The sequence below is a fragment of the Rathayibacter sp. SW19 genome (assembly GCF_030866825.1).
GTDB lineage: Bacteria > Actinomycetota > Actinomycetes > Actinomycetales > Microbacteriaceae > Rathayibacter_A > Rathayibacter_A soli.
In genome coordinates this window covers 3,498,451-3,959,823 of record NZ_CP133020.1, presented here as the reverse complement: position 1 = coordinate 3,959,823, position 461,373 = coordinate 3,498,451, and the positions used below count along the sequence as shown (strand labels likewise).

The following is a 461,373-nucleotide window of genomic DNA, read 5'->3' as shown; positions in this document are numbered from 1 at the left end:
GAGTCCACCTGCGGGTGCCAAGGCGAATCCATAAGCACGAGCGTAACGGCTCGTGCGCGGGTATTCTTGCGAGCATGGGTGCCGTCAGCGAGTACCTCGAGACCGTCGAAGGACCCGATCGTGAGGCACTCGAGCGAGTGTATTCGATCGCGCGCGACGTCGCCCCAGAGGCAGAAGAAGGCATCAGTTATGCCATGGCCGCGCTGCTTTATCGGGGTAAGGGCCTGATCGCGACGTTGCGTGCCAAGAACTTTCTGTCGCTCTATCCGTTCAGCGGGGTGGTCGTGTCGGCGGTGGCCGATGACCTGCCGGGTTTCGAGGTGACAAGTGGCAGCATCCATTATTCGGCTCAGAGGCAGCTGCCCGACGCCGTATTGCGCCGTATCATCACGCTACGCCGTGCCGAGATCGAAGAGAAGTCGGTGCGGCGCACGCGCTGAGCGCTGGGCGACCGAGGTTGAACGGTCGTGGTTTCGAGATGCTGCCTCCTGCGCAGGCTGCTCCGGCGCGACCGGGTCGGTTCCGCTGGTTGAGGAGCACCGCGAGCGCAGCGAGCAGTGCGTCTCGAAACCGGACTTTGTACTGCGTGTCGTGGTTTCGAGACGGCCGCGGGTGGCCTCCTCAACCACCGGCGGCAGGGGCCGCGGCCCGACACGGCGTCAGCCGATGCGGATCATCTTCTTGTTGACGAATTCGTCTGCGCCGAAGCGGCCGAGTTCACGGCCGGAGCCGCTTCGCTTGACGCCGCCGAAGGGCAGCTCGGCGCCATCCGCACCGACAACATTGACGAAGACCATGCCGGCCTCAATGCCGTCGGCGACCCGGAGCGCCTGATCGGGGTCCGTGGTGAAGACGTATGAGCCGAGGCCGAACGGGGTGTCGTTGGCCAGTTCGATTGCGGCCTCTTCATCGGCTGCCCGGAAGACCTGTGCGACCGGGCCGAAGAATTCCTCGTGGAAGGCATCCGACCCGGGCTTCACGTCCGCGAGCACGGTGCCGGCATAGAAGTTGCCCTCCGCGGTGCCGCCGGTGACGAGCGTCGCACCCTGAGCAACCGCACGCGAGACCTGTTCGGTCAGCGTTTCCGTTGCCTTCGCAGAGGACAGTGGGCCGAGATCCGTGCCCTCTGCCGATGGGTCCCCGAGCTTGAGCGCCGACATCGCCGCCGAGAACTTCTCGAGGAACGGCTCGTACAGGTCATCGGCGACGATGAACCTCTTCGCCGCGTTGCAGGACTGCCCATTATTGTCGAGCCGGGAGGCCACCGCCGCATCGACCGTCGCATCGAGATCGTTCGTGGAGAGCAGGATGAACGGGTCGGAGCCACCGAGCTCCAGTACCACCTTCTTCAGGTTGCGGCCGGCGATCTCGGCAACGATCGCGCCAGCGCGCTCCGAGCCAGTCAGCGAAACGCCCTGAACCCGCTTGTCCGCAATGACGGTCGCGATCTGATCATGCGAGGCGTAGATGTTCGTGTACGCACCGACCGGGAAGCCTGCGTCGTGGAAGATCTGCTCGATCGCCGCAGCCGACTCCGGGCACTGTTCAGCGTGCTTGAGCAGGATGGTGTTGCCGATCACGAGATTCGGTCCGGCGAACCGGGCGACCTGGTAGTAGGGGAAGTTCCAGGGCATGACGCCGAGCAGAACGCCGAGCGAGCTGCGGCGGATCAGCGCAGACCCCTCGCCGGCGAGCAGAGCGATCGGCTCGTCGCGCAGCAGCGCTTCTGCGTTGTCGGCGTAGTAGCCGTAGATGTCCGCGCTGAAGTCGACCTCGCCGAGCGCCTGCTCGATCGGCTTGCCCATCTCGCGCACGATGATCTCGGACAACTCCTGCCGACGTTCCAGGTGCAGTTCGCTGACACGGCGGATCAGTGCAGCACGCTCGGCGACGGTGCTCCAGCGCGACCAGCCGCGGTGTGCGGCGTCGGCGCCGGCGATCGCGGACTCGAGTTCGGCATCCGTGATCGTGGGGTAGGTCTTGACGGTCTCACCGGTTGCTGGATTGATGACGGCGTAAGGGCTCATGGGTTTCTCCTTCTCGGTTGCAAGCCTTGTCGGTTGCAAGCACTGTTCGTTGCAAGCACTGTTTGTTGCAAGCACTGTCGGGTGCGGGGCCCGGTGAAGTCCCAGAGGTTGAAGTTCCACAGGAAAGTCGGCGCCGCTGCACACTCTCGTGGTTTAAAGATATAGCAACGGATGATTATTGACGAGCGGATGCCGTCGGCCCGTCGATCACCTGGAACGGCGTGCCCGGGCAGAGGGCTGAGCCTCCCGATACTCCGGCCGTCGCCGGCAGCGCGACGAGCGTTCCCGCCGGTGTCGCCTGTTCGGTGGACAGCACGACTCGCCCCGCACCGTTGACGAGCGCGAGCGGCGTGGCAGACGCCAGGTACAGCGGCAAAAGTTCGCGTTCCAGCCGGCGCACGGCGATGTCCACACCGACGACACCGGCGAAACGGCCCGCCACCTCGACTGGCATCGTCACGGTGAGAATGTAGTCGCACGTGCACAGGTGGTCGACGTACGGACCGGTCACGTGGCGCTCCCCGGTCGCGGCCGGCACCCGGTACCACTCCAGCGTGCGCACATCGCGCAGGTAGTCTGCGTAGCCGCGAGTGCTCAGGTCCAGTCTGGTTGGCATCGTGGTGCTGCCGAAGATCGGGCCGGCATCGAGCGGGCCGAGCCACCAGGCGAAGTGCGCGCTGTGCCGGTCGAATCCGGGGCCGCGCACGTCTGCAGCGTCGTCGTCGAAAGGCGCCGCAATGAAACCAGCGCCGATCAACAGCGGGTCGTCGACGACGAGAGCGGGCAGCACGAGCTCGGCCACGTGCTCATCGATCACGGTCAGTGATTCGGAAGCAGTCAGAACGGGCACCAGCTCGGTTCGCCAGGCGGCAAGCGTCGCGAATACGCCGTCGAACACGGCAGCCGTCGATGCCGCAGTCGAGATCGTCGTGTCCACAGTCGGTGCCGGCGAGCGGGTCGAGCGACCGGAGCCCTCAGACGGCGACATGGTGACCGTTGGCAGCAATGGCAGCCTCCGCGGCACGCGCTGCAGCACTGGCAGAGCCTACTTCAGCCGCTGCGTCCTCCCGAGCGAGTCGAAACTTCGCGGCCAGTAGCCCCGCCGCGAGGGCGTCGATCTGCGCACTGACAAGCTCGCGGGCACGGGTGGGATCGTGGGCACGGATTGCGGCGGCGATGGCGACGCCGTGACCGGCGGCATCCGCTCGAACGCTCTCGTCGTCGAGGGCGAGAAGCAGCAGCGGCCCGAACTCGGCCTGAACGCGGATCTGCTCGCGCATCAGGCGCGACGACTGGCTGAGCACCGCGATCTCGAGGCAGAACCCGCCGAGGTTGGCCCGGGCAGAAGCGGCCGTTGACATGTCGATGCTCGCGATCCACTCGCCTAGCCGGTCGGCCTCTGCATCGGTGGCGCGTGTCGAGGCGCGTTCCGCACAGCCGGAAAGGATGGTGGCGAAATAAACGGCCATGTCGGAGAGGTCGACTTGGCTGAGCGCCCGCAACCGTGCGTCGATGAGGCCGCCATGCGGGCTGGAGCTGGTGACGAAGCTGCCGCCCTCACGGCCGCGCCGGGTTTCGACCAGGCCGCTGGCGCGCAGAATGCCGAGGCCCTCGCGCACGGTGATCAGTGCGACGCCGAATCGGCGGGCGAGGTCTGGTTCGCTGGGCAGTCGCTCGCTTGGGGCGAGCACGCCGAGGATGATCGCATCCGTCAGTCTCTGCGCTACCTGTTCACTGCGCCCGGCGTCCGCCAGCTGGGCGAAGATCGCCTCACGCGCGGCCGATCCGACCCGCGGCGTCTGCGCTTTCTCTGTGCCCATGGACTTCACACTATCCGAGCAGCGGCGGCCTGCCCGGCAAATCATTCGGTCTAGGATGAATTCTATTCGACGCGGTGAAAGCGTGGTCCCATGCAAAGGCGGATGAATGATCGAGAGCGACTCGAACGACCCTTGGCCGTTGGTCGACAGTGCGCCGCTGGCGGGCGTGCGGGTCGCCGACTTCTCTCGCGTGCTCGCCGGGCCGTACGCCACGATGATGCTCGCCGACTTCGGTGCGGACGTGATCAAGATCGAGCCTCCTGCCGGCGACGACACGCGCGCCTGGGCTCCGCCGGTCGACGAGAGCGGTGAGTCGACCTATTTCGCCAGTGTCAATCGCAACAAGCGGTCACTCGTCTGCGACCTGACGACGGATGCCGGGCTCGCCCAGGCAAGCCGGCTCGCGGCATCCGCAGATGTTCTGATCGAGAACTTCCGGCCCGGCGTGATGACCAGGTTCGGGCTGGACTATGACGCGGTCCGCTCCGCGAACCCGCGAGTCGTGTACTGCTCGATCACCGGCTTCGGGGCTGGCGCGGGTGCTACCTTGCCCGGTTACGACCTGCTCGTGCAGGCCGTCGGCGGCTTGATGAGTTTGACCGGTGAGTCTGCCGGTGAGCCGAGCAAGGTTGGTGTCGCGCTCGTCGACGTCGTGACTGGGCTGAACGCACTGTCGGGAATCCTGCTCGCACTGCGGGCGCGGGAGACGACCGGCGTCGGCGCGCTCGTCGCTGTCGATCTGATGACGAGCCTGCTCTCCGCCCTGGTCAACCAGGCGTCCTCGACGCTCGCGACGGGCGTTGCGCCGCTGCGGCTGGGGAACGCGCACCCGAGCATCGCGCCGTATGAGTTGTTCCAGGCGGCCGATCGTGCGCTGGTGATCGCCGTCGGCAACGACCGGCAGTTCCGTGCGTTGGCCGGCGTGCTGGAAGAGGCAGCCGCCTCCGCAGTAGGCGGCGGCATCGGTGCTCTGGCCGAGGATCCGCGCTTCGGCACGAATGTGCTGCGGGTTGCGCACCGGCAAGAACTGCGCGCGCTGATTGAGGAGCGGCTCGCCACGGCATCCGCAGCGCGTTGGGTCGAGACGCTCTCGGCAGCGGGTGTGCCGGCCGGGCTCGTGAACGGAGTCGACGAGGCCTTCGAATTTGCCCAAACCCTCGGGCTCAACCCTGTTGCTGAGCTGGCAGACGCATCCGGCCGCAGCGGGCGGTTCGTGGCCAACCCCATCCACCTGCGCGGTGCGGATGCCATCTACCGCGGCCTGCCACCTCGACTCGACGAGCATGCTGATGCCGAATGGCTCGCCTGACTCGCCGGCGGTCCGCGGCCGTGCCCGCCGCCGGCCCGGCCGCCAGTCTCGCCGCCGGACGCTGAATTTCGAAAATCACCGAACGAAGGAGCCTCATGACGAACCTGATCGTCGACACCGTCTTCGACCTCGACGCACTCCTCAGCGATGAGGAGCGCGACTGGCAGCAGCGGGCACGCGCGTTCGCGACAACACGCATCCTGCCGGTGATCGAGGAGGACTTCGAGAACGCACACTTTCGGCATGAGCTCGTCGCAGAACTGGGAGCGACCGGTTTTCTCGGCATGCACCTCACCGGCTACGGCTGCGCCGGCGCGAGCGCGGTCGCATACGGCCTGGTCTGTCTCGAACTGGAGGCGGCGGACAGCGGATGGCGCACCTTCGTTTCCGTGCAGGGCTCGCTGGCGATGTCCGCGATTTACAAGCACGGGTCAGAAGAACAGAAGCAGGAGTGGCTGCCGCGGATGGCTCGCGGCGAGGCGGTCGGCTGTTTCGGCCTGACCGAGCCGGCCGGCGGCAGTGACCCTGCCGCGATGACGACGACAGCCCGCCTGGACGGAGACGAATGGGTGATCGACGGCGCCAAGCGCTGGATCGGGTTGGCGTCCATCGCCGACGTGGCTGTGATCTGGGCGAAAGATGCAGCCGACGGTGTCGTGCGCGGCTTCATCGTGCCGACAGACACAGCTGGCTTCACTGCGACGCCGATCGTGGGCAAGCTGTCGATGCGCGCGTCGATCCAGTGCGACATCACGCTGAAGGGTGTGCGCGTCGCGGCGGATGCCATGCTGCCGGGCGCGAAGGGACTGTCCGGCCCATTCTCCTGTCTGAACGAAGCGCGCTATGGCATTGTCTGGGGCGCGATGGGCGCCGCCCGCAGCTGCCTCGAGGCTGCGATTCAACGCTCGCGCAGTCGGGAGGTGTTCGGCGCACCGATCGGCGCGCGCCAACTGGTGCAGGCCAAGCTGGCAGACATGTTCGTCGAATACGAGAAAGGCGTGTTGCTCGCTCTGCACCTCGGCAGGCTCAAGGAGCGCGGCTCGCTCACCCCTGCGCAGATCAGCGTGGGCAAACTCAACAGCGTGCGCGAGGCGATCGCGATCGCGGGGGCCGCGCGGGGCATCCTGGGCGGCGATGGAATCACGAACGAGTTCCCGGTGATGCGGCACCTCGCGAACCTCGAGTCAGTGCGCACCTATGAGGGAACGGACGAGATCCACCAGCTCGTGCTCGGCCGGGCACTCACCGGAATCGCGGCATTCGCGTGAGCGTGGCCGCTAGACGCGCCGCGCACTGTGGCCGCGGCTGCCGCGCCTGGCCGGTTTCCGGTGCGCAGAGTGCTGTTGTGTCCGGAGCCGTGAATATTTTGTGCACCACTTGGAGTTGGGATCCACGCCGTCCGTCGCTGATCACTGGTGTAGCTCGCGCGGTCACGTCGGCGACTGATCGCAGATTCCGTACACTATGCGCAGGAGGAGCCACGGCCATGTTCGAGTCTGATGTTTGATTTCTTTGCCGGGCGCGAGTTGATCCGGCCTGATGCGACATTGGCGGATGCCGAAGGGCTCGCGGCCGAGTTGTTCGGAGTCGTCGGCACGGCACACGAGCTGGGCAGTCAGCAGGATCGGAACTTTCGGATCGACTCGATCGGCAACGATGTCGACGGTACAACCTACGCGAGCTACCTTCTCAAGATCGACAACGCGGCCTTCGGCGCTGAAGAGATCGCTGCACAGGCGGCCGCGATGGAGCATCTGCAGGGCGTCGGGCTACGGATTCCGCGGCCGGTGCATGGTCGAAACGGTGCCGTGCAGCAATTCTGGCGGCCGCAATCCGGTGCGGCAGACGACGCGTATTCGGTACGGATGTTCACGTTCGTGCCGGGGCGATCCCTCGTCGGCACGCAGTATCTGAGCCCAAGCGTCGTCGGCAGCCTCGGCCGAATTTCTGCAACGGTAGCGCGTGGGCTGGCCGACCATCCGGATGGCGACGCATCCGCATCCGCCGGAACAGCCGTGCTTGAGCGACGGCTGCAATGGGACTTACGCAACGCCGAGCGCGTCATCGATCGACTGCTCGGGTCGGTGGCGGATGCGTCCAAGCGCGACACGATCGCTGCGGCAACCGCCGCTGCCCTCGGTCGTCTCGCGACCGTAGCAGAGACACTGCGCGTGCAGCCGATCCACGGAGACATCACCGACGACAATGTCGTCTGCACACGAGCCGAGAACGGACGCCTCGAACCCGACGGCGTGATCGACTTCGGCGACCTCGCCCTCGGCTGGCTCGTCGCCGAACTGGCCGTGACCGTCTCCTCGATCCTGCCGCACAGACCGCACGAGCCGTTGGCCGCGCTGGCTGCGATCAGCGAATTCGACCGCATCATTCCGTTGACGGATGCCGAAATCACCGCACTCTGGCCCCTCGTCGTGTTGCGCGGTGCTGTGCTCGTGGTCAGCGGCGAACACCAAACCGCCCTCGAGGCCGGCAACGAATACGCCGAGCAGCGCATGGCCGCAGAATGGGTGGTGTTCGAGTCGGCGAGCAGCATCGGGTGGCAGCAGGCGGAAGCCGCCATCCGCATGGCACTGAGGCGCGACCCGTCTATTCCTGGTGCGCTGCCCGCCTCCGCTCTGGTGGCGGCAACTCCGATGCTGGTGGGCCTGGCCGACGCCGCCGTTCTCGACTTCTCGGTCACCAGTCATGCCCTCGACGATGGCCGCTGGAGCGAGCCCGATGTCGAGTGGCAGCTGGCGCGGCAGGCGCTCGAAACGCACGCGGTGGCGATTGCGCCGTACGGCCAGTACCGGTTGACGCGCAGTGGTGCACTTCGGGCGACCGAGCCGGCGACGTACGCACTTGTCACCGAGCTTTTCACGGTCGCAGGTGCGCAAGTTCGGGCTCCGGCCGACGCCCAAGTGGTGCAGGTCGGTGTCGACGAGCTGGTACTCGGCATGCGAGGTGGCGAGCTGACGTTGAGCGGAACAATCCCATCCGCTGGGCTTGGCGACACGGTTCGCGCGGGCGATGTCGTCGGTACAGTGGCCCCGCGTGGTGCCGGCGCCGCTGATGCGATCGGCCGGATACGAGTGCAGCGTCGTCCGGCCGCACAGGGTACGAACGCGCAGCCCACCGACGCGCGGCACCTCGACGCACAGCCCACCAACGCACAGCGCACCTCCGCTCCGGTCTTCCCCGCTCCGGCTTTCGCGGCTGGGGCTTCGGCTGCGGCGTGGTCAGCGCTGCTGCCGGATCCGGCAGAACTGCTCGGACTGCAGCCGATGCCATGCCCGTTCGACGCAGCCGACGCAGCCGCCCGGGAAGCGGAGCGGAGAGAACGCATTCTGGCGGGTGCGCAGGAGAAGTACTACGAGCATCCGCCCCAATTCGAGCGCGGTTGGCGCGAATTCCTGATCGGCATTGATGGGCGCGTGTATCTCGACATGGTCAACAACGTGTCGGCGATCGGGCACAGCCATCCGCGGCTCACCCATGCGGTTGCTGACCAGTTGGCGCTGCTCAACACGAACTCGCGATTTCTCTATCGCTCACTCGCCGACCTCAGCGAACGGATCGTGGCTCTGGCGCCCGACCCGTCGCTGGACACCGTGCTGCTGGTCAACAGCGGCAGCGAGGCTGTTGATCTGGCGCTGCACCTGGCCCGCGTGCACACGGGTCGCGACAGGATCCTCGCGCTGCGTGAGGCGTATCACGGTTGGACGATGGCGTCGGATGCCGTCACCACCTCGGCGTACGACAATCCGAACGCGCTGAAGAACCGCCCGGATTGGGTGCGGCTTGTTGACGCGCCGAATACGTATCGGGGCCGGTACCGTGGCGCCGACGCAGGCGAAGAGTATCTGGCCGACTTCGTGCGAGAGCTGGATGCGGCGGGCGCGGGGCCGGCGGACGCAACGCCGGCCATCGCCGCATTCATCTGCGAGCCCGTACTCGGCAATGCCGGCGGCGTGCTGCTGCCGGACGGCTACCTGGCCGGAGCGTACCGGGCGGTTCGCGAGCGCGGCGGTCTGTGCATCGCCGATGAGGTGCAGGTCGGCTATGGCCGGCTCGGCGAGTTCTTCTGGGGTGTGCAACAGCAGGGGGTAGTGCCGGACATCATCACGGTGGCCAAAGCGATGGGAAATGGCTACCCGCTCGGGGCAGTGCTCACCCGGCGCGAGATCGCCGAATCGCTGGAACGCGAAGGCCACTTCTTCTCGTCGGCCGGTGGTAGCCCGGTCAGCTGTGCCGCAGGGCTGGCAGTGCTCGACGTGATGCGCGATGAGTGCCTGCAGGAGAACGCGCGCATCGTCGGCGCGCACCTGCGCGAGCGCCTCGAGACGCTCGTGGCTGCGCCGACGGTCGCAAGGCATCCGCACGATCCGCCGGTCTTCGTCGGGTCGGTGCACGGTCTCGGCTTGTACCTCGGCGTCGAACTGGTGCGCGATCCGGTGACGCGCGAGCCGGCTGCTGCCGAGACCGCTGCAATCTGTGAGCGGCTGCTCGAACTCGGTGTCATCATGCAGGCGACCTCGGAACGGCAGAATGTGCTGAAGATCAAGCCGCCGCTGTGCCTGTCGCTGGCCGACGCGGACTTCTTCGTCGACGCGTTGCAAACAGTGCTGGCCGAGGGTTGGTGACGGCCTCCCATCACCTCGCGGCAGGGGAGCGCGGGCGCGAGCGCGGGGGCGCACGCGGGAGCGCACGCATTCGACACGCCCGGCACAGGGAAACTCGCTACGCTGGCAGTGACGGCCGTTCGGCGGTGGCCGTTGACCGCGGGTAAGCGGCGATCGAGCGTGTCGGAGGAATCGTGAGCGCAGCGCCACCCATGAGTGAGGGCACGACAACCACCGGTAGCCGACAGGGTCGTGCGTTGCGCTACCAGCGCGTGTACGACCTCGTTTTGCAGATCATCGAAGAGAACGATCTGCGCGAGGGTGACAAGCTGCCGAGCACATCCGAGCTGGCGAAGCGGGCAAGTGTCAGCGTCATTTCCGTGCGGCGTGCGCTCGACGAGCTCGCCCACGTCGGCCGGATCGTGCGGCACCAAGGTGTCGGCACGTTCGTCGCCCCCCAGCGGATCATCAGCGAACCGGCCAGACCCGGCGCACTCTTGGAGACCATCAGCAGCACCGATGCCGACACCGTGCTCGGCACGACACTGCTCGGCGTTGTGGTCGGGTTACCGAGCGCAAACCACGCAGAAGCACTTGGAATAGAGGCCGGCCAACCGGTGTGGGAGATCACCCGGCTGCGCGCATTGGGCACCGAGCCGAAGGTGCTCGAGCGCGCGGTGTTGCCGCTGAGTGCCGTTCCGGCGATCGACGAGGACTACTTGGCGGCCGGCGGCTCACTGTACGACTACTTGAAAGAGCACTATGGGCTTTCCGACGACTTCGTAGAACAATCGCTTGAAGTCGATCACCCCAACTCTTGGGAGCGGGAACAACTCGGCCTGAGCACTCGAGATCGGGTCGTGCGCATCCGCGGCGTGAGTTTCGCGCCTGGTGGCATGGCGTTCGACTGCTATCAGCAGACCTACCCGGCGCATGAGTTTGTTTTCTACACGGCTGGCACCGGCAGCCCGAAGCTCTTGCGCCCCAGTCGGGGCGGCGGCTGGTCCATCAAACCTCTCGGGGCAACGCGGGCAGGTTGAACCGCGCTCACGCCTGCCGCGGCGCCAACGGGTCCGGATTCGGCACGCTCGCCAGCAGTTGGCGGGTGTATGCGGATTCCGGCTCGTGAATCACCCGCCATGGGGTGCCGTCTTCCACGACCTGTCCGTCTTTCATGACAACGATGCGATCGGAGTAGGTCGCCGCCGTCGACAGGTCATGCGTGATCATCAGGATGCCCATCCGATGTTCGTGCCGGAGCCGATCGAGGAGTTCCAGGATCCCGGTGCGCACGGAGACGTCGAGCATCGACACCGGTTCGTCGGCCAGCAGCAACGCAGGGCGCAGCACGAGACTCGCCGCGATGGCCACGCGTTGACGCTGCCCGCCGGAGAGCTCGTGCGGGTAGCGCTGCGCAAATTGCTCAGGCGCAAGTCCGACATCGGTCAGCGCCTGCGCGATCAACGCTGCCCTCTCCTTCCTGCCGCCACCGATCCGGTGGATCAGTAAGGGCTCCTCCACCGTCTGCTCGACACGGAAGCGCACATCGAGGGCCTCGTACGGGTCTTGGTAGATCATCTGCACCTGACGGCGCAGGTCCTGCCAGCGCTTGCGATTCAGCCCCACGACCTCGGCACCACTGATTGCAATCGAGCCCGCACTCGGTGCAATCAGGCCCATGATGCTGTGCAAGGTCGTGGTTTTGCCACAGCCGGATTGCCCGACCAGTGAAACCAGGTCACCCTCTTGCACCGTGAAACTCACGCCGTCAACCGCAGGATGCTGCGCCCCGGCTCGATCGCGTTGCGACCCGCGGTTCGGATAGATCACCTTCAGCCCTCGCACGGCGAGCAACGGCGCCGCCGGGCTCGCGGGGGGACTCGCCTGGGAATCATCCTGGTCTGCATCCTCCCGCGCCCCGTCCAAACTGGGCGTCGATTCGAAGAGCGAACGCGTGTACGGATGTTTCGGCCGCCGATACAGGTCGTCGACCGTCCCCTGCTCCACGATCACGCCGTCGCGCATGACGGCGGCACGGGTGCAGCTTTGCGCCACGACTCCGAGGTCGTGCGTGACCAGGATCAACGCGAGGTTCAGCTCCTCGGAGAGGCGCACGAGGAGCCGGAGGATCTGGTCCTGCACGACCACATCCAACGCCGTCGTCGGCTCGTCGGCGAGTAAGACCTTGGGGTCGCACGACAACGCCATGGCGATGATCGCCCGTTGCTTCATCCCGCCGGAAAGCTGATGCGGGTATCTGCCGGCTGTCTCGGCAGGCAGCCCGACAAGCTCGAGGAGTTCGCTAACCCGCGTGGCCGCTTCGCGCCCCTTCGCGTAGTGGTGCTTTTGCAGCGCTTCGGTGATTTGCCAGCCGATGGTCTTCACCGGGTTGAAAGCGCTCATCGCGCCTTGGAAGACCATGGCGATGTCGTTCCAGCGGTGCGAGCGGATGCTGGCTTCGCCCGTTGCGATGATATTCTCGCCGTTCAGCAGCACCTCTCCGCCGACGCTGGCCGATGCCGGGAGCAGCCCGAGCGCCGCCAGGATCGTCGTGGTCTTGCCGCAGCCGGACTCACCGACCAATCCAACTCGTTCGCCCGAACCGACACTGAGATTGATGCCCTTCACGGTGTGGGTGCTGCCCTGGCGGCGGTTTCCGGTGTCTGTGTCGAACCAGACGTTGAGATCGCGCAGTTCGAGCACGGGCGTCGCAGCGGGTTGTTCGCCTCGTGTGCGCGGTGCCGTTACGGAGGCGACGGAACTCACAGGGCATCCTTTCCGAGGCCGACCAGAGCGCGCAGGCGCCAACTGCTCTTCGAGAGATACGAGTTGCGCAGGCGCGGGTTCAGGGCATCCTCGATCGAGTTGCCGACCAGATAGCAGCCAACGATCAGGAGTGCTACGCATACGCCGGCCGGCACGATCGCCCACCATGCGCCGGTGCTGACGGCATTGCGGTCGAAAGCATGCTCCATGATCGTGCCCCAGGTGGTCGCCGTCGGATCGGACAGGCCGAGGAACGCCAGCGCGGTTTCGTTGAAGATGGCCACCGTGATGGCCAGCACTGCGCTGGCGATGAGGAGAGGACCCAGCTGCGGCAGAATATGCTTCCAGACGATCCAGCCATTGCCGGCGCCGAGCGACTCGGCGCGTTGCACGTAGACCCGCTCGCGGAGCGTCTTCACCTGTGCCCTGATAACACGCGCCGTGCTCGTCCACATCAGTGCACCGATCACGATGATCACGTGATTGAGGCTCGGACCCCACACCGTTGAGACCACGATCATCAGCACGATCTGCGGAATGACGATGAAGTAGTCGGTGATCCGCATGATCACCCCGTCGAGCCAGCCGCCGTAATAGCCGGAGAGGATTCCGAAGATGGCACCGATGCCGACCGCCATGGCCGCAGCGGTGAATCCGACGTACATCGACACCTGACCGCCCTGCAAGACCAGGCTGAGCACGTCGATTCCTCCGTCATCGCATCCCAGCCAGTGGGACGCCGACGGCGGGTCGAACACACCGCAGCTCGCAGTGGTCGTGCTGTACGGCTCGATCAGTCCCGAGAACACCGAGAGGAGCAGGAACGTGCCGATGATGGCCAGACCGACGATGGCATTGGGCTGCCTCAGAGCGAGGAGCATGCTGCGCCAGGCCGACCGACGGCTTGAACTGGCTCGTTTCGCGCGTGGCGCGTGTGTCGTCATCCGGGGTTCCTCACCGAGTCAGCCGAGGGTCGAGCCTGTAGTAGAGCAGGTCTGCCAGGTAGTTGCACAGCACGACGACCACCGTGATGAACAGGAACCCGCCCTGCAGCATCGGGTAGTCGCGTTGGAGAACGGCGTCGTACAGCGCGCGACCGATGCCAGGCCAGGAGAAGATCACTTCGATCAGGATGGCACCGCTGACGATCGTGCCGAGCGACAGCGCCACCTGCGTGATGGTCGGCAGCGTCGCATTGCGAAACGCGTAGGAGACGATGATCCGTGTGCGGCCGAGTCCCTTCGCTCGCGCCGTGAGGATGTAGTCCTCGCCGAGCGTCTCGAGCATCGCCGATCGCACGATCAGGGTGTTCTCTGCATACAGCGTCAGCACGAGTGTGGCGACCGGCAAGATCAGGTGGCGTAGGTAGTCGACGAATTGTGCGCCAGGAGACAGGCCGACTGCGAATGGGTCGCTCATGCCCACAGACGGAAGTACACCGGCGAAGAAGATCAGCAACATCATGCCCAGAAACTGGGTGGGGAACGCGTAGAACACCACCGCCGCGTTCGTCGACAGTTGTTCGCCGGGGCCGCCGCGGCGCACGGCGGCGTAGATGCCGGTGAGAATACCGAGGATGACCGCGATCACGGTGCCCGTGGCGACCAGCGGCATCGTGTTGCCGAACGCTTCAAGAAGATTCCCGAGCACCGGCTGGCGGTTGGAGAACGACACGCCGAGGTTGCCCTGGAAAAGTTGCCGCAGATAGAGCAGATACTGCTGCCAAACGGGTTTGTCGAGGCCGAATTCCACCTCGAGTGCGTGCTGCAATTGTGGCGACGCATTCGGCACACGGGAGATTCGGCTGATCGCTGTGCCCGGCAGCACCCTGAAAAGAACGAAGTTCAACGAGATCGCAACGAAGATCGTGACCACCGCGAAGACCGACCGTTTCCAGAGGTAGCCCCTCATCCGGTTTCCTCTCGGGTCTTGACCTTGAGAATGTTGCTCATCATACTAAGCACAATAAGAACGTAATGTTTGACGAAGGTCAAGGGTAATCCGGCAAAAAGCGAGCACCTCGACCCGCGCACGCAAGGGAGCGTACAGATGAAGGTCATCCAGCGGTTTACTGCGGTCATCGCTGTTGCACTGCTCGCCGTCACAGGCTTGGCCGGCTGCAGTGGTGCCAGCGATTCATCGAATGTACTCCGCATCGGTGCCTCAGCGCCCATCGACTCGTTGAACCCGTTCGTTTCCAGCTCGGACTACAGCAGCGTGGTCTATCAGTACGTCTACCCGCACCTCACCGAATACGACGCGCAGCTGAAGATCGTGCCGTCGTTCGCAACGAGCTGGAGCACGTCGGCGGACAACCTCACCTGGACATTCCACACCGTAAAAAACGCCAAGTGGTCGGATGGTCAGCCGTTGACGGCGAAAGACGCCGCATTCACAATGACGATGATGTTGAAGTACCAGAACGGCCCGACCGGCCAGCTCGCGGGGTGGGTCGCCCATCTGAAGAGCGCGACTGCGCCGAACGACAGCACCCTTGTGCTGCGCTACGACACGACCGTCGCAAATGTCTTGACGCAGATGCAGGCGGTGCACATCCTGCCCGAACACGTCTGGTCAAAATTGGCGACAGGCAACGGCAAGCAGATCACCACATTCCAGAACACGGTGCCGATGGTCTCCGGCGGCCCGTTCACGATGACCAAGTACCAGAAGAACCAGCTGGCCCTGTTCGATGTCAACCCGAACTGGTATGGCACCAAGCCCAAGATCAGTGGGTTCGGCCTTCAGTTCTTCGCCAACGGCGATGCGATGGTGACCGCGCTCAAGACAGGGCAGGTCGACATGATCGGTGAATCGACGCCTGCGACGGCCGTCGCAACGCTGAAGGCGGCCAAGATGGTCGTCAGCACGGCGCCGAACGTGGGGTTCTACGACTTCATCATCAACACCAATCCCAAGAAAAAAGCCAACCGTGAGCTGCTGAACCCCAAAGTGCGCGAAGCGTTCGAATACGCGATCAATCGCGAAGACATCGTCAAGACCGCCTGGCTGGGCTTCGCACAGATCGGGTCGACGATTGTTGCACCCGCCACCGGCTGGAACGACGACCAGATCAAACCGCTGCCGTTCGACATCGCCAAAGCCAATGCGATCTTGGATTCGCTGGGGTACGCGAAAGGCGCGGACGGCATCCGCGTTGCCGACGGGCATCCGATGTCCTATCCGCTGATCTTCCCGACCGAGATCAACGGGGCCGGTGACCGGATGTTCCAGATCATCCAAGCCGGTTTCAAACAGATCGGTGTTGAGATCCAGATGCGCAAGATGGACACCGATGCCGCGACGACCGCGATCAACGGGGCCAACAACACCTACGACACGTTCGATCTCGCGATGTGGGACTGGATTCCCCCGGTCGACCCCGACTTCATCCTCAGCGTGTTGACGTGCTCGCAGTGGGGCAACAACAATGACAGCGGGTTCTGCGACCCGAAGTATGACGCGATGTACCAGGAGCAGGGCACTCTGGTCGATCGCGCCGCTCGACAGGCCAAGATCAACGAGATGCAGCAGTACATCTTCGATCAGCGCCCCTACATCGTGCTCAACTACCAAGATGTCATCGAGGCGCACAGCCCCAAGTGGACCGGATTCGTGATGTCGCCCCTTGTCGGTTCTGTCAATAACCTGTCGACCCAGACGCTCATCGATGTGCACAGGGTGAAGTAGCGGATGCGCCAGACGACGCTCGTCACTCTGGACGAACTCCCGCTTGGGAAGTGCCCGGTGCAGGTCGGGCTGTTCTGCGCCGAGGACGCGGGCGAGGCGGGCGGCGAGCTGGGTCGGGGCGAGGGTCAGCGCAACGGCACGGGCAGCGCTGGGCACAGCTCGGGGGCCGGTGCCAAGCTTGTGGGCGGTCGCGGCGCCGAAGCGATTCTGCGCATGTCGGGGATCGACATCGCCCACCTGGCCGCGCAGGCACCGGGCTTCACTGGTGCCGTCGGGCAGAGTCAGACGATCGTCGTCTCCGCTGCCGATGCGAGCAGGACGACGTTCGTCGTTATCGGCTTGGGAGCGCAGAAAGCCTTCGATGCCACGGCATTGCGCGATGCGTCAGCTCGCTCGGCCGGTGGCCAGCGTTCGCTCTTTGCGACGACGCTCGCGCTCGAACTGGATGCAGATGGCGACTCCGCGGTGCGTGCAGTGGTCGAGGGCATCGGCCTTGGAGGCTATCGCTATCAGGCGGCAGGCGTTCAGCAAACGGGCGCTGAACAGCATGACCCCGCAGCGCTTATCGTCACAAGTCAGGTCGTCTCTGACTCCGTTGTTAGGCGCGCTCGCGTCTTCGCCGATGCTGCGAACTGGGTCAGGCAGCTCGTGGAAACGCCATCCAGCGTGCTCGGGCCTGTCGAGTTCGCCGCAGCGATCACGGCACATGCCGCCGCGGTCGCCGCAGGAGCGGTGACCGTCTCGGTGTGGTCGCGCGATCAGTTGAGCGAGCGAGGCTTCGCAGGCACGCTCGGCGTCGGGGCAGGCAGTGACCGGGAGCCCTGCGTTGTCGAACTGAGCACCGCTGGCGTCGGCGCGCCGATCGCGCTGGCAGGCAAGGGGATCACGTTCGATTCCGGTGGGATCAACCTCAAGAAAGATCCCGGTGAGTTGGCCTGGATGAAGTCCGACATGGCGGCCGGTGCAGCCGTTGCCGCCGCGGTCATCGCCGCGGCCGCGCTCGGTGCTGCGGTGCCGATGACGGCGCTTGTGCCCGTGGCTGAGAACATGCCCGGCGGCGGCGCACTTCGGCCGGGAGACGTACTGACGCATCCGGATGGTCGAACGACGGAGGTGGTCGACACCGACTGCGAGGGTCGACTGGTGCTCGCGGATGCCGTCGCCTGGCTCGCGAAGTCCGCCCCGCGAGCGCTCATCGACGTCGGTACGCTGACCGACTCGGGCGGTGTCGGGCCGGCACTGTGGGGCTGCTGGGGCACGGCGCCGGCACTCGCTGCCGAAATGGTCGACGCGGGTGTTCGCGCAGGGGAGCCCGGCTGGCAGCTGCCGTTGGTTCCGTCATATGCGGGCCTGTTGCCCTCGATTGTCGCTGACGCGGCGAACGCTCCGCGCGACGTTCCGGACTCTGGACAATTAGCGGCGACCTTCCTTCGCCCGTTCGCCGGGAGCACGCCCTGGTTGCACATCGACAACGGGTCGGGCGCGTACTTGGAGCATGACTTCTCGCCCTGGCCGGCGGGGGCGACCGGTTCGCCCGTGCGGGCACTGATCGAGTTCCTCTGTTCGCCGACTCTCGCGGATGCGTTTGTCTTGGATACTTAGTATGCTAAGTATGATCACTAATGATCATGAGCCAAGGAGCGCGAGAACATGACCTTCGACCAGGACTTCGCCACTCGCACCGTTCGGACCCGTGAACGGTTCGAGCGCGCGAAACGGAGCATCCCGGGCGGGGCGGGGAGCACCGCTCGCCTGCCGCGCAACGGCTGGAACCCCTACCCGCTAATCATTGCAGAGGGCAGAGGCTCGCGGTTGCGCGATGTTGACGGGAACGAGTACATCGATTACTTGCTGGGGCTCGGTCCGATGATTCTCGGCCACCGGCATCCGGTCGTCACGAAGGCGGTCGCCGACGCGATCTCGGACTACGGTACGTGCTTCGGGCTGCCCTACGACCTGGAGATCGAGGCGGCCGAGAAGGTCGTTGCCGCCGTGCCCGGCATCGAGCAGGTGCGGTTCACGAACTCGGGGTCCGAGGCGGTGGGCACGGCTGTGCGGCTTGCGCGAGCCACGACCGGTCGGCGCATCGTCGTACGCTTCGAGGGCCACTACCACGGCTGGCAAGACACGGTGTACTGGTCGAACCATGTCGACCCGGAGCTGGCTGGGCCAGCCGATCACCCGCGACCGGTGGCGATGGGGCCGGGTGTTCCTGAAGAGTTGGCCGGAACCCTCGAAGTGCTCACCTGGAACGACCCGGAAAGCTTCGCGCGGTTGATGGACGAGCGCGGCGACGAGGTTGCAGCGGTGCTGACGGAGCCGGCTGTGTTCAACACCGGGTGCATCCTGCCGGAGCCGGGCTATCTCGAGTTGCTGCGTTCCGAGACGCGAAAGCACGGTGCGCTGCTGATTTTCGACGAGGTCATCACCGGTTTCCGCTTTGCGCGAGGGGGAGCCCAAGAGTACTTCGGTGTTCTGCCTGACCTCACTACATTGGCGAAGGGGCTGGGCGGCGGATTCCCGGTGGCGGCGGTCGGCGGCACCCTCGAGGCGATGCACATGATCGCAGACGGCAGCTACTCGCACTCCGGCACCTACAACGCGAACATGATCCAATGTGCCGCTGTCTCTGCGACGATGGACGTGCTGGCCGAACCTGGGCTGTTCGAGCGTCAACGTGCGCTGGGTTATCGCTTGGCCGACGGGCTCAAGACGCTCGCGGACGAGGCGGGAATCGATGCCTACGTCGAGGGGCTCGGCACCGTGTTCCAGCTCTGGTTCGCGAAGCAGCCGATCAAGAACTGGCGCGAAGCGGTGACGAGCGCCAACGAGCCGGCATTCACGCGCTGGTATCAGGAGATGATCGTGCGCGGTGTGCTGTTCCACCCGTTGCAATTCGAGAACCTGTTCGTCTCGCTCGTGCACACCGACGCAGACATCGATGAGACGCTGAACGTTGCAGAGGATGCGCTCGCTGTCGTCGCGAAGGAGTTCCCGGCCGTGCAACCGCAGCACTGACGAGGGCGGCGACTCGGGCAATCGCGGCTTGTAGGCTGGCGGCCACAGGCGCACAGCGAGGGGGAGTCATTGTGGACAACGGCCCGGCCGTCATCGGTATCGACCTGGGCACCTCCAGCGTCAAGGTGATTGCGGTTGCGCAGGATGCGAGCGTTCTCGGCCGGACTCGACGCAGCTATCCGACTGCTCGGCCGGTAGCAGGGGCGGCCGAACAGTCGCCGAAGGACTGGTTGAACGCGTTGAAGTCTGCTCTCGGCGAGTTGGCCGGCGTTGTCGACCCGCAACGGTGGGCCGCCTTCGGACTTTCTGCCATGTTGCCGACGCTCGTCGAACTGGATGCCGTCGGCAATCCTGTGGGGCCCGCGATCACCTGGGAAGACGGCAGAGCCGAAGGCGAAGGCGCCCGCCTGCGCGAGCTGCTCGGCCCCGATCACGGCTATCGTCTGACCGGAGCGCGGATTGACGGCCGCTATCTGCTGCCGATGCATGAGCGGCGACGCGCATCCGCCGGTCATGGTTATGCGGGCGCGGAGCGGGCGCGCGACGACGCAGACCTCACAATTGCCGGGGCTAAGGACTATCTGTTCCAAGCACTGACGGGCGAACTTCTGACCGACCCGAGCACGGCGGCCGGCTTCGGCTGCTTCGACATCGGAGCCGGCCGCTGGGACGATACTGCGCGTGCACTGCTCGGTGACGTTCGGCTGCCCGAGATCGCAGCTTCGGGCCGGTGGCTGCCACTGCGTGCCGAACTGGCCGACAGTCTCGGCTGCGGGCGTGTGCCCGTCGTGCTGGGCGCAGCCGACTCCGTGCTCGGCGCGTACGGACTCGGGGTCACTGCTGCAGGGCAGACGGCCTACATCGCCGGAACGAGCACGGTGATCCTCACGGTAAGCAGGCAACCGGTGTTCGATCGCGAACAACGGTTCCTCGTGACGCCGATGGCCGAGGTCGGTTACGGTCTGGAAATGGACCTCCTCGCCACCGGTTCCGCGCTGGCCTGGCTCGCTGAACTGCTGGGCTTGAGCGGAGGGCCTGCCGAACTCGTCGCGCTCGCCTCGGACGCGCCAGCATCAGCCGCACCCGTCTTCCTGCCCTATCTGGCTCCTGGGGAGCAAGGCGCACTGTGGGATCCACGGCTTGCCGGCGCCGTGAACGGATTATCGCTCGGAACGACGCGTGCGAGCCTGGCCCGCGGGCTGCTGAACGGAATCATCGTCGAATCCCGTCGCTGCCTGGCCGTACTCGACGGCGCAGTAGCCGCGGGTGCGGCCGAGCCGATTTGCGTGTCGGGCGCGAGCGCGACATCCGCATTATTCAGGCAGGACCTGGCCGATGCCGCCGGCCGCCCGGTTTCCGTTGCGGGCAGTGAGCACGACCATTCCGCTCTCGGCGCCGCGTACTGGGCCGCAGGCGCAGCCCTCGACTGGAGTCTCGAACCGGCGTCGCACGCGTCGATCATCGAACCGGATCCGACGCGCAGCGCTCTCTGGGACGATCGTGCGGCGGAACACGATGCGGGGCGTCGGGCACTCTACCCGGAGGCCGCACAATGAATGCGAAGGTGTAGCAATGATCGACCTGAGTCTGTATCCCGCGGGCACCGGCCTCGACGACCGTGGTCGGCTGATCGTCGGCGGCTGTGCCGTGGCCGACGTCGTCGAACAGTTCGGCACCCCGGCCTATGTCATCGACGAGGGCGCACTGCGGACGCGCGCACGCGAGTACCGCGAGGCGTTCGCGACACGGCATCCGAATTCGCTGGTGTTGTTCGCTTCGAAAAGTTTCCCTAGCGCATCCGTCATCGGGGCGATCGCCGAGGAAGGCTGCGGCAGCGATGTCGCGGCCGGCGGCGAGCTGCTGATCGCCGTGGCCGGCGGCGCCGACCCGTCGCGGATGGTGCTGCACGGCAACGCGAAGACGGATGCCGACATCCAGACCGCGCTCGACGCCGGCGTGCGCTACATCGTGATCGACAATCTCGACGACGTCGACCGGATCGCGCGGCTCGCGAGCGCGCTGGTGCCGGTGTTGCTGCGGGTGAGCCCGGCGGTGGATGCGTCCACGCACTCGGCGATGGCCACCGGAAGTGATGCATCAAAGTTCGGCATTCCGTCGGGGCAGATCGAGGGGGTGATCGCCCGCATCCGCCGCGAACCGATGCTCGAACTGCGCGGACTGCACGCGCACATCGGCTCACAGATCCTCGACGTTGCTCAGTTCGAGGCGGAAGTTGCCGCCCTCGGCCGACTGGAACACTTCCCGGTCTACGATCTCGGCGGCGGGCTCGGCGTGAGATACGTGAGCGAGGACGTCGCGCCATCCGTCGACGAGTATGCGGAGCGTGTCGTCGCTGCGGTGCACCGGCACCTCGGTGCGGACGTCGAGCTGCTCGTCGAGCCGGGCCGGTCCATGGTCGCGCCGAACGGCATCACGGCGTATCGCGTGGTCACCGTCAAGCACGGCGTGCGCACACATGTTGCAGTCGACGGCGGCATGGGCGACAACCTGGAGGTATCGCTCTACGGGCAGCCGTTCCAGCCATCCATCATCGACAAAACCGGGCCGCTCGAGACGGTGGATGTCGTCGGCCGGCACTGCGAATCCGGCGACACTCTCGTGCGCGACATCCCGCTCGTGCACCCGGAGGTCGGCGACCTGCTGACGGTGCCGGTGACCGGCGCCTATTGTTACACGATGTCGAACAATTACAACGCCGCACTTCGACCGCCGGTCGTGTTCTGCCGAGAGGGTGTCGCCCGCCTGGCCGTGCGTCGCGAAAACATCGACGACCTGCTCCGCCGTGAACAACTGATCGAGCGTGATCGCCGGTGACGAGCCCCGTGGATGGCATCGAGGATGCCGCGAATGACAGCGGCGCCGCGGTCGGAGGGCAACTCGACGTTCTTCTTGCAGATATCCAGGAGCACTGGCCGGTGCCCGGCGGTGTGGTCGCGGTCGTCGACCGCGCAGGCACGCTCCTGACGCGCCCGTTCGGATTCGCAAACCTGGACGCCGGCACGCCGGTCACCGGCGAAGAGCTGTTCGAGATCGGTTCGATCAGCAAGGTTGCAACCGCGATCGTCATTCACCAGCTGATCGACGAGGGCCGCTTCGGGCTGGAGACACCGATCGTCGACCTCCTGCCGTGGTTCGAGGCCGACGGTGCCGAGCTGATCACCGTCCGCAACCTGCTGCACCACAGTGCCGGGCTCATCTCCGGCGCGGATGCCATGCCGGATGAACTGGCGCAAGCACTGTTGGCCGCGGGCAGCGTGCTGGCCCCGGTCGGCGAGCACTTCCACTACTCCAACCTCGGCTACATCCTGCTCTCGCTCGCAGCGGCTGCCGTGACGGGTCGCACCCTCGCCCAACTTGTCAGCACCCGCGTGCTGCATCCGCTCGGGATGACCGCGGCGATCGCTGCGGTGCGGCATGAGCATCGTCCGCTGTTGGCAACCGGCTATGCACCGCTGCACGACGATCGTCCGTGGCTTCCAGGCGAGCCTCTTGCCCCTGCCACGTGGTTGGAGGTTGCCGGCGGCGACGGCAACATCGCCGCACCGGCGGCCGGTATGGCCGGATTCGTGCGGATGCTGCTGGGCGCCGGAGCGCTCTCCGGTGCGCGAGTCCTCTCACCCGCCGCATTCGAGCGCATGACCTCCGACCTGGCCCCGGGCGGTGAAGACACGCTCCAACTTGCCGGATGCGCGCCCGCCGACGACAGCCGTTACGGGTTGGGCATCAACGTCGAACGGCACGGCGGGCGCACGGTGCTCAGCCACGGTGGCGGCATGGTCGGCTACGCGTCGTTCATCTGGGCAGATGTCACCGAAGGCCTCGGTGTGGTTGTGCTGACCAATGCGAACGGGGACAGTCCCGTGGCGGAGGTGATCGCACGTGCCGCCGCGGCCTGGGCGGGCGGGCGTGAAGCCCCGACGCACCTGCAACCTTCGGTATGGCGCGCGCCGGCCGCTGCCGCAGACTCAGCGGACGCCGCTCGTCCCCGTTCGATTGACCCGGCGATGCTCGGCGCGTTCACGGGCCGCGATGCGACCGGCCGGGAGGTCGCGGTCACGATTCGTCAGGACCCGGTGTCGTCCGCCGATGCGGGCGTAGCAACGCTGACGATTGAGTCGGAGGGCGTTACTGCGCCGATGATGTGGGGGTGGGGGGCGCGAGTCGCCACGACGCATCCGCAGTTTCGGAGGTTCGCTTTCGAGTTCGAGTTCGAGTTCGAGTTCGAGTTCGAGTCTCGCGACGACCGTGCCGTGTGGGCTTGGGGAGACATCGAGTTCGCGCTCGGCGACGGTGCGCCGCCGGAGTCTCATGGTTCGGCTGCCTCGTCGCAGTCATATTCACTTCGCGCCTACGTCGGGCATTATCGCTCGTACTCGCCGTGGTTCACCAGCTTTCGCGTGGTGTTGCGGGCGGGATCACTCGTGCTGATCGCTGCGACCGGTGTCGAGGCGCCTGCGGAAGACGTTCCGCTCGTCGAGCTCGAACCCGGCGTTTTTCGGATCGGCGCAGACGAATGGCTGCCTGAACGGTTGCGCTTCGGGCCCCTCGTGGACGGCTATGCCGCCTGGTGCGACAGAGATGGCTGCCTCTACTCCAGGGCGTTCACAGACTGACGATTCGGTGGTCGAGTAGCCCGCGAGCGGAGCGAGCGGGCGTATCGAGACCGACGACCTCCACGAAGGAGCGTCGATATGGGTCTCGATACACTCGCTTGCGCTCGCTACTCGACCACCGGTGTGGGTTTACGCCACGTAGCCGTCCGCGATGCTCAGCGCAGCCTCGATCACGGCAAGGCCCTGACGCAGCTCGTCCTCCGCGATGATCAGCGGGGGTGCGATGTGAACACCGTTGAAGTGGATGAACGGCCACACACCGGCCTTCTTGATCGCAGCGGCCACCGCGTTCATCGGTGCTGCAGCTTCGCCGGTCGCGTTGAACGGCACGAGCGGCTCGCGCGTGTCCCTCGACCGCACCAGTTCGACCGCCCAGAAGAATCCGCGGCCGCGGATGTCGCCGATCGACGGATGCTTCGCGACCCAGCTGCGAATCTCCGGCTCGATCACGCGTGAACCCAGGTCACGCACCCGCTCCAGGATGCCGTCCCTCTCGAACACCTCGAACGTCGCGACCCCGGCCGCACACGCCAGCGGATGCCCGGAGTAGGTCAACCCACCCGGGAACACGCGATTATCGAAGGAGTGCGCGATCGCATCCGAAATGACGACGCCGCCGAGCGGCACGTAACCGGAGTTGACGCCCTTGGCGAAGCTGATCAGGTCGGGCACGACGTCGAACGCGTTGACCGCGAACCACTCGCCGATGCGCCCGAAACCGACCATGACTTCATCGGCGATGTAGACGATGCCGTACTTGTCGCACAGCGCACGCACACCGGCGAGATAGCCGGGCGGCGGCACGAGCACCCCGTTGGTGCCGACGACCGTTTCGATGATGATCGCCGCAACGGTAGCTGCGCCCTCGAGGACGATGACGCTCTCCAGGTGTTCGAGCGCGCGCTGCGCCTCTTCTTCCTGGGTGGTTGCGTGGAATGCCGAGCGGTACAGGTACGGCCCGAAGAAGTGCGCAACGGATCCGTCGCTCGGCTCATTCGACCAGCGACGCGGGTCACCAGTCAACGAGATCGCGGTGGCGGTGCTGCCGTGGTACGAGCGATACATCGAGAGCACCTTGCGGCGGCCGGTGAACTGGCGCGCCATCCGCACGGCGTACTCGTTGGCATCCGCCCCACCGTTGGTGAAGAACACCTTGTTGAAGCCGTCTGGGGCTTTCTCGGTGATACGGCGGGCAAGCTCGCCGCGCACATCGTTTGCGAGTGCCGGCTGGATCGTCGACAACCGACCTGCCTGCTGCTGGATCGCAGCAACCAGATCCGGATGCTGATGCCCCAGATTCAAGTTCACCAACTGCGATGAGAAATCAAGATACGCGTTGCCCGCGTAGTCCCAGAACGTCGAGCCGGCCGCTGCCGCGATCGGCAGCGGGTCGATCTGCGCCTGCGCGCTCCACGAGTGGAACACGTGCCCGCGGTCGTCAGCGCGTACTTGCGCCTCCGCTGCGGCAGCCGGGAGTGCGTGCGAAGCACCGTGGCGGTCCGTGTATTCGGCCGTCGTGAGTTCGTCGGTATCAGTAATTGTGGTCATGAAAATTCCTTCCGTTTCGTTGGTCGAGTAGCCCGCGAGCTTTCGGTCCCTGAGCGGAGCCGAAGGGCGAGCGGGCGTATCGAGACCCGCGAGGCGGTTTCGAAGATCGGCTCCCCAGGTCTCGATACGCGGCGCTCGTGCCTCGCGTAGCTACTCGGCCACCGGTTATCAGTGGTTGCGCGGGAAGCCGAGGTCGATCTGCGACTCGCTCGGGTCGGGCCAGCGGCTCGTGATCACCTTGCTGCGGGTGTAGAAGTTGATCGACTCCGGACCGTAAATGTGGGTGTCGCCGAACAGCGAGTTCTTCCAACCGCCGAATGAGAACGATCCGACCGGGGTCGGGATCGGCACGTTGATGCCGACCATGCCGACCTGGATGTCGAACTCGAACTGACGGGCTGCACCGCCGTCACGGGTGAACAACGCAACACCGTTTCCGTATGGGTTGCTGTTGATCAGCTCGACGGCCTCATCGAAGGTCGCAACGCGCACGACGGCAAGCACCGGGCCGAAGATCTCCTCGGTGTACACCTTCATGTCGGTGCTGACCTGATCCAGCAGGGTGAGGCCGATGAAGAAGCCGTCATTGTCGAACTTCTGGTCGAGACCAGATACGACGACCTTTGCGCCCTCGGCCGGTGCGCCCTCGACGTAGGAGGCGACCTTGTCGCGGTGTGCCTGCGTGATGAGCGGGCCCATCTCGCTGCCGGCCTCTGTGCCCGCACCGATCTTCAGTGCCGGGATGCGGCTGCGGATGGCTTCGATCAGCGGGTCTGCGCTGTCGCCGACCGCGACCAGCACGCTGACCGCCATGCAACGCTCGCCGGCTGACCCGTATGCCGCAGAAATCGCGGCATCGGCCGCGGCGTCGATGTCCGCGTCGGGCAGGACCACCATGTGGTTCTTCGCTCCACCGAGTGCCTGCACGCGCTTGCCGTTCGCACTGGCGCGAGTGTAAATGGCCCGAGCGATCGGGGTCGAGCCGACGAAACTGACGGCGTCGACATCCGGGCTGTCCAGAATAGTATCGACGGCGACCTTGTCACCGTGAACCACGTTGAGCACGCCGGCCGGCACGCCGGCCTCGAGGAAGATCTTCGCCAGCAGAACGGATGCCGACGGGTCCTTCTCGCTCGGCTTCAGCACGACGGTGTTGCCGCAGGCGATCGCACTGGCGATCATCCACAGCGGCACCATGGCCGGGAAGTTGAACGGCGTGATGCAGCCGACGACGCCGACCGGCTCCTTGACGCTGTGCACGTCGATGCCGCCGGAAACCTGCTGGCTGAACTCGCCCTTGAGCAGGTTCATCAGCCCGGTGGCGAACTCGACGTTCTCCAGGCCGCGCGCGACTTCGCCCGCAGCGTCTGAGAGCACCTTGCCGTGCTCACTCGTGACGGCTGCCGCGACCTCGTCGGCCCGCTCGGTGAGCAGTTGGCGGATGCGGAAGAAGATGTGCGAGCGCTTGGTCAGGCTCATCGAGCGCCACGCGGGCAGTGCTGCACGGGCCGCCGCGATGGCGGTCTCGACGTCGGCGACCGAACCATAGATGACGTCGTGTTGGTGCTCACCCGTTGCCGGGTTGTACACCGCACCGGTGCGCTCGGGCTCACCGTATTCTTCTCCGTTGATGAAATGTCTGATGAGCGCCACGTGGATTCCTTTTCTTCGTTGAGTCGCCGTTCGCGGACATTTTGACCGATGCACGGCGTAGGCTGTTAAGCCAATGATCGCACCGCAAGCGAGAGGGAGAGAGTGCCAGATCGTCACGGCTTTCCGCTGCATCAAACATATCGTCCGGACCCGGAGGGCACCGCGGCTGCCGCACTTCCGTCTGCCGTCCTTCCAACTATTGCGGATGTGCTGCGGCTCGACGCGATGACGGTGGCGGCACCCGAGGTGCTCGCGGGGCGCAGTGGGCTCGAGCGGTCGGTGCGCTGGGTGCACGTGACGGAAACGGCAAGTGTCGCCGGCTTGGTCAGTGGCGGCGAGTTGCTGCTTTCGACCGGTGTTGGCTGGCCGCAACACGAACGTGAACTCGTTCGTTACGTCGACGAGGTTGATCGTGCTGGAGTCGCCGGCCTCGTATTGGAGCTGGGTAGGCGCTTCGCGACCGCGCCGGAGCCGCTGATCTCGGCCTGCGCCGAACGCGGCATCCCTCTGATCGTGTTGCACAGTCAGGCCCGCTTCATCGCGATCACCGAAGCGGTGCACAGCCGGATCATCGCGGATCAGATGAACGCGCTGCGGGCGAGGGACGACATCCACGCACTGTTCACCGAGTTAAGCTTGCGGGGCAGCCCCGCCGACTTCATCGTCGAACAACTCGGGCAGGTGCTCGGCGCGCCCGTCGTGCTCGAAGACCTCGCGCACCGGGTGATCGCGGCCGCCGTGCGCGAGAGCGATGGCGACGCACTCGCCGGGTGGGAACAAGCATCCCGTGCCGCGCACCGGGCGGCGGCCGGCGCGAGCCCCGCTGGGTTGGGCGGGCCCGGTTCCGTCGGCAACGGCTGGCTCATCGTGCCGGTCGAAGCGCGGGGCACGCGCTGGGGTTACCTGATCGCGTTACCGGGGAGGGCGCATCCCGCCGGTCGGGCGAACGTTTTGGAGCAGGGCGCCGTCGCTCTCGCGCTGAGCCGGCTCGCCGATCGTGACGAGGGTGAATGGCTGAGGCACAGCCATCAGGCACTTTTGACAACGCTGCTCGGTGGCCGGTACCGCAGCGAAGTCGGGCTGCGCGAGCGGTTCGAGGCCGCAGGTTTGCCCATCGTCGATCGGCATCTGATCGGCATCGCACTGGCCGGCGCGGCTGCGGCCGGAATTGCGGGGCCCGGCGACCTCGTGGGGCACGCCGTCGGCCCATCGAGCGCGCAGTTGCGGGATGCCGCGCGGGATATCGGCGCGGAGGCCGTTGCAGGCACAAGTGCGGATGCGCCTGGCTCGCTGATCGCGATCCTCTCGTTTCCGCGTCGCGAACGCGTCGACGATCACACCATCGACGCGTTCGCGCGAGCACTCGCTGCGGTCGCGGGCACCCGCGATCTGTCGCTGGCGCTGGGGAGCGAGGCGTACGACATCCGTGGGGTGCTGGCGTCGCTGGATGAAGCGCGGGAACTGCTCGCCCGGCGTGTTCGCGCGCGTGGCATTGCGGTCTATCGGGCCGAGAGTCGGCCACTGCTTCGGCTGATCGCATCGTTTGCGGATGACCCACGAATGCAGGCGCACAGCGAGCAGATGCTGCGCCCGCTGATCGAGTACGACATCGCGAACGACGGCGACCTGCTCGACGTGCTCGCGGCGTATGCGGAGCATCCTGGAAATCGCACGCGTGCCGCGACGGCGAGCCATCTCTCGCGTTCCGTGTTTTATCAGCGGATCGCACTGATCGAGGACCTGCTCGACGCCGACCTCGACAACGGTGAAACCGTCAGTGCGCTGCACGCCGCGCTGCTGGCCCGGCGGCGCTCAGCGCGGTGAGCGGTAGGCGCGGGGTCGCGGTGAGGGTCTCGATACGCGTGCTCGCTGCGCTCGCGCGCTACTCGACCACCGAGTCGGTGGTCGAGTAAGGACCGCTAGCGACTGTATCGAGACCCGGGCGCAGCATCCGTCTGCATCGTCAGCACCGGCGTGCCGTCGGCATCGGCGATCGACAGTTCGACATGCACGGTGCTGAGCTCGGCGAGGCTCGACACGTGCGTACCGCCGCACGGGATGCGCACGGCCGTGCCATTCAGCTCGCACTCCCAATAGCGGCGATCGGTCAAGCGTTCGCCGTCGCGGTCGATGCGCACGGTCGACCCGGCGTCGATCCAGTTCGCCAGCAGTTCGTTGACGCGCGCCTGCACCGCGGCAAGCTCATCGGCCAGGCCCTCTGTCGTGAAACCCTTGCGCCGCAGCGACTTGTTCAGACGAAAGCGGTCGGTCGAGCCGTTTTCGCGGATCCGCGATGACTCGATTGCGAGACCGTCGAAGTCGGGATTGCCGAGCCCGTCGAGGCGGGCATCCGTTCTCCAGCGGCCGGCGAGGGCCGCATTCAGTGCCAGGGATGCGACGTGGCACGCGGTGTGCCCGATCGACAGCTCCCGCCGGTAGTCGGCGTCGACGACAACCTCGACGGTGTCGCCCTCTGCCACCGCCGCGTCGCCCACGATTTCGTGTGCGGCGAGCTCGTGGGTGGCGAGCTCGTGGGTGGCGACGAGGTGGGCGACCACGAAGGCCCAGCCGGATTCACCCTTGCCGACCGGGATGTCCGCACCGAGGAACAGTGTGGAGCCGTCTGTGGCCGCGACGGTGCAGTCTGCAACGCGCACATCGCGCGCACCGACGCGGAGCACCGCATGATCGGCACCCTGGTCGGGCCAGCCGGTGTCGACCGGATGGCAGCATGTGGCATCGAGAAGAACGACGGTGCGATCATCCGCCAAGGGTTCCAGATGCAGTACGGTCGCTTCGTTGTGCATTGCGGCTGCCGGATAGGTGACGACGGTATCGGCGCGCGGGAGGGTCATAGCTCCATTCTGTCCTGCCCAGCAGCCACCAGTTCGGCCGCCACCCGTTCAGCCGCTACCAGTTCAGCCGCCAGCTCTCGTTGATCCGTCCGTCATCCGTTCAGATAGAGAACGTTCGTGATTGCAGCCTCGTCCGCGAGCACGTGCAGCACGTCGTCCAGACTCTCGAGTTTGCCGTAGTCGTTCAAGATGATGGCGAAGGCGATGCGATGGCCGCTCTTCGCGTCGATGTAGCCTGCGAGGTTCTGAGCGACAAGTTTGCCGTCCGTCGCCGTCGTGCCGGTTTTGCCGTGAACGTGCCCCTTCGCCGGCAAATCGGCGCCGGTCGACGACAATGATCCGTCGACGCCGAGCAGCGGCAGTGCGTTGCGGTAGTCGTCGGCGACCGGTGTGGTGTTCATGTGGGCGAGCATGTCGACAATGGCTCTCGGCGATGCCTCACTGTCTGGGCTACCGCTGCCGTTGGTGGGGAAGCGGAAGGAATCGCCGGGAATTCCCGCAGCGATGAGCGCCCGCCGTTCCGCGGCGAGCGCTCCGTCGAGTGTCTTTTGCCCTTTGGCGAGCCCGAACTGGGTGAGTGCCAGATTCGCGCCGAGGTTCAGACTGACCTTCAGAATCAGCCGCGCCTGCTGTGCGAACGGCGCAGAAGTGTATTCCGCGAGTCTGTTCGCGGTTGAGTAATGCCGTGCTGGCGCTAGCAGCGAAGTCGGATCCGGCCCGACGGCGGGTGCGTCCACCGTGATCCCGTCGCGCTGGAGCGCATCGATCAACGCGGTGCGCGCGAAAGCCTCCGGATTGTCGATGCGGAATGTTCCGAGAAAATACGGCAGGCCGGAAAGCGGCGCCTTGTAGTCGACCGGGATCGTGCCGGAGATCTGACCGGTGCAATTCGCCTGCCCGACGCAGTTCACGACGCCTGTCACCGACGTGCCGGCCGGCGTTGTGCCGGGCGGGATCGACACGGTGGGTACGGTTCCGGCCGCCGTGGTCATGACGGTTCCGGTCACGGCGAACGCCGAGGTCTCTGGCCGATAGGCGATCCGAGCGGGCTCGCCTGGCGAAGTGGGGGTGACGACGACGTCGATCATGTTCTCGTTGATCATCGTCGGCGTCACAAGGAGTTGTTGATTGGGCACCCGGTATGGCGTGAAGAGATCATCGTCGATCACGACATTTCCCGTAACGTGTGTGACTCCCGCCGCCTTGATCTGATCGGCAAGCGCCTGCACGCCGGTCAGGGGGTCATGAGGAGTGATAATGCCGGTTCCGAGGTTGTTCGCGTCATTGTGATCGAAGTCGGTGTATGCGAGCTGGTTGTCTGCGGTGCGGCGTCCGCCGAAGGTGAGGTCTCCTGCCCCCACCAGCACGAGGTCGCCCTGAAGTGAGCCGCCGTCGAGTTCGCCAGTTCGGTATACCGACGTGGTGGTGGTGTGGTCCGCACCCAGCTGTGTCAATGCCAGCCCCACCGAGAACAGCTTGCGAGTGGACCCGGTGAACGCGAGCCGATCGGCGTTCGTGCCGAATAGCGTCTTGCCGGTGTCCAGGTCGGTGGCCAGCACACTCCACGCGGCTTTCGAGTATGCGGGCTTGTGCATGATCTTCTGGACCGCGCTGCTCAGCCGGGCGGATGCCTGTGCACCCGCCGTGCCCGCGTTCCCTGACGGTGGGCCCACCGTGCAGGCGGTCAGGCTGAGTGCCGTGAGCAGCGCGCCGGCTGCAACAGCGCGACGATAAAGGCCGCGCATCACGTCGCCGCCTGCAGGAACGCGGCCGCGACAGTGCCCTTGGCCGGGTTGTTTCGATCGCTCGCGGCGAGCGAGCGGATCTCGCGGAGAAGACGATGCGCCTCTTTCCATGCTGCGGTGCTGCCGCTCAAGATTCTTACCTTTCCGCAGAGCCGATACGGGTGCCGGCGGCGGCTGTGCTTCCCGTCGAGTTTGGCACGAGACGCGGCAAACGACCATAGACCCAGGTCGTCTCGTGGGATCGTTCACTCGGATGCGGCATGCACGATATCGGTATTGGTCATGTCGGTATGCTGCCGGTCCGGCTCTATTTCCCAGCCCGGCTTGAGCACGAGATTCGCACATTCATTGGGCCTACGCACACGATTTGTTCAGGATGACTGGCAAAAAACTACTGATTTCGTTGCATATGCCTCAAATCATTGCGAGAATGTCTGCAGACCCGGCGAAGGCGCCTCCGTTTGCAGTGGAGTGGCTGACCCGAATCCTCAATGGCTGGAGGTAGCCCGTGACCGAAGTCACCCAGACTGACACACTCGAATCCGCGACCGACCCGAGTCAGAGCGCTCCACCGGCGGTCGTGCTGCGGCATGTGACCAAGATGTTCGGCGACGCGACAGCGGTCGACGATATCGACCTGGAACTCGGGTCCGGAGAATTCTTCGCACTGCTTGGGCCGTCCGGGTGTGGCAAGACGACCACGCTGCGCATGGTGGGCGGTTTCGAACTCCCTTCGTTCGGTCGTATCTGGCTTGACGGCGCCGACGTCACGATGCTGCCGCCCTACAAGCGTGACGTGAACACGGTGTTCCAGTCGTATGCACTGTTCCCACACATGACGGTCTTCGAAAACGTCGCCTTCGGATTGCGTCGGCGTGGGGTCGCCATTGCCGATATTCGCCGGCGGGTGCAGCGAAACCTCGACCTGGTCGGCCTCAACGGCTACGACAAGCGCAAGCCGCTGCAGCTTTCCGGTGGCCAGCAGCAGCGCGTTGCGCTGGCCCGTGCCCTCGCGAACGAGCCCAAGGTGTTGCTGCTCGATGAACCGATGGGCGCACTGGACGCGAAGATCCGCAAGAGCATGCAGATCGAGCTCAAGCGCATTCAGCAGGAGGTCGGAATCACCTTCCTCTACGTCACGCACGACCAGAACGAAGCCATGTCGATGGCCGACCGGCTTGCCGTGATGAACGGCGGCCACATCGAAGACATCGGCGCACCCGATCGTGTGTACGACCGGCCGGCCACGCAGTTCGTCGCGGAATTCCTCGGCACCTGCAACATCCTGCCGCTCGACACGCTGAACGGCCCCGCACTGCGTTTGCCGGACGGCGCCTTCGTTGAGCCTGCCCCGGCCGACAAGCAGGGGATCGTCGAGAACCAGGCTCGCATCGGCATCCGCCCCGAGAAGTTGGTTGTGACGCGCGCAGCAATGGCTGCGGCCGGCGCCGCAAGCGCACCCAATCGGGTGCAGGGCACCGTGCGCACCGCCACGTACCTCGGCGCGAGCACCGAGTACGAGATCGACACTGGCTGGGGCGGTATCCTCAAGTCGTTCGCGCAGAACCTCGACGAGTCGTCGCGTGCTCGTCCCGGTGAGGCCGTGATCGTGTCGTGGGACGCAGCGCACAGCTTCCTGCTGCCCTCGGAGGCGGACAGCATTCCCGCCGCCGCGCCGGTCACCGGAGCATTTCGGGCGGTCGCACCGTGACCGGCTCGAGCGGACCCCTCGATCCCGCGCTCTGGCGCGGGCTGACCCAGAGCCGAATGTCCCGTCGCACGATGTTGCGCGGTGCGCTGACCGGTGCCGGCGCTGTGGCGTTGGCTTCGACGCTTGCGGCATGCGGAATCAAGGGCTCGGTCGCCGACGAGGCGAGAATCCAGGTCGATTGGCCGGCTTTCTGGGCCAAGCAGAAAAAGACCGGCCTCCTGAACTTCGCCAACTGGCCGTTGTACATCGACCAAGACCACGGCAAGATCCCCTCGCTCGAACTGTTCACCAAGCGAACCGGCATCAAGGTGAACTATCAGCCCGTGATCCAAGGAAATGCTCCCTTCTACGCCACGGTTGCGCCGATGCTGCGCGCGCGCGGTTCAACCGGCTATGACATCGTCGTGATGACCAACGGCTGGGAACTGACCGAGATGATCGGCAACGGCTTCCTGATGGAACTGGACCATTCCCGTCTGCCGAACTTCGACAGATACGCTGCGGACAATGTGAAAAGCCCGAATTACGACCCGGGCAACAAGCACTCCGTCGTCTGGCAGACCGGGTTCACCGGGTTGGCCTACAACACCAAGCTCGTCAACCGGCCGATCACCAGCTTCCAAGACCTGCTCGACCCGGCGTTCAAAGGCCATGTGGGCATGATGAACGACAACACGGAACTGGGCAGTGCCGGGTTGCTCGCGATCGGCGTCGAACCGTCGAAGTCGACGCCCGCGGACTGGAAGCGCGCCGCGGAGTGGCTGAAGAAGCAGAGGCCAAACGCCTCCGGCTATTACGACCAGAGTTACATCGACAAACTGCAGAACGGCGACACCTGGGTCACCCAGGCGTGGTCGGGCGACATCTTCCAGGCAATTGCATCCGGCAACAAGCACCTCAAATTCGTCATCCCCAAAGAAGGCCAGATGATCTGGCACGACAACATGATGATCCCGATGCAGGCGGAGAACCCGGTCGATGCCCTCGAATGGATGAACTTCTACTACACCCCAGAGATCGCCGGCATGGTCGAAGACTGGGTGAACTACGTGTGCCCTGTTCCTGAGGCGAAGGAGTACATATTGAAGGTCCTCAAGGATCCCGCTGTGGCGAACAGTCCGCTCGTCTTTCCCAACCAGGAGGTCGACGCGCTGTCGCACCTGTTCTACGTGTATAAGAACTACGACGAGTATGACCTCTGGAACTCCACCTTCAACCCGGTGATCCAGTCATGACGGCGCTCACTCAGACCGCACGGCCGACCGGCACTGTTCCGGGGCCGACCGGCAAGACCACGGGTCACCGGTTCAGGGGTCGCGGAACGCCGTATTTGCTCAGCCTGGCGGGCGGCGCGTGGCTGCTCATCCTGTTCGTCATCCCGCTGGTCTCCGGCCTGATCGTCTCGCTTGAGACAGGCAACCCGCAGACCGGGTACACGTTCACGTGGAACTGGGGCATTTACGCCGATATCTTCGTGAATTCGGATGTGCCCTATCTCACGTTCCTCATCCGCGGTGTGTTGTATGGCGCGGGGGCGACGATCGTGACCATGATCATCGGCTACCCGCTCGCCTACTACATTGCGTTCCGCGCTCCGCAGCGCTGGAAGAACGCGCTGTTGTTGCTCGTGATGCTGAGCTTCCTGGTTTCGTTCGTGATCCGCACGGACATGTGGGCGTTCATTCTCTCGGACCAGGGGCCGGTGCTGACGGTCCTGCGCGACCTGCACGTGGTCGGCAAAGACGCCCACGTTCTCGGCACCAGCGCCGCGGTCATCGGCGGCATGGCGTACAACGACCTGGCGTTCATGGTGCTGCCCATCTATGTGGCATTGGAACGCATCGATCCACGCCTGATCGAGGCGTCCGCCGATCTTTATGCGAGCAAGACGCAATCGTTCATACGGACGATTCTGCCGCTGACCCGGTCTGGCATCTTCGCCGGAGTGCTGCTCGTGTTCATCGACTCGGCAGGCGACCCGGTCAACGCATCGCTGCTCGGCGGCACGAATACCTACGTGATAGGCCAGGCAATCCAAGATTCTTACCTGACCAATCAGCAGTACAACGTGGCCGCCGCGCTGTCGACTGTGCTGATGATCGTGCTCGGCATCATTCTGTTCCTATACGCCCGAATAGCGGGAACCGACAACATTGAGGATCTGGTATGAGCGCCACCATCGCCCCTGCGCCAGCGCCTGAGCGCCCTGCGGCCCGTGAAGGAGCTGCCGTGCCGATGCAGAAGCGCCGCAAGCGCCCGCTGCTGCCGATCTTCTTCTGGGTTGTGATCGTGATCACGCTCGTGCCGATCTTCACAATGGTGCTCTACAGCTTCAACAACACGCCGACCAGCCGCATCACCTTCCAATGGCACGGCTTTACGACGTATTGGTACCAGAACCTGACGCAGGTCAGCGGGCTCGGAAACTCGTTCCTGACCTCGATCGAGATCGCAATTCTGTCTGCCGTCATCTCGATCGTGCTTGGGGTGCCACTGGCCATGGCGCTTGAGCGATATCGGTTCCTTGCACGCGGGCCGCTGTCGACGACCGTATTCGCGGACATCGCCGCGCCGTCGATCGTCGTCGGCGCCGCGTCACTGTCGTTCTTCCTGTCGGTGAACGCGCCGCTGGGGTTCCTGACCATTCTTCTCGTGCACATTACGTTCAACCTGGCGTACGTCGTCGTGGTGGTGCGTGCCCGGCTCTCGGGAAGCGGCACGGTGCTGGAGCAGGCGGCGGGAGACCTGGGAGCCAATCCATTCACGGCGTTCACAAAGGTGACGCTGCCGTTGCTGGTTCCCGGCATGATCGCGGCAGGCGCCCTGGCGTTGGCGATGTCCATCGACGACTACGTCATCACGAGCTTCGTCGCCGGCCCGGAGGTGACCTTCCCGCTGTTCGTCTACGGCGCGGCCAAAGTCGGCCTGCCTCCGCAAGTGTTGTGCTTTGGCACGCTCATCTTCGTGGTCGGCCTCGCGGTCGTGCTCCTGAACGGCTTCCTGACCCGGCGCGGCCAGCCGAAGTAGCCTGCGCGGCGCGCGGGCGGCCGGAGGCGTGCCCTGTGGTGCGCCAGTTGGTGTGCTGTGCGCCAGTTGGAGTGGCGCATGGCGCAGCAGGTGGCGCACGCGGCCCGGCCGTGCGGCGCCGACCTCCGTCGCGCCCGCGGCGCGGCTACGAGTCGAACCCGAGGCCGACGGCATCCAGAGTCTTGAGAATGAGGTTGCGCTTGCCCTCGTTGTGGTCGGCCTTGTTGAGCGACCACCGCGTGGCCTGAATGCCCATCGATGCAACTGGCTCGGGCGGGAACGGCATCGGCGTGCTGCGCACCATCTTCGTCTCGGTGCGTTCGGTCTTCTCGCCGGCCAGGAAATCCAGCATTACCTGTGCGCCGAAGCGGGTCGCGCCCACCCCGAGACCCGTGTAACCGAGCGCGTAAGCGATCCTGTTGTCGCGCGCGCTTCCGTAGAACGCGCAGAACCGGCTGCACGTGTCGATCGCTCCCGCCCAGCGGTGCGTGAACGAGATGCCCTCCAGCTGGGGGAACGTCGTGAAGAAGTGGCTCGCGAGGCGGCGGAAGGTCGCCGGACGGTCCTCATAGCTGGAGCGCACCTGACGGCCGTAGTGATAGATCGCGTCGTAGCCGCCCCAAAGGATGCGGTTGTCCGCGCTGAGCCGGTAGTAATGGAACTGATTCGACGCGTCGCCCAGACCCTGCCGGCTCTTCCAGCCGATCGAGGCGAGTTGCTCGGCGCTCAGCGGCTCGGTCATCAGCACGTAGTCATACACGGGCACGGTTGCCAAGCGATTGCGCTTGAGCAGCGACGGGAACACGTTTGTGCCAAGCGCCACCTTCTTCGCGCGCACTGTCGCGTCTCGCTCGCCGATGATCGCGCTGGCACCGCTGCCGATGCGCACGTCGACACCCTCTGCGGATGCGAGTCCCCGCGTTTCCAACGCCGCCACTGGCGTGTGCTCGAAGATTTCCACCCCGGCCTCGATGCACGCGCGCGCGAGCTCGTGTGCGAGCTTGGCCGGGTGCACGAGTGCGGAGTCGTGCGTGTGGAACAGGCCGGCAAGATAGCTGGGGGAGTTGACCTCTGCGCGCATCGCCTCGGTGTCGAGAAAGCGGGCGTTGACGCCGTCCGCTGCCGCGGCCTCGCGCAGCCACTCGACCTGATGTGGTTCCGTCGCCACGTCGATCGCGCCGTTGCGCTCGAAGTCGCAGTTCAGGCCGAGCGCGGCGACGGTCTGTTCGATCTCGTCGAGGTTCTTCTCGCCGAGACGCTCGAGGTGGTCGTACTCGTCGGCGAACCGAGTGCGGCCGTTCTCCTCACCATGAGTCAGGCTGGCTTCGCAGAAGCCGCCATTGCGACCGGATGCAGCCCAGCCCACCGTGCGCGCCTCGAGCAGCACGATGCGGGCATCCGGGTTGCGCTGCTTTGCGAGGAGGGCGGTCCAGAGCCCGCTGTAGCCGCCGCCGACGACAGCGAGGTCGCAGGACAGGTTGTCGCGCAGCGTTGGATGCGCTGGTGCCGGGGAGTCCTCCAACCAGAAGGAGCCGAGCTTCGCGGCTCGCAGCGCGTGGGCGACGGTGGATTCGTTCGGGCGTTGGCGTTCGAAGACGGTGCTTCCCACGGGTAACTCTCCTGAGTGAACGGTGCGCCGGTCGGCCGGTGCACACGGGTTACTGGCCATTCTGGCAAGAGAACATGGGTGTTCTCTACTGAATCAGTCGCAAAATGGCAGGGTTTGACGCAAATCGTCCGAATGAAGGCTCGCATGCCACGGTTTTCGTCGCCACGTCCAATCAGCTGGGGTTCGCGTCCCGCGCGAATTCGCGCCTCGTGCGCTCGAATCGCCCTCGTGCCCTGGCCCTCCCGCGTTGTGCTGAAGTGCGGACTTTGGTCGCTTTCGCGGGCGGCAAAGCGACCAAGGTCCGCACCTCAGCGAGTGTGATTCGAGCGCGATTCCGCGCGTTCCGGGGCGTGCGCCTCGAGGAACTGGTAGACCTCGGTCGCGTCGACGCCGGGGAAGGTGCCGGTCGGCAGCGCGGCGAGCAAGCTGGTGGGAGTGCGAGCGGCTGGCCAGGAGCCGGATGCCCACTTGGCGGCGAGCTCAGGCGGCGCGGCCCGGCAGCATGATTCGTCGGGGCAGCGCGACTCGGCGCGATGCAGCGTTTCGCGCCCGCGGAACCACTTGACATGTTCGAACGGCACGCCCACGCTCACCGAATATTCGCCCTCTTTCGCTTTCTCAATGCGTGCCGTGCACCAGAACGTGCCGGAAGGCGTGTCCGTGTACTGATACCAGGGGCTGAACCGGTCTTCGACATCGAACACGGTTCGGGCCGTCCAATTGCGGCAGACAGTCGTGCCTTCGATCGCGCCGAGCGCATCAGACGGAAAGCGCACACTGTCATTCTCGTATGCCTTGATGATCGTGCCGGATTCGTGCACTTTCATGAAGTGCACCGGAATCCCCAACCGTGCGGTCGCGAGGTTCGTGAACCGGTGCGCTGCTGTCTCATAGCTGACTGCGAACGCATCGCGCAGATCCTCCATCGAGATGCGTCTGGCGTTCTTCGCCTCGGTCAGCACGGTGACGGCATCCGTTTCGGGCAGCAGAATGGCTGCGGTCAGATAGTTGGTCTCGACACGCTGCCGCAGAAAATCTGCATAATTTCTGGGCTCTTCGTGCCCGCAGAGCAGGCTTGCGAAGGCCTGCACGATCGGCGAGCGGGAGTCGCGGGAGAGCGACTGCGCGGTCGGCAGGTAGATGCGGCCATTGATGCGGTCGGTCACCGAACGAGTCGAGTGCGGCAGGTCGCTGACATAGTGCAGTGACAACCCGAGCCGTTTGGCCATGTCCGCGACCGTCTGCTGCGAGACCGGCCCACCGGTGTGGCCGACCGCCCGGAGTTGTTCGGCAGCGAGGTGCTCAAGTTCGGGGTAGTAGTTGTCGCGGGCGCGCATCTGCGCGCGCAACTGGGCGTTGGCCCGGCGCGCCTCCTCAGGTGTGGCGGCGCGCTCGCGATGCAGCCGCGCCACCTCCTGGTGCAGGGCGAGGATCGTGCGTAGCGTCTCGTCGGTCTGCGTCTTTGACACGCGCACGGGCTCGAGCCCGAGCGCGGCGAAAACCGGCCCGCGTTGGGCGCGCTCGAGCGCGATCTCCAGTCCGGCCCGCTCACTCGGCGGCGCAGGGTCGAGCAATTCGTCCGTTGCCACCTGCAGAGCGGATGCGAGTGAATGCAGCATCGACAGGCTCGGCTCTCGCTTGCCGTTCTCCAGTGTCGATACCTGCGAAGCTGCCCGCCCGATCGCCGCTCCCAACTCGTCCAGCGTCATGCCGCGGGCAATCCGTGCCTCGCGGATGCGCCGACCCAACGTGAGTGCGTCGACGCCCGAATGCTCCGCCGTGTCGGGCACGGTGCCCGCTGTCCACGCTGCCTTGGCTGCCCTGGCTGCTCTGGCTTCGCTCGGCGCATCGGGAGTTTCGCGCGGGCCGGTCAGAGAGGGGGCGGATGTGATGGTGGTCATGCAGTTCATCGTCACACGATGCAAATCTTCTGACAAGTAGAAGAATCAAGATTCTTCTACGGAGAAGTTTGGACTCGAAGGGTTGCGGCAGGCGCACGATTGATGCAAGACATCCGGTTGCGGGTGTGGTGAACGTCGGACACGACCCGACCGAGCGCCACGGAAACCTGCGCAACTGAGCTCATCATCCGCTTCCACCTCCCTCAGGAGAACACCATGAACGACGGCATCCTTAACGACGGCATCCTCAACGACAGCACTGCCCCCACCCACGGCTCGCGGCCCGGCGACCAGACGCAGAGCGCGGCAGAGCTCGAATGGGAGTGGGCGAACGACCCGCGCTGGGACGGCATCCGCCGCGACTACTCCGCGGACGACGTCATCGCGCTGCGCGGCAGCATCATCGAGGAACACACGCTCGCCCGCCGCGGCGCCGAGAACCTGTGGCGCCTCATCCAGGATCAGGGCACGCCCGACGACCCGCACTGGATCGCCGCCCTCGGCGCATTGACCGGCAATCAGGCCGTGCAGCAGGTGCGTGCGGGTCTGAAGGCCATCTACCTCTCCGGCTGGCAGGTCGCCGCCGACGCGAACTCCGCAGGGCAGACCTACCCGGACCAGAGCCTGTATCCGGTGAACTCGGTGCCGGCCGTCGTGCGCCGCATCAACAATGCGCTGCTGCGCGCCGACCAGATCGAGGCGCCAAGCCCCGACTCGCGCGAGCGCATTGCAGACCCCGGCACGCTGGCACCCGGTCACCACGCCTCTGGCGAGCAGTTCGATACCGCAGGGCCGGCTCACGACTGGCTGGCGCCGATCGTTGCGGATGCGGAGGCAGGCTTCGGCGGCCCGCTCAACGCCTATGAACTCATGCGTTCGATGATCGAGGCGGGTGCTGCGGGCGTGCACTGGGAGGATCAGCTGGCGAGCGAGAAGAAGTGCGGTCACATGGGTGGCAAGGTGCTCGTGCCGACCGGGCAGCACATCCGCACGCTGAACGCCGCGCGGCTGGCGGCGGATGTTGCGGGCATCCCCACGATCGTCATCGCACGCACCGACTCGCTTGCGGCTTCGCTCATCACGAGCGACCACGACGAGCGTGACCGGTCGTTCCTCACCGGCGAGCGCACCGCGGAGGGTTTCTACGGGGTGCGTGGCGGGGCCGAAGCGGTTATCGCCCGCGGTCTGGCATATGCGCCGTACGCCGACCTGCTCTGGGTCGAATCGGCAGAGCCCGACCTGCAACTCGCGCGGCGCTTCGCCGAGGCGATCCACCGCGAGTTCCCCGGCAAGCGCCTCGCCTACAACTGTTCGCCGTCGTTCAACTGGAAGAGCCATCTGGACGACGAGACGATCGCCCGCTTCCAGCGCGAGCTGGCGGCGATGGGCTATGCCTTCCAGTTCATCACGCTGGCCGGCTTCCATGCCCTCAACCACTCGATGTACACCCTCGCCCGCGACTACTCGAAGCGACAGATGAGCGCGTACGTCGACTTGCAAGAAGCCGAGTTCGCATCCGAACTCGACGGCTACACCGCCACCCGTCATCAGCGGGAAGTCGGCACCGGCTATTTCGATCAGATCGCCACTGCGCTCAATCCGGACAGCGCAACCCTTGCGCTCGTCGGCTCGACCGAGCAAGCACAGTTCTGACCGGCACCGGCCGTCATCGCGACACCGGAATCTGAAAGGCATACGACCATGAACACGACACCCACTCAACTGCGCCCAAAAACGGCGTTGCGCCCAATACCAGCGCAGGACGATCGCACTCGATCGGCCTCGCGAGCGCCGCGCATCGACGTGCGCACGAATGACGATCACGGAACCGGCGACATCCGCACGATCCTGAATCCGGAGGCGCTAGCCTTCCTCACGGCGCTGCACGCCCGTTTCGCAGGCGAACGTCACGAACTGCTGGCAGAGCGGATGCGGCGCCGCGTCGATGTCGGAAACGGGCGTGACCCGCGTTTCCTGACTGAAACGGAAGGCATCCGCGAGGACCCGACCTGGCGGGTTGCCGGTGCGGGGCCCGGTCTGGAAGACCGCCGTGTCGAGATCACCGGCCCGACCGACCGCAAGATGACCGTCAACGCGCTGAACTCCGGCGCGAAGGTGTGGCTTGCGGATCTCGAAGACGCCACGAGCCCGACTTGGGAGAACATCCTCGGCGGGCAGCGGACCCTGTTCGATACGGTGCGTGGGCTGATCGATTACACCTCGCCGGAGGGCAAGGAGTACACCGTGCGCGGGGCGACTCCGACGATCGTGATGCGGCCGCGCGGCTGGCACCTTGTCGAAAAGCACCTGACGTTCGTTGACCGCACGGGGCGGGCGCTGCCGGCATCCGCAAGTCTGACGGACTTCGGACTGTTCTTCTGGCACAACGCACAGCTGCTCGTCGAGCAGGGCAGCGGACCATACTTCTATCTGCCCAAACTGGAGAGTCATGAAGAGGCGCGGCTGTGGAATGACATCTTCGTGTTCGCGCAGGACTACGTCGGGATGCCGCAGGGCACGATTCGCGCGACCGTGCTGATCGAGACCATCCAAGCCGCATTCCAAATGGAGGAGATCCTCTATGAGCTGCGTGAGCACTGCGCCGGGCTGAATGCAGGCCGGTGGGACTACATCTTCTCGATCATCAAGACGTTCCGCTCACGTGGGCGGCGCTTCGTCTTCCCCGACCGCAAGCAGATCACGATGACGGTACCGTTCATGCGGGCATATACCGATTTGCTGGTGGCGACCTGCCACAAGCGCGGGGCATATGCGATCGGCGGCATGAGTGCATTCATTCCGAACCGACGCGACCCGATGGTCACGGAACAAGCACTGGAGAAGGTCAGTGCGGACAAGCAGCGCGAGGCGGGCGACGGCTTCGACGGCACCTGGGTGGCACATCCAGACCTCATTCCTACGGCCCAGGCCGAGTTCGATGCGGTACTGGGGGAACGCCCCAACCAGCTTGATCGGCGACGCGACGACGTGCATGTGTCGGCAGCGCAGTTGCTGGACATCTCATCGATCGGCGGCGAGGTCACGATCGGCGGTGTGCGCGACAACGTCTCCGTCGCCCTGCGCTATATCGAGGCCTGGTTGCGCGGGCAGGGTGCCGTGGCAATCGATAATCTGATGGAGGATGCCGCGACTGCCGAGATCTCGCGTTCGCAGTTGTGGCAGTGGATCGAAAACCGCACGGTGACGGCTGAGGGCACGCTGATCGATCGCGCGCTGGTCGAGCAGATGCTTGTGGAGACCGCGGCGACACTGCCCCGTCCGATCGGCAATCGTGTCGATGATGCTGCCGAGATCCTTTCCGAGGTTGCGTTGCGTCCCGAGTTCCCCACCTTCCTCACCATCAGCGCGTACGCGCGACACCTGGTGCAGGCGGATGTCCCCACCGGGCCGCCGCTGGCGCTCGCCGGCTGAGCCGCCAGGCTGGTCGAGTAGCGAGCGCCAGCGAGCGTATCGAGACCCGGTGAGGAGGTCTCGATACGCCAGCTCGCTACGCTCGCGGGCTACTCGACCAACCAGGTGACCGTAGTCGGGTCGCGTTAGTCTTGCTCCATGCCTGTCACGGTTCGCACTGCCGGCTCGGCGGATGCCGCACAACTCGCCGAGGTCGCTGCGATCACCTTTCCGCTCGCGTGCCCGCCGGGTTCAACCGCCGAGGCACAGGCTGCCTTCATCGCTGACGTGCTGTCCGAGGCTTGTTTTGCCGAATATCTCGCCGACCGAGGCCGGATCGTTCTCGTTGCGGAAGAGGAGGCCGACCGAACAATTCTCGGCTACACGATGCTCGTCTTTCTCGAGTCGCGCGATCCGGATGTCCTCACCTCGTTGCGCATCCATCCGACAGCCGAATTGAGCAAGTGTTACGTGTTGCCCGGGCAGCACGGCACGGGCGTTGCCGGTGCACTGATGACAGCTTCGCTTGAGGCCGCGCGACAACGCGGCGCCGCGGGAATCTGGCTCGGTGTCAACGAGGAGAACACTCGAGCGCACCGTTTCTATCTCAAGCACGGCTTCGAACGCGTCGGCACCAAGCACTTTCGCTTGGGCGACAACGTGGAAGGCGATTTCGTGATGGAAAGAGAGCTGTAGATTCTGACGGAGCCATAATTGCTGAGGGCATCGCCGCTACTGCGATTTCCGTAGGGGTTTGCTGAGCGTCGGGTCGGTTTTCGTCGTTTTGCGGGAACCGTTCAACCGAATTCGTAGTTTTTTCTTGTTTCTGGAGTTCTCCTGGTGCTAGTTTCTGCTCAGGGTATTTACCCGGTTTGCATGTACCCGATGTGCGAAGGAGCAGATCATGGCGTCAGGACTCGAAACCAAACCGCTAGAAGAACATCATCACGAACTGCAGGCTGATGGAGTCAGCGCGGCCGGTTCCATCGTCATGGCGGTGGCGGGAAGTGCGCCCGCCTACTCCATCGCTGCGACCACCGCGGTGCTCGTGGCTGCGGCAGGGCTCGCAAGTCCGGCTGCCCTGCTCTGGTGCGGCCTGCCGATGCTCGGCATCGCGTGGGCGTTCGCATACTTGGGGCGAGCCGATGTGAATGCGGGAGCCGCCTATTCCTGGGTGGGCCGCGCGCTGCATCCGATTCTCGGCTTCTTCTCCGGCTGGGCGCTGGTCGTCTCTGCGACCATCTTCATGGTGGCCGGCGCGCTCCCCGCCGGGATCATGACGGTCTCACTGTTCGCGCCGAAGGAAGCGGGCAACGTGTTGCTCGTGACCGTGATCGGCGCCATCTGGTTCCTCGTGATGGCCGCCTGCGTTCTGTTCGGCGTCAGGGTCACCGCGCGGGCGCAGTGGATCATGTCCAGCGTCGAAGTTGCCATCCTTGTGGTGTTCGCCGTCGTCGCCATCATGCAGGCGACCTTCGGCCGGCATGCCGGTGCCGACTTCAGCTGGGACTGGTTCGGATTTTCGCACTTCAGCGGGGTCAGCGGGTTCGTCGGTGCAGCCCTGATCGCGTCCTTCTACTACTGGGGATGGGATGTCAGCTCCAACCTCAATGAGGAGACAAAGAACGGTCACAAGTCGGCCGGCAAGGGCGGCATCATCGGCGTCATCATCGTCTTTCTGCTGTTCGAGGTCTTCACGATCGCCATCCAGGTCATCCTGCCGGCCAAGGCCATCCAGGCCAGCAGCGGCAACGTGCTGGGCGTGCTCGGCGACGTGATCTGGCCCGGCATCGGCGGCAAGATCCTGATCGTCGCCGTCATGCTTTCCACCATCGCCACGCTGGAGACCACATTGATCCAGGTGACCCGGTCGCTGTTCGCGATGGGTCGCGACCACACCATCCCGCAGGCATTCGGCCACTCGCACCCGCGGTGGAAGACACCGGCGTTCGCGACCATCGTCGTGACCTGTGTCTCGGTCGTGCTGTTCATCGGCTCGAACTTCCTCGGCAGTGTCGGCCAGATCCTCAGCGACGCGATCAGCTCGATCGGGCTGCAGATCGCGTTCTACTACGGCCTCGCCGGTATAGCCGTCGTGGTCGCGTACCGCAAGATTATTTTCAACTCGGTGAAGAACTTCATCTTCATCGGTCTCTGGCCGGCGATCGGCGCAATCTTCATGGTCTGGATCTTCATCGTGTCGATCCCATCGCTCGGCGTGACCGTCGACCTGATCGGTCTCGGCACCCTCGCACTAGGCATCATTCCGCTGATCGTGTTCTGGAAGAAGGGCAAGGCCTACTTCCAGAATCGTCGCCCGCTTTCCCTGCCGGACGAACTGACCGGTGCCGTGACGGTGGTGCACCCGGAGGACTCGAACGCGACGCACTGACAGGCTTCGGTCGCCGAGCGAAGTCGAAGCACCCCAGGGGACTGCGGACCTTCGGCTGCGCTCAGGGACCGGAGCCTCCGGTCGCAGAGCTGTCAAAGGGCGACCGTCTTGAAGGGCACGGAAGCGAAATTGCGCGGTTACGCGGTGTCATTGCCGAACCAGCGCCGGATGCGACTGGCCGCGAACTCGGATTTCTCGGCTGCGTAGTCCTGCGACGGGCCGGCGAACGTGCCGACGGGTCGTTCGCCGTCGCGGAACGTCACTCTGATCAGCCCGATCTGGTCGTGTCCGAAATCCGCGTAACATGTGCCGTCGCCTTCGTACGGCCCCGGCTGCCCTCGCCCGTGTTGCGTGGCGATGATCGCGTTTGCAACGGCGGCTGCTTGCCCTTCCGCGAAGACGCCGGCTTTTGGAGTGCCGACGCTCGTCACATCGCCGATCGCGAACACACCCGGGAACGCTGTCGTCAGTGTCGAGCGATCTACCGGGATCCAGCCGTCACGGCACAGCCCCGACTCGAGCACCACTGCTGGCGCACGGTGCACGGGCACGCCAAGGAACAGGTCGTAAGCAAGTTCCTCGCCACCGCTCAGCACCGCGACTTTCCGTGCAGGGTCGAGCGCGAGAACCGCGCGCTTCGGGTACCAGGAGATACCATGCTCCGCGAACGCACTCAGCAGCGCATCAGATGCCGCGCGTGACGGCGGCACCGGCGTCTCCGTTGGCATGACCAGCGCAACTTCAGAGCGGTGTCCGAGGCCATGTTCAGCGAGATACTCGTGCACCATCAGTGCGGCCTCACTTGGCGCTGGTAGGCATTTGAACGGCAGTGAGGTGACGCCGACCACAACGCGGCCGCCGACGAAACGAGCCAGTGCTCCGTTCGCGGCAGATGCTCCTGCGAGCGTGAAGAACTGGTGACCGCCTTCGGCCAATCCGGGCGTGGCGGTCGGGATTACGTCTGCTCCCAGCGCGACAACAAGGATGTCGGCATCGAATGGCCCTGCATCGGTTTCGACTCGCCGGTCCGCAGGATGTATCGCCCGCACCGTGGTTTGAACGAATCGCACACCGCGCTTCACGATCGACCGATAGGGATGCTGCACCGCCTCCGCGGTGACCCGCCCGACCAATACATCGAGCTTGGCAGCACCCATGACGAATGTGTCGGTTGCGTCGATCAGCACGATTTCGGCAGTGTCACCGAACTCCTCGGACAGGCGCGTCGTCAACTCCAGTCCGCCGAAACCGGCCCCCAGCACCACAACACGCATCGCACACTCCTCACGTACAGCGTCGCTATTTCACAGTAGGCGCTGCGCGTTGCGCCGGTGGTCAGTGTAACGATGGAGTCGGAAGGCAGGAGATCGCTGTGAACACACTTGAAGGAAAAGTCATCGTCGTAACCGGTGCCAGCCGAGGGCTGGGGGAGGCGATCTCGGTGGGATTCGCGGCCGAGGGCGCCACCGTGGTGCTTGCAGCGCGCACAGAATCGGATCTGGAACGGGTCGCCGAGCGTTGCAGGCAGGCCGGGGCGGCATCCGTTCTCACGGTCCGCACCGACATCACGCAGGAAGCAGACGTCGAGGCGCTGGCGCAGGCCGCGCTCGATCGGTTCGGTCGACTTGATGTGTTCGTTGCCGACGCGGGAGTTTCTCCGTTGTCGTTGTCCGGCACTCAGCCTCGACGCCTGCAGGACTACGAGCTCGACGTGGTGCGGCAGATGTTCGCGGTGAACGCGATCGGAATGTGGCTGTGCATGAAGGCCGCATTCGCCCGAATGAGCGAGGGCGGCAGTTTCATCGCGATCGGTTCGGGTTCGCCTGGGTCCGCGCGAGGCGGCATGCTCTCCGTGACCAAGAGCTGCGTCGACCTGCTCGTATCGATCGGTGCTGCTGAGCTGAGCGAAAAGCACGTGCGAGTCAACTGCCTCGCACCGGGTGGAATGGTTGACACCCGGCTATTCGGCCCGGATGGGATGCCCGACTACCTCAAGCACCTGCCGAGCGTCACCGAGCCGGAGTCGATCGTCGGGGCAGCGGTTTGGTTGGCATCACCGGACAGCGCAGGCATCAGTGGAATCCAACTCACGGGCACGGAGTTCAACGCTACGGGGGTCGACGGCGTGCGGGCCCGACTGCGATCGGCGGCATGACACGCAGGGCCGACGGCCCCTGAAGGTTCAACAGACGACGCGGTTCAACAGACGACGCGGGCGACGATCTTGCCGCGGGTGTGGCCGGTTTCCAGCGCACGGTGGGCGGCAGCGGCATCCGCCAGGTCGAAGACCGAGTCGATCTCCACGTGCACGTCACCCGTCTCGACGAGCGCGGCGATCGTGGCGAGGGTGCGGGCATCCGGCGCTACCTTGTAATGCGTTGCCCGGATGCCGGCTGCCGCAGCATCCGCGATCAGATTCGGCCAGCTTCCGGAGGGAATGTTCACCAGCAGGCCGCCCCAGCGCAGCACGGCCAGCGAACGAGTGCCGGTGTCGTCGTAAACGTTGCCGATGAGATCGATCACCGCGTCGACACCGCGTGCGACCTCTTCGAAGCGCTGCGCCGAATAGTCGATCACCTCTGCAGCGCCGAGAGAGCGCAGCCAGTCGAGATTGCGGGCCGAACCGGTCGCGATCACGTGGGCACCACGAAGAGAGGCGAACTGCACCGCGAAGTGACCGACGCCGCCGCTGCCGGCGTGGATGAGCATCCGCTGGCCGGCCTGGGCGTGTGCAACATCGACGACCGCGCCCCATGCTGTGAGCGCGGCGACGGGAAGAGCCGCAGCCTCGAGATGCGAAAGTGACGCCGGCTTGCGTGTGAGGCTGAGTTCGGGCACAGCCACGTACTCTGCGAACGTGCCGGGATAGCGTGGCACAGACACCATGCCGAACACCTCAGCACCCGGCTGCAGGGGATGCGCCTCGTAGGGGGAGGCGACGACAACTCCGCTGAAATCCTGGCCGAGGATCGCTGGGTAAGAACGGATGCCGGCGGCAGCGCCACGCCCGGCCCGCGTTTTCGTGTCGATCGGGTTCAAACCTGCGGCGTGCACCCGCACCAGAAACTCGGAGCCGTATCGCTCAGGGAGCGGCACATCGGCCAGTCGGAGCACGTCAGGGCTGCCGGGCGCATCGTGCACGATGGCGCGCATGGTGTGCGGCAGGGGCGCGGTGAAAATGTGCGACCCGTCCGGCGTATGCGACCCGTCCGGCGTAGGCGACCCGTCCGGCGTATTCTGGGGCAGGGAAATTGACATGATTGCCTTTCTGTTGCGCGCACGCGCACGATTCCACGCTATGGCGTTGTCCGTTTCCGCGCCACGGCGGCTGGGTGGAACTGCCGACGGCCCGCGTCTTGCCTCTGTGCAGCGCAGTGGTCCGATCGGACGAAGTGTACTGACGCTCGGCGCCATCGCCGCGCTCGCCGGTGTCGTCGTGATCTGGTTGGCGAAGGCGAGCATCCATCACCCGATCTACGTGAGCGAACTCGGTGCGCAACGGATGCCCACAGCAACGGCCTTCGACGTTGCCCTCTTGCTGATCGCGGCCGGAGGCGCAGTCATCGCCGTGCTGGGGCGCCATCCGCGCGTCGGGCGCCCCGCATTGGTAGCGTGGCCGATCGGAGCGACGATCGCTGTTTCGAGCCTGTGCTTCGTGATCGCGTCCCAAGTCACATGCACCGCGACATGCCCGGTGCCATTCGTGAACCCTGCCGCGACTCCCCAGGATTTCATTCACATCACCGCAGCCGTATTCGGCTTCGCCGCCGGTTGCGTGGCCATGGTGCAGGTGGCCGTCACGCGCGGCAATCCGTTGCTGGCGCGCGTGTCACTCGCTGCGGGGGTGCTGGTGGCCGCGATCACGATCGTCGGCGGCATCCTCGCCATCGTGCACCGCGCCGTCGACGTCGGTGCACTGCTCGAATTCAGTGCGACCACGGTCGCCGTCGTCTGGCTTGCCGGCTACGGGCTCTGGCTCGCGCACCGGCAGATGCCGGGCGTCGCGACGGAAACACCTGCTGCCGACGCATCAGCCGCCGACACTGCCGGGGTGCGCTAGCAGCGCCCGGCCGCCAGCAGCGCAAGCAACTGGTCGGCCAGGCCCACGAGGATGGCGATCTCGTTGTCGTCGCGGTCGACCCAGCGGCACTCCGGCTCGGCGACCGGCACAAAATTGTCGTGCTGTTCCCAGACCAAGAGCGTGCGCTCCGCGCCGAGCACGTATTGCTGCCACCAGACTTGGCGCAGATAGTGGCGCGGGATGCTGCGCCATGGTTTGTTGGTGGTCTTGATCTCGGCGAGCTCGAGGGTCGTGGCGTTGCGAAGCACCACTCCGTCGGGTGTAGCGAGGTGACGTGCGTCATGCACGGATCGGAACAGTGCCGTGCTCGGCTGGATGCCGTAATTGCTGTGCACCCAGGATGCGATCGCCGGCTCGCGAGCTTTGCCGTGATCGGTGAAGACGTTTCCGGAGAAGCCGCTGCCGTGCAACTTCTGTTGCGCCGCCGTGTGAACGGAGCGTGGCGTCGAGAGCTTGGCGACATCCGTCGCGGTGATGCCGCGGCTGCGCGCTCGCAGCCAGGCAACCCGATCAGTCGAGTCGGCGACGATGCGCGACCGATACGCGGATGCCGATGCGTGCTCCTGCCCAGAAACGCGCGTGGCTGCAGAAGCCCGCGCTTGCGCAGAAACCGACGCTGGTGCGATTGCTGAGGCGACGAGCGCGGCGTCTTCGCCCGCGAACAGGGCGAGCATCGTGTCGGTCACCGCTCCATTGTGCCCTCTGCTGGCCACATTGGGCCGCTGCGGCTCACGGCGATCCCCGAGACGAAGCGGTGCGAAAAGTGTCGCGAGCGGTTGGGCCTGCAGCATTTCGCGCACCAGAAAAGCGGGGCGGGGCCAACGGGCAGGGCGGCGCGCAGCGGGCGCTCAGGCAGGGGAGAGCAGGTGGTCGGCGACCATGATGGCCGCGCCGAGCACGCCGCCGGTGTCGCCGGCCGCGGCCGGAACGATCCGCAGGTTCTGAGTGGCTAACGGAGTCGATTGCCGGTAGACGACCTCGCGCACTCCCGCAAGAAGGTGCTCTCCGGCGCGGGCGATGCTGCCGCCGATGACGAGCACAGAAGGATTGAGCAGGTTGACGCTCGTGGCGAGCACCTCGCCGAGGTCGCGTCCCGCCTGTCGGATCGCCGCGACGGCGATCGGATCGTTCGCCTCCGCCAGAGCAAGCACGTCGGCGTTGGTCGTGGCCGGGATGCCGTGCTCAGCGATCGATCGGGCGATCGCAGGCCCGCTTGCGAGCGCTTCCAGGTCGGCGTCGTCTGCTCCGTGCCGGGGGGTATCGCGGCTGAACGGCACGCGCACGTGGCCCAGGTCGCCCGCTGATCCCTGCGCGCCGCGCTGCAACCGACCGCCGGCGATGATGCCGGCACCGATGCCCGTAGACACCTTGACGAACAGCAGATTGTCTTCGGTGGGCCAGGAGACCGCGTGCTCGCCGAGCGCAAGCACGTTCACGTCGTTATCCACCAGGATCGGAACCGCGAAACTGCGCCGAACGTAGCTCGGCACGTCGAACCGGTTCCAGCCGGGCATAATCGGAGGGTTCGTCGGCATACCGGTCGAATGCTCGACTGGGCCAGGCAGTCCGATCCCGACCCCCGCGAGCTCCCCTGCGCGCCGTCCGACGCGCTTCAGAAGCCGTGCTGCCGTCGACGTTGCCCAGTCGAGAACGGGCAGGGGGCCATCCGCGATACGCAGGTCGATCGACTCGGTCTCGAGCATCATTCCCGCCAGGTCGCTGATCGCGACGACACCGTGCGTCGCCCCCAGATCGACGGCGATCAGGATGCGCGCGCTCGGGTTGAATGCTACCCGGGCCGGCGGGCGGCCTCCGCTGGATGCCTCGTCACCGGCCGGCGTGACCAGCCCGAGCGCGGCCAACGTTTCAAGTCGTCCGGCGACGGTCGAGCGGGCCAGCCCGGTCAGTTCCGCCAGCTGGGCACGCGTGCGCGGTGGCCCATTGCGCAGCACCGTCAGGAGGCCGGCAGCGTCGTCACTCAGCAGTGCATCGGTCAGCACGGGACTGCTGCGCTGCGGGTCGGCCATGAGGCAATTGAATCACATCGACCGCAGTCGATACGAAAGAAGACCGGAAATCAGTGATCTTTTGATTGACTCTCGGTAAAAGTCTGATTGAATAGAGGCATTCCAGCCGTGTCGTTCTGTTCGTAACGTCTGTGACGGGCATTCCGTCTTCTGCCGTCCACCGATCAGCGCCACTCAATGAGGAGAATCGTGTCGTCATCGAAACTGTCCGTTCAGCTGTACACCGTGCGCGAGGCGTTGCAGGAAGACCTTCCAGGCACACTCGCGCGACTTGCGGAGGTCGGATTCACGCAGGTCGAGCCGTTCGCGTTCACGAACTTTCCCGGCCTGGGCGACGGGCTCACCGCGGCCGGCTTGAGCGCTCCGACCACTCACGTTCACCTGCTCGGCGACGGTGTGAACCATGCGGCGGTGTTCGAGGCGGCCCGCTCGCTCGGCATTCAGACCGTGATCGAACCGTACGTCACACCCGAGTTCTGGCAGAACGCACAGGACGTCGCGAAGACCGCTGCCTCGCTGAACGCCGCGGCAAAGATCGCAGCCGGATACGGCATCCGCGTCGGATACCACAACCACAACCACGAGCTCGAGAGCATCATCGACGGGCGTCCTGCGCTCGAGGTGTTCGCCGACCAGCTCGACGACGCGGTCGTTCTCGAGGTCGACACCTACTGGGTGGTTGTCGGCGGGCAGGACCCAGTGGCACTGCTCAAGAGGCTCGGCGATCGCGTTGTCGCGCTGCACATCAAAGACGGCCCCGGCACAAAAGACAACCTGGACCAGGTGGCGGTCGGCAACGGATCGATGCCGGTGCGCTCGATCATCGAGGCAGCGCCGGATGCGTTACGCGTCATTGAACTCGACGACTCGCGTGGCGACCGCTTCCAGGCCGTCGCAGACAGCTTCGCCTATCTCGTGAAGGAGAACCTCGCGTGAGCGGCACGAGCACGAACGCAAGCGGGCCGATTGGTGTCGGCGTTATCGGTGCCGGTGTCATCAGCAACGAGTACCTCGGCAATCTGACGACGTTCCCCGATCTCGACGTGCGCTTCGTCGCAGACATCGACGAGCCGCGCGCCGCTGCGCAGGCGAAGAAATACGGTGTGCCGGCATCCGGTTCTGTCGCACAATTGCTCGCGGATGACGGCATCGAGATCGTCGTCAACCTGACTATTCCGAAGGTGCACGTCGATGTCGCATTGCAGGTACTCGCCGCAGGCAAACATGTGTGGAGTGAGAAGCCGTTCGCGCTGAACCGCGCAGAGGGTCGAAAGCTACTGGATGCTGCACACGCAGCGGGCCTGCGCGCCGCAACAGCGCCGGACACGTTCCTCGGGGCCGGCATTCAGTCCTCGCGGCGATTGGTCGAATCCGGGGCGATCGGTGCTCCGCTGACCGCACTGACGTTGATGCAGAGCCCGGGGCCGGAGTCCTGGCATCCGAACCCCGATTTCCTGTTCCAAGAGGGCGCCGGTCCGCTGTTCGACATCGGACCGTACTACCTGACGGCCCTCGTGCAGTTGTTCGGGCCGGTCGCCCGGGTGACGGCAACGGCCTCGAAGGCCAAAGCTGTGCGCACGATCGGATCCGGACCGCGTGCGGGCGAGCAGTTCGAGGTCACGGTGCCGACCCACGTCGGCGCGCTGTATGAGTTCGAAGGCGGCCAGAGCGCGCAGAGCATCTTCAGTTTCGACTCGAAACTGTCGCGCACCCAGTTCGAGGTCGCCGGCGTCGACGGAACACTGGTCGTGCCCGACCCGAACACGTTCACCGGTGACCTGCTGATCCACCGGGGTCCAAACGGAACGAGCCCAGACGGAACGAGGAGCGACGAGATCGAAACGGTTGCTGCGACCGGAACCACCACGACTCGCGGCACCGGCGTCGTCGAGCTGGCGCAGGCGATCCGTGCGGGTAGGCCGGAGCGGGCATCGGCCGAGCAGGCGTTCCACGTGCTGGACATCATGGTCTCCACGATCGAATCGGCAGAGGCACATCAGCCGGTAGAGATCGCCAGCACCGTCGTGGTGGCGCCGCCGCTCGATGAGCACTGGGACCCGCGCGTCGGAACGTTCGAGGCATGACGCCCGCGGGAACGTCGCTGAATCGGGCGAAAGCTAGCGAGGTCACCGGCGTGGGAGCGGCAGGCCTGCGGGTCGGTTTCGTGGGTGGCGGATTCATGGCGCAAGTGCATTCTCGGGCGGCACGCGCGGCGCGCGCCCGCCTAGCCGGCATCGTCTCGTCGACACCGACGCGCAGTGAACAGGCAGCGCATGAGCTGGGCATCGAGCAGGCATTCGACTCGCTCGATGCCATGCTCGCCTCCGACGACATCGACGTTGTGCACGTCTGCACGCCGAATGCATTGCACGCTGAGCAGACCGCAGCGGTGATTCAGGCTGGCAAGCACGTCGTCTGCGAGAAACCGCTTGCGACGAGCGTGGCGGATGCGCTCGAGCTCGCCGAGCTCGCAGCATCCGCCGGGGTGACTGCGACCGTTCCGTTCGTCTACCGCTTTCACCCGTTGGTGCGCGAAGCCAGAGCGCGGGTGCGTTCCGGCTCGCTCGGGCGGCTGCTCAGTGTGCACGGCTCGTACCTGCAGGACTGGTTGCTGGAATCCGACGACGACAATTGGCGTGTCGACAGCACACGGGGCGGGCGGTCCCGAGCATTCGCCGACATCGGCTCGCACTTGGTCGACCTGGTGGAGTTCATCAGCGGCGACCGCATCGAGCGGGTCTCCGCGACGGCGCGCACGTTCTTCGACGCGCGCGCAGAACACGCCGACATCGTCACGGAAGATGCCGCTGCGGTCGTCATTGAAACGGCAGCGGGCGCGCTCGGCACACTGCTCGTCTCGCAGGTCGCTCCGGGTCGCAAGAATCGGCTGAAGGTGGAGCTTGCGGGCGCATCCGAATCTCTGGCGTTCGATCAGGAGCAACCTGAGACGCTGTGGATCGGCAGACGGCACGGCACGCAGGTGATTCCGCGTGATGCTGACCAGCTGTTCCCCGACGCCGCGCGCTTGATCACGGTGCCCGCCGGGCATCCTCAGGGCTATCAGGATGCGTTCAACGCGTTCGTCGCAGACACCTACGCCGCGGTCGGCGGAGCGACCCCCGAGGGGCTGCCGCGCTTTGCGGACGGCCTGCGTGCTGCCCGAATCACCGATGCGGTCATCGACGCGGCATCGAGCGGTCGATGGGTTTCAGTCGAGTAGAAGTCGCGCGGCGGCTTGCCGATGATCCGCGATTAAGCCGGGAATGTCGAGGTCGATGATCTGCCCGTCGGCCACGCGCCAGCGCCCACCGATCATGACACGGTCTGCGCGGTCTGCCCCGCAGAGCAGTAGCGAGGCGACCGGGTCGTGGCTGCCTGAAAAGCGCAGGTCGTCGCGGGTGTACATCGCGAGGTCGGCCTGCTTGCCCGGCGCAAGCTCGCCGATGTCGTCTCGGCCGAGCACGCGAGCAGAGCCTCGTGTCGCCCAGCCGAAGGCGCGCTCCGGCGTCACCGCTTCCGCCCCGTATTTCAGACGTTGGAGATAGAGCGCCTGGCGTGTTTCGAGGATGAGGTTGGAGGCGTCGTTGGAGGCTGATCCGTCGACGCCGATGCCGACCGGCACGCCCGCATCTTCCAACTCGACAACGCGCGCGATGCCGGATGCCAGGCGCATGTTCGACGATGGGCAATGGGCTACAGCGGTTCCGGCCGCGCCGAGTCGCGCGATCTCCTGGTCATCGAAATGAATGCCGTGGCCGAGCCAGGTGCGCGATGACAGCCAGCCGACGCTCTCCAGGTAGTCCACCGTGCGCAGCCCGAACATCTCGCGGCAGAAATCCTCTTCGTCGATCGTCTCCGCCAGGTGCGTGTGCAATCGAACGTCGTGCTTCTCCGCCAGCTCGGCGCTTGATCGCATGATGCTCTCCGTCACCGAGAACGGTGAACACGGGGCGAGCGCGATCTGGATGACGGCGCCATCCGCTCGCTCGTGATAGTCGCGGATCAGGCGCTCGCTGTCGGCGAGAATGACCTCGGGGTCTTGAACGGTCGACTGCGGCGGTAGTCCGCCGGCATCTTCGCCGAGCGTCATCGACCCGCGGGTCAGTGTGGCACGCATCCCCAGACGGCGCACGACGGACACCTCGACATCGATCGCGTTCTCCAGACCGGCCGGGAAGAGATAGTGGTGATCCGCCGCCGTTGTGCAGCCGGAGAGGAGCAGCTCGGCAAGAGCGACCGTCGTTGCGAGCTCCAGGTCTCGCGGAGTCAAGCGCGCCCAGACCGGGTACAACTGCTTCAGCCACGGGAAAAGCGGCGTGTTGACCACCGGTGCCCACGCGCGGGTCAGGGTTTGGTAAAAGTGGTGATGCGTGTTGATCAGGCCCGGGATCACGACGTGGTTGGAGGCGTCGAACACACTCGTGTACGGTTCGGCCGGCGTCGCGCCGGCGGCCAGCACCTCGACGATCACGCCGTCGTCGATGACGATCCCGCCGCGCCCGTCGAGTTCGTTCGCGGTGAATACCGCCTGCGGGTTCTTGATCCAGGTTCGTTCAGTCATTGTTTTGTTAGGCCGTTGTTTTGTTCAGTCGTTGCGGCGTCGGTTGCCGAGCGTTGCCGCGTAGTCCGGTACATAGCTGGCAAGCGAGACCGGAGGCCGTTCATAGTCGGTCGCCGGTGGCCGTTCGGGGAAGTCGACCGGTTCCGGCTCAAGGTGCTCGTAGGGAAGTTGGGAGAGCAGGTGGCTGATCATGTTGAGGCGGGACGCCCGCTTGTCCTCGCTTTCAACGGTCCACCAGCGCGCCTCCGGGATATCGCAGTGTACGAACATTTCGTCCTTGGCCCGGGAGTACTCCACCCACTTCGTGATCGACAAAAGGTCGGTCTGCGACAGCTTCCAGCGCCGCATCGGATCGCTCATGCGGGACCGGAACCGTGCCTCCTGCTCGCGATCGGACACGGAGAACCAGTACTTCAAGACGATGATGCCGTCTTCGACGAGCATCCGTTCGAACAGCGGTGTCTGACGCAAGAACCGCCGATATTGGTCTGGGGTGCAGTAGCCCATCACTTTTTCAACGCCGGCGCGGTTATACCAGGAGCGGTCGAACAGCACGATCTCGCCCTTGGTCGGCAGGCGCTCGACGTAGCGCTGGTAGTACCACTGCCCGCGTTCGCGGTCCGTGGGGATGGGGAGCGCCTCAATGCGCGCAACGCGCGGATTCAGATATTCCGTCACACGTTTGATGGCGGATCCTTTTCCCGCGGCGTCGCGTCCTTCGAAGATGACGAGCACGCGGGCCCCGGTGCGCTTCACCCACTCCTGCGCGACGACGAGTTCCGCCTGCAATCGTCGCAACTCGGCTTCGTATACGCGCTTCTTGATCCGTTTGACCGGCGTGCGCTGGTCCTTGCCCGATGTGCTCACGGCGCCTCCACAAACTGCGTGACGAGCGACAACGGCGCTGTGGCTCGTCACGCCTTATGCTCTCACACGTTCGCCGTGCTACTTTTCGCTGACGATGCCGCGTTTGATGTGCAGACGGCGCTGGGCGCGGGCCGCGACCGCCGAGTCGTGCGTGACGACAACAAGCGTGAGGCTGCGATCGCGCCACAGGCCCTCGAGCACGTCCATGATCTCGTCACGCGTGTCTTCGTCGAGCGCGCCGGTCGGCTCGTCGGCGAGCAGCACGTTCGGCTCCTTAACGAGCGCGCGTGCGATCGCAACACGCTGCTGTTGCCCTCCCGACAACTCGCCGGGCAGGTGGTTGCCGCGATCGGCGAGACCGACGGATGCCAGCGCCTCCCCCGCGCGCTGCGCCCGATCTTTCGCGGGTAGCCCGAGCGGCGCCAACCCGGTCTCCACGTTCTCCTGCGCAGTGAGGGTGGGAATCAGGTTGAAGCTCTGGAACACGAAGCCAATTTCCTTCGCCCGGATGCCTGCCAACTTGCCGTCGCTCATCGAGCTGAGGCTCGACGTGCCGAGTTCGACAGAACCGGAGGTGGGCCGGTCAAGTGCGCCGAGCATCTGCAGCAGGGTTGACTTGCCGCCACCGGTCGGACCCTGCACGGCGACCATCTGACCGTCCGGGATCTCGAGGGTGACATTGTTCAACGCGGTGACCGAACGCTTGGACTGTGCGTAGGTTTTGGTGACTTTACTGAGGGTGTACATGGGATTGTCCGTTCGTCTGACGTGCCGGGGAGGGGGGTTACGCGACCGAGCGCAGTGCTTCGGCCGGGCGCAGTCGCGAGGCGCGCCATCCGCCGATCGCACCGGCGAGCAGCCCGCCGAGCACCGCGAGCCCGACGGCAATGACGATGACCCACACGGTGACGGGCGCGTTCAGCACGACGTTGACGGAGGCTTCCGTGGCGCGGCTCGCGGCACCGAATCCGCCGCCTCGGAATCCGCCGGCTCCCGCCCCTGTGCCGCCGGCGCCGCTGGTCGCCAGGCGACCGAGCCGCCCGGCCGCCTGCGCGACGCCGTTGCCCTGCGTTGCGCTGCCGGTCAACGTTGGAGCGACCACATTGATGATCAGAACTCCGACGAGTCCGACCGCGACGCCGATGACCCCGCCGATGAGGGCCTGCACGGTGGATTCACCGGCAACTTGACCGACGATGCGCCGGTTCGTCCAGCCGATCGCCTTGAGCGTGCCGAACTCGCGGGTACGGCGGGTGACGCCGGCGACCGTGAACAGGATCGCAATCAAGAACGCCGCAGCCAGAACGATCAGCGATAACCATGTTCCGAAGTTCGACAGCAACTGGCTGGCGGTGCCGAGGGAGCCGGACACGCTGGAGGCCAGATCGGCCTGCGTACTCACCGTTGCCTTGGGAAGCGCCTTCTGCAGTGCGGTCTGCAGTTGACTGACGTCACTGGAGGATGCTGCTGTGACGTAGATGTCCGTCACGTTTCCGGCTTCGCCGGCCAGTGTCTGGGCCACGTCCAACGGGATGTAGGCGTTGGCCGCCGTCTGAGCGTCTGATCCGGTCGCAGTGACCAGTCCGACAACGGAGAAACTCTTGCCGCCGATGGTGATGGTGTCGCCGACGGCCAGTTTTGCGGTCTTGGCATAGCTCGCGTCGAGCACGGCGACATCCTTGTTGTCGTCAGCTTTGGTCAGGGAGCGGCCGGAGGAGAGCGTGGCAGCGGAAAGCGGGCCGACGGCATCCGCTGCGGGGTTGATTCCGATCACGCTGAACGAGCTGACGCTGAACGAGCTGCCGCCCGCACCGTCTGCACCCCCGGTCGGTGCCGGCGACGAAGCGCCGGATGCAGCGCCCGAGCCGCCGGTCGTGCCGCGGGAGCGATCCTGCTGGAAGTTCGGCAGGGTGCCGTTGAAGGTCGTGTTGGTCAGGGTCAGCGCCGAAGCGGCGGACGCGACGCCGGAAACCGCCTTCACTTTCGTCAAGTCGGTCGCAGCCAGGGTCTGCGTTCCCGGGCTGACCGCGAGGCGAGAAGTGTTGACTGTTCGGCTGCCGCCGCTGGAGGTGCCTGCGCCAGCGCCGAAGTCGAATCGTCGCCCTGTTCCATTGGGCCCTGCACCGAATCCGGCTTGCCCGCTCGCTGCGGTGACCGGTTGGGTGACGGTGATGTCTGTGCCCACGCCGTAAACGGATTGCAGCACGTGCGCTTGCGCGTCTTTCACGCCGGCTGACACCGCATTGACCACGATGACGAGCGCAATTGCAAGCGCCATGCCGATCGCGATGATGATGGTCTGCTTACGTCTGTTCACGAGTTCGCGACGCAGATAAATACCGAACATTGGTGCTCCTCGATGCTTCCGACAGCGGCTACCGACGCGGTCGCACGGGCAGCAACCGGTCATGGTCAGGATTACGGTGTGCCGTTGTGGCGCGCCTGTGGCCGAGTTATGGATGTGCCGAATGCCGCCTCACTGAATTGCCGATGGATTCAGGTGTGCCGCCGGCGATCCGCAGGCTGTGAGTATTCTCAGGATGCGCATACGAAACAGATAGTAACTCCAGACTGCGCGGAAGATAATGGGCGCATGACCAACGACACTGTGACCTCCGCGCGAACTGCCACCGAACCGCGCGGACTGCTGCGGCATCCAGATGGCTCCCCCATCCGCGTGCTCGTCGTCGACGACGAGCGCACCTTGACCGACCTGCTTCACATGGCGCTGCGCTACGAGGGCTGGGATGTGCGCACCGCCGCCACCGGTCAGCAGGCACTGACCACAGCACGCGAATTTCGACCGGATGCCGTCGTACTGGACATCATGCTTCCCGATATCGACGGGCTCAGCGTGCTCAGCAGGATGCGCGAGAACGGCGGAGAGACGCCGGTGCTGTTCCTGACGGCAAAGGATTCGCTCGACGACCGCATCGCGGGCCTGACCGCCGGTGGCGACGACTATGTGACGAAGCCGTTCAGCCTGGAGGAACTCGTTGCCCGGTTGCGCAGCCTCCTGCGCCGTTCGCGTGTGCTCGTCACGGATTCGACCGACCCGCGCATCATCGTCGGTGACCTCATGCTTGACGAAGACAGCTACGAGGTGGAGCGCGCGGGCGAGGCGGTTTCGCTGACCGCCACCGAGTTCGAGCTGCTGCGGTTCCTGATGCGCAATCCTCGTCGCGTGCTGAGCAAAGCGCAGATCCTCGACCGCGTATGGAGCTACGACTTCGGGGGCACGTCCAGCGTCGTCGAGCTCTACATCTCATACCTGCGCAAAAAGATCGACGCCGGCCACCCGCAGATGATCCACACGGTGCGCGGCGCGGGGTACATGATCAAGGCGGCGGAATGACCCAAGCCGCGTCGAGCCTGGCGCGGCGGCTACGAGATCCCTTTCGTTCGTGGACGCTGCGCAGCCGACTTGTGCTCGCGGTCGTGGCTTTACTCGCTGTGCTCGGCCTCATCATCGGCCTGGTCAGCGTGCTGTTTCTGGAGAACTACCTGATCGGCAGGCTTGACGATCAACTGTCGGCGGCCGGTCACCGCAGTCAGGCTATCGCCGTCGAGGCGATTCAACGCGCGAACCCGACGGCGGATCAGCTGGCGGCAGGCATCATCGGGGCCCCCGGGCAGGTTCCGGGCACCTTTGTCGCCCTCATCGTCAGCAACGATGTGGTCGCAACAAGCTATCTGGGTGTCAGTCGGGCCAGTGCGAACATCGCACCGCAGACGATCTCGGCGCAGAGCAAGACCTCGTTGATCGCATTGCCCGTCGATGGCTCGCCGACCAGCGTGGATCTCGGCGGCACACTCGGCGACTATCGAATCGTCTCGGTCTCGCTGACGAACAACAGCGAACTCGTGCTGGGATTGCCGTTGGGCGAGGCGCAGAGCACGGTCGCTCGGCTGAGTTGGATCATCGGCATCGTGACGGTGATCGCGCTTGCCATCGCTGCCTTCGTCGGCCTGCTGATCGTACGGCTGGCGCTACGCCCGCTCGACCGTGTTGCGGCCACAGCGACTGAAGTGTCAGAGCTGCCCCTTGATCGCGGCGAGGTCGCGCTCGCCGTGCGCGTGAATGAAGAGGACACCAACGCGCACACTGAGGTGGGGCGTGTCGGGGCCGCGCTGAACAGGATGCTCGGGCACGTCGCATCCGCATTGTCCGCGCGACAGGCGAGCGAGAACAAAGTGCGCCAGTTCGTGGCGGATGCCAGCCACGAACTGCGAACGCCGCTCGCGTCGATCCGCGGTTACGCCGAGCTCACCCGGCGCACCGGGCAGGAATTGCCGCAAGAGATGGTGCGTTCCCTGGGCCGGATCGAATCCGAAGCGCAGCGGATGACGGGAATCGTGGAAGACCTGCTGCTGCTCGCGCGACTGGATGAGGGTCGCGCACTCCAGCGCGAACCCGTCGACCTCTCCCGACTGCTCGTGGACGCACTTTCCGACGCGCACGCGGCCGGCCCGGATCACACCTGGTCGATCGACGTGCCCGGCGCGGCGGTCGAGGTCATCGGAGATGAACCTCGACTGCACCAGGTCGTCGTCAACCTGCTCGCCAACGCGCGCGTGCACACTCCGGCCGGAACGGCGATCACCGCAACGCTTGCCACCGACGGCGCACACGCTGTGATGACGGTGTTGGATGACGGTCCCGGCATCCCGGAGGCGCTGCAGCCCGTGCTGTTCGAGCGGTTCGCTCGCGGTGACAGTTCTCGGTCGCGCGAGACCGGCAGCACGGGCCTCGGCTTGGCGATCGTGCAGGCGGTCGTCGCGGCGCAGGGCGGAACCGTGTCTGTGGAAAGCAAGCCGGGCCGCACGGCGTTCACTGTGGTGCTGCCGTTGGTGAAGGCCGAGGTCAGGAGCGGCGAAACCGTATCCCTGTGATCGACTCGGGTGTGATGCGAACATAGTTCCAATTGGGCGTCGGATGCGCCCGATGCGCATCCAGGACACCGGATGCCTCGAGCCCATCAGCGTCGAGCACGTCGACCTCGACGGCGGCCGTGCGGTTGGCCACGAGGTTCATCAGTTGGCCACCCGGGCCGCATTGAAAGAACTTCTCACCTTCATTCACGCGGAAGTTGACCGGCACGATATCGATCGCAATCGTGCTAGTGCCCAGGCTCGGGTCAGGCGCGCGCCTGGGGCTGCATATTTCTGGACTGACCCTGTTGACAAATTAGAGATCACGTCTTAGGTTTAGATATCTCATACATTGATAACAACATCACAAACATTGTAACATTTTGTGTGACGCGAAAGATCTGACGAAGCGGTCCGACATGAGGGCTCCTTCGGCGAAGAGGCCGCGTCACGCACGGAACACCCGCACACGAATCAACCGAATGCCGGTCCGAGCGTTGTCTCGGACCACCTCCAGATAGGAGCGTCACAGACGATGCGAGCAGTAGTTTTCGAAGCCCCGGGAGCGCTTGCGCTTCGCGAACCGGCCGATCCGACGCCTGGCTTCAAAGAGGTTGTCATCGAGGTGGCGGCCGTGGGAATCTGCGGCACGGACACCCACGTCTTCGACGGCGAGTTCGAGGGCACGATCTTCCCCCTGATCCCCGGCCACGAGGTGAGCGGCGTCGTTGCAGCCATCGGCGAGGGCGTGAGCACAGTGAGCGTCGGAGATCATGTCGTCGTCAACCCGAGTACAACCTGCGGCGAGTGCGAGTTCTGCCTGAACGGCAAGTCGAACCTCTGCCGCAATTGGAATGGACTCGGGGTTGTCGCGAGCGATGGCGGATCCGCTCAATTCATCAAGGCGCCGCTGGCGAATGTGTTCACGCTGAAGCCGGAGACGGATATTTACCAGGCTGCATTGATCGAGCCGCTCGCATGCGCCATCCGCGGCTACGACATCCTGCCGCGCAAGATGGGCGAGCACTACCTGGTTTACGGGTCCGGCACCATGGGCCTGTTGATGGCGCAACTTGCGCCGCGTGCCGGTGCCGCAAGCGTCACGATTGTCGACACGAACCCGGGTCGCCTCGATGTTGCACGTGAGGTGGGCATACAGAACATCTACGCGAGCGCGGACGAGGCCGGACGCGAGAAGTGGGACGTGGTGATCGACTGCACGGGCAACGTGCGAGCAATCGAGGACGGTCTGCCGCGTGTCAAGGCCGGCGGTACGTTCCAACACTTCGGCGTCGCCCCGGTCGATGCAAGCGCGAACTATTCGCCGTTCCGGGTGTACCGCGATGAAATCTCGATCGTTGGCACGATGGCGGTACTCAATTCGTTCGGCCGCGCTGTCGAGATGTTCGAGGCCGGCGCAATCAATTCCGTTCCGATGATCAGCCATTCGTTCACCTTGGACGACTACGCGGAAGCCCTCGACATGTTCCGTAAGGGGACTGGACGCAAGCTGCAGATTCGCCCGAACGACACCGAGTCGCGGGTGCTCCACTCATGAGCACGAGCCCGGCGATAACCCGGAGTCGGCTCTCCTCTCCGCGCGCCAAGCGGGTAATCCTCGCCGTTGTCATCGTTGTGGTGCTCATTCTGATGGGCGTCGGCACCAAGGTCGTCAGCAACAGTTCGGCTGCGGCCAGCAATGACGGCGGGTTCTCTGCGGCGACGTATGGCAAGACGCAGTTCCCCAAGGTCCAAGCCGAGATCGTCAAACGTGCCGTTCCTGCGGCCACACTGGCAGAAGCGATCGCCGCGGACCCTGCAGCCGCTGGTGCGAAGTACGGCGTCAAGGCGACGACCGGGCCGGTGATGTCCGTCACGTTCACCGGAGTCGCCGGCCAGCCGCAGGATGGAATCTACCCGGTCACAGTCGAGGGCCTCCCGCAGACTTTGATCGTCCGAGTGCAGACCGGACCGGCGATCAACGGTACAGATCTGCGTGACGCGACCGGCACCATCAGCTTCGGCCAGTTCACCAACCAGATTGACTATCAGAACGCCGGAGCCGCGCTCAATGACCAGATGAAGAAGTCCGTGCTCGCCACGGTGGACACCGCAAACCTCAAGGGCAAGACCATCACGGTCGTCGGAGCGTTCGAGCTGATCAATCCAAACGGCTGGCTGGTCACCCCGGCGAAGTTGAGTGTGAAATGAGCGACGACACCGATCAAATCGTCCTGAGCGCCCGTGACGTCGTCAAGACGTACGGCGGAACGCACGCCCTCAAGGGAGTCAACTTCGACATTCATCGGGGCAAGGTCACAACGCTGTTCGGCGAGAACGGCGCGGGCAAGTCGACGTTGATGAAGATCCTTTCCGGAGTGGAGTCTCCGACCTCCGGTCAAATAACGCTCGACGGCGAGGTTGTGAGTTTCCCCTCGCCCGTCGAGGCCCGCAATCACGGGATCTCGATCATCCATCAGGAACTCAGCCTCGCACCCAACCTCAATGTGCGTGACAACATCTTCATGGGCCGTGAATTGCACGGCGCAACCGGCATCGACTTCGCAGAAGAGGCGCGGCAAGCCCGTGTGCTGATGGAGGGGCTGGAAGAAGACATCGGACCACTGACGCTGGTGTCCGATCTCAGGCTGGGCCAACAGCAGATCGTAGAGATCGCGCGGGCGCTGTCAATCGATTCGCGCATCCTGATCATGGATGAACCAACCTCCGCGCTGAGCGCAGCAGAAGTCGCCGTGCTGTTCCGCGTGATTCACGATCTGAAGGCCAAGGGCGTCTCGATCGTCTATATCTCGCACCATCTCGAAGAAGCTCTGCAGATCACCGACTACGCCGTCGTGCTCAGAGACGGAGCGATCACGGCGACCGCAGAGGCACGCGAGATCGATCTGGATTGGATCGTTCAGAAGATGGTCGGCGCTGGATTCGATCTCGGCGAACCCCCGAGCGGGTATGACTTCGGCGACGTTGCACTATCGATCGAGAATGTGAGCGTCGCCGATGCCGAGATCCCCGATCGTTCGGTGGTGGATCGGCTCTCGTTATCCGTGAGGCGAGGCGAGATCGTCTGCATCTACGGTCTGATGGGCGCCGGTCGCACTGAACTGCTCGAGGCGGTAGCAGGCCGAGTAGCGCTGACCGGCGGCAGGGTGTTGCTCCAGGGAGAGGATCTCGCCGGCCAAACCATTGCGCAACGCATCGCGGCTGGATTGAGTCTTGTTCCCGAAGATCGCCAGCGTGACGGCCTTGTGCAGACGATGACCGTCGGTCGCAACCTCTCTCTCGCGAGCATCCGCGCCTTTGCGAAGGGACTCTTTCTCTCACGCAGCCGCGAACAGGAGCTTGTGAACGACGGTATCCGTGACGTTCGAGTGAAGACGGACGGTGGAAGTGCGGCGATCGGCTCGCTGTCGGGCGGGAATCAGCAGAAGGTCGTCATTGGCAAAATGCTCGCAACGAATCCCGATGTCATCCTGCTCGATGAACCCAGCCGCGGGATCGACGTCGGGGCAAAAGGCGAGGTGTTTCGGCTGATCGCCGAGCGCGCTGCCGCGGGCCTCGCTGTCATCTACTCGACCTCGGAGGTCGGCGAGTGTCTCAGCATCGCGCACCGCATCGTGGTCATGAGTCGCGGGCGCATCTCTGCCGAGTTCGACGCCGACACAACCAAGGAGCAAATCATGGCGGCCTCAGGGGAAGCCGTGGTCTCGTAATCGTGCCCACCCATCGCAGCAAGCCAGGTTCGCAGAACACAGATTCTCGGATCACGAGCTCACAGAACACGGCCTCACAGAACACGGCCTCAAAGAACAGGGAAAACTGACATGACAACTCCGTCCAAAGAAGGGCGTGCGAACCTGAAGCCAGGCATGTTCGCCAACGGGTTCAGCATTGGAAAGGTTCTGCTCGAAGGTCGCGCCTTCCTTGCGCTGATCGTCATCATCGTCGTGTTCTCGGCGCTGTCGCCCGACTATTTTACTCTCAACAACGTACTGACGATGTCATCTCACGTGTCGATTTACGCGCTGCTGGCGATCGGCTCGCTACTGGTGATTCTGAACGGCGGCATCGACCTGTCGGTTGGCTCCACCCTCGGGCTTTCCGGCGTGATCGCAGGGTTCATGATGAAAGGCATCAATTTCAAGGCGCTCGGCATCACGCTGTTCCCCTCCGTCTGGGTGGTCGTCATCATCGCGTGCGCGGTCGGTGCGTTGGTTGGGGTGGTCAACGGCGTGCTGGTGTCACGGTTCAAAGTAGCTCCGTTCATCGCAACCCTGGGCACCCTGTATGCCGTGCGCGGCGTCGCACTACTCATTACGAACGGCCTGACCTACAACGATCTAGCAGGCAAGCCGGAATTGGGGAACACGGGCTTCGACTGGCTCGGCTTCAACACCCTCATCGGCATACCGATCGGTGTTCTCGTCATGATAGTCGTCGCTGTCGTCGCGAGCATTGCGCTCAACCGCACGGTGTTCGGTCGGTGGCTCTATGCGTCAGGCGGCAACGAGCGGGCCGCGGACCTGTCCGGTGTTCCGGTCAAGAAGGTCAAGATCTGGGTCTACGTCGCTTCCGGTGTCTGTGCAGCGATTGCAGGTGTCATCTTGTCATCGGAACTGACGTCTGCAAGCCCGACAGCGGGCACGACCTACGAGTTGACGGCGATTGCCGCGGTCGTCATCGGCGGCGCGTCACTGATGGGTGGAAAGGGCAACATTCGAGGCACCTTGCTCGGCGCTTTCGTGATCGGCTTCCTCTCAGACGGCTTGGTCATCGTCGGCGTGTCCTCGTACTGGCAGACGGTGTTCACCGGCGCCGTCATCATCTTGGCCGTGCTTCTCAACGCCGTGCAGTATCGCGCTCGCCGCAAGAAGCTACCGGCGGGAGGCAATCCTCCCACTAGTTCCTCCGGGCTGGAGTCGCCTAAATCGGCACCACCGCTTGAGAAGATCCCCGGATGATCCGGTACCACATATCACAAAAACGAAAGGAACACAGCATGTCCCGAAAAGGCACCCTGGCGATTCTCGCCGGAGCAGCAATAGTCGCCACGACCTTGGCAGGATGCTCTGCGGGGGGCTCGTCCTCCGGTAGTGGCAGTTCAACGAAGGGCGGCCTGATCTCCATCATCGTCAACGACCCCTCCAACCCGTACTGGCTCACCGAAGGCAACGTCGCGTCCGCCGAGGCGAAGGCGCTCGGATACAAAGCGCATGTTGGCGCATCCAAGGGCGACACCAACACTGAGAGCAACCTGATCGACACGGCGATTGCAAACAAGTCGGTTGCGATCATCCTCGACCCGGCCAATGCGAGCGGGTCGATCGGAGCGGTCAAGAAGGCGAACGCGGCAAAGATCCCGGTCTTCCTCGTGAACGCCGAGATCAACCAGTCCGGTTTGGCCAAGGCGCAACTCGTGTCGAATAATGCCCAGGGTGCCGCCATTGGTGCCCAGCAGTGGGTGAAGGACATCGGGCAGAAGGCTGACTATGTCGAGTTGCTAGGCGCTCCGTCGGATAACAACGCGGCGACCCGATCGAACGGATACAAGACCGTATTGTCGCAGTACCCGGATATCGTCAAGGTCGGCGAGGACGTCGCAAACTGGGACCGCACGCAGGGCTACAACAAGACCCAGTCGCTGTTGCAGGCTCACCCCAACATCACGGGCTTGATCTCGGGTAACGACGAAATGGCACTTGGCGCGATCGCGGCGCTGAAGCAGGCGAACAAGCTGTCGCAGGTCAAGGTCGGCGGCTTCGACGGATCCCCGGACGCGGTCGCCGCGATCAAGGCGGGCGAGTTGCAGTACACCGTTCTGCAGCCGGTTGCGACCTTCGCCAAGAAGGCCGTGCAGCAGGCCGACTCCTATCTGCGCACCGGTAAGACCGGCGCCTCCTCGGAGAAGCAGCTGTTCGACTGCATCCTGATCACGAAGGACAACGTGGACAACATGATCGCGCCTTTCACGCTCAAAGGCTAGTACAGCACTGCATATCGCAGGGCCGGTTGCTAGCTGATGGACGGCAACCGGCTCTGCGGACAAGACAGGAGACAACGAGAGCCATGACATACCTCTACAACGATCCGGTGGACTTCACCGATGACTTCATCGACGGCTTCATCGCGGCCAACGGCCGCTGGGTCCGGCGGGTCGCGGGCGGCGTTGTGCGCAATGCAAAACCCGTGGCAGGGCAGGTTGCGGTGATCATCGGCGGTGGCTCCGGGCACTATCCGGCCTTCGCCGGTCTCGTCGGCGCTGGGCTTGCGCACGGCGCGGCAATGGGCAATCTGTTCGCATCCCCCTCTGCTCAGCAGGTCTACTCCGTCGCGAAGGCTGCCTCAGCAGGCGGCGGGGTGCTGCTCAGCTACGGCAACTACGCGGGCGACGTCCTGAATTTCACGCAGGCGGAGAAGCGTCTGATCGCGGAAGGCATCGACTGCCGCACAGTCGTCGTCACAGACGATGTGTCGAGCGCGGCGCTGGAAGAGATCGGCAAGCGGCGCGGAATCGCGGGGGATTTGGCTGTATTCAAGGCGGCGGCTGCTGCCGCAGAGGCGGGCGCCGATCTCGCCGAAGTGGCCCGTATCGCAGCGAAGGCGAACGACCGCACGCGCTCGTTCGGTGTTGCATTCTCAGGATGCACACTACCGGGCGCAACCGAGCCGCTGTTCACAGTGCCGGCTGGTCGCATGGCGATCGGTATGGGCATTCACGGCGAACAGGGAATCGACGAGACCGCTATTCCGCGCGCCGACGATCTGGCCGTGCTTTTGGTTAGCAGACTGCTCGAGGAGCGACCAGCGAATGCCGCCCGGGGCGCACGCGCGGGTGTCATTCTCAACGGCCTCGGCTCCGTCAAATATGAAGAGCTTTTCGTCCTCTACCGCACGGTGTCGCGGCTCTTGAGTGAAGCGGGCGTCGACATCGTCGAGCCCGAGGTCGGGGAACTCGTCACAAGTTTTCAAATGGCCGGCCTCTCCCTCACCCTGTTCTGGCTCGACGACGAGCTTGAACCGTTGTGGCGGGCCGCAGCCGACGCGCCGGCATATCGCAAGGGCAGCGTGATCGAAACCGACGAGTGGTCCGGCCCCGACGGCGAGGAGGAAGTCGTCGTCTCGGTCGGCGATGCGTCCACTGAGTCGCAGATCAGTGCGGAGGTCGTCGTTCGGGCGCTCGCTGCGACGAAGAAGACCGTCGACGACAACGCGGACGAACTCGGCAGGCTCGATGCGATCGCTGGAGACGGCGATCACGGCATTGGCATGCAACGTGGTGCCACTGCAGCGGCCACAGAGGCGGAGCAAGTCTTCGGACTCGGCGCCGGTGCCGGAACGGTGCTCAGCCGCGCTGGCGACGCCTGGGCCGATCGGGCCGGCGGCACGTCCGGCGCGCTCTGGGGGATCGCATTGCGTGCCATCGGCACCGCCGTCGGGGACACCGCTGCCGCGGATGCCGCGAGCGTGGCTGCTGGCGTGCGCGCGGCTCGAGATGAGATCGCGCAATTCGGAAAAGCGCAACTCGGCGACAAGACGCTGCTCGACACGTTGATCCCCTTCAGTGCGGCACTTTCAGATGCCGCGCAGCGGGGCGACGATCTGGCGACGGCCTGGGGTGAGGCATCCGCAATAGCCGATCAGGCAGCGGAGCACACCGCGGCTCTCGTCCCGAAGATCGGTCGGGCGCGCCCGCACATTGAGAAAAGCGTGGGCACCCCCGATCCCGGCGCCGTATCGATGGCGCTAATAATACGTGCGATCCACCACGTACTTCTGGAGAAAGGTTCACAAAGTGACTGACAAATTGCGAATCGTCATCGGTTCGGACGACGCGGGATTCGAATACAAGGAAGCGCTGAAGAGCGACTTCGAGGCCAGTGATCTGGTCGAGTCTGTGCAGGATGTCGGGGTCGACGCAGCCGGTCATACGCCGTATCCAACTATTGCCATCGCCGCAGCCGAGCTGGTCGCCGAAGGCAAGGCTGACCGCGCCTTGCTCGTCTGCGGCACGGGGCTCGGGGTTGCCATTGCCGCGAACAAGGTGCAGGGCATCCGCGCGGTGACGGCGCACGACAGCTACTCCGTCGAGCGCGCAGTACTGAGCAACAACGCCCAGGTGTTGACATTCGGTCAGCGCGTGGTGGGCCTTGAACTCGCGCGGCGACTGGCCCGCGAGTGGCTCACCTACCGCTTCGATGTGGGCTCCGCATCAGCGCAAAAGGTCAGGGTGATCGAGGACTATGAGTCCAATGACGCAGGCTGACCTCGGGAGAGCGCGTTGGCCCGCATGCCAGCGGGCGCGCTCGTGAGCAGTTCACACGGCCACCCGACATTCGTCGGGGTGAGCTTGAAGATGTACTTCGATCAGGCGCAGACCCTGCGCTGGTGCAATGACGTCGCTGCGATCGCTCGTGTACACGAAGCCGTGGTATCCGGAGCTGTCGAGGTGGTTGTGCTTCCCGGCTTTACCGCGCTGCCGGGTGCCGCAACCGTCTTCGCCGGCACCGGGGTCGCGCTTGGCGCCCAGAATCTGTTCTGGGAGGACGCGGGCGCGTTCACTGGTGAGGTGAGCGGACCGCAACTAGTGCAAGTCGGCTGCGGCTACGTCGAGATCGGGCATGCAGAGCGTCGCAGGCTCTTCTTCGAGGACGAATCCATCTTGCAGCTAAAATTGGTCGCGGCGCTGCGAAATGAGCTCGCCCCGATCCTGTGTGTGGGAGAGACCACCCCGATCGAAGCTGGAGCTGCAGCGGATGCGTGCATCGGCCAGTTGGAATCGATCACCGGTCCGGCGATCCAAGCGGGTGCGAGAATCCGGGCGGTCGTCGCCTACGAGCCGGAATGGGCGATCGGCGCGGAACGGTCGGCGTTGCCCGAGCACATTCGTCGCGTCTGCTCGACCATCAAACAATGGTTGGACGTACATCCATCGCTGGGCGGTAGTCGCGTAATCTATGGCGGGAGCGCCGGTCCGGGCCTCGTGAGCGGGCTGGGCCACGACGTCGACGGCGTCTTCCTCGGCCGGTTCGCCCATCGCCCGGAGGCGCTCGTCGGGATCCTCGACGAGGCACTTGCGCTGGCCGGTTAGCGAGCACGGTCGATGCGCGTTCGTTGGCCATCGTTACTCGCGAGCACGTCTAAAGGCGTCGGATGCGCTGGAGGGCCAAGATGGAAACCACACGGGACAGGCATCGGCGCGCGACTGCAGGCGCGGCGCGACGTGCGTGCCGACGCGCGGAAGGATCGAACAGATGACTGAGCACACGGGAGCAGAGACGCGGCGGCTGCCCCGCCAGGTTGAACGGCAGCGCGCGATCTCCGAGGCTGTGATGGCGGAGGGTGCCGTGCGCATCGAGCAACTGGCGGAACGCTTCGACATCAGTCTGATGACGGTTCATCGTGACCTGGACGAACTGGAGTCACGCGGCCTGTTACGCAAGTCACGCGGGGTTGCCACCGCCCAATCATCCAGCCTTGTCGAGTCGAGCGACGTTTACCGTTCGGGCCAGCAGTTGGCCGAGAAGCGTGCGCTCGCACGGGCCGCCATGGAGTTCATAGACCCGGGGCAGTCCATCTTCCTGGACGATTCGACGACGGTCCAACAGATGGCCGGCCTTCTTCCTGGGAAGACGCCGCTCACTGTGATCACCAACGTTCTCACGTTGCTGAACGAGCTGCACGGCGTGCGCGGTATCTCGCTCGTGGCACTCGGCGGCAATTACTACAACTGGTGCAGCGCATTCATGGGGCGTATGACCAACGAAGCCATTGCAAAGCTGCGCGCTGACGTGCTGGTGATGTCCACTGCGGCCATCACCGATGACACCTGCTTTTTCCAGACCCCGGAAACGGTCGACACGAAACGCGCCATGTTCGATTCGGCGGCCATTCGAATCCTCGTGACCGACCGGACGAAATTCCAGAAGAGAGCGCTGCACGCACTGGTGCATCTCACCGAATTCGATGTTGTGATCGTGGATGCGGCGACCGCGAAAGCAGACATTGCTCGCATGCGCTCGCAGGGCATCCGAGTGGTCGTGGCCCCGGATATGCCAGGGCCAGTCGGTCAATTAAAGGAGACGCAGTGAGTGAGATTCCTAACACGATGCGGGCAAGTGTGCTGTTGCGCGCGGCTACGCTTGAAGTGCAAGAGCGGCCGGTGCCGGTGGTCGGGCCGGATCAAGTTCTGGTCCAGGTGTCCTCCGTGGGTGTGTGCGGCTCCGACGTGCACTTCTACAGGGAGGGCGGCCTCGGCGACTGGGTCGTAACCGAACCGCTTGTTCTCGGTCACGAGTCCAGTGGCACGGTCGTAGCTGTCGGCGTCGCGATCGATCCATCTCGTATCGGCGAGCGTGTTTCGATCGAGCCGCAGCGACCGACCACCACGTCACGCGAGACACTGAGCGGCCGGTATAACCTCGACCCCGAGATGGAGTTCTATGCGGTTCCCGGAGTTGACGGCGCGTTCGCGGAGTACGTGACGATCCAGTCGCATTTCGCTCACGCGATTCCGGATGCCATGAGCGACGATGCCGCCGCGCTGCTCGAACCATTGTCGGTCGCCATTGCTACGGCGCGGAAGGCGCGGTTCACAGCAGGCTCCCGGGTTCTGATCACCGGAAGCGGCCCGATCGGAATCGTCACCGCACAGGTTGCGCGCGCGTATGGCGCGAGCGAGGTCATCTTGACGGATCTGGACGAGCAGCGCAGAAGTCAGGCCCTCCGATTCGGTGCGACCAGAGTGATCGATCCCGCTGCGGAGGCCGTCGGCACCCTGGGGCTCGACGTCGACGCCTTCATCGACGCCTCCGGCGCAGCGGTCGCGGTCAAGACTGGAATCAGGGAACTGCGCCCAGCCGGGCGTGTGGTTCTGGTCGGAATGGGGGCGCCCGAAGTGGCTCTGCCGATCCCGCTAATCCAGAACAATGAACTTGTCGTGACGGGTGTCTTCCGCTATGCGAACACTTGGCCAACGGCCATCGACCTGGTCAGTCGCGCAGTCGTCGATCTCGACGGCATGGTCACAGGACACTATGGCCTGGAACAGGTTGAAGCCGCCCTCCTCTCAACCGGCGATCCCGCGACCCTGAAGTCGATCGTGCACCCCGGCAGGTAGTGCACAGTAGCCGCACATGAGACCCAGCCGCCGGGTCGGTCCCTCGGACGACGGGCTCAGAATGGACCCGCAACGCGGGCGGGTTCTGTGGAACCGCCAGAGCCTTGAACGCTCCCGACACCCCATCCGTACGCCAGCTTGTGCACTTCTAGTACGAAAAATGACTCGGTGGAGACGACACCTTCGATGGCCTGCATACGGTCATTGACCACTTCGACGAAGTGGGCGATGTCTCGGCAGATCACCTCGGCAAGGACATCGTAACGGCCGGTCGTCAGGACGACATAGCTGGTTTCAGGAAACGCGGACAGGGCGTCACAGACCGCTTTGGATTGCCCTGCAGTCGTGCGCAGGCCGATCATCGCGAGGCGATGGAAGCCGATCGCCAAGGGGTTGGCAATGCCGACAACCTGCAGGATCCCGGCATCCTCCAAACGCTTCGTGCGATACCGCACCGAAGACGCTGGGATGCCGAGCTGTTTCGCGATCTCCGCATAGGAGCGGCGCCCGTCCACCTGCAAGACGGCCACGATGTCCCGGTCGATATCGTCCATGTCTGAGAGATCTACCATGCCGTCAACGATAGTGGTGGAAGAAATGCCCGCCCTCATGAGTCGAACCCGAATCCGACTGCGTCCATGACGCGCAACCAGGTATTCCTTCGGCCGGTCTGGTCCTCACGCGCCATCGACCTCTTCGTCAGTTGAACACCGACGGAACGGACCGGCTCCGGCGGAAACGGTATGGAACGGCGCTTGATCATCTGGAGCCTGGTAGTAGGGTTGTCGACCCCGTCGAGCAGGTCGAGCATGGCTTGCGCCGCGAACCTGGTTGCGCTCACACCCAGCCCGGTGTAGCCGAGGGCGTATGCGATCCGGCCGCGCGCGGCAGTACCCGTCGTTACGCAGAATCGCGTGGAAGAGTCTACGATTCCCCCCCACGCATGGCTGAAGGCGACGTCGGCCAGCTGTGGGAAAGTTTGAGCGAAATTCCTGGCAAGAGTGCCAAAAGTTTCAGGTCGCTGCGTGCCGGCTTCGTCCCGAGCGGAACCGTAACGGTAGATCGCGTCGTATCCGCCCCACAGGATGCGTCCGTCAGCCGTCTTGCGCGAGTAGTGGAATTGATTGCCGGTGTCGGTGATTCCGTAGTCACCGCCCCATCCGATGGAATCGAACTGCTCGTCGGTGAGCGGTTCGGTTACCAGCGCGTAGTCGTAGACCGGGATGACGGTCAATGCCAACCGTCGCAAGAGTGGCTTCGCGGCATTCGTGGCCAGTACGACCCGTTCGGCGTCGATGACGCCGCCGGCAGTGTGGACGCGCACACGAGAACCTGCGGCTTCGCCTACCAGTGTGGCCGTCGTGTGTTCATACAGCTCCACGCCGAGCCCCTGGCAGATATTGCTCAAGCCGATGGCGAGCTTGTATGGGTCGACGAGAGCGTAGTGAGGCCAGTATGCTCCGGCGATGAATTCGGGTGACGAGGTCCATTCGCCGAGCTCCGCTGTCGGGATCATGCGCACAGGATCGCCGTGCAGCGTGCTGGCCTCTGCGCCAGCCTGCAGTTGTTTTGCCTGCCACGGGGTGCGAGCGAAACCGGCCTTCCCGGCCACCTTGAAGTCGGCGTCAACGCCGTAGCGTTCGAGAGTGGTCTCGATCGCCCGCAGATTCTCTTGGCCGAGGCGCACCAGCGTGTCAATCTCGCGAGGCCAGCGGGTGAGCCCATTGGACAAACCGTGCGTCAGGCTGGGTGAGCAGAATCCGCCGTTCCGACCGCTGGCCGCGTGTCCGATCGTTTCCCCCTCGATGAGCACGACCCGCGCAGCAGGATCGGCTTCCTTCGCCAAGAGCGCCGTCCACAATCCGGTGTATCCGCCGCCAATGACAAGGAGGTCGGCGGATGCGTCGTGGCTGAGCTTCGAAAGCGCATCGGGGGTGGGGCTCTCATCCAACCAGAACGGAACAGGCCGCGCGGCAGTCAACGTCGTCGGTAGTGCAGTGTGCGGCATGGTGCGTCATCTTTCGTTCACGTGCGAGCCTGACCGGGTGCTGCGGGAGCCGTAGTCGGCATCCCGCAGCACCACTCCACTCAGCGGTTGAGGTGGATGACTCCCGTGCGGAGATCGCTCATGTCGAGCAGCGTGTGTTTGCCGCCGATTCGCCCCCATCCGGTGTTCTTGCCGCCCGCGCCGCCGAAGGGCATGTTAATATCCCAGAAGCCGTTGCTGTCGTTCACGACGACTTGACCGGTCTGGAGTTCCTCGACGAAGCGATAAGCCTTCGACAGGTCGTTCGTGAACACCGCAGACTGCAACCCGAGCGGGTCGGCATTTGCGATGCGCAGCAGGTCGTCGTCCGATGAGCCGGTGATCACCGGCACGACGGGGCCGAACGATTCCTCGGTGCTGAGCAGGCTGTCTTCGGTGACACCATCGATGATGGTGAATTCGTAGTACAGCTCCGTCGGCATCCCCGCCCTGCGGCCGCCGCCGACAAGAACGTCGAACCCGCGGCTGGTGGCGTCGGCCATGTGCCGGTCCATCTTGCTCGCGACACCCTCGTTGTTCAACGGCCCAAGGTTGACCGCGGGGTCGAAGGGGTCGCCTAGCCTCACATCCTGTGCCGTCTTAACGAGTGCCTCGATGAAGCGGTCGTGCACGTCAGCGTGTACGAGTACCCTCTCCGTCGCACAGCACACCTGGCCCGCGCAGAAGTATGCGCCGACGGCAGCAGCGCGGGCGGCGGCCTCGATGTCGGCATCGGCGAGCACGATCACTGGGCCGTTGCCCGACATCTCCATGATGGAGCGCTTGAGTCCAGACCCCGCGTGGATTTTCGCGCCGGTCGCTGACGAGCCGATGAAGCCGATGGCGTCGATTCCGGGATGCGAGACCAGCTCGGCACCGAAGGCACCTTCACCGGGCAGCACATTCACGAGTCCGCGCGGCAATCCCGCTTCCTCGAAGGCCTCGAGCGCTGCCAGCACCGTCAACGCGGTGTGCGTCGGCGGCTTCACAACGTGCGCGTTGCCGGTGGCCAGTCCGGGTGCCACGAACTCCGCGAGCATCAGCAGCGGGAAGTTCCAGGGCGTGATGATCGCCCACGTTCCGACTGGGCGGTAGAAGGTCCACATCCGCTTGTTGGTGTCGTTCGACGGCATCGTCTCACCGTGCAGCCGCACGGCATCCTCGGCGTGCAGGTGGAACAGTTGTGCGGCCTCTTTGATGTCGGCAATGGACTCCGCCAGGGGCTTGCCCTGTTCCAGGGTCTGCAACCGTGCGAGTTCGTCGACGCGCTTTTCCAACTCAGTTCCGATGCGGTGGCAGATTGCGGCGCGCTGCCATACTCCGACGTCGCGCCACGCGCTTTGCGCTTCGCGCGCGGCAGCCACCGCACGATCCAACTCGGGGCGACCAGGAACCGGCAGCGACGCAATGCGCTGCCCGGTCGCCGGGCTGATGATATCGACACTCTGACCGGATGTACCGTCGGTGTACTCGCCATTGATATAGAGCTGCTCATGGGAGGGGGTGGGCAGGGCTTGCATGGAAACCTCTCTCAGATCGTGAGGCGTCTGTGCCGTCACGGGTTCTCGATTTATGTGTTTTGCACGTGCCGTGGGCCCGAACCGCTGTTCATCACGACTCGGGCCCACAAACAAGTCAAGTGATCAAGACTTGTTCATCCAACAATAATTAGATTAATACTTAACGATACATCATTTCTCATAGGATTCTCGTATGCGATCGTGAGTGTCATGCTGCTTGACGGCAGGTTGCCTGCCTATAGCGCCTTGAGTAGCTGGCTTGCCTGCGTGACGCCAGAGGAGTACGACGCACTGACGTTGCTTGTACGCATTCCTGCCCAGTACAGAACATCGTTCACGGTGGCGGACATGTCACTTGCATTGCCGCCACCCCCGTACGGACCCCACGAGTACGGCTCGTTAGCCCAGTCGGTCATCACGGCCTTGTGATACTTCAGACCGGGGTCGCCCGCAGCCTTGCGCACCACGTCGAGTACTGCGTTGTACTTGTCTTCGAGTGAGAGCGAATGCAGCTCACGGGCTGCAGCGCCGGTCTCCCATCCGACGATGACTTGGCCCTTGTAGCCCGGGTAAGCAATCGAGGCGTTCCACAGTGTGGTCGGGAACTGGTCCATCGATTCGGCGTAGCCCCAGTTGTCAGTGCCATTCGGGGTGAATACCTTCCCCTTGAACTCAAGCGCGCACTTGAAGATGTTGCTGTAGTTGAATGCATCGAAGGCCGCCCACTTGGCGGCGGGCAGGCCCGGCGCGAAGGCGATGTCACGGTGCTTCATGACGCCAGCCGGAACGGCGAAGATGACTCGACGCCCGAACATCGCACCATTTGACGTCAGGAGCTCAACACCATTGGGGGTGTATGTCACCTCTGTGACTGCGGTCTTGAGCATGACCGGCACGTCGCCGGCGATGAAGCGAAGCAATTGGTCGTAACCGCCGACGATCTTATAGTCGCCATTGTTGTATCTCGAATCGTTCGGGTCCAGAATCTCCTGAGCCGGAGCTTGCTCGGGATGCAACGTGTATCGTATGCAGTTCCTGAGGTGATTGCCCACGCTCGAGGCTGACTTGTTATACAACGGCTCGCTGTCGTCTGTCAGGCGATAGTTCAGGCCGCTCGGCGTGTTCGCCGCGGTCACACCGAGGCGCAGCAAATAGGCGTCGGCGAACTCACCCGGAAGCGCGGCTGGCAGCGGCACTTTCTGGCCTACCGGGTCATGCTGGATGAGCGAATCGGGCATTCCGAGCGGGAAGAGCCATGAGGTGGGCGAGTCCCATTGGTGCCAGTTTGAAGACGGCGATGTTCTTGGCACATCGGCCAAGTTGATGTAGTTGTTCTGGAACATCCGCATGTCGAAATCGGCCTGCTTGATCCACGGGTAGGTGGACGCGTACGGGCCGCCGTGCACCAACTCGCAGCCGCGCTCGACCGGAATGCCCAGAGTGGTTCGGTCGGTGTACATTCGACCGCCGATCCGATCGCGGGCTTCGACGATCAGAACCCGCAAGCCCGGCTTCTGATCGATCAGCGTCCGAGCCGCGCCGATCCCGGCCGCGCCGGCGCCGACGACAATGACATCCCAGTTCTTCTTGTCGCCAGTCGGGTGATTGAGCGATGGTGTCCCATTGCCGTGGCCATCGCCTGGGCTGATCGGTGGACCAGCGAAGGCGGCAGCGTTGGCAATGCCGGCGGCGGCGATTCCGGCGGCTATGCCAAGCCCGCCGGTGACAAATCCGCGGCGTGTGACGTCGGTCATAGAAACTCCTTTGTTTGTTATCACGGCTGGGTATGGGGATTCAACAAATTGCTGATCAGACCATGGGTGTTTCTGGGCATTTCCGTCGACCATAGCGACGTTGTCAGTCCTTGTCTACAAAACCGTGACAATCCAGCAGGCTCACTCGGCGTAAGTTGCGGATCCAGCATCATCGGATGAAGTTGGCATTGGATCATCAAAGATCATGCATATGCGCTTAAGCACTCAACAGCGACGCGGCCAATTCGCCAGTAGTCACTGGCGATGGCAGAATTGGGTCGGCTGGTGTCACTGGCCGTGGCGCAATCAGCGAATTTCCTTCAGCCACTTAAATGAATCCACAATTTCAGACGTAGACATCTAACGTGAGGACAACTTTGGGTTTGCAATCCATGTTGACTTGATGCGACAATTGCCCAACCTGCCCGAGAACGGACTCGTGCAGAGTCCCCCTGGAGGCACGCGTGCGATTCAAGAAGATCCCGATTCTGGCGGCGGCGACGCTCACGGCCTTTGCCCTGTCGTCCTGTGCGAGCGGCGGAACGAGTGAAACACTCGATCCGAAAGCGGACATCAAGACTCAAAAGCTCGTTGTGGGAATTTGGGCGGACTACTACCCCGAAGACCTTGCGAAGAAGTTTGAGGCGGCCACCGGGGTGCCGGTAAAGATCGTCAATCACGCCACAAATGAGGAGATCGCAGCGAAGCTCACTGCTGGTGGCGACTCCGGCATTGATGTCGCGTTTGTGTCTGGTCAGTATGCGGAAGCGCTGAACGAGGCAGGCCTGTTGCAGCAACTCGACAAGTCGATGATCCCGAACGCGTCCAACCTGTACCCGGAGGCCACCAAACTCGCTTACGATCCGGGCAACAAGTTCTCAATGCCCTATACCTGGGGCACGACCGGCCTGTGCTATCGATCGGACTTGCTCGACTTCACGCCCACCTCGTGGAACGACCTTCTGAATCCGCGGCCCGAGCTCGTTGGAAAGACGACGATGCTTGCGACCGAGCGATGGATGGCATTGCCCGCACTGAAGGCGCTCGGCTACTCCGTCAACTCGACGAATCCTGCCGAACTGGATGCAGTCAAGAAGCAGCTGCTGAAGACCAAGTCCACGCTGCTCGCGTTCGACGACACAACTTTTTACACCAAGCTGGTCTCCGGTGAGGCCGCACTGACCGAAGCGTGGGACGGATGGTGCAACTACGGCATCGCCGAAGACCCCAACATCAAGTTCGTCGTTCCCAAGGAAGGCAGCGACCTTTGGGTCGACACCATGACTGTTCTGAAGACATCGAAGAACAAAGAGGCAGCCATGGCATTCGTCAACTACATCCTGGACACGAAGGTGCAATCGTGGGCGACGGAAAACATCCTGTACCAGGTTCCCAACAAGGCCGCGATGGAGCAACTCGCCCCGGACCTACTTGAGACGTATCCGACCCTCGCCGTGCCTCCCTCAGAGTTGACCAAGGGCGAGTCGGTCGTCGACCTCGGCGAATACAGCCCGAAGTACACCAGGCTCGCCACTGAAATCGCCGCAGCCGGCTAGGTAAGCAGGATTCGACACTTCATGACGACTGATAGCGTCACGGCTCCGGCGCGCTCTCCCGGGAGAGAACGCCGGAGCCTGACGGCACTGCCGCTACTGGCCCCTGGGACCCTTGTTCTGGTTGCCTTTGTTCTCGTTCCTGTGATTCTGATCACGGTCTATTCGTTCTTTCAGCGCGGCCGCTTCGGTGGCGTGGTCTTCACGTTCACGTTGGACAACTTTGTGAGGCTGACGGATCCGCTGTACATCGGTGTGATCCTGAACTCCATTGGAACCGCGACGATCGTCACGCTCCTTGCCCTGCTGCTGGGCTATCCGACTGCTCTGGTGATTGCGCGGCTCCCGGCCAAGTGGCGCACCGTCGCGCTCATCGCGGTGCTGCTGCCGTTCTGGACGAACTTTCTTATTCGCACGTATGCGCTGATCCTGCTCTTCAACAACGCGGGGTGGATCAATCAGGCGTTGCAGAGTCTCGGAATCATCCATGATCCGATCCAGATGTTGTATACGCAGCCGGCCGTGATCGTGGGATTGCTCTACATGTACCTCCCACTCATGGTTCTGCCGCTCTATTCATCCTTGTCGTCTCAAGATCCCCAACTTCCCGAGGCGGCAACGATTCTGGGCTCCGGTGCGTTTCGGGTCTTCCGCACGATCACCCTGCCACTATCGATACCCGGGGCGCTGACCGGATGCATCTTTGTGTTCGTGCCCGCCATGGGCAACTTCATCATTCCCGAGCTTCTCGGCGGCGGCAAGACGCAACTCATCGGCAACCTGGTGCGCGACCAATTCTTGAAGGCACGTGACTGGCCGTTCGGCGCGGCACTGGCCTTGGTGTTGACGATTTTCCTGGTGATCCTGCTGATCGCGCAGCAGCGAGCCGCCCGTCGACTGGCCGAAGGCCCCCGAACGGAAAAAGCGGTGCCGCGTGCGTAACTCTCGACTGCTCAAGATCCCTTTTTGGCTGACCTACGTGTTTCTGTACGTGCCGATCCTCGTTGTGGTCATCATGTCATTCAACGCGTCGTCGAACCTTTTCGTGTGGAGTGGGTTCTCACTGAGGTGGTACCCGGAAGTGTTTGCCGACAGGGCACTGATGGAGGGCCTGCGCAACACGCTCATCGTCGCAAGCTCAGTGATGGTGCTCGCGACGGTTCTCGGCACGCTGATGGCCATCGGAATCCATCGCTACGTCAGAAGCGGGCTCTTTCGCGCGTTTGCAATTGCGCCCGCCCTGCTGCCGGATCTTTTGCTGGCCATCGGGGTGTTGAGCCTGTTCTCACTCGTCTCGGTCGGTCTCGGATTGCACTCAGTGATCCTCGCCCACACTACGTTTGCGATGGCCTTCGTCACGGCCATCGTGCTCGCCCGGATGGCGAACGTCGACTCGAGTCTTGATGAGGCGTCACGTGATCTCGGGGCCGGGCCGGTGCGAACACTCCTACGCGTCACGCTGCCGCAGCTTGCGCCGGCGATTGTAGCCGGTGCGCTGCTCGCGTTCACGCTCTCTCTCGACGAGTTCGTGATCGCGTTCTTCACGGCGGCCCCGACAACTCCGACCCTGCCCATCAGCATCTATTCCAGGATCCGGTTCGGTGTGACGCCCACAATCAATGCATTGGCTTCCATGCTCTTGTTCGTCAGTGTCGTCGCCGTGATCGGAACGCAACGCCTCACCAAAGTAACGGATTCACTATGAACATGCTCGCGCACACCGTGCCGCTCCTCGAGGTCAAGGGGGTGGGCCACAGTTATGGCGCTGTCACCGCTCTCGACGACATCTCGCTCTCGATCAATGACAACGAGTTCTTCGCCCTCCTCGGCCCCTCGGGTTGCGGTAAAACCACGCTGCTGCGTTCGATCGCCGGCTTCGAGACTCCGCGCAAGGGGTCTATCCTGCTCGACGGGGTGGATCTGACAACGAAGCCCCCGCACAAGCGTTCGGTCAACCTGATGTTCCAGTCTTTCGCGCTCTTTCCACACATGAGCGTGGAGAAGAATGTGGCGTACGGGCTCGAGGCCGAACGGTTGGACAAGACAGAAATTCGCCAGCGCGTCGGTGCTGTCTTGGACACCGTCGGGCTGAGCGCACTGGCCAAGCGGCGGCCGGCCAAGCTTTCGGGCGGTCAGCGACAGCGCGTGGCGTTAGCCCGAGCGATTGTGAAGCGCCCTCGTTTGTTGCTGCTCGACGAGCCACTGTCCGCGCTCGACCGAAAGGTACGGGCGGAGATGCAGCTCGAGCTCAAGCGCATGCAGCACGAACTGGGCATGACGTTCGTGGTGGTCACGCACGACCAAGATGAGGCGATGTTCATGGCCGACCGCATTGCTGTGTTGAACAACGGCAGGATCGAGCAACTTGACACACCGGTGGGATTGTATACGCGGCCCGCGTCACGGTTTGTCGCCGGCTTCATCGGCGCGGCAAACCTCCTCGATGGTGTCGCGTCGTCAACAGGGGTTCAGGTGTCCGGCGTCGGGGAGATTCAGGCAAGCCATGGATTGGCCGTCGGCAGTGCCGTAACCGTGGTCCTACGCCCGGAAGACATCCGGCTGGTCGCACCGGAAGCCGGCCAAGTCGCGGCAACGGTCGTGGACGCATTCTTCTTAGGCGGGTCCTCCACGGTGTCTGCGGCGGTGGCCGGCATTGCGCAGCCATTGAACTGCACCGTGCACGCGGCCGACGTCGCTTCGCGTGGAGCACGCGTCGGCTTGGTCTTCGATTCTGCGCGCGCGGTCGCAGTGGCGAACCCGGATGCCGACCCTGCGCCGATCGCGGCTGTCGAGCCGTTTGCGGTGCGCGAGAAGCAGGGGACCTTGAGCTAGAGGCCGCTGCGTTCTCTGATCGAGCGCTTGCGCGCTCCGAACTGGTGTGTGCCGGGGCCGTGCCTGACGTGGATCAACGACCGGAACGGCGATCACCGCAACGCTTGCCACCGACGGCGCAAACGCCGTGATGACGGTGTTGGATGACGGTCCCGGCATCCCGGATGCGCTGCAGCCCGTGCTGTTCGAGCGGTTCGCTCGCGGTGACAGTTCTCGGTCGCGCGAGACCGGCAGCACGGGCCTCGGCCTGGCGATCGTGCAGGCGGTCGTCACGGCGCAGGGCGGAACCGTGTCTGTGGAAAGCAAGCCGGGCCGCACGGCGTTCACTGTGGTGCTGCCGTTGGTGCAGGCCGAGGTCAGGAGCGGCGAAACCGTATCCCTGTGATCGACTCGGGTGTGATGCGAACGTAGTTCCACTTGGGCGTCGGATGCGCCGCGCGCACATCGAGAACGCCGGAGCTCTCAATATCGTGATCGGCGGACATGCGTTTCGCTGTGCCGTGAACGACGACACTCCAATACCTGTCGGCTTCGGGTCCGTCTGCCTTCGGTCCGTCGGACTCGAGCCCATCGACTTCGAAGGCGACCGCGTGGTTGGCCGTAAGGTTCATCAGCTTGCCGCCCGGGCCGCTTCGAAAGAGGATCTCACGCTCGTTCACGCGAAAGTTGACCGGCACGATATCAACGGCAATCGTGCTGGTGCCGAGTCTCGGGTCGGGATGTGCGACCGCCGTCGCGAGTCGGCCGAAATCGGCAGAAGCGAGCAGACGCCAGCATTCCTCGGGTGTGAGCTCCTCGGGTGCGAACTGCTCGGGTGCGAGCTGCTCGGGTGTGAGCTGCTCGGGTGCGAGCGGGTCGTGGGCCTGCGCTTCGTCGTCCTGGCGAGCCATCCGTATCCTCCTCGCGTTGGGGTAACCTGCTTGTTCGCGCGGTGCGCTGATGTTTCCAACTGTAGGCGATGCGATTGTGCGCTAGTGGCAACAAATTAATCCGGTGGAATGTCACACTGGGAGAGCAGAACGCGAAAATAAAAATAGGAGAGTCACGGATGAAGATCGCGGTAACCGGCGGGTCGGGAAAACTGGGCCGCACGGTAGTGAGGGTGCTCGGCGAGGCAGGGCACGACGTGACCAACCTGGACCAGGCGGGCATCCGCGGTGCTGGATTCCTCAAGGTCGATCTCACCGACTACGGTCAGGTCGTCGACGCGTTGTTCGGTGTACGGGACGGTGCGGAAAGCTCCGGGTACGATGCGGTCGTACACCTCGGAGCAATACCGGCGCCCGGTATTCTCAGCGACGTTGCCACCTTCCACAACAACATCCTGAGCACGTTCAACGTGTTTCAGGCTGCACGGCGGGCCGGCATCTCGAACATTGTGTACGCGTCAAGCGAGACCGTGCTCGGCCTGCCGTTCGACGTGCCGCCGCCTTACATTCCGGTCGATGAGGAGTACGCCGCTCGCCCTGAATCGACGTATTCTCTCGTCAAGCACCTCGAAGAGCAGATGGCGATTCAGCTGACCCGGTGGGATCCGCAACTGAAGATCATCGCTTTGCGGTTCTCGAACGTGATGGATGAAGCTGACTACGCGGCGTTCCCGTTCGACGCGGACGCGACGGCGCGCAAGTGGAATCTGTGGGGCTACATCGACGGCCGAGACGGCGCGCAGGCGGTGCAGAAGGCGCTCGAATTGCAGACGACCGGTTTCGACCGGTTTATCATCGCCGCAGCAGACACGGTGATGACCCGGCCGAACGCAGAACTCGTCGCGGAAGTATTTCCCGGCGTCGAGGTACGCGGCGATCTCGGAAAGCACGACACGATGCTGTCGATCGGTAAGGCGCGAAGGGTGCTCGGCTTCGATCCGCAGCACTCCTGGCGCGACGGGCGGTAGCCGAGCGCACTCACGTAGGTGATTCACGGTGCGCGCATAGGGAGTGCTCGTAGCGTGAATCGGTGCAGGGCATGCAGGCGAAGGGAAACGACCGTGCGTCGATCGAGGTCGGGGATGATGCCCGGCGGACTGCACTACACCCGCCGTGGAGAGGGCCCACCACTGGTGTTCCTGCGCACCCTGTCGTCATCCGAGAAAAACCCCCGCTGGATTGCCGCCGCCATTGAGCGGTGGACGCTGCGCGGTGCAATCCGTACACAGACCGTATACGCGGTCGGGCGGCCCCCACGGCTGCGCTCGGGACTCACCATGGCCGCGCTTGCGGATCAGTATGCGAGGGCGATCGCAGGAACCTTCGAGACTCCGGTGCCGGTCATGGGATTCTCCACGAGTGCCGGTATTGCCCTTCAGCTTGCGTTGGACCATCCGGAGCTCGTCAGCCGTCTGGTCATCGTGTGCGGAGCGTTCCGTCTCAGCGGCAAGGGCAAGGCCATGCAGCGGCGCTACGCGGAACGTCTGGCGAACCGCGACAGGGCCGCAAGTGTTGAGATGGTGGCGAGCGCGGCGCGATCCGCGATGATGCACGTGGCTGTTTCAGCGGCGGCTGCACTGACGCCGCTGCCCAAGGAGCCGCTCGGGCTGATGGCAATGCTGGAGGCAGAAGACCACTTCAACCTGGGCGACCGATTGGGTGAGGTGGCCGTACCGACGCTTGTGGTCGCGGGCGGCCGCGATCCGTTCTACCCGCCGTGGCTCGCCAGGGCGACCGCCGCAGGCCTACAGCACGGGCAATTCACGTTGTACGCGCGGCGTCGTCACCACCAGGTACTCAGCGACTCGCGGTTCGAGGCCGACCTGCAACACTTTCTCGCCAGCGCTTGACCCCAACCGATCCCGCTGAGGTGCGGACTTCTGTCGCTATCGGTCGCGTGGAAGCGGCCGATGTCCGCACCTCAGCGAGGGGATGGGTGGGGTGGGGATGGGTGGGGTGGGGAGGGTGGGGTGCGAGAGGCGAGAGGACGCGGATTTGCGCGGCCAGTACGCATCCCGTACTCTGAGTGAAGCCAAAGACCGCCGGTCATTGGCGTGCCCGTGCAAGCGGATGCGTCAATCGAAGGGTTCAGTTCGATGCAAATCGAACCGGACGACCTGCGTAGGTGTGTGAAGCAACTCAAGCGGAAACATCCGCGACGAACCAGCTCCGTGCCCCTGCGCATGGAGCTTTTTTCATGCTCCTTCGTTCCGACCGGTGGCTGAAGCGGCGTGGTGCATCCGCACCGCGTCACGAACCATAAGGAGTGGCCATGGCGAACAAGGAAGCCTCGGTTGCCGAACTCACGGAGAAGTTCCAGAGCTCGAGCGCCGTTCTGCTGACCGAGTACCGCGGTCTCACTGTTGCTCAGCTCAAGGAGCTGCGCACGTCTATCAGTGCAGACGCGACCTATGCCGTGGTGAAGAACACGCTGACCAAGATTGCGGCGAATGCCGCCGGCATCTCGTCGTTCGACGACGAGCTCGTCGGCCCATCCGCGATCGCATTCGTGCACGGTGACCCTGTCGCCGTCGCGAAGGGTCTGCGTGCCTTTGCCAAGGCGCACCCTCTCCTGGTGATCAAGAGCGGTTACTTCGACGGTAACCCGCTGACCGCCGCAGAGGTAGGCAAGCTCGCCGACCTCGAGTCCCGTGAAGTGCTGCTGGCCAAGCTCGCCGGCGCATTCAAGGCCTCGCTGTTCGGAGCCGCATATCTGTTCAACGCACCGCTCTCGAAGGCCGTTCGCACGGTCGACGCGTTGCGTGAGAAGCAGGAGTCCGCGAGCTGAGCATCCCATCGGGATGCACGCGCCGCGGTGAGTAACCACACAAACACAAGGAGAAGAAGAAATGGCAAAGCTGTCAACTGAGGAACTGCTCGAGCAGTTCAAGGGCCTGACGCTCATTGAGCTGTCAGAGTTCGTCAAGGCGTTCGAGGAGACCTTCGAGGTCACCGCCGCTGCTCCGGTCGCCGTCGCGGCTGCCGGTGGCGCGGCTGCCGCCCCCGTGGAAGAGGTTGAGGAGAAGGACTCCTTCGACGTCATCCTCGAAGCTGCAGGCGACAAGAAGATCCAGGTCATCAAGACCGTTCGCGAGCTGACGTCGCTGGGTCTCGGCGAGGCCAAGGCCGTCGTCGATGGCGCCCCCAAGGCTGTTCTCGAGGGCGCGAACAAGGAAGCCGCCGAGAAGGCCAAGGCTGCCCTTGAAGAGGCCGGCGCAACCGTCACCCTCAAGTAGTTCCCGCCCCGTTCGGGGTCTGATCGGGCGTCGCCTCCTCCGGGAGGCGGCGCCCTTTCGCAACTAGTTCTCCGCGGATGCCCGTGGTTCGGCACAATTGCAAAAGCCTGGCGATCGCTGATTGCGGGCTGTAGAGTTTTCCTCGATTCTGCAATCGGATACACATCACTCAAACGCTGCTGGTCTAGGCGAATGGGCGTCGAGCGGAGAACTCATGGGGGGCGCGCCGCGCGTTCTTCGACGTCTGTTGAGAGGAACTCCGTGATCGATAAGGCGAACCCGCGACCGAAGCATACGATGCGAACAGTGCGACCAGCAAGACGACCGCGCGGATGGTTGCGCGCACGGCTGCGCGTCGTCGTCGCGAGTCTGCTGGCCGCCGGGTTGATTCTCGGCGGCACGGCCGCCTGCACCCAGGCTTCGACGCAGCCCGCCGCAGAATCCGCAACCGCGATGAGCACGTCGGCCACGGCGACGGTCGACAATGCAGCCATCGCCAAGATCGTCGAGAGCGCGATGCAGACGGAGAACCTCAAGGCCGTGATCGTTCGTGTCACGGTCGGCAACAAGGTCGTCAGCATGCAGGCCTTCGGCGACTCGATGACCGGCGTCAAAGCGACAACCGACATGCACTTCCGCAACGGCGCCGTCGCTTTCGAGTACGTCTGCACGCTGCTGTTGGAGTACGTCGACGAGCACAAGGTCAGTCTCGACGACACGATCCAGCGGTGGCTTCCAACGCTGCCCGAGGCAGACAAAGTGACACTGCGGATGCTCGCGAACCAGACCGCGGGCTACCCCGATTTCGAGTCCGACCCCACCTGGACCGCCGCGTACAACGCCAACCCGTTCCACCTGTTCACCTATCAGGAGCGTCTTGACTATGCGTTCGATCGCCCGATGCAGTTTGCCCCCGGTACGAACTGGAGCTACGCGCACACCAACTTCATGATCCTCGGCAAGATCCTGTCGATGATCGGCAAGAAGCCGCTGGACACTCTCCTGAAGGAGAAGGTGCTCGACCCGATGGGGCTGACCAATACCGCGGCATTCCAGACCGGCGAGATCCCGAGCCCCGTGCTGCACGCGTACAGTTCGGAACGCCGCGTTGCTCTCGGGGTGCCCGCGGGCCAGGCGTTCTACGAAGAGTCGACCTTCTGGAATCCGGCCTGGGGCACGCCGGTCGGTGCGGCGGAGACGACGGACATCACAGACATGGCAACGACCGCTGTCGCCGTCGGCACCGGAAAACTACTCTCCAAGTCGAGCTATCACGAGATGACCGATTCGAAGCTGATCGGCTTCGGCAAGAAATTGCCTGTTTGCGGCGGCTCGTGTTTCACGCAGATCCCGATCTACAACTACGGACTCGGCGTCGTGCGGTCCGGTTCCTGGATGCTGCAGAACCCGCAACTCAGCGGCTACAGCGCGACGGAGGCCTATCTTCCATCCAAGAAGGTTGCGATCGCCGTTGCAGTGACTTATGCGCCGGGGGCTTTCGACGAGAACGGCAACTACCCGAATGCGAGTGACACGGTGTTTCGGGCGATCGGTGCCTACGTCGCCCCGAGCGATCCGCCGCCGACGTCGGCGAAGTAGCCTCGCGCGCGGGGTTCAGCCGTTCTGCGCGTAGGCGATGGCAATGAGCCGGCGAACCTCCTCGTCGACCTCCGCCGCCGACGACAGGCCGACCCGATGGGATGCCTGCGCGAAGTTCGCACTCGGGATCAGGCGTGCGCTGGTGGGGGCATCCGTGAACCGCAAGCCCAGATCGACGCGGGCGCGCGTTGCGGCAGCAATCGCGGCGAACTGCCGCTTGCGCACGAATGGGATGTAGGTGGAGCGGCCCTCAGCCTGCACGTCGTCGCCCTGCCCGAGGATAACGGCCGCCAGCGCATCGTAGATCGGACGTAGGGCGGCTTTCGCGCCGCTGAACTGAGCGTCGATGAATTCCTCGACCGTCGGAGGTAGCCAGCCTGCTGCTCTGGCTGCGGCATCTGCGATCGCCCACTGACTGTTCTGGGGGAGGGACCACTGCGATTTCAGGAAGCTGCGCACCGCCTTCTGGTCGATCGGATCGATACCGGCATCGGCCACGACGGCGACCCATTCTTCGGTGCTCCTGCCCGTGTGTTCACGCATCGATGCGGAGACTGCACGCACCATATCGTCCGGACTCGCCACTCGACCAGCATAGCGACGCGAACATGTGCCGTCGGCGCCACGGATTTTGCGTTACATAGCACGGCTATGTAACAATGAGCTAATGCTCACCGAACCGATCACCCTCCCGACGCGGGGGTCGAGTGACGAGCCGGAAGATCTTCACCGTGTCTTGTCTGATCTCGTCCAAGTCGCGGCCCGGCTTACTCGTCTTGCGCGTCGCGCAACCAACAACCCAGAATCCATTGCCACGTGGCGCACGCTCAGCGTCCTGCAAGAGTCCGGCCCGATGCGCCTCGGTGAGCTCGCCGAGTGCAGCCAGGTCGCCCAGCCGACGATGACCAAGATCGTCGGCGGCCTCGTAGAACGCGATTGGATCAAGCGCATCGCAGACTCCGACGACGCCCGCGCCTGGCAACTTGCCCTCTCGAGCAAAGGGCTCGCGGCGCTGCGCGAGTGGCGCTCCGGCGTCGCATCCGCTCTGCTGCCTCGATTTGCGGATGTCGATGACGAGCAGGCGCGCATCATCCGGCAGGCGATCGAACTGGTTCGCCCGCGCGTGACGCAGTCGCACACGCACCCCGCCCACAACAACGAAAGCATTCGATGACCCGGAACACCCAGACCGCACAGGCGCAGACCGCGCGTGCGCAGGCCGCACAGGCGCACACCGCGCATCCGCGGACCGAAGGCAGCGGATCGATCCTCAAACAGCCGATGGCCGTGTGGGCGGTGGCGTTCGCGAGCGTCATCGCATTCATGGGTATCGGCCTCGTGGACCCCATCTTGCCGGCGATCGCCCGCGATTTGAAGGCTTCGCCGACTGAGACAGAGATGCTGTTCACGACCTATCTACTGGTCACCGGCGTCGCGATGTTCTTCACCAGCTGGGTTTCCAGCAGAATCGGCGCCAAGAAGACGCTGCTGATCGGCCTCGCGCTGATCGTCATCTTCGCAGCTGCGGCAGGGCTCAGCCCCAACGTGGATGCCATCATGGGCTTCCGAGCCGGCTGGGGGCTCGGCAACGCGCTGTTCATCTCGACAGCGCTCGCGACGATCGTCGGTGCGGCAAGTGGTGGGACCTCCAGCGCGATCATCCTGTATGAGGCGGCACTCGGCCTCGGCATCGCCGTCGGCCCGTTGCTCGGCGGACTGCTCGGTGGCATCAGTTGGCGAGGGCCCTTCTTCGGTACCGCCGTGCTCATGGCGATCGGCTTCATCGCGATCGTGGTGATGCTGCGGAAGAACCCGGAGCCCCCGTCACCCACCAAGCTCTCGGCGCCGTTCCGCGCGCTCGCGAATCCCGCGCTCGGCACGCTGGCCGGGGCAGCCCTGTTCTACAACATCGGCTTCTTCGTGCTGCTGGCATACACACCGTTCGCCCTGGAGCGCGTCGGCTTCGGTGATGCGATGACTCTCGGCTTCATCTTCTTCGGCTGGGGTGTCGCGCTCGCGGTCTCGTCAGTGTGGGGCGCTCCCTTACTCACCAGACGACTGCCGCGCACACGGGTGTTGTGGACGGTACTGCCGCTGCTGGCCGCAGATCTCATCGTCGCGGGTTTCCTCACCAACTCCGCGACCAGCATCATCGTCTGCGTCGTCGTTGGCGGGCTGCTCCTCGGCATCCTGAACACCGTGTTCACCGAGTCGGTGATGGAGGCAACCGACCTGCCACGTTCGGTCGCGTCATCCGCATACTCCGGCGTGCGCTTCATCGGTGGAGCTATTGCCCCGCCCGGGGCTACCCTGATTGCGGTGCTGCTGGGCGCGTCCGCACCGTATTTCGCCGGCGGCATCTCGATCCTGATCGCGATGGTGGTCATCATCGTCGGCCGCAAGGCACTGGGCCGGGTCGACGGCGTCGAAGAGGACGAGCTCGAAGAGGCCGAGGCGATTTCGCTCGCCGGCGCGAACTAGCACCACCGGCGCTGGGTCTCGATACGCGTATTCGCTGCGCTCATGCGCTACTCGACCACCGGCACCGCTGATCGAGTAGCCCGCGAGCGAAGCGAGCAGGCGGATCGAGACCAAGGGCCTTGCGCCGTACGGGGTCGGGTCTCGATATGCGTATTCGCTGCGCTCATGCGCTACTCGACCACCGGCACCGCTGGTCGAGTAGCCCGCGAGCGAAGCGAGCAGGCGGATCGAGACCAAGGGCCTTGCGCCGTACGGGGTCGGGTCTCGATACGCGTATTCGCTGCGCTCATGCGCTACTCGACCGGCGGGTCCTTTTGGTGGCCGATGGCGTCACGCGGGTGGCGGCGCGGTGCTCGTGCGTATGACCAATTTCGTCGCCGCGCGCACGGACGTCGCGCGTGGCGGCTTTCCAGCCAATTCGTCGAGCATCATGCGTGCGGCCAACGCGCCTTGCCCGAACGGGTCCTGCGCAATCGTCGTCAGGCCGAACGACTCGGACAGGTCGTAATCGTCGATCCCGATCACGGAGATGTCTCCGGGTACCTTCAGGCCGTGATCGCCGATCGCGAGGATCGCGCCGATCGCCATCTCATCGGAGCCGGCGAAGATCGCGGTCGGATTCTCAGCATCCGAATTCAGGAGGGCAGCGACGGCTCGCCGACTGGCCGGCAGATTGAAACCGCCCTGCAGCAGCCATTCCGGGCGCAAGCGCAGGCCGGATGCTGCAAGCGCACGTTCGTAGCCTTTCCGCCGGCCGACGGGCACTCGACGGTTGAGCCCTGCCTCGCCCTGGCCGCCCAGGTGTGCGATCTTGCGGTGACCGAGCGTGATCAGGTGGGTTGTGGCTTCCGCGGCCGCTTTGCGCTCATCGATTCCGATGTGGCGCAGTCCGCTCACGGATCCGCCGACAACGATCGTCGGATGCCCGGACGAGGCGAGCTGATGACGTTCTTCAGCGGTGAATTCTACGGAAAGCGCGATCAGGGCATCCGTTCGCTTGCGAAGGATCGATCGGTGGAAGACGCGTTCCCGGTCGCCGCCGCGGTCGCCGAGATTGAACAGGATCGTGTCGTAGCTCGCCGCTCGCAGTTCGGCGTCGATGCCCTCGAGCACGGTGGTGTAGAACCAGCGACTGAGTGATGGCACGACGACGCCCATGGCGAGAGTTCGACCCGTGGCAAGGCCGCGCGCACTGGACGACGCGACGTAGCCGAGCTCGTCCGCGGCACTGCGGATGGCGCTTCTCGTCGTCTCAGAGACGTTGGGCAGCCCGCGGAGCGCGCGCGAGACTGTCGCGGTCGACACGCCCGTGGCCCGCGCCACATCGGCGATTCCGGTCATTTCCACCCCCACGTCGCTGTCGGGCCCGGAATCTGCGCGGAGATTCGGGCCGCAGCGCCTGCCCCAGTCGCTGTTGTCTGATCCTCATCATCCCAGATAGAGCGGGCGCGTCCGGCGTGTCGAGCGTGCCTCAGTTTTGCTTGCCGGGCCACACCATCGCCGTTCAGCGAGGACGGGTGGCACATGGCTATCCCTTTGTGGCCCCGGCCAACAGCCCGCGAACGAAGAATCGCTGGAGTGAGAAGAACACGATCAACGGCACGATGATGGCCAGGAACGTGCCGGCAGTCAGCAGGTACCACTGTTGGCCGTAGGTGCCAGAGAGGTCGACCAGCAGCTTTGTGATCGGAGCATTCTGGCCCGACGTGAAGATCGTCGCCACCAACAGGTCGTTCCACACCCAGAGGAACTGGAAGATCGCGAATGCGGCGATCGCCGGCATCGACAGCGGAAGGATCACTCGCAGGAACGTCTGACCGTGGCCGGCGCCGTCCACCTTGGCGGCTTCGATGATTTCGCGCGGAATGGCGGCGATCGAGTTGTGCAGCATGAAGATCGCCAGCGGCAGGGCGAAGATGCTGTGCGAGATCCACACTTCGGCGAAGCTCGCCGTCGCGCTGTTCGCGGCGATCCCGGGGAAGATCTGCAGCCCGCCGATCACGAGCCCGTTCGAGTAAAGGCGCAGCAGCGGTACCAGAGCCATCTGAATGGGAACGACCTGCATGGCGAAGACAGCCAGGAACAGAAAATTCTTGCCCTTGAAGTCGATCCAAGCGAAGCCGTAGGCGGCTAACGATGCCAGCACGATCGGGATGATCGTCGCCGGAATCGTGATGGTGACCGAATTGATCAGCGACTGGGCAACGGTGATGATGTCGTTGAAGTTGAGTGTGTCGATGTAGTTCTGGAGTGTGAATTGCGGATTGGCGAACGCGGTCCACCAGCCAGACGTGTTGATATCCGCAGCAGGACGGAACGATGATACGAACAGCCCGAACGTTGGAAGCGTCCACAGCACGGCGATGACGAGCGCGGCGATGGTCGCACCCCTGCTTGTGAGGCGTCGCTTGGTGTGTTTCAGCGCAGATGCGTCGCCCTTGCGGGTGTCAGCGGCTACCTTGCGTGCGGACCGGGCGTCTGCAGTTGTCGAAGTCATCCGATTTCCCTCTGCACCTTCAGGTTATGAGCGTTGTAAATGATGAACGGTGTGACCAGGATGAAGATGATCAGTGCCAGCACCGCAGAATGCCCCGACTGCGGCGGGAGCAGGGAGAATTGGGTCACCATGTCGTATGCGAGCACCGTCGTGTTGTTCTGCCCGGCGGTCGTTGCGGCGATGATGTCGTACACCTTGAGCGAGGTGATCGAGATGGTGATCCAGACCACGATGAGGGTCGGCCGGATGCCGGGGACAGTCACGTTCCAGAATCGCTGCCAGGCGTTCGTTCCGTCGAGCTCGGCGGCCTCGACCTGCTCCAGCGGCACATTGCGGATCGCAGCGGAGAGGATGACCATCGCGAACCCGGTTTGCGACCAGATCAGGATGACGATCAGCAGCAGCATGTTGACCGGGTAGCTCTGCAACCAGCTGACCGGCGGTAGCCCGAACCACTCCATCACCTGGTTCAGCAGGCCGATCTGATTGCCCTGGCGAAAGTCGTAGAAGAACTTCCAGATGATCGATGCGCCGACCAGCGAGATCGCCACGGGCATGAAGATCAAGACTTTGAGGACCTTCTCGCCGCGGCTCTTGTCGACGAACACGGCGTAGGCGAGCCCGATTGCGGTAGCGAACACGGGCGCGATCAGCACCCAGACCAGCGTGTTGATGACCGCGATCAGCCCGCCCTGGCTGCCGGGGGAGAACACCCAGAAGAAGTTGTCGAGCCCGACGAAGTGGGATCCGTCATTGCTCATGAACGCCGAGATGAACGTCGAAACGGTGGGATAGACCATGCCGATCAACAGCAGGATCAATGCCGGCGCCATGAAGCCGAATAACTGGAGGAGATAGCCGGAGCCTTGCCTGGCCCGGAAGTCGAGCCAGAAAAGCCCGCCGCCCAGTACCGCACCGAGCAGGATCACCCAGTAGGCGCCTGCCTCGACCCCCAGGACCAGGATCACGATGACGGGGACGAGCACCGCGATGGCCAGTCGCATCCAGCTGTAGCCTCGCCCCGACCGCGGAACAATCTCGACGAAGAACAGCACCAGGCCGATCACCGCAGCGAATGCCGCAACGACGATGGGAATCTGCGCAAGCGGCGGCAATCCCGCCAGCCAGTTGAAGAATTGGGACATCGATGGCCCTTTCGCAGTGGGAACGCAGGGGAGAGAACGGTGTGGAACTTTCGGTGGAGCTGTCGGTGCAACTGTCGGTGGAGTTACAGGTGGATGGTGTGGTCGTGTGGAGGGCGGGGTCGCCAGGCCTGCAGGTTTGGTCAGCAGACAGGGCGACCCTCGCCTTGCGCGCAGCTTCTCAGCTGCGCCCGACTGCTATCCGGCGGATGCCCACGCGGCTTGGATCTGCTGCTGCACCGTCGCCGTCGGAGTTGCGTTGATCCAGGACACCATGCCCGCCCAGAATGCGTTCTCAACGACGTTCGGCATGGCGTCGTCCGCGCCGAACCGGAATGTGGTGTTCGGATCCTGCAGCGTCTTGATCGCGCTCTGGAGCAGCGGGTCCGCAGCCTTGGTTGCATCAACGCCCTTGTTGGCGCTGATGAACGATGCATCCTTGACGGTGATCAGACTGTTGGCCCAATCGGCACTTGAGAGGTATTCCATGACCTTCTGAGTGGCTGCGTTGTTGTTGAACGCTGCAGCGAAGTCACCGCCACCGGTTACCGCATTCTCGCCGGCCTTGACCGCCGGCAGTGGGAATGCCCAGATGTCACCGTCAGGGCCGACCTTCGGAACGGCACCGGCTGCGGTCTTGGTGGTGGAGAACGACGCCTCGAGGAACGTCGCCTGGTTCGTCATCGCGCACGCGCCGCTTGCAAGCGGTGTTGCGACGTCACCGAATGCTGTCGAGTTGATCGATGCGATGTTGCCGAATCCGGCGTTCACGTACTTCGGGTTCTGCAGAATCTGGCCGAGCAGATCGAAGGCTTTGCCGATCGCCGGGTCGGTGAACTGGGTCTTGCCCGAGACCCAGGTGTCGTACACCTTGGGTCCGGCCGACGACAACACCATCTCGGCGAGCTGGTCGGCCCCAGGCCAGCCGGACGCCGTGCCCGAGTTGAAACCGGCACACCACGGTGGTTTGCCCGTCTTTTGCTCGATCGTCGCGGTGTCTGTCATGAGTTCGTCATAGGTCTTCGGCAGCGTGATGCCCCAGGTCTTGAACTGCGCCGGCGAGTACCAGACATAGCCTTTGACGCTCGCATCGAGCGGCGTGCCGTACATCTTGCCCTTGTTCGTGACGTAGCCTTGCCAGTCAGCCGAGAAGTTGTTCTTGACGTTGCTCTGCGTCGCCGAGTCGATGGGCATGACCTTGCCCGTTGCAATGGCCGCCGCAAGCAACCCCGGCTGTGGGAACATCGCGATGTCCGGCAACGAGTTGCCCTGGATCTTGGTGGCGATGTTGGTCGTGAAGTTCTTGTCACCGTTGTACTGGATGGTGATGTTGTTCTTCGCCGCCCACGCACTCCAGGACGACGCAAGCTGTGTGGCTTCCGACGAGGTGTCTGCGCCGTAGATCGTGACTGTTTGATGGCCGCCCGTGCTGCTGCCGGAGCCGCTCGGCGAACTCGAGCATCCCGCGAGCGCGAGACCGGTGATGGCCACCACGGACAGCGGTACTAGGACGTGGCGGCGCAAGGGTTTCCGCATGTTTCCTCCTCATTGAGTCTCAAAGGCGACCCGACGAGAATGCCGGATCGCGAGTCGGCCGGCCGATGAATTCGACGGACCGACGGGCCGGTTCCGCAGCGCCCTTCGTGCGTGTCTCCGGGTGCGGAACAAATCGCCTGAAACGAAGGTACGGCAATCCGAGTCACACTGCAAGCGCTTACGTTAATCGCTTGCAGCACACGCTTGCATTCGCCAGGAGCGGAACGGCCGGCCGCGCGGGTAGGGCAGGCATAGGCTCTCAAGATGAGCGGAATGCATGGCGCCGGTGGCGGTGCTGGCGGCGGCGGTCGCGGCGGAGCGGGACGTGCGCAGGCCGGGGCGGGTCCTCGTGGTCGGGTCAGCGGTGGCGATGTGCGGGCCCAGCGAGCATTGAACGCTGGGGCGCCGAAGATCCCGCACCTCCTGCGTCGGATCGGGGGGTTGTTCTCACCGCACAAACCGGCGCTGATCACCACCGTCGTGCTCGTCTTGATCGGCGCCGCGCTGTCCGTGGTCCCACCGCTGTTGACCCAACAGACGTTCGACCAGGGGTTGTTCCCGAAGAGCGGACACCCGGATCTGCCGCGTTTGATCGAACTGGTGGTCGCGATGATCGCGATCTACATCGCATCCGCCCTGCTCGGGGTGTGGCAGACCTACCTGACCGCGACGGTCGGCAACAAGGTGATGGGCACGATGCGCGTCAAGCTGTTCAGCCACCTTCAGTCGATGGAGCTGAGCTTCTTCACCCGCACGAAGACCGGCGTTATCCAGTCCCGACTGCAGAACGATGTCGGGGGTGTCGCCAGCGTGCTCACGAACACCGTCTCGAGCGTGCTCGGCAACACCGTGACCGTCATCGCCGCATTCGTCGCGATGCTGCTGTTGAACTGGCAGTTGACCGTCATCGCCGTCATCCTGATGCCGATCCTGGTGATTGCACAGCGGCGGGTCGGCCAAGTGCGTGCGCGGATCGCGACGGCCACGCAGGAGTCCCTGTCCGACATGACCGCGATCACTCAGGAGACACTGTCCGTTTCCGGCATCCTGCTGTCGAAGAGCTTCAACAAGCAGGATGCCGAGACCGAGCGTTACTCCGGCGAGAACGACAATCAGGTGCACCTCCAGGTGCGCCAGTCGATGAGCGGGCAGTGGTTCTTCGCGATGGTGCAGATCTTCTTGTCCAGCATCCCGGCGATCGTCTATCTCGTGGCCGGATGGCTGGTCAACGGCGGCGCGACAGATGTCACTGCCGGCACGATCGTGGCGTTCACGACGGTGCAGGCACGCTTGCTGTTCCCGCTGATGGGTCTGATGCGCGTCGCGCTTGACCTGCAGACTTCGGGCGCGCTGTTCGCGCGCATCTTCGAATATCTCGACCTGAAGCCGGCAATCACGGATGCCCCGGATGCCGTGCCTGTCGCCGCGGTCGCCGGCTCGTCAGCCGGTGCCGCGTTGGGCAGCGTCGCATTCGACGACGTCGTTTTCCGCTATCCGGATGCGCGTGCGAGCGAGCGCGCAACCCTTGACGGAGTCTCCTTCGCGATCGAACCCGGGCAATTCGCCGCCTTCGTCGGACCCAGCGGTGCGGGCAAGACGACCGTGTCCTATCTGATCCCGCGATTCTACGAGGCGTCCAGCGGCCGCGTGCTGTTCGCCGGGACGGATGTGCGCCACCTGCAGCAGCAGTCACTGGTCTCGCACATCGGCGTCGTCAGCCAGGAGACATACCTCTTTCACGCGAGCATCGCCGAGAATCTGCGGTATGCGAAGACGGATGCGACCGATGAAGAACTCGAGGCCGCCGCGCGTGCCGCTAACATCCACGACACGATCGCATCGTTCCCCGATGGCTACGACACGCTCGTTGGCGAGCGAGGATACCGGCTCTCCGGAGGGGAGAAACAACGGATCGCCATCGCGCGCGTTCTGTTGAAAGATCCGGCCGTGTTGATCTTGGATGAAGCCACGAGCGCGCTGGACACGATCTCGGAACGGGTTGTCCAGGCCGCGCTCGACACGGCATCCCGTGGTCGCACGACCATCGCAATCGCCCACCGGCTGACCACGATCGTCTCAGCTGATGTGATCTTCGTCGTCGACGGCGGGCACATCATCGAACGCGGCACGCACCTCGAGCTGCTCGGTGCGGGTGGCGTGTACTCGCGGCTCTATGCGGAACAGGTCACGACCGTTTCCTGAGCGAAGCCGCTCGTTCCCTGAGCGAAAGGCCGCTCGTTCCCTGAGCGCAGCCGAAGGGCTCCCCGCACTGTGGCGCTTCGGCTTCGCTCAGCGACCGGTGTCCGCGCTTCGGCTACAGCGCGGTTCCTGAGCAGGCCGCTCGCGGCCGTGTCGAAGGGCAGCGACCGGTGTCCGTGCTTCGGCTTCGCTCAACGGCCAGCGGTGTTAGGCTAGTCTAACAAAGCAGTTATACCCGCCTGCATGAAAGAAGCGAATGGCCCTCGAGCTTCAGTCGCGAACGCGTGAGGGTCGACGACGCCCCAGCAAGCGGATGCTGTTCCTGCTCGGCCCCGCGTTCGTCGCCTCGATCGCCTACGTGGATCCGGGCAACGTCGCCGCCAACATCACAGCGGGCGCCCGCTTCGGCTACCTGCTGGTCTGGGTGCTCGTCGCCGCCAATGCGATGGCGATGCTGGTGCAGTACCAATCGTCCAAGCTTGGTCTGGTCACCGGTCGCACACTGCCAGAACTCATCGGGGAGCGGCTCGGCACCCGGGGGCGCCGCGCATTCTGGCTGCAGGCTGAGGCCGTCGCTGCAGCGACGGACATCGCTGAGGTGATCGGCGGCGCCGTCGCGCTGAACCTGCTGTTCGGGTTGCCGCTCATCGTGGGCGGCGTGATCGTGGGCATCGTGTCGATGCTGCTGCTGGCGGTGCAGTCCCGCCGGGGCCAGCGCTCGTTCGAGGGCGTGATCATGGCGCTGCTCGCGATCATTACGATCGGCTTCGTCGCCGGATTGTTCGTGAGCCCCGTTGACTGGTCGGCGGCAGCGGGCGGGCTGTTGCCGCGCTTCAACGGACCGGAAACCGTGCTGCTGGCGGCGAGCATGCTCGGCGCCACCGTGATGCCGCACGCCATCTACCTGCACTCGTCGCTCGCGCGCGACCGGCACGGCGCCTCGAACGATGTGGGGCGGCTGAAGCGTCTGGTGCGCGCCAGCCGATGGGATGTTCTGATCGCCCTGGTCATCGCCGGCGCGGTCAATGTCGCCATGTTGTTGCTGGCGGCCGCGAGCCTGAGCGGCGGAGGCGCATCCGGCATCGATACCAGCACGATCGAGGGTGCGCACGCCGCGATCACAGCGAGCCTGGGGCCCGCGATCGGGGCGATCTTCGCGGTCGGGCTGCTGGCATCCGGCCTCGCATCGACCTCAGTCGGCAGTTACGCGGGCGCGATCATCATGTCCGGCCTGTTGAAGGTGCGCATCCCGCTGTTGGTGCGCCGCGTCGTCACGCTGATCCCGGCCTTGATCATTCTCGGGATCGGCATCGAACCCACCTGGGCTCTCGTGCTCAGCCAGGTGTTCCTGAGTCTCGGCATTCCGTTCGCGATCATCCCACTGATCCGACTGACCGGCGACGCCCGCGTGATGGGCGTGCACGTCGACGCCTGGTGGACGCGGGTCGCCGCCTGGGTCTCTGCCGGCCTGATCGTCGTGCTCAACGGGGCCTTGATCGTGTTGCTGATCGCGCACTGAATGCAGACACCCACACCGCATCGGATGCGCGCTCGCCCAGCTCGATCGTCTCGCCGGGCCCCTCGAGGTGCACGGTGACGTCGCCCGCGAACGGGCGATGCTCCGCAACGGACAGTCGTGCATCCACGCGGATGCCTTTGTCCGCGAGATAGCGCAGCACGGCGGGGTCGGCATCCGAAATTCGCGCGACGATGAGAGGCGCACCGGTCTCGGCTGCGCGCAGCTGCACGGCGTCGGGCCGGCGCGGATCGCCGCCCGCGGTCGGGATGGGGTCACCATGCGGGTCGCGCGCTGGGCGCCCGAGTGCCGCATCGATGCGGTCGATCAGCGTGTCGGAGACGGCGTGCTCGAGAATCTCGGCCTCGTCGTGCACCTCGTCCCAGCCGTAGCCGAGCGTCTCGACAAGGAAGGTCTCTATCAGGCGATGGCGGCGCACCATTGCGATCGCATGGGCGCGACCGGTTGCGGTCAGCTCGATGCTGCCATAGGGCTCGTGTTCCAGCATGCCCTGCTCGGCCAGGCGGCGGATGCCGTCTGAGACGGTGGCTGCCCGCACGCCCATCCGCTCGGCGAGCTGCTTCACGGTGATCGGAGTCGGGGTCCACTCCGTCGCCGCCCAGATCACCTTGAGGTAGTCCTGAGCCGTGTTCGTGAGATCGGACACAGACATGGATTCAGTGTACGGTCGCGGAGACTGGTCGCTGAGCGAAGTCGAGGGGCGACCCACTGGCGGGATAGACAACACGGCCTGCCCCAGTTTCAGGGTATTTGTGGCTTTCGACGCTGGGTCTACCGTGGCGTTGTTTGGGCTCATATCGATTTCTGACGCGAGACAGTCGCTGGACGATTGTTTCGGAGGCGGCAAAAAGTGGCTGCGCACGACTCACCGGGTGCTTATTTCGCCCGTACTGTGCGCATCCTGCGGCGAGGCGGTCAAGGCGCTCTCGTTCTGGTGGCGTCCGTCGCAATGATCGCGGGAATCTCGCTCGGCAATCAAGCCGTGCTGAACGCCGCGTCCGCAGCGACGATCTCGCAGTCGAGTTCGCCGGCAACCGCGGCGGCCAAGACTCTCGCCAGCCACGCGGCATCCGGGTCCGTAGGACCACTGCTGGGGAAGAGCGGTGCGGAAACGCCTGTCAAGGGCACCGGCAACGCCGTCACTCCTACCACGCCTGCCGGGCACGCGACCGTGAACGGAGCCGCGAGCTCGACCGTGACGCGCACGGTCATTCAGGTCGTCACGGCGCCCGCGCCCACGTCGACGTCGCCCGCACCGGCTCCATCGTCGGCACCGTCGACGATCCCTACCGTGGGCAGCTCCGGTTCGCAGATGAACTGCGTGCGGTCCACCGACGGCAACTCGGTCACGTGCACGTCAGGGCAACCGTCGGGCAGTTCTTCTCCTGCTCCGACGCCCACTCCTGCTCCGACGCCCACTCCTGCTCCAACACCCACTCCGACCTCGACGCCGACTCCGACCTCGACGCCCGCGCCGACCTCGACGCCGACTGCCTCGAGTACGCCGACGCCGACGCCGTCGTCAACTCCCGCTTCGTCGGCGTCGCCCGCCGACGTCACAACTCAGCACCTCGAGGCGGCAGCCGCGCCGACGACACCGGTCGGTGCAGACGGTGCGCTGAGCGCAGCCGATCTGTCGAGCGCGGCGGCGCAGGCCGAGTCCGAATGGAAGGCAGCAGACCCGTCGGCCGACTTCTCCGCGGCGACGGTCAGCTCGGGCGACTTGGGCGGGCTGGCGCTCGGATCGCAGACCGGTGACTCCATCATGGTGAGCACGGATGCCGCCGGCTGGGGCTGGTCGGTCAGCTTCCCGTCGGCTCCGGCATCCGATCACATGGACCTGCCGACCGTGCTGCGGCACGAGCTCGGTCACTTCCTCGGCCTGGAGCACACCACGAGCGGCCTGATGGCCCCGACGCTAGAGCCCGGCCAGTCGTGGCCGGTGGACGCATCGCTACTCCCCTCGGCAACGCCTGCGCTGGCTCCGGCCGCGACGGCGGCGCCGGCTCCGGCCGCGGCGGCGGCGGCGGCTCCGGCCGCGGCGGCGGCGGTTCCCTCTGCTTCTGCTCCGGCCGCTTCTGTGCCCGCCGCCTCTGCTCCGGCCGCCTCGACCACAGCTGCCTCGACTCCGGCCGACACCGCAACGAGCAGTTCGAGCCAGGCTCCTACCGGCGCTCCGGCGCTCGGAGCATCCTCGCCTTCTGACGCATCCGACCCGAGTACTCCGAGCACGGGCACGGTCACGACGCCGGCCGCCGGCGTGACCCCCGCCACGGGAATGATCGACGGCCCGAGTCCAGTGAGCACTCCTGCCCCGGCGACGACGGCGCCGAGCACCACCACGACCACGACGACATCCGGCGTCAGCAGCGCCAGCCCGAGCGCACCCGCGTCGAGCACCCCGGTCATCACGGCGACGCGTGCTCCGCTGGTGTGGGTGAGCAGCGGGTCGACGCTCACCCTGAACGCCGGCAACCTGACGCTCGTCGGCATGCTGAACTACGACCCGGCGAGCGGCACTGTCGGGTACCGTGACGGCGCGACGGGCACCATCACGCGAGCTCCCCTCGGTGGCGTCACGCACATCGCCATCGTCGGTGGCGCGGGCAACGACGACGTGGCGATCGATTCGGCCGGCGCTCCTGCCGGGGTGACCTTCAGCTTCGACGGCGGCGGAGGTGTCAACACCATCCGCGGCCCTCCCGCGGACACCCAGTGGTCGATCACCGGCCCGGACAGCGGCAGCTTCGGTGCCGTCTCCTTCATGAACGTCGCGAATCTCCTCGGGGCGGCGAACAACCGCGACACCTTCACCCTCGAACCCGGCGGATCGGTATCTGGGCTCCTCGACGGGGGCGCGGGCGGCTACGACAGCCTCATTATCGCCGGGCACCGCCAGTCGGTGGTGTCGACCGGTACAGACCAGCACTCCGGAACCGTCGTGATCGACGGAACGCCCCTGCGCTACGCCGGACTGGAGCCGGTCGTCCTTCCCGGCGGATCTTCCTCGGTGACGGTCAACCAGACCGGGGTCGCGGTCGTGACCAACAACGGCGACGGTACCGTGACGGTCAGCGGCAGCAGCGAGTCGACCACGTTCACCGAAGCGGGAACCACCAGCCTCACCATCACGTCGCTTGCCGGCTCTGTCGCCATCAACGGCAATCTGAACATCCCCGGCGCCACCCTGAACGTGCAAGCGCAGTCGATCACCGTCAACGGGGTCGTGATCGACACCCAGAGCGCGGGCGGCGACGGCACCATCACGTTCCAGGCAGCCATGACCGACAATGGCACGCCGGGCGTGGGATCGCTCACCGCGTCGCCGGGAGCCTCGATCGTCATCACAGGAGCGACGCTGCAGGGCGGAGCCATCTCCGTGGCGGCGACGGCGAGTTCTACGCCGAGTTCGTCCAACGTGGTCAACGTCGTGACCGTGACCTCGGATGCCACGGTGTCGCTCGTCGACACGAAGGTGATCTCCAGCGGCGACGTCACCGCGACCGCCACGTCCACCGTCGGCGCGAGCGCTGTGTCGAGCGCAGCCGCAGGAAGTGGCGTGCCCGCAGTCGATGCGGCCTTCTCCAAGGTGAACGTCACCAACGACGCGACGACGAACATCTCCGGCAGCTCCACGTTCCAGGCCACCGGCGCTGTCACGCTGGCGGCGAGGACGAACACGAACGTGACAGCCAGCGGTGACGCCCTTCTGGCAGGCGGCGGAGCCGGTGTGGCGCTGGTGACCCTCAACGAGTCCACGAAGTCGTACATCGACGCCGGCACATCCGGGAACACGGCGAGCGGCTTGTCGGTGACCTCCGACACCGCCAACACCCTGACCACGGATGCCGCAGCCAGCCCCGGTGGCGCCACCGCGAACACCGATGGATCGGGCTCGCCCATCACCCCGGCGGCTCAGTTCCTCGGTGGAACCGCCATCACCGCCCTCAGCCCGCTGGCCGCTGCCGCAGCGCTCGCGGTCGCCAACGTCACCACGAACACCCAGGCATACATCGCGCCGGCGAGCGGCACCTTCTCGGCGAACGTCGGAACCGGCACGGTGCTGGTGCACGCGGCCGGCGGCGTGGATGCCCCGGTGACGGCCGACGGCCACTCGGTGCTGCGCACGGCCACCGGCATCGGAGCCGCGGTCGCGGTCGACGTCGCGAACGTCACCGACGACGCGCACATCGGCGGCAACACCACACTGACCGCCGGCGGCGTCACCATCGAGGCGCCTGCGACGAGCGACACGTTCGACACCAACGCCACCGCCGGCACGGGGACCGCAGTGAACGTGTCGGGGAGTGGAACGGGCGGCAGCTTCGAGGGCGCGTTCGCACTGAACTCCGTCACGGTGAACCACTCGGCCACCCTGGCGCCGAACGCCGTGCTCACCCTGCCGGCCGCGGCAGATGTGACGCTGACGAGCGAGCACACCACGGAATCGACCACCAATGCGCTGCCCACCGGCAACTTCTTCACACCGCAGACGGCGGTTGCCGGCTGCAGCACACTCACTGACTGCAGCACCATCTGGCTGCCGTTCCCGATTCTGCACACCAACGGCACGGGAGCAGGGTTGCCGGCAGTCACCGGCGACAAGGTGACTTACTCCAATGGCGGCGGCACCAGTATCGGCGGCCTGGTGATGGGCGGCACGTATTACCTCTACTGCCCGAACACCTGGACGCCGGGTGTGTGCACGCCCGATCCGAACCCTGGCGACGCGACCTTCGGACTCACGCCGGTCGAGTTGATCTCCGGCAGCCTGTACCCGGCCGTGCTGCCCGGTGCGTTCACGCAGAGCCTTGCACTGCCGCTCGACCCCACCGTCGCCGCCGGCGACTTCCACTTCCTGCAGCTCGTGCAGACCCCGAGCGACACGGTCGGCATCGGGGCGGGCGTCGCCGTGAACATCGTCAATGACACCGGAACGGCGTCGCTCGGCGACGGGTCAACGCTGACCGGTGCGCGCAACCTCACCCTGTCGGCGACCACGAACGACTCGTCCACGCTGCAAGCCAAGTCCGGTTCCACCGGCTCGAGCGTGGCCATCACTCCTGTAGTCTCCGTGGCCATCTCCAACGTGACCACGAACGCGAACATCGGCACCGGTGCACTTCTGATCCTCAATGGGGCGTTGAGCGCCACCGGAACGCAGTCCGCCGCAGTGACGACCGGTGCGAGCGGAGACACGACCTCGGATGCCGGCATCGGCGTCTCCGTCGCCGTGAACGACGCCGACCATGTGGTGACCGCGACCACGGCGCGCGACGTCCAGGCGGTGGGTTCCGCTGCGTTCACGGCCAGCGGGGCGTCGTCGACCTCCGCCACCACCTGGGCGGGCACCGCGGGAGCGCCGGACGAGAACTCGAACCCGGCAGGCAACGTCAACCAGCAGGCGGATGCCTTCCTCGGCATGGCGAACAAGCTCGCCGGTTCCAACGACGCCAAACCGGGCAAGGACACCTCGACCCCCACCGCAGGCAGCGCCGAGGACTCGAAGACCCCGATCAGTGCTGCCGCAGCGATCTCGATCAATATCGTCAACTCGGTCAGCGATACTTCATTGCCGTCGGGTGTGACCGTCACCGTCATCGGCGGGCCGCTCGCACTGGCATCCAGCGGCAACACCGACGGCACCGCGATCGCCGACGGCGAGACCGCCACCGGAGGGGCGACCGTCGCAATCGGCGCCGGTGTCGCACTCAACCTCGTGAAGATCACGAACACCGCGAACATCGACCCCGGCGCGACCGCGACCACCGACGGCCTTGACCTGTCGGCCACCATGACCCCGGTCGGCGGAACGGATTGCACAGTCGAGGGCACGGACTGCACGAACTCGGAGGACGCCGAGGCGATCTCCGCGTCGTCCGGCGGCGGCACGGTGGGCATCAACGGCTCGGTGGCGCTGAACATCGTCTCCAGCACCACGAGCGCTCAGCTGCTGGCATCCGGTCCCAGCGTCGCGACCGCGAACGCTGGAACGGGCGACGTCGGAATGCACGCCGCCACCGACACCGACTCGAGTTCGAGCGCCACCCCGTTCCGGGATGCGTTCGACCCGAACGCCGCAGGCACGATCATCCCGAACCCGACCGGCAGCTCCGCCGACCTGACGACCATCGTGCTCGGCTACAACCTGACCGACGGCAACCTGCAGACCGGCCAAGCCGTGGTCTACCACACGGGCGGCGGCGACCCGATCGGCATCGTCAAAGACCCGCTGTGCATCCCGGTCATCGGCGTCGGCTTCACGCTCAGCTGCCCCAAGGCACTCGTGGACAACCGCACCTACTATGCGATTGTCGTCAAGCCCGGCTACATCGAGCTCGCCAGCACCTACGCAGCGGCGCTCGCGCTGCAGCCGATGGTGCTGGATCCCAGCGTAGCGACCGGGGACGCCCAGTACCTGGTGCCGGTGTCGAACGGGTCGGACGAGTCGCCGAAGGTCGGCATCGGCGCATCCTTTGGCCTGAACATCGACAACGTCGGCACGACGGCCGGACTCCAGAACGACACCGTGCTGACCGGTGGCAACGAGCTGGCCATCTCCGCCGAAGACGGCAACGCCGTCGACACGAAGGCTGTCTCCGGTGCCGACGGCGGCAGCGTGGGACTCTCGCCGTCGGTGGCGCTCACCATCGCGAACGTGACCACCCTCGCCTCGATCGGCAGCGGAAGCGGCCTGACTCTGTCGGGCGGCGCAGACCTGGAGGCCACGCAGCACGCCACGACGAAGAACGAGGGCAGTGGCGACGTGGATGCCGACTCCACCGGCATCGCGCTGGCCATCGTGGTCAACGTGGTCGCCGACGACGTCGAGGCGTACCTGGGCCGCAACCTGACCGCGGATGGCCCGATCAGCCTGACCGCCACCGGATCGTCGGGCAACGAGAGCAGCACCGACGCTGCGGCGCCGGGTGCGCCGGGCTCCTCGGCAGGCGGCATCACGACCTTCGCGAACAGGGTGCTCGGTCAGGGCAACGCGGTCTCCACCCTGCTCACCGGGCAGGGGGCATCCAAGACCACGACCCCAACGGCCGGCGACTCCGACACCAAGGGCAAGACGAGTGACAGCTCGCTGTCCGTGGCCGGGGCAGTCACCGTCAACGTCGTCACCACCACCTCGAAGGCATACTTGGCCGACGGTCTGACGGTGATCAGCACAGGCGGAGCGCTGGGCCTGGCGAGCTCCGCGAACACCGACGTCACAGCGGAGGGCAACGGGCAGACCGCCTCCAAGGTCACCGACGGCATCGGTGCAGGGGTGGCCGTCAACGACGTATCGATCACCAACATCGCCACCACGGGTGCATCGAGCATCGACGCCCAGGGCCTGTCGGTGACGGCGACGATGACGCCCGTCGCATCCGAAGATGGCGGCGGCACCGACGTCACGAGCACGGTGGAGGCGACCGCGAAGGCGGGGGCCAGCAACACCAGCAGCCTCGGCGCCGCCGGCGCGCTGGCACTGAACATCGTTTCGGCCGACACCGAAGCCACCGTTCCGGCCGGCGCGTCGATCGACGTGCACGGCGGCGACCTCACCCTGACGGCGACGTTCACTCAGGACGACGCGGCCGAGGCATCCGCCCGCGCCGGCTTCCAGACTTGCGCGGCTTTCCTCGGACTGCCGTGCAACCTGTCGGCGCCGATCACCGGTCAGGACAGCACCGGCAAGGGCACAGGGGTCGGGGCATCCGTCGCCATCCAGGTGCTCACCCCGACCACCACACTCGCCGAGATCGCCGGCGGCGTTCCGGTGACGGCAGGCGGATCGGTGGCCGTCACGGCATCCTCGGAGCGCAAGATCTCCACGGTCGCCGAAGCCGGAACACAGGGCGGCGACGCATTCAGCCCGGCCGTCGCACTGGTGGTCGACACGCAGGACCACACCTGGGCGATCATCGGTGCTGCGCCCACCGGGGCTGCACCGCTGATGCTCACCGGCAGCGTGACGGTGAAGGCCGAACACGTGGCGGACGCCGCAGAAACGGGGGCGAACGCCAACGTTGAGGCGGAGAAGGTCGGCGTCGGCGCCGCCGTCTCGCTTCCGCTGATCGTCGACTGGTCGACGACGGCGGAACTCGGCCGCAGCGTGATGGCCGACGACGTCGAGGTCGCCGCAGAGTCCGAGATCGACGCCGAGGCGGTCTCGAACGCCAGCGCGATCGGCGGATTCGACATCCCCAGCGGTGGAAAGACCGCAGACGACACCGCCGACTCCGCGGTGTCGAACGACCCCAACGCCGGCGGCAAGGGCGCGGACAAGGTGCCGTCCGCCGATGCCGCAGCGAAGCAGGGCGGCGACAAGGCGTCGGGTGAGACGGGCAAGTCGGGCGGCGGGGTCGGCGTCGCCGCCTCCATCGCCATCGTCTGGGTACAGGCCACCACCAGCGCAGCCATCGACCCGAACGTCACGGTCGCCGCAGACGGACCGGTCGACGTCGAGGCGACCCAGCTCACCACCGCGGCGGCCCGCGCACTGGGCATCGCGCTGAACCCGAAGGACGCCAAGACCAACATCGCGGCCGGGGTCGGCTTCAACTACCTGGACATCGGAGTCGGCGCGAGCATCGGCGCCGGAGCGACGGTCTCCGGCGACGGCGTGCGGGTGTACGCCGGCACACCGGTGGATCCGGGCACCGGCGCGGCCGAGTCCAACTCCGTGATCGTCTGGGGCTTCGCCGCCGCGGGCGGCAAGTCCAACCCGCAGGTCGGTGCCGCCGTCGGCCTCAACGTGCTGCTCTACACCACCTCAGCCCAGATCGGCGCGGGAGCCGATGTCAGCTCCACCGGTGAACTCGCGGTGATCGCCGGCAACCCGATGGGCCTGCAGAACCTGGCCGTCGCCGGGGCCCTGTCGAAGGGCGGCGTCGCGGTCGGCGCGGCGATCGCCGTGAACATCCTCGAGCCGGTCTCCACCACGGCCACTGTGCTCTCCACGACCACCTCGCCGACCACCCTGAACGCGGCAGGGGCCATCACGGTGCAGGCCACCTCGAGCCTCGGCCTGCTCGGCGTGGACGTCGGCCTCATCGCGTCCAACCTGCTGACCGCGCTGGAAGGCATCCCGGGGGTCGTGCTCATCCCGAAGCCCGGCAGCATCGTGGCCTCGCCCGCGATCTCCACGCTCGCCGTCGCAGGGGCAGCGGGAACGGGGGATGCCTCGGTCGCCGGGTCGTTCGTGGTCGACGTCTGGAGCCGCACGACCACCGCCACCATCGGCGACGGCGCACTGATCAACCAGGCGGGCACCTCCGGCCCCGGCCAGACGCTCACCGTGCTGGCCCGCGACGACACCGATCGGGTGGAGATCGCAGGCGGGCTGGGTCTGACCAACGGTGATGCGGGTGCCGGCGTCGCACTCATCGTCGGGGTCACCGACGAGACGGTGGCGGCCTCGCTCGGGGCATCATCGAAGATCGCCACCGGTGGCGACGTGAGCGTCAGCTCGGCCTCGACCGACCCGATCCTCGCGGTAGCGGCATCGGCGGGTGCCTCCGACGAAGCCGGCATCGCCGGTTCGATCATCGTCATCGTCACCAACCAGGCCGGTGGCCTGGGCACGACTGCCTCGATCGGCGGCGGCAGCGGCGCCGGCACGACGGTGCGCGCCGGTGGGAATGTGAGCGTGAGCGCGCACCAGAACGACTACGACCCCTCCTTGGCGATCACGCCCGACTCGACCAGCGACTGGCAGCCGGTGCAAACGTTCACCCCGGGTGCCGACTACGCCGCCGGCCAGATCGTCGGCGGACTCGCCGGTGCCTACGTGGCGACCGGCGCGGTGACGTCGGTTGCCGACACCCCGGGCTCGTGGGTGCTCGTGCCGATGTGGGATCCGACTGCCGACTACGCGACAGGCGACGTCGTGCAGTACAACGGTATCGCCTACCAGGCGCAGGCCGGCATCGTCGCGGCGTTCGACACCGACAGCGGGTTGCCGACGAACGCCTCGCCCGACACCGACGCCGCGGACTGGACCGCATTGACCTCCGCCGCCTGGGCCGCGGGGACCGACTACAAGGCCGGTGATGTGGTCGCGGCGGGCGGCAGCCTGTACCGCGCCGCGGTCGCCATCGGCAACTCCACGGACAACCCGGCCGACTGGCAGTCCGTCGGCCAGTGGATGCGCGGGGCGGAATACTCGACCGGAGACCTGGTCACGGTCGGTGGCATCGCGTACCGCGCCCTGGCTGCCGTGGCATCCTCTGTCGTCAGCCCCGATCTCGATCCGGCCGACTGGCAGCGCGCCGACACCTGGGTCTCGGGCGAAAGCTACGCGACCGGTGAGGTCGTGCTGTTCGGCGACACGCTCTACCAGGCGCTCACGGATGTCAGCGGCTCGACAGCAGACCCGGTGACCGACACCGCAGACTGGGCTGCGATCCCGGCATGGGTGTCCGGCGCAACGCACGCCCAGGGCGACCTCGTCGCGTTCGGCGACCTCGCTTACCGTGCGACGACCACGCTGGACGGCACGACACAGCAGAAGACACAGCTGTACTCCGGCGGACTCGCCTTCGGCGGCACGGCCGGGGTCGGGATCGCCTCCGCGATCCTGGTGCGTACCAGCCCGGTGTCGGCGACGATCGGCGCGTACGACGACGTGAGCTCGGCGGGCACGGGCGGTGTCGCGGCGGATGCCGAGCAGGCGCAGCCGCTCACACTGATCTCGGTGGCCGGTGCGGGAGGCGAGACCGCCGGGGTGGCCGGTTCGGTCACCATCGAGGTGATCACAGACACGACCACGGCGGGCATCGGAGACGACGCGAAGATCGACTGCGTCGGGTCAGCCTGCACCGATCCGGCAGACACAGCCACGGCGCCGCATCAGAACGTGACGGTGACCGCGCGCGACGCGACGACGCTGCTGGCGCTGGCCGGACAGGTCGCGATCGGCGGCGACGCGGGCGTCGGCGTCGGCGCCGACGTCGAGGTGATCAACAAGACGACCCAGGCCCAGATCGGCACGGGTGCCACCGTGCAGGCCAACGGCGACGTCGCCGTGACCTCAGGGTCGTCGGAGGGCATCACTTCGCTGTCGGTCGGCGCGTCGGTCTCGGGCGACGTCGCGGTCGCCGTGAACGCAGCCGTGCCGGTGGTGCACGTCACCACCACGGCGAAGATCGGCGACAACGCCTTCGTCGTCGCAGGCGGCAACGTGATCGTCTCCGCCGACGAGCACCTGACCATGACCGCTGTCGGCGGCAACCTGACGGCATCCGGCACCGCCGCGGTCGGGGCGGGCGCAGCCGTGCCGATCGTCACCAAGGACACCGAGGCATCCGTCGGCAACGGGGCCAGAGTGACCGCCGACGCCCTGCCCGGTCGCATCTCCTTCAGCACGGTGGCGACCGGCAGCTACCTGACCAACTCGACCGACAGCGGTTTCGATCCGCGCGGGTACACCGACGGGCCCGGCGGCACCTGCAGTGCGGCCGGATGCCAGGGTCTGCCCACGAATCTGCCGCCGTCGCTGCCGGCCGGCTCGGTGATCAACCTGGGCTACAACGCGGGCTTCGCGAACGGCCAGCAGGTGCTGTACGACAACGGCGGAGGCGCGAGCATCGCCGGCCTCACCAGCGGCAACGCGTACTACGTGATCGACGTTCCCGGGTATCCCACTTGGATCCAGTTGTCCTTGTCGCCGCGCGCCCCTCCGGGATGCACGAGTTTATGCACCCCAGGGCTCGTGCCCATCACCGGCCTCAGCCTGCCCAGCGGCCTGATGGGTGAGAACCAGCGCTTCGTCGCCGTCAACCAGCCGGGCGCGGCATCCGATTCCTCCCCCCGTTTCAATCCCGTCACCGATGTGACCGGCAACGTCATCACGCTGCCGTACGCCTCGACCTTCGCCACCGGTGACGCGGTCGTCTACAGCGCAGGCGGCGGCACCCCGATCGGCGGCCTGCAGGACGGCCAGACCTACTACGTCATCTGCGTCCCCGTCGTATCCGGCCAGTGCGGCACCAGCGCTTCGGGCGTCGGCCCCGGAGGCTTCGGCGGGCAGCAGATCGAACTCGCCGCCACCAAGGCCCTCGCCCAGGCCGGCACGTTCCTTACCCTCGGCGGTGGCGGCAGCGGCCGTTCGCAGAGCATCGTGGCAAGCGGCCAACTCCCCTCCGCAGATGCGAGCGCCAGCAACCCGCAGACCGCGACAGCCGGCACGCGGAGCGGGTTCGCGGGCGTCGCGGTCACCGCCACGAACAGCGACGAGATCTCCGCCTTGGGCGTGGCCGCCGGGTTCTCCGGCTCCGTGGCGGTGAATGTCTCCGGCTCGGTCGCCGTGGTCACCGTGACCACCAAGGCCTCGATCGGCGACGGCGCCCAGATCAACTGCAACCCGACCGACCCGGCCTGTGGCAGCGACGACCCCGCCGCCGCACCCGACCAGAGCGTGCTGGTCGTGGCCGGAAACAACTTCCACGAACTCGGTGTCGCCGCGGCGCTCGCCGTGGCCGGCGATGTCGGCGTCGGCGCCGGCGTTGCGGTCGGGGTGGTCGGCCTGACCACCACGGCGACCATCGGGTCGAACGCCACGGTCAATGCGGCGGGCGGCATCGCGCTGTCCGCCTCGGGTCAGGACTCGGTCGTCTCGGTGGCGGCCGTCGCAGCCGGCGGGTTCTATGCGGGGGTCGCCGGCGGCGTCTCGGTCACTGTGCTGAACCCGGACACCGAGGCGTACACCGGTACCGGCACCACGTTGAATGCCGGCGGAAGTGTGGCCGTGCTAGCGGCCGACGACACAACGTTGACCGGGGTTACCGCCACGGTGGGCATCGGCATCGGCGGTGTCGGCGCCGGGGTCGCCGTCGCGGTCGTCGACAAGACGGTCAAGGCGTACCTCGACGCGAACGACACCGTGATCGCGCTCGGCGCCGGCCCGAGCCTGGCCGGTGTCGACAGTGGAGCGCGCAGCGGCGCCGAGTTCGGCACCCTGACCGGCTTCACGGGGCTGGCGGTGCAGGCATCCGCCACGGAGCATGCGCTCGGCGTGGTGGCCGGAGTCGGCGGCGGGTTCGTCGGCGTGGCCGGCAGTGTGGGCGTGCACCTCTTCACGGTCACCTCCGAGGCGTACGTCGGCGCGAACACCACCGTGAACAAGAGCAGCAGCGGCGCTCTGATCGCCGGTGCTGCCGCCGGGCAGGGCGTTGATGTCTCCGCCACCGACGCGCTGGACACCCTCACCATCGCGGGCGGGGTGGCGGTGGGCGCGGGCGGCATCGCCGGCGCCGTCGACATCGGTGTCGCGTCCGTGAACGTGACCGCCTACCTCGGCACCGGAAGCGACGTGTGGGCGGGGGGCGCCGTGCAGGTGAACGCGCTGGCGTACAAGCACGTGCGCACCATCGCCGTCAGCGTCGGAGCCGGTGCTGTCGGCGTCGCGGGCGCCGTTTCAGTGTGGTCAGTGGGCACGGGCCCGTCTGACAGCTACCAGCAGAACGGCTACGGCCCGACGGTGGATGCCTGGACCGCGACCGCGAGCTACGCGGCCGGATACCTGGTGACCTACAACGGGCACCTCTACTCCGCCGTGGTGGCGAGCACGGGCGTGGCTCCGACCGACAATTCAGGCAACGTGGACACCGCCTACTGGACCGTGTCGAACCAGAGCCCGTCGACCGTGGCGCCGCAGCCGTGGACGTCCGGCATGGACTACCGCGTCGGCGACGTGGTGGCCTACGGCGGCCACACCTACGCGGCGCGCAAGAACCTCACCAACGACACCGTGACACCCGCCGCCGACCAGTACTCGTCGAGCCACACCGGTGGCGCCTGGAACCTGTCCGACCAGACCCCGACAGGGGGATCGGGCGGCAGCGCCCAGGGCGTCGGCGACACCGTGGCGAGCGGCAAGAGCAGCGGAAGCGCGGCCGGGTGGGGCTCGATCCTCTCCGGAGCAGACAGCCCGACCTTCGACCCGACCAAGACGTACGACGCAGGACAGGTCGTGCTCGACGCCAACGGCGACCACTACCAGGCACTCGACACGGTCGCAGGCTCGGCCGGAGACCCGTCCACCGACCCGGCCGACTGGCAGGATGTGCAGTCGCAGGCTCGGTACCAGAACGTGGCATCCACGACGGGCGGCGGCAGCGTGACGAGCCACGAGCCCGGCACCACGGTGGCGTCGGCGCCGTTCAGCCAGACCCCGCCGCCGTCTGGGACGTCGGCAGGGATCTACGGCTCCGTGCACGCCGGCGGCGACGTGAGCGTGAAGGCCGACGACGGCCTGGATGTCACCACCGTGGCCGGTGTCGCCGCGGTTGGGCTCGGCGCCGCCGGTGCCGGGGTGAGCGTGCTGTCGCTCGGACTGGCGACGAATGCCGGCATCTACGACGGTGCATCGGTGAGTTCCGGCGGAACCGTCGGCGTCGCCGCGACCCTCGAGGAGAACGTGCTCGGCGTTGTGGCGTCCGGGGCGCTCGGCGGATTCGCGATCGCCGGCCAGGTGCTGGTGGTCACCGACACCTCGAGCCAGCTGGCGCACGTCGACGACGGCGCCGCCATCGGCGAGGCCGCGAACGGGGTCGACGTGACCGCCACCGCGGATCGCACGGTTTCGGCATACGCCGTCGGGGTCTCCGCGGCCGGCGTCGCCGTGGGTGTGACGGTCGCCGTCGTCGAGGTCGGCGGCGACACCGGCGCCACGATCGGCGATGTCGCGATCGGGCCGGACCCGATCGCCGGCATCGACGTCGAGGCGACAGACACCTTCACCCCGACCGCGCTGGTCATCGCGGTGAACGGCGGGGTCGGCGACGCGCTGTCCGGAGCCGTGGACGTGATCGGGTACTCCGGAACGACGTCGGCGTCGTCGGGTGCGCACGGGACCGTCGTCATCGGCCCAGGGGGGGTGACGGTTGTGGCGACCGGCCATCACACCGGCATCGATGCGAGCACCGTCAACGTGTCGCTGTCTGCCGGTGCGGCGATCGGCATGACGGTTGCGATCGCCACCGACGCCCGCAACACCGAGGCGTCGCTGACCTCCACCAGCGACCTCGACACCACCGGTGCAGCCCGGGTCGCGGCGACGGCATGGAACGAGGCATCCGCCTCAACGCCCGGATTCGCCGTGAGCGCAGGCCTCTCCGCAGCGCTCATGTTCCCCGTCGCAACCGTCACAGGCGACACCCGTGCGCAGCTCGACGGCACCGTCACGGCCGGGTCGGTGAGCGTTGCGGCGAATGGTGAGAACCTGGCATCCGCGCACGCGATCGTCGCCGGCGTCGGTCTCGATGCCGGGGCGTCCGGGGCATATGCGGAGGCGGCCATCGCGGCCTCCGCCGACATCACCGCGTGCGTCGGGGCATTCGCCAGCGGCGCCTGCGGAGCAGACGACGCGAGCATCCACGCGACGGGCGCCGTCAGCCTGACGGCTGGCGCCCCCGCGACGGACACCAACGGAGACGCCTTCGCCGCGAGCGTCACCGACTGCGGCCTCACCGGCGGTGCGACGAATACCACGTGCGCGATCGCCGAAGGTGGAAGCGGCGGAATCCTCGGCGCCCTGACGGTGTTCATCTCGACGTCGACCATCGACGGATCGGTCGGCGCGCACCTCGACGGAGCGATCACCGGCTCCGGCAGTGTGTCGATCATGGCCGACGGCACCAGCGACGCCACCGCGAACACGCTGGCTGTCTCCGTCGCCGGTGGTGTCGCCTTGGCAGGCTCCGGCAGTGACGCCGAGATCGGCTCGGATGCCGGCGTGCTGGCCACCAGCACCGGTGCGGCGATCACCTCCGCCGGTTCCACGACCATCAAGGCCACCGGTGACAACGACGCCGAGTCCACCTCGAAGGTCGGCAGTGGCGCCATCGGGCTGGGAATCGCGGTCAGCATCCCGACGGCAAAGGTCTCTGCGCCGACGACGGCGGGCTACACGGGCTCGGTCACGGGCGGGACCGGCTTCACGATGACCGCCAAGGGCACGAACACGGCGAACGTGTCGGCGGTGGCCGGATCAGTGGGAATCCTGGGCGGCACAGGAGCGCACGGCGACGCCGAGATCACCAATACTGCTGTCGTGTCGAGCAGCGTCGGCGACGGTTCGGTGTTCTCTGCTGGCGGGGCAGCGATCTCGGTTTCCGCCACCGGCACGAACACCGCGACGGCCGACGTTCCCGGCGGCTCCGGTGGCGGCGTCGCGGTCGCGATCCTGGATGCGGAGTCGCACGTCGACGGCTCCGTCTCGGCCACCTTCGACGGCACGATGCCCACCGCGGCCGCGTCGCTGACCGTCGCCGCATACGGCCAGAACATCAGTGACGCGCACGTGAAGGTGGTCGCCGTCACCGTCATCGGCGGCGGCGCGGCATCGCAGACGACATCCGACATCGGCAGCGATGCCACGATCACGGCCGGCGTCGGGCAGGATGCCTCGGTCGCGACCACCGGCCTGGTGAAGGTGTTCGCCGGCGCTCCCGCCGGCCTGAGCGGCACGGTGACCGGCTGCGGGCTCGCGGCAGGCACCGACACCGCCTGCGCGCGGGCCGAAGGCGGTTCGGGCAGCGTCGTCGTGAGCGTGGCCTCCCTCACGGTCGACACCACCGACCTCGGATCGGTGCATGCATCGTTCGATGGCACGTTGACCTCGGCCTCGCAGTTGACGGTGACCGCCCAGTCGTCGCACGCAGCCGCCGCGACGGTGTTCGTGGTGAGCGTCGCCATCGGGGGCGGAGGCGACAGTGCCCACGCGTACGCCACGGTGGGCGACGATCAGCACACGGTCGGCCTCGACACGGCCTCCCTGGGTGCGAATACCGACATCACCGCGGCGGGCACCGCGATCTCGGTGAGCGTCACCCGTGGTGCGAATGTCACCGCCACCGGAAGCGGCGGAGCCGGTGGCCTCATCGGCGCGGCGATCCTCAACACCGACGCGAACCTCTACGGCGGCGCCCAAGCGTACGTCGGCGGGGGCGCGGTCGTCGGGACCACCACCTCCGCGCCCGCCGGACTGTCGGTCACCGCGACCGACACCTCCACCACCTCCTCGAGCGCGCTGACCGGCTTCGGCGGCCTCGGCGCCGGCGGCGGCAGCTATGCCAAGTCGACCACGGAGCCGCTGGTGGAGGCCTACGTCGGCCCCGGCACGCACATCGTGCTCGGCACGGCGGGCACTGACGAGCTGAAGGTGTCCGCCGATTCGAAGGACGCCGAGGCGGATGCCACCGGCAAGGCGTACGGCGGCGGCGGCGTGGCGGTCGGCGTTCCGCAGGCGACCGCGACCTCGAAGCCGACGGTGCACGCCTACCTCGGCTCCGGCACGACCGTCGTCGCCGGCGGCAGCGTGACCGTGAGCGGCGTCTCGGACTCGGCGCCGGCCGGCGCCCCGCTGACCGACGACCTCACCGGGATGACGCCGGACAGCGGCGGCGCGAACCCGGCATCCGACAACAGCCTGACGTTCCAGGAGCACGGCCTCTCCACCGGTGACCAGGTGCTGTTCAACCCGACCTGCACCCCGAGCGGTTTCAGCGGTCCGGCGTGCAACACGGTGTACAGCGTCATCGTGGTGGACGGCAACACGGTGCGGCTGGGCACCACTTTCGACGGCACGTCGGTCGACGCGGACACGCCTGGCACGTTCTCCGGCGTCGACGTCAACCGGGCCATGGTGCACTTCGCCGTGCAGGACGGCCTGCAGACCGGCCAGACGGTGATCTACCGCGCGGCATCCTCGATCAGCACCGCCTTCACCGACGGCGACGTGCTGTACGTGCGGGTGATCGACCCCTACACGGTCGAGTTGTACACGACCTACGCCGCGGCGACCTCGACTGCATTCCAGTTCGACCCGAGCGCAGTGGTCGGCGGCAACCAGCTGACGACCGGCCAGTTCGCGGCCGGCGACCGAGTGACCTACGAGTCGGCGCCTCCGCTGAGCTTCGACAACCGCGGCGTGAACGTCGACGTGAACAGCAGCAGCGGCGCCTTCACGCAGTACGAATCCGGCGCCAACACCATCTACCTCGGCAGCGTCTCGACCCCCGGCAACCCACCGACCGTCAACGGCGACGGGTTGAGCGAGGGCGAGGCGGTGTACTACCAGCCGGGATCGATCACGTTGGCGAACGGCACCGTCGTCACCGCCTCGATCGTCGGGCTGAGCACTGGCACCAAGTACTACGTGGATGCCCCGACGCTATGGACCATCCGCCTAGGCGCGACCTACTGCGACGCCGTCGGATACGCGAATGACCACTCCTGCACCGACGGCACCGACAGCAACGGCAACCCGATCCACCACGCGCAGAAGTTCATCACCCTCACGCTGCCGGATGCCTGCTACGAGGTCGACAACAAGACGGCCCTCTCGCCGCTGCCCGCGTCCTGCTCGATCGCCGAATACATCCGTCCTGCCCCGCTGGGCGGGCTCACCGACGGCTACACGTACCAGGTCGACGACAAGGGCAACGGCAACATCGGCCTGGAGACCGTCGGCGGATCCACCGATCTCAGCCTCGACCCGACGCACATCTTCGGCAGCCAGCAGTTGTTCCTCGCCGGGGCGCCGCTGCAGGCCTCGAGCACAGGCCAGCAGGTTTACCTGAAGCTGACCGGGTCGCTGACCTCCGGCTCGGTCGGGCTGATGGCCCCGGACGGCTCGTCGCTGCGGGCACTCTCCCCGCCGAGCGGCGACGGGGTGACCAGCTCGTCGGCGCAGGGCGGCAACGGCGGCGTCGCCAGCGTGAGCTTCCCGACCGCGACCACGACCATCGACCCGACGGTGATCGTCTACGACGACGCGAGCAGCATCACGGCAGGCTGGGACGGCACCGAACTCACCTCGGCAGGTGATGTCGCCGTGACGAGCGCGGTGACCACGCACGCCAGCGCGTCCACCCAGAACGGCTCGGGCGGCTTCATCGCCATCCCGAGCGTCAACTCCAACATCAGCGGCAGCATCGTCGACGAGGCCGTGATCGGCGACGCGTCGGCGTACCCGACTATCTCCGGCGACGACACCTCCGGTCCGCAGATCGATGCAACGGGCGTGAACATCACAGCCGGCGGGAACGTCGCCGTCACCTCTCACACCGAGCAGCAGACCGCGATCTCCGCCGACACGACCAGCGGCGGTCTCGGCGACTTCGGCGGCTCGGACTCGGAGACCACGCTCACCGACGACACGGCGTCGGTGGTCGGCAGCAACGCCACCATCTCCGGATCCACGGTGGCAGTGGATGCCGTGGGCGGCGCGACCGCGACCGGTTCCGCGAACGCGACCGCCTACGCATTCATCGGCTACGCCAGCGCCACGGACAACTACACGCTGACCTCCCACCTCACCGCGCTGCTGGACGGCGATTCCACCACGTCGTCCTCGATCACCGGCACCCACGGGGTGGATGTGCGTGCCTACCACGACGCCGGCACGTACGACATCCACAGGCACGCGGCGTTCTACGGCATCGGACCGTCGATCCCCCTGGGCAGAACCTCCGTCACGCTCGACGACATCGCATCCGGGCATCAGGGCGTCGTGGTGTATGTCGGGCCGCGCATCATCGAAGGTGTCAACACCAACGACCCGGCTCTGGCCAGCCCGCTGTTCTCCGCCACCACCGACCCGGCGCTCACGCTGTTCGTGCAGGCGGACGAGCAGACTTGCAGCAAGACGGTGACCTCCGACTGCATCGACACCCACGACACGACGCAGAACCAGGCAGTGCACTGGAACTCCGACGTCGTGGTGTCCTCCGGGCCGGCACCCGACCTGGTGATCGGCACCGACGGCACGGTGACCACCGCGGTGAACATCACCGTCAACGGCAAGCACAACCCGGCACCGGGCGACCTCGGCGGCACGGGGCCGATCGAGGTCGACGACCTGATCAACGTGAACAGCGGCGACATCCTGATGCAAGCGCACAGCGGCACCATCGACGGCGGCTCATGCGTCGGCGGCAGCGGCAACCCGCCGTGCGGCGGAACCCTGCAGGGCAGAACGACGGCCTGCAACATCACGACCACCGGCCAGCCGTGCATCGGCCCGCACTACTGGGGCACCTTCACCTGGCGGGACAACTGGGACTCCGTCACGATCATCAACCACTCCCCGCGCGAACTGGTGATTGACAACATCGACGTGATCAACACCAAGGGCAACCCGACGGTCACGCTGAACGCGGGAACGAACGGGGTCAGCCTGACGTTCAAGATCAACGAGGTGGTGTCGCCGAGTCTCGTCACAATCACGAACGACAACTCCACCGGTCCGGTGCTGCTGATCAACGGCACCATCACGAACCCGATCGGCGAGACGGACATCACCAACGTGTACGGTCCGATCTTCTCCTCGGGCGATCGTGGCGTGGACAGCAGCTACGACGCCGGCATCACCGCGTGCGGCACGGTGCCGGCGAACGCGCCGAACACCTTCAACGCCTGCCCGCACCACGATCTGATCCAGACGAACATCCTCGTGTTGCTGGCCGGTACCGACATCGGCACAACAGGTGACTATCTGAACACCGACCTGGTGAGCTGGCTCGGCCACCCCGAGACGATCACTGCCACCGCGGGCGGCAGCCTGTTCCTCGACCTGCTCAACCGGCTCCGCGACTCCTCGGTGACCGACGCGCCCACCGTGCCGTACCTGTTCAAGATCGGCGCTCTGGTCGCCGGGGACAATATCGTGCTGCGCCTGCAGACCTCCATGTACGAGACCGGCAGCGGCACCGGAGTGGGCGTCGACGTGTACCCCACGAACGGGCCGCGCAGCCCCCCGGCGTACCTGGTCTTCTACCAGCCAGATGGCACGAACCCGATCGGGCTCGAAGAGGGCGCCTTCGCGGGCAATCCGCAGTACATCGCCAGCACCTACGACTTCAGCCTGCTCGACGCGGGCGGCACCACGCCGACCGGCTCGATCACCGTCGACGCGGCCGACGCCACGCACACCCAGGACACCGCCGGCACGGGTCTCACGGATGCCCAGACCGCCTACGCGGCGAACGAACGTATCAACGTTCAGGGCATCACCGACGTCGAGCAGACCGGCAACCTGAACACCCACACCAACGGCTTCGTCACCTGGACCGAGAGCGCACAGACGTTCACCGGCACCACCGCCAACCCGGGCGACCCCAACCCGGGCGACCTGAGGGCCGGCGAGATCAAGTCGTTCTACGACACCGTCACCCTGACCGCACCGCACTCCATCGTGGATGCCACGGTGCCGGCCCCGACCGGCGGCACTGCGATCCCGCCGTTCCCCGGCCACGACCAGACCACGCCGACCCCCGAGGTCATCGGCGTGAACGTCACGCTCACCGCCCAGACCGGCACCATCGGCGCCGACGACAACTTCGTCGAGATCCTCTCCTCGTACTACAACCCGGCGGATGCCGGCAGCACGACGGCGGGCACCGTCACGACACCGAACGAGCCGCAGCCGTTCGGCGTGCTGAACGCGTTCGCACCCGGGGTCATCCGCATCACGCAGACCGCAGGCGACCTGCACGTCGGCGCCGTCACCACGTGCTACGCGGCCAGTGCGGCCACGTGCGCTGACATCACGCTCGCCACCGACGCCGGTTCCATCACCGACGGCCAGTCGGTGGCATACCAGACGGTGGCTGCGACCGCGGTCGCCTCGGTGGCGGGCTCGACGGTCACCGCGACCGGGGCATCCGGATTCAGCACCGGTCAGCAGGTCGTGTACAGCACCACCGGATCGGCGATCGGCGGCCTGGTCGCCGGCGGCGTCTACTACGTGATCGCCACGGGCACCGACACCTTCGAGCTGTCGTCGAGCCTGGCGGGAACGGGCTCGGCCGGCTTCTGGTGCAACGACACCTCCTGCAGCACCGACCCGAACCCGATCGCACTGACCTCCTCGGGCAGCGGCACCCAGACCTTCTCACCGGCGGCGGATGTCATCGGCAATACCATCGACCTCGTCGCGCTCGGCGGCAGCATCGGCGCCGCGGACGGCTCGAACGATCTGAAGATCAACTCCGCGAACGGTTCCGCCTGTGTGAGCACGTACACCCTGGCCTACCAGGGGGCGAACTACCAGAACGCGAGCGACGCCGATCGGGCGGTGACTGCGAACTGCGACATGGCGGCGCAGGCCGACGGCAGCATCTTCATCACCGAGACGCAGGGGCCGCTCGATGTGCTCTTGGCGCACGCTGGCGAGCATCCCGGCACCGTGATGGGAAGCCACGACGTGCGGCTCACCACGCTTGAGGCGAGCACCGACGGGGTGACCGGCTCGGACGCAAACGACATCCTGCTGCTGCACGCCGGCAGCACCATCCCCGCCGAGAACACCGAGCAGCAGGTTCCGCAGGGCCTGATCCAGGCCGACGGCGGCAACGTGACGCTGCGCTCGGCCGACGACATCGTCACCGATCCGTCGAGCGAGATCCTCGCCTACACCGAGGCAAATGACCCCGGCACCGGCGCCACCGACCCGAGCCTGCCGACCGCGACGACCGGCAACATCGACATCTACGGCGACTGCACCGGTGCGACAAGCGGCATCTGCTCTATCCCCGGCTTCCCGATCCCGAACGACGGCACGGTGATCGTGCTGCGCAGCGGCCAGCCCGCCACCGGCGACCTCCCCGGCGCGATCGGCGCCGCGAACGGCGAGGGCGGCCTCACCCGGGTGTTCGGCAACGTCAACTCCGACCTGATCGTCTTCGATCGCACGATCCTCGGCACGCAGACCCGAGCCTACGGCAGCAGTCAGCCCACCACGGCCGGCCAGTTCGCGCCGGTCGGCGACGGCACCGGGGCCGCATGCACGACCGGCTGCGACGACACCTTCGTGGTCAACCGGCTGCAGAGCATGGTACCGCTCGGCAGCGACGTCGCCCTGGCAGACACCCTCACCCTCGACGGCCAGTCCGGCGCCAACACGTACGACGTCTTCACCAGCGGCAGCCAGTTCACCGCGAACAACTACGAGATCAACGTGCTCGGCTCGCACGCCCCGAACGACGGCACCGACACGCTGAACATCTACGGGTACGACACCTACACCGCTGGCGCGCCGAACAGCACCGGCATCGACCCGACCACGAGCAAGGACTACGCGACCAACGACATCTTCCTACTGCGCGGCACACCGGCAGGCATCCCCGGCGAGACCGCGTCCCGTCCGTCGCTGTATCAGGGCACCGGGGCGAACCCGACCGGCTCGGGTGCCCCGTACTCCGCCGGGTCCGGCTTCGTAGCGCTGCTGCATTCCGACCTCGCCGGCACGCAGGCGAGCCTGGGCGGCACGATGACCACCGACGCTTGCCAAGGCACCACTGCCGTGGTCGGCACGAACTGCGTGTTCGGCGCGGAGCGCATCAACTACGACTCGGCGATCAACGGCGGCCTGCACGTCTACTCTCTGGGCGGCAACGACTACTTCGCCGTCGACGACAACGCCGCGGCCACTTACCTCGACGGCGGATCCGGCGACAACCAGTTCCAGATCGGGCAGCTCTACGGTGAGCGCCGCACGGCATCCGCGGTCCCCTCCGGCACGGCGACGCAGCCGGCTTACGGCGCCTCCGGCAACCTGGCAGCCGAGAACGTGTTCGACGTGGCCACGGTCGCCACCACCCGTGGCTGGCTGTCCCGCGGCACCAGTTCACCGCTGGTCGCTCAGGGCGGCACCGGCAACAACACCTTCATCGTCTACAGCAACCAGGCTGTCGTGCACCTGGAGGGCGACGGCGGCAACAACCTGTTCATCGTGCGCGGCTTCGCGCTGGCGAAGACGGATGCGTCCGGCAATATCATCCTGCCCGGTGGTTGCACCACAATCGAGGCTCCGAACTGCCTGCCGATCCCGATCACCACCAACGGCTACTCCACCGCAGCGGACACCCAGGTGGTCACCGGTGCGGGCAACAACCAGGTCGAATACAACATGGATGCCCCGCTCTCCGTCGACGGCGGAACAGGATTCAACAAGCTGGTCATCCTGGGCACGGAGTTCGCCGACCACATCGTGGTCACCGACCAGGGCGTCTTCGGCGCGGGCATGTCGGTGTCGTACCGCAACATCCAGGTCATCGAGATCGACGCGCTCGAGGGCGACGACACCATCGACGTGCTCTCCACGCCCGTGGGCGTCGCGGTGCGGGTGATCGGCGGCCTGGGCAGCAACCAGATCAACGTGGCGGGCGACGTCGTCGGCGACGTGTTCTCGCAAGACATCAACGGCACCAGCGCCGTGATCAACCACGCCACCCTGACCCAGGACGAGTTGTACAAAGACCTCGTCATCCCGGGCGTGAGCCTGTCCGTCGCGCAGGCGAGCCAGGGTGCCGTGCTCATCACGGAGCACGCGGGCGGCACCGTCGTGCGCGAAACGGGCGACAACACGACCTCTCCGCCCAGCGGCACGATCGATTCGTACTCGGTGCGACTGGCTCGCGCGCCCACCTCGACCGTGTACATCACGGTCACGGCCGAGCCGGACATCCTCTCCAACCGCACCGGCAACCCGTACGGCGACTCGGTCCTGCTGGCCACGACCGGGCTGGGCGGCATCCCGAACGTCGGCACGACCACGGCGAACTCCGACTTCTACCGGCACATCCTCATCGACGGACAGTGGGTGGATGTTCCGGTGCGGTCGGTCGTGCTCGTCTTCACTCCCACGAACTGGCAGGTGCCGCAGCTGGTCTGGGCCGGCGCGATCAACGACACGCTCGCCGACGGCACGCGCGTGTACGAGCTCAGCCACTCCGTGCTGTCCGCCGACCCGTTCTACGCCAACGCCGTCGTGCGCAATGTCGAGGTCACCAAGATCGACCCCGGAACACCGGGCATCGCCGTCACTAACCTCGGCAACGACAACACGCCGGGCATCTACCACGACGGCGCCACCAGCGGCACGACCATCACGTCGGCGGCGGCAACCTTCGTGCAGGGTGACGTCGGCCAGCAGATCGTGGAGATCGACGGCCTTGGGTACCTCCCAGCCGGAACCACGATCGTCGCGGTGTCGGCGAACGGCTCCAGCGCAACGCTCTCCACCCCGCTCTCCACCACGGTAGGCACCGGCACCGGCATCGTGTTCTCGCTGCCGAGCCGGGTCACGCCGCCGTCGTCGTTCTCCGACGGCACGGGCACCGGCAGCGCAACGTTCACCTCCTCTTCCGCCCACTTCACGCTCTCCGACCTCGGTCAGCAGGTCGTGGAGATCGACGGGGGAACCGCCATCCCGGCGAACACGGTGATCCTGCAGATCATCAACCCGACGACCGTCCTGCTCTCCGCCGCCGTGGCGAACGCATCCGGCATCGGCTTCGCCCTTCCCGGCCGGCTCGTCTCGTTCGCCGTGTACACCGACGGTCACAGCACCGGCACGACGACCTTCACGTCGGCCACCGCGGCGTTCAACAGCAGCGACGTGGGCCGGCCGATCATGGAAGCCGACGGCGGCGTGTTCATCCAGCCGGGCACGGTCATCCTCGCCGTCGTCGACTCGACCACTGTGACGGTGTCCCGGCCGGTCGCCGCGAGCAGCGGGCCGATCGCGTTCGTGCTGCCGGCACGCAACGCCAGCAACACCATTCTCGGTGGCAGCGGCAACGCACTCACCGCGATCGACGGCTACTACGGGGTCGCCCTGAACAGTGCGCCCGCCGCCACGGTCACCGTCACGATCACGCCGAGCGACCCGCGCGTCGTGCTGTCGAGCTCCGACAGCCGGTTCGCCGTCGTGAGCAACCCCGACGGCATCCACGCCGGCAGCTACACGATCACCTTCGACGCCGCCAACTGGAACGTGCCGGTGGTCGTCCAGGCCTCCGCAGCCACCTGGTTCGCGCTCTCCGACCCGCACAACACGTATCTGACGATGGTCGCAAGCTCCAACGACCCGAACTATGACGGGGTGTCGACGAGCAACGATCAGACCGACATCCTGGTGCTGAACGATTCCACGCCGGGCGCGGTGGTGCAGACGCCGACCGGCATGGTCGTCGTGAAGTGCGGGGATGCCGCGTGCGACACCCCGGGACCGGGCTCGGGATACACCGTGCGGCTGACGACGGCGCCCACCCAGCCCGTCGCGGTCGCGCTAATCGGCGATGGACAGACGGTCATCCCGGCCGGCGGGCGCATCAGCATCGTCTCGATCGGGGCGCCCACCACGAAGGCGCTGTTCACCGGCAACGTGACCGTCACCTCGACCTCGATCGCGGAATCGGCCGGGTCCGAACTGGGTAGCTTCATCACCGACGGATTCGCGGCAGGCCAACGGATCACCCTCTCCGGCGGCAGCTACGCGACGGCCACCACGTGCACGATCCAGAGCCTGACCGCCACCAATCTGATCATCGCGAACTGCGGCAGCGCGCCGACGACGGGGACGTTCACCGGGGTCACGATCTCGCGCATCGTCAACACGGGGATGTTCACCGGCAGCGTCAGCTACAACGCCTGCGCCGAGGTGGTGAGCGGCAACTGCATCGGAACGCTGACCAGGGCCGACGGGTCCAGCTGGCTGGATGACGGATTCCTCGCCGGCCAGCTCTTCCAGATCGACGGAACCGGTCCGCTGTTCAAGATCCTGTCGTTGAGTGGCACCACGTCGGGTCGCGTCGACGTGCTCACGGTGAGCGCCGGGGTGTTCGATCCGGTCACCGGCGCAGAGAGCGTCGGAGCGCTGCCGTTCTCCGGCACGGGCACCGCGTCGATGTCCCTCATCGAGTGGGCGCCGGAGGTCACGTTCACTTCGACGAACTGGTATGTGCCGGTGGCTGTTCCGGTGCTGGCTGACCCGTACTTCACCGTCGCCGACACCCACCTGCTCGAGTTCCCGAAGCGGCCGCACCTGCTGTCGAACATCCGCGGCCCGCTGGCCGTCGAGGGCGGGCCGACCGACACCAGCTACGCCGCGCTCCAGCTGCCGGTGATGCTCCCCGGCGAGTCCAACGCCGCCCCGTTCGGCATCGGCACCCAGCCGCCGGAGTCGCAGCAGGTGAACGTGCTGAACGTCTTCGACGACGGCTCACTGCAGGACAACCTGGCCGGAGGCAGCTGCACCGGCGCGAACCCGGGCGACTGCCTGAGCTCGACGGCGCTGACCGGCTTCGGCATGGGGCCGGGGGTGGACTTCAGCGGACACAAGGGGTACGTGCCCGGTGACCCGACGCATCCCACCTTCGGCGAGCCGTCGGTGTTCCCCAGCGGCATCAGCTTCGGTTCCATCACCGTGGATGCGCACGGCAACGTGCAGACCAACGCCGGCCTGTCCACCGTCCAGGTGTTCAACTTCATGATGGGCCAGGGCAACGACCACCTGACCATCACCAGCTCGCTCGTGCCGGGCCCGTACACGAACGAAGACGGAACGCCGGGCACCATGTTCGTGCAGGGCGGACTGACGCAGGTGCAGGGCGGCGGCGCGAGCTACCTGCAGGTCACCGGCAGCTTCGCGATCACCTCGAACACCATCACGCGCTCCGACGGCCAGAACTGGAGTGACTACGAGTTCGCGGTCGGCCAGCAGCTGCTCTGGAATGGGATGCCGTTCGGCCTGGTCACGGATCTGAACGGCGCCACCCTGACGTTCGCGGGGCTCACGGGCGTGGCCGGCGCGCCCGCCGTCGGCTCCGCCGTGACCGGCACCGTCGCCATCTTCGACCCGGCCACCACCTCGCACGGCGGCTTCACGTTCACCGACCACACGATCACCCGCAGCGACCTGCGGTCGTGGCGCGAACTCGGCTTCGCCGTCGGACAGCACGTCACAGTCGACGGCGTCTCCGTCGGCGTGATCACCGCCATCGGCGGCCCGACCGACGACGTGCTGACCGTGACAGGGGTTCCGAGCCCCGTCGCCTGCTCCAGCGTTCCCGGAACGTGCGTCGCCACGGTCTCCGTGTACTCAGCCGCCGGCGCGAACCCGGTACAGCTGGGCGGCAACGACATCACGATCACCGGCGGAGGCGGACCCGGCCCCGAGGACGTCAGCCGCACCGCGACCGGCACCTTCACGGCGACCGTGAACACGATCACCCGCAACGACGGCGGGTCGTGGCTCACCGGTGGCTTCTACCCGACGATGAAGCTGTCGATCGACGGCGTGCCGAACTGGATCGTCGAATCGGTGACCGCGAGCACGCTGACGCTCGGCGGACCCGCCCTGACGCCCGGCACGTTGGTCGGTGCGACCATCGTCGGATTCGGGCCGCCGGAGGCATACGGCACGTTCACCGAGAGCACGACCAGCGCGCCGACCGCCACCGCGCCCGCGGTGAGCACCCTGACCCGCAACGACGGCGGATCGTGGCTGGCCGCCGGGTTCGTGTTCGGCATGGCGCTGCAGCTGAACGGCACCGCTGGGTGGACGGTGACGGCCGTCACCGCGAGCACTCTGACCCTGTCGGGCCCAGCGCTCACCGCAGTCGGCGCGACCGCGACCGTCACCGGCGTCACGGCGGTCGGGTATGCGCAGTCGCCGCTCGTCGTCTACGGCAGCACCTCGCAGGACGGCACCTGGTACAGCGGCGACCCGAGCGTGCCGTCCGCGCGGGTGTTCGGCACCAAGCCGTTCCCGAACCAGCCGGGCAACGGCACGCCGGTGTTCATCTTCCCCGTCGCCGACGCGTTCGCCCACACCGGCAACAACGTGATCGACGCGAGCGCCGACTTCGCAGCAGTGCCGGGCGGACAGCTCCCGAGCATCGGCGTGGTCATCTATGCAGGCCCCGGTGACAACACCGTCTACGGCAGCCAGGCATCCGACATCATCGCGGGCGGGTCGGGCAACAACACGATCTACGGTGAGCGCGGAGACAACCTACTGCTGGGCACAGACGGCATCAACGTCGACGTCATCACCCGCACCCTCAGCTTCCCGACCGCCAACACCAGCGTGTACCCGAACGCCGATCCCCTACTGCCCTGCTCGCTCTCCGCCGCCGTGGCCACCGGATGCACACCCGCCGGTAACGACACCATCTACGGCGACGCGCCCGGTGCCGGTGAGACGACCACCGACCGGTACGGCGACTACAACAACGTCATCTTCGGAGCGATGGGGGTCGTGACGCAGGACACGACGACGGCCACGGTCGGCGCGCTCGGCCAGGCCCGCTCCGTCACCGGCGCGCTGAACGGACAGGCCACCCTGACCTGCAGCACGGCTTGCTTCCTGCCCAGCGACGTCGGCCTCGCGGTGACGGATGCCGCCGGTTACCTCTCCGACGGAACGGTCATCGTCGCGGTCAGCGCCGACGGCACCGTCGCCACGCTCTCGCGCAACCCGATCGGCCTCATGCCCGGCCAGAGCGTCACGGATGCCGTCACCGTCGGCCCCGCCTACGGCTACTGCCGGCCCACCGGTGCCGTCTCCAACAGCGAGTACTGCACCCCGAGCGGCACGACCGCTTTCGGCGACAGCCGCATCGAGACGTTGCAGACGGCTGGCGACATTCTCTCGCTCGCCTCAACGGCACCGCAGAACCACGGCGATGCGACGCTGTACGGCTCGGGCGGCGACAACGTGCTCATCGGCGGCGACGGCGAGAACAACCTGCAGGGCGGCCCCGGCCAGAACCTGATCATCGGCGGCAGCGCGCGGCTGTCCCGCGCCACCAACACCGTCACGGGCGCGTTCACCTCGAGTGCGAACACGATCACGCGCACGGACGGCGGCTCGTTCATCGCCGACGGCTTCCACGTCGGCATGACGCTGGAGATCGGCATGACGTCGGAGATGGGCGGCACGCCGTCCTGGACGATCACCGGGGTGACGGCGAGCACGCTCACCGTATCCGGCGCGAGCATCCCGGCTGCGATCACGTCGTCGGGCAGCACGTCGTTGCTCGGGGTCAGCTTCGACTTCACGAACCCGCGGTTCCAGACGCTGACCGGCAGTCAGCTGTACAGCACGAGCATGCCGAACATCGGGGCATCCGACAACGACGGCACCCAGCGTCTCGACCCGACAGGGATGGCCTGGTGGGGTGTGTTCCTCTCCGCGGCGGGCGGTCCAGACGGCATCACGCTGTCTGCGCCGCTCGGTTCGCCGGTGCCGTCGGATCTGCAGGACTCCGCGTACAAGGGCGCCGACTACATCGCGGGCGGCCCGGGCAACGCGTGGATCTTCGGCGAGAGCAACGACAACATCATCCAGGCGCACGGTTCCATCGACATCACCGACCCGGGCGGGCTGAACCCTGCGAACGGCTCGCCGTCGGTCGGCAGCGTGTTCGGCGGTGCCGCCACCTGCGCATTCCGCGGCTTCTACGTGGGCGACCGGGTCGGCGCCTGCCGCGACTCGGGCAACGCCCTGCTGATCAACCCGTCACTCGACGACGTGCCCGCACTCGACTACTCGTTCACAGGCACGCTCAGCTTCGGCGCGCACACCATCACGCTTCCCGACGGGCAGTACTGGGCGGACCTCGGCTTCGCTCTGGGCCAGACTGTGACGGTCGACGGCTTCCCGGCCGGCGTTGTCACGGCGATCGACGGCGACACCGTCACCGTGACGGGCGACCCGGCGCAGTGCGCCGGCCTGGTCTCCGGCGACACCGGCACCGTGGCCGCCTACGGCGAGTCGTACGTGGAGGGCGGCCGTGGCGACAACACGATCTTTGCCAATCAGGGCCAGAACGACATCATCGGCGGCAACTCCGACCTGTTCAGCCTGAGCCTGCCGAGCGAGCGCGCCAGCGGCTCGAACCTGATCTTCGGCGAGTCCGGCAACCACGCCGGCCGCGAAGACTGCGGCGACGGCATCCTCTACGCGAACAACCAGTGCATGACCAACCCGAACGGTCACGCGCACGACTCCAACGTCATCGTGGCGAACAACGGCGACGTGATCCGTCTGGTCGGCACGTCCGGCACGGTCGGTCAGGCGCCCTCCGGCGGCGTGATGTCGCCGATCGGCTACCTCACCTTCAACTACGACCTCTACGGATACCCCACCGCCACCGAGCGGATCATCCCGCGCGCGGTCACGCTGCTCGACTTCACGCCTGGCGGTCCCGACCTGGCCGGCCAGGTCGGCCCGCTGGTCACCGGCAGCGCGGCGAGCAACGGCGTCGGCGACATCGGCGGCACGCCGCTGGCCTGCACCGAGACGCTCGCGCAGCAACTCCTGCAGCCGTGCCAGCAGCAGGGCAGCGAGATCCACGCCGAGTCGGGCGACGCGTTCATCTACGGCGGCCCTGCCAACGACGTGATCTACGGCGACGGACAGAACGACACGATCATCCTCGGCTACGGCGACAGCTGGGTCTCGGGCGGTCGCGGCGACACCTGCATCATCGGCGGCGGCGGACGCTGCCTGGCCAGCCGCAACAGCTCCAGCTACGGCGAGCCGCTGTATGGCATCGCGCCGGTGCCGGCATCCGAGCTGTCGCAGACCATCAGCACACCGGGCAACGCGCAGCAGGCTGAGATCAACGTGGCGGGCGCGCTGCGCTGGACCGCCGTGCTGGTGCCGTACAACTGGGATCCGGCGGCGAACGGCAGCCCGAGCTTCGCGGCTGGCTGCGCGCCGAACGACAAGACCTGCCCGTACTACCAGCCGCGTTACGGCCACAACATCATCTACGGCGGCTGGGGCGACGGCGTGATCCACGGTGGGCCGGGACAGTCCGCGCTGTCGGGAGCCGAGGCTCCCGAGGTCGGGTACGCCGACAACTTCGACATGAACGGCAACGCGGTGAATACCGCGCCGATCGAGACAGACTGGTACCACCCGTTCAACCCGGGCAACGCGATGGGCTGGGTGCCGATCACGACCACCGCACCGGGCAACGCCGGCCGCGCCGAACAGATCGGCAAGGCGTCGTACTTCAACGTCAACGACCCGCGCCGTCAGATCTGGCTGAACGCCGACGTGGTGAACCCGAACCCCGGCGTCTACAACCCGCTGGATTGCGAGTGGGCCGCCGGCAGCACGCCGCAGCAAGCCGGATGCCTGCCCTTCTTCCTCACCTTCGACCCGACCGATGCGGGCATGCCGCTGGACACCACCTGGTATCCGGGCACCGGCGACCCGCAGATGCCGACCACCGGTGACAAGGCGATCTTCGGCGACCTCGGCAACGACTGGATCGTAGCCGGAATGGGCCGGGTGCGAGTGTATGCGGGCACCGGCAACGACGTGGTCGACCTGCGGGCCAGTACGTTCGAGGACGGCGGCCTGAACGACGGCCCGGTGCCGAACCTGGTCGATAACGGCAACGGCACCTTCAGCCTGCCGACCGGCAACGACGTGTACGGAACCCCGGCATGGGAGGCGCTGGCGTACGGCGGTGCTGGGCAGGACATCTTCTTCGCCGGCACCGGTGGCGACCGGCTGATCGACTGGGTCGGCAACCACAACAGCTACTACGTGCCGTTCTCGCCGTTCGGCATGCCGACGATCAGCCGCACGCTGCAGCCGGCGCTACCGGTGTTCCTGTACGCGCTGTCGGCCAGCGACGGCGCCGATCAGACGCTTCAGTTGCGCTACGCGGCGTACGACACGACCTACAGCGGCATCGCGTCGCGCAATGGCGAGCCGTACGGCGAGCTCGGGCTGACGCTGCAGCACGACGCCGGCTGGCACCAGCAGGCGGGCCCGCCGTTCAACCCGATGCCGGAGAACCTCGGCGGGGTCGGCATCGACGTGCACAAGACGGCGAACATCAGGCCGTTCGCCTCGCCGAACACCCCCGGCCCGGTGATGAACACGCCCTGCCCGTGCATGCCGACCGACCGCATCGCCGTCGGCAAGGCCATCGACGCCGCGAACCCGTCGAACCCGACCGTCGCGGAGGAGGCGAGAGTGGCGCCGGGCGAGACCCTCGCGGTCGGCCACCCGCTGGTCTTCACCTACCTCGTCACCGACCCGGGTAACAACCCGCTGCACATCATCTCCATCGTCGATGACAATGGCGGGGGAGCGCCGTTCACGCCGGTGTACGTCTCGGGTGACACCAATGGCAATGGGCTGCTCGATCCGGGGGAGACCTGGCTCTACACCTCGGCCGGTGCGCTCGGAGCGCCTGCCGCGGCACTGCTCGGCACGCACGAGAACACCATCACCGTGGTCGGCTACGACGCGACGAACCACCTGACGGTGACGGCGTCCTCGCAGTCCTTCTACACCGGTATCGTGCCCGACCTGCAACTCGTGAAGGCGATCGACGCGCTCGATCCCCAGCACCCGACGGCAGCAGAGGATGCCAACACCGCGCCCGGCCCCACCGTGCTGGTCGGCGCGACGATCACGTTCTCGTATCTGCTCACCGACATCGGCAGCCAGAGCCTCACCGTCGTGAACATCGTCGACGACGCCGGCATCCCGGGTAACACGCACGGGCCGTCCCTCGCGGGCGGGCAGCTCACGCCCGATCTCGTGTCGTGTAACGGCGGCAGCTACAACGTCGGCGACACGAACTGCAACGGCGTCCTCGATCCCGGCGAGGGTTGGGTCTACCTGTGGACCACCACCGCCCAACTCGGGCAGCATCTGAACACTGCTGTTGCGACGGTGACCGCGGGCGTGCGCACCATCACCGCCACCGACATCGCCGTGTACACCGGAGTCGGGCCGAGCATCGGGCTGCACACCGCGGTGAACGCAGTAGTGCCCACCGCCCCGACCCCGTACGAGGATGCCAACACCCCGCCGGGCGCCTACGTGACGGTCGGCAACGCCGTCGTCTACACCTATCTGGTGACGAACACCGGCCCGGTGGCGTTGACCAACGTGGTCGTCACCGACACGACGCACGGATTCCACCCGGTCTGCGCCGTGACCGGCGGCTGCACCGGCATCCTGCAGCCCGGTGCGACCTGGCTGTACACCTCGGCCGGCGTGCTGACCATCACCGCGATCGCGGGGCTGCATCCCGACCAGTCCACGGTCACCGCGCAGACGGTGCCGACGCCGACCCAGTCCGTCACCGCGAGCGACCCGACCTACTACACCGGCGCCGTCACGGGCGGTGTGGCCATCAGCAAGGCGGTCAACGGCACGCTCGGAACCTCCTCGGGCAGCCCTCTATACGTGGTCGCCGGTAGCACGGTCGTGTTCACCTATCAGGTGACCCGCCCGACCGGTCTGACCATTCCGGGTTCGGCCCTGACGATCACGGACGACAACGGCAACCCGTCCAACCCGGCCGGCTTCTTCCACCCGGTGTATTCCTCCGGTGACAGCAACGGTAATGGCATCCTGGACAAGAAGGAGGTGTGGGCATACACCTCGGCTGCCTCCACCGCCGCCCAGGGCTTGAACTGCAACACCGTGCTGCTGGTGGCCACGGTCGGCGGAACCACGTACACCTCCACCGGCACCGCGTGCTACTTCGGCACGGCGCCGAGCATCCAAGTGCAGAAGTTCACCGACGGCGTGCACGACACCGCGTCCACCCCGCTCTACCTGCCTGTCGGCTCGCCGGTCACCTGGACCTACCAGGTGACGACCTCCGGCAACGTCCCGGTGAAGGTCACCGGCGTCCGCGACGACAACGGCGGTGGCACGTCGTTCACCCCGGCGCCCGTGCTCGTCACGTTCAACGGCGCCTCATACAACGCGGGCGACGTCAACCACAACGGACTGCTCGATCCCGGTGAGATCTGGCAGTACACGTCGGCCGGTGTCGTCACCGCTCCGGCCCGGGCCGGCAGCTACGCCAACACCGTGACCGTCACCGCCACCGAGCCGCACGTCGGCACCGCGCTCACGGCGACGGACTCGAGCTACTACTACGGCTCCACCAGCAGCCTCACGATCACCAAGGCGGTGAATGCGGCCGACCCGCTGCATCCGACCCGGTTCGAGACCGCGGGCAGCGCTCCCGGCCCGATCCTGCTCGCCGCCTCGACGGTCACCTGGAGCTACCTGGTCACGAACACCGGCACGACATCACTGGACGTGGTCGGCCTGATGGACGACGGCGGCGGATGCCCCGGCTGCGGCTTCGGTGTCGCCCCGGTTATGGACCCCGGTGGCTTCATCTCCGGCGACACGAACGACAATGGAATGCTCGACCCCGGTGAGACGTGGCTGTTCGAGGCCACTGGAACGGTGCCGCTCGGGCAGTACACGAACACCGCGACGGTGCTGGCCAACGTGCCGAGCGAACCGAACCTGTCGAGCACGTGCGCCGACACTTCGGTGCAGTTGTGCGCCACGACGTCCGCGAACCTGTTCGGAACCGCGCCCGGCATCACGGTCACGAAGGAGTTGGGCGGCCAGGTGGAGCGCAACCCGAACGCACCGCTGATCGTCGCGGCAGGCGGCACCGACACGTTCACCTACCTGGTGTCCGTGACCACAGGCAGCCCGCTGCAGAACATCACCATCGTCGACGACAATGGCGGGTCGGCGAGCCCGCTGCACCCGGTGCCGGTGCTCGGGTCCGACGGCATCCACAACATCGGCGACACCAACGACAACGGGCAGCTCGACCCCGGTGAGGTGTGGCAGTACACCGCATCCCGCGTGGCGCCGGTCGGCTTCTACTCGAACGTGATCCTGGTCTCCGGAACGACTCTCGGGGCGACCCCGACCACGGTCTGGGCGAACGACCTCAACTACTCGTTCGGCTACCAGCCCGTGGTGACGATCGACAAGGCGGTGGACGCGCTCGACCCGTGGCATCCCACCACCATTGAGGATGCCAACACCCAGCCGGCCAAGGAACTGCTCGTCGGTCAGAACGCCGTCTGGACCTACCTGGTCACCAATACCGGCAACTGCCCCGTGTCGATCACGTCTCTAATCGACAACAACGGCGGGGGATCAGCCACGCCGTTCAGCCCGCAGCCCGTTCTCGTCACCTACAACGGCGTGCAGTACAACGTCGGCGACACCAACCACAACGGGCTGCTCGACATCGGAGAGACCTGGTTGTTCCAGGCCACCACCACCGTGCTGCCCGGTGCCTACAAGAACACGGCCACCGTGCTCGTCACCCAGCCCACCACCGCGCAGACCGCGACGGCGAGCGACGTGGCCGGCTATTACGGTGAGGCTGCCGGCGAAGGCTTCACGCTCGGCTACTGGAAGAACCACGTCGGCTCGTGGCCGGTCAACGCGGACGGATCGTTTGTGTTCGCGCCCACCCTGCTGGTGACGGCAGTGTTCGGTCCGCTTCCGTCCGCCTACTCCGGAATGACGCTCCTGCAAGGACTGAACGTCGGCGGCGGAGGCATCAACGCGCTGCTGCGGCAGGCGATCGCCGCGCTGCTGAACACCACGAGTCAGTTCATCGACTACCCGTACACCGCGACACAGCTGATCGCCGCAGTGGACGCTGCGCTGGCCGGCGGCAACGCGACCGCGATCGACAACCTGCAGACCCAGCTCAACTCTTGGAACAACGCCGAGGCCGGCCTCGTTCCGCCGACGCTCGGCACGACCCTTCTCGCGGCCGCATCGCCTCAGATCGCGACATCGACGCAGCCGTTGACGGCGAGCGAACTCGCGCCGGTGGTCGCCGAAGCAGAAGCCGACTGGGCCGCCCACGGTGCCGACCTCGCGACGCTGAACGCCACCCGATTCGTGATCACCACGCTGCCCGGCGGCGAATACGGCGACACCATCGGAACGACCGTCTATCTGGATGCCGACGCCGCCGGATTCGGCTGGTACACCGATACCACGAATGCCGCGTTCGCCGCAGACGGCGGGGACCTCATCGCGCAGGCCGGCGGCGCCGCGTTCGGCCGGGTCGACCTGCTCTCCGTGCTGCTGCACGAGATCGGACACCGCCTCGGCCTGTCCCACGGAGTCAGCGCCGCCTACGGAGATGTGATGCTGCCGACGCTAACCGCAGGGCTGCGACGGCTGCTCCCGCAACAGGCCGGATCCGTCTCGGCGGTTTCGACGGTCGGATCCACAGGTGGCAGTGCCGAGGAGCCGAGCGCAGACATTTCGGCCGCGGTATCCCTGCGCGCCACGGGCGCACACGGAAGAGCCATCACGAACCCTGCGGCGAGTGGCGTCGAAGACGGCTCACTGGGTTCTACGCCCGCGCGAGAAGCAGGGCCGGCTGCCGCCTCTCCCGCGCTGCCCGCTCCGACTCGCACGACAAGCGGCGTCACCGAGGAGTCGCCGTCGTTTCCCACCCCACTCGCGCTGCTTGTGATAGGCCTTGCGCTGCTCGGTCTCGGCGTACGGCGCGCCCGGCCGCGACGGCGACGCGAGACCGGCCGCTCCCGCTGACGTCGCCACGCGACGCAGCCTCCCGCCTTCGCGCGCGGAACATTCCCTCGCCGCCACCGGAGCTACGGCACCACGACCGCTTAAACTTGCGCCATGAAGACACCGGCGCTGGGCTGGGTCGGTCAGTTGCTTCGCCCGAAGTCGGCACCGATTCCGTGGAGCCTCGCGGTGCGCATGGGTATCGCCATTGTGACTCCTGTAGCCGTGGGTATGGCACTGAACGAACTCGGAATCGGCCTGCTGGTTTCGATGGGCGCGATGGCTGCGTCGCTGTCTGATCAAGGCGGGCGCTACCGGTCACGAGTGCGACGGCTGAGCACGGTCGCCATTGCGGGCGCATCCGGGTTCGCGATCGGCGGCCTCGTGCTCGGGCGCGGCCCGCTCGGGGTTGCAGCGGTGCTCGTGGCCGGGCTGATCTGCGGCCTGGTGAGTGTGCTCAGCAACGTGGCATCCGTTGCGAGCCTGCAGTTTCTGATCTACCTGATCATCGCCTCACGCGTGAGCTTCATCGGCGGCGAGTGGTGGCTGCCGCCGTTGCGTTACCTGCTGGGCGGTGCCTGGGCGCTGCTGTTGTCGCTTGTGACAGGCGTCGGCCGGGTCACGATGCCGGAGTGTACTGCGGTGGCAGCGGTGTTCCGTTGCCTCGCTGCGCTGATGGAGACCTCGGGCGGTGAAGGAGTCGCCCAGGCGCGCCAGGCGCTGACCGCCGCGATGAACACGGCCTATGACACGGTCGTCACCTTTCGGGCGCGGGCAGGCGGCCGAGACAGCAGGGTACGCAGGCTCGCGGCTCTGCTGAACGCCGCCACTCCGATCGTTGAGGCGACGATGGTTTTGATCCGAAACCGCAGCCTGATTCCGGCGGAGTTGTCTGCATCGGTGCGGCAGGTGGCCGACCACGTGCTCGATGGGAGCGCCCCGCGACAGAGCGACGGGCAGCGCTCGGAGGATGCGCCGACGACGACCGCCATCCGATCATTGGTCGGGTCGACCGCGGCGCTCGCAGAGTTGGAGCGACGCGTTGGTGTGGTCTTCGGGATCCTGTCGGGAGCTTCGCCGGGTGAACCGGCGCTGCGATCGAGGCCGAGACTCCATGATCGGATGCTGTCGCTGCGCGACGCCGTCACAGGAGGTGCGACCACCTGGCTGCCGATACTGCGCCTGGTCTTGTGTCTGGGAGTGGCCGAGGTCGTCGCGGCGGCGCTGCCGCTCGAGCACAGCTACTGGGTTACCCTGACGGTCGCGGTCACGCTCAAGCCGGACTTCGGTTCCGTGTTCGCACGCGCGGTGCAGCGCGGGCTCGGCACCATCGTCGGCGTGCTGATCGGCACAGTTGCGCTTGTCTTCGTGCCGTACGGCCTGCCGATCCTGATCGTCATGGCGGCGTTCGCCGTTCTGCTGCCGATCAGCATCCGGCGCAACTACGGCATGTTCGCAACCTTTCTCACCCCGCTGATCGTTCTCCAACTCGACCTGGTGAACCGCGGCGACCAGCAGCTGGTGCTCTCCAGGGTGACGGACACCGCGATCGGCTGCGCCATCGTGCTTTTGGTCGGCTACCTGCCGTGGCCGGGGTCGTGGCGCTCGCGCACCGTGATCGGTGAGCGCATCGCAACGGCGCTCGACGAGGTGACCATCTATCTGCGGGTCGCGTTCGATGCGGATGCTGACCCCCGCTCGGGTGCCGGGCCCACGCCGGGCCCGACGCCGCGGCCCATGTCTCGCCCCGCCATGCGTTCTGCTGCGCGCCGCCGTGCGTACCGGCGACTGTCCGACGTGAGAACAGCGCTGCAGCAGGCGCTCGCAGAGCCGCCACCGACCAGCACGCGCGCATCCGCCTGGTGGCCGGCCATCGTTGCGCTGGAACGTCTCACGGATGCGATCACCGCAGCGGCGACCCGCGTGGCGCTGGGCGGGCAGGCACCACCAGAGCCGGCGGCACGCTCCGTTGTGGCGGCAATGGACGAGCTGTCGGCCGCTCTCCACGAGGGCAGGAGCCCTGCGGAGCCCGTGCTGCCGGAAGATCCGCAATTGGCCGGCGTCGTCATCGAGCTTCAGACCGCGTGGTCGGTGCTGGCCGAGCCGGACGCGCAGGTGAGCGGCAAACGCTAGGCGCTGCGAGGCATCCGCTAGGCTGTGCGCTGTGTCTTGCCACACGTCGTGTTGTTGTCGCTGAGGCTTAAGCCTCGCTGCTGACCCGTCGTGCGCGCGCCGACATCACCTCAACGTCAAGGAAACAGACATGAACGTCGCTGACAGCATTCTCGATCTCATCGGCAACACGCCGCTCGTGCGGCTGCACCGCGTGACGGATGCCGTCGCCGCCACCGTGCTCGTGAAGGTCGAGTATCTGAACCCGGGCGGCTCCGCGAAGGACCGCATCGCAACGCGGATCATCGACGCGGCCGAGCGCGAGGGCCTGCTGAAACCGGGCGGCACCATCGTCGAGCCGACGAGCGGCAACACCGGTGTCGGGCTCGCCCTGGTAGCTCAGCAGCGCGGCTACCGTTGCGTTTTCGTGTTGCCGGACAAGGTCGGCGAGGACAAACGCAATGTGCTCACCGCGTACGGCGCGGAGATCGTGGTGACTCCGACATCCGTTGCTCCTGAACACCCTGATTCGTATTACAGCGTGTCGGATCGGCTGGCAGCAGAGATTCCTGGGGCGTTCAAGCCGAACCAGTACTTCAACCAGAACGGTCCGCTCAGCCACTACGAGACGACGGGCCCTGAGATCTGGCGTGACACCGACCAACGGGTGACCCACTTCGTCGCAGGCGTCGGAACGGGCGGCACGATCAGTGGCACCGGTCGGTTCCTCAAGGAGGCATCCGCTGGTCGGGTTCGCATCATCGGTGCCGACCCGGAGGGTTCGGTGTACTCGGGCGGAACCGGCCGACCGTATCTGGTCGAGGGCGTCGGCGAGGACTTCTGGCCGGGCGCCTACGACCCATCCGTCGTCGACGAGGTCATCCCGGTGACGGATGCTGAGTCGTTCGCGATGACCAGAAGGCTCGCCCGCGAAGAGGGCCTGCTCGTCGGCGGCTCGAGCGGCATGGCGGTAGTCGCGGCACTGAAGGCTGCCGCAACGCTGAGTGCACAGGACATCGTCGTCGTGCTGCTGCCGGATGGCGGGCGCGGCTATCTCGGCAAGATCTTCAACGACAAATGGATGCGTTCCTACGGCTTCAGCGACGTCGCAGACGAGGCGACGGTGCGTGACATCGTGGCGACGAAGACCGGTGCCCTGCCGGATCTCGTTCACGCGCATCCGAGCGACACGGTGCGAGACGTGGTACAGATCATGACCGAGTACGGCGTGTCCCAGTTGCCGATCCTCAGCGCGGAGCCGCCCGTGGTCATCGGCGAGGTGGTCGGCGCGCTCGACGAGCGCGTGCTGCTTGAGCAAGTCTTCGCCGGCCAGGCGCAGATGGGTGACAAGGTCGGCGACTTCGCCGGAGATCCTCTGCCGCTGATCGGCGTGAACGAGCCTGTTTCGGCTGCTCGCTCCGCTCTCGGTGCTGCCAACGCGCTGTTGGTGACGGATGCCGGCAAGCCCGTTGCCGTGCTCACCCGCCACGACCTGCTCAGCTTCGTGAGTGCGTGACAGCTGGTCGAGTAACGAGCGCCTGTCCCTGAGCTTGCCGAAGGGCGAGTGTATCGAGACCCCATCACAACGCATCTGTGACAGTCGATGACCGTACACGGGCTGGCCGACAGCTCAACTGGACGAGAATGGTCGTACAACGCAAGGAGCAAAATGACTGACGGTTTCAACGGTGCTGGATTCAACGGTGCCGGTTTCAACGGTGCCGGTTTCAACACCCGCGCTATCCATGCAGGGCAGGCGTTCGACCCGACGACCGGTGCGATCATCCCGCCGATCTATCAGACGTCGACGTTCGTGCAAGACGGCATCGGCGGGCTGCGCGGCGGTTACGAGTACAGCCGCAGTGCCAATCCAACCCGCTCAGCACTGGAATCCTTGTTGGCCTCGCTCGAGGGCGGCTCCCATGCGTTCTCATTCGCGTCCGGTCTCGCCGCAGAGGATGCTTTGCTTCGCGCTACGCTTCGCCCGGGTGACCACGTTGTGCTCGGCGGCGATGTCTATGGCGGCACCCACCGACTGATCAATCGGGTGCACGGAGACTGGGGCGTGCGTAACACCCCTGTCGAACTGACAGATGTTGTAGCCGTGCGGGCAGCGCTTTCGACCGAGAACACGAAGCTCGTGTGGATCGAAACACCGAGCAACCCGCTGATGAAGATCACAGACATCGCGGCGCTCGCCGAACTCGCCCACACCGTCGGGGCGCTGGTCGTCGTCGACAACACTTTCGCATCCCCCGCGCTGCAGCAACCGTTGGCGCTCGGCGCCGACGTTGTCGTGCACTCGACCACGAAGTATCTCGGCGGCCACTCCGATGTGATCGGCGGCGCGGTCATTCTGAACGACGCCGACCTCGCCGAGAAGATCGGCTTTCAGCAATTCGCGGCCGGCGCCATCTCCGCCCCAATGGATACCTGGCTCACCATTCGAGGCATCAAGACTCTTGCCGTGCGCATGCAGCGCCACACCGAGAACGCGCAGGCGATCGCGGAACATCTGGATGCGCATCCGGCGATCGATGCGGTGTACTACCCGGGCTTGCCCTCACATCCCGGACACGAGCTGGCCGCACGACAGATGAGCGGGTTCGGCGGGATGCTGTCCGTGTCACTCGCCGGCGGAGAAGCAGCCGCGCGCTCGTTCGCGGAGTCGACGCGGGTGTTCCAGCTGGCGGAATCGCTCGGCGGTGTCGAGTCTTTGATCGGCTACCCGTCTGAGATGACGCACGCATCGGTGAAGGGCACACCGTTGGCGATCTCGCCGAGCGTCGTGCGCCTGTCGGTCGGCATCGAGTCGATCGGCGACTTGATCGCCGACCTCGACCAGGCGCTGGCTGCTGCCACGAGTTGACGCACTGAACGGGCTGTATCGCGCCGCACAGCGAGTTCCCGCGACCCGTCACGATTGGCGGGAAAGGGCCCAGAATCCGCGCCAAACGTGACGGGTCGCGGCCGGAAGGTCACGATTTCGGTGGGCGGCGCGCGCCAGCGCCACTTCAGGTGTCGTGCGCCAGTCCAACTGGCGCACGCTACATGAACTGGCGCACGCCGCCACGCTTCACGACCACGTAAAGTCGAAGCTGTGACAGCTGACAAGACCACCGCCGAGCGCTCCGGCAATTCCGGGCGCCCTGCGCGTTCCGCCAAGCCAGCAGGCGTTTTCGGCCGCGAATACCTCTGGATCAGCATCGGCATGTGCGCCCTCGTGACGCTGGCTGCGTTCGAGTCGATGGCCGTGACGACCATCATGCCGATGATCAGCGTGGAGTTGAACGGCGCCTCCGTCTACGCTCTGGCATTCGCGGGGCCGCTCGCGGTCGGCGTGGTCGGGATGGTGCTGGCCGGCAATTGGTCGGACCGCAGCGGTCCGCGTGGCGCGCTCTACGCATCCGCTGTGTCGTTTGTCGTCGGGTTGGCGATCGTCGGTACGGCGTCCGACATGGCGATCTTCATCGTCGGACGGCTCGTGCAGGGGCTCGGCGCCGGCGGGTTGACGGTCGCGCTGTACGTCATCATCGCGCGGGTGTATCCGCCGGTGCTGCATCCACCGATCTTCGCTGCATTCGCAGCTGCCTGGGTTGTTCCATCGATGGTCGGTCCGCTGATCGCCGGGCTCGTCGCCGACTATGTCGGCTGGCGCTGGGTCTTCCTCGGTGTCATTGCGCTGGTCTTCGTGGCCGCCGCGATGGTGATTCCGGCGTTGAAGTCGCTGGTGCAGGAGCCCAGCACCACACCGCCTGTTCCGTGGAATCTCGGCCGGATTTGCTGGGCGGTGCTCGCTGCGGCAGCCGTGCTCGGTCTCAACCTCAGCGCGGATGCCGCGGGTCTGATCTTCTGGATCGGCCCGATCGTTGCGATCGTGGTCGCCGTCATCGCCTTGCGTCCGTTGTTGCCGCGCGGCACACTGCGTCTTCGTGCCGGGCTGCCTGCCGTGATCGTGATGCGTGGCCTGTTGGCCGGCTCGTTCTTCGGCGCCGAGGTCTACATCCCTTATATGCTTACGAAGGAATATGGTTTTGTCGCGGCCGGAGCCGGGCTTGCGCTGACCGCATCGGGGGTGACCTGGGCCGCGGGATCCTGGGTACAGAGCCGATATGCGACGCAATTGCCGCACGTGCGCAGCTTTCGGATAGGCGCGTCGATGTTGTCTGTCGCCGTTCTGCTCGCAGCATTGACGGCGGCCTTGTCACTGCCGCCGGCGCTTGCGATCGCCGGCTGGGCGATCGGCGGGGCCGGTATGGGGTTGATGTACCCGCGCACAAGCGTGCTGACGCTTGAGTACTCGACGGTTGAAAACCAGGGCTTCAACAGTTCCGCGTTGAGCATCGCCGATTCGATCGGCGCGTCGATCGCGCTGGCAGCTACCGCGATCGTGTTCGCCATTCTGCTGCCGCTCGGCGGCGCGTGGCCGTTCGCGGGCTGTTTCGCGTTGACCACGGTGCTTGCGCTGGTCGCGCTCGCCGCGTCACCGCGGGTCGCCCAGCGGAACTGAACGACCTGCGTCGGCAGTCTGCGTTCGCGATGCGACTGGGCTGGAAGACGATCACGACGACGATCACGGTGGCTCGCCGACCACGGTGTGCGGAAGCCGGGCGCCCGGCTACCGGCTTCCGCGGATCGTGATCGGTTTGCGGGTATCCGACAAGACGGAACAGGACGGCGTTCAAGACCGCGTTCAGGACCGCGTTCAGGACCGCGTTCAGGACCGCGTGCATAATGGGGGGACAACCAGCGGTGTGACCGTGCACACCCGGAAAGGCGGCCGAGCGTGAGCAAGGATTCCGGTACCGGCCGAGCGCCGAACCTCCGCGATGTCGCGCGCCTCGCTGGGGTCTCGCATCAGACCGTGTCGCGCGTCTTGAACCACCACCCCTCGCTCCGGCCCTCGACAGAAGAGCGGGTGCTGCGGGCGATGGAGACGCTGCACTACCGCCCGAATCGGGCGGCACGCATGTTGGTGACCAGCCGCTCACGCACCATCGGTGTGCTGGCCGCGGCCAGCGGGTCATATTATGGGCCGGCCAGCAGCATCAACGGCATCGAGGATGCGGCACGAGCTGCGGGCTACTACGTCTCGATTGCAAACCTCGACGCCTTCGAGCGCGAGTCGATCACGGCGGCGGTGGATCACTTGATGGCTCAGGCCGTCGAGGGAATTGTCATCATTGCGCCGCAAACGCGCGTGTCCGATGCGATCGCCGAGCTCTCACTCGGCGTTCCGTTCGTCACGTTGCAGTCGGCCCATAGTGCTGACCGCCACACCATGATGGTCGACCAGTCGGCCGGCGCGCAGTCGGCAATGCAGCACCTGATCGATTTGGGCCATCGTCACATCCTTCATCTGGCGGGGCCGCAGGACTGGTTCGAGGCAGAGGCCAGACTGCGCGGCTATCTGACCGCGCTGGAGTCGAGCGGTCTGCAGAGGATGGAGCCGGTCTTCGGCGACTGGACCGCTGATTTCGGCTACCACGCCGGCCGCGAGCTCGTGCTTCGGCGTGATTTCACGGCGGTGTTCTCATCAAATGATCAAATGGCACTCGGTCTGATCCATGCGTTCCATGAGGCGGGTCGCTCCATCCCCTCAGACATCAGCGTCGTTGGTTTTGACGACATCCCAGAGGCGGCGCACTTCTGGCCGCCGCTGACCACGGTGCGCCAGGACTTCGCGCTTCTGGGCAAGCGTTCGATCGCGCTGTTGCTGCGCGAGTTGGAGGACGGGACCAACTCGAATAAAGACGCCATTGTCCCTGAACTTATCGTGCGGGAATCGGCGGCACCGGCCGCCTGACTCACCCGGCGTGCACGTGTTCAGAGCGCGCGAGGCGGTGCGTTCAAATGACGTGAATCGGTCTCCCATCGTAATTGATTGGTTGTTGTGTTATCGTTCACATCGAAGCAGGCTGACTACGAGCCCGACGTGGATTTACGGCATGGGAGGTGCAACGCCGATGGGTATTGCACACAAGTTCTCGCTGGCCACTCGGTTGCGCGCCCAGGCATTGGCTTATCTCGCCCGCACAGTTCGACAGACGTGAGGGTAATCGGCTGCAAGGCCGCGAAGTAGCAACAAATAGGGATATCCACTCGAGGAGGAAAGATGTCTGAAAGTACCAAGTTCGACACGGAAGTGGCTCCGGAACGCAAAGCCTTGTCGCGGCGGCGCCTCCTTCGCAATGTTGGAGTAATGGGCATCGGAGCGCCGGCTGTGGTCGCATTGCTCGACGCATGCACCGGCACGACCAGCGCAAATGCAACGACCTCGGCTGGCGGCGGAACGTATCCCGGTCACAAGAAGTACAACTTCACTCTCGTCAACCACGTGACGACGAACTCCTTCTTCACTCCGACACGGTTCGGTGCGGAAGATGCGTGCGCACTGCTGGGGTGCAGCTACAACTGGACCGGATCTGCGAACTCGATCGTGTCCGAAATGGTCAACGCCATGAACAGTGCGATCACCTCGAAGTCCGACGGCATCGGTGTGCCCGTGATCGACCCGAGCGCTTTCACCTCACCGACCGAAAAGGCGTTGGCCGCGGGGATTCCGGTGGTCGCCTATAACGCAAATCCGCCCGTGGGCAGTGACACTCCCGTGATGTCGTACATCGGGCAAGATAACAACGCCGCAGGTGTCGCTGCCGGCCAGCGCATCCTGAAGCAAGTGAAGTCCGGGGACACCGTGGCGTGCATGATTGCCACGCCCGGTACCGGCAATATCCAGCCGCGCGCTGACGGCGCGAAGAGCGTTCTGGAACCCGCCGGTATCAACTATGTGCAGGTTGCGACGGGTGCAGCCGAAGGTGCCGAGTTGTCGGCGGTTGAAGCCTGGTTCCAGGGGCATCAGTCGGCGAAGTTTCTCTACGCGGTCGACTCCGGCAGCGGGATCGCGGTCGCCCAGACGGTCGCGAAGTTCGCCTCGACCGGGGTCAAAGGCTCGGGCTGGGATGTCGGCACCCCGACGCTGCAACAGGTGAAAAGCGGGAAGCTCGATTTCACTATCGATCAGCAAGCCTATATTCAGGGTTTCCTGCCAATTCTCCAATTGTTCCTGTTCAATGTTTCGGGTGGCCTGATGGCGCCCGTCAACACGAATACGGGCCTCAAGTTCGTGACCGAGAGCAACGTCGCGCCATACACGAAGACCAACAATCGCTTCGAAGGCTCCTCCAGCAAGGCACAAACACTGCCCTCGCCGACGTCGATCCAGAGCTGACAATGAGTTCGTCCGTGTCCCCTGCTGTGCCGGGCGGTACGCGCCGCCCGGCACCGGCGCCGCCTCGCGGCGGCTTCCGATGGCGTCGGGTTTTCCGAGCTCAGGAGTCGGTGATCGCCCTCATCGGGATCGCGCTGATCGTCTTCTTCAGCGTGGCGACGACCTCCTTCGGCACGATGTCCAATGTGTCGACCGTGTCAAGCTATGTCGCGCCCATCCTGCTGGTCGCCGTCGCGGAGGTCCCGGTGCTCACCCTCGGTGAGATCGACCTGTCGGTCGGCGGGGTGTATGTGCTTGCGCCGTTTCTGGTCGTTTACCTGAACAGCCTGGGCCTTCCCGTTGTCGTCGCCATCATCGTGACGTTGCTCATCTCGATCGCTATCGGCTGTCTCAACGGCTTGATCACCGTGTTGTTGAAGGTTCCGTCGTTCATCACGACGCTGGGCATGGTGTTCGCCCTCGAGGGCATTGTGCTCCTGGGATCGAATGGCATCCAGATCAATCCGGCTGGGGAGGGGGCCATCACACAAGTCCTCGGCGGTTGGGAGTACTCGTCGATACTGTGGGCGCTGGGCATCGGCGTGGTGCTCCATATCGTGTTCAAACACACGACATTCGGGCTACATAATGTCGCTGTCGGCGGCAACCAAACAGCGGCGGGCGAGGCCGGAATCCGGGTCGGTGCGGTCAAGGTGGCCTGCTTCGCGATCTGTGCCTTGCTCGGTGGGTTCCTCGGACTGTTAGACGGCTACCGGATCGGCAGTCTGAACCCCGGCACCGATGGGCTGACCCTGATGTTCTATGGAGTTGCAGCCGCTGTCGTCGGTGGAACGGCGCTGACGGGTGGACGCGGCACGATGATCGGGGCCGGAATCGGTGCGATCGTCTTGGGTGTGCTGCAAGACGGGTTCAACATCATGGGCGTCAATGCGTTCGCGTATCAGTTGGTCCTGGGGCTGGCGATCCTGGCCGCAATGGTCCTGAACATCCAGATGGATCGCATCCGCTCGCATGATAAGCCCGTGCCCGCGAGGGCGCCCTCCGGAGGGCAGGATAGCGGCGCTGGCGCGTCACTGGTCGGCTCGGGTCCGCCCGGCACAAGCTCGCCGCCGGCTCAATGAATGGAATTCCAGCAGAAGATCGAGGGGCCGTGATCCAGGCCGCACGCCGAGGTCGAAGGAGACGCAATGGAACAAGCAGAACGTAGCAACGGTGTGACCGACATCCTGCGCACCGAGGAGGTCGCCAAGAGCTTCGGGCCGGTCACGGCACTGGAGGGGGTGAGCCTTCATCTGGCGCCCGGTGAGGTGCTGGGGCTCGTAGGGTCGAACGGAGCCGGCAAATCGACACTCGTGAAAATTATCACCGGTTACTATCGCCCCGACAGCGGCCAAGTATTCGTCGAGGGCGAGCCAGTCGACTTCCGGTCGGTCGAAGACGCTCGCAAACATGGCATCGAGACGGTGTTCCAAGACCTCGCCCTCGTCGATGAGCTTTCCGTGTATCACAATTTGTTCCTCAACCGGGAGGCGACGGTCGGCGGCCCATTCCGGTTCCTGAACAATCGACGCATGAAAGAAGAAGCCCGCCAGTATCTATATGACATCCAGGTCCATATCCCGTCGGTGGATGTGCCCGTCGAGAAGCTTTCCGGTGGGCAGAGGCAGGCGATCGCGGTGGCGCGCGCAACCCGGCAGCCGGGTGTGAAAGTTCTGCTGCTGGACGAGCCGCTTGCTGCGATGGGCGCTCGCGAGGCGTCGTTGATCATCGAGCTTGTCAAAAACCTGGCCAAGTCGCGCGGTGTCGCGATGCTGGTCGTCGATCACAACTACACCCATATCTTCGAGCTGTGTGACCGAATCAACGTGATCGAGCAGGGGCGCGTGACGCTCGACAAACGCGTCGAAGACACGTCGTTGAATGAATTGACCGAGTTCATGATCACTTCTTACCGTCAGCAGCTGCAATACGGCACGTAGGCGTCGCTACGCGGACTATGCACAGGTTTCAGGTGCGATCGCTGCCCTTTCGGGCGGCGTCGACCACGGCGACTTGACGGCAATGGCACCGAGTCAAGTAGGATTGGACAGCAATGTGACCGATCACATTTCTGGCCGTTGGTGCACATACGATAAAGGAAGCTGCCGTGAGTACATCCGACCGTGTTCTCGATCCCGTTGCCACCGAGCTGGGTGCCGTCCGCGCGAGCGGGGGCGAGCGTGAACGCTACGTGATCGGTGTCGACTACGGCACGCTGTCGGGTCGTGCCGTCGTCGTCCGAGTCTCCGATGGCGCAGAGCTCGGCACCGCCGTGCTCGACTATTCGCACGGGGTCATGGACACGGTTCTTGCATCGACCGGGGCCGTGCTCCCGCCGGACTGGGCACTTCAGGTGCCAAGCGACTATGTCGACGTGCTGAAGGATGCGGTGCCGGCGGCCGTCGCGGCGGCAGGCATCGATCCGAGTCTGGTCATCGGCATCGGCACCGACTTCACCGCGTGCACCGTGCTGCCCGTGTGTGCCGACGGCACACCGCTGAACGAACTGCGCGAATACGCCGATCGCCCGCACGCCTACGTCAAGCTGTGGAAGCATCACGCCGCGCAGCCGCATGCCGATCGGATCAACGCGCTCGCGGCAGCGCGCCGCGAGAGCTGGTTGCCGCGCTACGGCGGGCTGATCTCCAGTGAGTGGGAATTCGCAAAGGGCCTGCAGCTGCTCGAAGAAGATCCGGAACTGTACGACCGGATGGACCACTGGGTCGAAGCCGCGGACTGGATCGTCTGGCAACTCACCGGGCGCTACGTGCGCAACGCGTGCACAGCCGGTTACAAGGGCATCCTGCAAGACGGCGTGTATCCGAGCCGGGACTTCCTTGCCGCACTCAATCCGGCTTTCGCCGGATTCGCGGACGATAAGGTCGCGCACGAGATCGGACAGCTGGGCGCTGCGGCCGGCACTCTGACCGCTGAAGCCGCAGCGTGGACCGGTCTGCCCGAGGGCATCGCCGTTGCAGTCGGCAATGTCGACGCGCACGTGACGGCGCCCGCAGCCCAGGCGGTCGAACCCGGCCAGATGGTCGCGATCATGGGTACTAGCACGTGCCACGTGATGAACGGCGACCATCTCGCAGAGGTCCCCGGTATGTGCGGTGCCGTCGACGGCGGCATCGTGTCCGGGCTGTGGGGTTACGAAGCGGGGCAGTCCGGAGTCGGCGACATCTTCGCGTGGTATGTGAAGAACCAGGTTCCGGCTCGCTACTATGAGGCCGCTGCGAAGGCCGGACAGAGCATCCATGAGCAGCTCACGGACCTGATCAAAGACCAGCGGGTCGGCGCGCACGGCCTGGTCGCCCTCGATTGGCAGTCGGGCAACCGATCCGTGCTGGTCGACCACGAGCTCTCCGGCGTCGTGCTCGGCACAACCTTGACCACGCGCGCTGAGGAGATCTACCGGGCGCTGTTCGAGGCGACCGCCTTCGGAACGCGGAAAATCGTCGAGACGTTCAACGCATCCGGTGTGCCGGTCACGGAGTTCGTTGTGGCCGGTGGTTTGCTCAAGAACGCGTTCCTGATGCAGACCTACTCCGACATTTTGCGGATGCCCATTTCCACGATCGCCAGCGACCAAGGCCCCGCGCTCGGCTCGGCCATCCACGCAGCAGTCGCAGCCGGCGCGTACCCGGATGTGCGGGCCGCAGGCGCGGCCATGGGCAAGCTGAACCGCAGTGTGTACACGCCGGATGACGCGGCTGCCGCCGCGTACGACCGGCTGTACGCGGAATACACGCTCATCCACGACTACTTCGGGCGCGGAGCCAACGACGTGATGCACCGACTGCGAGCACTCAAACGCGAGGGTGCGGGCGAGGTCGCCGGCACGACGGCGGTCTACGCGGCGTTCGACACGACGTTCGACATGGCGGAGCAGACAGCATTCGAGGTGGAGGTATGAGCGAGTTCGAGCCGGAGATCGAAGTCGCGATCGCGCGGGTGCGCTCCGAGGTCGCACTCCTGCACGGCGAGCTTGTGCGCAACGGCCTTGTGGTCTGGACGGGTGGCAATGTGTCCGGCCGGGTGCCCGGCGCCGACCTGTTCGTGATCAAGCCAAGCGGGGTGGACTACGCCGATTTGACGCCGCAGAACATGATCCTGTGCACCCTCGACGGCGCGGTCGTTCCCGGCACCGCGGGTGCCGAACGGTCGCCTTCGAGCGACACAGCCGCACACGCATACGTCTATCGGCATATGCCGGAGGTCGGCGGTGTCGTGCACACGCATTCGACCTATGCAACCGCGTGGGCAGCGCGCGGTGAAGAGATTCCGTGCGTGTTGACGGCGATGGCGGATGAATTCGGCGGGCCGATTCCGGTCGGCCCGTTCGCGATCATCGGCGACGACTCGATCGGTCGTGGCATCGTCGCAACGCTGACCGGGCATCGCAGTCGAGCTGTGCTGATGCAGAACCACGGACCGTTCACGATCGGCACGGACGCGCGCGACGCAGTCAAGGCCGCGGTCATGGTCGAGGACGTCGCCCGCACCGTGCACGTCGCCCGAGCCGGCGGCGAGTTGCTGCCGATCCCGCAGGATGCGATCGACTCCCTGTACAACCGCTATCAGAACGTCTACGGGCAGCACTCCCCGCTGGTCGAGTAGGCCGCTCGCGGCCGTATCGAGACCCGGTGACCAGGTCTGTTGGTCTCGATACGCTCGTTCCTCGCGACTCGACCATCGGCTACTGGAAGGAATCACATGACCACGCTCAGCACCACTCTCGACCACTATGAGGTCTGGTTCCTCACCGGCAGCCAAGGGCTGTACGGCGAGGAGACGCTCCGCCAGGTGGCGCAGCAGTCGCAGGAGATTGCGGGGGCGCTGGGGGCGGCATCCGCTGTGCCGGTGCGGGTCGTCTGGAAGCCGGTGCTGACCGATTCGGATGCGATCCGACGCGCTGCGCTCGAGGCCAACGCCGCAGACAACGTGATCGGCCTGATCGCGTGGATGCACACGTTCAGCCCGGCCAAGATGTGGATCGCCGGCCTCGACGCCCTGCGCAAGCCTCTGCTGCACCTTCACACGCAAGCCAACGTCGCGCTGCCGTGGGCCGAGATCGACATGGACTTCATGAACCTCAACCAGGCCGCCCACGGCGACCGGGAGTTCGGGTACATCCAGTCTCGGCTCGGGGTGGCGCGGAAGACGGTGGTTGGCCACGTCAACGATCCGGCGGTCGCTGCGAAGATCGGCACCTGGATGCGCGCCGCAGCCGGCTGGGCTGCCACGCACGAGCTGAAGCTCGCCCGTTTCGGCGACAACATGCGCTACGTCGCCGTGACGGAGGGCGACAAGACCGAGGCCGAACTGCGCTTCGGCGTGCAGGTGAACACCTGGGGCGTGAACGAACTTGCGGATGCCGTTGGCGCAGCATCCGACGCCTCGATCGACGCGCTCGTGGCCGAGTATGAAGATCTCTACGACGTTGTTCCGGAGCTGCGACGCCGCGGCGACCGCCACCAGTCGCTGCGCGACGGTGCCGCGATCGAGTTGGGGCTGCGCTCGTTCCTCGGGGCGGGCGGGTTCGGCGCGTTCACCACGAGTTTCGAGGACCTGGGTGCACTCAAGCAGCTGCCAGGCCTCGCCGTGCAGCGGCTGATGGCCGATGGCTACGGCTTCGGTGCGGAAGGCGACTGGAAGACCGCGGTGCTCGTGCGCGCGGCGAAGGTGATGGGCGCTGGGCTGCCGGGCGGTGCCAGTCTGATGGAGGACTACACCTACGATCTGACACCCGGCGGCGAACTGATCCTCGGTGCGCACATGCTCGAAGTGTGCCCGACGCTGTCGAGCGCGAAGCCCACGCTGGAGATCCACCCGCTCGGCATCGGCGGCAAGGACGACCCGGTTCGCCTCGTCTTCACAGCGGATGCCGGCCCCGCGGTCGTCGTCGCTCTGTCGGACATGCGCGAACGGTTCCGCCTCGTGGCGAACGTTGTGGATGTGATCGAGCCGCCACATCCGTTGCCGAAGCTGCCGGTCGGTCGTGCGGTCTGGGAGCCGCGGCCGGACTTCCAGACATCCGCGGCGGCATGGCTGAGCGCGGGTGGCGCGCACCACACGGTCATGTCGACCGCGGTGGGGCTCGAGGTGTTCGAGGACTTCGCCGAGATCGCCCGCACCGAGCTATTGGTGATCGATGAGACGACGACGCTGCGTGCGTTCCAGAGAGAGCTGCGCTGGAATCAGGCGTATTGGCGGTTGGCGCAGGGGTTCTGAGCCGGCTCGAGGTTCGTCTGCACTGTGTGGGGTTGCTGGCGGCGCTTTTGCCCGCGTGACGGTTGCGGCGCCGACTGTTGCGGCGCTGACTGTTGCGGCCGGTACTGACCTGCGCTACAACTGCACAGAAGCAAGCAGGAGCAGAGGTCGTAACGAGGAGGCTAATCATGGCCGAGCTTTCACCCATCCAGCCGTGCCTATGGTTCAACGATCAGGCGCGCGAAGCGATGGAGTACTACGTGAGCGTGTTCCCGAATTCGAGCGTCGGCGGGGTCGTGGAGTACCCAGATGAGGCGCTCGACGAACACTTCACGGGTATGTCCGGCAAGGTGATCAACGGCCAGTTCACCCTGAACGGGGTGGACTTCGTCTGCCTCGACGGTGGACCCCTATTCACCTTCAACGAGTCGATCTCGTTCGTCGTCTCCTGTGCGGATCAGGCGGAGATCGACCACTATTGGGCTGCGCTTTCCCATGTTCCCGAGTCGGAGCAGTGCGGCTGGTGCAAGGATCGGTTCGGCGTCAGCTGGCAGATCATTCCGGAGAACATGGGCGAGCTGACGCGTCGGCCCGAGCAGGTCGCCGTGATGATGAGCCAGAAGAAGATCGTGATCGCCGAACTCGAGAACGCGTAAGAGGTAACGCAAGTTCCGGTGGTCGAGTAGCGAGCGCTAGCGAGCGTATCGAGACCGGCGACCGATGTTTCCCGCTCGCAACCGCCGAGCCCTTCAACACCAACATCGGATTGGCACGATATCCTGCTCGCGTGAGCGACAATCCTGGTGAGGGCGGTGCGCGAAAGCCGGCAACTCTTGCTGACGTCGCCCGCCTTGCCGGTGTATCACAACCCACGGCGTCACGCGTGCTGAACGGCAGCACGAGAAAAGTGAACGAGAGTTACCGGAGGCGAGTGATCGCGTCGGCCGCTGAACTGGGATATGCGCCGAACCTCTCGGCGCAGGCTGTTGCGCGCGGGACTTCGCGGACAATCTCTCTGGTGATCAGTGGCATATCTGACCCGTACTTCTCGCCATGGCCGCGGCCATCATGGCCATGGATGATTCCGAGCTCGCCGGCGTAAAACTCGTTTTCGCGGTCACGGACGAGATGGCGTTGGGCACCGTCACGGCAATTCGCGACCGTGGGTTCCAGATTCCGCGGGTGTGATTCGCGCGACTAGACTGGAAACCGCTTACCGACCGTAGGGGAGCCTAGGTGACTGATCAGGCCGGACCGGTGACACTTACCGATGTTGCGAAACACGCGGGCGTGTCGCTTGCCACTGCATCGCGGGCGCTCAACGGGAGCAAGCGCGTTGTGAACGCTGCGTTGCAGGCGCGCGTGATTGCTGCGGCGACGGAATTGCATTACACGGCCAACGCACAGGCGCAAGCGGTTGCGCGCGGAACCAGTCGTACGGTGGCCGTCGTGCTGGGGGACATCGCGGATCCGTACTTTGCATCAATTGCGGCCGGAGTCATCCGGATTGCAGAAGAGCGCAAATACATGGTCACCATGGCGGCAACCGGAGTGGAGCTTGACCGCGAGTTGTCGACGCTTGCAACGCTCAAAGGTCAGCGACCGCGCGTGCTCATCATGGCAGGGAGCAGGCGGACAGACGAAGAGGCCGATCTGCGTTCGATCGCCGAGCTGGCGGGCGTGGAACGCCTTGGCGGACGGGTGGTTTTCATCGGCTCAGCACCGGACGGATTTCGCGCCGTTCGCGTAGAGAATCAGCTCGGGGGCGCAATGCTTGCCAACGCGCTTGCGGAGATCGGGTACCGGGACTTTGCGATCCTGGCCGGCCCGGAGACTCTCGTCACGCCGACGGTGCGCGCGGCAGGGTTCGCCGAGGCACTCAGTCGCAGGGGGCTCTCTCTCGCGCCCGGCCGGCTTCTCACCGGAGCGTTCTCGCGTCAGGGCGGCTATCAAACCACTCGACAGCTGCTTGACGCCGGTGCTCGCCCAGAATGCATCTTTGCCGCCACTGACGTGATGGCTGTCGGTTCGATGGCGGCCATCCGTGAGCACGGGCTCATTCCAGGAAGAGACATCGGCGTGGCCGGATTCGACGACATCGAAATGCTGCAGGATGTGACACCAGCGCTCACGACGGTCTCGCTCCCGCTGGCCGAGATCGGAGCGCGCGCACTCGAACTCGCGCTGTCAGATGAGGTCGATGAGGCAGACAACCCTCCGATTGAAGGGCACGTCGTTCTGCGGGACAGTACTCCCCGGCTGGGGCAGTAGTCAACGTGTGAAGCGTGGTCGATACTGTGCCAGGCTCCGCCCGATAGCGGTCAGAACTTCACGCCCCCGCTGGCCAGGTCGATCTTCCAGAACCGCTGCGCTCCCGTATGCCAAGCCTGGGGCGAGGGTGGCCATCGCGAGGCCTATTGGGTAATTCCACGGCACGATCAGCCTGATCATGTCAAGTGGGACCGCGAGCGAGAATTAGATCTTGCCATCCTCGTACGTCGGGAGAAAGTGCGTGCAATCTCCATAGGTTGCATGGCGGGGTTGAGTAGTTGGGGCACGGACTGCCGCAGTTCAACCTCGGTGTCAAGACTTGTGCTTTCAAGCCATGGCGACCAGCGCGGCTCTGGAAACGGGATGTTCGGGAGGCAATCCTGCGGTGAAACGCTCGACTTCGCGAGTGGCACTCTCGCCAAGCCGCTGCAGCTCGTTACCGAGCGCTCCTGCGATGTGCGGTGTGATGAACACACCGGGTAGAGACCACAACTCGTGACCGTCTGGAAGCGGTTCCGGATCGGTCACGTCGAGAATGACGCGAATGCCACGTTCGCGCACGCTCTGGGCGAGGGCGGCCTGATCCAGGATCGCAGCACGGGCAGTGTTGATCACTGTCGATCCGATCGGCAGCAGTTCCAGTTGGCGCGCACCGATCATGCCTCGGGTCTCTGCCAGAAGAGGAGCGTGGATGCTGACGATAGAACTTCGGCGGAACACATCGTCGAGAGGCATCGATGTGGCCAGCTGCAGGATCGGATCGTCCCCACCGACGTAGGGGTCATACAAGACAATCTCGAGGTCGAGCGGTTCGAGTAGTTCGATCACGCGTCTGCCGATTCGAGATGCTCCGATGATGCCGACGGTGCGGCGGTAGTTGCCGATGTCATGCTGAGCGGTGACGTCGTAGTCCCGCGGGCCGCGAGCGTATGCCTGCGCGGCGGTGAGGACGCCCTTTCCGGCGAGGACAATCATCGCCGCCGCATATTCCGCCACCGGATATGCGTTTGCCGCAGCCGCCGATGTGACCAGAATTCCCCGATCCCAAACGTCGCCCGATAGATGCTCCTTCACCGTACCGGCGGCGTGCACGATTGCGGCCAGTCGCGGCATCCGATCGAGTTCTCTGCTGGTGATTCGAGGCGAATTCCATCCGGTGATCAGCACCTCGATCCGACTCAGAATCGCGTCTGGAACTGTGCCGAAGTCGGTTATGGTCGTCGAGACATCGATCGAAGCCACAGATTGCAGTCGCAGCAGCTCACTCGGCACGAACAGCCGTTCGGCGAGGCCGCGTCTCATTGCAAATGCTGCGGCAGGTCCGTCGACTCGCGTGCTCAACGGGTGCTCCGTCATGCTTTATATGCTCCTTGCTTGGTCGCGTTCTGCAGCCTAACGCAGTGGGAAACCGCATTCCCGACAGAATGACGCGTTTTGGGCCAGCGGTCAAGCCAGGCGGATTGATGATTCGCGTTCTGATCGCGAACCCATCGACTTGGAAGGTCTTGAAGAGGTTCAGATGACAACAAATACAAGCGAACGGAACACGGTTCCGCTCGGCGCGACGGGTGTGCAGGTTTCGCAGCTCTGCGCGGGCTCTGGAACCTGGAAGCCCGACCGTTTCGGTTCGGACGTTCCCGTTGCAGAATCTGTTCATCTCATTCATCGGTTGTTTGAGAGTTCGCAGGTGAACTATTTGGACACCTCGAACAGCTACGGTCTCGGTGAAAGCGAGCGCAGAATCGGCATAGCGGTGCGAGAGTACGGCGGGACACCTGCTGATTTTGATATCCAGACCAAAGCCGATCGCGACATGCGCACTGGTGATTTTTCGTGAGCGCGGATGCGCAGATCGCTCGAGGAAAGCATGGAGCGGACGGGGCTCGATCACGTTCCGATCGTATTTCTGCGTGATCCTGAGAACACGACGTGGGTCTCGTCGATGGCCGACGATGGACCCGTTGCCGCGCTCGTCGCGGCCCGCGATGAGGGCCTGGTCGGTCATCTGGGAATTTCGGGCGGACCTGTCGAGATGCTCGCGCGCTGGCCCGCCCAGTCGCACTGGTACGCCTATGATCGAGCGCCGAGTGCACTTGTGGCCGCCGCTAATGCGATAGGCGTGCTGTGTCACGAGGCGAATGTTCCGCTTGCCGCGGCAGCTCTGAACTTTTCGCTGAGGGATCCGCGCATAACGTCGACAGTCATCGGCATGCGCACCGTGGCGGATCTCGAGGCGTCAGTCGATCTCGCCGCTGTCGACATTCCAGACGAATTGTGGGATGCCATCAACTCTGTGCCGCTCGACACGGCCACGTGGCAGGGGTAATCGGCATTGCAGAGCTCTAGCGCTCGACCCGGGTGAAACCGATCGGTCGTGCGTTGCTTGCTAGCGTAGAACCGGAACCGCTGCCGCGGGCAAAGGAGAAGCAATGGCATCACCTGAACTGCTCATTGATGCATTCGACCGAATCCAGAAAATCGTTCGCTCGGTGCTGCGCAATGCATCCGCCGACACTCTGGCCTACCAACCGGATGCGCGGGCCAACACGATTGGCTGGCTTGTCTGGCATCTCACGCGAGTGCAGGACGATCATCTGGCCGCCGCATTCGATCGGCCGCAAACCTGGATCGAAGACGGTTGGGCCGATCGTTTCAAGTTGCCGTTTGACGATTCAGCGACGGGCTACGGGCACACCCATGACGAAGTCGCTGCCGTGAAGGTGGACGCGAGCCTACTCGGCAGCTATCACGACGCGGTTCATGATCGATCCGTCGAATTGATCCGTGGACTGTCTGATGCGGAGCTAGAGCGCATCGTCGACACGTCATGGGATCCGCCCGTCACGCTTGCGGTGCGGCTGATCAGCGTCATTGCGGATGACCTTCAGCACGCCGGCCAAGCGTCGTATGTACGCGGATTGGCTACACGAGCAGGGCTGTGACTGATCCGTGAGCCAGGTCGAGTGCCCAGCCGGCTCCGCTGATCCAGTCAATCACCACGCCCGCGGGCGGGGTAGCCTAACGTAGCTGGCTGGCCTGTGCCCGCGTCCGCTTCAAGTCCGTCGACCAGCCACAGCGCCGCCCGGCGCACCAGTTGCCGATGCGTTGCGGACTCGAACGACGCAGCATCGTGCCCGAGCGCGTCGTAGACAACGCGGGCCGAGCCGTAGTGCCATGCCCAGAAAAGCGGATGTTTGAGACCGCCGTGTTCATGTGTCGCAAGCGGAACGACACCCGGGTCCACCCGGAGGTAGCTGTAGCGTTCGTCGATGAGCTCGAAGTCGTTCAGCGGCGCAACGATTGCATGCCGGTCGGGGTATACGTGAATTCGCGCGAGCCCGGCGTCCGGGTGCATCGTGGTTCCGCGCACCCAGATCCCGCCGACGATCGACTCCCACTCCGGTATTGCGGGAAAGCTCGTGGCGGATACGTGCATCGCCAGTACAGTGCCGCCTGCATTTAGGTAGGCCAGGAGGCCAGCGCGCGTCGCGGCATCCGCTGGATCAGGGTCACTCGGGTTGCCGACGTTCACGACCAGAAGATCGGGGGTGCGTGTCTCTGCTGTAGCGAGCGCGCGCATTCGCTCGTCGACCCGCTCCGAGATCTCGACCGCGAAGCCCGCGTCGCGCAGAATTGCGGAGATGCACTCGGACGTTTCGGAAAACGGATGCCATGGGTCGGCATAGCGGCCCGCACCAGACAAGATGGTCGCTCGCCATTGATGATGTTCCACTGTTCCTCCGCATTCCTGGCAGCGCGCCGCACCGCGTTACGTCACCGTAGCGGACGATCCTGGCGGGTTGCCAAGCTGGGCACGTCTCCGTACACTGATGGTAAGCGCTTTCCCGAGTCGATCACAATTGATTAGCCTACGTTGATGGACCGACAAGCTTCCCGACCCCAGACCCCAGATACCGCAGGTAGATCAGAAAGAGTATTCAGTGTCAGAGCAGACAATCGGCATCATCATGAACGGCGTCTCCGGGCGCATGGGCTACCGGCAGCACCTCGTGCGTTCGATCCTCGCCATCCGCGAGCAGGGCGGCGTACTGCTGAAAGACGGCAGCAGGGTGCAGGTCGAGCCGATGCTCGTCGGGCGCAGCGAAGCCAAGCTGAAGGAATTGGCCAACCGCCACGGACTCACGCATTACACGACCGATCTCGACGAGGCACTTGTAGACGATCGGTGGCAGATCTACGCCGACTTCCTCGTGACGAAGGCGCGCGTTCCGGCCATTAGGAAGGCGATCGCTGCGGGCAAGGCGATCTACACCGAGAAGCCGACCGCCGAGAGCTTCGAAGAGGCACTCGAGCTCGCCGTGCTTGCCACCGACGCCGGCATCAAGAACGGTGTCGTGCACGACAAGCTCTATCTCCCCGGCCTGCGCAAACTCCGTCGCCTTATTGACTCCGGATTCTTCGGGCGCATTCTTTCCGTTCGCGGCGAGTTCGGCTACTGGGTGTTCGAGGGCGACTGGCAAGACGCACAACGTCCGAGTTGGAACTACCGCGCGGAGGACGGCGGCGGAATCGTCGTCGACATGTTCCCGCATTGGAGCTACGTGCTGGAAAACCTGTTCGGTCGAGTCGAGTCTGTCTATGCGCGTGCCGTCACCGAGATTCCTGAGCGTGTCGACGAGCGCGGCATCTTGTATGCGGCGACCGCGGATGATGCCGCCTACGCGGTGTTTGAACTCGCCGGCGGCATCACGGCCCAGCTGAATTCGAGCTGGACTACCCGCGTCAATCGCGACGAACTGGTCGAGTTCCAGGTCGACGGAACGCTCGGCAGTGCGGTCGTCGGCCTGTTCGGCTGCAAAATTCAGCCGCGCGCAGGGACACCGAAGCCCACCTGGAACCCGGACGTCCCCGACAGCCACCGCTACGCGGCCGACTGGATCGAGGCCCCCACCAACGACGTCTTCGAGAACGGTTTCAAGGTGCAGTGGGAGGAGTTCATCCGGCACGTTGCAGAAGACGGCCCGAACCCGTACGACTTCTTGGCTGGTGCACGCGGAGTGCTGCTTGCGGAAAAAGGGCTCGAGAGCTCACGCACGGGCCACCGTGTCGAGCTGCCAATCGTCGAGCTACCCTCGGTCCGCGGACAATCGGCTGTCCCGCTGAGCGAAGATCGTGACCCGCTTTCGGAAGAGTTGTCTGGCCCGCGATGACGCAACTGCTCCTGCTCGACCGTGCGGGTCGCACGCGAACGCAACCACTCGCATCCGCCCCCGCATTCGCGAAGCCGGCCAACCCGCTGCGATCGCGCGTCGCATACGCGGCCGCGCATGTGATTCCGAAACCATGGGCTGAGAACGTGCCCGGCGCACCGGCAGACCTTGACTGGCATGCCACGCTTGCGTTTCGCCACCACCTCTGGTCGTGGGGGCTCGGCGTCGCCGACGCGATGGACACCGCTCAACGCAATATGGGCCTGGATGCCGCAGCCACTCGCGAACTGATCTCCCGGAGTGCGCGTGAGGCGCATTCCGTGGGAGGAGCCCTCGTCGTCGGCGTGAATACGGACCACGTCGACGACGAGTACATCTCTCTCGACGCTGTGATCGACGCGTATCTATGGCAACTGCAGTTTGCAGAGGATGCCGGTGCCGGCGTCGTTCTGATGGCCTCGCGGCATCTCGCGCGGGCCGCGCAATCCGCGGCGGACTACGAGCGCGTGTACGGCGCCGTACTTGCTCGTGCCGGGGCCCCGGTCATCCTGCACTGGCTGGGTGGGGTGTTCGATCCAGTGCTCGGCGGATATTTCGGATCTGCGACAAGCTCACGGACCGATGTTTCGGAGGCATCGGACACCGTCATTCGCATAATTGAGGCGAATGCGGCGAAGGTGTCCGGCATCAAGATGAGCCTGCTGGATGCCTCGGCCGAAGTTGCGCTGCGCAGTCGGCTCCCCGAGACGGCCACCATGTTCACCGGTGACGACTTCAACTACGTCGACCTAATCGCGGGCGATGCTTCCCCCGGTGGTCGAGTAGCGAGGAACGCTTCCCTCGGTGGTCGAGTAGCGAGGAACGCTTCTCCCGGTGGTCGAGTAGCGAGGAACGCTTCCCCCGGTGGTCGAGTAGCGAGGAACGAGCGTATCGGGACCGGCCCGCGGGGCCTCGATACCCTCGCTGGCGCTCGCTACTCGACCAACGGGTCATACTCGAATGCGCTCCTCGGCGCGTTCGCGGCGGTCGCGCCCAACGCATCCGCCGCCATTCAGGCACTGGATCGCGACGAGCCGGAAACCTACCGTCGCATCCTCGCCCCCACCGAAGCACTATCGCGGCAGATCTTCGCCGCGCCCACGTTCTACTACAAGACCGGAATCGCCTTCCTCAGCTGGCTGAACGGGCACCAGGATTCGCCGAGCATGGTCGGCGGCCTGCACTCTGCGCGCAGCCTGCCGCACCTGTCTGAAATTGTGCGTCTCGCCAACGCCTCCGGAGCATTGGAGCATCCCGATCTCGCCGCGGCACGCTGGAACGGGCTCTTGCGGCAGAACGGACTGGTGCAGAACGGGCTGGCGCAGAACGGACTAGGCGCGTGACCGCGCACCCCCGCCTCTCGCTGAACCAGGCGACGATCAAATACGCGACGCTTGAGCAAGCGCTCGAGGCGTCCGCGGGTGCGGGCATCCGAAGCATCGGTCTGTGGCGCGAGCCGGTTGCTGCGGTCGGGCTTGACAATGCGGTTAGGCTGATTGCCGACTCGGGTCTTCGGGTTTCGAGCCTGTGCCGGGGCGGCTTCTTCACGTCTGCACCCGGCGCAGAGCGTGCCGCCGCCGTCGACGACAACCGGCGCGCGATCGAGGAGACTGCCGCGCTTGCTGCGGCGGGCGCATCCGGTTCCGCGGCCGTGCTCGTGCTCGTTGCCGGCGGGCTTCCCGACGGATCGCGCGATCTTCCCGGCGCTCGCGAACGGGTGGGGGATGCGATTGCCGAGCTCGAAGCGGATGCGGCGGCCGCCGGAGTCACGCTCGCGATCGAGGCGCTGCATCCGATGTATGTCGCAGATCGCGCCGTCATCTCAACGCTCGGCCAGGCGATCGACATCGCCAAGCAGTTCGGCCCAGCCGTGGGTGTGGTGGTGGACACGTTCCACGTCTGGTGGGATCCGCAACTGTTCGAGCAGATCGCGCGTGCGGGTCGGCTGGGTCGTATCGCAAGCTACCAGGTCTGCGACTGGATCACCCCGCTGCCGGCCGATGTGCTGCTGGCGCGCGGGATGATGGGCGATGGGCACATTGACTTCGGCCCCTTGACGCGAGCGGTCGAGGCTGCCGGTTACATCGGTGATATCGAGGTCGAGATTTTCAATCAGGCGATCTGGGATGCCCCGTTCGCGGCTGTGGCCGAGCGGACGGCGGCGGCGTTCGCCGGCCACGTTGCCCCGTTCCTCGAAGCGCGCACGGCGTAATCTCGTCTTCCGCGTCGAGTGAGCATCGCGCAGCGCTGAGCGCTCACACACATTGCGCTGAGTGCCCACAAACATTGCGCCGAGTGCGCCCATGTGGTCGTGATCAGCCTTCCGCGAGCCATCTTCGCGACCACTTGGACGCACTCGGCTGCTGAAGACACGCGCGAACTTAGGAGCGCACGCTCAGAGAGGCGTAGCGGGTGTACTGCTCGCGGATGACCGGACGGAAGTCGGGCGCAGGCTGCGCTGCGATCGTGAGGGGCCACGCCGGCCGGGCGCCGGTCAGCGCCCACGCCGCCTGAACGGCCGCACCGTCCGCGACGTATTCACCTGGGGCCGGCACGATCACGGGCGCGTCGAACACTTGGGCTGCAATCGCCTGCACGGCCGGATTTTGTGCCGCACCGCCGATCAGGAGCAGACGCTGCTCGCGCACGCCGACAGCGCGCACCGCGTCCAAGCCGGCAGCGAGTCCGCACAGCATGCCCTCGATTGCGGCCCGCGCAATATTCGGCCGCGTGGTCGAGCCGAGCGTGAGCCCGTGGAAGCTCGCCGTCGCATCCGGAAGGTTCGGGGTGCGCTCGCCCTCGAAATACGGAACGAGCACGACCCCGCCAGCGCCGGCATCCGCCTCGAGCGCGAGGCGCGCGAGCATGTCGTGATCAACACCGAGCACACCGGCGATCGAGCTGAGCACCCGCGCTGCGTTCAGCGTGGCGATGAGGGGCAGAAAGGCGCCGCTCGCATCCGCGAAGCCGGCCACAGCACCGGTCGCGTCGATTGCGGGCGAGTCCGTGACCGCGAACACTGTGCCGCTCGTGCCGATCGAGACAACCACATCGCCGGATGCCGCCCCCAACCCGAGCGCAGCCCCCGCGTTGTCGCCCGCCCCGACGCCGACGATGATCTCGTCTGGTGTCGTGCCGGCGCGCTCGCCGGGGCCGAGTACTCGTGGCAGGATTGCGTCGTGGCCGAGGGCGCGCACGAAGAGTTCACGGTCGTAGTCGCCCGTGGTCGGGCTCCAATACGAGGTGCCGCTGGCATCGGATCGATCGGTCGTCAGTTGGTCGAGCACGGGGCCGAGCGGGCTTTCGCCGACTGGGCCATAGCCGCGCAACCGCCAGGTCAGCCAGTCGTGGGGGAGTGCGACGGCAGCGACGCGCGCCGCGTTCTCCGGTTCGGCATCGCGCAGCCAGCGCAGCTTGGTCGCGGTGAAGGATGCGACCGGCATCGTGCCGGTCCGGCGCGCGTAATCGTCGGCGCCGACCTCGCTGATCAGATCGAGCGCGGCCTGCGCGCTGCGCGTGTCGTTCCATAGCAGAGCGGGGCGGATGACGCGACCGGCGGCATCCAGCACCACCATGCCGTGCTGCTGTCCAGCCACCGAGACGGATTCAACGCCGTCGAGACCGCCGGCATCCGCAATTGCGGTGAGCAGCGCACCCCACCAGGCTGCAGGGTCAACCTCGGTCCCCTCCGGATGCGCCGCGCGGCCGGAGCGCACGAGCGCGCCGGAGTCGGCATCCCGGATCACGATCTTGCAACTCTGGGTCGACGAGTCGACGCCGGCGACGAGTGTCATCTGTGCTCCAAACATTTCGGCGGTCTCGATACGCTCGCAAGCTCGCTACTCGACCAGCACTTTGGTGGTCGAGTAGGCCGCTCACGGCCGTATCGAGACCTGGCGTCAGCATACGAGGGTCGATACTGGTCTCGATACACTCGTTCCTCGCTACTCGACCACCATCTTTGCCTCGCTACTCGACCAGCGAAGGGGCGACCACCATAGTCAGCCGCGGGCGCCGAGCAGGTGCTCGAGGGCCAGCTGCTGCAGGCGCACGAAGCCGAAGCCCTTCGCACCGAAGTAGGAGTCGGCGTCGAAGTCCTCGAACGCACTGCGGTCGGCCAGCAGGTCATCATACGACTCGCCGGCGCCAAGCGTCGGCACCGAGAGCTCCGGCACACGGGATGCGGCCAGCGCTTCCTGCACCTCGGGGTCGGCACGGAATGCTGCAGCACGCTCCTTGAGCAACAGGTAGGTGCGCATGTTCGCCGCGGCGGAATCCCACACGCCGGAGATGTCCTCGGTGCGGCTCGGCTTGTAGTCGAAGTGGCGTGGGCCGTCGTAGGACGGGCCGCCGTTCGGACCGCCGTTTTCGAGAATGTCAACGAGCGCAAACGCGTTCTGCAGGTCGCCGTGACCGAAGACGAGGTCCTGGTCGTACTTGATGCCGCGCTGCCCGTTCAAGTCGATGTGGAACAGCTTGCCCTGGTACAGCGCCTGCGCGATGCCCGCCGCGTAGTTGAGCCCGGCCATCTGTTCGTGGCCGACCTCCGGGTTGATGCCGACCAGTTCCGGTCGCTCGAGCGTCGTGATGAACGCGAGTGCGTGACCGAGCGTCGGCAGCAGGATGTCGCCGCGCGGCTCGTTCGGCTTCGGCTCGATCGCGAAGCGGATGTCGTAACCCTTGTCCGTTACGTAGTCGCCGAGCAGGTTGACGGCCTCGCGATACCGCTCAAGGGCGGCCTGGATGTCTTTGGCCGCGTCGTATTCCGCACCCTCGCGTCCGCCCCACATCACGAACGTCTTCGCGCCAAGTTCTGCGGCGAGGTCGAGGTTGCGCAGCACCTTGCGCAGCGCGAACCGGCGCACGGCGCGGTCGTTCGAGGTGAAGCCGCCGTCCTTGAAGACGGGGGCGCTGAACAGGTTGGTGGTGATCATCGGAACGATGATGCCGGTGTCGGCGAGTGCCTGCTTCAGGCGGTCGATCTGCTTCTGGCGCGCGGCATCCGTAGAGCCGAAGGCGAATAGGTCGTCATCGTGGAAGGTCAGGCCGTATGCGCCGAGTTCGTTGAGCTTGTTGACGGCCTCGACGACGTCGAGCTGCGGGCGGGTCGGACCGCCGAACGGATCGGTGCCGTTGTAGCCGATGGTCCACAGACCAAAGGAGAATTTGTCTTCGCGAGTAGGTGTTGCAACCATGATTATCCTTCGGCTTCCTCGATGATTTTCGGCAGGCTTGTGCGCGCATCGTGATTTGTTGTTACTTAGAACATATCAGCAAAGTCGAACGGAGTCACGTCTCGCCCGACGCTGCGCCACGTTAGGCATCATGCGCCACTTCAACTGGCGCATGCGACAACACCTGGCGCTGCGTGCGCAGGCCGGCGGGTCGCAGGCGGCACGGGCGATTGTCTTTGGGCGCCCACGAAGAAAGATTGTCGGTGGTGTCTGACATGGTAGAGTCGTGGCAGAACCAAGAATTGGCCGATCGGCACGACGACACAAGATCGGGAGCGTGCACTTGCGCGCCGCGCTCGCTGAGGCCGGCGAGCCGGAAGCCGTTGATGGGGACGCGATGCTTTTCATCGGCACTGACGATCGTGGAATCGAACTGGAAATCGTCGTCGTGCCAGATGACCGACATTCGGGTGGGTGGACGGTTATTCATGTGATGCCGACGGGTTTGAGGAGGAAACGATGACGACAGGGCGCGAGATCCTGCGTGGTGGTGTTCGCGTTGCCGATGTTGAGGCCGAAGAAGTTCGCCATCGCGGCGAACGTCTCACCGTTGATCGCGTCGACGCGATCGTCGAAGCATTGCGCGCACAACGCGCGGCCAATCTGAAACCCGGAGGCAAATCGCTCTCCGGTGGTGGGAAGCACTCGCCGACGGTGCAATTTCGGGTGCCGGAGGAACTGCACGAACAAGCACTCAAACGGGCGCAGGCCGAGGGCGTTTCGCTGTCCAAGCTAGGCCGCAAAGCCCTGCAGGAGTACCTGCGCGCATCCTGACCGAGCCCGATTCCGATCGTTCACGTGAACGAAGCGGTGGTCGCAATTGCGGTGAGAAGGTTGCATCGAGTCACCCGCCGCCGAGTTCACGTGGGATTGACGTCGATTGCCGTGTCGATGGCATTCAGCGGCGATCGACCTGTCGGGGCGGGTCCAACCGAGGCGCCGTCGTGCCGCTTGCACGGGACGAGAATCTGCGTCGGCGGACCCTCTCGCCCCTCCAGTCGTGCGATCAGCGCCTCAGCCGTGCGGCCGCCGAGCTCGCCGCCCGGTGCATCGTACGTCGTCAGCCCCGGATCGATGAGCAATCCCAGGGCAGTGGATGGCGCGATCGCAACCATCGAGAGATCGCGCGGTATCGAAACCCCGCGGCGCCGCAATCCGTTTACCAGCCCGAAGCTCGCCTCGTCATGCATGACGATGATCGCCGTCGTCTGCGGCGCCTGTTCTATCAGCTGGCCAGCAACAGCCAGCTCGGCCAACGGGTCGCGCGGAATGCAGAACACATGACCGTCCAATCCTCGCTCGGACATCGCTTCACGGAATGCCTGCTCCGCACGCACGGGCGGGCCGTAGCCGGCCAGCGGTGTTCCGTCGAAATTTTCGATCACCAGCGCAATGTGAGTGTGGCCGAGCTCGGCGAGGTGGTCGACGGCATCCGTCGTCGTCTGTTCGAAGTCGATGTCGACATAGTCGATGCCGTTGTTGTCGCGCGTACGACCGATCAGCGCGAACGGTGCGTTCGCCTCGCTGAGCTTCAACACCCTCTCGTCGTCCAGCTGCACCTCAAGGAGGAGGACGCCGTCGGCGATGCCGCTCTTGATTAAGGAGGTGACCTCGGCCGCTTGATTGTCGGGTCTTACCGGCCAGAGCATCAGATGATAGCCCTGTGCTTCCGCCGCTGCAGCGGAAGCCTCCACGAATGTGCTCAAGTTGCGATTCATCAACGGGTATAGCAATGCGATGACGTGTGATCGGCGGGTTGCCAACGCCCTGGCGGTGGCATTCCTGCGGTAGCCGAGCGTGTCGATCGCCTCGAGTACCCGCTCGCGCGTCTGGGACGTTACCGGTTTCGTGTTGTTCACCACGAAAGACACGGTGGAGATGGAGACGTTGGCACGGTCTGCAACCTGCTGCATTGTCACCACCGGGTTCTCCTTGTCTTCGGCTTGCCGTAGCCAGTATTACACTCGCATAACATAATTTGGTCAAGCGCTTGACTTTTGGTGCGGCGTACGCGCAGACTACCTGCAAGCACTTGCCGGAGTTTCACCGATGACCTCTCGGTCTTTATTTTTGACTCCGTGGTCAAGCGCTTGACCAAATTGCCCGTCGGCAGCAGGACTCCCACTGGGAGCGAAGCAAAGGAGCTCATTCGTGAAAAAGACACACATCATCGAAGCACTCGCCGGAGTGGCGGTGATGACCCTCGCACTGGCCGCGTGTTCCTCGGGCACGACCGGCTCGAGCACCTCAGGCGCGAAGCAGACGCTGACCGTCGAGGACTACTACAGCGCCAACCCCAGCATGAGCGGCTACAACACCGTTTACAAGGAGTGCGGCACCCAGATCGGTGCCACGATCAACCCCGTGCACGTCGCCGGTGCGGCATTGATCGCGAAGGTGCTGCAGCAGGCATCGTCGAAGACGTTGCCCGACGTGCTCATGCTCGACAACCCCGACGTGCAGCAGATCGCGGCAACGGGTGCGTTGACCCCGCTCAAGAACTACGGCGTCACCGCGCCGGCGGGCGACGTGCCCGCCGTGGTGAAGGCTGGCACCTATCAGGGCCAGGTCTACGGCTTGGCACCCGTGATCAACTCGATCGCGCTGTACTACAACACCGACCTGCTCACCGCCGCTGGCGTCACACCGCCGAAGACCTGGGATGAACTGAAGGCGGCCGCGCTGAAGCTCACCGATCAGAGCAAGGGTGTTTACGGATTTGCGATGAGCAACATCAATACCTACGAAGGTACGTGGCAATTCCTCCCGTTCTTCTGGAGCAATGGCGGCAATGAGAAGAACATCGCTACTGCCGACGCTACTCAGGCACTGCAATTCGTCACCGACCTGCAGAATGACGGCTCGATGTCCAAGAGTTCCGTCAGCTGGGCGCAGTCGGACGTGAACAACCAGTTCATCGCGGGCAAGGCCGCGATGATGGTCAACGGTCCGTGGCAGCTGCCCGTGCTCAACGCGACCAAGGGCCTGAACTTCTCCAGCGTCCCGATCCCCACGCGCACCACGTCCCAGAAGGTCGTGTCCCCGCTCGGCGGCGAGACCTACAACGTGCCGAACACGGGTGACAAGACCAAGATGGCGCTCGCCGGCAAGTTCGTCGAATGCCTGAACCAGCCCGCCACCCAGCTGAAGATCGCCAAGATCTCCGGCAACCTGCCCGCTGATGAGGCATCCGCCGCGACCTGGGCCAAGTCGCACCCACAGGTCGAGTCGTTCGTCGAGACGGTCAGGACCGCTCGCGCACGCACGGCTGAGCTCGGGCCGAAGTGGCCGACAGCGGCGACCGCCATCTACACCGGCGTGCAACTTGCGCTGACGGGCAAGGCAACACCTGCCGCCGCGTTGCAGCAAGCACAAGCCCAAAACAAGTAGGGCGACACCGGGCAGGCGGGAGACATCCCCGCCTGCCCGGGGTCCGATCCGCAAAGGAGCGTGACATGACCTCAGTGAGTGCCGGCCTCGATCTCGGGACCGGATCTCGAACACCTGACGGGAGAACGCCAAGGCGCAAGCCGCGCTTCGCCCGGTCGGTGACGAAATGGCTCTTCGTAGCGCCGGCGATCCTGTTCGTGCTGGTGTTCTTCGGCTATCCGATCATCGAGAACGTGGTGATGTCGCTGCAGAACTACACGACCGCCACGTTCTACACGGGCGAAGCGCCCTGGGTCGGATTCGCCAACTATGTCAGTGTTTTCACCGACCCGATCTTCATGACCACCATCATCAACACTGCGCTCTTCACGATTGGGTCGATCGTGCTGCAGTTCGGCATCGGGCTCGGGCTCGCGCTGTTTTTCAAACGCCACTTCCCGCTGAGCGGATTTCTGCGTTCGCTGCTGCTGCTGCCGTGGCTGCTGCCGCTCATCGCCTCGGCCGCGGTGTGGAAGTGGATTCTGGACCAGGGCAGCGGAGCGCTGAACCAGTTCCTCGGGATCTTCGGCGTGAGTCCGCTTCCCTGGCTGGTCAGTCCGAGCCTGGCGCTGATCGCCGTGATCGGAGTGAACATCTGGTTGGGCATCCCGTTCAACACCACCATTCTCTACAGCGGATTGCAGTCGGTTCCCGAGGAACTGTATGAGGCCGCGTCTCTCGACGGCGCGGTCGGCTGGCGCGCATTCCGGCACATCACCTGGCCGAGCATCCGCCCCGTCGTCAGCGTCGTGATCGTTCTCGGGGTGGTCTACACGCTGAAAGTCGTCGACATCATCCTCGGATTGACTGGCGGCGGACCGGCGAACTCGACGGAGACCCTCGCCACGTGGGCTTATCACAAATCATTCGTGCAATTCATGTTCGGCGAGGGCGCATCGATCAGCAACATCTTGATCGCGGTCTCTTTGGTCTTCGCGATGATTTATCTCTACCTGAACCGCAAGGGGGTCGACGAATGACCACGACGGAGGCAATCGTGCTGGCGACAGGTGTGCCGACCATCCGTCGGAGGCGGGTGAGAACGTGGCCGATGACCGTGCTCGGGGTCATCTTCCTCGCCATAATGATCTTCCCTGTTTATTGGATGATCAACAGCAGTCTGCAGGCGAACTCGGGTGCTGCGAATACTGCCTGGTTCCCCTTTCAACCGACGTTGACAGGCTACGAAGCGGCGATCCAGCAGCAGTGGCCCAACCTCGTGACGAGCCTGATCGTGTCGGTGAGCGCCGTGGCACTGACACTGATCGTCGCCACCCCGGCTGCGTACGGTCTTGCCCGCTTCAAGATGAAGGGGATGACCGCGTTCGTATTCCTGCTTCTGATCACCCAGATGATCCCGACGATCGTGATCGCGAACGCGCTGTACACGCTGTTCAACGACTGGGGGCTGTTGAACTCATACCTCGGTTTGATCCTGGCGGACAGCGCCGCGCAGATTCCCTTCGCGATCATCTTGATGCGCGCCTTCATGGCCTCGCTCCCGCAGAGCCTCGTCGAAGCAGCGCTGGTCGACGGAGCGAACAACTTCAGGGCATTCGTCTCGATCGTTGTGCCAATCAGTAAGAACGCGATCGTGACGGCAGCACTGTTCACGTTCCTCGGCGCCTGGGGAGACTTCCTCTTCGCGCTGACTCTGACCAGCACGCCTGCGGTGCGCCCGATCACTCTTGGTATTTACAACTATCTGGGCGCAAACGTGCAGCAGTGGGGGCCGGTCATGGCAACGGCCGTGATCGCGTCCATTCCAGCCGGAATCCTGCTGATTATCGCCCAGAAGTACATCGCGGCCGGAGCGCTCGGCGGCGCGATCAAGTGATTCCGCCGAGCCAGTCCAGAGGGCCAACGCCGCTCGGCTATTAAACAAAAACGTATTCAACAAGAAGGAGAACCCGATGAATTTCACTGCCGAGCAGCCGTTGCGCGTCGTCGTCTGGGGCGAGAACCGCCACGAACAGGTCGAGCCGCACGTTGCCGAGATCTATCCCGACGGGATGCACAATGCGATCAAAGCCGGGATCGAAGAGAACCTCGGCGACCGCGTGTCCGTCACGACGGCACTGCTCGATGATCCCGAACATGGACTGAGCGAAGAGCGCCTCGCGCAGACGGATGTTCTCACCTGGTGGGGGCACGCCGCGCATGCCGACGTCTCGGACGAGGTCGTCGAGCGCGTGCACCGGCATGTGCTGGAGGGTATGGGACTGGTCGTGCTGCATTCCGGGCACTGGTCGAAGATTTTCACAAAGCTGATGGGCACGACATGCACATTGCGCTGGCGCAGTGAGAATGATCGCGAGTTGGTCTGGACGGTCGACCCGACGCATCCGATTGCTCAGGGAGTGCCGCACCCGATCGAGATCCCGCAGCAGGAGATGTACGGCGAGCAGTTCGACATCCCGCGCCCCGACGAGATCGTGTTCATCAGCTCGTTCACCGGCGGGGAGGTGTTTCGCAGCGGCATCACCTACCGGCGTGGCAACGGCAAGATCTTCTATTTCAGCCCCGGCGATCAGGACTTCCCCGTCTATCACCACAAGGATGTGCGCAGGGTCATCGCCAACGGCGTCGCATGGGCGGCATCCGAGCGACCTGAGCGAAAGCTGCCGACCCTCCTGCGCTATGACTCAGGCGACTTCTTCAACGGCAAGGGCTATCAGGGTGCCATGCAGAATACGGGTGACCACGAGTGACCTCGTTCGCCACACTCCCGGGCGGCGGCCCGGTGCGTCTCGTGCTCGTCGGTGCCGGCAACATGGGACAACACTGGATGCGCATGCTCGAGCAATCCAACAACGTCGAGCTGGTCGGACTCGTCGATCTCGACCTCGACCTGGCACGCCGCGTCGCTGCAGGGCAGGGAATCTCGGTGGTCGTCGGCGACTCGCTCACCGCGGTCGCGCGCGAGTGCGGTGCTGAGGCGGTCGTCGACGTCACTGTTCCACGAGCCCACCACGCAGTCAACACAGAAGCCCTGTTCGCCGGCCTGCCCGTGCTGTGTGAAAAGCCGATCGCTCCGACGGTCGCTGAGACACTGTCGCTGATCGCGGCGGCGGAGCTCTCCGGCCAGCTCCTGATGACCAGTCAATCGCGTCGCTACTACCCTGCTCTCGCCGAGCTCAAAGGAGTCGTCGCGACCCTCGGCGACATCGGCATGGTGACAACGGAATTCTTCAAGGCGCCGCATTTCGGTGGATTCCGAGACGAGATGGCGCATCCGTTGCTGATCGACATGGCGATCCACGCCTTCGATGTGTCGCGCTACCTGCTCGACGCAGACCCCGTGCGCGTGGACTGTCGCACGTTCAATCCGAATTGGAGCTGGTACCGGGGCGACGCCGCGGCCACCGCCCTGTTCGAATTCGAGGGTGGCACCCGCTACAGCTATGCGGGCAGCTGGTGCAGCCCCGGGCTGGAGACGTCGTGGAATGGAAACTGGCGGGTGAGCGGTTCGCGCGGCACCGCGACGTGGGATGGCGAGGGGGAGCCGGCGGTCGAGTACGAGGGAGACGCCGTGCACACGATCACTGCAGACCGCGCGGACCCGGCGCGTGCGGAGATCGCGGGTGCGCTCGACGAGTTCGTCGACGCGCTGAGAACCGGCCTGACACCGTCTGGCGACGTCCATTCGAACGTGCACAGCCTGGCCATGGTTGAAGCCGCCGTGCTCTCCGCCGAGCGGGCAGGCTCGGTCGAGATCGCATCGGTCATGGACGACGCCTACCGCACCGCCATCGACAATGAGCGCCGCGCCGACGTTCGGGCCGCACTCGAATCGTGGGGCGCAGCATCCGCCCGGCTCAGCAACCATAACGCCGAGCGCGACCTCAGCCCCGAAAGGCAGTGATGAAGTTCACTGATGGGTTCTGGCAGCTGAGGCCAGGAGTGCGTGCCAGCTACGCTAGCGAGGCATACGATCTCGATTCCGACGGCGAGTCGCTGACCCTAACGGCGCCCACCGTTGTCGTGCGCTCCCGAGGCGACGTGCTCAACCATGCGAGCCTGACCGTCACAATCGACTCGCCGATGGACGGCGTAATCGGCGTTCACGTCGAACACTTTGCCGGGTCTCGTCGCCAGACGGGGTTCGAGCTGGTTGGGCAGGAACCGCACGTCGCCACCGTCGAGGTCGGCCCGGAGCGCGGAACGGTGACCAGTGGCGAACTGATTGCGACTGTGACGCGTGGCGCGCCGTGGCGACTGGAGTTCTCGTCACGCGGGCGCGCGTTGACGGCCAGCGGCCACAAGTCGCTTGCGCACGTCGCACTGGCAGACGATGCGCTTGTCGCCAGCAACGCCTGGGTCGCCGACGAAGGCATCCCAGTGACATCGCCCGCCTACATGCTCGCCCAGCTCGAGTTGGCGGTCGGCGAAACCGTGTACGGGCTGGGCGAGCGCTTCGGCCCGTTCGTGAAGAACGGCCAATCAATCGACAGTTGGAACGCCGATGGCGGAACCTCCAGCGAGCAGGCCTACAAGAACGTTCCGTTCTACCTGACGAACCGCGGCTACGGAGTGCTCGTCGACCATTCAGGACACGTTTCGTTCGAGGTCGCATCCGAGGCCGTCGAGCGCGTGCAGTTCTCGGTGCCCGGAGAACGGCTCAGCTTCTATGTGATCGACGGGCCAACGCCGAAAGAGGTGCTTGAGCGCTACACAAGGCTGACCGGACGGCCGGCCACGGTGCCCGCGTGGTCGTATGGCCTGTGGCTCTCCACCAGCTTCACCACCTCTTACGACGAGCAGACGGTGTCGTCATTCATCGACGCCATGGCGGAGCGCGACCTGCCTCTCTCGGTGTTCCACTTCGACTGTTTTTGGATGCGCGAATTCAACTGGTGCGACTTCGAATGGGACCCACGAGTCTTCCCTGACCCTGCCCGGATGCTTGCCCGGCTGCACGAGAAAGGCGTTCGAGTCTGCGTGTGGATCAACCCGTACATCGCGCAGCGTTCGCCGCTGTTCGCTGAGGGCGCGGAACGCGGGTATCTCCTGAAGCGCCCAAACGGTGATGTCTGGCAGTGGGACCTGTGGCAGCCGGGCATGGGTCTTGTCGACTTCACCAATCCGGATGCGACGGCATGGTTCCAAGGCAAGCTTCGGGTTTTGGTAGACGGTGGCGTTGATGCTTTCAAGACCGATTTCGGGGAGCGTGTTCCGCTCGACGTGCGCTTCGCAGACGGGTCATCGCCAGAGCGCATGCACAACCTGTACGCGCAGCTCTACAACAAGGCGGTGCACGACGTACTGGTCGACGCGCGGGGCGAAGACGATGCGGTCCTGTTCGCGCGCTCGGCGACGACCGGTGGGCAGAGCATGCCCGTGCACTGGGGCGGAGACAGCACTTCGACGTTCCAGTCGATGGCAGAGACGCTGCGTGGCGGCCTCTCGCTCGCGATGAGCGGCTTCGCATTCTGGAGCCACGACATCGGCGGCTTCGAGGGAACACCGAGTCCGGACGTCTTCAAGCGCTGGGTCGCCTTCGGCCTGCTTTCAAGCCACTCGCGACTTCACGGCAGCAGCTCGTACCGCGTTCCGTGGTCGTTCGACCGTGACCCGGTCACCGGTGAGCTCGACGAGAGTTCGACCAGTGCGGTAGCGGTGACGAAGCGCTTCGCGAAGTTGAAGAATCGCCTGATGCCGTACCTGTTCGCGGCCGGCGCCGAAGCATCCGAGCGGGGCACTCCCGTGATGCGGCCGATGGCGTTGGAGTTCCCGGACGACCCCGCCGTCGACTACCTGGACCAGCAGTACATGCTGGGCCGTGACATCCTCGTCGCGCCGGTGTTCGAATCCACCGGCGTTGTGAAGTTCTACCTGCCTGCCGGTGGCTGGACGAGTCTGCTGACCGGCGAACGGGTGGTAGGTGGTTTGTGGCGCACCGAGCAACACGACCTCGATTCGCTCCCCTTGTATGTGCGCGACGGCGCTGTGCTGCCGATCGGTTCGCGCGACGACCGACCGGATTACGACTATCTCGACGGCCTTACCGTGCGCCTGTACCCCGGGGCAGCGCCGAACACGATCTGGGTGACCTCAACGGATGGGTCGCGCACCGAGGTCAGGCTCGAACGCAACCCGAACGGCGGCTACACGGCGGATGTCGCCGGCCGTTCGGTTCGGGTCGAAAGCGTCTAACTGCATCGCGAATAGGCCACCGGCCCATTGGGTCTGGGGCAATGAAAGGAGAATTGCGTGACGACCGTTGCAGGCCCTATGTCAGATTCCAGGCTGGGCGTGGTGAGACCGGTCGGAGGCGGCCACGTACGACTCGGCGATGGTGTGCTCGGCCGGTGGCAGCGGCGTAACCGGTTGGCGACCATTCCGCACGGCATCCGGGCTTTGGAGGCAGAGGGAGCGCTCGACAACCTGAGGCGGCTGATCGGAGCGGCGGAGACGTCGTTCCGCGGCCCGGTCTTTGTTGACAGCGACGTCTACAAGGTGCTCGAGGGCGTTGCGTGGGAGTTGGGGCGTGCCGAAGATGCCGAGCTGCGTGCGTTCTACGAGGACACGATTGTGCTTCTGGCGCAGGTGCAAGACGAAGACGGTTATTTGAACTCCGCCTTCCAGCGCGAGGATCGGTTACAGGAGTGGTGGACGGACTTCACCAATGGGCATGAGTTGTATTGTGCAGGGCACCTTATCCAAGCAGCTGTGGCCTCCGTAAGAGCCCTCGGGGACGACAGGTTGTTGGCGATCGCGGCCCGATCGGCGGACCTGATCGTGCGCTTATTCGGCGGACCAGAATCGCCCGCCTATCCGGGTCACCCTGAGATCGAGTATGCGCTCGTCGAACTGTTCCGTCTGACCGGTCGACGTGAGTATCTTGACGCCGCGAAGGCGTTCGTCGATCGCCGCGGCACTGGCTGGTTGGGGCGAGGCGCATTCGGCTCATCGTATTTCCAGGACGACGCTGGGCTGCGCGACACAACCGTGATGCGCGGGCACGCCGTGCGCGCACTCTATTTGAACAGCGGCGCGACGGATGTCTACCTCGAGACCGGTGACGCGACTCTGTTGGCAGCGTTGAAGACGCAATGGGAAGACATGGTCACTCGGCGAAGTTACATCACGGGCGGTACCGGCTCCCGGCACAGGGACGAGGCCTTCGGCGATGCTTACGAACTCCCAAGCGACCGAGCGTATGCGGAGACGTGCGCAGGGATCGCCTCGATGCACTGGGCGTGGCGCATGTATGTGGCCACCGGGGAGGCCGCGTATGCGGACTTCTTCGAGACCGCACTGTATAACGTCGTGGCCGACGGCATCTCCGAGGATGGCACGCAGTTCTTCTACAGCAATCCACTGCAGTTGCGCGCCGACCATGCGTCCTCGCAGGAGGAGGCGGCTGCCCACCGTCTGGACTGGTACTTCTGCGCCTGTTGTCCGCCCAATCTGATGCGCACGTTCGCGAGCATCGAAAGCTATCTTGCGACAGCTAGCGGCGATGAGCTGCAGCTCGTGCAGTACACGCGCTCGCGCGTTGAAACGAGCCTGCGCAGCGGTCGCGTTGTCCTGGAGGTGGACACGGACTATCCGCTCGACGGTGCTGTGCGGATCACAGTCGTCGAGGGCATCGACGGCGGCACTCTCGCGTTGCGCGTTCCCGGCTGGAACGCGAGCCGTCGGCTGTACGTCAACGACGAACCCGTCGACGCGGATGACGAAGACGGTTGGCTGCGTTTGCCCGGCGCGCTCGCAGCGGGCTCTGAGATCCGGGTGGAGTTCGACATGACGCCTGAATTCGTCAGCGCCGACCCTCGGGTCGACGCCGTGCGCGGCGCGGTGGCGCTGCGCCGTGGCCCGGTCGTGTACTGCGTCGAGCAGTCGGACAACGAGAGCGACGTGGAGCGGGTGAGGGTCGACCCGGAGCATCCGCCAGTGGAAACAGGAATGCGTACGCCGCTTGGCCCAGTTGTTCACTGCGCGGGAGCCGTCGTTGAACCGAAAGGTACAGCGCTCTATCCGTCATGGCACAGTTTCAAGCAGGTTTCCTCGCGGCCTGTTGAGCTGTACTTGCGCCCGTACTCCACCTGGGGCAACAGCACGCCGGGAGCGATGCGCGTTTGGGTGCCGGTCATTCGCGCGATCCCAACGAGTCGGGCAGTGAAGCGATGACGACAGGGCGCGTCATCGCAATGCGCACCAGATGCACCGGGAGCGGAAAATGCGTACTATTCGCGCGGTAATCATCCCAACCGGATGACGCCGATACGCCAGGGAAGGAACTACCGTCTGCCACGTGCGGTTCGGCGCGCCGTCCAATCGGTTCGGCGCATGCCACGCGGAAATGTGCAACTGCACTGCTGGCTTTCGGCAGGTGCCGGGGTTCCAGCACGAGCGCAGCTGCGGCGGATGAGGGGCAGTCATGACAAAGCAGTTTTCCGGCATCATCAATCTGGACATTCGCGATTCGGAACCGGATTGGACTCCGTTTGAGGCTCCGAAGGCTCCGGCCGGTGCGCCGAATGTTCTCTATATCGTGCTTGACGACGTCGGCTTCTCGGCGATGTCGTGCTACGGCGGCCCGATTGACACTCCGAACATCGACCGCATAGCCGATCGGGGAGTGCGGTACACGCAGTGGCACACCACCGCCCTCTGCTCGCCCACGCGATCGTGCCTGCTGACCGGACGCAACCACACGCGCAACAGCATGGCTTGCATCACGGAGGCAGCGATCGGGTTTCCGAACGCGAGCGGCACCATCCCGGCGGCCAACGGAATGATCTCCGAGATTCTCGGCGAACGCGGCTGGAACACCTACATGGTGGGCAAATGGCATCTCTGCCCCGACGACGAGATGAACGTGGCATCGACCCGGCGCAACTGGCCGAGCGGTCGCGGATTCGAGCGCTCCTACGGCTTTCTCGGGGCCGAGACGAACCAGTGGTACCCCGATCTGTTCTACGACAATCACCCCGCCGAGCAGCCAGCCAGCCCAGAAGACGGCTACCACTTCACCGTCGACATCACGGACAAAGCGCTCGGGTTCATCCGAGATGCGAAAGCAATCGCTCCGGATAAGCCGTTCTTCCTGTACTACGCACCCGGTGCCGCCCATGCTCCTCATCACGCGCCCAAAGAATGGGCCGACCGTTACAAGGGCAAGTTCGATATGGGCTACGAGGCCATGCGCGACATCACGCTCGCGCGCCAGAAGGAGCTCGGGATCGTTCCGGCCGACACGCAGGTGCCGCCGATCAACCCGATTGGCACCCCGGCGACCCGGACAGGTCCAGACGGGCTGCCGTTCCCGGAGATGGACGAGACGCGCCTGTGGGACTCCCTTTCGGACGAGGAGAAGCGGCTGTTCAGTCGGATGGCGGAGGTGTACGCCGGATTCCTTTCGCACGCGGACGATCAGATCGGTCGCCTCCTCGACTACCTCGAGGACATCGAAGAACTCGACAACACGATGGTCGTCGTCGTTTCGGACAACGGTGCGAGCGGGGAAGGCGGGCCCAACGGGTCCGTCAACGAGATGAAATTCGTCAACGGCATGCCCGACAACATTGAGGACAACCTCCGCTACCTCGACCAGCTCGGCAGCCCGACGACCTACAATCACTACCCCAACGGATGGGCCATGGCATTCAACACGCCCTTCAAGATGTGGAAGCGGTACGAGTTCAACGGTGGAACAAGCGATCCGTGCATCATCGCGCTTCCCGGCTCCAGTACGAACGGTCAGCTGCGAACGCAGTACCACCATGCTGTCGACATCGTGCCGACGATCCTCGATGTGCTCGGCGTGCAACCGCCCGACAAGATCCACGGTCATGACCAGAGCCCGTTCGACGGTGTGAGCATGCGTTACACCGTTGATGATGCAACCGCAGCGACCACACTCCACACGCAGTTCTACGCGATGCTCGGTTCGCGCGCGGTGTGGCACGAGGGCTGGAAGGCCGTGACCACACATCCCACCTTGAGCGGTTGGGGCCACTTCAATGACGACGAGTGGGAGCTCTATCACACCGACGTCGATCGCGCCGAACTGCACAATCTTGCCGGCGAGCATCCGGAGAAGCTGCGAGAGCTCGTCAACCTGTGGTTCTCCGAAGCCGGTCGGAACATCGCATTCCCGCTCGACGACCGCTCTGCACTGGAGATCGTCTTGACCCCACGACCGCTGCTGTCTGCGGCGCGGGATCGCTACACGTACTACCCGGGCATGTCAGAGGTTCCCGAATCGCAGTCAGTGAATATCCGGAATCGATCGTTCGTCATCGGGGCGCTCGTCGACCTGCCCACAACCGGCGCCGAGGGTGTGCTCTTCGCTCAAGGGTCGCGGTTCGGTGGTCACGCGCTCTACATCAAGAACAACCGCCTGCACTATGTGAACAATGTCGTCGGGACGAACGAACAGCTGTTGCGCGCCACGGAGGACGTCCCGACCGGGTCGGGCCTGATTCTCGCGGCCTCGTTCGACAAGGACGGCGAGAACCCGAAGTATGTCGCAACGGGTATGCTGACGCTCTTCTACGGTGACAAGCCTGTCGGGCAGCTGCGCATCTCGACGCAACCGGGCAAGTTCTCGCTCGCCGGGGAAGGCTTGACGGTCGGCCGAGACAGTGGAGCGCCGGTGACCAGTGACTATCCGGGCTCCGATCCGTGGCCGTTCACAGGGGGCACGATTCGCAGTGTCAGCGTCGACGTCGGCGGCGAGCCGTACATTAACCTCGAGCGTGAGGCGCAGGCGATGCTCATGCGGGAGTGAGAACGGCGCGGTTGCCAGCCCGTGCCAGCCAGTCGATGCTGGGTCGTCGATGCTGGGCCGTCGATGCTGGGCCGTCTAGGCCGAAGTTACGTATGAGTTGAGCCCCTACTTCCCCGTCGTTGCGGGGAGTGGGGGTTCTTTTGTATCAACAATTGTAGCCAGTAAAATAGGTGTGTTGAGCCATGATCTATCGTGATTAGCGTTTAGAATTATGGCGTGGCGAAGAACGCAACGGCGATGCATGTGGCCAAAGTGAGAACCAAGGCGGTCAACAAGGCTGGTGAGGAACGCGTCTACGAATCGGTGCTGCTGCGCCGCTCCTACCGGGAAGGCGCCAAGGTCAAACACGCGACGTTGGCGAACCTGACCGCGCTGCCGGACAGTGCGATCGAGGTCCTGAAGGCATCCCTGGCCGGCAAGAGTCTGATCGTCGCCGACGACAACCTGGAGGTGACCCGGTCCCTGCCGCACGGGCACGTCGCCGCCGTCTGGGCGCAAGCCCAGGCACTGGGGCTGCCGGCTCTGCTGGGCCCGGCGGGCAAGGCTCGGGACGTGGTGCTCGGTCTGATCATCGCCCGGGTCTGCAAACCGGCCTCGAAACTGGCCACGACCCGGTGGTGGGCCGACACCACCCTCGCCGAGGACCTCGGCATCACCGACGTCTCAACCGATGAGGTGTATGCGGCGATGGACTGGCTCGCGACCCGACAAGAAGCAATCGAGAAGAAACTCGCCCGCAAACACCTGGGCGAAGATGCCAACCCGGACCGGTTGGCGTTGTTCGACCTGTCCTCCTCCTGGGTCACCGGCACACACTGCGAGTTGGCGGCCCGCGGGTACTCCCGGGACGGGAAGAAGGCTCTGCCGCAGATCGAATACGGGCTGCTGACCGACCCCGCCGGCCGGCCCGTCGCGATCCGGGTCGTGCCCGGTAACACCGCCGACCCGACGGCGTTCCAGCAGATCGCCATCGAAATGAAGACGACGTTCGGTGTCAACGACATGGTCATGGTCGGCGACCGCGGCATGATCACCTCCGCCCGCATCCGGCAGCTGAAAGAGTTGGGCGGTCTCGGCTGGGTCACCGCACTGCGCTCCGTGTCGATCGCGGGCCTGATCGCGGACGGGTGCGTGCAACAATCCCTGTTCGATGACACCAACCTGGCCGAAATCCAACATCCCGACTATCCCGGCGAACGCCTGATCGCCTGCCGCAACCCTGCCCTGGCCGACAAACGCGCCTACAAACGTGAGCAGCTGCTGGCCGCGACCGAGGCTGACCTGACCGTCATCGCGACCGCCGTGACCGCGGGCCGACTCACCAAGGCCGGGCCGATCGGAGTCCGTGTCGGCAAAATCCTCGGCAAACACAACATGGCCAAACACTTCCAGCTCATCATCGACGACGGGCTGCTCACCTTCACCCGCAACCAACACAACATCGATGCCGAGGCGGCGTTGGACGGCATCTATGTGATCCGCACCAGTGTTCCGGCCGAGCAGATGGACACCGCCACCGTCGTCGGCACATACAAGTCGTTGGCGCACGTGGAACGCGACTTCCGCTCAATCAAGTCCATCGACCTGGACCTGCGGCCCATCTACCACTGGACAGAAACCCGAGTTCGCGCGCACGTGTTTCTGTGCATGCTGTCCGCCTACCTGATCTGGCACCTGAGGAACGCGTGGGCACCGCTGACCTTCACCGACGAGAACCGACCCGACCCGGCCGACCCCGTCGCACCCGCGAAACGCTCCACCGCCGCCCGCCGGAAAGCATCCACCGCCACCACCGACACCGGCGAGCCCGCCTACAGCTTCACCGCGTTGCTGGACCACCTCGCGACCCTAACCCGCAACCGGATCCACATCGCCGGCCACGACGACGAGATCGGCTTCGAACTGGTCGCCACCCCCACCCCGATCCAACGCCACGCGTTCGAGCTGATCGGCCAAACCATCCCTACCACGCTCAAGTAGCCAGAAACACCACCACAGTCAGCAGTAAAATCCCGGCTCAAGCCAGAGAAACCCGCCCTCAACCCGCGTAACTTCGGTCTAGGCCGGCCAGTCCTGCACGATATGCTCGCTCACTCGCATCGCGTTCGCAACGATCGTCAACGTCGGGTTGACGCTGCCGTTCGTCGGGTGCAGCGACGCATCGCAGACGACGACGCGCGCGGTCCCGTGAACGCGGCCGTAGGCATCCGTCGCGGAAGTCTCGGGGGAGGTGCCCATTCGCGCTGTGCCGCTCGAGTGCTCACCCGCGGCCGATGCGATCGCGGTGCCGAACTGGCGGCGGATGTCGCGCGCCCCGACAGCGATCAGCCAGGCTTCACCCTGCCTTGCCATTCCATCCTCGACCTCGACGGATGCCCAGTGCACGTTCTTGCGTAGCGCCGCGACCGGCTTTCCCCAGCGATCGTGCAGGCCATGCGCCAGGGTCACCCGCGAGGTCGCCATCGGAATCTCCTGCCCCATGCCGAACACGCCGAACGCGTGTGAGCGGTCGCCTCGCATCCACTCCTTGTGCCCGGCACCCCACAGCGGAACGCCCGGCATCGACGGATCAGATGCAGATGTCAACGGCAGCGGGCTCACCAGATCGACGATGACGCCGCCGCCCCACGGAATGGTCTGGGCGTGCACATGATCCAGCGTGGCGATGGAGTGCCCCGGCCCGACATACGGCTTGACGACCTCGTCCATTGTGCCGAGCATCGTGACGAACCGATGGTCGTGCAGGTTACGGCCGAGCTGGTCGTTGCCGATGCCGCTGGCCAGCAGCAATCGTGGCGTTTCAACCGCGCCGGCCGAGACGACAACGACGTCGGCGTTGACGGTGATCTCCGCCGGTGTCGTCGACGCGGATGCCATGATCGTCACGCCCGCCGACCGCGCGCCGTCGCGCACTTGGATGACCTCGGCGTCGTAGATCACATCGCACAGCCCCGTCGCGACGGCGCGCGGAATGAACGTGTTGTTCGAACCGTTCTTGGCGTTGACCGGGCAGGTGTGGCCGATGCACTGCGGGCAACGCACGCAGGCGGGGCGATCGTCATGCGGCACGCTGTTGATAGCGAGAGGGATCGGACCCCAGCCCCAGCCCAGCGAGTCCGCGGCAGCACCGAGCAGTTCGCGTGCGCGCTCGGTGGGCATCGGCGGCATCGGGTAGCCGGCCGATCGCGGCGTGCGCGAGGTCAATCCGCCCTCAATACCGGAGACACCGAGCTCCCATTCCGCACGGGTGTAGTACGGTTCCATTTCGCCGTAGCCGATCGGCCAATCCGCCAGGTTGGCACCATCTGGGTTGCCGTACAGGGTTGCCATCTGAAAATCTTGCGGAAGGAAGCGCCACGCCATTCCTTGCCAGAGTCGGGTGCCGCCTCCGAAAGCCATCGCATTCAGTCCGTATAGCCCGGCGTCGCCTGTGCCGTCGATGACGCGGTCCTCGCCGTCCGGCAGCTGGGCGAGCCTCGGATGCCCAAGGCCGGGCCCCGCCGACGGCCAATAGACCGCGTTTCGTTTGCCGTGCAAATGATCGCCACGTAATGCCGAGTTGGGCACGGAGGGGGCGCGCTCGATCAGCAGCACGGTCTTGCCTGCTTTTGCCAGGGTTTCGGCCGCGACGCCGCCGCCGGGTCCGCTGCCGATCACAATGGCGTCGTAGCCGCTGCGCACCTGCTCTGGTCGCAACCCGTCGATCGGGTCGGGTTCGACTGGTGTGACGCCCTCGGGCACGGCGCGGAAGCCCACCATTTCCAGCCCGATCGGACTGTGCCGCGTGGGGGCGCCGGACCGGTCAGCAACGCCGGGCTGGTCGGCAGCGCCGGGCTTCTCAACAACGCCGGGATTGTCAACAACGCCGGATCGATCCGAGGCTGCGTAGTAGCCTTCCCAGCAGATGCGGCGCAGGGCGGCGAAGTGGCTTGCCGCGGTGGTTGCGACGCCCGCATCGGCGGCGGTGGTTGCGGCATCCGCTTCGTCGCGAGTCGCCTCGAACGAGGTGAGGATCGCGTCCTGCTGTTGCCCGGTCAGCTCTGCGAACGACACCCCGTTCTCGGCGCGCGCCGCAGCGTCGAGCGCCTCATTCAGCCAGATCAGCGCGGGGCGCGCCCAGTCCAGGTCGGGGTTGGCCGGGATCACATAGTCCGCGACGCCGCCCTCCCATCCGCCCGGCCAGGGCTCGCCCAACCACCTGTCGGCCGGGATGATTCGGTCGATGGCCGCGCGGATGGTTGCGGTGAAGAGTTCGGTCGAACTATTTGCCGGCAAGTGAGCCGCCGATGCCTCCGACGCTGAAATACTTGTTCAGCACGGCGAAGAGGATCACGGGTGGGAGCATCATGACCACGGCGACGGCCATCACCAGGCCCCAGTCGGTCTGATTCTGCTGGAAGAACGACTGCAGCCCGATTTGCAGGGTGTAGTTCTGGTCGCTTCGCAGGAAGACGACGGCGACCAGGTAGTCGTTCCAGGCGAGCAGGAAGGCGAAAATCGCTGTCGAGAGCACCCCGGGCAGCGAGTTGCGCAGCACGATGCGCACGAAACCGCCGAACACGGAGCAGCCGTCCATCCAGGCGGCCTCCTCGAGTGTGATCGGGATCGAGTCGATGTACGCCGCCATCATCCAGACGGCCACGGACATGGTCGAGCCGACATAGATGATCGTGATGCCGGCCAGATTGTCGACCAGCCCAATCTGCGCGAACAGGATGAACAGCGGGATCACCGCAGTGACCACCGGCAGCGACTGCACGATGAACAGGATGAGCGAATAGCCGGAGACGAGCTTGCTTCTCCCGCGGGAGAGCACGTATCCGGCTGGCGCGGCAACCGCCACTGCAACCACCACCGTCACCAGGGTGACGATCAAGCTGTTGCCCAGCCAGGTGCCAACGGATGTCTCGGAGAAGACCGTTGTGAAGTTCTCCAGCGTGAGCCCCGTCGCCTTGCTGCCGAGCGAAGGCTCGAGCGACAGGATCAGGACGGCAATGATCGGCACCAGCACGACCGCGGTGATGATCAGGATGCCGAGGAAGCGCCACCACTTACCGCGCTCCTGAGCCTGGGTGAGCGTGCGCCGCTTGCCGCCGGTCACACCGACGTGCAACTGACCGGTCAGCGGCGCTTGTGAAGTTTCGGCGCTCATTCGATGTTCACCTTTCGAATCTGGCGGTAGAGCAACGTCGCGATGATGACGAGGACGATCGTCATCATGAACGCGATTGCGACACCGGGGCCGGTCTGGAAGTTCTGGAACACCGTGATGTACGCCATCACGACGAGGGACTGCGTGGCGTTGACCGGGCCGCCGCCGGTGAGCAGGAAGATCGTCGGGAAGTCGTTGACACAGAAGATCGTCATCAGAATCCAGCTGATGTACGTCGAACGCGAAATCATCGGCAGTGTGATCTGCCGGAACGTCTGCCAGCTACTGGCACCGTCGACCTTGGAAGCCTCGTACACGTTGCTGTCGACGGATGCGAGGGCCGAGGCCATCATCATCATCATGAACGGGAAGCTGATCCACACCTTGAAGATGCAGACCATGACCTGAGCGAGCAGCGGGTCCGCGAGGAAGAGCACGTTGCCGAATCCGAGAGCGTGGAAGAGAATCGGCAGCGGCGACTGCGGGGTTGCCACCAGCCAGTTCCACGAAGCGGCAGAGACAACCACGGGAACAACCCACGGCAGCAGCAGAAGCACTTTGAACAGACCGTTTGCAGGGATGCGGGTGCGCAGGAGCAGGCCGAGGGAGAGGCCGACGGCCCAACTTCCGAAGACCCCGACGATCGTGAAGACCGCAGTGAAGACTGCTGCGTGCCAGAACACGGGGGATTGCAGCACGGAGGCGTAGTTTGCCAGGCCGACGAAATCACCGGCGCTGATCAGATCCCCGTTGCGCAGCGATTGCAAACCCGCGTAGATCACCGGGTACAGGTTCAGAAGCAACAGCAGGATCACCGACGGTAATGCGAACAGCACGAACACTCTCGCGTGCGACGTATTGCTCTTGCGTTTGCCGGCGCTGGGCGACCGACCCGAACCGGCGTTCCCCACACCGTTGCGCGCCTTTCTCAGCGCTCCGGCCACGGACTCGGTCGACATCTACTTCTCCTTCGAAGGTCTTCGCGATGATGAAAACGGGTGGGCCCGGCTCACGCTGGGACCCACCCGATTCGGGTTGCTACTTCATGAGTCCTTCGATTGAGGTCTGCAACGTTGTCAAAGCGGTCTTGGCATCAGTCTTACCACCGAGAATAGCCTGCGAGAAGGTCGTCATCGGTGCGGTGCCGTCAACGGTGTTGGCGATGTTGTAGAACAGACCGGTGCCGCCCGGTGCCGCCCAGGTCTTGAAGATGGGCTGCCACTCGTCGACGATCTTCACGTTGTTCGGGTCCGACTTGAACTCGCTCGTGGCGGCGATGGACTTCAGCGGGGGCAAGCCGATGCCGGTGTTCGACGTCCACAACTGTTTCATGTTCTGGTAGTAGTACGTGAGGAACGCCTCGGAGCTCTTCTGACTCGGGGTGTTCTTGTACATCATGATGTTGTTCGGGAAGTACAGTCCGCCGGTCTTGCCGCTCGGACTCTTGAGCGGGCTGCCGACGACCATGTCGCTGACAACGTCGCCGCCGACGCTGGCCGCGAGGCCTGCACCGTCCCAGCCGAAGCCGAACTTCTTCGCCTTCCACTGCGCCTGCACGTTTGCGCTCGTGTACGTGGCGCCTGCAGGGTCGGAGTAGCCGGAGTTGACAAGATCGAGAATGTAGGTCATCGCCTCGATGTTCTCGGGCGTGACACAGTCCGGCTTCTTGTCGGCGTTGAAGAGCCCACCGCCGTTGTTGATCATGAACGCCGTCAGGATGTGGCTACCGGTGAAGTTGCCGGCCCCTGCACCGAGGCCGAAGCCGTAGACGCCGATCTTCTTGAGCGCTGCGCACACGTTCTTGTACTCGTCCCAGTTGGTCGGCGGCTGAACCCCGGCCTGCGCCAGCAGCGCCTTGTTGTACCAGGAGATACGAACGTCGAGGTTGTAGGGCACCGCTGCGTAGCCCTGGTCGGTCTTCATCGTGTCGACGAGACCGTCGAAGAAGTCGGCGTAGATACCGTTCTTCTTCCAGCTGTCGAGCAGATTGTCCGCGTATGCGATCTTGCCCTGCTGTGCGAACTGGAACGCCTGGGTTCCACCGCCCGAGCTGACGGCGGGGCCGGTGTTCGACGCGACGGCAGAGGAGAACGTCTGGGTGAAGTTCGCCCACTGGATCTCCTGGTAGGTAGCCGCCCCGAGACCCGAAGCCGGCTTGTACGCCAGCGTGATCTTCTTGTCGAGCTTGTTGAAGTCCGTGTTACCCCACGGCATGTTCCAGAATTTGATGGCCTTGGTAGAACCGCTGGCGCCACCACCGCCTCCGCTTGAACAGGCGGCGAGGAGCGAGGTGGCTGCAACGCCACCTGCGAGTCCGATAAAGCCACGGCGGGTGAATGATGCACCCGTGGATTGAGAAGCCATAGCAGGTTCCTTCCGAGTCGCCGATGCCTCGGGCGACCACGATTCGACATTGAATGCAAGTGTCGCACGCTGTTCAGCAATATTTCGTTGCGACGGCTTTAGTATTCATCCACGAGCCTTGGAAGTCAACACCGCGGCCCGGACCCGCGGAAACACGCGCATCTGACAAGCGACGCCCGCTCTCGGCGGCCAGGAACGGGCGCTTTGACCGCCCGGCGGCGGCCACCGTCGGTTCCCGCCGACGGAAAGAAAACCCCCGAGAATCGCGAATTCGTGAGTACGATGTCGCCATGAGTGTGCAAAAGGTTTCGTCTCAGCGAGCGACACTCGCTGAGATTGCACGGGATGCATCGGTGTCGATGTCGACCGTGTCCAAGGTGCTGAACGGCCGTTCCGGCGTTTCCGAGCCCGTTCGCGATCGCATTGAGCAGTTGTTGCACTCATCCGGTTACAGCCGCCGCGGCGTGGAGAACTCACGAGTCCGTCTGATCGAGCTCGTGTTCGAGAACATCGACAGCGAGTGGTCGCTTGAGATCATTCGCGGCGCAGACAAGGTGGCACGCGAGAACGGCATGAGCATCGTGCTCACCGAGAGCGGCACCCGTCACACTCAACCGGTCGATTGGATCGACGGTGTGCTCCAGCGTCAGCCGGCCGGACTGCTCCTCCTCTTCTCGGATCTCTCCGCCGACCACAAACGCCAAATGCGCACACGAGGCATTCCGTTCGTGGTGGTGGACCCCGCGGGCGACCCGGCCCCTGACGTGGCATCGGTCGGCACGGGAAACTGGTCGGGCGGACTCATGGCGACGCGGCACCTTGTGGAGCTCGGACACCGCCGGATCGGCATTATCACGGGGCCGATGGACATGCTGTGCTCTCGCGCACGGCTGTCGGGTTATCGCACCGCACTCGACGAGGCGGGCATCCCGATCGATCCAAGCCTCATCGAGAACGGCGAATTCCACTACGAGAACGGGCTCAAGGCGGGCACCCGGATGTTGTCGTCGTCCGACCGCCCGACGGCAATCTTCACGGGGAATGATCTGCAGGCGTTCGGCGTGTACCAGGCCGCTCGTTCGCTCGGCCTCGGCATTCCCGAGGATCTGTCCGTAGTCGGCTACGACGACGTGCCGTCGGCAAGCTGGGTCGGACCACAATTGACCACGGTTCATCAGCCCCTGAAAGAGATGGCGGAGCAGGCAGTGCGTCTTGTGCTGGCGTTGCGCGATGACCCGGAACGCAGCACCGTTCGGCTGGATCTGGCGACGAACCTCGTTGTGCGCGGAAGCACGGCAGCTCCGGCCAACATACTCGCTCCGACCGCCTGACGCGGCCCTCGACGTGGGATTGCGACACATCGAGCGATATGTTTCTTGATCAGCGTCTAAAACTTGCGCCGCTTCGAGCGTTGGGGCTAGCGTGAACTGATACGGGCGGCCGCCGCGGTGCGTGCGCCCGCCGATCTGAAATATCAAGAGTCCACATCTGCAGATCTACCAGACGAAGGAGTCCGTGAAATGAGTCAGCCCTCGCTTGGCGTTGCGATGGTCGGGTATGGGTTTATGGGGGCGGCGCATTCGCAGGCGTGGCGGGTTGCCCCGCGTTTCTTCGAGCTTCCATTCGACCCACGGATGTCCGTGATCGTCGGGCGGGACCGCGCCCGCGTTGCCGCGGCGGCCGGGCGTTTCGGCTGGGCGGAGGCGGAGACGGATTGGCGTCGGGTGATCGAACGCGACGACATCGGACTGGTGGACATTTGCAGTCCGGGCGCTTCGCATGTCGAGATAGCGATTGCGGCGCTGGATGCGGGCAAGCACGTGCTGTGCGAGAAGCCGTTGGCGAACACGGTCGCGGAGGCTGAGGCGATGGCCGCAGCCGCTGAGCGTGCCGCTGCGCGTGGTGTGTTCGCGATGGTCGGTTTCAGTTACCGTCGGGTGCCGGCGATCACGTTTGCTCGTGATCTGGTCGCGGCGGGCCGGATCGGTGAGGTGCGTCAGGTGCGCGCCGCCTATCTGCAGGACTGGTTGGTGGATGCGCAGGGGCCGATGACGTGGCGTCTGGATAAGGCGTTGGCCGGTTCTGGCTCGCTGGGCGATATCGGCGCGCACGCGATTGATGCGGTGCAGTTCATCACCGGTCAGCGCATCAGTGGTGTGAGCGGAACGCTTCAGACGCTGGTCGCTGAGCGTCCGCTGCTGGGTGAGTCGATCGGGCTGGGCGGCACGGCGTCGAGTGAGCGCGGCAGGGTCACTGTTGATGATGTGGCGTTGTTCACGGGTCGGCTCAGCGGTGGTGGTCTCGGTTCGTTCGAGGCGACGCGGTTCGCTACGGGGCGCAAGAACGCGTTCCGGCTCGAGTTCAGCGGTTCGAAGGGTGCGATCGCGTTCGATCTGGAACGGATGAACGAGTTGGAGTTCTATGACCGCACTGAGGAGGCTGGGTTGCAGGGTTTCCGGCGGATCCTGGTGACCGAGCCGGAGCATCCGTATATGTCGGCGTGGTGGCCGACGGGGCACGCGATCGGGTATGAACACCCGTTCTCACACCAGGTGTATGACTTGTTGACCGACATCGCCGCCGGTAGGCAGCCGCGGCCGTCGTTCGCTGACGGGCTGCAGGTGCAGCGGGTGCTTGAAGCGATCGAGACCAGCGCTGCGGCCGCGAGCGTGTGGACAGCGGTTGCCGAAGCAGAATCCGGGCCGCAGGCATCCGGATCAGAAGCACAAAATGAAGGAGAAAACCGATGACCCGCCCGATCACGTTGTTCACCGGCCAGTGGGCCGATCTGCCGTTCGAGAAGGTTGCGGAGTTGGCCGGCGGCTGGGGTTATGACGGTTTGGAGATCGCCTGTTGGGGCGACCACCTGGACCCGTGGCGTTGGGATGACGAGGAGTACGTCGCCGGCAAGAAGGCCGTGCTGGAAAAGAACGGCCTGGGTGTGTGGGCGATCTCGAACCATTTGAAGGGTCAGGCGGTGTGCGATGATCCGATCGATCAGCGGCACCGCGACATCCTCGGCGACAGGGTCTGGGGCGATGGCGAAGCCGAGGGTGTGCGTCAGCGTGCTGCAGAAGAGTTGAAGAACACGGCACGATTGGCCGCGAAACTGGGGGTGAAGACGGTCACCGGGTTCACCGGGTCCTCGATCTGGAAGTACGTGGCGATGTTCCCGCCGGCGTCGCAGGCGATGGTGGATGCCGGTTATCAGGATTTCGCGGACCGCTGGAACCCGATCCTGGACGTCTTCGATGAGGTGGGGGTGCGGTTCGCGCACGAGGTGCACCCGTCGGAGATCGCCTATGACTACTGGACGACGGTGCAAGCGCTGGAGGCGATCGGGCACCGGGAGGCGTTCGGCCTGAACTGGGACCCGAGCCACATGGTCTGGCAGGACATCGACCCGGTCAGTTTCCTCTGGGACTTCCGTGACCGCATCTACAACGTGCACGTCAAGGACACGAAGAAGCGGATGACCAACGGCCGCAACGGTCGACTCGGCTCGCACCTGGCCTGGGCCGATCCGCGCCGCGGTTGGGACTTCATCTCGACCGGTCACGGGGATGTGCCGTGGGAGAACGCGTTCCGCATGCTCAACGCCATCGACTACCAGGGCCCGCTCTCGGTCGAGTGGGAAGACGCCGGCATGGACCGCCTGGTCGGCGCCCCCGAGGCGCTCGGCTTCGTCAAGCAGTTCGCCTTCGACGCGCCAGACGCCGCATTCGACGCAGCATTCAGCACCAAATGATGTTCGGGCGCGTTCTGCGCCCGAGGTCCAACGAACACGAGCAAGACAAAAGAAAGCAGCTATGACTCCGGATACTCCGCCTTCCAATACAGCGCCTCGCAACGCGTTGATCGTGCGCGGCGGCTGGGACGGGCACCAGCCCGTCGAAACCACCGATTCGATGATCCCTTTTCTTGAGCGCAACGGGTTCACCGTGCGCGTCGAGGAATCCACCGCCATCTATACGGATGCCGACTACCTGGCCGATGTCGATCTGATTCTGCAGATCGTGACGATGTCCACGATCACCGACGAGGAGTTCGCCGGGTTGCAGAAGGCCGTGCTGAACGGCACGGGCCTGGGTGGCTGGCATGGCGGCATCGCAGACTCCTATCGCAATAACGCCGACTATCTGCATATGATCGGCGGACAGTTCGCGCACCACGCCGGCAAGGACCCGGCCGAGCGCATCGGCGAGCAGTCGGACAACTACATTCCGTACACCGTGCACATCACAGAGGCCGGTCGAACGCATCCGATCACAGCAGGCATCGAGGACTTCGATCTCGTCACCGAGCAGTACTGGGTGCTCAGCGATTCATACAACGACGTGCTGGCCACGACCACGCAGGCGGTGCGACCCTGGGATGCCTGGAACCGGCCCGTCACCGCGCCTGCCGTGTGGACGCGGCAATGGGGCAATGGGCGAATTTTCGTCTCGGCACCCGGGCACCGCCTCGACGTTCTCGACAACCCGAACGTGCGCACGATCGTTGAGAGGGGGCTGCTGTGGGCAGCTCGCTAAACAATGGCCCGCTGACGATTGGTGTGATCGGCGTCGGCACGATCAGCGCGCAGTATTTCGCAGAGTTCCCGAAACTGCCGGGTCTGCGCCTGCTCGCCGTCGCCGACGTGAACCAGGCGCGTGCGGCCGAGGTGGCTGCCGAGCAGGGTGTTGAGGCGCTCGCCGTCGACGCTCTCCTCGCCGATCCACGAATCGACGCCGTGCTGAATCTGACCATCCCCGCCGCGCACGTCGAAATCGGGATGAAGGCGCTGCGCGCGGGAAAGCACGTATACGGAGAGAAGCCGCTGGCGCTTGATCCTGCTGAAGCAGCCCCGATGCTCGCGCTTGCCGCCGAGCTCGGGCTGCGCGTGGGAAGTGCGCCTGACACCGTCCTCGGTACGGGCATCCAGACGGCGCGTCAGGTGCTGGACTCCGGCGCTGTTGGAGAGCCGGTTGCGGCAGCGGTGCATTGGAGTTCCCCTGGACACGAGCGGTGGCATCCGGCCCCGCAGTTCTACTATCAGCCTGGTGGTGGCCCGCTGCTTGACATGGCGCCGTACTATTTGTCCAGCCTCGTCACGCTGCTTGGCCCAGTGCTGCGCGTCTCCGGTGTCGCAACCCGGTCCGCGCGCGAGCGCACGATCGCGACCGGGCCGTCTGCAGGAACGGTGATTCCGGTGGATGTCGACACGCACGTCAGCGCGATCCTCGAACATGCGGGCGGTGCGACTTCGACGGTGACGGTCAGCTTCGACGTATGGGCGTCCCGTGCCCCGTTGTTCGAGCTCTACGGAACCTCAGGAACCATCGCTGTTCCGGACCCCAACCGGTTTTCGGATGCGGTCGAAGTGTGGACGACCCAGGCGCCCGAGTGGCGCGAGGTGCCCGTGTCGGCAGGCTACGAGGATGCCGGGCGCGGCTTCGGTCTCGCAGACATGGCGCACGCGATCGAGACGGATCGGCCGCATCGTGCATCCGGCGAGCTTGCGTTCCACGTGCTGGAGATCATGGATGCGGTGCTGCGCGCCGGCCACGAACACGGCGTGATCGAGTTGACCAGCACCGCATCGCGCCCGGAGCCGGTGCCGTTCGGGGCGTTACCCGGCAGCTGGTAACCCGTTCCGTGGGGCCCATTACGTTATGACCTTATGACCTCTGCTCGCCCGACGGGTGCGAGGCCCCGAGACCTGCCGCGCCGTCCAGGTCAGACTGGCTGACCACTGAGATGCCGGCCGTGGACAGCGCCATGGTCTCCGTGCCGTCCACTTGCAGGCTCTCACGTCGCACGTCACCATTGTCGATGGTCTTTTTCAGTGGCACCTCTTTGAGGAAGCAGACGAGCACGGTGGCGATCAGAACCAGCGGCAGGATGTAGAGGAAGATCGGGGTGAGCGCGTCGTTGTACGAACCGACGATGATGTCGCGGATCGGTGCCGGCAGGCCGTGCACGAGGTGCGGTGTGAGGTCGTTGACCTTGCCGGCGCCCGAGGATGCGGCGCTTGGAGGCATCCGCTCTCCCAGGAGGGTCACGAGCCGTGACGCAAACAGGCTGCCGACGACTGCCGACCCCAGTGAGGCGCCGATCTGGCGAAAGTAGTTATTGGTCGCCGTGGCCACGCCCACCAAGGCGTTGGAGAACGTGTTCTGCACGACCAGCACGAAAATTTGCATGCACAGGCCGAGGCCGAGCCCCATGACGGCGAGGTACGCGCAGATGACCCAGACCGGAAGAGTCGACGTCATGGTCGAGAGCAGGAGCATACCCACAGCGGTGACCAGGGTGCCGGAGATCGGTGCCCACTTGTATCTGCCGGTCTTGGTGACCAGGGCACCCGAGACGATCGAGGTGATGAGCACGGCGGCCATCATCGGAATCATCAGCAAGCCCGATTGCGTTGCGTTGGCGCCGGTGACCATCTGCAGGTACGTGGGCACATAGGCCAGGGTGCCGAACATTGCGACACCGATGGCCAGGCCCGCGGCCGTCATGAGATTGAAGTTCAGCTTGCGGAACAGATGCATAGGCATCACCGGCTCGGGGGTGCGCAACTCGACGATGACGAACAGGATGGCGGCGACAACTGTTCCACCGATAAGACCGAGTATCTGCGGGGAGTCCCAATCGTACGTCGATCCACCCCACGTGCTCACGAGGACGATACCCGTCGACGCCAGCGCCAACAGCGCGATGCCGAACACGTCGAGCTTGAGGCCGTTGCGGGGGTGCTTGGGCAGGTGCAGGAATAACATGGCCGCGAGAATGGCGAGGATGCCCAGCGGGATGTTCATCCACAGCCCCCAGCGCCAGCCGATGACGTCGGTGAACCAGCCGCCTAGCAGCGGGCCTGCCACCGAAGACAGCGCGAACACGCCGCCCATGATGCCCATGTACTTGCCGCGCTCGCGCGCGGGTACCACATCGGCGATGATCGCCTGCGACAGGATCATCAGGCCACCACCGCCGAGACCCTGGATGCCACGGCCGACGATCAGCCAGGTCATGTCCTGCGACCAGCCGCCGATGATCGACCCGAGGATGAAGATCGAGATCGCGCCGATGAAGATGCCCTTGCGCCCGATCAGGTCGCCCAGCTTGCCGTAGACGGGCAGCATGATGGTCGAGGCGAGGATGTAGATGGTGATCACCCAGGTCATCAGGTCGACGCCGTGCAGGTCTCCGACGATGGTCGGCAGCGCCGTTGAGAAGATCGTCTGGTCCAGCGACGCCAGCAACATGGCCATCATCAGACCTGCGAACACCAGCAGTATGTTCCGGGTGTGGTGCGGTTCGATCTTCGCGGGAGCCTCGTCCTGCGTGGTCATGCTCATGTCAGTCGTCCCATCGTCTCGTCCAACAGCTGTTCCGCTCGGGCCCGCACCGCAGGGCCAGGCGATCTGTCGGACAGGCCACCCTTCTCACAGCTCAATTCCATGACGGCAGAGTGCACGGCCGCGCCGCATGCCATCAGCACAACGCGCGCCTCGCTCTCGGTCGGCTCTCGATCGCCTGGCCGCGTAGTGCGCTGCATGAGCGCGTGCACGCTGTGGGTGAGTGTGCCGAACATGGCGCCCATCTTGGCGAACCGTCGTTGCAGCAGGTCGGGGTGCTCGCGGAGAACCCGGCGACGCGCGGCACGCAGCTTGGGGTCGTGCGATGCATCCTCGAAGAGCGTCGTGAACAGTGTCAGCACGCCGTCACGCAGCGACGCTGGCTGCAGCTCGGCCACCGTCCGCTCGAGTTCGGCCGTGACGTCGCCCGCCAATCGGATGCCGAGTATGGCATCCTCCTTGCTGTCGAAGTAGTTGAAGAACGTGCGCGGCGACACCTCGGCGCGATCGCTGATCGCGTCAATGGTCAGAGCCTCAAGGCCGGCATCGGCGACGATGTCGATCGCGGCCCATTCCAGCCGCTTGCGCGTCAGCAGTCGCTTGCGGTCTCGCAGCCCCACTACTTCTGTCTCTTGCACCTACGCAATATTACACCCGTGCAGAGTTGCGTGCGTGCACGGAACTCGAATTGAATCGGTCAGTGTCGCGATATCTTCAGATGAGGACACGAGCGTGCCGGTTGGCGCGGAGAGGCGAAAGCACAACGATGAGCACAGGCAACGCGGACTATCGAGACGGCGGAATTCAGTTTCCCGCCGACTTCGTTTTCGGATCAGCGACGGCGTCGTACCAGGTCGAGGGCGCCGTGAACGAGGACGGCCGCGGCCAAAGCATCTGGGACACCTTCAGCCACACACCGGGCAAAGTGTGCAACGGGGACACCGGCGACGTAGCGGATGACCACTACCACCGGTTGGAGGCCGACCTCGACCTGATGCAGAGCTTGAACCTGCACGCATACCGCTTCTCGATCGCCTGGCCGCGCATCCAGCCGACCGGTCGCGGGCCGGCGAATCAAGCGGGGCTCGCGTTCTATTCGCGGCTGATCGATGGCCTGATTGCGCGTGGCATCGCACCCGTTGCCACGCTGTACCACTGGGACCTGCCACAGGCGCTCGAAGACGAGGGCGGCTGGACGAATCGGTCGACCGCCCTGGCGTTCGCAGAGTATGCCCGCATTGTCGGCGAGGCGTACGGCGATCGGGTCGCCGTCTGGACAACGCTGAATGAGCCGTGGTGTGCGGCGTTCTTGGGTTACGCATCCGGTGCGCATGCGCCCGGGCGCACGGAGCCGCTTGCCTCGCTGAAGGCAGCGCACCACCTGAACCTGGCGCACGGATTGGCACTGCGCGAACTGCGCGCCGTCGTGACGAATGACGCGCAGTACTCGGTGACGCTCAATCTGCATGCGCTACGAGGAGACGGGCCGACCGGGCCGGAGGCGGTGCGGCGCATCGACGCCATCGGCAACCGCATCTTCACAGGGCCGATGCTGCACGGCGGCTACCCGCGCGATCTGTTAGAAGACACCCGCGACATCACCGACTGGTCGTTCGTGCTCGACGGCGACACCGAGCTCATCAACCAGAAGATCGACGTGCTGGGCGTCAACTATTACTCGACGACGCGTGTTCGAGTCTGGGATGGCGAGGGTGAGCGCGCGAGCGCAGACGGCCACAAAGCGGTTGGCGCGTCACCGTGGCCGGGCGCTGATGACATCGAGTTTCTGGAACAGCCTGGGCCGTACACGTCGATGGGCTGGAACATCGAGCCAAGCGGCCTCGAAGAGCTGCTGCTCGCGGTGCACGCCGAATTCCCGGATCAGCCCCTGATGGTTACCGAGAACGGGGCGGCCTTCGACGATGTGGTGACGGCGGATGCGTCTGGTTCGGATGCCGCCCGCCCGGCGGTTCATGACACCGATCGCATCGACTACTTCCGCAGGCACCTCACGGCGGTGCACCGTGCGCTGTCGGCCGGGGTCGACCTGCGCGGCTACTTCGTCTGGTCTCTGTTGGACAACTTCGAGTGGGGCTTCGGTTACTCGATGCGTTTCGGCATCGTGCGCGTGGACTACGACACGCTCGAGCGACTGCCCAAGGACAGCGCAGCCTGGTACGCGGAACTGGCGGCCAGCGGTCACCTTCCCGACTAGGCTGCCCGGCTACTAGGCTGCACAGCGTGGCAGCACCGACCGGCAGAGGCAATAATCTCGACAGCGTTCGACAGCACAATCTGTCGACCGTGCTCGGTCTCGTGCACAGACAGGGGCCGTCGTCGCGTGCCGCGTTGACCGCGGCCACCGGGCTGAACCGATCGACCATCGGTGCGCTTGTCGCCGAGCTCGCCGAGCTCGGCCTGGCCAGCGAGCGCGAACCGGATGCCAGCAATCGCGTCGGGCGGCCCAGTCCCGTTGTCGCACCGAATAGCGCGATCGCCGCGATCGCTGTGAACCCCGAGATCGACGCGGTCACGGTCGGCCTGGTCGGTCTCGATGCACGCGTGCAGCGCCGTGTGAGACACGCCACGAACGGGCCGGTCGGGTCCCTGGAGGCGGCCCGCATCGCATCCGCCGTCATCGACGGGATGCGTGCCGATCTTGACGCGGCGCCGGTCGCGATCGGGGTTGCGATGCCCGGCTTGGTCAGACGCAGCGACGGGCTGGTGCGGCTCGCGCCTCACCTGAACTGGGTCGATGAGCCGTTCACCGAGCGGCTGCACGAGCTGACCGGGTTGCCCGTTGTCGCAGCGAACGACGCGAATCTCGGGGCGAACGCCGAGAGGCTGTTCGGCGCAGGTCGGGGCGTGCGTGACCTTGTGTACCTCAACGGCGGTGCGAGCGGCATCGGCGGCGGCGTGATCACCGACGGCCGCCCGCTAACCGGCCTCGCCGGTTACGCCGGAGAACTCGGTCACACCCTGGTCAACAGTTCCGGCGTGCGCTGTCATTGCGGCGCGATCGGATGCCTCGAGACCGAGGTGAATCAGCGATCTCTTCTCGCCGTGCTCGGCCTTGCGAGTGCGGACGGCGACGAGCTTGAGCAGGCGCTCGCGGCATCCGATTCGATCGCCGTGCGTGGCGAGATCGAACGACAACTGGGTTTTTTGGCCGTATCCGTGCGGAATGCGACCAACATCTTCAATCCGCAATTGATCGTGCTCGGCGGATTCCTCGGCGCGCTGGTCGCGGCCGCGCCCGATCGTTTGCATAAGCTCGTCTCGGAGACCGCACTGCGCGCATCCGGGGAATCGCTGCGGATCGTGCGTGCCGAACTCGGTCGCAATCTGCTGATGATCGGTGCCGCCGAACTGGCGTTCGCGCCGCTGCTGGCCGATCCGGCCGCTTTCGGCGGCCTTGGCTGAGCGAAGCGCTGCAACAAGCAACACACAACAAGTAAGAAGGGATGCACAGATGCGGGTGGTCGTGATCGGCGCAACAGGACACGTCGGCAGTTATCTGATCCCGCGGCTCGTCGATCGCGGTGACGAGGTGGTGGCGCTCTCGCGGGGCATCCGCGAACCATACCGGTCCGATCCGCGGTGGCAGCGGGCGCGACGCATCGCAATCGACCGCGACGCTCTGGATGCGGCTGGCACCTTTGGCGCGCTAGTCGCCGAGTTGAAGCCGGATGTCGTCATCGATTTGATCTGCTTCACGGCCGCGTCTGCGCAGCAGCTCGTCGAAGCGCTGCGCGGAACCGCAGCGCTTCTGATCACCTGCGGGAGTATTTGGATTCACGGCCCGTTGACCGAGGTGCCCGGAACAGAGGACGCACCGCGCAACACCTGGGGCGCGTACGGGCTGGGCAAGGCGGCGATCGAGGACATGCTCCTGGCCGAGTCGCGCAGTGCCGGCGGGCTGCCCTGCATCGTGCTGCATCCCGGCCACATCAGCGGACCAGGTTGGCGGGTCATCAATCCCGCCGCCAACCTCAATCTCGATGTGTGGGCGCGGCTTGCGTCCGGCCGTGAGGTCGTGCTGCCGAATCTCGGCCTCGAGACGCTGCATCACGTTCACGCCGACGATGTCGCGCAGGCTTTCGAACGGGCGATCGACCACGCAGCGGATGCCGCGGGCTCAGCCTTCAGCATCGTCTCGCCACGCGCGCTCACGCTGCGTGGCTATGCGCAGGCGGTCGCCGGCTGGTCGGGGCGCGAAGCCAGCCTGCGCTTTGTGCCGTTCGAAGAATTCCGCGCCGTCGTCGGCGACCAGAACGCCGACATCACCTGGGATCACATCGCGCGCAGCCCCGCATTCAGCATTGAGAAGGCGCAGCGGATGCTCGGCTACGCGCCGCGCTACACCTCACTCGAGGCGGTTGCGGAGGCCGTTCGATGGCTGCACGATGACGGCCAACTGAACTGAATGCGTGATTGAGGACAGGAGAATATTCCGAGAGCAGGACGATTGATCCTGTTCCCAGGGGTCTACGCCATTCCTCCTGTCACCGGTGCGGCATCCATGCAACTCAGCGAGGGCGCGGCATCCGCTAGGCTTGATCGGTTCGTCTCGAATCGATTCGATGGGTTCGAGCTCACGCTTGAGATCCGAGCATCCGAGATCCGAGCATCCGGGCCGCGCACGCGTGGTCCTGCCCGCTTCACTGTTGCGTCGTATTCGGCGCGGCATTGTCATCTTCATTCCAAGGAACGTCTTTTCGTGACTACTGTTGTCCACCCCGGCGATTCGCTTTCCGGCCGCGAGCGACTCGTCTACATCCTCGTGCTCGGCGCTCTCACCGCGCTTGGTCCGTTCACGATCGACTTGTACCTGCCTGCGTTCCCGGTGCTCGAGTCGGACATGCACGTATCCGCCGCCGCGATCCAGCTGACTCTCACCGGCACGACCGTCGGTTTCGCTGTCGGTCAGCTCCTGGTCGGACCGTGGAGCGACAAGGTCGGGCGCCGCCTGCCGCTGATCCTGGCGACAGGGCTGCACATCGCCGCGTCGATCGGCGCTGCAGTGTCGCCCGACATCACCTGGCTCGCAGTCTTCCGCATTCTTCAGGGTTTCGGCGCAGCGGCCGGCGGCGTTGTCGCGATGGCGATGGTGCGCGACTTGTTCGGCGGGCGACCCCTCGTGCGGATGCTTTCCCGCCTCGCCCTCGTCAGCGGACTCGCCCCGGTGCTCGCCCCTGTGATCGGGTCGCAGTTGCTGTCGATCATGCCCTGGCGTGGCATCTTCTTGGTTCTCGCCTGCTACGGCGCCGTGGTGCTCGCGGCCGTCTGGTTCCTGATCGTGGAAACGCGCCCGGTCGAGCGGCGGCTGGATGCCGGGCACTCGACTCTTCGGGACCGCTACCGCGCGGTGCTCACCGACCGCGTGTTCGTCGGCACAGCCATCGTCGGCGGCATGACCTTCAGCGGGCTGTTCGCGTATTTGTCGGCATCGCCGTTCCTGTTCCAGCAGGTTTACGCGTTCGATGCGCAACAGTACGGGCTGCTGTTCGCCGTCAACTCGCTGGGCGTCGTGTTCGGAGTGCAAGCCAGCGCGCGTTTGACGAAATATCTCGGTCCGCAATGGATCCTGGTCGGAACGACCACCGCGATGCTCGTGCTCGGCGCGACGATCGTGGTGCTGGATATTGCAGGGGCCGGGCTGTGGGGCATCCTGATTCCACTGTGGTTCTTCATCGCGTGCTGTGGTTTCAGCTTTCCCTGCATCCAGGTTCTCGGTCTCAATACGCACGGAAACGAGGCGGGCACTGCGGCGTCGCTGCTCGGAGCCGTCAACTTCGGCATGGCCGGGATCATCTCCCCGATCGTGGGCATCCTGGGCGTCAGCAACGCGATCCCGATGGGCGCCGTCATGATCGGCACCTCGCTTGTCTCCGTGATCGTGCTGTGGTTCGTGGTCCGGCCGCGCACCGTGCCTGCGCTAACGAATTGACGGCGTTGACCAACTGATGGAGCCGCCGAACTGACGGTGCTTCGCACTGACGCGGCCAGCGGTTACGCAGGACCGGATTCTTGACGCTGGCCCGGATCCGATAGCGCTTTCGCATCCGGTTTGTCGTGCAAAGTCCTCTTCAGCGCAAACAGCCGTCCGGCTTGGCCGGGTCTGCACCGGCAGAAGTGGGTAACTGCGTCGTCGGGTCGTCACGGAAGAGCTCTCCAACGTTGTAGTCTGCGTATTCAGGAACGAGCGGCGAGCACAGTGCCCCGTGATGAAGCTGAGGGGGAGCGCGGTGGCGGTCACTTTGCACGATGTCGCGAGAGCGTCCGGTGTGTCGATCAAGACGGTTTCCAACGTCATCAACGACTACCCGCACATCAAGCCCGAGACGCGCCAACGCGTGCAGGATGCGATCGAGCAGCTCGGCTATCAGCCGAATCTCTCCGCCCGCGGGCTGCGCTCCGGTCGCACAGGGGCGATCAGCCTGGTCATCCCCGATCTCAAGAATGCGTACTTCGCCGAACTTGCGGATGCCGTCATGCGCGCCGCCGCACAGCACGACATCTTCGTGTTGATCCAGCAGTCCGACGGCGATCGTGATCGCGAACTCGAGATCTTGCGTGGACCCCGCATGCGGATGGTCGACGGCGTTCTGTTCAGCGTGCTCGGCCTCGGCCAGGCAGACGCTGCGCTCGTCGACATCCCAACCCCGTTGGTGCTCCTGGGCGAGCGAATCTTCGACGGGCCGACGGATCACGTGACCATGCAGAACGTCGAGGCGGCGCGGGCGGCGACCGAGCATATCGCGGCCCTCGGGCGCACACGCATCCTGGCTTTCGGTGCGCATCCGAACGAGATCATCGGGTCGGCGGGGTTGCGCTTGGCCGGCTATCGGCAAGGCCTTGAGACCGCCGGGTTGCCGTATCGCGAGGAGCTCGTGGTGAATGTCGATGCCTGGCATCGTGGCGATGGGGCGGATGCGATGCGGGGCGCGCTGGATTCCGGTATCTCGTTCGACGGCGTGGTCGCATTCAACGATTCGATCGCGCTCGGAGCGATGCGCGTGATGCAGGATGCGGGCCTGCGGATCCCGAACGATGTCGCCGTCATCGGCTTTGACGACATCGATGAGACGCGATATTCGCTTCCGACGCTGACGACCGTGGATCCCGGTCGCGATGAGATCGCCGAAACAGCGGTGCGGGTGCTGCTGGAGCGGATCGCGGCGGCAGGGGGCGATCCGATCGCCCCACGGGAGTTGCGGGCAGACTTCCGCATCGTCTCGCGCGAGTCAACGGCCGTTACCAAAGCGTAGCCATCGGCACGGCTGTAGTTCAGCGCTCGCGCTTGACAGGGCGCACTTCGATCTGCATGATGTAGTTACAACGTTTACCTACAACGTTGTAAATTGATGTTCAAGCCTCCTGTCGACTCGTGTCACGACTCGTGTCACGACAACGAAGTCTGATGCAAAGAAGCACAATCGAAGGGAACACAGTGAAAAAGAAGGCACTCTTTGCCGTCCTGTCCGCAGTGGCGCTGACGGCGTCGCTCGCAGCCTGCAGCGGAGGGGGAGGTTCGAGCGACACGGCCGCCGGCACCAGCCCGAAGCTCACCAACTGCACGAACAAGATGATCTATAAGGATGCCCCGCAGGTTTCCGTCTGGGCCTGGTATCCGAACATGGCGACCGTCGTCGACAACTTCAACAAGGCCCACAAAGACGTGCAGGTGTGCTGGACCGTCGCAGGGCAAGGGGCCCCGGAATACGCGAAGTTCCAGACTGCGATCGCCGCGAACAAGGGCGCCCCCGACGTGATCATGCTCGAGGCGGATCAGCTCACCGGGTTCGAGATCCAGAAGGCGCTCGTCGACCTGAGCCAGTTCGGTGCGAACGATGTCAAGAAGAACTTCAGTGCCGGTGCCTGGAAGGACGTGTCGCAGGGCGACGCCGTTTACGCCATCCCGGTCGACGGCGGCCCGATGGCCATGATCTACCGCACGGATGTTTTCGCGAAGTACGGCATTACGACGCCACCGACCACGTGGGCTGAGTACGCGGCAGACGCTCAGAAGGTGAAGGATGCGGGTGGGCCGCTGTTCGGCGACCTGGGCAGCAACGTTCCCGCTGCGATCACGGCTCTGATGGCACAAAAGGGCGCCGTGCCGTTCGTGTACGACCTGGCCAAGCCCAAAGACGTGAAGATCACCCTCGATGACCAGGCCACGAAAGACGTGCTCTCCTACTGGGCGGGCCTTTCCAACAAGGGGCTTGTCGGCAAACAGGATCAGTTCACGACCGACTACATCTCCGGCATGGTCGGTGGCAAGTACGCCACCTACATCTCAGCGGCGTGGGCGCCCGGCTACCTGACGGGCGCGGGCGTCGGAAAGGGCAGCGAGAAGGGCGAATTCTCTGTTGCACCGCTTCCGCAGTGGAACGCCGGAGACAACGTGTCTGTGAACTGGGGCGGTTCGACGTTCGCGGTGACCACGCAGGCGACGGACAAGAAGCTCGCGGCCGAAGTGGCAAAGGGCCTCTACGCAGATGACGCTTCGCTCACAGACGGCTGGAAGACGCAGACCATCTTCCCGCTGAATCAGGGCGTGCTGACCTCCGACGAATTCATCAACAACAAGGTGGACTTCTTCAACGGCCAAACCGCGAACAAAGACGTCTACGTGCCTGCTGAGAACGCGTACAAGGGCTTCAACTACAGCCCGTTCTCGGTCTACTACTACGCGCAGCTTCAAGCGGAGCTCGTGAAGATCAACGCGGGCAAGACCACGGGGGAGCAGGCCGCGACCGATCTGCAGAAGACCATGGTGACCTACGCGAAGAGCCAGGGCTTCACGGTCACGCAGTAGCCGGCGATTGCGGACGCCGGGGCGCTGCAATCGCGCGGCCCCGGCATCCGCTCGCAACATCGACGCACACGCTCGCACATGTACACGCGCATGAACTGAACATGCACATGTACACGAATATGAACATGTGCACGCACATGAACATGAACATGAACATGCACAGAAGGAAAGCAGGGAGAGGATGAGTACCTCAGGGGTCGTGGCGGCAGTGAAGCCGCCATCAACACCGCGCGGACGGCGGGCACCGGTCTCGCGCAGCGCCCGGATGACGGCGCGACGTGCGAGGGTCGGCTGGCTCTTCATCGCACCGTTCGCTATCGTGTTCGCACTGTTCTTGGTTGCGCCACTCGCCTACGCGTTCTACCTCAGCCTGTACACGAAGGGGCTGGCCACCGGCACGACGTTCGCCGGCATCGACAACTATGTCAAGGCGTTCACTGACCCGTCGTTCCTCAAAGGCATCTGGTTCGTGATCCGGTTCGCGATCGTGTTGATCCCGGTGCAGATGGCCGTTTCGCTCGCTGCTGCGCTGTTGCTGGATGCGCTCACCACGCGGCTCGCTAAATTCTCGCGCTTGATGATCTTCCTCCCCTACGCGATTCCCGCGGTTATCGGCGCGCTGATGTGGGGTTTTCTGTATAGCCCGACCTTCGGACCGCTGCAGGACATCTTCTCCCTGTTCCACGCACAGGCGCCGTTCATGCTCAGCCCGGACAACGTCTTCGCCGGCTTGCTCAATGTGGTCACCTGGCAGTGGGCCGGTTACTACATGATCATCATCTTCGCCGCGTTGCAGGGAATTGACCCGGCCCTGTATGAGGCGGCGAAACTCGACGGTGCGAATTCGTGGCAGGTGGCCTTCCGCATCAAGTTGCCGTTGGTCAGCTCCGCCATGATCCTGATTCTCGTGTTCGCGCTGATCGGAACCCTGCAGTTCTTCACGGAGCCGCAGGTGCTTGGGCCGGTCGCCAACGGATCGATCACCCCGGACTTCACGCCGAATATCTACGCGTTCAACCTGGCGTTCTCCTACGCCCAGTTCAACTACGCATCGACGATCTCCTTCGCACTGGGAATCGTGGTCTTCATCGCCGTCTACATCTTCATGTTCGCAACTCGTAAGAGAGGGAGCATCCTGAAATGAGCACACTCACGAATGCTGCGCCTGCCCCGGGATCGTCGACACGGAGATCGTCGACACGGAGATCGTCGAAACGGGGATCGTCGACACGCGGGTTGTCGGCGCGCATCCCGAAACGCCGCCGCAACACGGTCGCGCATCTGTTCTTACTCGCACTGGTCATCTATTTCTTGATCCCGATCTGGTGGCTCTTCGTCGCAAGCACCAAAGATGCACAGGGGCTCTTCGGCGGAACAGCCGGAACGTTGTGGTTCGACAAGAACTTCAACCTGTTCAGCAACCTGCAAGACCTATTCACCTACAACAACGGTGAGTACCTGCAGTGGCTCGGCAACTCGGTGCTGTATGCCGTCTCGGGCGGCCTCGGCGCCACCATCGTCTCCGTGTTGGCCGGCTACGGGTTCGCCAAGTACAAGTTCCGCGGCCGCACATTCATGTTCTCACTTTTGCTTGGCTCGGTCATGGTGCCGTTGACCGCGCTCGTGATCCCGACCTTCGTGCTCATGTCGAACCTCGGATTGACCGACACGATTTGGGCCATCATCCTGCCCTCGCTGCTCAGCCCGTTCGGTGTCTATCTGATGCGTGTCTACACCGGGGATGCCGTGCCGGATGAACTTCTGGACGCGGCCCGAGTGGACGGCGCCGGTGAATTCCGCACGTTTTTCCGCGTTGCGCTGCCGCTGATGCGGCCTGCCGTCATCACCGTGCTGCTGCTGTCTGTCGTTGGAACGTGGAACAACTATTTTCTGCCGCTGGCGATGCTGTCGAATTCGCGGTTGTACCCGATAACGGTCGGCCTCGGGCTGTGGGAGCAATTGGCGTCATCGAACAATGGTGGCGGGCACTCGCTGTGGAGTCTGATCATCGTGGGCTCGCTCGTGTCGATCATTCCACTCATCATCGCGTTTCTCACGTTGCAGAAGTATTGGCAGGGCGGTCTGTCGCTCGGCAGCCTGAAATAGGCGCACGCATCCGCTCACCTGCCCGGCCGGCCAGGCCGGGCATCCCCTCATGAAAGAAGAAAATGGTCACCGCACGCCTTACCGTCGATCCGCAGTTCGCGATCGGCGCCGTCAACCGTCGACTGTTCGGATCGTTCGTCGAGCACCTGGGGCGGTGTGTCTATGACGGAATCTACGAGCCCGGGCATCCGACAGCCGACGAGGAAGGCTTCCGCACGGACGTGATCGCGCTCGTCGCGGAACTGGGCGTCTCCACGATTCGCTACCCGGGCGGCAACTTCGTTTCCGGATTCCGGTGGGAAGACAGTGTCGGCCCGCGCGCAGACCGGCCGCGTCGGCTCGACCTGGCCTGGCACTCCACCGAAACCAACGAGATCGGCCTGCACGAGTTCTCCTCCTGGCTCGAAAAGGTCGGCAGCGAACTGATGCTGGCTGTGAACCTCGGCACCCGCGGAACCCAAGAAGCGCTCGACCTGCTCGAATATTCGAACATCGCGTCAGGCACGGCGCTCGCCGACCAACGGATCGCAAACGGCAAAACGGATGCGTTCGGTGTGAAGATGTGGTGCCTCGGAAACGAGATGGACGGCCCGTGGCAGCTCGGCCATCGTTCCGCCGACGACTACGGCAAACTCGCCTCCCGCACCGCGAAGGCCATGCGGCAGCTGGACCCCTCGATCGAACTGGTCGTCTGCGGCTCCTCGAGCGCGCACATGCCCACGTTCGGCGAGTGGGAGCGGGTCGTGCTCACGCACGCCTACGACGATGTGGACTATATCTCCTGCCACGCGTACTACGAGGAGAAGAACGGCGACCTTGACAGCTTTCTCGCGTCCGCCGTCGACATGGATCACTTCATCGAATCCGTCGTCGCGACGGCCGACCACGTGAAGGCAGTGAACGGCAGCGATAAGACCATCAACATCTCATTCGATGAATGGAACGTCTGGTACATCGATCGCTACCACGGTGTTGACAAGATCGAAGGGCTCGATAACTGGCCCGTGGCTCCGCGCTTGCTCGAAGACGCATACTCGATTGCGGATGCCGTAGTCTTCGGCAACCTGCTGATCTCACTGCTCAAACACGCAGACCGGGTGACCAGTGCGTCGCTCGCCCAACTGGTGAACGTGATCGCACCGATCATGACCGAGCCGGCAGGACCCGCCTGGCGTCAGACGACGTACTTCCCGTTCGCGCTCACATCTCGGCTTGCGACCGGAACGGCATTGGACATCAGGCTCAGTAGCGACACCTATTCGACACAGCAGTATGGCGAGGCGAATCTGGTCGACGCGGTCGCGACGTATGACGCGGACGCGGGCAGCGCATCCGCTTTCCTGGTCAACCGGTCTCGCACCGAACAAGCGGTGGTCACCATCGATCTGACGGCACTGCCTGGTGTTGCACTGATCGACGCCCAGACGCTGACCGACGAAGATGTGTATGCGAAGAACACCCTGAACGAACGGGACAGGGTCGGACTCGTCAGCAACGAGAGTGCGCAGCTACATTCGGGAACCCTCACGATCACGCTGCCGCCGGTGTCCTGGACTGCGCTCACCGTCGGCTGACCCGGGGCGCTGAGTCGACGCGTGACCTCTTGCGGTCATGCTTCGATGGTGATACCCCAAGGGGATGGTGTTGAAGCGGCTACGCAGAACCGCGACCTGGCTGTTGGTGCTGTTCGCAGTGCAGTTCGCGTTCGGCATGACTCTGAACCTGTTCGTCACCCTGCCGAAAACGCACCCTGGCGCTACCGGCGGAGAATATTTCAGCCGATCTGCGGCGAGCCTGGTCTGGGCATTGACTTTCGGCGGCGGCAGCGTGCTGTTCCTGCACGCTCTGCTCGGCGCCGTGCTGTTCGTGGGCACTCTCGCCCTGTTCATCGTCTCGCTCCGTCGTGACGGGCGTGGCTGGCGCTGGGCGAGCGGCATCGCGCTGTTCTTCACCTTCGCGGCGTTCTTCAACGGGATGAGCTTCGTCGACTACAACGAGGACTTCAGCTCCGCGATCATGGCCGGATGCTGGCTGATCGCGGTCGTCGCTCTCGTCGTCGCCCTGGTACGCGCACCCGCTGCCGCGTCAGCACCCGCGTCGGCCGGTGCGGCCGCGGCGGACGCTGCCGCCGACTCGTGATCGCATCGCCCGTGCACAAAACCAAAACGACGGAAGAATTGATTGGACACGCCGCCTCGTGCGCCTTCAGCGCGGAGTGGCGTTGAAAAACCCCGTCGTTTTGGTGTTGGTAGCGTTGCCGCATGAGAATACTTCTGGTCGGCGCCGGCGGCGTCGGCGATTCGATCGCAAAGATCGCGGCCCGGCGCAGTTTCTATGAACAGATCGTCGTCAGCGACTACGACATCGCGCGTGTGCAGCGCACCATCGCGTGGATCGCGGACAAGCACGGGGCGGATGCCGCTGCTCGCTTCGTTCCCGCCGCGATCGACGCCTCCGATCCCGACCGGGTCGCATCCGTCGCTCGAGAGCACCGCGCAACGCATGTCATCAACGCGGTTGAACCGAAGTTCGTGCCCACCATCTTCGCCGGCGCGCTCGCAGCAGGAGCCGACTATCTGGATATGGCGATGAGCCTGTCCGAGCCGCACCCGACCGACCCCTACGCGCAGACCGGCGTCAAGCTCGGCGACGACCAGTTCGAGCAGGCGCCCGATTGGGAGCGCGCCGGTCGGCTTGCGCTGGTCGGCATGGGCGTGGAACCGGGCATGTCGGATGTCTTCGCGCGCTACGCATCCGACCACCTGTTCAGCGAGATCGAGGAGCTCGGCACGCGCGACGGTGCCAACCTGGTCGTGCGTGACGAGAACGGCGAGGAGATCTTCGCACCGAGCTTCAGCATCTGGACGACCATCGAGGAGTGCCTGAACCCGCCCGTGATCTTCGAGAAAGACACCGGCTGGTACACGACTGCGCCGTTCAGCGAGCCGGAAATCTTCACCTTCCCGGAGGGGATCGGCCCGGTCGAGTGCGTCAACGTCGAACACGAAGAAGTGCTGCTGATGCCGCGCTGGCTGAACGCCAAACGGGTCACCTTCAAGTACGGCCTCGGCGATGAGTTCATCGGCATTCTGAAGACACTGCACCAGCTCGGCCTGGACTCGACGACACCCCTGCGCGTGCGCAGCCCCAACGGGCCGGTCGAGGTCGCACCACGGGACGTCGTCGCGGCAGCACTGCCTGATCCTGCGACCATCGGACCGCGGATGACAGGCAAGACCTGCGCAGGCGTCTGGGTGCGTGGCACGGGTCTCGACGGCAACCCGCGCGAGGTGTATCTCTATCACGTGAGCGACAACGAATGGACGATGCGCGAATACGACAGCCAGTGCGTCGTCTGGCAGACCGCGTTGAACCCGGTGATCGCGCTGGAGCTGCTCGCATCCGGCGCCTGGACCGGCCGTGGAGTGCTTGGTCCGGAGGCGTTCGATGCCGCGCCGTTCCTCGAATTGATGGCGCGGCCCGAGTCGGAAGGTGGATACGGTCAGCCCTGGGGACTCGAGGAGCGCACGCCCGCAGCCTAGCCCAGTAAGGCGTCGTGCTGAGTTCGCGAGCCGTCACGTTTGGTTGTCCAACTGCCATGGGAGCAGCCAAACGTGACGGCTCGCGTTAGCGCGACGACGGATGCCGCGGGAGATTGTGGCGCAGGGAACCGTCGGTGATCAGTAGGCTATCGCCATGACGGATGACGCGGTCCAGCAAGCTCAGGCGGAGGCGGCCGCCGCGGTGGCCGCGGCGGCGAAAGCACAGGCCGACGCTCAGGCCGCGATCAAGCGGGCCGAGGATGCTGCCGCTAAGGCTGCTGCGGCTGCGGTCGGCAGCCCTTCGGCAAGCTCAGGGAACGACGGCGCTTCGGCAAGCTCAGGGAACGGCGGCGCCACGGGACCGCTGAACGCCGAGCACGTCGACGCCATCCGCGCGGGCTATTCCTTCAGTGAACTCGCGCTCGAAATGGGCGCTCTCGTCAACGGGGATGCGCTGTCGGACGTGCCCATACGCATCCCGATCGCGATGCTGAACAGGCACGGCCTGGTCGCCGGTGCAACCGGAACGGGCAAGACCAAGACACTGCAGGTGCTCGCGGAGCAACTCTCCGCAGCGGGTGTGCCGGTTTTCGCCGCGGACATCAAAGGTGACCTTTCGGGGATCGCGAGCGCAGGCGAGTCGAGCGACAAGCTGTTGGCGCGCACGAAGGGCATCGGCCAAGTCTGGCAGCCGCAGGCATCACCCACTGAGTATTTCAGCCTCGGCGGCGTGGGCAAGGGTGTTCCGATCCGAGCGACGATCGCCGGTTTCGGGCCGCTGTTGCTGTCCAAGGTGCTTGGACTCAACGCAACGCAAGAGTCAAGCCTCGGCTTGGTCTTTCATTACGCAGACAAGGCGGGCCTGCCGCTGCTCGACCTTTCAGACTTGCGTGAGGTGCTCAAATACCTGACGAGCGATGACGGCAAGGCCGAACTGGCCGACCTCGGCGGGCTCTCGAGCGCTACGGTCGGCGTCATCCTGCGCGAACTGATCACGTTCGCCGATCAGGGCGCGGATGCCTTCTTCGGCGAACCCGAGATCGACACGCGTGAATTCCTCAAGACGACCGCAGACGGCAAGGGCATCGTCAGCCTTCTCGAGGTGCCCGGTGTGCAGGACAAGCCCGCACTGTTCAGCACCTTCCTGATGTGGCTGCTCGCCGACCTGTTCAACGATCTGCCCGAGGTCGGCGACGCCGACAAGCCGAAGCTGGTGTTCTTCTTCGACGAGGCGCATCTTTTGTTCAAGGATGCGTCGAAGGACTTTCTCAGCTCCATCACGCAGACTGTACGGCTCATCCGCTCAAAGGGCGTCGGTATCTTCTTCGTGACGCAGACGCCGAAAGACGTGCCGAGCGACATCCTCGGTCAACTGGGCTCGCGCGTGCAGCATCAGTTGCGCGCGTTCACACCGGATGATGCGAAGGCGTTGCGGGCGACCATCTCGACGTATCCGACCTCCGGCTATGACCTCGAGAAGGTACTGCAGTCACTCGCCACCGGTGAGGCGATCGTGACGGTGATGAACGAGAAGGGCGCACCGAGCCCGGTCGCCTGGACCAGGATGCGCGCACCGCAGGGTTCGATGTCGCCGACACCCGACGCGCAGATCGACGCGACGGTCGCAGCCTCGCCGTTGCTCGCGACGTACGGCACACCCATCGACCGTGATTCCGCTCGGGAGATGCTCGGCCGCAAGCTCAGTGCCGCGGCGGATGCAGAAGCAGCCCGCCAGCAGGCAGCGGCAGATGCGCAGGCCGTTATCGACGCCCAGAAGGCGGCGGACAAGTCTGCGGCTGACCAGGCGAAGGCGAAGAAGGCAGCGGACGCCGAATACAACCGCATCCTGAAATCAACCGGTGGAACCACGCGTGCGACCGCAGCAAAACCGCAGAAGAACATGCTCGAAGAAGTGCTCGGCTCGCGCACCACCCAGACGATCCTGACCAGCGTCGTTGCAGGCATCTTCGGCACCCGTCGTCGGCGCTGATCATTCCCGGTCGCTGAGCGAAGCCGAAGCGCCCATCGATACGGGCACCCTTCGGCAAGCTCAGGGATCGGGCAAGCTCAGGGATCGGGCAGGCTCAGGGACCGGGCTGCGGCGGGGCCGGGCAAGCTCATGCAGCATCCAACAGTCGCTCCGCGTCGAGCCCGACCGACAGTGCGGGTGCCGCAACCTGCCCGCTGCGCGCATCCCACGCCGACGATAGCGCGCACCAGGCGATCGCCCAGCGGAGTAGCCGCAGCCGGTCGATTCCCGTAGTGTGCGCCACCACGTCGACGGCGCGGGCGAGCCGCCCGGGCCGCAACGCGGCATCCGCACTGGGGTTGCACAGGATATTCGCGAAGTCGAAAGCACGGTCGCCGATGAGTCCTTTCGGGTCGATGGCTGCCCAGCCGTCACTTTCCGGGTGGCTTGCAGCACCGAAGTCGAGCACGTTGCCGTGATGCAGATCGCCGTGCAGCACCGTGACCTCGTGTTGGTCCTTGAGCAGTTCGCCCGCGATGACCGCGGCTCGCCCGTGGAATCCGCCGACCTCTGCTGCATGCGTGAAGAGCTCGGCGAACCACTCCGGCAGCGTGGGCAGCTCGGGCACCGGCACTGAGGCGAGCCGGTGTATGCCTGCGGTGGCATGCAATCGCATCCCGGTCTCACACAGGATGCGCGTCGCTTCGTCGTCGGCTGCGCAATCGCTCACGTTCGCGGCGACGCCAGCGGATGCCGCCTCCGCCATCGCGACCAGTGAACGTGAGCCGATCGCGCGCTCGAGCAGCACCGAGTCAGCGTCGTGTTCGAGCACGCGAGCACTGCCGTGACCGTTCCACCAGAGCATCACAGCGTTGCCGCGCGACTCCTCGACGTGCGTCGCGATCTTCACCATCACAGGTGCACCGTCGCGTCGGGCGGGTGCCAGAACGCTCGTCGCTGTGGCAAACGCGGCGCCATCCGGTTCCAGATGCCAGCGTTCCAGAAGGAGATCGACGGACGCTGCCAGCTCGGTCGAGATGTCGGTCGGTGCCACCCCGTCAGTATGCCTCAGCCCTGCGGGCATCCGCCCTGATTTCCGGTGCTCAAAGGGTCGTTACGCGCGATGTCGACAGCACTTCGCGCACCAGAAACTGTGGATGTTGGCTCGCCGGGATGTCGGCACGTCGCCAGCCGGAAACCGTCAGCTGTGCAGATCGCCGCATGACGTTCATGCGGTCGCCGTAATGGAGAAGGCATTGCCGTCCGGGTCGCGGAAGCCGAACATCGCCGGAACGCCCGGCCAGCGAAGAATCTCGTCCGTTTCAACACCGCGTTCCACCAGTGCGGAATGCGCCCCTTCTATGTCGTCGGTGGCGAAGCGAATGCCGATTGTGCCCCGAGTCACCTCGGATGCAACCGGTTCGAGGCTGACAATGACGATTCACCGGCGGCGCGATCGACACGGGCGGCCTTGCACACAGGGCTCGGTGTCGCGCGGCGGCCGGCAGCGCACGGGTCACAACATTGCAGTGCCAGGATAGAACGATGGCCCTGATTCGCAGCTACCTTCCCACCGACCGTGCCGCTGTCGCAGGTATTTGCGTGCGCACCGGCGATGTCGGCGGCGACGCCACCGGCCTGTACGTCTCTGACACACTGTTGCCAGACATCTATGTGCTGCCGTACGTTGACTTCGAGCCCGACCTCGCATATCTCGTGGACACAGGCGATCACGTTGCGGGTTACCTGGTCGCGACCGCGGACACGCGAGCCTTCGTCGAACGCTATCGGGCAGAGTGGCTGCCTGGATTCGCGCAGCGCTACACGCGCGCAACGCCGCCGGTGACCGCATCCGATCAGTTCGTCGAGGTTGGCTACGAACCCGAGCGGATGCTGATTCCTGAGTTGGATGCATACCCCGCGCACCTGCATATCGACCTTCTTCCCGAGCTGCAGGGTCAGGGATTCGGACGCATCCTCATCAGAGGGCTGCTGGCAGAGCTGCGGGAGCGCGGTGTTCGCGGCGTGCATCTCGGTGTGTCCCCACGAAACCTCTCCGCGCGCGGCTTTTATGCCGCTCTCGGGTTCAAGCCGTTGCCATCCGGTGGCACGGACGGCGGGCTGCTCGGCATTTCGACTGACGCAGTCGTCTGAGCTACGCGCCCGCAGAGTGCGGGCGCAGCCAGGGAAACCGCTCGAACCAGTAGAGCAGTTCGGGGCGCGTGCGTCGCAGCTCCGACATAGTGAAGGTGCCGTCGACGACGTGTACCGGCACGTCGAGAGTCTCGATGACTGCGTCCATGTCGGTGCGCTGCCAGAAAGCGCCGCGCATCCGGAGCAGAGCGCGGCCGTCGTTCGTGCAGACAAAAAGTTGCGGCTGACTGTCGAGCGCGCTGTCGCGGTATGTCTCGAGTAACAGGATGCTGCCAATCTGTCCGACCGGGTAGCTGCTCGAGCGGCCGAAAAAGCCCCGCTCTCGTAGCCCGTCTGCAGACACCCAGATCGCCGCGGCAGCGTAACCCCACCCGACGAGCGCGCAGAGAGCGGCAACGAGCAGATGCGCCGCGAGTACGATCGGCCAGCCGCTGTCCGGAATCGTCAACCAATAGAGCACCGCGAAGACCGGCGACGTGAGGGCGATCATCGTGACGGCGCCCTGGCGCAGCAGACGTGGAGTCGGTCGCAGAACCAGAACGCGCGCGGACCCCGTTGAGTCCTCTACAGCACGGCGTTGAGACACCCGACAGCCCTTCCGTTTTTCCCAGCCTTGCGCATCCATCACGTGATGTGTAGCGGCCTTTTGGGGGACACGAGGGCGCTCGCCCTACACCGCCTTCAGCGGTCGATGTTTGGGGATCGAGTTCTGCAGCACGCTACGCTGAGTGTGGGAGGCCGTGATGAATGTAATTGCCCTGATTGTGTCGTTCGTGTTCTTTTTGGGCGGACTGTTCTTGATGTATTTGGCTGCAACTCTCACGGCGTTCCAAGCCGAGACGTTCATAGCCGGCATCCTGTGTGTCGCACTGTCGTTCGGGCTTCCGATCCACTGGCTGCACAAATTCGACTGACAGTCTGAGCACCGGCAACAACGCTGTCGACGCCGAGCGCAGGCTCATCAGGATCAGTTCAAAACTGTGAGAAACTGCTCTGCGTCGATCGGTTTGCGTGTGCCGTCTCGGGTGCCCGCAGGCAGTCCACCGACATAGAGCCAACCGAGCAGGCGCTCATTCTTTCGGAGGCCGTGCATCGTATGCACCGGTTTCGTGCGGACGAATTCTCCGGTGCGCCACATCACGCCCCAGCCGGCGTCGTGCAACAACAGGCTGAGCAGATGTGCAACACCGGATGCGACTGCATCCTGTTCCCACCCGGCCACCTTGTCGCTCGGGCGTCGCGCCACAACGATCGCGAGCAGTAGCGGCGCCCGCAGCGGTTTCGCGGCGAGCTTTTCTGCGGATGTCCCCGTGGCGCCGGCCGCTTCAACCAACGCCGCACCGAGACGGCCTCGTGCCGCACCGCGCAACTCGATGATCCGCCACGGGCGCAATGCGCTGTGGTCCGCTACCCGGCCGGCTGCGGTGACAAGCTCGAGGAGTTCCGCATGCGTCGGAGACTCATCTGTCACGTGAGAGTGCGAGCGGCGGGCGGCGACCCGCGCTCTCAGATCGCTCACGACTGCGTCGTGGCCTGCTCGGTATCCGCTGCAGCGAAACCCAGAGACAGCGAGTTCATGCAGTAACGATCCCCGGTCGGCGTGCCGAATCCGTCGTCGAAAACATGGCCCAGATGTGAACCGCAGGCGGCACAGCGCACCTCCGTGCGATGCATTCCCAGGCTGTCGTCGTCGAGCAGCTGAACAGCTTCCGGCCGCACGGACTCGTAGAAACTCGGCCAGCCGCACGCCGAATCGAACTTGGTTCCGCTCTTGAAGAGCTCTGCTCCGCACGCCGCGCAGGTGAACACGCCTGCGCGATGCTCATCCAGCAGTTCGCCGGTCCACGGGCGCTCCGTCGCTGCCTGCCGCAGCACCGCGTACTTTTCGGGGCCCAGTTCTTCACGCCACTGGTCTTCGCTCTTGGTCACGGCATACGTCATTCGAACGGTCCTTTCACACCGGTGCGGCACACACTCCCGCACTACAAGACTAAACAGCGCACGCCCCATCAGCATTCCAGATGTCGGCGCCAGATGTCGGTGCCACATGTCGGTGCCACATCTCGGTGCGTGCATGTCAGGCAGTCTGATCGGCCTGCAAGTGCAATCGTTGGCCGCCGCGCCTCGGCTGATGCACAGGGCCTTCGGAATAGGATGTCACGCGAACAACCGGCTGTAAACGGTACGACGGGCGGAAAGCGAGACGAGCATGGATGGAGCGCGCGAGAGCGACCCCGCCGCGTCGTCTCGCCGTCACAGAGATGAGTCGTCTGCAGACGGGCTGTCCGATCGCGACACTGCCATTCTCGAGTTCGAACGGCGTTGGTGGCGCCATGCCGGGGCAAAGGAACAGGCGATCCGGGATGAATTCGGCTTATCGTCAGCCCGATACTATCAAGTGCTGGGCGCTCTGATCGATGCGCCGGCCGCTCTGGTTCATGACCCTATGCTGATCAAGCGGCTGCAGCGCACGCGCGACGCGCGCGTGACGGCGCGAGCCACGCGAACGCTTTACACCGACTGACTCCGAACACGAAAAGACATGGCACACAAATATCCGAAGGACCGCTTTGACGTCATCCCTGATGACCTGCAGCGGGTGGGCGCGCACCGTGCGCCCCGCGGCAAGGGGCGCGGCTGGATCTGGGTCGGCTGGTCAGCTCTCGCCTGCGTGATTCTGATCGGAGCCGGCGTCATTGGCCTGTCGGTGATCAACGGCACGATCGACTTCAAGGGCGGAGCTGCCTCCGGCACCTCGACGCCGACGATCACGCCGACTCCGACACCGACCATTGTGCCAACCGTCAACCCGGCCTTGCATGTCACAGTGCTTAACGGAACGACGCTTGACGGTGCGGCTGGCTCTGTGGCTGCAACCCTGACAGCCGCCGGCTGGCAGAACATTTCGACGGCCAACGCCAGTGAAACAACGATCACGCACACGATCGTCTACTACTCCAGCGACGCGAACAAGGCCGCGGCGCTCGCAATGGCGCAATCGCTGCCCGGGTCGACAACCGAACTGACACAGGCCTACGTCGACTCCGGCGCAGATCTCACTGTCGTCATCGGCAGCGACTATAAGACTGCGGCACCGTAGCCGCACCCCCGTAAGTGGGGGCGCGGCGGACAGTGGATGCTCGCTAGCCTAACGATCGAAGCCGCCCGTCGCCTTATCCTTGGTTCGCCTCGGCAGCGTCGTGAGCGGAGTGCGCCATGGGCAGAGGTATTCGAGCCGTCACTGTTGCGGCTGTCGGGCTGTTGAGCGCAGCAGCGCTGGTCGGATGCTCGTCGCAATCGCCTGCTCCATCGGCAGCTGCATCGGATGCTCACGCGACGGGTGGCACGACGTCCGACGGTAGTGCTGACGCGACAAAGGTCGCTCGTGTCGCGGCCGAGATGATGGCTACGCACCACTTGCGGTCAATCGAGGTTGCGGTCGTCCGCGACGGCAAGACGGTGTTTTCCGGCGCGCTCGGCGAGTCCCTTCCGGGGGAGGCTGCCACGACCGACATGTATTTCCGCAACGGTGCATTTGCGTTCACCTATCTGGCCACGCTCGCCCTCGTGATGGTCGATCAGCACAAACTCAACCTTGACGACACCGTGTCGAAGTTCCTGCCGTCGATTCCTCACGCGGACAAGGTCACGGTGAAGCAACTGCTCAATATGACATCGGGGTACACCGACTACGTGTATTCCGATCAGGTGCTGAATATGGGAAATACCGATCCGTTCTACCGCTGGACGAGCGATCAATTGATCGAGATCGGGGCGACGCCGCCGCTGCAGTTCACCCCGGGGACGAACTGGGGCTATTCGCATACGAACTACCTGATCGTCGGCAAGCTGCTGGCCAAGGTCACCGGTATGACGCTGAACGACAGCCTGGAAAAGTATGTGCTGAAGCCCATGGGGCTCGACCACACCCAAGGCGCCATGACGGCTGCGCTGCCCAGCCCCGTGATGCACACGTACAGTTCGGAGCGCCGAGAGGCGCTGGGAGTGCCGACGGCAACTCCCTTCTACGAAGAGTCCACCTTCTGGGATCCGTCGTGGACCGTCCCGGCAGGTGCGATCGAGTCGACGACCATCTTCGACCTGGCGACCTCGATGAATGCCGTTGCGCGCGGCACGATCCTGAGCAAAGCATCGCATCACGCGCAGACCGACCCGCTGCTGACGGGATTCGGGCACAAAGACCCTGCGTGTGCGGTGTGCAATCAGAACACCGATGCGCACAACTACGGGCTCGGAGTCGTGAACGAGGGGCAGTGGGTCACGCAGACGATGAACTTCTCCGGGCACGGGGCGACCGCTGGCGGTCTCGCTTCACAAAAACTCAGCATCGCCGTTTCGACGACCTACGCTCCGAGTGCATTTGATGCGACCGGCGGCTATCGCAACGCCAGCAATGACGTCTTCGAGTCGCTTGCCTATGCGCTTGCCCCTGGCACGGGCCCGACGCCACGCGGCCAGTGAGCCGCTGGCAGCTTAGATAACACTTTGTCTCAATCTGGGAACACCCTGTAGACAGGCCCGCGTCCTCCATTAGTATCTGGATCTAACGGCGAGTAGCGCCCCCGCACGCGTCGAGGAATACAGCAATGGGAGTAATCAATGGCGAACGGAACCGTCAAGTGGTTCAACGCTGAAAAGGGCTACGGCTTCATTACCGTCGACGGGGGAGGGCAAGACGTATTCGTCCACTACTCCGCCATCGACATGAGCGGGTACAAGGTTCTCGAAGAAGGCCAGCACGTCGTCTTCGAGGTCGGCAGCGGCAACAAAGGCCCGCAGGCCGAATCAGTTCGGCTGGCCTCCGCCTAACGCGCGGTAACACAATCGGTCGAAGGCGTCGTCCGCTGAGGTGCGGTCGGCGCCTTCTTCGTGCGCGGCGACAGGATGCTGTCATCTCTACTTGCACTCTCCTAGTAGGAGTGCCAGAATCGACCTAGCACTCGATCTAGTCGAGTGCTAACTATCTGAATCTTTCGCGTAACGTCCGGGAGGGACGAGAAACAACCATGGCAAAGATTATTGCTTTTGACGAGGAAGCCCGCCGCGGCCTCGAGCGCGGACTCAACACGCTCGCCGACGCGGTCAAGGTCACTCTTGGCCCACGAGGCCGCAACGTCGTGCTGGAAAAGAAGTGGGGCGCCCCCACGATCACCAACGATGGAGTTTCCATCGCCAAGGAGATCGAGCTGGACGAACCGTACGAAAAGATCGGCGCAGAGCTCGTCAAGGAGGTCGCCAAGAAGACCGATGACGTGGCCGGCGACGGAACCACCACGGCGACGGTGCTTGCTCAGGCGCTCGTGCGCGAAGGTCTGCGCAACGTCGCAGCCGGCGCAGACCCGATCAGCCTCAAGCGCGGAATCGAGAAGGCTGTTGCGGCCGTCACGGCCGAGCTGATCGCGAACGCCAAGGAGGTCGAGACCAAGGAGCAGATCGCTGCGACCGCCTCCATCTCGGCGGCTGACCCGGAGATTGGCGCGATCATCGCCGAGGCCATCGACAAGGTGGGCAAGGAAGGCGTCGTCACGGTCGAGGAGTCGAACACGTTCGGCACCGAGCTGGAGCTGACCGAGGGCATGCGCTTCGACAAGGGCTACCTGTCGCAGTACTTCGTCACGGACCCCGACCGCCAGGAAGCGGTGTTCGAGGACCCGTACATCCTGATCGTCAACTCGAAGGTTTCGGCCATCAAGGACTTGCTGCCGATCGTCGACAAGGTGATCCAGTCCGGCAAGCAGTTGCTGATCATCGCGGAAGACGTCGACGGCGAGGCTCTGGCCACGCTGGTCGTGAACAAGATCCGCGGCATCTTCAAGTCGGTTGCCGTCAAGGCGCCGGGGTTCGGTGACCGCCGCAAGGCTCAGCTGCAGGACATCGCAATCCTCACCGGTGGCCAGGTCATCAGCGAAGAGGTCGGCCTCAAGCTGGAGAACGTGACGCTCGACCTGTTGGGTTCCGCCCGTAAGGTCGTCATCACCAAGGACGAGACCACGATCATCGAGGGTGCCGGCGACGCCGAGCAGATCGCCGGCCGTGTGCAGCAGATCCGCAACGAGATCGAGAACACCGACAGCGACTACGACCGTGAGAAGCTGCAGGAGCGTCTGGCGAAGCTCGCCGGCGGTGTTGCGGTCATCAAGGCCGGTGCCGCCACCGAGGTGGAGCTCAAGGAGCGCAAGCACCGCATCGAAGACGCCGTTCGCAACGCGAAGGCCGCCGTCGAAGAGGGCATCGTCGCCGGTGGTGGCGTTGCGCTTATTCAGGCAGGCAAGGTTGCGTTCGCCAAGCTCGAGCTCACGGGTGACGAGGCAACGGGTGCGAACATCGTGCGCGTGGCCATTGAGGCTCCGCTCAAGCAGATCGCACTCAACGCAGGCCTCGAGCCGGGCGTTGTCGCGGCCAAGGTCGCGGAGCTGCCGGCAGGCCACGGCCTGAATGCGGCGACGGGCGAGTATGGTGACCTGATCGCTCAGGGCATCATCGACCCAGCCAAGGTGACCCGTTCTGCCCTGCAGAACGCGGCATCCATTGCGGCGTTGTTCCTCACCACAGAGGCCGTCGTTGCCGACAAGCCGGAGCGCAACGCCGCTCCTGCAGGCGGCGACCCGACCGGTGGCATGGACTTCTAAGCACCGCTGTTAGGCACTGCCGTTCGAATTCCACGCGATGGGCGTCTCCTTATGGAGGCGCCCATCGCGTCGTTAACGAGCGAACAGCCGAGTGTTCGCCGCCTCGATCTCTGCGTACTGCTGCCCGGCCTGGCCGAGTGCGTGGGCCAGCGCCGCGAGCACTTCCTCCACGCGCAACTGGGTGCTGCGCCAGTCGCCGACTGCGGATTGGAAGGCAATCGACGCCTGCCCGGTCCAGCTTGCCTGCAGGCCCGTCAGATGCCCGGTGAGCCCCGCGGCCTCGCTCTGCAGGCGCGCAATACAAGCCCGCGCGGCTCCCGTGGTCATGATCACCGCTTCGCTGTCCACCTGATAACTGGTCATGACTCCTCCTTGATTTTCTCCTGTGCGCTCGACGCTAGTTCCGGCGCAGGCCACGCGAGACGCGTCAGGGAGGATCGGTGCACGCCGCGGCGCATCCGTTCGTGTTGGGGAGGAGTCGCGGCAGGCGCCGGTCAGGGAGCGGAGGGCAAGCTGCGGTCGGCGTTGTCCCGCAATGTGCCGGTCTGGGATGTGCCATTTTGGGAGGTGCCCGCTTGACGTGTGCTCGTCTGGACCGCGCCGCTCTGCGGCGCACTGGGCGAGCCGGCTAGCGGCAGCCAGACCTGGAAGGTGGCGCCTCCTCCTGGCGTTTCCACGACATCGACGGTGCCGTTGTGCGCGGCAACGATCGACGACACGATCGCGAGCCCGAGGCCGCTTCCGCCCGTCTCACGCGTGCGAGACGTGTCTGCGCGCCAGAACCGCTGGAAGATCTTTTCCCGAATCTGCTCGGGAATGCCGTCGCCGTGATCGATCACGTCGAGGCGGGCGCGCCGGGTGTCCGGATCCACGACGACACCGATCTCGATCGGCGAATCGTCGGGTGTGTAGCGCACCGCGTTTCCGATCAGGTTGTTGAGCACCTGACGGAGCTTATTCTCCTCCGCGAAAACGATCGCCTGCATGGTGACCGGCTCTGGGATCTCGTTCAGGGCGAGCGGCACCGTGTCTGTGCCGAGGTCGACGCGACGAGGTCTACGACCGCGCAGTCTCGCCAACGTCGCGCCCGCGAACGAAATGGGGCCCGTGCCGTTTGCCCCTGTGGTGGTTGCGGGAGGGTGGGCCTGTGCGCTTCCCTGCTCCAGTCGAGCGGATGGCCCCGGCTCCGGCACGGAGACCGGCGGCAACGTCGTCGTGACCGTGACCGGGCGTCCCGGATGGGCTGCCGTCGCGTCAAGTGCTGCATCCTTCGCCAGCGGCAGCAGGTCGACCGGCATGAGTTCCAGCGGTCTCGTCTCGTCGAGACGAGCGAGCTGAAGCAGGTTTTCGACCAACCCGCCCATCCGGATCGCCTCCTTCTCGATGCGCTCCATCGCCTGAGCGACATCTTCGGGTTTCTGCAGAGCGCCCATTCTGTACAGTTCGGCATAGCCGCGCACAGAGACGAGTGGGGTACGCAGCTCATGGCTGGCGTCACCGACGAAGCGGCGCATCTGCTCGATTGTGCGTGCTCGATCTTTGAATGCGCGGTCGATGCGGTTCAGCATCGTGTTCAGGGAGCGATTCAGCCTGCCGACCTCGGTGTTCGGCGTTGCGCCGCCGAGGCGTTGGCTGAAGTCGCCGTCGGCGATCGCCGCTGCGGTCAGCTCGACCTGTCGCAGTGGTGCGAAGGTGTTGCCGACGAGCATCCCGGTCAGGACGGCGCCGAAGACGACCACGAGGATGCCGATCCCCAGCGAAATCGAAAGATAGCTGGCGATGATCGCGTCGTTCTGCCCCGTGGATGCCGCGACAATCGCCGTGCCCGCCGGAGTCGGGTTGGAGTTGGTGAAGCTGACGACCGTGCAGAGGCTGCGGAAGCTGGAGTGGTCGTCGACGCTCTCCCTGGTGGTCACGCCCTCCGCCGCGCAATCGACCCCGTCTTGCAGCGTCAGCGTGCTCGGAACACGAGGGAGGTCGCCGGCCGGCTTGCTGCGCCAATTGTGGTCGATCAGATTGCCGTTGCCGTCATACAGCGCGACGTAATAGCTGACGCTGCCTGCCGTGCCGCTGACCTTGCCGTCGCCAGTGCTGTTGCCCGGCATGTATGGATTCGGGTTCTGCGACGCCGCAATGAGCTGGTTGTCAAGCTGCTGTTGCAGAACGGGCTTGAGCATGGCCAGGGTGCCCAGCCCTGAAATCAGCAGTCCGAACGTCAATACGAGCACCGTGACGCCGGTGATCTTGGTCCGCAGCGATATCGCGTTCCATTTGTCCAGGACTGAGTGCTGCATAGGGCTCGAGCCTACGGTCGCAAGCTGTGCCTAAACCTTGGCAGCCTTCAGCATGTAGCCGAATCCGCGCTTGGTCTGGATCAGCGGCTCGCTCGAGTGCGCGTCGACCTTGCGACGCAGGTAGGAGATGTAACTCTCCACGATGCCGGCGTCGCCATTGAAGTCGTACTCCCAGACGTGGTCGAGAATCTGCGCCTTGCTCAGCACGCGGTTAGGGTTCAACATCAGATACCGCAGCAGCTTGAATTCGGTCGGGCTGAGTTCCACTCCATTGTCACCGACGAAGACCTCGTGCGTGTCTTGGTCCATCGTCAATTCACCGGCCCGGATGACCGCGTCGTCGTCTGCCTGCATGGTGCGGCGAAGAATCGCCTTGATGCGGGCGACGATTTCGTCCAGGCTGAACGGCTTCGTGACGTAGTCGTCGCCGCCGACCGTCAGGCCCATGATCTTGTCTTCCGTGTCGTCCTTTGCCGTCAGGAACAGGATCGGCGCTGTGTAACCGGCGCCGCGCAAGCGCTTTGTCACACCGAAGCCGTTCATGTCAGGCAGCATGACGTCGAGGATGATCAGGTCAGGCTCCTCTTCGAGGACCGCGGAGATGGCCTGAGCGCCGTTTCCGACAGCACGCACGGCGAAGCCGGCGAAGCGGAGGCTGGTGGTCAGGAGGTCGCGGATGTTGGGCTCGTCGTCGACGATCAAGATACGGGGTCCGGCGTTCATGGAGTCTAGTATCTGCGCGTCGGCTGAATCTATCCTGTGAGTCACTGGTGGGTCAGAGTTAAGCTGGCACAAGGAGGACTGATGGACATCAACGAGCATTCTGACCGGTCGCCGGGCGCGCGAACCGCTGTTGATTCGGATGCCGAACTCGGCGGCGATCCGGCATGCTGGCTTGCGCTCTTGTGCCCAGAGTGCGGCGCGGTTCTGGAAAGCCACAGTGAGCCGTGCTGGCGCTGCGGGCTGAAACCGGGTGAGGAGCGCGTCAGCGACTAGCGTCTGGAACGCCGGGTGCGGCTGTCTTTGTCGGAACGCCGGGTGCGGCCGCCTCTGTCGGAACGCCGCGCGCGGCGATGCGCACGCAGCACGGGCCCTCGCCGGGCGCGAACACGACGTCGTGCGTATCGTCGCCGACGCCAACGGCCATGCCGCGCAATAGGTCGAGGTTCGCGTGACAAATCACGTCTGCATGGCTGGTTGAGAGTCTGTGGAACGGGCAATTCGCCAGCAGCATCCCGCCGCGGCCGTCTTCGTACGGCTCGTATCCGCACTGCTGCAGCGCGCCCTCAAGCGACGCCGCAGCGGCGCCCAGTTCTCGGCCGGTCTGCTCGGCGACGCTGGCCAGACTCTCGCGCACCGGGCTGCCGGTGCGGTCGGCATCATCGATCGCAGACGCGAGCAGTTCGCCGGCGAGCTCGTAGTGGCGTTCCGGAATCGACACGGAGATCTCGTCTGTGGCACGGCTGTAGAGCTTGCTCGGGCGCCCGGCGCCGGGGCCCGTGCGCCCGGTCAGCCGCTTGAACTCGACAGTGAGCAAGCCTTCTTCGACGAGTCGGTCGAGGTGGAACGCTGCCGTGCTCCTGGCGAGCCCCAGTGCGGCTGCCGCGTCGTCCCTGCTGATCGGCTGTTCGTGATTGCCGACGAGTTCGAACAGCGCTCGCCGCACAGGGTCACTGACGGCCGCGATGGCCGAGAGTCGATCTGTTGTTGAGGACTGCATGCTTTCAGAATAACTCTAAAACAACCATTCTTGACAAAAGAATTGATTTGCTTCTAAAGTCGAGTTATTGAGTTTTGGAAACAACACCTCATTCACACTGTCCCAGGAAGGTCAGATCATGGTCACCACCACACCGCACGCGACTGAAAATCGCTGGCACCTACTGCTCGATGCAGACCCGGCCCGGCAGGCCTTCCTCCTGCTTCGCACCGTATTCACCATCGCGCCGATCGTGTTCGGAATCGACAAGTTTTTCAACATTCTGACTTTCTGGCCGCACTATCTCGCGCCCATCGTCACCGACGTCGCGCCAATGACGGGGCAACAGTTCATGTACATCGTCGGCATTATCGAGATCGTCGCAGGTCTGGCTGTTGCCTTCGCGCCGCGCTGGGGATCGCTCTTGGTAACCCTCTGGCTCGCCGGGATCATCATCAACCTGCTGGTGCTGCCCGGCTATTTCGACGTCGCGCTCCGTGACTTCGGATTGCTGGTCGCTGCGCTCGCCCTGTGGAGACTTTCGGTGAGTCCAGCGGCTCGCGCACAGTCCCACGGCACCGCCGCCTGAAGGAAGGGAATGGTTCGATGAGAGACTGGGTATCAGCCACGGGAGGGCCTCGATGACGATCAACGCCACAACGGATCTGCGGATGCACACCATCGGCGCGGAGCGTGCGGTTTCAACGCCGAGCAGACTCAGGCCGGTTATCGACACCACCGGGGAGGCTGCCGAGGGCGGGCGGATTGTTGACCGGGTGCGAGCACAAGCGGCAGTGACCGAACTGTTGAAGGCGCTCGGCCGCGATCCGAGATCGGAGCACCTGGCCGAGACGCCGCGTCGCGTCACAGACGCGTTCATCGAACAGCTGACCCAGAACGAGTTCGCACCAACGACGTTTCCGAACACGGAGGGCTACGACGAACTCGTACTCGTGCGAGACATTCCCTTCCACTCACTGTGCGAACACCACCTTCTGCCGTTCCAGGGCATCGCGCACGTCGGGTACATCCCCGGTGATCGGCTGATCGGTCTGTCCAAGCTGGCGCGCGTCGTCGACTTCTTCAGCCACGACCTGCAGGTGCAGGAACGCCTCACCCGTCAGGTCGCAAACTGGATCGAGTCGGAACTCGACCCGGTCGGGGTGGGCGTCGTCATGGAGGCAGAACACACCTGCATGACGATTCGAGGCATCCAGGCGCGGGGCGCGCGAACGGTCACGTCTGCGTTCACCGGTGTGCTGAAGGATCGCGCCGATCTGCGCGAGCAATTCTTCTGCGACGGCCGTCGCTGAAGACCATCCATCGATTTCATCGACCGGATTTGACACAGGCAGTTTTGACACAGGCAAGGGAGTAACAGCATGAGCGAGCAAGAATTCGTCATCGTCGGGGGAGGTCTGACGGCAGCAACGGCTGCGGAGACGCTACGGGCTGAGGGCTTCGATGGAAGGGTGCGTATCGTGGCATCCGAGGCGCATCATCCGTATCTCAGGCCGCCGCTTTCGAAGGAGTACTTCAAGGGCGACGCAACCCGCGACACGATCTTCGTCAAGCCGGCCGAGTGGTACGACGAGAACAAGGTGGAACTTCTGCTGAACACGCCGGCCACCGCATTGGACGTCGCAGCCCACGAGGTCGTTCTCGGTTCGGGCGATCGGCTCCACTATGACAAGCTCCTGCTGGCCACCGGTGCATCGTCGCGGCATCTGCATGTGCCGAACTACGAGGCAACAGGCATCTACTATCTGCGCACCGTCGAAGAGAGCGAAGCGCTTCGCGACGCACTGAGCGTCGGGGGCAAGAATCTGGTGATTGTCGGCTCTGGCTGGATCGGCCTTGAAATCGCGGCCGCTGCGCGTGGCTATGGCAACAATGTCACGGTGATCGGCATGGAGAACGTGGCGCTCAGCGTCGCTCTCGGCGACGAGCTGGGTGGTGTGTTCGAGAAGATGCATCGCGAGAACGGTGTTCAGTTCCGTCTTCCGGCGAGCCTCAAGGAGTTCGAGGCGAAAGACGGGCACGTCACCGGAGTCGTGATCGAAGGCGAAACGCTTCCTGCGGATCTCGTCGTGGTCGGCGCCGGCGCCATACCCAACGTCGACCTCGCCCAGGCTGCCGGGCTGACCATCAACCGCGGCGTCGAGACGGATGAGCGGCTGCACACCAGCGCTGCGGACGTGTTCGCAGCCGGCGACGTCGCGAACGCGTATCACCCCGTTGTCAAGGTGCACATGCGCAACGAACACTGGGCGAATGCGATCAACGCAGGCAAGGTCGCTGCCAAGAGCATGCTCGGCCAAGACGTCGTCTTCGACGACATCCCGTACTTCTACACCGACCAGTACGACCTGGGAATGGAGTACGCCGGCTATCCGACGCTGACCTCGGATGCGACGATCGTCTATCGTGGCGACCCCGCAACCCGCGAATTCATTGCGTTCTGGCAGGCCGCTGATGGCCGGGTCGTCGCCGGGATGAATGTGAACGTGTGGGACGTGAGTGAGGATATCCAATCGCTCATCCGCTCGGCGCGTGTCGTCGACGCGGCGCGCCTCGCCGACGCGAGCGTGCCGATCGCCGAGGTGTGAGGCACTGAACACGCTTTTCCGGCACGATGGGTGATATGTCGCCTGCGTCTCACCCCGCTCCTGCTCCGGCCGTGTATCTGCCGCCGTTGCGCTCACCGATCCGCACCATCGGTGAGCGCACCTTCGACTTCAACACGCACGTGGCCGTGATGGCCGTCGTCAATCGCACCCCGGACTCGTTTTACGATCGCGGTGCGACCTTCGCATTGGATGCCGCGGTGCGCTCCTGCCTGGACGCTGCGGCTGCCGGCGCAGACTGGGTCGACATCGGCGGAGCGCCGTTCGCCCCCGGCCCCGAACTGCCGGCCAGCGAGGAACTCGAGCGGGTGCTCCCGGTCGTTACGGCCGTGCGCGAGAGATCGGACGTGGTGATTTCGGTCGACACGTTCCGTGCGGAGGTCGCGCGACGCTGCATCCGGGCCGGGGCGAACGTCGTCAACGATACGACGGGGTTGCACGACCCCGAGATCGTGCGAGTCGTCGCCGACAGCGACGCGACTCTGGTGATCACCCACAGCCTCGCAAAGCCTCGCACGTTCTACCCGCACCCGCACTACGACGATGTGGCCGGAGAGATTGCGGCGTTCCTGCGTGAACGAATCGAATACGCCGTCAGCCTTGGGGTGCCCGAATCACGCATCGTGATTGATCCGGGACACGATCTCAACAAGAACACGCTGCAGTCGCTCGAACTCACACGGCGACTCTCGGAGATCGCCGCCCTCGGGTTGCCGACGCTCGCCGCGGTGTCGAACAAGGACTTCATCGGCGAAACACTGAACGCTGGGCGCGACGACAGGCTGGAGGGCTCACTCGCGGCTGCGGTGTTCGCCATCGTGCAGGGGGCGCGGATCGTGCGGATGCACAATGTGGCAGAGTCGGTTGCGGCCGTACGCATGACGGAGGCGATCCTCGGTTTCAGGCAGCCCGCGTACCTCAAACACAACATGGGGGAGATCAACACGGTGGAGATCAACACGGGGGAGATCGGCACGGGGGAGATCGGCACGGTGGGCATCAATGAGTGACGCCGCAATCACACGCATCTGGCCGTTGCCGACGCCGGGGCCGGGGGCGTCATTGCGGTACGAGGAAGCCAGCGATGACGACCTGGTGGCCTGGTATTCGGCGCCGAATGAGGCAACGCACTGGGCGCGCGTCAACTTCGTGGCCAGCATCGATGGCGCAGCGACGCACGAGGGCCGCTCCGCGGGGTTGTCGGATGCCGCGGATCATCGCGTTTTCGATCTGCTGCGCACCCTCTGCCACGTTGTCGTCGTCGGTGCCGGAACGGTGCGCACGGAGGGCTACGGCCCGATGCGGGTCGCTCCGGCTGCCGAAGCCCGACGCCTGACTGCCGGACTGGCGCCCCAGCCGGTGTTCGCGCTCGTCTCCGCATCCCTGAATCTGGACCCGAAGAGCCGGATCTTTACGGACGCCCCTGTGCGGCCGATCGTTGTGACGACCGCAGCTTCGCCAGCCGATCGTCGAGCTGCACTAGCCGAGGTCGCCGATGTGCTTGTCTGCGGCGAAGACGATGTGGACACCGCCTGGATGCTGCGGGCACTCGCGGAGCGCGGGCTCACCCAGGTGCACTGCGAGGGTGGACCGCGACTTTTCGGCACAATGTTGGCGGACGGCACGCTCGACGAGCTGTGCCTCACCGTAAGCCCGCTGTTGGAGGGCGGCGCCGGCCCGGGAATTACCGGTGACGTCGTGCCCGACGCTCCCATGCACATGCGCCTGGCCCACGCCCTCGCCGCAGGCGACACCCTGCTGCTGCGCTACCTGCGGGCCTGATCCGCCGCACGCGCCCACCAGCCCGCTGAGGTGCGGACTTTTGTCGCTCTCCCGCCCTGGAAAGCGACAAAAGTCCGCACCTCAGCGGTAGTGAGCGAGGGGGGGAGTGCGCGAGCTACGCGGCTGCGAGGGCGTGGGCATCCAGAATCGTGTAGCTGTAGCCTTGCTCGGCCAGGAATCGTTGCCGATTCTGGGCAAAGTCCTGGTCGACGGTGTCGCGCGCGACGAGGGTGTAGAAGTTCGCAGACAGCCCGGATTCCTTCGGGCGCAGCAACCGACCGAGTCGTTGCGCCTCTTCCTGCCGTGAGCCGAACGATCCGGACACCTGGATGGCGACGGTCGCCTCCGGCAGATCGACGGAGAAATTGGCGACCTTCGAGACCACGAGCACCAGGGTGCGCCCCTCGCGGAACTCCTGGTACAGGCGCTCGCGCTCATCCACCGGGGTCGCCCCGGTCAACGATGGGGCGTCCAGCGCTTCGGCCAGCTCATCGATCTGGTCGAGGTACTGACCGATGACGAGGATGCGCTCACCGGCGTGCCGTGCGACCAACTGGCGCACGACATCCAGTTTCGCCGGTGCGGTCGCAGCGAGACGGTATCGTTCGTCATCCGCAGCGGCAGCGTAGGAGAGCCGATCGGATTGCGGCAAGTCGATGCGCACCTCATAGCAGGCGGCCGGTGAGATGAAGCCCTGTGCTTCGATCTCCTTCCACGGTGCGTCGAACCGTTTCGGCCCGATCAGGCTGAAGACGTCGCCTTCTCGTCCGTCCTCGCGCACCAGCGTCGCCGTCAGGCCCAATCGACGACGCGCCTGCAGCTCAGCGGTGAGTTTGAACACCGGCGCGGGCAGCAGGTGCACCTCGTCGTAAATCACCAGCCCCCAGTCCATCGCGTCGAGCAGGGCCAAGTGTGCGTATTGGCCTTTGCGTTTCGCGGTCAGGATCTGATAGGTCGCGATCGTCACAGGCTTGACCTCTTTGACCTGCCCGGAGTACTCGCCGATCTCTTCGGCCGTCAGTGTGGTGCGTTTGAGCAGTTCGGCGCGCCACTGGCGCGCCGAGACCGTGTTGGTCACCAGGACGAGCGTCGTGGTCTGCGCCGTGGCCATCGCACCGGCGCCGACCAGGGTCTTGCCGGCGCCGCACGGCAGCACGACGACGCCAGAGCCACCGCCGAAAAAGTTGTCGATCGCCTTGTGCTGATAGTCGCGAAGGTGCCAGTTCTCTTCGACAAGTGCGATCGGATGCGGTGTGCCCGGTGTGTAGCCCGCGAGGTCTTCAGCCGGCCAGCCGAGCTTCACCAGCTCTTGTTTGAGTTGCCCGCGTGCCCATGCCTCTACCGTGAACGTCGTGTCGTCGACGCGGCCGGTCAACAGTGGGGAGATCCGTTTCGCACCGGCGACTTCGGTCAGGATGGCCAGATCATCGCTGCGCAGCAGTAGCGCACCCTCGTCGTCGCGTTCGATCGTCAACCGACCGTATCGTGCGACGGTTTCGACGATGTCGACGCTGACCGTCTGCGGCACCGGAAACTTCGAGTACGTCTCCAGCGTCGCGAGCATGTCGGCTGCCTGATGTCCGGCAGCACGCGCGTTCCACAACCCGAGCCGTGTGATCCGGTACGTGTGGATGTGCTCGGGCGCACGTTCCAGTTCGGCGAACACGCTCAGGTCGTGTCGAGCGTCGTCCGCCAGCGGGTGTGCGACTTCGAGGAGCACAGTGCGGTCGCTTTGGACGATGAGGGGGCCGTCAGACATAACTGTCTAGTCTACGTTGCGTCCCCGCTGGTCGAGTAGCGAGCGAGGAACGAGCCCGCGTATCGAGACCTTCGTGCGTGGGCTTGCGGGGGTCTCGATACAGTCGCTGGCGCTCCTTACTCGACCTGCGGGACTGCTGGTCGAGTAGCGAGCGAGGAAGGAGCCCGCGTATCGAGACCTTCGTGCGTGGGCTTGCGGGGGTCTCGATACAGTCGCTGGCGCTCCTTACTCGACCGGCGGGACTGCTGGTCGAGTAGCCCGCGAGCGCAGCGAGCAGGCGTATCGAGGCCCCCTGTACGGCTGGTGGGGTCTCGATACAGTCGGTAGCGCTCCTTACTCGACCAGCGCTAGCGCTCCTTACTCGACCGGCGGGACTGCTGGTCGAGTAGCGAGCGAGGAACGAGCCCGCGTATCGAGACCTTCGTGCGTGGGCTTGCGGGGGGTCTCGATACAGTCGCTGGCGCTCCTTACTCGACCGGCGGGACTGCTGGTCGAGTAGCGAGCGAGGAACGAGCCCGCGTATCGAGACCTTCGTGCGTGGGCTTGCGGGGGGTCTCGATACAGTCGCTGGCGCTCCTTACTCGACCAGCGCTTGCGCTCCTTACTCGACCAGCGCTTGCGCTCCTTACTCGACCAGCGCTTGCGCTCCTTACTCGACCAGCGGTAGCGCTCCTTACTCGACCAGCGGTAGCGCTCCTTACTCGACCAGCGCTAGCGCTCCTACTCGGCACCCGGTGGCGTGCGGATGCCGCGAATGCTTGACAGCGGCAGCGTGCGCTCGACATCGACGGTGCGATCGCGGCCGCGCACCCGCCCGCCGCCCAGGCCGGTCGGCTCGAGTGTGTATTCGCGCTCGCCACCGCCCGGCGCGGCGACGGTGATGATCAGCGTGGACCGGGAATGCACGGCGGCATCCAACTGCCGAGCGAGCCAGGCTTGCAAGGTGCCTTCCTCATCGGGGGAGCCGGATGCGCGCAGGCGTGCGAGCAAAGCGCCCAGCGGGTCGACGCTGCGGTGCCCAGTGCGCGGCGCGATCGCCCGGCGGCGCAGAGCGATGATCGTCCCGTCAGTGTCCTCGGCTGCGACCGGGTAGCGTGCGTCCGACAGCGCCCAGAACACGACATCGCGTTCGAATCTGCTTTCCAGCTGATGGTCCGAGCTGCGGGTGAGACCGAGCGAGGCGAGCGTCTGGTCGATTTCCAGTCGTTCGAGAAGCCCGGTGTCCGCGGAGTGAATGCGGCTGCGCGCTCGTGAGCCGCCGGCATCCGTCGCATCGAGGCGGCCGCCCTTCGGCAAGCTGACGGATCGGGGCTGGTCGACCCGGCGATCGGGGCACACCGCGACAACCCGGATCAGGCCGTAGCGCGCCGCCGTCTCGGTCAACAGATAATCCAACGGCTGCGGGATGCCCGTGAGCGAGATCTCCTGCAGGAACGTTCGCAGCCCTGCCGCATCCTCGCCCGCGGCGATCGCCCGGGTGATGCTGGCAGCCGACACGCGGAAAGTGGATGCGAGTGCGCGGCTCTCCAGGTCCGCGAACGTGCGCAACCGGGTGTCGATCGCGGGCTGCAACGGGCCGGGCGCGATGATCGTGAGGTCCGGTTGCAGGTAGACGCGATCGATCTCTGCAGGCAGGTGTTCTGCGATCACGGCGGATGCGGCATCCGCGCCCTGATTCAGCAGCAGGATTCCGGCCCTGGTCGGCGTCGTGCCGATGCTGATGCCGAGCAGCGCCGCCGCGCTGCCGTAGGTCTCGAGTCGGCGCGCCAGCCGCTTCGGATCCGCTGGGAACAACCAGTGAGCGAATGCGACCAGGCCGTCGGCCCAATCCTCGTGCGGGCGAGCCGTCAGCACCCGGCGCACATCGTCGGGCATGGCGTTGCGCCACCCGTTGGCCAGCGACGCCCAGCGCGCTCTGGTGTCGAGCCCGAACCACTCAGAGGCCGCGTGTGTCGCCAGCAGGGACGCCCCGTCGATCGCAGTCAGCCGCGCTTTGTCCGCACACCAGAGGAGCGTCGCGACGGTGTCGTCTGGCAGGCCGGTCGCGGCCGCGAGCCGACGGGTGTCCGGATGCGCGATCCCGCCCTTTTGCAGTAGCCGGGCCGGTTCCTGAGACAGCTCGGTCAGTAGCGCAGCGGTGGCGCCGATGGCGCTGAAGCCCTGCTCGGCCGCGAGCCGGTCGTTCGGCTGGGGACCTGGATCCGTCGTCCGCCCGCCTGCGGTGCGCGCGCCCGGCGGTGGCGTTGCAGCCAGATCGCGGCCCGACGGCAGCCCTTCGGACGGCCAGGCAGCAAGCCGCTGACGCACCGCACTGTACACACTGACGCCCCGGTCGCTCAGGCGGATGAGTTGCAGGCGGGCAAGGTGGTCCAGCTCGACTTGGATCATCTGCGGCGACCCGAGGGTGGTCGGTGTGGCGCCCCAGCGTGCCAGGCGGGAGGTGAGCTCGGCGACCGGGGTGGCGGCATCCGCTCGCACGTCGGCCGTGCCGGCGATGCCGGCCACGTCGTCATCGGCGGCTGCAGCGGCCGCGAAGACGAGCGCCAGTGTCGGCCGGTCGAGTCTGGCAAGGGCCGACTGGATCGACTCCGGCGTGAGCAGCGCCTCCGCAAGATCGAACAGGTCGTTGATCCGGGCAGGGTGGAATGCGCGCGTGCTGAGCACCGTTCGAAGTTCGTCGTCTCCGAGCCGACCGAGTTGCAGCGCGAGAGCCAGTGTTCCGGTCATGGACGCCCGGCGATGCGCCGCGCCGATGTTGTTCGGGTTTTCACTTGCTGGCTTCGCGGTTCTGTTTGTTTCGCCTGACCATGCTCACCGTCAGAAGGATGATGATGAGGATGAACGCCATCGGCAGCGCGATCAGTGGGATGAAGAACACGGTGGGCCAAATGCCCTCGCCGGAACCTTGGGCCGGGCCCGCCCCGAGCCAGGTGCCGATGATGATCGCGAAGATGGCGAAAAGCGAGATCACCACGAGTCCGCCAATAACGAACGCGAGGGTGCGCTGGGCACGGGAAACGGGTTGTGGGGTCTCGGAGGTCACGAAATCAAGGATAATTGAGGTTGATCAAGAGATCCCCCACTGAAAGAGGTTCCCATGCCATCCGGCAAGGTCAAGTTCTACGACGACGACAAAGGTTTTGGCTTCATCAGCTCTGATGACGGCCAGGAGGTGTTTCTGCACGCCTCCGCTTTGCCTGCCGGCACAGTGGTGAAAGCGGGCACTCGCCTCGAGTTCGGAATAGCCGACGGCAAGCGCGGCGCTCAGGCACTATCTGTGCGCGTGTTAGACGCTCCGCCGAGCCTGTCGAAGATGACCCGCAAGTCTGCCGACGATATGGCCATAATCCTCGAAGACCTCGTCAAACTGCTCGATGGCATCGGCACCAACCTCAAGCGGGGCAAATACCCTGACAGCGCTCACGGCCGCAAGATCGCAGCCGTCTTGCGCAAGGTTGCGGACGATCTGGATGCCTGAACTCGATCCATTCGCGATTCCAGAGACTCGGCCGGCGGTCGCCGACGCTCCGGTCGCTGAGCTTGCCGAAGCGCCGACCCCTGAAGCGCCGACCCCTGCCGCTCCGGTCGCTGAGCTTGCCGAAGCGCCGGTTGTCGCAGAGCCAACCGCCGCCGAGCCGCCCGCTGAGCTTGTCGAAGCGCCGGTCGCTGAGCTTGTCGAAGAGCCGACGCCCGTCGAGCCGCCCGCTCCAGCCGTTGCAGACGACGTGCTGTTGGCATCCGTCGAACTCGCGCGCGAGGCGCTGCTGGAGATCACGCCTGCGTCGACGATCGGGGCGCCGGCTGGCCACATCGTCGGGGGCGATCACGTGCTTTCGCTGTTGTTCGAGAACACCATGTCCGGTTACCCGGGCTGGTATTGGACGGTCTCAATGGCACGCACCGGCGATGCCGGGGCACCGTCGGTGCTCGAGGCGGAGTTGACGCCCGGCGATGCGGCGCTGCTTGCGCCGGACTGGGTCCCGTGGTCCGAGCGGCTGGCTGAGTATCAAGCATCCCAGGAGGCCGCACGGGCGAGCGAGGCCGCGGCGGCCGACGACGATGTTGATGACCTCGACGAAGAGGACGATCTCGACGACGAAGATGATCTCGACGATGAAGACGACGACGTCGATGAGGGCGATCTCGACGGTGTCGATATTGACGCTTTGCACGATCTTGGTGACGCCGATCTTGATGACGCCGATCTTGACGAGGCCGACCTTGGTGACGCCGATCTTGACGACGACGGCGACGAGTTCGAGGCAGCCGACATCATCGGTGTTGAGTTAGCGACGCTTGACCTGCAGGATGACGAGCCCGAGAATTCCGAGGGCGCATCCGATAACGGCCGTCCAGACCAGCCAACCGCTGCCGCTGGAGAAAATGGCGCCGGCGAAAGCCAGCAATAAAGCCAGGGCGACCAGCCACAGCATCAGGCCGACGAAGATGGCCTTGCGGTCGTCGGTTTGTACGGGCGCGGGGTCCGGCCTGCGCTCGTTGTCGCGCAACCAGAGTTTCATCGGCGGTCCCGTTGGGTGTTCCGTTTGCGCTCGGCCGGATCAGCCGATGTGCTCGACCGTGTATTCGATTGAGGCGATCAACGCGCGCACGTCCGACGGGTCGACGGCCGTGAACGTGCCGATCCGCAGTTGATTGCGCCCCAGCTTGCGATATGGCTCGGTGTCGACGATGCCGTTGGCACGCAGCACGCTGGAGATCACAGCCGCGTCGATGCCCTCGAAGTCGATCGTCACGACGACTTGCGACCGGTCAGCAGGGTCCGCGACGAACGGTGTCGCATACTCCACTGAATCTGCCCAGTCATACAGGGCGCGTGACGACTCCGCGGTGCGAGCGGATGCCCACCCCAGCCCGCCGTTGTCGTTGATCCAGTGCACCTGATTCTCGAGCAACACCAGTGTGGACAGTGCGGGGGTGTTGAGGGTCTGATTGAGACGTGAATTGGTGATCGCGTTATTCAGGCTGAGGAACTCGGGAATGTAGCGATCGGATGCTGCGATGCGCTCGACTCGTTCGATCGCGGCGGGCGAGAACAGCGCAAGCCACAGCCCGCCGTCTGACGCGAGGTTCTTCTGCGGAGCGAAGTAGTAGACATCCGCTTCGGATGCGTCGAAATCGATTCCGCCCGCAGCGCTGGTGGCATCGATCACGGTGAGCGCACCGGCGTCGCCGTGAACGCGCTCGACCGGTGCCATGACGCCGGTCGAGGTCTCGTTGTGCGGCCACGCATACACATCGATGCCTGGTGTCGCCACGGCGGTGCTGCGGGAACCGACAGGCGCGCTGATGACCTCGGGCGTCTGCAGCCACGGTGCACTCGCCGCCTTCGCGAACTTCTGACTGAATTCGCCGAACGTGAGGTTTTGGCTTCGGCGCTCGATCAGAGAGAAGGCGGCGGCATCCCAGAACGCTGTTGAACCGCCGTTGCCGAGCACCACCTCGTAATCGTCTGGAACGCGAAACAGTGAACTGATGCCGTCGCGAACGCGCCCGACGAGCGACTTGACGGGCGCTTGGCGGTGCGATGTTCCGAGGAGTGTTGCCCCGGCTGCAGACAATGCAGCGACCTGTTCTGCACGAACCCGAGAGGGGCCGCAACCGAATCGTCCGTCGGCGGGTAGCAACTCAAGCGGGATCGCGATGTCTGGCATGGCTCGATTCTAGTTGTGTCCGTTCCGCCCGTTAGGCTGGGCTTACATGCGTGCTGGCTTGACCAAAGGGGGCAGCGATGACCGATCTCGTTGACACCACCGAAATGTATCTGCGAACGATTCTCGATCTGGAAGAAGAGAACATCGTTCCGTTGCGAGCGCGCATTTCGGAGCGGATCGGCCATTCCGGCCCGACGGTGTCGCAGACGATCGGCCGTATGGAGCGCGACGGTCTCGTTGTCGTCTCAGACGACCGCCACCTGCAGCTGACCACAGAAGGCCGCCGCCGCGCGGTGCACGTGATGCGCAAACATCGGCTCGCCGAGAGACTCCTCAGCGATGTGATCGGTCTCGAGTGGGAGTATGTGCACGATGAGGCGTGCCGCTGGGAGCACGTGATGAGCGAGCAGGTCGAGCGCAAAATCCTCGACATCTTGGGCCATCCAACAGAATCGCCCTATGGAACGCCGATTCCGAGCCTCGACGACGGCGGGCACTCGCTGTCGACCGTCTTCCTGGCCGGAGTCAAGAATCTCGTCGATCTTGTGGCGGATGCGCCGGAGCCCGTTTCTGCGGACGTTCGCCGGCTGGGCGAGCCGGTGCAGTTCGACCCTGAGCTGCTCGGTCAGCTGCGACAGGCGGGCGTGATTCCCGGTTCGACCGGTACCTTCTCTGCGGCGGCATCTTATGTTCTCGTGCAGATGGACGGCTATGCAGAGGGGTTGGAACTGCCGCACGAAGTGGCGAGCCATATTTTCGTGTCGGCTTGAGAGCCGTTCTAATTTCGTGAATGGCGCCGCAACGGGGTGTGACAATTTCGTTATCTTCCCGTAGTCTCGAAGCGTCGGCGGGCGGGTCGCCGATTCAGAGATCCAACTCGAGACGCTCCCTCAATGCCGAGTCATAGCAAGCACGTTGCTCCACGTAGTAGTGGTGCGCGGCCTGCGGGCGCGCGCCGCGGAGCGTTGCCTGCCGGCTCGCGCCGCGGAGCGTTGCCTGCGGGCTCGCGCCGCGGCATCCGGTGGTCCGGCGCAGCGAAGATTCGTCGGAAATTGAAGGCCGCCGTGGCCAATATTGCCGTACTGGCCGTCGCGGCCGGAATGATTGCAACGGTCGCGCTACCCGCCTATGCGTTCAACCCGACAACGCACGATCAATCGCAGTTCGGCAGTTCGGTCATCGATGGGATGAAGCAATCGCAGTCTCAAACGGTTCAGGCTTCAGCAACGACGGGCGACACCGTCATCTCCCGCGACCCCGTCACGGCGACGAGCGAAGCTGACCTCCAGGCGCAGAAAGCGGCTGCAGAAGCAGCCCGTGAGGCCGCGGCCAAAGCCGCACAATTCAGTGCATACACGACCACGAGGACGGGTCTGGTCGCAGCCAGTGGTACCGCTCTTCAGCTTGCCCAAACCCTGATGGCGGCGTATCAGGCCGGAAGGCTCACCGACTATCAGCCGGCGATGATCGTCGACGAGATCGGCGCCATGGCGTCAGGCAGTTATTCAGCTCAGTGCGAGGTCGATACGCGGCTCTTGCAGATCCTGGTGCTCACCTTGAACCATTTCGGCAGTCTGGACATCAGCGATCTCGGCCGGCCCTGCGTCGGCGAAGGTCTGAACTGCTCCGTCTCAGCGCACTGTACGGTACCCATCCGTGCCGTAGATTTCACCGGGATCGGTGGGCAGACAGTCAACGGGTCGAACAGTGCCACCATTCAGCTCTTGCGCTACCTGGACGAGATCGTGCCCCCGGGGTCGAACGCGGGGCAATCGGAGTGCAGAGCCAGTGCAGGAACGTCGATCGCGCTCAGTAGCATGGCCCAATTCTCCGATAACTGCAGTCATCAGCACCTCGATATTCCTGCGTAGCCGGTGCGAGCCAAATGGCATTCAGCACCGCCGGATCACCGTTACCAATCTGTGAGAAATGCGCTCAGGGATGTGACAAATCCGTGATGTTCCCGTAGTCTCTAACAGTCCGCAGACCAGAAGCCGGTCGAAGGATCCGAATCAAGACGCTCCCTCAATCCCGTCTCTTGATTCGAGAAGCCGAACGCTACATGCGCATCAAGTGACGGGGCAACTACCTAGTGTTGACGGAGCGCCGGAGGTCTTGACCTTGGCACCATTAGGTACACCTGGTTCGCCCGAGAACCCCGAAGACGTGAATAGCAGGGCCAGCGACGCCGCTTCCGGCCTTCGTCCGCGTGGGGCGGCTCGCGCCGCGTTGAACAGTCAGACCCACCCGACGCCCGTCGTCGCCCATGCTGTGGCAGGCAAGGCAGCAGCGGGCAAAGCTTTGGCCGGCACAGCCGTGGCGAACACGACGCCGGGCAGTGGCGCACCGGGGCGTAAGCATCCGCGAAGCAAGAAGAAGCTGCGGGGCGGCGTTGCGAACATCGTCGTCATGTCGATTGCCGCGGGCATGATCGCAACCTTCGCGTTGCCGGCGTATGCGTTCAGCCCCAGCGGCACAGACCAGGCCAAGTTCGCCAGTTCCGTCATTGACGGCATGAAAAAGGCTCAGCCGCAGTCAGTGACGGTTGCAGGCACGGCGGCCGTGCCGGTCGTTGCCCGCGATGCCGTGACGGCAACCAGTGAGGCCGATTTGGCAGCAGCCAAGGCCGCGGCGGCCGCCGAGGCAGCACGTGCAGCCGCAGCGGCGAGCATGGCGACCTACGCGGCATCGTACTCCGGGCCGTCTGTCTCCGACTTCCTCGCGAACCCGCCATACCCGAACTTCAGCCTGAGCCAGGTATTCTCGGTGGCGCAGCAGTACATCGGCACGCCATATGTCTACGGCGGTGCCTCGCCTGCAGGGTTTGACTGCTCCGGCTACGTCATGTTCGTCTATGCCCAGTTCGGCATTTCGCTGCCGCACTCCGTGAGCGGCCAGGCGGCGCGCGGAACGCGTATCTCGATTGCGGATGCTGTTCCTGGCGACGTCGTCATCATGAGCGGCCACGACGGCTTCTACGCCGGCAACGGAAACATCATGGATGCGCCGGACACCGGCCGTTCGATCTCGATCCGCCCGATTTGGACGAGCGACTTCTACATCGTGCGACTGGGCATTTAGCTCTCGGCTGTCTCACCTGGTGATTGAGGAGGCCGCCCGGTCTCTGAGCTTGCCCCGGTCCCTGAGCTTGCCCCGGTCCCTGAGCTTGCCGAAGGGCGGCCGTCTCGAAATCACCCGCTGTGCCACCTGAGCGTGCTCCGGTCTCTGAGCGTGCCCCGGTGCCTGAGCTTGCCGAAGGACGGCCGTCTCGAAATCATCCGCTGTGCCACCTCGGCGCGCCACGATATTGTGGCGCGCCGATTATGCGTTACTCTAAATTCCTGACACCGCGAGCGATCCCGGGAGGTCCGCATGATCGAGTCGTCACACATCCATGCCATGGATGCGTGCGCCCTCGAGCGCGACTACCTGCAGCATCGCTCTCACTGCTGCCTTCACCATTGTGTGGAGTCTGCCGTTCGGCGCCGTCATCAGGACGGCGCCTTTTTTGTTGACCGGGGGCGTCTCGTAGGCCGTGCGTGTTGCGCGAACAGCGGGAGCCTGCGTGCCGGTGTTCGAACCGCGAAGCACTGGAAGCCATCCAGTCGTTCGAGAGGAACAGTATGCGCACGCTTGTCCTGAATGCCGGTTATGAGCCGTTGGCCATCGTCTCGTTCAAACGGGCGCTCGCCCTTGTGATGAATCACAAGGCGGTCGTCATCGAGATCGATGCCGAGCATCCGGTGTGGGGAGTGTCGCGTATTTATGACAGACCGGCCGTGATTCTGCTGACGCGCTACGTGCGCATTCCGCGCGGGCGATTGGTGCCGGTGAGTCGGCGCGGTGTTCTGCGTCGGGACGCGCATCGCTGTGCTTACTGCGGCAAGGTGGCAGAGACAATCGACCACGTGCTGCCGCGTTCGCGCGGCGGTGCGGACTCGTGGGAGAACCTGGTTGCCTGCTGCCTGCGCTGCAACAACGTGAAGAGCGATCGCACGCCGGCCGAGATGGGCTGGTCGCTCGGCTTCGCCCCGCGGATGCCGCGCGAGCCCGGTTGGGCGGTCCGTGGTGCCGAGCGCGCCCTCCCGCAGTGGCAGGACTACCTGGAGCCTGCGGCATAGCTCTCGCTGGTCGAGTAGCCGTCTCTCCCGTTGGTCGAGTAGCCCGTGAGCGAAGCGAGCAGGCGTATCGAGACCCTTACCCTTCACTTCGCAGCGTCCGCCACCGGCACTGCGCAGACCATACCCTCGCTGACTCCGGCGGACCCGACACCGAGTGCGAGGTTGAATCGCCCGCGCATGTTCTCCAGCGCGATGTGGTGGGTCAGTTCCACAAGCTGTGTTTCGTTGAAATGCTTTTTGAGTGCGTCGAACAGCGCGTCGGGAACTTCGACCGGGGTGCGGCTCATGGCAACGGCATAGTCGAGTACGAGCTTGTCTCGATCCGAGAACAGCGGGCTCGACCGGTACTCGGGCAGCGCGAGCAACTCGGCATCCGTAAGACCCCACTGGTGGGAGATCGCCGAGCCCAGGTCGATGCAGTATTCGCAGTGCGTCATGGTTGCAGCCTTGAGTTCGGCAAGTGCGTGCGAGCGCTTGTCCAGAGCATCGAGCTTGGCGGTCGCCTGTTCGAGCCGGGTGTAACCCTTGAAGAGCTTTGGAATGCGCGCATAGAGCTCGAGCGGCTCGGTCACCCGCGCGGAATCTCTGCCCGTGAGCTTCGCCAGCCCGCGCCTCACGAAGTAGAAGACGATTTTGGCGCTCGGTCCCGCCTTGGCGGGGGACACGCCGGTGATGCGAGGCATCCGGATGCTCCCTTCTCACGTCTGCTCTTTCGACTATTCTCGGCAAAGCTCGGGATTGCCCGAGCCTTGGGTCGACGGATCCGCGGATCTGTGGTGCCGCGTCACCGGCTTCCGCCCGGTAAACTCGTGGGCGTCAGCCTCTGTAGCTCAATGGAAGAGCAGTTCCGTCCTAAGGAAAGGGTTGGGGGTTCGAGTCCCTCCAGGGGCACCACAAGTACATCGGTGTGACGCCCTAATTTACTGGATCTATTGATGTTCCCCGATCGGATAGCATTGGATTTGGCCACAATTTGGCCACACCTGAGGTGATCTTGGCCTCATTGAGGGCGGCAGCAACAGCGTCCAAGTCGTCGTCGAATAGGTCTGCGTAGGTATCGAGAGTCATAGCCGCGGATACGTGGCCGAGCATTCTTTGCACTGCTTTGACATTCGCGCCGGCCGAGATGGCCAGCGATGCCGCCGTGTGACGCAGGTCGTGAAGAGTGAGATTCTCGGGGATGTTTGCATCGGCCAGGTGAGCACGTTTGCGTGCATAGGCGAACCATCCATTCTGTTGAGTTGGCGTCGGCTGATAAGTGGGGCCCGGGCCGAACACGAGCCAGCTGGGGTCTTTTCCATCGCACTGTTTGCTGAGTCGGCCCGTAAGAAATTGCGGAAACGGCACGCTTCGCGATTCATGTCCTTTGGGAGTGCCAGGTGTGATGTATCCGCGAACGTTCACCGCATTGGCTTGCACGAGCACGCGACGGCGTTTTAGATCAAGACACGGGATTCGTAAGGCAACGGCTTCTCCCCAGCGCAAACCCGTGTATGCCAGGAAGAGGACAAGCGTTCCGTTCGCTCCTGATTCGTCCGCCAGAACTTGTACTTGCTCGTGGGTGAGGTAATGGCGCTGCTTACTTACCTTGCGCGGCAATTTCACACCCCGGGCCGGATTGCTTGAGAGCCGGTGGTCGCGCACGGAGACGTCGAAGATTCCAGCGAGTACGCCAAACGCCCGAATGACAACGGTCGCACTTTTGCGCTTCGACAGCGCGCTGACCCATGACTGTACCTCGCTGTGGGTAATCGTCCCGAGCTGTCGCGCACCCCACATGGGCTGTACGTGGACGCGCCAAGCGACCTCGATTACCGCATAGGAACTCGGCTTCAGATGGGTTTGCATCTGTAACCACTCGCCGCCCAGATGATCAATCGTGACTTTTGCGGCCGTCGCATCGATGAAGTCGCCTGTAGCCTTCTTGACCTCCACGGAAGCGAGGTAGAGGTCCGCATCGCGCTTCGTCTTGAAGCCGCGCTTTTGACTCTGAGAGTGGTCCGGTTTCCGAAAGCGCACGCGATAGCGTTTCCCATGCGCGGTTTCGTAAGCGGTGACTGAGCCCATCTGTACCTCGAATGTCGGTGTCGTGCTTGTATATTGCAAAAATGCTACCTATGCCGGGGCGATTAGTGGCTCTTCAGAATTGAGGGTGTAGCCGGGGTCTGAATCCGCCGGCTTCCAGCAACGATCGGGCAACGTAGTTTGCCAGGTTGCGGAAGCCGAGGGCGGACCCGCGGAGGTGCTCGAGTCGCCCGTTGATCGCTTCGGTGGGTCCGTTGGAAGTGCCCGGCCTGTCGAAGTAGGCCAGGATGTCGCCTGCTCGTCGTTTCAGCGTGTGTCCGAGCTTGCGGATCTCGATCAGTGCGGCGCTGACACCTTGGCTGGTCGCCTCGATCACGGCTTGCATCAGGGTCTTGCCGACGGCGCGGTCGTTTTGCCGGTATGCGTCGATCATGCGCTGGTAGATCTCCCACGTCGCCTTCAGCTGGGCGTGCTCGGCGACCTGGAACACCGCGTCCAGGCGGGCATGCTGCCGATCGGTCAGGAGCCCGGCGCCGGTGTGCAGTGTTCTGCGCACCCCGTAGAGCGGGTCGTTTCTGCTTCCTCGGTGTCCTGTGGTTTCCTGCTGGATGCGTTGCCGGCACCGGTCCAGCCCGTCGCCGGCCAGATGGATGACGTGGAAGGGATCCATCACTTCCACCGCGGTCGGCAGGTTTTCAGCCGCGGCAGTCTTGAACCCGGTGAAGCCGTTCATCGCCACCACCTGAATCCGGTCTCGCCAGGCGACCGGGCGTGCCTGCAACCAGGTGGCGAACGCTTGTTTGGAGCGGCCTTCGACCATGTCCAACAGTCGGGAGGGGCCGCTCTTCTCCCGCACCGGGGTTAGATCGATGATCACCGTAACGAACTTGTCGCCCTTCCGGGTGTGCCGCCACACATGCTCGTCGACACCGATCACCTTCACTGCTTCCAGTCGTGCCGGCTGGTCGATCAGGACCCGTTTGCCCTCGGCGATGATCGCCGCGTTGGCGGTGTTCCACGACACGGCCAGACCCTCCGCGACGCGGGCGACCGTGAGGTGTTGGCAGACGATGCCTTCCAACGCCCACCTCAACCCGCCACGAGACAGTTTCGAACGCGCAGCCGCAGCCGTGCTCGTGTCCTGCCGCCAGACCCGCCCGCAGCCGGTGCACTTATAACGGCGCACCCGCACGGCCAGGATGCTCGGCCGCCACCCCAACGGCGCGTGCGCGAGGCGACGAACAACAGTGTCTCGTGGCACGCCCCGGCAGCCGCAACGATGGCACCACGCATCCGATTCGATCACGCGGCACTCCAACACCGCCCGATCGGGTTGAAGGTGCTGCCCGATCACCTGCAGACCAAGCTCATCGAGCAGGCAGAACGTGGTCAGATCAGGGCTGCAGAAGGTAGTTTGAGTCAAGAGGGCCCTGCGATCGGGGAACGGGACGTTGAACATCCAGACTCCACCGCAAGGCCCTCACACCACCGCACCGACGCGCCACCCCGGCTACACCCTCAATTCTGAAGAGCCCCTCAACCGGCCCACAAACAGTTGATCACACACACCCGGCGAGGGCTTGCGCGAGTCGGATCGAGTCGCCCGTGGTTTGACACACGTGGGCGTGGTGCATGAACCGGTCGTCGGTGGCGGTCGCGAGGGTTTTCGGCATCACCATCGGCGTGTTGCCCGGAACCTTGCGTGACAGGCCGAACGCGACCGTGTGTGGCCTGGCCGGCACCGGATGCAGCCGGGATTGTTCCTCCATCAGCATCACCGCGGGTTTGCGCCGGGTGAGCCGGTGTTCACGGTTGTTGACGTGATCCATGAACGCGTCGCACGTGGCTTCGACCTCGGCGAACGATCCGTACTCGGGCAACAGGTTGATGTCCTTGGGCACAATATCGGCCTTGGCCAGCTTCACCGAAGACTCCACCCCGCCCTTGGATGCGGGGTCCGCCGGCTGACAGGTCAACACGCTCACCCCGTAATGACGGGCGAAGTCCAAAGTTTGCAGGTTCCGCACCGGAACCCCGGCGATATGAGACACGGTGACGGTTTTCTCGTTATCGGTCAACACGTAAGTCGGGGCGCCCTCCAGAATCCGGAATGTGCGATCCAACGCCGCGAACACGCTCGGCGCCGTGCGGTCCCGTAACGCGATCACGACCCGGTAACGGCACCACGCCAACCACGCCACGAACAACACGATCTTGCGCCCCTCGATCACCGGCCCGTCACCGAAGTCGTACTGCAACCACATCCCCGGCTCGGTCACCCACGGCCGGTGCACCCGCACATGACCCAGCCGATACGCGGCACGCACCTGCGCGAGGGCCCGCCTGGTCGAGCGGTTCGAACCCTGATAGCCGAGGCCGAGCAGTTTGTCGTGCGCTTTGTCGGCGCGGATTCTGCCGCGGGAGGCCTCGACCCATTCCTCGATCTTCGGCATAAACGCATCCGTGACCCGGCCCCTAAACGCCGGCTCCGCCAGCGGTCGGCCCGCGTCCCGGGCGGTGACATGCCGGGCAACAGTGTGATGCGAACAACCCGTCAGCTCGGCCGTCGCGCGCAACGACCCGGTCAGATCGTATGCAGCAAGGATTTCAATGATCTCTTCGTCTACCTTCAATTAGGGCCTCTTCCTGGATTGATGTGATTAGGCATCGTCATCAAACCCCAGGAAGAGGCTCCCGCCGCCCAAGCGGTCGGGGGGTCAGAAATAGAAGTGGGCAGATCTCATGGCCACCAACGGGCAGTTCTACTGGCCGTCAGCGGGCAGTCCCGTAGCCGCCTACAGGCAGTTTCACATGGCCGCTAACACACGTGTTCATTGGGGTCGTGTCCCATCGGGTGGCGTCGGTTTGGGGTACACCCCAACTCGACGCACGTCATGCCGCACTCGAAGGCTCGTGCAGGGGGTGCTGCCATTTGTGCAGACGACTTCTGAAAACGACATGCACCCCGCAGCGCGGTAAGACAAGTAGCCCGGCGGAGATGCTGTCGCTAAGATATCCAGTTCACATTTCGCGAGCACCTTGACATGAGCACGACGCGGAACACGCCTACAACAGAAAAATATGCACGGCTGTAGCACTAGAATCCTTCGATCGCGTGCGGTACGTAGTACTGCTTGAGCAGTGTGAGCTCTTCCTCGTCCAGTACAACGTCGACGGCGGCAATTGCGTCATCGAGGTGACTCCGTTTCGTCGCACCGATTATCGGGGCGGTCACGGCGCTCTGCTGGGTCACCCAGGAGAGCGCGATTTGGGCACGACTCACGCCACGCGCGGCGGCGACCGCAGCTACCGCCTGCACGACTCGTTGATCGGATTCGACGAATTGGTGGTAAAGAGTCTTTCCGAATTCGTCGGTCTCGCTGCGCTCGGTAGAAGCATCCCAAGGTCGAGTCAGTTTGCCGCGTGCCAGTGGGCTCCACGCCAGCACGCCCGCATGGGTCTCCAGGCAATACGGATGCATTTCGCGTTCCTCCTCGCGGCTGAGGAGGTTGTACTGATCCTGCATGGAGACGAACCGGGTCCAGCCATTCACATCTGCGACGCGTTGCATCTCTGCGAACTGCCAGGTGAACATAGACGACGCCCCGATGTAGCGCGTTTTGCCTGCCTTTACGACATCGTGCAACGCTTCCATCGTTTCCTCAATCGGCACATCGGGGTCGAAATGATGAACCTGGTAAAGGTCGATATAGTCTGTATTTAGTCGACGAAGGCTCTCGTCGATCTCGTGCATGATTGCACCTCGGGATAATCCAGCGCCACCCGGTCCTGGGTGCGTCCGGTCACACACCTTCGTTGCAATCACCACGCCTTCGCGTCGAGTGAGTTCATTAAGCACGTGGCCGACGATTTCTTCGCTTGAGCCGGCAGAGTAAACGTTGGCGGTGTCAAATGTCGTGATGCCGAGTTCGAGTGCCTGGCGAATGAGCGCGCGGCTGTCCTCCAGTCCGAGGGTCCACGAGTGCTCACCGCGATCGGCGGCTCCGAAGCTCATGCAACCGAGGACGACTGAGGATATCTCCAGACCACTGGCACCGAGGTGCGTGTATTTCATGGCCTAACGTTACCGCCGACCCGCCGCGGGCCCCACTCACATTCTCGACACGCTCTACCTCGACGAGCTCCCCTGGCCACACAGCCTAAGGGTCAGCTGGCTGTACCAGTTCGCGATATCGTCAACGCTCAGAGGGCCCTCGGGCGAGAACCAGCTGTACACGCTGGTGCACATTCCCAGTGCGGCGAGGGCCACCATTTTAACGTCTTCGACGTGGAACTCTCCGGACGTGTTCCCTTGTTCAATAGTCTTCCGCCATAGCCGCTCGTAGTCGTCGCGCAGGGCAATTATTGTGTTTCGTGAGCTTTCGTTTAGCGATCGCAACTCCGTGTCGGTCACGCGCGCCAAAAGTGCACGATTGCAGTGGTACTCGATGTGGACCGTCACTAGTGCGCTTAGTCTTTCGCTCGCACTTTTGTCCGACGGCACCCGGTTCGCGGAATCGAGGAGACTGTTCATGCCTTCGAGCATAAGATCGAGAAGGAGGTCTTCTTTCGTGTCCATGTAGTGATAGAGCGTGGCGACTGATATTCCCGAGGCCTCGGAAATATCTCGGATCCCTGTTGCGGCAAAGCCGTTTTTGCCGAAGAGACGGACCGCCGCATCCTTCACTCGTGCTTCGGTCGGAATGGTAGGCGCCTCAGACAATGGGTGATCCTTTGCGAGAAGAGGGATTTCTATTTCCTGTGGTCTTTGTCTCGGTAGTCAGCGGTACCACCAAGGGACCACGACCCAGTGCCCAATCCATTTGACTTCCTCCCGGCGGTGGTTGGTGTGTCGTCTGCCAATCTTCTGAACAAGCGGCCGGCGTCGTCTTCTCTCGGGTAGAAGGCTATGGGTTGGACGGCGCGACCACTAACACGCGCCTGCGTCGCTCCATGCCGAGATCCGTTCATACATACAAGTATTGCTGACCATTCGTCCCAAGACAGTTGTGAGTTGCCGAGCACAACCCTACGTGCAGTAAGTGTAGAGGCGCCTGGCCTGTGGTTCTCGGTGTGACGTCATCATTGGCGCGCGGGCTGAGATCAATATCGAATAATGCGGGACATTGCTTCCTGCGCGGAATAGAATTGAAATCGATCGATCGATCGAGACTGAAGGGGCCACGGTGCGAAAATTCTTGACGGCGAGGGATCTGCTAGGAAGTATTGGCGAGATCCTCGGAGAGGGAACGATAGAGATCACTCAGGCGATGGTGAACGAGTTCGCGCACGCCACAGATGACGAGCAGTGGATTCACGTTGATCAGGAGAGGGCGAGAACCGGCCCGTTCGGTGCGACCATCGCGCACGGCTACCTCACGTTGTCGCTGGTTCCCGCCATGCTCTCCCAGGCGTTCACCGTCGAAAACGCCGCAGCAATTCTCAACTATGGCGTAGATCGTGTTCGATTCCCCGCACCCGTACCGGTTGGCAGCACCATTCACGCTGATGTGCGGTTGACTGAAGCATCCATTGTCGATGGCGGCGTACAGGCCAATCTTCTCGTCACCATGACTGGTTCCTCCTCATCGAAGCCGTATTGTGTAGCAAACGTCGTGGTTCGCTATCTCGATGAATGCTCGACATTAAACGTGTCCACCGTTCCCTCTTCAGAGTGTGCTCCGCGGCATGCGGGGGCGGGGGAGCCTGGCCCGAGGGATTCGCGTTGAACAACGATCTAAACCCCCTGTTCCATCCGGCCTCGATCGCAGTGGTGGGTGCCTCCCGCGATCCCCGCAAGCTGGGGAGCAGGTTGATTCGATATACGCGCCAAGCGGGATTCTCCGGAGTGATTTACGGAGTCAACCCGGTTTCCGGGGTTGCCTTTGACGGTGCGACTGCGGTCACGGGCCTGCGCGAAATAGGGGAGCCCACAGATCTGGCGATCCTCGCAATTCCTCGGAGCGGCGTGCTTGCCGCACTTAGTGATTGCGTGGCGGTCGGAGTGCGCACTGTAATCGTTCCAGGTTCTGGATTCGGCGAGAACTCTCAGGACGGCGCCGAGGCCGAGGCCGAGATATTGCGCCTGGCTTCCGAGGCCGGAATTCGAGTGCTTGGGCCGAACTGCTTTGGAATCTCATCGGCTTCGGGTGCCATTGATTTGACGCCGTTCGAGCGCATTCCTGGCGGCACGGTAGGCCTCGTGAGCCAGTCCGGCAACGTCGCGGCTCAGTTGTTGCATGCGGCGGCCGGGGCGAACATCGGCTACTCGCACTGCGTGGGTATCGGCAATCAACTCGATATTGGATTCGGCGATGTCCTCGCCTGGTACGCGCAGGATGAGCGAACTCAGGCGGTCGCCGTGTACGCCGAGGGCATTCCCGCCGGCAGCGGCCAGGTCTTCCTGGACGGCGTCGAGGCGTGCTCGGCTTCGGGTAAGCCGGTCGTCGTTATCAAGGCAGGTGCGTCAGCAGCGGGTGCGGTCGTCGCAGCAACGCATACGCGTGCCCTCGCCGCAGATGACCGGGTTTGGACTGAGGCGTTGGAAACTGCCGGGGCACTGCGAGTGTCTGGCCCGGATGATATGGTCGATGCCCTCGTCTTTGCTGGTAGACGCCGACCAAAGGGGCGACGAGTAGCGTTGATCACTGACGGCGGCGGCGACTCGATCTTGGCGTTGGACGAGACGGTGTCGCGTGGAATGCATTTGGCCGAGTATCCGGCGGAGCTTCAGGAGCAGCTGGATCTCTTGATGCCAGTGGATGCCCCGAGAAGCCGTGGCCGTAATCCACTCACTCTCGACACGGCCGGTGGAGTAGAGGACGATCCAGAGATTCTTGCGCGTTGTGTCGACGCCATCTCAGCTGCGGGCGTCGCGGATGTGATCGTCATCGGAGGATTGTTCGGGACATATACGGATCACCGTCCGGAGGAGATCGCCGCCGCCCTGAGCCTTCAAACTGTGGTCGGGCGAGAAGAGGCTGAACTGGTTTTCCAGTCGCCCCTTACGCCCATGGAGTCTGAACCGCTTCGTCTCCTTCAGGAGGCCGGTGTCCCGTTCTTCAAGTCAATGCGCAGACTGCTTGCCGGGCTGAGCTCCATCATGGGGGTGATGCAGGGATCGGGCGGAGCGCGCCGAGCGACCAATCCGCAAGGTATCTTGCACTTTGCTTCGGATTCGGACAAAGGTCGGGCAGAAGCGGACGGCCAGCAGATGTCCCCGGGCTCTGCAGCGTCGTTGTTGCAGGAGTATGGGATCCGAATGCCACCACTGCAGGTCAGCGCGAAGTTGGAGGAATTACGCGACGCCGCCTCTGGGATGGGCTATCCGGTCTGCCTCAAGATCGCGAGCAGCGACGTTGTGCACAAGTCGGATATAGGTGGGGTGAAGCTCGGCTTGGTCGACGTCGAGTCGCTAACGATGGCGGCGGCGGATTTATGGCATGTCGTCCCGGCCTCCCCCTTGCTTGTCATGCCAAACCTCCGCAGCGGGTTCGAAGTGATGATGGGCGCACGGTGGGACGCCCAGTTCGGGCCGGTGGTTGCCGTCGGACGGGGAGGGATCTGGGCAGAGATCGAATCTGATATCTCGCTTCTGACTGGAGAGATCTCCCCAGACCGATTCGATTCTGCGCTAAGTCGACTTCGCTGTTTCCCGATCCTTCGAGGTGTACGCGGGCAGCCGCCTCTTGACACCGCAAGTCTTTGGGCTGTAGCGGTGGGACTCGCTGGAATTGTGCGCGACCACCCCGAGACGTCCATAGATCTCAATCCGGTCTTCCTTTATCGCGATGGCTATGCGGTCGCGGACCATCGCATGATTTGCGAACGCCACAACGGAAACGCAAGAGGAGCATCATTATGACCACTGAGAAGACGGCGATCGTTACTGGAGCGGGTCGGGGGATTGGCCGTGCTATCGCTGAAAAGTTGCATACCCGCGGCTTCTTCGTTTACTGCATTGACGTGAACGCGAGCGATATTGAAGACACGGTCAGGGCGCTTGATGGTTCTGGAGTCGCCGTGACGTTGGATGTGACCGATGTCTCCGAGGTCGATTCGTGCGTGGCTCGAATGGTGGAAGAGCGAGGCCGTGTCGATGTCTGTGTCAACAATGCGGGGATTAATCGGGATGCGCAGCTGTATAAAATGACTGATGCTCAGTGGGACGCGGTGCTCAAGGTGGACTTGACTGGCGTTTTCTACCTGACGAGGGCCGCCGCGCGAGTAATGCGCGAGCAACGGAGTGGGCGGATCATCAATATCTCCTCTGCGAGTTGGATGGGGAACTTCGGCCAGTCCAACTATGCAGCCGCAAAAGCTGGCGTCGTCGGACTCACCCTGAGCGCAGCACGTGAGCTTGGCCGGTACGGAGTGACCGCCAACGCGATCTGTCCTGGCTTCATCGACACGGACATGACCCGCGCGCTGCCCGAGAAGATCCATGCGGCCCAGGTCGAACGGATACCGCTGGGCAGACCGGGCCAGCCAGAGGACGTCGCCAATGTCGTCGCATTTCTCGCGTCTAAAGACGCCAGCTACCTCACCGGCGAGGTCATTAACGTGGGCGGCGGCTACCGTCTGTAGTGCGCACCCCACAAGAAAGAAGGGCGAAGCTATGCAACTCAATGAATCCGTCGTGATCGTAGACGGAGCGCGTACGGCAGTCGGTACCTACGGGGGTGCCTTCAAGTCGACACCGGCCTTCGAACTCGGTGCGACCGCAATTCGCGAAGCGCTCAAGCGATCCAACGTTAGTTCGCACGATGTGGACGACGTCATCCTCGGATGCGTGGGGCAGGTCGGCCCGGACATTTTCAACGCCCGCCGCGCGAGCCTCGCAGCCGGAATTCCCGTGGGAGTCAACGCCTACAACGTGAACAGACTCTGCGGGAGCGGTCTTCAGGCAATCTGGTCCGGCAGCATGGAAATCCTCACTGGTGCCGCAGATATTGTCGTCGCGGGAGGCAACGAGAACATGACGATGCAGCCGTTCCTCGACTATCAGGCACGGTCCGGATATCGGCTTGGGCATCACGAACTAGTTGACGGCACACTCTCACTCGTAACGGATCCGTGGGGAAATTACGCGATGGGTGTGACCGCGGAAAACGTCGCCACGCGTTTTAACGTCTCCCGCAATGATCAGGACGAATTCGCCCTCGTTAGTCAGCAGAGGGCTGCAGCCGCACAGTCCGCCGGTGTTTTCGCCAAAGAGATCGTCGAAGTCGTGGTGAAGGATCGAAAACAGGAACGTGTAATAGACACCGACGAACATCCACGTCCTGACACCACCTTGGAAGGTCTTGCGCGGCTTAGACCAGCCTTCACCCCCGAAGGTATGGTCACCGCCGGTAACTCGTCAGGAATTAATGATGCTGGCAGTGCAGTTGTACTGATGGCCGAGTCTGCAGCAAAGGAACGAGGACTCGTTCCCAAAGCTCGACTTGTTGCCTTTGCGATGAATGCAATCGAGCCGGAGATCATGGGGTATGCACCAGTAGGTGCTATCGAGCGCGTACTTGACTCTGCGAAGATGACGCTCGCGGACATTGACACGATCGAGTTGAACGAGGCATTCGCTGCACAATCCGTCGCGGTCATCCGGGGTGCCGGGCTCGATCCGGCGAAGGTGAACCCGTATGGCGGGGCGATCGCTCTGGGGCATCCTGTAGGAGCAACAGGGGCGATCCTTGCCCTCCGGGCGGCCTATGACCTTCACCGCCGGGATCTCGAGTTCGCCCTGGTCACGATGTGTATTGGCGGGGGCCAAGCCATCGCGACGATTCTTCAGCGCTGCTAGCTTCTCGGCCCTCCGGCGCAGATGTGCGCGCTATTCAAGTCTCATCGCCCTATTGACGGTCGATCGATCGCTCGATAGTATTTAAGAGTTGGCACTGGGGCCAGCGGTTCGCGGGAGAAGGATTCTCGTTATGAGTCTTGAAACATATATCATTACCGGCGCGTCTTCTGGGATCGGGCGGGCAGCCGCACTCCTGTTGGCACAGAAAGGTGCCAACGTCGCGATCGTCGATATACAGGACGGCGCCGCGGAAGAGACGGCAAGGGAGTCCCTACGAGCGGGAGCGCACGGCGCGCGCGCTTATCACTGCGACGTGACTGACGAAGCCGAAGTGGCGGAGACGATCGATCGGGTTCAAACCGAATTGGGTGCACCTGCCGGGCTCTTCGCGAATGCCGGCATCGATAGGGGAGGCCTGCTCCATGAGCTTCCACTAGAGACCTGGCAGTCCGTCATCCAAACGAATCTCACAGGGATATACCTGACCTGCAAGCACGTCCTGCAGGCGATGATCGACACCGGGAATGGCGGCTCGATCGTCTGCACGTCCTCGCCGGGCGGTTTTGTAGCGTTCGCCGCGGGAGGGGCCGGAGCGTATAGCGCGTCCAAAGGCGGGATATCTTCGCTCATTCGATGTATGGCCGTCGACTACGCGCGCTACGGAATTCGGGTGAACGGCATTGTTCCCGGCCCAACAGAAACACCGCTCATGTGGGCCAACGTTCCCGAGGCCGAGCGCGACGGAATCAGGCAGGTCGTCCAAGCAGAGACCCCGCTAGGACGCTTGGCCGATCCGATCGAGCCGGCGCGAGCGGTCGTATGGCTTCTGTCCGACGACGCATCATACGTCACCGGCTCTCATCTCGTCTGCGATGGCGGCGTTCTGGCCAAGGCATCGCTAAGCGTTTGAATTCCCTCATAAAAGCCACACTCATTTAGAAAGGGTCTCTTGACCATGGATGGCAAGCAGTCGAAACCCGAAGTTGCTTTGCAATCGGGTGCGCTAAAATTCCCCGCTGTTCTTATGCAGGCGGTAACCCATATCGCACCAGCTGTCGGTACGTTGCTCTCACTGCAATTCATCGCATCGCTCGCGGGCGTGACAGCGCCCCTCGCGTTCGCGATCGCCTTCGTGATCATTCTGACCTTAGGTATTTCGCTGACCCAGCTCGCCCGAAAATTCCCCTCCGCCGGCGGGTACTACACCTATGTGTCCCGCACCGTGCATCCCAAAGCGGGGTGGTTTACCGCCTGGCTCTATTTTCTGTATGACCCGCTTGCTACCGCGATCAACCTCGCATTTATGGGATATTTCTTTCAAGTCATCCTCAAGGCACAATTCAACATTCGGTTCGACTGGTGGTGGTTCTTTCTATTGAGCCTTGCGCTTATCACCGTTCTCGTCTACCGAGGGGTCGCCATTTCGGCGCGCGTCATGCTGACCCTCGGAGGCCTCGAGCTGCTGATCATCCTCGCCCTTGCTATCTCCGGGCTCGTCAGCCCAGGACCAGGCGGGATCACCCTGGACGCATTCATTCCGGCGAACGCTCCGGGAGCGAGCGGGCTGTTCCTCGCGGTCATCTTCTCCATCTTCCTCTTCACAGGGTTTGAATCCGTCGCCCCCTTAGCTGAGGAGACGGCAAACCCCAAAAAACTGCTGCCCCGTGCGATCATCGTCTCAATTATTCTCGTCGGCGCATTCTTCGTCATCTGTAACTGGGCAATCATGATCGGATACGGCACTGACAATGTGAAAGAGTTCGTATCATCAGCCGACAATCCCGTCATCGCGTTGGCCGAACGCCTATGGGGCTGGGGATGGCTGCTGGTCCTCTTCGCGATGGTGAACTCGATCATCGCCGTTTCCATCGCCTGCACCAACGCGGCCACCCGCGTCTTCTTCTCGATGGGCAGGATCGGTGCGCTACCCAGATGGTTCGGGCGGGTTCACCCTCGTTTCAAAACCCCACGAAATGCAGTCATCTTCCAAACGATTGTCACCCTCGTGTTCGGTCTCGGTATGGGAGCAATCCTCGGACCTGACCAAGAGTTCTTCATGATGGGAGTCGCCATCACCCTCGGTCTGATCCTCGTGTACATCGCCGGAAACATCGGCGTCTTCTTGTACTACTTCAAGGAAGACAGAAAGCACTTCAATGTCCTACTGCACCTCATACTCCCGCTCTTCTCGACCGTCGCGCTTCTAGTCGTGGGGTATCTGTCGATCATTCCATTCCCGGCCTTCCCCGTCGGGATTGCTCCGATCCTCGTCGCTGTCTGGATACTGATCGGAATCGGATTGACGATCTATGCGTCACGAACAGGGCGGGGAGAATGGCTCGACCGGGCCGCGCACGTCTACGAGGAGCCCGCCGAGATCGGGCTCGAGGATTCGGAGCTCGAGAAAGAGTAAGCCCGGTCCAGCCGCCGACGCCGCGTGAGATTCGCTTCAGAAGCGCGGGGCGCTGGATGGCTCGTCTGACAATCGTCGCGCAGTCGGAATATGAAAGGACCAGCAATGTCAGTTCAGGTCGACATGAATTGGGAATATCACGGAATGCGGGTGATCCGCATCGAGAATTCGCGGCTCCGCGTCGACGTGCTCCCCGCCCTCGGTGGGAAAGTACTCAACCTCGTCGACAAGGTGGCCGACCGTAACGTGCTGTGGCAGAGCCCGAGGATCCCTCCACACCCGGCGCCGTTGCAGGCGAACTTCGACGATCATTACGCCGGTGGCTGGGATGACGGGTTCCCTACGTGTGTGCCGTGCAAGAACGAATACGACGATGCTATCCCTTATCTCGGTGAGGTGTGGAACCTCGACCTCTCAGCCTGTATTGAGGAGGCTGGACCAAGCATCGCCAGGGTGAGGCTCGACGGCGCGACCCCGATCACCCCCGCAGGGTGGTCGAGGACAATCACGCTTGAGGACGATTCACCGTCGCTTCGCCTGGATACCTCGATTAAGAACTCAGGCACCCTCCCGTTCGCCTTCAATTGGGGAACTCACGCCGCAGTCTCAGTCGAGCCCGGCGACCAGATCGACGTTCCAGCGACCTCCGCAATGGTAAGCGAGGCCGGCGGTGGCGGGGGGCTGGGCGTCATCGGGGACGAATATGAGTACCCCTATCTGCTGCTCGCAAACGGTGAGACCGTCGACGTCCGTCGCGTTCAGGAGCGGAGCGCGGGAAGTTTCGCGCTGCATGTCTTCAACGACATGACGGAAGGCTGGATCGCGGTCACGAGCGGCGCCAAGCGCGCCGGGTTTGGGCTTGTCTTCGACCCGACTGTCCAGACATCGGCGTGGCAGTGGATGAACTACGGGGGGTTCCGCGGCGCCTATCACGCGATCATCGAGGCGTGGCTCAGTCCCGCCGCCTCTCTCGATGCAGCCCTCTCGAGCAAGACCGCGAAAGTGCTGCAGCCTGGTGAGTGCTTCTCTTCAGTCGTTCACGGTGTCGTGTATAGCGGCGTCGAATCGGTAACGGCTCTGTCCGCCGACGGATCGGTTCACTGATGTCGAGTACGGATCCGGTTGCTATACCGCGCATAGCGCGCGTCCAGCGCGCTCTTGGACTGGCACACGCCGATCTGCTCGTTGCGACGGATTACGCGACCGTGCAGTGGCTGTGCGGGCACAGCGTGAGCGCCGGCACGGTCGTCTTCGTCGATGACGATTCGTCGGACGCCGTCGTGTCTGAGCCGGGCGTCGACCATCTCGAGGCGTTGCGGGCTTCCGCGCCGTACAGGAATCTTGGCGCGTGGTCAGTTGTCGCGATAGAGACCTCTGCCGCGCCGGGGTGGCTTCTGAAGCTATTGGCAGGGCATCCTCTCGTCGATCTTCGCGACGACCTCGCGATGCTGCGCGCCGTCAAAGATTCTACTGAGCTCGGGCTGATCATGACTGCGGCAAAGCGGGCATCGGACGCGCAGCGGGTCTTCCGCTCGGAGATCGAGTGCGGGCTGCGCGAGCGCGAACTGTCGGACACCATCCAGATGCGGCTCGCCAAGGAGGGGAATGCGGTCTCGGCCGTGGTCGATCTGATGTTCGGTGATCGCTGCATGCTTGTCGGTGCAGCACCGACCGGTCGTGTCTTGACCGCCGCTGACACGGCGATCTTCGACTTCGCACCTGTTGTCGAGGACTATTGGGCGGACTCGTGCAGCACTGTTGTCGTTGGCAGGCCGAGTCGGGACGTGTTACGGCTGCACGGAACTATTCAGCGTGCGCTGGAAGCAGGAATAGCCCTCCTTCGACCCGGGACGAGAATCTCCGACGTCGATAAGAGCGTGCGGTCCATCATGGGAGAGGCCGGGTACCACTACCCGCACTTGACCGGCCATGGGGTTGGTCTCAAGCAACAGGAGTATCCGTTCGTGGCATCCGATTCGGATTACGTGCTCGAGGCGGACATCGTGATCGCTCTTGAACCGGGTGCGTACTTCGATGAGTACGGCGCCCGGCTGGAGCATCTAATCCACGTGACGGAAGACGGTCCGCGCGTACTGACCACGCACAGCGTCGAGCTTGCGGCACGCTAACACCATCACCGATACGGGCGAGCGCTGGAGAGGCACCATGAAAATTACAGGCGTCGATTGTCACGTACTTTTGGACCCGGACTTCGATACAACGGCCGCCAGTTCTGCGCAAGATGATTTCGTCGTCGAAATACACACCGATGAGGGGCTCATCGGCCTTGGGGAAACTGACCTCAACCCCTGGATTGCACGCGCGTGTATCGAAGCTCCGGGAACCCACAATATGGGTCTCGGCCTAACCGAGATGCTCATCGGGGCCGACCCTCTCGACATTGAAGGGCTGTGGCAGAGGCTCTATGTCGGATCCGCCATGAACGGGCGACGAGGCGCAGTCATCAACGCGATCGGAGCGATAGATATCGCCTTACACGATCTACGCGGTAAGGCGTTGAACAAGCCCTGTTACGAGCTCATGGGCGGAGCAGTAAGGGCTGAGGTCACCCCGTACGCATCACTTCAACCACAGGTGTCCTCGTTCGAGGACTACCGGGACTCCCTCGTGGAATGGGCTCTTCGCGCGAAGGAGATCGGGTTCCGAGCCGTGAAATCCGAAGTTACGCTCGCTGGCCCCTTCGCGCACAACAACTTGCGTGAGCCGTGGGAGAAGAGCACAGAAGTTGTCTCGGCCGTTCGCTCCGCGATCGGCCCGGATGTCGCTCTCTTGGTCGATGTTCAATATGCGTTTCCGGACGCTGAGACGGCACTGGCTGTACTAGCGGACTGGCAGGAGTTCGATCTTACTTTTGTGGAGACACCCCTGTGGCCCGACGACCTGGAAGGTTATGCGCGCTTAGCCGCAGAGCAGCCCATTCCGGTAGCGGCGGGCGAGTGGTTGACCACTCGGTTTGAATTCGCGAGCCTTATCGATACCGGGAACATCTCAGTTGCACAGCCGGATATCGGCAGAGTCGGAGGCCTCACGGAAGCGATGAGGGTCGCGGAGCTTGCCGAAAGCCGAGGTCGCAGGATAGTTCCTCATCTATGGAAGACGGGGCTGTCGATCGCAACAGCGGTCCAGCTCGCAGCAGTGAGCCGGGTCTGCGATTATGTCGAGTTTCTCCCGGCTGAACTCTCCGAGTCAGCGATTCGTCAGAATCTCACGAGTACGGATATCTTCATGGTCGACGGCAGGATCCCTTTGCCGACAGGTAGCGGGTTGGGCATCGAAATCAATCGGGAGGCGATGCGTGAATTTGAGGACGTCGCGCGTCGGAAAGTGCCCCGTGGATGAAGCGAAGGGGCCGGCGATCCTAGTCACCTTCTGTCAATATTTGAATAACGATCGATCGATCGATACAGTAAGTACTGCTGTTGTTAGATCCGGGAGTCAGCGAGAGGGACGAGCGTGATAGTCGAATACTGGGTATCAGGTGGAGTCGGACAGATGGTGCTGAACCGCCCGGACAAACTCAACGCCGTCACGCCGGAACTTGTGAATGGGATATGTGCTGCACTGCGTCAGGCGATCGCTGATGAGGTAGCGGCACTCGTCTTCGCCGGGAATGGGCGCTCGTTCTGTGCGGGACACGACCTGGACCAGGACCTTTCCGGGGATAGCTATTTCATCGAGCACGAGCGGGTGCAGGGCATTCAAGACGTGACGCGATTAATTAGACGGGCACCGTTTCCCGTGATAGCGGCCGTGCAGGGATACGCCTTGGGCGCTGGATGCGAGTTCGCGTTGTGCAGCGATTTCGTCGTTGCGGCGAGCGACGCGCAATTTGGGTTCCCGGAGATCGATGTCGGCCTAAGCATAACGGGCGGAATTTCGCACATCTTGCCGTCGATAGTCGGTCTTCCCAGGGCAAAGGAACTCGTGATCTTCGGTGAACGGTTTGGTGCCTCGCGTGCGCTAGAACTCGGTTTGATCAACTGGGTTGTTCCAACGGAGCGCCTCCTCGAATTTGCGAACGGCAAAGCGAACACCCTCGCCGATAAGCCTCGCCAGGCGATGAGCTTTGCGAAGTCCGCGCTCGACAACGGTTCGCAGGGCAACCTCTCCGCAGCCTTCGACCTGGAAGTACTTCACGCCCTACTTACCCGGAAATCTGACGAAGCTGCTGGAGCTTCCAGGTCCTTTCATAATCGACACCAAGAGGGGAAGCCACCCCATGGGTATTCCGATTAAGGTTCCCCCCGGACACGGAAGTGCCGCGCGGACGAGTGCTGAATCTTGTGCAGACGACATCTGAAAACGACACCTCTACATCGGGTTGACACGTCGTCATTGTGTGCACGGTACGGCCGGTTGACGTCCAGTTGGGCTCCACCCCTAGCGACCGCACGACCGCGCTTGGGATCGTAGGGCCGCGGTGGCCCGCCGCGTCGCGGAAAGCCGATCTCCACGGTCGTGGGCCCTTTGTCACCGAAAACGTTGACAACCAGCGTCGGCAGAGCGGAACGTACGGGGTATGAGCGGACCTTCAGACTAGATTCGCAGTGGCCTGCTCTAGTCGATCGAGGGTGTTGCCGCCGCGCCAGACGAAGAGGCTGAGCAGATGCTGGAAGCCACGTTGAATGACATAGGCGGCTTGCTGGAGCGCGACCTAGTGTCAGCCGACTGGGATTCGCTCGATGAGGAAACGGCAATGGATCAGCTGGCTGCTATCGACGCATTGCTCTGATCTCATCAGCCGCCGCACGCGTTTACGCACGGGCCAGCCCCTGGCGTCGGCGGCTTGCCGGGTGGGCGACGACAATTGCGGCCCAACTACGTTGGCTGATGAGCCTTCTCTTGACACCTCTCGAAGCGGTAGCCGCCGCCCTTGCTGCCGGCTCCTACTCGATCGGGGTTTCCTTTCCTTAGGACGTCTCCGTTGGACTCAGTTGCCCATAAAGACCGCCTCGACGTTGGCGCCCAAACGTCGACCGCCCGCCGATAGCGCGGCGACTGCGAATCGAGTCCAGTCGGGCGGTAGCGACGGATGGTCAATACGAGCCTCCTCATCCTGCGAGCGATGCGAACTGGCCGACCGCGATATCAGAACCGGACTGCCCGAGGATTGGCACGGACCCAAGGTCAGCGCCGACCGGGTGACGAACTGGGAAAAGGTGTCGGGCCGATCCTACTGGCACCGGACGCTTGGCGATTGGAGCCTGATCGGCTTGAACTCGCAATTGTTCGGGTCGGGCTTGGTGCTAGAGGACGAGCAGTGGGCCTCGCTGGAACGCGAGGCCAACGAACGAATCGGGGCACGCCCGGTCATCGTGTTCATGCACGAGGCCACACATCGGCGACCGGAGAGCGCGTCGTCGGACAACTGGATGTCGATTCCCAGGTTCGCTTCCGAACGCTTGGTCCGGATCCTCCGGCGGCTGAACCTGCAGCTCGTTGCCACCGGGCACACCCACCGCTACCTCGAATGAGAACTCGGTGGCATACGTCAAGTCACGGCACCGAGCTTGACAGCACCGATCCCGGAACGTGAAGACTCGGAGCAGGTAATCGGTGACCGCTCCGCAGGATGGCTGACCCTCGACCTCACCGAGTTCGGTGTGAAGATACATATACTCCACAGCGATGCGTTGGCCGATACCCGAGAAGGGTTTATCACATGACATCGATCCGCGTTCCCCTGATCGATCTGCATCGACATTTGGAAGGTTCAATTCGTCCCAGGCAGCTCGCAGCGTTCGCAATGGGTACCGGGCGGGGGGCATTGCGCCTTCACGACGCAGTGAGAACAGATGATGCCGTCGACGGACTGCTTTCCTAACTGCACCGGATCGATATCGCGGCGGCAATGCTGCGAACTAGCGATGACCGGACTCTCGCCGCGAACAATGCGGTTGAGGACGCATTCGACGACGGACTGGACTACCTCGAACTGCGCTACAGCCCCTGGTTCATTGCAAAGCAGACCGGACTCGACCCCAACGATGTGGTCGGTGCTGTGGATAAGGGTGCATCGTTGGCTTCCGTCCGCACGGGCTTGCCGATTGGGTTGATTCCGACAGTCGCGCGCGATTTCGGACCAGAGTCGGCGAACGACCAAGTCCGAACAATACTGGAAACACGCGATCTCTGGTGCGGAATCGACCTCGCCGGGAATGAGGTCGGGTTCCCGGCGCAACTATTCGCACCAGCGTTTCTACGCGCCCGCGAAGCGCGCCTCCACATAACCGTCCACGCGGGCGAGGCTGCCGGCCCAGAAAGCGTGGCCGCAGCTATTGACTATTTAGGAGCCGAACGTATCGGTCGCGGCGTTCGTTCCGCCGAAGATCCCCATCTCCTGAGGCGACTTATGGCTCGGGGGACCACGCTCGAGGTTTACCTTACGAGCAACACTCAAACGCAAGCCTCAAACAGCCTCGCAAACCACCAAACTCACGACCTACTCAAGGCAGGGGTGTCCGTCACACTAAACACTGATAATCCCACGACCAGCTCAACTCGTCTCGTCTCACCACAGAACATCGCGGAGCAGAATCCGAAGCACACATGAGCGAAGCGCAGATCGCAGGCCTTGCTCAAGTCTCGACCCAAGCCTCATTCACCAGCGCCGGTCGCGCTCTCGGGCATGCGCCATCGGACCCTTCACCGGCAGAATCCGCCAATCGAGGTCCCTGCTGAACGCCGCCCAAACGTGGAGGACCAGCATTGGAGGGCCACTACCGTAGCGACCGCGTGGCCTGGATAACTCGGCTAAGCAGATCGCTACAACGAGGAGCGACGGCGGACAGGAAGGCATGTACCGGCCACCATCCGACGTCTTCGCTCCCGTCGCTTACAAGAGGACATGCGTTTGCTGGCGCGGCCGCAACGAATTCGCCATCGGAGGGGTCCATGTCCGCCTGGGGTACACCCCAACTGGGCTTGTTAGGGGCTCTACTGCCGTAACAGTGGGTTGTTTCGAAGCGCCTTGTGCGATCCCTTATTCAACCCTCGGTACCTTCACAGGGTCGCGATGCAGCAGGGATGTCAGTGCTGCCACAAATAGGATGATCGCCGACACAGAAAGACCGACGCCCACGCCGGCGCCGCTGTCAGCGATCGCGCCCGTGAGTGCTGGGCCGACGCACTGACCCAGTGCGAAAGCGATCGTAAGTGCGCCGATGGCAGAGGTCCAGTGTATTGCGGGCAAGGTTTGGCGAGCGACGGCGGTCACCGCGGTCACCACGCTCAGAAATGAGCCACCAAACAGCACTGCGGAGCCGAACATGGCCAGTGGAGAATCGGATATGGCTGGGATGACCGCTCCGAGCGAGACGAAAACCAATACGGTGGCGCTTCCCCGCCCATGCTGCGATCTAGCCAGCAGCCGGCCCCAAGCGAACGTTGCTGCGACCGAAGTCGCCCCAAGCACAATCCAAAACGCAGCGATTTGGGTGGCGTTGGCACCTTGCTCATTCAAGAATGCGACGATGAATGTCATATAGGAGATATAGCCCGTGCCGTACAGGAAATAGGACACCAAGAGATATGAGATGGGCCGTAGCGGTAGCCGATTGTGTGTAGTTCCTTTTCTGGTCGGTTCCGACGCCTGCAATACTCCACGTACACTGACAGCCGTGCAGGCGGCCGCGACGACACCGAGTACTAGCCAGCCGAGGCGCCATCCGATTGCATGTGAAGATTCTGTCAGTACCCATGGGATGGCGATGCCCGATGCCACGATTCCGAACCCGCAGCCAGCGAAATAGATTGCCAACAACCAGGTGGCACGGCGACGATCGTGCCTGCGCCCCGCCTCGGCGGTGAGGCCTCCTCCTACGACGAAACACGCAGCGCCGGCGATGCCGACGATGAATCGCAACACCATGATCACACTGAGCAGATCGCTGAGCGCAGAGCCAAGTAGCCCAACAGTGGAAACTCCCGCGGCTACGACGAACACCGCTCGCGAGCCAAACTTGTGCGCTAGGGGTGCCGCGATGGCCGCCCCGATCAGATATCCGACACCATTGGCAGTTCCCACAGCGCCTGCGATGCCAAAAGTCCAGTGCAGTTCGCTGCGCATTGCAGGGAGTAGAAGCGCATACGCGAAGCGGGCCAACCCGATTCCAACGAAGGGACCCGCGGTGAGCGCGAGAACAATGCGCAAATCCGATCGACGTGAACTTGGCCCGTTGCAACCGGCCGACCTGTGATGAGCGCGTTCGCTACGCGACGACGTTGTCATACCGCGCCCGGGCGTTACTCGGCTGCTCTTGCGGCGGAATCCAACCAGGCCCCAGACCATGACTGCGCTACGATCATCCGATCAACCGCCGACGGTTCGAGCAACTCGTCTATGACACGCAGCGCAGCGCCGCGCACTCCGGCCAAATCGCCTAGCGACGCGCGCACAAGTTGCAGTTGCTCGCTCGATTCGGGCAGTGCCGTCTGATAAAGACTCTCCCGCATACCGGCAAAAAGCGACGTCTCCGCTTCGGTCAAGTATCCCCACGTGGCAATCACCGCTGGATTGAGTAAATTCACGACGGATGAAAGCGCCTCACCGATATGACGTCCTGCATTTCGGATTGCCAGCAGCGCTTCGGGCTGGCCCAAGTGTGCAAGCCCAATGACATCGGAGATGTGATGTACATCGAATCCGGCCGCGGCCAATTGCTTGACAAGGGCACGTCCGCTCGCGACCGCATCAAGACAGCCGATACCGCCACAGCTACACAAGGTTGTTGAACCACTCACCTTGATGTGGCCTAGCTCTCCTGCGAGCGAGTTCGCACCGCGGACAGGCAGTCCATTGACGACAATTGCGGCGTCGATTACCGTGCCGAGTTTGACGCATACGAATACCTCGACCTCTGGCCAGGACTTTCGTCGCTCGGCCAGTGCGAGCAAGTTGACGTCGAGATCGACGAAGACTGGTGAATCGTAATGATCCCACAATCTGCGTCTAAAGTAGTCGCGATCCCAGCCAGCCTCGTCGAGTCCCAGGCCACGGGCGTAGTTTTGTAGTTCAACGGTGCTGGGGATGCCCACGCCCACGCCTGCGACGTCGGCTGCGGTGCAACCGAGTTCGAAGATCATGTCGTCGAAGCTGCCTTCAAGACCAGCGAGCAGACTCACGGGGCCTCCCGACAGGTCGACATTGATAAGACGATCGCTTAGCAACTCGCCTGACAGATTCGACGTTGCAAGTCTGCATCCCGTGACGCCGATTTGCGCTCCCAGTACGATGGCGGATCCCGCGTTGAAATGCGTGACCGCAGCTGGCCTGCCGCGCGATCCACGCGCTGTTGCCAATTCGCTTTCGACTAGTCCGTGACCCATCAGGAATCCTAGACGTTGAATCACGGTCGAGCGTGAGACGCCCATGGCGGCGGCGAGCTCTGATATTGTGCCGGCGTCTCCATTTCGCACGAGCTGCAATAGATAACCCGATCCTTCGACTAACGCAGGTGAACGCGCTGTCCCCGGAGCCGGTCCAATCGCCATGCTGACCTCCTCACTTTTAGGGATAACCGTGTCGTGGAGTCCCATGCTCCAAAAGCTTATTACACAGGAAGTGCATAAATTGCCCTATTTACCGCGATTATCATCATATTTAGGTTGACAAACAACGTTAATACTTCGTACGCTCAGACTGCCCGGTCGACGCGAACGCCGACCGACGACGTCGGCAACGATTTGCATCTGCGCTGAACGCTCGTCCTCTCGATCAGCAAGGAGCAAAGGTGCCCATGAAGAAACATAATCGCGGTTATCGTTTTGTGGCGGTAGCGGCGGCAGTCCTGATGGCAGTCTCTGGCTGTACGATCTCGTCGAACTCGGCTGGGGGATCCGCTGGCAATAAGGCCGTTCTAACGTTTTGGTCGTATTACACGGGTACGCAAGCCACCTGGCTGAAAGATCAAGTGGCGAAGTTTGACAAGGCGAATCCTGGTGTCACAGTGAACATTGTCCAGACGGTCGGCAGCCAACAAGACCAGAAACTGCTGGCATCCGTCGCCACCGGCAAAACGCCGGACCTGTTCATCAACAATATTGTGGTCGACTATCCGACCCTGGTGGGCGGAGGCGTGATGAAAGATCTTACGCCGTACTGGAACAAGTATGCAGACAAGGGGCAGTTCCCTTCTGGAGCCGTCTGGAAGACCAACGGTAAGGTCTACAACTTGATGTCCTACACGAATCTGCTTGGCATGTTCTATAACAAGGACATCCTGAGTCAGTATGGCATCACGGATCCCCCGAAAACGCTCGACGAGCTGCAGTCGGATATGGCGAAGGTTGCCGCCGGCGGAACCTATAAGGGTATCGCACTGTCTGGGGCCCCGACTGTTGAGGGTGCATGGCTATTCGCTCCACAACTGCTCGGTGTCGGTGTGAACTATTGCAATTTCACAGGAAACAAGGTCACCACTGCGTTCACGCGGATCGCCGATTGGGCCAAAGCGGGATACACGCCGCAGGCGACCGCAACCTGGGATCAGAACGCGTCCTGGCAGCAGTTTATGACGGGCAAATACGCATTCGCGTTCAACGGTAACTGGCAGCTCGGGAATGTGAAGACCGCAGCCTTTAAGTATGGAACGGCTCAGTATCCGGCGACCGACGGCGGCAAGAGCCAGGTGTATCCCGGTGGAGAGGGATTCGCGATCGGTGCGAAGTCAAAGCACCCGGATCTCGCTTGGAAATTCTTGGAGCAGATGGTGCTGTCCAAGCAGGGCGGTGAGAGCGTATTCGCCGAGGCCGGCTCCATTCCCGTTCGCGCGGACGTCGCCGACATCCCGGCCATCAAGAACGACCAATACGTACAGCCGTTCGTCACAGCTGCTCACGACACCGGCCAGTGGCCGAACAACACAAACACGGCCAATATGCAGACCTCTCTCGGTAAGGCAGTCAGCGCGGTGATCTCTGGACAGCAGACCGCCGAACAGGGGGCGACAAGCGCCATCGACAGCATCAGTGCCGCCATCAAGACCGGTGGCGGAACTTGCAAATGACCGTCCTCGAAGACGAGCGGACCACCGAGGGGCGGCGTCCGGCCGGACGCCGCCCCTCGGTGCGCAGGTTCTTCGCACGGAATCCAGTTTTCTACATCCTGCCCTCCATCGTCCTGCTTCTGGCGTTCGCCGCATACCCACTGTTCGTCTTGGTGAGGATGTCCCTCAGCGATGTCGGCCCGACGAATATCGTCGGGATGTGGAACTTCGTCGGACTGAATAACTTCGTCAGCGCGCTTACAACCTCACCGCTGTGGCTATCCGTGTTGCGCACGATCGAGATCAGCATCGTGCTCCTCATCTCGAACCTCGTGCTCGGGTTCTTGGCCGCGTCGATCCTGTCGGTGAGCGGCCGGATCACAAACATCGTTCTTGGGATCATGGTCTTTGTGTGGGCGCTTCCACCGATCGTTAGCGGTAGTGTGTGGAAATTTCTTCTCGACGACTCCGGGGCGATTAACTCCATGCTTGGGCTTGTCGGCATTCGACCCGTGTCGTGGCTGAGCTCACCAGACCTCGCACTGTGGACGTGTGCAGGAGTGATCGCGTGGGCCGCGCTACCGTTCTCGGCACTGATCTTGCGCGGGGGCCTGCTAGCAATTCCTCAGGATGTGATCGAAGCGGCCGCGATCGATGGCGCAGGATATTGGCGCACCCGGTGGACGATCGTACTGCCGCTGCTCAGACCCACGATGTCGATTCTCGCGATACTCACGGTCCTGTACGCGTTCAAGAGCTTCGATTTCTTCTACGTCCTGACTCAGGGCGGGCCCGGAACAGCAACCAACACGCTACCTGTCTACTCGTACTACACCGCCTTCACAAACTTCGACATGAGCGCGGGGGCCACGATCGCCGTCGTCTCGATGCTCTTCGTCGCCATCTTCGCCGTTCCGTACGTGCGGAGCATCAGAAACGAGGCCACCGAATGATCAGATCATCAACGCGGAGACTCTTTTCCGCGTTAACGGTGGTGCTTGGCTTGGCGTATATCCTGCCATTGATTTGGATCGTCCTTACATCGCTGAAATCGAGTTCACAAGTGCTGCAGGACCCCAATGCGATCTTCTTCTCGCCGACGATCAGCACCTACGAAAACGTTATCGGATCAGGGCTTGGCGCAATCGTCACTTCGTTGGAGATCGGGGTCGGCGTCACTGCCGTAGTACTTCTCATCGGGGTCCCGGCAGCCTTTGCATTGGGACGACGCATTACAGCGTTCTGGGCCACGATAATTGCCGTCGTCTTGGCTGCTCTGCTGGTGTTGCAAATGGTCCCTCAGCCGATGACGGTCATCCCTCTATACAGTGTCCTTGCAGGCTGGGGCCTGCTGGGAACTCTACCCGGCCTGATCTTGGCAGACATTGCACTGCTGCTGCCGTTCGCGATAATGCTCCTTCGACCGTTCGTGCTGTCGATCCCCATCGCCCTTTACGAGGCAGCCGAGATTGACGGCGCGAGCAGGTTCCAGTCCTTCCGATCGATCACCATCCCGATGCTCTCCAACGGAATCTTCACCGTGATGACCGTGGTGTTCATCTCGGCATGGGGCGAGTTCGTGTATGCGATCAACTTTCTGCCCGAGGGAACCGTCCTTCCGGTGAGTGGATTACTCGCTCAGCAGAACACCACCTACGCAGCGAACTGGAATAACTTGATGGCGCTAGCCGTACTCACATCACTTCCGTTGTTGGTCGTGTTCGTCTTCACACAGAAACGGCTGATCAACGGACTCTCTTTAGGGGCCGTCAAGTGACCGGCACGGCGCGGGCCCCCCACCCACGGATCATCCTCGCGGGCGCACTGGACACGAAGGGTGAAGAATACGGGTTCGTGCGCGACCGGCTGAAGGCCGCCGGTATCCCGACGCTTCTACTCGACACCGGTGTCCTCGGCAGCCCGAGCATCCCCGTCGATATTGATCGACGTTCAGTTGCACAAGCCGCAGGCGCAGACCTTGACATTCTCATAACCCGCGGCGATCGCAACGAGGCTGTGATCAGCATGGCACAAGGAGCTGCGGCTATTACGCGCAGAATGTACGACGACGGCACAGTCGCGGCCGTGATCGTACTCGGCGGATCAAACGCTGGTTTTGTGATGAGTCAGATCGCTGCCGCCCTGCCGGTTGGGTGCCCGAAGATCCTGGTCTCGACGATCGTGGCCGGTGACACACGTCCGTATGTCGGCACGAGTGACCTGACGATGATCTATCCCGTTGTCGACATCGCGGGGCTCAACTCGATCAGCATTCCGGTGCTCGCCCAGGCGGCGGATGCCTGTGCAGGCATGGTCATGGGTGCCCCGCTTCCCGAGGCGGGTACCGCGCCAGCGATCGCATGCACGATGTTCGGCGTGACGACGACCTGCGTCACCGCCGTGCACGACGCGCTGATCGCCCAGGGCGATGAGGTACACGTCTTTCACGCGAACGGAACCGGCGGGCGAACGCTCGAGGCCATGACCCGCTCCGGCTTCTTCGCCGCCGTCGCTGACGTGACCACCACGGAGTTGGCGGACGAACTTCTCGGCGGAGTATGCTCCGCCGGGCCGGAGCGGCTCGAGGCCGCCGCGACCCACGGCGTGCCGCAAGTGGTGAGTGTCGGTGCGCTGGACATGGTCAACTTCGGTGCGCCGGACACAATCCCGCAACGGTTCACCGGGAGGTTGTTCCACGCGCACAACCCGGCCGTCACGCTCATGCGCACCAATGCCACCGAATGCGCCGAACTCGGTGCAATCCTGGCACGCAAACTGAACATGTCCACAGCTGCCGTCGAGATGCTCGTACCCTCGCGCGGCTTCTCACAAATCTCGGTAGAGGGCGCGCCTTTCCACGACCCGGAGGCAGATATCGCGCTCATCGAATCGCTCCGAGACAACCTCGATGCTCGCATACCGTTGCGCGTCATCGACGCAGCGATCAATGATCAGAGTTTTGCGGCCGCGATCACGAGCACACTGAACGCACTGCTGGCGAGCACGCCCAGCACAACGAAAGGAAACACAGAATGAACAGTCGATCAGAGATCGTCGACCGGCTGCGGACGAAGGTTGCAGCCGGCCGGCCGATCATCGGCGGCGGCGCTGGCACCGGGCTGTCAGCCAAGTGTTCGGAGGCGGCTGGACTCGACTTCATCGTCGTATACAACTCCGGTCGCTACCGCATGGCAGGCCGCAGCTCGATGGCCGGGCTGATGCCATACGGCGACGCGAACCAGATCGTAATGGACATGGGGGCGGAGATCCTGCCCGTTGTCGATAGGATCCCCGTGATTGCGGGCGTGTGCGGCACGGACCCGTTCAGGCTTATGCCACGATTCCTGCGCCAGGTAAAGGATGCCGGCTTCTCGGGTGTGCAGAACTATCCGACGATCTGCCTGTTCGACGGCATCATCCGCGCGAACCTCGAGGAGACCGGGCTCGGCTTCTACAAGGAGGCCGAAATGATAGCGGAGGCGCACGCACTCGACCTGTTCACGGCCAGCTATGTCGCGAATCCGGATGAAGCGGTCGCGATGGCTGAGGCAGGTTCGGATGTGATCGTACCGCACATGGGGCTGACGACATCTGGGATGATCGGCGCGCAGACGGCGCTCACCATCCAGCAGTCAAAGGTGAAGGTGGCCGAGCTGATGCACGCGGCGCGAGAGGTCAACCCGGACGTGCTCATCGTGTGCCACGGCGGGCCGATCTACTCACCGGAAGAGGCAGCAGAGGTCATCCGCGACGTGCCTGGCGTCGATGGATTCCTCGGCGCATCCAGCATGGAGCGATTGCCGACCGAGGTTGCGATGGTCGAGCACATGACCCGGTACACGCAGATCGCGCTTCCGGCTCGCGATACGCAGGGAGTATGACGGACATGCATCGGATGACCATTCTTTACGGCATGCCGGACAACCCGGAGGCGTTCCGCCGGTACTACTACGACACACACATCCCGATCGCACGGCAGATGAAGGGGCTGACCGGGTGGAATCTGTCGTGGGTGGATGATCCGTCGTCGCGATACCTCCTCATTGCCGAACTGTACACAGCATCCGCAACGGCAATGGACGAGATTCTCGCCTCGCCGGAGGGTGTGGCCGCAAGCGCTAATCTCGACAATTTCGTGACCGGCGGGGTCGAGTTCCTCCGCGGTGAGGAAGAACAGGTAGAACTCATATGAGCGGGCACCTTACAGTCGCCATCGTCGGGCTCGGGTTCGGGCAGGACTTCGTTCCGATCTACTTGAGCCATCCGGATATCGGCGGAGTCGTGCTTGTGGAGCCGGATGCCGCTCGGCGGCGTCTCGTCGCCGCACGGTTTGGGCTCACGGACGGCTATGCGTCACTCGATGAAGCACTTGCGGACCCATCGATCGACGCGGTTCACATTCTGGCGCCGGTGTTCCTGCACGCTGAGATGGTCGTCGCGGCGCTCAATGCGGGCAAACACGTGGCGTGCGCGGTGCCGATGGCGACGACGCTTGCTGACCTGGACCGCATCATCGCGGCGCAGGAGCGCAGCGGCAAGAATTACATGATGATGGAGACCACCGTCTTCGCACGTGAGTACTTGGTCGTCGAAGAGATGAATCGAGCCGGGGAGTTCGGTGACCTGACTCTGTACCGCGGTTTCCACATTCAGAATCTCGACGGGTTTCCCGTGTACTGGCAGGGATTCCCACCGATGCACTACATCACCCACGCGTTGTCGCCGCTCCTTTCCCTCCTCGCGACGACCGTCGAAAGCGTGCGCTGCCAAGGTGCCGGGCAGTTGACCGCCGACCGCGCGACGGGCGGGTTCGATAATCCATTCCCAACGGAAGTCGGATTGTTTTCGCTGCGCGACAGCAAAGTAGTCGCGGATGTGACGATGTCCTTCTTCCAGACTGCACGCAGCTACATCGAGGGGTTCGCGTTATACGGCTCAAAGCGTGGAGTGGAGTGGCCACCGGACAACGAGGGCGATATGACGGTTTTCGACATGTTCCCACCAGCGGACGGTGCGCGGGGCAATCGGGTGCAGACGCGCTCGCTCACCCCTCGCGACTTTCCGGAGCGACTTCCCAAATCGCTGGCGCAGTTTACCCGCGAGTCACACGTACAGCTACCCGGCATGGCCGAATCCGCCCGGGTCGCTTCACATCACGGGGGATCGCATCCATTCCTGGTACACGACTTCGTCACGAGCATCATCGACGGCCGGGCGCCATGCGTGGATGCCAGGCGGGCGGCAAACTGGACGGCGCCAGGTATCTGCGCCCACCAGTCGGCCCTGCTCGGTGGCGCGGAGATTGCGGTGCCCTTGCACTAACCATGCCGCACGCATAACGAGCAAGCAACCCGGGCACTCCCGTCATATCCCCGCTACTTGCTGCAACGTGGGATTCATCGAAATGCCTGTGTCTCCAGGTCTTGGCGGCGCTTGACTTGCTCGAAGGTTCTTGGCACGGAGCAGTTTTCGAATGCGCTGCTGTCGGTTCGGGAATTATCAACAAATGGATTAAGCCAATTGAGGGGTATAGACGGAGGAGAGTCTAGAAGTCATGCCAATTTCAGCGTCTCATCAGGACGGCACGTATCCTCGCCCGCAATTGGTGCGCGACCAGTATCTCGGGTTGGACGGTGACGCGTGTTTTGCTTATGACGATGCTGACCGGGGTCGGGATGAGCATTGGGAGTCTGATCCGCAGGTTTTCGACCGGGTGATCCGGCTACCGTTCCCGCCGGAGTCGCCGGCATCCGGTGTTGGTGACACGGGTTTCCATCCGATCCTTTGGTACCGGATCCCGGTGACGGAGTCCGATTTGGTCGCGGCAGGTCTCGGGGCTCAAGGTGAGCGTATTCTTTTGCACTTCGGCGCTGTCGACTACAGTGCGGATGTGTGGGTGGACGGGCAGCATGTTGCCCACCACGAGGGCGGGCAGACATCGTTTTCGGTCGACATCACGACCGCGTTGTGGCCGGCAACCGTTGAGCATGTGATCGTTGTGAGGGCCGTGGATGATCCGGCGGATGTGACTATGCCGCGGGGCAAACAGGACTGGTTGCTGGAACCACACGCGATCTGGTATCACCGGACGAGCGGTATTTGGCGCACGGTGTGGCTTGAAGCGGTTCCGCGTCTTCGAGTCGATGCGCTCCGGTTCGATTCTGATCTTCCGCGGGCGAGCGTGCGCGCGGAGATCGAGTTGAGCCGACGGCCGGTGGACACGGTCACTGTGCGTATCGAGTTCAGTTTCAATGGGGATCCGATCGGCGCTGTTGCAATTGACACCCGCGTGCAGACCCTGGCTGTTGAGGTGCCTCTACTGGGCCAGAGCAATGGGCAACACTGTGAGCAGCTGTTATGGTCGCCAGAGACTCCACGGTTGATCGATGCCGCGGTGACCGTCGTGGATGCCGCCGGTGTGCAGTTGGACACCGTTTCGTCGTATCTGGGATTGCGTTCCACCGCTGTCGGACAGGGCGTTTTTCTCCTGAATCATCGACCATATTTCGTGCGCGCGGTTCTTGAGCAAGGTTACTGGCCGCAGTCTCATCTGGCCGCGCCGAGCGTGGATGCTCTGCGGGAAGAGGCCGAGCTGATCAAGTCGCTCGGGTTCAACGCGGCGCGTATCCATCAGAAGGTCGAGGACCCAAGATTCCTGTACTGGGCGGATCGTCTGGGGTTGATGATTTGGGGTGAAACCGCGGGCGCGTACGAGTTCAGTACTCAAGCGGTTGGGCGCCTCACCTTGGAATGGGCACAGATCGTGCAGATCAACCGGTCTCATCCATCGATCGTCACCTGGGTTCCGTTCAACGAATCGTGGGGTATTCAACATGCCGCCGATGACCGGGCGCAACGTGCGTTCATGCTCGGACTGGTTAACCTGACCCGGGCGTTGGACCCGACTCGCCCAGTTATCTCGAACGACGGTTGGGAGCACACGGACAGCGATGTGTGGTCAATTCATGACTATGAAGGATCACCGGACGTGTTACGTGAACGATACGGTTCTCCGACTTCGATTACGACGATACTCGACGGCATCGGACCCAGCGGCAGGCGCACCAGCATTAACGAGGGCGGACGTATTGATCGTGGACAACCTGTGATGCTCACCGAGTTCGGCGGCGTCAGCTTCGCGCCCGGCACCGCACTCACCGACAGTTGGGGATACTCCACGGCCCGCGACAGTGACGACTTCCAGAACCGGCTCAGTGGAATCCTGGATGCCGTGCACGCCTCACCCGTGCTTGCCGGGTTCTGCTATACGCAACTCACCGACACGCGACAAGAAACAAACGGACTAGCCGACGAGAACCGAAAACCCAAGCTGCCGGCCGAAGTCATCGCCCAGATCATCGGCGGCGCCTGTTGAGATTCCTCAGCGCACCCGGTCGCGTCGAAGGTGACTTGTTCGAGGCCTTCTGGGTTCAGGCCCGATCAGCGTTTCCTTGGTGGCGGCTGGTGGCTTCGACGTTTTGGTGGGCGCGGCTGGGGGTTTTGGGTGGCGAGTTTGCGGCCGCTGACATCCACGAGGGCCCAATCATTAGCGGCGATCACCAATGGGTATGATCGCAAGCCTTCTGCCACTTCCTGAAGGGGTATTAGTACGACGATCGGCTATATGTGGTCGCGCACGTCTGCACGGTAGGAGACTGATCAGCTGGGGCTTCAAAGTGGAATCGATTGCATGATGGGTAGGTTGCCGTGTACAGCAATGGTGAAAATGCTGCTCGTGGAGACGTGTTCGTGTCTGCGTCAGCCTATGCAGGAATCAGCCAAATTCGGGATATCAGGACATTCTCGATCTCACCCGAGAACTTCGACGGCGCGCCGGGCGGCGGCGCCCGTGCCACGCGGGGCACGGGCGCCCAGAGTGCTCGAGATCTGGGTCCCGGGTGGAAGATCTCGCCCAGCGTAGACGTGGGTGCCGGCGAAACGTTTGAGGTCGCAAATATCTTAGGGGGTGGGACGGTCACGCATTTTTGGATTACTACGCACACCGACAATTGGCGAACGCTCATGTTACGCGCGTACTGGGACGGCGCGGCCGAACCCGCTATCGAGGTTCCTTTCGGGGACTTCTTTTGCAACGGCTGGGGCGAGTTCGCCCAGGTGACCTCGCAGATGATTGCCGCGAATCCGCACGGCGGTTTCAACTCATACTGGCCGATGCCGTTCCAGACCGGGGCACGGCTAACGATAGAGAATGCCTCCGAAGTCGATGCCCGTATCTACTACCAGATCAGCTACGAGCAAGGCGGCGATTATGCCGGACAGGGCTACCTGCACGCGCAATGGCGGCGCAGCAACCCACTGGACTACCTCACGCCGCACACCATCGTGGAGGGCATCGAAGGTCACGGCCAGTATGTCGGAACGTACATCGCCTGGGGTACCAACAGTAACGGGTGGTGGGGTGAAGGTGAGATCAAGTTCTACCTGGACGATGACAAGGAGTATCCGACGATCTGCGGTACGGGTACCGAGGACTATTTCGGCGGGGCCTGGAATTTCGATGTTCCCGGGCGGGGATACACAGAATTCTCGACACCGTATCTGGGCATGCCGCAAGTGATCAGGCCCGACGGGCTCTACGCCAGCCAGCAGCGATTCGGGATGTACCGTTGGCACGTCGTTGACCCCATCCGCTTCGCCAAGCGGCTGCGGGTCGACATCCAGGCGCTGGGATGGCGCAGCGGATGGCGTTACCTGCCACTGCGGGACGACATCGCCTCCACCGCCTTGTTCTACCTGGATCGGCCGACGACGCTTCGACCGGAAGTTCCAACAGCCGACGAGTTGGAGGTGCACCTTGGACATGAGGCGCTGCCTGACCTCGGCGCAACGCCTCCCCGCCGTCACCGGTGACGATCACCACGTCACCGCGCCGGCCAGACCCGCCGATCCTATCGTCAACATAGAGGGTGCCGAATCGTCATCCAAGGTGGCGTACAACACCACTTGCCATCCCCATTGCGCTCCGTGTTGTTGAGTGTGCTCCTCCGAAGGATGGGAACCGGTGGTGTCCGCTACGCTCCTCCCGTCTCCACCGTTCATTTGACAGCCTCGATACAGGTGGCGTCGTCGAAGGGAGGGGAGGCGTGTGAAGCGAGGGATCAAGACTGTGGCTAACCGGACGCCGCCGCTGGCGCCGGACCACATGCCGTTCGGAACGGTGCTCACGAGGGTGACTGTTCACAACACGTCCGCCAGCACCCCGCTGGCGTTCAATCAGCGACCGACTGGAGGGCTCACAGCACCACCGTTGCACGAACGTGCCGTCGTCTTTCGGGACGAAATGGCAACTTGGAGTCCGCGCAACACCTTACGCGGTGCCACAGAACGGGTCGATCACCGGCGCAGGTCTCAGTGTGCCGTACAACTCGACGAGCGCGTGTCAACCGAGGCGTCTCCAATCCCGCTGACGGCCGCCCAGACATTACAGAACGGTCACGACGCGATTATGTGGCGACTCACAGGTTGACATGAGAGATGCGCGCCCCATACAGTGGCAATGTCACCGGTGACATGGATTGCACTAAACATCAACCAGTAGCCGTCGGTGGCCAACGCAGTTGTCGAACTGCGCGGATTTTACGCGAAACGAGCAAGGGAGCTTGGACAATGGAACGTAGGCGATATGGCCGGTTGGTTGGCCTGACCGCGCTCGCTGTATCCTTGGCAATGGTTGGCGCGGGATGTAGCGCTGGGAGTGGAGGGAACAGCGCATCCAGTTCCAGTTCTAAGGCAGACAGTGGACCCGTGAACCTCGCATTCTCCGCCTGGGAATTTGAAGAGCCTGGAAAGGGTGATGCCATATGGAATGCCCTGAAGGACTATCACGGTCCCCAAAACAACATCACGGTCCAACGTGTCGGCATTCCCTATGCAAATTATGCTGACAAGATCGCAACTGAGGTCGGCGCTAAAGGTGGACCTGACGTCTTCGTCCTCCAAGACAGCCAGTTCTCGACGTTCGCGGACGCAGGCTTGTTGGTCCCACTCGACGACATCGCCAAGGAGTACAAGGGTACCCTCAACCACACGAACGATTTCGGAAAGATCAAAGGCAAGTATTACGGCCTCGCGTGGGAGCAGTCCGACTATGCGCTGATGTACAACAAGGATCTCATGGCGAAGGCTGGAATCTCAATTCCCACCACGTATCCGGAACTGGTTGCGGCGGCCAAAGAAGTGCACGAAAAGCTAGGAATCTGGGGTTACGCGAACCGCTCCAACATCAACGAACTCGATGGCTGGACTCTTGAGATCAACAACTGGATTTCAGGCTTCGGTGGTGCGCTGAGCCAGAATGGCAAACTCACAATCAACTCTCCAAAAAACATCGCGGCGATCAAAGCGTATGTTGACCTGTTCCGCTCTGGTGCGGTGCCGGTAGGGGACAGTTCGTCTACTTTGCGTCAGGCGTTCGCGCTAAATCAAGTCGGATTCGTGATTGAAAACGCTGGCGTCGCCTCGACCCTTACCCAAGATCCGAAGAATTTGATCAATGGGATGAATCTGGGAGTAGCGCCGTTGCCCTTCCCGCATCCGGGCGGTCATACCGCGATCATTCTGGCGGTCAACAAGTACAGCAGTCATGTCAGCGAAGCTAAGGACTTCGTCCGATATGTATTGAGCGAAAAAGCTCAAAAGGGGCTTCGAACTGCACTGACTGACACTACGTTGGCGACGGATGTGCCACTCGAGCCAGCCTTCGTGAAGGCAAACCCGTTCGCGACGGAGTTCATGGAACTTGGGAAGCATTCGACGGACAGCGTCGTCGCGGGGTACGCAAAGAACAGTCGTGCCATCTACAACGTGTTCCTGACGGCAGTTCAAGGCCTGGTGACAAACGGCGGAGACGTCAAGGCTGCCCTCACCGGGGTGCAGAACCAAGTTGTAAATCAGTTTGGCTGACCCAAGCACAGCTGTCTGAATAGTCTGCACTTGCGTGGTTCGATGGCGCTGGGATAGCCAGCGCCATCGGGCGCGTGCGTGCTGAAGCACTGTGGCACCTGCCACGAGATGAATGTGAGATTCTCTTGAACGATGTCCGCTCCGCCTCGCGCCTTGCAGGTACAGAAATGCCCGCCGTGACGCCGTCGCGCGGTTCATCCGGGAGATGGCTCCGCGCGGCAGCCCCGTATGTCTTTATCGGGCCTTCGGTCGTGTACTTGATCATTTTTACGCTAATCCCGCTGATGGATGGCCTACGGCTGAGTTTTACGGAGACGGATCTCGTCAATCCCTCGGGTGGCGAGGGAATCGGTTTACGCAACTATGAAAATCTTCTGAGGAGCGATCAGTTTTGGAGTTCCGTAGGCATTACGCTCATATACACCGTAGTGACAGTTGTTTTCGCGGTGGGCCTCGGAACTGCGGCGGCGATCCTACTCGATTCGAAATTCAAAGGAATCACGGTTGTTAGGGGAATCGTCGCAATTCCTTATGCTGTTCCCACGGTCGCGACAGCCTTGATCTTCTCTTGGATGTATTACAACGAGGGGGGAATCCTCAACCGCATCAGCGGTGCGCTAGGACTGGGCCGCCACGGCTGGGTTATTGACCCAAGCATCGCGCTGGTATCTGTTCTCATCGCGACCGTCTGGGTCGTGTTTCCCATCGTGATGCTCGTGGTATTGGCTGCGTTGCAGAGCGTCCCGCTGGAGCTTCGTGAGGCGACATGGCTCGATGGCGCGAATCGATTTCAGTCGTTTAGGGCGGTGACGCTTCCACACATTCTGCCGGTCATCCAAATCATGTCGTTGTTGATGACGATTTGGTCCATCCGTCGATTTGAGATCATATTCCTCTTGACCGGTGGTGGACCGTTGGATAGCACGAACACGCTGGTGGTAAACATTTACCGGACAGCGTTTCAAAATCAGCAGCTGGGTAGAGCGGCAGCAATCGGCGGGCTTGGGTTATTGCTGTCCCTAATCGTCACGGGAGCATACTTTCTAGTTCAATGGTGGCAGATGCGGAAGGATCGGTAGCAGGATGAACGCAATTGCGCGTGCAGTTCGCATACTACTGTTAGTGCTGCTCGTTGGGTTCGCGGGGTTTCCGATTTATTGGATGCTAAATACCGCACTAAGTTCCACCAACGAGCTGTATAAGAGTGGGCAGTCCCTTTGGCTTCACTTAGAGCGCATCGGAGACATTCCTGCGGCATTCGCTAAAGTGCCGGTGGGTGTGTGGCTTGGGAATTCGTTCTGGATTGCCGCCGGCACAACCGTCCTGAGCCTCGCGTTGGGGGTGCTCGCCGGTTATGCACTAAGTCGGTTCAAGTTTTATGGCAAGGGAATCGTCGGATTCCTGCTCTTTTCGACGCAGATGCTGCCCGAGGCATTGCTGGTGGTGCCCCTGTATGCGATCTTCACGACGCTCGGTCTACTGAATAACCTCGGCGGATTGGTGCTTGCGAATACGGCATTTGTGATGCCCGTTGCGGCTTTCATCCTCAAAGCTGCCATCGATGATGTTCCGATTGAGATTGAAGAATCTGCCCGGATTGACGGTTGCCCGCGGATGGGCATCTTGAGCCTTGTCGTCCTGCCTCTCGTCAAGCCTAGTATCGCTGCTGCCGCGGTGATCAGCTTCTTCGCGGGGTGGAATGAGTTCTTATTCGCCAATACATTCATATCGAATGCGAGTCTGTGGCCGGCGTCTATCGGATTGGCTTCGTTCCAAGGGCAGTTCATCACCCCGATAGAACTTGTGATGGCAGCGGCGTTGGTGTTCGCGTTGCCGGCGGTCGTGTTTTTCTTACTTGCCCAACGGAGCATCGTGTCTGGGATGGCCGCAGGGGCGGTCAAGGGCTAGTGGATTGGCGGAGTTTTGGTGCTTGAGCTGCGTGATATAGGAAAGTCCTTTGGGGGACGCAATGTTTTGGAGCACATCTCCCTGGAGGTGCAAGACGCTGAGTTTCTCGTTCTGTTGGGCCCCTCGGGTTGCGGAAAGTCGACCCTGCTGCGGATTATTGCTGGACTGGCCGAACCATCATTCGGTGCGGTTGTGCTGGGAGGGCGGGATATCACTGGTCTGGACCCTCGCAGACGCAACATGGCGTTCGTGTTTCAGACGTATGCCTTGTACCCGCATTTCACCGTTCGCGAGAATATTGGCCTGCCTCTTGCGTTGGAACGGTGGCGGAATCTGATGTGGGTCCCTATTTTGAACCGCCGTATACTGAAGCGCGCTGTAAGCCATGGTTCGGTGGGAGACAGCGTACGGAAGGTTGCTGATTCTCTCGAAATTTTGAACCTGCTCGACAGCAAGCCAAAGGAGTTGTCGGGCGGTCAGCGGCAGCGGGTCGCACTGGCACGCTCTCTCGTTCGCAATCCATCACTCTTTCTCCTCGACGAACCGCTGTCGAACTTAGATGCGAAGTTGAGACAGCAGATGAGGGTGGAGATCAGCGCGTTACATAAACGGGTGGGCCGCACCTTCGTGTATGTGACACACGATCAGGTGGAAGCAATGACTATGGCGACGAGGGTCGTCGTGTTGAATAGGGGTGAGATCCAGCAGGTAGGCTCGCCCCACGAGGTGTACGAGAAGCCGCGCAATGTTTTCGTCGCTAAGTTTGTGGGCAGCCCTCCCATGAACATAGCTGGGTACTCCCAGTTGGGCGGCGGGGCTGATCTCGAGGATATGTTCCGGGATAAGGAGCGAGAGACCGGGATTCCGGCTGAGCGCCTTTTAATGGGGGTCCGGCCAGAGCGACTCACTCTTCGACCCGACGATGCATTTGGCGAGGTGCGATTAACCGGGCGCGTCTTTGTTGTCGAGAACCAGGGGAACTCGTGGGTGTATCGATTGCGTGTGCAGGGAGAGGAACTAATAACTACGTCCGGTTCGCAACTCGCGGTCTTCAGCGGGGACGACGTCGTGATTGGGTTTGAGCGTGCCGATGTGCATTGGTTCGACTCAGAATCGGGTCTCCGCGTCGAGGGTGCTGACACTTGACAAGCCTACGCGACGTTGCGAAAGCAGCCGGAGTTTCTACGGCAACGGTAGCGAGGGTGCTAGACAACACCGCGCACGTCAGCGCTGAACTGGCAGATCGAGTCGGCTCTGTGGTCACTGAGTTGGGCTATGTGCGAAATGCAGTAGCAAAGAGCCTATCAACGGGTCGGACGGGCCTGATTGGGGTGCTTGTACGAGATATTACGAACCCTTTCTATTCGCAAGTGGTTCGGGGCATCGAAGATGTGGTGGGATCTGGCGGATACCTGGTTCTGGTTTGCAGTTCCGATTTCGATGAAGATAGAGAACAGCGACTGATCTCACGCTTTATGACAAGGTTGGTGGACGGTGTAGCACTGTCCGTGGGCAGTGAGGGCGAGGAACGCCTCGAGAGAATGGCGGAACACGGAGTCCCAGTCGTGCTCTTCGACAGCAGAGTGGCGCGGAGAGCGGGATCACTCATATCGGCGATCGGCATCGACAACTATGACGCGGGTTTTCGTGCGGCAATGCATTTGGTTTCACTCGGCCACACGAACCTAGCAGTTCTTGCTGGCGCTGGCGGAGGGACCACTGCTTCGGAACGTCGGGACGGCTTCTTCGGAGCCTGCTTGGAGACAGGTGTCCAAGTGCAGGGTTTTGCGATCGACGAATCGCTGGGTGTTATTGGTGGGGTTCGGACGATGATGGACGCGCTGTCCGGTTCGCCGCGACCCACTGGTGTTTTCGCCTACAACAACCTGTTCACGGTCGGAGCCGTGCAGGCTGCAAGAGCCATGCGCATGCGCATTCCTGATGATGTGTCGTTGATCGGATTTGACGACATGGACTTGTTCAACATGATGGACCCGCCGCTGAGCGTTCTCGCGCAACCGGCCTATGACATCGGTACGCGAGTGGGTGAGCGCCTTCTGTTGAGAATCGGAGGCGAGAGTGGAGAGATGCCAGACGAAGTACTAAAGGCAGAGCTGACATTACGTGGATCGACGGGCAGAGTCAGATCTGCCAGTGGGTCTCGATAAAACTGCGAAGGTGGGCAGTCACCTCACCATCAACCACGGGTGATTGTGGCGGAGACCGAGGTGTCGCCCCTGGTATCTGCGCATCCCACGGAGGGCCGTCAGAGTCGGGTATCAATCTGATGTTCAGGCCGTGGCAGCTTAATCGAGAAATCGACACAACCGAATGTCCTAAACGCGACGAGCGCGAGCCGACGATGGCAGCTTGACGGTTGCGTGGAAAGCGGGAAATCATGGAAATTACTGGAATGACTCGCATCTGCGGAATTGTTGGATACCCATTGCACGCTGCGCAGGCACCCGCGACGATGAATGCCGTAGCGGCTCGTCTTGAGGTTGATGTGGCTTTTATTCCGGTGGAGATTGCGGATGATGGCTTGGACAATCTGTTGAGAACCGCTCGCGGCTGGAATAATCTCGCGGGGTTCATCGTGACCATGCCGTATAAGGTGCCGGTTCTGTCGTTGATTGACAGTTTTACGCGCCGCGCCGCAGTGGCGGGCAACGTGAACGTCGTGCGGCGCACGTCTGACGGCAATTTGGTTGGCGACCAATTGGATGGCACCGCGATGGTACGGTGCCTTCTGGTGCGTGGGATTCCGCTGCGGGGGGCACGGATCGTGGTATTAGGCGCGGGAGCGGTTGGCAGGTCCATCTCATTTGCCTTAGCTGGAGAATCGCCAGCGGCTATCAGCATCGTCAACCGGTCGGAATTACGGGCGGTAAAACTAGTTGAGGAACTCAAGGCATTCGATCCAGCGGTTTCAACTATGGTCGGGACTATGAGCGACGTGACGAATGCCGACATCCTGATAAATGCGACGAGTGTTGGGTCACCCATCAATCCAGGAATTCCAGTGGAGTCGGAAATGCTACCGCGGCACGCTGCTGTGGCCGATGTCGTTACGTCGCCGAATCCAACGCAATTACTGAAATCAGCGGCCGGCTCGGGCTGTGAAATCGTTACGGGAATGGACATGCAAAGAGCGCAGATAATGGACATTCTCTCGTTCTTGGGATGAGGGGACGTGGCTCCACGAGCGACGGTGTAGCGGATCTGGTGCCTCGGTGCCCTGATGTGAGGGCCTCGCGAGAGAGCTTGGATACACAATGCACCACTCGCTCTTCCTTACATGGTCGTCGTGACCCAATCCACCTCGTGGCTGCCCGACCAGCTCGACCTTCCGGTAACCGGATATCGTCTCGACCGAATCGGGCTGAGTGGGGGTACAGGGTGATCGAGCCGGATGGCGGACGCCGCGCCCGCGGATGTCCGGCGTGCCGCGAGACACGGTGATCCGTCGCCTCGCACAGATCCGCTTGGAGGTGGCCGAAAACACTCGCAGTGCGGGTGCACCGCTACAAACGTGCGGCCGCGGACCGGTCTGGTGGCATGACACGTCGGCCGCAGCGCGACCACGCTGGAAACTGTCCCGCGGTGGTGGTTGGAAGGCATCGCCTGCGATCTCCTGACCGTCACCCGTGTCGCCGAGGGTCTGACCGTGTCGCGGGACATCGCCAAGGCGGCGATCGTCGCTGAGGGCAGACGGATCCTATTCGATTACCCGACAACGCCTCGAGGAAGTTTCCGTGATGGCTGTGGACGAACCCCGTGGCTGCACACCTCCTCATTATGAATATTCGATGTTTTGAGCGCCAGGAGTATTGCGAGTGAGCGCCACTTGTGACGATCCCGTTCGCAGGGTTGAGCGCCACCCCTCCCGGACGCCGTGGACAGTTTCCCGCGTGGGCGTCGTGGACGGCGATCGACAGTGACGTGAGTCGACGACCGCGACGCGCGGTGCCTTTAGGAGGATCGTGAGGAACTGCCGCGGGCAGGCGTTGCCTGCCCTTGCCGTCGATTTCGTGCCACGTGGGCGAGTCCCGACGCCGAGGCGTGCGCGATCAGCGCGGTTCGAGGGCTTCCGCTGGCCAGCCTTCGATCGTGCTCCTAGAAGTGGCGCTCAGTGCGAATATCCGGTGGCGCTCAACGAGTCGATCCGGTGGCGCCTAACTGCAATAATCACCGGCGCTCAACGGTGCAGATACTCTGTCAGTCGGGAGTCTTCAGTTCGGACGGGAGGAGGCGTTGCGGAAACCCCTGCAATGCCACAGGACGAAGAAAACGGGTGATCGCCCCGGTGCCGACGGACGTCGTCTGCGGTGCCGTGCTGGCCGGGTAGGGACCACCGTGCTGTTGCGCCCCAGTCACGGAGACGCCGGTGGGCCATTGGCGCCACAGGAGTCGTCCTGCACGCGCTGCCAGTGCATTGACAAGGTGGGTAGGGGAGTCGGTATCTGTTCCGAAGATCGTCGCGGTGAGCTGCCCTTCGTACGCTTCCGCAAGTTGCACCATTTGCTCTGCGGAGTCGTACTCAACGACAAGCGCGGCGGGACCGAAGCATTCGTCGAGGTACAGCGACGGTCTCGCAAGTACGTCTTCACCGCGAGCGTGCAAAATGATTGGGGCTGGGCTTTCGGCGTATGGGTCACCGTCGGAGCGCAGAGTATTGACATGCGGCGCACTTCGCAGTCCGCGTAGTCGGTCCCTGAAGCCCGCGCGTATGCTCTCGTTGAGCAGTTCCGCGGGTGCTGGCAGGGCGTGCTGTCGGAGCGCGGCGATGACCTCAGAGCCGGCAGGAACGAATAGGGTCCCTGGCTTGGTGCAAAGCTGGCCGGCGCTCTGGGTGAAGGAGCGCACGAAGCCGTCGGCGATCTCGTGGGCGCCGTCGGCATCGGCGGACGCCGTCACGAAGACAGGGTTGTTGCTCCCGAGCTCGCCGAAGAAGGGAATCGGGTCTGGACGGGCCTGCGCCACCGTGAACAGCGCTCTCCCGCCTCGGATTGACCCCGTGAACGCGGCGGCTTTGATACGCCGATCCGCCAGTGCACTCACGCCGTTGTCTTTCCCCTCAATAAGAGAGAGTGTGCCCGCGGGTGCACTCTCTCTTGAGAGCGCCATGACCGCGAACTGCATGGTTCGCCGGGACAGATGCATGTGGCCTGGATGAGCCTTGACCACCACAGGGTTGCCAGCCGCAAGAGCTGAGGCGGTATCACCACCCAGGACGGAGAATGCAAAAGGGAAATTACTCGCTGCGAAGACGAGAACTGGACCAATTGGGCGATTAGAGCGTCGAAGGTCTGGCCGTGGCGCAACCGGCCACGTCGGATCCGCAGAATCAAGGCGGACATCGAGGAATTCTCCGCTGCGAACAAGATCTGCGAAGAGGCGTAGTTGGAAGCTGGTGCGGGCCACTTCATTGAAGAGTCGTCCGGCGATCAAGTGCGTTTCTTCAACGGCGATCTCGACGAGTTCATCGGAATTTGCTTCGAGAGCATCTGCTAGCACATCCAGCAGATGGGCCCGTTCGCGCAGAGTCAGGCCGGCAAGTGGAACCTGCGCGTCATATGCCGCGGCCAAGACCTCCTCGACGCCCTCCCCCTCAAGTTCCGAGATCACCTCGTTGTCGCTCAAAGCCGCGGGATTGGACATGCCCAACAGGTGATCAAGCGCGGACCGCACGTCTGCGCCCGCAGCTCGCCCGAACGCGATGAAAAGGAGCGCAATTCCAACTGCGCCGGGATCGGGATAGCCAACGGCACGTCGACCAACGTAACTTGCGCGCCCGCGACGTGCGACAAGGTCACGAGTGGACAATGCGGCGCTAACTGCGACACCTACAGCGGCTCCCAGATCATCGCTGGCCGCCAACGCGGCGACGCCGGGCTCGAGGGCATCAATGAGCGTGCGGTCACCCACCTGCGCTTCCCCGACCCGCTTCACCGCCTCGAGTCCACGTCTGCCGCCATCGCGTAGGACTGACGATATCGAATCCGCCGCAGTCATGGCATCGTGCAACTGTTGGAAAAGCAGTCCGAACAGCGGACCGCTTGTGCCCCCGACCTCGTCTAGGAACACTCCGGCGAGAACCCCCCAGATCTGCCGCCCGTCGATGTTCTCGACGCGAGCAGATGTGAGGGTGAGGCCGCCGCGGAGGTTGGCTCCGAAATCTCCATCACCAGAGTGTTCGTCCAATGCGGTCAGCAGTGGCTCGGTTTCGTCAACCAAGTCCTTATACGCGTTGAACGCATCGCGAAGAGTCAAGTCGAGGGTAGTCATCAGCGTCCTCCAATCCATCCTGGGGCGGCGGCGTTCGCATACCAGAGGTCAAGCCAGCTATCTTCAGCAACGTCGAGCAGAGTCAATGAGAATCCGTGCATGTCTAGGGCCGACACCAGGGTTCTAGCAAGGCAGGCGGCAACCTCGATGCCACGTTCCGCGAGCTGATTGAGTGCAATGTTTAGTACCGCATATAGCTCAAGCGGTGTCGCAGAACCGAGGCCATTCACGAGGAAGATCATTCCGCGCGTACCAACATCCCCAAGGGAGCAGAGGATGTCATCCAGCATCCGTGAGATCAACTCATTCAATCCCGTGAAAGAGATCGACGAAGAGGCCCTCTCGCCGTGGATTCCGACTCCGTACTCGATTTCGCCGGCGGGCAGGTCGAAAAGCCGCGTGCTCGTATGAACTGACGTGAGGGACTCGCTCGCGACAGCGATGCTTCGACTCTGAGCACTCACTCTGTTACCGAGACGCTCCAATTCGCCGAGTGTCCACCCGAGATCGGCGGCGGCGCCGACGATCTTCTCCACCAGTACCGTCGCGGCTGTGCCGCGCCTGCCCGTCGCGGTGAGCGTGGATTCGGTGGCAACATCATCATCGACGAGAACTCGCCCAACGTGGATGCCTTCCGCCCGTAACCGTTCCTCGGCGATACCGAAATTGATTCGATCACCTGTGTAGTTTTTCACGATGTGCAGTACGCCACCAGGGAGGGCGACAGCACGGCTGGCTTCGAATACCTGGCGGTTATGCGGTGATGCGAAAACTTGCCCTGGTGCAACAGCATCGAGAAGTCCGGGCCCAAGAAACCCGCTGTGCAATGGCTCGTGTCCTGAACCCCCTCCGGACACGAGTGCCACCACCCTGCCGGGGTGATGCCGCCTCGCCGTCAGGTAGACCGGATCGGTGGCAAGGCATACATCTTTCGCATGAGCACGCGTAAACCCTTGCAATGCCGCAAATACGCCATCGTGGCCACCAGGCATAAACAGTTGAGGCATAATGCCCTCCTCTCGGTTGCTGTCAATACTTCTCGTCTCGTTGGCGGTGAGCCCACCGCCGAGCGTCATCATGGGCGGTGCCTGAAAATGAGCGTTACCAGCAGCTGGGCTGCATTGCATGTTGCGGCGTTAACTGACAGACTAACAGACGTCCGTCAACGGACGTCCGCCGGCCTTAAGGGATCTAAAAATGCCACACACCTTCTCGAAGTCACACAACGGAGAGCAACTTGACCTCTCGGGAATCATCCCGCCCATGGTCACAGCGTTTCATCCCGACACGGAGGAGCTCGACGAGGACCGAATCCGAGCCGAGGCGGACTTCCTCATTTCGACAGGTGTCCATTCGATCTGCGTCGGAGGCAGCACCGGCGAAGGGCAGGGCCTATCGGAAGAAGAGACGTTTCGGCTGAACAAGGCTGTGGTCGACCAGGCGGCAGGTCGCGTAAAGGTGATCGGGGGTGTCATCGCTGACACGACAGTGGAAGCAATACGTAAGGGCGAGGCCGCACGGAATGCCGGAGTCTCGTCATTGCAGGTAACGCCCCCCCACTACCTTTGGGTTCCGTCGGTCAGCGGTCTTGTGCAACACTTCACTCGGGTCGGGGATGCGGTTGAACTTCCCATCCTCATCTACAACGTCATCCCCTGGGTTGACATCGATGTCCACGCTATGAACAGCATCATCGATGACGCGCCGTGGGTGCTGGGCGTGAAGCAGAGCGGTGGTGACATGCACAAGGTTGCTGACATGATGGCTGCGTTACACGACAAGGTCCCGATCACCACTGGTATTGACGACCTGCTCTACCCGACATTCGTGCTGGGGGTCGATGGAGCGGTTACTTGCATGACCGCGGTCTTCCCTCGGGAAACCATCGAGCTTTTTACCGCTGTGCAGGAGCGTGATCACGACCGTGCTCTCGCGCTGCACCGTCGCCTCCTGCCGGTGTGGCGCAGCCTCGAAGGTTCGTGCATGACTGCGAACGCAAAATACGCGCTTTCATTGCTCGGCCGCGACAATGGCATATCGCGTAGTCCGATTCTTGCGCCTAACACAACGCGCAAGGCCCAAATTCGCGATGCTCTACAGACCGCTGGCTTCCTTGAGGCGGTCACGGCCCGTTAGGTGTTCGCGGAGGGGTGCTTTCGGACTAGCACCGCTCCCGTCAATGCTAAGCGGCAAGCGTGCGCTGGCCACGCTTTGCTGCATGCTATGGCAGTGCGGGCACTACGATTAAGCGGAGGTGCGTTGCTTATGACCAGACCAAGCCGGCTGAGCGTCGTCGACGAGATGCTTCCGGTCCTAAGGGACCGTGCGCGTGCTCTCGAGGTCGGTCAGCAGATGCCTACTGAGCTCCAAATCATTGAGGAATTCGGAGTCAGTCGGCAGACCGCGCGAGAGGTACTCGCCGTCTTAAAGACTGAAGGATACATAGAGATTCGACATGGCCGCGGTGCGTTCGTCGCCGACAAGTCGATTGCGGATCGGGCTCGCTTCCAGAACTGGTTCCTCAGTAATGCCTTCGAGATCACCGAGCTTGTCGAGATGCGCGCGGCAGTCGAACCGTACATCGCCGAACTCGCTGCGCAACGCGTGACGGATGATGAACTCGCCCAACTGCGCACGAGCGTCGAGAGCTTTGAGGCAATACTGTCAGGCGATAGTGTTGACGCGAAGGTTAAGGCGGATGAAGATTTCCATGGCATGCTCCTCGCTGCAAGCAGGAATCGCGGCCTTCGAGTGTTCTACGAGACATTCATTCCAAGCCTGCGAGAATATCGTGCACACGTGTTTTCACCGCCTGCGGAGCCACTACTTGCACTGCCCCACCACCGTGCGATCTACGAGGCCGTCTTGGCCCACGATCCTGACCAAGCTCGTGAACGAATGCGAACACACATCGACCACTCGCGCCTCGACGTGCAGAGGCTGGCAGAACTGAGCCGTCACCACACCATTGTGGCTTCCCGAACGGGCGAAGACACAATCCACAACCCGCACACCCCTGATGTCGATCGCGGCCACTTGGGGGTCTGACAGATCGACGACGGGATCGCCTTTTGGCATGCTGATTCAGCCTCCGAAGGCCTTCAGTGCGGGCTTCCATCAAGCTGCTGGGCCGGGACGGTCAGCCCGCCACACCCTCAGCAGGATCTTGAGGGTCCAGTTTCTCAGCTTCATGCGCGCGGCCGCGGTGGTCGCACTTGAGTTACGGGTGGCGGGATCTTCGTGTACCTCTGGCGATCATTGTTCGTCGCTCATCTATCCATAGCGAGCTGCGCGTTCGGGCACCAACCCAGTTCTTCTGACTGTCGGAGGCATGGTCGTCTTAGCTCTCATGTCCAATCTCGCGTCGGGAGTTTCGGTCTGGATGCCAGTCCTGATTGCCCTGGTCGTCGCCGCGCTATTCGCCATCCTTCGGCCATGTACCCCGCGGCTTGGGGCCACAGTGGCATCTATAGCGGGAGTTGCTGCGAGCCTCGGTGCGGTGCTTATGCTCCGAACTCCGCTTCGGGCCATTGTGCAACGTCTGATCGCGTTCGAGATCGCCTGCCAACTAGATTGTGACCTCGCCTGCTAGATGCACCTTAACTCCGAGCTCATGGAAGAAGGCCGCCTTCACCCTCAGCGCTTTGTCAGCGACTTCAGCATCCGGCGCGTACACAACCTGCACATGATTGGCCTTGTGCCTGGCCATCAACTGGTCGCGAGAGACGCCGTGCAGCACCGCATGCATGATTGGCCACTCCGGGTTGGTCGCGTTCAGACGTCGCCGAGTTTCCTCGGCAGGCAGATCAGCAACGTGTCCGCGCCCGAGATCCACGTGCAGTTCGCCATCCATCAGGAACACCCGGGACCAGACGATCTCACCCGGTTTCGAGCATCCGCTCAGAGTGCCGCCGCCCATCGGGAAGAACATCGGGTTCTGCCGCATGCTATAGCTCTTGTCGTAACCGCCGTTGTGGTTGGCGGGCACCGAGCCCGAGATCTCAAAGACCCAGACGAACTCGCCGTCATACTCCTCTCCCCAACGGATGTCGTGCAGCGTGGTGGCCGGATCGAGGCCCATCGCGGTCCAGATGCGGTTCGTCACCAGAGCGTCAACGGCCACACCTTCGTCGACCTCGTTGAAGTTGGGTACAGCGACGCCCGCGTAGAGCTCGCGAGAGCCGTCCCGACTGAAAACAGGAGGGCGCTGCACGTTGTTCAGTAAGCCCTCCACTAGGTCGCTGGCGGGCACAGTGTCCTTGAGGCCTTGCTGGTACTGGATGCCCACGGCGTCGAGTCCAAAATCATCGGAAATTCTCAAAGCGGCAATGTACATCTTCAACTGGGTGCTCACCTGGGCCGGCGTCAGCTCGGTGGCGTCGTTGGTACCGAAGTGGAAGACGAGGCCGGCCTCGTCGAGCCACGCTTTCACCGCGTCGGATTCCAGATCCGTGACCTTGGCCATCTCGCAGACCAGGGCGCTCTGCGACAGTCGCTCTTTGTAGATGCCGAGTGCGTTCAAGAACTCGTCGTCGATGATCGCGTTGTACATGCCCATACAGCCCTCGTCGAAGATGCCGATGATGGCCTTCCCGTCTTTCAACTGACTTGCGAGCGCGACGCCGAGCTCGACTTCTGGATCGGTCGGATCGAGCTGCGGGAGGTCGCGCACATGGCTGATGTCGTGGCGGATGCTGCCGGTCTCGAGCCATTCCGCCAGCTTGTCCTTGGCCCATTGGTCGGTGAAGTCCTTGCTCCACAGCGACGAGTGCGCCACCCCGGCTTTGGTCAGGCTAGCAGTGAGGTTCAGCAGGCCGACCAGGCCGGGAAAGCCGCCCGCCCAGTTGGCGACGACGAGGATCGGTCCCCGATGGGTCCGCAGGCCAGCAAGCACATGGTGGCTGTACTGCCAGACGGCCTCGACGACGACCAGTGGAGCATCCGCAGGAATATTCTTGAACACCTCTATGCCGGAGCGCTGGCTGTCGATGAAGCCGTGCCCTTTCACATCGTCCACCGCGTGACCGCGCTGTGTCTTCCAGCCCAGCGACTCCAGCGCACGGGTGAAATCCGCCTCGAGTTGGGCTTGCACCGGCCAGCATTGCACGTTGGCAGCTGGTCGCAAGTCACCGCTCGCGACGGTATAGACAGTGTTTGGCACCCTCTGCGGACGTTTGATGACCTGCGGGATGGTATAGCTGCTCATGCCGTGTCCTCCGTCGTGATTCTGCACTTGGCCAGGTGTCGACGTTGCGTTTGCGAGCTGACGGGAAAGCGTTGATCACAGATCAACCAGTCATCGAACCTGGCTCGAGCTGTCCGGATGCCCACCCGTTATCGTCAACTGTCACTCGTGCAATTGGTTTCAAGTATGTCGGCATCGTCGGGGGCATGCAAAGCCTGCGGCCAGCCAGGGCATGGCATCCGACGGAGCGAAATTGCGCTTATGGCGCTCGGCTGGCACTGAGTTTGCTGTCCATTGGGCTGCAGGATGGTGCGTTGTGAATGTCGGTCGCCGTAGATGCCCTCGAGCAGAGATTTGCGGCTGCGGTGCGTAAGCGGTGTGCCGTCAAACTGACCGCAATGATTCCGTTTGGCGCTAGTGCCGCAGTTGGCAGCTCGCCGAAGACAGCGATCCCGAGGGCTGGTGGAAGCGACTGCCTTTCCGCAAGCTAGATGGCGCTGATGCTTATGAGATCGTTGGCTACGAACACGGCATCAGGCGGTTCTGGACGACGAGAAGCTCGCGCATTGCTTCCTTACCACCGTCTGCCAGATAGCCGCCAAAACGCAGATAGTCCTTGGGATTCGCGAGGGGCTTCTTGGCTGAGACAACTTCGCGTCATGCATTGCACCGTTGCTGAGCAGTGGCCACAGCGGTCGGGCCGAAGGTACATGCGATTCGCCGATTTCCCTACTCAGGGAAGACACATGTAGCAGCAAACACACCGGCCAGGTTATGCAGCATGAGGCCATCGATTTCGAAGCCATGTAGCACAGAGCCAAGAGTGACGGTCGGGCGGTTGTGGTGGATCAGGCGGGTCAGGTCAGAGTAGCCTCTGGCCGCCGCCGTCCATGTTCTCGCTGTGGTTATGTCGATGTATTGGGTTTCCTTCTCGTGGTCGTTGCCACAGTTGCACGGGACCACCGAGTAACCGACCGCCGGGGCGAGGTCTTCGACGCCGCGGGCCATCTAGGTGAAGAACGGGTCCTCGATATCGGAATGACGAGTGCGATCAATTCAGAGATTTGTGCTCGCAGGGTACGTGCGGTGCGGTTGAGGTGAAGCCTAAGGCTTTCGTGACTTCCTGCACTGCCTCGACTTCTCGGGGGAAACGTTCACCCTGTTGAACAGCGGTGAGACCCGAACGGGTACAGTCCAGCCCGCGCGGCCGCCTCGTAGATCGACGCCATTCAGGTTCCTATTGGACGTCTTCGGCGTGTTGACACGCTCTGCCGGCTCAGCCGGCAGCCCGGCTAATACCGAGAACCCCTCGCGTCTTGCTGCCCGGACGTGCTACCAGATCACCTATCAGGCGGGTGTTGACTGGGACGGTGGGGGATACTTGCATGCGCGATGTCGGCGCAGCAACCGATTGGACCTATCCGGCGGCGCGCAGAGGTCATCAAGACCGATGTAGGCGGCGCTCACGCGCCGCGAGCGCGTGCGCGACATCCTTCGATTGCTCATACAGTTGACGGTAAAGCATGAACAATTCATCGTAATCTTCGGCCAACTCGTCCCGCGGCGTGAGCACTTCCTTGAGCGGGTTCCACTCCTCGATGCTCACATCGGCGACCATCTGCGCAGCGAGGAAAGCCGCACCGTAGCTTGCGCCGATCGTCTGAGTTGGGATCACTTGCTCACGACCGATAATATCTGTCACGATCTGCGTCCAGACGCCGCCCTGCGTGCCACCGCCCACCGCGACGATCCGGTCGATCTGGCCGCCGGCCGCCTCCATGGTTTCGATATTGTGACGGATACCGAGTCCGGTTGCCTCCAGTGCCGCTCGGTACAGATCGCCGGCCGTATGTGAGACCGTGAGCCCGGCGATCATTCCGCGTGCCTGTGGGTCCATGATTGGGGTGCGCTCGCCCGCAAAGTAGGGCAGCATCAGGAGTCCCCGAGCCCCGGGTCCTGACTCCTCAGCGAGACGTAGCAACTGAGGGTAGTCGCGGGATCCAAAAAGTTCGCGCAGCCACCCAGTGATCGCGCCGGACGTTGACATTCCTCCCGCAAGATTCCGCGTGCCCGGCAGGGCGCCGACCGTTCCCCACAGCGAGGGGCTGGTCAACGGCTTGTGTACGGTGTGCACGAGGAACATCGTCGTCCCGTACATAAGCATGAGATCACCCGGATTCTGGGCGCCGACGCTGATCGCCTCGCTCCACGCGTCGATCGTGCCGGTGATTACGGGTATACCTTCGGGCAGACCGGTCTCAGCGGCTGCTGCCGTTGTCAGAATGCCGGCTGCTTCGCCTGGCCACTTCAACGGGGGCAAGAAGATGCCGGGCGCGACGTTGTCGCTCCACGGCCGGTACCACTCCAAGGCCTGCGCGTCATAGAGAGGCGTGCACTGGCTTGCGGAGTGCTGGTCGAGCACGTACTGCCCGGTAAGGCGGAAGCCGAGCCAGGATGCGGGCATGAAGAGGCGTTTTGCGCTCGCATAGACATCCGGTTCATTCTCCGCGATCCAAACGATCTTCGCTCCGGCGGCCTGTGTCGTCAGGACGGACCCTCCTCGCTGGAGGATCTCGTGTTCGCCGAACCGTTTGGTCAGCTCCGCAATCTGCTTCGTCGCCCGCGTGTCGACGCCATACAGGATGGCCGGGCGGAGCGGCGTGCCTGCTTCGTCGGTAAGCAGTACGCACGGTCCCATGCCACTGACTCCCACGGCAATCACCTGCGCACCGCCTGGCTCGCACAGCTCGTGCGCCAAGGAGACAACCTCCTCCCACCAGACAAGCGCGTCCATCTCCACCCAGCCGGGATGCGGTCGCTTGACGGTGTGCTGCCTGGTGCCCGACCGTATTACGGTTCCATCAAGCCGGACGAGAATCGCTTTACTACTCGAGGTGCCGATATCCACCGCGAACACGGCTCGACTTGCGGGGGTAAGTTGCATGTCGCAAGCCTGCACGGGATCGATTTTGAAAGTCAAGCCGGTCGGGCTGTACTGGCGTGCGGTCCAGGGGCTTGCATCAGCCTATTGAACGCGAGCCCGATGCCAATGGTGAGTCAGGTCGCAGCCTGGATGCGGGCGTCCTTCACTGACCTGCTTATGCCGGAAAGATAGCCCACTGGACGCATCGTCGCCAGCTCCCGGGACGCCCAGAGCCTATGCTCTCCTTCGATGCACGAGCGGACCGAGAGGCCGCCTACCATGCGGTACTGGGAGGAGTTAGATGGCCACTACCGCCGTCTTGGGCTCGAAGACGAGCCGGGCAACGGCACCCGCACCGCAAAACCTGCGGTTGGCGATCCGTGACTGTTGTCGGACCCGGCGCCATTCGACCCGAGCTTGAACGGCGAACGGTCAAGGCGTCGCGTCAGCTCGTTTTCGTCAGCGCCTGTTGACGATGAGAGCTCGAATGTGAGGAGTGTCACTTCACAATTGCTAGGCCTCGCCATGTCCAAGGCCAATTCTGTCTGTCAACAGAGCTCGGCTCACGTCACGGTACTCCTCAGTTGACAGACAACGGAAGAGTCGTATAGGTTTGAAATCAGTTGATAGTAGTCGTATTCGGGCTCTGCAACTGAAGTAAGTATTGCGGTGAATTTCTGCATCAGGGTGACTATCGAAAGGGACCTCGCCCCTTCCGGTCTCAGTCTCTAAGCGGTCTCCTATGGTCTGCGTTTCGACGCTATCGATCTCTCTCAGATTATTCGGTTCGTTGCTATGTGATTGTTTGTGGTGGCCCTGGGACTCGTCGTTGGATTCTGTTGAATGCACACAATAGGCAAGGAATGAATTAATGGAGTCTCCCAAGCTACCCCGCGGGCTCATTGCCCCCGCATTGACACCATTCGCAGCGTCTGGCGAGATCGACTACGGCGCATATCGCGACCAGATCTCATATCTTTTGGAGCAGGGTATTCACGGAGTCAGCCCGGGCGGTAGCACCGGTGAAGGTGCCACGCTTGAAGACGACGAACTCGGCCGTTTGGTTGAGGATGCGCGCGAGATCGCTGGCGATAGGTCTGTGGTAGCCGGCGTTATCCGCAGTTCCACCCAAGCCGCCGTCCGGGCAGCATTGGTGGCCCGTGATTCGGGTGCGAACGCTCTCATGGTAACGCCCACCTTTTATAACGTGCTCGTTCCAGATGACGACGGTAATGAAGCGTTCTACCGTGCGATTTCCGACGCGGTCGAACTGCCGATCATTGTTTACAATGTCGTGCCACAAAATGAGATCAGCCCACGACTTTTCGCGCGTCTGCACGACATCGAGCACGTTGTGGGAGTGAAGCAGAGCGTCGGTGGGGTCATGGCGATGTATGACATGCGTCTGACCACCCCCGGAGCAATGGTCTACGCTGCGACCGATGAGATGCTGTTCACGTGCTTCGAGCTCGGCGCGGACGGAGCGATCTCGGCCGTGCTTTCGCTCTTCCCCGCCGAATGTCGGCGCCTCTGGGATGCCGCGCAGGAGGGCCGTCATAGTGACGGCTGCATCCTGCAGGACACCATGTTCCCAATTTGGAAGGTCGTCCGCGGCCCTCAGTTCCCCGCTCGTGTGAAAACTGCGCTCGCAATCCTGGGACGGGATCTTGGACAGAACCGCAGTCCTGCTTCTCCCGTGCCAGCTGCGGTTCGCGAAGCCTTAGAGACAGCACTCGCACCGTTAGTCGGAGGAGATCGCTAATTGTTGTTTATAACACGGTTGCGGGTGGGATGGCGTATTCCAATGCATGTGGTCGCCTCGGGCATCGAGGTTTGCGGTGACTTTTGTTTGTCCAGAGGGGGGCCACTCGTGGTGACGGACAAATGTGCGATGCACCACGGTGGAAGCGTATCGCGGCATTGGGCGATCAACTCAGCGGTGGCTGCGGTTCCGGGTAGGAGCAGGTCGTGCGTTTAGCGCGTCTTGGGCCATTGGGCAAAGAGATGCCCGTCGTCCTCGAGGGCGGCCGGATCCTCGACCTTTCCGCCGTGACCGCCGAAATCGACGGCGACTTTTTCGCATCCGACGGTATTCGACGTGCCAGGCAGGCTCTCGCATCTGGAAGTCTTCCGGTGCTGTCCAATGCCGTGTCATTGCGGGTGGGTGCACCGGTGGGCCGGCCGTCTGCCGTCTATTGCATCGGGATGAACTACGCGGCCCACGCCGCCGAAAGCGGAAACGAGCCGCCGGAGCACATGGTCATGTTCATGAAACCCCCAAATGCGGTGGTTGGTCCGGACGATGACGTACAGATTCCTGTCGGCAGCACGAAAACCGACTGGGAAGTGGAGCTAGCCGTCGTCATCGGCCGACGTACCACACGGCTCGCCGCCACTGCTGATGCCTGCGCACACATCGCCGGGTTCGCCATCGGTAACGACCTGTCCGAGCGGGACTGGCAGATCGCAGTCTCCGGGGGGCAGTGGTCAAAGGGGAAGTCAGCTCCTGGCTTTCTCCCGTTGGGGCCTTGGCTGGCGACCCCCGACGAAGTGGACGTGAGCGATGTGCGCCTACGGTCATGGGTCAATGGCCATGTCCGTCAGGACTCGCGCACAAGCGACCTGCTCTTCCCCGTTGACCACATTGTGTGGGAGCTGAGCCAGTACTTGACGCTTGAACCGGGAGATGTGATCCTCACAGGTACCCCGCAAGGTGTTGCGCTGTCGGGCCGGTTCCCGTACCTCGCCGCCGGTGACGTCGTCGACATGGAGATCGACGGGCTCGGACATCAGCGGCAGACGTGCATCGTGACGCCTGATGTTATATAGAGGCGAGGCCCGGACAGCGGCGCCTGAACCGTGGGACGAGGACGTCTACTTCTCGCCACACCGCCGACGGGAAGTGCAAGGAGAGAGAGGTTGGCATGGAGCGAGCAAGTGATCCGCTGTTCTCGGTAGAGGGTCGCATCGTGGTTGTCACCGGTGCCTTCGGGCAAATTGGCACGGAGTTCGCGAAGGCGTTGCACGAGAGAGGTGCGCGCGTCGTCGTCACCTCGCGACAAGGGAGGCCCGATGCAGCAGAACGGCTGGGAGTGGCGACCGACTACGATCGCCTCTTAGCGGTGCAGATAGACATCACGGACCAACGGAGCGTAGAACGGGGGTTTGAGCGTGTGGTCGAAGCATGGGGTGTACCAACGGTTGTTGTGAACAATGCGGGCATCGACACTCAGCCAAGTGCGCCGCCGGCAGTATCAGGGCCATTCGAACAGTTCCCGGCCGAGGTTTTTCGTGAGGTTATCGAGACCAATCTCGTAGGCACCTTCCTTGTCACGCAGACCGCGGGACGTTTGATGCGCGGGGCTGGACTCGCGGGATCGATCATCAACATCGGTTCGATTTACGGCATGGTCTCGCCGGTGCAGGATATCTACGCTTACAGGGCCATTGACACCGGAATCCCATTTGTGAAGCCCGTCGCGTACTCGGCTGCGAAATCCGGGCTGTACAACTTGACGCGCTACTGCGCGACCTACTGGGGTCGTGAGGGGATCCGGGTGAATACCTTGACGCCGGCGGGCGTATGGCGTGAAACGCAGGACGCGAAATTTCACGCGAACTACGAGTCGAGAATACCGATCGGGCGGATGGCCCAAGCGGACGAGTACAACGGAGCGCTTATTTTCCTCGCATCGGACGCGTCGCGCTACATGACTGGATCGAACCTCGTTGTAGACGGCGGATGGACGGCATGGTGACTGACGTCATAGGTGAGCGGCTCATCGTCGCGGTCCCCACTCCTATGCGAGAGGACGAGTCGATCGACCTCGACAACATGGCGACGCTGGTCGACACCGACATCCGCCGCGGGGTCGAGGGGATCTACGTTGGGGGCTCCACCGGGGAGGGCATGTTGCTGTCGACACAAGAGCGGAGCGCTGTCAGCCGCGATGCAGTCCAGGCCGCAGCGGGTCGGGTTCCGGTCATTGAACATGTCGGTGCCATGACAACGCGAGAATCGATCACACTTGCGCGTGCCGCGCAGGAGTCGGGGGTAACGGCGATCTCAATGATTCCACCGCTCTATTACCGCTACTCCACATCTGATGTGGTCGCTCACTACCGGGCTGTCATCGATGCTGTGGATATCCCGTTCATCGTCTATAACATTCCTCAATTCACTGGTCGCGACGTCGTCGATGGCGGGTATGACGAATTGTTCGAGCTTCCTCAGGTCATTGGAATTAAACACACTTCACAGAACCTCTTCGGCGCCGAACGGCTGGTCGCCAGGTACCCGGAGGTGAAGCTCATCAATGGATTTGACGAGCTCTACCTGCCTGCACTGACGATGGGCGCAACAGCCGCGATCGGTACGACGATTGGCCTGCAGATCGAGCTTTTCCGGTCGCTCCGGACACGAGCCCATGCTGGTGACCTGGTGGGCGCACGCGTCGTACAGGCGCGGATCAACGCGACAATTGATGCCATGGTCCGGGAGGGTGTGTTTGCTGCAGTAAAGTACCTTGTTGGAAAGTATGGTGTGCGCTGCGGAGCGCCCCGCCGACCTATTCCGCCGCTCTCTGTCGAAGGTCGTAGGCGACTTGACACGGTATGGGTGAACCTGCAGCAGAACGTTGCGGCGACTGCTCAAGAAGACGGCGCGCGTGTCTGAATGAGTAGTGCACAGCGTGCCGGGGGCGTGTCAAATGGCTTGTGGCGCCACGAAGCGCTATTTGTTCGAATGGACCGTGCAAGATTTTCGTCCCCCTGGCGTCGTAGTGGTGGGGTGAAGTTGGCTGCAGCCTGACCTGGGAACGCCGGGGAGGATGGGAGCAGCCGTGACCGGCGAGTAGCGCTCGGTGGTAGCGCGAGTCCACGTAGTTGGTGTGTTACCTCGTGACTTCGTGGACACTGGATCTCGTCACTTTGTGGACTCTGGGTGTCATGGCTTCGTGTGTCCTGTCTCACAGCATCGGAGACACCCGTAGCGGTGGCAGTTGGGTGGGATGACGAATTCTCTTTCACCCCAGACTCGTGCCGCGATCATGAAATACGACCCGACCCAGCCTGACGGGCTGTCGGTTATCGGGTTTTGCCGTTCGTTGAAGATCTCTCGCAGCGTGTTCTACAAGATCCGCGCCCGGGCCGTCCACGAGTCGACGGCTGGGATTGCGGCCCCGTTCGATCTACTATGAGGCGGCGTTGGACGACGAATTCCCGGGCGGAAGCGTCCCGTCGGTGGCGACGATCGCTCGCCTGCTGGCAGCCGTGGGCAGGTGGACGCGTCGCCGAAGAAGCGGCCGAAGTAGTCGTACATTCCGTTCGTGCGCGCGACGGTGATGTCGCTGCGGCAACTGGACGCGTTCGAGTATGAACTGACTTCCGGGCAGTTGTGACGGTGTACCAGCTGCTCGACGACGCCAGCCGGTACGACGTAGGCACCGACGCGTTCGCGCGTCACGAGAACAGTGCCGACGCGAAGGAGGTGCTCGGTCGGGCGATCGCCGCGCACGGGGCACCGAAGGCGCTGCTGTCGGACAACTCGCTCGCGTTCAATCAGCTGCGTTACGGCAGGATCGGGTCAGTGGAGATCTTCTTGGCCTCCAAAGGAGGCATGCCGATCAGCGTGCTGCCGGGCAAGCCAACCATGCAGGGCAAGAACGAACGCTCCCACCAGACGGTGACCCGCTGCCCCGACGCGGCTCGACCAGCCACCCTGGAGCAGCTGCGTGCCCGGATCGGGCGGTTCCGTGAGCACTAACCGCCGACCGCATCAAGCCCTCGAACAGGCGACACCGCGGGCGGCATGGGACCTGCTCGAACACACGCCGGCGAGCGAGCCGATCCCTCTGTCGGTGCTGGAAGCGAAAGCCTCACAGTACCGGCGGGCCCGCGCCAAGCGCAAGTCAGATCTGGGCCGTGCGGCGCTGACGATCTCCAAGACCGGTCAAGTCCTCCCCGACGACAGCGCCCAGCAGCACGCAGCGGATCAATCCCTCGTGGAGGTCACCAAAGCGAACCGGCAGGTCTACTATCAGGGCTACCACCTGTCCCTGCCGGCCACATACGGCGGCCGCCATTTCTACCGCACGATCACCGACGACGCGTTCTTGCTGACCGACCCGCCACCGGTGAGATCGTGTTCTCGTTCCCACTGCCGATGATCGCGCTGAGCGTCCGAGGCCGATACGTCGCCTCATACTCCATCCAAGGCGTCGATGTGGCGCACCCCACGAAGCCATGGGAATGTAAGAACTCGGAGTATCAGAAACAGTACGCCCAGCGCCAGGCAGACCTCCCCGCAGTGCTCGGAGACCGAGAGGTGGTAGCTGTGCACGAAGCCATGACACCCAGCATCCACGAAGTGACGAGATCCAGTGTCCACCAAATCACGAGGTCACACACCAACCGTCCAGACTTGCGCTACCACCAAGCGTTACTCGCCACGCGACAAAGTCAGGGCGGCCCAGTACCGCCGGATGGCCGGGTCTGGTGAACGAGATGAGAAGGTATGCGCAAGGAACCGGTGTTTTACGGTTCTTGACATTTGACCAGTTCGAATCCGGTGGATGTGGGCTGGGTGTCGATACGCACGTGGTGCTTTGGCCACGTGCCGTGCGGCTGGTGTTGTCGGGGAACTACTGGGATGGCTTATAACTCACATCAATTCGCATGCGCCTTTCGATCATTATCCCCGGCCAAGTCAGATGGGCGAGTCTCCTCCAGCTCGTCTAGCCTCGCGGCAACTGCACCCCAGAGATCACTTGCAGACTCTGGCGAGTACCATCCGCTATGAGGAGACAGGAAGAGTCCAGGGACTTCCATCAGGCTAGAAGGACTTACGGGGGGTTCAGGCTCCCATGCGTCGAAAAACGCACCAGCCAGTAATCCTGCTTCCAATTGACGCTGTAGAGCGACGAGATCGACGAGACTCGCCCGTGACACGTTGACCAGGAGAGCATCCTGACGCAGGCTTGCGAGTCGGTTCTGATCGAGCACCACCCCGCCATCGTGCGCACCGGGAGCAGCGATAACGAGCACGTCCACCTTGGGAAGCATGTCATCGAGAGACGTTGCTGTAACCCCAGGTATGGGTGTCATTTCACGGTCAGAGGATGGACGTTGGGCGGCGGACACGAGCATACCCAACGCCAAAAGCTTCCTGCAAATAGCGCGACCGATTCTCCCTGTGCCGAGTACGCCAATCCTTGCTGAGCTAAACCGGCGCACTCCGACTCCCTGCGGATTGTCCCAGGCGCCGTCCGGATTTGATATTGCTCTTGGCAGCGAACGGAGAAGTGCGCAGGTCTGCGCGACTGCGTGGTCTGATACTTCCTCCGTGCAGTAGTCGGGCACATTGGTAATTTGGACTTGTCGGCTCATTAACAGCGCCTTGTCGAGATGGTCGATACCCGTACTCGCGGTAATGACTTCACACAAGCTCGGCATACGCGTTAGGTCAGAGGCACTGACTCCAATGCCCGCCGTGATGACGACCTGCACATTCGTCAGATCGATTTCTCGACTCAGGGCGTCAATCCGATGCTCGAGCCGCACGCGTTGCTGGATTTGCTCGAGGGGGACGAACGGATCAATGATGACTACATGCATCAACTGGACAGTATCAGCCTAAGCCTGGATCCACCGGTAGGGCTTTGGGGATAGCGCGGCGTTAAACAGAGAATGCCTGTCTAATCAGGGAAAACTATTCCCACCACGGTCCAATTCATCTCGGGAAGAGAGGCATCTCGTAGATGGTGCGACACGAGGTCGCATGTGTCAAGTGGCTCGTCAGTTGGGGGTCGGCGGTGACGTTGATGACGTAGCTTGGGGCAGTGTTCAAGCCCTGTCCCCACCTTCGCTTGCGTTGCTGGTAACGGCGGGTGCGAAGCTGAAGGGAGAAGCCCAAGGGCCCTTGTTGCATCCAGGGGTCGCAGGCGAGAGGAAGGCCGGACGGGTGAATGTGAGTGAACCGTTGTTGACGCCTCGTCAAGGTGAGCCTCGGAAGATGGGATGTGTGACCGGGGTGAGAGCTGGCTGTTCTGAAGCAGCAGGCGGCGACCGAAGGGGTTTAGTTGGTCGTGTGAACACCGCCGCCCCGGGGTAGAGACGGCACCCATCCCGGCCGGGTCTTGCGCATACGGAACGTGGTAACCCCGTCAGTGTCCGGGCTTTTGGCCCGATAGGCCGACCGTGAGGGACGCTGAATTCCTTTGGCGGGAACAGGATGGTCCAAGAAGCTAATACCGGTGGTCGAAAGGGGACAGAAAACCGGACCCGTGGTTTCGCTTCCTTCGGCGAAGGGTTCGCATAACTGGCCGGATACGGGCATTGTCCCGAACTCGACAGGGTGCTGAAGTGGACCAGGTGAGTCTTTGGAGTGAGAATGCTGGCATCACCGGCACTTGTGGGCAAGTTAGACACCGTCACGGTGAACGGACCGCAGGGCGATGATCTGATTGGGACGTGATCGATTGGCGTGCCGTCGAGGAGAACGTATGGCGGTTGCGGCGAAGGATCTTCAAGGCGTCGCAGGACGGGACTTGAAAAAGGTCCGCAATCTGCAGACGTTGATGCTGCGCAGCCGATCGAACACGTTCCATAGTGTTCGCCGGGTTGCGGAGCGCAACGCTGCTCGCAAGACCGCGGGCATTGACGGGGAGGTTGCAATGGCCTCTCCGGCCAAGGCGTCGTTGGCGGTGGATATCCACCGGCAGACGACACCGTGGCAGGCTCTGCCGGTCAGGCGTGTTTGTATTTCGAAAGCGAAAGGGAAGTAGCGGCCGCTGGGGATCCCGGTGCTGAGAGACCGAGTGCAGCAAGGCCGTGTCTCGAATGCGCTGGAACCCGAGCGGGAGGCACGGTTCGAACCGCGCTCATACGGGTTCCGGCCCGGGCGCGGCTGTCAAGACGCGATCCAAGCGATCTACTTGGCTCTGTGAGGCCGACTGTCGAAACGGCAGTGGGTTCTTGACGCCGATTTGTCAGGAGCATTCGACCACATCGACGATGAGCGTCTGCTGGCTCACCTGGACGAGTTTCCCGCGCGGGAACTAATCGTGGGCTGGTTGGAAGCGGGCGTGATCGAGCGTGGCCGGTTCTGCCAAACTGAGGAGGGCACTCCTCAGGGCGGGGTGATCAGCCCGATGCTGCTGAACATCGCATTACACGGAATGGAAGAAGCTGCCGGAGTCCGTTACCTGCGTTGCGATCCTCACGGAGCGCACATGGCGGCGGGATCCCCAGTGCTGGTTCGATACGCCGTCGACTTCGTCGTCATGTGTCACACCCGGCAACGGGCCGAGCAGATCTGGGATCAGTTGGGTGAGTGGTTGGCCCCGCGAGGGCTCGCGTTCAATCAGGACAAGACCCATATTGTCCAGGTTGACGAGGGCTTCGATTTTCTCGGGTTCAACATCCGTCGTTATGCCGGCAAGCTGCCCATCAAGCCTTCTCCCGCGGCAGTGAAGCGAATCCGGCAACGGCTAGCCGCTGAGGTGGTCTCCTGCGGGGAACCAACGCTGAAGCGGTCATTCGGCGGCTCGATCCGATCATTCGGGGCTGGGCCGCCTATTACCGGGGCGTGGTATCGAAAGAAGTGTTCACAGCTCTCATCCACCATTCGATTGCACGCTCGAAGTCACGCCGAACCGTGGTCGGCTTCCATGTCAGAACTGGATCAGTCGTCGCCGCTTTCGCGGTTGTCGTCAACCTCGAATTCACGGAGGGCATCGAGCAAGCCAGTGCGGGCAAGGCAGAGTTCTTCATCGCAACCCGCCGACTCAACGCTGCAGAGGAAGCGATCATGGGGACGGGTCAGCAACAGGCGGCCGGGGCGACCGCGAAACTACGAATGGTGCAAGGCTGCGATCCAAACACGGCCACAATATTTATGCCAGGAGCAAGCGATCGTTGAACCGGTGTTCGGACAGACACACAAGGCAAGGCAAACACGTGCTCCTGCGCGGGCTTGATCATGCCAAACACGAGTGGGACCTGATCGCCGGCTGCCAAAACCTACTCAAACTTTTCAACGCCACAACCGCACGGTCAATGAACGGACTGGGAACCTAGCCCGCCTGGATCGGGCCGCCCCACCAGGGCCAGTCAAGCTGCCGCCGTCGCTCCACGGTCTCTGCAACACCAGAAGACCCCACCGACCACACACGGCACGCCTGCCCGCCACGACAGCCAGCGGCCGGAAACCGCCGCCGACTCCCAACCCAAACCACTACTGACCCGCGCACCTAGGCAATTAGAGCACACGGCTAATAATCGTCGTATTGCCGGCCTAAGGCCCGCTTCGCTCCGGATTGCCTGCAAAGACGAGACGCCGCACAAGGCTGGTCAAATCTGGCCGCAATTTGGCCACACTTGGCCGCAATTTAGCTAGATCGAAGCTAGCTCTCGGTGATCCGAGATGCCCTAGTCTACTGGGATGGCGGCGGATTTGCGCGATGCTCGACGGGGCCGAATTGGAGTTCGAGTCCCTCCAGGGGCACCTCGTCGGACGGCGGAGGTGCGCAATCAGCTCAGGTTGTGGCCGTCGGAGCGTCCTGCAACGCGGAGCACCGCCGATGAGCTCTCGAGTTCGGACCACGACCCGTTGACGCCGATCTCAGCGATGCCGGAGGTACGCATAATCACTGCCTCGCCAGCGAGAAGTGAGGCTAGCGCTTCCATGCCGGGATTGTGGCCGACTAGGAGGGCGCTGTGGACGTTGTTCGGTATGTCGCGCACAACGTCGAGGAGCTGGTCCGTGGACGCCGCATAGACTCGGTCGTCGAATCGCGTCTGGGGCGCAGCAACCAACTGGGCAGACGCGAGCTCCCATGTCTCTCGGGCGCGCCGGGCGGGCGACACGACGGCCAGGTCGATCCGGCTTGCGTGGCCCGTGAACCATTGGCCGGCGAGTTGAGCCTGGACCCGGCCTCGTTCGGCTAGCGGTCGGTCCACATCGGGGCCCGACTCCGACCAGTCCGACTTGGCGTGACGCAGCAGGATGAGAGTGCGCTCGATCTTGACCACGCTCCTAGTTTCGCAGAATTTCGTTGCTGAGGAGACTCGCGGGGCGTATTCTGCGGCGCTATGAACCGCATCCCCAATCTCCCGAACGCGCCCCAGCGACCCGACCCTTCGGAGCTGGCCGAGTTCACCAAGAAGCTCCGTGACATCGGTGCCGGCTCCGGTCTGTACCCGAGCACGATCGTCTCGATCGATGCTGGACATCTCTTCTACAGTCTCGGCACTGGCGCGAACCTGGCGCTGTCGTCCGGCGTCGCCACCGGTGACAGCGCCTTCGCCCCGAATCTCAATCCCGCATTCTTCTACTCCTGGGACGTCCATCCCGAGCAGCCGCCCGATTGGTTCCGGGTCTCGGTCCGTTTCACTCCGTCGGATTTCGGCATCAGCGAGGCTCGGTCGTTCGACGTCGAATGGGTTGTTGTGCCGTTCTTCCTCGAGCTCGGCGCCGAGCTCATCGCTGAGGCTTCGACGAGTTCCGGGACCATCGCTGAAAGTTGGACGCTGGGGGAATTCGCCGTGCGGACGCTACGCATCACGGCAGGACCGGTCGAACCGAACGAGACAATACACGTCGACCTCGTCAGAAACAGCAGAAACGGCAGCTGGATCTGGCTCCGCACGCACATCGCCTACCCACGCCCGATCACGGAACCGTGACGGGCAGGGCTCTGACTCCTTAGCTCGTGTCATTCGTGTTTGGCAGGAGCGGTGCCCTGAGGGAGGATCGTGAGGAACTGCCGCGGGCGGCCGCTGCCTGCCCTTGATCGTCCTCCCAGAAGTGGCGCTCAGTGAGAATATCCGGTGGCGCTCAACGAGTCGATCCGGTGGCGCCCATCTGCAGTAATAACCGGCGCTCAACGGTGCAAATACTCACTCGATGACTTTCTTTCGGTTCCGGGCCAGCGTGCGCCCGGCGCGACCGAGTGACACGGCCGCCCTTCCGAACGCGCGCACTGACACAGCATCGAAAGGGACCGGCTCGAAGTGCGCTTCAACCTGCTACAGATGCGCTTGCCGGGCACCACGCTCCCGATCGGTTCCTGCAATATGCGGCCCCACCGAAAGCTCGGCCAACGTCACCGCACTGGTCAAAGCCTCATCCGGCAGAGTCGAGGCATCGCTAATTCAGCCGAGCAGAATCACGGTGGAGGTGTCAGCAGCCCTTACTGGCGGGCGCAGCTCACAGATTGGGATCCAGGGCCGAGTTAGCGTCCGCCTCGAATTGGTAGGTATCCAAGACAGGAAGTGAAGCACGTCGTGCAATGAGATCGGCTGCTCGCCGCTCCGCAGATCGCGCGTCTCCGTGAACTCATGGAGCGCTGGCGAGATCAGCCCATAGTGCCGACGTTCGGCGTGCCATTGGCAAGGTCGTAGCGCAGCATTACCACGCCCCGCGGTGAACTCTTGGCCGGTTCGCTAAGCCTGAGGTTCGCAGGAACCACGCCGTCTGCGAACACCTTCTTTCCACCGCCGAGGAGGATCGGATGCATCCACAGCGTGAGCTGGTCGAAAAGCCGCTCGGCGAAGAGAGTCTGCACGAAGTTCAGACTCCCGATGACGTGGACATTGTCATGCTTCTCGCGCAGTTCGCGGACACCGGAAGCAACATCCGGTCCAAGTTGGGTGGAACCTGCCCACTCGAGGCTCTGCGCCTGGTGCGAGACCATGTATTTCGGGATACGGTTGAACAGCTGCGCGATGGGCCCGTTTGCATGCGGCCAGTACGAAGCGAAGATGTCGTATGTTCGGCGGCCGAGCAGCAGGGCGTCCATGCCCTCCATTCCAGAGCTGATCTGCTCACCGACAATGTCGTCGATGAGCGGCGCCTGCCAGCCGCCAAACGCGAAACCGTCGTCGGTGTCTTCATCCGGCCCGCCAGGAGCCTGCGCCACGCCGTCAACGGTGGTGAAAAGGTCGATCTTGATGAGTCCCATGGGATACCCGCCTTTGTCGCCCGTCGTCGTCCCGGCGACGAGATCGTTACCAGGGTGCCACCGTGGCTCGTGCCAGGCAACTGGCAGCGAACTGCGACGGCAGAATTGTGACGGCCGGCGCCTGGCCGACGACTGGGACAGGCGGACCGACAAAGCCGACCGAATCGCGGTCGAAGAGGGTGTTTTCAAGCAGGATTGAAGGTGCATCGCTCCGTTTGCGATGGATCTCTTCGAGCAGGAGTTCCACGGCCACCTCTCTGAGCCGGTAGACCGGCCGGTCGGCGCCGGAAAGTGGGGGCTGGAAGGCGCGTACCATGGCGCATTGTCGAAGCTGGTGATCGAGAGTGTGGAGCCTATGGCGACGTGTAATTGGTTCGGCCCGTCACTGACGAAGATGTGGCTGAATCTCTCTGGTGACGATGGTACGACGATGAGACCGCCCGCGCGCTCTTCACAGCAGCCTGCCGCCCACCCCAAACCAACACAATCTGACCATCAGCCGCACGGCACAACCAGGACTTTGAACACCACCAGCAGAAAGGCTGGACAATTCGCCGTGCCGACTACAGACAACTCAGACCAAACCCCGGCGACCTCGCTCACCGAAGCAGAGCGGTGGATCGCGCCCTGTTTGGTCCAGAGGGTGGAGATCGGCAGTGCCCAGAGCCGGTCGCCGAACGGGAGCGGCCGTTCCCTGGTGTGAAGGACGATACCCGCGACAAACCGCTCTCCTAACCGTGCACGGAGGTACTGCAGCCCCTTGAAGTCGCCAGCTCGGGGGCCTGCTGATGATTTGACTTCGATGCCGACGACGAATCCTTCAACGAGGCCGCCGATGAGGGGGGGACGGCACGGCCGTTTCGAGTCCGTCAACGTCGACTCCCGAAAGGTGTGCCGCGAGGCCCGTGTCAGTGAGGGCACCTTTCGGGCTTGACACTGCGCGGTTGGCGATGTTGTTGACCAGCCGGGAATGACCCGAATAAGGAACACACTGCGCAGCGCTTGAAGATATGCCGGAATGGATCGTTCTGGAACATCGATCTCGCGACCGACGCGCGCGGCGACAAATTCGCCAGCGTTCCGCGCCGCGATGACATTGAGCAGCGTCGCCAGTCGATCTGGGTATTGGATGCCGATGATGTCGGTCGAGTCTGTAGCCAGAAGACGCTTGGCGTAGCTCGATAGCCGGCGATCCCTCGCGCGGCCTGTTCTGCTGCGTGCTTCTGGGAACGCCGGCGTTGTTGCAATCTCGAGATAGTCGCGGCGGGTAATGCCAGGGTCGTCGGACGGCACACTGCCAGAAGGCAGCGACCATGCGAAGGAAGCGAAGTCAGCGCTGCGACCTGCGAGCTCGTCTTGACTGAAACCTTCAAGGGGAATAGTCTCTGCGCGGCCAGCCAACGACTCCTGAGCTCCACGAAGCGAAAGAAGATCGGCAGAGCCCGTGACGATAAAGCGCCTGGCGCGACGGTCACGATCGACTGACGCCTCAATGACGTCAGTAGCTCCGGCACGCGCTGGATCTCGTCGATAGCGAGAAGTCCTCGCGGGTATTGCGCAGCGAAGCCATCAGGGTCGGCTTCGGCCGCGCTCCGATCTCCCAGATCGTCAAGGTTGACGACCCGCGCACCACCAGTGCGAACGAGCTGTTGCATGAGTGTGCTCTTGCCTACCTGGCGGGCACCACTGATCACCGTGATCGGCGTATCAGCCAGAGTCTCCTGAGCCAGCTCGGTGACGTTGCGGGGGAGAAGCCCAGTATCCATGTGTTGTGTTTACGCCGTGATTGCGGATTCCACCGAGTTGTTCTGCGGATTTCACCAGGCTGTTCTGCGGATTTCACCGAGACATTCTGCGGATTCCACCGGATGCTTCTGCGGGTCTCACCGGATTAGCGTCGATGCCGTTCGGTGAGGGCTGGGTGGTGGTGCCAGTCTGGTGCCGGCCACCGGAGTGCACGCACCCAGTTGCTGCAAGTCATCCATGTGCCTTTCGGATATTCGAAAGTCAACGGCTCGATCAGAGTGAAGCGACTTGTGGCCCGGAACATCCGTGGAGAGATCAACCTGAGTCCCTCTCTCGCGTCATTCGTGTTCCGGCAGGAGCGGAGTCGACCATCCTGGATCGCGACCGAGTTGAGCGGCACGAGCGACGGATGTTGCTCCGAAGCGATCGCGAACTGCGTCAAGCACGGTGTCGAGGCGTGCACCGTCGTCCCAGTCGATCGGCAGTTCGGGCTGGAAACTGTCAGTTCGACCCAAATGCGAGAGTGCAACGCCGATGAGAGTTATGCCGCGCTCCTCGATCTCCGGTCGGGCGGTGGCAAGGAGGCCTCTGGCGATGGTGAGCAGCACGGACGTGCGGTCTGACGGGAAGCCGAGGGTACGCGACCGCGTGGCCTTGGCGAAGTCGCCGAAGCGCAGCCGCAGCACGATCGTTCGGCAGGTGCGGTCGCCGTCGCGGAGCCGGCGAGCGAGCCGATCGACGAGCTGGGTGAGGATGACGTCGAGTTCCTCGCCCGTGCGCGGGCGGCTGCCGAGCGCGCGCTGAGAGCCGATGGATCCTCGTCGCCGCGTTGCGTCGACCGGACGAGGATCCCGCAGCCGGGCCAGCGCGTGTACGTGCGCCCCGGTCGCCCTGCCGAGCAGTCTTTCGGCCGTGGCCTCTTCGAGGTCGGCGAGCTGACCGACGTTGCGGATGCCCAGTCGGTGCAGCTTCTCCGCGGTAACGGCGCCGACCCCCCACAGCCGTTCTACCGGGAGTGGGAGCAGGAATTCCTGTTCCCGGTCCGGTTCAACCAGAAGAAGCCCATTCGGTTTGCTCACGGCGCTGGCGACTTTGGCGAGGAACTTGGTCCGGGCGATCCCGACCGAGATGGCGAGGCCGACCTCCGCGCGAACCCGTTCCCGCAATCGCATCGCGATCTGCTCCGGCGTGCCCGCAATACGCCGGAGCCCGCCGACTTCCAGGAACGCCTCATCGATCGAGAGTCCCTCCACGAGCGGGGTCGTATCGCGGAAGATCGCGAACACGTCGCGGCTTGCCGTGGAATATGCGTCCATACGCGGCGGGACGACCACGGCATCCGGACACAGGTCGTACGCCTGCCGACCGCCCATCGCGGTGCGCACGCCCCGCGCCTTCGCCTCATAGCTCGCGGCCAGCACCACGCCACCCCCGACGATGACAGGCCGGCCACGCAGCGAAGGTGCGTCGCGCTGCTCAACCGAGGCGTAGAACGCGTCGAGATCCGCGTGCAATACGGTCGCCTCGCCCCGCATCCGCCCTCCGATCCATCGCCCGTCGAGAGAATGGTCGCATGCACCGCAGACATCGGACTCGGGCGCTCGCCTATCGGATGTTGTCCTGTGGCGAGCTGGTGCCGATGGCGGTCTGAATCGTGCAAATAGTCGATCCGAGGAGGCCCGACGTGAGAAGTCCGGGACCGAGTGGGCCGGCGGAGTCCTCCCCCAGGGGCGGCAATTGCTGAAGCGCCGACCTCACATGAGCGTTCATGTGGTCGAGTTGCCACGCGATCTCGTCTGAGACAGCTGTGGGCCGGCCCGGAGCGGCCAGTCCCGCCGCTTTCGCGGCGTAAGCGGCTGCGCCGAGAGCGTGCGCGCCCATGTGAGCGACACCAGAGGCCTGCGCTGCGGCTCGCGCAGCCGCCACTGCGGCGGGCGAGCTCACGGCGTGCGCGGCCCGCCCTGCAACGAAGCGCCGACGAATCTCACCGGCTGCATCGAGTTCACCCTGAGCAAATGCGCGAGCGCGAGCGATTGCATCACGTGGGCGACCGTCGGTCGGAGCCTCTGTTTCGAACAGAACCAGCACGCGCTCAGCGCAGTCCGCCGCCCAGCTTGCGACGACGCGCCGATCGGCTTCGCTCAACGACTGGGGCGACTGCATCCGAGCATTTTCGCACACCGTCGCGTATTCGGTCGCGGCGGCGCTGAAACAGCCGCGCCGGATGTGATCGCGATGAACGCGGGCGTGCCTGACTCGCGCATTTTGTCGGGATGCCTAGCGGCGCATCCAGCCGAATCCTGGGCTGGAAATAGCCCAGGACTGGGGGAGTCGTGTCCATGGCGCGCCTCATAAGCTCAACGTATGTCAGGAAGACGAGCGACGGGTGCAGACCTCGCAAAGCTTTGGCTTGCTGCCCTATCTACCCTCATCTTCGTTCTTCGCTCTTCGCCGTCGCTGATGGCCAGACGACGTTGTGCTCCCGAGGACGTGAGGGCACGGTGAACTCAGATCCAGTCGCCGAATCCAAGGAGATGGCTCTCCGGTATGCAGGGCGCTGCCGCATTTGTGGAGCGGAGCTCGCCGCTGGAACGCGAGCAGTCTACTTCCGAGATTCCAAAAGCATCGCCTGCATTTCCTGTTCGCTGGCCCAGAAGACCTCAAGAGCTGCGTCGGCGCCAGGGGGAGCTCGGGCGCACGAGGCAGCGCTCGAAGACGTGCACACTGCAGGCTCAGATCGAAAATCCGAACCTGCCGTCTTGGAGGCAGGATCAGCGGGTGCGTCCGCTCGGCGCGAGTATGAGCGTCGCAAGAACAAGCGCGAGGAACGTGTTCGTGAGGCGCATCCGCATATCGGCGGGTTCCTCCTCGCCGTCACCGATGACCCGCAGAGCACGAAAGCGTGGGCGACCGGCGCTGCCGGCGAAGTGGCCCTCGGCCGTCGACTCGATGGACTCGTCGACGAATCAACGTTCGTGCTCCACGACCGCCGGATCCCTCCAACGAAAGCGAACATCGATCACATCGTTGTCTCCCCGTCGGGGGTTTTCGTGATCGACGCGAAGAAGTACAAGGGCCGTCCCAGTCTTCGAATCGAGGGTGGCATTCTTCGGCCCCGTATCGAGAAGCTCATGGTCGGATCCCGGGATCAAACGAGGCTTGTTGATGGCGTCACAGGGCAGGTTGGCAAGGTACGTACCGCTCTTCGAGCCGTGAATCTGGGCGAGGTTCCGGTCGTCGGGATGCTCTGTTTCGTGGAAGCAGACTGGCCCTTGATCGGCGGCGACTTTGCGATTTCGAACATTCGTGTTCTCTGGCCGAAGAAGGCAGTCAGCAACATTGCGAAACCTGGGCCACTCCACTCGGAGGTCACACGTCGGACGCACCGCGCGCTCGCCAAGGCTTTTCCGGTCGCGTAGTTCGTCGTTCAGACGGGCTGCGTGGTCAATCAGATGTGCCCATAAGTATGAACAAGAATTCGCTATATCGGCGTTAATGCGTGGCCGGTTTGCTCAGGTACCTGCGGCGGCAGCCGCATCTGCTGCCGGCGGCTCATTCAAAGGGCGCAAAGTGCTGGATACGCTGCTCACAACCGATCGCGAATTCAAGCACGCGGCCCCGACACGTGCCGCTGCGACTCTGGCGCTCGTGTTAGTCGTTCTGACAAATCGAGCCGGTGTGATACCTGCCGGCGGACAAAATCTCTGGGTCTGGGCGCTCGTAGCCTTGAGGTCTGGCCAGCGGGTGCCTGCTGCAAGGATTGTAAGGTGAGTTACGACGGCGACGAGAGCATCAGCGACTATCAGGCGCGGCGCGTACGGCTGACTGCGAACGTGCGCTTCGAGACGCTGGTGGCGGCGTTCGAGCAGGCGGTGCCCGCTCTGCCCGACGCGGATGCCGTGGCTCGGCTCGCTGAGGATGGCAGCTGGTCAGGATTCGTGCGCGGTCTGCAGTGGGAATCACCAAGTGGGTTCGTGTGTGTCTGGTCGTCGAGACCGGACGAACTGATGCGCTCGGCCGGAAGTTCGGTGTCGAGCATCGTGTGGCTGATCGTCAATCACGGCCTGGCCGCGCGCCTGTTCCGGCTCGAGCCGGGTGCGATGCTGTACTCGCCGATTCGCGTGGAAGCCCACGCAGCCTCCGAAGCGATGGCCGGAGCGGATGCCGTAGTTGAGGCCGTAGCTGAAACGGTCGTGACCTTCGATGTGCCGAGCGCGCAGCTGCGGGTCTTCGGCATCAACAAGATCACCCAGGCCGGCACGGAGCTTGATCGCGCCCTCGGTGACCTGATCGAAAGCATCGGGTTGCCTCGGCCGACCGCTCTCCGGCGATAGGCAGGGCGGCTACGATCAACGAGCGCATCGAAGACTGCACGTTCTAGACTGCACTCTGCAGACAGCAGGAGCGCAGAGCGAAGCTCAAGCTGACGGTCATCGCCCGCGGCGCTGGCCGCGATGTCGTCGTGACCGCGGATACTACGACGACGGTTGGCGAAATGGCTATCCGCCTGGCCGACGGGCTTGAGACAGATCATGGGACGACACCAACATTGCGTGTCGAGTATCCCGGCCGCGCTCGTGCTGCGCCCGCTACGGGAGGGCCGCGCATCACGCTGGAAGAAGCACAGCCGCTCGCAGAAATACTTGTCACGGCATTCGCCGCCAACACTCCGTGACCGCCGAGAGCCACGTCTGTCACTGGCTGCGCCTACGATGGCCAGCATGGCCGAGCCAGTGCAGCAGTGGTGGGCGCGCCGACAGTTCACTCACGATCGTGAGGTGCCGTATCCGGTCGGCACGTACCGGGCTGTCTGGGCGCCGTTCCCCGTTCTGATCCGCCAGTATCACCCAGATCTCAACCACGGCATCACGCTCACCCAGATTCCGCCGGCCGCAGAGGTCCTTCTGCGATGGCAGTGCGATGCCGGCCACATCTTCGTGGCAACGCCCGCCGAACAACGCAATCGCCCAGGCAAGGAACGCCGACGCTCGAGCTGGTGTCCAGAATGCCGCCGCCTTGCTACAGGCCGGCCCACGCCATCCGCTGCGAGACGCTCGCCAGCGCAGTCGCGGCCGCTGTGCGGCAAGACGCCGGATCTGCCCGTTGCCACAGCATTCGTCAGCGTGTGCGCGCCCAAACCTGCTTCAGCCATCGAGGGCGAGTTGCGCACCTGGCTGCGTGACCGGCTGGCGGTGACCCACGGCATGAACGCGATCCGGCTCGGGCGGCCGTTCTTCGACCATCTCGAGGTATGGCCCGACGTGCTCTTACCCGAGTTGCGGATCGCCATCGAGTACGACAGCACAGGCCGGCACGGTCTCGAGCACGTCGGCCGCCGGCAGAAGGTCGACGAGCGCAAAGACCGCGTCATCCGGGCAACGGGGTGGGAGGTGATCAGAATCCGCACCGGAAAACTCCCGGCGCTCGGCCCGTACGATGTCATTGCCGCCGGCCTCAGCCGGCCCACGTATGCGTTGCTTCTTGATCAGTTACGCGCGATCCGTGGCCCACTATTCGTCGATGCTTACCTGATGTGATTATGAGCAAAGTGCGATCGCTTCGCTGACCCATCGCGCGTAAAGCGCCCACGGATCATCGACCCCGGCGCGGAGCTGATCGACGTGTGCCGCCAACGCCGGCGAGATTTCGAACCATTCCCCGCCGATCCGCGACGACGCAAATTGCTCATGCCTAGCGCGCTCCCGAGACCGACCGCCGCGCTCAAGCGCCATGACCTCGTCATGCCACAGCGTGCGCATCCGCTGCCTCAGGTTGCCGGTCGTGCCGATCTTCATCCGATCGTCGAACCGGATGTAGTAGACAACGTCTACTCGCGGACGTGCGAAATCCTCGTCAGGGACGGCACCGTGCACCCACTCGCAGACGGCGCATACCCATCCAGACGGATACCGCGCGCCGGTCCGAGACCCGCACGCCAGGCACGGCGACGGCAGCACGTCCTGCACGCCGAACTGTCGACTTGCCCACTCTGCGGCGAGCACGAGATGGTGCTCACACAGCATCACAGGGGCGCTCGCGTCGGCGGCTGCCGCGCATCCGAGGCTGCAACACTGATTCCAGCGAGCACTCTCCGCGTAGTGCATTAGCGTGGCACACTTTTCGTGATAGTCATCGACAGCCTCTCAGAGCCCACCGACATCGCCAGCTAAGCAGTCGCGCTGGGGCGCCGTGCGGCCGGCCGCCGCACTCTCACGGGCGCGGGCCCGACTCACGTGGGATGCTCAGATCAAGAGCGTGTTGACGGCGCGACTGCAGCTTCGCGCGATCCCACCAACGATGGCACAGCAAATCGTCGATGGATCGGGTCGCGATGCCGGGGTGTGGCATCCGCAGTGGCCGCTGGCGGATGCGCTGGTTCCGCAGCGTGGGCTGGCGTCTGATTCTCCGGCCCAGCGGTCGCAGGCGGTGTCCACGCTCTGCTAGATTCGACTCCGCTCGAATGGGCTCGCGATCGGCGGAATCGGAATTTTCGGACAACCGGATGCCGTTGGTTGCGTCGAGCTTGGGGATGGGTTCGTCGTCGGGGCTGAGCGTGGGCGCGGCTGCGCGGCTGAGGCGCTTCGTGTGTTGGGTGCGTTCACCGGTCGCCGCGGCGCTTTGATGGTGCAGGCAGACGCTGAGGTGGACAACGTCGCGTCCCGGCGAGTGCTGTTGAAGGTCGGCTCCGCGGAGTTGATCGGTCGGCTGCGTTGGCGCACTTCCGCAGAGAACTATTAGGTTGGGCGGCGGGTTCCGGACCGCGTCCAGGGCAGACGTTAATACGAGCATGGTGCGTACAAGCGTCTATACACATTCGAACATAACTACGACAAATGTGGTAAACTATCCGTATGACGTTGGTATCACAGCAGATTCGTGAAGCCGCTGACGCGGTGGCGGGTTCGCTTGCTGCGCGTGAAGCGGACCTGGGCGGTGCGGTCTCCTCGTCGGAGGTGCTGTCCCGGTTTGACGATGCCGATTTGCGGAGGTTTCTCACCGATTCGGCGGCTCTTCGTTCCGGGACTGATGCGCTGATCGCCGCTGCTGCGGGGGTGGTTGCCAAACGTTCTGATCGTCAACTCGGGTATCAGGGTTTGGCCGCGCGCAGCGGGCATCGCTCGGCCGCGGAACTGGTGCAGTCGATCACCGGCTCGACCAAGGGTGAGGCGTGGCGTCAGGTGCGCCTGGGAACCGCGATGGGTGAGGTCGATGACGCGAGCCGGCTCGCCGAACCGAACACCGCCGATCCGAACTCCGGCGATGCGAACACGGACGATGCGAACCCTGACGATCCGGTGGCCGGGGTCGTGGAGACTGTGCCTGTCGTGCTGCCGTGGTCGGAGCCGATCACCCGCGCGGTCGCCGAGGGTCGTCTGACCTCGGAGGGCGCCTGTGCCATTCTGAAAGGACTCGGCACGCCGAACAAGCGGTGCGACGGGGAGATGCTGCGTCAGGCCGCCGAAGACGTGATCGCCGAGGCGGCAGGAGACAACGCTGACGACCTACTCAAGAAGGCGCGTTGGGCGCGCGACCGGATTGATCCGGTCGGGGTGAGCATGCGGGCGCAGGAACGGTATGAGGCACGCAAGTGCACCTTTCACCGCAATTCGCGGGGCGCGCGCACGGCGTGGATCGAGTTCGATGACGAATCGGCGGCGTGGGTCGACTCGGTTGTTGCCGCGAGGATGCGGCCGCGACGTGGTGGGCCACGCTTCGTCGACAAAGACGAGGCAGCCAAGGCGCAACAACTGGTCGAGGACCCGCGCACCGACGATCAGATCGTCTTCGACCTGCTGATGGACACGTTGCGGGCAGGCACACTTGCCGACCCGACGATCGCGTTCGGCACCCTGCAGCCCGGCCTGCGGGTGATCACCACCCGTGAAGCACTCGACACCACAGACGAGAACGGCAACCTGACAGGAACCGGGTTCCTGCTCGAGACCGGTGAAGCGGTCCCACCGGCACTGCTGGAACGCATCATCTGCGACGCGGGCAGCCGTCAGATCATTGTCGATGAACACGGCGGCCCGTTGGATGTCGGGCGGGAGCAACGCTTGTTCACCGCCAGACAGAAGATCGCGTTGTGGTATCGCGACGGCGGATGCATGGATCCGCTCTGCGGTGGAACCTCCCGACATCTAGAAGCCCACCACATCGACCAGTGGCACGCCGACCACGGAAAAACCGACATCGCCGACGGAGTATTACTCTGCCGTTTCAGCCACATGCTCATCCACAACCAGGGCTGGAAAATCATACGCGAGGGCACCACCTACTGGATGATCCCACCACCCGAATACGACCCAGAATGCAAACCACTCCGAATGCGCAGCCGCGCCACCTGGCGACAACAACCCCGGACAGGATGATCCAGACGACGTAATCCAGGCGACGTAATCCGGACCGCAGGATGCAGACGGAGCGATCCAAGCTTCGTGATGCAGACGAGGTGATTCGGACGGCGGCCCACGAATCGGGCACCCGGTCAGGCCAGCCCGGACTTCGCCACGACAACGGCGAGTTGCGTGCGATTGCGGCAGCCCCACTTGGTCTTGATTGACCCGAGCGTGGACTTCACCGTCGTTTCGGCAACAAAGAACTGGGATGCGAGCTCCGCGTCGGTCGGGCCACTGACGAGCGCAAGCGCGAACTGACGCTCGCGGTCGGTGAGCATGCTCATCTTGTCGAGTGCCTCGCGCTGCGTGTCCGGAGTACTTGCCTGACGCACCCATTCCGTCACCTGCCGGGCCGCGCGGGGGGAAAATGCTGCATCCCCGGCCGAGACGCTCAGAACAGCATCGATGATCCGGCGCGGATCTTCGTCCTTGAGAAGAAATCCCATCGCGCCAGCAGTGAGCGCATCGAGCACCCGGCCGTCGTCGTCAAACGCCGTCATCATGAGGAGTTTCGGGCTGTCAGGCATCCCAGACAGCGCCCTTGCGACAGCGATCCCGCCCATCCGCGGCATCCGCACATCACAGAGCACGAGGTTCGGTCTCAGTTGTTCGACCGCTCCGACCACCTCGTCACCGTCGGCGCACTGCCCAATCACAACAATGTCCGGCGATGTAGCCAAAATTGCGGTGATGCCAGCCGCCGCCATCCGATCATCGTCAACGACGAGCACCCGAATGGGGCTGCGGAGGTCGGTCACGCAGGTCAGTTTAGCGACTGCGGCTTCCAGGGCAGCCACGCGACGACGGCGAACGACCTTTCCGGCGTCACGCCGGCCTGGAACGTGCCACCGACGAGCGCGACGCGCTCGCTCATGCCGGTGAGCCCGTGCCCGCCGCCAGCCGCCGCCGACGGAGCACCGGACACAAGCCAATTGACCGCGCTTACGGTGAGTCCGGTCTCCGGTGTGCCGCGCACGTCGACGTACAGGGTCGCCCCGGGCGCATGACGACGCACGTTCGAGATCGACTCTTGCACCAGTCGATAACAGGCGTGCGCCACCACCGGGTCGCAGGATGCCGGGTCGCCGATCAGCACCTGCGCTCGCACGTCCGTGCCTTCCCGAAGAGACGCATTGACCAGCTCCCCCAGATTGTTCAGTCCGGTGCCCTCTTCAACGGATGCGGCGGACGGATTGCGTAACGCGTTGACCACGTGCCGCAGATCATCGAGCGATGTCTGTGCAGACTCACGTACAACGCGCGCCGCCGCGACAGCCTGCACATTGTCCGGCCTCACCGTCAACTCGAGAGCACCCGCGTGTAGCGATTGAGTACTGAGCCGCGCGGCGAGCGTGTCGTGCAACTCGCGCGCGAGCTCCTGACGTTCCCGCTCGAGCGACACTTCCTGATGGAGCACGGCGATGTTTCGGCTCCCTGCCACATTTCCCTGTTGCGCCGCATCTCGCTCGCGCCGGATGCGGCGGGCGATCCCGAATGCGGCAAACGGTGCGACGACGAGAGCCGCGATGAGCGGTGTTACCCAGAACAGGGCCATCCGTGCCGGGCTTCCCGCCGCGGGATAGTTCACGAAACTGGCGAGGAAGGACTGGTGCGATGTGAGATCCCAGGCGAACGACGTCACGGTCGCGCAGTAGGTGGCTGCCACCATCGTCCACAGCAACCATCCGCGCCGTGCCGCAGCGAGCGCGGCTAACGCAATCAACGCGGGCAGCGGGGTTGTCGGCAGCACAAGGGTGAGCGCCGTCGCCACGACGGAGATCAGCACAGGGAACCGGTGCCGCCACACCAGGAGCACGGAGGCGCCGATCATGGTGAACACCCCGATGTTTATCACCACCTGAATCGCCGGTGGGAAGGTACTCGCGGTGCCTGTGTCGCTGCCTCCGACAGACATCGCCAGCAGTGCACACAAGACAGCGAGCGTGATGGAGCCCGTGCGAGCCCAGGCACGACGGGCAGCAGAAGGCCCGGTCGCGGCAGGCAACGGCACCGCAGGCGCGGCCCAACCACTGGCGGGCGACGGCGGAGCGACGGTCATGTCTTGATGGTAGAAGCCGCCACCGTCATTGCTCCACCGCCTTATGGAGGGACATCTGCGCGAGAAGCCATCCTTTCGGTCGGCTCATTGTGACCGGATCGCCGTGGCGACTGAGCGTGCCGCGTTGATCTCCTTGATTCAACGGCGTTGATTCAACAGCGCGGCCATCATCGGTCGCTCTGAGCGAGGCACGTTTCAACCACGAAGCACGATCCAATCACTAACCAGTCACTAGGGAGAACAGTTCCATGTCAGACACTCAGTTTCCATCCGCTCCGATCCAAGACTTCAACGAGCCGCTGCCGCCCCGGCCGCCGCGCAGCGGAAACGGCTTCGGTGTCGCAGCCCTCATCGTCGGCATCTTCGCGCTCGTCTTCGCCTTCGTGCCGTTCGTCAGCTATCTCGCGATCGGCGCGGGAGTCATCGCCGTCATACTCGGAATTGTCGGGTTGATCGCGAAGCACCGCCCGCGCGGAACGGCGATTGCCGGATTGACCATCGGGACAATCGGCCTGATCCTGGCAATCATGATGACGATTCTTTACGCAGCCATCTTCTTCGGCATCTCCAAGGCGGTCAGCGACCAGCACACTGCAGCTGCGACGACGCACACCGTCGTGTACTCGATCACTGGTGCGGCACAGGATGCCGACGTCACCTACAGCACCTACTCGGGCGGCAACTTCGGTTCTGAGCAATCGAGCAGTACGCCGCTGCCGTTCAGCAAGACCCTCACAGTGAAGGGCTCCTCGGGCAGCTTCTCCTTTCACTCATTCACTCTGAGTGCGATCAATGGCATCGACGACACCGGCAGCATCGCCTGCTCGATCACCGTCGATGGCAAAACGGTTGCATCGCAAACCAGTACTGGAAGTCTTGCAGCCGTCACCTGCAGCGGAACGAACTGACCCGGAGCACTCGCGTGCGGAGCGTGTTCGTCACGCTCCGACCGGGCGTTGCTGTGGGGTCGGGGGTCTCGATACACGTACTCGCTGCGCTCGTGCGTTACTCGACCAGCGAAGGGGGTGTTCGCTGCGCTCGTGCGTTACTCGACCAGCGGGGGTGTGTTCGCTGCGACCGGGCGTTGCTGTGGGGTCGGGGGTCTCGATACACGTACTCGCTGCGCTCGTGCGTTACTCGACCAGCCGGGGGGGTGCTGCGCTGGTGCGTTACTCGACCAGCGGGGGGTGCTGCGCACGTGAACACGTGGCACTCGCTGCTGCGGCCGCAAGCTGATCGGCGCACGCACGTGGCGGGGAAAGTTGCCTCCCCGCCACGGCCCCGTTCGGGGCAGACTAGCCGTACTGCGTCGAAGGGCAAGAAGATGGAGACAGTAAGCGCATGGCCCGAACTGACCGTGGAATCCTGGCGGGACACCAGGGACACCGTCCACATGTGGACTCAGATCGTCGGCAAGATCAAGATGGTGTCTTCGCCCCCGCTGAACCACTGGTGGCATGTGACGTTACGGGTGAGCGCGAGAGGTCTGTCGACCGGCGCGGTGCCTGCCGGCGACGGACTGTTCGACATCGAGTTCGATTTCATCGACCACGTGCTCGTTATTCGAACGAGCCGGGGAGGACGCGAGGAATTCACCCTCCGGAACCTCTCCGTCGCGGACTTTTACGCACAAACGCTGGGCGCGCTCGCTCGCCTCGGAATAAGCGTTGACATCTATGCCTCGCCCAATGAAGTCGAGGTGGCCATACCGTTCGCCGAAGACACTGTTCACCATACGTACGAACCGGCGCATGCGACGGCCTTCTGGCTCCAATTGATTCAGGCGCAGCGCGTATTGCAACAGTTTCGGGCCGAGTTCCGTGGCAAAGCCAGCCCCGTGCACTACTTCTGGGGTGCAATGGATCTCGCAGTGACCAGATTCTCTGGTCGACCCGCGCCAACCCATCCGGGTGGGGCATGGCACTGCCCCGACTGGGTTATGCGAGAAGGCTATTCGCGCGAGCTCAGCAGTGCCGGCTTCTGGCCCGGCGGCGGCGAAGAGGGAGCGTTCTACTCATACGCCTATCCGGTGCCCGATGGCTTCGCCGCTGTCGAAGTTCCCGACGGTGCGTTCTACAGCGACCAGTACGGCGAGTTCCTGTTGCCCTACGAGACAGTTCGCCGTGCGGAAATGCCGGACCAGCTGGTCTTGGATTTTCTCCGCGGCAGCTATTCCGGGGCCGCCGAACTCGCCCACTGGAGCGTCATTCCATAACGGACGGACGCTTCGCCTGGCCCTCAGCGGGCGGAGTCTTGATCCTGGAGAATGGCCATCCAATCGTGGGGGACCCGTTCGGCCGGCCCGGGAGCGGTTTGATTCAGAGGGTGATGCGTCGGGGACGCCAGCGTTGGACCGTCGAAGAATTCTTGTGATTGGTAGTTCCAGAACCAATCCTCGCCGGGCTCAAAGCTTTGGATGACGAAGTGCCCCGTTGCCAGTGCGTGTGCGGTCGCGTGCTTGGCGAGGGAGTCGTCGCAACATCCGATATTCCCGCATGCGGCGCACCGCCGAAGGTGGAGCCACCATCCCGCGTTGGATTCGCAATCACGGCATCCGGTGCCACTCGGCGGCACTGTGGGATTGATTTCAGACTGGTCATCCGTCACGATGGCGACCTTTCATTGAAAGCGCGAACGGACGTGCCACGGCGGCATTCGTCGAGCCGAACGCGCCGAACACACGGCAGAGCATACCCACGCGAGGTCGACCTCGCAATTGAACCTTTTGCGTAGCCCGTTCGTGTCCCTCGTGAATGCCTCCGCCGATGGAGGCTCGAATCGAAAGCGGGTATGAACATGGCTCAACGCAGCCAAGGATTTCTCACTGTCACGCGAATTCTCAGCGCGGTCGTGCTCTTCGTGATCGCCGGAATCCACCTGTTCCTGGTTTTCGACGGTGTGGGCGGCACGCTCGGGGTACTCTTCATTCTGAATGTCATCGCGGCTGTCGTTCTCGCGATCGGGATGCTCACCCTCCGCGGCAGACTCCGTCAAGTCGTCTCCGTCTTGAGTCTGCTCTTCATCATCGCGAGTCTGCTTTCACTTGTGCTCGCGCTTACCGTCGGACTCTTCGGCATCACCGAAGTGTGGAGCTTCACCCTCGTACCCGAAACGGTGATCGTGGAGGCGATCGGCATCGTCGTACTCGCCGTCACCTCGGCTGCCGCGCTCCGAACGCCGCGGACGGCCTGATCGAGGGTCACCTCGCCTGACGACCAGCCAGATCACGTCTCGACCGAACGACTCGACGAGCAGCCCGAGTGCGATACCGACAAAGACCGTATCGATCAACGGAAACAGACGTGTCGCGGCGACAGCCAGCGCGATGCCCTGCACTGCGGTCACCACTTTGCGCCAATAGCGTGCGGGGAGCTGGCGACGAAACCACGGCAGAAACCATCCGACGGCCACGAACGCGTAACGCATCAGGCCGATCGCGAGCACCCAGACTCCCATGGTCTGCGCGACGAAGGCGCTGAGCATCAGCAGCAGGAACGCGTCGACTTCCATGTCAAAGCGTGCACCGAGCTCGCTCGCCGATCCTGTGCGACGGGCAACCCAGCCGTCGACCGCATCCAGCGCAAGCGCGGGCACAACGAGGCTGATCAGCAGCGCAATCGAAACGTGGCTGAAGAACGACGACACGACGATGCCGGCGATCGCAGCGACCAAGGTCGACCGTACGGCTGTGACAATGTTCGCCGAACCGAACCGGAGTGTATTCCGGCGCCGCAGGCCGTGTAGAAGGAGAGCGTTGGAGACCAGCAGATAGCCGAGGGCTGCGAGCCATCCGATGATCGACAGCGGCATCGTGTCTGCGCGCGCCGTCAGTGCGGCGAGCAGTGCAACGCACGCTGCCCCCGCGGCGCTTGAGCCGATCGCTGACTGTTGAACTCTGTTCATGCCTGTCTCGTGTCTCTCATACGGCTACCATCCATCATCCAGTAACACGCGAACCGCGTGACAATGGTTCATGACAAGGAGTTGATGTGCTCGAGGCCACAGCGTTCTGGGTAGAGGAGCCGGGCCATGGAGTGCTGCGGCCCGAACAGTTGGCCGATGTCGGAGCTTCAGAGGTGCAGGTGCGAACCCTCTACACCGGGGTGAGTCGCGGGACGGAAGCTTCAGTCTTCAAAGGCCATGTGCCGGACAGCGAACGCGAACGGATGCGCGCGCCCTTCCAGGAGGGCGACTTTCCCGGACCGGTGAAGTACGGCTATCTCAACGTCGGCGTCGTCGAACAGGGGCCACGAGAGCTGCTGGGCGGCACCGTTTTCACCCTCTTTCCGCATCAGTCGGCGTTCGTCGTTCCCGCCGAGGATGTCATCGCGGTGCCTGAAGGGATACCGCCGCGCCGCGCCGTCCTTGCAGGCGCGGTCGAGACCGCGGTCAACGTGCTGTGGGATGCAGCCCCCCTGGTCGGCGACCGCGTTTCGGTGATCGGAGCCGGCATGATCGGATGCTGCGTTGCGCGTCTCCTCCTCGGCATCCCCGGGGTGGATGTCACGTTGGTCGACACCAATCCGGCGCGGCAGGTGGTGGCTGGGCAACTCGGTGTGAAGTTCGCAACCCCTGCACGGGCACCGCATGACAGGGACATCGTGATCAACACGAGCGGGTCGGACGCCGGGTTGCAGCTGGGGTTGGAGTGCGTGGTGACCGAAGGCGTGGTGATCGAGGCGAGCTGGTACGGGGACCGACCGGCGACCCTGCTGCTCGGTGCCGACTTCCACTCGCGTCGGCTCACCATTCGTTCGAGCCAGGTCGGTGTGGTGCCACCCAATCGACGTGGAGCCCGCACAACGAAAGATCGGCTCGCGCTCGCACTGACACTGTTGCAGGATCCCGCCTTCGATGCCTTGCTCAGCAGCGAATCGTCCTGGCGCGACTTGCCCGAGGTGATGGCGTCGCTCGCTGAGGGGCCGAGCGGCCTCTGTCAGACGATCAACTGGGAGGACTAGCGATGCCATTCTCGGTAACCGTGCGGGACCATATGATGATCGCACACAGCTTCATCGGCGAGAGCTTTGGACCCGCGCAGCGACTGCACGGGGCGACGTTCATCGTTGACGCTACGTTCGGTGCGGACGAACTCGACCACGATGGCGTCGTTGTCGACATCGGACGAGCCGCTGCCGTGCTCGCCGAGATCACCGCCTCACTGACCTACCGTAACCTCGACGACGAACCAGAATTTCGCGGGGTCAACACCACCACGGAGTTCCTGTGCAAGGTGATCGCCGATCGGCTTGCCGCACGCGCCGCTGACGGAACGCTCGGCGGTGGCCAGACGCTGAACTCGGTCACCGTCGCACTCCATGAATCTCATCTCGCATGGGCGAGCTATTCGAGGGCACTGTGATTGGGGGCGCTGTGATTGGGGGCGCTGTGATTGGGGGCGCTGTGATTGGGGGCGCTGTGATTGGGGGCACTGTGATCGAGGGCGCTGTGATCCAGGACACCGTGGTTGATAGCACTGTGATCCAGCATTCGCACGGGTCTGTGACATTCCTGGTTCCCGACGGAATCGACGACCCCGACCAGGTCAGCGGAGGCAACGTCTACGACCAGCACGTTCGCGATGAACTGCGGAACAGCGGTTGGGATGTGCAGCTTGTCCTGGTGGCAGTCGGCGATGAGCGGCAGCTGGCGCAGGCGTTGTCTGGGTTGCCTGGCGAAGCACTCGTGCTGATCGACGGACTCCTCGCCGTGCGCGAACCCGATGTGCTGGTCGAGAACTCGGACCGACTTCGAATCATCGTGCTGGCGCACATGGTCGCGAGCCTGCTGCCGGAAACGCCGGATGGCGCTGAGAACGCAATACGCTGTGCAGACCCGGGAACGGACATCCGCGAGGATCGTGAACGCCGAGCACTGCAGACCGCACATCGGGTGATCGCGACCAGCAACTGGACGCGCTCCGAACTCATCACCCGCGACCTGGCGCAGGCGCATCGGATCGTCGTGGCACAGCCCGGAACCGACCCGGCTCCGCTTCGATCCGCCTCGAGCTCGGGCGGTCGGCTGCTGTGTGTCGGGGCAGTCGCGCCGCACAAAGGCCAGGACTTGCTTCTGCGCAGCCTGGCGCACCTGACCGACATCGACGGTTGGGCTTGCACGTTCGTCGGGTCCCACCACCCGGCACCCGCATACTTCGAGGAACTGACCTCCTTTGTCGAGTCCGCCGGTCTCACCGATCGAGTGGTGTTTACCGGCGCCCTCACCGGAGTGCGCCTCGCGGATGCGTTCGGTCGCGCCGATCTTGTCGTCGTGTCCTCCCGCAGCGAGAGCTACGGCATGGTCGTCGCAGAAGCCCTCGCCCGGGGCATTCCCGTCGTGGCCACCAACGTCGGCGGCATCCCAGAGGCGATATCGAGCAACGCCGCCGGCATCGTCGTTCCGCCGGAAGACCCGTGGGCACTCGAGGTCGTGTTGCGCCAATGGTTGACGAGCCCTGCGCGGCGCGCGGCGCTGAACGATGAGGCACTGAACGCGCGAGGTGGGCGCAGGTCGTGGAGCACTGCGGTCGCGGTCGTCGCCCAAGCGCTCGACGAGGTTGCTCGGCTGGAATCGGAGGTGCCCGCATGAGCGACGTCATCCAGGTCAGCGACGAGTGGCTCTCGCTCCGCGAGCCCGAGGATGCCCGCGCGCGCTCACGCGATCTTGCGCGTGCCGCGGCTGCAATGCTGCCGGCCGGCCCGATCGTCGTACACGACCTGGGCAGCGGCACGGGTTCGATGATGCGTTGGCTTGCCCCGTTCTTGCCCGGACCGCAGACCTGGGTGCTTCACGATTGGAGCGCAACTCTGACCGAGCGCGCGATCAACGAACCTCGCCCGGTCGATCGCGACAACGAGCCGATCGCCGTACGTGCACAGGTAGGGCAGCTGGCAGATCTGCGTCCAGTCGATCTGGAAGGAGCCTCGCTTGTCACTGCGTCCGCCTTGCTCGATGTGCTGACATCGCGCGAGACGCATGCCGTCGTCGACGCGTGTGTGGAGTCCGGCTGCCCGGCCCTTCTGATGCTCAGCGTGACCGGAATCGTCGAACTGAACCCTCTCGATGATCGCGACGACACTTTCCAGCGTGCATTCAATGCGCACCAACTACGGATGACGGATGGTCGCACACCGCTCGGTCGCTACGCAGCGCCGGTCGCCCGCGGCGCCTTCCTGGAGGCCGGTTGGCAGGTACGCCCCACCGTTGCAAACTGGCTGCTCGACGACGGCGAACCTCGTCTGCTGCGCGAATGGCTCGACGGCTGGATTGGCGCTGCGGTGGAACAGTCTCTGGAACTTCACGACGAAGCCGTGCGCTACCTGGAGCTGCGCGAAGCCCAACAGGATCGCGGCGAGCTCTCGGCGATCATCCAGCACCTGGATCTGCTGGCATGGCCATGATTGGAACCCGGACCGCCGCGATCGGCACGGTTGTGACCCGGACCGCCGTGGCCGGGACACCTGTGGCCGGGACACCTGTGACCGGGACACCTGTTACCGGGACGCTGCGAGGGCGCGCACTCGGCTTCGCGCGATCGAAGTGGTTCCGTCTTTCGATGCGTCTGGTGGTCGGCGGAGGCGTGCTCCTCGCGGTCGTCATTCATGTGGGTGCCGAACCGTTCCTGCGCGGCCTGCGTAGCCTTGACGGTCCGACAATCAGTGCAGCGGTTGTCCTCGTTGCAATCGCTACCGCGGCGGCGTCGTGGCGTTGGCGGCTCATCGCGAGCAGGCTCGGAGTCGAGGTGGGCTGGTCCAGCGCCATCGCGATGTACTACCAGTCGCAGTTCCTCAACACCGTGCTTCCGGGCGGCGTCATCGGCGACGTGCACCGAGCGGTCAGCCACGGTCAGCGCGCCCAGCGTATCGGCCAGGCATCCCGGGCCGTGGCCATCGAGCGCACCGCGGGACAAGTGGTGCAGCTGGCGCTCGCCCTGATGATTCTGCTTGGTTTCGGTGCGGCGTTCGGCGGATACGTTGTTACGGCACTCGCCGTTGGCGCGACTGCGCTCGCAGTTGCCGTGCTCGCTGCAATTGTGTTGAGCGCGCACGTTCGCGTCGCGTTCCGGCACGAACTCGCTGAACTACGGGTGGGCCTCGGATCAGCCCGCACCTCGTGCGAGGTCGTAATCGCATCGGTCGTCGTCGTCGCCTGTCATGTCGCAACGTTTGCGATTGCGACCTCTGCGATCGGAGAGCACGTCCCGCCCCTTCAGTTGCTCACCCTCGCATTCGTCGTCATGCTCGGCGGGTCCATTCCGCTGAATGTCGGCGGATGGGGGCCACGTGAGGGGATCGCCGGCTGGGCTTTCGCGCTGGCCGGCTTCGGTGCATCCGCGGGCGTCGCGGCGGCAACGCTGTACGGCGTGCTTGCCATGATTTCCCTCGCACCCGGAGCGATCGTGGCAGTGGTCTTCGCGGTCCGTCGGCACGAACAACGGTCGGTTGAAGCTGTCACTCCTCATCTCCCTCGTCGTCAGGAGAACTCATCGTGATCACTACGCCGTACGTCACTCTCAGCAGCACCATCTCGCTCGACGGCTATCTCGACACGGCCGCACCGCCGCGTCTCATGCTGTCCAATGATGCGGATTTCGACAGGGTCGATGAGCTGCGAGCGCAGAACGACGCCATCATGGTGGGCGCCAACACGGTGCGACGCGACAATCCTCGGTTGCTGGTGCGAAGCATCCGTCGACGCAGTTGGCGCGAAAGCGCCGGCCTGACGTGCTCGCCATGGAAGGTCACGGTGACGGCGTCCGGTGACCTCGATCCGCGCGCAGCGTTTTTCGCCGACGACAATGCCACAAAACTGGTGTACTGCCCGAGCGCACAGGTGACACGCATCCAGGCTCGATTGGGCACGGCCGCCATCGTCATCGGGCTCGGCGGGCAGATAACCATGGGCGAGCTGATCTCTGACTTGTCCGATCGCGGCGTGCACCGGCTGATGGTCGAAGGCGGCGGCACGATCCTTACTCAGTTTCTGGCCGCCGATCTCGCCGACGAACTGCAATTGGCCATGGCGCCGTTCTTCGTCGGCGACAGCAGCGCGCCCCGCTTCGTCGGGGATGCCGCGTTCCCCTGGACCAGCGACCGGCGCGCAGCGCTCGCCGAGACTCGCACAATCGGCGACATCGTGCTCCTGCGGTACGCACTCTCCGCGCGCTTCCGGCAGGGCACCGGTGATGCGCATCGCCCGGCATCCGCTCTGCGCCCCCTCGTGATGGGGATGTCGTGAGTCGCGGAGTGCGCAGAAGTCGTGGCGTGCGCAGAAGTCGTGGCGTGCGCAGAAGCCCGGTTCGAACAAACACGCTTCGAACAAACACGGTTCGAACAAACACGGTTCGAACAAACACAGCGACGGTGATTTCTGCGCTTGTGCTGTTCCTTGCCGCCCTGGCGCCCGGAATCATTGCCTCAGGATCGGCGCTGGCACTACTGCGCGTTCCGCTGGAACCGGTTGTTGCCCTCGCCGTGCTGGCCGTGCTGCCGTGGCCCGGCATCCGTCGGATCGTCGCCGTTCTTTTCGCCGTTGTGCTTGCGGCCGTGATCGCGAGCGCAGCCCTCGATTTCGGCTTCACGACGACGGTCGACCAGCCGTTCAATGTGGTGACGGGCTGGCCAGAAGTGGTCGCTGCCTACGGTGTTCTGCGCGACTCGACCGGAACGCTTGCCGCCGAGGGAGTGCTGGTGCTGATCGGCCTGGCGGTCCCTGCCGCGATCATCGTTCTGACCTGGTCTCTGCTGCATCTGGATAGTGTCATCCGCCAGCATCGCAGGACGACGCTGATCGGCGCCTCCGCCATAACCGCGGCGTGGGTCATTTTCGCCCTGGTCGGCGCGCAAATTGTGGTCGGCGAACCCATTGCAGCTTCGGGCACCGTCACGGCCGCCATTGCCAAATCGCATCAAGTGTCTGCAACAGCTGCTGAACAAAAGGCGTTCGATCAAGCCGGTCGAAATGATGCATATGCCAGCGTGCCGCCATCCGATTTGCTCACGGGCTTGAAGGGAAAAGACGTCATCATCGCGTTCATCGAAAGCTACGGGCAAGTGGCCGTGCAGAACAGCTCATTCTCGGCCGGAGTCGACCAGGTGCTGCGCAACGGCACTGCCGCGCTGGCCGCACACGGCTACTCCGAGCGGAGCGCATTCCTCACTTCGCCCACTTTCGGCGGGATCAGCTGGCTCGCCCACTCCACCCTGCAGACCGGGTTGTGGATCGACTCGCAACAGAAATACGACCAGGTCACCGCAGGAAACCGTTTCACGCTCAGCGCCGCTTTCAAGAAGGCAGGTTGGCACACGATCAGCGATGTGCCCTCCGACACCGAGCCGTGGCGAATCGGCACCTCGTTCTACCAGTTCGACACACAACTCAATTCGACGAACGTCGGATACGTCGGGCCGCAATTCAGTTATGCACGCATCCCCGACCAGTTCACCTGGGCGTATTTCCAGGACCACGAGCTCGCCGAACCGCACCAACCGCTGATGGCGGAGATCGATTTCGTGTCCTCGCACACTCCGTGGACTCCACTTCCACACCAGGTTCCGTGGACGGCCGTCGGGGACGGTTCGATTTTCGATCCACAGCCGGCGCAGGGGCTCACTCCGAGCGTCGTCTGGCAGAATCCGCAACACGTGCAGCAGCTCTATGGCCAGTCAGTGCAATACACGATGAGTACGCTCTTCTCGTTCTTGACCACTTACGACGATCCGAACCTCGTTCTCGTCGTGCTCGGAGACCACCAACCTGCCACAGTTGTCAGCGGACTGGACGCGAGCCACAATGTTCCGATCAGCATCATTTCGAAAGACCCGGGCGTCATCAGCCGCATTTCCTCTTGGAACTGGCAACCGACCATGCTGCCCACTGCGACCGCACCGGTCTGGCGGATGGACGCCTTCCGCAACCGGTTCCTCTCGGCATACGGTCCGTAGCCCGCGCGGATGCGTGCGAAATACTCCCGCGGGAGGTCGACGCGACCCTCGCCCCGCGGCACGCTTGAGCCATGGACGATTCAGCGACTTCACCTTCACCGACCAACTCCAGCCGTCTCGCGCTGAACGGACGTGTTGCGCTGGTAACCGGGAGCTCGCGCGGCATCGGTGCGGCGATCGCATCCCGCTTCGCCCGGGAAGGCGCCGCGGTTGCAGTGCACGGTCGCGACGCATCCGCTGCCCGCAGCGTGCGTGATCGAATCGTGGCGGCTGGCGGCCGTGCGATCGCCGTCGTCGCCGAACTCACCGATTTTGCGGCGATCGAACGGATGCGTGCGAGCATCGAGCAAGAGTTCGGGCCGATCGACATTCTCGTGGCCAACGCCGGTGGTAACCCGACCCTGCCCGGCCCGATCGAAGACGTCAGCGAAGGTGACTGGCGCGCGGCGATCGACGTCAACCTGACCGCGACATTCCTGGCGATCAAGTGCTTTCTGCCCGGCATGAAGGCGCGCGGCCGAGGAAGCATCGTCACGATGTCATCGGCTGCGGCCCGGCGGCCGACCGAAATGTCGCCGGCGCCCTATGGTGCCGCGAAAGCGGGCATTCAGTCACTGACCCGCTCTGTCGCGCTGCAAGCCGGCCCGTTCGGGGTGCGCGCGAACACGATCTCGCCTGAGACCATTCTCACCGAGAGCAACCTGCTGCGCATCCCGGGCGACGTGCAAGGCAAGATGGCTGCGTCGCATCCGATTCGCAGGTTGGGAACACCGGAGGACGTTGCTCAGGCAGCGCTGTACCTGGTCGGCGACGAAAGCTCCTGGATCACAGGAGCCGTGCTGGATGTCGCCGGCGGCTCAGTCTTGGCGTAGCGCGCCGCCTATTGCGGCGTTCGGGGCCCAGTCGCGAGCGCAACCGTGCGAAGCGCCGTAGCGTGGTCGTATGACTGAGTCCGAGAACCCAGAAGCCACCATCGCCCGCGCGCTCGAGCTCTCGCCGATCATCGACGGACACAACGACTGGGCGTGGGAATGCCGCCTGCGGCGCGGCTACTCGGTCGAGGGACTGGAAGGCGGTCTTGCCACCGACACCGACATAGAACGGTTGCATGCGGGGCGCGTGGGCGCGCAGTTCTGGTCTGTCTACGTCGACGATGCCCTCACGGGGGCTGCTGCGATCCAGGGCACGCTTGAACAAATCGACTGGGTCTACCGGCTGGCCGCGCGGTATCCGCAGACGTTCGCGATCGCGACCAGTGCTGCGGAGGTCGAGGCGGCACGCGCATCCGGACGCATCGCGTCGCTGCTCGGGGCAGAAGGCGCGCACAGCATCAACGACTCGCCCGCTGTGCTGCGGATGCTCGCGCGCCTTGGCGTGCGCTACCTCACGCTGACGCACCTGCACAACACCAGTTGGGCAGACTCGGCGACGGATGCGCCGGCTCACCGTGGGCTGACCGGGCGCGGCGCGGACTACATTCGCGAAATCAACCGGCTCGGGATGCTCGTGGATCTGTCGCACGTTTCGCCTGCGACCATGCATGCCGCGTTGGACGTCACGGACGCGCCCGTAATCTTCAGCCACTCGTCGTGCCGGGCGCTGTCCGATCACCCTCGCAACGTGCCAGACGACGTGCTGAGCCGCTTGCGCGACAACGGCGGCGTAATCATGGTGGCGTTCGTTCCGCAGTTCCTCAGCGAGGAGTATGCAGCGTGGTTCACCGGCCCGCGCACTTCTCCAGCGCCGCTCGTCACGGTGTCAGACGTAGCGGATCACGTCGAGCACGCGCGCGCCGTTGCCGGTATCGAGCACGTCGGGCTCGGGGGAGACTTCGATGGAACGGATGAGTTCCCGCTCGGACTCGAGGGCGTCGACGGCTATCCCACCCTGCTTCAGGAGCTCGTGCGGCGCGGATGGGGCACAACTGAAGTTGCGGCGATCGCAGGCCTCAACACGCTGCGGGTGCTGCGTGAAACGGATGCGGCGTTCGCGGAAGCGGGCGCCAGGCATCCGCAGTTGGTGCTCTGATCGCGCGCTTCAGGGGCGAACGACCGGAAGGGTCGGTAATCGAAGCGGCCTGCCCAGCGCAGCGGCGCCGGAGGGCGCCGACACCGGACCCGCAGGTTGAAGACCCCCGGCATGCAGGCCCCCGGCTTGCAGGCCCCCGGCTTGCAGGCCTCCAGCCGTGGTGAGGACAGTGCCGGTCGCGATCGTGCCGATGTTGCCGATGGTGAGATTTTCGTAGACCCATTTCAGTTTGAGCCAGCCGATCACTGGGAACGGTTGGGCGTTGTCGACCGTCACGGATGAGCGTGGCAGGTCTGCGAGGTTGGTGAACGGCACGACTTGCGCCGCGGGGCTCGGGTCGTTCGGCCCGTTGTAGCGACGCACGTAGATGTCCGCTTCTCCGAGTCCGAAGCGAGACTGCCAGGCCTTGACCACATCGATCAGCAGCGAGGTGAGGCCGCTCGTGCCACCCGGGATCTGCGCGACCAGGCTGTCGATCGTGTATTTGTCGAGCGTGTTGGGCAGCTCAGGCAACGCAGGAAGCCCCACACTGTTCAGCGCGAGGATCACGACGACGGCGTTCGGATCGGCGGGAGATTGCTGCACCTGCACGCCGCACGCATTGTTCACGGTGAAGCTGTAGCTGCACTCGAGGTGTACGCGGTCCTGAATTCGTCTCGCCGGCGCGGTCGCAATCACCGCAGGGCGCACGGTGAACGCGATCAGCTGGATTCCGTCGAACGATTTCGCGAACACCGGAGGATATGCCTTGATGTCGCCCAGCGTTTCCGCGATGTTCTGGAGATAGTCGCCGAGCGCGAGCCCGGTGGAACTTCCGTCGGTGAAGTGCTGCGCAGCTTGGTACGGGCGGCTCCACAGTTGCAGCAGTGTGGTGGCGTTGCCGTCAGGATAGGCAGGCGAGTCCTGGTCGTTGACCGCACGGGCGCGGGCCATCACGAGAGGCGGATGGATTTCGGTGTGGAAGTCGGAGTGGCCTGCGTCGACGATCCACCGGCCGTACAACGCAATCCGATCCCCGGACTCGGGCCGGTACGTCGGCGGCACGAGCGCGCCGTCGACCTCGAGTCCGAGAATGCCGGGAGGTGCAGGAAGGCCGGCGCGGCGAGCATCCGGCCAGCCCGCGGCATACGGACCCGCCGGGTCACGGTTCGACGCGGCAAGCAGAGCGTCATACTCGGTGTCCGGTACGATCGCGAACTCGAAATCGGGCCCGAACGGATGCGTGAACGGCAGGTCCGCTCCGGACATCTCCGGGGTGACGGCGAAGCCGGCGATACCGACCTCATCATCCTGCTCGAGCGTCGGGTTGAGCACGGAAACCCACTCCATGGAGTGAGCGGACGATCCGTCGAATGTTGTGCCGCCGACCAGCGCCGACGACCAGTCGGCCGCGCTGGTGTCGAATGCGGGGTCCACGAACGAGGACCCGTCCAGTTTGGAGATCTGGAGCAGCTGGGGCAGTGGGCCCGGTGACACGACGGGCGGACCGACCGGCTGCGTGCCCGTTGCGCGAGGAGCTTCCCAGTGACCGGGCACATACTGCCCGTTGGCGAGGCTCCCGCGCGCCCACACGACGTGGGTCGTATCGGTGACGCCCGTGCCGTGGTTGAACGACTGGATGTCTCGCGCAGACGCGAAGACTGAAACGTACGAGACCAGGTCGCCGAGGCCCATGACGCCCAGGTCAGGGCAGTCTTCGAGCAGGTCGACGGATCGACCGAATCCGCCGCTTGCATCCGCATTTTCATAGAGCACGGCCACGAAGCCGGTCGCGACCCGGATCGACGAGACGGCGTCTGCCAGGCCTGCACCAGCGAACAACTGATGCTCACCCACATCGAGATCGAGACTGGCTCCCGCATAGCCAGGATCAGCGTAAAGGCTCACAATCATGGGCTATCACCGCTCACCCGGGCTGTCCGAGCGCACGAACCCTGCGCCAACTGTGCCGCGCGGCCAGAGCGAAAAACGCGGTGACGACGGCGAGCGCGATTGGGATGGCCCACTCAAGAGCCCCGCTGCCGTGATCTGGATCAAAACCGAACGCCTCGATCCATTGCGGCCAGATTGCTGCCAGCGCCGCCAGAACGGCTGATAAGCCGGCCAATCCAGCCAACACGATTGTGCGTCGTTGGGATCTCATCTGCATCACCACACCTTTGTCATTCCACGGTGGCGGCGACCTATGTCGTCGAGATTGCCCACCATTATCAACGCGCTTTTTACGCGTCGCAAGAGGCAAAACGCGAGCGGATGGGCAGCCAGTGGACGAACGACTCGTGGCGAGCTTTGCAATGATCGACAAGCTGACGACCGTGCGTCGAACGAACATTCGCACTCGGGTCGGCAAACTCACTCCGGCTCAGCTGGTTGACCTCGAGCGATTGGTTCTGGTCTTCCTGGGGTTTGCCGGTTGAGTCCGCTGCTGCGGCGCGCCGTCTGTGCGTTGGCCCCCGTGTTTCGTGAAACTGCGCCCGGCCACGTGCTCCGCTACTGCCGCAGCGGCGTGAGCCGTATCTCTTTCGCGAGCGCGTACGCGGTCGGCTGATCGCTTTCGTCCGCGACGAACACCCGGCCGATGACAAGCACGGAATTGTGCGGCGAAGAAATCTGCGTCAGATCACTGCCGACGCTTCCCGTCCAGCCTGGCCCGCTGAGAATGAAGTCGCCCGCCTTGGTCCCCGTCGTCCGTTTGCCGACGTAGGCGAAATTGGCGCTACTCGACGGATCGGTGAACTGCAAGCTGTAATACCTGCCCGCCATGTCCGGCACATGCAAGACCTGCGGTCCCTTGCGCAGATCGAGCCAGCCGGCGAGGTAGAGCACGTCGTCGGTTCCCGTTCCCATCAAGCTTCCGGTCGAAGCCGATGCCGAGGAGATGTTGGGCTCGGCATACAGGCTGTTGACCGGGATCGGTCCGCCGCTGAAACCGCGACGCAGGATCGCTCTCTTGAAGCCGCCGATCGTGATGCGCGGCCAGACGTAGATGAAAACTGCTGCGCCGAGCACCCAGACGACCACTGCCGCCACGGCGAGCGGGATGATCGCGCTCCAGCCGCCCGCCAACCGCTGGTAGATGACCCATGCAAAGATCGCCAGGATGACGATCGTGATGGGATAGCCGTATTTCAGAATCAGCCGGTTCATGCCGCTGCGCCTTGATGCTGAGCCTTGACGACCGGGGGCACGCGATACGTGCCATCGACAACTGCTGGGCCTGGAAGATAGGCACGCAGCATCAGCTTGAATGTGCCGGCCGGAGTCGGCAGCCAGTTCTCTTCGTGCCCGGCAGGAGCGTTTCGCTGCAGGTAGATGGCGATCGACCCGTCGGAGCTCCGCGTGAGCTGCGAACGGTCGTTGAAACTCGAGCGACCCATCGGATTGCTCACCATGTACCCGACTGAATCCGTCACCGTGAGAGACCAGAAGGCGTCGTTCGGCGGCAACTGGCCAGCCGGAAACTGTAGAACGTACTCATTCCTCCCGTTCAAGGTTTGCCCTGACTCATCGACCGTGGTCGTCCAGTAGGCGGCCTCTTCGAACGCGTTGACGGCAGGAAGCGCTTTGGCACACGCGGCTCGCACAAGGATTCCGTTGTCGGGCTGGCCCGATCGTCGGATCGACCGCCAGCCGTTCACGGTTGTCGTGATCGACCTGGCCACGCTGTTCAAGACGACGACGGCCGTCAAGAATGCCAGCGTGGCGCCGATAATCACACCTTGTACGACACCGGAGTGCGCGATCCAGTCGAGGACAGTTGCCATGTTCGCACACTAGCCGCACTCGGCGCCGTGTGCAGGTCTGCACCTGGAATCGCGAAGTACGACGGCTCAGGACTCCGCGAGATACCGCACGACCGCCAGCACCCTGCGATGTGCATCGGAGTCGATCGGTAGGTTGAGCGCGTCATAGATTCTCGAGGTGTGCTGCACCACAGCCTTCTCGGTGATGAACAGCTGCGCGGCGATCTTCACATTGCTGTCGCCTTCCGCCATCAACGCCAAAACTTCCTGCTGCCGCCGAGTGAGCGATCCGATTGCCCCGTCCGAAAGCTTCGCACGAGCAACCAGCATCGCGATCACATCAGGGTCGAGCACGGTGCCCCCACTGGCGACCCTGCGCAGGTCGCCCAAGAAGCGGTCGATGTCCGCGATCCGCTGCTTCAGCAGGTATCCGACACGTCCGGTCTGGCCGTTCAGCAACTCCCGCGCGTAGCGTCGCTGCACGTGCTGGGAGAGCACCATTACCGCAATCTCCGGATGGTCGCGGCGAATTCGCAATGCACAGACGAGTCCCTCGTCTGTGTGCGTGGGCGGCATCCGAATGTCCGTGACGACCAGCTCCGGCCTGTGCTGTTCCACGGCATCGTCGAGGCTCGCGGCGTCACCGGTGACGGCGACGACATCGAGTCCTCCCTCTTGAAGCACGAGTTGCAGGCCGTGCTGCAGCAGCACCTCGTCTTCGCCGATCACGACGCGCATGGCACCTCCACGACCACGGGCAGTACCAAAACGTCCTCGATTCCAGTTCAAGCGTACTCGGGGCCGCACACGTTGCCGGGGTCGGTTGGTCTCGTCGACACCACCCTCAGGCACCGCCGGCCTGTCGACGACCGAACGAAGCACCTCACTTGACTGCCACGACATCAGACCGCGTGCTACTGCGTCGACGGCCGCACCGCGGGTGCCCGATTCGCCGGAACGATGTTGGTTCCTTGCGATCGGAACGATCGGTTCGGCTATCCGTTCTCGGCCATCCGCATTGCCCGTTCGTCGGCATGGAATTCCCATGGCGCCTGCGGCAGCACCTCGCCGGATTCGAGCAGTGTTTTGAGATTCGAGAGCACGGCCGGCCAACCCTGCCCGATGTTCTCCAACTCCTGCACCGTGCGCAACTGGGTGTGGCTGAGGGTGAGCTTGACGATCTCGCCCCCAGGCTCGATATCGAAGCTGACCACGCTCGCCTCGAATGTGGGGTTCTCGAGCTGCTTCGGGTCGTCGAAGCTGAACGAAAGACGACGCGGCCGGTCGGCTTCGAGAATGACCCCTCGCGCATCGACGATGCCGGAGCCGTCCACGCGGACATGTTCGACGGTGCCGCCGACCGCCCAATCCGAGACCTGGGAGTGGCCCCAGAACTGTGCGGTGGCTTCTGGATCGGTCAGCGCACGCCAAACATCATCCGGCATCGCCCGGATGTAGATGGTGTACACATATGCCGGAACCTTGCCTACTGTCGTCTCGGTCATCGCGATCTCCTCTGCTCGGTTCTTGATGGAGTCAAGCGCGCTCAGACGCGGCTCCTCGAATTTCCAGATCCAGCGAGTTTGGATCTGGCGGATGGGGACGGGATTCAGATAGTGCAGTTTTCGCCGACCATCGCGCACTGAGGTGACAAGGTTTGCCGCCTCAAGTAACTCGAGGTGCTGGCTCGCGGATTGGCGCCGCATCTCGAGGCTTTCACAGAGTTCGGTCACGGTGAGCCCTGACCGCTCGTGCAACATGTCGAGAAGCCTGCGCCGACTCGGATCGGCGAGTGCCTTGAATACCGTGTCCGCATCCATCAACCCATTATGCAGGTATTTACCTGCATAATGTCAAGACTATCGCAAATCCTGGCAGGCCGCTGCCGGCGCTTGTGACGTCAGGGTCGGGGTCAGAGAACCAGCGCAGGTGCAGTTCATCGGTGTGTCCTGCGCGAATAGTTCTGGTGCCGGCTCGAAGGCAACCGGGGCCGACTGTTTCAACGCCGCATCGAGCCGGGACGACCGGGCAAGCGGAGTCGCCCGTCGTGCGCAGCGCGAGAACCGTGATCGTCGAACTTTTCGCAGCAACCGGATGCCGTTGGTTGCGTCGAGCTTGGGGATGGGTTCGTCGTCGGGGCTGAGCGTGGGCGCGGCTGCGCGGCTGAGGCGCTTCGTGTGTTGGGTGCGTTCACCGGTCGCCGCGGCGCTTTGATGGTGCAGGCAGACGCTGAGGTGGACAACGTCGCGTCCCGGCGAGTGCTGTTGAAGGTCGGCTCCGCGGAGTTGATCGGTCGGCTGCGTTGGCGCACTTCCGCAGAGAACTATTAGGTTGGGCGGCGGGTTCCGGACCGCGTCCAGGGCAGACGTTAATACGAGCATGGTGCGTACAAGCGTCTATACACATTCGAACATAACTACGACAAATGTGGTAAACTATCCGTATGACGTTGGTATCACAGCAGATTCGTGAAGCCGCTGACGCGGTGGCGGGTTCGCTTGCTGCGCGTGAAGCGGACCTGGGCGGTGCGGTCTCCTCGTCGGAGGTGCTGTCCCGGTTTGACGATGCCGATTTGCGGAGGTTTCTCACCGATTCGGCGGCTCTTCGTTCCGGGACTGATGCGCTGATCGCCGCTGCTGCGGGGGTGGTTGCCAAACGTTCTGATCGTCAACTCGGGTATCAGGGTTTGGCCGCGCGCAGCGGGCATCGCTCGGCCGCGGAACTGGTGCAGTCGATCACCGGCTCGACCAAGGGTGAGGCGTGGCGTCAGGTGCGCCTGGGAACCGCGATGGGTGAGGTCGATGACGCGAGCCGGCTCGCCGAACCGAACACCGCCGATCCGAACTCCGGCGATGCGAACACGGACGATGCGAACCCTGACGATCCGGTGGCCGGGGTCGTGGAGACTGTGCCTGTCGTGCTGCCGTGGTCGGAGCCGATCACCCGCGCGGTCGCCGAGGGTCGTCTGACGTCGGAGGGCGCCTGTGCCATTCTGAAAGGACTCGGCACGCCGAACAAGCGGTGCGACGGGGAGATGCTGCGTCAGGCCGCCGAAGACGTGATCGCCGAGGCGGCAGGAGACAACGCTGACGACCTACTCAAGAAGGCGCGTTGGGCGCGCGACCGGATTGATCCGGTCGGGGTGAGCATGCGGGCGCAGGAACGGTATGAGGCACGCAAGTGCACCTTTCACCGCAATTCGCGGGGCGCGCGCACGGCATGGATCGAGTTCGATGACGAATCGGCGGCATGGGTCGACTCGGTTGTTGCCGCGAGGATGCGGCCGCGACGTGGTGGGCCACGCTTCGTCGACAAAGACGAGGCAGCCAAGGCGCAACAACTGGTCGAGGACCCGCGCACCGACGATCAGATCGTCTTCGACCTGCTGATGGACACGTTGCGGGCAGGCACACTTGCCGACCCGACGATCGCGTTCGGCACCCTGCAGCCCGGCCTGCGCGTGATCACCACCCAGGAAGCACTCCACACCACAGACGAGAACGGCAACCTGACAGGAACCGGGTTCCTGCTCGAGACCGGTGAAGCGGTCCCACCAGCACTGCTGGAACGCATCATCTGCGACGCGGGCAGCCGTCAGATCATTGTCGATGAACACGGCGGCCCGTTGGATGTCGGGCGGGAGCAACGCTTGTTCACCGCCAGACAGAAGATCGCGTTGTGGTATCGCGATGGCGGATGCATGGATCCGCTCTGCGGTGGAACCTCCCGACATCTAGAAGCCCACCACATCGACCAGTGGCACGCCGACCACGGAAAAACCGACATCGCCGACGGAGTATTACTCTGCCGTTTCAGCCACATGCTCATCCACAACCAGGGCTGGAAAATCATACGCGAGGGCACCACCTACTGGATGATCCCACCACCGGAATACGACCCCGAACGCAAACCACTCCGAATGCGCAGCCGCGCCACCTGGCGACAACAACCCCGAACCGGATAACCCACACGACGTGACCAAAACGGCGCGATCCAGACGGCGTGACTCGGATGGCGTGATGCAGGCGGCGTGATCCAGACCGCGTAATGCAGACGGAGCGATCCGGCCCGCGCGATGCAGACGGAGCGACCCGGATCGCTCGACGCAGCCGGCCTCGAGGTGCGCTCGCGCAGCGTCACCGACCGTCGCAGTCAAGAACTCAGGGTGACGGATGCCGGTACATCACTGCTCGTACAGCTGCGCTCGGCGGCCGAGGCGCAGGACGCAGACATCGCGGAGGGGCTCGATGTGTCCGAACGTGCTCGACAGTGAAAGGTTCATCGTGACCATTCGCCCAGCCGTTGATCTTCCCGCCGAACACGTGTATTGTGTACCGGCCGCAAGCACCGTCCGCCGCGTGTGCACACCCCACAAATGTCAGTGGTTACTGCCATGCTGAGATCTGCGCGGTTCATCGCTTGTTCCGCGACAAGCCCACGACTCCACGAAAGAGACCATGCTCGGAAAACTCCTCATCCGCTATTTGAAGCCGTACCGCTGGCTGCTCGGCGGTGTGCTGTTGTTCCAGTTCGCGTCGGCGATGGCATCCCTCTACCTGCCCAGCCTGAACGCAGACATCATCAACAAGGGCGTCGCCAAGGGCGACGTGAACTACATCTGGTCAACCGGCCTGGTCATGCTCATCATTTCGCTCGGACAGATAGCGTGCGCGATCGTCGCCACGTACTTTGCAGCCAAATCCGCGATGCTGATGGGGCGGGACATCCGCGACGGTGTCTTCGAACGGGTCAGCGCATTCTCCGAACGCGAGGTGTCGCAGTTCGGGCCCGGCTCACTGATCACCCGCAACACGAATGATGTGCAGCAGGTGCAGATGTTGGCCATGATGGGCGCCACAATGCTGGTCAGCGCCCCGATGCTGGCGATCGGCGGCATCATCATGGCGCTGCGCCAAGACATCGGGCTCGCCTGGCTGATCGCCGTAGCCGTGCCCGCCCTGTTGATCTTGGCCGGCCTCATCATCAGCCGCATGGTGCCGCTGTTCCGCCGCTACCAGAAGAAGCTCGACGCCGTGAACCGGATCATGCGCGAGCAGCTCACCGGCATCCGAGTGGTGCGCGCGTTCGTGCGAGAAGACATCGAGTCCAAGCGGTTCCGCGGGGCCAATTACGACATCATGGTGATCGGCCGCAAGGTCGGCGAACTGTTCGTGTTGCTGTTCCCACTGGCCATGCTCGTGCTGAACGTGACGGTCGTCGGCGTGATCTGGTTCGGTGGTATCCGCGTCGACAACGGCGACATCCAAGTCGGCACGTTGTTCGCGTTCATGGCCTACATCATGCAGATCCTGATGGGCGTCTTGATGGCCAGCTTCATGACGATCATGATCCCGCGCGCGGCAGTCAGCGCTGAACGCATCAGCGAGGTACTGGCCAGCACCTCAACACTGGCACGACCGGCGGATGCCGTCACCACGTTCCCGACACCGGGCACCGTCGAATTCCGCGACGCCGGCTTCAGCTACCCTGGGGCAGAAAATCCGGTGCTGGCCGGGGTGACCTTCGCGGCGGCCCGTGGCGAGACCGTCGCGGTCGTCGGATCGACCGGCGCTGGCAAGACCACGCTCGTCTCGCTCATTCCCCGCCTGTTCGACGTCACGGCGGGCAGTGTGCTCGTTGGCGGCGTCGATGTGCGACGGGCCGACCTCGACGTGCTGTGGAACGGAATCGGTCTGATCCCGCAACGGCCGTTCCTGTTCACGGGCACAGTGGCCTCCAATCTGCGCTTCGGTCGGGAAGACGCCACGGACGAGGAGCTGTGGCACGCGTTGGAGATCGCGCAGGGCCGTGACTTCGTTGCAGACATGCAGGGCGGGCTGAACGCCCGCATTTCCCAGGGCGGCACCAACGTCTCCGGCGGGCAGCGCCAGCGGCTCGCGATCGCTCGCGCCATTGTGCACGCACCCGATGTGCTCGTGTTCGACGATTCGTTCTCTGCGCTCGACTTGACGACGGATGCCCGACTGCGGCAGGCGCTCTGGCGTGAGCTCCCCGACGTGACGAAGATCGTCGTCGCCCAGCGCGTATCGACCATTGCAGACGCCGACCGCATCGTCGTGCTCGACGCGGGCGGGATGGTTGGCCTCGGAACGCATGATGAGCTTCTTAAATCGTGCGAGACCTACCAGCAAATCGTCCAATCGCAACTCGGAGTGGAGGCACAGGCATGAGTACCAGCACCCCGACTCCGCTCTCCGAAGAAGAGCAGCTCGAACTCGACCTCGCCGAACAGGCCCGACAAGGCGCCGACGACTGGATGAGTGTCAAGCCCGGCAAGGCCGCCAATTTCGGTAAGAGTTTCGGCCGCCTGATCGGCCTGCTCAAGCCGCACGCTGTGGCGTTCACGTTCGTGTCGTTCCTGGGTGCGATCGGTGTCGTCCTGTCCGTCATCGCTCCGAAGGTGCTCGGGCAGGCGACCAACATCATCTTCGAAGGCGTCATCGCGAAGAACCTGCCTGCGGGCACGACGCAGGCGCAGGTCGAAGCGGGGCTGCGGGCATCCGGTCAGACAGATCTGGCGAACATGCTCTCGGCCATGAAGCTGACTCCGGGCCAGGGCGTCGATTTCGTGCAACTGTCGCAGGTGCTGTTCATCGTGCTCGGCCTCTACTTCGTTGCCGCAATCCTGAGTTGGCTGCAGGGCTATGTGATCAACATCATCATGATGACGACGATGTACCAGTTGCGCGAAGACGTCGAGGCGAAGATCAACAAGATGCCGCTGAGCTACTTCGACAAGGTGCAACGTGGCGAATTGATCTCCCGGGTGACGAACGACATCGACAACATCACGCAGACCATGCAGCAGTCGTTGTCGACGGCCGTCACGAGCGTGCTGACCGTGGTCGGTGTGTTGATCATGATGTTCTCGATCTCGTGGCAGCTGGCCCTTGTCGTGCTTGTGAGCCTGCCGCTGATGGCCGTGATCTTCGGAGTTATCGGGCCGAAGTCGCAGAAGGCGTTCGGAATCCAATGGCGCAAGGTCGGCCGCCTGAACGCCCGCGTCGAAGAGTCCTTCTCGGGCCATGCTCTTGTGAAGGTCTTCGGGCGAGAGCAGGATGCCCTCACCAACTTCAAAGCGGAGAACGAGGAGTTGTACAAGGCGTCGTTCAAGGCGCAGTTCCTCTCCGGCATCATGATGCCCGCGATGATGTTCATCGGCAACCTCACCTACGTCGGCATCGCGGTGCTCGGCGGGCTGATGGTCGCCAGCGGCCAGTTGCGGCTCGGCGATGTGCAGGCCTTCATCCAGTACTCGCAGCAGTTCACGCAGCCGCTGTCCGAGCTCGGCGGCATGGCCGCCGTCATTCAGTCCGGCACAGCGTCGGCCGAGCGCGTGTTCGAGATGCTCGACGCCGATGAGCAAGATCCGGATGCCGCGGACGCGCCGGCTCCGCTCGACGGTGACGGCACGATCCAATTCGAGGGCGTGCAGTTCGCATACTCGCCTGAGCGTCCGCTCATCCGGGATCTGTCATTCAATGTTGAGCCCGGTCAGACCGTCGCCATTGTGGGTCCGACAGGTGCAGGCAAGACAACACTGGTCAACCTGATCATGCGGTTCTACGAGTTGAACGGCGGCCGCATTCTGCTCGACGGGCAGAACATCGCGGACCTTCGCCGCAATGACGTGCGTTCGCGCACCGGGATGGTGCTGCAGGACCCCTGGCTGTTTGCAGGATCGATCCGCGAAAACATCCGTTACGGTCGCCAGGACGCAACGGATGACGAGGTGATCGAGGCAGCGAAGGCCACCTACGTCGACCGGTTCGTGCACTCGCTGCCGGAGGGCTACGACACGGTGCTCGACGAGGATGCCTCGAATGTGTCCGCAGGCGAGAAACAGCTGATCACGATCGCGCGCGCGTTCGTGGCACGGCCGAGCATTCTGATCCTCGACGAGGCAACGAGTTCCGTCGACACCCGCACTGAGCTGCTGTTGCAGCACGCGATGGCGGCATTGCGGCAGGGTCGGACCTCGTTCGTGATCGCGCACCGTTTGTCGACCATCCGCGACGCAGACCTCATCCTGGTGATGGAACAGGGTGACATCGTCGAGCAAGGTACTCACGCCGAGCTGATCGAGCGCGAAGGAGCCTATTGGCGGTTGTACAACTCACAGTTCGAGCAGGCTGCCACCGACCTGGACGCGGAGGAGGCGGTGCACGAAGGCCCGCAAGGCGAAGCCGAGCACGGTGGTGCGACCGCCGCTGACGATTCCGATGTGGCCTTGGTTGAGTAATTCGGTGAAGTAATTCGGTTGGGTAATTCGGCTGAGTAACTTGGTGGAGTAGTTCGGTCGATTGGTTCGGTTGAGTAATTCGGCTGTCAGGGGAATGATCGCCGCGCACCAGTGCGGCCGGAGCCGCAGATTCGCGAGGTGGATCGATGGCACGAATGACGTATCAGGTGTTTGACGAGCTGTGCGCGAGCCTGATCGGCACGCTACGCGGCACGGTGTTGGAGGTGGGTGCCGGCCGTGGCGCGAACTTCGATGCGCTCGATTCGAGTGTGCGCTGGATCGGACTTGAGCCGAATGAGCGTCGCCGTCGCGACCTGCGACGCAACGCACTGGCCGCGAAGCAGCGTGAACTGCCACTCGCCGCGAGTTGCGAGGAGATTCCGCTCGGCGATGACAGTGTGGATGCCGTTCTCGGCACGTTCGTGCTGTGTTCGGTCTGCGATCTCGATCGCTCGCTTGCGGAGATCATGCGCGTGCTCCGACCTGGCGGTAGTTTCGTCTTCTGTGAACATGTGGCAGCGCCGCCAGGAACAGGAAAGCGCTGGCTGCAAGGGGTGATCACTCCGATCACGGTTCGCATCGACCACGGCTGCCACTGGGACAGACCGACCGCAGCTGCAATTTCGGCTGCAGGCCTCGTCACGACGCAAATCGACAGTGTCGACGTTGCCGGCACGTCGTGGACCCCAGCAACACCCTGCATTGTCGGGATGGCCCGCAATGTGTGACGCCCGCCCATTCAGTCGGCGCTGGCCAGCCGGCGCTGGTTAGTAGGCGCTATTCAGCCGCCGCTTGTCAGCACTTGGTTCGACGGGATCAACGAGATCGAGCCGGCCGTCACACCGACGAGCCCGAGATTGACGCGCAGCAGTGAGGCCGGCACCACGGTGTCCGGTGGCGGGGTTGCCGCCCCCAGAGTGAATGGTTTGCCGTTGAGAAGGGTTGCTGTGACCGAATCGACATAGACCTGCACGTTCCCGCGAAGCTCCATTGTGCCGGCGTCGGAGATGAGCGCCGGCCCCGTCGCCTTGCGGACGTTCAGGTGGAAATCCTTGATCACGATGTCATCGGCGGTGAGTTTGAGCACCGGGGTTCTGCTTCCGTTTGCGAGCGGCACCGTCACGAAGCTCACAGAGTGCAACCCGGCGAACGAGATCGACGACCCGGTCAACTGCGCGGCAGGGAGCGTGAATGTCGGCGCGCTCGTGTCCGGCACGGCCGGTGCACCGCTGGTCGCGGCAGTCCCCGACTCGCCCGGCGTTGCGGCCGGCAACGTCGGCGTCGGCGACACGAGTCCGGACCCGGGCAACCCCGGCAGGTTCGGAAGGCGGGGTGAGGCCGGAGCGCTCGGAGACGGCTGGGCGGTCTGCGACGGAGCCGGCGACGGGCATGGCAGTAAGAGCGGGATGCACAGCCCAGTCGGAACGGATGCCGGTGCCGGCGTCGCACCGATTCCGCTGAGTCCGACGAGCAAACAGACGGCGACCAGCACGCCGCCTCGCCCTCGGTTACCCGTTCGCGGTGCTCTGCTCATTCGGCCTGCTTTGCCGGCATCCACGCCACGATCAGGATGCCGCCGACGGCTCCAAGCAGCATCCCGATGATGAATCCGCCGAGATTCACGCCGATCAGCGAGTACACCGCGATCGCAAGCGACAACACTCCATAGAAGATCCGATGCGTCGGCATGAGAATCACAAGCACGCCGAGCAGTACGAGCAGCACGGGGATGATGGTCGACTGCAGCCCCTCGATGCCGAGTTGCACGTGCAGATTGCCGATGTCGAGCTGTCCGGAGAAGAAGATCTCGACGCCGGACAGTACCGTGAGTGTGCCTCCGACGAACGGCCGCTTTCGTGCCCAGGCGCGGAATGCGTGCCACCATCCGGAGTTCGTGTCTACCGCGCCTCGGTGCGCTGCCGGCTCAGAGCCGCCTGGGGTGTCGCCGCCTGCGGTGCTCAGAAGCATCCTTTTGACCCGTCGGTTAGTTGCAGGTGCATGCCGTTGAGCGTGAACACGGCGGCCTGGGTGCTCCAGGCGGTCTGCTGGAGGTTGCTGATCTTGACCGTATCGGCGTCTTGTGCGAAGTCACCGGCCGCGCCTTTGCTTGCCGTGTTCACGGTCGAGGCGTCGACGCCGATCCGGATGTTGTTGAACGAAGCATCCCCTCGGAGGTCGGTCATGCCGATCTGCAAATCCGTCGCGGTGGCTGGGGTGCCGCCGCCGCCCGCTGTGATCAGGAGGCCGACTTTGCCGAGTGGAGTGTTCGCTACGACGGACTGACACAGGTCCGCCAGGCTGGCCGAGCCGATGTTCGCGATCGCGACCGGATGCGGGTGTCCGGCCGTGTCGTTCGCAACGCCAGCGTACTGGGAGAAACTCGTGCCGTTCAGTTGCGAGGCCGAGATCTGGAATTGACTGCCCGACACTGCGAACGAGACCGGCACGGCGCCGTTGGCGACCCCACCCATCAGCAGTGCGGAGACAAGCCCGACCGGAATTGCGGTGAGCACGATTCTCCCGCTGTGTGTGCTCGTGAGCTTGCGGAATTGCATAGATCCTCCTCGATCCGGCGAGCATGATGTGCTGCAAACGCTGCGCGTTCCTGCCCCCATTCGGGTGACACTGCATACGCCCCGACAAGGAGCATATTAGTTATTGACGCAATGTCAATAGTGTTGGGTCGATGGTGTTGACGAAAAGTCAATACGGTCGACCGTGGGCAGCTAGGCTCTCAGCATGGACGTGGATCGGCGCACCCGCTTGGCACCGGACGAGCGTCATGCCCAGCTGGTGGCGATCGGCGTGGCATTCCTGGTGGAAAATCCGCTGGACGCGCTTACCATTGAGGAACTGTCCGAGCGGGCAGGCGTTTCCCGCGGGCTGCTGTTCCACTACTTCGGCTCCAAGCAAGGCCTTCATCGAGAAGTCGTGCGCACAGCGCGCGACAGCATGCTGCGCGCCACCGAACCGCTCGCGGAGCTTGCTCCGCTAGATCGACTCCACGACACGCTGGTGCGGATTGTGCAATTCGTGCGTGACCACAGGGGCACCTTCTACTCGCTGGTGCGCGGCGTGGCCAGCGGCGCCACCGAAGTGCGCGAGGTCGTGGAACAAGCTCGCCTGCTCCAGGCCGAACGCGTGATCGCCGTTAGCCTGGAACTCGGCATCGCTGACTCCGAATTGCTGCGAATCGCGCTTCGCTCCTGGGTGTCGTTCGCCGAAGAGGTGCTCGTCGAGAGCGCGCTCGGAACCGACATGCGCTCAGAGCACATCGTCTCCTTCCTGGAACGAACTGCGATCGCGGTCGCGGACACAGCCGCCTACCCGGTCGCATCGTCTGTCGCATCGGCGGTCGCTCAGCCGCCACCGCCGGACTGACGGTTCACTCGCCGCGGGCGCCGCACTCGTTCAGCATGTCGGCGAAGTCCCAAGCGAAGGTGTGCACGTCGCCCGGCCACCGAGCGGACAGGTACCGGCCGTCGCGCACGACGAACGCAGGTCGGGAGTCGGTGGCGGTGTCGCGAACGCGACCGCTCGACTTGGCGGCGGCATCCGGCCCGCCGGGGTCGACATCCAGAAAGTCCGCGGAATCCGCAAGCGCCCGGGTGACCTCTGCTTGCACAGACATGTACCCGATGGGTCGGCCGGCGCCGTCCGGGTAGGTGCGGTAGTAGCCGGGGTCCCAAAAACGTGCGACGCGGGCAACGCGCCAGGCGGCGGACTCCAGACTCCAGGTCAACGCGGTTGTGCGTCGGCCGCGAAGCACCGATTCGCCGGAGGTCGGATCGTGGCTTCTGGCGGCGAGCAGCACCCCGTGGCAGATGGCGGCGACGGGAAGTTCACGAGTGAACGCATCGCTGACGACCCGCTGCAGGAGGCTGCTTTCCAGGTACTCGCGCATGCCGCGGGCGCGATGGCCGCCGGGCAGCAACAGGCCGTCGAACTCCGAGTGCTCGAGCTGGTTCCACGGCAGCGGCCGGCGAAACTCCGGCGACGCGAGCATGTTCGCATAGTCGGCTCGCGCGTCGGCGTTCGTGCGCAGCACCCGCCCGACGACGCTGAAACGGCGCAGTCTTGGAATGAAACCCCACACGTCCAGCCCGCGCCCGGTGAGCATCATCTCGTCGCCCGCAGATTCGCTCCCGTCGGGTGTCGCGAACTGCACCGTGTGCCCGCGCGCGGTGAGCACACGCCAACTGACGGCGACCTCCGAAGGATCGAAATCACGTGAAGGAAGCGGGATAAGCACGCGAGCCATACCGATATTGTGGGCCGCGATTGTCTGCCACGACAGGCGCACAGGTGCCGGTCTGCGCGCCAAAGGCCATCCAAACCGGCCGACTAGCGCGAAACCCGCGCGGATTGCCAGGATATTTCGCGCAGCACACGTAGGGTGGCGGTGTGTGGCGAGTCGATCGAAAACAGGCGGATGACGACCTGTCCCGTGATGACGGGTCGCGCGACGCCCTCGACCTGCGCAATACCACGTCTCCACAGACCGTCAGCCTGGGGGATCCGACCGTGATGGCAGGTAATATCGCCGAGCCGGTGTGGCAGCGTTGGCGTGAAGAATTGGCCGCGCTCGGTGGTCCGTCGCCGCTGCTTCACTTCGTCGACACGCCGCGAACCCGGATCGAGTTGAGCTCGACGCACCCCGGCGGCCTGCCGCAGTTCATCACCGGCAAGTCGACGCTGCTCTCCAGCCTGATCCGCGATGAGCTGGCGCTGCGTAACGCCCGCGTTGCGGCCAGCGCGATCACGGCAAAGGGCATTGAATTGCGTTCCGTGCGGGGGATCGACTCCGTGCATCTGGCGATCGGGCTGGCGGGGTGGCGCGGCAACGGCGACGAGTACACCGCTCCTGTGTTGTTGCGCCCCGTTGCCATCCGACGCTATGGGCGCGATTTCGAACTCAAGCTGCGCGGCAAGCCCTTCCTCAACCCCGAATTGGCGCGAGCTCTGCACGAGCAGTTTCAGATCACCCTCGACGCCGAGGCGTTCGTCGCTCTTGCCGTCACGAACGGCGTGTTCAAGCCGCAGCCGGTCATCGATCGCCTGCGTGGTCTGACCAGCCATCTGCCGTGGTTCAATGTGCAGCCGCGCCTGGTCGTCTCGTCGTTCGCGGATGTCGCCGGCTCGATGGCAGCGGACGCGGCCGATCTCGACTATCCGGTTCTCGACGCGATCGCCGGCAACCCGTCGGCGCGTAAGCGGGTCGAAGAGGCATTCCGCCCCGTTGAGACCGTCGGCCAGGATGCTCGCCCGCCGGCCACGGACACGCTCCTGCTTGACGCTGACGAGGAGCAGGAGAACATCGTCGCGCAGATCGGCGCAGGCAACTCGCTCGTCGTCAAGGTGCTGCCGGGCACCGGCGGCACACAGACCATAGTCAACGCTATCGGCGCGCTGGTGGCTGCACACAAGCGCATCCTGGTCGTCAGCCCGCGGCGCTCGAGTTTGGACGGCATCTCCCGCCGGCTGACGCAGGTCGGGCTGAGCGGGCTGGCCGTCGCACCGCGCACGCTTCGGCGCGACGTCATCGGGTCCATCACGCGCAACGAGAAGACCACCCAGCCTCGCGTCACCGAGGTCGATGACGCGCTTGTGCGCCTGCGCAAAGTTCTGCTCGATTACCGCGCTGCGCTCACACAGCCCGATCCGGCACTCGGCGTCAGCGTGCTCGACGCGCTCGAAGAGCTCGCGCGACTGGCACTGCTGCCAACTCCACCTGCGACGACCGCCCGGCTCGAGCGCCACTCGATCGAAGCGCTTGCGCACAACAGGGCATCGGCCGCAGACGTTCTGATCAAAGCGGCGACGCTCGGCGAATTCCGCTACGGGCCCGCCGATTCGCCGTGGTATGGGGCATCCTTCACCACGACGGCGGACGCATCCGCAGCCCACGTGCTGGCCAAGAGGCTGAACAGCACAGACCTGCCTCGACTGCTGGAGCGCGCGAACGCAGTGATCGGGCAGACCAGGATGCGGCCGTTCGAGACGATCGCGGAACTCGGCATCTACCTGCGCCTTCTCGGGGATTTGCGGGACACGCTCGACAAATTCCTTCCCGCCGTGTTCGATCGCTCGCTCACCGAGCTCATCGCCGCCACCGCCAACCGACGGGATGCCCCGCAAATGTCCGGTGCGAACCGTCGACGTCTGCGCAAACTCGCGCTCGAGTACGTGCGGCCGGGCGTGCACGTGAACGAGCTGAACGAGTCGCTGCGTCGCATCCAGAATCAGCGCACCCTGTGGCAGCGGTTCGCTGCCGCAGGCGTTCCGCCCGAGGTGCCGGTCGGGGTAGCCGACCTGCTGGTCGCCTATCAACGCGTTTCCGGCGATCTAGCGAGCTTGGATGCACCCCTGCGGCGCACCGGCACACCGCACTCCCTGCTCGGCCTGACGATTTCGCAACTGGTCTACACGCTGTCCGGTCTCGCGGCGGAATCCGAGGTGCTTGCGAACCTGCAGGAGCGCACGGCGCTACTGGCGACCCTGCGCGAGTTGAGTCTGGACCCCCTTCTCGCCGATTTGTCGCAGCGTCACGTGCCTCAGCAGAATGTCGCAACCGAACTCGAATTGGCCTGGTGGCAGTCTGTATTGGAGTTGATGCTCGGCAGCGACCGCGCGCTGCTGGGCGCCAACACGCGAGTGCTGTCGCGCCTGGAAGCCGATTTTCGCCTCGTTGACGAGGCGCACGCATCCGCCACAGGTCAGCAGCTGGCGTGGCAGCTGGCCGACACCTGGAAGATCGGTGTCGTCGACTATCCGGAAGAAGCGGATGCCTTGCGCCGGCTTCTGCGCAGCGACCGCACCACACCCCCCGCGCTTGCGGCGGCGGCACCGCACCTGGCTCGCGTGCTCGCGCCGGTCTGGTTGGCATCGCCGTACGACGTGCCCGGCCTGCCGAGCGACCTGTCGTTCGACGCGGTCCTGCTGATCGACGCCGGCGCGCTCACACTGGCCGAGAGCATCGGCGTCATCCGCAGGGCACCGCAGATCGTTGCATTCGGCGACCCGGTGACGCAGACGCCGTCGCCGTTCACCATTGCCATCTCGCAAGTCCCGGAAGATCCGCCCGAACTCGACGTCGATGCCGTACACGCCGACTCGGCGCTGGCACAGTTGAGCGAGCTGCTGCCGGTGTTCATGCTCAGCCGCAGCTATCGTGCAGGCGGCGATGACCTGGCCGAGCTGATCAATCGGCGCTTCTACGGCGGCAAGATCGAATCGCTTCCGTGGGCGGGCACCTTCCTCGGCCACGGCAGCTTGACGCTCAACTTCGTGTCAGGCGGTCATGGCATGCCCGATGAGGAGTCCGGGGCGGTCGAAAGCGTCGACGCAGAGGTGAGCAAGGTCGTTGAGCTCGTGCTCGAGCATGCGGCGAACCGCCCGCGAGAATCGCTGATGGTGGTCACCGCGAGCGCACGACACGCCGTGCGGGTGCACCAGGCGGTCTTGGCCGCATTCGCGAAGCGCAAGGATCTCAGCGACTTCATCCTCGGCGATCGGGCCGAGCCGTTCACCGTTGTCACACTCGAACAGTCTGTTGCGCAAAGCCGGGATCGGGTGATCTTCTCGATCGGATACGGGCGCACCCCTCACGGGCGCCTGCTGTCGAACTTCGGAACGCTGGCAGAGCCCGGCGGCGAACGCCTGCTCGCGGTCGGTCTCACGCGCGCGCGCCGGTCGATGGACATCGTCTCGTGCTTCCACCCCGAAGACATCGACTCGTCGCGGATGCGGCACGGTATCGTCGCACTCGCACAAGTGCTCGGCGAGGCGGCTGCGATCTCGTCGGGCGTCGACGACGTTCCCGGTGACAGCGAACCTCTCTTGATCGACCTGGCTCGCCGGCTGAAGCGACGTGGCCTCACCGTGCAACTCGGACACCGCGGCGCGCTTGCGCTCGTCGCATCGCACAACGGGCGTGCGGTCGTCGTTGAAACCGACGCGATTCTGGGTCGGGCCAGCCTACGCGAATCGCTCCGACTGCGGCCGGAAGTGCTGCGCCGGCTCGGCTGGCACTACATGCGCGTGCACAGTTTCGAGTTGTTCGGCAATCCGGAGGCGGTCGCTGCGCGCGTGGCGAAACTGATCGGGGCGGAGGACGAAACCGCAGAAGCTACCGGACCGATCGACATCCCGTCGGAGCGAATGCCTGCTGCGGGGTAGCCGGCACGCGCCGGACAGTTCGTCCGTGCGAGATAGTCTGGACGTATGGCAGAACGTTCCGCGCGCCGTTCCCGGCGCGCACACCGCCCCGGTGTACCCGGTGCTGATCCCACCCCTCGGGCAGGGCGTGCCGAGGCCGATGCCGTGCGTGCTGCCGGCGACAAAGACCAGGCCTGGGGTGACACGAACACGTCGAATGACGCGCAACTCAAGCGCGACGTGCCGCCCCACTGGGGTTAAGCGGGCACGGGGTTAACAGGCACTGGGGTCAAACAGGCGCCGGGCTAACGGCTACGGCGTGTGCTTGCCGGCGGCGGCTTCGCGGTCGGCTGCGAGCAGATCGCGGATCTCGGTGAGCATGTCGAGTTCGGTCGGCGGTGTGTCCTCGTCCTCGACCACTCCGGACTTGCGCCGGTTAGCCGCCATCAGCAGCAGGTGGTTCACGGGAAGGACGACAGCAAAGTACACCACTGCTGCAACGATGATGAACTGAATCAATGCAGCCAGGAATGCACCGAATAGAAGCTGAGCGTGCCCACCGGAAACCGTCGGGATGCTGAGAATCAGGACCGAATTGAGATCCTTGGCGTTGAACACCGCCCCGATGAGTGGATTGATGATGCCGGTGACGAGTGCGCCAATGACGACAGTGAACGCGGCGCCGATGACGACCGCGACTGCCAGATCCATCACGTTGCCACGCATGATGAATTCTTTGAATCCCTTGAGCATGAACTACCCCCTTGTTGTTTCGTCCTTTAGGACGACGACGCCGGCGTCTTCGCCGACGAAGCTGACGACGATCTGGATCCGCCGTTCGGTGAAGTTCCGGATGCCGCACCGGATGCGCCTGCCGATGTGCCAGAAGCCGAAGCCGAAGCGCCGACCGGCTCTTTCTTGCCCTTTTTGTCTTTCTTGTCGCCACCGTGTTTGTCGCCACCGTGCTTGTCGCCCTTGGCCGGGGCGAGGGCTGCATTCGATGCCCGCGAGTCGGTTCGGTAGAAACCGGAGCCGTTGAACGTGACGCCGACTGTGCCGAACACCTTGCGCAGAACACCGCCGCACGACGGGCACACCGTTAGGGCGTCATCGGAGAATGCTTGGTGGACATCGAATGCGTTTGAACATTCCCGGCACTTATATGCGTAGGTGGGCACTGGTGTTGCTCGACTTTCATTGTTGTTGGCAGTCGCATGTCGAGGCGGCGGAGCGCGCGTGCCCGCCCATCACGAGAATTGTACGATCCTGATCGGGGTGACAACGCCATCCACCGATTGGTCATGCAATTCCCGCGGAACCTGGTCCACGAGTTCGCCGTCGAAAAGCACGGCATACACTGGAGGACATTTTTCCATGCTTCCGAGCGTTTTGTCGAAATAGCCCCGTCCCCAACCCAGGCGCAGGCCGGTTTTGTCCACGGCCGCCGCCGGAACCAGGATCAGGTCGACGTCGTTGATCGCGATGGGGCCAAGCAGTTCTCCAACCGCCTCGGGGATGCCGAGATTGCTTTTAGTTTCGGTTTCGCCGTCCCCGGTCGTCCAGTCGAGGAGTCCGTCTTCGCGCGAGATCGGGAGGAGAACTCGCACACCGTTCTCACGCGCCCAGTTCAGATATGGCCTGGTGTTCGGTTCCAGGAGGGTCGGCAAGTAACAGGACACCGACCGGGCGGACAGGTCGGTGGTCAGGTCGATGAGCTGCCGGGTGATCCCCGCCGTGGCACTGTCCCGCTCGGTGGCTGTCATGTTCTGACGGCGTTCCCGTAGCTCGGCGCGCAGAGCCCGCTTCTGATTGCTCAGCTCGCTCGACATGTAGGTCATACTACGTGGTGTTCATCATCCGACTGCGCCCGAGTTCCAGGTGCGAGGCGCTAGCCTTGCGATCATGGCACAGCAGATTACCAAGGCCGTGATTCCCGCCGCGGGATTGGGAACACGATTCCTTCCCGCGACCAAGGCGATGCCCAAGGAGATGCTGCCCGTCGTGGACAAACCTGCGATCCAGTATGTGGTCGAGGAGGCGGTCGGTGCGGGGCTCCACGATGTGCTGCTGATCACCGGCCGAAACAAGAACGCGCTCGAGAACCATTTCGATCGTGCGACCGAGCTCGAGGCGACGCTGGAACGCAAGGGCGACACCGATCGGCTTGAGAAGGTGAACTATTCGACCGAGCTCGCCGACATGCACTATGTGCGGCAGGGCGATCCGAAGGGCCTCGGGCATGCGGTGCTGCGGGCGAAGATGCACGTCGGCAACCAGCCGTTCGCCGTGCTGCTCGGTGACGACATCATCGATGCCCGCGACGTACTTCTCGAACGGATGCTCGTCGTTGCGCAGGAGCGCCGCGCGACCGTGATCGCTCTTCTGGAGGTCGAGCCGGACCAGATCCACCTGTACGGAGCCGCCGACGTCGAGCCGACCGATGAGGGCGATGTGGTTCGGGTGCGCGGGCTGGTAGAGAAGCCGGATGCTGCAGATGCACCGTCGAACCTGGCGATCATCGGCCGTTATGTGCTGCAGCCAGAAGTTTTCGACGTGTTGGAGCACACGCTGCCGGGCAAGGGCGGCGAGATTCAGCTGACCGACGCGCTGGAGACCCTCGCCGCGGACGAGTCGATCGCGGGCGGCGTCTACGGCGTCGTGTTCCGCGGCCGCCGATATGACACGGGTGATCGGCTCGACTACATCAAGGCCATCGTGCAACTGGCGGTGGATCGCGAGGATCTCGGACCGCAATTGCGTCCGTGGCTGCGCTCGTTCGCCGCGGATTTGAGTCCGAGCCTTCCCGCCAACGGAACGATCAATGCACGCGACGGCGGCGTTGTTGGCAACACCGGGCACGAACACGCGCAGTAATCTTCAACTCATGCCACTGTTCATCCCGACGCTGAACGACGGACCGGTGACGGTACGTCCGATCCGCTTGCATGACGCGCGCCCGCTGGAACGTGAACTTCTTGCCAACCGGGGCTGGTTGCGTCAGTGGGAGGCGACCAACCCGCACGGACCGATGAATTTCGACGTGCGCGCGAGCATCCGATCGTTGCAGGCGAATGCTCGGGCCGGGCATGGTCTGCCCTTCATCGTCGAGTACAACGGCGAACTCGCCGGGCAGCTGAATGTTTCGTCGATCAGCTATGGATCGCTCGCAAGCGCCACCATCGGCTACTGGGTGGGCGAGCGGTTCGCCGGGCGTTCGGTCACCCCGATCGCGACGGCGCTCGCGACCGACTATTGCTTCTTTCAGCTCGGCTTGCATCGGATGGAGATCTGCATTCGCCCGGAGAACGGCCCCTCTCTGCGGGTTGTCGAGAAGCTGGGGTTCCGTTATGAGGGGCTCCGGCGTCGCTATATTCACATCAACGGCGACTGGCGTGATCACTTCTGCTTCGCCCTCGTCGTCGAGGAGGTGCGCCAGGGTGTGTTGCGTCGTTGGCGCGACGGGCAAGCGCCTGCGGCGGCGGCCCGCATCCCCGCCGACGACCTGAAGGCTGCAGAACAGCAGCTGCCGGTGCAACGGGATCGGTGACACACCCGGGCTGCGGGGCCCCAGATCGCGCGCAACCCTTACCGTAGACACATGGGCGGGGACATACTCAGCGGGGGCATTGTCGTGGTGCTCGCCGCCGCGCTGTGGCTCGTGTATTTGCTGCCGACCTGGCTGAGGCGGCGGGAATATCAGGCGACGGAGCGCAACGCCGTGCGATTGCAGCAGACGTTGCGCATTCTGGCGGAAACGTCTGAACTGCCCGCGGAGGTCCGTCTCGAGGCGACCGCACGCGAGGTCGCGACGCAGCAGCGCATCCTGCGCAAGGCCGAAGCACGCACGCGCGCAGAACTTCAAGTGTTCGCGAGCGAAGAGGCCGAGCGGCGCCATGCCGAGGCGCTTGCGGATGCTGCGGCGCAGGCCGCGGCTGATGCTGCGGCACGCGCCGCGCTCGCTCACGCTCGGCGTGCAGAGCCGGTTCGTGCCGTTGGGGTTCGTGCTGTTGCGGAGGCGGTTCCGGATGCTGTGCGAACGCGTGCGCGCCGTTTGCGTCGCTCGCGTGCTGCGACAACGCTCCTGCTGGCAGTTGGTCTTGTCGCTGCGGTCGTCGGTGGCGGTCTTGCTCTCGCGGCCGGTGTCTCGTGGCTCGTGCCTGCTGGGGCGGCGATCGTCGTGGTCGGTGCGCTCGGGAATCTTGGGCGGCTCGCGCGTTCTGTGCGGCCGGCGCAGTCGGCGGTACGCGAACACGCGCCTCGGGTCGCGACGGAGATCTTCGACCACGCTGTCTCTGAGGAGCCCGCCCGGACCAGCGGTGGAACCTGGACGCCGAGGCCACTGCCGAAGCCGCTCTATCAGTCACCCGGGTCGATCGCGGCCAGTGCGATGGCATCGGTGGACGCGGTCACCCGCCTTCGCCGAGCAGCGGCCGCCGCAGAGCTGGACCGCCGTGCGGCTGAAATCGCGGAACGGCTCGCGCCCACTGTGGTGCCGCTGACTCACCTCGCGCCGCGGCAGACGCCTGTGTCTGAGCCGGCGCGGGTTCCGCCGTCAGCACCGCCGCAGGTGCCGCTGCGTGAGGCGTCAAGCCGGTATGCCCGCATGGGCATGCTCGACGATATCGAGCCGGATGCGCTCGATCTTGACGCAGCGCTGCGGCGCCGTCGCGCCGCAAGCTGAAGACCGGCGGCCGCAAAGAAGCAAACCACAGCGAAGCCGCGAAATACGGTGCGCCGCCCCAGCGACGCATGCAAGGATTTTGGCCATGAAGAAGTTCATCAACCGCGTTGAGTCGGTCCTCGCTGACTCGCTGGTGGGGCTCGCCGCCGCGCACCCGGAACTGCGGGTCGACCGGGTCAATCGGGTGGTCTTTCGGAAGGAGCCGATCCGGCCGGGCAAGGTGGCGTTGATTTCCGGCGGTGGGAGTGGGCATGAACCGCTGCACACGGGTTTCGTCGGCCTTGGCATGCTCGATGCCGCGTGCGCTGGCGAGATCTTCACCTCGCCGACGCCCGACCAGATCGTGGCGGCAACCAGTGCCTTATGCGAGGCGAATGCCGGTGCAGGCGCACTGTACATCGTGAAGAACTACACCGGCGACGTGATGAACTTCGAGATGGCAGCGGAGTTGACGGCGGGGTTGGCCGCCGGGTTGACCGCGGTGCAGGTGCGCACCGTTGTGATTGCCGACGATGTCGCGGTCGAAGATTCGACGTTCACGGCGGGCCGGCGCGGAACCGGTGCAACTGTGCTGCTGGAGAAGATCGTCGGCGCTGCCGCGGAGGAGGGCCAGGATCTTGCCAGCGTGGCGGCGCTCGCGGAGCGGGTGGCGGCATCCGCTCGGTCGATGGGGGTTGCGCTCACTGCAGGAACGGTGCCGGCGGCGGGCCGACCGAGCTTCGACCTCGATGACGACGAGTTGGAACTCGGTGTTGGCATTCACGGCGAGCCCGGTCGTCACCGCGTGCCGATGACGGATGCCGCGCACGTCGCCGCGCAACTGGTCGAGCCGATTCTGGCGGATTTCGACTTCACCGGTGCGCCCACGATCGTGATGGTCAATGGCATGGGGGCAACTCCGCTGATCGAGTTGTACATCGTGTATGGCGAGGTGGCGCGACTGCTGGCCGATGCGGGCATCACGGTTGCCCGCAATCTGGTCGGCAACTACATTACGTCGCTCGATATGGCCGGCTGCTCAGTCACGCTACTGCGCGCGGACGACGAGTTGCTGCGGCTCTGGGATGCGCCGGTGAGCACTCCGGCGCTGCGCTGGGGTGTGTAGTCGTTCGCTGAGCGTAGCCGAAGCGCCTCTCGTTCGCTGAGCGCAGCCGAAGCGCCTCTCGTTCGCTGAGCGCAGCCGAAGCGCCGCGTCATGATATTGTTTCTTACGCAGTTCAAGGGGCTATGGCGCAGTTGGTAGCGCGTCTCGTTCGCAATGAGAAGGTCCGGGGTTCGAATCCCCGTAGCTCCACCACCGGTCGCTGTCACGCGTTGCCGAGTCAAAAAACATAGCTCTGACCAGGTGATTTTAGAGTGTCGGTAGAGTTTGGTTGAACGCCTCGCAATTGATGTCGCATCGGCGACGGGCCTCTGACCAGGGCTCTTGATGACGTCAGATTTCTATTGCCCGCAAGTCATTCAGCGAGCTCTTGTACCGATTGATGAGTTGAAGGTCGATATTCTGGTGCTTCCGCCTCTTGACTGGCCTTTGAAGCGTCGGGTTCCTCGCGGGTGGCGCGGGTGCGCCGGTCGAGAACGTTCTTCTGCAGCAGGCTGAAGAAGCTGTCCTTGGCGGCGTTGTCACCGGCCGCACCGACACGGCCCATCGATCCGACCATGCTGTGACGGTTAAGTGCGTGAACGAAATACGCCACCCACCGCATGAGCAGTGGCTACCGTCGTGTCCCTCATGGGTTCCCTCGCGGCATCGGCGCGTGGGTCACGTTCCGTTCGCCCTCGGCTCTCACGAGTGCTGCTATCGCTCGGGCGGCTGTGGCGGCGTGAAAAGTCGGGGGCGGAGTCGGAGTAGCTTGGGTATCAGCGGGATGCGTCGCTGCGCATGCTGGTCTGTGTGTACGGTCCGGCGTGGACGGCCGTGCGCGGGACCGTGAACGCAGGCCCTGAGGAGAGATAGATGCACAGCATCCGCACGAAGACGCGATCGGCCGTGGCGGCCACCGCTCACCGGCGCGGACGCGGGTGGGTGGTATTGGGACTGGGGGCCGCGGTCATGCTGGCGGTCAGCGGATGCACAGCCGGCGCCTCATCGGCGACGCCGACACAGGTCCCGACGGTGAAGCCGGTGGCGGGGTCGGCCGCCGCGTGCGTGCCCAACCCGAAGCAGGTGGCGACGCAGAAGGACACGCAGTCGACCAAGCCGATGCCGGCAGCTCTGGCTGGCAAGTATGACGCGGTTATCACGGCCGAGTTCGCCAAGGTGAGGGAGTCGGCGCCGTCGGTGATTGTCGGGGTGCGTAGTCCCAAGGGCACGTGGGAGAAGGCGTACGGTCTGGCGGATATCGCCACCAAGACGGCCTCGACGACGGACATGTACCAACGGGTCGGGTCGGTCACCAAAACCTTTGTGGCCACGGCGGTGCTGCAGCTGGCGGACCAGGGCAAGTTGTCGTTGGACGATCCGATCGATGACTACGTGGCCGGGGTGCCCAACGGCACCCACATCACGCTGCGTGAGCTGATCACGATGACCAGCGGCCTGGGCAATTACGCCGGCGACCCGCAGTGGTACAGCGATGCGCTCTCGCAGCCGGAGCGGCAGTGGACGCCGCGGGAGCTGCTAGACGTGGCGTACAGCATGCCGACGTCGTTTCCACCCGGAACGAACTGGGAGTATTCGAACACGAACTACATTCTCCTCGGCCAGGTCATCGAATACGTGACAGGGAAGCCCTGGGAGGATGTGGTCACAGAACAGATCCTGAAGCCGTTGCACCTGACCTCCACGCAGCTGCCGACCGGCAACATCATGCCCAGCCCGCACGCGAACGGATACACCCATGACACGATCGCAATCATCGGGGCGACCCCGACGAACGCGTGGACCGACGCCACCGACTTCACGCCGTCGTGCGCGGGGGCGGCCGGTTCGATGATCAGCAGGGTCGGCGACCTGCTGACCTGGGGGCGGGCGCTTGCGACCGGGCAGGGCATGCTGCCGACACCCGCGCAGGTGCAACGACTCTCGTCCTTCGGATCGACGCATGGTTTTGGTGCCGGGTTCTTCTACGGTGACGGGCTCGAGTGCAGCAACGGATGGATCGGCCACGGAGGCACTATCACCGGCTACAACACGGAGCTGCGATACAATCCGAGCATCCAGACTACCGTCGTCGTCGAAGCCACCGGAGATGGCGCAACGGCCACCCCGCCGCGCGTGCTCACCAACGAAGTGCTCGCCTCGGCCCTCGCGAAGATCGCAGGCCACGCCTACCCGGCCGTCGTCATCCCGCCCGCCGCGCAGGTGCAGGGGCCTCTCGCCCCCGACCCCTTCTCGGAGTGAAGCGTCCTGATCTCTCCGGGCAGGTGGAAGCGGCTCACCAAGACGGGTCCTGGCACAACGCGTGGACGGCCGCTGCTCGAGCATGCCGGCTAGTCCCACCAGGGATCCTCACGGTCGGTGGATTGAGGTTAATCGCCGCGACCGTTTCTATTCCCCGTAAGTGTCCGACCCTGTGTTGCCTCGGAGATCAGCGTATTCACGGGGTTTTCTGACCAAGGTTGTTTCGAATAATGTCCCAGTATCTCCACGTAAGTTGAGACTTGCCACGTCTGATGGCGGGGTAGTTTCGTTTCGGCGCCTGGTTGGGTTGCCGTGTAGCCGTTGGGGGTGCACGCGGACCGTGGCCACGGGCTCTTCGGCGATCGTGATGATGGTGTCGTCCTCCACGACGATAATCCGCGTGAACCGCACGCGGTGGATCGCCTGGCGTGCAGAGGGATCGCATTTGGCGTAGAGGTTGTCGAGGTCGATCAGGATTCCGAGGATCTGATCGAACCAGCTCCGGCCTCGCGGTAGGTGGTGGGCAGGATGTCCAGCCGGTTGGTGGCGGCGCGCGAGGGACGCGTCTGATGAGGTGTCTCCCTCCGATCGGGTGAACACGGTTCCTCCCTTGGATCGGCCAATCGGCCGACCGGGGAGCGGTCCTGGTGGCCGCAGTCTTGGGGTGAGGCCCGAACCGCGGGCCGGTGCCAGGGTTCCTGGTTCACGACATCATCGAAAGCATCACAGAAAGCAGAGGCATCATCATGCGCAAACACACCCGCATCCTCACCGCGATCGGCGTGGTCGCGGCCAGTGTGCTCGCCACCATCGGCACCGCCGCGGCTGCGAACGCCGCTCCGGTCGAGACCGGGGTGTCCACATCCGCTCACACGACAGAGCACGTCGTGGTCGACGCCTGGGGGGTCACGCTCGCGCCGGGCCGCGACAAACCGATTCCGCGAATGATCTGTCCCGTGGGGGCGCCTTATCTGGTCAACAAGCCGTATTCCGCCGGGCGTGCCGTTCCTAACGGAGTGGAGGTCATCGAGTCAGGCTTCGGCATGGGGGTGCTCATCCCGAGGATGTATGCGCCCGGCAATCACTTCGCCCAAGGCGCCGGAGAATATGCGGCCTCTGCGACCAACTGGAACCCTTTCACCCCCCAAACCGTCCTCTTCAAGCTGCACTGCACCAGTGACTCCGGCGAGTCCTACTGGGTCGCTGATTCGATGCGCGACCAGTGATCCTGCGCCGCAACTGGATGACTTTCCAGGGCCGGCGTGACGCCCTCGCCGACGTGAGTGGCTGCGGTTCCCCGATTGGGTGAGTGCGGTGTCCTCCATTGGATGGGCTGATTGGCCGACGGGGGAGAGGCCCCGGTCGAGACCGCCGCGTCCACATCCGGTCACACATACCTTGCTCAAATATGCAATTTGCGCGCGCAGATTGGTGGCTGTCTCCAGCACCATGGCAAGTGGCTCGGAGATGTTGGCGTCTGGGCTCCTGAGGTCCTTGTACGCGAATGTTCCCTACCGCAACGGCCTCGCATTGGGAAGCACAAGCTACGACAAGAATCTCTCGCGTCTTCGTCAGTGCTACGTGGCTACGACCCGCCCAACTTATCTCCTCGCTGCCGCGGCCCCTACAAGTCGTTGGGCGGCACCCCTGCTGAGATAGCAAAATCGATCTCGCTACGAGAAGCGAACGGATGGCTAATTCATCGAATTGATGGGTGCGAGGACGATCACGTAGCGGCTGGGACCAAGTCGCGTTTTTGATGCTGGTCACGCAAGCAGCGCGTTATGACCGGCCGTACTCAAGCAAGGTTGGAACCGCGCCCACCCGCATTGCTATCTGATCGTCACTGCTCGCTTGGATGACGCGGCTTATTGCCAGGTCGCTGTGTCCGGGTCGATGTCGTGGGCGCGGGCGCTTGCGTCGATGATTCGACGCAACCAGGCCGCCAAGCCGGGACGGATGCCGTTGTAGTGGCCTGCGAACGCCGGATCGGCTTCATACATGCGGCCGAGGCGCAGGTGCATTTGCCGGGTGACCGGAAAGTAGGCGGTGAAGGCCTCGCGATGCCGCTCAACGAGACGGTTCGCCTCCACGCTGCCAGGCGTCACACCGGCACCCATCGCGCTCCCGAGGTCACGATCGAGTTCGGCCGTGGTGTCGGCGATGGCCTGCCATTCTTCCGGACTACGAGTAGCCGCACGCTCGGCGTACCGCGCCCATTGCGGACTGTTCCCCCAGCGTGCGTGCGCCTGGGAGGGCCAGTCCGGGTTCCAGCCCGGACCGAAGATCGCGGCCTGCTGGTCAGCTGCAAGCAGCAGGCCGCGCTCGTGTGCCTCGATCATCCGGTCCAATCCGGTGCTCAGCTGCTTGAGGTGCGCGATCCGTTCGGCGACCTGGTCTCGTTGTTCGCGCAACGTGCCGGCCGCGTCAGGCCGATCTCGTCCCAGTGATGCAGGGCACGCACGGTCACGCCGAGACGCGCCGACACCTGCCCGACAGGTGTCGGCGCGTCTCGGGGTGTCTCGCGGCCCGGCCACCGCGTCCGGACGCAGCGCGCGGCAGGCCTCGGCGATCGGATCGAGCTGACTCAGCACGCAGGCGAAGCTGATGCTGATTGCAGGCCCCCGTGCGGGCAGCGCCACCGCCGGCGCCCGCCCCGGGGGCATCCGCATCCGGACCGGGTGCCGGCACGGGACTCATCGCGAATACGTTGTAGTAATCACTCATATAACAAGCATTGACCCTCACGTTGCGTGAGGGTCAATGCTCGGAGTCAAAGGTGATTCGCGACGCGCGCCTAGCTCAACCGGCAGCGCCGGCAGGCTTGGTCGTCGTCGTGAATCCCTCCAGTTTGTTGGCCGCGATTGCGTACTTGTTGGTGAACGTGCCGGCGATGCTGACCTTGGAGGTGTCGACGCCGTTCCCCTTCTCCATGGCGAAGATCACCTTCGGCCCGCCGGCGGGCATGATGCCGTCCGGCAGGAACTGGGACTTGTCGGTGGTCAGACCCGCGATGTACTGCGCCTTGGTGATGGTGCTGTTCTGCACGAAAGCCGCAGGGAGCTTGTTTGCGATGTCCGCCGCAGAGTGCGTGCTGATCCAGTGCATCGTGGCGACCAACGCGTCGACGACCTTTTGGGCGGCATCCGTGTGGGACTTCACCCAGTCCGCGCGGGCCAGCAGGCCGGCGGCCGGCCAGGCGCCGCCGAGTGCCTTGGTCGCACCCGCCGTCGTGGCGAGGTCGACTGCCGTGTAGGCGAGTTTCTTCGTTGTGAGCGCGCCGACCGTCGGCTGGGTTGTCATGACGCAGTCGGCCGAACCGCGCTGGATTGCCGCAATCGCCGTTGAGCCGTCGCCGACGGCGAGCGTGTGATACCCGGTCCTCGAAATGCCGTGCTGGGATGCGAGAAATTGGGTGAGCTCGTCGGTTCCGGAACCGAGATCGGTGACGCCGAGCGTTTTGCCGGCGAAGTCGGCTGAGGAGTGCACGCCACTTTTGGTGCCGCACATCTCGCGTTCACCGGGCGCGCCCGAGAGCTGAACGAGATTGATCACATCCTTGCCCTTGGACTGGAAGTCGACCGTGTGCACATACCATGCGCCGGCCAGGTCGACCTGCCCGGATGCCATCGCCTCCTCAGCGCCGACCCCACCGCTTTGCTCCGTGGAGAGTTGGACGTTCACGCCGTACTTCTTGTAGTAGCCGAGGCTCTGCGCAAGCTGGTAGGGCAGATAGATCTGCTTGTCGATGCCGCCGACCATCATGGTCACGGTGGGGGTCGCAGCGGAGAGATTGGCGCCGGCAGCACTGCCGGATCCGCCAGAATTGCTGCTGCAGGCGGCCAGGCTGAGCGCGAGCGCTCCGGTGACCGCGACCGCGCAGAGGGTGCGCTTGTTCATGTGATGTTGTTCCTTTCGTTGGCGCCGAGGGATTCGGCCGGTAGTTGAGTGCGAGTTCGGGTTGAGGTTTCGGCCGATCATCAGATCGCCTGCGTTTCGGAGCGGCTCGGCGGACGCCACTTCAGCAGGCTGCGCTCCAACAGGGTGAGGAGATACTCTGCCCCGAGAGTGATCACCGCCATGATCACCATCGCGGCGAACACGGTGTTCGGGTCGAAATTCCCCTGCGCCTGACTGATGATCAGACCGACGCCGTGCTGGGCGCCGAGCACCTCGCCGACGAGCGCACCGATGATCGCGAAGCCGAACGCGGTGTGAAGACTGGCGATGATCCAGGTCATCGCCGACGGAATCGTCACGTGACGTGCGACTTGAAGCGGCGACGCCCCGAGCACCCGCACATTCGCGATGAGGTTCTGATCCGCTTCGCGCACGCCCTGGAACGCGTTGAAGAAGACGACGAAGAAAACGAGTACGGCTGCGAGCAGCACTTTGGGAAACACTCCGAGGCCGAACGCGACGATGAAGATCGACCCGAGCACGATGCGAGGGACCGAGTTCAGTGCCTTGATGTAAGGGCCGAACACGGTCGCGAGGTACTTGTTGGAGCCGAACAGGATGCCGATCACCACCCCAGCGAGTGTGCCCAGCAGGAAGCCGAGGAATGCTTCCTGGGCCGTCACGCCGAGGTTCTCCCAGATCGTTCCGAAGGCGGTGCCGACGGTGAACAGGTGCACGAGGCTGTCCCAGATCGCCGACGGCTGCCCGAAGAAGAACTTGTCGACCCATCCGACGGTCGTGAACCACTGCCAGCCGCCGATCACGATGACGGCGACGAGGATGCGCCCGAACCAGACCCAGGCGGAGCGGCGTGTCCTCGCCCGGCGTGCGGTGAGTTGCACGTCGCTTTTCTCTTTCTCGCGCGAGGGGGCGCCGGAGAGCGTTATCGATGTCATGCTGCTTTACCTGCCGTTTCTTCGTATGCGCGCGTGACCTCGTCTTTGAGTGAAGTCCAGATCTGTCCCTGTAGTTCGAGGAATCGTGCTTCGTGCCGGATCTCCTGCACGTCGCCGCGTGGGCGGGGCAGATCGATGTCGAAGACGTCTTTGACCGACCCGGGGCTGCTGGTCAGGATCACAACGCGGTCCGACAGGGCCACCGCTTCGTCCAGATCGTGAGTGATGAAGAGTACGGAGGGGCGCAGCTCCTCCCAGAGCTGCAGCAGTTCGGTCTGCATGATCGCCTTGGTCTGCACGTCGAGAGCGCCGAACGGCTCATCCATCAGGAGGATTCGCGGGTTGTTGATCAGCGCGGCCGCCATCGCGACGCGCTTGCGCATGCCGCCCGAGAGCTGGTGCGGATAACGGTCTTCGAAGCCGGTCAGACCAACGCGGCGTAACCAGTCCAGGGCGAGCGTAGTGGCTTCGCGCTTGGGGGTGCCGAGCAGGATCGGGCCGATCATCACGTTGCCCAGTACGGTCTTCCACGGGAAGAGGGAATCCGCTTGGAACATGTAGCTGACGCCGCTGGTGACGCCGTCGACGGTCTGGCCGCCGACTTTCACCGATCCGCCGCTCGGCTTCTCCAGCCCGGACACCTGGGCAAGGGTCGTTGACTTGCCGCAGCCGGTCGGTCCGACGATCGCGCAGAACTGGCCGGGTTCGACGGTGAGCGACACGTCACGGATGGCCGTGAACGTTTCGCCTTTCGGCGTGAGGTAGCGCTTGGTCAGCCCCACGATTTCGATCCGCGCAGCATCCTCCGCCGGTTCGATGGCGGTGCGTGCACGATTGGGATTGTGATCACTCATAGATCTGAAGACCTCTCTGTCTCTCGCCGAATGCGATTCCTCATCGTCACGCAACATTCGGCCGGTGTCTCGCTTGTGCGTCATTGGCCTTTTGTGCGCATTGCGTCTCGTTCTGCGCATTCTGCGCACGTGCGCTCGGATGTCTGCGCTGAGAGAATGAATCGTGATGCGACGATGGGTCAGAAAACTGTCGAGCCAGATCTTCCTGGCCCAGCTAGTGATCCTCGTGGTGTCGATGGCGGTCGGCTTCGCCTTCGTCGCTCAGACCGCACGGCAGCACATCGATGACGACTATCAGGCCCGTGCGGCTGCGATCGCTCAGACGTTCGCCGAAATCCCGACCATCCGCGAATGTCTCAGCGGCGGCGGTGCAAGCTGTGCCGGCACGGTGCAGCAGCTGGCCTCGGCGACTGCCCGGCATGCCGGTGCGGCCTACGTGGTCGTCATCGATCTGAATCGAGTGCGGCACTCCCACCCCAACCCCGCCTTGATCGGACAGAAGGTCAGCGAGCCGCTCGTCGCGCGCGACGGCAAGGTGCACCTGGGCATCGACTCCGGCTCGACCGGTCCCACCGCCAACGCGCGCGTGCCACTGTACGCACCGAGCGGCGCGCTGGCCGGAGAAGTCTCCGTAGGCATCCGGGAGAGCTCGGTGTCCGGTGAACTGCTCGCCGAGCTTCCGTCGTATGCGGGCTGGTTCCTGCTCGTCTTGGCAATCGGCGCACTCGCGTCGTTCGCACTTGCGAGTCTGCTGAAACGCAGGACGTTCGGTCTGGAACTGGATGAGATCGCACGGTTGCTGCAGGAGCGTGAGGCGACGCTGCACGGCATCCGTGAGGGTGTCATCGCCATCGATCCGGCAGGCCGGATCAGCCTCGTCAACGATGAGGCGCAGCGATTGCTGCGACTGCCGGACCATGCCTCCGGCCGCCGGCTGGAAGACGTGCTGGGTGAGGGCAGCCTGCGCGATGTCCTCGCCGGCACGAGCATCGTCACGGACGCGGTGGCGGTCACCGATGATCACTGCCTGGTGATCAACCGGATGCCCATCGAGCTCGGCGGTCGTGCGCACGGCGCGGTCGTCACGTTGCGTGATCGCACGGATATCGAGGGGTTGACGCGCGAACTCGACGGTGAACGCAGTTTTACAGAGTCGATGCGCGCGCAGCAGCACGAGTTCTCGAACCGCATCCATGGGATCGCGGGTCTACTGGAACTCGGGCGTCCTGCCGAAGCTTTGCAATACGTCAACGAAATCCGTGGCACCACAGCGGATCTCGACCAGGCGCTCCGAACCCACATCGGCGCGCCGCAGATCGTGGGGTTGATGTTGGGCAAGGCGGCAGAGGCCAACGAGCGCGGCATCGACCTCGTGATCTCCGCCGACACGGATCTCGGCGAGGCGCCAGATCGCGTGCAAGCGCTGACGACGATCCTCGGCAATCTGATCGACAACGCGTTCGATGCGCTCGCCGGTGCTCCAACGCCGCGTCGTGTCGAAGTGAGCGTCGTTGAGTCGCCGGAATCGGTGCGCGTCGTTGTGGCAGACAACGGGCCAGGCATCCCGTCTGGGAGTTCGCAGCTGATATTCGGCGACGGCTATTCCACCAAGCGCGGTTCACTTGCTCGGCACAGCGGCCTCGGACTTTCCCTGGTGCACAGCACGGTCGCCAAGCTCGGCGGGTCGATCGTCGTCTCCGACGGAGCGGGTGCGAGGTTCACGGTCGTGCTGCCTCGAACGTCGGCTCTTTCCATGGACCGCCCGCGATGACCGACCAGCCGCTCACCGTGCTGGTGGTCGACGACGACTATCGCGTCGCATCCGTTCACGTCGGTTTCGTTGAACGCATCCCCGGTTTCCGCGTGGTCGGGCAGGCGCACACGGCGACGGATGCGCTTGCGCTGGCCGAGTCTGCTCAGCCTGACCTCGTGCTCATGGACGTCTATCTTCCGGATGGCGACGGTCTTCAGGTGGTGCGAACCCTCCTCGATACGCCGTCGCCACCGGCCGTGATCGTGATCTCGGCCGCGAGCGATGTTGCCACGGTTCGGCTCGCCGTGCAGCTGGGAGCCGTGCACTACCTGGTCAAACCGTTCGGCTTCTCGGCGCTCGCCGAACGGCTCACTGCCTTCCGCGATGCGCACGCGCATATCGCGGAGTTGCCCGATGAGGCGACTCAGGACGACGTGAACAGACTGTTCGATCTGTTACGGCCGCCTTCGCGAACCCACCAAGCCGCGGGGCTCGGCAATCTCGCACCCACGCTTCAACTGGTCTACGACGCGATCTCCGCCAGCGGATCCAGCCTTTCAGCATCACAGATCGCCGCCAACATCGGCATCAGCCGCGCGACGGCGCAGCGCTATCTCACGCAACTCGAGCAGAGCAACATCATCAAGCTCGAGTTGCGCTACGGAAGCACCGGGCGGCCCGAACACTTGTATTCGATCAAACGGCGAACGATCGGGTGAGCTGAGGTTCACGATTGGCCCGGTCGGTGCCGCCGTCCACTGTTCAGGGTTTTCCCCGACGCGGATGCTCCAGTCCACTCTGCATACTCGATCTCAGCCGGCCTTTCAGGCCGAGTTTGCGCTGCTGCCTGTGTTCAGGGGCTGCGAGGAGAGTGACAGGGGTACACGCCATGAGATTCTCATCCCGCCAGCGGATCGGCTGGCTTGGAGCGTCTATTCCTGTGATGCTCGCCATCGTGGCGGGATTGCTGGTTCTGCCTGCCGCGCCAGCCATGGCGCTCGATTCCGAGGTGGACGGCACGGGTTTCGCTCGGCTGGCCGTCCCCGATGTTGCCGATGCGTCCGAACTGTGGGTCGAGGTCGAAGCGCCCACTCTCACCGCTGCGAACACCGTGCTGATGGTCAACGGGGTCGAGTTTGCACTGCGCTCGACTGCGCTCGGCGCCGGCGCCATCCTGCCGTACACCGGCGCTTCGGTCGAGTTGGCGGTGGGAGTGGCGGCGGCTGCCTCGCCCGATGTCGCGATTACCGTTCTCGATGTTGATGGTGCTGTGCTATTCAGCGATCACTCTCGAATCGCACTCACGCCGATGCGAAGCGATGCGGTTACACCTCCCGGTGGCCCAGGGCCGGTCGTTACGCCGCCGGGCAGCACAACGGGTGGTGACCCGTCGGCAACGGCGATAAAGTCCGCCGATCGCACCGGCGCCCTCAGCGACACCGGATCCGATGTCTTTGCATACCTCACCCTCGCGATGCTCGCCGTCGCACTCGGTGCGGTAGGCGTTTTCGCCGCCCGGAAGAAGGTCCAGCGATGACCGCCAACCTTCGCCGTGGTCGCGGCGTGCTCGCCATTGCTGTTGTCGGTGCTCTGACGGTCGCCGTTCTTCTACCGAACAGCACCGATGCAGCAGCAGCGGCGAATTACCCGGATGACGGGGCAGCGGTTCCGGTCTCGGTCGTTGGCGGCGTCCCTGCCAGGGATTCACAACTCGGTCATGGACCCTCTCTTATGGCCGGCATTCCTGAATCGATCGATCTTGGCGCCGGCAGTGAGTTCGCGCATTCCGCCCTGGTGCGTCTGTCGTTATTCAACGCTGAGCTGGAAACGACACTTTCGGTGGCCGGGGCGCCGGCTTTGTCTGTTGCCGCCACTCATTCCGCGTCGACGACGGTGCTCGTGCCGGTGCGCGACGGCGCACTGACCCTCACGTCTTCGGCGAATAGCGATGTGCGGGTCGAGGTGGTCGCTGTGTTCTCAGGTGATCGGACCGCACCGGGTGCGACGGTGGCATTGGACCAGGCCGTGAGTCGGCCGGATGCCCCAGAGAATGTGATCGCGCTCGCGGCGGAACAGCCGCTTCCGATCGGGCTGCTCGGCCTCGGAGGCGTCCCGGTGAGCGCGGTTCGTGCGGTGCATGTGAGCCTCACCGTCACTGCCGAGCGGGATGCGACCGTCTCCATCGACGGGCAGAATCTCCCGATTGCGGAGGGAATTTCGACGTTGTCGACGATCGTGCTGCCATCGTCCTCCGGTGATGTGACGGTCGCGAGCGACGCTGCCGTCCGCGTCAGTCTCGATGTTCGTGGCTACGTCGCTGAAGCCGCGGAGTATCCAACGGCCCTCAATGGTCCGGGCGCGTATTGGCCGGCGCCAGCTGGCAGGGCATCGCAGTATGAGGTGACGGACGCGAAATCGGCACCCGTTGCGCTGAACGCGACCCGGGATGCAGCATACGCGATTGCATTGGTCTGGGCCGGCCCTGCACAAGACCTGACGGTGCTCGAATTCGGCGAGGACTACCGTGGGCGCGCCCGCGGCGGAGTCGTGGATGAGATCACCGGTGCCCAACCGCAACTCGCAGTCGTGCCGGCAACCGACTCGCAGCTGACCCTGCGACGTGGTGCGACCCAAGCACACGTGCTCGAACTGGGTTCGTTGCTGGGCGATTCTCCGCAGGGAACCAGCGAGGGCATGATCCGCGTGGATTCTCCCGCCCAGGGCACTCTCAATCTCGGTGATCGGGTGATGTTCAGCTTCGAGGGTGTGGTCGATACCGGGGATGTCACGCCGCTGCGCGTCGAGGTGACCCGTAACGGTGAAACACATGGTTCGGCGTCGATCGTGCCTGGCTCGACAGAGCATCACTGGAGTTTCGTGAGCTCCATTTCCGAATCCGGCGACTACGAGTACGAATTCACTGCGGTCGCTCGTGATGGTTCACGGAGTAGTGCTCACTGGTCGGGCACGGTGACGATTCCGGGAGCGGATGCGTTCATCCTCCAATCGGATGCCGTGATCATGGGAGGCGCGGGCCATGACGCCCGCGTGCTGGGTGTCACCGATAACGCGATCTCGTTCGGCGCCGATCCTCAGCTGGTGCCGGGTCAGGTGATCGTCGCCGGTGTCAGCGACGGTGCGCCCGCCGGATACCTGCGGCGCGTGACCGCGATCGACCTTGTGAACGGCACCTGGCAGGGGATGGCCAAGCAGGACGACGACCACACCATCGAGCCGGGAGACCCCGGTGTCGGGGAAATCACGGAGCTTCGAACGCTGCCGCTCGACGAGTTGGATTTGGCGCCGCTTCCCGAGCAATCCGAGCCGACCTCAGTCGATGATGAGATCAAGATCGACTCCGTCGAGCCGATCAGCCGCGCGCTTCCTTCGTTCAGCGGTGGTGGCGGTGGTGGCAGATTCCCGATGGCTCTCCCCGTGCCTAAGCCGCTGGATCCCACTGAGCCCGCAGCGGGCGGTGCTTTGCCCGGCGGCGGCGGCGGAACCGGTGGGGGGTCCATCCAGGGTCCTGAACTCGGCGACAGCTTCAAACACACATTCAAGGAGGAGGGCAAGGCAGGCGGGTACAGCTACAAGCTCGATCTGACGGGAGAACTCTCGTATGCACTCTCGCTGACCTTCCAGTTGGATATCGGGTTCGATTGGAAGGATGGCTCCTGGTGGCCGCCCATTCCGCCCTTGCCGGATGTGTCACTTAAAAAGTTCTCCACGATTCTCGAGTCCACAGCCAAGGCCACGGTCAACGGCAAGATGGAATTCAAAGCCCAGTGGAAGAAGGAACTCAAGGGCCCGAAGTTCGACAAGAAGTTCGAGCCGATCACGTTCGCCATTGGGCCGGTGCCCGTTGTGATCACCACGGCGGTCAAGATCGAGCTGAAGGCATCCGTTTCGGTGTCAGCCGTGTTTGCCGCAAACTTCTCGTCGAGCGTTCAAGCGGTCTCACGCAAGGGGTTCCGATTAGGCGCGGACGGAAAGTTCGTGGAGGTGAATGAGGCCAAATTCACCTATAAGGAACCCACGATGGGCAAGAACTCGGGACTCTCCGGCTCGGCGTCAGCGCAGGCTGGGCCTGAAATAGCGGTGTCGGCAAAGTTGTATGACGCAGCCGGACCGTCGGTTGGCGCAAGTTTGATGGCGGGGTTGAGCGTGGCGGCGAAAGCCACTCCATCCGGCTCCGTCGTCGATGTTGAGCTGTATCTGAGCGGGGAGGCGTTCGTGAAGGTTGCCGTCACGGTGCCGGTGATCGACTACAAACTGTTGGAGGCGACCCTATTTGAGGGCAAGTTCAAATGGAAGATTATCGAATGGAATTGGAAGTACGCGGACCTATTCGACACTGTTCCCGGCAAGGATCCCGATCCCGGCCCCGGTGGCGGTGACGGCGGCGATCCAGGCGGCGATGGTGGTGGGGAGACTGACCCGGGGGGTGGTGACCCCGGTCCGGGTGGTGATCCAGGCGAGCCTGGCGGCATCGACGCAATGGAATTCGCTCAGCAGATCGGTCTGAGCGGAGCAGAACTGATCGGGGCAGCTTGGGTCGAAGGCCCGCCACACCCCAGCTCTGTTGAGATCATCGATATCGACTTGCCGGGTATGGGAGCCGGTAAAAAGGGTGTGTTGTCGACCGGTAGCGCGAACTCCATCGGAACGGGGAACTCAGAGCTGGGCGGAGTGTTCAATGTCGCTTCAGAGCGAGGGCCGGACGTCTTCGATGTCACCACATTGCGGCTCGACCTTCGTCTGCCTGACGCTCGCATGTGCCTTTCGAGTCTGTACTTTGCGTTGATGACGGAAGAAGACCCCCACCCCCGCTACAACGACAACGATGATCTGGTGTTCCAACACCGGGATTTCTTCCTTGCCCAGTGGGATGGCAACGATTGGTTCCAGAGCGGCAACGAAATCTTCGCACCGCACAGCATCTCGTACTTCGGCGACGATGGGCCCACAGGCACCGAGAAGGGGGTCATCGACACGACGGCAGCGAACAGCTACTGGGGCGGTCCGTACGCGTATCAATCCGGATCCATGGCGACAGAGTTCCCGGTTACCAGCGGTGATCACTCGCTCTATCTCACCGTTGCGGACTTCGGGGGTTCGGCTGGCGACACGACGGCGGTCATCGACTATATCCAGTTCAGAGAATTGTGGGGAGCGGAAGAGTGCGGCCAAGGGACGACGTGGGCCCGGTAACATAGAGGACCGGTATGAGCCGCCGGACCGTGAGGTGAAGCGCCACCACCCTTGGGGGCACCATGGGTACGCTCGCGGGCGTGCTTGTCGGGCGAGAGAGCGAACTCGAGAGACTGTTCGCTGCGTCGAGTGAGGCTGAGACGGCCGGGCCGGCCCTTGTCTTCGTCGAAGGCGAGGCCGGGATGGGTAAGACCTCTCTGCTCAATGCTCTCGTGGCCGACTCCGGTGAACACATGCGGATGCTGCGCGTCGCCGGTGAGGCGTCGGAGCAGATCCTCGAATACGGGGTGGTCGAGCAACTGCACCAGCAACTGAAGTTGCGGCCCGAGGCCGATCGACCACCGGGGCTGGGCGCGGTGCTGCTTGAGGGCATCCGCAGTGCCGCCGATCGGCGTCCGCTCGCTCTCATTTTCGACGACGCGCAGTGGTTCGACCGGGCATCGGTGCAGACGCTGTCGTATCTGATCCGTCGGCTTTCGAATGTGCCGGTGCTCATCGTGGTCGCATCACGTCCGAGCGCGAGTTGGCTGGCACCCATCCAACGCGCTGCCGCACAGCACCGCTATCGGAAGATCCTGTTGGACGGCCTGCCCGTGCCTGCGGTGCGACAATTGGCATCGACGGGGGGCGTGACGCTGAGTCAGCGCGCGGCAGAACGATTGTGGCGCCATACCGGTGGAAGCCCGCAGCTGTGCCGGGCGTTGATCGAGGAACTCGACCCCGAGGAGTTCTCCCGAGGCGACGGTGCGCTGCCGGCACCGAGTTCGTATGCGGCGCTAGTGGCCGACCATTTTGCGGGATGCGACGAGCAGGTGCGGTCGGTTGTGGCGGCATCCGCCGTGTTCGGGTCCGCGGCACCGTTGGCGAGCCTGGCCTATCTTGCCGAGGTGGAGGGTATACCCGCCGCTGTGGATGTAGCGATCAAGCGTGGTCTTTTGACGCGACGCTCACGGGGCGGTTCCTGGCGGATCGATGTGCCTCATGCTCTGGTTCGTTCGGCCGTACTTGACGCATTGCCGCTCGCTACGAGCATACGGCTTCACTCCCGCGCTGCCGAGTTGAGTCCGGAGCCGGTACAAGCGATGCTTCATCGCCTGCGGGCCGTGCCAGGGCATGATCCAGACGTGGCTGCGCAGGCGATATCGTTAGCGCGGTCTCGACAGACGGATGGCCAAGCCCTCGCGCGAGCGCAGCTGCTGACAGGCGCGGCCGAATTGCTTCCGCCGGGCACGGAACGAACGATTGCGCTGGTGCAGGCGGCGGATATCCTGTTGGCTCTGGGTGAAGCACGCTGGGCAGCGGCGATCCTCGGCACGGTGGGTGCCGAGCGTCCCGGTGAGATGGATGCCCATGAGCTGCTGGTTCGCGGTCATCTCGCCGTACAGTTGGGCGACGCAACCGGGCCGGAATTGATCGCGCAAGCGTGGAAGGCCGGCGAAAGTCCACAGGTGACGGTCGGGGCCGCCGAGTTGTTGGCGTTCGGCGCACTTGACGTCGGCGACGGTGAGGCGACAGGCAGTTGGGCTCGGCGGGCGATCCAAGCTGCCGCGCCGGGAACGGCGAATCTGGGCTGTGCGGGCACGATGCTCGCCGCGAGCTGGGTATTGCGCGGGAACCTCGATGCCGGCAGAGAAGAGCTTGAGCCGCAGCTGCAGCGCTTCGCCGGGACCGGCAGTGAGGCAGACGTCCTGCTCGGGCTGGCGCTGCTGGACATCTGGGATGGTCGCTTCGACGCGGCAGAACACACACTTGCGCGTCTTGCCGGTTTGGTTGACAGGGGCCCGGCGATGGTTCGTGCGATCACGGCGCTTGCGCGGGCTGAACACCATTACCGGGTCGGCGAATGGGATGCATCCTTGGAGGTGATCGAGGCCTCGATGGCTGCCCTCGATGAAGGCTGGGAGTCTCGCACCGCCCCGATGGTTCTGACGGTCGGCTCGTTCGTGCAGGCGGGGCGGGGCGAGTGGGATGCCGCGCGCGACTCGCTTTCGCAAGCGGAATCAATGATGAGTGGGCCGGGGCATTTCACCGCTCGAATGTGGGTCGCGATCGGGCGGGCCAGGCTGGCCGTTGCAGCGAATGACGCGGTGGTGGTGGTTGAGGAGCTGTCTCCGTTGCTGGCAATGCTCGAAGGCGCAGCATTGTGCGAGGGCTATCAACCGTGGCGCACGGATCTCGCGGAGGCTCTGGTGGCTGTGGGGCAACTCGGCGAAGCGGACGAGATTCTAGGGCTCGGCCGGGCACGGATGCGCTGCGGCGGCGCCCACGTGCGCGTCGGGATACTTCGTGCCGAGGCGCTGTTAGCGGCCGCGCGGGGCGATGAGGCGGCTGCGGTTGCGCGGTTCGATGACGCGCTTGCCGTCGACCCGAGTGTCACCGGACGATTCATGTTCGCCCGAACAGCGTTTGCCGCCGGCGCGTTCGAACGGCGACGCGGCCAGCGCCGGCGTGCGGTGCAACGGCTCAAGGACGCTCTTGAAATCTTCGACGCGGTCGGTGCGGTGCCGTTCGCGAACAGGGCGCGCAGCGAGCTTGAGTTGTGCGGTCTGCAACGAGGCACTGCAGCACGGAAGGGCGCCACGGTGCTGACGCCCGCGGAGCGGTCCGTGGCCGGGCTGGTGGTCAAGGGGCACACGAACCGCGAAGTGGCCGCGCAGTTGTCGATCAGTGTGAAGACTGTGGAAACTCACTTGACCCGCACCTTCGCCAAGTTCGACATTCGGGGACGTGTCGAGCTCGTTGCTGCCCTGCGCGGCGATTCCGACTTGGATGCGTGAGTGGGGCTTTTCGGCCGAACGCGCCGCGCGGGCAGCCTCTCGCCGTGCAATGATCGGGATATGACCGAGCGATTGATGCTCCTCGATACCGCCTCGCTTTATTTCCGCGCATTCTATGGGGTGCCCGATTCAGTGCGCAGCCCGGACGGGACGCCCGTGAACGCGGTGCGCGGACTGCTCGACATCATCGCGCGTCTCGTCACCGAGTTTGAACCGACCTCGCTTGTCGCCTGTTGGGACGACGCGTGGCGGCCGCGCTGGCGGGTCGCGCTGATCCCGAGCTACAAAGAGCACCGAGTTGCGGAATTCGTGCAGGATGGCACGGACGTCGAAGAAATCCCGGAGAACTTAGTTGTGCAGATTCCGATCGTCCGCGATGTGCTCGCCGCATTCGGGATCGTCGTGCTCGGCGCCGCCGATCACGAGGCTGACGACGTGATCGGGACCCTTGCCAGCTCTGCAACGACGGCCGTCGATGTTGTCACAGGTGACCGCGATCTGTTCCAGCTGGTCGATGATTCGTCAGACGTGCGCGTGGTATATACCGCTCGCGGCATGAGCAAGCTCGAGATCGTCACGGACAGCGTGCTCGAGGCGAAATACGGGATCAGTCCGAAACAGTACAGTGATTTTGCCGTCATGCGCGGAGATGCATCCGACGGACTTCCCGGAGTCGCAGGCATCGGTGAGAAGACCGCAGCGAATCTGTTGCGCGAGTACGGCACGCTCGGTGGCATCATTGCCGCGGCCGCTTCCGACGCCGATACTACGCTTTCACCTGCCATTCGCGGTCGCATACTCGCCGCCGCCGACTACCTCGGTGTTGCTCCGAAGGTGGTCGACGTGGTGCGCGACCTTGATCTCGGTGACGTGGATGCGCGCATCCGCCCTCTGATTACGGCGCAGCGCGCCGCCGTAGAGCAACGTGCCGTACGGTGGGGTCTCGGAAGTTCGGTTGACCGGGCACTGCGTGCGCTCGGCAACGACGTTGCCCCCTCATAACGCCAGGTAGTCGCCTCACTGAAGGCTTGGAACTGGTTGGGGTGGCGGCGGTCCCACGTATCGTGCCGAGGGGCGGATGATCTTGGGGTCGCTGGATTGCTCGAGTACGTTCGCGGTCCATCCAAGGATGCGGGCGGCGGCGAACGTGGGCGTGAACAGTTCGCGGTCGAGTCCGCAGAGTTCCATGATGATTGCGGCGTACCACTCAAGGTTGGTGTGCAGTTCCCGACCTGGTTTGAACTGCTCGAGGAGCACGGGAACCCGTTCCTCGACGGTGACGGCGAATTCGACTCTGGGTCCGCCGAAAGACTTCGCAACTTCCTTGAGTAGGGCAGATCGAGGGTCCTCGGTGCGGTAGACGGGATGGCCGAAGCCCATAATGCGTTGCCCTGCAGTGAGGCGTTCGCTGATCCAGGTATCGATGTTTTCGGGGCTCCCAATCGCATCAAGTGTGTCGAGAGCGCGACTTGGTGCGCCTCCGTGGAGTGGCCCGGAGAGTGCACCGAGCGCCCCAACCAGGCATGAGGCGGCATCGGCGCCGGTGGATGCGATGACGCGTGCGGTGAACGTGGATGCGTTGAAGCCGTGATCCACGGCGGCCGCAACGTAGGCAGACAGGCCTGCAACGGCGCGCGGCTCGGGGGCGATTCCCTGGAGCATGTAGAGGTAGTTGGCCACGTAGCCGAGGTCAGGTCGCGGTGCGATCGGCTTCTTGCCGACTTGGAGTCGGTTCAGGGCCGCGATTATGGTGGGGGTTTTGCTTGCCAGGGCGATCAGGTCTTCGCGCCGTTGTCGGAGACCGAGGTCGTAAAGCGGTCGCAAGCTGGCCGCCGCGCCTTCAAGCGACAGTGCTACCCGCAGACCAGCAAGCCCGTCCGCATTCATCGTCGATTTCGCGATCATCGGCAGCGCCTCGGCCAACTCGACGGACAGAGTTGAAGCATCGGCGATTTGCGCAGCAAACGCTTCGCGTTCTTTTTCGGTTGGGAGAGTGCCGTCGAGGAGAAGTTGCCAAATGTCCTCCACTGATCTGGTGCGAGCCAAGTCGGTCGCTGAATATTGGCGGTAGTGGTAAAAGCCCTCTTGACCTCTGACGCCGCCGAGTTCAGTCTCGGTGACGATCACGTTCGTGAGACCGCGAGGTACATCGATTGGGGTGTCATCCATCCGGATTGCTGACTTCATGATTTCTCCCTGCTCGTTGACGCGCCTACGGTTACAACACCATCAACATTGATTTTCGACAAATGAACATTGATCGAATCAATGTGCTTGGGAGGGGAGGACGCAGTGAAAGCGTCAAAAACGAGACTAACGAGCGCCCAGGTTGCCGCTCGGCTTCGGATCAAACCGGCGACGCTCTATGCGTACGTGTCGCGTGGCCTGCTTTCAAGTGAGCGCGCGGAGACGGGCGGTTCCACGTTTGATCCGCTCGACGTTGAAGCTTTCGCCGCTTCGCGACGCAAAGGATCGAGAGCGCCCGGTGGCACTGGGGGACGGCCGCTGATGGTCCTGGATTCCGATCTCACTCTGTTGCAAAACGACGAGTTGTACTTCCGCGGCAGATCGGCCGTGGAGCTCGCCCGGCGGCTGCAATTCGAAGACGGCGTGAGGCTTCTCTGGGCAACACCACAGTCGCGCGATGACATCGACGATCGATTTGTCAGCAGGCCCGACGTCGTCAAAGCTGTTCGTAAAGCGAGCGCGGCTGTGGGTGATTCGCTGCGCTTCATGGATCGGTTGAAACTCGCTCTCTTGATTGCTGGCGCGAAGGACCCCGTGCGGGGTTCATTAGGTCAATCAGCAGTCAGGGATGCGGGTCGGCAGATCCTGTCCACAATGGTGGATTCCCTTACAGACCTTCGAGCGCATCCGCCCCTGTCAGCTCCGCTGGCGACCCGGTTATGGGCGAAGATTTCGCCACTTGAGGCTTCAGTCGGAAACCTCCGACTTCTCAACGCCACGATGCTTCTCTGCATGGATCACGACCTCGCGATCTCAACCATGTCGGCCAGGGTGGCGGCTTCGGCTCGAGCGGATGCGTATGCCGCAGTCACGGTGGCCCTCAGCACATTGGACGGAGCCATGCATGGTGCCGCGAGCATTGCGGCCGTGGAGATGCTGACCGAAACGTTGGAGACAGGCAGGGCGGAGCAGGCAATCTCCAGTCAAATTGCCAGATTCGGCATGATACCCGGCTTCGGACATGTCATCTACAAGGAGGTGGATCCCCGTGCGAGGTTTCTACTCAAATCAATGCGGGAACTTCCCGACTTTCAAGAAGCGCTGGGCGCCGCCGATCGTCTATCAGCAGTGATCCACTCTCGCAGTCCTCGACCAGCGAATCTCGACTTCGCCTTAGCCGTCCTGGTGATTGGAGCGAAGATGCACGCAGACGCAGGAGAGTTGATCTTCGCCGTGTCAAGAACAGCCGGCTGGATTGCGCACATCCTCGACGAATATGCCCAGCCAGCACTGCGCCTCCGTCCCGAGTCGAGATACATCGGCACAGAGCCATTTCGCCGCTAGGGACTCCGCATAAGGCGCAGTAACACGGCTCTCTTGGCATTGCCACGCCATACCCTTCGCATACCCTTCGAGTGGGCCAAAATCTGACACATGGCTCATGGGTGTCGAAGCCCATCGATTGTCAAGACAGTAATGTTTGCGCGACGAGTCCCCGGCGTGGGGTCAGAGATGACTGGGTTTGTAGGGGCTTGCGATACCACCAGACGTGCCGTGGAAGTCGGTGCCTTTGCTCATCCCCTCACATTCGCTTTCTCGGGTTCCGGGGTGGCGGGAGCTGGTGCGCTCGCCCAGGTGTATGCGTGATACCTCCGCCCCTCGCGTCTCAACCATCGGATCGTCAACCTACTTACGGCCTCTTTGAACTGTGCCCCGCTGCGCCCGGCAATGTGCCAAGGCACCGGTGTGTCGTCCCGGTGCACGAACTGGATCAAGGCGTCCTTACGTCCGATGCTGATGCATTGGGCGACGTAACCTTGCGAGTGCGCCCGGAGTGCTCGCCCGCCCAGCGCTGCGAGGATGTTATCGGCTGCCTGACCACCCATCGGCATGGCCGAGGCGCAACTGGGGCGGTGGAACTCGTATCTTGCACCGTCAATGGCGCAGGCATCGCCGGCGCCGTAAATGTTCGGGTACTCAACGGATTGAAGCGTGTGTTTCAGGATCAGCCTGTCGCGGCGATCAACGCGCAAGCCGCTGTCTCGAGCGAGCGTCGGCGAAGTGAATCCCGCGCACCACACCACCTCGTCCACTCCCAGCTCGCCGGCGAGATCAGGCGCTGGAGAAACTGTCACATGCTCACGGATGCTTACGCCGACTCGCCGTAGACCGGTTCGGAGCCGGGCTCGAGATCGAGGATCGATCGCAGGGGCGATCATCCCAGCCGTGTAGAGACTGATGCTGAGGTTGGTGCGCTGTTCGGCAAGCTCGGACGCGGTCTCGATTCCCGTCAGCCCACCCCCGACGACGGCGATTCGCCCTCCACTGGGCAGTACGTCGAGTCTGTTCCTCAGGAGTGTCGCGCACTCCACGGTGCCAACAATTCGAGCTCCGTGCGGCGCACCCCCTGCACCGCTTCCCGGGGCATACACGAGTGAGTCGTAGCTCAGAGTACGCCCGCCCGCGAGGACCACTACATGATGCCCAGGCTGCATCTCGACCACCGAATCGATCACCAGATCGACCCTGGGGCTGAGCAATGCCGAGAGTGGGCGCACCACGTCGGCACGGGATCCCGCCGCGAACTCATGCAGCCGGATGCGTTCCACGAACACGTCCCGCGGATTGATCAACACCACGTTGATAACACCCTCCGCGGCCCCCGAGGCCAAACGATTCGCGGCGATAACCCCCGCATATCCGCCCCCGACCACGATCACCCTGTGCTGCATCACACGCCCTGCTCTCGTTGTTGTTTCTGTTCTCGTGCATAGGACACGAGGCGTGGCCGGTTTGTGACAAGACAAACTAGAACTCGACGTGAAATAGGCCTTTTGCCGCGCGGTGTAATAGCCGGTCGTCAAGGGGACGATGGTTTGACCGATGGATCCTGCAGCGAAGTACCACCAGCCGGTCACGCCGCCGACACGATCATTGTGTCGTCTTGCCAGAACGCGCACGTGAATCCGCCTGAGGGTCAGTATTCACCCGTCGTCGACTCGCCCGTCGCCTCGTCGGGCAACCGCACCGCGCAGGGGAACAGGCACAGTACGTTCCGGTAGCGGTACCGGTTGAGCCGAACGACAGCATGACCGGGATACTCCAATGGGTGCAGGAAAATCTGCATCACGACATCGGGCTGGATGAAATTGCCGCGCAAACCCACATGAGCCGACGAACGCTGGTGCGGCGATTCAATGCCGCGTTGGGGATCTCTCCCATCCGGCGGCTGCAACACGAACGACTCCGCCGTGCCCAACAGCTGCACGACACCGCGAATCTGTCCATCGATCAGATTGCAGAGCAGACCGGACACGGCACGGCGACCACACTGCGGCCAGCATTCGCGGCCCAGATCGCAACCATACCCAGCGATTACCGACGTGCGTTCCTCCACAGCTGATGTTGACCATCCGATGAGTGCGAGTAGCCGTAATCAAGGCGAAGACCCAACGTAGAGGAGCCCACCGTCTCGCAGAAGACTCCTGCCGAGAAGGTATTCTGCCGGCAAAGCGATGCCGGTATGCCGCAACGCGGGCGCGATTGCCGCGGGTGGTCGTCTGCCGCCTCAACTTTGTAGACCCAGACAGCCGCGACAGCGCCTGTGCCGACTCGCAAGCTGAACTTCGACAGGCCAAGCGCGGTGAAGCGCCGCACCTTCCGGAGTCGGGTTCGATAGGCTCGGCAGATGGCGGAAAGCAGCCCATCGGGCGGGCGAATCACTCATCGTCAAGCTGCTCGCATCCTCGCCGCCGCCGATCCGGTGATCGCGCGAATGGTCGCTCAAGGCGGGCTCCCGACTATCCCTCGGCCGACCGAGACGCACTTCGAGTCCCTGGTGCGCTCGATCACCTATCAGCAACTTGCCGGAGCAGCAGCTCGGGCAATTCATGGCCGGTTGGTCGCCGCTCTGGCCGACGACGTGACGGCCGAGCGTGTGTTGCGCACCCCGGTTGAATTGTTGCGCGGTGCGGGCTTGTCTGGGAACAAGGCCGCTTCACTGATCGATCTGGCGACCAAGATCCTTGACGGAACGGTCGTGCTCGAACCGCGCAGGCTTGCGCGCGAGAGCGATGACGAGGTCACCACACGGCTGACGGCGGTGCGCGGCATCGGCAGTTGGTCTGCTCAGATGTTTCTGATGTTCCAGCTGCGCCGCCTTGATGTCTGGCCCACAGGAGACCTTGCCGTTCGGAAAGGCTTCGCGATTGCCTGGAATGTTCCTATGCCCACCCCGAAGCAGCTCGAGGTGCTCGGCGAACCTTATCGCCCGTATCGCAGCATCGTCGCTTGGTACTGCTGGCGGGCGATCGAGCTGAATGCGACGGAAGCGAAGACGTCGACTATAACCTGATCTGTCGCTTGCATCGTTGGCTGCGCGCGCGAGGGTTACCTGTGCTCCGAATAGGCGGCCTCCAGCCACTCGGTGATGAGTTCCGGTGCTTGGCAAGCTGCCAGGTCGACCTCGAGTGCGGCCAGGCGCCGTCCCCAGTAGAACTCCCGCGTCCAATGTGGATACATTGCCGCGCAGGCACGGATGTCCAGCTCAGGCAGGAGGATCCTCGCGCGCTGCGGCTCCGGCAGAGTAGCGAAGATTGTTCGCGCTCGGAAGGAGGGAAAACCATGATGCGGATGTTCGCGGGTGCCCGGAAACGACAGCGCAATCCGTCGGACGTCATCGTGGTTCATACGTTTGGACTCACTATCCCTCGTGGGCCAACTGTTTTCGAGGTCAATTGTCCTTCGCCGTCGGCGCCGAGACGACACAACCTCAAGGAGCCGTTCACGCGAGATCGGGCCGGCCCGACTCGGCCGGTGGACAGGATGAGCGATCGCTCTAATGCGCGCGCCCGCCGGTAGCGGGTTGATCGACCTGACTGTCCACCAGCCGGTGTTGATGAATGGCGTTATGCCGAGTGGTCTGGTCGCTCAGCTGTACTGGACGACGTGTCCTCGGGTCAATGCGAAACGTTCCTTCCGGCGGAATGTCGACTGGATTGACGGGGATGATCTCTAACGACTGCTCCGACTGCGACTTTGCCCGCGCCAGTATGTGGTCCTGAATTTCGTCCGCGTCAAGTTCACTGCCACCGGAAAGCTGCACCACCTGGTGGGTGCCGAGGACAGTTCCCGTGTGGTCGTAGATCGCGAAATTCAGCTTCTTTTTCACGTCGATGTCAACCTTCAGGGGAGTCGTGCTGAGGTCGTGAATCACAGCGACCGCTGACGCGGTGACGTTGTCGACCTGAAGCTGAAACCTGACATGGTCGGTCGTCAGCTGCGCGTGGTTGTCCGCTAGTTGGTCCGGATAAGGGACGCCCCACCTGGTCACTTTGGGGGTGTTTGCCGTCTCGAGGTAGGCGTAAGCGTACCGGCTCTGGAACGGGCTGAAGCGATCGCCATCCTGCGCCACGAACGAGCTGAGCTGGATTGTGGCCAGTATGGGTCTCTCTGCGAACTTGACTTCCTTAGTGGCCCACTTGATTGAGCCCCACCGCGTAAGGGATGTACACCTGAGGATGTTTGACATGTCGCTGTTCCTTTCAGTTCAGTTGCAACTCACGGTTTCCGGGCGGATGTCGCACGCTTGGTCGATCAGTCACTTGGCACACCACCATGGCGGGCCGCGTCGAGCAGCGTTCGCATGAGTGCTCGGTAGTCGGCCTCATGCAATCCATGTCGAGCGAGCTGACCGCGAACGTGCCGTTTTTATCGACAGCGACTGCGCGTCTTTGGATGTTGTTCTTGGCCGCGCTGTTCCTATCCACGGCTCGCCCATTCCGTATCGGACGTCTTCAGCGCGACAACCGCGACCATGACGAGGCCGATCGTTTCAAGCGTGCCGGCTCCGACCTGTAGCCATTCGGGCGCTCCGAGGATCAGCCCCGTGACGTGGCCGACGGGCCACGCCATGATCAGCGCACCGGCGATCCAGGCCACCTGCTTGCTCAGGATCACCGCAAGCCCGAGAAGGAACGTGCCGAGGATGTTCCCGAGGATGAACAGGGGGAAGAAGGCGAAGCCCATCGGGTCATCCTGGCTCGCGTCGATCGCGGCAGCGGCGTCGACGTTCATGGTCGCGAGGGTGATCTCAAGTCCGCTCGAGGCCACGATTCCGTAGTAGGCGATGTAACCGGCCATCATCAGGATGCCCGCCACCAGGCTCAGTTGAGGCCGAGTCGGGCGGAGCACGCGCAGCGCCGAGGGCACACCGGCGACGATGAGCATCGACCCGATCATGGCGAGCAGCATCGTGACTCGCGCTTCGGTCGGATGCGACGAGAACAGTTCGAGCGCGGACTCTCCCGTCATGTCGCTTCCGCCGTCCATGGTGATCAGCGAGTACATGGTGTTGGTGGCGACCTGGAACAGGATGCCCAGCGGTAAGAGGATCGCGCCGACCGCGCGGCGGAATCGCACGGTCGGATCACGCCGCATTGTTGTTGTGGTCGTTTCGGTGGAAACGGATGTGGACACGACATTCTCCTTCGAACGGATTGGCTCGCTCAAACGGCCTGGTTGCCATCGAGGTTAGGCAGCCGGCACCGTGCCCTCCACCGGGCCACCTCTTGACCTGTCTCCGTGCTGGCCCGGAGGCACCGCGGCCACCCGCCCGATAGGCTCTGGGCATGTCGTGGCCGAGGGCGTGCACGGCGATCGGTTGGCTCATCACGCTGACCGTGATCGCCTTCTTCGCCGTGCCTCGGATCGCCGCCGAGCCGCTCGTCATCGCTGTCGTGTTGGGCATTGCACTGCTGTCAATGGTGCTCGCGACGATCGTTGCGTGGCGGGTGCCGCGACATCCGGCCGGGGCGCTGCTTGCCGGCAATGGCGCCGCAACGATCACAGTGATGGCTGCGGGCGATGTCGCCGGGGAGGCATTCGCAGGCGACTGGATGCTGTTCTATGTCTTCCTGGCGGAGTTGCTTTTGATCATGCCAACCGGGCGGCTTGCCCGTCGCGGTCGCAGACTGTGGCTCACCGTCGCCATCGGCATGCCGGTGATCGTCGTGGCGTTCAATGCGCTCATTGCGTACTCGTGGCTGGTCGGCGAGGAACCAGCGCCGCTGGTGGCTGTGTTGATGACACTGTCGCTGGCGATGGTGTTCGCCTATTTCGCGTGCCTGGTCGCGTCTGCGGTGTCACTGGCGGTGCGCTATCGCGAAGCGGATGCCCGGGGTCGGCTGAGCCTGCGCTGGATGTTTTTCAGCGGTGCCGCAGTTCCGCTCACCCTGGCGCTGTGCTGGGTGAGTTACCTGGTGTTCGCGGCTCCGGAGCTCGTGATCTTCGGGCTTCTGGTCATGCACGTGGTGATACCGGTGACCACGACAATTGCCCTGGTGCGGCCCAGATGGTTCGACATCGATGCTGCGACGGTGTCCGCGGCAACGATCAGCATCCTCTCGTTCGGCGTGCTGAGCGTGGTCTCTGTCGTCTATGCGGCCGCGGGCCTGATGCTGGTGACGTGGTCTCCGATCGTCGGAATCGTCGCGACGCTCGTGGTCGGAGTACTCGCTGTTCCGCTGTACAGCACGTTGCGCCGTGTTATCGCGCGAGCCGTACACCCCGAACGTGAGCGTGCCTTGACGGCGCTGCGGGGCTTGCGCATCCAGATGGAGGCTGGGCAGCGCCCGCCGGAAGATGTCGAAGACGTCTTGCGGACTGCGTTGCGTGATCCGGGGCTGCGCGTCGCATACCGTCGTATCGGTGACGGCACATCCGTGCCACTGAGCGGTGGTCCAAGCACATGGCGGTCACATTCGACGGCTGCCGTCGTGCGATTCCTGGGCGAAGACATCGGCTCGATCCAGGTATCGGGCGATCAGCCGATGCCCGTGTCTCGCGCGGTGTGTGAAGCGACTGCGCCGATACTCGATGCGGTACGGCTGCGTTCGGAGTTGCGCAACGCCATGCGCGACGTCGCCGACTCTCGCGAACGGATCATGCTTGCCGGCTACGAAACGCGGCGACGGCTGGAACGCGACCTTCACGATGGCGCACAGCAAAGGTTGGTCTCGCTGGGCATGCGGCTGCGCGTGCTGCAGCGCACTGTTCCGGGCGCGGATGCGCTCGCAGAATCGCTGGACGCGGCCGTCGCCGAGCTGGCCACCGCCGTCGCGGAACTGAGACAGCTTGCGCACGGCGTGCGGCCTAGCGCCCTCGACGATGGGCTCACGAGCGCGCTCGCCGATCTTCGACGCCGCGCACCGCATGCTATCGACCTCGACATCGACGTGGACGATGTGCCCGACGCGGTCGCCACGACGGCGTATTTCATCGCGAGTGAAGCCATCACAAATGCCATCAAGCATGCGCAGGCGCAGCGCATCCGCATCGTGGCGCACCACAAACACGGCAACCTGCACGTGACGATAATCGACGATGGTCGCGGTGGAGCATCCGGAGCTGTGACATCCGCTTCGAAGGGGCTCGACGGCATGCACGATCGCATCGCAGCGCACGGTGGGCGACTACGTGTCGATTCCCCGATCGGCGGCGGCACCAGGATCGAGGCGGTGATCCCGTGCGGGTCGTGATCGCCGAGGACTCGGCGCTGTTCCGGCAGGGGCTCGCGGCGCTGCTGAAGAGCGCCGGGCACGAGATCGTCGGGACGGCGTCGACCGGCGCGACGGCGATCGCGCAGACCCGTGCGCTGCAGCCGGACATCATCGTGCTCGACATCCGCATGCCGGGCGCAGATGACGGAATCGCGGCGGCGCTCGAGATCCGTGCGTGGCAGCCGCCTACGCCGGTCATGCTGCTCTCGCAGCACGTTGAGACGCGTCATGTGCTCGAACTGACGGCGAGCGGGTCGATCGGGTACCTGCTCAAGGATCGGGTGCTCGATGTGGATGACTTCTTGTCCGCATTGCAGCGCGTGCAAGCAGGCGGAACGGTGCTCGATCCGGAGATAGTCACGCGTCTGATTGGTACGGCGCGCGCGTCGTCCGTGCTGGACGGGCTCACTCCGCGTGAGCTCGATGTGCTCGAACTGATGGCGCAGGGTCGTTCGAACCGTGCGGTCGCGGACCGCCTTGTTGTCTCCGAGCGCACGGTCGAGACTCATGTGACGAGCATTCTCGCCAAGCTTGATCTGCCCGAGAGCACCGACCACCACCGGCGGGTGCGTGCCGTTCTGACCTATCTCGAGGCGACGCAGGTGTGAGCGGTGAGCGGTGGGCGGTCGGCGTCGTGACCGAATGCGCCGTGACCGAATGCGCCGTGCTTGATCGTGTGGTTGGCAGTCTGGTCTGTCGGGGCCTTGCCTGGTCTGCGCGCGCTACGGGGCCCGCGGCTTTTGCGCTTCAATTCCGTCGCCGCGTTCGGGGGTTGTTTAGAAGGGTGGTGGGTCGGTGTTGTGGATTTTGCCGCGTGGGCTTTGCCAATGGATGGTGCCGTCTTTGTGGCGGATGATTTTCCATCGGGTTTTGTGTTTGAGTCGGTGGTCGCCGCGGCAGACGGGTGCGAGGTTGTTCAGGCTGGTGGTGCCGTTCAGCACCCAGTCGAGGCTGTGGTCGTTGTCGCAGTCGACGGCTAACCGGTTGCAGCCGGGGAAGACGCAGTAGGTGTGGGTGGCCAGGATCCACCGTTTCAGGTCGGCGGGCACGGTGTAGCTGGTGCGGTCCACGTCCAGGATCGCACTGGACACCGGGTGGGTGAGGATGCGGTAGAACGAGGGTGCCTTCCCGGCCAGGCGTCTGGCGGTGTCGGAGTCGATCGGCCCGTACCCGTTCAGCCGGCACGGCTGTTGCGGCGCAACCGGCTGGTCGGGTTGCTCCTGCTTGCCGACCTGCGCTGACCGGTCGGCTTGGTTGGTGTCGTCAGTTGTCGGGGTACCGTGGTCTAGGAGGGTGAGGACGGGCACTGTGACCATGACGGTGGCTTTGACCTCATAGGGTGTGCCCTCGCCGGTGAGCAGGTCGGCCATCACGTCGGCGCGGATTTGGCCGAGGGTGCGGGTTTCCCCGGGCAGGCCGGCCAAGTGTTTCGCGTTCGCGTTGATGCGGGCGTAGGCGCGGTAGGCTGCATCGGCCGGTTGCAGCGCACCGAACCAGGCCATCCCGTCCGCTGCCGGTTCTACCCACACACGTCGGTCCTCCCGGGCCCGGGCGTGGCGCACCTCCAACGGTTCGGCGGCGAGTTTCTCGGCGAGGCTGCGGGCGAGGATCCGCATCCGGGCCGGGTTGACGGTGCGGGCCGGGCCGGCGAGTTTGCTGTCGTATTCGGCCCACACGACCGCGGCGTCCTCGTCGCTGTTATCGGGTAGGCCGCTGGTGTTGTCGAGGATGGCGCGCACGTTCGGGTAGGAGATCTCCCCGTCGAGGAAGTCGGCCCACACGGCCGGCAACCGTGTGGTCAATGTTTCCGCGTCGTGCAGGCGGTTGCGAACGGTGTTCTGGCCGATTCCCAGGCAGACCGCGAGTTCGGCGATCGCGGCGCGTTCCGCGAACTCCAACCGATCCGCACCGGCACGGCCGGCACCGGCGCGCCCGCCCTCGGCGCTCTCACGCTCGGCGGCTGGGCCGATGAAGACTTCCGGGAAGGCGCGGGCCTCCCGGATCGTGGCGAGGATCGCCGCCAACTGGCCGGCGGTGGCCCGAGCGATCTGGCGCCCCGCGAACTGGGCACGGGCGACCTGCCCATCGATGCGCACCCCCGGATCCACCTCCGCCGGCGGCAGCATCACGACAGGATCGTCAACCAGCTCGGCACTCAGCAGGATCGAATCGGATACGGCGGAATCCGGCACGATGAAATCGGTGACGGTGGAATCGGTTACGGTGGCATGCGGCAGAGCAGAATCGGGGACGTTGAGCTCCGGCACTACCGGAGCAGGCAGCGCGGCATTCAGCAGCTTCGTGTCCAGCAGTTGCGTCGCATCCAGCAGGTCTTCCATGCCTGGAGTCAACCAGCAGCCACCGACATTCCAGCCCCGAAAGCCGGCGGAAATACGCGGAATCCGACCCTATCCCGGACCGTTACCCAACCGTTATATGCGTTGTGCGTGGAGACTTTTCGACTACGCTCAGGCAACGCATCGTCAGCAGTCGACGCAGGCCCGACCGCCGAAAGCTTGATCGAGTGGGCGGCCAGATCGTGCGTCTCAGAAGGACCGTCACATTCAAATACGCTACAATTCTGTACATGACAACTCTTTCGCTGGCGGACGCGCGAGCAAACTTCTCGCGGATCGTCGAATCGGCTGCGACAACGCATGAGCGGTTCGAGGTGACGAAGAATGGCGGTCGTGCCGCGGTGTTGCTTGGCGCCGACGATTACGACTCGCTGATGGAGACTGTTGCGATTCTGAGCGACCGGGAAGCGGTCGACGGAATCCGCGTCGGCATCAAGGAGGTTGAGTCGGGCGACATGTTCGATGCAGCTGAGGTTCGAGAAGCTATGAAGGCGGCCGGTCGGCTGTCACAGTGAATCAGAACCGTGAATCAGAACAGTGAATCAGAGATATGAGGTTCGCTTCACGAAATCTGCCAAAGTTGCGCTCTCGGAAAAGCTTCCGGAGAAGGTAGCCGCCGCAGCCTTCGAATTCATTGTTGGCGCCTTGAGCGAGAATCCCCGCCGCCTTGGAAAGCAGCTGGGCGAACCCCTCTATCCGCTCTATTCTGCCCGACGCGGTGAGTATCGGGTGATCTACCGAATCGTTCAGAAGCAGTTGTTCATCGAAGTCGTTTCGATCGTTCACCGACGGGATGCGTATCGGACATCCTGACCGCAGCACAGCGGCGATCGCCGGAGTATAAACGATTCGCCGGCGACGGCTCAGCGCCACTTGCCCCGCGTAGACGGTTATTGAACCCAGAACGCATCGAGCGCGGCCTGATCGGAGTAGTGGCCGCGAACATCCACAATCAGGTCGTTCTCGGTTCGGATCAGCTGACATCCGGTGATGTCGAGCAAGCGCTCACCTCGGGATGCCGTCGCGTGCTGAACGGCAACCACGTAGGTGTCGCCGATGGCGACATCGAGCAGTTCGGCACGGAAGGTCCCACCGGACAACGGACCGAGTTTGGCGAGAAAGTCGTCGCGAATCTCCTGCCACCCACGGTGGTCGCCGGAGATCGGACTGTTGCCGGGAAGGTGCCAAAGCGCAGCCGGAGCAAAACAACTCTCAGCTGCTGCGAAATCGGCATCGGCCACCGCTTGATAGAACCGCCGCACAACCTGTTCCGCGCCATCGCTCATAGGCTCATGGTGGCACCATGGCTTCGAGATGTCTACGGCGCCAGCTCAGAACAGAGCAGGCTCAAAACAGAGCAGGCTCAGAACAGTGCCATAGCCGGCTCGATGCGGTCGATCGAGCCGCGCCCCGCGAGTGCTCGGCTGAAGTCGATCGCGTCATAAGCCAGGGCACTTCCTGTGCCGAAGTGGCCACCTGCCGGCCCCGTCAAGTCGATGTTGCTGCCGCCCACGATGCCCGCCTGAGCGCTCCGATCTGCAATGAGATCGGCGACGATCAGGCCGTCGTGCTCTGCGGTGACCACGAGCTCGCGTCCCGTCGCACGGCAGATGTCGATGCGGTGCACCCACGCATCCCGCGTGTAAATGGGTCCGTAGAGATAACCGAGCGACGTCCAGTGCCACGGTGCCGGCAGCCGGAGCTTGAACATCCGAACCGCAGCAGGAAGGGCGGAACGAGCGCGCACTCCGCGAGCGGCGGCATCCGTCAGCAGATCGACAAGGTTGGCGGTCGAACGGTGCTGCCGCTCGCGGATCTGCAGAGCATTGACGGTAGCCATCAGTTCGGCGTCGCCTTGCTGGGCCTTTCCCGCACGCTGCTGACGTAACTGTTCGCGAATCGAGGCAGTTGCTTCCGCCGCCCCGATCAGGTGCGCGACAATGTCACGCACCGTCCACGGGTCGCAGTCGGTGAGGCGAGACCATTCGTCGTCGTCCAAATCTCGCAACAGAGTGATGATGCGCGCATACTCCTCGGTGGCAAGTCGCATCCATTCGGCGTGTTTCATGATTCCTCCTTGAGCACTCAGTCTTTGAACACAAAATCTGCAAACATCTCGACGGATGCCGCGACCCGGCCGCTCCAGCGATCGCCGCCCGGCTCGTTGGCCAGCTGCTGCGCGGCGAGGCCGCTGACCAGCGCGGTCCAGATGTCAAGGTGTGCCGGGTCACGGATGCCGAGCGCGGCGAATCCGTCGCGCATCAGCGTCACGACCTGGACCGCGATCGCGTAGGCGGCGGGTGACGGTGTGAACCCCGGGATGGTGCGTTCGAAGAGCAGCTGGTGCCGCACCGGGTCCTCAACGCAGAACCCGACGAACGCCGTTGCAGCCGCGAGTAGGGTATCGCGCGGGCTGCCGCCGGTTGGCACCGCGCGCATCCGCTCGAGAAACGCACGATTGCCGGCGGCAAACATTGCGTCGTACATCGCATTCTTCGATGCGAAGTAGGAGTACAGGCTTGGTGCCTGCACTCCGACCGCGGAGGCGACGTCTTTCAGAGAGAAGCCGAGCAAACCTTTGGTGCGCGCCAGCTGCCAACACGCAGCGATGATCTCCTGTTGCGCCCGCTCATGCCGCACCTGTTTGCCCAGCATTGCCGCCCGCCTTGTCGCCGCTTTCCTAATAACGTTAGGAGAACCTAAACACGTTCGAACCAGTATGGCAAGCGGCAAGCGGCAAGCGGCAAGCGGCAAGTGTCAAGTGACCAGTCGGCGGGCGGGCGGGGTCTAGTCGCCGGCCGCGTTCCATTCGCTGCGCAGCATCGCATAGACGCCGGTGTCCTGCCAGCGGCCCTTGAGCATCAGGTTCTCTACGAAATATGCTTCCTCGCGCATGCCGAGTCGGCGGCACAGGTTCACCGAGGCGGTGTTCTGTGGTGTCAGTTCAGCCACAATCCGATGGCATTGCACCGTCTCGAAGCCGAGCCGGAGCAGGGCACGCGCCGATTCCTGCCCATAACCGTTGCCGAAATAGTCGGGGTGGAACATCCAGCCGATCTCCGCGCACTGGTGTTCCGCCCTCGCCAGGGAGAAGTACAGCTCACCGAGCACCGCCCCATCCGCGACACGCTCGACGGCCAATCGCCAGTCGTCGCCGTCCTTTTCGAACCGAGTCGCAGCGGATGCCGCGGCCACCTTCTCAACGACCGTCGCGCGACTGCGCGGCTCGAACAGCAGGTATTCACACACGTCGGCGCGTGATTGATACGCGTGGACGGCATCCGTGTCTGCCGGGGTCATCAACCGGATGCGCAACCGCTCGGTGGCTAGCGGCTCGCGGAATTCGTACGGGATCATGGCTGAGATCCTACGGGCCACCTCAACGCCCGTCGCATCGCGTTGCGTTGACTACTTCACCGGCAGGCTCTGCTCCGAGTGGAACACATTGTGCGGGTCCCACTTCTTCTTCACGCTCAGCAGGCGATCGAGATTCTCACCGAAGTACTGCTGCTGCCAATCCCGGATGCTGCGGTTCGGGAAGTTCTGATAGCTCTCGTTGACAGAGTCCGGCTTCATGACGGCGATCACCTCGTCTGTCCAGGCAAGCAGATCGTCGCTGACGGACTTCGGTGCAATGTTCTCCCACACCGGCGACGGTCGCCACATGTTGGTCATGCCGCGATGCACGTATGCGGTCTCCGTGCGCGAGAACTTATCCATCACGCTGCCGCCGATCCAGCCGAGCATGAACAGTGCGGCATTGTTCGAGCTCGACCGGCTGGGGGTCTCGGCGATCAGATCCACCATCTTCTGCACCGTGGCGGCCGGCAGGGCCGCCTTCGTATAACGCGAGATGTCGCCCCACGAGTGATTAGGCGACTCCGCTGTGGTGAAGATCTTTGCTGTCGTCCAGAACGGTTGCACCACGATCTGCTGCTTGGCCGGCGGCGATGCCTTCAACAAAGGCCCGACCAAACCGAGAAAATCGTCTTTGCTTCCGAGGAACTGTCCACGCACCATGACGTCGATCGCCGCGCGCGGCCCGGCCGCACCAACCGGCGTGGCCTGCGCCATCGCCGAAGCCACGAACTCGGGCGGTGCGCTCTGTTCCAACTCGTCGAACGTGGAGAACATCGCGAGGGCGGCATCCGCACCGGTCCAATCGAATCGGTAGTAGACGATGTCGCTGGTCGGCACAGGCACCAGGTCGTATTCGAACGACGTGTTGATGCCGAAGGTGCCGCCCGTGCCGCCTCGACTGGCCCAGAACAGGTCGGCGTTGGTGTTGCGGTCCGCCGTGACGATGTCGCCGGCAGCCGTCACCATGCGCGTCTTAGTGAGGTGATCGGAGGTCAGCCCAGCCCAGTGAGTGTGGTAACCGATGCCACCGCCGAGGGTGAGGCCGCCCATGCCGACGCTCAGGCAGGTGCCGCCGGGAAGCAGCAGTGGGCCACCTGTGCTGGCCTGGAAAACATCGCGATTGGATGCTGCGCCACCGGTGATCGCCGTGGCGGATCCGGTGTCGATCTTCACCGCGTTCAGCCGGCTGAGGTCCACGATCAGTCCAGTCGTGGTCGAGAGCCCTGCATAGTTGTGCCCGCCACCGCGCGCGACCGGTTGGATGTCGTATTTCTTCGCCCACTTCACGCAGGTCACGACATCCTGCTCATCGGCCACACGGGCGACCACCATCGGCACGGTGTCGCGGTAGCGTCCGTTGGTCGGCATCCACGCGTCGGTGAATCCGGGCTGGCCCGGAAGGAGGAGCCTGCCATGCAATTGCTTCCTCAACTCATCCAGAGCTTTAGCCTCGATGGTGACCCAGTCGCCGCCTGTCGTGCAGGCGGTGAGGCCGAGGCCGAGTGTGGCGAGGGTACCCGCCACGAGAAACTGGCGGCGAGAGGGTGTGGGCATACTGCGTCTCCTTGTGTCGCTCACGCGACGATTTCGAGGCTCTCCATCATTCCGAGATCCTCATGAGCGAGCACATGGCAGTGCTCGACGAACTTTCCGGTGAAATCGGTCAGGTTCATCACGAAGGTGAACGAGTCACCCAGCCTCGGGCCGAGCACGAACGTGTCGCGCCAAAGCGGCTTCTCCAGAGCGATGCCGTTGATCTTGATCACCTTGAACGAGTTGACGTGCACATGGAACACGTGCACAAAGCCCTCATCGGCACCATTGATGATCGTCCACTCCTCGGCAGTGCCGCGTTTCATCGTGTACGGCGGGTCATCCGGGTTGAATGCGCGGCCGTTGATGCCGAAGCTGACGAACGAGTGATCAGGCAGCCGCTGCACGGTGTAGCGGACATCGCGGGTGCGCACCACCGGGAGCATCTTGGGGTTGTACGCAGGAAGGGTGCTGGGCAACGCGAGCTCCGGACCGGTCCCCTTGACGATGACGGTGGCGACGACCCGTGGCACCAATTCGGGCGAAACGGTTCCGTTCTTTCCGGGCGGTTGAATCGTCTGCGGCATGCCGGGCACGAACGGTTTCTGGCTGGAACCGGGCGAAAGCACCAGATCGTATGAGCCTGCCGCACCGGCCTTCACGAGCACGTCCACCCGGTTGCCGGGGCTCAACAGGGTATCGAGCGCTGGTTCCGGTGCCGAGAGAGTCATTCCGTCCCACGCGATCTGATTGAGCGAGTGCCCCGCCATGCGCAACGAGGCGAGCTTGCCTTCCGCCGCATTGAGGATGCGCCAACGCTGCACCTCACCCGGATACATGGTGATCGTCGGTTTGTAACTGCCGTTGACGGTCCAGAAGATCTGCGTGCGAGGAAAGAACGCTTCGCTCTTGCTCGGGTCGGGGATCGGTGCCTCTTCCTTGAACTCGGAGCCGAGCTCGATCGCCTGCAGCACTAGCACTTTTTCTTTTGCTGCGGCGATTTCTGGAACCTCGTCGATGTCGCCCCTGACGATGAGCGCGCCGGCCATGCCGCCACGCACCTGCTGCGTGACCGCCCCTTGGCGATGTGGGTGATACCAGAAGAATCCGGCTTCGTGGTCGGTTGGGATGTGAATGTCATAATCGAACGATTCGCCTGGCGCGATCGAGATGAACACGTTGTCTTGGTGGCCGGACGGGGACACGTGCAGGCCGTGCGTGTGCAGGTTGGTGTTCGTCCAGACGTGCGGCCGGGTGAGGTCGGTGCCGTGATCATGGTGGCTGGATTCGGCCGGGCTAGTGCCGGCCGTCGCAAGCGACGGCATCCGATTGTTCAGTGTGATTTTCAGACGATCGCCGGGATGCGCGACCCACGTGGCGCCGGGGATCGCACCGTTGTAGTTGTAGCTTTCGATCGCCCGGCCGACGCCGATGTCGGTCGACGCCCAGACCGGTTTCAGTTCGGCGGTCAGCGTGCCGTTCATGCTGCGGATGACGGGCGGCTGACGCAGCTCGATCGGGCCGAACGGCCGCGCTGGAGTCTTCGGGGTTGTGCACGATGCGAAGGCGAACAGCCCACCCGCTGCCGTGACCGTTGCCGCGAAGCCGATGGCCAAGACGTGGCGACGGGTGAATGCGTGGGCCGTGCGAACCTCTCCTTCTGACAGCGCTGGGAATAGGCTGCCTGTCCACGTTTTATCGCCCATGCGATCGCTGCATGAACGTTGAGTAAAATGTGACAGCGCTTCCACGTTAGGCCGAACGCGGCAACGCGTGCAAGCGCCGAGTTGAAGCGATTACTTCAACAGGCGTGACAGCACGCGGTCCGCGAGCGGCTTGCCCCCGGTCTGGCAGGTCGGGCAATACTGCAGCGTCGAATCGGCGAAGATCACCTGGCGCACGGTGTCCCCGCAGACCGGACACGATTCGCCCGCGCGGCCATGCACCTGCATGCCCGACTTCTTCTCCTGCTTCAATTCGGATGCCGCCAGGCCGTCTGCGCGCGCGATCGCAGCCCGCAGCGTTGCCTGGAGTGCGTCGAAAAGCCGGGAGGCGTCATCCGGTGGCATTGCAGCGGGCTTGAACGGCGACATCCGAGCGGCGTGCAGGATCTCGTCGGAGTAGGCGTTGCCGATACCGGCGATCACCGATTGATTGCGGAGGACGCCTTTGATCTGGGCGCGCCCCGCTGCTGCAAGGATGTCTGCGAATACCGAGAGCGTGAAGTCGTCGGCCAGCGGGTCCGGCCCCAAGCGGGCAATGCCGGGCACCTCGATCGGGTCGGCGACGATCCAGATTGCAAGCGATTTCTTCGTGCCGGCCTCTGTGATGTTCAAACCGGACCCATCTTCAAGGATGAGCCGGGCGGCGAGTGGTCCTCTGCCCGGACGCCCGGTCGGCGGGGGAGGCGGCCCATCGCGCCAGCGGATCCAGCCGGCGCGCGCGAGATGGACGATCAGGTGCAGGTCGCCGACCGTGATATCGAGGAACTTGCCGTGATGTGCAACGCCTGTGATGACCCGACCCGAAAGTGCCGAGGCGGGCGGGTCGAAGGTCTTCAACGCAGCGAATGAGACGAGTTCGAACCTCTCGAGAGTGTGCCGGATCAGGCGGGCACCCAGGTCAGAGGCGAGGGCGTGGATCTCGGGGAGCTCTGGCACCCCTCCAGTGTCTGCCCGACCCCTGACAAGGTCAATGCTGACAAGGTGAATGCGGACAAGGTCAATGCTGACAAGGTGAATGCGCACAACGTCAATGCGCTGAGGGTGGGTGCGGGGCGAATTCAGCCGAATTGCCTCTCGCGCCTGAGCCCAGGCGGGGCCATAATCGACACGAAGCAGGCGGCCCCGCAGACACGGCGGCGCTGCACCTGCACCGAACAGAGAGCACCGAACAGGGAGCATCGATCATGGTCACTCGCCTCAATCCGTACCTCAGCTTTCGCGACAACGCGCGGGAAGCATTGGAGTTTTATCACACAGTCTTCGGCGGCGAGCTCACCCTGAACACGTTCGGCGACTTCCATGCCAGTGAGGATCCCGATGAAGCCCAACTGATCATGCACGGCATGCTGTCAACTGATGGCGGCCTCGATCTCGCCGGGGCGGACACACCGAAACGCCTGGAGTACACGCCCGGTAACAATTATTCGATCTCGCTCAGCGGGGAGGACGAAGCCGAGTTGCGCGGGTACTGGAACGCACTGATCGACGGCGCAACGATCACGATGCCGTTGGAAAAGGCGATGTGGGGCGACACGTTCGGTATGTGCACAGACAGGTTCGGAGTTAGCTGGATGGTGAACATCTTCGCTGCACCAGAAGAGGCCGCTGCCGGGTAGGGCAGCGGCCTCGTCGTGGTTGCGCGACCGGCTATACGACCGGATGCTGCGTGGTTTCGACTGCGCGACCGGTCGGCGATGAATAACCGGCTGCGATCGATGCATCGTCTTCTGCGCCCGGCTCGGTGGCCGCCTGGCCTTCGAATTCTCGCCCGAGCAGCACGGCGTCTGCGCCGTTGGTCTCCAGGCTGTTCGGATCGATCTCGCGGTCGATTGTGGTGGCCAGCGGAACCTCTTTGACGAAGCAGAGCAGAATCACCGCGATGATGATCAACGGCACCATGAACAGGAAGATAGGGGCCAACGCGTCGTTGTACGAACCGATGATGATGTCGCGTACAGCTTTCGGCAGTTCTTTCACAGCGGCCGGCGTCAGGGCGTTCGTCGAACCGGTCGCGCCTTGTGCCGCAGCGGGCATCCGTTCGGTCAGCAGGTTGACCAGGCGCGTGGCGAACAGGCTGCCGACAACGGCGGAACCGATCGAGGCCCCGATCTGACGGAAGTAGTTGTTCGACGCGGTAGCCGTGCCGACCAGTTTGTTCGGGAAGGTGTTCTGCACCACCAGTACCAGGATCTGCATGCACAGTCCGAGCCCAAGGCCCATCAGCGCCAAGTACAGGCAGATGACATACACGGGGATGGCCGCCGTCATCGTGGACAACAGCATCAACGCTCCGGCGACGATGATCGTTCCGGAGATGAGCGACCACTTGTAGCGGCCGGTCTTGCTGACGATCTGGCCTGAACCGATCGAACTCACCAGCAGTGCAGCCATCATCGGGATCATCAGGAATCCGGCTTGCGTCGCGTTGGCTCCTGTGACCATCTGCAGGTAGGTCGGCAGGTAGGCGAGCGTGCCGAACATGGCGATTCCGATGATCAGACCGGCAACCGTGGTCAGGTTGAAGTTGCGTTCCTTGAACAGATACAGCGGCATGACCGGTTCGGACACGCGGCGTTCTACGAACACGAACAGGATCGCTGCGACGATGGTGGCGGCGATCAGAAGAATGATCTGCGGGGAATTCCAGTCGAATTTCACTCCGTTGACCGTGGTGCCACCGAGAGTGGTGACCAGCACAAGACAGGTGGACGCGATGGCCAACAGCGCCATGCCATAGACGTCGAACGACGCCTTGCGCTTCGGCTTCTTGGACAGGCGCAGGAAGAACACGGCGGAGATGATCGCGAGGATGCCGAGCGGGATGTTCATCCACAGACCCCAGCGCCAGCCGATGCCGTCGGTGAACCAGCCACCGAGCAACGGGCCGGCGACGGAGGACAGGGCGAATACGCCGCCCATGATTCCCATGTACCGGCCACGTTCGCGCGCCGGAACCACGTCGGCGATGATCGCCTGAGAGAGGATCATCAACCCGCCGCCACCGAGGCCTTGAACGGCCCGGCCGATGATCAGCCAGGTCATGTCGCCGGCCCAGCCGCCGATGATCGAGCCGACGATGAAGAGGCCGATCGCGAAGATGAACAGGCCTTTACGCCCGATCAGGTCGCCGACCTTGCCATAGATCGGCAGCATGATGGTTGAAGCAAGAATGTAGATCGTGATGACCCACACCATCTCGTTCACACCGTGCAGCTCGCCGACGATCGTCGGTAGTGCCGTGCTGAAAATGGTCTGGTCAAGGGAAGCAAGCAGCATCGTGACCATGAGGCCTGCGAACACCAGCAGGATGCTGCGTTTGCTTGTCGGTGTGGCGTCCGTGGATGCCGGAAGGGACTGTGTCTGAGTCATTGGAGTTTCTGGATTACCTCTCTGACGAGCGTGACAGCTCGTGTTTCAACATGACACGAAGGCACGTTCGCCGATCGCGTCGATCGTTGCGCCGTCCAAGCCGTCACGCAGCACGAGCTCGAGTGCAGCCGCTTTCAACTGCGCACGGGCCTCTGCGCGTTTCCGATCGCGAAGCGTTGGGGCGATTGTCTGTTGCACAAGCTAAATTATTGCACTCGCTGCAGAGATGCGCAAATGCAAGCTTACACTAATGCAACGGTGAGGTCACACGTTGCACGAGCGCGATCGCTGCGCCAAGTACGTCGCTCGGGGTGCTGGTGTGCTGACTCATCGCCCACTTGCGCATGGCGAAGTGCAGCACGCCGGTTGCAAGCGCGGTGAACATGCGCGCTTCGTCGTCGAGTTCCGTCTCACTGCCGACCCGGCCTTCACGTGCGAAGCGTCGGAGCACGAGAGCGACGAATTGGTCTTCAGCATCCGTCATCCGGGCCATCAGCGCCTTGCTCAACTCGGGGGTGGCCATGATCAGCTCACGTCGTGACGTCATGAGTTCGATGTCGAGTTCCTGGTCGACGATGGCGGCGGTGATCACGGTGACCAGATCGCTCAGAAGGTTTTCACCGCCCCCCGTGAGAAACCGGGCGACGTCTTCGTCTGACGGGGTGGCTGGAAGCGCCCCCAGAAAGACGCCCTCCTTCGATCCGAAGTAGTTGAAGAACGTGCGCTGCGAGATCTGGCCTGCCTCGCAGATCATCTCGATGGTGGTGTTTTCATACCCGTGAGCGTGGCCGAGTTCGAGCGCAACGCGCTCCAGCGCCAAACGTGCTGATGCACGCTTGCGCTCACGGAAGCCGGTTTCGGGCTGTTCCGAGTCGGCCATGCCATCTCCTCATTCGTAACGCAACGCATCAATCGGGTTCTGGCGCGCGGCGCGGCGCGCGGGCAGCGTTCCCGCCAGGAATGCGATCACCATGACGACGCCGATGATCACGGCGATCGAACCCGGTGTGAACAGCATGACATGCAAACCGGGCAGCCCGGACAGCACGGTGCGTGAGAGCGCCGAGCTGACGAGGGAGCCCAGCCCGATCGCCACCGCCGCGCCGATCGCGCTGCCGAGGAATCCGATGAACACCGCCTCTGTGCTGAAAAGCGCGTAGACCTTGCTTCCGCTCATGCCCATTGCTTTCATCAAGCCGATCTCGCGGGTGCGCTCCTGCACGCTCATCAGCAGCGTGTTGATGATGCCGAAGCCTGCTGCGACGAGGGCGATGATTGCGAAAGCGTCGAGCACACCGATGATGCCGTTGATCACCGTCTCGAAGGAGCCGATCTGGTCGGCTACTGTCTGGGCGGTGAAGCCCTTGGCATGCAGATCCTTCTTGATCGCGTCGATCTGGGCTGTTGTGGCGTTGCTCGCGATGTGTGCGGTGGCGACGGCGTAACCGGTCGTCTTCGCCGCCGGCCTCCCGGTGGTCTGCACGGTGTGAAGCGCATCGGTCAGGTGCTGGTTGAAACCGAGTCCTCCGCCGATCAGTGTCGTATTCTGAACGCCGGCCACTGTTGCCGTGACCTGGTGCTGTGTGCCGAGGTAGTCCGTGACGCCGAACGTAAGGGTGTGACCGATGGCATCGTTTGCAGTGGCGAATCCCAGACTGCCGAGGTAGCTGATCGGCAGAAGAACCTGGTTCGTGCCGCCGCCTGAATCCAGCTGACTGCCCGCCGCCAGATCCGCCTTCGTGAACGCTGCCGTCTGATTGACAGTCACCTGATATTTGCCGCTGGTGGCGCTTTGTACGTAATCCGGTGACACTTGAACCAGCGGGTTCACATCGAGGATGCCGGGGATTGCCGCGATCGTCTTGACGTCGCTCGAGTCGAGTGTGGCAACGCTGATCCCGGCGGCTGCTGCCCCGCCGCCGAAACCGCCGGATCCGCTGACTTTGCTTGGGTCGTATTTGGCGGGGCCGGCATCCGGTTTCGTCGCGGCTGCCGTTTTCGTGACCGTCAACACGTTGGCTGCGCCGATCGACGCGACCTGAGTGTTGATGTAGCTGGAGACTCCCGCACCGATCGCGCTCGTGATCGTCAGCGTGAATGCGCCGATGAAGATGGCGATGACGGTGAGGGTCGTGCGCAGTTTGCTGCGGAAGCTGTTGCCGATGGCCGTTCTCACGATGTCGACGAATTTCATGAGATGCGCTCCGCTTCGGTCTCTTCGAGGCCGTCGTGGATGAAGAGTTGTCGGTCGCAGCGCGCCGCCAACGCCTGATCGTGGGTGACCAAGATGAGCGTGATCCCTTTCTCGCTGTTCAGTGAGAACAGGATGTCCTCGACGATCTTTCCTGTCACGCTGTCGAGGTTGCCGGTCGGTTCGTCGGCGAAGATCACCTTGGGATTGTTCACGAGTGCGCGCGCGATCACGGCGCGCTGTTTCTGCCCGCCCGACAGGTTCCCCGCCTTGTTCTTTGCCTTGTCGCCTAATTCGAGTTGCTCAAGCGCAGCCATCCCGCGAGCCTTGCGTTCCTTTGGAGCGATTCCGGCGATTTTCAGCGGAAGCACCACATTGTCGAGCACGGAGGCGTTGGCAGTGAGAAAGAACTGCTGGAAGACGAAGCCGAAGTCGCGGTTGCGCAACCGATTCACCTCCGCAGCACGCAGAGCGCTCGAGTCGGAGCCGTCGACGAGCACCGTTCCGCCGTCAGGGCCGTCGAGTAGTGCCAGCAGGTGCATGAGCGTCGATTTGCCCGACCCGCTCTTTCCGACGATCGCGATGGATTCGCCTGCATTGATCTCGAGGGACACGCCCTTGAGCGCATCGAAGCGATTGGAACCGCGACCATATGACTTTCGGATGTCGCGTGCAGCAAGAATGGGGGAGTTCATGCTCGAGGTTGTCTTCTTTCAGACTGATTTGCGTGCGGATGTCTGCACAGATGCCCGCGCTGTGAATTTTGCAGGGCATGCAAAGTTAGCGTAGACGTCGTGAGATATGGGCTTGCTGGGAACCCAGCGTGCTCGCAGCGCGTGCTGTCAGCGTTGGGCAAGCGTGAAGGGGAGCACGGGTCCGGATCCGGCGTCGCGCAGGGCGCGTGCGGCGATGGTCAGCGTCCATCTGCTGTCTGCGAGGTCATCGATGAGCAGCACCGGTCCCGGTGGCTCCGTTGGCACGAATCCAACCAGGAGATCGGCGGAATCAGGTCGGGGTGGCTCGAGTAGGTCACTCCGAGCGGCCGGCGTCGCATTGATGGCTGCCAGCGCCGCGCGCATCCCGTTTGGAACGATGAGGCGTTCCCACACGGACGCGAGCCGATAAGCGCTGTTGCCGCCCGGGCCGCCGCTCGGCCCTCCTGCGGCCGGTTCGAGCGAGCCGAGGTAGGGCAGTCTGCCGAGTGCGGCGAGTCCTGCTGCAAGCGAGCCGACGAGTTGTGGGCGGCTGCGTGACGGCACGGATACGACAGCTATCGGCCGCGTCGCCCAGTTCCACTCGCCGAGCGCGCGGGCGCACGCGTTCAGCAGTGCCTCGTCGATCGGGGCGTCCGCGGTCGCGTTGTCGGTGGAGCCGCTGTCGGCTGAGTCGCGGTCGGCGGAGTGGCTGTCGGCGGAGTCGCTGTCGGCCCGCGGCGCGAACAGCGCTCGCAGTCGATTGCCCCAGCCGAGATCGGTCAGGCGGGCCAGCGAGCGCCCGGTGACGAAATTCTCGGCCACGGGAATCTTTCCGGACACCCGGATGCCGAGGGCGGCCATTCCACTCGGCCACAGCGAGCGCGGTGCGAGCTCGACGCCCACCCTCTCGAGTGCGTTCGTGGCCGTGCCCAGCGCATCCGCGGCAACGTCCTCGGGATACCAGACACCGGCGCAACGGTCGCAGCGACCGCACGGCCGGGCATCCGGATCATCGAGTGCGCGTTGCAGAAACTCCATACGGCACCCGTCGATCTGCTCGTATTCGAGCATTGCGGCCGCCTCCGCGCTTCGTGCCTGCGCAATCCGGGTGTAGCGCTCCTCGTCGTAGTCCCATGGGACGCCTGTGGACTCCCAGCCGCCGCGCACCCGCCGCACAGCGCCATCGACATCGAGCACTTTGAGCAGCAGTTCGAGCGTGTTGCGCTTGAGGTTCACCCGGGTCTCCAGCGCCGCCGTCGAAAGCGCTCCTGAGGCAGCATTCAGAGCCTGGAGCACCTGTGTGACGCGCTCGCGGCTTGGCATCGACGCTGTGGCGAAGTACGCCCAGATCGCCGGATCTTCATCGCCGGGCATCAGCAGCACGTCGGCATGATCGGTCGCACGCCCCGCACGGCCGACCTGTTGGTAGTAGGCGACCGGCGAAGACGGCGCCCCGAGATGGATGACGAAGCCCAGATCGGGCTTGTCAAAGCCCATGCCGAGTGCGCTCGTGGCAACGAGTGCTTTGACCTCGTTTTGTTTGAGCGCCGTTTCCGCCTCCTCTCGCTCGGTCGGTTCCGTGCGGCCTGTGTAGGCGCGCACGTTGTACCCGGCGTCCCTCAACACGGTCGCGGTGTCTTCCGCAGCGGACACCGTCAAGGTGTAGATGATTCCGCTGCCAGGCAGTTCGTTCAGATGCGAAATCAGCCAGGCGAGCCGCGCTCCCGGCTCGCGCAGCCGCAGCACGCCGAGCCGAAGCGATTCTCGGGCGAGGGAACCGCGAATGGTGAGCACAGCATCCGCTGCACTGTGCTGCGCGCTCGCCCCCAACTGCTCCGCGACATCCGTCACCACGCGAGAGTTGGCAGTAGCGGTGGTTGCGAGCACGGGTACGCCAGCAGGAAGAGTCATGACGAGTTCGCGCAACCGGCGGTAGTCGGGACGGAAGTCGTGACCCCAGTCCGAAATGCAGTGCGCCTCATCGATGACCAGCATGCCCATGCGCGCGATCAGGGTGGGCAGCTGTTCTTCGCGGAATGTCGGGTTGTTCAGGCGTTCGGGCGAGACGAGCAGCACGTCGACGTCGTCGGCATCGAGCGCGGCCCGAGCGCGACCCCATTCCGTCGCGTTGGCGGAGTTGATCGACACGGCGCGCACACCGGCGCGGGCGGCTGCGGCGACCTGATCGCGCATCAGCGCCAGCAGTGGCGAGACGATCACGCTCGGTCCGGCGCCCCGCCGCCGTAACAGCAGTGTTGCGACGAAGTACACCGCCGACTTGCCCCAGCCTGTGCGTTGCACGACGAGTGCCCGCCGCCGATCGGTGACGAGCGCGTCGATCGCCTCGAATTGCCCGTCGTGGAAGGCGGCCTCCGGTGAGCCGACCAGCGTGCGCAGAACCTCCTCCGCCTGGGCGCGCAGGCCTGGCTCGGATGTCAGAACGTGCCCGGATACCGGCTCGGGCGCGGGTGCTACGTCGGTCATGCCTTCAGAGTGTCATAGACCATCGACACTCGCTCGCACCGGTTGTGCGGCCTGTGCACAACAGCGGTTCGATCGTCCTGTGGAGGACAGCTTCAGCACCTATCCGGGCGGCAGCGGCGGTGTGACGAGGAAGTGCCAGCCGAGCCACCACCAGAAGACGAGGATCGTAATGCGGGCGGCACGGGAGGCCATCACTTTGTCAAGGAGCGTGCCAAGCGGCGCAGTCTTGTCCGGGTTGCGCCGCGAGTCGACGACCAGCAGCAGCGCGAACGCTCCGCACGCGATGAACCCGACGATCGTGACCGCTCTACTCATCGGGGCGTCTTCTACTCATCGGGGGCGTCCTCTGTGCAGTAGTGCCGCACCGCCGAGCAACCAGAGTGCGGCGCCCGCGGCCAGGCCGATTGGATTGTTCATCAGCGGAACGATCAGGTCGGACAGCGCCGGATGCGCGAATACTGCGGCGGCGGATGGCATCCCGAGAAAGAACGATCCAATCTCCCACAGGCACAGTGTGACCGCCATCGCCGACCAGAGAATCGCCGCTCGCCGGATGGCGCGCGCGGGCGACTCATTCCTGGCGCCGGCCTGTGCCCGGTCGGGCCGCGCTCGGTCAGACTGCGCTCGGTCAGTCGGCGCTTGGTCAGACTGCGCTCGGTCAGTCGGCGTTCGATCGGCGGATGCTCGCTCCGCCGGCTCAGACCACGCGAACGGGATCAGCGTGACTCCGACACCGACGACAATGACGCCATCCGCGAAACTGAAGCGCGGAAGGAACGTCAGAAACGCGACGAGAATGACGCCGACCGAGAATGCCACGACGGTGCGCGGTGTACGGGCCAAGCGCGCGAAGCGCAGCAGGCCGAACGTGTCCAGGGTCAGCGCCAATGCCGCGCCAACGAACACTGCGCCGTCAGCCGGTGCCCCGCGGAAGAACTGGAAAGCGCTGGTCAGGCACAGTATGGCGATCCAGGGTACGTCTGCGCGCATCCGCTGGGCGATTTGCGCACGAGTATCCCGGGCACTCGGAGTTTCTTGATCGCTCGTCATGGGGGTCATCGGGGCGGCGGGCCTATCGATAACCACCCTCGGCCTTCAGCGTACTCCGATCATTGACACAGCCGATTAATGACACCGCCGGCCGCCGACACCGCCGGTCGCCCAATTGCGCATGTGGCGCAATTCCCGGATGTGCGCTGCCACACCCCATCGATACGGTGACGATCACACGACGCCGTGGGCAGGCGCGTGATTACGATGCGGTCGCCACTCCGGCGTCGCCACAAGGGTAAGGGGCACACCATGAAAGCAATCAAGAGAAGGATGGTCGGCGCGTTTGCGGCGCTGACCACCGTCGCACTACTGAGCACTGGATGCGGGCTGCTGCCGCAGAATTCCGGCGCGGATCGGCCAGCGGCGACAGTTTCGCCCGCTGTGGACAAACCGGCGGGATTCAAGAAGTCGAGTGTGAAGGTGCAGGTGCTGTACGCGACCAGTAACGGCGGCGGTGGTCATTCCACGCAGGAGATCGCCGTGAGCCCTGCGAAGGGCGGCAACACCGTCGTCGACTTCTCGGAAGACGAAGTGGCCGGCTTCGGTGACATGACTCGGGCGGCATCCTGGAACGCTGTCACCGTGGCAACGCTCCTCACCGGCGCGCCGCTGGGCACTCGCTATCGGTTCGCGTTCACCGGCCAGATCGACGGCCCGAGCGCCGGTGCGTTGACCACCGCGGCGATCCTGTCTCTCTACTACGGTGACACGATCGATCCGAAAACGACGATGACCGGAACGATCGACCCAACAGGAACGGTCGGGCTCGTTGGTGGCGTTCCGGAGAAGATCCAGGGTGTGATCGATTCGAAGAAGTTCAAGACTGCTCTGATCCCAATAGGGCAGCGCAATTCCTACGACATGGATGGGAACTTGGTCGATGTTGTGAAATTGGGGGCGTCGAAGGGTGTGAAGGTCGAAGAGGTCGGCGACATCTACCAGGCGTACAAGAAGCTGACAGGCAAAGCGCTTCCCGCGCCGCAGCTGGGCGACAGCCCGAAGATCAGCGCGAACGGCTACGACAAGCTGGACAACGCGGGCAAGGAAGCGCTGGCACGCTTCAAGCGGGCAAAGTCGGACTTCGGAGCGCTCGATCCCGTCATCCAGGAGATGGGCGAACCGCTGCTGGCAGAAGCGGACGATCTCGCGATTCGCGCACAGAACCTCGCACGGCAGGGGCTGCCGGGCGGTGCGTTTGCCGAGGCACATCAGGCCGCCGTGTTCATGGAGGCGACGCACCGCACGTTCACAACGGTGCAGAGCCTGTTCTTGAACGGCGAAGGAGCCATCGACACGTCGCTGAACGCATCGCGGACCGCTCTCGACGACTTCGCTGCATTCATGGGCAAACTGGGCGCCTACCATCCGAAATCGGTGACGGATGCCGAGGCGCTCGTCGCCGCATACGGTGAGGCGTTCGACGCATTCGCGCTGATCAAGTTCGCAGACGCGGCCCTGCTGTCGATGTTTCAGAACTACGCGAAATACGACGGTGTCGATACTTTCCTCGAAGACGCACTCGTGATGATCCTGTATCTCGACCTTGCGCAGGGGCAGCTGGAGTTCGCGAAGTCGACGTTCGACGTGGGCCGCGATAACAGCGGTGGCACCGTGGCAAAGGATGTGAAGCTCAGCTCCGTCGGGGCGTTCTTCCGCAAGGCTGCTAACGCCAACTGGCAGGCGTTTGACTCTGGCATCATCCAGCCGATGGCACAGGACCGTGGAATGTCCAACGATGTTCTGCGCAACAAGCTGGCTGGTGTCGACTTCGAGGTGGCCCTGGCGATGAGCGGTCACGATCAGATTCAGTCGTTGCAGCGGTACATTGGGGCGAACAAACCCAACGCAGAATATGCGGCAATGGGATACAGCTACGCGAACTATGCTCGCACCGCCACGTTGCTACAGAAATACAGCGACAACGGTGTGCTCGACAACGAATTGAACATCGTCGACGTGCATTCGGAGTCCGGCCTGTCAACGGCTTTGGACCATGGACGCAACCAGGTGGTACGCGCGCTGTCCGTCATGAAGGATAAGAAGACGACCCCGGTGATCTCCGTTGCCGTCTTCGAGCAGGCCGGGTTGTCCCGTGAGGGTGCCGTGTCGGACAAGTTCACCGCGATCGCCCAATACAGCAGGGCATTCGTGCTGTGTCGCATGATGGCCTTCGTCGGCGGGTTTCCGTCCGCCGGATACGGACGCTGAGACTGAGGCATGAAGACCAGTCCGCCCGCAGCCGGTGACGCCCTAGCCGTTCTGCGGGCGGACTGTTAGGCTCTCAGCCACATCGTCGTGTCACGGCGCACGGCGACCGGTCTGAGCGGGGCACCGTGCACGGCGCAACATGTGCAGTGGGTGTCTGCGGCTCGAGATGAGGGCGGACCGATGTTGGTGGGGCGTCTCGGGGAGTTGACCGCGCTCGACGCGCGGCTTGCGGGGCTCGGATGCTGCGTCGCCGTCCTTGGTGAGGCCGGCGTCGGCAAGACCACACTCATCCGGCGGGCAGCGAGAGCCGGAACGCGCCGTGTGTTCGAGGGCGGCGCGCTCGCGACACTGTCATGGTCCGCGTACCTGCCGCTGCGTCGCGCGCTCAACGACGTGACAGCGGTGCGCGGTGAGGGCGGCAGCGCGGCGGCGGGCGCCACGGCCCGCATGTGGGCCGGGGATCCCGAGTTCGTCGCGGCCGCACTCGAGGAACGCATCGGAGACGGGCTCCTCGTTATCGACGACCTGCAGTGGGCGGATGCGGGCACTCGCGCGGTGATCCGCATTCTCGTGGGCCGCGTTCCGATTGTGAGCGCCGTTCGCCGCGGCGATCCTGGTGCAGAAGCCGCACTGGCGTTGCTTGCGGACGCCGGGTTCGAGACCATCGACCTGGAGCCGCTCGACGCCGAGCACGCGCAACAGCTCGCTCGCCGCGTCGGAGCGGAGCTGGACGAGAACGCCATCCGCAGCATTGCCCATCGCTCGGGCGGCAACCCACTCCTGATCGAAGAGCTCGCCGCGGGCGACAGCAACGTGCAGAGCCTGCGTCTTTCGGTGGCCGCCCGCATCCGGGCGTTGCCTGCAGAAGCCGTCACAGGATTGGAGTTGCTCTCGCTGGCCGGCAGACCGTTGCCGGAGCATGAGTTGCCGGGTGCCGAGGCGCTCCGCGCGGCCGGGCTGAGCATTGCGGACACCGATGGCGTCACCATGCGGCACACGCTGATTGCAGAAGTGGTCGTCGATGACCTGGAGAAATCGCGCGAGATCGAACTCCATCGGATGCTCGCGGCGTTTCTGAATCACCCGGGCGATGCCGCGCGTCACCACCTCCTTGCCGGTGACTTCGCGGCGGGATACGCCGCCGCAATTCTCGCGGTCGAATCTGCGCCGACACCCGGTGAGCGTTCTGCCCATTTGATCACCGCAGCCTCGTGCGCACCGGCCGCAGGGGAGCCGGAGCTGAGATTGCGGGCAGCGGGTGCGGCGGCAGAAGCGGCGGAGTTCGGCGATCTTGATGAGATTCTCGCAGGGTTGCCTGACACTGATGAAATACAGGTCAAGGTCGCCCTCATCCGAGCTCGTGCGGCAGCCGAAGCAGGCGATTACGACAGCTGGTCGACGTTGGTCGATCGGGGTCTGGAGCGGTGCGCATCCGGAAAGCTCGGAACGTCGGGCTCGCTCGGCCGGAACGCTGCAGCGGAGATTGCTGCGGCGGAAGTCGCACTGCTGGCCGAACGCGCCAAGGTGGTGCTACTCGCGCAGCAGGATTTCGAAACGGCCCTCGATCTGGCCAGAATGGCGGTGCAGCGGGCGGACCGGCTGGGCGTGTACCGGGGTCGCGCGTATTACATTCTGGGGACCATCCAGTACTACATCGGCGACGGCAGATGGGAGGAGAATCTCGGCCGGTCCCTCGAGTTTGCACGAGCCGAGAACGATCTCGGCATCGAATTCGTTACGGCGAACAATCTCGTCGTCTGCCATGAGAGTGCGGGGAGTCCCGTTACCGGTGCCCGGATCGCCGAGCAGATGATGGCCAGAGCGGACGACCTCCAGCTGCTGCGCTGGCGCAGGCACTTCTGGTCTGCCCGGCTGAATCTGGCCATGCATGCCGGAGACTATCGACTCGTCGTCGAGTCCGCTCCGCAACTGCTGGCCGGATCGGTGATGCGCCGCACCCGCGAAGAGGTCAGTTCGGCGTGGGCACTGTGCCTGCTGAATCTGGGTCAGCTCGACGAAGGTTTGGCCCTGGGCGAAGAAGCGCTGACCGAATCCACGCTTCATCGTTCGAATCTGTATCACCTTCGAGTGGTCGCGGCCGAACTGGCGGGTCGACCAGAGGACGCCCTGGCTGAGCTGCCCGCATTTCTGGACTGTGTCGAAAACCCGCACCGCATCGCGCTGGCAGCTCCCGTGTTCCAGTGGTCGGCACTGCAAGCAGGCATGCCGGCCGTGAAGCTACCCGATTTGACCGAGGCCTTCGAACTGACCATGCTGCACGCTGTCCCAGAGGAGCTCGCCGGCATCGACTGCTTGCGAGCAAGCGACGCGCAGGCTGCCGCCGCGCACTTCCAGCGCGCGGCTGAACTCTGGCAGCCGTACCACCGCCAGGGTGAGGTGCGCTGCCGCTGGGCCAGTGGACGGGCGCTTGCAGACTCGGGTTCCGAACAGGAAGCGGTCGCAGAGTTCCTCGACGTCGAGCAGCTGGCGCGGCGGCACGAGATGGCTCCGATGCTCGCACGGATCGAGAAGGCCCTTCGCACACTCGGTGTTCAACGCTCGGCCCCGAGGGGCACCGATCGCGCCGGCGAATTGACACCGCGGGAACGGCAGGTGCTCGACCTGATCGGGCGAGGACTTTCCGACACGACGATAGCCGTGCGGTTGGGTGTCTCGGCGCGCACCGTCGAATCGCACGTGCTGTCCGCACGGCGCAAATTGGGTGCGGCCAATCGGCTGCAGGCGGTCGCACTTGCACAGGCGCAGGACGCGCCATGATTCAATCCGTGGTCGTAGAGGGCTCCGACACGCAATTCAAGCAGACGATCGGCGACGTGCGCGCGATCGGCTGGAGTGTCCATCCGGGCTGGGGCCTGCCCGGAACGTCGGGCGCGACCGCGTTGGCCGGCGCCGTCGCGAACCGTCTCGACGCGACCTTGGCCGTGACCGCAGGTCTCACCGGCGTCAATCTGATTGTGCACGGGCTTGCCGCTCGCAGCATCCTGGACTCGCTCTGCGAGGATCTGCGTCATCTGGGCCGGCTCAATCATCGCATTGGTGAAGCGGCCCCCGTGCTGACCGATGAAGACCGGCAGCTGTTACGGCTGCTCGCCGACGGGGTCACGATTGCAGGCACCGCACAGAAGCTGCACCTCTCGCGCCGATCTGTCGATCGCCGGATCGCGGCCCTTCGCGAACAATTCGCAGCGACAAGCGTCAGCAGTCTGCTCCTGGCGTATCGGGCCCGGCTGGCCGCCGTCGCCGGTGTGCGTGACGCCTGATCTGTGCCGCTGCGCTACCCGCCGAACCCGGGCCCGCCCAACAGTGCCTGCGCGATCGCGAAGATCGCCAACCCGGCCAGCGAACCCACGACGGTGCCGTTGATGCGGATGAACTGCAGATCCCGACCGACCTGCAACTCGATTTTCTCCGTCGTTTCAGCCGGGTCCCAGCGTTTGACCGTGTCGGTGATGATGCCGACGATGTCGTGACGATACGTCGAGACCAGATGGCTTGCAGCATCCGTCGCCCACGCGTTCACTTTCGCGCCGAGCGCGGCATCGGTTGCGAGCCGGCCGCCGACATCCGTCAGAGCGGATGCGATGCCTCGCCGCAGTGCGCTCGTCTCGTCCGCCAGCGATTCGAGCAGCGCTGAGCGAGCCGCCTCCCACACACTGCCGGCCAGTTCGCGCACGCGCGGATCGTCGAACGCCCGGTTCTTCGCGGCCTCGAGTTTCGCGATCGTCGCCGGATCGTTCTGCAGGCGTTCGGTCAGCGTCGTCAGATAACCGTCGATCGCCTGGCGCAACTTGTGGTTCGGGTTGGTGCGCACGTCGCGCACGAACCGTTGGGCCTCGTGATAAACGGTGTCGTCGACGAAGCGGTTGACGATGCTGGGCACCCAGGAAGGCAGGCGGGCGGAGGCGAGCGCGCCGAACGCATCCGGATTCTCGTTCACCCAGGTGTCGAGCCGGTCGAAGACGAGGTCCACCGCCTCGCGGTGCCCACCGGATGCGATCACCTTCTCCCCGAGGCGACCGAGCGGCGGCCCCCAAAGCGGGTCGAGCAGGTGCCGATGCACGATCGATTCGATCAGGGTCTTCATGTCGTCGTCGTCGAGCATGGTCGCGACGCCGCGCAGGGCAGTGGAGGCTTCCGCCGTGACGCGGCGCGCGTTGTGCGGCTGGGCGAGCCAGCTGCCGAGCCCGGTGGCGACGTCGATGGATTCGAGTTTGCCGCGCACCACGCTCTCGGAAAGAAAGTTGGTCTCGACGAACTCGCCGAGGCTCTCGCCGATCTCGTCCTTGCGGTTGGGGATGATCGCTGTGTGCGGAATCCTCAACCCGAACGGATGCCGGAACAGCGCGGTCACCGCGAACCAGTCGGCGAGTGCACCGACCATGCCGCCCTCGGCGGCGGACCGCACATATTGCAGCCACGGGTACTGCTGTTGGAACGCGAATGCGACGGCGAAAACGGCGGTGAGCCCGATCAGCAGGCCGAGCGCGATGGCTTTCATGCGTCGCAGCGCGGACCGGCGCGCGGCGTCCGCGGGGGAGAGCACGGCGGTTTCGCGAAGCAGGGTGGTCACGAATACTCCTTTTCTCTGCACCCGATTGTGCCAGGCGCGGTACAGCACCGGTGGTCGAGTAGCGCACGAGCGTAGCGAGTACGCGTATCGAGACCCCACACCCGTCACGAGGTCTCGATAAACTCGCCCTTCGGCAAGCTCAGGGACAGGCGCTCACCACTCGACCACCGGGGTGCGGTACCTGCGCACGGTGTGGTAGCGAGCACTGGGTCGGCGTGATATAGTAAGCGCACTTATTAGATAGGGGACAATAATGTGGACCACCAGTCAGGAAGCAACAACAACCGCTAGCCCGGATGCCGTTTGGGCGGCGCTGCAAGCATTGCACTCGGGGACGGCGCTCGGCCCGAACTCCGACCTGTTCGAACTGCACGGTCCGTTCCAAGTGGGGACACGATTGACCGTCACCCCTCAGGGCCAGGAGCCGATGAAATCAGTCATTACAGAGCTGGAACGCAGTGGCGTGTACGCGGATCAAACCGTGTTCGGTGCGCTGACGCTGACCTTCCGTCACAGGCTGAACCCCACGCGGGCGGGCGGCACCACGGTCACGCATGTGCTCGAGATCACCGGGGTCGGCGCCGATGAGGTTGGCTCCGAGCTGGGTCCGCAAATCAGCGGGGATTTCCCTGTTGCGATGAGCGAACTGCTCGCAGCCGCGGAGCGAGGCGTGCATGTCTGACGGCTCTCTGGGTACCCGATTCAGGTCGGCGGACGAGAGCCCGGGCCTGGCTCTGTGGCACGTGACCAACCGCTGGCAGGCGGCGATGCGAGCGACGCTCGCACCGCATGGCCTCACACACGTGCAGTACGTGTTGTTAGCGTGCCTGGTCTGGCTGCACGACGCGGAGCCGGATCGGCAACTTACCCAAGCCGACCTGGCAGAGTTCGCCGGCACGGACGTGATGATGACCTCCCAAGTTCTTCGCACACTCGAAACAAAGGGCCTCATCAGCCGGGCACACCACCCCACAGACGGCCGAGCACGTGTTCTGCTCCCGACGGCATCCGGCATCGCGATAGCTCGGCATGCAACCCACGACGTTGAAGACGCCGACGCCGTCTTCTTCGCTCCAGTGGAGGACATGAGGGCCTTCGCGGCCGAACTCACCCATCTCGCGCGACAGTGACGAATGTGCCATGCGATAGCGTGAGTCGCGTGGATCGACGCCAACTGCTCACCGCGATAGCGGGGTCGGTCGTCGTTTCGTTGGCCGGGTGTGCCGCGCAACCGGCGCGAGAGTATGTGGACCCCACGCTGCCGGCGCCTGGTCGCCCGGTGCCGAAATCGCCCGCGCCTCCCATGCTGGTGGAAGGTGCTGTGCGTGCAACTGCGCCCCTCATCGTCAAGCACCGGATTCCGGGAGGTACGATCACAGCATTGCCGGGAACGGGCGCGTTGATGGCATGGACCGTCGACGACGGCGCAGACAGCGACGTCGTCGCGGCGTATGCGAAGTTCGCCGCGGACAGCGGCATCCGGTTGACCTTCTTCCTCAACGGCAAGTACGACTCCTGGACGGCGAATGCGCCGGCACTGCGACCGCTGGTTGAAAGCGGCCAGGTGCAGTTGGGTAACCATACCTTCGATCACGCCGATCTGACGTCGCTGAGCGACTCCGGCATCGTCGACCAGTTGACCCGCAATTCGACGTTCATCAAGAACACCTACGGTGTGCATGCGGCGCCGTTCTATCGCCCTCCGTACGGCTACTACAACGCACGGGTCGGCCGGGTGGCGTCGAGCATCGGCTACATCGCGCCAGTCATGTGGTACGGATCACTGTCGGACTCCGGGCTGATCACGCAGGACCAGGTGGTGTCGTTCGCACAGCAATGGTTCCTGCCGCAGCACATCGTCATCGGGCATGCGAACTTTCCGCCGGTGACGCACGTGTACCCGCAATTGCTCGACATTCTGCATGAACGCAAGCTGCACACTGTCACCCTGCGGGACGTGTTTTCTAGCTGAGGCATTGGTGAGCTATATGGCTGCCTGCCGGAGCTGACGGCGGATGCGATTCTCACTACGAGGATTCGCGCTGCTCCCGATAGAACACGTCCAAGCAACCTGGCGCGATCTGCTCCAGCCAGTGCATCTCGTTCGGCGTATTGTTCGGGTTGCCGAGGCGGTAGTCGATCGCCTGCTGCAATCCATCGCGGGCGTCGGCTCCGCATGCTTGAAGGAACGCGTTGATGAACAGCGCTCGAAACGGCTCGATCTGCTCTGCGACGCTCGACTCGACGTCGAGGTCCGCGCCGAGGGTCACAATGGCTGTGATCGCGGTGTCGACACTCGCCCTCCCCGCACTAGCCTCGGTCCAGTCGATCACTACTGGACCGCACTCGCTGACGATCACATTCCGCGGATGCAGGTCGCGGTGAATGATGACGGTTCTCTCTGTGCCAACGCTTGCACCCTCTGCGCCTTCGGTTAGCCACGCCGGCGCTGGCAGCCGGTGCAGCCGCTCGTGCAGTTCGCCCAGGAGCCGACCGTACCGCCTGAATTGATCCGGGTGGTCCAGCAACTCGTCGAAAAGGGTCCTGCCGTGGATGCGTTCGATGACCATGTCGGTGCCATGGGCATGAAACACCTGCGGAACGGGATATCCGTGCACGCGAAGGTGCTGCATAGTGCGCGCCTCGCGCGCCACGTCCAGATTTGTGCGGTAGCGCCGCAACACGCGCCCGGCACCAAGGTCGAACACGTCGCTGGCCCGCCCACGTGCGATCAGCTCCACGACGTGAGCCTAGCGGGTCACGTCAACCAACCGCAGGATGGGCAACGTCTTCGCACCGTTCGAGATCGCAGACGGGCCGACGCCGAGCCGGGCGAACTCGCTCGAATTGAAAGAGGTGGATCCGCCCGACACCCGCACCGCGCCGGTCAAATGGCACGGACCGCTGCTGAGCGTAGCAGAATGCTACACTACTGTCATGAAGACGATGCCAACCCGCATTGACGGAGAACTCTTCGCGGCCGCGAAGGTTGCCGGTGACGTTCAGAGCCGCAGCGCAGCGCAGCAACTGGATCACTGGGCCCGAATCGGTCGCGAGTTGGAAGCGTCTCCGATGATCACTCACGGCGCGATCGACAAAGTGCTCACGGGACGGGCACCGTATGACGCCCTTTCTGATGAGGCGCAGGCCGTGGTTCGCGCGGCCTGGAATGAGCAGATCTCAGCGAAGATCACCGAGCTGGACTTCGAGGAGCGTCTGCAAGAATCGGGCCGCCCCTGGGCGGAAGCTGACTCCGATGGTCACACCGTCATTCGTGACGCCGGAACCGCCCGGGCGTGACCTCGCCCGTTCTCCATGTGCTTGCCGGGCCCAACGGAGCCGGCAAGTCTACGTTCGTGCAGGCTGTATTGCAGCCCATTACGCACTTGCGGTTCATCAACGCAGACGAGATTGCAGCGCAGCAGTGGCCCGGCGAGGAGTCCGAGCATGCTTACGAAGCCTCAACTGCCGCGGCTGCCGCTCGTGACGACACAATAAGCCATCGACATTCGTTCATTACCGAGACCGTTTTCAGCCATCCGAGCAAGATCGCTTTGATCAAGCAAGGGATTTCCGCCGGTTACATCGTCACACTGCACGTGATGCTCGTTCCCGAGGATGTGGCCGTGCTGCGAGTCGCGTATCGAGTTGCGCTCGGCGGACATACCGTGCCAGAAACAAAGGTGCGGGAACGTTATCGTCGGCTGTGGAGCCTGGTTGCGGTAGCGCGCGACCTCGCTGACCGCTCAATCTTCTACGACAACAGCCGTGCGTCTACACCGTTCGTGCCAATCGCCAGCTATGACAACGGCCGTCTCGTGGGGGACTCGGCATGGCCTGTCTGGACGCCCGCCGAAATCGTCGAACCCCGGTAGCCGATTCACCTGGCGCACATTCGGCACCGTGCCCATTCGGCACCACGGCCGTTCGGTACTGCCGCTGGCTCAGTCCTCGATCGGACCAAGCCAGGCGTTGGCAACGGTGGAGTGCGCCGACTCGTCGTCCGACGGGTGGAAGATGCCGGCGAGAACGTCGCGGTAGAGTCGGCCGAGCTCGCTCGAGTTGAAATAGGTGGACCCGCCCGACACCCGCACGGCGTCATCGACGACGACGCGCGCCGTCTCGGTCGCCCGCACCTTCAGGCCTGAGAGCTTCGCGAACCACTGCGCGCCATGGTTGACGAGGTTGTCCACATCCGCTGCAAGACCGTCGACCTGTGGGCGGATGCCGTCCTGCGCGATCGCAGCGCTCGCGATCCGCCAGCGAATGTCCGGGTCCTGTGCATACGTCTTGCCGTCGTTCTTCATCGACGTGCGCCGGTGAACGGCCTCAACAGCCAGCTGCAGCGCGCGCTCGCCGATCCCGGTATATACGGACGCCAGAAGGATCTCGAACGCGGCGAAGATGGCGAAGATCAACGAGTCGGCGTTCGGGCCCGGGTTCAACCGACGCACGACGCGGTCGGCGCCGGCGTGTGCCCCGTTCAACACCGTCGTGTTCGACTGGCTGGCCCGCATGCCGAGCGTGTTCCAGTCGTCTTTGATCTCGAAACCGCCGTTCTCGCGGTTAATGAAACCGTAGACGATCTTGGGCGCATCGGCGCTGGTGGTGTCCAGCCCCATTGTGCCCAGGCGCGTCCACGCAGGCGAGAGCGACGTGAAGATCTTGGTGCCGAAGAAGCGGTAGCCGCCATCGCCATCCGGTTGGGCATCGGTGCGGGAGCCGAACAGCACGAGGTCATTGCCGCCCTCGCTTAATCCGAATGCGAATACCTCGCCTGCGGCGGCCTCGCGCAGCACGAAGTCGAGGCTGTCGTCGCCGCGATCGCGCAGAATTTTCGCGACACCCGTCCAGACGTGGTGCATGTTGATCGCCAACGCCGTTGCCGGGGCAGCGGATGCGAGCCGCGCCTGTTCGCGCGCAACCTGTTGCAGGCTCAGGCCGAGCCCACCATATTCGGCGGGTACGAATGCCTTCAGGTAGCCTGCTTTGACGAGCTCGTCGAAATCCTCGGTGAAGAAGGCGTTTTCCCGGTCATAACCGGCGGCCCGGGACCGGATGCGCTCGAGGAGCTCCTCGCTGAGGAGGGGGCCGCCAGGGTTCGCTGTCGTGTTCTCGGTCACGCTCCTCAGCTTAGAATGGCCTGCGGCATTCGGCCATTGCCCGGCAACGTGCGCAGCCCCTGGCAACATGCGCAGCCCTGGCGACTAGCGCATTATTGAGCCGGCCGCGTCCCTGAATACAACTGTGGGTTTATCCCTCCGGCGGTGGCGTTTGCGACTTTGCTCGCTTGGCACGCCCCGCCAAACGGATGCCGCCCCACACGATTCCGCCAACCAGAGCGATGAGCACCAGCCAGGGGAGCACCACGCCGAGGAAGACCAGGAATCCGGCGGCCGCCACCACAAGGGCGTTCCAGCCCGCTGCCAACCCGCTGAAAAAGTTGTCCGGGCCGGCGGCCGCGACAGTGCCTGGAGCGTGCAGATCCAGTGTGATCGTTGCGAGCGACACCTGATCTTTCAGGTAGTTCTGCTGCGAGATCAGGCTGTCGAGGTCCGCCTGTCGCTGGGTCAGGCTCGACTCGATCGAGATCAGGTCAGCGGTGCTGGTGGCCTTGCTCATCAACTCCAGCAAGCGGTTGACCGAAGTCTGCAGCGCCGTGATGCGCGCATTGACGTCTTTGACCTGCGTGGTGACGTCTTCGGCGCTCGTGGTCACGGAATTGACCGTGCCGAGCTTCTTCAGCTCGGTCAGCGTCGCATCGAGCTTCGCGGACGGAATCCGCAGCGTCATCGTCGCACTCGCACGCTGATCGGAGGTGCCCGGCTGCTCGGTCATCGCGTCGACCCTGCCGCCGGCTGCATCGACGATCTGCGTGGCGGCGTTCGCCGCGCTCACCGGCGCCTTAACGGTCAGCGACAGGGTTCCCGTCGTAATGACTGACCGGTTCTGCGTCTGCGCATCGAGCGCATTCGAATCGGATTTCGCGCCGTTCGCCGCCTCGTTCGCGCTGCCCTTCTGCGGTGCGACAGGGGCGACGCCGCCCTGCGGGGCGCCGTTTTGCAGGGTGCCGGCCGATCCTGAGGAGCTGCCGCCGGTGCATCCGCTCAGCGAAAGCGCACCCAGCAGCACAATGCCGACGGCGATCGCCACACCACCTCGTGCCCGTCTCATGCCACCACCATAGAGCGCTTGCCCGTCGCACGCCCAAGCCCCCGGTCACGATCGGGTCTCAACTGATGCGTATGGTAGTGGCATGCACAAACGAACACTGGGACGAACCGGTCGCGAAGTATCCGTGATCGGGTTGGGCACTTGGCAGCTGGGAGCAGACTGGGGCAACGTGTCCGAGAGCGACGCGCTCGCGGTGCTCGAAGCATCCGCTTCTGCCGGCGTGACCTTCTTCGACACAGCGGATGTCTACGGTGACGGCCGCAGCGAAACACTGATCGGGCGCTTCCTCGCCGCCAATCCGGATCTCGGCATCACCGTCGCGACCAAGATGGGCCGCCGTGAGGCACAGGACCCGGCGAACTTCACGCTTGCGAAGTTCCGCGCTTGGACCGACCGCTCACGCTCGAACCTGCGGATGGACACGCTGCCGCTGGTGCAGTTGCACTGCCCGCCGACGCCGGTGTACTCGAGCGACGCGGTGTACGACGCCCTCGACACGTTGGTTGCAGACGGTGCGATCGCCAACTACGGTGTCAGCGTCGAGACCTGCGACGAGGCACTGACTGCGATCGCGCGACCGGGTGTTGCGAGCGTGCAGATCATCCTGAACGCGTTCCGGCTGAAGCCTCTGGATGCCGTTCTGCCGGCCGCCCAGGCCGCCGGCGTCGGCATCATTGCGCGCGTTCCGCTCGCCTCAGGGCTGCTTTCCGGGCGATACACCCATGACACCGCGTTCGCGGCGAACGACCATCGCGCGTTCAACCGGCACGGTGAGGCGTTCGACGTGGGCGAGACGTTCTCCGGCGTGGACTACGACACAGGTGTCGCTGCCGCGCAGGAGTTCTCCGCAGCGGTGGCCCGCGTGCGCGAGCAACAGGGCGTCGAGTGCGCTGACAAGCTCACACCGGCGAAGGCAGCCCTCGCCTGGGTCGCGCAGCAGGAGGGCGTCAGCGCGGTCATCCCTGGCGCCCGTTCGGTCGAGCAGGCCCGAGCGAATGCTGCTGCAGGATCGCTTGCGCCGCTCGGCGACGAGTTCGATGCTGCGGTGCGAACGATCTACGACCGGGACTTCCGGGCGGCAGTGCACCCCCGCTGGTAGCGTCGGTGGGTCTCGATACGCCTGCTCGCTGCGCTCGCGGGCTACTCGACCAACGGGCAGGTGGTCTCGATACGCCTGCTCGCTGCGCTCGCGGGCTACTCGACCAACGGGTAGGTGGTCTCGATACGCCTGCTCGCTGCGCTCGCGGGCTACTCGACCAACGGGTAGGTGGTCTCGATACGCCTGCTCGCTGCGCTCGCGGGCTACTCGACCAACGGGTAGGTGGTCTCGATAAGCCTGCTCGCTGCGCTCGCGGGCTACTCGACCAACGGGCTGGTCAACCGACGTCGTCGGGATGCGAGCCCGTGCGTTCGTCCGAATCCAGGGCGTCGATCAGTGCAAGGTCGTCCTCGTCCAGCGTGAAGTCGAATACGTCGAAGTTCTCCCGAATCCGCGCGGGCGTCACGGACTTCGGAATGACGACGTTGCCGAGCTGCAGATGCCAGCGGATGACCACCTGCGCAGCCGTCTTGCCGTACCGGGCTCCGATCGCCTCCAGCGTCGGATCGCCGATCGCTCGGCCGCGCGCCAGAGGTGACCATGCCTCGGTCAGAATGTCGTGCAGCCGATCGACGACTCGAAGCTCGCGCTGCTGCAACCACGGGTGCAGTTCGATCTGATTGATCGCCGGAACCGTCTGAGCGTGCTCCAGCAGGCGCGCAAGGTGATGCGGCTGAAAATTGGAGACGCCGATCGAGCGGGTTCGGCCATCCGCTTTCAACTGTTCCAGGGCGCGCCAGGTCTCGACGAAGAGGTCTTGTTTCGGCGCAGGCCAGTGGATCAGGTATAGGTCGACGTTCTCCAGCCCCAGGCGTTTCAGGCTGGCGTCGAACGCGTGCAGCGTGCGATCGTAACCCTGGTCGTCATTCCACACTTTGGTCGTGACGAAAATCTCCTCACGGGGCACACCGGATGCCGCGATGCCGGCCCCGACACCGCTCTCGTTGCGATACAACGCGGCCGTGTCGATGTGCCGATAGCCGGCGTCGAGCGCGACGCGCACGGCCGAGGAGGCATCGGCATCCGGAATCTTGTAGACACCGAAGCCGAGCTGAGGAATCGGCTGTCCGTCGTTGAGCGTCAGCAGGGGCGAAGCCATGGTTCCATTATCTTCGGGACCCGCGAGTGTGACCTGAGAGGAAACAATGCCGAAATTGATGATCGTGGTCGTGAGCGTGCGGCCGGGGCGAATTGGACTGCCGATCGCAGAGTGGGTACGTGAGGTCGTCACCACGGACGGTCGCTTCGAGATCGACTGGGCCGACCTCGCCGAGATCAAGCTGCCGTTCATGGATGAACCGAACCATCCGAGGCTGCATCAGTACACGCAGCAGCACACGTTCGACTGGAGTGCCCGGGTCGACGCCGCTGACGCGTTCATCTTCGTCTCGCCGGAGTACAACTACAGCTATGCACCGAGCCTGAAGAACGCGCTGGACTACCTCAACCGCGAGTGGTGGCGCAAGCCGCTCGGAACGGTCAGTTACGGCGGCATTTCGGGTGGCACGCGCGGAGTCACCGCCATCCGCCCGACCGAGGTGAATCTCGGGCTGGTGCCGACCGGGCCGAACGTCGAGATCCCGTGGGCGGCGAAGCAGATCAACGATGAGGGCGAGTTCGAGCCGCTGGAGTCGCAGGAGAAGATGCTGGCCGCACAGCTGGATGAGCTGATCCTGCTCGACACGGCACTGCGCCCGCTGCGCGCCCCGCGTCGCTGACGCTGTTCTCGCGGGGTGCTTAGCCGGTCGGCAGCGAGAACGGCTCGGTGTCGGGGATCGGGCTGGCGTCGCGGCCGCGGAGATCCGGATGCCAGCGCTTGCCGATCAGCGGCACCATGAAGCCCAAGAATGCGAGCGCACCGGCAATCCAGAATGCTCCGGCTGCCCCGTTGCCGTCGATGAGGAAACCGGCCAGGGCGCTGCCGAGGGCCGCACCGATCAGTTGACCACTTCCGACCCAGCCGTAGGCTTCAGCGGTGTCGCTGAACTTCACACTCGACGAAACGATGATGAAGATCACGGCGAGGGCCGGAGCAATGCCGACTCCAGCGATGATGAGGGTGATGGCCAGCCACCAGAAGTTCATAGAAATCGCGGCGATGGCGATGCCGACGAACACGACGAACATGCGTCGAGCGAGCGCCCAAGGGCCGACCGGCAGATGCCCGAACGCCAAGCCGCCAGCCAGCGAGCCCAGTGACCAAATCGCGAGCACGATGCCTGCCTTCGGATCGCCCTCGCCGAAGTTTGCGACCACACCCGCCTCGACCGCAGCACACGAGCCGACCAGTAAGAAGCCGACAATGGTGGCCAACAGCACGGTTGGCTTTGCCAACACAACGCCGATCCGGCGCTTGCTGCGCGGGATGCGCACACGGCCGACTTCTGGCGATGAGATGAACCAGATGCCGCCGACTACCATGACGGCCGAACACAGCAGAAGCCCGACAGTCGAGCCGATCTGTGTCGAGACGAACGTGATAATGACGGGGCCGGCGATCCAGATCAGCTCCTGCGCCGAGGCGTCCAGCGAGAACAGGGGGGTCAACTGAGTCGAATTCACCATCTTCGGATAGATGGTTCGCACGGCGGGTTGAACCGGAGGGGCGCTGAGCCCCCCGATGAGAGCGACGGCCATCGCGAATGGAATGGGCATGACGAATACGCCGAGCGCTGCGATCGCGGCGGCACAGATGACGAGTGTCGCTGATAGCACGACGCGCATCCCGAGCACCCCCATCAGGCGACTCGTCAGCGGGCCGGCGATGGCTTGGCCGATGCTGAAGGCGGCGAGCACGAGCCCGGCGGCGCCGTAGGAGTGGTGGATGCGTTCGATGTGGATGAGCAGTGCGAGCGACAGCATGCCGGAGGGGAATCGCGCTGTCAGTTGCGCGGCGATGATTCGAGCAACGCCCGGCGTTTTCAACAGGCTCGAATACGTGCTCATCAGGGCTTCAGTCTATCGGCGGCGAGCGGGTCGTCAGCACCCGCGATCCAGTGTCGGTGGTGCGTTTTAGGCTGTGTATAAGTCGGCGAACTTATTCACATCTGTGGACGACACGCCCACTACATCTAGGGTTGGCATGTGCTGCTGAACCCGCTATATAGTGGTCACACGTCGGATCGCAGGGGGTGCACATCCGCGGCGAATAGCCGGAGAATCTCGACGAATTGAGTATCAGACGCCCGTGGGCGCACCGCCTTCGGGCGGCAGGGGAGTTGCGGCTTTACGGCTGCGACGTGGAAGCCGTGACATGAATAATCGCTGCGCTCCAGGAGGGCAGCGAAGAACGAGGGAGCAACAGTGGCAATTACCGTCGTCAAGCGTAACGGCGATCGCGAGCCGTACGACGCGAACAAGATCAATCTGGCGATCGAGGATGCCTCGGTCGGTCTCGACGAGTCGATCACCTGGGTCACGCAGATCGCAAGCGAACTCGAGCTGACGCTCTTCGACGGGATCACCACCCAGCAACTCGATGAGGCCGTCATTCAGGTGGCTTTGCAGAACGTCAAAGATGACCCTGCATTCGACACCGTGGCCGCGCGCCTCCTGCTCAAGACCATCTATAAAGGTGTGCTCGGCGACTATTCAGACGCGAAGGGTTTGAAGACCCTGCACCGGGATGGCTTTCGCAGCTATGTGCAGCGCGGCGTCGATGAAGATCTGCTCGAGCCGCGATTCACGACGCTGTTCGACCTTGACCGGCTGGCCGATGTGCTCGAACCGGCCAACGACGGTCTGCTCAAATACATCGGGGTCGTCACCCTGCACAATCGCTACGGGATGCGGGCGCGCAACAACGAGCCGCTCGAGGTTCCGCAGTACTTCTGGATGCGCATCGCAATGGGGCTCTCCCTCAATGAGTCGGATCCGACCGCGGTCGCCATCCAGTTCTACGAGAAGATGTCGACACTCGACTACCTGGCTGCCGGCTCCACCCTGGTGAACGCGGGAACCAAGTATCCGCAGTTGTCCAACTGCTTCGTCATGGAAATGCAGGATGACATCGAGCACATCGCGAAGTCCGTGCGCGATGTCATGTGGCTGACAAAGGGCACAGGCGGCATCGGCCTGTCCGTGACGAAGCTGCGCTCACAGGGTTCGCCTATTCGCTCGAACAACACCACTTCGACCGGGCCGATCCCGTTCATGCACACGATCGACTCCGTGCTGCGCGCGGTCAGCCGCGGCGGCAAGAAGTTCGGTGCGCTCGCGTTCTACATGGAGAACTGGCATCTGGACTTCTCCGACTTCGTCGACCTGCGACAGAACTCCGGCGACCCTTACCGGCGCACGCGCACCGCGAACACGGCGGTGTGGATCAGTGATGAGTTCATGAAGCGCGTGCAGAACGACGAGCCGTGGTATCTGTTCGACCCGCTGGAGGTCGGCGATCTCAACGAGTTGTACGGCAAGGCGTTCAGCGAACGATATGCGCACTACGCGGCCGAAGCTGAGGCCGGCAATCTGCGCACGTTCAAGAAGGTGGCTGCCCGCGAGCAGTTCAAAGAGATTCTGATGAGCCTGCAGACTACTGCTCACCCGTGGCTGACTTGGAAGGACACGATCAACAACCGTGCGCTGAACAACAACACAGGCACGATCCACCTGTCGAACCTGTGCACCGAGATCTGCTTGCCGCAGGACCGCGAGAACGTCGCCGTGTGCAACCTGGCCTCGATCAATCTCAGCCGCCACCTGCACCAGGACGCGACCGGAGTGTGGAGCTTCGATTGGGCACAGATCGATGAGAGTGCCGCGCTGGCGGTGCGTCAGCTCGACAACCTCGTCGACATCACCCTCTCGAGCGTTCCGGAATCCGAGCATTCCAACCAGGAGAACCGAGCCATCGGCCTCGGCGTGATGGGCTTCACGGATGTCGTCGAGAAGCTCGGCTTCAGCTACGAGTCCGAGGAGGCTTACGACCTGATCGACGAGATCATGGAGCACGTCTCATACGCCGCGATTTCCACAAGCGTCGACCTGGCGGCTGAGCGTGGCGCATACAAGAACTTCGCAGGCTCGCGCTGGTCGCAGGGCCTGGTGCCGTTCGACTCGATCGCCCTCACCGAGGCCGACCGCGGCGTGCCGATCCTCGTCAACCGCACGACCCGTCTGGATTGGGATGCCCTGCGCGAGCGGGTGAAGGGCGGGGTGCGCAACGCGACGCTGATGGCGATCGCGCCCACGGCATCCATCGGCCTTGTCGCGGGCACCACGCCGGGTTTCGATCCGCAGTTCTCGCAGATCTTCAGCCGCTCCACATCGAACGGCAAGTTCCTCGAGGTCAACCGCAACCTGGTCGCAGACCTCCAGGAACTGGGGCTGTGGGAGAGAGTGCGCGAGTCGATCCTGCGCTCGCAGGGTGACATTCAGGGCATCGCGGAGATCCCCGACGAGCTGAAGGCGACCTACAAGACGAGCTTCCAGCTCTCGCCGTATTCGTTCCTCGAGGTCGCCGCGCGCGCCCAGAAGTGGATCGACCAGGCGATCAGCCGCAATATGTACCTGGAGACGCGTGACCTGGGCGACATGATGGAGATCTACTACGGCGCGTGGGAGCGCGGCGTGAAGACCACCTACTACCTGCACTCCAAGCCGCGCCACCAGGCGGAACAGTCCACGGTGCACGTCAACAAGGCCGAGGAGTTCTCCGGCGGTGCCCGCAAGGGCTTCGGTGTCGCAGCCCCGGTCGGCGCGTCCGTCGGTGCCGCTGCTGCGCCTTCCGCGCCCGCACGTCGCGGTTTCGGCGGCCTCACAAACGGGGGTGACAAATCGTGAATGAGCACGGCGTGAACGAACTCGAGTACGAGGTCCCCGTGGATCCGATGGACGAACTCCAATGCGACTCCTGCCAATAGGCAGCGCGCCAACACGACATGACCAACGCGAATAAGTGAGACGGAAAGAAGAGCGATAACGATGGGAATCCTGGGAACCGGTATTCAAGAGGGTCTTCTGCTTAAGCCGGTGAAATACCAGTGGGCGATGGACCTTTACGATCAGGCTGTGGCGAATACCTGGTTCCCGAACGAGATTCAACTCGACGCGGACATCGCCGATTTCAAGAAGATGACGGATGAGGAACGGCACGCCATCACGTTCCTGATGAGTTACTTCAACCCGAACGAGCTGCTCGTCAACAAGGCGCTCGCGTTCGGCGTCTATCCATACTTGAACGCTGCGGAGGCGCACCTCTATCTGGCCAAGCAGATGTGGGAGGAAGCCAACCACTGCATGTCGTTCGAGTACGTGCTTGAGACCTTCCCGATCGATCGCAACGCCGCGTACAACTCCCACATCGACGTGCCGTCGATGGCCCGCAAAGAGGAGTTCGAGTTCAAATTCATCAAGCGGATGACCGAGGAGAAGCTCGACATCACCACGACGGCCGGCAAGCAGGACTTCGTGCGCAACCTGATCGCGTACAACGTGATCCTGGAGGGCATCTGGTTCTACTCAGGGTTCATGGTGGCGCTGTCGTTCCGCCAGCGGAACCTCCTGCGCAACTTCGGTTCCTTGATAGACTGGATCGTGCGCGACGAATCTCTGCACCTGAAGTTCGGTATCAACCTCATCCTCACCGTGCTCGACGAAAACCCCGACCTGCAGACTCCCGAGTTCGCGGCGGAGATCAAGCAGATGATTCTCGATGCTGTCGAAATGGAAGAGCAGTACAACAAAGACCTGCTGCCCGGAGGCATCCTCGGGCTGAACGCCAACTACATCAACCAGTATGTGAAGTACCTGGCGGACCGACGCTTGGAAGAGCTCGGATTCGAGGCACAATATAAGGTGGCTAACCCGGCCAAATGGATGGCTACTGCGAACGACACCTACGAACTGGTCAACTTCTTCGAGTCGATCAACACGTCGTATGAGTCGAACGCGAAGGCGACGATCTCGCCAAAGAAATAGTGGCCTGCGCATTCTTGCGCCGGTGGTGCGATTTTCACCATCTGCGCACGATTTCGTAACGAATCCCTGAATCTTCGACAGATTTCTGCGCTTATTAGGCTTGCGCGCACATTATCGGCACAGCGCTGGGGTAAGCTCCTTTTCACCCGCAATCACGTGTGCCTCAAGGATGAGGAAAGGAAACAGACAATGCGAAATAAGTATGCCGTTCCGGCGATACTCGCAGTAGCAGCACTGCTTTTGACCGGCTGTGTGAACAACGAGGGGACTGGGTCGGGGTCGAGCACCACCGCCGCGGCATCCGGAACCAAGGATGCGTCGATCGCAGCGCTTCTGCCCGACTCGGTCAAGACGTCGGGAACCCTCCAGGTCGGCGTTGACGCGACGTACCCGCCGAACGAGTACAAGGACTCGAACGGCAATGCGATCGGGTGGGACATCGACCTGTTCAACGCCGTTTCAGCTGTACTCGGTGTTAAGCCGGTGTACAACATCGCCGGATTCGACACGATCATCCCGAACATCACCGGCAAGAAGTACGATGTCGGACTCTCCTCCTTCACTGACACAGCCGAACGTGAGAAGCAGGTCGACTTCGTCAATTACTACTCGGCCGGCATTCTCTGGGCCTCGCAGAAGGGCAAAGACGTCAATCCTGACAACGCGTGCGGCCTGAAGGTCGCCGTCGAGTCCGGTACGACGGAGGAGCAGGACGAGGTTCCGGCCAAGTCGAAGGCGTGCACCGACGCTGGCAAGCCGGCCATCCAGATCCTGAAATTCGACGGCCAAGACCAGGCCACCAACGCTGTCGTGCTCGGCCAGGCGGATGCCATGAGTGCAGACTCGCCGATCACCGACTACGCGATCGCGAAGTCGGGCGGCAAGCTGCAGGTTGCAGGCAAGACATTCGAGGTCGCGCCGTATGGAGTGGCTGTCGACAAGGGGTCCGTGCTCGGCACCGCTATTCAGAAGGCCTTCCAGAAGATCGTCGACAATGGCACTTACACGAAGATCCTCGACAAGTGGGGCGTGCAGGACGGCGCCTTGAAGACAATCACGATTAACGCGACGACTAAGGGCTAATCATGACCTCCCCGGGTCTGAGGGGTCCGGCGACCGGGAACATTCCGGCGCCGGGCCAGTCCGAAGAAGCACAGCCGATCAAAGCGGTCAAACTCCGTCATCCGTGGCGCACCTTGATCGCGATCGTTCTGATCGTCTACTTGGTCGCGTTCATCTGGGACGCCGCACAACGCCACGCGTTCCAGTGGGACATCTTCATCAAGTATCTGTTCGATCAGCGCATCTCGATGGCCGCGCTCACGACAATCGAATTGACCGTGTACTCGATGATCATCGCGATCATCCTTGCTCTGATCCTCGCCGTCATGCGCCTGTCGGACAATCCGGTGTTCCGGAGCGTTTCGTGGATGTACCTGTGGATCTTCCGCGGCACCCCTGTGTACGTGCAGTTGACGTTCTGGGGCTTACTGTCTGTGATCTATCCGACGTTGTCGATCGGGCTGCCGTTCCTGCATCCGCTGCTTGAACTCCCGACGCAGGGCACGCTCAGCTTCTTCACTCTCGCGATCATCGGCCTTGGCTTGAACGAGGCGGCGTATCTCGCGGAGATCGTGCGCGCGGGCATCCTCTCGGTCGATCGCGGTCAGGAAGAGGCTGCGACGGCGCTCGGCATGAGCTGGACGCAGACGATGCGGCGCATCGTCATCCCACAGTCGATGCGGATCATCATTCCGCCGACCGGCAACGAGGTGATCTCGATGCTGAAGACCACATCGTTGGTTACGGCGGTGCCGTTCAGCCTCGACCTGTTCTCACGATCACGGGATATTGCAACGACGCTGTTCGCGCCGATTCCGCTGCTGGTGGTCGCGTCGGTCTGGTATCTGGCGATCACATCTGTGCTGATGATCGGTCAGTACTTCCTGGAGAAGCGCTTCGCCCGCGGTGTGGGTGCTGCGCGACCGGACAAGGGCGACGCGGGCTTGGTGACCGGTGCGGTGCCGACGACGACCTCCCAGATGCAGGTCGAGGCGACCCGCCTCGATGAAGACAAGAGGGACCACCTATGAGCGAGACGACGTCGCGTGACGCCGCAGCGGCGAAGACAACGGTGCCCATGGTCGAGGCAGTGCAGGTCTCCAAGAGCTTCGGTTCCAACCAAGTGCTCAAGAGCATCACCCTGACCGTGCAGCCCGGGGAAGTATTGTGCCTGGTCGGGCCGAGCGGTTCCGGCAAGTCGACGTTTCTGCGGTGCATCAACCATCTCGAAACCGTGAACGCCGGGCGACTGCGCGTCGACGGAACACTGGTCGGCTATCGCGAAAAGGGTGACCGGCTGCATGAGATGCACCCGAAGGAAGCAGCACGACAGCGGCGTGACATCGGCATGGTCTTTCAACGGTTCAATCTGTTCCCGCACATGACCGCGCTCGAGAACGTGATCGAAGCACCGATGCGCGTCAAGAAGGTCAGTAAGTCAAAGGCTGTCGCCCGGGCGAACGATCTGCTGGCACAGGTCGGGCTGGCAGCCAAGACCGGATCGTACCCTGCCCACCTCTCCGGCGGTCAGCAGCAGCGTGTTGCCATCGCCCGGGCCCTCGCCATGGATCCGAAACTGATGCTCTTCGACGAACCGACCAGCGCGCTCGACCCTGAGCTGGTCGGCGAGGTTCTTGACGTGATGAAGAAGCTCGCCGCGACCGGCATGACCATGATCGTGGTCACCCACGAAATGGGTTTCGCGCGTGAGGTCGCCGACTCTCTGGTGTTCATGGACGGGGGCGTCGTCGTGGAGTCCGGGGATCCGCGTGAGGTGCTGACGAACCCGCAGCACCTGCGCACGCAGACCTTCCTGTCGAAGGTGCTCTGACCGGCCTTCGGCCCTTCCCTTCGAGACGGTCGCTGGGCGACCTCCTCAGGACAGGCGGCAAGCTCAGGGACCGCCTTCGGGGGGTTCAGGGACCGGGTCAGAGCCAGTCGTTGCGTCTGAACAGAACGTAAAGGGTGACGGATGCCGCGACGATCAGCCCGTTGGACAGCCAGAATCCCGGCACGGTAGCGATCAAGGGGAAGGCGAGGTTCTGACCGAAGAACCCGGTGATGAGCGTGGGCACGGCGATGATCGCTGCCCAGCTCGTCACCTTCTTCATGATGAGGTTCATCCGATTGCTTTGATTGACCAGATTCGTATCCAGGATCGTGTTGGTCAAGTCACGCAGCGACTCCGACCAGTCGGCCACCCGCAGGGTGTGGTCGTAAACGTCCTGGAAGTACGGCACGAGTTTTGCGGTGATGATGTCGGAGTCGCGCCGCGCCAGCGACCCGACGACCTCGCGCATCGGCAGCGCGAATCGACGCAACTGCATGATGTTCTGGCGCAACCGGAAGGCGCGGCGCTGCACATTGGCGATGTCCGGTTTTTCGGCGAGCACCGCGTCTTCTGCGGCTTCGACCTGTTCGTCGAGCCGTTGCGCTGCAGCGAAGTGACTGTCGACAACGGTGTCGAGCAACCCCCACAGCAGAAAAGCCGGCCCGGCGGATGCCAGTTCCGCTTGGGCGTCCCACCGCTCCAGTACGGCGCGCATCGAGAAATTCGGGTTCTTCCGCACCGTGACCAGACACTGCTTCGTGACGAATGCCGAGATTTCGCGCGGGTCAAGCTGTTCCGGGCCGCCGGTAGGGTCGGCAATGACGTCAAGCGCATACATCGCAAGGAACAGGTGCGTGTCATACCGGTCGAGCTTCGGCCGTTGGTGCTCGTGCACGGCGTCTTCGACGGCAAGCGGATGCAGCGACAATTCTTCCGCGATCTGCGCGAGGTCATCCATTGTGGGGAATTCGTAGTCGAGCCAGATCACCGCATCCGGTTCCATGATGAGGTCGGAGATCTCGCTCGCTGGAAAGCCCTCACGCTCAAGCTTGCCGTTTCGATAAAGCCGGGTACTCGGCATCCGCTTCCCCTCATGTTCTGTAGGCCGGCGGCGATGCCGTCGACGGAAAGCAACAGTAGCGTGTGCAGGTCGTTCTACGTTGTGTTTCCGCACCCGAATGGCTAGGCAAGCACCTTGCTGATGCGCTGGAGCGAGACTGTCTCGGCCGTGCCGAGGTGCTGGGCGAACAGGCCGACGCGTAGCTCTTCGAGCATCCAACGGGCGTGCGTCAGCGCGGGCGAGGAGTGCGGGGCGAGAGGGAGCCGGCCACCGGCATCCGTAAAGCGGGTTGTTGCGGTCTGCACTTCGGTCATCCAGACGCGGTCACGGCCCGGGTTGTCTGCGACCCGTTCGATGCGCCAGGTGATTGCCGCCAGGTAGCGCGGCAGGTGGCGCAGTCGGTCCAGTCCGGTGGCCGAGACGAAGCCCGGATAGACGAGCGCGGCGAGTTGGGCACGGGCATCCGTCAACGCAGGCAGCAGCGACAGGCTCGTGGCAGCCGTCAGTGCCTTGTCCGCGGCCCGGGCGGCCGCCAGGGTGCGGGCGACCAGCGAGACGGTTTCGAACATCGAGTCCATCACAATGCCGGATGCGCGATCCCTGATCATCTCGAACTCCGCCCGCATGAATACCTGCCCATCCGGCTTGACACGGGTGAGAGCGGCGTCGATCACCGCCGTGAGACAGTCATCGAACAGTGCCTTCGTCGTCGGATACGGGCTTGCGGCCAGCGTGAGCTTCTCGGCGGCGGTGAGGTGCTGCTGCACGTACGCGACCGGCGACGGGATCGCGTTCAGTAGCAATCGACGTACCCCACCCGGCAGCGCGCGGGACTGTTCCTCGGGCGTGGCCATCACCCGAATCGACACTGTGCTGCCGGTGTCAACCAAAGTCGGGTACCCGCGAATGATGTTGCGCGGCTGGCCGGGTGCGCTCGCGCCTTTTGGCCGTGGCCCAGGCTGCTCCGTGTCGACGAAGCGCGGTAGTTCGTCGAAGTCCCACGTCGTGAGCCCATCGCGCTCGATCGGGTCCGCAACCCGAGCGGATGCCTCCGCCACCGATTCGCGCACCTGCGTCGCAAGCCTGCGCTGCAGTTCGGTGAGACTCTTGCCGCTGGCGACCGTGCGCCCTCGGTCGCCGATGACGCGGAAAGTCATCAGCAGATGTGAGGGGATCCGGCTCAGGTCGACGTCGTCGCCCGTTGCGAGCGTGCCGGTCAGACGCTTGATCGTCAGCGCGACGGTGTCTGCGAACGAGGGAACAGCGTGCCCGGCGGTGGCATTGCCAGCGCTGCCGGTGGCATTGCCGGCGCCCGGCCCGGAGGACGTGGGCGGGGCATCCGGAAGTTCTGCCATGATGCGGGCAGCCCAGTCCGCCGCGGGAACCACCGTGCGTCGGATTGATTTCGGCAACGCCTTGATCATGGCTGTCACCAGTTCACGGCGTAATCCGGGCACCTGCCAATCGAAGCCGGTCGGGCTCAGCCGGGCGAGCAGAGCCAAGGGCACCTGCACGGTGACGCCGTCGTCATCCGACCCGGGCTCGAACCGATAGTTGAGGGCGAGTCGCTGGTCGCCCTGCTGCCACACGGTCGGGAACTCGCGTTCGTCGATGTCGGGAGCGGCCGTGCGCTCGGAGCGCAGCGCATCCTCGGTCATTGTGAGCAGCCGCGGAGATTCGACGCGCGCGTCGCGCCACCACGTCTCGAACGTGCGGGCGGAGACGACATCGGCGGGCACGTGGCGATCGTAGAATTCGAACACGGCCTCGTCATCGTCGAGAATGTCGCGCCGGCGCGTTCGCTCCTCCAGTTCCGACAATTTCGCGAGCAGGCGCCGGTTCGTCCGATCGAAATCGAACGCTCGGTCACGGCCGCGGTCGGTTGGCCAGTCGCCTTCGACCAGGCCATGCCGAATGAACAGCTCACGCGAGAGTTCAGCATCCACACGGGCATATTGGATGCGCCGCCGCGGAATGATCGGCACTCCGTAGAGCGTCACCCGCTCGTATGCAACCGCCGCGCCCTGATTCTTCTCCCAGTGCGGCTCGCCGTAACTGCGCTTGCACAGGTCTCCGGCGATCGGTTCTGCCCAGGCGGGGTCGATCGCGGCGTTCATTCGGGCGAACAGGCGACTGGTCTCAACGAGTTCGGCGCTCATCAGTGCTGCAGGCTGCTTCTTCGCCAAGGTCGAGCCGGGGAAGATCACGAACCGCGCCTGCCGGGCACCGACATAGTCCTTCTTCTGCGTGTCTTTGATGCCGATGTGCGAGAGCAGACCCGCAAGTAGCGACCGATGGATGCCATCGGGATTCACGGATGCCTCACCCACCGTCAGCCCGAGCGGCTTGGCTTGGCGGCGCAGCTGCCGGTAGACGTCCTGCCATTCCCGCACCCGCAGATAGTTGAGGTACTCGGCCTTGCACAGGCGACGGAACGCACTGGAGGAGAGTTCTTTCTGCTTGAGCTCGAGATAGTTCCACAGATTCAGCAGGGTGAGGAAGTCACTGGTCGGATCGGCGAACCGCGCATGCTGCTGATCGGCCTGTGCGCGGCGTTCGAGCGGGCGCTCTCGTGGGTCTTGAATGGTGAGTCCTGCGACGATCGCCACCACCTCGCGACTGGTCGAGTGCCGTTTCGACTCGATCACCATCCGCCCGAACCGTGGATCGATCGGCAATTTTGCCAGATCGCGTCCGATCCGCGTCAGGCGCGGGCCACTCGCTGATCGAGTAGCGCGCGAGGAACGAGCACGCGTATCGAGATCTGGTGACGCGGTGTCTATGCCGGTCTCGATACGGGTCTCGATACGGGTCTCGATACGCTCGCTAGCGCTCGCTACTCGACCACCGTCTTCAGCGCTCGCTACTCGACCACCACCTTCAGCGCTCGATACGGTTCCTGAGGAGGCCGCCTGCGGCCGTCTCGAAGGGCGACCACCGGAGGGTTGCAGGGCACCGAGTTCCGCGAGCAGGTCGAGACCATCTTTGATGCCGCGCGCATCCGGCGGGGTCAGGAACGGAAACGCTGCGATTTCGCCGAGGTCGAGCGAGATCATCTGCAGAATGACCGCGGCGAGGTTTGTGCGCAACACTTCGGGCTCTGTGAATTCCGGCCGGCGTTCGAAGTCCTCTTGCGAATACAGGCGGATGGCGATGCCGTCGCTCGTTCGACCGCTCCGGCCGGATCGTTGACTGGCGGACGCCTGGGAGATGGCCTCGATCGGCAGCCGCTGCACCTTGGCCCGCACGCTATAGCGAGAAATGCGCGCGGTGCCCGCATCGATCACATAACGGATGCCGGGGACCGTCAGACTCGTCTCGGCCACGTTCGTTGCGAGCACGATGCGACGCCGGATGCCCGCGGATTCCGACGGCTGGAACACACGGTGCTGATCCGCCGCGGACAGGCGGCCATACAGTGGCAGCACCTCGGTCGTGTCGGCCGCGCGAGTGTTCGCGAGGTGACCGCGGATGGCTTCTTCCGCGTCGCGGATCTCGTTCTGGCCGGAGAGGAAGACCAGCACATCGCCGCTGGACTCGCGCGCGAGCTCGTCGAGCGCATCCGTGATGCCGGTGAGATAGTCATGCGCGACGACTTCGCTGGTCGAGTAGCGAGCGCCAGCGAGCGTATCGAGACCCCCATCGCGACCTCGAGCGCCGGACCTGCCTGGAGCCCGGTCTCGATACGCGGGCTCGCTGCGCTCGCGCGCTACTCGACCAGCGAATTCGTCATCGGGGTCGTCGGTTGGCTCGTCCGGCACGAGTGGCCGGTAGCGAATCTCGACCGGGAAGGTACGACCGGAGACCTCCACGATCGGGGCGGGGGTGCCATCCGCTGCGGCGAAGTGCGCGGCGAAACTTTCTGGGTCGATGGTCGCAGAGGTGACGATGACCTTGAGATCAGGGCGCTTCGGCAACAACTGCTTGAGATAGCCGAGCAGAAAGTCGATGTTCAGGCTGCGTTCGTGCGCTTCGTCGATGATGATCGTGTCGTAGGCGGTCAGCATCCGATCGCGATGCATTTCATTGAGCAGGATGCCGTCCGTCATCAGCTTGATGCGCGTCTTCGCCCCGACATGGTCGGTGAACCGCACCTGGTAGCCGACGAGCCCGCCGACCGTATCGCCGAGCTCTTCCGCGATGCGTTCGGCGATAGTGCGGGCCGCGATCCGGCGCGGCTGGGTGTGCCCGATCGAGGTGCGGCCGAGCTCGAGGCAGATCTTGGGCAGCTGGGTGGTCTTGCCCGACCCGGTCTCGCCGGCGACGATCACGACTTGATTGTCGCGGATGACGCGCCCGATCTCCTCCCGCAGCTGGCTGACCGGCAACTCGGGTGGGTAGGTGACCGCGATCGGGGCGGATTCGGCGGTGGAAGACATGAGCCCTCTATCGTACGGCAGGCTGCGGTGTTGGGTCTCGCGGGGTCTCGATACGCCCGCGCGCTGGGCTCGCGTGCTACTCGACCACCAGTAGCGCTGGTCGAGTAGCGAGCGCCTGTCTCAGAGCTTGTCGAAGGGCGAGCGTATCAAGACCCGTATCGTGACCCGTAACGATACGGCTGCGCCCGGCATACCGATTCGACAGCGTGAACGGCGCGCGCCACACTGTTCCAGTGAAGTTTCGCCAGTCGCCCGCGGTCAAGATCGGAATGTCGATCGCGATTGCGACAGGACTGTACGGCGTGTCGTTCGGCGCGCTCGGCGTCGCGGCCGGGTTGACGTTCTGGCAGACGACGGTATTGAGCCTGCTCTTGTTCTCAGGTGGCTCGCAGTTCGCATTCATCGGCGTGATCGCGGGCGGTGGAGGTGGCGCAGCTGCGTTCGGATCTGCCGCGCTGCTCGGCATCCGCAACGCGGTCTACGGGATGCAGCTGAATGCGTTCCTGCGCCCATCCGGGTGGCGAAGGATCATCGCAGCACACGTGACGATCGACGAGTCGATGGCGACGGCAACCGGCCAAAGCGATCCGCTCGAACAGAAACGCGGATTCTGGGTCGCCGGCCTCGGCATCTTCGTGCTGTGGAACGTGTTCACCGTACTCGGGGCGTTGCTCGGCGGAGCGCTGGGCGATCCGAAGGCGTGGGGTTTGGACGGTGCTGCCGTCGCTGCTTTCCTCGGGCTGTTGTGGCCGCGGTTGCGCGCGAAGGAACCGGTGGCGATCGCGGTCGTGTGTGCGCTTGCAACAGTGCTCGCGGTGCCGTTCGTGCCACCAGGGGTGCCGATCCTGGTGGCGGCGGTCGTCGCCGGCATCTGGGGTTGGTTCAGTCGTGGCCCGGCAGAAGAGGGCCTTGAGCCAGATGTTGAGCCGTATCCACATGGTGCAGTGTCACGTGAGCCTGGCGTCGATCCGGGTGAAGCTGGCTCCGATCTCGGCGAGAAGGGGCGCTGATGTCAACGTGGATCTGGGTGATCGCGGCGTGCGTTGTCGCGTTCGCGACCAAGTTGGTCGGCTATCTGGTGCCGGCGAAAGTCCTGAAGAGCAAGCGGATGTCCCGAGTCGCCGGCACGCTCACGATCGGTCTGCTTGCCTCGCTCACGATTGTGAACGCGGTTGCCAGTGGGACGCAGGTGACGTTCGATGCGCGAATCGGTGCGTTGGTCGCTGCCGCGATTGCGTTGCTGTTGCGCGCACCGTTCCTCGTGGTGGTGATTGTCGGTGCGCTTGCGGCGGCGCTGTTGCGCCTCGCCGGCCTGCCGTAGGCGGTCTGCGGTTCCGGCGGCCCGTGCCGGCGGTCTGCGGTGGCCTGTGTCGGCGTCGGGCGCTGCGATCGATTAGAGCCAATCACCGCGCGCCAATCAACACTTGCTCGGTTAGCCTTCATGACATCAACCGACTTTGCGGTCTTGCCACCACGCTGCTTTGCTCCGAAGTCGAATGGGCTGCCGTTCGTCCCCGCGCGGGGGTACCAGCCAGTAGACGGAGCCCTCCCGCCGAATCCTCCAATGTTGATTGTGAATCAGCATGTGGTGGTAACGGCATAAAAGTATGCCGGAAGCGATGTCGGTGCGGCCGTGGTGTTCGTGCCAGTGGTCAATATGGTGAGCTTCCGCATAAGAGGGCGGTCGATCGCAGTCGGGGTGCATGCAGCCGCCATCACGGATGGCGAGGGCGACTCGCTGTTTCGCTGTGAAGAGGCGTTGCTCCCGACCGACATCGAGAGGGTTACCATTCTGGTCGAAGGTGACATCTCGTGTCCCCACGTCGCAGAGCAGGCGTTCGATCATCGCAGGCGGAACGGCTTCCCCGGTGTCTTCGAGATAGCCCGTGCCGGTCACGTTGCCTTCGAGGTCGTGCTTGTCCAATTCCGTTTTCGTGATGACGACGCGCAGACCCGGCTGTCGTGAGCCGAATCCAGTTGAAGGGTCCGCGACAGCGCCCGCCCGCAAGACATCCATCAGAAGGTCGAACACCAGCTGATCGTTCGTGCGAGGATCGTCGCGAAGCTTTTCGGCGGCGTCGGCTTCTGCTTTGTCGACGAATCGGGGACCACCACGTCGGGGACGCATCCCGGCACTGACAATGGTGTCCATCCAGGCGGCCGACTCATCATCGAACTCGATCCACGCCGTGCGCACACCATCCGCCTTGCGGCCGAAACGCCATTTGCGTGCCGCGTATCGTCTCTCCGCGCGTTCAGTGACTCCTGCCGGGTCCAATCGATCGCGCAACAAGCGGGCCCGCCTGGTCAGAGCGTCAGTATTCATGCTTGCGGCATCCACCAGCAGTTCTTCTGCTGCTGCACGCAGCACATCGCTGTCGCAATCGTCGTTGGGCAGGCCCAGGCCGCGGATCATCGCTTCTGCTGCGGGTGCGGTGAGCATACGCTCTGCTACTGCCCGGGTTATCGGCTCGAACCAGGGAAGTTCGATCACGGATGCTGTCATGGACGACTGCCCGCACCCATCGCCGGGATCCGCAGTTGAATCTCCGTCAAGATCCCGATCCGGCGCGGTCCCGTTCGTTTCGTCGAGGGTGTCGGCATCCGGTGTCTTGTCTATCGTCGGCGTTTGCTCAGCGGCGTCGATGAGTCGAGTTGCCGCGTCTGCTTCACCCATTGCTTCGCCGAGCCGAACCTGACGCGCTGCCTCGACGCGGGATGACCCTGTGATTGATTGGACCAAATCCACCGGCGATCGCTGACCCAGCCGTGCGGCCAGACCGGAGTAGCCGAGCTCGCGGTCCGATCGACTTGCGATGACTCCGGCACCCGCGGCGATAATGGCGTCGGCTTCGGAACGCATTGCAGCGGCGGCCGCTACCAAGGACTGCACCCCATCATCGTCGAATCGGGACACCAATGTGGGGACGGAGTCCGCCACGTCAGGCAGCTCATGCGCGGCAAGCAAGTCAGACACCCGGAGGGCGCTTTCTTGAACTTGCTGCGATATCAATGCCATAGATCGATCTTACCATTTTTAGTTGATAGTTTCTATGTCTAGGTACGTATTGATCCTACTAATTCGTAGATGTGTTCGACATTATGGTGTTTCGAGAACTTGGGTCGAGTGGTCGCATTCGGATCACGTTGCGACCAGGGGGAACCGCGTCGCAGCCGAGCGGGCGTTGTAGAGACACGCCGGCTCGAGCCTCCGCCTTCACGAATGGGATCGACAGCTTGCTTGACCACGGCGGCGGCCTGCTCCACGGGAAGCCGTTGCGTACCCAATACTTGTAGCCGCAGACCAGTTCGCGAACATCGAAGACTGCCGCACGGAGGTCTCGCGCGTGGCGCTGCGGCGATGCGGCGCACCCAGGATGTGCCCGTGATCCCACGAGCGTTGCGTGCGGGTATCCACGAGCACGCACCTGCCCGCTTCCTGGGCGTGCCGCACCGCGACAGTGTCGATCTCGTAGGCGAGGTTGGCGTCCCAGTAAGCGAGGATGTCTGTACGCGGCACCTCCGTCACCACACGACCCTCACGATCTGGCCGACAGCCCGCCGCTTGCCAGCACAGCGGCGAGCAGCGGCAACTGGGACTCGTCCTCCAGTGCAGAGCCGACCGCGACGACGCGAGCTCCGGCGTTCAGAAAACTCTGCGCATTGGCGGCGTTCATACCTCCGGTAGCGACGAAGGTCGCTTGTGGGAACGGTCCGTGCATCGCTGTGAGCCAACTTGTTCCGAGAACGGATGCGGGGAACGCCTTGAGCCAGGTCAGACCTTCTTTGAGTGCCAGTTGCACCTCAGTGGCGGTCCCGACACCGGGCATCGGCGGCAACCCCGCCTTGGCGGATGCTCGCACCACCTCGAGGTCGAACCCGGGGCTCACAGTGAACCCTGCGCCCGCCTCGAGCGCAGCCGCCACTTGCTCGACGGAGATCACGGTGCCTGCGCCGACGAACTTTCCCCGCTCACGTGCGGCGGCGGCGACGGCGCGAAGCGCGGCGACATCATCCGCCGTCTGAATGGGCACCTCGACGACGTCGATGCCCAGGTTCCACGCGGTAGTCGCCACCGCAAGGCTGCGCTGCGAGCCCATGCCGCGCATGATCGCCATGAGCGGTGCCGCACTGAAGATTTCGCTGAACTGCGAGTTGTCGAGCATCGTGGTACTAGACCTTCCCTGTCGTTGGTTCGCCTGTCGTTGGTTCGCCTGCTGTTGATTCGCTGATGAAGTCGCTCGTTGAAAGCAGCACCAGGCGGGCGCGCTTGTGCCCGGACTGCAGCCGGTCCATCGCAGCCTCGCCGCGCAGCAGGCTTGCGAGATACCCAGCCGCGAAAGCGTCGCCTGCACCCACCGCTTCGACGACATCCGTTGGAATCGCCGGCGCAAAGACGCTGCTGCCGTCCGCGAACTCCGTGGCGCCGACGCTGCCGTCTTTGACGACGAGTCGGTCGGGATGCGGGAGCAGCCCGCGCACGTCGTCTGCGGTGTCGCAGCCCCACAGGGCATGCGCCTCGTCGAGCCCCACGAACACGAGGTCGGCCCGGTTGGCCAGCGAGAGCAGCGGGGCGGCAGCAGCGCCATCCGCCCAAAGCGCCGGCCGGTAGTTCACGTCGAAGCTCAGGACGGTACCAGCTCCCGCAACTCGTTCGAACACCGCGTCGACCAGCGCGGCACAACTCTCTGACAGCGCCGGCGTGATTCCAGACAAATGGACGACTTCGGCGCTTTCGACGGGGATGCTCGCGACCGTATCCGCGTTCATTCCGGATGCCGCCGACCCCCGGCGATAGTAAAGCACGCCGTGTCCGGGATCCTTGAAGTACACGCCGGTGGGTGCACTTCGATCGAATGTGACCCAGCGCATGTCGACGCCGTGACCCCCGACGAATCGGCAAATGCGATGCCCGAGCACGTCGTCACCCAGGGCGCTTACCCAGGCGGTTGCGATGCCGACGTGAGCAAGATGGGACGCCACGTTCGATTCCGCACCGCCGGCGTGTAGGCGCAGCTCGTGCGCAGTGGCCAACGACTCGGCGCTCGCCGGGGCGACCAGGGCCATCGTTTCGCCGATGGTGATCACGCGAGGGATTGTCTGAACGGGCACAGCCCAACTATGCGCACATTGTGTGCTAGCTGCAATTCGCGTTGCAATAGTTGCACATGTGAGAGGATCAGAACGTGCGAATAGTGCTGTTCGGGGGAACCGTTGTCGACCCCACCGGAATGCGACGTGCTGATGTCGCGGTCGATGGCGACACCATTGCCGAGGTCGGCCATGTCGTCGCCCGGTCCGACGACCACATCATCGACTGCCGTGGCCGCTTCGTGCTGCCCGGGTTCGTCGACGCACACTCGCACGCTGACGGCCTGCTGGCCGACGATGACGTGCAGCGCTCCCTTCTCAAGCAGGGCGTGACCAGTGTGATCACAGGTCAAGATGGTGTCTCCTACGCGCCCGGTGACGGTGCATACGCATCCGACTATTTCGCGGCTATCAACGGGGCGCATCCGACCTATTCCGGCGGTGGCGTTGCAGAGCTCCTCGCGGCGGTCGACGGGCGCTCCCGACTGAACGCCGCGTATCTCGTTCCGGCGGGAACGGTGCGCTGGGAGGTCTGCGGGCGCTCAAGCGCACCGGCACGCCCGGCCCAGCGTGAAGCCATGGCTTCCCTCGTCGAGCAAGGGATGCGCGACGGCGCCGTCGGTCTCTCAACCGGCCTCGACTACGTACCCGGCATCTTCGCCGACGCCGACGAGATCGCAGCGCTCTGTGAGCCGGTCGCACGGGCCGGCGGCGTCTACGTCACGCACATGCGCGGCGGCTATGAGTCCAATTCTGCTGCACGTGTCGAAGAGATCGTGCGCATCGCGCGAGTGTGCGGTGTAGCTATCCACGTTTCACACTTCCACGCCGACGCCCCGATCGTGCTCGAGCAGCTCGACGTGCTGCACCGTGCCGGCATCGATGCGACGTTCGACGCCTACCCGTACATCCGCGGCTGCACCCTGCTCGCGATGCCGCTGCTGCCACCGGAACTGAGGCTGCTGCCCCCCGACACAGTCGTCGACACGATCAACGAGCCTGCCGAACGCATCCGGTTGCGTCGTGATTGGTTCCCGAAAGTCGCACAGAACGCGAGCCTCGGGCCCGACTGGCCCGCCATGATCGCGCTCGCCCACATCGCTGCGCCTGAACTCTCCTGGGCTCACGGGCTCACCGTTGCGGATGCCGCGGCCCAAGCGGGCACCGACGCCATCGATTTCGTGCTGGACGTTCTCGCCGCTTCCCGACTGCAGGTCAATGCCGTCATGGCGGTGCGGCACGAACGCCCTGTCGAGGAACTGGCGCGCATCTTCGCGCATCCTGAGCACATGGGCGGCTCCGACGGCATCTTCATCGGTGCACACCCGCATCCGCGCAGCCGCGGCACATTCGCACGCTACCTGCGCGAGTACGTTCGTGAGACGGGCACGTGGTCGTGGCCGGATGCCGCCCAGCACTTGGCTGCGTCGCCCGCTTCGCGCTTCGCTCTTGGGCGCCGTGGCGAGGTCGCACCCGGCTGGGTCGCAGATCTCATCGTCGTCGATCCATTGACGTTCTCCGACACGGCCAGCTATGAAGAACCGATGCAGGATGCCGTCGGCATCGACGACGTGCTGGTGGCAGGCATCCCCGTGCTTGCCGGCGGTGTGCTGAGCGCCTGCACCCCAGGTCGCGGTCTGCGGCGCGAGAATGTGGCACTGCGCGAGCGTGTTGCGCAGCGCAGCCGCGCAGAAGGGTAGTGCAGCAATGTCGCAGAGCGTGAAGCGGGCGGCGAACATCGTCGACTCAATTGCGGCCGAGCCGAAGTCAGTGGCGCAACTTGCTGAAGAGTTCGCGCTGCACCGCTCGACGATGTTCAGGGAGCTACAGGCGCTTGAGGAGGTCGGTTACGTTCGCCGGCGCAAAGACGGAACCTACGCGCTAGCGTTCCGCCTGGTTGCGCTCGGCCAATCAGCCCTGGAGGGCCTCGATCTGCGCCAGGCGGCCTTTGCCAGCGTGCGGAGGCTGCACGAACGCGTCGGCAATACAGTGCATGTGGCGGCGCTCATGGACGATTCGATCATCTACGTCGACAAGGTTGAAGACGCCAGCGGTTTGCGAATGTACTCGCGGGTCGGTTCCCCGGTGCGCCCGCACTGCAGCGCCGTGGGCAAGGCGATTCTCGCCTATCTCGGCACGGCGCAGCGTGATGCAGTGCTCGCGGGGAGCGACTGGAAGAAATACACAGACTCAACGATTACAACTCCAGCGGCACTCGCCGTCGAACTGCGCACGGTCGCTGAGCAAGGCTGGGCTGCGGATCGTGGCGAGTTCGAAGACTTCATTAACTGTGTGGCCGTGCCCATCATGGTGTCCTCGCACGTGGTCGGCGCTCTCTCGATCACGGCGATCCGCATGGTGCAGAACCTTGAACAGCTTCTGCCCCACGTTCCGCTGATGCAGGGGACGGCCGCGGCGATTTCCCGAGAACTCGGGTAGCAGCCCGAGAACTCGGGTATTAGCCCGAGAACTCGGGTAGCGGCCCGAGCGGATGCCCGAACCACTACCCGAAAGCCAGCCTCGTACGACCTGCCCTCTACGCCCCGCTCAGTTCCCTGCCGGGATGGCCGCGACGACGTCGATCTCGACCCGGATTCCCGCGAGCTGGGACCCGACGGTGGTGCGCACCGGGTAGGGCTTCGTGAAGAACTCCTCGTAGGCGCTGTTGAACTCTGCAAAGTCCGCCAGGTCGGCCAGGTGCACCGTCGTCTTGACGCAGTCGTCCATACTGAGCCCGCGTTCGGCCAGCACCGCATGCACGTTGCGCAGCACCTGCCGGGTCTGCTCGGCCACGGTGTCGGCGACGGCTCCATCGGCTGCAGGGTCCTGTGGGCCGAACCCGGCCGTGTAGAGGAATCCGTTCACCTCGATGCCTTGACTGTATGGGCCGGCCGGTTGCGGTGCGTTCTCGGTGTAGACGGCGCTTTTCGTCATGAATGCTTCTCCTTCTGGTCGATATCAGGCGAGCGTGTGTAGTCGCCCGAGGCTCATTCCATGAGCGTAGCCCGGACTCGATTTTCCCGTTCCGTGCGTTCGTTCTGAAGTGCAGGTCGTTAGTGCGGTTCCGACCCTCGCCGACCAAAGCTGGAGGTTGGTCGCCGAGCGATCTGGCGCTGTAACGTAGGTCTTATCGATCCCGAACCCGAGGATCGTTCGAGTCAGCTCTTTCGAGTCAGTTGTTCGAGTCAATGAAGACGGAGAACCCCATGTCCAGTCACGGTTTCGCCACCATGTCGGTTGCATCGATTCTTGCCGAAACGGCACATCGCCTTCCCGACAACATCGCGCTGATCTTCGGCGAACAGCAGATCGACTACCGCACCCTCTGGGATGAGACCCGGGCGTATGCCGGAGCGCTGCGCGAACGCGGTATCGGGCCCGGGGATGCCGTCGCCGTGCTCATTCCGAACGTTCCGGACTTTCCGCGCGCGTACTTCGCAATTCTCTCGCTGGGTGCCATCGTCGTGCCGATCCACGCCTTGTTGAAGGCCGAAGAGATCGACTACGTGCTGAAGGACAGCGGCTCAAAACTGCTGATCTGTGCCGCGCCGCTGCTCGGCGAGGGCGCGAAGGGCGCGGCGATGGCCGGCGTGCCGGCACTGAGCGTGCTGGTCCCCGACGAGATGCTTGAGCAAGTTCCCGTTCCGCGCCTCGAAGATGCGGCGCGTACTGCGACGCCGATCGACACGTATGTGCCGCGCGATCCACTCGACACCGCCACGATTCTGTACACCAGCGGCACCACAGGCAAGCCGAAAGGCGCCGAAGGCTGCCACTTCGCACTCGTCGAGCAGGTCAACACCATGTTGATCGGCACAATCGACCTGACGCCGGAAGACCGCGTTCTCGGTTGCCTGCCACTGTTCCACACCTTCGGCCAGACCTGCGTCATGAACATCGGCTTCCGGGTCGGGCTCGCGGTCGTGCTCCTGCCGAAATTCGACGGGGCATCCGCTCTGGCCTTGCTGAACAAGCACAAGTGCACGATCATGACGGGCGTGCCCACCATGTACATCGGCTTGCTCGAGGCGGCAAAGGCCAACCCCGAACGACCGCCGCTGCGTTATGGGCTCTCCGGTGGTTCGGCGATCCCGCTTGCCGTGATCGAGCGCATGAAGGAGGTCTACGGCATCGTCGTGCACGAAGGATATGGACTGACCGAGACCTCCCCGGTCGCCACCTTCAACCATCGCGGCGTACCGACCCGTCCGGGCACCGTCGGCCAGCCGATCTGGGGCGTCGACGTCGAGATCGCGGATGCCGAACTCGAGGGGAGCATCCGCCTCCTGCCGCGTGAGGAGCTCGGCGAGATCGTCATCCGAGGGCACAACCTGATGAAGGGTTATCTCAACCGGCCCGACGCGGATGCCGAGGCAATGGTCGATGGCTGGTTCCGCACCGGCGACCTCGGCACGAAGAGCGACGACGACTACATCACCATCGTCGACCGCAAGAAGGACATGATCCTGCGCAACGGCTACAACGTGTATCCGCGCGAGGTCGAGGAAGTACTGTCAACGCATCCGAGCGTGTCGATGGTCGCGGTGTTCGGTGTCAGGCACGAGACGCACGGCCAGGAAATCATGGCAGCGGTCACGCTGATGCCGGGCTCGGAGGCGACGGCCGATGAACTGATCGCGTTCGTGCAGGAGCACGTCGCAGCGTACAAGTACCCTCGCCGCATCGAGATCGTTGAGACGCTGCCGATCGGGCCGAGCGGCAAAGTGCTCAAGCGCGAACTCGTCGCACAATACAACGTGTAGTCAGTCCGCCGGTCGAGCGATGCCCTGAGGAGGCCGCCCGCGACCGTCTCGAAGGGTAGCCCGCGAGCTTTCGGTCCCTGAGCGAAGCCGAAGGGCGAGCACGCGTATCGGGACCTCTGCAGATCGGCTCGCGGGGTCTCGATACAGTCGCTGGCGCTCCTTACTCGACCACCGGTATCGTCGGTCGTCTAGCCCGCGAGCTTTCGGTCCCTGAGCGGAGCGGCGAGCAGACGTATCGGGACCTCTGCAGATCGGCTCGCGGGGTCTCGATACAGTCGCTAGCGCTCCTTACTCGACCACCGGTATCGTCGGTCGTCTTGCCCGCGAGCTTTCGGTCCCTGAGCGGGGCCGAAGGGCGAGCAGGCGTATCGGGACCTCTGCAGGTCGGCTCGCGGGGTCTCGATACAGTCGCTAGCGCTCCTTACTCGACCGGCGCTACTTTCGGTCGGCCTAGGCTGGAGGCATGACTTCTTCGACCGCAGTTCCCACGATGGCGCTCAACAACGGCACGCACATTCCGCAGCTCGGCTTCGGCGTCTTCCGCGTCGACCCCGCCGAGACGCAGCGCGTTGTCTCCGACGCGCTCGCGGTCGGCTACCGGCACATCGACACGGCCGCGGGATACAACAACGAGAGCGGCGTCGGCGACGCGCTCGCGGCATCCGGAATCGCTCGGGGTGAGCTGTTCATCACGGCCAAATTGCAGAACAGCGACCAGTCGAACGCGGCGAGTGCCTTCCAGACCAGCCTGGACAAGCTCGGGCTCGAGAGCGTCGATCTGTACCTGATCCACTGGCCGATGCCAGAGCGGGACACGTTCGTGCAGGCCTGGAGGGCGCTCATCGAGATCGCACAGTCTGGCAGGGCGAAGGCGATCGGCGTCTCCAACTTCATGGTGCCGCACCTGGAACGGATCATCGACGAGACCGGTGTGACGCTCGCCGTCAACCAGGTCGAACTGCATGTGGACTTTCAGCAGGCTGAACTGCGCGGCTTCGACCTGAATCACGGCATCGCGACCGAGGCGTGGGGGCCTCTGGGGCAGGGCAAGATCAACCAGTCACCCGAACTGAAGGCGATTGCGGATGCCCACGGCAAGTCCGTCGCGCAGACGATTCTGCGTTGGCACATCCAACTCGGCACCGTTGCCATTCCGAAGTCAAACAATCGTGGGCGCATGGCTGAGAACTTCGACATCTTCGATTTCGAGCTGACGGATGCCGAACTGGTCACGATCGCAGCGCTGGACCGCGGCGAGGCGGGGCGAGGCGGATCGCATCCGCTCGCGGTGAACTAGCTCGCTCTGAACCAGTTCGGCAGGTTCGTTCGCGAGCGCAAGAATCGGACGAACGATCATGTCAGCAATCGGATGCGTCAAGTGCGGGCTGGCAACGTGGAGCAACCTGAAGAGATGACAACTGACTCGATCGCAACGATCACCGGGCCAGCCAGCGAACCAGTCACGAGGTCGGTCAGCGAGCCAGGCTCCGGTGCGACCGGCCCGGGTGCCCGTCAATCCGGGGCGTCATGGCTGGGCGTCGTTGCACTCATGATCGGCGTATTCGCTCTCGTGACGAGCGAATTCCTGCCGGCCAGCCTGCTCTCGCCGATCGCATCCGGGTTGGGGATCAGCGAAGGAACCGCCGGTCAGGCCGTCACAGCGACGGCACTTGTCGGCATCTTCGCTGGGCCGGCGATCGGACCCCTGTTCCCGCGGCTCGACCGACGGATGCTGCTGGTCGGCTTGGCCGTGCTGGCTACGGTCTCCAATGTGCTCGTCGCGCTCGCTCCGGCGTTCTGGTTGCTGGTGGTTGCCCGCCTGCTTCTGGGCGTCGCCATTGCCGGGTTCTGGTCGATGGCGCTTGCAGTAGCTGCACAGCTCGTCCCGCCGGCGCGCCTCGGGCGGGCGATGATGGTCGTCAACACCGGGGTTTCCGTCGCTACTGTCGCCGCAGTGCCCCTCGGTGCCTATCTGGGCTCGCTGTGGGACTGGCGCACCGTGTTTCTGCTGACGGCGGGGTTGACCCTCATTGCGGCGGTCGCTCAGGTCGTTTCGTTACCGCGGATCGCGCCAGCCGAAGTGTCCGGGCCGCGCACACTCCTCGACACACTTTCTTCCCCAGTGATGATCATGGGCTTGGTCGGAATCGTCTTGCTGGTCGGAGGGCACTTCAACAGTTTCACGTACATCCGATTGGGTGCAGGCGAGATCCCGGGACTGAACGCCGGAGGGCTTGCCCTACTGCTTGCGGTGTTCGGAGTCGGTGGATTCTTCGGCAACATCGCCGCCGGCATTGTGGCAGACCGCTGGCTGCGCCTCGCTCTCGTCGGGTTGCCGCTCCTGCTCGGTGCAGCGGTCATCACCTTCGCGCTCCTGCCGAGTGTCGTGCCGATTGCTTTCGCGGCGGCCGTCGTGTGGGGCTTCGCGTTCGGCGGCATACCCACGACGATGCAAACCTGGGCTGCGCGGGTAGAACCCGACCGGATGGAGGCGGCCGGCGGCCTCGTTGTTTCTGGATTTCAGCTGGCCATCACGCTCGGCGCGGCGATCGGAGGGTTGCTCGTCGACGGCGCAGGAGTGACCGATACATTCATCATCGGTGGAATCGCCGCCGTGCTCGGCGGAGTCGTGCTCGGCTTCTCGCGCCAGCGTGGATGAGGGGCGGTGCCGGCCTTACGATGCGGGCTGCAGCGCGAGCTGTGCAGCTGATTGCCTGCGCCACGCGGCCGGGCTCGCACCGCTGTGCCGCCGGAACGCGCGGCTGAACGCGGCCTCAGAACCGTAACCGAGCCGCAGCGCGGCCTCGGCCACGCTCACGTGGTCGCGGGACAGAAGCTCTTTACCGCGCTCCATGCGCAGGCTCGCCAGATAGCGTGCGGGAGAGTCGCCGACAAGCATCCGGAATCGCTCGGCGAACACGGAACGTGACGTGCGCGCGATGCCTGCGAGGCTCGCGACGGTCCAGCGCTCGCCTGGGTTGCTGTGCATGGCCGCGATGGCTCGCGCGATGTACGGATCCTGTACGCTCACCAGCCACTGATCGGGTGCGCACCCGTTTTCGACCCACGCGCGCACGGCCGCAGACGCGATGATCGTTGCAATGCGGCTGCCCATCACCGCCATGCCTGGCCGCACCTCGCCGAACTCCCGTGACAGTCCGTCGGCAAGAGAGGCGATGTGAGGCTCGCGCAGGAACAACCCGCATGCGACGAGCACTTCAGGCAGCGCAGCAATGAGCGGATGCGCGGCGGTCGAGACCAAACCCAACCCGCCGGATGCGATGACCGCGGCACCGCACGCGCGAACTTGATACGTTCCGACCCGTGGTAGCAGCAGGAAGTCGCCGCCGGCCAGCACGATGGGCTCGCCTGCACCGGTCACCTCGACCGTACCCGAGACGACGTAATGGAATCGCACGCCGTTGCCCGCGATGATGATCGTGCGCGACGCGGCCAGTTCTGCACGCCGAAAGTCGAGCAGCGTCCATTCCAGCCGAGCGAGAAAACGTTCGAGATCGTCCACGGTGCCGGGCACAGCCGGAGGACGCGCAGACAGCGGGTCCGCATGCGTTTGGTAGGTGGCTGCCACGACGCTCATGTGTGAGAGAACCGGGGCGCCGGGTTGTGCATTCCCGGGTTGTGCAGTCCCGCGCTGCGCGCACGGTATGGATGCTGCCGCAGTGGATCCGGACAACCCTGATCGCGTCTTTCATTTGACCGCCGCGTTCATTGCGAACCGGGCTGCGGTGAACCGATCAGCACGTGACGCAAGTCTTACGTTGTGTTGCGGGCGCGCTGGCGTGGGCGCGTGATGCCGCCTAGCGTCGAGACATGGCCGAATCCACCACTGCACGCCCGCTCAAAGTCGTCGCCGTTTCCGGCAGCCTGCACGCGCCGTCTAAGACGACTGCGCTCGTGCGCGAAATCCTCGCAGCCTTCGGGCGTGAGTTGTCGATCGAAGCGCACATCATTCAGGTGAACGACATCGGCCCGGAATTCGCTGGAGCGCTTCGGCGTGACCAGCTGCCGGCATCCGTCGAGGACGAACTGCAGCGCATCGAGAGCGCCGACCTGCTCGTCGTCGCCAGTCCGGTCTATCGCGCATCGTTCACGGGTTTGTTCAAGCACCTGTTTGACTTCGTCGGCCAGTATGCCCTCGTCGACACGCCGGTGCTGTTGGCTGCGACCGGCGGCAGCGACCGGCACGCGTTGATCATCGAGCACCAGTTCCGGCCGCTATTCGGCTTCTTCCAGGCGCTCACGCTGCCAATCGGCGTGTACGCCAACGACTCGGACTTCACCAGTCACGCGGTCACGAGCCTGGACCTGCACGAGCGCATCGATCTGGCCGTCGCCCGCGCGATTCCACTGATCCGGGTCAACGTGGCAGAGGCCGAGTCGATCGAGCGGTCGCTGCTGGGGCAGTAGGCGCACGCAGTCGTCGCGCTCGCGCTCGGGCACTAGCCGCACACAGTCCTTGCGCTCGCGTTTGCTCCCGACGCGACCACTGGAATCATGCAATGCGCGAGATTGTGGTGCGCGAAGTGCGCGCTACCCCGGTCCGCTCTGCGCTTTGCGCTCCAGAAACTCTGAAGGGCGCTTCAAGTCGTGCCGCGGCATCCTGACCCGGCGCAGCGGCGAAGCGCATACCCTGAGAGCATGACCAACCGACTTGCCGATGCGATCAGCCCCTACCTTCGTGCGCACGCCGACAACCCGGTCGATTGGTATCCGTGGGGGGAGGACGCGTTTGCGCAGGCGCGCCGTCGCGACGTTCCCTTGTTCATTTCGATCGGCTACTCCACCTGCCACTGGTGCCATGTAATGGCGCGCGAGAGCTTCAGCGATCCGGAGCTCGCGGATGAGTTGAACGCGCGGTTCGTGGCCGTCAAGGTCGACAGGGAGGAGCATCCGGATGTCGATGCCGGCTATCTCGCCGCCGCAAGCGCGTTCTCGCAGAATCTCGGCTGGCCGCTGTCGATCTTCGCGACGCCCGAAGGCCACGTGTTCTTCGCGGGCACCTACTTTCCGCCCCAGCCCCGGCGTGGGCAGTCGTCGTTCCGGCAAGTGCTTGACGCGGTGTCCGACGCGTGGACGAACCGCCGCGACGAGGTCCTGCAGACTGCAACCCTGGTGACGGATGCGCTCGCCTCAGCCACGCCGACCGTCGCAACGGAACTCCCCGATGCGCAGGCGTTGGATGCGGCCGCAGCAACGTTGGCGGAGCACGAAGATCAGCTCTACGGCGGGTTTGGCGCGGCACCGAAGTTTCCGATCGCGCCGGCACTCGGCTTCCTGCTGCGACAGCCGGCCGGAGCGCCAAGCGCCATGCGTGCGCTGGCGAAGATGGCCGCTTCACCGTTGCGCGACCCGATCGAGGGCGGATTCTTCCGCTACGCGACGCAGCGCGATTGGAGCGTTCCGCATTACGAACGGATGCTCTACGACAACGCGCAACTGCTGCGACTCTATGCGGATACCGCTGCAGCGGGCACCGCAGGCGCGGCGGATTCGGACGCGGATGCGGATACCCAAGATTCTGCAGTCATCGCCGACGGCATCGCTCGTTTCCTGCTCGAGGTGATGCGGCTGCCGACCGGCGGTTTCGCATCGGCTCAGGACTCGGAGAGCACGGTCGACGGAGAACGCGTCGAAGGTGAGTACTACCTGCTTGATGCGACCGCACGGGCCCAGCAGAGCCCGCCGGCGCTGGATAAGAAGGTGCTCACCGGTTGGAACGGGCTCGCGATCGGAGCACTGGCACACGCCGGCGCGCTTCTGGATCAGCCGAATTGGGTCCGCGCAGCACGAGAGACCGCGGACACCCTGCTTGCCCGCCATCGCGGACCGGAAGGCGCACTGCTCCGGGCCTCGCTCGGTGAACGCGTGTCGGAGGCATCCGCCACGCTCGAGGACTACGGCATGCTCGCCGGCGGGCTCATCGACCTCGCGCTCGCGACCGGTGAAAGCCGCTACGCCACGGCCGCGCGCGACATCGTGGAGTCGACAATCGCTGCCGCGGCCGCCATCGGCGCGATTGCGCAATTCACCGATGCGAGCGCCCCGTTCGCCGCGCCCGGCGGCGCAGACCCCGTGCTCGTTGCCCGCGGGCTCGCTATCGCTGTGGATCCCTCAGAGGGCGCCTACCCGTCCGGGCTGTCCGCCACCGCATCAGCTGCGCATCAACTTTTCTTGCTTACCGGGCAGCGACACTACGAGGATGCTGCCGCCTCCGCCATGCGCATCGTCGCCGGCTCTGCGCTCGCGTCGCCCTTGTCCTTCGGCGCCACGCTCGACCTCATGCGTGGCCTCGCGCATGATCCGATTCAGCTCGTCGTCGTGACGTCGGACGGCAACGAAACGGCCGATCCCAGGCAGCGAGATCCGGGACAGCGAGATCCGGGACAGCGAGATCCGGAACAACGAGATCAGGAACAACGCGCGGGGCAGCGGCGCGCGGACGCGGCGTCTGAGGAGCTGGCAGACCTCGCCAGGCGCACCACGACTGCCGACGTGACGGCCGTCGTGACGCAGCAGCAGGCATCCGCCTTCGCACGCGCGGGGTTCGAGCTGTTCGAGGCACGCACCGCCGTGGACGGGCGCGCGACCGGATACTATTGTCGCGACTTCGTCTGCCGACTGCCGACCACCGATGCCGGCGAACTCGCCACCCTGCTTGCCGGCTGACCGCTGCCCGGTTCAGGTGGCCCGGATCAGGCTGCCCAGTTCAGGCTGCCCGGTTCACGCAGCCCGGTTCAGGCTGCCCGGTTCAGGCCGCGCGGTTCAGCTTGCCGAGCATGCCCCAGATTGTGGGCGTCAAGGCCGGGTGGTCCAGTGCGATGCGCCGCAGAAGCTGATACTCGAACTCTGACGCCCCGCGGCCGCCGGCCGCAGGGTGGTAAGCGCGGGCACGCTGCTCGCCGAGTTCGTGCCACTGAATCGTTTCCGCACGCAAGGCCAGAACGACCTGCTCGTCGACGGTCGGGAACTCGGGCAGAAAGTCCCACGGGTCTTCGCCGCCTCGGGCTCGATGCTCGACGGCGGCCTCGAGTTCATCGCGCGCTTCTTCGCGCAACAACTCAACGCTGACGGGAAATCGTGACCTCACCTCGGCCCCCTCACCGGGCACCAACTCTGGTGCTCGAGATTCAGAGTACGTGGATTGTGCAGTCATCGCGAGTTGAGGCATTGTCGGTTGACGCGCGGCGAAATCATCAGGTCGAAGTCCGTAGAATGGGGTGCGCCTTCGTGTTCCACCGCTCGCCTCGCGACCGGGTCTGGAGAGCCCCGGATGCACGAAGCAGGGCGGGACGATTCGACAAGGGGCGACATGGTGGGTGATGATCTGATGCCGGATGGTGCCGCGCAAACCGAGCCGGTGCTCGTGACATCGGGGTATCGTCCTGCTCGATTTCTGCGCGATGACATCGTTGTGCGTAACGGTGAGCACACGCTGCTGAACGGTCATCTGACTCCATGCCAGTCAATGATCGAAGATCTCTTGGCGGTGCGCAAGGCGTTGGATGCCGCCGGCATCGAATTCCTGCTCGTTCGGGGTGATCACGATCGCCCCGTCATCGCTGTCGAACGCCGCCGGCGCAAAGAGTTGGCCGCAGCGTTCGCCGCCGCATTCCATGATGAGCCGTTCTACTCGGCCACGCAGGGCACCGCAGCGCATGATCGCGTCGCTGGCGACCCGGTGTTGCTCGCGGATGGTTCCTTGTCACCCAAGCGCAAGGCATCCGTTTTCAGGCTGTACCGGCCGCGGATCGAACCGATCGGCCGCCTGCGCTACGGCCCGGAGACGGCAGTCCAACTCGAATTGTGGCGCTTCGGCGAAGACGAGATTGTCGCACCGCGGCCCAATGCGTTGATGCGCACGCGGCTTCCGCGGTCCGAAGCGGTTGAGGACACCGTGACGCTGTTCGGGCGCAGTTGGCCGACACTGCGCAGCATGTTCGCGCCGCTCGCCGGTGACGTGAACTTCGACATCGACCTGGTCTTCTCCTGGGTCGACGGGTCGTCGCTCGAGTTTCAGCGTGAGCGCGCCGCTCGCATGCAGAGCTATGTGGTCGGAGACGGCGACGATTCGGATGCCCGCTTCCGGCAAATCGACGAGCTGAAATATGCGCTTCGCAGCATATACATGTTCGCACCGTGGGTGCGGCGCATTTTCATCGCGACGGATTCTCCGCGACCGGAGTGGCTGGCGGAGCATCCGCGGGTCACGATTGTGCGCAGCGAGGAGTTTTTCGCGGACCCGAGCGTGCTGCCGACACACAACTCGCACGCTGTGGAGAGCCAGTTGCACCATATCGCGGGGCTGGCCGAGCACTTCTTGTATTCGAACGACGATATGTTCTTCGGGCGACCGGTCGGGCCGGAATTGTTTTTCTCGCCGGGCGGCATCACGAAATTCGTGGAGGGGCCGACCCGCATCGGCCTTGGTGAGAGTGACCCGAGCCGCAGCGGTTTCGAGAACGCCGCACGGGTGAACCGGCGCCTCTTGCGAGAACGCTTCGGCCGAGTCACGACGCGGCATTTGGAACATTGCGCGGTGCCGTTGCGACGCAGCGTCATGGCCGAACTCGAAGCCGAGTTCGCGGACGAGTTCGCCCACACCGCCGGCAATGCGTTCCGTTCGGCGACCGACATCTCTGTGACGAATTCGTTCTATCACTACTACGCTCTGATGACCGGGCGCGCGGTCGTGCAGACTCAGGCCCGGGTCGGCTACATCGAAACGACACTGCGGATGGCGCTGCGCCAGATGGACAAGCTGCTGCGGCGCCGCGATCACGACATGTTCTGCCTGAACGACGGCAGCAAACCGGAGTTGACGGTTGAGGAGCGCACGCGCGCCGTCACCGACTTTCTGGAGCACTACTTTCCGATCCCAGCACCGTGGGAGCGCGCGGTGACCACCACCCCTGCCGCCGAGGGCGTCAGTTTCGGGCGAGAAGATCACGCGCCCAGGGCGCGCTCGTGGGAAAGGGACGCTCTCGCGAGCGCCGGGCTGGCGTCCTCACCAGAGCCCGAGTAAGTTGGCGCTTGAGTCGGTGAACACGGGGGTAGCAAATGCTCGAGCTTTCCGAAGACCGACAGGCGATCGTGCAAGTAGTGCGAGAGTTCGCGGCCGATGTGCTCGCCCCGAAAGCCGCCGAGTGGGACGAGACTCACTATTTTCCCATCGAGGTGCTCCGACAAGCCGGGGAACTGGGCATGGGTGCGATCTACTCGCGCGAAGAATTCGGTGGGGCCGGCCTCGGCAAGGCCGACGGCGTGCTGATCTTCGAGGAGCTGGCCAAGGGCGACCCGACGATCGCCGCCTACATTTCAATCCACAACATGGCGACGTGGATGATCGACACTTTCGGCACCGACGAACTGCGAGCAGAATGGCTTCCCACTCTGTCGACGATGGAGTCGCTCGGCAGTTACTGCCTAACGGAGCCCGGTGCGGGGTCCGATGCGGCGGCCCTGCGCACGAAGGCCGAACGCCGAGGCGACGACTACATCGTGAACGGGGTCAAGCAGTTCATCTCAGGAGCCGGTTCGTCGGCCGTCTACGTTGTGATGGCACGCACCGCCGAGCTTGGCAGTCGCGGAATCACGGCTTTCGCGGTGCCGGCCGACGCGCCCGGGCTGTCGTTCGGCGCGCTGGAGAAGAAGATGGGTTGGCACGCCCAGCCGACCCGCCAGGTCTTCTTCGAGGATGTGCGTGTTCCGGTCGGGTCGCGGCTTTCTGAGGAAGGCACCGGTTTTGAGATCGCGATGCGGGGCCTGGACGGCGGGCGCATCAGCATTGGAGCGTGCTCGCTCGGCGGCGGCCAGGCCGCGCTCGACAAGGCGGTGGCCTATCTCACCGACCGCGAGGCATTCGGCCGGCCGCTCATTCAGAACGAAGCCTTGCTCTTCCGGCTTGCAGACATGGACACCGAACTCGAGACTGCGCGCACGCTGGTCTGGCGGGCGGCCGAAGCGCTCGATGCCGATGACGATGACGCGGTGCGGCTGTGCGCCATGGCCAAGCGGGTGGCGACGGATGCCGGTTTCAATGTCGCGAATATGGCACTTCAGTTGCATGGTGGTTACGGCTACCTCACCGAGTACGGCATCGAGCGCATCGTGCGGGACCTGCGGGTGCATCAGATTCTCGAAGGCACCAACGAGATCATGCGACTGATCATCGGGCGTGCTCTCGTGCGCGCACGGCGGTAGCGTGGCAAGCAGAGCGTGGCAAGCAGACGGCAAAGGAGCTGATCGACGTGGCGATCACCGAGAACACAGAACGCCTGCGGGCTGCTCGCGATCGGCTTGTGGAATTGCGGGAGGACTACGCCGCCGCGATCGCCGAGTTCGACTGGCCGGCGATCGGCCCGACGTTCAACTGGGCGACCGAGTGGTTTGACGCCATTGCAGATGGCAACGACCGGCCGGCACTGTGGATCGTTGAAGACGACGGCAGCGAGCAGATCATGAGTTTCGCCGAGCTGTCGCGCCGGTCTGACCAACTTGCCTGCTGGTTGGCCGGCCGCGGCGTCGCATCCGGTGACCGTGTCATGGTGATGCTGGGCAATCAGGTCGAGCTGTGGGAGAGCGCTCTGGCGATCGCCAAGCTCGGCGCTGTCATCGTTCCGACCGCCACCGTGCTCGGCCCCGTCGACCTCACTGATCGAATCGTGCGTGGGCGCATCCGTCACGTGATCGTCAACCATGCGGATGCCGCAAAATTCGACACCGTGCCCGGCAACTACACGCGGATCAGCATCGGCGGTGCCGCGCAGGGCTGGAACGACTACGCCGAATCCTACAGCGCCTCCCCAGCCGGTTCCGGTGCTGGTCAACAGGCCTTCACACCCGCGTCACCTGCGGTCGATGATCCACTGCTCGTGTATTTCACGTCGGGCACCACGAACAAGCCGAAGATGGTCGAGCATTCGCAGCTGTCGTATCCGGTCGGCCACCTCGCGACGGTGTACTGGCTCGGCCTGCAACCCGGCGACGTGCACCTGGCCATCAGCTCGCCGGGCTGGGCGAAGCACGCGTGGAGTCTGTACTTCGCTCCGTGGCTCGCAGAGGCGACCGTGTTCGTCTTCAACTCAGCACGCTTCGACCCTGCTCGACTGCTCGCACAGATGGATCGCGTCGGCGTCACCACGTTCTGCGCCCCGCCGACCGTCTGGCGGATGCTGATCCAAGCGGATGCCGCAACCAAACCCCACGCTCTACGCGAGGTGTTGTCGGCGGGAGAGCCACTCAATCCTGAGGTCATCGCCCAGATTCGCCGCTGGTGGGGGCTCACAATTCGTGACGGTTTCGGGCAAACCGAGACAACGGCATCCATCGCAAACACTCCGGGGGCAGCGCTCAAGCCGGGGGCGATGGGCCGACCGCTGCCCGGCGTTCCGGTCGCGCTCGTGGATCCGATCACGGGCGACGTCGGTGACGAAGGCGAGATCTGTCTCGACCTGTCCAAGCGGCCGCTGAGTCTGATGACCGGCTACGTAGATGACTCTGAGCGCAACGCCGAGGTGATGCGCGGCGGTTTCTATCACACCGGCGACGTCGCCTCACGGGATCAAGATGGCCAGATCACCTACATCGGCCGCACCGACGACGTGTTCAAATCCTCCGACTTCAAGGTCTCGCCGTTCGAAGTGGAAAGCATCCTGCTCGAGCATCCTGCCGTCGCGGAGGCAGCGGTCGTTCCGGCACCCCACGAAACGCGGCAGACGGTTCCGAAAGCCTACGTGGTATTAGCCGCGGGCTGGGCTCCCGACGCCGAAACGGCACGCGTGCTGTTCGAGCATGCTCGAGCGACGATGGCCCCGTACATGCGGGTGCGCCGACTTGAGTTCGCCGAACTGCCCAAGACGATCTCCGGCAAGATCCGCCGGGTGGAACTGCGCACGCAAGAGGAGGAGCGCTACGCCGCGCGCGGGGCGTCAGAGGCCGAAGTGGTCGTGGAGTGGCGGGAGGAACAGTTCCCCGGCCCGGCACGACCGGAATGAAGTTCGTGCATCCATGACGCCGCACAAGAATGCAGCTGCGGAAGTTCTCTTCACGCGCAGTGGTCGCCTCGGGCACATCACACTCAATCGTCCGCAGGCGATCAATGCGCTGACCCACGGGATGGTTGTCGAGATCCAGCGCGTGCTCGATGAGTGGCGCGACGACGCTGGCGTGCAGACCGTGCTGCTCACCGGAGCGGGTGAGCGCGGGTTGTGCGCCGGCGGCGATATCGTGTCGCTGTATCGCGACGCGGTGCGGGGGGATGATCGAGCAGCCGCGCAGTTCTGGGCGGATGAGTATCGTCTCAACGCGAGCATCGCCCGGTATCCCAAACCGTACGTCGCGATCATGGACGGACTCGTTCTCGGCGGCGGCATCGGCCTGTCGGCGCACGGGTCGCACCGCGTTGTCACAGAGCGATCCACGCTCGGCATGCCTGAGACCGGCATCGGCTTCGTCCCCGATGTTGGTGGCACCTGGCTGCTGTCGCACGCTCCCGGTGAGTTGGGAACGTTCCTCGCGCTCACCGCCGGCACGGTGCATGCTGAGGACGCGATCGCCATCGGCCTGGCCGACCATCTGGTACCGCGCGAACGCCTTGTCGAATTGGTGGCGAGCTTGGAATCGGCCGATGCGACCGCGGCGATCGCCGCCGTGGCCTCGACGCCGGGGCCCGGAACGCTGGCCGGGCAACGCGGTTGGATCGATGTCGCGTTCGCGGGCAACGAGGCCGGTGAGATTCTCCATCGATTGGGCAAGCAGCCCGCCGCAGTGACGGGGAATGCCGCGAGCGGTGCGGCAGCGGGTGCGGCGGCATCCGCTGCGGAGCGCATCGCATCGAAGTCGCCGACCGCGCTCGCTGTCACCCTCGAGTCGCTTCGGCGCGCCCGGCAGTTGGACAGTCTCGAAGCGGCGCTTGATCAGGAAAACCGAGTGTCACTGCGGGCGTTTGCCGCGCACGACTTCGCGGAAGGCGTGCGGGCACAGGTCATCGACAAGGATCGTGCCCCACACTGGGATCCAATCGACATCCCGGCCAGAACGGATGCCGCCGTCACCGCCTTCTTCGAGCCGCTCGGAGAGCGCGAACTCGGCCTTGCAGACGCACGAAGGGCCCGTCGGGCACACGGAGAGGAATGAGCTGAGCATGAACGCGACCAACCCGGATTCGACGGGTACAGATTCGAGTGCACCAGGCGCGAAGGCGACAATCGCCTTTCTGGGGCTCGGTCACATGGGCGAGCCGATGGCCGTCAATCTGGCGCAGGCGGGCTACCGAGTCATCGGTTTCGACGTGTCGCCGGCGGCGATGGAATCCGCGCAGCAGGGCGGATTCCCACTGGCATCGACGGCGGCTGAGGCGGTGCGCGGGGCCGACGTCGTCATCACGATGTTCCCGGCGGGTCGGCATGTGCTCGAGGCGTACCAGGGTGAGGCGGGCGAGGCCGGCCTGCTCGAATCGGCCGTGCCGGGCACACTGTTCATCGAATCCTCGACCATTGCGGTGGACGACGCGACACGTGCCCACGAACTCGCTGTGGCTGCCGGCCATCGCAACATCGATGCACCCGTCTCTGGCGGCGTCGTCGGCGCGACCGCGGCAACGTTGGCATTCATGGTGGGTGCAAGCGATGACGACTTCGCAGTCGCACAACCGATTCTTGCGGCCATGGGAAAACGCATCGTGCACTGTGGTGGCCCGGGGCTCGGCCAGGCCGCGAAGATCTGCAACAACCTCATTCTCGGCATCTCGATGATCGCGGTGAGCGAGGCCTTCGTGCTGGGTGAGCGGCTGGGCCTGACCCATGACGCGCTTTTCGATGTCGCTTCGAACGCGTCCGGGCAGTGCTGGGCACTGACGACGAACTGCCCGGTGCCCGGGCCGGTGCCGACGAGCCCGGCCAATCATGACTATCAGCCAGGATTCGCGGGTGCACTCATGGCCAAGGACTTAGGTCTCGCCTCACGGGCGATCGAGGCGACGGGCGTGGACGCACAACTCGGCACGGTGGCAAGCGCAATGTACGAGCGCTTTGCCGCGGGAGAAGGGGCCGCGCTCGATTTCTCGGGAATCATCAACGACATCCGCGTCAGCAGCGGGGAGAGTGGGGAACAGTGAGCGACGACCAAGGCGCCACGGCTGGGACCGCCGCGGCTCAGAACGCTGCCTATCAAAACGCTGCCTATGAGAACGCTGCCTACGAGGGCATCCTGGTCGCGCGCCATGGACGAGTCGGCGTGATCACGCTCAATCGCCCCGAAGCGTTGAACGCGCTGAACGAGGTGCTCCGGCGCGAGATCATCGGGGTGGCACTCGCCATGGACGCAGACGAGGAGATCGGCGCGATCGTGATCACGGGCTCAGAGCGCGCCTTCGCCGCCGGTGCGGACATCGCCGAGCTCGCCGCCAAGACTCACCGAGAGCTCACGATGGGCGGGATCTTCGAGGTGTGGAAGGCGTTCTCGGGGATTCGCACTCCGACGGTCGCGGCCGTTGCGGGCTATGCGCTCGGCGGCGGCTGCGAGGTTGCGATGATGTGCGACATCATCATCGCCGCCGACACCGCGCGTTTTGGCCAACCCGAGGTGAAGATCGGTGCGATCCCCGGGATGGGCGGAACGCAGCGCCTCACGCGCGCTGTCGGCAAGGCGAAGGCGATGGATCTGATCCTTACCGGTCGCACGATGAATGCCGACGAGGCAGAGCGCTGCGGGTTGGTTTCGCGCGTGGTGCCCGCCGACAGGTTGCTCGACGAGGCGCTCGAGGTTGCGGCCAGCATCGCCGCGCTCTCTTTGCCAGTCGTCTATGCGGCCAAAGAGGCGGTATCGGTCGCGTTCGAATCCACACTCGCCGAGGGCGTGCGCTTCGAACGGCAAGCCTTCAACGGCTTGTTCGACCTCGACGATCGCCGCGAGGGCATGCAAGCGTTCATCGAGAAGCGGCCGCCGCACTTCACCAACAGCTGAGCGTCGGCGAACGGAGTCAGGTCAGCACCGGCACCGGCATCGTGTAGGGCGGCTCCGGATGCACCGGCGCGTTGATCCGATCCACGATGCGGATGCCGGACTCCCGCAGCCTGCGCTCAGTCTCGGCGGCATCGATGTATTCGAGCGCTTGGTACGCGCCAAGCGGCACCACTGAGTGCAACACGGTGCCGGGGTACACGTGTACCAGGTTGAACGCACACGCGCCGTCGCGGCCGCGCGTGCCGCCGACCGGCACGTTCAGATCTTGCGTGTAACAGGTGGCCGATGCGACAGACACCGGGATGCCCGCGAAAGTCGCACTCGACGAATAGTGCAGGTGTCCGGCCAGGATGCTGCGGACATCCGTTCCTTCGAGCACCTCGGCGAGGCCCGCCTGGTCGCGCAACTCGACGCTGACCGACAGGTCGAGCACGCACGGCACCGGCGGATGATGCATGGCCAGTATGGTGCCGTGAGGTGCCGGCGACGCGAGTTCTTCGGCCAGCCAGTCGAGCTGGTCGCCGGTGATTTCGCCGTGGTGCTCGCCGGGCACTGTCGTGTCGAGGGTGATCACACGAAGCCCGTTGACGTCGTATACACGGTCGACCGGGCGCATGGTCGGCACCTCGTCGAACAATCCGGCTCGGAATGCGGCCCGGTCGTCGTGGTTACCCATCACCCAGATCAGTTCGCCGCCGAGCCGCGCGGCGGCCGGCTCGACGATGTCGCGGAGGCGACGATAGGCATCCGGTTCGCCTTTGTCTGCGAGGTCGCCGGTGAAGATGATGGCCTCCGGGTGACCACGCGACGCTTCGAGCTCGTCGAACACCGCTTGCAGATGCTGCGTGCTGTCGACGGTGTCGTAGAGTCGACCGCCGTTCGCAAGGAGGTGCGTGTCGCTGAGGTGCAGAAGAAAGTGATCCGGCCTCGGATACTCGGCCGTGCGGATGGTCACAACGGGTCCATTCGGGTAACGCACGTGCTTGGCGGTGCACGCACTCGCAAGACTCATTCGATCAGACGAACCCGAACGGGAGGTGAACGCCACGCGGCGGGCACGGTTTCACTAGCCAAGCGGGCTTGACGCTGGCCCAGACTTTTGGCGCCTACCCGGGCTGGCAACCGGTTGCAGCTCCGGGCCACCGTTGAATGTCCGGCCAGCGTGAACCCACCCGTTGCGGCAGGACTTTGCCTTGCTACGCGCCGTTGGCGGCAGGTACTCGCTCGCCCGGGATGGGCGGCCCTGGCGGGGTGCCGTCGCCGAACGGACGCCCGCCGAGCGCAGCGCGACCGTGCGGGGTGAGCCAGCCGGCGACATCCGGACCGAGGGGCACGATCCGCGTCGGATTGATGTCCGTGTGCACCATGTAGTAATGCTGTTTGATCTGCACGAAGTCGATCGTGTCGCCGAAGCCGGGCGTCTGGAACAGGTCGCGTGCATACGCCCACAGCACAGGCATTTCGGTCAGCTTGTTGCGGTTGCACTTGAAATGCCCGTGATAGACGGCGTCGAAGCGCGCAAGCGTGGTGAACAAACGGATGTCCGCTTCGGTGATCGTGTCGCCGACGAGATAGCGCTGGTTCGTCAGCCGCTCCTCAAGCCAGTCGAGCCGGTCGAACAGCCGTATATACGCGCGCTCGTATGCTTCTTGGGAACCCGCGAACCCGGCCCGATACACCCCGTTGTTCACGTCGCGGAAGACCACGTCGTTGACCGCGTCGATCTCGCCGCGCAGCGCATCCGGGTACAGGTCGGGGGCTCCGGGCCGGTGGAAGGCGGTCCATTCGGTTTCGAAGTCGATCGTGATCTGCGGAAAGTTGTTGGTCACGACCTTGCCGCTCGGAACATCCACGATCGCCGGCACCGTGATACCGCGTGGGTAGTCGGGAAAGCGCGCGAAGAAGGCCTGCTGCAGGCGTTCGATGCCGAGCACAGGGTCGAGCCCGCCCGGGTCGAGGTCGAAGGTCCAGCTGCGCTGATCGTGGGTGGGGCCCGGCATCCCGAGTGAAATCGCGCCTTCGAGGCCGAGCAGCCGGCGCGCGATCACCGTGCGATTGGCCCACGGGCACGCGCGTGCGGCGACAAGGCGATAGCGCCCTGCCTCGACCGGCCAGCCGTCCCGGCCATCACGCGTGATGCGGTCTTCGATGTAGTTGGTGTCGCGCGTGTATTCGTGACCAGGCTCGACGTAGGCGGCGGTGCTGTCGTTTGCGCTCATGACTCCAGCGTAAGTCTCCAGGCGAGCGGATGCGTCGGTGCCGGTTATCCACAGGTGCAGCACTCGCGACTTCTGCACAGATTTGGATGCTGCTCGCCCGCGCTTGTGGCTGACGCGGCAGCATCGAGGTTATGACGATGATTTCGGCCGCAGAGGCGGCACAAAAACCGATCGTGACCGGTGCGGAGATCGAGGAGCGCGTGGCGGCGCTCATCGGCCACGCCTGTCGACGATCGCTGTGGTTGATGTTCACGGACAGCGACGACATTCAGCTGAAGGTGTTGGTGCCGATAGAGGACTATCCGACCAGCCCGGGCATTGGGGAGGCCGAGGCGCTGACGTCGATGATCAACCAGTTGATGGACGACCTGGATGCCGCGCACGTGATCCTGATCTGGGAGCGGCGCGGCAGCGAGCGCTTCACGCCGGCAGATCACGCCTGGGCTCGTGCGATGTCTGATGCCTGCGAAGATCGGAGGATCGCGTTGCGGGCACAGTTGATCAGCCATCGAAGCGGTGTGCGCTGGTTCGCGCCCGATGACTACGCGTAGGCGCTCCCGCAGATGCCGCCACCCGACGGGCGGGCCGTAGAATCAACGGCTACAGTGTGCTACAAGTGCGCTACAATTGAAGCATGGTCAACGTGTCGGCACGCGAATTGCGCAACCGCACGGCCGATGTGCTGCGCACCGTTGAGTCGGGCGAGCGGGTCATCATCACGTCCTACGGGGTTCCCGCCGCCGAGGTCGTGCCGGTGAGTGCTGCCAAGCGCGCCAGCATCCGTCGTGCGGATTTGCTGCGGATTCTTTCGGCTCCAGCGGATGCAGCACTCCGCGACGATCTTGCGATGCTCGCCGGAGATACGACCGACGATCTCGGACCGCTCCGATGAAAGCGGGTTCGGCGGCAAGCCAGGCACTCCTCGACACCAGCGTGTTCATCGCGTCGGAAAGCGGTCGACCGTTGGATACGGCCGCATTGCCCGACGAGTCGTTCATTTCCGTGATCACGCTGGCCGAGTTGCGCGTCGGCGTGCACGCAGCGCCGGACACCGCGACGCGCGCTGTGCGATTGAAAACGCTCGAAGCGATCGCGGACATCGACGCGTTTCCGGTGGATGCGGACGCGGCCGGGCACTGGGCGATGCTGCGGTTTCGGCTTCGTGAAGCGGGACTGCGGGTCAACGTCAACCACCTGTGGATCGCATCCATCGCATTGGCGCACGGCCTTGCGGTCGTGACTCAGGATCGCGACTTCGAGGTGTTGACCGAACTGGGCGGGCCTGAGATTATTCAGGTCTGACCCGCCGCCGCCGCCGTCGCAATGCCGTCCTCGTGCCGCCACCGTGCCATCGCCGTGCCATCGCCGTGCCGCCCTGACGGCATCGGTGACCGCAGGTCGCCATGTCGGCGGCTCCGG

General features: G+C 64.1%; 373 protein-coding genes, 2 tRNA genes and 10 pseudogenes (1 of these 385 only partly in view). 239 read left to right on the top strand and 146 right to left on the bottom strand.

Annotated features, from left to right (window positions below):
* A protein-coding gene (locus tag QU604_RS18280) for a tyrosine-protein phosphatase (RefSeq protein WP_308466035.1) crosses the window boundary here: on the bottom strand, positions 1 to 32 show its 5' end (the start). It extends 799 nt beyond the left edge of the window; only the first 32 of its 831 coding nucleotides appear in the window; it begins with the start codon at positions 30 to 32; the stop codon falls past the left edge of the window.
* A gap of 42 nt (positions 33 to 74) precedes the next feature.
* On the opposite strand from QU604_RS18280, the gene QU604_RS18275 reads away from it, so the two are divergent.
* On the top strand, positions 75 to 440 hold the full coding sequence (locus tag QU604_RS18275; protein ID WP_308466034.1) for an iron chaperone: 366 nt from the start codon (positions 75 to 77) through the stop codon (positions 438 to 440).
* 219 nt (positions 441 to 659) lie between these two features.
* Here the strand turns inward: QU604_RS18275 and QU604_RS18270 are convergent, their stop codons facing one another.
* The 3 genes from QU604_RS18270 to QU604_RS18260 all read right to left on the bottom strand — a co-directional run bounded on the left by QU604_RS18270 (position 660) and on the right by QU604_RS18260 (position 3,847).
* Positions 660 to 2,027 carry an NAD-dependent succinate-semialdehyde dehydrogenase gene (locus QU604_RS18270; RefSeq protein WP_308466033.1) on the bottom strand — a complete coding sequence of 456 codons (1,368 nt, stop codon included), beginning with the start codon at positions 2,025 to 2,027 and terminating at the stop codon, positions 660 to 662.
* Positions 2,028 to 2,202: 175 nt separating this feature from the next.
* Positions 2,203 to 3,063 (bottom strand): cache domain-containing protein, encoded by an 861-nt coding sequence (locus QU604_RS18265; RefSeq protein WP_308466032.1) that lies wholly within the window; start codon positions 3,061 to 3,063, stop codon positions 2,203 to 2,205.
* Entirely contained in the window at positions 3,002 to 3,847 is an 846-nt protein-coding gene (locus QU604_RS18260; RefSeq protein WP_308466031.1) for a FadR/GntR family transcriptional regulator, read from the bottom strand. Before QU604_RS18260 ends, QU604_RS18265 begins: the two co-directional genes overlap by 62 nt.
* Before the next feature lie 106 nt (positions 3,848 to 3,953).
* On the opposite strand from QU604_RS18260, the gene QU604_RS18255 reads away from it, so the two are divergent.
* The 4 genes from QU604_RS18255 to QU604_RS18240 all read left to right on the top strand — a co-directional run bounded on the left by QU604_RS18255 (position 3,954) and on the right by QU604_RS18240 (position 10,815).
* A complete protein-coding gene (locus QU604_RS18255; RefSeq protein ID WP_308466030.1) occupies positions 3,954 to 5,156 on the top strand; it encodes a CaiB/BaiF CoA transferase family protein in 1,203 nt (400 codons plus the stop codon).
* A 95-nt stretch (positions 5,157 to 5,251) separates the two neighbouring features.
* The gene (locus QU604_RS18250) at positions 5,252 to 6,424 is read left to right on the top strand and encodes an acyl-CoA dehydrogenase family protein (RefSeq protein ID WP_308466029.1); all 1,173 of its coding nucleotides are present in this window, start codon (positions 5,252 to 5,254) and stop codon (positions 6,422 to 6,424) included.
* A gap of 231 nt (positions 6,425 to 6,655) precedes the next feature.
* Positions 6,656 to 9,796, top strand: a complete 3,141-nt coding sequence (locus QU604_RS18245) for an aminotransferase (RefSeq protein WP_308466028.1) — start codon at positions 6,656 to 6,658, stop codon at positions 9,794 to 9,796.
* Between the two features lie 173 nt (positions 9,797 to 9,969).
* Entirely contained in the window at positions 9,970 to 10,815 is an 846-nt protein-coding gene (locus tag QU604_RS18240; protein WP_308466027.1) for a GntR family transcriptional regulator, read from the top strand.
* A 7-nt stretch (positions 10,816 to 10,822) separates the two neighbouring features.
* On the opposite strand, the gene QU604_RS18235 is transcribed toward QU604_RS18240, so the two are convergent.
* The 3 genes from QU604_RS18235 to QU604_RS18225 are packed head-to-tail and all read right to left on the bottom strand — an operon-like array spanning position 10,823 to position 14,452.
* Positions 10,823 to 12,541, bottom strand: coding sequence for a dipeptide ABC transporter ATP-binding protein (locus QU604_RS18235; RefSeq protein ID WP_308466026.1), 1,719 nt, complete (start codon positions 12,539 to 12,541; stop codon positions 10,823 to 10,825).
* A complete protein-coding gene (locus tag QU604_RS18230; protein ID WP_308466025.1) occupies positions 12,538 to 13,485 on the bottom strand; it encodes an ABC transporter permease in 948 nt (315 codons plus the stop codon). The genes QU604_RS18235 and QU604_RS18230 overlap by 4 nt, the downstream gene beginning before the upstream one ends.
* A 10-nt stretch (positions 13,486 to 13,495) precedes the next feature.
* A complete protein-coding gene (locus QU604_RS18225) occupies positions 13,496 to 14,452 on the bottom strand; it encodes an ABC transporter permease (RefSeq protein ID WP_308466024.1) in 957 nt (318 codons plus the stop codon).
* A 138-nt stretch (positions 14,453 to 14,590) separates the two neighbouring features.
* On the opposite strand from QU604_RS18225, the gene QU604_RS18220 reads away from it, so the two are divergent.
* From QU604_RS18220 to QU604_RS18195, 6 genes are all read left to right on the top strand, one after another.
* Positions 14,591 to 16,231 carry an ABC transporter substrate-binding protein gene (locus QU604_RS18220; protein WP_308466023.1) on the top strand — a complete coding sequence of 547 codons (1,641 nt, stop codon included), beginning with the start codon at positions 14,591 to 14,593 and terminating at the stop codon, positions 16,229 to 16,231.
* Positions 16,232 to 16,234: 3 nt separating this feature from the next.
* On the top strand, positions 16,235 to 17,833 hold the full coding sequence (locus tag QU604_RS18215) for a leucyl aminopeptidase family protein (protein WP_308466022.1): 1,599 nt from the start codon (positions 16,235 to 16,237) through the stop codon (positions 17,831 to 17,833).
* Positions 17,834 to 17,881: 48 nt separating this feature from the next.
* Positions 17,882 to 19,249, top strand: coding sequence for an aspartate aminotransferase family protein (locus QU604_RS18210; protein ID WP_308466021.1), 1,368 nt, complete (start codon positions 17,882 to 17,884; stop codon positions 19,247 to 19,249).
* Positions 19,250 to 19,320: 71 nt separating this feature from the next.
* Positions 19,321 to 20,805: a xylulokinase gene (locus QU604_RS18205; RefSeq protein WP_308466020.1), complete on the top strand. Its 1,485-nt coding sequence runs from the start codon at positions 19,321 to 19,323 to the stop codon at positions 20,803 to 20,805.
* Positions 20,806 to 20,821: 16 nt separating this feature from the next.
* A complete protein-coding gene (gene lysA, locus QU604_RS18200; RefSeq protein ID WP_308466019.1) occupies positions 20,822 to 22,084 on the top strand; it encodes a diaminopimelate decarboxylase in 1,263 nt (420 codons plus the stop codon).
* Positions 22,081 to 23,883, top strand: a complete 1,803-nt coding sequence (locus QU604_RS18195) for a serine hydrolase domain-containing protein (protein WP_308466018.1) — start codon at positions 22,081 to 22,083, stop codon at positions 23,881 to 23,883. The genes lysA and QU604_RS18195 overlap by 4 nt, the downstream gene beginning before the upstream one ends.
* A gap of 129 nt (positions 23,884 to 24,012) precedes the next feature.
* On the opposite strand, the gene QU604_RS18190 is transcribed toward QU604_RS18195, so the two are convergent.
* Positions 24,013 to 25,431, bottom strand: coding sequence for an aspartate aminotransferase family protein (locus QU604_RS18190; protein ID WP_308466017.1), 1,419 nt, complete (start codon positions 25,429 to 25,431; stop codon positions 24,013 to 24,015).
* Between the two features lie 168 nt (positions 25,432 to 25,599).
* Positions 25,600 to 27,084: a CoA-acylating methylmalonate-semialdehyde dehydrogenase gene (locus tag QU604_RS18185; RefSeq protein ID WP_308466016.1), complete on the bottom strand. Its 1,485-nt coding sequence runs from the start codon at positions 27,082 to 27,084 to the stop codon at positions 25,600 to 25,602.
* Positions 27,085 to 27,186: 102 nt separating this feature from the next.
* Here QU604_RS18185 and QU604_RS18180 point away from each other — a divergent pair, with 102 nt between their 5' ends.
* Complete coding sequence (locus tag QU604_RS18180) at positions 27,187 to 28,908, top strand: PucR family transcriptional regulator (RefSeq protein ID WP_308466015.1); 1,722 nt, start codon at positions 27,187 to 27,189, stop codon at positions 28,906 to 28,908.
* A 95-nt stretch (positions 28,909 to 29,003) separates the two neighbouring features.
* Here QU604_RS18180 and QU604_RS18175 read toward each other — a convergent pair whose 3' ends face one another.
* The 3 genes from QU604_RS18175 to QU604_RS18165 form a co-directional block, all read right to left on the bottom strand.
* On the bottom strand, positions 29,004 to 29,939 hold the full coding sequence (locus QU604_RS18175; protein ID WP_308466014.1) for an alanyl-tRNA editing protein: 936 nt from the start codon (positions 29,937 to 29,939) through the stop codon (positions 29,004 to 29,006).
* 92 nt (positions 29,940 to 30,031) lie between these two features.
* Positions 30,032 to 31,684: a D-alanyl-D-alanine carboxypeptidase/D-alanyl-D-alanine endopeptidase gene (gene dacB, locus QU604_RS18170; protein ID WP_308466013.1), complete on the bottom strand. Its 1,653-nt coding sequence runs from the start codon at positions 31,682 to 31,684 to the stop codon at positions 30,032 to 30,034.
* Complete coding sequence (locus tag QU604_RS18165; protein ID WP_308466012.1) at positions 31,684 to 31,815, bottom strand: hypothetical protein; 132 nt, start codon at positions 31,813 to 31,815, stop codon at positions 31,684 to 31,686. The genes dacB and QU604_RS18165 overlap by 1 nt, the downstream gene beginning before the upstream one ends.
* Positions 31,816 to 32,192: 377 nt before the next feature.
* Between QU604_RS18165 and QU604_RS18160 the strand changes: the two genes are divergently transcribed.
* The 4 genes from QU604_RS18160 to QU604_RS18145 are packed head-to-tail and all read left to right on the top strand — an operon-like array spanning position 32,193 to position 36,422.
* Entirely contained in the window at positions 32,193 to 33,395 is a 1,203-nt protein-coding gene (locus QU604_RS18160; RefSeq protein WP_308466011.1) for an ABC transporter ATP-binding protein, read from the top strand.
* 56 nt (positions 33,396 to 33,451) lie between these two features.
* Positions 33,452 to 34,630 (top strand): ABC transporter substrate-binding protein, encoded by a 1,179-nt coding sequence (locus QU604_RS18155; RefSeq protein WP_308466010.1) that lies wholly within the window; start codon positions 33,452 to 33,454, stop codon positions 34,628 to 34,630.
* Positions 34,627 to 35,565: an ABC transporter permease gene (locus tag QU604_RS18150; RefSeq protein WP_308466009.1), complete on the top strand. Its 939-nt coding sequence runs from the start codon at positions 34,627 to 34,629 to the stop codon at positions 35,563 to 35,565. The genes QU604_RS18155 and QU604_RS18150 overlap by 4 nt, the downstream gene beginning before the upstream one ends.
* Entirely contained in the window at positions 35,562 to 36,422 is an 861-nt protein-coding gene (locus QU604_RS18145; protein ID WP_308466008.1) for an ABC transporter permease, read from the top strand. Before QU604_RS18150 ends, QU604_RS18145 begins: the two co-directional genes overlap by 4 nt.
* A gap of 145 nt (positions 36,423 to 36,567) precedes the next feature.
* Here the strand turns inward: QU604_RS18145 and QU604_RS18140 are convergent, their stop codons facing one another.
* Both QU604_RS18140 and QU604_RS18135 read right to left on the bottom strand, forming a co-directional pair.
* Complete coding sequence (locus QU604_RS18140; RefSeq protein WP_308466007.1) at positions 36,568 to 38,031, bottom strand: NAD(P)/FAD-dependent oxidoreductase; 1,464 nt, start codon at positions 38,029 to 38,031, stop codon at positions 36,568 to 36,570.
* Between the two features lie 308 nt (positions 38,032 to 38,339).
* Complete coding sequence (locus QU604_RS18135) at positions 38,340 to 39,932, bottom strand: helix-turn-helix domain-containing protein (RefSeq protein WP_308466006.1); 1,593 nt, start codon at positions 39,930 to 39,932, stop codon at positions 38,340 to 38,342.
* Between the two features lie 216 nt (positions 39,933 to 40,148).
* Between QU604_RS18135 and aceA the strand changes: the two genes are divergently transcribed.
* The 4 genes from aceA (at position 40,149) to QU604_RS18115 (ending at position 45,735) form a co-directional block, all read left to right on the top strand.
* The gene (gene aceA, locus QU604_RS18130; protein ID WP_308466005.1) at positions 40,149 to 41,585 is read left to right on the top strand and encodes an isocitrate lyase; all 1,437 of its coding nucleotides are present in this window, start codon (positions 40,149 to 40,151) and stop codon (positions 41,583 to 41,585) included.
* Positions 41,586 to 41,633: 48 nt separating this feature from the next.
* Positions 41,634 to 43,364, top strand: a complete 1,731-nt coding sequence (gene aceB / locus QU604_RS18125) for a malate synthase A (RefSeq protein ID WP_308466004.1) — start codon at positions 41,634 to 41,636, stop codon at positions 43,362 to 43,364.
* 138 nt (positions 43,365 to 43,502) lie between these two features.
* Positions 43,503 to 44,039: a GNAT family N-acetyltransferase gene (locus QU604_RS18120; protein ID WP_308466003.1), complete on the top strand. Its 537-nt coding sequence runs from the start codon at positions 43,503 to 43,505 to the stop codon at positions 44,037 to 44,039.
* A gap of 208 nt (positions 44,040 to 44,247) precedes the next feature.
* Positions 44,248 to 45,735, top strand: a complete 1,488-nt coding sequence (locus QU604_RS18115; protein ID WP_308466002.1) for an APC family permease — start codon at positions 44,248 to 44,250, stop codon at positions 45,733 to 45,735.
* A 137-nt stretch (positions 45,736 to 45,872) separates the two neighbouring features.
* On the opposite strand, the gene QU604_RS18110 is transcribed toward QU604_RS18115, so the two are convergent.
* On the bottom strand, positions 45,873 to 47,009 hold the full coding sequence (locus QU604_RS18110; RefSeq protein ID WP_308466001.1) for an NAD(P)/FAD-dependent oxidoreductase: 1,137 nt from the start codon (positions 47,007 to 47,009) through the stop codon (positions 45,873 to 45,875).
* A 98-nt stretch (positions 47,010 to 47,107) separates the two neighbouring features.
* Here QU604_RS18110 and QU604_RS18105 point away from each other — a divergent pair, with 98 nt between their 5' ends.
* Positions 47,108 to 47,890, top strand: a complete 783-nt coding sequence (locus QU604_RS18105; protein WP_308466000.1) for an SDR family NAD(P)-dependent oxidoreductase — start codon at positions 47,108 to 47,110, stop codon at positions 47,888 to 47,890.
* A 44-nt stretch (positions 47,891 to 47,934) separates the two neighbouring features.
* Here the strand turns inward: QU604_RS18105 and QU604_RS18100 are convergent, their stop codons facing one another.
* A complete protein-coding gene (locus QU604_RS18100) occupies positions 47,935 to 48,888 on the bottom strand; it encodes an NADP-dependent oxidoreductase (protein WP_308468970.1) in 954 nt (317 codons plus the stop codon).
* Positions 48,889 to 48,991: 103 nt separating this feature from the next.
* Here QU604_RS18100 and QU604_RS18095 point away from each other — a divergent pair, with 103 nt between their 5' ends.
* Complete coding sequence (locus QU604_RS18095; RefSeq protein ID WP_308465999.1) at positions 48,992 to 49,795, top strand: DUF998 domain-containing protein; 804 nt, start codon at positions 48,992 to 48,994, stop codon at positions 49,793 to 49,795.
* On the opposite strand, the gene QU604_RS18090 is transcribed toward QU604_RS18095, so the two are convergent.
* Positions 49,792 to 50,502 carry a YqaJ viral recombinase family protein gene (locus QU604_RS18090; protein ID WP_308465998.1) on the bottom strand — a complete coding sequence of 237 codons (711 nt, stop codon included), beginning with the start codon at positions 50,500 to 50,502 and terminating at the stop codon, positions 49,792 to 49,794. The two genes, QU604_RS18095 and QU604_RS18090, sit on opposite strands and share 4 nt — an antisense overlap.
* A gap of 162 nt (positions 50,503 to 50,664) precedes the next feature.
* Positions 50,665 to 51,843 carry an ROK family transcriptional regulator gene (locus QU604_RS18085; protein ID WP_308465997.1) on the bottom strand — a complete coding sequence of 393 codons (1,179 nt, stop codon included), beginning with the start codon at positions 51,841 to 51,843 and terminating at the stop codon, positions 50,665 to 50,667.
* A 189-nt stretch (positions 51,844 to 52,032) separates the two neighbouring features.
* Here QU604_RS18085 and QU604_RS18080 point away from each other — a divergent pair, with 189 nt between their 5' ends.
* Genes QU604_RS18080 through QU604_RS18070 form a run of 3 tightly spaced genes read left to right on the top strand, consistent with a single transcriptional unit; the run spans position 52,033 to position 55,063 of the window.
* Positions 52,033 to 52,779, top strand: coding sequence for a sugar phosphate isomerase/epimerase family protein (locus tag QU604_RS18080; RefSeq protein WP_308465996.1), 747 nt, complete (start codon positions 52,033 to 52,035; stop codon positions 52,777 to 52,779).
* Positions 52,776 to 53,927, top strand: a complete 1,152-nt coding sequence (locus QU604_RS18075; RefSeq protein ID WP_308465995.1) for a Gfo/Idh/MocA family protein — start codon at positions 52,776 to 52,778, stop codon at positions 53,925 to 53,927. The genes QU604_RS18080 and QU604_RS18075 overlap by 4 nt, the downstream gene beginning before the upstream one ends.
* The gene (locus QU604_RS18070; protein WP_308465994.1) at positions 53,924 to 55,063 is read left to right on the top strand and encodes a Gfo/Idh/MocA family protein; all 1,140 of its coding nucleotides are present in this window, start codon (positions 53,924 to 53,926) and stop codon (positions 55,061 to 55,063) included. The genes QU604_RS18075 and QU604_RS18070 overlap by 4 nt, the downstream gene beginning before the upstream one ends.
* Here QU604_RS18070 and QU604_RS18065 read toward each other — a convergent pair.
* From QU604_RS18065 to QU604_RS18050, 4 genes are all read right to left on the bottom strand, one after another.
* Positions 55,052 to 56,404, bottom strand: a complete 1,353-nt coding sequence (locus tag QU604_RS18065; protein WP_308465993.1) for an 8-oxoguanine deaminase — start codon at positions 56,402 to 56,404, stop codon at positions 55,052 to 55,054. The genes QU604_RS18070 and QU604_RS18065 overlap by 12 nt on opposite strands.
* Positions 56,405 to 56,428: 24 nt before the next feature.
* Positions 56,429 to 57,271 carry a polyphosphate kinase 2 gene (gene ppk2 / locus QU604_RS18060; protein ID WP_308465992.1) on the bottom strand — a complete coding sequence of 281 codons (843 nt, stop codon included), beginning with the start codon at positions 57,269 to 57,271 and terminating at the stop codon, positions 56,429 to 56,431.
* Between the two features lie 78 nt (positions 57,272 to 57,349).
* Positions 57,350 to 58,018 carry an ABC transporter ATP-binding protein gene (locus QU604_RS18055; protein WP_308465991.1) on the bottom strand — a complete coding sequence of 223 codons (669 nt, stop codon included), beginning with the start codon at positions 58,016 to 58,018 and terminating at the stop codon, positions 57,350 to 57,352.
* 37 nt (positions 58,019 to 58,055) lie between these two features.
* On the bottom strand, positions 58,056 to 59,618 hold the full coding sequence (locus tag QU604_RS18050; RefSeq protein ID WP_308465990.1) for an ABC transporter permease: 1,563 nt from the start codon (positions 59,616 to 59,618) through the stop codon (positions 58,056 to 58,058).
* A gap of 246 nt (positions 59,619 to 59,864) precedes the next feature.
* On the opposite strand from QU604_RS18050, the gene QU604_RS18045 reads away from it, so the two are divergent.
* The gene (locus tag QU604_RS18045; protein ID WP_308465989.1) at positions 59,865 to 60,626 is read left to right on the top strand and encodes a response regulator transcription factor; all 762 of its coding nucleotides are present in this window, start codon (positions 59,865 to 59,867) and stop codon (positions 60,624 to 60,626) included.
* Complete coding sequence (locus QU604_RS18040) at positions 60,623 to 62,164, top strand: sensor histidine kinase (RefSeq protein WP_308465988.1); 1,542 nt, start codon at positions 60,623 to 60,625, stop codon at positions 62,162 to 62,164. Before QU604_RS18045 ends, QU604_RS18040 begins: the two co-directional genes overlap by 4 nt.
* Here the strand turns inward: QU604_RS18040 and QU604_RS18035 are convergent.
* Positions 62,136 to 62,372: a hypothetical protein gene (locus QU604_RS18035; protein ID WP_308465987.1), complete on the bottom strand. Its 237-nt coding sequence runs from the start codon at positions 62,370 to 62,372 to the stop codon at positions 62,136 to 62,138. The genes QU604_RS18040 and QU604_RS18035 overlap by 29 nt on opposite strands.
* A gap of 306 nt (positions 62,373 to 62,678) precedes the next feature.
* Between QU604_RS18035 and QU604_RS18030 the strand changes: the two genes are divergently transcribed.
* The 10 genes from QU604_RS18030 to QU604_RS17985 all read left to right on the top strand — a co-directional run bounded on the left by QU604_RS18030 (position 62,679) and on the right by QU604_RS17985 (position 73,277).
* Entirely contained in the window at positions 62,679 to 63,701 is a 1,023-nt protein-coding gene (locus tag QU604_RS18030; protein ID WP_308465986.1) for a zinc-dependent alcohol dehydrogenase family protein, read from the top strand.
* On the top strand, positions 63,698 to 64,354 hold the full coding sequence (locus tag QU604_RS18025) for a DUF2291 family protein (protein ID WP_308465985.1): 657 nt from the start codon (positions 63,698 to 63,700) through the stop codon (positions 64,352 to 64,354). Before QU604_RS18030 ends, QU604_RS18025 begins: the two co-directional genes overlap by 4 nt.
* Positions 64,351 to 65,874 carry a sugar ABC transporter ATP-binding protein gene (locus QU604_RS18020; RefSeq protein ID WP_308465984.1) on the top strand — a complete coding sequence of 508 codons (1,524 nt, stop codon included), beginning with the start codon at positions 64,351 to 64,353 and terminating at the stop codon, positions 65,872 to 65,874. The genes QU604_RS18025 and QU604_RS18020 overlap by 4 nt, the downstream gene beginning before the upstream one ends.
* A 111-nt stretch (positions 65,875 to 65,985) precedes the next feature.
* A complete protein-coding gene (locus QU604_RS18015) occupies positions 65,986 to 67,122 on the top strand; it encodes an ABC transporter permease (RefSeq protein ID WP_308465983.1) in 1,137 nt (378 codons plus the stop codon).
* A 38-nt stretch (positions 67,123 to 67,160) separates the two neighbouring features.
* Positions 67,161 to 68,144, top strand: coding sequence for a D-ribose ABC transporter substrate-binding protein (locus QU604_RS18010; protein WP_308465982.1), 984 nt, complete (start codon positions 67,161 to 67,163; stop codon positions 68,142 to 68,144).
* An 83-nt stretch (positions 68,145 to 68,227) separates the two neighbouring features.
* Complete coding sequence (locus QU604_RS18005; protein WP_308465981.1) at positions 68,228 to 69,961, top strand: dihydroxyacetone kinase family protein; 1,734 nt, start codon at positions 68,228 to 68,230, stop codon at positions 69,959 to 69,961.
* Positions 69,954 to 70,424 carry a ribose-5-phosphate isomerase gene (locus QU604_RS18000; protein WP_308465980.1) on the top strand — a complete coding sequence of 157 codons (471 nt, stop codon included), beginning with the start codon at positions 69,954 to 69,956 and terminating at the stop codon, positions 70,422 to 70,424. The genes QU604_RS18005 and QU604_RS18000 overlap by 8 nt, the downstream gene beginning before the upstream one ends.
* Positions 70,425 to 70,466: 42 nt before the next feature.
* On the top strand, positions 70,467 to 71,249 hold the full coding sequence (locus QU604_RS17995; protein ID WP_308465979.1) for a triose-phosphate isomerase family protein: 783 nt from the start codon (positions 70,467 to 70,469) through the stop codon (positions 71,247 to 71,249).
* A gap of 163 nt (positions 71,250 to 71,412) precedes the next feature.
* Positions 71,413 to 72,249: a DeoR/GlpR family DNA-binding transcription regulator gene (locus tag QU604_RS17990; RefSeq protein WP_308465978.1), complete on the top strand. Its 837-nt coding sequence runs from the start codon at positions 71,413 to 71,415 to the stop codon at positions 72,247 to 72,249.
* A 17-nt stretch (positions 72,250 to 72,266) separates the two neighbouring features.
* Positions 72,267 to 73,277, top strand: coding sequence for an NAD(P)-dependent alcohol dehydrogenase (locus tag QU604_RS17985; RefSeq protein WP_308468969.1), 1,011 nt, complete (start codon positions 72,267 to 72,269; stop codon positions 73,275 to 73,277).
* A 56-nt stretch (positions 73,278 to 73,333) separates the two neighbouring features.
* Here QU604_RS17985 and QU604_RS17980 read toward each other — a convergent pair whose 3' ends face one another.
* From QU604_RS17980 to QU604_RS17965, 4 genes are all read right to left on the bottom strand, one after another.
* Positions 73,334 to 73,849, bottom strand: coding sequence for an Lrp/AsnC family transcriptional regulator (locus QU604_RS17980; RefSeq protein ID WP_308465977.1), 516 nt, complete (start codon positions 73,847 to 73,849; stop codon positions 73,334 to 73,336).
* 35 nt (positions 73,850 to 73,884) lie between these two features.
* Entirely contained in the window at positions 73,885 to 75,285 is a 1,401-nt protein-coding gene (locus QU604_RS17975) for an NAD(P)/FAD-dependent oxidoreductase (protein ID WP_308465976.1), read from the bottom strand.
* A gap of 80 nt (positions 75,286 to 75,365) precedes the next feature.
* Positions 75,366 to 76,823: an aldehyde dehydrogenase family protein gene (locus QU604_RS17970; protein WP_308465975.1), complete on the bottom strand. Its 1,458-nt coding sequence runs from the start codon at positions 76,821 to 76,823 to the stop codon at positions 75,366 to 75,368.
* A 236-nt stretch (positions 76,824 to 77,059) separates the two neighbouring features.
* Positions 77,060 to 78,577, bottom strand: coding sequence for a flavin monoamine oxidase family protein (locus QU604_RS17965; RefSeq protein ID WP_308465974.1), 1,518 nt, complete (start codon positions 78,575 to 78,577; stop codon positions 77,060 to 77,062).
* Positions 78,578 to 79,041: 464 nt separating this feature from the next.
* On the opposite strand from QU604_RS17965, the gene QU604_RS17960 reads away from it, so the two are divergent.
* From QU604_RS17960 to QU604_RS17940, 5 genes are all read left to right on the top strand, one after another.
* Positions 79,042 to 80,133, top strand: coding sequence for a polyamine ABC transporter substrate-binding protein (locus QU604_RS17960; RefSeq protein WP_308465973.1), 1,092 nt, complete (start codon positions 79,042 to 79,044; stop codon positions 80,131 to 80,133).
* A 21-nt stretch (positions 80,134 to 80,154) separates the two neighbouring features.
* Positions 80,155 to 81,072, top strand: a complete 918-nt coding sequence (locus QU604_RS17955) for an ABC transporter permease (protein ID WP_308465972.1) — start codon at positions 80,155 to 80,157, stop codon at positions 81,070 to 81,072.
* Positions 81,065 to 81,835 carry an ABC transporter permease gene (locus tag QU604_RS17950; RefSeq protein ID WP_308465971.1) on the top strand — a complete coding sequence of 257 codons (771 nt, stop codon included), beginning with the start codon at positions 81,065 to 81,067 and terminating at the stop codon, positions 81,833 to 81,835. The genes QU604_RS17955 and QU604_RS17950 overlap by 8 nt, the downstream gene beginning before the upstream one ends.
* 2 nt (positions 81,836 to 81,837) lie before the next feature.
* A complete protein-coding gene (locus QU604_RS17945) occupies positions 81,838 to 82,962 on the top strand; it encodes an ABC transporter ATP-binding protein (protein ID WP_308465970.1) in 1,125 nt (374 codons plus the stop codon).
* 91 nt (positions 82,963 to 83,053) lie between these two features.
* On the top strand, positions 83,054 to 83,347 hold the full coding sequence (locus tag QU604_RS17940; RefSeq protein WP_409350040.1) for a sensor histidine kinase: 294 nt from the start codon (positions 83,054 to 83,056) through the stop codon (positions 83,345 to 83,347).
* Here QU604_RS17940 and QU604_RS17935 read toward each other — a convergent pair.
* Complete coding sequence (locus tag QU604_RS17935; RefSeq protein ID WP_308465969.1) at positions 83,319 to 83,852, bottom strand: pyridoxamine 5'-phosphate oxidase family protein; 534 nt, start codon at positions 83,850 to 83,852, stop codon at positions 83,319 to 83,321. The genes QU604_RS17940 and QU604_RS17935 overlap by 29 nt on opposite strands.
* A 158-nt stretch (positions 83,853 to 84,010) precedes the next feature.
* On the opposite strand from QU604_RS17935, the gene QU604_RS17930 reads away from it, so the two are divergent.
* From QU604_RS17930 to QU604_RS17910, 5 genes are all read left to right on the top strand, one after another.
* Positions 84,011 to 84,859: an NAD-dependent epimerase/dehydratase family protein gene (locus QU604_RS17930; protein WP_308465968.1), complete on the top strand. Its 849-nt coding sequence runs from the start codon at positions 84,011 to 84,013 to the stop codon at positions 84,857 to 84,859.
* 93 nt (positions 84,860 to 84,952) lie between these two features.
* Positions 84,953 to 85,741 carry an alpha/beta fold hydrolase gene (locus QU604_RS17925; protein ID WP_308465967.1) on the top strand — a complete coding sequence of 263 codons (789 nt, stop codon included), beginning with the start codon at positions 84,953 to 84,955 and terminating at the stop codon, positions 85,739 to 85,741.
* 422 nt (positions 85,742 to 86,163) lie between these two features.
* Positions 86,164 to 86,679, top strand: a complete 516-nt coding sequence (gene rplJ / locus QU604_RS17920) for a 50S ribosomal protein L10 (RefSeq protein WP_308465966.1) — start codon at positions 86,164 to 86,166, stop codon at positions 86,677 to 86,679.
* A 61-nt stretch (positions 86,680 to 86,740) separates the two neighbouring features.
* The gene (gene rplL / locus QU604_RS17915) at positions 86,741 to 87,127 is read left to right on the top strand and encodes a 50S ribosomal protein L7/L12 (RefSeq protein ID WP_308465965.1); all 387 of its coding nucleotides are present in this window, start codon (positions 86,741 to 86,743) and stop codon (positions 87,125 to 87,127) included.
* A 306-nt stretch (positions 87,128 to 87,433) separates the two neighbouring features.
* Complete coding sequence (locus QU604_RS17910; protein WP_308465964.1) at positions 87,434 to 88,726, top strand: serine hydrolase domain-containing protein; 1,293 nt, start codon at positions 87,434 to 87,436, stop codon at positions 88,724 to 88,726.
* A 15-nt stretch (positions 88,727 to 88,741) separates the two neighbouring features.
* Here QU604_RS17910 and QU604_RS17905 read toward each other — a convergent pair whose 3' ends face one another.
* Positions 88,742 to 89,311, bottom strand: a complete 570-nt coding sequence (locus tag QU604_RS17905; RefSeq protein ID WP_308465963.1) for a DUF5655 domain-containing protein — start codon at positions 89,309 to 89,311, stop codon at positions 88,742 to 88,744.
* A gap of 82 nt (positions 89,312 to 89,393) precedes the next feature.
* Here QU604_RS17905 and QU604_RS17900 point away from each other — a divergent pair, with 82 nt between their 5' ends.
* Complete coding sequence (locus tag QU604_RS17900) at positions 89,394 to 89,900, top strand: MarR family winged helix-turn-helix transcriptional regulator (RefSeq protein WP_308465962.1); 507 nt, start codon at positions 89,394 to 89,396, stop codon at positions 89,898 to 89,900.
* Between the two features lie 107 nt (positions 89,901 to 90,007).
* The gene (locus tag QU604_RS17895; RefSeq protein ID WP_308468968.1) at positions 90,008 to 91,207 is read left to right on the top strand and encodes an MFS transporter; all 1,200 of its coding nucleotides are present in this window, start codon (positions 90,008 to 90,010) and stop codon (positions 91,205 to 91,207) included.
* Between the two features lie 330 nt (positions 91,208 to 91,537).
* On the opposite strand, the gene QU604_RS17890 is transcribed toward QU604_RS17895, so the two are convergent.
* From QU604_RS17890 to QU604_RS17875, 4 genes are all read right to left on the bottom strand, one after another.
* Complete coding sequence (locus tag QU604_RS17890; RefSeq protein WP_308465961.1) at positions 91,538 to 92,548, bottom strand: LacI family DNA-binding transcriptional regulator; 1,011 nt, start codon at positions 92,546 to 92,548, stop codon at positions 91,538 to 91,540.
* Positions 92,549 to 92,735: 187 nt separating this feature from the next.
* Positions 92,736 to 93,704 (bottom strand): carbohydrate ABC transporter permease, encoded by a 969-nt coding sequence (locus QU604_RS17885; protein WP_308465960.1) that lies wholly within the window; start codon positions 93,702 to 93,704, stop codon positions 92,736 to 92,738.
* Complete coding sequence (locus tag QU604_RS17880) at positions 93,701 to 94,849, bottom strand: carbohydrate ABC transporter permease (RefSeq protein ID WP_308465959.1); 1,149 nt, start codon at positions 94,847 to 94,849, stop codon at positions 93,701 to 93,703. Before QU604_RS17880 ends, QU604_RS17885 begins: the two co-directional genes overlap by 4 nt.
* Before the next feature lie 195 nt (positions 94,850 to 95,044).
* On the bottom strand, positions 95,045 to 96,382 hold the full coding sequence (locus QU604_RS17875; protein ID WP_308465958.1) for an ABC transporter substrate-binding protein: 1,338 nt from the start codon (positions 96,380 to 96,382) through the stop codon (positions 95,045 to 95,047).
* A gap of 273 nt (positions 96,383 to 96,655) precedes the next feature.
* Between QU604_RS17875 and QU604_RS17870 the strand changes: the two genes are divergently transcribed.
* Together QU604_RS17870 and QU604_RS17865 are read left to right on the top strand one after the other, a co-directional pair.
* Entirely contained in the window at positions 96,656 to 98,584 is a 1,929-nt protein-coding gene (locus QU604_RS17870; protein WP_308468967.1) for an ABC transporter ATP-binding protein, read from the top strand.
* A gap of 253 nt (positions 98,585 to 98,837) precedes the next feature.
* Positions 98,838 to 100,100, top strand: coding sequence for an Nramp family divalent metal transporter (locus QU604_RS17865; RefSeq protein WP_308465957.1), 1,263 nt, complete (start codon positions 98,838 to 98,840; stop codon positions 100,098 to 100,100).
* Here QU604_RS17865 and QU604_RS17860 read toward each other — a convergent pair.
* The 4 genes from QU604_RS17860 to QU604_RS17845 all read right to left on the bottom strand — a co-directional run bounded on the left by QU604_RS17860 (position 100,063) and on the right by QU604_RS17845 (position 102,578).
* Entirely contained in the window at positions 100,063 to 100,770 is a 708-nt protein-coding gene (locus QU604_RS17860; protein WP_308465956.1) for a metal-dependent transcriptional regulator, read from the bottom strand. The genes QU604_RS17865 and QU604_RS17860 overlap by 38 nt on opposite strands.
* A 323-nt stretch (positions 100,771 to 101,093) precedes the next feature.
* Positions 101,094 to 101,330: a hypothetical protein gene (locus QU604_RS17855; protein ID WP_308465955.1), complete on the bottom strand. Its 237-nt coding sequence runs from the start codon at positions 101,328 to 101,330 to the stop codon at positions 101,094 to 101,096.
* Positions 101,331 to 101,678: a hypothetical protein gene (locus tag QU604_RS17850; protein ID WP_308465954.1), complete on the bottom strand. Its 348-nt coding sequence runs from the start codon at positions 101,676 to 101,678 to the stop codon at positions 101,331 to 101,333. It lies immediately after the preceding gene.
* A 309-nt stretch (positions 101,679 to 101,987) separates the two neighbouring features.
* Positions 101,988 to 102,578, bottom strand: coding sequence for a hypothetical protein (locus QU604_RS17845; protein WP_308465953.1), 591 nt, complete (start codon positions 102,576 to 102,578; stop codon positions 101,988 to 101,990).
* On the opposite strand from QU604_RS17845, the gene QU604_RS17840 reads away from it, so the two are divergent.
* From QU604_RS17840 to QU604_RS17770, 15 genes are all read left to right on the top strand, one after another.
* A complete protein-coding gene (locus QU604_RS17840) occupies positions 102,556 to 137,298 on the top strand; it encodes a CLIPPER-2 domain-containing protein (RefSeq protein ID WP_308465952.1) in 34,743 nt (11,580 codons plus the stop codon). The genes QU604_RS17845 and QU604_RS17840 overlap by 23 nt on opposite strands.
* A gap of 93 nt (positions 137,299 to 137,391) precedes the next feature.
* On the top strand, positions 137,392 to 139,410 hold the full coding sequence (locus QU604_RS17835; RefSeq protein WP_308465951.1) for an FUSC family protein: 2,019 nt from the start codon (positions 137,392 to 137,394) through the stop codon (positions 139,408 to 139,410).
* Between the two features lie 130 nt (positions 139,411 to 139,540).
* On the top strand, positions 139,541 to 140,905 hold the full coding sequence (locus QU604_RS17830) for a cystathionine beta-synthase (protein WP_308465950.1): 1,365 nt from the start codon (positions 139,541 to 139,543) through the stop codon (positions 140,903 to 140,905).
* Positions 140,906 to 141,058: 153 nt separating this feature from the next.
* Positions 141,059 to 142,258, top strand: a complete 1,200-nt coding sequence (locus QU604_RS17825) for a cystathionine gamma-synthase (protein WP_308465949.1) — start codon at positions 141,059 to 141,061, stop codon at positions 142,256 to 142,258.
* Between the two features lie 231 nt (positions 142,259 to 142,489).
* Entirely contained in the window at positions 142,490 to 143,899 is a 1,410-nt protein-coding gene (locus tag QU604_RS17820) for an MFS transporter (protein ID WP_308465948.1), read from the top strand.
* Between the two features lie 276 nt (positions 143,900 to 144,175).
* The gene (locus tag QU604_RS17815; protein ID WP_308465947.1) at positions 144,176 to 145,195 is read left to right on the top strand and encodes a LacI family DNA-binding transcriptional regulator; all 1,020 of its coding nucleotides are present in this window, start codon (positions 144,176 to 144,178) and stop codon (positions 145,193 to 145,195) included.
* A gap of 309 nt (positions 145,196 to 145,504) precedes the next feature.
* Positions 145,505 to 146,620, top strand: coding sequence for a substrate-binding domain-containing protein (locus tag QU604_RS17810; protein ID WP_308465946.1), 1,116 nt, complete (start codon positions 145,505 to 145,507; stop codon positions 146,618 to 146,620).
* A 110-nt stretch (positions 146,621 to 146,730) separates the two neighbouring features.
* On the top strand, positions 146,731 to 147,741 hold the full coding sequence (locus QU604_RS17805; RefSeq protein WP_308465945.1) for an ABC transporter permease: 1,011 nt from the start codon (positions 146,731 to 146,733) through the stop codon (positions 147,739 to 147,741).
* A 66-nt stretch (positions 147,742 to 147,807) separates the two neighbouring features.
* Positions 147,808 to 148,599 (top strand): ATP-binding cassette domain-containing protein, encoded by a 792-nt coding sequence (locus QU604_RS17800; protein WP_308465944.1) that lies wholly within the window; start codon positions 147,808 to 147,810, stop codon positions 148,597 to 148,599.
* Between the two features lie 209 nt (positions 148,600 to 148,808).
* Positions 148,809 to 150,575 carry a ribulokinase gene (araB, locus tag QU604_RS17795; RefSeq protein ID WP_308468965.1) on the top strand — a complete coding sequence of 589 codons (1,767 nt, stop codon included), beginning with the start codon at positions 148,809 to 148,811 and terminating at the stop codon, positions 150,573 to 150,575.
* A complete protein-coding gene (locus QU604_RS17790; protein ID WP_308465943.1) occupies positions 150,572 to 151,279 on the top strand; it encodes an L-ribulose-5-phosphate 4-epimerase in 708 nt (235 codons plus the stop codon). Before araB ends, QU604_RS17790 begins: the two co-directional genes overlap by 4 nt.
* 96 nt (positions 151,280 to 151,375) lie before the next feature.
* Positions 151,376 to 152,893: an L-arabinose isomerase gene (gene araA / locus QU604_RS17785; RefSeq protein ID WP_308465942.1), complete on the top strand. Its 1,518-nt coding sequence runs from the start codon at positions 151,376 to 151,378 to the stop codon at positions 152,891 to 152,893.
* Positions 152,894 to 153,060: 167 nt separating this feature from the next.
* A complete protein-coding gene (locus QU604_RS17780; RefSeq protein WP_308465941.1) occupies positions 153,061 to 153,528 on the top strand; it encodes a VOC family protein in 468 nt (155 codons plus the stop codon).
* Positions 153,529 to 153,659: 131 nt separating this feature from the next.
* The gene (locus QU604_RS17775; protein WP_308465940.1) at positions 153,660 to 153,974 is read left to right on the top strand and encodes a LacI family DNA-binding transcriptional regulator; all 315 of its coding nucleotides are present in this window, start codon (positions 153,660 to 153,662) and stop codon (positions 153,972 to 153,974) included.
* 134 nt (positions 153,975 to 154,108) lie between these two features.
* Complete coding sequence (locus QU604_RS17770; protein ID WP_308465939.1) at positions 154,109 to 155,143, top strand: LacI family DNA-binding transcriptional regulator; 1,035 nt, start codon at positions 154,109 to 154,111, stop codon at positions 155,141 to 155,143.
* Here the strand turns inward: QU604_RS17770 and QU604_RS22260 are convergent.
* Positions 155,144 to 155,326 (bottom strand): annotated as a pseudogene (locus tag QU604_RS22260) (aldehyde dehydrogenase family protein); the annotation flags it as partial. It abuts the gene before it with no gap.
* Between the two features lie 144 nt (positions 155,327 to 155,470).
* Positions 155,471 to 156,499 carry a hydroxyacid dehydrogenase gene (locus QU604_RS17765; RefSeq protein WP_308465938.1) on the bottom strand — a complete coding sequence of 343 codons (1,029 nt, stop codon included), beginning with the start codon at positions 156,497 to 156,499 and terminating at the stop codon, positions 155,471 to 155,473.
* Between the two features lie 139 nt (positions 156,500 to 156,638).
* Between QU604_RS17765 and QU604_RS17760 the strand changes: the two genes are divergently transcribed.
* The 3 genes from QU604_RS17760 (at position 156,639) to QU604_RS17750 (ending at position 158,085) form a co-directional block, all read left to right on the top strand.
* Complete coding sequence (locus tag QU604_RS17760; protein ID WP_308465937.1) at positions 156,639 to 156,980, top strand: aldo/keto reductase; 342 nt, start codon at positions 156,639 to 156,641, stop codon at positions 156,978 to 156,980.
* Positions 156,981 to 157,010: 30 nt separating this feature from the next.
* Entirely contained in the window at positions 157,011 to 157,469 is a 459-nt protein-coding gene (locus QU604_RS17755; RefSeq protein ID WP_308465936.1) for an aldo/keto reductase, read from the top strand.
* A 103-nt stretch (positions 157,470 to 157,572) separates the two neighbouring features.
* Positions 157,573 to 158,085, top strand: coding sequence for a mycothiol transferase (locus QU604_RS17750; RefSeq protein ID WP_308465935.1), 513 nt, complete (start codon positions 157,573 to 157,575; stop codon positions 158,083 to 158,085).
* A 47-nt stretch (positions 158,086 to 158,132) separates the two neighbouring features.
* On the opposite strand, the gene QU604_RS17745 is transcribed toward QU604_RS17750, so the two are convergent.
* A complete protein-coding gene (locus QU604_RS17745; RefSeq protein ID WP_308465934.1) occupies positions 158,133 to 158,876 on the bottom strand; it encodes a ThuA domain-containing protein in 744 nt (247 codons plus the stop codon).
* A gap of 235 nt (positions 158,877 to 159,111) precedes the next feature.
* On the opposite strand from QU604_RS17745, the gene QU604_RS17740 reads away from it, so the two are divergent.
* From QU604_RS17740 to QU604_RS17730, 3 genes are read left to right on the top strand one after another with little or no spacing between them, the layout of a single operon-like run.
* Entirely contained in the window at positions 159,112 to 160,314 is a 1,203-nt protein-coding gene (locus QU604_RS17740) for a Gfo/Idh/MocA family protein (RefSeq protein WP_308468964.1), read from the top strand.
* Positions 160,311 to 161,696: a DUF993 family protein gene (locus QU604_RS17735; RefSeq protein ID WP_308465933.1), complete on the top strand. Its 1,386-nt coding sequence runs from the start codon at positions 160,311 to 160,313 to the stop codon at positions 161,694 to 161,696. Before QU604_RS17740 ends, QU604_RS17735 begins: the two co-directional genes overlap by 4 nt.
* The gene (locus QU604_RS17730) at positions 161,693 to 162,565 is read left to right on the top strand and encodes a sugar phosphate isomerase/epimerase family protein (RefSeq protein ID WP_308465932.1); all 873 of its coding nucleotides are present in this window, start codon (positions 161,693 to 161,695) and stop codon (positions 162,563 to 162,565) included. The genes QU604_RS17735 and QU604_RS17730 overlap by 4 nt, the downstream gene beginning before the upstream one ends.
* Before the next feature lie 169 nt (positions 162,566 to 162,734).
* Here QU604_RS17730 and xylB read toward each other — a convergent pair whose 3' ends face one another.
* From xylB to QU604_RS17715, 3 genes are all read right to left on the bottom strand, one after another.
* On the bottom strand, positions 162,735 to 164,147 hold the full coding sequence (gene xylB, locus QU604_RS17725; protein WP_308465931.1) for a xylulokinase: 1,413 nt from the start codon (positions 164,145 to 164,147) through the stop codon (positions 162,735 to 162,737).
* 207 nt (positions 164,148 to 164,354) lie between these two features.
* Positions 164,355 to 165,548 carry a xylose isomerase gene (gene xylA, locus QU604_RS17720; protein WP_308465930.1) on the bottom strand — a complete coding sequence of 398 codons (1,194 nt, stop codon included), beginning with the start codon at positions 165,546 to 165,548 and terminating at the stop codon, positions 164,355 to 164,357.
* Between the two features lie 121 nt (positions 165,549 to 165,669).
* Positions 165,670 to 165,993 (bottom strand): hypothetical protein, encoded by a 324-nt coding sequence (locus QU604_RS17715; RefSeq protein WP_308465929.1) that lies wholly within the window; start codon positions 165,991 to 165,993, stop codon positions 165,670 to 165,672.
* Positions 165,994 to 166,046: 53 nt separating this feature from the next.
* On the opposite strand from QU604_RS17715, the gene QU604_RS17710 reads away from it, so the two are divergent.
* Complete coding sequence (locus tag QU604_RS17710; RefSeq protein ID WP_308465928.1) at positions 166,047 to 166,361, top strand: DNA-binding protein; 315 nt, start codon at positions 166,047 to 166,049, stop codon at positions 166,359 to 166,361.
* 86 nt (positions 166,362 to 166,447) lie between these two features.
* Here the strand turns inward: QU604_RS17710 and QU604_RS17705 are convergent, their stop codons facing one another.
* On the bottom strand, positions 166,448 to 167,500 hold the full coding sequence (locus QU604_RS17705; RefSeq protein ID WP_308468963.1) for a LacI family DNA-binding transcriptional regulator: 1,053 nt from the start codon (positions 167,498 to 167,500) through the stop codon (positions 166,448 to 166,450).
* Positions 167,501 to 167,738: 238 nt separating this feature from the next.
* Here QU604_RS17705 and QU604_RS17700 point away from each other — a divergent pair, with 238 nt between their 5' ends.
* From QU604_RS17700 to QU604_RS17660, 9 genes are all read left to right on the top strand, one after another.
* Positions 167,739 to 168,977, top strand: coding sequence for a sugar ABC transporter substrate-binding protein (locus QU604_RS17700; protein ID WP_308465927.1), 1,239 nt, complete (start codon positions 167,739 to 167,741; stop codon positions 168,975 to 168,977).
* Between the two features lie 65 nt (positions 168,978 to 169,042).
* Positions 169,043 to 169,996 (top strand): carbohydrate ABC transporter permease, encoded by a 954-nt coding sequence (locus tag QU604_RS17695; protein ID WP_308465926.1) that lies wholly within the window; start codon positions 169,043 to 169,045, stop codon positions 169,994 to 169,996.
* Positions 169,993 to 170,853 carry a carbohydrate ABC transporter permease gene (locus QU604_RS17690; protein ID WP_409349978.1) on the top strand — a complete coding sequence of 287 codons (861 nt, stop codon included), beginning with the start codon at positions 169,993 to 169,995 and terminating at the stop codon, positions 170,851 to 170,853. The genes QU604_RS17695 and QU604_RS17690 overlap by 4 nt, the downstream gene beginning before the upstream one ends.
* Before the next feature lie 76 nt (positions 170,854 to 170,929).
* Positions 170,930 to 171,727, top strand: coding sequence for a ThuA domain-containing protein (locus tag QU604_RS17685; RefSeq protein WP_308465925.1), 798 nt, complete (start codon positions 170,930 to 170,932; stop codon positions 171,725 to 171,727).
* On the top strand, positions 171,724 to 172,881 hold the full coding sequence (locus QU604_RS17680; protein WP_308465924.1) for a Gfo/Idh/MocA family protein: 1,158 nt from the start codon (positions 171,724 to 171,726) through the stop codon (positions 172,879 to 172,881). Before QU604_RS17685 ends, QU604_RS17680 begins: the two co-directional genes overlap by 4 nt.
* Entirely contained in the window at positions 172,881 to 175,172 is a 2,292-nt protein-coding gene (gene yicI, locus QU604_RS17675) for an alpha-xylosidase (protein ID WP_308465923.1), read from the top strand. The genes QU604_RS17680 and yicI overlap by 1 nt, the downstream gene beginning before the upstream one ends.
* Positions 175,173 to 175,229: 57 nt before the next feature.
* The gene (locus QU604_RS17670) at positions 175,230 to 177,152 is read left to right on the top strand and encodes a glycoside hydrolase family 127 protein (RefSeq protein ID WP_308465922.1); all 1,923 of its coding nucleotides are present in this window, start codon (positions 175,230 to 175,232) and stop codon (positions 177,150 to 177,152) included.
* Between the two features lie 250 nt (positions 177,153 to 177,402).
* On the top strand, positions 177,403 to 179,757 hold the full coding sequence (locus QU604_RS17665; protein ID WP_308465921.1) for an arylsulfatase: 2,355 nt from the start codon (positions 177,403 to 177,405) through the stop codon (positions 179,755 to 179,757).
* Between the two features lie 216 nt (positions 179,758 to 179,973).
* The gene (locus tag QU604_RS17660; protein ID WP_308464953.1) at positions 179,974 to 181,737 is read left to right on the top strand and encodes an IS1634 family transposase; all 1,764 of its coding nucleotides are present in this window, start codon (positions 179,974 to 179,976) and stop codon (positions 181,735 to 181,737) included.
* A gap of 78 nt (positions 181,738 to 181,815) precedes the next feature.
* Here QU604_RS17660 and QU604_RS17655 read toward each other — a convergent pair whose 3' ends face one another.
* From QU604_RS17655 to QU604_RS17640, 4 genes are all read right to left on the bottom strand, one after another.
* Positions 181,816 to 184,032: a GMC family oxidoreductase gene (locus tag QU604_RS17655; protein ID WP_308465920.1), complete on the bottom strand. Its 2,217-nt coding sequence runs from the start codon at positions 184,030 to 184,032 to the stop codon at positions 181,816 to 181,818.
* Entirely contained in the window at positions 184,019 to 184,909 is an 891-nt protein-coding gene (locus tag QU604_RS17650; protein ID WP_308465919.1) for a carbohydrate ABC transporter permease, read from the bottom strand. Before QU604_RS17650 ends, QU604_RS17655 begins: the two co-directional genes overlap by 14 nt.
* Positions 184,906 to 185,868, bottom strand: coding sequence for a carbohydrate ABC transporter permease (locus QU604_RS17645; protein ID WP_308465918.1), 963 nt, complete (start codon positions 185,866 to 185,868; stop codon positions 184,906 to 184,908). Before QU604_RS17645 ends, QU604_RS17650 begins: the two co-directional genes overlap by 4 nt.
* A gap of 79 nt (positions 185,869 to 185,947) precedes the next feature.
* Positions 185,948 to 187,273, bottom strand: a complete 1,326-nt coding sequence (locus QU604_RS17640; protein ID WP_308465917.1) for an ABC transporter substrate-binding protein — start codon at positions 187,271 to 187,273, stop codon at positions 185,948 to 185,950.
* Between the two features lie 290 nt (positions 187,274 to 187,563).
* Here QU604_RS17640 and QU604_RS17635 point away from each other — a divergent pair, with 290 nt between their 5' ends.
* The 5 genes from QU604_RS17635 to QU604_RS17615 all read left to right on the top strand — a co-directional run bounded on the left by QU604_RS17635 (position 187,564) and on the right by QU604_RS17615 (position 192,902).
* A complete protein-coding gene (locus QU604_RS17635) occupies positions 187,564 to 188,604 on the top strand; it encodes a LacI family DNA-binding transcriptional regulator (RefSeq protein WP_308465916.1) in 1,041 nt (346 codons plus the stop codon).
* Between the two features lie 189 nt (positions 188,605 to 188,793).
* Entirely contained in the window at positions 188,794 to 190,023 is a 1,230-nt protein-coding gene (locus tag QU604_RS17630; RefSeq protein ID WP_308465915.1) for a Gfo/Idh/MocA family protein, read from the top strand.
* Positions 190,020 to 191,021 (top strand): sugar phosphate isomerase/epimerase family protein, encoded by a 1,002-nt coding sequence (locus QU604_RS17625; RefSeq protein ID WP_308465914.1) that lies wholly within the window; start codon positions 190,020 to 190,022, stop codon positions 191,019 to 191,021. The genes QU604_RS17630 and QU604_RS17625 overlap by 4 nt, the downstream gene beginning before the upstream one ends.
* 61 nt (positions 191,022 to 191,082) lie before the next feature.
* Complete coding sequence (locus QU604_RS17620) at positions 191,083 to 191,805, top strand: ThuA domain-containing protein (protein ID WP_308465913.1); 723 nt, start codon at positions 191,083 to 191,085, stop codon at positions 191,803 to 191,805.
* Positions 191,790 to 192,902 carry a Gfo/Idh/MocA family protein gene (locus tag QU604_RS17615; RefSeq protein WP_308465912.1) on the top strand — a complete coding sequence of 371 codons (1,113 nt, stop codon included), beginning with the start codon at positions 191,790 to 191,792 and terminating at the stop codon, positions 192,900 to 192,902. Before QU604_RS17620 ends, QU604_RS17615 begins: the two co-directional genes overlap by 16 nt.
* Positions 192,903 to 192,933: 31 nt before the next feature.
* On the opposite strand, the gene QU604_RS17610 is transcribed toward QU604_RS17615, so the two are convergent.
* Both QU604_RS17610 and QU604_RS17605 read right to left on the bottom strand, forming a co-directional pair.
* A complete protein-coding gene (locus QU604_RS17610; protein WP_308465911.1) occupies positions 192,934 to 194,616 on the bottom strand; it encodes an MDR family MFS transporter in 1,683 nt (560 codons plus the stop codon).
* Positions 194,613 to 195,254, bottom strand: coding sequence for a TetR/AcrR family transcriptional regulator (locus tag QU604_RS17605; RefSeq protein ID WP_308465910.1), 642 nt, complete (start codon positions 195,252 to 195,254; stop codon positions 194,613 to 194,615). Before QU604_RS17605 ends, QU604_RS17610 begins: the two co-directional genes overlap by 4 nt.
* A 128-nt stretch (positions 195,255 to 195,382) precedes the next feature.
* On the opposite strand from QU604_RS17605, the gene QU604_RS17600 reads away from it, so the two are divergent.
* The 12 genes from QU604_RS17600 (at position 195,383) to QU604_RS17545 (ending at position 211,078) form a co-directional block, all read left to right on the top strand.
* Complete coding sequence (locus QU604_RS17600; protein ID WP_308465909.1) at positions 195,383 to 196,831, top strand: GH1 family beta-glucosidase; 1,449 nt, start codon at positions 195,383 to 195,385, stop codon at positions 196,829 to 196,831.
* 26 nt (positions 196,832 to 196,857) lie between these two features.
* On the top strand, positions 196,858 to 198,039 hold the full coding sequence (locus QU604_RS17595; protein WP_308465908.1) for an ROK family transcriptional regulator: 1,182 nt from the start codon (positions 196,858 to 196,860) through the stop codon (positions 198,037 to 198,039).
* A 49-nt stretch (positions 198,040 to 198,088) separates the two neighbouring features.
* Positions 198,089 to 199,042: an NAD-dependent epimerase/dehydratase family protein gene (locus tag QU604_RS17590; RefSeq protein WP_308465907.1), complete on the top strand. Its 954-nt coding sequence runs from the start codon at positions 198,089 to 198,091 to the stop codon at positions 199,040 to 199,042.
* A gap of 294 nt (positions 199,043 to 199,336) precedes the next feature.
* Positions 199,337 to 200,566 carry a multidrug effflux MFS transporter gene (locus tag QU604_RS17585; RefSeq protein ID WP_308468961.1) on the top strand — a complete coding sequence of 410 codons (1,230 nt, stop codon included), beginning with the start codon at positions 199,337 to 199,339 and terminating at the stop codon, positions 200,564 to 200,566.
* 277 nt (positions 200,567 to 200,843) lie between these two features.
* Positions 200,844 to 201,887, top strand: coding sequence for a LacI family DNA-binding transcriptional regulator (locus tag QU604_RS17580; protein ID WP_308465906.1), 1,044 nt, complete (start codon positions 200,844 to 200,846; stop codon positions 201,885 to 201,887).
* 152 nt (positions 201,888 to 202,039) lie between these two features.
* Positions 202,040 to 203,440 (top strand): ABC transporter substrate-binding protein, encoded by a 1,401-nt coding sequence (locus tag QU604_RS17575; protein ID WP_308465905.1) that lies wholly within the window; start codon positions 202,040 to 202,042, stop codon positions 203,438 to 203,440.
* Between the two features lie 181 nt (positions 203,441 to 203,621).
* Positions 203,622 to 204,584 (top strand): carbohydrate ABC transporter permease, encoded by a 963-nt coding sequence (locus tag QU604_RS17570; protein ID WP_308465904.1) that lies wholly within the window; start codon positions 203,622 to 203,624, stop codon positions 204,582 to 204,584.
* On the top strand, positions 204,581 to 205,546 hold the full coding sequence (locus tag QU604_RS17565; RefSeq protein WP_308465903.1) for a carbohydrate ABC transporter permease: 966 nt from the start codon (positions 204,581 to 204,583) through the stop codon (positions 205,544 to 205,546). The genes QU604_RS17570 and QU604_RS17565 overlap by 4 nt, the downstream gene beginning before the upstream one ends.
* Positions 205,547 to 205,608: 62 nt before the next feature.
* Complete coding sequence (gene arfA / locus QU604_RS17560; RefSeq protein ID WP_308465902.1) at positions 205,609 to 207,120, top strand: arabinosylfuranosidase ArfA; 1,512 nt, start codon at positions 205,609 to 205,611, stop codon at positions 207,118 to 207,120.
* 64 nt (positions 207,121 to 207,184) lie between these two features.
* On the top strand, positions 207,185 to 207,685 hold the full coding sequence (locus QU604_RS17555; protein ID WP_308465901.1) for a hypothetical protein: 501 nt from the start codon (positions 207,185 to 207,187) through the stop codon (positions 207,683 to 207,685).
* 122 nt (positions 207,686 to 207,807) lie between these two features.
* Entirely contained in the window at positions 207,808 to 209,088 is a 1,281-nt protein-coding gene (locus QU604_RS17550) for a saccharopine dehydrogenase family protein (RefSeq protein WP_308465900.1), read from the top strand.
* 154 nt (positions 209,089 to 209,242) lie between these two features.
* Positions 209,243 to 211,078 carry a helicase HerA-like domain-containing protein gene (locus QU604_RS17545; RefSeq protein WP_308465899.1) on the top strand — a complete coding sequence of 612 codons (1,836 nt, stop codon included), beginning with the start codon at positions 209,243 to 209,245 and terminating at the stop codon, positions 211,076 to 211,078.
* Positions 211,079 to 211,205: 127 nt separating this feature from the next.
* Here QU604_RS17545 and QU604_RS17540 read toward each other — a convergent pair whose 3' ends face one another.
* Both QU604_RS17540 and QU604_RS17535 read right to left on the bottom strand, forming a co-directional pair.
* Entirely contained in the window at positions 211,206 to 212,111 is a 906-nt protein-coding gene (locus QU604_RS17540) for an aminoglycoside phosphotransferase family protein (RefSeq protein WP_308465898.1), read from the bottom strand.
* 174 nt (positions 212,112 to 212,285) lie between these two features.
* Positions 212,286 to 212,462 (bottom strand): VOC family protein, encoded by a 177-nt coding sequence (locus QU604_RS17535; RefSeq protein ID WP_308465897.1) that lies wholly within the window; start codon positions 212,460 to 212,462, stop codon positions 212,286 to 212,288.
* A 140-nt stretch (positions 212,463 to 212,602) separates the two neighbouring features.
* Between QU604_RS17535 and QU604_RS17530 the strand changes: the two genes are divergently transcribed.
* Positions 212,603 to 213,211, top strand: coding sequence for a GNAT family N-acetyltransferase (locus QU604_RS17530; protein ID WP_308465896.1), 609 nt, complete (start codon positions 212,603 to 212,605; stop codon positions 213,209 to 213,211).
* A gap of 1 nt (position 213,212) precedes the next feature.
* Here QU604_RS17530 and QU604_RS17525 read toward each other — a convergent pair whose 3' ends face one another.
* Positions 213,213 to 213,797, bottom strand: a complete 585-nt coding sequence (locus QU604_RS17525; protein ID WP_308465895.1) for a hypothetical protein — start codon at positions 213,795 to 213,797, stop codon at positions 213,213 to 213,215.
* Between the two features lie 157 nt (positions 213,798 to 213,954).
* On the opposite strand from QU604_RS17525, the gene QU604_RS17520 reads away from it, so the two are divergent.
* On the top strand, positions 213,955 to 214,125 hold the full coding sequence (locus QU604_RS17520) for a hypothetical protein (protein WP_308465894.1): 171 nt from the start codon (positions 213,955 to 213,957) through the stop codon (positions 214,123 to 214,125).
* Positions 214,126 to 214,178: 53 nt separating this feature from the next.
* Here QU604_RS17520 and QU604_RS17515 read toward each other — a convergent pair whose 3' ends face one another.
* Both QU604_RS17515 and msrB read right to left on the bottom strand, forming a co-directional pair.
* Positions 214,179 to 214,730, bottom strand: a complete 552-nt coding sequence (locus tag QU604_RS17515) for a nitroreductase family protein (RefSeq protein ID WP_308465893.1) — start codon at positions 214,728 to 214,730, stop codon at positions 214,179 to 214,181.
* Positions 214,727 to 215,152: a peptide-methionine (R)-S-oxide reductase MsrB gene (gene msrB, locus QU604_RS17510; protein ID WP_308465892.1), complete on the bottom strand. Its 426-nt coding sequence runs from the start codon at positions 215,150 to 215,152 to the stop codon at positions 214,727 to 214,729. Before msrB ends, QU604_RS17515 begins: the two co-directional genes overlap by 4 nt.
* Positions 215,153 to 215,420: 268 nt before the next feature.
* Here msrB and QU604_RS17505 point away from each other — a divergent pair, with 268 nt between their 5' ends.
* The 5 genes from QU604_RS17505 (at position 215,421) to groL (ending at position 219,861) form a co-directional block, all read left to right on the top strand.
* Complete coding sequence (locus tag QU604_RS17505) at positions 215,421 to 215,735, top strand: DUF3263 domain-containing protein (protein ID WP_308465891.1); 315 nt, start codon at positions 215,421 to 215,423, stop codon at positions 215,733 to 215,735.
* 18 nt (positions 215,736 to 215,753) lie between these two features.
* The gene (locus tag QU604_RS17500; protein ID WP_308465890.1) at positions 215,754 to 216,311 is read left to right on the top strand and encodes a LytR C-terminal domain-containing protein; all 558 of its coding nucleotides are present in this window, start codon (positions 215,754 to 215,756) and stop codon (positions 216,309 to 216,311) included.
* A gap of 116 nt (positions 216,312 to 216,427) precedes the next feature.
* Positions 216,428 to 217,693, top strand: a complete 1,266-nt coding sequence (locus QU604_RS17495) for a serine hydrolase domain-containing protein (protein WP_308465889.1) — start codon at positions 216,428 to 216,430, stop codon at positions 217,691 to 217,693.
* Between the two features lie 138 nt (positions 217,694 to 217,831).
* Positions 217,832 to 218,041 carry a cold-shock protein gene (locus tag QU604_RS17490; protein WP_308465888.1) on the top strand — a complete coding sequence of 70 codons (210 nt, stop codon included), beginning with the start codon at positions 217,832 to 217,834 and terminating at the stop codon, positions 218,039 to 218,041.
* 197 nt (positions 218,042 to 218,238) lie between these two features.
* On the top strand, positions 218,239 to 219,861 hold the full coding sequence (groL, locus tag QU604_RS17485) for a chaperonin GroEL (protein ID WP_308465887.1): 1,623 nt from the start codon (positions 218,239 to 218,241) through the stop codon (positions 219,859 to 219,861).
* 72 nt (positions 219,862 to 219,933) lie between these two features.
* Here groL and QU604_RS17480 read toward each other — a convergent pair whose 3' ends face one another.
* The 3 genes from QU604_RS17480 to QU604_RS17470 all read right to left on the bottom strand — a co-directional run bounded on the left by QU604_RS17480 (position 219,934) and on the right by QU604_RS17470 (position 222,878).
* Complete coding sequence (locus QU604_RS17480; protein WP_308465886.1) at positions 219,934 to 220,224, bottom strand: WXG100 family type VII secretion target; 291 nt, start codon at positions 220,222 to 220,224, stop codon at positions 219,934 to 219,936.
* A 131-nt stretch (positions 220,225 to 220,355) separates the two neighbouring features.
* The gene (locus tag QU604_RS17475; RefSeq protein ID WP_308465885.1) at positions 220,356 to 222,155 is read right to left on the bottom strand and encodes a sensor histidine kinase; all 1,800 of its coding nucleotides are present in this window, start codon (positions 222,153 to 222,155) and stop codon (positions 220,356 to 220,358) included.
* A 30-nt stretch (positions 222,156 to 222,185) separates the two neighbouring features.
* Complete coding sequence (locus tag QU604_RS17470) at positions 222,186 to 222,878, bottom strand: response regulator transcription factor (protein WP_308465884.1); 693 nt, start codon at positions 222,876 to 222,878, stop codon at positions 222,186 to 222,188.
* A gap of 81 nt (positions 222,879 to 222,959) precedes the next feature.
* Between QU604_RS17470 and QU604_RS17465 the strand changes: the two genes are divergently transcribed.
* Entirely contained in the window at positions 222,960 to 223,151 is a 192-nt protein-coding gene (locus QU604_RS17465; protein WP_308465883.1) for a hypothetical protein, read from the top strand.
* Here the strand turns inward: QU604_RS17465 and QU604_RS17460 are convergent.
* Positions 223,141 to 223,875: a helix-turn-helix transcriptional regulator gene (locus QU604_RS17460; RefSeq protein ID WP_308465882.1), complete on the bottom strand. Its 735-nt coding sequence runs from the start codon at positions 223,873 to 223,875 to the stop codon at positions 223,141 to 223,143. The two genes, QU604_RS17465 and QU604_RS17460, sit on opposite strands and share 11 nt — an antisense overlap.
* Positions 223,876 to 223,993: 118 nt before the next feature.
* Between QU604_RS17460 and QU604_RS17455 the strand changes: the two genes are divergently transcribed.
* The 5 genes from QU604_RS17455 to QU604_RS17435 all read left to right on the top strand — a co-directional run bounded on the left by QU604_RS17455 (position 223,994) and on the right by QU604_RS17435 (position 228,263).
* Entirely contained in the window at positions 223,994 to 224,443 is a 450-nt protein-coding gene (locus QU604_RS17455) for a DoxX family membrane protein (protein WP_308465881.1), read from the top strand.
* A gap of 52 nt (positions 224,444 to 224,495) precedes the next feature.
* Positions 224,496 to 225,167: a GTP cyclohydrolase I FolE gene (gene folE / locus QU604_RS17450; RefSeq protein ID WP_308465880.1), complete on the top strand. Its 672-nt coding sequence runs from the start codon at positions 224,496 to 224,498 to the stop codon at positions 225,165 to 225,167.
* A gap of 69 nt (positions 225,168 to 225,236) precedes the next feature.
* Positions 225,237 to 226,463 carry an NAD(P)/FAD-dependent oxidoreductase gene (locus tag QU604_RS17445; protein WP_308465879.1) on the top strand — a complete coding sequence of 409 codons (1,227 nt, stop codon included), beginning with the start codon at positions 225,237 to 225,239 and terminating at the stop codon, positions 226,461 to 226,463.
* Positions 226,464 to 226,498: 35 nt separating this feature from the next.
* Positions 226,499 to 227,491: a dihydropteroate synthase gene (gene folP / locus QU604_RS17440; RefSeq protein ID WP_308465878.1), complete on the top strand. Its 993-nt coding sequence runs from the start codon at positions 226,499 to 226,501 to the stop codon at positions 227,489 to 227,491.
* Complete coding sequence (locus tag QU604_RS17435) at positions 227,484 to 228,263, top strand: pyrimidine reductase family protein (RefSeq protein ID WP_308465877.1); 780 nt, start codon at positions 227,484 to 227,486, stop codon at positions 228,261 to 228,263. Before folP ends, QU604_RS17435 begins: the two co-directional genes overlap by 8 nt.
* Before the next feature lie 115 nt (positions 228,264 to 228,378).
* Here QU604_RS17435 and QU604_RS17430 read toward each other — a convergent pair whose 3' ends face one another.
* From QU604_RS17430 to QU604_RS17420, 3 genes are all read right to left on the bottom strand, one after another.
* On the bottom strand, positions 228,379 to 230,022 hold the full coding sequence (locus QU604_RS17430; RefSeq protein ID WP_308465876.1) for a DNA repair helicase XPB: 1,644 nt from the start codon (positions 230,020 to 230,022) through the stop codon (positions 228,379 to 228,381).
* 720 nt (positions 230,023 to 230,742) lie between these two features.
* Positions 230,743 to 232,749, bottom strand: coding sequence for a helicase-associated domain-containing protein (locus tag QU604_RS17425; protein WP_308465875.1), 2,007 nt, complete (start codon positions 232,747 to 232,749; stop codon positions 230,743 to 230,745).
* Positions 232,750 to 232,789: 40 nt separating this feature from the next.
* Positions 232,790 to 233,065, bottom strand: a complete 276-nt coding sequence (locus QU604_RS17420) for a hypothetical protein (protein ID WP_308465874.1) — start codon at positions 233,063 to 233,065, stop codon at positions 232,790 to 232,792.
* A gap of 54 nt (positions 233,066 to 233,119) precedes the next feature.
* Between QU604_RS17420 and QU604_RS17415 the strand changes: the two genes are divergently transcribed.
* Together QU604_RS17415 and QU604_RS17410 are read left to right on the top strand one after the other, a co-directional pair.
* Entirely contained in the window at positions 233,120 to 233,500 is a 381-nt protein-coding gene (locus tag QU604_RS17415) for a cold-shock protein (protein ID WP_308465873.1), read from the top strand.
* Positions 233,397 to 234,035, top strand: a pseudogene (locus QU604_RS17410) (DUF3027 domain-containing protein); the annotation flags it as partial. The gene QU604_RS17415 and the pseudogene QU604_RS17410, both read left to right, overlap by 104 nt.
* 273 nt (positions 234,036 to 234,308) lie before the next feature.
* On the opposite strand, the gene QU604_RS17405 reads toward QU604_RS17410, so the two are convergent.
* Both QU604_RS17405 and serC read right to left on the bottom strand, forming a co-directional pair.
* On the bottom strand, positions 234,309 to 234,455 hold the full coding sequence (locus tag QU604_RS17405; RefSeq protein WP_308468960.1) for a hypothetical protein: 147 nt from the start codon (positions 234,453 to 234,455) through the stop codon (positions 234,309 to 234,311).
* A 126-nt stretch (positions 234,456 to 234,581) separates the two neighbouring features.
* The gene (gene serC / locus QU604_RS17400) at positions 234,582 to 235,694 is read right to left on the bottom strand and encodes a phosphoserine transaminase (protein ID WP_308465872.1); all 1,113 of its coding nucleotides are present in this window, start codon (positions 235,692 to 235,694) and stop codon (positions 234,582 to 234,584) included.
* Between the two features lie 77 nt (positions 235,695 to 235,771).
* Between serC and QU604_RS17395 the strand changes: the two genes are divergently transcribed.
* From QU604_RS17395 to QU604_RS17380, 4 genes are all read left to right on the top strand, one after another.
* Positions 235,772 to 236,464 carry an iron-dependent transcriptional repressor DtxR gene (locus QU604_RS17395; protein ID WP_308465871.1) on the top strand — a complete coding sequence of 231 codons (693 nt, stop codon included), beginning with the start codon at positions 235,772 to 235,774 and terminating at the stop codon, positions 236,462 to 236,464.
* Between the two features lie 294 nt (positions 236,465 to 236,758).
* On the top strand, positions 236,759 to 237,565 hold the full coding sequence (locus QU604_RS17390) for a hypothetical protein (protein WP_308465870.1): 807 nt from the start codon (positions 236,759 to 236,761) through the stop codon (positions 237,563 to 237,565).
* Positions 237,566 to 237,860: 295 nt separating this feature from the next.
* Positions 237,861 to 238,775 carry a C40 family peptidase gene (locus tag QU604_RS17385; RefSeq protein ID WP_308465869.1) on the top strand — a complete coding sequence of 305 codons (915 nt, stop codon included), beginning with the start codon at positions 237,861 to 237,863 and terminating at the stop codon, positions 238,773 to 238,775.
* A gap of 542 nt (positions 238,776 to 239,317) precedes the next feature.
* On the top strand, positions 239,318 to 239,815 hold the full coding sequence (locus QU604_RS17380; protein WP_308465867.1) for an HNH endonuclease: 498 nt from the start codon (positions 239,318 to 239,320) through the stop codon (positions 239,813 to 239,815).
* Positions 239,816 to 239,898: 83 nt separating this feature from the next.
* On the opposite strand, the gene QU604_RS17375 is transcribed toward QU604_RS17380, so the two are convergent.
* Entirely contained in the window at positions 239,899 to 240,498 is a 600-nt protein-coding gene (locus QU604_RS17375; RefSeq protein WP_308465866.1) for a carboxymuconolactone decarboxylase family protein, read from the bottom strand.
* A gap of 136 nt (positions 240,499 to 240,634) precedes the next feature.
* Here QU604_RS17375 and QU604_RS17370 point away from each other — a divergent pair.
* A tRNA-Arg gene (locus QU604_RS17370) sits at positions 240,635 to 240,709 on the top strand.
* A gap of 21 nt (positions 240,710 to 240,730) precedes the next feature.
* Here the strand turns inward: QU604_RS17370 and QU604_RS17365 are convergent.
* The 5 genes and pseudogenes from QU604_RS17365 to QU604_RS17345 all read right to left on the bottom strand — a co-directional run bounded on the left by QU604_RS17365 (position 240,731) and on the right by QU604_RS17345 (position 246,563).
* The gene (locus QU604_RS17365) at positions 240,731 to 241,882 is read right to left on the bottom strand and encodes a site-specific integrase (RefSeq protein WP_308465865.1); all 1,152 of its coding nucleotides are present in this window, start codon (positions 241,880 to 241,882) and stop codon (positions 240,731 to 240,733) included.
* A 73-nt stretch (positions 241,883 to 241,955) separates the two neighbouring features.
* A complete protein-coding gene (locus tag QU604_RS17360) occupies positions 241,956 to 243,299 on the bottom strand; it encodes an ISL3 family transposase (protein ID WP_409349977.1) in 1,344 nt (447 codons plus the stop codon).
* A 214-nt stretch (positions 243,300 to 243,513) separates the two neighbouring features.
* Positions 243,514 to 244,473 (bottom strand): annotated as a pseudogene (gene istA, locus QU604_RS17355) (IS21 family transposase); the annotation flags it as partial.
* A 464-nt stretch (positions 244,474 to 244,937) separates the two neighbouring features.
* Positions 244,938 to 245,915 (bottom strand): aldo/keto reductase, encoded by a 978-nt coding sequence (locus tag QU604_RS17350; RefSeq protein ID WP_308465864.1) that lies wholly within the window; start codon positions 245,913 to 245,915, stop codon positions 244,938 to 244,940.
* Between the two features lie 54 nt (positions 245,916 to 245,969).
* Positions 245,970 to 246,563, bottom strand: a complete 594-nt coding sequence (locus tag QU604_RS17345) for a TetR/AcrR family transcriptional regulator (protein ID WP_308465863.1) — start codon at positions 246,561 to 246,563, stop codon at positions 245,970 to 245,972.
* Between the two features lie 475 nt (positions 246,564 to 247,038).
* On the opposite strand from QU604_RS17345, the gene QU604_RS17340 reads away from it, so the two are divergent.
* From QU604_RS17340 to QU604_RS22255, 13 genes are all read left to right on the top strand, one after another.
* A complete protein-coding gene (locus tag QU604_RS17340; RefSeq protein ID WP_308465862.1) occupies positions 247,039 to 247,569 on the top strand; it encodes a MaoC family dehydratase in 531 nt (176 codons plus the stop codon).
* Complete coding sequence (locus tag QU604_RS17335; protein ID WP_308465861.1) at positions 247,566 to 249,704, top strand: acetate--CoA ligase family protein; 2,139 nt, start codon at positions 247,566 to 247,568, stop codon at positions 249,702 to 249,704. The genes QU604_RS17340 and QU604_RS17335 overlap by 4 nt, the downstream gene beginning before the upstream one ends.
* Complete coding sequence (gene fabG / locus QU604_RS17330) at positions 249,701 to 250,426, top strand: 3-oxoacyl-ACP reductase FabG (RefSeq protein ID WP_308465860.1); 726 nt, start codon at positions 249,701 to 249,703, stop codon at positions 250,424 to 250,426. The genes QU604_RS17335 and fabG overlap by 4 nt, the downstream gene beginning before the upstream one ends.
* 31 nt (positions 250,427 to 250,457) lie before the next feature.
* On the top strand, positions 250,458 to 251,642 hold the full coding sequence (locus QU604_RS17325; RefSeq protein WP_308465859.1) for a thiolase family protein: 1,185 nt from the start codon (positions 250,458 to 250,460) through the stop codon (positions 251,640 to 251,642).
* Between the two features lie 130 nt (positions 251,643 to 251,772).
* Positions 251,773 to 252,552 carry an SDR family NAD(P)-dependent oxidoreductase gene (locus QU604_RS17320; RefSeq protein WP_308465858.1) on the top strand — a complete coding sequence of 260 codons (780 nt, stop codon included), beginning with the start codon at positions 251,773 to 251,775 and terminating at the stop codon, positions 252,550 to 252,552.
* A gap of 114 nt (positions 252,553 to 252,666) precedes the next feature.
* Complete coding sequence (locus QU604_RS17315; protein WP_308465857.1) at positions 252,667 to 254,055, top strand: APC family permease; 1,389 nt, start codon at positions 252,667 to 252,669, stop codon at positions 254,053 to 254,055.
* A gap of 105 nt (positions 254,056 to 254,160) precedes the next feature.
* Entirely contained in the window at positions 254,161 to 255,159 is a 999-nt protein-coding gene (locus tag QU604_RS17310; RefSeq protein WP_308465856.1) for an aldose epimerase family protein, read from the top strand.
* A complete protein-coding gene (locus tag QU604_RS17305) occupies positions 255,159 to 256,184 on the top strand; it encodes a M24 family metallopeptidase (RefSeq protein ID WP_308465855.1) in 1,026 nt (341 codons plus the stop codon). Before QU604_RS17310 ends, QU604_RS17305 begins: the two co-directional genes overlap by 1 nt.
* 37 nt (positions 256,185 to 256,221) lie before the next feature.
* Positions 256,222 to 257,415: a mandelate racemase/muconate lactonizing enzyme family protein gene (locus QU604_RS17300; RefSeq protein WP_308465854.1), complete on the top strand. Its 1,194-nt coding sequence runs from the start codon at positions 256,222 to 256,224 to the stop codon at positions 257,413 to 257,415.
* 114 nt (positions 257,416 to 257,529) lie between these two features.
* On the top strand, positions 257,530 to 258,312 hold the full coding sequence (locus QU604_RS17295) for an enoyl-CoA hydratase/isomerase family protein (RefSeq protein ID WP_308465853.1): 783 nt from the start codon (positions 257,530 to 257,532) through the stop codon (positions 258,310 to 258,312).
* A gap of 370 nt (positions 258,313 to 258,682) precedes the next feature.
* Positions 258,683 to 258,808, top strand: a complete 126-nt coding sequence (locus QU604_RS17290; RefSeq protein ID WP_308465852.1) for a hypothetical protein — start codon at positions 258,683 to 258,685, stop codon at positions 258,806 to 258,808.
* Between the two features lie 409 nt (positions 258,809 to 259,217).
* Positions 259,218 to 259,550, top strand: a complete 333-nt coding sequence (locus tag QU604_RS17285) for a metallophosphoesterase family protein (RefSeq protein WP_308465851.1) — start codon at positions 259,218 to 259,220, stop codon at positions 259,548 to 259,550.
* Positions 259,551 to 259,900: 350 nt separating this feature from the next.
* A complete protein-coding gene (locus tag QU604_RS22255; protein WP_409350039.1) occupies positions 259,901 to 260,629 on the top strand; it encodes an adenosine deaminase family protein in 729 nt (242 codons plus the stop codon).
* A gap of 429 nt (positions 260,630 to 261,058) precedes the next feature.
* Here the strand turns inward: QU604_RS22255 and QU604_RS17280 are convergent, their stop codons facing one another.
* Together QU604_RS17280 and QU604_RS17275 are read right to left on the bottom strand one after the other, a co-directional pair.
* The gene (locus QU604_RS17280; RefSeq protein WP_308465850.1) at positions 261,059 to 262,306 is read right to left on the bottom strand and encodes a YbfB/YjiJ family MFS transporter; all 1,248 of its coding nucleotides are present in this window, start codon (positions 262,304 to 262,306) and stop codon (positions 261,059 to 261,061) included.
* 14 nt (positions 262,307 to 262,320) lie between these two features.
* Entirely contained in the window at positions 262,321 to 263,613 is a 1,293-nt protein-coding gene (locus QU604_RS17275) for an ROK family transcriptional regulator (RefSeq protein ID WP_308465849.1), read from the bottom strand.
* A 200-nt stretch (positions 263,614 to 263,813) separates the two neighbouring features.
* Here QU604_RS17275 and QU604_RS17270 point away from each other — a divergent pair, with 200 nt between their 5' ends.
* The 15 genes from QU604_RS17270 (at position 263,814) to QU604_RS17200 (ending at position 281,079) form a co-directional block, all read left to right on the top strand.
* Positions 263,814 to 265,082 carry a sugar ABC transporter substrate-binding protein gene (locus QU604_RS17270; protein ID WP_308465848.1) on the top strand — a complete coding sequence of 423 codons (1,269 nt, stop codon included), beginning with the start codon at positions 263,814 to 263,816 and terminating at the stop codon, positions 265,080 to 265,082.
* A complete protein-coding gene (locus QU604_RS17265) occupies positions 265,079 to 266,014 on the top strand; it encodes a carbohydrate ABC transporter permease (protein WP_308465847.1) in 936 nt (311 codons plus the stop codon). Before QU604_RS17270 ends, QU604_RS17265 begins: the two co-directional genes overlap by 4 nt.
* A 110-nt stretch (positions 266,015 to 266,124) precedes the next feature.
* A complete protein-coding gene (locus tag QU604_RS17260) occupies positions 266,125 to 266,838 on the top strand; it encodes a carbohydrate ABC transporter permease (protein WP_308465846.1) in 714 nt (237 codons plus the stop codon).
* Positions 266,835 to 268,097, top strand: coding sequence for a Tm-1-like ATP-binding domain-containing protein (locus tag QU604_RS17255; RefSeq protein ID WP_308465845.1), 1,263 nt, complete (start codon positions 266,835 to 266,837; stop codon positions 268,095 to 268,097). Before QU604_RS17260 ends, QU604_RS17255 begins: the two co-directional genes overlap by 4 nt.
* Positions 268,094 to 268,942 carry a phosphoenolpyruvate hydrolase family protein gene (locus QU604_RS17250; RefSeq protein ID WP_308465844.1) on the top strand — a complete coding sequence of 283 codons (849 nt, stop codon included), beginning with the start codon at positions 268,094 to 268,096 and terminating at the stop codon, positions 268,940 to 268,942. Before QU604_RS17255 ends, QU604_RS17250 begins: the two co-directional genes overlap by 4 nt.
* Positions 268,939 to 269,253: an EthD family reductase gene (locus tag QU604_RS17245; protein ID WP_308465843.1), complete on the top strand. Its 315-nt coding sequence runs from the start codon at positions 268,939 to 268,941 to the stop codon at positions 269,251 to 269,253. The genes QU604_RS17250 and QU604_RS17245 overlap by 4 nt, the downstream gene beginning before the upstream one ends.
* Complete coding sequence (locus QU604_RS17240) at positions 269,250 to 270,383, top strand: Gfo/Idh/MocA family protein (protein WP_308465842.1); 1,134 nt, start codon at positions 269,250 to 269,252, stop codon at positions 270,381 to 270,383. The genes QU604_RS17245 and QU604_RS17240 overlap by 4 nt, the downstream gene beginning before the upstream one ends.
* A gap of 232 nt (positions 270,384 to 270,615) precedes the next feature.
* A complete protein-coding gene (locus tag QU604_RS17235) occupies positions 270,616 to 272,436 on the top strand; it encodes a glycoside hydrolase family 2 protein (RefSeq protein ID WP_308465841.1) in 1,821 nt (606 codons plus the stop codon).
* A gap of 647 nt (positions 272,437 to 273,083) precedes the next feature.
* Positions 273,084 to 273,932: a glycoside hydrolase family 172 protein gene (locus tag QU604_RS17230; protein WP_308465840.1), complete on the top strand. Its 849-nt coding sequence runs from the start codon at positions 273,084 to 273,086 to the stop codon at positions 273,930 to 273,932.
* A gap of 894 nt (positions 273,933 to 274,826) precedes the next feature.
* Positions 274,827 to 275,984: an ABC transporter substrate-binding protein gene (locus QU604_RS17225; protein WP_308465839.1), complete on the top strand. Its 1,158-nt coding sequence runs from the start codon at positions 274,827 to 274,829 to the stop codon at positions 275,982 to 275,984.
* 125 nt (positions 275,985 to 276,109) lie between these two features.
* Complete coding sequence (locus tag QU604_RS17220) at positions 276,110 to 277,063, top strand: carbohydrate ABC transporter permease (RefSeq protein ID WP_308465838.1); 954 nt, start codon at positions 276,110 to 276,112, stop codon at positions 277,061 to 277,063.
* Positions 277,064 to 277,067: 4 nt separating this feature from the next.
* Positions 277,068 to 277,892, top strand: coding sequence for a carbohydrate ABC transporter permease (locus QU604_RS17215; RefSeq protein ID WP_308465837.1), 825 nt, complete (start codon positions 277,068 to 277,070; stop codon positions 277,890 to 277,892).
* Between the two features lie 18 nt (positions 277,893 to 277,910).
* Positions 277,911 to 279,038 carry an ABC transporter ATP-binding protein gene (locus QU604_RS17210; RefSeq protein WP_308465836.1) on the top strand — a complete coding sequence of 376 codons (1,128 nt, stop codon included), beginning with the start codon at positions 277,911 to 277,913 and terminating at the stop codon, positions 279,036 to 279,038.
* Positions 279,035 to 280,060, top strand: a complete 1,026-nt coding sequence (locus tag QU604_RS17205; RefSeq protein WP_308465835.1) for a LacI family DNA-binding transcriptional regulator — start codon at positions 279,035 to 279,037, stop codon at positions 280,058 to 280,060. Before QU604_RS17210 ends, QU604_RS17205 begins: the two co-directional genes overlap by 4 nt.
* Before the next feature lie 230 nt (positions 280,061 to 280,290).
* Positions 280,291 to 281,079, top strand: a complete 789-nt coding sequence (locus QU604_RS17200; protein WP_308465834.1) for a shikimate dehydrogenase family protein — start codon at positions 280,291 to 280,293, stop codon at positions 281,077 to 281,079.
* 1,031 nt (positions 281,080 to 282,110) lie between these two features.
* On the opposite strand, the gene QU604_RS17195 is transcribed toward QU604_RS17200, so the two are convergent.
* Both QU604_RS17195 and QU604_RS17190 read right to left on the bottom strand, forming a co-directional pair.
* Positions 282,111 to 284,180, bottom strand: a complete 2,070-nt coding sequence (locus tag QU604_RS17195) for an aldehyde dehydrogenase family protein (protein WP_308465833.1) — start codon at positions 284,178 to 284,180, stop codon at positions 282,111 to 282,113.
* Positions 284,180 to 285,259 carry a dihydroxyacetone kinase subunit DhaK gene (locus tag QU604_RS17190; protein ID WP_308465832.1) on the bottom strand — a complete coding sequence of 360 codons (1,080 nt, stop codon included), beginning with the start codon at positions 285,257 to 285,259 and terminating at the stop codon, positions 284,180 to 284,182. Before QU604_RS17190 ends, QU604_RS17195 begins: the two co-directional genes overlap by 1 nt.
* 118 nt (positions 285,260 to 285,377) lie before the next feature.
* Here QU604_RS17190 and QU604_RS17185 point away from each other — a divergent pair, with 118 nt between their 5' ends.
* Together QU604_RS17185 and QU604_RS17180 are read left to right on the top strand one after the other, a co-directional pair.
* Entirely contained in the window at positions 285,378 to 286,316 is a 939-nt protein-coding gene (locus tag QU604_RS17185; RefSeq protein WP_308465831.1) for a dihydrodipicolinate synthase family protein, read from the top strand.
* A gap of 129 nt (positions 286,317 to 286,445) precedes the next feature.
* Positions 286,446 to 287,228 (top strand): FadR/GntR family transcriptional regulator, encoded by a 783-nt coding sequence (locus QU604_RS17180; RefSeq protein WP_308465830.1) that lies wholly within the window; start codon positions 286,446 to 286,448, stop codon positions 287,226 to 287,228.
* A 520-nt stretch (positions 287,229 to 287,748) separates the two neighbouring features.
* On the opposite strand, the gene QU604_RS17175 is transcribed toward QU604_RS17180, so the two are convergent.
* Entirely contained in the window at positions 287,749 to 289,386 is a 1,638-nt protein-coding gene (locus QU604_RS17175) for a fucose isomerase (protein ID WP_308465829.1), read from the bottom strand.
* A 1,420-nt stretch (positions 289,387 to 290,806) separates the two neighbouring features.
* A complete protein-coding gene (locus QU604_RS17170) occupies positions 290,807 to 292,309 on the bottom strand; it encodes an FGGY-family carbohydrate kinase (protein WP_308465828.1) in 1,503 nt (500 codons plus the stop codon).
* An 850-nt stretch (positions 292,310 to 293,159) separates the two neighbouring features.
* On the opposite strand from QU604_RS17170, the gene QU604_RS17165 reads away from it, so the two are divergent.
* The 5 genes and pseudogenes from QU604_RS17165 to QU604_RS17145 all read left to right on the top strand — a co-directional run.
* Positions 293,160 to 294,050, top strand: a complete 891-nt coding sequence (locus tag QU604_RS17165) for a dihydrodipicolinate synthase family protein (RefSeq protein ID WP_308465827.1) — start codon at positions 293,160 to 293,162, stop codon at positions 294,048 to 294,050.
* 206 nt (positions 294,051 to 294,256) lie between these two features.
* Positions 294,257 to 295,117, top strand: a complete 861-nt coding sequence (locus tag QU604_RS17160; protein WP_308465826.1) for a fumarylacetoacetate hydrolase family protein — start codon at positions 294,257 to 294,259, stop codon at positions 295,115 to 295,117.
* 95 nt (positions 295,118 to 295,212) lie between these two features.
* Positions 295,213 to 296,046 (top strand): SDR family oxidoreductase, encoded by an 834-nt coding sequence (locus QU604_RS17155; protein WP_308465825.1) that lies wholly within the window; start codon positions 295,213 to 295,215, stop codon positions 296,044 to 296,046.
* On the top strand, positions 296,031 to 296,963 hold the full coding sequence (locus QU604_RS17150; protein WP_308465824.1) for a dihydrodipicolinate synthase family protein: 933 nt from the start codon (positions 296,031 to 296,033) through the stop codon (positions 296,961 to 296,963). The genes QU604_RS17155 and QU604_RS17150 overlap by 16 nt, the downstream gene beginning before the upstream one ends.
* 334 nt (positions 296,964 to 297,297) lie before the next feature.
* A pseudogene (locus QU604_RS17145) lies at positions 297,298 to 298,610 on the top strand (integrase core domain-containing protein); the annotation flags it as partial.
* A gap of 344 nt (positions 298,611 to 298,954) precedes the next feature.
* On the opposite strand, the gene QU604_RS17140 reads toward QU604_RS17145, so the two are convergent.
* Entirely contained in the window at positions 298,955 to 299,902 is a 948-nt protein-coding gene (locus tag QU604_RS17140) for an NAD(P)-dependent oxidoreductase (protein WP_308465823.1), read from the bottom strand.
* 855 nt (positions 299,903 to 300,757) lie between these two features.
* On the opposite strand from QU604_RS17140, the pseudogene QU604_RS17135 reads away from it, so the two are divergent.
* The 3 genes and pseudogenes from QU604_RS17135 (at position 300,758) to QU604_RS17125 (ending at position 302,207) form a co-directional block, all read left to right on the top strand.
* A pseudogene (locus QU604_RS17135) lies at positions 300,758 to 301,071 on the top strand (reverse transcriptase N-terminal domain-containing protein).
* 201 nt (positions 301,072 to 301,272) lie between these two features.
* Positions 301,273 to 301,650, top strand: a pseudogene (locus QU604_RS22250) (reverse transcriptase domain-containing protein); the annotation flags it as partial.
* Between the two features lie 146 nt (positions 301,651 to 301,796).
* On the top strand, positions 301,797 to 302,207 hold the full coding sequence (locus tag QU604_RS17125) for a group II intron maturase-specific domain-containing protein (RefSeq protein WP_308468958.1): 411 nt from the start codon (positions 301,797 to 301,799) through the stop codon (positions 302,205 to 302,207).
* 611 nt (positions 302,208 to 302,818) lie between these two features.
* On the opposite strand, the gene QU604_RS17120 is transcribed toward QU604_RS17125, so the two are convergent.
* A complete protein-coding gene (locus tag QU604_RS17120; protein WP_308465820.1) occupies positions 302,819 to 303,319 on the bottom strand; it encodes a SixA phosphatase family protein in 501 nt (166 codons plus the stop codon).
* 60 nt (positions 303,320 to 303,379) lie between these two features.
* Between QU604_RS17120 and QU604_RS17115 the strand changes: the two genes are divergently transcribed.
* A complete protein-coding gene (locus tag QU604_RS17115) occupies positions 303,380 to 303,973 on the top strand; it encodes a hypothetical protein (protein ID WP_308465819.1) in 594 nt (197 codons plus the stop codon).
* Between the two features lie 671 nt (positions 303,974 to 304,644).
* On the opposite strand, the gene QU604_RS17110 is transcribed toward QU604_RS17115, so the two are convergent.
* From QU604_RS17110 to QU604_RS17090, 6 genes and pseudogenes are all read right to left on the bottom strand, one after another.
* Positions 304,645 to 305,250 (bottom strand): dihydrofolate reductase family protein, encoded by a 606-nt coding sequence (locus tag QU604_RS17110; RefSeq protein ID WP_308465818.1) that lies wholly within the window; start codon positions 305,248 to 305,250, stop codon positions 304,645 to 304,647.
* Positions 305,251 to 305,296: 46 nt separating this feature from the next.
* Entirely contained in the window at positions 305,297 to 305,566 is a 270-nt protein-coding gene (locus QU604_RS17105) for a hypothetical protein (protein WP_308465817.1), read from the bottom strand.
* 179 nt (positions 305,567 to 305,745) lie between these two features.
* Positions 305,746 to 306,543: a DUF8612 domain-containing protein gene (locus tag QU604_RS17100; RefSeq protein ID WP_308465816.1), complete on the bottom strand. Its 798-nt coding sequence runs from the start codon at positions 306,541 to 306,543 to the stop codon at positions 305,746 to 305,748.
* Positions 306,544 to 306,746: 203 nt separating this feature from the next.
* A pseudogene (locus tag QU604_RS22245) lies at positions 306,747 to 307,016 on the bottom strand (AAA family ATPase); the annotation flags it as partial.
* A gap of 318 nt (positions 307,017 to 307,334) precedes the next feature.
* On the bottom strand, positions 307,335 to 308,531 hold the full coding sequence (gene dinB, locus QU604_RS17095) for a DNA polymerase IV (protein WP_308465815.1): 1,197 nt from the start codon (positions 308,529 to 308,531) through the stop codon (positions 307,335 to 307,337).
* Between the two features lie 70 nt (positions 308,532 to 308,601).
* Positions 308,602 to 309,159, bottom strand: coding sequence for a putative immunity protein (locus QU604_RS17090; RefSeq protein ID WP_308465814.1), 558 nt, complete (start codon positions 309,157 to 309,159; stop codon positions 308,602 to 308,604).
* Positions 309,160 to 309,755: 596 nt separating this feature from the next.
* On the opposite strand from QU604_RS17090, the gene QU604_RS17085 reads away from it, so the two are divergent.
* From QU604_RS17085 to QU604_RS17070, 4 genes are all read left to right on the top strand, one after another.
* Entirely contained in the window at positions 309,756 to 310,415 is a 660-nt protein-coding gene (locus QU604_RS17085; RefSeq protein WP_308465813.1) for a nuclease-related domain-containing protein, read from the top strand.
* Between the two features lie 348 nt (positions 310,416 to 310,763).
* Positions 310,764 to 311,330 (top strand): hypothetical protein, encoded by a 567-nt coding sequence (locus QU604_RS17080; RefSeq protein ID WP_308465812.1) that lies wholly within the window; start codon positions 310,764 to 310,766, stop codon positions 311,328 to 311,330.
* Between the two features lie 128 nt (positions 311,331 to 311,458).
* On the top strand, positions 311,459 to 311,671 hold the full coding sequence (locus QU604_RS17075) for a hypothetical protein (RefSeq protein ID WP_308465811.1): 213 nt from the start codon (positions 311,459 to 311,461) through the stop codon (positions 311,669 to 311,671).
* Positions 311,672 to 311,717: 46 nt separating this feature from the next.
* Positions 311,718 to 312,533 (top strand): zinc-ribbon domain-containing protein, encoded by an 816-nt coding sequence (locus QU604_RS17070; RefSeq protein WP_308465810.1) that lies wholly within the window; start codon positions 311,718 to 311,720, stop codon positions 312,531 to 312,533.
* Here the strand turns inward: QU604_RS17070 and QU604_RS17065 are convergent, their stop codons facing one another.
* Entirely contained in the window at positions 312,534 to 313,100 is a 567-nt protein-coding gene (locus QU604_RS17065; RefSeq protein WP_308465809.1) for a GIY-YIG nuclease family protein, read from the bottom strand.
* Between the two features lie 193 nt (positions 313,101 to 313,293).
* Here QU604_RS17065 and QU604_RS17060 point away from each other — a divergent pair, with 193 nt between their 5' ends.
* The 3 genes from QU604_RS17060 to QU604_RS17050 all read left to right on the top strand — a co-directional run bounded on the left by QU604_RS17060 (position 313,294) and on the right by QU604_RS17050 (position 315,368).
* Positions 313,294 to 313,440 (top strand): hypothetical protein, encoded by a 147-nt coding sequence (locus tag QU604_RS17060; protein WP_308465808.1) that lies wholly within the window; start codon positions 313,294 to 313,296, stop codon positions 313,438 to 313,440.
* Positions 313,441 to 313,734 (top strand): GNAT family N-acetyltransferase, encoded by a 294-nt coding sequence (locus tag QU604_RS17055; protein WP_308468957.1) that lies wholly within the window; start codon positions 313,441 to 313,443, stop codon positions 313,732 to 313,734. It abuts the gene before it with no gap.
* A 113-nt stretch (positions 313,735 to 313,847) separates the two neighbouring features.
* Positions 313,848 to 315,368 (top strand): DUF222 domain-containing protein, encoded by a 1,521-nt coding sequence (locus tag QU604_RS17050; RefSeq protein ID WP_308465807.1) that lies wholly within the window; start codon positions 313,848 to 313,850, stop codon positions 315,366 to 315,368.
* 116 nt (positions 315,369 to 315,484) lie between these two features.
* On the opposite strand, the gene QU604_RS17045 is transcribed toward QU604_RS17050, so the two are convergent.
* Both QU604_RS17045 and QU604_RS17040 read right to left on the bottom strand, forming a co-directional pair.
* Positions 315,485 to 316,153, bottom strand: a complete 669-nt coding sequence (locus tag QU604_RS17045) for a response regulator (protein ID WP_308465806.1) — start codon at positions 316,151 to 316,153, stop codon at positions 315,485 to 315,487.
* A gap of 5 nt (positions 316,154 to 316,158) precedes the next feature.
* Entirely contained in the window at positions 316,159 to 317,454 is a 1,296-nt protein-coding gene (locus QU604_RS17040; protein WP_308465805.1) for a sensor histidine kinase, read from the bottom strand.
* Between the two features lie 248 nt (positions 317,455 to 317,702).
* Here QU604_RS17040 and QU604_RS17035 point away from each other — a divergent pair, with 248 nt between their 5' ends.
* Positions 317,703 to 318,362 (top strand): DUF308 domain-containing protein, encoded by a 660-nt coding sequence (locus tag QU604_RS17035; protein ID WP_308465804.1) that lies wholly within the window; start codon positions 317,703 to 317,705, stop codon positions 318,360 to 318,362.
* A gap of 416 nt (positions 318,363 to 318,778) precedes the next feature.
* The gene (locus tag QU604_RS17030; protein WP_308465803.1) at positions 318,779 to 319,669 is read left to right on the top strand and encodes a DUF5996 family protein; all 891 of its coding nucleotides are present in this window, start codon (positions 318,779 to 318,781) and stop codon (positions 319,667 to 319,669) included.
* Between the two features lie 23 nt (positions 319,670 to 319,692).
* Here the strand turns inward: QU604_RS17030 and QU604_RS17025 are convergent, their stop codons facing one another.
* Entirely contained in the window at positions 319,693 to 320,028 is a 336-nt protein-coding gene (locus QU604_RS17025) for a UBP-type zinc finger domain-containing protein (RefSeq protein ID WP_308468956.1), read from the bottom strand.
* 465 nt (positions 320,029 to 320,493) lie between these two features.
* On the bottom strand, positions 320,494 to 321,357 hold the full coding sequence (locus tag QU604_RS17020) for a CDP-alcohol phosphatidyltransferase family protein (RefSeq protein WP_308465802.1): 864 nt from the start codon (positions 321,355 to 321,357) through the stop codon (positions 320,494 to 320,496).
* An 86-nt stretch (positions 321,358 to 321,443) separates the two neighbouring features.
* Here QU604_RS17020 and QU604_RS17015 point away from each other — a divergent pair, with 86 nt between their 5' ends.
* The 9 genes from QU604_RS17015 to QU604_RS16975 all read left to right on the top strand — a co-directional run bounded on the left by QU604_RS17015 (position 321,444) and on the right by QU604_RS16975 (position 330,425).
* Entirely contained in the window at positions 321,444 to 322,415 is a 972-nt protein-coding gene (locus QU604_RS17015) for a zinc-dependent alcohol dehydrogenase (protein ID WP_308465801.1), read from the top strand.
* 2 nt (positions 322,416 to 322,417) lie between these two features.
* Entirely contained in the window at positions 322,418 to 322,816 is a 399-nt protein-coding gene (locus QU604_RS17010; protein WP_308465800.1) for a 6-pyruvoyl trahydropterin synthase family protein, read from the top strand.
* A 56-nt stretch (positions 322,817 to 322,872) separates the two neighbouring features.
* Entirely contained in the window at positions 322,873 to 324,042 is a 1,170-nt protein-coding gene (locus QU604_RS17005) for a glycosyltransferase family 4 protein (RefSeq protein ID WP_308465799.1), read from the top strand.
* On the top strand, positions 324,039 to 324,854 hold the full coding sequence (locus QU604_RS17000) for an SAM-dependent methyltransferase (protein WP_308465798.1): 816 nt from the start codon (positions 324,039 to 324,041) through the stop codon (positions 324,852 to 324,854). The genes QU604_RS17005 and QU604_RS17000 overlap by 4 nt, the downstream gene beginning before the upstream one ends.
* Positions 324,855 to 325,009: 155 nt before the next feature.
* Complete coding sequence (locus tag QU604_RS16995) at positions 325,010 to 325,945, top strand: lysylphosphatidylglycerol synthase transmembrane domain-containing protein (RefSeq protein WP_308465797.1); 936 nt, start codon at positions 325,010 to 325,012, stop codon at positions 325,943 to 325,945.
* Positions 325,942 to 326,691, top strand: coding sequence for a RibD family protein (locus QU604_RS16990; RefSeq protein WP_308465796.1), 750 nt, complete (start codon positions 325,942 to 325,944; stop codon positions 326,689 to 326,691). The genes QU604_RS16995 and QU604_RS16990 overlap by 4 nt, the downstream gene beginning before the upstream one ends.
* Positions 326,692 to 326,816: 125 nt before the next feature.
* Positions 326,817 to 328,397 (top strand): LTA synthase family protein, encoded by a 1,581-nt coding sequence (locus QU604_RS16985; protein ID WP_308465795.1) that lies wholly within the window; start codon positions 326,817 to 326,819, stop codon positions 328,395 to 328,397.
* A gap of 71 nt (positions 328,398 to 328,468) precedes the next feature.
* Positions 328,469 to 329,269: an SDR family NAD(P)-dependent oxidoreductase gene (locus QU604_RS16980; RefSeq protein ID WP_308465794.1), complete on the top strand. Its 801-nt coding sequence runs from the start codon at positions 328,469 to 328,471 to the stop codon at positions 329,267 to 329,269.
* Between the two features lie 70 nt (positions 329,270 to 329,339).
* Positions 329,340 to 330,425 (top strand): dipeptidase, encoded by a 1,086-nt coding sequence (locus QU604_RS16975; protein ID WP_308465793.1) that lies wholly within the window; start codon positions 329,340 to 329,342, stop codon positions 330,423 to 330,425.
* A 9-nt stretch (positions 330,426 to 330,434) separates the two neighbouring features.
* Here the strand turns inward: QU604_RS16975 and QU604_RS16970 are convergent, their stop codons facing one another.
* Both QU604_RS16970 and QU604_RS16965 read right to left on the bottom strand, forming a co-directional pair.
* Positions 330,435 to 332,312 carry a hypothetical protein gene (locus QU604_RS16970; RefSeq protein WP_308465792.1) on the bottom strand — a complete coding sequence of 626 codons (1,878 nt, stop codon included), beginning with the start codon at positions 332,310 to 332,312 and terminating at the stop codon, positions 330,435 to 330,437.
* A gap of 19 nt (positions 332,313 to 332,331) precedes the next feature.
* Entirely contained in the window at positions 332,332 to 332,568 is a 237-nt protein-coding gene (locus QU604_RS16965; RefSeq protein ID WP_308465791.1) for a hypothetical protein, read from the bottom strand.
* 136 nt (positions 332,569 to 332,704) lie between these two features.
* Between QU604_RS16965 and QU604_RS16960 the strand changes: the two genes are divergently transcribed.
* Positions 332,705 to 332,842, top strand: a complete 138-nt coding sequence (locus QU604_RS16960; protein ID WP_308465790.1) for a hypothetical protein — start codon at positions 332,705 to 332,707, stop codon at positions 332,840 to 332,842.
* A 73-nt stretch (positions 332,843 to 332,915) separates the two neighbouring features.
* Here the strand turns inward: QU604_RS16960 and QU604_RS16955 are convergent, their stop codons facing one another.
* The 4 genes from QU604_RS16955 to QU604_RS16940 all read right to left on the bottom strand — a co-directional run bounded on the left by QU604_RS16955 (position 332,916) and on the right by QU604_RS16940 (position 335,988).
* A complete protein-coding gene (locus QU604_RS16955) occupies positions 332,916 to 333,572 on the bottom strand; it encodes a DUF1254 domain-containing protein (RefSeq protein WP_308465789.1) in 657 nt (218 codons plus the stop codon).
* Positions 333,569 to 334,189 (bottom strand): DUF1214 domain-containing protein, encoded by a 621-nt coding sequence (locus QU604_RS16950; RefSeq protein WP_308465788.1) that lies wholly within the window; start codon positions 334,187 to 334,189, stop codon positions 333,569 to 333,571. Before QU604_RS16950 ends, QU604_RS16955 begins: the two co-directional genes overlap by 4 nt.
* A gap of 66 nt (positions 334,190 to 334,255) precedes the next feature.
* Positions 334,256 to 334,906 (bottom strand): response regulator, encoded by a 651-nt coding sequence (locus tag QU604_RS16945; RefSeq protein ID WP_308465787.1) that lies wholly within the window; start codon positions 334,904 to 334,906, stop codon positions 334,256 to 334,258.
* Between the two features lie 257 nt (positions 334,907 to 335,163).
* On the bottom strand, positions 335,164 to 335,988 hold the full coding sequence (locus QU604_RS16940; RefSeq protein ID WP_308465786.1) for an ArsR/SmtB family transcription factor: 825 nt from the start codon (positions 335,986 to 335,988) through the stop codon (positions 335,164 to 335,166).
* Positions 335,989 to 336,264: 276 nt separating this feature from the next.
* Between QU604_RS16940 and QU604_RS22115 the strand changes: the two are divergent.
* From QU604_RS22115 to QU604_RS16910, 6 genes and pseudogenes are all read left to right on the top strand, one after another.
* Positions 336,265 to 336,498, top strand: a pseudogene (locus QU604_RS22115) (hypothetical protein); the annotation flags it as partial.
* Between the two features lie 113 nt (positions 336,499 to 336,611).
* On the top strand, positions 336,612 to 338,132 hold the full coding sequence (locus QU604_RS16930; RefSeq protein ID WP_308465784.1) for a DUF222 domain-containing protein: 1,521 nt from the start codon (positions 336,612 to 336,614) through the stop codon (positions 338,130 to 338,132).
* 111 nt (positions 338,133 to 338,243) lie between these two features.
* On the top strand, positions 338,244 to 338,441 hold the full coding sequence (locus QU604_RS16925) for a winged helix DNA-binding protein (protein ID WP_308465783.1): 198 nt from the start codon (positions 338,244 to 338,246) through the stop codon (positions 338,439 to 338,441).
* Positions 338,442 to 338,625: 184 nt separating this feature from the next.
* Positions 338,626 to 340,359 carry an ABC transporter ATP-binding protein gene (locus QU604_RS16920; RefSeq protein WP_308465782.1) on the top strand — a complete coding sequence of 578 codons (1,734 nt, stop codon included), beginning with the start codon at positions 338,626 to 338,628 and terminating at the stop codon, positions 340,357 to 340,359.
* On the top strand, positions 340,356 to 342,431 hold the full coding sequence (locus QU604_RS16915) for an ABC transporter ATP-binding protein (RefSeq protein ID WP_308465781.1): 2,076 nt from the start codon (positions 340,356 to 340,358) through the stop codon (positions 342,429 to 342,431). The genes QU604_RS16920 and QU604_RS16915 overlap by 4 nt, the downstream gene beginning before the upstream one ends.
* Before the next feature lie 146 nt (positions 342,432 to 342,577).
* Positions 342,578 to 343,159 carry a class I SAM-dependent methyltransferase gene (locus tag QU604_RS16910; protein ID WP_308465780.1) on the top strand — a complete coding sequence of 194 codons (582 nt, stop codon included), beginning with the start codon at positions 342,578 to 342,580 and terminating at the stop codon, positions 343,157 to 343,159.
* Between the two features lie 53 nt (positions 343,160 to 343,212).
* On the opposite strand, the gene QU604_RS16905 is transcribed toward QU604_RS16910, so the two are convergent.
* Genes QU604_RS16905 through QU604_RS16895 form a run of 3 tightly spaced genes read right to left on the bottom strand, consistent with a single transcriptional unit; the run spans position 343,213 to position 344,986 of the window.
* Positions 343,213 to 343,965, bottom strand: coding sequence for a hypothetical protein (locus tag QU604_RS16905; RefSeq protein ID WP_308465779.1), 753 nt, complete (start codon positions 343,963 to 343,965; stop codon positions 343,213 to 343,215).
* The gene (locus tag QU604_RS16900) at positions 343,962 to 344,399 is read right to left on the bottom strand and encodes a DUF6114 domain-containing protein (RefSeq protein ID WP_308465778.1); all 438 of its coding nucleotides are present in this window, start codon (positions 344,397 to 344,399) and stop codon (positions 343,962 to 343,964) included. Before QU604_RS16900 ends, QU604_RS16905 begins: the two co-directional genes overlap by 4 nt.
* Positions 344,390 to 344,986, bottom strand: coding sequence for a DUF6230 family protein (locus QU604_RS16895; RefSeq protein WP_308465777.1), 597 nt, complete (start codon positions 344,984 to 344,986; stop codon positions 344,390 to 344,392). The genes QU604_RS16900 and QU604_RS16895 overlap by 10 nt, the downstream gene beginning before the upstream one ends.
* A gap of 184 nt (positions 344,987 to 345,170) precedes the next feature.
* On the opposite strand from QU604_RS16895, the gene QU604_RS16890 reads away from it, so the two are divergent.
* A complete protein-coding gene (locus tag QU604_RS16890) occupies positions 345,171 to 345,812 on the top strand; it encodes a TetR/AcrR family transcriptional regulator (RefSeq protein ID WP_308465776.1) in 642 nt (213 codons plus the stop codon).
* A 4-nt stretch (positions 345,813 to 345,816) separates the two neighbouring features.
* Here QU604_RS16890 and QU604_RS16885 read toward each other — a convergent pair whose 3' ends face one another.
* Positions 345,817 to 346,692: a type 1 glutamine amidotransferase domain-containing protein gene (locus tag QU604_RS16885; protein WP_308465775.1), complete on the bottom strand. Its 876-nt coding sequence runs from the start codon at positions 346,690 to 346,692 to the stop codon at positions 345,817 to 345,819.
* Between the two features lie 143 nt (positions 346,693 to 346,835).
* On the opposite strand from QU604_RS16885, the gene QU604_RS16880 reads away from it, so the two are divergent.
* Both QU604_RS16880 and QU604_RS16875 read left to right on the top strand, forming a co-directional pair.
* Positions 346,836 to 350,609: an AAA family ATPase gene (locus tag QU604_RS16880; protein WP_308465774.1), complete on the top strand. Its 3,774-nt coding sequence runs from the start codon at positions 346,836 to 346,838 to the stop codon at positions 350,607 to 350,609.
* A 45-nt stretch (positions 350,610 to 350,654) separates the two neighbouring features.
* Positions 350,655 to 350,849: a hypothetical protein gene (locus tag QU604_RS16875; protein ID WP_308465773.1), complete on the top strand. Its 195-nt coding sequence runs from the start codon at positions 350,655 to 350,657 to the stop codon at positions 350,847 to 350,849.
* 51 nt (positions 350,850 to 350,900) lie between these two features.
* Here QU604_RS16875 and mscL read toward each other — a convergent pair whose 3' ends face one another.
* From mscL to QU604_RS16860, 4 genes and pseudogenes are all read right to left on the bottom strand, one after another.
* Entirely contained in the window at positions 350,901 to 351,341 is a 441-nt protein-coding gene (mscL, locus tag QU604_RS16870) for a large conductance mechanosensitive channel protein MscL (RefSeq protein ID WP_308465772.1), read from the bottom strand.
* 26 nt (positions 351,342 to 351,367) lie between these two features.
* On the bottom strand, positions 351,368 to 351,652 hold the full coding sequence (locus QU604_RS16865) for an FmdB family zinc ribbon protein (RefSeq protein WP_409350053.1): 285 nt from the start codon (positions 351,650 to 351,652) through the stop codon (positions 351,368 to 351,370).
* A gap of 21 nt (positions 351,653 to 351,673) precedes the next feature.
* A pseudogene (locus QU604_RS22240) lies at positions 351,674 to 351,766 on the bottom strand (FmdB family zinc ribbon protein); the annotation flags it as partial.
* Positions 351,767 to 351,835: 69 nt separating this feature from the next.
* Positions 351,836 to 352,417 carry a 5-formyltetrahydrofolate cyclo-ligase gene (locus QU604_RS16860; RefSeq protein WP_308465770.1) on the bottom strand — a complete coding sequence of 194 codons (582 nt, stop codon included), beginning with the start codon at positions 352,415 to 352,417 and terminating at the stop codon, positions 351,836 to 351,838.
* 73 nt (positions 352,418 to 352,490) lie between these two features.
* Here QU604_RS16860 and galU point away from each other — a divergent pair, with 73 nt between their 5' ends.
* From galU to QU604_RS16835, 5 genes are all read left to right on the top strand, one after another.
* Positions 352,491 to 353,462 (top strand): UTP--glucose-1-phosphate uridylyltransferase GalU, encoded by a 972-nt coding sequence (galU, locus tag QU604_RS16855; protein ID WP_308465769.1) that lies wholly within the window; start codon positions 352,491 to 352,493, stop codon positions 353,460 to 353,462.
* Between the two features lie 10 nt (positions 353,463 to 353,472).
* Complete coding sequence (locus QU604_RS16850; protein WP_308465768.1) at positions 353,473 to 354,135, top strand: GNAT family N-acetyltransferase; 663 nt, start codon at positions 353,473 to 353,475, stop codon at positions 354,133 to 354,135.
* Positions 354,136 to 354,186: 51 nt separating this feature from the next.
* Entirely contained in the window at positions 354,187 to 355,269 is a 1,083-nt protein-coding gene (locus QU604_RS16845; RefSeq protein ID WP_308465767.1) for a hypothetical protein, read from the top strand.
* 85 nt (positions 355,270 to 355,354) lie between these two features.
* The gene (gene dhaK / locus QU604_RS16840; RefSeq protein ID WP_308465766.1) at positions 355,355 to 356,374 is read left to right on the top strand and encodes a dihydroxyacetone kinase subunit DhaK; all 1,020 of its coding nucleotides are present in this window, start codon (positions 355,355 to 355,357) and stop codon (positions 356,372 to 356,374) included.
* 116 nt (positions 356,375 to 356,490) lie between these two features.
* Positions 356,491 to 356,566 (top strand) — tRNA-Ala (locus QU604_RS16835).
* Positions 356,567 to 356,813: 247 nt separating this feature from the next.
* Here QU604_RS16835 and QU604_RS16830 read toward each other — a convergent pair.
* A pseudogene (locus QU604_RS16830) lies at positions 356,814 to 356,957 on the bottom strand (IS3-like element ISAar45 family transposase); the annotation flags it as partial.
* A 269-nt stretch (positions 356,958 to 357,226) separates the two neighbouring features.
* Here QU604_RS16830 and QU604_RS16825 point away from each other — a divergent pair.
* The gene (locus tag QU604_RS16825; RefSeq protein ID WP_308465765.1) at positions 357,227 to 358,612 is read left to right on the top strand and encodes a serine hydrolase domain-containing protein; all 1,386 of its coding nucleotides are present in this window, start codon (positions 357,227 to 357,229) and stop codon (positions 358,610 to 358,612) included.
* Positions 358,613 to 359,358: 746 nt separating this feature from the next.
* Positions 359,359 to 359,838 (top strand): hypothetical protein, encoded by a 480-nt coding sequence (locus tag QU604_RS16820; RefSeq protein ID WP_308465764.1) that lies wholly within the window; start codon positions 359,359 to 359,361, stop codon positions 359,836 to 359,838.
* 642 nt (positions 359,839 to 360,480) lie between these two features.
* Here QU604_RS16820 and QU604_RS22345 read toward each other — a convergent pair.
* The 4 genes from QU604_RS22345 to QU604_RS16795 form a co-directional block, all read right to left on the bottom strand.
* Entirely contained in the window at positions 360,481 to 361,284 is an 804-nt protein-coding gene (locus QU604_RS22345) for a TipAS antibiotic-recognition domain-containing protein (RefSeq protein WP_457852541.1), read from the bottom strand.
* 130 nt (positions 361,285 to 361,414) lie between these two features.
* The gene (locus tag QU604_RS16805) at positions 361,415 to 362,512 is read right to left on the bottom strand and encodes an ABC transporter substrate-binding protein (protein WP_308465762.1); all 1,098 of its coding nucleotides are present in this window, start codon (positions 362,510 to 362,512) and stop codon (positions 361,415 to 361,417) included.
* A gap of 80 nt (positions 362,513 to 362,592) precedes the next feature.
* A complete protein-coding gene (locus QU604_RS16800; protein WP_308465761.1) occupies positions 362,593 to 363,468 on the bottom strand; it encodes an ABC transporter permease in 876 nt (291 codons plus the stop codon).
* The gene (locus tag QU604_RS16795) at positions 363,465 to 364,322 is read right to left on the bottom strand and encodes an ABC transporter ATP-binding protein (protein ID WP_308465760.1); all 858 of its coding nucleotides are present in this window, start codon (positions 364,320 to 364,322) and stop codon (positions 363,465 to 363,467) included. Before QU604_RS16795 ends, QU604_RS16800 begins: the two co-directional genes overlap by 4 nt.
* Before the next feature lie 166 nt (positions 364,323 to 364,488).
* Here QU604_RS16795 and QU604_RS16790 point away from each other — a divergent pair, with 166 nt between their 5' ends.
* From QU604_RS16790 to QU604_RS16765, 6 genes are all read left to right on the top strand, one after another.
* Positions 364,489 to 366,093: an ATP-binding protein gene (locus QU604_RS16790; protein ID WP_308468953.1), complete on the top strand. Its 1,605-nt coding sequence runs from the start codon at positions 364,489 to 364,491 to the stop codon at positions 366,091 to 366,093.
* A complete protein-coding gene (locus QU604_RS16785; protein WP_308465759.1) occupies positions 366,090 to 366,794 on the top strand; it encodes a response regulator in 705 nt (234 codons plus the stop codon). Before QU604_RS16790 ends, QU604_RS16785 begins: the two co-directional genes overlap by 4 nt.
* Positions 366,795 to 366,964: 170 nt before the next feature.
* The gene (locus QU604_RS16780; protein WP_308465758.1) at positions 366,965 to 367,612 is read left to right on the top strand and encodes a hypothetical protein; all 648 of its coding nucleotides are present in this window, start codon (positions 366,965 to 366,967) and stop codon (positions 367,610 to 367,612) included.
* Positions 367,609 to 371,286: a hypothetical protein gene (locus QU604_RS16775; protein ID WP_308465757.1), complete on the top strand. Its 3,678-nt coding sequence runs from the start codon at positions 367,609 to 367,611 to the stop codon at positions 371,284 to 371,286. The genes QU604_RS16780 and QU604_RS16775 overlap by 4 nt, the downstream gene beginning before the upstream one ends.
* 62 nt (positions 371,287 to 371,348) lie before the next feature.
* A complete protein-coding gene (locus QU604_RS16770) occupies positions 371,349 to 374,063 on the top strand; it encodes an AAA family ATPase (protein WP_308465756.1) in 2,715 nt (904 codons plus the stop codon).
* A gap of 60 nt (positions 374,064 to 374,123) precedes the next feature.
* Entirely contained in the window at positions 374,124 to 375,065 is a 942-nt protein-coding gene (locus QU604_RS16765; protein WP_308465755.1) for a 5'-3' exonuclease, read from the top strand.
* Between the two features lie 15 nt (positions 375,066 to 375,080).
* Here QU604_RS16765 and QU604_RS16760 read toward each other — a convergent pair whose 3' ends face one another.
* On the bottom strand, positions 375,081 to 376,250 hold the full coding sequence (locus QU604_RS16760) for a citrate/2-methylcitrate synthase (RefSeq protein WP_308465754.1): 1,170 nt from the start codon (positions 376,248 to 376,250) through the stop codon (positions 375,081 to 375,083).
* A gap of 321 nt (positions 376,251 to 376,571) precedes the next feature.
* Between QU604_RS16760 and QU604_RS16755 the strand changes: the two genes are divergently transcribed.
* A complete protein-coding gene (locus QU604_RS16755; protein ID WP_308465753.1) occupies positions 376,572 to 377,594 on the top strand; it encodes a citrate/2-methylcitrate synthase in 1,023 nt (340 codons plus the stop codon).
* Positions 377,595 to 377,824: 230 nt separating this feature from the next.
* Here QU604_RS16755 and QU604_RS16750 read toward each other — a convergent pair whose 3' ends face one another.
* Positions 377,825 to 378,982, bottom strand: a complete 1,158-nt coding sequence (locus tag QU604_RS16750; RefSeq protein WP_308468952.1) for an NAD(P)/FAD-dependent oxidoreductase — start codon at positions 378,980 to 378,982, stop codon at positions 377,825 to 377,827.
* 356 nt (positions 378,983 to 379,338) lie between these two features.
* Here QU604_RS16750 and QU604_RS16745 point away from each other — a divergent pair, with 356 nt between their 5' ends.
* Together QU604_RS16745 and QU604_RS16740 are read left to right on the top strand one after the other, a co-directional pair.
* A complete protein-coding gene (locus QU604_RS16745; protein WP_308465752.1) occupies positions 379,339 to 379,653 on the top strand; it encodes a helix-turn-helix domain-containing protein in 315 nt (104 codons plus the stop codon).
* Between the two features lie 285 nt (positions 379,654 to 379,938).
* Complete coding sequence (locus QU604_RS16740; RefSeq protein ID WP_308465751.1) at positions 379,939 to 380,604, top strand: DNA-3-methyladenine glycosylase family protein; 666 nt, start codon at positions 379,939 to 379,941, stop codon at positions 380,602 to 380,604.
* A gap of 35 nt (positions 380,605 to 380,639) precedes the next feature.
* Here the strand turns inward: QU604_RS16740 and QU604_RS16735 are convergent, their stop codons facing one another.
* The 3 genes from QU604_RS16735 to QU604_RS16725 all read right to left on the bottom strand — a co-directional run bounded on the left by QU604_RS16735 (position 380,640) and on the right by QU604_RS16725 (position 382,727).
* On the bottom strand, positions 380,640 to 380,939 hold the full coding sequence (locus QU604_RS16735) for a hypothetical protein (RefSeq protein WP_308465750.1): 300 nt from the start codon (positions 380,937 to 380,939) through the stop codon (positions 380,640 to 380,642).
* Between the two features lie 148 nt (positions 380,940 to 381,087).
* On the bottom strand, positions 381,088 to 381,780 hold the full coding sequence (locus tag QU604_RS16730; protein ID WP_308465749.1) for a hypothetical protein: 693 nt from the start codon (positions 381,778 to 381,780) through the stop codon (positions 381,088 to 381,090).
* A 230-nt stretch (positions 381,781 to 382,010) separates the two neighbouring features.
* On the bottom strand, positions 382,011 to 382,727 hold the full coding sequence (locus QU604_RS16725; protein ID WP_308465748.1) for a hypothetical protein: 717 nt from the start codon (positions 382,725 to 382,727) through the stop codon (positions 382,011 to 382,013).
* Positions 382,728 to 382,879: 152 nt separating this feature from the next.
* Here QU604_RS16725 and QU604_RS16720 point away from each other — a divergent pair, with 152 nt between their 5' ends.
* Both QU604_RS16720 and QU604_RS16715 read left to right on the top strand, forming a co-directional pair.
* Positions 382,880 to 384,787: a sensor histidine kinase gene (locus QU604_RS16720; RefSeq protein WP_308465747.1), complete on the top strand. Its 1,908-nt coding sequence runs from the start codon at positions 382,880 to 382,882 to the stop codon at positions 384,785 to 384,787.
* Positions 384,775 to 385,416, top strand: coding sequence for a response regulator (locus QU604_RS16715; RefSeq protein WP_308465746.1), 642 nt, complete (start codon positions 384,775 to 384,777; stop codon positions 385,414 to 385,416). The genes QU604_RS16720 and QU604_RS16715 overlap by 13 nt, the downstream gene beginning before the upstream one ends.
* Before the next feature lie 168 nt (positions 385,417 to 385,584).
* On the opposite strand, the gene QU604_RS16710 is transcribed toward QU604_RS16715, so the two are convergent.
* The gene (locus QU604_RS16710; protein WP_308465745.1) at positions 385,585 to 387,147 is read right to left on the bottom strand and encodes an HNH endonuclease signature motif containing protein; all 1,563 of its coding nucleotides are present in this window, start codon (positions 387,145 to 387,147) and stop codon (positions 385,585 to 385,587) included.
* A 248-nt stretch (positions 387,148 to 387,395) separates the two neighbouring features.
* Here QU604_RS16710 and QU604_RS16705 point away from each other — a divergent pair, with 248 nt between their 5' ends.
* Positions 387,396 to 387,680, top strand: a complete 285-nt coding sequence (locus QU604_RS16705; RefSeq protein ID WP_308465744.1) for a type II toxin-antitoxin system Phd/YefM family antitoxin — start codon at positions 387,396 to 387,398, stop codon at positions 387,678 to 387,680.
* A gap of 1 nt (position 387,681) precedes the next feature.
* Here the strand turns inward: QU604_RS16705 and QU604_RS22340 are convergent, their stop codons facing one another.
* The 8 genes from QU604_RS22340 to QU604_RS16665 all read right to left on the bottom strand — a co-directional run bounded on the left by QU604_RS22340 (position 387,682) and on the right by QU604_RS16665 (position 394,718).
* Positions 387,682 to 388,038: a hypothetical protein gene (locus QU604_RS22340; RefSeq protein ID WP_457852540.1), complete on the bottom strand. Its 357-nt coding sequence runs from the start codon at positions 388,036 to 388,038 to the stop codon at positions 387,682 to 387,684.
* A gap of 17 nt (positions 388,039 to 388,055) precedes the next feature.
* Complete coding sequence (locus QU604_RS16695) at positions 388,056 to 388,451, bottom strand: nuclear transport factor 2 family protein (RefSeq protein WP_308465742.1); 396 nt, start codon at positions 388,449 to 388,451, stop codon at positions 388,056 to 388,058.
* 77 nt (positions 388,452 to 388,528) lie between these two features.
* Complete coding sequence (locus QU604_RS16690; RefSeq protein WP_308465741.1) at positions 388,529 to 389,233, bottom strand: maleylpyruvate isomerase family mycothiol-dependent enzyme; 705 nt, start codon at positions 389,231 to 389,233, stop codon at positions 388,529 to 388,531.
* 17 nt (positions 389,234 to 389,250) lie between these two features.
* The gene (locus QU604_RS16685; RefSeq protein ID WP_308465740.1) at positions 389,251 to 389,820 is read right to left on the bottom strand and encodes a TetR/AcrR family transcriptional regulator; all 570 of its coding nucleotides are present in this window, start codon (positions 389,818 to 389,820) and stop codon (positions 389,251 to 389,253) included.
* Positions 389,821 to 389,952: 132 nt separating this feature from the next.
* Positions 389,953 to 390,522: a GNAT family N-acetyltransferase gene (locus QU604_RS16680; RefSeq protein ID WP_308465739.1), complete on the bottom strand. Its 570-nt coding sequence runs from the start codon at positions 390,520 to 390,522 to the stop codon at positions 389,953 to 389,955.
* A 51-nt stretch (positions 390,523 to 390,573) separates the two neighbouring features.
* Positions 390,574 to 392,079 carry an FAD-binding oxidoreductase gene (locus QU604_RS16675; RefSeq protein ID WP_308465738.1) on the bottom strand — a complete coding sequence of 502 codons (1,506 nt, stop codon included), beginning with the start codon at positions 392,077 to 392,079 and terminating at the stop codon, positions 390,574 to 390,576.
* Positions 392,080 to 392,099: 20 nt separating this feature from the next.
* Positions 392,100 to 393,764 (bottom strand): multicopper oxidase family protein, encoded by a 1,665-nt coding sequence (locus tag QU604_RS16670; RefSeq protein ID WP_308465737.1) that lies wholly within the window; start codon positions 393,762 to 393,764, stop codon positions 392,100 to 392,102.
* Positions 393,765 to 393,854: 90 nt separating this feature from the next.
* Positions 393,855 to 394,718, bottom strand: a complete 864-nt coding sequence (locus tag QU604_RS16665; protein ID WP_308465736.1) for an Fpg/Nei family DNA glycosylase — start codon at positions 394,716 to 394,718, stop codon at positions 393,855 to 393,857.
* Positions 394,719 to 394,966: 248 nt separating this feature from the next.
* Here QU604_RS16665 and QU604_RS16660 point away from each other — a divergent pair, with 248 nt between their 5' ends.
* Positions 394,967 to 395,398 (top strand): VOC family protein, encoded by a 432-nt coding sequence (locus QU604_RS16660; RefSeq protein WP_308465735.1) that lies wholly within the window; start codon positions 394,967 to 394,969, stop codon positions 395,396 to 395,398.
* A gap of 31 nt (positions 395,399 to 395,429) precedes the next feature.
* Here the strand turns inward: QU604_RS16660 and QU604_RS16655 are convergent, their stop codons facing one another.
* From QU604_RS16655 to QU604_RS16620, 8 genes are all read right to left on the bottom strand, one after another.
* Complete coding sequence (locus tag QU604_RS16655; protein WP_308465734.1) at positions 395,430 to 397,151, bottom strand: MDR family MFS transporter; 1,722 nt, start codon at positions 397,149 to 397,151, stop codon at positions 395,430 to 395,432.
* A 45-nt stretch (positions 397,152 to 397,196) separates the two neighbouring features.
* A complete protein-coding gene (locus QU604_RS16650; protein WP_308465733.1) occupies positions 397,197 to 397,349 on the bottom strand; it encodes a hypothetical protein in 153 nt (50 codons plus the stop codon).
* Positions 397,350 to 397,398: 49 nt separating this feature from the next.
* A complete protein-coding gene (locus tag QU604_RS16645) occupies positions 397,399 to 398,031 on the bottom strand; it encodes a TetR/AcrR family transcriptional regulator (RefSeq protein WP_308465732.1) in 633 nt (210 codons plus the stop codon).
* 9 nt (positions 398,032 to 398,040) lie between these two features.
* On the bottom strand, positions 398,041 to 399,345 hold the full coding sequence (locus QU604_RS16640; RefSeq protein ID WP_308465731.1) for an ABC transporter permease: 1,305 nt from the start codon (positions 399,343 to 399,345) through the stop codon (positions 398,041 to 398,043).
* Positions 399,342 to 400,037, bottom strand: a complete 696-nt coding sequence (locus QU604_RS16635) for an ABC transporter ATP-binding protein (RefSeq protein WP_308465730.1) — start codon at positions 400,035 to 400,037, stop codon at positions 399,342 to 399,344. Before QU604_RS16635 ends, QU604_RS16640 begins: the two co-directional genes overlap by 4 nt.
* Positions 400,038 to 400,184: 147 nt before the next feature.
* Positions 400,185 to 402,521 (bottom strand): RecQ family ATP-dependent DNA helicase, encoded by a 2,337-nt coding sequence (locus QU604_RS16630; protein ID WP_308465729.1) that lies wholly within the window; start codon positions 402,519 to 402,521, stop codon positions 400,185 to 400,187.
* Between the two features lie 99 nt (positions 402,522 to 402,620).
* Entirely contained in the window at positions 402,621 to 402,836 is a 216-nt protein-coding gene (locus tag QU604_RS16625) for a DUF6186 family protein (protein ID WP_308465728.1), read from the bottom strand.
* A gap of 15 nt (positions 402,837 to 402,851) precedes the next feature.
* The gene (locus tag QU604_RS16620; RefSeq protein WP_308465727.1) at positions 402,852 to 403,571 is read right to left on the bottom strand and encodes a hypothetical protein; all 720 of its coding nucleotides are present in this window, start codon (positions 403,569 to 403,571) and stop codon (positions 402,852 to 402,854) included.
* Positions 403,572 to 403,823: 252 nt separating this feature from the next.
* Between QU604_RS16620 and QU604_RS16615 the strand changes: the two genes are divergently transcribed.
* The 3 genes from QU604_RS16615 (at position 403,824) to QU604_RS16605 (ending at position 409,063) form a co-directional block, all read left to right on the top strand.
* Positions 403,824 to 405,782: a S16 family serine protease gene (locus QU604_RS16615; protein ID WP_308465726.1), complete on the top strand. Its 1,959-nt coding sequence runs from the start codon at positions 403,824 to 403,826 to the stop codon at positions 405,780 to 405,782.
* A gap of 87 nt (positions 405,783 to 405,869) precedes the next feature.
* Positions 405,870 to 408,560 carry a helix-turn-helix transcriptional regulator gene (locus QU604_RS16610; protein WP_308465725.1) on the top strand — a complete coding sequence of 897 codons (2,691 nt, stop codon included), beginning with the start codon at positions 405,870 to 405,872 and terminating at the stop codon, positions 408,558 to 408,560.
* A complete protein-coding gene (locus QU604_RS16605) occupies positions 408,557 to 409,063 on the top strand; it encodes a hypothetical protein (RefSeq protein ID WP_308465724.1) in 507 nt (168 codons plus the stop codon). The genes QU604_RS16610 and QU604_RS16605 overlap by 4 nt, the downstream gene beginning before the upstream one ends.
* A 14-nt stretch (positions 409,064 to 409,077) precedes the next feature.
* Here QU604_RS16605 and QU604_RS16600 read toward each other — a convergent pair whose 3' ends face one another.
* The gene (locus QU604_RS16600; protein ID WP_308468951.1) at positions 409,078 to 410,301 is read right to left on the bottom strand and encodes a DUF445 domain-containing protein; all 1,224 of its coding nucleotides are present in this window, start codon (positions 410,299 to 410,301) and stop codon (positions 409,078 to 409,080) included.
* A 325-nt stretch (positions 410,302 to 410,626) separates the two neighbouring features.
* On the opposite strand from QU604_RS16600, the gene QU604_RS16595 reads away from it, so the two are divergent.
* Genes QU604_RS16595 through QU604_RS16585 form a run of 3 tightly spaced genes read left to right on the top strand, consistent with a single transcriptional unit; the run spans position 410,627 to position 412,345 of the window.
* On the top strand, positions 410,627 to 411,055 hold the full coding sequence (locus QU604_RS16595; RefSeq protein ID WP_308465723.1) for an SRPBCC family protein: 429 nt from the start codon (positions 410,627 to 410,629) through the stop codon (positions 411,053 to 411,055).
* Complete coding sequence (locus QU604_RS16590) at positions 411,048 to 411,503, top strand: MarR family winged helix-turn-helix transcriptional regulator (RefSeq protein WP_308465722.1); 456 nt, start codon at positions 411,048 to 411,050, stop codon at positions 411,501 to 411,503. Before QU604_RS16595 ends, QU604_RS16590 begins: the two co-directional genes overlap by 8 nt.
* Before the next feature lie 29 nt (positions 411,504 to 411,532).
* Entirely contained in the window at positions 411,533 to 412,345 is an 813-nt protein-coding gene (locus QU604_RS16585) for a polysaccharide deacetylase family protein (RefSeq protein ID WP_308465721.1), read from the top strand.
* Positions 412,346 to 412,400: 55 nt separating this feature from the next.
* Here the strand turns inward: QU604_RS16585 and QU604_RS16580 are convergent, their stop codons facing one another.
* A complete protein-coding gene (locus QU604_RS16580; protein WP_308465720.1) occupies positions 412,401 to 413,114 on the bottom strand; it encodes a phosphotransferase in 714 nt (237 codons plus the stop codon).
* Between the two features lie 37 nt (positions 413,115 to 413,151).
* Here QU604_RS16580 and QU604_RS16575 point away from each other — a divergent pair, with 37 nt between their 5' ends.
* The gene (locus tag QU604_RS16575) at positions 413,152 to 413,673 is read left to right on the top strand and encodes a TA system antitoxin ParD family protein (RefSeq protein ID WP_308465719.1); all 522 of its coding nucleotides are present in this window, start codon (positions 413,152 to 413,154) and stop codon (positions 413,671 to 413,673) included.
* A complete protein-coding gene (locus QU604_RS16570; RefSeq protein ID WP_308465718.1) occupies positions 413,670 to 414,248 on the top strand; it encodes an ATPase in 579 nt (192 codons plus the stop codon). The genes QU604_RS16575 and QU604_RS16570 overlap by 4 nt, the downstream gene beginning before the upstream one ends.
* A 69-nt stretch (positions 414,249 to 414,317) precedes the next feature.
* Here QU604_RS16570 and QU604_RS16565 read toward each other — a convergent pair whose 3' ends face one another.
* Together QU604_RS16565 and QU604_RS16560 are read right to left on the bottom strand one after the other, a co-directional pair.
* Positions 414,318 to 415,496 carry an acyl-CoA dehydrogenase family protein gene (locus QU604_RS16565; protein WP_308465717.1) on the bottom strand — a complete coding sequence of 393 codons (1,179 nt, stop codon included), beginning with the start codon at positions 415,494 to 415,496 and terminating at the stop codon, positions 414,318 to 414,320.
* A 130-nt stretch (positions 415,497 to 415,626) separates the two neighbouring features.
* Positions 415,627 to 416,547 carry a DUF4349 domain-containing protein gene (locus QU604_RS16560; protein WP_308465716.1) on the bottom strand — a complete coding sequence of 307 codons (921 nt, stop codon included), beginning with the start codon at positions 416,545 to 416,547 and terminating at the stop codon, positions 415,627 to 415,629.
* Between the two features lie 82 nt (positions 416,548 to 416,629).
* Here QU604_RS16560 and QU604_RS16555 point away from each other — a divergent pair, with 82 nt between their 5' ends.
* On the top strand, positions 416,630 to 417,646 hold the full coding sequence (locus QU604_RS16555; RefSeq protein ID WP_308465715.1) for an aldo/keto reductase: 1,017 nt from the start codon (positions 416,630 to 416,632) through the stop codon (positions 417,644 to 417,646).
* 277 nt (positions 417,647 to 417,923) lie between these two features.
* On the opposite strand, the gene QU604_RS16550 is transcribed toward QU604_RS16555, so the two are convergent.
* Positions 417,924 to 418,745 carry an aldo/keto reductase gene (locus tag QU604_RS16550; protein WP_308465714.1) on the bottom strand — a complete coding sequence of 274 codons (822 nt, stop codon included), beginning with the start codon at positions 418,743 to 418,745 and terminating at the stop codon, positions 417,924 to 417,926.
* A gap of 46 nt (positions 418,746 to 418,791) precedes the next feature.
* On the opposite strand from QU604_RS16550, the gene QU604_RS16545 reads away from it, so the two are divergent.
* Positions 418,792 to 419,364 (top strand): NADPH-dependent FMN reductase, encoded by a 573-nt coding sequence (locus QU604_RS16545; RefSeq protein WP_308465713.1) that lies wholly within the window; start codon positions 418,792 to 418,794, stop codon positions 419,362 to 419,364.
* A 19-nt stretch (positions 419,365 to 419,383) separates the two neighbouring features.
* Here the strand turns inward: QU604_RS16545 and QU604_RS16540 are convergent, their stop codons facing one another.
* Positions 419,384 to 420,592, bottom strand: coding sequence for an MFS transporter (locus tag QU604_RS16540; protein WP_308465712.1), 1,209 nt, complete (start codon positions 420,590 to 420,592; stop codon positions 419,384 to 419,386).
* Positions 420,593 to 420,949: 357 nt separating this feature from the next.
* Here QU604_RS16540 and QU604_RS16535 point away from each other — a divergent pair, with 357 nt between their 5' ends.
* From QU604_RS16535 to QU604_RS16515, 5 genes are all read left to right on the top strand, one after another.
* Positions 420,950 to 423,430, top strand: coding sequence for a ribonucleoside-diphosphate reductase subunit alpha (locus QU604_RS16535; RefSeq protein ID WP_308465711.1), 2,481 nt, complete (start codon positions 420,950 to 420,952; stop codon positions 423,428 to 423,430).
* 141 nt (positions 423,431 to 423,571) lie between these two features.
* Entirely contained in the window at positions 423,572 to 424,567 is a 996-nt protein-coding gene (locus QU604_RS16530; protein WP_308465710.1) for a ribonucleotide-diphosphate reductase subunit beta, read from the top strand.
* Between the two features lie 189 nt (positions 424,568 to 424,756).
* A complete protein-coding gene (locus tag QU604_RS16525) occupies positions 424,757 to 425,650 on the top strand; it encodes an ABC transporter substrate-binding protein (protein ID WP_308465709.1) in 894 nt (297 codons plus the stop codon).
* 2 nt (positions 425,651 to 425,652) lie between these two features.
* Entirely contained in the window at positions 425,653 to 426,660 is a 1,008-nt protein-coding gene (locus tag QU604_RS16520; RefSeq protein WP_308465708.1) for an amino acid ABC transporter permease, read from the top strand.
* Positions 426,657 to 427,460, top strand: a complete 804-nt coding sequence (locus QU604_RS16515; RefSeq protein WP_457852539.1) for an amino acid ABC transporter ATP-binding protein — start codon at positions 426,657 to 426,659, stop codon at positions 427,458 to 427,460. Before QU604_RS16520 ends, QU604_RS16515 begins: the two co-directional genes overlap by 4 nt.
* Before the next feature lie 97 nt (positions 427,461 to 427,557).
* Here the strand turns inward: QU604_RS16515 and QU604_RS16510 are convergent, their stop codons facing one another.
* On the bottom strand, positions 427,558 to 428,541 hold the full coding sequence (locus QU604_RS16510) for a magnesium transporter CorA family protein (protein ID WP_308465707.1): 984 nt from the start codon (positions 428,539 to 428,541) through the stop codon (positions 427,558 to 427,560).
* A gap of 101 nt (positions 428,542 to 428,642) precedes the next feature.
* Positions 428,643 to 432,899, bottom strand: a complete 4,257-nt coding sequence (gene hrpA, locus QU604_RS16505) for an ATP-dependent RNA helicase HrpA (protein WP_308465706.1) — start codon at positions 432,897 to 432,899, stop codon at positions 428,643 to 428,645.
* A 269-nt stretch (positions 432,900 to 433,168) separates the two neighbouring features.
* Here hrpA and QU604_RS16500 point away from each other — a divergent pair, with 269 nt between their 5' ends.
* Positions 433,169 to 433,909 (top strand): AzlC family ABC transporter permease, encoded by a 741-nt coding sequence (locus QU604_RS16500; protein WP_308468949.1) that lies wholly within the window; start codon positions 433,169 to 433,171, stop codon positions 433,907 to 433,909.
* Positions 433,909 to 434,220: an AzlD domain-containing protein gene (locus tag QU604_RS16495; RefSeq protein WP_308465705.1), complete on the top strand. Its 312-nt coding sequence runs from the start codon at positions 433,909 to 433,911 to the stop codon at positions 434,218 to 434,220. Before QU604_RS16500 ends, QU604_RS16495 begins: the two co-directional genes overlap by 1 nt.
* A gap of 126 nt (positions 434,221 to 434,346) precedes the next feature.
* Here the strand turns inward: QU604_RS16495 and QU604_RS16490 are convergent, their stop codons facing one another.
* The 3 genes from QU604_RS16490 to QU604_RS16480 all read right to left on the bottom strand — a co-directional run bounded on the left by QU604_RS16490 (position 434,347) and on the right by QU604_RS16480 (position 438,011).
* On the bottom strand, positions 434,347 to 435,918 hold the full coding sequence (locus QU604_RS16490; protein WP_308465704.1) for a DUF222 domain-containing protein: 1,572 nt from the start codon (positions 435,916 to 435,918) through the stop codon (positions 434,347 to 434,349).
* 520 nt (positions 435,919 to 436,438) lie between these two features.
* On the bottom strand, positions 436,439 to 437,065 hold the full coding sequence (locus tag QU604_RS16485) for a bifunctional 4-hydroxy-2-oxoglutarate aldolase/2-dehydro-3-deoxy-phosphogluconate aldolase (protein ID WP_308465703.1): 627 nt from the start codon (positions 437,063 to 437,065) through the stop codon (positions 436,439 to 436,441).
* Positions 437,066 to 437,072: 7 nt separating this feature from the next.
* Complete coding sequence (locus QU604_RS16480) at positions 437,073 to 438,011, bottom strand: sugar kinase (protein ID WP_308465702.1); 939 nt, start codon at positions 438,009 to 438,011, stop codon at positions 437,073 to 437,075.
* A 74-nt stretch (positions 438,012 to 438,085) separates the two neighbouring features.
* Between QU604_RS16480 and QU604_RS16475 the strand changes: the two genes are divergently transcribed.
* Both QU604_RS16475 and QU604_RS16470 read left to right on the top strand, forming a co-directional pair.
* Positions 438,086 to 439,690: an N-acyl-D-amino-acid deacylase family protein gene (locus tag QU604_RS16475; protein ID WP_308465701.1), complete on the top strand. Its 1,605-nt coding sequence runs from the start codon at positions 438,086 to 438,088 to the stop codon at positions 439,688 to 439,690.
* A gap of 7 nt (positions 439,691 to 439,697) precedes the next feature.
* Entirely contained in the window at positions 439,698 to 440,429 is a 732-nt protein-coding gene (locus QU604_RS16470) for an IclR family transcriptional regulator (protein WP_308465700.1), read from the top strand.
* A 108-nt stretch (positions 440,430 to 440,537) separates the two neighbouring features.
* Here QU604_RS16470 and QU604_RS16465 read toward each other — a convergent pair whose 3' ends face one another.
* Complete coding sequence (locus QU604_RS16465) at positions 440,538 to 440,924, bottom strand: RidA family protein (protein ID WP_308465699.1); 387 nt, start codon at positions 440,922 to 440,924, stop codon at positions 440,538 to 440,540.
* Between the two features lie 272 nt (positions 440,925 to 441,196).
* Here QU604_RS16465 and QU604_RS16460 point away from each other — a divergent pair, with 272 nt between their 5' ends.
* The 3 genes from QU604_RS16460 (at position 441,197) to QU604_RS16450 (ending at position 445,412) form a co-directional block, all read left to right on the top strand.
* Positions 441,197 to 442,753 carry a long-chain-fatty-acid--CoA ligase gene (locus tag QU604_RS16460; protein WP_308465698.1) on the top strand — a complete coding sequence of 519 codons (1,557 nt, stop codon included), beginning with the start codon at positions 441,197 to 441,199 and terminating at the stop codon, positions 442,751 to 442,753.
* Between the two features lie 463 nt (positions 442,754 to 443,216).
* Positions 443,217 to 444,050, top strand: a complete 834-nt coding sequence (locus tag QU604_RS16455; RefSeq protein ID WP_308465697.1) for an aldo/keto reductase — start codon at positions 443,217 to 443,219, stop codon at positions 444,048 to 444,050.
* 114 nt (positions 444,051 to 444,164) lie between these two features.
* Positions 444,165 to 445,412 (top strand): MFS transporter, encoded by a 1,248-nt coding sequence (locus tag QU604_RS16450; protein ID WP_308465696.1) that lies wholly within the window; start codon positions 444,165 to 444,167, stop codon positions 445,410 to 445,412.
* Positions 445,413 to 445,427: 15 nt separating this feature from the next.
* On the opposite strand, the gene QU604_RS16445 is transcribed toward QU604_RS16450, so the two are convergent.
* The gene (locus QU604_RS16445; protein WP_308465695.1) at positions 445,428 to 446,351 is read right to left on the bottom strand and encodes an AraC family transcriptional regulator; all 924 of its coding nucleotides are present in this window, start codon (positions 446,349 to 446,351) and stop codon (positions 445,428 to 445,430) included.
* Between the two features lie 233 nt (positions 446,352 to 446,584).
* Here QU604_RS16445 and msuE point away from each other — a divergent pair, with 233 nt between their 5' ends.
* Together msuE and QU604_RS16435 are read left to right on the top strand one after the other, a co-directional pair.
* Positions 446,585 to 447,181, top strand: coding sequence for an FMN reductase (gene msuE, locus QU604_RS16440; protein ID WP_308465694.1), 597 nt, complete (start codon positions 446,585 to 446,587; stop codon positions 447,179 to 447,181).
* Positions 447,182 to 447,412: 231 nt separating this feature from the next.
* Positions 447,413 to 449,440 carry a thioredoxin domain-containing protein gene (locus tag QU604_RS16435; protein WP_308465693.1) on the top strand — a complete coding sequence of 676 codons (2,028 nt, stop codon included), beginning with the start codon at positions 447,413 to 447,415 and terminating at the stop codon, positions 449,438 to 449,440.
* 82 nt (positions 449,441 to 449,522) lie between these two features.
* Here the strand turns inward: QU604_RS16435 and QU604_RS16430 are convergent, their stop codons facing one another.
* Positions 449,523 to 449,861, bottom strand: a complete 339-nt coding sequence (locus QU604_RS16430) for a hypothetical protein (protein WP_308465692.1) — start codon at positions 449,859 to 449,861, stop codon at positions 449,523 to 449,525.
* A 222-nt stretch (positions 449,862 to 450,083) separates the two neighbouring features.
* Between QU604_RS16430 and QU604_RS16425 the strand changes: the two genes are divergently transcribed.
* The 6 genes from QU604_RS16425 (at position 450,084) to QU604_RS16400 (ending at position 457,735) form a co-directional block, all read left to right on the top strand.
* Positions 450,084 to 451,796, top strand: coding sequence for a stealth family protein (locus tag QU604_RS16425; RefSeq protein WP_308465691.1), 1,713 nt, complete (start codon positions 450,084 to 450,086; stop codon positions 451,794 to 451,796).
* Positions 451,797 to 451,831: 35 nt separating this feature from the next.
* On the top strand, positions 451,832 to 452,974 hold the full coding sequence (locus QU604_RS16420) for an acyl-CoA dehydrogenase family protein (protein WP_308465690.1): 1,143 nt from the start codon (positions 451,832 to 451,834) through the stop codon (positions 452,972 to 452,974).
* A 53-nt stretch (positions 452,975 to 453,027) separates the two neighbouring features.
* Positions 453,028 to 454,767, top strand: coding sequence for an AMP-binding protein (locus tag QU604_RS16415; protein WP_409350038.1), 1,740 nt, complete (start codon positions 453,028 to 453,030; stop codon positions 454,765 to 454,767).
* Between the two features lie 13 nt (positions 454,768 to 454,780).
* Positions 454,781 to 455,908: an enoyl-CoA hydratase/isomerase family protein gene (locus tag QU604_RS16410; protein ID WP_308465688.1), complete on the top strand. Its 1,128-nt coding sequence runs from the start codon at positions 454,781 to 454,783 to the stop codon at positions 455,906 to 455,908.
* 7 nt (positions 455,909 to 455,915) lie between these two features.
* On the top strand, positions 455,916 to 456,887 hold the full coding sequence (gene mmsB / locus QU604_RS16405) for a 3-hydroxyisobutyrate dehydrogenase (RefSeq protein WP_308465687.1): 972 nt from the start codon (positions 455,916 to 455,918) through the stop codon (positions 456,885 to 456,887).
* Positions 456,888 to 456,976: 89 nt separating this feature from the next.
* Positions 456,977 to 457,735, top strand: coding sequence for an enoyl-CoA hydratase-related protein (locus QU604_RS16400; RefSeq protein ID WP_308468948.1), 759 nt, complete (start codon positions 456,977 to 456,979; stop codon positions 457,733 to 457,735).
* Positions 457,736 to 457,751: 16 nt separating this feature from the next.
* Here QU604_RS16400 and QU604_RS16395 read toward each other — a convergent pair whose 3' ends face one another.
* Positions 457,752 to 458,690 (bottom strand): phosphodiesterase, encoded by a 939-nt coding sequence (locus QU604_RS16395; protein ID WP_308468947.1) that lies wholly within the window; start codon positions 458,688 to 458,690, stop codon positions 457,752 to 457,754.
* Positions 458,691 to 458,931: 241 nt separating this feature from the next.
* Positions 458,932 to 459,954: a glutathione S-transferase family protein gene (locus QU604_RS16390; RefSeq protein WP_308465686.1), complete on the bottom strand. Its 1,023-nt coding sequence runs from the start codon at positions 459,952 to 459,954 to the stop codon at positions 458,932 to 458,934.
* 131 nt (positions 459,955 to 460,085) lie between these two features.
* Between QU604_RS16390 and QU604_RS16385 the strand changes: the two genes are divergently transcribed.
* From QU604_RS16385 to QU604_RS16375, 3 genes are all read left to right on the top strand, one after another.
* Positions 460,086 to 460,505: a hypothetical protein gene (locus QU604_RS16385; protein ID WP_308465685.1), complete on the top strand. Its 420-nt coding sequence runs from the start codon at positions 460,086 to 460,088 to the stop codon at positions 460,503 to 460,505.
* 83 nt (positions 460,506 to 460,588) lie between these two features.
* On the top strand, positions 460,589 to 460,846 hold the full coding sequence (locus QU604_RS16380; RefSeq protein ID WP_308465684.1) for a type II toxin-antitoxin system Phd/YefM family antitoxin: 258 nt from the start codon (positions 460,589 to 460,591) through the stop codon (positions 460,844 to 460,846).
* Positions 460,843 to 461,256 carry a type II toxin-antitoxin system VapC family toxin gene (locus tag QU604_RS16375; RefSeq protein WP_308465683.1) on the top strand — a complete coding sequence of 138 codons (414 nt, stop codon included), beginning with the start codon at positions 460,843 to 460,845 and terminating at the stop codon, positions 461,254 to 461,256. The genes QU604_RS16380 and QU604_RS16375 overlap by 4 nt, the downstream gene beginning before the upstream one ends.
* Positions 461,257 to 461,373 lie beyond the last annotated feature (117 nt).

Excerpts from the sequence above, each read along its gene's own strand:
- serC (WP_308465872.1), bottom strand. The coding sequence starts at position 235,694 with ATGCCAGACATCGCGATCCCGCTTGAGTTGCTACCCGCCGACGGACGA.
- QU604_RS17050 (WP_308465807.1), top strand. The coding sequence starts at position 313,848 with ATGACGTTGGTATCACAGCAGATTCGTGAAGCCGCTGACGCGGTGGCG.
- QU604_RS16755 (WP_308465753.1), top strand. The coding sequence starts at position 376,572 with ATGGTCCTGGATTCCGATCTCACTCTGTTGCAAAACGACGAGTTGTAC.
- QU604_RS17870 (WP_308468967.1), top strand. The coding sequence starts at position 96,656 with ATGCATGGCGCCGGTGGCGGTGCTGGCGGCGGCGGTCGCGGCGGAGCG.
- QU604_RS16850 (WP_308465768.1), top strand. The coding sequence starts at position 353,473 with ATGCCACTGTTCATCCCGACGCTGAACGACGGACCGGTGACGGTACGT.
- QU604_RS17070 (WP_308465810.1), top strand. The coding sequence starts at position 311,718 with ATGGCCGAGCCAGTGCAGCAGTGGTGGGCGCGCCGACAGTTCACTCAC.
- dacB (WP_308466013.1), bottom strand. The coding sequence starts at position 31,684 with ATGCGCGGCCTTTATCGTCGCGCTGTTGCAGCCGGCGCGCTGCTCACG.
- QU604_RS16785 (WP_308465759.1), top strand. The coding sequence starts at position 366,090 with ATGACCGACCAGCCGCTCACCGTGCTGGTGGTCGACGACGACTATCGC.
- QU604_RS16630 (WP_308465729.1), bottom strand. The coding sequence starts at position 402,521 with ATGACCGACGTAGCACCCGCGCCCGAGCCGGTATCCGGGCACGTTCTG.
- QU604_RS16920 (WP_308465782.1), top strand. The coding sequence starts at position 338,626 with ATGCTCGGAAAACTCCTCATCCGCTATTTGAAGCCGTACCGCTGGCTG.
- xylB (WP_308465931.1), bottom strand. The coding sequence starts at position 164,147 with ATGACACTCGTCGCCGGCGTCGACTCGTCGACCCAGAGTTGCAAGATC.
- QU604_RS17625 (WP_308465914.1), top strand. The coding sequence starts at position 190,020 with ATGACCCGCCCGATCACGTTGTTCACCGGCCAGTGGGCCGATCTGCCG.
- QU604_RS18250 (WP_308466029.1), top strand. The coding sequence starts at position 5,252 with ATGACGAACCTGATCGTCGACACCGTCTTCGACCTCGACGCACTCCTC.
- QU604_RS16390 (WP_308465686.1), bottom strand. The coding sequence starts at position 459,954 with ATGAGCGCAAACGACAGCACCGCCGCCTACGTCGAGCCTGGTCACGAA.
- QU604_RS17970 (WP_308465975.1), bottom strand. The coding sequence starts at position 76,823 with ATGCAAGCCCTGCCCACCCCCTCCCATGAGCAGCTCTATATCAATGGC.
- QU604_RS17470 (WP_308465884.1), bottom strand. The coding sequence starts at position 222,878 with ATGAACGCCGGACCCCGTATCTTGATCGTCGACGACGAGCCCAACATC.
- QU604_RS16980 (WP_308465794.1), top strand. The coding sequence starts at position 328,469 with ATGGACGATTCAGCGACTTCACCTTCACCGACCAACTCCAGCCGTCTC.
- QU604_RS17170 (WP_308465828.1), bottom strand. The coding sequence starts at position 292,309 with ATGCAACTTACCCCCGCAAGTCGAGCCGTGTTCGCGGTGGATATCGGC.
- QU604_RS17650 (WP_308465919.1), bottom strand. The coding sequence starts at position 184,909 with ATGAGCGCCGAAACTTCACAAGCGCCGCTGACCGGTCAGTTGCACGTC.
- QU604_RS17835 (WP_308465951.1), top strand. The coding sequence starts at position 137,392 with ATGAAGACACCGGCGCTGGGCTGGGTCGGTCAGTTGCTTCGCCCGAAG.
- QU604_RS17195 (WP_308465833.1), bottom strand. The coding sequence starts at position 284,180 with ATGACTACCCTCGACTTGACTCTTCGCGATGCGTTCAACGCGTATAAG.
- QU604_RS16690 (WP_308465741.1), bottom strand. The coding sequence starts at position 389,233 with ATGAAACACGCCGAATGGATGCGACTTGCCACCGAGGAGTATGCGCGC.
- QU604_RS16915 (WP_308465781.1), top strand. The coding sequence starts at position 340,356 with ATGAGTACCAGCACCCCGACTCCGCTCTCCGAAGAAGAGCAGCTCGAA.
- QU604_RS17105 (WP_308465817.1), bottom strand. The coding sequence starts at position 305,566 with ATGGTACGCGCCTTCCAGCCCCCACTTTCCGGCGCCGACCGGCCGGTC.
- QU604_RS16625 (WP_308465728.1), bottom strand. The coding sequence starts at position 402,836 with ATGAGTAGAGCGGTCACGATCGTCGGGTTCATCGCGTGCGGAGCGTTC.
- QU604_RS17380 (WP_308465867.1), top strand. The coding sequence starts at position 239,318 with ATGCGCACGCTTGTCCTGAATGCCGGTTATGAGCCGTTGGCCATCGTC.
- QU604_RS17780 (WP_308465941.1), top strand. The coding sequence starts at position 153,061 with ATGGCCGAGCTTTCACCCATCCAGCCGTGCCTATGGTTCAACGATCAG.
- QU604_RS17900 (WP_308465962.1), top strand. The coding sequence starts at position 89,394 with ATGCTCACCGAACCGATCACCCTCCCGACGCGGGGGTCGAGTGACGAG.
- QU604_RS16705 (WP_308465744.1), top strand. The coding sequence starts at position 387,396 with ATGACAACTCTTTCGCTGGCGGACGCGCGAGCAAACTTCTCGCGGATC.
- QU604_RS16385 (WP_308465685.1), top strand. The coding sequence starts at position 460,086 with ATGACGATGATTTCGGCCGCAGAGGCGGCACAAAAACCGATCGTGACC.
- QU604_RS17965 (WP_308465974.1), bottom strand. The coding sequence starts at position 78,577 with ATGACCGACGTCACACGCCGCGGATTTGTCACCGGCGGGCTTGGCATA.
- QU604_RS18100 (WP_308468970.1), bottom strand. The coding sequence starts at position 48,888 with ATGCGCGCCATCGTGCACGATGCGCCCGGCAGCCCTGACGTGCTCCGA.
- QU604_RS16845 (WP_308465767.1), top strand. The coding sequence starts at position 354,187 with ATGGGCGGGGACATACTCAGCGGGGGCATTGTCGTGGTGCTCGCCGCC.
- QU604_RS17640 (WP_308465917.1), bottom strand. The coding sequence starts at position 187,273 with ATGGCTTCTCAATCCACGGGTGCATCATTCACCCGCCGTGGCTTTATC.
- QU604_RS17695 (WP_308465926.1), top strand. The coding sequence starts at position 169,043 with ATGACCTCAGTGAGTGCCGGCCTCGATCTCGGGACCGGATCTCGAACA.
- QU604_RS17035 (WP_308465804.1), top strand. The coding sequence starts at position 317,703 with ATGTCAGACACTCAGTTTCCATCCGCTCCGATCCAAGACTTCAACGAG.
- mscL (WP_308465772.1), bottom strand. The coding sequence starts at position 351,341 with ATGCTCAAGGGATTCAAAGAATTCATCATGCGTGGCAACGTGATGGAT.
- QU604_RS16745 (WP_308465752.1), top strand. The coding sequence starts at position 379,339 with ATGACCGGGATACTCCAATGGGTGCAGGAAAATCTGCATCACGACATC.
- QU604_RS17325 (WP_308465859.1), top strand. The coding sequence starts at position 250,458 with ATGCAACTCAATGAATCCGTCGTGATCGTAGACGGAGCGCGTACGGCA.
- QU604_RS17315 (WP_308465857.1), top strand. The coding sequence starts at position 252,667 with ATGCAGGCGGTAACCCATATCGCACCAGCTGTCGGTACGTTGCTCTCA.
- QU604_RS17985 (WP_308468969.1), top strand. The coding sequence starts at position 72,267 with ATGCGGGCAAGTGTGCTGTTGCGCGCGGCTACGCTTGAAGTGCAAGAG.
- QU604_RS16640 (WP_308465731.1), bottom strand. The coding sequence starts at position 399,345 with ATGAAATTCGTCGACATCGTGAGAACGGCCATCGGCAACAGCTTCCGC.
- QU604_RS16510 (WP_308465707.1), bottom strand. The coding sequence starts at position 428,541 with ATGCCGAGTACCCGGCTTTATCGAAACGGCAAGCTTGAGCGTGAGGGC.
- QU604_RS16925 (WP_308465783.1), top strand. The coding sequence starts at position 338,244 with ATGCAGACGGAGCGACCCGGATCGCTCGACGCAGCCGGCCTCGAGGTG.
- QU604_RS17690 (WP_409349978.1), top strand. The coding sequence starts at position 169,993 with ATGACCACGACGGAGGCAATCGTGCTGGCGACAGGTGTGCCGACCATC.
- QU604_RS17300 (WP_308465854.1), top strand. The coding sequence starts at position 256,222 with ATGAAAATTACAGGCGTCGATTGTCACGTACTTTTGGACCCGGACTTC.
- QU604_RS17545 (WP_308465899.1), top strand. The coding sequence starts at position 209,243 with ATGACGGATGACGCGGTCCAGCAAGCTCAGGCGGAGGCGGCCGCCGCG.
- QU604_RS17455 (WP_308465881.1), top strand. The coding sequence starts at position 223,994 with ATGGTCACCACCACACCGCACGCGACTGAAAATCGCTGGCACCTACTG.
- QU604_RS17360 (WP_409349977.1), bottom strand. The coding sequence starts at position 243,299 with ATGTTCAACGTCCCGTTCCCCGATCGCAGGGCCCTCTTGACTCAAACT.
- QU604_RS17830 (WP_308465950.1), top strand. The coding sequence starts at position 139,541 with ATGAACGTCGCTGACAGCATTCTCGATCTCATCGGCAACACGCCGCTC.
- QU604_RS16795 (WP_308465760.1), bottom strand. The coding sequence starts at position 364,322 with ATGAGTGATCACAATCCCAATCGTGCACGCACCGCCATCGAACCGGCG.
- QU604_RS18270 (WP_308466033.1), bottom strand. The coding sequence starts at position 2,027 with ATGAGCCCTTACGCCGTCATCAATCCAGCAACCGGTGAGACCGTCAAG.
- QU604_RS17945 (WP_308465970.1), top strand. The coding sequence starts at position 81,838 with ATGCTCGCGCACACCGTGCCGCTCCTCGAGGTCAAGGGGGTGGGCCAC.
- QU604_RS17110 (WP_308465818.1), bottom strand. The coding sequence starts at position 305,250 with ATGGGACTCATCAAGATCGACCTTTTCACCACCGTTGACGGCGTGGCG.
- QU604_RS18245 (WP_308466028.1), top strand. The coding sequence starts at position 6,656 with ATGTTTGATTTCTTTGCCGGGCGCGAGTTGATCCGGCCTGATGCGACA.
- QU604_RS16900 (WP_308465778.1), bottom strand. The coding sequence starts at position 344,399 with ATGCTTCTGAGCACCGCAGGCGGCGACACCCCAGGCGGCTCTGAGCCG.
- QU604_RS17855 (WP_308465955.1), bottom strand. The coding sequence starts at position 101,330 with ATGACCGTGCGCGTCACGGTCGAGCTCGCGGCTCCGTTCACGGTCGCG.
- QU604_RS16825 (WP_308465765.1), top strand. The coding sequence starts at position 357,227 with ATGCACAGCATCCGCACGAAGACGCGATCGGCCGTGGCGGCCACCGCT.
- QU604_RS18120 (WP_308466003.1), top strand. The coding sequence starts at position 43,503 with ATGCCTGTCACGGTTCGCACTGCCGGCTCGGCGGATGCCGCACAACTC.
- QU604_RS16605 (WP_308465724.1), top strand. The coding sequence starts at position 408,557 with ATGATTCAATCCGTGGTCGTAGAGGGCTCCGACACGCAATTCAAGCAG.
- QU604_RS16945 (WP_308465787.1), bottom strand. The coding sequence starts at position 334,906 with ATGCGCGTCGTGATCGGCGAAGACGAGGTGCTGCTGCAGCACGGCCTG.
- QU604_RS18005 (WP_308465981.1), top strand. The coding sequence starts at position 68,228 with ATGACATACCTCTACAACGATCCGGTGGACTTCACCGATGACTTCATC.
- QU604_RS17980 (WP_308465977.1), bottom strand. The coding sequence starts at position 73,849 with ATGGTAGATCTCTCAGACATGGACGATATCGACCGGGACATCGTGGCC.
- QU604_RS16590 (WP_308465722.1), top strand. The coding sequence starts at position 411,048 with ATGTCTGACGGCTCTCTGGGTACCCGATTCAGGTCGGCGGACGAGAGC.
- QU604_RS18095 (WP_308465999.1), top strand. The coding sequence starts at position 48,992 with ATGATTGCCTTTCTGTTGCGCGCACGCGCACGATTCCACGCTATGGCG.
- QU604_RS17865 (WP_308465957.1), top strand. The coding sequence starts at position 98,838 with ATGGCCCTCGAGCTTCAGTCGCGAACGCGTGAGGGTCGACGACGCCCC.
- QU604_RS16895 (WP_308465777.1), bottom strand. The coding sequence starts at position 344,986 with ATGCAATTCCGCAAGCTCACGAGCACACACAGCGGGAGAATCGTGCTC.
- QU604_RS18155 (WP_308466010.1), top strand. The coding sequence starts at position 33,452 with ATGTCCCGTCGCACGATGTTGCGCGGTGCGCTGACCGGTGCCGGCGCT.
- QU604_RS16525 (WP_308465709.1), top strand. The coding sequence starts at position 424,757 with ATGCGAAATAAGTATGCCGTTCCGGCGATACTCGCAGTAGCAGCACTG.
- QU604_RS17405 (WP_308468960.1), bottom strand. The coding sequence starts at position 234,455 with ATGCTGTGGCTGGTCGCCCTGGCTTTATTGCTGGCTTTCGCCGGCGCC.
- QU604_RS17880 (WP_308465959.1), bottom strand. The coding sequence starts at position 94,849 with ATGTCCCAATTCTTCAACTGGCTGGCGGGATTGCCGCCGCTTGCGCAG.
- QU604_RS18065 (WP_308465993.1), bottom strand. The coding sequence starts at position 56,404 with ATGACTGAACGAACCTGGATCAAGAACCCGCAGGCGGTATTCACCGCG.
- QU604_RS17630 (WP_308465915.1), top strand. The coding sequence starts at position 188,794 with ATGAGTCAGCCCTCGCTTGGCGTTGCGATGGTCGGGTATGGGTTTATG.
- QU604_RS16410 (WP_308465688.1), top strand. The coding sequence starts at position 454,781 with ATGACGCCGCACAAGAATGCAGCTGCGGAAGTTCTCTTCACGCGCAGT.
- QU604_RS17570 (WP_308465904.1), top strand. The coding sequence starts at position 203,622 with ATGAGTACCTCAGGGGTCGTGGCGGCAGTGAAGCCGCCATCAACACCG.
- QU604_RS17875 (WP_308465958.1), bottom strand. The coding sequence starts at position 96,382 with ATGCGGAAACCCTTGCGCCGCCACGTCCTAGTACCGCTGTCCGTGGTG.
- QU604_RS18255 (WP_308466030.1), top strand. The coding sequence starts at position 3,954 with ATGATCGAGAGCGACTCGAACGACCCTTGGCCGTTGGTCGACAGTGCG.
- QU604_RS17280 (WP_308465850.1), bottom strand. The coding sequence starts at position 262,306 with ATGACAACGTCGTCGCGTAGCGAACGCGCTCATCACAGGTCGGCCGGT.
- QU604_RS17270 (WP_308465848.1), top strand. The coding sequence starts at position 263,814 with ATGAAGAAACATAATCGCGGTTATCGTTTTGTGGCGGTAGCGGCGGCA.
- QU604_RS16735 (WP_308465750.1), bottom strand. The coding sequence starts at position 380,939 with ATGAACCACGATGACGTCCGACGGATTGCGCTGTCGTTTCCGGGCACC.
- araA (WP_308465942.1), top strand. The coding sequence starts at position 151,376 with ATGACCACGCTCAGCACCACTCTCGACCACTATGAGGTCTGGTTCCTC.
- QU604_RS16620 (WP_308465727.1), bottom strand. The coding sequence starts at position 403,571 with ATGACGAGCGATCAAGAAACTCCGAGTGCCCGGGATACTCGTGCGCAA.
- QU604_RS17955 (WP_308465972.1), top strand. The coding sequence starts at position 80,155 with ATGACGACTGATAGCGTCACGGCTCCGGCGCGCTCTCCCGGGAGAGAA.
- QU604_RS17550 (WP_308465900.1), top strand. The coding sequence starts at position 207,808 with ATGAGAATACTTCTGGTCGGCGCCGGCGGCGTCGGCGATTCGATCGCA.
- QU604_RS17610 (WP_308465911.1), bottom strand. The coding sequence starts at position 194,616 with ATGAGCATGACCACGCAGGACGAGGCTCCCGCGAAGATCGAACCGCAC.
- QU604_RS17350 (WP_308465864.1), bottom strand. The coding sequence starts at position 245,915 with ATGAAATACACGCACCTCGGTGCCAGTGGTCTGGAGATATCCTCAGTC.
- fabG (WP_308465860.1), top strand. The coding sequence starts at position 249,701 with ATGACCACTGAGAAGACGGCGATCGTTACTGGAGCGGGTCGGGGGATT.
- QU604_RS16775 (WP_308465757.1), top strand. The coding sequence starts at position 367,609 with ATGACCGCCAACCTTCGCCGTGGTCGCGGCGTGCTCGCCATTGCTGTT.
- QU604_RS17230 (WP_308465840.1), top strand. The coding sequence starts at position 273,084 with ATGTTACGCGCGTACTGGGACGGCGCGGCCGAACCCGCTATCGAGGTT.
- QU604_RS17800 (WP_308465944.1), top strand. The coding sequence starts at position 147,808 with ATGGAACAAGCAGAACGTAGCAACGGTGTGACCGACATCCTGCGCACC.
- QU604_RS16780 (WP_308465758.1), top strand. The coding sequence starts at position 366,965 with ATGAGATTCTCATCCCGCCAGCGGATCGGCTGGCTTGGAGCGTCTATT.
- QU604_RS17175 (WP_308465829.1), bottom strand. The coding sequence starts at position 289,386 with ATGAGCAGCTATACCATCCCGCAGGTCATCAAACGTCCGCAGAGGGTG.
- QU604_RS18175 (WP_308466014.1), bottom strand. The coding sequence starts at position 29,939 with ATGACCCTCCCGCGCGCCGATACCGTCGTCACCTATCCGGCAGCCGCA.
- QU604_RS17445 (WP_308465879.1), top strand. The coding sequence starts at position 225,237 with ATGAGCGAGCAAGAATTCGTCATCGTCGGGGGAGGTCTGACGGCAGCA.
- QU604_RS17635 (WP_308465916.1), top strand. The coding sequence starts at position 187,564 with ATGAGTGTGCAAAAGGTTTCGTCTCAGCGAGCGACACTCGCTGAGATT.
- QU604_RS16470 (WP_308465700.1), top strand. The coding sequence starts at position 439,698 with ATGTCGCAGAGCGTGAAGCGGGCGGCGAACATCGTCGACTCAATTGCG.
- QU604_RS17735 (WP_308465933.1), top strand. The coding sequence starts at position 160,311 with ATGACGCAACTGCTCCTGCTCGACCGTGCGGGTCGCACGCGAACGCAA.
- hrpA (WP_308465706.1), bottom strand. The coding sequence starts at position 432,899 with ATGTCTTCCACCGCCGAATCCGCCCCGATCGCGGTCACCTACCCACCC.
- QU604_RS17975 (WP_308465976.1), bottom strand. The coding sequence starts at position 75,285 with ATGCCGCACACTGCACTACCGACGACGTTGACTGCCGCGCGGCCTGTT.
- QU604_RS16995 (WP_308465797.1), top strand. The coding sequence starts at position 325,010 with ATGCGTCTGGTGGTCGGCGGAGGCGTGCTCCTCGCGGTCGTCATTCAT.
- QU604_RS16455 (WP_308465697.1), top strand. The coding sequence starts at position 443,217 with ATGACTTCTTCGACCGCAGTTCCCACGATGGCGCTCAACAACGGCACG.
- dinB (WP_308465815.1), bottom strand. The coding sequence starts at position 308,531 with ATGCGGGGCGAGGCGACCGTATTGCACGCGGATCTCGACGCGTTCTAC.
- QU604_RS22345 (WP_457852541.1), bottom strand. The coding sequence starts at position 361,284 with ATGCGGATGCCCCCGGGGCGGGCGCCGGCGGTGGCGCTGCCCGCACGG.
- QU604_RS17305 (WP_308465855.1), top strand. The coding sequence starts at position 255,159 with ATGTCGAGTACGGATCCGGTTGCTATACCGCGCATAGCGCGCGTCCAG.
- QU604_RS17215 (WP_308465837.1), top strand. The coding sequence starts at position 277,068 with ATGAACGCAATTGCGCGTGCAGTTCGCATACTACTGTTAGTGCTGCTC.
- QU604_RS16660 (WP_308465735.1), top strand. The coding sequence starts at position 394,967 with ATGGTCACTCGCCTCAATCCGTACCTCAGCTTTCGCGACAACGCGCGG.
- QU604_RS18010 (WP_308465982.1), top strand. The coding sequence starts at position 67,161 with ATGTCCCGAAAAGGCACCCTGGCGATTCTCGCCGGAGCAGCAATAGTC.
- QU604_RS17990 (WP_308465978.1), top strand. The coding sequence starts at position 71,413 with ATGACTGAGCACACGGGAGCAGAGACGCGGCGGCTGCCCCGCCAGGTT.
- arfA (WP_308465902.1), top strand. The coding sequence starts at position 205,609 with ATGGTCACCGCACGCCTTACCGTCGATCCGCAGTTCGCGATCGGCGCC.
- QU604_RS16695 (WP_308465742.1), bottom strand. The coding sequence starts at position 388,451 with ATGAGCGATGGCGCGGAACAGGTTGTGCGGCGGTTCTATCAAGCGGTG.
- QU604_RS18215 (WP_308466022.1), top strand. The coding sequence starts at position 16,235 with ATGCGCCAGACGACGCTCGTCACTCTGGACGAACTCCCGCTTGGGAAG.
- QU604_RS16740 (WP_308465751.1), top strand. The coding sequence starts at position 379,939 with ATGGCGGAAAGCAGCCCATCGGGCGGGCGAATCACTCATCGTCAAGCT.
- QU604_RS17030 (WP_308465803.1), top strand. The coding sequence starts at position 318,779 with ATGGAGACAGTAAGCGCATGGCCCGAACTGACCGTGGAATCCTGGCGG.
- aceA (WP_308466005.1), top strand. The coding sequence starts at position 40,149 with ATGAACGACGGCATCCTTAACGACGGCATCCTCAACGACAGCACTGCC.
- QU604_RS17480 (WP_308465886.1), bottom strand. The coding sequence starts at position 220,224 with ATGACCAGTTATCAGGTGGACAGCGAAGCGGTGATCATGACCACGGGA.
- QU604_RS16875 (WP_308465773.1), top strand. The coding sequence starts at position 350,655 with ATGGCAGAACGTTCCGCGCGCCGTTCCCGGCGCGCACACCGCCCCGGT.
- galU (WP_308465769.1), top strand. The coding sequence starts at position 352,491 with ATGGCACAGCAGATTACCAAGGCCGTGATTCCCGCCGCGGGATTGGGA.
- QU604_RS18055 (WP_308465991.1), bottom strand. The coding sequence starts at position 58,018 with ATGTACACCCTCAGTAAAGTCACCAAAACCTACGCACAGTCCAAGCGT.
- QU604_RS16950 (WP_308465788.1), bottom strand. The coding sequence starts at position 334,189 with ATGGCAACTGTCCTCGACTGGATCGCGCACTCCGGTGTCGTACAAGGT.
- QU604_RS16575 (WP_308465719.1), top strand. The coding sequence starts at position 413,152 with ATGGGCAACGTCTTCGCACCGTTCGAGATCGCAGACGGGCCGACGCCG.
- QU604_RS17395 (WP_308465871.1), top strand. The coding sequence starts at position 235,772 with ATGACCGATCTCGTTGACACCACCGAAATGTATCTGCGAACGATTCTC.
- QU604_RS17495 (WP_308465889.1), top strand. The coding sequence starts at position 216,428 with ATGGGCAGAGGTATTCGAGCCGTCACTGTTGCGGCTGTCGGGCTGTTG.
- QU604_RS16550 (WP_308465714.1), bottom strand. The coding sequence starts at position 418,745 with ATGGCTTCGCCCCTGCTGACGCTCAACGACGGACAGCCGATTCCTCAG.
- QU604_RS16520 (WP_308465708.1), top strand. The coding sequence starts at position 425,653 with ATGACCTCCCCGGGTCTGAGGGGTCCGGCGACCGGGAACATTCCGGCG.
- QU604_RS17590 (WP_308465907.1), top strand. The coding sequence starts at position 198,089 with ATGCGGGTGGTCGTGATCGGCGCAACAGGACACGTCGGCAGTTATCTG.
- QU604_RS17890 (WP_308465961.1), bottom strand. The coding sequence starts at position 92,548 with ATGACCGGAATCGCCGATGTGGCGCGGGCCACGGGCGTGTCGACCGCG.
- QU604_RS16905 (WP_308465779.1), bottom strand. The coding sequence starts at position 343,965 with ATGAGCAGAGCACCGCGAACGGGTAACCGAGGGCGAGGCGGCGTGCTG.
- QU604_RS17425 (WP_308465875.1), bottom strand. The coding sequence starts at position 232,749 with ATGACCGGAACACTGGCTCTCGCGCTGCAACTCGGTCGGCTCGGAGAC.
- QU604_RS17575 (WP_308465905.1), top strand. The coding sequence starts at position 202,040 with ATGCAAAGAAGCACAATCGAAGGGAACACAGTGAAAAAGAAGGCACTC.
- QU604_RS16770 (WP_308465756.1), top strand. The coding sequence starts at position 371,349 with ATGGGTACGCTCGCGGGCGTGCTTGTCGGGCGAGAGAGCGAACTCGAG.
- QU604_RS17520 (WP_308465894.1), top strand. The coding sequence starts at position 213,955 with ATGAATGTAATTGCCCTGATTGTGTCGTTCGTGTTCTTTTTGGGCGGA.
- QU604_RS16965 (WP_308465791.1), bottom strand. The coding sequence starts at position 332,568 with ATGAGATCCCAACGACGCACAATCGTGTTGGCTGGATTGGCCGGCTTA.
- QU604_RS17755 (WP_308465936.1), top strand. The coding sequence starts at position 157,011 with ATGGAGCGGACGGGGCTCGATCACGTTCCGATCGTATTTCTGCGTGAT.
- QU604_RS18260 (WP_308466031.1), bottom strand. The coding sequence starts at position 3,847 with ATGGGCACAGAGAAAGCGCAGACGCCGCGGGTCGGATCGGCCGCGCGT.
- QU604_RS17885 (WP_308465960.1), bottom strand. The coding sequence starts at position 93,704 with ATGACTTCGACAACTGCAGACGCCCGGTCCGCACGCAAGGTAGCCGCT.
- QU604_RS16860 (WP_308465770.1), bottom strand. The coding sequence starts at position 352,417 with ATGTCGAGCGAGCTGAGCAATCAGAAGCGGGCTCTGCGCGCCGAGCTA.
- QU604_RS16635 (WP_308465730.1), bottom strand. The coding sequence starts at position 400,037 with ATGAACTCCCCCATTCTTGCTGCACGCGACATCCGAAAGTCATATGGT.
- QU604_RS16750 (WP_308468952.1), bottom strand. The coding sequence starts at position 378,982 with ATGCAGCACAGGGTGATCGTGGTCGGGGGCGGATATGCGGGGGTTATC.
- QU604_RS17895 (WP_308468968.1), top strand. The coding sequence starts at position 90,008 with ATGGCCGTGTGGGCGGTGGCGTTCGCGAGCGTCATCGCATTCATGGGT.
- QU604_RS17245 (WP_308465843.1), top strand. The coding sequence starts at position 268,939 with ATGACGGACATGCATCGGATGACCATTCTTTACGGCATGCCGGACAAC.
- QU604_RS18145 (WP_308466008.1), top strand. The coding sequence starts at position 35,562 with ATGAGCGCCACCATCGCCCCTGCGCCAGCGCCTGAGCGCCCTGCGGCC.
- QU604_RS18275 (WP_308466034.1), top strand. The coding sequence starts at position 75 with ATGGGTGCCGTCAGCGAGTACCTCGAGACCGTCGAAGGACCCGATCGT.
- xylA (WP_308465930.1), bottom strand. The coding sequence starts at position 165,548 with ATGGTTGCAACACCTACTCGCGAAGACAAATTCTCCTTTGGTCTGTGG.
- QU604_RS17935 (WP_308465969.1), bottom strand. The coding sequence starts at position 83,852 with ATGGCTCGCCAGGACGACGAAGCGCAGGCCCACGACCCGCTCGCACCC.
- QU604_RS17200 (WP_308465834.1), top strand. The coding sequence starts at position 280,291 with ATGGAAATTACTGGAATGACTCGCATCTGCGGAATTGTTGGATACCCA.
- rplJ (WP_308465966.1), top strand. The coding sequence starts at position 86,164 with ATGGCGAACAAGGAAGCCTCGGTTGCCGAACTCACGGAGAAGTTCCAG.
- QU604_RS17115 (WP_308465819.1), top strand. The coding sequence starts at position 303,380 with ATGAACCGCATCCCCAATCTCCCGAACGCGCCCCAGCGACCCGACCCT.
- QU604_RS17190 (WP_308465832.1), bottom strand. The coding sequence starts at position 285,259 with ATGATGACGCTCGGCGGTGGGCTCACCGCCAACGAGACGAGAAGTATT.
- QU604_RS16375 (WP_308465683.1), top strand. The coding sequence starts at position 460,843 with ATGAAAGCGGGTTCGGCGGCAAGCCAGGCACTCCTCGACACCAGCGTG.
- QU604_RS17765 (WP_308465938.1), bottom strand. The coding sequence starts at position 156,499 with ATGACGGAGCACCCGTTGAGCACGCGAGTCGACGGACCTGCCGCAGCA.
- QU604_RS17490 (WP_308465888.1), top strand. The coding sequence starts at position 217,832 with ATGGCGAACGGAACCGTCAAGTGGTTCAACGCTGAAAAGGGCTACGGC.
- QU604_RS17180 (WP_308465830.1), top strand. The coding sequence starts at position 286,446 with ATGACCAGACCAAGCCGGCTGAGCGTCGTCGACGAGATGCTTCCGGTC.
- QU604_RS16655 (WP_308465734.1), bottom strand. The coding sequence starts at position 397,151 with ATGACTCAGACACAGTCCCTTCCGGCATCCACGGACGCCACACCGACA.
- QU604_RS17500 (WP_308465890.1), top strand. The coding sequence starts at position 215,754 with ATGGCACACAAATATCCGAAGGACCGCTTTGACGTCATCCCTGATGAC.
- QU604_RS17860 (WP_308465956.1), bottom strand. The coding sequence starts at position 100,770 with ATGTCTGTGTCCGATCTCACGAACACGGCTCAGGACTACCTCAAGGTG.
- QU604_RS17040 (WP_308465805.1), bottom strand. The coding sequence starts at position 317,454 with ATGACCGTCGCTCCGCCGTCGCCCGCCAGTGGTTGGGCCGCGCCTGCG.
- QU604_RS16940 (WP_308465786.1), bottom strand. The coding sequence starts at position 335,988 with ATGGATGCGGACACGGTATTCAAGGCACTCGCCGATCCGAGTCGGCGC.
- QU604_RS16500 (WP_308468949.1), top strand. The coding sequence starts at position 433,169 with ATGTCGATCGCGATTGCGACAGGACTGTACGGCGTGTCGTTCGGCGCG.
- QU604_RS17665 (WP_308465921.1), top strand. The coding sequence starts at position 177,403 with ATGACAAAGCAGTTTTCCGGCATCATCAATCTGGACATTCGCGATTCG.
- QU604_RS16435 (WP_308465693.1), top strand. The coding sequence starts at position 447,413 with ATGACCAACCGACTTGCCGATGCGATCAGCCCCTACCTTCGTGCGCAC.
- QU604_RS17000 (WP_308465798.1), top strand. The coding sequence starts at position 324,039 with ATGAGCGACGTCATCCAGGTCAGCGACGAGTGGCTCTCGCTCCGCGAG.
- rplL (WP_308465965.1), top strand. The coding sequence starts at position 86,741 with ATGGCAAAGCTGTCAACTGAGGAACTGCTCGAGCAGTTCAAGGGCCTG.
- QU604_RS17530 (WP_308465896.1), top strand. The coding sequence starts at position 212,603 with ATGGCCCTGATTCGCAGCTACCTTCCCACCGACCGTGCCGCTGTCGCA.
- QU604_RS16975 (WP_308465793.1), top strand. The coding sequence starts at position 329,340 with ATGACTGAGTCCGAGAACCCAGAAGCCACCATCGCCCGCGCGCTCGAG.
- QU604_RS16645 (WP_308465732.1), bottom strand. The coding sequence starts at position 398,031 with ATGGCCGACTCGGAACAGCCCGAAACCGGCTTCCGTGAGCGCAAGCGT.
- QU604_RS16545 (WP_308465713.1), top strand. The coding sequence starts at position 418,792 with ATGCCGAAATTGATGATCGTGGTCGTGAGCGTGCGGCCGGGGCGAATT.
- QU604_RS17430 (WP_308465876.1), bottom strand. The coding sequence starts at position 230,022 with ATGTCTGACGGCCCCCTCATCGTCCAAAGCGACCGCACTGTGCTCCTC.
- QU604_RS17710 (WP_308465928.1), top strand. The coding sequence starts at position 166,047 with ATGACGACAGGGCGCGAGATCCTGCGTGGTGGTGTTCGCGTTGCCGAT.
- QU604_RS16615 (WP_308465726.1), top strand. The coding sequence starts at position 403,824 with ATGAAAGCAATCAAGAGAAGGATGGTCGGCGCGTTTGCGGCGCTGACC.
- QU604_RS17460 (WP_308465882.1), bottom strand. The coding sequence starts at position 223,875 with ATGCAGTCCTCAACAACAGATCGACTCTCGGCCATCGCGGCCGTCAGT.
- folP (WP_308465878.1), top strand. The coding sequence starts at position 226,499 with ATGTCGCCTGCGTCTCACCCCGCTCCTGCTCCGGCCGTGTATCTGCCG.
- QU604_RS17565 (WP_308465903.1), top strand. The coding sequence starts at position 204,581 with ATGAGCACACTCACGAATGCTGCGCCTGCCCCGGGATCGTCGACACGG.
- QU604_RS17435 (WP_308465877.1), top strand. The coding sequence starts at position 227,484 with ATGAGTGACGCCGCAATCACACGCATCTGGCCGTTGCCGACGCCGGGG.
- QU604_RS16555 (WP_308465715.1), top strand. The coding sequence starts at position 416,630 with ATGCACAAACGAACACTGGGACGAACCGGTCGCGAAGTATCCGTGATC.
- QU604_RS17810 (WP_308465946.1), top strand. The coding sequence starts at position 145,505 with ATGTCTGAAAGTACCAAGTTCGACACGGAAGTGGCTCCGGAACGCAAA.
- QU604_RS18225 (WP_308466024.1), bottom strand. The coding sequence starts at position 14,452 with ATGAGGGGCTACCTCTGGAAACGGTCGGTCTTCGCGGTGGTCACGATC.
- QU604_RS16885 (WP_308465775.1), bottom strand. The coding sequence starts at position 346,692 with ATGGCTCGCGTGCTTATCCCGCTTCCTTCACGTGATTTCGATCCTTCG.
- aceB (WP_308466004.1), top strand. The coding sequence starts at position 41,634 with ATGAACACGACACCCACTCAACTGCGCCCAAAAACGGCGTTGCGCCCA.
- QU604_RS16675 (WP_308465738.1), bottom strand. The coding sequence starts at position 392,079 with ATGCCCACACCCTCTCGCCGCCAGTTTCTCGTGGCGGGTACCCTCGCC.
- QU604_RS18230 (WP_308466025.1), bottom strand. The coding sequence starts at position 13,485 with ATGACGACACACGCGCCACGCGCGAAACGAGCCAGTTCAAGCCGTCGG.
- lysA (WP_308466019.1), top strand. The coding sequence starts at position 20,822 with ATGATCGACCTGAGTCTGTATCCCGCGGGCACCGGCCTCGACGACCGT.
- QU604_RS18110 (WP_308466001.1), bottom strand. The coding sequence starts at position 47,009 with ATGCGTGTTGTGGTGCTGGGGGCCGGTTTCGGCGGACTGGAGTTGACG.
- QU604_RS18040 (WP_308465988.1), top strand. The coding sequence starts at position 60,623 with ATGACCCAAGCCGCGTCGAGCCTGGCGCGGCGGCTACGAGATCCCTTT.
- QU604_RS16460 (WP_308465698.1), top strand. The coding sequence starts at position 441,197 with ATGTCCAGTCACGGTTTCGCCACCATGTCGGTTGCATCGATTCTTGCC.
- QU604_RS16445 (WP_308465695.1), bottom strand. The coding sequence starts at position 446,351 with ATGAGCGTCGTGGCAGCCACCTACCAAACGCATGCGGACCCGCTGTCT.
- QU604_RS17645 (WP_308465918.1), bottom strand. The coding sequence starts at position 185,868 with ATGTCGACCGAGTCCGTGGCCGGAGCGCTGAGAAAGGCGCGCAACGGT.
- yicI (WP_308465923.1), top strand. The coding sequence starts at position 172,881 with ATGAAGTTCACTGATGGGTTCTGGCAGCTGAGGCCAGGAGTGCGTGCC.
- QU604_RS18190 (WP_308466017.1), bottom strand. The coding sequence starts at position 25,431 with ATGACCACAATTACTGATACCGACGAACTCACGACGGCCGAATACACG.
- QU604_RS18025 (WP_308465985.1), top strand. The coding sequence starts at position 63,698 with ATGAGCACGAGCCCGGCGATAACCCGGAGTCGGCTCTCCTCTCCGCGC.
- QU604_RS16485 (WP_308465703.1), bottom strand. The coding sequence starts at position 437,065 with ATGCTCGACAACTCGCAGTTCAGCGAAATCTTCAGTGCGGCACCGCTC.
- QU604_RS16800 (WP_308465761.1), bottom strand. The coding sequence starts at position 363,468 with ATGACATCGATAACGCTCTCCGGCGCCCCCTCGCGCGAGAAAGAGAAA.
- QU604_RS16670 (WP_308465737.1), bottom strand. The coding sequence starts at position 393,764 with ATGGGCGATAAAACGTGGACAGGCAGCCTATTCCCAGCGCTGTCAGAA.
- QU604_RS16890 (WP_308465776.1), top strand. The coding sequence starts at position 345,171 with ATGGACGTGGATCGGCGCACCCGCTTGGCACCGGACGAGCGTCATGCC.
- QU604_RS17740 (WP_308468964.1), top strand. The coding sequence starts at position 159,112 with ATGAACGGCGTCTCCGGGCGCATGGGCTACCGGCAGCACCTCGTGCGT.
- QU604_RS18030 (WP_308465986.1), top strand. The coding sequence starts at position 62,679 with ATGCGAGCAGTAGTTTTCGAAGCCCCGGGAGCGCTTGCGCTTCGCGAA.
- QU604_RS17580 (WP_308465906.1), top strand. The coding sequence starts at position 200,844 with ATGAAGCTGAGGGGGAGCGCGGTGGCGGTCACTTTGCACGATGTCGCG.
- QU604_RS16805 (WP_308465762.1), bottom strand. The coding sequence starts at position 362,512 with ATGAACAAGCGCACCCTCTGCGCGGTCGCGGTCACCGGAGCGCTCGCG.
- QU604_RS16490 (WP_308465704.1), bottom strand. The coding sequence starts at position 435,918 with ATGGCATTGATATCGCAGCAAGTTCAAGAAAGCGCCCTCCGGGTGTCT.
- mmsB (WP_308465687.1), top strand. The coding sequence starts at position 455,916 with ATGAACGCGACCAACCCGGATTCGACGGGTACAGATTCGAGTGCACCA.
- QU604_RS17065 (WP_308465809.1), bottom strand. The coding sequence starts at position 313,100 with ATGCACTACGCGGAGAGTGCTCGCTGGAATCAGTGTTGCAGCCTCGGA.
- dhaK (WP_308465766.1), top strand. The coding sequence starts at position 355,355 with ATGAAGAAGTTCATCAACCGCGTTGAGTCGGTCCTCGCTGACTCGCTG.
- QU604_RS17600 (WP_308465909.1), top strand. The coding sequence starts at position 195,383 with ATGAGCACAGGCAACGCGGACTATCGAGACGGCGGAATTCAGTTTCCC.
- QU604_RS16515 (WP_457852539.1), top strand. The coding sequence starts at position 426,657 with ATGAGCGAGACGACGTCGCGTGACGCCGCAGCGGCGAAGACAACGGTG.
- QU604_RS17790 (WP_308465943.1), top strand. The coding sequence starts at position 150,572 with ATGAGCGAGTTCGAGCCGGAGATCGAAGTCGCGATCGCGCGGGTGCGC.
- QU604_RS18135 (WP_308466006.1), bottom strand. The coding sequence starts at position 39,932 with ATGACCACCATCACATCCGCCCCCTCTCTGACCGGCCCGCGCGAAACT.
- QU604_RS18150 (WP_308466009.1), top strand. The coding sequence starts at position 34,627 with ATGACGGCGCTCACTCAGACCGCACGGCCGACCGGCACTGTTCCGGGG.
- QU604_RS16730 (WP_308465749.1), bottom strand. The coding sequence starts at position 381,780 with ATGTCAAACATCCTCAGGTGTACATCCCTTACGCGGTGGGGCTCAATC.
- QU604_RS17930 (WP_308465968.1), top strand. The coding sequence starts at position 84,011 with ATGAAGATCGCGGTAACCGGCGGGTCGGGAAAACTGGGCCGCACGGTA.
- QU604_RS17150 (WP_308465824.1), top strand. The coding sequence starts at position 296,031 with ATGGACGGCATGGTGACTGACGTCATAGGTGAGCGGCTCATCGTCGCG.
- QU604_RS17825 (WP_308465949.1), top strand. The coding sequence starts at position 141,059 with ATGACTGACGGTTTCAACGGTGCTGGATTCAACGGTGCCGGTTTCAAC.
- msuE (WP_308465694.1), top strand. The coding sequence starts at position 446,585 with ATGGCCGAATCCACCACTGCACGCCCGCTCAAAGTCGTCGCCGTTTCC.
- QU604_RS16450 (WP_308465696.1), top strand. The coding sequence starts at position 444,165 with ATGACAACTGACTCGATCGCAACGATCACCGGGCCAGCCAGCGAACCA.
- QU604_RS17415 (WP_308465873.1), top strand. The coding sequence starts at position 233,120 with ATGCCATCCGGCAAGGTCAAGTTCTACGACGACGACAAAGGTTTTGGC.
- QU604_RS16820 (WP_308465764.1), top strand. The coding sequence starts at position 359,359 with ATGCGCAAACACACCCGCATCCTCACCGCGATCGGCGTGGTCGCGGCC.
- QU604_RS16765 (WP_308465755.1), top strand. The coding sequence starts at position 374,124 with ATGACCGAGCGATTGATGCTCCTCGATACCGCCTCGCTTTATTTCCGC.
- QU604_RS17155 (WP_308465825.1), top strand. The coding sequence starts at position 295,213 with ATGGAGCGAGCAAGTGATCCGCTGTTCTCGGTAGAGGGTCGCATCGTG.
- QU604_RS17020 (WP_308465802.1), bottom strand. The coding sequence starts at position 321,357 with ATGAACAGAGTTCAACAGTCAGCGATCGGCTCAAGCGCCGCGGGGGCA.
- QU604_RS16595 (WP_308465723.1), top strand. The coding sequence starts at position 410,627 with ATGTGGACCACCAGTCAGGAAGCAACAACAACCGCTAGCCCGGATGCC.
- QU604_RS16790 (WP_308468953.1), top strand. The coding sequence starts at position 364,489 with ATGCGACGATGGGTCAGAAAACTGTCGAGCCAGATCTTCCTGGCCCAG.
- QU604_RS17010 (WP_308465800.1), top strand. The coding sequence starts at position 322,418 with ATGCCATTCTCGGTAACCGTGCGGGACCATATGATGATCGCACACAGC.
- QU604_RS17320 (WP_308465858.1), top strand. The coding sequence starts at position 251,773 with ATGAGTCTTGAAACATATATCATTACCGGCGCGTCTTCTGGGATCGGG.
- groL (WP_308465887.1), top strand. The coding sequence starts at position 218,239 with ATGGCAAAGATTATTGCTTTTGACGAGGAAGCCCGCCGCGGCCTCGAG.
- QU604_RS17475 (WP_308465885.1), bottom strand. The coding sequence starts at position 222,155 with ATGCAGCACTCAGTCCTGGACAAATGGAACGCGATATCGCTGCGGACC.
- QU604_RS16685 (WP_308465740.1), bottom strand. The coding sequence starts at position 389,820 with ATGCTGGGCAAACAGGTGCGGCATGAGCGGGCGCAACAGGAGATCATC.
- QU604_RS18115 (WP_308466002.1), top strand. The coding sequence starts at position 44,248 with ATGGCGTCAGGACTCGAAACCAAACCGCTAGAAGAACATCATCACGAA.
- QU604_RS16530 (WP_308465710.1), top strand. The coding sequence starts at position 423,572 with ATGGGAATCCTGGGAACCGGTATTCAAGAGGGTCTTCTGCTTAAGCCG.
- QU604_RS17715 (WP_308465929.1), bottom strand. The coding sequence starts at position 165,993 with ATGTCGGTCATCTGGCACGACGACGATTTCCAGTTCGATTCCACGATC.
- QU604_RS17685 (WP_308465925.1), top strand. The coding sequence starts at position 170,930 with ATGAATTTCACTGCCGAGCAGCCGTTGCGCGTCGTCGTCTGGGGCGAG.
- QU604_RS17265 (WP_308465847.1), top strand. The coding sequence starts at position 265,079 with ATGACCGTCCTCGAAGACGAGCGGACCACCGAGGGGCGGCGTCCGGCC.
- msrB (WP_308465892.1), bottom strand. The coding sequence starts at position 215,152 with ATGACGTATGCCGTGACCAAGAGCGAAGACCAGTGGCGTGAAGAACTG.
- QU604_RS16760 (WP_308465754.1), bottom strand. The coding sequence starts at position 376,250 with ATGAAGTCAGCAATCCGGATGGATGACACCCCAATCGATGTACCTCGC.
- QU604_RS17275 (WP_308465849.1), bottom strand. The coding sequence starts at position 263,613 with ATGGGACTCCACGACACGGTTATCCCTAAAAGTGAGGAGGTCAGCATG.
- QU604_RS17250 (WP_308465844.1), top strand. The coding sequence starts at position 268,094 with ATGAACAGTCGATCAGAGATCGTCGACCGGCTGCGGACGAAGGTTGCA.
- QU604_RS16540 (WP_308465712.1), bottom strand. The coding sequence starts at position 420,592 with ATGAGCACGTATTCGAGCCTGTTGAAAACGCCGGGCGTTGCTCGAATC.
- QU604_RS18050 (WP_308465990.1), bottom strand. The coding sequence starts at position 59,618 with ATGTTCGGTATTTATCTGCGTCGCGAACTCGTGAACAGACGTAAGCAG.
- QU604_RS18210 (WP_308466021.1), top strand. The coding sequence starts at position 17,882 with ATGACCTTCGACCAGGACTTCGCCACTCGCACCGTTCGGACCCGTGAA.
- QU604_RS17140 (WP_308465823.1), bottom strand. The coding sequence starts at position 299,902 with ATGCATGTAGTCATCATTGATCCGTTCGTCCCCCTCGAGCAAATCCAG.
- QU604_RS16955 (WP_308465789.1), bottom strand. The coding sequence starts at position 333,572 with ATGAACCGGCTGATTCTGAAATACGGCTATCCCATCACGATCGTCATC.
- QU604_RS17375 (WP_308465866.1), bottom strand. The coding sequence starts at position 240,498 with ATGCCTCGCATCACCGGCGTGTCCCCCGCCAAGGCGGGACCGAGCGCC.
- QU604_RS18020 (WP_308465984.1), top strand. The coding sequence starts at position 64,351 with ATGAGCGACGACACCGATCAAATCGTCCTGAGCGCCCGTGACGTCGTC.
- QU604_RS16910 (WP_308465780.1), top strand. The coding sequence starts at position 342,578 with ATGGCACGAATGACGTATCAGGTGTTTGACGAGCTGTGCGCGAGCCTG.
- QU604_RS16710 (WP_308465745.1), bottom strand. The coding sequence starts at position 387,147 with ATGGAAGACCTGCTGGATGCGACGCAACTGCTGGACACGAAGCTGCTG.
- QU604_RS18015 (WP_308465983.1), top strand. The coding sequence starts at position 65,986 with ATGACAACTCCGTCCAAAGAAGGGCGTGCGAACCTGAAGCCAGGCATG.
- QU604_RS17165 (WP_308465827.1), top strand. The coding sequence starts at position 293,160 with ATGGAGTCTCCCAAGCTACCCCGCGGGCTCATTGCCCCCGCATTGACA.
- QU604_RS16560 (WP_308465716.1), bottom strand. The coding sequence starts at position 416,547 with ATGAGACGGGCACGAGGTGGTGTGGCGATCGCCGTCGGCATTGTGCTG.
- QU604_RS17750 (WP_308465935.1), top strand. The coding sequence starts at position 157,573 with ATGGCATCACCTGAACTGCTCATTGATGCATTCGACCGAATCCAGAAA.
- QU604_RS16495 (WP_308465705.1), top strand. The coding sequence starts at position 433,909 with ATGTCAACGTGGATCTGGGTGATCGCGGCGTGCGTTGTCGCGTTCGCG.
- QU604_RS16930 (WP_308465784.1), top strand. The coding sequence starts at position 336,612 with ATGACGTTGGTATCACAGCAGATTCGTGAAGCCGCTGACGCGGTGGCG.
- QU604_RS16680 (WP_308465739.1), bottom strand. The coding sequence starts at position 390,522 with ATGATCCCGTACGAATTCCGCGAGCCGCTAGCCACCGAGCGGTTGCGC.
- QU604_RS17505 (WP_308465891.1), top strand. The coding sequence starts at position 215,421 with ATGGATGGAGCGCGCGAGAGCGACCCCGCCGCGTCGTCTCGCCGTCAC.
- QU604_RS17705 (WP_308468963.1), bottom strand. The coding sequence starts at position 167,500 with ATGCAGCAGGTTGCAGACCGTGCCAACGTCTCCATCTCCACCGTGTCT.
- QU604_RS16720 (WP_308465747.1), top strand. The coding sequence starts at position 382,880 with ATGTCGTGGCCGAGGGCGTGCACGGCGATCGGTTGGCTCATCACGCTG.
- QU604_RS17240 (WP_308465842.1), top strand. The coding sequence starts at position 269,250 with ATGAGCGGGCACCTTACAGTCGCCATCGTCGGGCTCGGGTTCGGGCAG.
- QU604_RS17620 (WP_308465913.1), top strand. The coding sequence starts at position 191,083 with ATGACTCCGGATACTCCGCCTTCCAATACAGCGCCTCGCAACGCGTTG.
- QU604_RS16600 (WP_308468951.1), bottom strand. The coding sequence starts at position 410,301 with ATGAAAGCCATCGCGCTCGGCCTGCTGATCGGGCTCACCGCCGTTTTC.
- QU604_RS16380 (WP_308465684.1), top strand. The coding sequence starts at position 460,589 with ATGGTCAACGTGTCGGCACGCGAATTGCGCAACCGCACGGCCGATGTG.
- QU604_RS18085 (WP_308465997.1), bottom strand. The coding sequence starts at position 51,843 with ATGGCCGACCCGCAGCGCAGCAGTCCCGTGCTGACCGATGCACTGCTG.
- QU604_RS17185 (WP_308465831.1), top strand. The coding sequence starts at position 285,378 with ATGCCACACACCTTCTCGAAGTCACACAACGGAGAGCAACTTGACCTC.
- QU604_RS18220 (WP_308466023.1), top strand. The coding sequence starts at position 14,591 with ATGAAGGTCATCCAGCGGTTTACTGCGGTCATCGCTGTTGCACTGCTC.
- QU604_RS18045 (WP_308465989.1), top strand. The coding sequence starts at position 59,865 with ATGACCAACGACACTGTGACCTCCGCGCGAACTGCCACCGAACCGCGC.
- QU604_RS17235 (WP_308465841.1), top strand. The coding sequence starts at position 270,616 with ATGCCAATTTCAGCGTCTCATCAGGACGGCACGTATCCTCGCCCGCAA.
- QU604_RS16425 (WP_308465691.1), top strand. The coding sequence starts at position 450,084 with ATGGTGGGTGATGATCTGATGCCGGATGGTGCCGCGCAAACCGAGCCG.
- QU604_RS17090 (WP_308465814.1), bottom strand. The coding sequence starts at position 309,159 with ATGCAGTCGCCCCAGTCGTTGAGCGAAGCCGATCGGCGCGTCGTCGCA.
- QU604_RS17310 (WP_308465856.1), top strand. The coding sequence starts at position 254,161 with ATGTCAGTTCAGGTCGACATGAATTGGGAATATCACGGAATGCGGGTG.
- QU604_RS17060 (WP_308465808.1), top strand. The coding sequence starts at position 313,294 with ATGGCACAGCAAATCGTCGATGGATCGGGTCGCGATGCCGGGGTGTGG.
- QU604_RS17465 (WP_308465883.1), top strand. The coding sequence starts at position 222,960 with ATGGACATCAACGAGCATTCTGACCGGTCGCCGGGCGCGCGAACCGCT.
- folE (WP_308465880.1), top strand. The coding sequence starts at position 224,496 with ATGACGATCAACGCCACAACGGATCTGCGGATGCACACCATCGGCGCG.
- QU604_RS17365 (WP_308465865.1), bottom strand. The coding sequence starts at position 241,882 with ATGGGCTCAGTCACCGCTTACGAAACCGCGCATGGGAAACGCTATCGC.
- QU604_RS17290 (WP_308465852.1), top strand. The coding sequence starts at position 258,683 with ATGCTGGAAGCCACGTTGAATGACATAGGCGGCTTGCTGGAGCGCGAC.
- QU604_RS16420 (WP_308465690.1), top strand. The coding sequence starts at position 451,832 with ATGCTCGAGCTTTCCGAAGACCGACAGGCGATCGTGCAAGTAGTGCGA.
- QU604_RS16465 (WP_308465699.1), bottom strand. The coding sequence starts at position 440,924 with ATGACGAAAAGCGCCGTCTACACCGAGAACGCACCGCAACCGGCCGGC.
- QU604_RS18070 (WP_308465994.1), top strand. The coding sequence starts at position 53,924 with ATGACGCCCGCGGGAACGTCGCTGAATCGGGCGAAAGCTAGCGAGGTC.
- QU604_RS17555 (WP_308465901.1), top strand. The coding sequence starts at position 207,185 with ATGGTGTTGAAGCGGCTACGCAGAACCGCGACCTGGCTGTTGGTGCTG.